Origin of the sequence: Paenibacillus sp. lzh-N1 (assembly GCF_002872435.1) — a bacterium.
GTDB classification, from domain to species: Bacteria; Bacillota; Bacilli; order Paenibacillales; family Paenibacillaceae; genus Paenibacillus; species Paenibacillus polymyxa_C.
Window position 1 is genome coordinate 4,747,501 of sequence record NZ_CP025696.1, and the last position, 461,373, is coordinate 5,208,873.

The following is a 461,373-nucleotide window of genomic DNA, read 5'->3' on the forward strand; positions in this document are numbered from 1 at the left end:
CCATACTCTATCTTTACTTAAATTAAAACTTGGGCAAGGTCCCGATTTTGTCATTCGTGATTTTTCCGAAAGTCCTGAAAATGCTGGCCATCTCGCCGTTTGTTATATTGAAGGACTGATTGACCAAAACTTGCTTTCCGATTTAATGGAGAGCTTGATTACAGAGATGGGCTCCGCAGATACTTTTATGTTTAAGGAAAATACTGCAGCTTCTTTGTTAAAAAACACAATTCCGTCTGGAAATATTCAAATGATACATTCGCAAAATGAAGTATATCAAGCCATCCTCTCCGGGAATGCTGTCATTGTCATCGACGGAAACAACTATGCATTGGTAGTTTCCATCGCAGGCGGAGTAAGACGGGCTATTCAGGAGCCCAGTACTCAGACCGTAGTACGGGGTCCTAAAGAAGGATTTACCGAGGATATCTCAACCAACATTACACTGATCAGAAGAAAATTGCGGACACCTGACCTTAAATTTGAAAGTCATGTTATTGGGCGATATACACAAACCAAAGTCATGTTAGCTTACATTGAAAATGTCGCTAATCCAGAAGTCATACAGGAAATTACAAAACGGCTTCAATCCATTGATACAGACAGCATACTTGAAAGTGGCTACATCGAAGAATTTATACAGGATGAACCACTTAGTCTCTTTCCCACCATGCTAAACTCAGAGCGTCCGGATACAGTCGCAGGTAGCCTTTTAGACGGACAAGTAGCTGTCCTGGTTGATGGGACGCCATTCGCTCTGATTGCACCTGTAACCTTCTTTAATTTCTTTCAAACGGCGGAAGACTACTACCAGAGATATGACATTTCAACTTTTTTAAGGGCTCTTCGTGTAGTATCTTTTCTAGTCTCATTGTTGCTTCCCTCTCTATTTATAGCCTTGACGACTTTCCAACAGGAAATGATCCCTACCACGCTGTTAATTACGCTGATGGCTCAACGGGAAGGAACTCCTTTTCCTGCATTATTGGAAGCATTAATGATGGAATTAATGTTTGAAGTGATTCGTGAAGCAGGTGTGCGAATGCCACGGGTCATCGGACCAGCCGTTTCCATCGTAGGAGCTCTGGTTATCGGACAGGCGGCGGTGCAAGCTGGACTGGTCTCAGGTGCAATGGTGATCGTTGTTGCCTTCACTGCTATATCGAACTTTGTCATCCCGTATTTTGGTATGGCTTCAGCAGTCAGGTTGTTGCGTTTTGCACTTATGCTACTGGCAGGGGCTCTGGGATTATTCGGTATTCTGATCGGAATTATCCCTCTTCTTGTTCATCTTGTATCTCTCAAATCATTCGGAGTTGATTATTTTGTGCCCTACAGCCCCACCTTTAAATCTAATATGAAGGACCTTATCATCAGAGTTCCGTGGTGGGCTATGAAAACCAGACCTAGCGAAAAATCAGGCCATAACCAGACAAGACAGGCAGCTCACCAATACCCTGCTAGTTCGGATGATACTGAAGGTGGTCATAAGCCTGATACCCAAAAATAGGAGAGATCAATGGTGCGGCAATTAAGAGTTAGTTATGTTCTGTTTATTGCAGGGTTATTACTTACAGGGTGCGTAGATCGAACAGAATTGAACGAATTAGCCATCACAACAGCAACTGGAATTGATGGACATAAGGGCGACTGGATCAATACTTATCAAATCATCATTCCATCAGCCATGACGACTGGCTCAGGTGGTACTTCCTCCGGGGCATCGCAAAGCGCTGTACATACCTTTTCTACACATGGAAAAACATTGAGAGAGACCGTTACGAAGAGTAGCCTGGAATACCCACGCAAACTATATTTTGCCCAAAATAATATACTCGTTATTGGAAAAAAAGCAGCTGAACAAGGCATTGAAGAGATTATTGATATTTACCTCCGCAACCTTGATTCACGAGAAACTGTAAAAATATTCATTGCCAACGGAGAGGCTCGTAATTTTTTAAAAAAGCTTGTACCACCAGAGAAAATTCCTGGTCAAGCTTTAGAAAAGATTATAGAAAGAGATAGCAAATTAGGATCAATTTACCCTGCAATATCCATGTATGAATTTATTTCGAAAATTAGCTCCGATAGTGCAGCCGGAGTTCCAGAAATATCTCTTGAGGGTTCCGAGCCGGAGAAACTAGACTCTGTTGATGTTTTCAAGGAAACCTCCGCCAAAAATAAACTCAAGTTATCGGGCTTAAGCATTTTTCAGAAAGACAAGAGAGTCGGCTTCCTAAATGAAAAGGAAAGTATAGGGGTTTCATGGTTAAACAACCAGATTAAAAACACTACTGTAAACTATGTGGATGGGAATGTTACGTCCGCTTTTCTCATCCGGAAAGCCAAGGTTAAGGTTACGCCAATCAAGAATTTAAATCATTATTACCTCAACGTTGACGTTAAAGCTACCGGGGATCTTCTGTCAGCCTCTTCGCAAAGAGAAATGAAAGATATGCAAAGCATAGGTCAATTGCAGATGCAAGCAGCAGAAACGATCAAACTGCAAATTCAGGAAGGCTGGAAAGCCTTACAGCAAAAGAATATCGACCTTATTGGTGTTGGAAATAAAATTCATCACAAGTACCCAAAAGACTGGAAAAAAATAAAAGAGACATGGCCTGAAGAGTTCGCAAACATGGATATAAAAATAGATGTAAAAATGAAGCTTGCACGTCCAGGATTATTCGAAAAATCTTTTAACGAACTGTTGAAATGAAATAAACAGGGAGAGGTGAAATGAAGCAATGCGTCAAAATACAATCCGAGTATCCGAGCTAATCATTTGTATGTCTTTATTTGAAGTTGGAAGTACAACTTTGTTTTTAATGGGGGCTGAAGCAAAGCAAGATGCTTGGTTAGTCATGTTGATAGGTGCATTAGCAGGACTTCTTCTGCTAATGCTCCATCTTGCTATTCACCATCAAGATCCTGAATTAGATTTGTTCATGTTGTTTCGCCGTTACACAGGGAAATATGTGGGTACACTCATCAATTTACTTTTTGTGATGTATTTTACATATGAAGCTTCTCGGAACATACGCGATTTAGGCGAGGTGACCGTAATGACTCTGCTCCGCCAAACCCCCTTGTGGATCATCATCCTGATCACAATCGTGGTTGTATCCAACACGGTTCGTTATGGCTACAAAGCATTGTTCTTGCTTTGCTTATTTCTTTTCCCTTTTTTTGTTCTTGGCTACGCTCTAATTAGTATATTAATTCCGGCAACCGGTCTCTTTCATCTCGAAAATTCCCTTCCGGTTTTAGAGGAAGGATGGACACCTATATTTAAGGCCGCTATTCCTGAGCTTATTTCTTTTCCATTCGGACAAACTGTGTTATTTCTTGTATTTTATCCGCTTGCATATAAAGGCCGGAATCTCACAAAACCCGTTTTTTTTGCCTATATAATGACCGCACTTGCTCTAACATTTGTTAATCAATTGGAAATTTTTGTTCTCGGACCCAAGATCGCCGCCAATAGCACACTTCCTCTTTTGGAAGCCGTTCAGTTGATTGAATTAGCAGATCTGTTCGAACGAATGGATGCCCTTTTCACCTTGCTTCTTTTTCTTGGCTTGATCATCAAAATGTCTTTATTTTTTAATGGTGCTGTGATAGGACTTGAAAAAATAACCGGAGTCGGATTTAAAAAATGGATTCTTCCCCTTGCAGCACTTATTTATGGTCTTTCTTTTTTGTCGCCTAACTATATTCATCACATGGTAATCGGTCGAAAATTTGTTCTTAATTCCTGGTTTCCTATTTTTCAAATTTTCCTACCTTTGTTACTATTTATCTTTATTGTTATTAAAAAAAGAAAAAAGACAAATAAACAGTCCTCTTCATGAAGAGATGATCATTCATTTAAATAGATCCACCACTTTTTTGATTTTTATTCTCTTTCATCGGCACTACATGGAGCGTTCCATCCTCGCTAAGCTCTGCATAGGCAATCTCATTGATGCTGTCATATCCCTGCTCTCGCGCCTTCGCTTTTATCAGCTCTACATCAATTGTTTTCCCGCGCATAGATTCATTTAGCAACCTTCCCTTATCAATGACAGTAACAGAAAAAAGATCAGGCTGTGCGTCTATTCCCATATCCTGAGCAGCGGGTGGCTCATATTCGGGTTTGCGCATGACTGACAATGAGCCGTTCGTCTCTAACGTAGCGTACAAGACCTCACGCAGAGAAAAAATATTTTGCTGGCGTAGCATGGAGAGTAACTGTGTAAATTCTATATCATATTTCTCCAGCAATTCTTGATTAACCTGCCCTTTATCCACGAGCAGCACTGTTCGACCTTCTGCCATATATCCAAATTTCACAAAATGGGTCGTCGCTTTTTCGAAAAAGTAGGCCAGCGCGCACCATAGTGCTAAAGCAAATAAAAGTTGCCAAATGGTCACCTCATCGTCATATAACGTATTCCCCACAATTTCGCTCAATACCAATGATGTCAGAAAATCGAGCGGTGTTAACTGACTGAGTGTTTTCCGACCTGTAATAAAAGTAATGATCCACAAGCCAAAAAAGCTGATGATCAATTTGACGCCAATAGTTGCAAAAAATTCCATATCTATGCCCTCCCAAAAAAGTTATATTTTATGGGTTATTTACACCTGTCTACTTCTGTATAAACAAAGGCTTATTTCATTCCTAAAGTTGTCAGAAAAAAAGCCCGCCACCAACTAGAGGCAGCGAACTTTTTTAATCACGGTATTATAAAATTAGTCTTTCAGATGTTGATCAAAAAACTTCTTAACCAGGTCTAATATATGTGGCTGGGTAAAGGCGATATGTCCAGCTCCCTTAATTTTGTACAGCATGACATCATTACCCGCTTGCTTAAGTGCTTTGTAAAACTCCATGCTTTGTTCAAAGGGAACCACGTCATCCCGGTCTCCATGCATAATTAAAGTTGGTGGTGCTTCTGGGCGAATATATTGCATAGGACTAGCTATTCTTGCTTTCTCTTTATTCTCCTGAATAGCTCCTCCCACTAGCTTGGACTCTGGAGAATGTGGTGAATCGTGATCAAAAATGGATGGATACTGACTCATAGTCAGTAAATCCGTTGGACCAAACCAATCTACAACTGCTTGAATAGTACTCGACTCATCCGGGTATTCTCTGTCTCCTGCTAACTCCTCATTTCCTTCTGTTAACCCCGCCAGCAATGCTAGATGAGCACCAGATGAATCTCCCCATACGCCTACTCTTTCCGGATCGATATTATATAAAGACGCATTAGCCTTCAGGAAGCGTATAGCAGCTTTTACATCTTGAATTTGAGCCGGAAATATAGCGTTGTCGCTGGTTCTATACTCCACACTTGCAACAACATATCCCATTTTGGCAAATTCGGACAGCTGTGGCACAAAAGCAAAGGTATTCTGTTGGGACCACCCCCACCCACAACCTTGTAAATAAATAATCAAGGGGTATTTCTCCTGATTCCCCACTCTGTTGAATAACGCGTCCATAGGGTCTCGGTATACTAACAGATTTAATTTTAAGGAATTACACTCCACATTAGAGAACTCTATGTTTGGAATCAATTGTATGTAAGAGTTCACATCCTCTTCCCACTGCAGCTCCTGGATTTCTTCTTCAACTGTTCTGTTCATCATCACTGTTCAAATCCTCCCATTAAAATACTTTTTTAGAGACAAGACATAGTATTAGTTTCATCATTTTAAAATTACATTTTCCTCACCTCCTGTCATATTCTTTAGCATTTATTTTCTAAAAAGTTATAACAGAATTAATGTAATAAAGTTACTTACAACGAATTCAAAAAAATAACATTTAGAGTATTGATGTAATAATAATTATTACATCAACCTTCAAAAAAATAATGCTTCCTAATTTAAGAAGCATTATTTTTTTGGATAATAAGTTCTATAATTTCTTGTATTGAAATATTTCTCAATATACTTTCCATGGCATTTTGAGCCTTCATTAAAATAAGTTCTAGTACCTGATTGATATTGGCTCCAACCCAACAATTCGGATTGGGATTGGTATGGGTATTAAACAGTTGATCATCCTCTACTACCTCTACTGCTTTATACACATCATATAGAGAGATTGCCGCCGGGTCTTTTAATAGAAACGAACCACCAGTCCCCCTGCGCACATCCATTAATCCAGATTTTTTAAGTAGTCGGGTAATTTGCCGTATAATCACTGGGTTTGTATTCACGCTATCGGCAATTTGCTCAGAAGTCAGATAATCAGCACGTACATGTATAAGGGACAGCATATGAACTGCAATTGAAAATCGGCTACTAATTTGCATTAATATCACCTTCCGTTGTAAATATTATATTTACAACGGATCTTATTTGTCAACATCATTAATTGCGCAAGATATTATTTTCAACTACATTATACGATTATCTACTTTTCACCAGCAGCTGAATTGCTTCTTTAACCAGCTTATCCGTATCTCCTCCAGCTTCCTGCTCTTCCAATATGCAACGCTGCAGATTTTCTGCTACAATCTGGGCGATTGCTTTATCTGATGCATTGCGTACAGCTGATAGCTGGCTGACTACATCCTTGCACGACTTGCCCTCATCCATTAAACGAAGTACTCCACGTACCTGGCCCTCAATCCTTCTCAAGCGCGTTTTCAGTTCATCACTGTAATTGTAATCCATAAGCAATGCACTCCTTTTTTGACTTACCATATACATGTATAGGTATATTATAAACCAAAAAAGTAAATAGGATACCCTAAATAAATAGATTCACCTGTCCTTGCGATGCATCTCCCAAGTAGGCAGCTACTCCAGCATATTCCACACTATCTATTAGCTCTTCTTGTTGAAGTCCTAACAAATCCATGGTCATGGTGCAAGCGACGAGCTTGATCCCCTGCTCTTGTGCTAACTCTATAAGCTCTGGAAGAGAGAGCGCATTATGCTTTTTCATGACATGCTTGATCATCTGTGGTCCCAGTCCGACGAAATTCATTTTGGAGAGTGCTAACTTTTTCGGTCCACGAGGCATGATCCAGCCAAAGGCTTTTTCGAGCATTCCCTTATGGGTGCGCATGAGCTCATCCTTACGCAATATATTTAGTCCCCAAAATGTAAAGAAAATAGTTACTTCATGATCATATGCTGCCGCTCCATTCGCAATAATGAATGCAGCAATCGCTTTATCCAGCTCACCGCTGAATAAAATAATCGTTGTTTTGGCTGTACTCATATAGAATCGTACCCCATCATTTCTCCTGCCCAGCCGGACATGCCTGAAAGCACAGATTTGACGTTTTTAGCGCCTTTGTCTGCCAATAACCGGCAAGCCCTTTCACTGCGTGCTCCAGCTTGGCAGATCACTGCGATTTCATCTTCCAGATTTAGCTCAGCGAGTCTGTTCTCCAGTTCTCCGAGGGGAATGTGCTTAGATCCTGGGATGTGTTGAAGAGCAAATTCGGCGGGTTCACGAACATCCAGCAAAATGAAGTTCTCCTTTGCAGACCATTTTGCTTGCAGCTCTTTATGACTTATCGTGGAAGGAAATGCTTGCTCCTCCTTCACATCAGTCGGATTTGCTTTGCGTAGATAATGTCGCATGACAACTCCTTCTTGAAAAGTGCCCAAATACTGATGTCCGGTGCCTTGGGCCCAGCTCTGAAAATCTGCTAACGAACCTTTGTCAGTCACTTGAACCTCCATAATCTGCCCGGCAAGAAGCTCATCCATAGCTTTTTTTGTTTTTACAATTGGCATAGGACAAGCAAGCCCTTTGCAATCAAGAATCTGATCTGCTTCGATATGACTAGTTAATGACATAGTGGTACCTCCGCCTTTTTTTGTGGGGCTTAGTATAATTTTAATTTTAAATACATATACCCCTATAGGTATAAGAATAGCGAGGCCCACTTCTCTTGTCAACTTAGCTAGTCATTTTCATTCAAACTAACAATTCATGTCTTGTACAATTAAAAGCACACAAAAAAGCCGCGCAAAAGCGCGACTCTACTGCATACATACCAATTAATCGTCTGTTTTCATCAGTTCTGGCAGATCCAGCGACATTGAAATATTACATAGCATTCCTCTGGCGAGAAAAAGCATTGTTCTTTCCAAGGCTTGTTCAATACCAGCCTGGCGGAAAGCGTCATAAACTGTCGTATGGATCTCACGTAACCCCTGCTGCATCACGGTTACAACCACATCCTCACGGATTGTCTGTGCCTGCATTTGCAAAAGTATTTCATTTCGATATTCCGTCATAATCTGCGAATAGGCTGCAATCAGTTCTTGCTCTAACTGTTCCGAAGAAGCGGATTGAATGACCCGGTGAAAAGAGTCTATGATACGTGCAAATGATACCTTTAGGGCTTCAATAAGCAAGGCTTCTTTAGTAGCGAAAAAGCGAAAAACATAGGGCTGAGAAATATTAGCCCGTTCCGCAACTTTGGCCGTTGTAGCTCGATAGTAGCCCATCTCCGCAAAGACTTCAATAGCAGCAGATATGATTTCCTTTTGGCGATTTATTGATGTTGATGTTGCTTTAGCCATATTTTCTCATCCTTTTGTTTATCACAAATTTTCTGATTAGTGATTAATCAATCACTTAACATTATAAATGTCATCCTCTAAAAATGCAATGAACCGAAAAAGTCGCCTCCATGATCGTAATGGAAACGACTCTCTTTTTTATACATCTAAATCTAATTATGGCGTCATCGAGTTAAAATATAATCGAACATAACTGACCTTTTGCGTTTTAGTTTGATAGGAAAATACTAAATAATAACTAAGACCTGATGTGTTGTCGATTTTATAATTAGCTTCTGCTGTGCCAGATATGTCTCTAGAGGTGTCAACTGTTTCTGTGGGCTGGCCCAGTTCGTCAATAACTTGTTTGATAAGCAACTTCTTATATTTTGAATCGGAAGAAGTAATTTCTGTAACTTTATCATTTCCATCCAGTACGAGATCTGTATGATATTTAGCGTAACTTCTCATAGGGCCTGTAGAACCAGAATCGGATTTCCCCCAAAGCTCAAACAAAAGATCGCTGCTCGTTCCCAAACCAAGACCTTTAGGCAGATTGGGTAACGTTCCCTGCTTGGCTGCACTCAATATAGCAGCTGCAGAGCTGTGTTTACTGTCAGGTGAGGCTGTACTACTAGCGGGTTCCTTGTGTATCGAGGTTGCGCCTTGACCAGACTCTTTTCCAGGCTTCTCGGAATTTCCTCCATCCGTACTAGGCTTACTGCTATCTGTACTCGTCTTGTTATTGTGGGTATCTTGCTCATTTGTATTGATGTCTGTATTCTGATCTGTTGAATTACTGGCAGATGGTGTGGCTGATTTCGTTGTAGAGGGAGCAGTTGAGTTTGCTTCTCCGCTATTGCCGCATCCTGTCATTACAGCAAAACCTATAGCCAATAAAGCGCTGGTGGTGACCAGCTTGCAAGCTAACTTTTTACGATTACGAGATTGATGTGTAGGTTTCATTATAAGATCACTCTTTCCTTGTTCTTGGGTACAAACCAAGTGTAACCGAACCTCGTTTCGAGAATACCTCTACTTGTATCCAACTTGTAAACAAGCACATTTGTGAATTTCTAACATATCCTACCTGCGATCATAAATTCCTAGCTGTTGTTTAGAAAAGGCGTAAGGGGAGTCACTCTTCTTCAACCATATATTCCCTTTGATAATGAAGATGTATACAGCAAAAATAAAGTAGATTGTGCCTGCAATCCAGTCTATTGCCGTTGGGATGTCTCTCTTTACGATTTCATGAATATACCAGATTCCTATAGGGACATGCAGGAGAAGTGCCGTACACAAACCAGGGTTATATATCGTTTTTGCTTTGAGATTGACAACAATACCGTGCCAGACGACCTGAAAGAATCCCATAAAAACTGGTGAGAGTCCAAGCCAGATTATGTGGGGGAACCATACGGGGAGCAGATAAAATACATAGGCAATGGCCACATTGATGATCATCGCTGATTGAGTATTTAAGGGATAATGATCTGGGGCTTCACTTTTAAACAATATATTGTTAAATAAACCCGCAAAATATCCAGGCCAGCGGTATTCTTCAAATTGGTGAAACAAAATAGCCACAAAGCTTAACCACAGTATTCCTGATAGATCCGAGAAGATGGCTGGATTCATAAGTAAAACAATACATACAGACACCCCGATAATGCCCCCTGCATCTTGCCAATATTTTCTCAAAAAATCCATAGCACTCACCTCTAAGATATTATTTTTAATCAAAATATCTTTCAAATAGCAGGTTTAATTGTTCCTCTATTGTGGGCATTTCCACAACTGCTCCAGACTCAAGAATCGGACTCATCAGTGCAGGCAGAAAAATAGCTCCGAATATTTGCAGCATCATGGCTAACAACCGCTCCGGCTGTTGCTCACCTGTCAGCTCCTTGATCATGTTCTGCACCTTTGGAAACCCCATCATGTTTAAAAATCTTCCATATTCGTGTTGAGATGTAAAGGGTGTGCTGCCCATCACAATAATTCGTGACAGAAGTTCTGGATATTGGCGAATGACCTGTAAATAGTTAAGTAAAAATTGTTTCAGTCTATCTCGCGGGGGCATCGCTGTATTGTCCAAAACAGAAAATGTGTGCTGAAAGCTGTTTAGGATCACTTCAATAGCTTCACTGAGCAAATTTTCCTTGGAGCCAAAATAATAATTAACTAGAGAAATATTAGTACCAGACAGGTCAGCAATTTTTCTGATTGTAACCGCCTCGAAGCCTTCCCTTTGAATAAATTCCAGCGTAGACTGTAGAATTTTTTCTTTGGTCTGTTGTTTTTTGTCTGGGTGACTCATGTTTTTCCTCCTCCTATTTAGTTTAATCCTAACGGACAAATGAAACGGGCCACTTAAGCAAAACAAACAAAAAATCAAACTATATTTAAAACGTTGTTTAAATTATCGTTTGAACTTATCCTAGCACTTTACATTTCACAAAACAAGTAAAGATATGAAAATTAGGCTAAAAAAAACCGCAAACGAATCAGATCGTTTGCGGGTTGATTGAATTGAGGTTGAAAAAAGGTCTAAATGGCCCAATTTCCTTTGCGGAACACAGCCTCTTTGCTTCCGTCTTGCAGTTCGCCATCAATATCCAGCTCAGCCGAGCCGATCATGAAGTCAACATGAGTCAGGCTGACATTGGCACCGTTCTGGAGTAGTTCCTCCCGGTTCATTTGTGTCCCATTTTCGATGTTAAATGGATACGCACTGCCTAAAGCCAGGTGGCAGGAAGCATTTTCGTCGATACCTGTATTATAAAAGATGCGGTTGAGATTAGAAATCGGTGAATCATGCGGCACCAAGGCAACTTCCCCCAGGTAGCTGGCTCCTTCATCTGTAGCGAGCAAATGAGTGAGATGCTGCTCACCGGATTCTGCTGTATATTCGGTGACTTTACCGTCCTTAAAGGTAAATGTAATGCGATCTACCAGCTGCCCATTTAAATTAAGCGGCATGGTACTTGTAATGTGACCATTGACACCAGTACGCTTAGGCATCGTGAATACTTCTTCTGTCGGCATATTCGCGACAAAATAATCTCCGCGCCCGTTTTCACCACCACCACTGCGCCAAATATGTCCGTCAGCCAACTCAATTCTCAAATCTGTTCCGGGCGCACGATAGTGCAGGCTTTTATATTTTTTATGGTTCAGCTTATCTTGTACCTGCTCAAGATTTTTCAAATGATTTTGCCAATTCTGAATGGGATCAGAGCCGTCTACACGATTCATTTGGAAAATCGTATCCCACATAACACGAATGCGGTCTTCTTCTGCTACATCCGCAAACACTTTATCGGCCCAGGCTTTCGTCGGAGCTTTAATCAAACACCAGCTAATTTTGTGATTGCGGGTATATTTGGAAAAGCCTTCTCTCGCCGTAGCTGCCGCTTTTGTCGCACGAGAAACTTTTTGCGGATCAATACCTTGATATAAATCCGGGTTCGGCACTTTAATCGTTAATGTGGCTCCACCCTCTTCGGCGAATTTCTCCATCATTTCTGCCTTCCAAGCAGGGTAGTAATCAAAGCTGGCTTCGTCACCATGCTCAAAACGACTGCGTGTAATGGAATCGTCCTCAAACTCTACCTGTACATATTTAGCGCCTGCTTCATAGGCTTTGCTGACAATCAGGCGTGTGAATTCAACAGTTTCCAGTGGTGCAGTTACCAACAACGCCTGTCCGGGCTGAATGTTGACTCCTACTCTAACGACCAGTTCTGCATATTGCTCCAACAATGATTCAAATGTACTCATTTTTCCACGCTCCTGTTCCCGTTTGGTTATGTTGAATGATTTCATCACTACAGTGAGGACTGTTTCTCCAGTTCACGCAGCTCCACTCTTCGTATTTTGCCTGAGCTGGTTTTAGGAAGCTCTTGAATAAACTCTATTTTTCGTGGATATTTGTAAGGTGCCGTCCACTTTTTCACATGATGCTGCAGTTCCTTCACTAACTCTGGTGACCCTTCTACTCCGGCTTTGAGCACAATGTAGGCTTTTACGACATGTCCACGGACTTCATCCGGGCTGGCTACCGCTGCACATTCCTGCACAGAATCATGCTTCATCAACGCTTCTTCTACTTCAAAAGGACCAATGGTATAGCCAGAACTGATAATGATATCATCACCGCGTCCTTCAAACCAGAAATATCCATCCTCATCCTTTCGAGCCCGGTCGCCCGTTACAAAATAATCTCCATGTACACTCGCTAATTTGCGCTCTGGATCATGATAGTACGTATGAAACAATGCCGGCAGATCAGCACGCACTGCAATATCGCCCACTTGCCCTGGAGCCAGCGGAATACCATCCTCGTCTACGACCTCAACAAGTCCCGGTGCAATGGATTTGCCCATCGAACCTGTGCGCAGAGGTACGTCTCTTAGATTACCAATAATTAATGTACTTTCTGTTTGACCGTAGCCGTCGCGAATCGTAATGTTGAATTGCTCCTGAAACTTGTTAATAACCTCCTGATTGAGCGGTTCTCCCGCAGAAACAGCACTTCGCAATCGGGATAGATCATATTGATCCAAACCAGCCGTTTTTGCCATAATCCGATATTCCGTCGGTGTACAGCACAACACTTGAACTCCATATTGCTGCAGCAACTGCAAATAGCGCCCCGGACGAAACGGACCATTATATACGAATCCGGTCGCTCCATTTCCCAGTACCGATAAAAACGGACTCCAAATCCATTTTTGCCAGCCAGGTGCGGCTGTAGCCCATACGATGTCTGAAGCCTGAATATCCAACCATGGTGATGTTATCCGCAGATGAGCATATCCCCAGCCATGGCTGTGTACAACACCTTTAGGATTGCCTGTGGTGCCCGAAGTATAGGCCAGAATGGCCATGTCATCACGGTGTGTCTTCACAGCTTCAAAAATATCTTCCTGTCCCTCCATCAGCTCATCCAGCACGAGCCAGCCTTGCGCACCTACTGTGCGGTCCCCAGGGACTACAATGCGATAATCCAAAGCAGGCAAATCATCGCTGATTTTGTCTACTTCACTTGTTACGTCGGTCCAGGCAATGACTGCGCGCGCTTCCGAATGGCGAAGCCGATATGCAATATCCTTGGCCCGCAGCATTTCTGAAGATGGAATGACAGCAAGCCCCAGCTTCAAGCATGCCAGGTAAATGACATATGCAATAATACGCCGTGGTACTACGACCAGAACTCTGTCCCCTTTGTTAAATCCCAGACTTGCAAGTCCTCCAGCCAGCTGGTTTGCTTTTTTCAACAGCTCTCCGTATGTGATTTCTTCGTATTCTCCTGTCTCACTTAACCACTTGAGTGCTGTCTTACCAGCCTCATGGTGTTCCATTTCCGAAGTCATATTGTAATATTCAGGCGCAAGCCATTGTTGCTGATCAGTCAAATCATACCTTCCCCTTTATACATAAGATAAGAGCAACTTCCCTTAAGTAGTATAACACGTCTTAGTACCAGGTTCTAATACCAGAATTAATTTATTTGGAAAAAAATAAAATTTGTAACGCAAACGACAAAAAAGAGCCTGCATACAGACTCTTTTCTTTACTATTATTGTAATCTACATCTCAATGTCTATCACTGTAGAAGCAACTTCCTGCCCGTTTACGAGCAGGACAATTCGGTGCGCTCCCGCATAATGGCGACGAGTTGTCAGGTCTGCAAACCGGTGTGTTCGTGTACCCGTTAAACGGGTTCCTCCAGAGACGGTTTTGTCAGAAAGCAAAAACAGTTTACGTGAGACCTGTCCTCTCGCCTTTACAAAGTCGATGCCATACTCGATGCGGACTCGTACGGATTCACCTTCTCGAAGCTGAAGCACATAGCTTAATTCACAGTGATCACCGATCTTTAACACGATAGGGTCTGTGGTGAGAGAGGCGGCTGCAACTAGCGGCACCCCATCCGTATCATCCGCATAGCCGAACATGACCATCACTTCAGGGATGGATTTGCGAATCAGGGATCGACAGCCGTGGCGCACAATCCAGTCGGTGTCAGGATGTGCCCCCTTCCAACGTTGAGCCGTTGCGATGACGATATCGGGATGGTCCTTGGCAATATCGTTCAGGTTGTTGGCTACACTTTTACGTACATACAATGATGGATCGGCCTTCAGTAGTTCCAATACGGCCAATACCGGAGCAGGGTCACGTTTGAAGACAGGCAGCGCCTGTCCCCAGGGCAGCCGTGGACGACATCCTTCGCTGGCAAGACGGCGGACGTGTTCACTGGGGTGTGCCGCCCAGGTCGTCATCTGCCGCATCATCCGTTCTGGTTCACGCAGAAGGAAGGGCCTCACAGCAAACTCCGCAGAGGATTTTGATGTAAATCGCTCCAGTGCATTCATGGACAGGTCCCAATGCTCTTCTCCCTGCCCATATACCTCTACGAAATCGGGGAAAAACAAGTACGGAAACCCGCTACAGTACTCATCTATGGCAAATAAAATAAAAAGAGCTTCTTCATAACTACTAGGTAAAAACGCTCCTAATGTTAACGAAATACGCCGTATTCGTTCTTTTAGCTCCAGCTCATCCCATTTTTTGTCCATAACTTGATGGATAAATCCTTCAATGTCGAATGGACTGTATGCAGCCTGTACTCTTTCACCGAATAGACGAAGGAATTCCTCCGTGTACATATTTTTTAAGGGCTCAGCCATTGTATATCTCCTTTTGAATATGAATGTAAGCAAGAAGCGATGAACGAATAATATCTTCGTCTATGATAACCGTTAATCGTGACCCAGCACCAGCATTAAATGAGGTTAAGAGAATGGATGCGAGACACATTAAAAAATGCCAAGTCCTAAGATTAGGACCTGACATTTTTCCATAAAATACTACAAATCTAATGAGACTTAAATTTTGTGTTGGACAAACCAGTCGGTAATACGTTGCAGTCGTTCCACGCGAAGCTGTGGGTGCCCTTTTCGTGAAAGCTCGTGACTTGAAGCTGGGAAACGGACAAATTGAGTAGGTTTTCCCAAACGACGTAATGCTGTAAACAACTGCTCCCCCTGCTCAATAGGACAACGTAGATCCTGCTCTCCATGCAATATGAGCAGCGGTGTATTGATTTGCTGCACATAAGCCAGCGGGGACTGCCTCCACAAAAGTTCGAAATCATCCCATGGATTTCCGCCAACTTCATCTTCAGTAAACGAGTATCCGATATCACTCACCCCATACATCGACAGCCAATTAGATATGGAGCGCTGGGTCACAGCTGCTCGGAAACGATCCGTATGCCCGACAATCCAGTTTGTCATAAAGCCACCATAGCTGCCTCCTGTGACACCCAGTCTTTCCGGATCAATGAATGGAAATTGGCGTATAGCCTCGTCCACGGCGCTCAGTAGATCGGTGTAGTCACGTCCGCCGTAATCTCCAAGGACAACATTGGTAAAAGACTGTCCGTACCCTCGGCTTCCTCCCGGATTCGTATAGATGACTGCATACCCCTGAGCGGCCAGCAACTGAAACTCATGAAAAAAAGAATTGGAATACATGGCATGGGGACCGCCGTGAATTTCCAAAATGGCAGGATAAGATCCTCCCTCCTTAAAACCAGCTGGCTTCATCACCCATCCCTGCACGCGTCGACCATCCTCGACCTCAGTCCAGAAGCTCTCAGGCACACTGATCTCAATCTCATCAAGCAGAGAATCATTCACTCGTGTCAGCCGTTCTTCGTTTCCTGAATGGATTGCAATTCGGAACAAATCACCTGGCAAAGCGACGTCAGTGGAAGCGGCAATGATATGCTGTTCATCTGAAGTAAGCTCAAATTGATAAATTTCCCGTTCTCCTTGGGTTAAAATTTTAAAAGTTCCATCAAGCGCAAACTGATATACGTGCACATTTCCTTCAATGGTTACCAGCGTGTACAGGGATTGACCGTCCGCACTGAAGCGTGGCGGTCCTACATGAAGATGTGAACGCATGTCGCTCATGCCCGCATTACCGAGGTGAGCATCAAGCGTCTCACTAACACATACTGCCGTCCCGCCACTGGAGGGGACCGTATACAGCCGAGTCTGAGTAGCGCCTTTGGCATGGCGATCATGACCGTAAAAGGCAATCATTGTGCCATCGGGAGAGAAAGCAGCACTCTCGATTTGAAGTTCGGAATGAGTCAACTTAAACGGTGCTGCCGCATTGCCATTAGAAGACGCAGGAGCTATCGTAAACAAATCATTTTGCTTGCGTAAATCCGTATCCTCTTTAGAATGCTCCGCTATTCTAGCGATAAATAAAATCAGTTGGCCATTCGGTGACCAGACGGGCTCCGCCACATCATAAGCGCCGGACGTCAGTTGAACCGTGTGCCCTGAAGTCACATCAGTTACGTACAAGTGATCACGAGTATCATCCCACAGCCCATAGCCGTCGGATTTAGCTTTTGTTCGATTAACCACTCGTCCCTCAAGATGTGTCTCCTGCTCACCTACATCGCATGTAGAACTTGACTGGTTCTCAGCAGTTTTTGCTACAAACGATATGTAGGCTCCATCCGGCGACCAGGATAATGAACGAACATTGTTCTCTACGTGCGTAAGTTGTCGGGCTTCTCCCCCGCGTGCTGGGATAATCCATACCTGGCGCTTGCCGTCTGTCGAACGGAGAAAAGCAAGTTGTGATCCGTCCGGTGACCAGACAGGTGTTTCATCTTTCGGTCCGTATGTAAAGGGTATCGGAGCTTCACCTTCAAACGGCAACAGCCAAATTGCCGAGTTATAGTCTGTCCGTTCTTTATTAATACACTGCTCTACGTAAGCGATTTCGCCACTCGTGGGATGAACAGCCGGATCACTAACCCAGTGAAATCGATATAAATCCTCAGCTATTATACGGCGTTTGGTCGTGCCAGCTTGCGAGTTGCTCAAATAAATTCCTCCTTAATATGGTCAGATTTCTACAACTTCAGATTCCATTAATCCGATTAATTTTATATGAATTAAATAAATATACAATTACGTTACTCTTTTTATGTATCTCTGTCAATTTGTCCATAGCTCAAATAACCCTCTCTCAGTCGCAATGACTCGAAAACACCGCCGCTTCGGTTGCTTTCTTGAGAGAAGGTCTGATCTGTTATCGTTCTTCTATACCATACGCATTAAAAGCAAGCTCCTCTGCAAACACAGCCTGTCTGACGACATTTTGGAATTTCTGCTTCGAATTCAGGCTTCCCCAGTGATCGGGTCTAATTTCGATGAGCAGTCTCGGCTTCATTCTTTTCATGGATGTAGGTGGAGAATAATTCAGGATTCACTACTTTACGCAGTAAATGCATCGTCCCGTCCCCTGTTCCATGGTCAAAAGCATGAATGCGTTCATATCCCCAACGCTCATACATGGATAATAAATAAGGATGTTTTTCCGCAGTCGCTAATGTCACTGCAGGAGCTCCGACCTTATCACGAATAACCGTTTGTTCTACCCAGTTCAGCAGTTTTTTACCATATCCTTTGCCCTGGGCAGCCGGATCTACGGCAAACCACATCACAAACGGAAGATCAGTTATAAAATTAAGGGCTCTATTTTTTAGATGACTAACGGTAGCCTGGATGACACCATCGACTTCCAGCACATAGCAATCATTATTTTTAATGTTCTCTTGAATGAGAGCAACGTCTGCCTGAGCGGCAGGCCATTTAAGCTCCAACTGCCGAATTGTTTCATATGCCTCATACGTTACATACTGCAATCTTTCTGCGTCCTCTTGTCGTGCCAGACGATAGATCTCGCTCATAGTCCCCCGCCTCCCTGTAGTGCTGTAATAATGTACGCAAACGACTTTACAACTAATCCTATCTTTTTAATCAGATATAAAAGTTAACATAACTGTAGCATGCTAACCATTCAGCGACAAATTAAATTTTTCTATAACTCCATTTAAAATAACAATATCCCTTGAGGGTTGGAAAGTCCGTAATTAAAATGAAAGCAAAAAAGCCCGAAAACCGGGCTCCATTACTTTGTAGACCCAAAGAATGCTGGCTCCTGTCTCTGGGAATTTCATGCGCAACCTGTATGCTGTGTTATTCCGCAGGGGCAACAAAGCTGCGTTTGGCAAACTCGCTGTCCAGCATATAAAAGGCATTGCTGTCTCTTTCAATGCGCTTAAGCTTCTGGATAACACTATCGAACAGAGCTTCCTCTTCGACTTGCTCATCAATAAACCATTTCAGGAAATGGATCGTCGCATGCTCACGTGCATCGAGGGCCAAGTCAGCCAAATGATAAAATTTTTGTGTGTTTTGCTGCTCATGCTTGTAGCCATGTTCAAATACATCCAGCATGGAATCATAGCTATTTTTGGGCTCCGGTAATGCTGCCAATGTGGCGCGTCCTCGACGGTCATTAATGTATCTATACAGTTTCATGGCATGAAACCGTTCCTCCTCCGCTTGTACCAGGAAGAAGTTTGCAAACCCATCCAGACTTTCACTGGAGCAATAAGCAGCCATCGCCAGATATACGTGAGCAGAGTAAAACTCAAAGTTCATTTGCTCATTCAGAGCCTGTGCCAAATTGTCATTCATGTCTCAGGTCACCTCGGTCAGATATGTAATGATGTAACGATCATAGTGTACCACGAATCCGATCACAAAAAAACGGACGGAAGTGAATTCAAGCATACTCACGTTCCGCCCGCCGTGCTCAACATTTAGTTCACAATCAAGGCTCCAGACCCCAGACACGTTTATCGTTTATATACAGAGGTGCTTTCTCCCAATCTATATAAGAGGTCTTGGTTGCATCATAGGAAAAATCATCGCTTTCGTTATAGTTGCTCCAATCTGACTTGTTCATACGAATCTGGATATCTCCCGTATTTTCTCCAGCTGCCAGGCTTCCCGCACCGGCTCCAAAGGAAATTTCCAGATAGTAGTCTGCCCCATTAACGGCCTTATCCAGTTTCACAAAACGTCCCTGAATGTTGCTACTGCCTAATTGCGCATAATCACAGTGGAACTCCTGCGCCTTATCGCCATCTACGGTATAGTAGTATCTCAGCTTAACGTTTTTCAGATCCAGAGCCTCTCTCTCCTTATTTACGACACGGAAGAGTGGTCGAATCTGGTTATCTCCCGGGTTGGTGTCGCCCACACGGTATTGGGCAATTACATCTCCCTTTGCCGGAATCGGCGCTGCTGTTGGCTTGGCGCTGACTTCAGCAGAATCCGGGCTGGTTCCTAAGGAGTTTGTTGCAGTTGTTACATAATAATAAATGGTTTCATTCACCACCCCTGTATCCTTGTAAGTGGCGTCAGTTACCGTTGCTACCGTGGTATACGGGCCACCACTGGTTGTGGAGCGCTTAACCGTGTAGCTATCAGCACCTGTCGCTTTGCTCCAAGTTAGTGTAACTTGTGCATCCCCTGCACTTGCCTTCACATTTGACGGAGCTTTAGGAGCTGTAGGTTCGGCTGGTCCACTACCATTAATGAGACGGTCATACTCTGCATAAGCAGTTGCCATATCTACTTGGGACCAGAAACGGTGATACGTAAATTCTGGTGCACCTTTATCCCATTTTTGGGTCTGTTTGTTCCATGAAGTCGTGTATTTGTCTTTAAGATAGGACCATTGCGGATCTTTGGTGATGTTAGGACGGATGTCGCTATAGCTGGAATACGTACCATTGCCACCCTTGGCCGGATCAGACGGTGTAGCGTCTGTGCCTGGGATCGTGTTTCCTTGCCCAGTCTTGCCACTCCATCCGCTCGGGATATATACTTCTTTAGTAAAATAACGATAATAATCCTCACGTGCTTCCTTCGTTGTAATTCCTATGCCGTCGTTATAGCCCCATGCTGCATCAAGCAAGGCTTTGGACAGATCTTTGGCTTCCTTGCCTAATTCGGTGTAGTCTCCTTTTTCAGCTTTTGTTCCGGCAGCAAAGAAGGTCAGCGCTTTCACATAACTGCCCAACACTCCTGCATCCTGTCCTGGATTTTTTGTTACTACATGAAGATTGGCATTCCCTTTATGATTGGCAAATCCGCTCCAAGTCTCAGGCTTGCCACTCCATTCCAGATTGCTCGGCAGCCAGAACTCACCTTTAGCTGCTGTAGTGGCTACCTTCGGATTTTTGCCACCCAGAATACGCTTGCCTTGTGCATCCAAATAGTATCCCTGCGCGTCAGTTACAGGCCGTTCGTCGGCAAATACATAGCTCTTGGACCATTCGATCCAGTTTTCCGTCACTTGTTTAGCCATTTTAAACTGCTCAGACAAAGTGTCGCCTTTCTTGGCTAAAATATAGTACAGCTCCGCAATCCGCTCGACAGGCCAAGCCTGCATTCCAAACCAGTTGTTGGACGGTGGATCTTGGTATACAGGAGCCCCTGTATAAGCCATGCCATAAAAAGTGCTCGTACCAGAGGGATACGCCTTGTAGGCGCCATCCCAGCTATTCGTTGCTCCACCTGCAATGGCCCCCTCATCAGATTGCAGCCAAGTATAAAATTCCAATTGGCGCTTGAGCGAGGTCGCCCAGTCCTGTCCTGCCGTAGGTGAATTTGGTATCAATCCGCTATCCTTATCGGATAACGCATATGCAGCAACGACATTCTGGTAGCCCTGATGCGCATGGCTGGTACCAATCCGCCAAGCCCAGTTACCGCTTTGGCCCAGCCCGCCGCCCCAAGCCGTATACCATGCCATTAGATAAAGACTGGCATCCTTGCCCGTGCCAGCAATCGGACTTCCATTGGAAGCGCTTCCTACTTTCTGGAAGTATTTATCGTACATGCCGTAACGCAAGAAGTCTCCCATCTTTTTCGCTTTGTCCAAATATACCTGGTTGTCGTAACCCAGTTCTTTCGCCCAGTACATGGCTTGAACCGCCCGTGCGTCCGCATCCGTGGCATTCGTGTAGCGCCATTGCTGTGCAGGAGCATTATTTTCCTTGGTGAACAGGCTCATGAAACCTTCATTAGGCTTGCCAAACTTGTGATTATCCTGCGATGGATGCGGTACGGCCTCCCAGACCGATTCCTGTTCCCCACGCTGGAAGGTGTTCACATAGGTCGCCGTATGCGACGGATTCAGCAGATTGCCAAAACCGTACCAATTGTCTACATCCAGCAGCCAATGCATCAGGTAGGTCTGATTGTTGCCATAGGTTGCCTTCAGCTCAGAGTCCAGCGGGTCCTTGCCAGCACCATACTGACCACTCAGACGGCTTGGGTACTGATCCGGCTGCGGATATTCTGCGGCATAAGTGGCAGGGCTGTTCGGGTTATAGTTACTCATTGTAGGCTGCTCTTCCTTACCGTCACCCTCATTAACAGGAATGATATATTTCTCCATGTTGTCCCATGCTGATTCCAAATGACCCCAATCCCCGGTATAATGACCATAGAGAACTTCCAGCCACATCCAGTAGCTGTATGCTTCCGAGGTTGTTAAGTGTCCATAGTCAGGAGCCTCGCTCATGAGTGTTTCAACGGAATGATAAGGGATACCTTCTTTTGAAAAGTAACCGCTAGCCGGATCCTTTAGCTGTTTATACATTTGCAGAAAGCGTGTCGATTCAGGGGTTGCGGCTGATGCACGGTCGGGTTCGGCCTGAAATAAGCCCAAACTTAACGGAAGTACCAAAATGGCTGACATGACCATAGAGACAGATTTTCTGAACACAGATTTTCTACTGATCACTTTTGCATTCATCCTCTCCATTATCAATTTTGGCTTTACTCAAAATTTGGTTCCGAAAAACGACAGCACAAAAAGACAGCGCCATCACCTCACTTTCCCGTTACAAAGGTGGAGGACACGCTGTCTCCATAGCTCCAAATGCTTCACATTGGCCCTGGCAAGAATATACCACACTAGTTGCCAAATGAGAGTCGAAAAATTCTATATGTTTAGAGTTGCACAAGGAAAATTGACGAAATCGATAGGAATCGGTACTATTTCACAAGGAGGCGTTAAATCATGAATTTGTTGCTGTTGCTTGGCTGTATTGTGATGTTTTTAGCTGTAGCTCTGGGAGCATTCGGGGCGCATGCGTTGAAAAAAAGACTTTCTGCAGACATGATGAGCATATTCCAGACAGGAATTCAATATCAAATTGCTCACGGTTTGGGTTTGTTGCTGCTGGGAGTTCTTGCAGGCAACCTGGTCCATTCTTCTCTTATTGTAACCGCTGGTTGGGTTATGCTGGTGGGCATTCTCCTGTTTTCCGGCAGTCTGTATGTTCTTAGTGTGTCTGGTGTGAAAAAGCTTGGAGCCATCACCCCGATTGGTGGGCTGGCTTTTTTGGCAAGCTGGGTGATGGTGATGGTGGCGGTAATGCAAGGCTAAACAAATGAACAGAGACTTGGAAAAGTAGGCGTTTCCAAGTCTCCTGAATCATGGCCGAATTATTGATGAATATGAAAGTGTCTATGATTTCGTTTGCACTTGCTGTTCTTTCTGAGCCGCAATCCGATGACCTTCGATATAGCGTTTGGATTGAGCCATCTCATGCTCCTGAGCAGCTTCCATAATAATATGGACCCCTGGCTTGTACTGCTCCAGCAGTTCCATATATAGACCATAGTTCATGTCACCAAAGCCCGGCGGCACTGTCTCGATCTCACCTGATGGTGACAGACGCCGGTCTTTGGCATGCGCTGCGATAATCCGAGGTCCCAGCAGCTGAAAAGCTTCGCGGATGATCTCATCCTGTCGGGCCAGATTTTCCGTTTTTAGCAAATTACCCGGATCAATCACAACGCCAATGTGTGAAGAGGGCACTTCTTCCAAGAAGGTAGCAAGCTCTGCTGCTGTTCCGACCAAGTGATCGTTAGCAGCTTCCAATCCTACGAATACCCCCCATTTTTCCGCCTCATCTGCTAATTCTCGTACAACTTCTTTTACAACTCTCCAGTCCCGTTCCGAATAAGGGGTCCCGTCCTCATTGCGTCCGACTTCAGCTGCGACCATTGGTGCTCCTAACAGACCCGCATATCGGATCAGCTCTTTGAAACGCTCTACATTCTCACGTAACAATTCCTCATCCTGTACAAAAAAATGCAAATAACAACCGAGCACTGATATGGATACCCCATGCTTACGAAATTCCTCTGCGATAGACGATGCTAATCCTGGACTGAACTTGCCAGGTTTATTAAAATCGACATCGCTGATCGCTCTCCATGGAGCAAGCTGAACATGAGTAAAGCCCGCTTCACCTACCTTTGCAGCCAACTCACGATAAGGCAACTTGCCAAACAAATGTGCCAATACACCTACTGTCACTAAAAATCACCTCTTTTTTAATTTTGTATTCTACTAGTCACTGTACTCAGCTCCAAAGACTCATTGATAATGTTTGTAATTCGTTCTACTTCATCATGAATAAAAAAGTGTCCTCCTTCAAAGGTAAACACACGAAATTGCTGATCCGTATGCTGTGCCCACGCCTCCGCATCTTGTAGGGTCACCGTGTTGTCGGTCAGTCCTGTCAGGGCGGTGATAGGGCAATGTAAAGGCGTATCTTTATCCATATACTTATACATCTCGACAGCTTTGAAATCTGCTCTTAATACTGGCATAAAATAGTCATACAATTCCTGATTGTCAAAAATGGCTTCCGAAAGCTGACCGTACCGTCGCAAATGTGTTCTAAATTGATCTGCGGGCAGATCATGTAACCACGGGACATTTCTCGGGACATGCGGTGCTCGTCCACCTGAAACAAATAGATGAGCCGGCTTCCCATATCTTCCGGCCACCAGCTTATAATACAGCTCGAACGCAATCATTGTTCCCATGCTGTGACCGTATATGGCATAAGGATCGCCAGGAACTAACTCTTGGCTGATTTGGTGCAGCAGATCCTCGCTCATCTCCTCAATGCTATCCTTTAGCGGTTCACCAGAACGAATACCTCTGCCCGCCAATTCCAAAGGGACAAGTTTAATCTGTGGGAGCAGCAGCTTTTTCCACTTGAAGCTGACTGATGCCGATCCACCTGCATAGGGGATGAAAAATAATGTGATAGGTGCCATTCTTGCAACCTCCTGTCTTGCTAAATCCTAACTTTTTTAGTTTAGCACAAAAAGGTATATTTACCCATTTCAAATATTTTGCAAATTCGAAAAAGAAGGTTGACGAATTCAAGCACATTTTGTTTAAGGCAGGAAATGTCTTCTTTCAGGAAGAACTGCTGAATGTTTGAATATAATCATGTGTTGGGTCTTTTATTTTCCAATTTGAGAGGAGTCCTGCGCCATGAAGTATGGTTTCTTCGATGATGCCAACCAAGAATATGTTATCCACACCCCTCAAACCCCATATCCCTGGATAAATTATTTAGGTAATGAACGATTTTTTGGACTGATCTCCAATACAGGCGGCGGCTATGCATTTTACCGAGACGCTCGCTTACGTCGTTTAACACGTTATCGGTACAACAATATTCCTGTTGATAATGGCGGTCGCTATTTTTATATTTATGATGATGGAGATTATTGGACTCCGGGCTGGATGCCGGTTAAAAGAGAGTTGGAGCAGTATGAATGCCTTCATGGGCTTGGCTATACCTCAATTATGGGTGAACGAAGAGGTATTCGGGCTACGCAACTAGCTTTTGTGCCCCTTTCCTTTGACGGCGAGGTCCACCAGGTCAAGCTTCAGAACACATCGTTACAAACTAAAAAGATAAAACTCTTTTCATTCGTTGAATTTTGCCTGTGGAACGCCTATGACGATATGACCAATTTTCAGCGTAACTTGAACACAGGCGAAGTTGAAATACAGGATTCTGTCATTTATCACAAGACGGAATACCGCGAACGCCGCAATCACTATGCTTTTTTCTCTGCGAATCGTCCGCTGGCGGGCTATGATACAGACCGTGAAGCTTTTTTGGGTCTCTACAATGGACTGGATCAGCCCCAAACCATCACCGCAGGGCAAGCGTCTAACTCGATAGCCAGCGGCTGGTCCCCTATCGGATCGCATTGCATTGAGATCACACTGGAGCCTGGCGAAGAAACAAGCTGTAACTTTGTACTCGGTTATGTGGAAAACCCAGAGGAAGAGAAATGGGAGTCTCCGGGTATTATTAACAAAAAACGGGCTCATGCCATGATCGCGCAATTTGCGGATGAAACCGATGTTGAACGAGCATTGAGTGAGCTACGATGTTATTGGAACGATCTGTTGTCCAAGTATACCCTTCAAAGTCATGACGACAAACTGAACCGAATGGTGAACATATGGAACCCATATCAATGTATGGTTACATTCAATTTGTCACGTTCGGCCTCGTATTTTGAATCCGGTATTGGACGTGGTATGGGTTTTCGGGATTCAAATCAAGACTTGCTCGGCTTCGTCCACCAAATACCGGAGCGGGCAAGGGAGCGGATTATCGACATTGCTTCTACTCAGTTTGAAAACGGCGGGGCATATCATCAGTACCAACCGTTGACCAAAAAAGGAAATCACGAGGTTGGCGGTGGCTTTAACGATGATCCGCTGTGGCTTATCGTCGGTACCTCAGCGTATATTAAAGAAACCGGAGACTTTGGCATTCTGGATGAACAAGTTCCCTTTGACGGGAATGTAGATCGTGCCGCTTCGCTGTTTGAACACTTGAAGCGTTCTTTTTACCATGTTGTAGACAATCTAGGTCCCCATGGTCTTCCGCTCATTGGCCGGGCTGACTGGAACGACTGTCTAAATCTCAACTGTTTTTCCGCTACACCAGATGAGTCCTATCAGACGACACAGAATTTGGAGGGCCGAATAGCCGAATCTGTGTTTATCGCCGGACTATTCGTATATACTGGACCGGATTTTATTGAGCTTTGTAAGCGCAGAGGTTTGAATGAAGAAGCAGCCACAGCTCAAGCACATGTGGATCGTATGCGAACAGCCACATTGGAGCATGGGTTTGACGGGGAATGGTTCTTACGTGCGTACGACCATTATGGTAACAAAATAGGGAGCAAGAATTGTGAAGAAGGGCAAATTTTCATAGAACCTCAGGGCTTCTGTGTAATGGCAGGAATTGGCGTTAAAGAAGGTCTCGCTCATAAAGCTCTCGACTCTACACGTGATCGACTGGAAACTCCCTACGGCATTGTACTACAACATCCGCCTTATTCCCGCTACTATATGAATCTAGGTGAAATCTCTTCTTACCCTCCTGGCTATAAGGAAAATGCAGGTATTTTCTGTCACAATAACCCCTGGATTATGATGGCAGAAGCTGTCATAGGACGCGGGGATCGCGCTTTCGAGCTGTATAGCAAAATTGCTCCCGCTTATCTAGAGGACATCAGCGACATTCATCGTACCGAGCCGTATGTGTATGCTCAAATGATCGCGGGTAAGGATGCGGTTCGTGAAGGTGAAGCCAAAAATTCCTGGCTGACAGGTACTGCGGCATGGAATTTTATAGCTATTACTCAATCCATCCTCGGTATTCAGCCGGAATGGGACGGTCTGCGTATTGATCCGTGCATCCCCAAATCTTGGGGAGAATTCACAGTCACCCGCGTCTTCCGTGGCGACACCTATGTGATTCATATCACGAATCCGCAACACGTCTCCAAAGGTGTAGCTACAGTTACCGTAGATGGCACAGTTCTAACGAATAATATTCTACCGGTTGCAGGAGATGGAACTATTCACCAGGTAAAAGTGTTGCTGGGCTAAACGAGTTCATGCCCTTCAAAAAAATTAGCTTCAACTTCACCACATAGTATCTTATAATACGAGAATGGCTATAGATACATTAAGTGTGGTGACATCATGAACAAGACAAAACGGCTTACTCAAACCATGGATTACAGAACAAAGCAAGCCCGCTGGGTGCGCAAAATGTTATTACTTTACTGGATGATTATAACCGTACATTTTATCGTCCAGCTGGGCAGCTACTTATTCCTTGATTATCCCGCTTCGCCTTATGAATTTTACGTTGGGGTCCTTATTGTTCCCACACTAATCATGAGTGGATCCAACTTACTTGCAGAGCTGGCACATTTTAAATTTAGTAGGTATTCTTTCGCGATTCTATTTATGGCAAGCACCGTCATTTGTTGGATGATTATTCGCCTAAACTATGATATCCGGATTATTCCAGCGTTGTGCTTGTTGCCTATTTTTTCTTCGATTCTGTTTTTCAATCGTCGCTTAATATGGCTTTCTTTTGCACTGCAAGTGATCGTCTTTTTTCTATTGCTAGCAATAGATGGATCATTCCGCAGCTATTTGTCAGACTTTGATATCGTGGCGATTCCAACATTTTTAATTATGTCTACTTTTCTTGCCCTTATTATTCAGGCCAGCGGCCGCGATTTGTTAGTGGATTTATACAAGACAAAGCGCGCCCAGCAGGAATTAATGATCAGCAACGCGATTATCAGCAAAATGTCTATGACCGATGGTTTGACGAAGCTTTATAATCATTTGTCTTTTCAAAACTTTTATGAAAAAGCACTCGAATATGCCGAACAAGGAGCGATCATCCATCTGGCGTTAGTGGATATTGATAATTTCAAGAAGATCAATGACACTTACGGACATCAGTTTGGAGATAAAATTTTGGAAGGCATCTCGCAAATCATCACAGAGCAAATTACAGCGAATGACATTCCGGCCCGCTATGGCGGCGAGGAGTTTGCTATTTTAATGTTCGAGCATACTTTTGAGGAAGCTTATCAGATTGTGGAGAACATTCGGCGTGAAGTGGAGAAAATGACCTTTCAGGAGAAAATGCAAATCGTTTCTGTAACCGTAAGCATTGGATTAAAAAGCTATACCGAGGATATGAACAAAGACAAAGATGTATTTTTTCAGGAGACAGACGACTATCTGTATCAAGCCAAGCGCTCCGGTAAAAATAAAATTGTTGCTCTTGACCATATCGCTTAATGTAAAAAATGCATTTAATGCAACTCCGGCATAGATTGTCGGAGTTTTTTGTATGTAGAACTCAAAATTGAGAAGAGTTGACAATTTTGTGGGTTGAAACTAAAATCGTTACATGCGTAATGGTTATTTACTTACGAAAAATAAGCTTTGAGGAGATGGTTTTACATGTCAACACTCGTTATTGTTGTTCATCCTGATCTTGCGGAATCTCGTATTAACAAAAGATGGATGCAAGAACTCAAGAAGCAATCCAGTGTGACCGTTCACAACCTGTATGAAGTATACCCGGATGAGCAAATCAACGTTGCCCATGAGCAGAAACTGCTAGAGCAGCATGATCGTATCGTTCTGCAATTCCCCTTTTACTGGTATAGCAGTCCTCCCCTGCTGAAAAAATGGCTGGATAAGGTTTTAACTTACGGCTGGGCTTATGGAAGCGAAGGTGGCAAGCTACAGGGCAAAGAGTTGTTGATCGCCTTGTCCGCTGCCAGCGTGGAGGAAAACTATCAACATGGCGGACGAAACAGATACACGATCGAAGAACTGTTGAGACCTTTTGAAGCTACAGGCCATATGATTGGTGTTAAATTGCTCCCTTATTTCGTGCAGTATGGTGCCGCAACTTTGACAGATGAGCAGTTGGAGCAATCTGCACTAAAATACGCGCAGGCGGTTATTTCTTAATTTTCACAAAAAACCCCTTGGAAGGTGGCACACACCTGCTTACCTTACAGCAGACGGCTGCTCCAACCAAGGGGTTTTGCTAATGGAATTACATTTACAGCGTAACCAAGTTACTGGTTATCTGTGCCATGCTTTCTTTAATAATGTTGCAACCCTTGCTCAAGTTCTCCATACTTATCGTTAATGCAGGCATAATTTTGAGCACCGTATCGTTACGCCCAGCTCGCTCAATAATAAGTCCCTTACTAAAGCAGAGAGTTGCTACCTCCTTGGCGAAGGCTTCTCCCAGATGGGTCACATCAATTCCCCAGATCAGTCCCAAGCCGCGAATTTCAATGAGTGGATCAATCTTTTGGATATGTTCACGCAAGAACTGCTGAACAAAAGCCTCTTTTTCCTTCACTTGTGCTTCTAGCCCTACCGTGTCTCTGAACTCCAGCGCTGCCTTGGCTCCGACAAACGCTAGCTGATTCCCACGGAAAGTGCCGTTATGTTCCCCTGGACTCCAAATGTCCAGTTCTGGCTTAAGTAGCAACAAAGACATTGGCAGACCGTATCCACTGATCGACTTGGACAAGACAACCATATCAGGAACAATTCCTGCTCGCTCAAACGAGAAGAACGAACCAACTCGGCCGCAACCGACCTGAATATCATCAACAATGAGCAAAATATCGTGATCATCGCACAGCTGTCGCAACTCACGCAGCCATTCGTTATCTGCGATATTAATACCACCCTCAGCCTGTACCGTTTCCAAAATAATCGCAGCAGGCTTTTCCACACCAGAATGAGTGTCTGTTAAAAGCTGTTCCATGTACAAAATCGTATCCATTCCGTTAAACGTGCTGTTATAAGGTATAAAGGTAACATTATTCAGTGGGACTCCTGCGCTCTCTCGCATAGAATTGTTGCTGGTAATAGATAAACTACCCAGCGACATACCGTGGAAACCGCCCATAAAAGCAAAAACGCCATTTCTTTTTTTCACCTTACGCGCAAGTTTCAGTGCTGCTTCTACCGCATTGGTTCCCGTTGGTCCGCAAAATTGAAGCTTATAATTCAAGCCCTTAGGCTGGAGAATACGCTCGGAAAAAGACTCCATAAACTCTTGCTTGGCCGTGGTGTACATATCCAGACCATGCATGATCCGATCGGAGGTTAAATAATCTAGTAACCGGTTTTTCATAAAGTCATTATTATGCCCGTAATTTAGAGCCCCTGCCCCGGCAAAAAAGTCAATATATCCCTCTCCTGCCTCCGTGTACAAAACATCATTTTTCGCTTTGTTGAAAACAACTGGAAAACTTCTGCAATAAGATCTTACATTGGACTCCAGTGTTTCGAATGTGTTCATAATAATTCGTCCTCCCGCTGACCTGATTTTTGAAAAACACAAGCATGGAAAGCAAAAAAATGCAAAAGAGTGTAAATATGTAAGCTAAAATGAGTAGACAGTCTGAACTCACAATGGGATATCCACACCACAAAATCATGAGTACGATCACAAGAACATATAGAGTACAAAAGAATACAGAGATGCATATTGAGAGCAGATAAATGGAAGATTAATATAGTGGGTTTTTCTAAGGGGTCTGTCAGAGGATGTCAACTCCTATGTAATAAAATACCATAATTTTCTTTAAAGTCAATGCATGTTTCTGAGATCTTTTGTTAATTTTTTGTAATTTAAGGTTATGTTCTTGCAGTATATTGTTAAATAGATATGAAAAATGTCGTATTATAGTGATAAATCTCAAAAAAAGTACATTTTCATATCAAATAGATATATATCAAAACTGTCTGGCTACTGGATTTCCAGAGTAAAACTGAGTTTTTGACAGACTGTCCAAAGGAGTTTACTCTATCAAAAGAACTTGCTAAATTTAAAAATAGATAAGGAAACATATCATGTCTAATGTTTTGATTATTGAAGATGATAATATGCTGGGTGACACTCTCTCCTTATATTTAACAGGGGAAGGCTACAACGTTACTCGAGTGGAACTAGCAACTGAGGGAATTGCCCTACTCGATAAAGAACAGCCCGATATTATTCTTCTAGATCTGTTGCTTCCAGATTTGGATGGCGTGAATCCCTGCCCGCTGATACGCAAGCATACGGACGTGCCAATCATCGTGATTTCGACAGAAAACAACATTTCAGAGCGCATTCGTACACTTACGTTGGGAGCAGATGATTATATTTGCAAGCCTTTTAGTATGCAGGAGCTCAAAGCAAGGATCGAGGCTCTTTTCCGTCGGATTAAAATCACACGCTTGCAAGGAAGAAACACTTCACCTGAAGCTGAACCTGAAAACGGCATTTCTTTGGATCTGGCGAGAAGAATGGTTATCGTTAATGGCCAGATGGTAGAGATGACCTATTCGGAATTTGAGCTGATGAAGCTTTTTTATTCGAACCGAGGAATTGTATTTAGTAGATATGCATTGATTCAGGCTCTCCGTGGCACAGACTCCTTTATTAATGAGAGGGCAGTGGACGTACATATTAACCATTTACGCAGAAAAATCGAAAAAGACCCCAAGAAACCACAATTGATTAAGACCATCTGGGGAATCGGCTACAAATTTATGCAATAACACAGTTAGATCCAGGGAATGGATGATTTAATTTGATTAATCTCCTTTTGAACTATACTCAGTTGCTCTCTCCAGTCTGGATACAGTTCTCCCCCTGAGGTTTCATTGCTGCGCTTCAATGCTTTCTCCAACTTTATCACCTTTGCCAGCAGCTCAGTCGCACACAGATTCCCCGTCCCTCCCTTCAGCGAGTGAATTAATCGAAGAGCAGAGGATAACTGACCATTATCCATCTTTCTCACAACTCTCTTATCAAGATACTGGTATTCCTGTATCCATTTATGTAGGGCAAATTGAAAAATATACACCTTGCCATCCATACCGGCTATCGCCTTCTCCGCGTGAATGCCATGTAATTCTTGCAGCCACGCTAAATGGATCCAGCTATTTAATATTCTTGTTGCGGTCAATTTATGTACAGGCTTGAGCAATACGTCATTAATGCCTGCACGAAGACAAATTTCCTGTTGAGTCTGCACAGCATCCGCGGTAAAAGCGATAACGGGGAGTCTGTTAAAAGCCCTGTTTCTTCGAATATGTCTGGCCGTCTCAAAACCATCCATTTCCGGCATATGTAGATCAAGCAGCACCATATCCCAGGAGCATCGCTCCAGTAACTCTATTACTTCTCTTCCATTTGTGACTATCGTTACCTCAAAACCGCGTTCTGCCAAAAACTCGGTTATCACTACTTGGCTAATCTCGTTATCCTCCGCTATGAGGATTTGATACTTTTGTGTTGAGACCCCTACTTCATATTGCAAATTCATGGTTGCAACAACTTCCAGACTATGATGATCTACCGACACTGACTTTTCCTGCTCGTGGCTAAAGCGGAGCACCTCCAGAAGAGCGTTCCGAGTTACTGGCTTAGACAAAAAGGCATCCACCCCATGTTCTGTAGCTTCAGCGGCTACTTCTTCCAACTGGAACACGGTTGTAAGCCCAATGACCTGAGTCATTTGCTTATCCAGTATATGAAACCAATGCCTCCATGATTCAAGTTCTCTAAAGCCTTCCATCCCCATATCAATCATAACAAAATCAAAATGTTCACCCTTTTGAAATGCATCTGCATATTCCTGAAAGGATGAAACGGTGAGTGTTTGTAGTCCCAAATCTTGCAGTAATTCGTTTAGGCTGTGGCTCACCAGTTTATGCTGTGCAATGATTAAGGCTTTGCCGTTTGGTTTCTCTAGCTGCGTGCTTCTTGCATTTAAATCCCCGATATCCAACTCCACATTAAAGTAAAATTGACTATACTCTCCTAAACAGCTCTTTACTTCTACGCTACCGCCCATAGCTTCAGCCAATTGCTTGCTAATAGCCAAACCCAGCCCGGAACCCCCATATCTGTGGGTTAATGTACTCACTTGGGTAAAAGGGACAAATAGCTTGTCCATTTCCGTCTTGGAAATGCCTATGCCCGTATCTTCTACCATAAAAGTGACACTCACTCGTCCGTCCTGCTGGCCTACCATTTTTACCTGTAACAAAACATGCCCTTGATCCGTGAATTTAATGGCGTTGGTCATAAGATTTAAAAGTACTTGCTCCATTCGAAGCGGGTCTCCCTTGAAGCTTTTCGGCAATTCCGGGTCTGTTATAAAAACGACCTCTATTTCTTTATGTTCCAGCAAAGTCCCAATAGTATCTGCGAGATGCCGAAGCATGTTTGCCAACTCAAATTCGACCCTTTCCAGTTCCAGCTTACAAGCCTCTATCTTGGAAAAATCCAATACATTATTGAGCATGTCTAAAAGAGTACGCGAGGAGGCGAGCAGCTTGTGGAGGTAATCTTTTTGAACATCAGTCAGTTGAGTCTTACTCAACAGCTTTGAGAGCCCGATGATGCTATTCAGCGGCGTTCGAATTTCGTGGCTCATATGAGCTAGAAAAATGCTTTTTGCATGGTTAGATTCACTCATCTCCTTTCTTTTCTGCTCGGAAGCTTTATACTCCGTAATATCCAATACATGACCGATGACATATCTGGTGAACCCGTCGTCCCTGACAGGATGCAAGGTAATTAAAGCTGAATATTCCCAAAACTCCAATTCAAATACGGTCCGATCCCCGAACCAAGCCTGTTTGTAGTATTCGGTAAGCTGCTCCAGTGTTTCAGAGGAAAGCTCCAAAATATCCCCAATACGCTTCACATGCTTCCATTTATTGAAATTGACTTGCAGATTCAGACCCATACGCTCCAGCAATTCACCATCAAGCAGCATATAATAAAATTCATCACCCCTTTTCTCCAGCCTGAAGGTAAAGCCAGGTTGAACTCGAAGTAAAGTTAGCAGATCATGATTTTTGTCCAACAATCGCTGTCCATATGTATAATTGGTGGGGGTTAGGGCCTGCCCAAACAGAGTCATGAACAATAGACCAATCCCTATTTCCAACACACAGGTCAGCAGTGTTCTATCACTTATGCCAAAATATAAGAACAGAATTCCTGCCAGTCCATAAAATACGCCTGTGATCGCCTGACGAATGAGCTGACGCTGAAAAATCAAAACTAACAATAATATCACGATCGTATATAGCAATAAATCTCGAACCAAGTGTTCGTCCTCCTTGTAATCTCTCATATGTTGCCAGAAGCTGTATCGGAAATATAAAAAAAACTCAGGACAGATTCCTTATGCCATAAGGCTTAAAGAACTGTCCCGAGCATTCATTGTACTATAGATTCCATAAGGTTCAAGCTCGTATTTAATATTTGAAACGACTGACCATCACCTTCAAATCAGCAGCCATATTGGAAAGCAACTGAGCAGAAGCCGAAATTTCCTCCATAGAAGCCAATTGCTCTTGTGAGGAGGCGGCAACTTCTTCAGATGTGGCGGCATTACCGGTTGCAATCGTCGCTAGCTCACTGGCTGTTGCTGCAATCTCTTGTACACTAGCTGATATTTGCTGGGCAATCGAGGCAACATCATCTATCTGAGGCGTAGTCTCCCGAATGCCTTCCATCGCATGATTCAGCTTCACAATGGTCTCTTTGGAAATCTGTAGTCCGTCCTTCACCTCAGTCGTTACCCTATCCATCGTTTCCACCGTAGTTTCGGTTTCATGCTGAATTTCGCCAATCAAGTTGGCAATCTGGGTGGCAGAACTCTGAGACTGTTCTGCCAGCTTGCGCACCTCATCCGCAACGATGGCAAAGCCTTTACCATGATCACCTGCTCTGGCAGCCTCAATAGCTGCATTCAAGGCCAACAGGTTCGTCTGATTGGAGATATCGCCAATGACCTTCGTAATTTCTCCAATTTCATGAGAGCGGGCTTGCAAGGTCTGAATCATCCGGTTGGAACGCTCTACTGACTGGTGAATGGAATTCATCTGCTCGCCTGTCTGTTCCACAGATTTTCGTCCTTCCTCAGCTTGTAAGGCAGAACGTCTTGCCAAATCCGCTACTGAAGTCGAGCGTTCAGCAATTCGGGTGATTCCTTGTGCTATTTCATCCAGTGCAACCGAATTATTTTCCAGCCCCGTAGTCTGCTTCTCCGCACCGCTAGCAATTTCTTGCACAGCCTGGGATACCTGCTCACTTGCAGCGCTGGTTTGTTCCGCACTTATCGTCAGCTCATTCGAAGAAACAGCGACGTGATCCGCACTGTTTCCTACGTTCTGAATAACGGATCGCAAGTTGTGCTGCATATTCTGAAAAGCTGCTCCTAATTCTCCAATCTCATCCTTGCTCATGACTTGAATGTCCTGTGTCAGATCTCCTGCGCTCACATTTACCGCCTGTTCTTTAAGCTTTAAAATCGGTTTGATGATGGAACGGATTAGGAAATAAACAATAATAACACCAATCACAAGACAACCGACAATAGTAAGCAAAGTGCTGAACAAAATCGGCTGAGCTGCTTCATCAACTTCAGATAAATATAGCGTTCCGCCTATCTTCCAGCCTGTCAGCTTATTGGTCGCATAGTTCATATACTTGGGCTGACCTTCATATTCATATTCGTATTCACCTGTGTCGCTCTGAAACATGCGTGATTCAATATCTGTAATTTTAGCGCCTGCTGCCTTCGTTGGATGAACAATGTAAGTATGGTTGCTATCCAGCAATATGGCATAACCTTCATGACCTACTTTAATATTGTTCAATGTCTCTTTAATACCACTAATTTTCAGGTCAATACCAATAACACCGGATCCATCTGTCGTTGCTCTCGACACCGTAACCGTCATCTGCTTTGAGTCTGCCGAAAGATAAGGTGAACTAATCGCTGTCTTTGTATTTCCCTTTATCGCTTCATCATACCAAGGTCTAATACGTGGATCATAATTATCTGGTAATTGCTTTGGTGGATAGGTTGTAAGTTTAGCGTCTTTCGTACCATAATAGATGGATTCTGCTTCTGGGTGAAGTGCAGCATATTGCTTAAACAACTCTTTCAGTTTAGCCGCTTGTTCCTCGGTCTCTACCCGATTGCCTTTTAGTCTTTCTGCAAAATATTCTGCATCATGTAGCTTGGGTTCAATAGTACTATCAATAATAAAATTAGTACGAATTATAGCCTGCTCGGCACTTTCTTCGATCTGGTTTCGAATCTGCTGACTAGCGCTCTCAAACGAAAGAGCCCCCACAATCATGGATGGTATGATCAGAAAGGCAATAAAGGCCACCATTAGCTTTGTTTTAAAATTTTTGCTGAGTACCCTTATTATCTTCCATTTTTCCCCTGAAAACTTCTTCATTACTTAGCATCTCCATTTCATCGCCTGAATTTCGTAACCTATGGTGAGCCGCTTCGTCTTGTCTATGATGGCAGTCACCCGACAGATTCCCTTTCACGTTTTTTCACATCTCCTGCTGAAATGCTTGGATATAAAAAGATATAAACACGCTAGTTGAATAGGTATATGTACTTATTTTCGAACACCACAAGGCTAAACGGAACCGGTTCTTTGATATAATATACCTAAAAATTATTAAAAAAAATGCAATGTAGATGTTAAGAAAATGTTAGTTTCACTACACTATACCTACCTCTTTACATAAAATATCCCCTTGAAGGTGGCACACATAAGGTCATTGATCGAAAATCACCATATGCTCCACCCGCAAGGGGATTAAATTCGCTTTATTCTATTCTATCCAGCATAGCCTTAATGTCGTCGATATGGGTGACAGGTGCCTGACAGGCAAAATGTTCACACACATATACGGCTGGTTTGCCATCCACAAGATCGTAATCATGGATATAAGGAGCTATTTCTGCAATCTCCGGCTGTCCTTTATCCTTAAAAATAACAACCATATTTGGCCTAAAACCAGCTTGAACCTCCTGAACGAACTGGGCAGTCTGCGGATCATTCCTTTGACCTACAATGACAATCTCACTCGTCTTTCCTGTCGCATACAACAACGCGCTGAGCAGCGCTGAGTGGCCTGAGGGGTAATGAGCAACCATCCCGCCAAAAGCCTTAAACTGCTTGGCAGCATAGTCTTCCAATCGAGTTTCCCCCGTTAGCCGCGCAAGTCGCACAAAATTATGGGCCGCAATGCTGTTACCCGACGGGATCGCACCATCATAAATTTCTTTGGGTCTGGATATCAATTGTTCGCTATCTGATCCGGTAAAGAATAACCCGTCCCGTTCTTCATCCCAAAAAAGATCAATCATATTCTGATTAAGCGTCAGTGCCCGCTGCAGATATTGTACATCGAAGGTCGCCTGGTACAACTCAATCAAACCCCACACATAAAAAGCATAATCATCTACGTAGCCGAGGTAAGCTGCCTGACCATCCCGATACCGTGCCAATAGGCGTCCGTCTTCCCGTCTCAAATGGTTCCACAAGAACGTCTCTGCCTTTCGAGCTTGCTCTGTATATCTGGTATCTCCAAAAGCTTGCCCCGCCTTGGCCAAAGCAGCAATCATCAACCCGTTCCACGAGGTCAAAATCTTGTCATCCTTCTGAGGATGAACCCGCTGCTCCCTGGCAGTAAATAGCTTGGCCTTTAGCTCACTGACCCGCTGCTCCAGTTCTGGCTCGGTCAAGTCATGCTTGTTCCCGTAGGCTTCTAAATTGATATCAATCAGGTTTGGAATGTTGTGACCTTCAAAATTACCGTAAGGTGTGATTCCGTACAAGTCGTTGAAAAAAGAGGCATCCTCATCGCCCAGTACAGCCTTTATCTCAGAGTCGCTCCAGACGTAAAATCTACCCTCTTCTCCTTCAGAATCCGCGTCCTCTGCCGAATAAAAGGCACCTCCTGCATCCGTCATGTCTCTTGCGATATATGTAAAAATTTGTTCAGTGATCTGTCGGTACAGTCTTTTCCCTGTCACCTGCCAAGCTTCTGTATACGTGATGGCCAACAAAGCGTTATCATACAGCATTTTTTCAAAATGCGGCACCAACCATTTCTCGTCCACTGAGTACCTTGAGAATCCCATGCCTACATGGTCGTAGATTCCGCCCCGTGACATCGCATCCAGCGTCTTCTCTACCATTTCCAGTGCCTGCTGGTTCCCCGTATGTTGTGCATATCGCAGCAGAAATGACAAGTTATGTGGAGAAGGAAACTTCGGTGCTTCTCCGAAGCCACCATATTCATGATCGAAGGTGTGACTGTATTCATGAAAAGCTTTATTCAAGCATTGATCATCCAGTTCTCCGCGATAACCAGCAAGCAAGTCCTGTCGTTCATGCTCGGTAAGTACCTGCTCACTCAGCTCCATCAGCTCATCCGGCTGTTCTTTCCATCGGATTCCCACCTTACCCAGCAACTCCAAAAGTCCGACACGCCCAAACTTCTGCTCCTTTGGCAAATACGTACCCGCAAAAAAAGGCTTCTGATCCGGCGTCATCATAATCGTCAGCGGCCAGCCCCCATGCCCCGTCATCGTCTCACAGATGGACATATAAATATGATCCACGTCCGGACGTTCCTCTCGATCCACTTTAATGGATACGTAATCCTGATTTAATACCTCAGCTACCTCTTGATCCTCAAAAGATTCTCTCTCCATCACATGACACCAATGACAAGTCGAATAGCCAATCGACAAGAAAATTGGCTTGTTATCACGCTTAGCAATTTCAAAAGCCTCATCTGACCAAGGGAACCAGTTTACCGGATTGTAAGCATGTTGTAATAGGTACGGTGATTTTTCCTTGGCTAATCTATTCGGTTTGCTGCTCGTTGACATGGGGCATCACCACTTCCATAGTTGGATTTTATGCTTGGTATTATTTTACCCTAAATGGGTGGTAAAAGTCGGAAGAGTAGAAAAAATATAATGACTCTCAACCGAATCTATCAATAAATTATTTGTTCAGGTCATAAGTAGGTATGAAAAAACACTGATGGATATTCTCCAACAGTGCTTTGTTTACTGCAATCATACCTTATTAGCGTTTAGTATTATACTCATTACAATTTATATCAAATATCTTCAGAGCTTTCAGTAAGGCGTATTCACTTGTTCTAGCCCCTTCTTTTGAAAAATGCGCATTTGGAAAAGCGGGAGACATATGATGGTACCCGGGATAGACATGTAATTCCACTAAGACACCATCAAATACCAGTTGTTTAGCAAAAAATAAGGCTTCATCAATGAATAAATCAATGGTACCTATATTTATATAAGTCGGTGGCAACCCGGCCAAAGACTTGGCACGGGCCGGCACATAATATTCACTTACCTCCTCGGAACCCGGTTCAACCCCCAATACAGATTTCCAGCCAAAATAATTGCTTTGTTTTGTCCAAATAAACTCGCCTGCGTATGGATGCTCCGGTGCGATACTTGTGCGGTCATCTAGCATTGGCCTCATTAATCTTAGATGATGGATTTCGAATTCCTTCTGATCACGAATGTACAAAGCTAAGCCAGCCGCCAAACCGCCACCAGCGCTACTGCCCCCGACGGCAACTTTCTCAGTATCTATCCCTAACTCTTCCGCATGTTCAATACACCATTTTAGGCCCGAATAACAATCCTGTAATTGACTTGGCTGTACATGCTCTGGCGCTAGGCGATAGTACACAGATACACAACAGAAACCATGTTCTGCAGCAAGAGCTGCATTAGCAGGACGATCCACGACTGGACTTCCTAAGACCATCCCGCCTCCATGTATCGAATAATATAGAGGCATCTTATTATGCTTTGATTGTTTGGGCTTAATGATTTCTATTTGAATATCTGGACCGTTAAAATAACTTGGCACAACCCTTTTTTCCAATGTAACAGGAAACATCTGCGTTACATCTAATTGTTGCATCATTTGAGATTGGTTTTTACGTGATTCCATTAGTGTAGATTTGGTAAGGTCGGTTGTTGGTATTAAATCAACTGCACTGATAATTTCTGGATCAATCAGATGTCTGCTTCTACTTTTTTGCGCCCCCATAAATCTTCCCCACTTTCTTGTTTCAACGATAATGAATCAACACATGTTTCCCTTCATTTATTCAGAATCGGCACCGTTCCAAATCCGTTGTTGCTGTCGTTTATATTCATATTTTAAAGATTAAAATAAGCTCTATAAATGAAAACAACGAGTTAGAATCATTTTTGACATAAAAATAATAAATGTAAAAATGAAGTACAGCCTTTGAAATAGAAATTGAAATGCAAAAAAGTATTTGGGAATCTGGATGAGGCCAAAATTAAATTCATTGACGCGAGTATAGTACCACGCCACTTTGTAAATTAGGTATTATTTATGTTCACTTAATTGAATATCGATCGATATTCACCAGTGTATCCCCTACTTTTTATGTGAATACACAATTTTCTTAATGGTTTCGGTAGAAAGGAAAAACTCCTTAGCTAATTGCTCGATACTGCTGCGATTTTGAAAAGCATTTCTGATTTCGGTATTTCGCTGTTCAAGCAACCTTCTCCCGCCACTCAAACTGCCCCAATTCATATACTCCGTTTTTGGTTTAGGAATATACAGAGTCTCTCCTTGAACATATTTTTGAATTTCCGTAATTAGTTTTTGAGGTAAAACTTTTGTAGCATTCGTATATCTCAATTTTGCTCGCTCCTTATTTTGATTCTTTTTAAAATAAGGTGCAAAGCCAAAAATATTAAAAAAGCTTATTCAGCGTTAAAAAATTGTTTCGCCCCATACAAAGTAACGCTTTCCTAATAATTGGCTTTGCATGAGTGTAAGAAGTCACAGACAATCCCAATAGATTCTCCATCAGTAGGCACCCCCTTTTACTTCGCAAGTATAGCATAACTCTACTCACCTGATCTTCATCCGTTTACGAGGTGTTGCCGGGACGTTTGTTTGCTCACTCTTGTTATTCGCAAGCTAATGTTTTATATTGACATAATAGTAGGTCAAAAATAAAAGAGGTGAACGGACAAGATGTCTCCACGAACAAAGGAACAAAACGAAGAGATCCGGCTGCGGCGTCTGGCGCAAATCCGGAAAGCCGCTGCCGATGTGTTTTTGAATAAAGGGCCTTTACTGGAAATCCGCGATGTCGCCGTGCAGGCAGGACTCGGCTATGGCACGGTATACCATTATTACAGCAATAAGGGCAATTTGCTCCACGATCTGCTATGGGACGCATTGGAGCGGGCCGGGGGATGGCTGGAGACCCCGCTTGAGGCTCAACCGAAAGCCCCGCCCGCTTCGGCTTCGGAGAAGACGCCGGCAGGCGGGCATTTCGGCTTGGCTGCGGCGGCGGACACCGGGAACTCGGCTGTCGCGGATTCCCAAAGCGGAAGCCGCGAAACGGCCGCTGCCACAGAGCTTGGCCCCGTCGCCGCCGCTGGCGTCCGGCTGCTGCAGCTTTGGGCGGAGGACCACGCCCTGTACCTGCTGCATAAGTTGGCCGGTGAGGGCTTTGCCTCGCTGCCTGAAGGGCGCTCGGCCCCGCTCTCGGCCGCCTTTCGCCGGGAAGTGCTCACGCCGCTTGCCGCGCTGCTGGAAACCGATCGTGCGGCGGACGGGACTGCCGCTTCCGGCGGAAACGCGGCGGAGCCGCCGTATCGGCTACAGCGCACGGAAATGCTACTGGCCGCCTTGGTCGGCTGCGCCTCGCTTTCGCTTCGCCGCGGAAAGCTGCACGAGGAGGCCAGAGATATCGTCCGTTTTTTAAAATTATAGAATTAATAAGGAGCGAATAGACAAAGATGATCATTTTAAAATCACCCAGGGAAATCGAAGAGATGAAACCGGCGAGCCAAATCGTTGCGGACTGCTACCGCGAGGTGGTTAAACTGATCGAGCCTGGGATCACCACCCGGGAAATCAATGACTTTGTTGCCAGACATATCACCAAGCTGGGCGGCAAGCAGTTTACAAAAGGATACAACGGTTTCCCTGCCGAAACCTGCATTTCTGTCAACGATGTGGTGGCCCACGGCATTCCTTCGAACCAGGTGCTTATGGACGGCGACTTGCTGAAGCTCGATATCGTCGTGGAATACGGCGGATGGTTCGGCGATTCGTGCTGGTGCTATGCGGTGGGCAATATCCGACCGGAGGCGCAAAAATTAATGAGGGTGACAAAGGAATGCTTGGATCTGGGGATCGCCCGAGCACTCCCCGGAGGACGGCTCGGCGACATAACGTCGGCGATTCAACAGCATGCGGAAGCAAACGGTTTTTCGGTCGTACGCGATCTGCTTGCGCACGGGATCGGGCGGAGCCTGCACGAGGAGCCGAGCTACGAGCATATCGGCGTAGCTGGCAAAGGCACTCGGTTAAAGGAAGGCATGGTGTTTACGATTGAACCAATGATCAACGAAGGTACGTTCCGTATCACGATCGACGACGATCAGTGGACGGCGAGAACGGCCGACGGCAAGTTGTCGGCGCAATATGAGCATACGATTGCAGTTACGCAGGACGGTCCACTGATTTTAACGGCCCAGTAAGAATAAAGACGAACAGTCGGCAATGCGTCATTTTAGGAAATAAGTCGCCGACCCGGCCTGCTTGGCCCGGCGAAAGTTCATAATGCGAAACGCGAAAAAGCGCTGGTCCCAGGCTGGAACCAGCGCTTTTTTACATGGTCTGTATCTTTACCGATTTACGAAAAACCACATTGTTATGCAGTTTTTTATTATGACTTTGGTGTCATGTCACGGATTTACACTCTCTCTTGGCTAGCCTATCTTGCATGTATTTTTTTCATTGTAAATCTTGCTATTGGCTGAGCAACCAATAGCTCAACCCAAGTTCCTATAATTGTGGTAGGCTACACGAGTCGTGCTAATAATAGTAAAGTATAAAACCCATAAAGGAGTATATGAACCAGATGAGCAATTTTCTGAGTGAATTTGAGGAAAGATTTAGAGCAGGATTTTTGGAAGATCTCAAAAGCATACTGGAAGAAGTGAAGGATGAGAAAGTTTACGCTTGCGCGTTTGGCACAGACAGCGATTTTGTCACCTTATTTCTAGCTGTTAATACGGAGGAATCACTTGTTAGACATATCACAAACATGAAAGCCCAAGACCTGTGCAACAGCAAGGAAGATGAAATTTATTACAGATGGGGATTAAGCGAATATCAATATGACGATACAACACACCTCAATCATATTAGCAAATTTCTGTATGCAACCGACAATGTGTTGGACTATAAAGATGAAATGATAAAAATTATAGCCAAGGTAGTTAAAGAAACCGACGATGTACTTTTTACTCAATTCGGTCAGTCCAAAGAAGATATTATTTTTTTCGTGTCCATGACAGATGATGATATGGCCGAGGAACTGGAAGATCAGTCTGTAATTCAGATGACAAATGCCAAATTAGTTGATGGCTTCTTGACTCGTTATCAATAATACTAAATCATTCTCTTTCACATGGTTCAACTTTTTTTCAATCTCAAACACTCACTTACCAGCTACTTATTTGTAACCTTTTGAAGATAAATACGGCGCTGGAAGGTACGTTAAATGGGAAGCAGTGAGATCAACTCCTTGCTTCCCATATGCTTATTTTGCGGTTAAATGTTCTTTCAACCACTGTCTATAAAACTGTAGTTGCTCTTTGGTGTGAAAATAATGTTTTCCACGTTCCATCACTTTTAGCTGGCAATGAAATCGGCTTGCAAACGTAGATATGACGTCATATTCACACAAGTCATCTTCAGAGCCATAAAGTATGGCAGTTGGCTTATTCCATGTATCAATTGGATGCGATTTAACATAGCAGTAATAATCCCAATAAAGTGTTTGCCCAATGGGTGTAGATATTTCTTTTTCAACTTTTAATCTATCCTCACTTACACTGAACCATGTCATCATATTTTTGATTATTCTCTCCATATCTAGCACTGGAGAAAGAAACAGACATTGTTTTAGTGAGAGATGATGATAAGCAAGTAAACTAAAATACGCACCCATGCTACAAGCGAAAATACTAATTTCATGCCATTGCTTTTGTGTGTAACGCATGATGATGTCAAGATCATGAACACAATTTTGAACTTTACAGACGTAGGTTTCTTCTTTGCGGTCACCATGTTCAGGCAAATCAAAACTAATGACTTGATACCCTTGTGCCGTTGCTTCTTCTGCAAATATAACGATCACATCATCTGCCTTGTTTGACATATTACCGTGGATAGCTATAAATATCTTATCTGATTCACCACCCCACAAAATTGCCGGAATGCCCTCGATTTTCAATTTTTGCTTTATCATTACTTTATCCTCGCTTAAAACAGCTTGTTGTTGTCTTCCTTATCAAAATATTCTTTGTGATTCTATCCTATGATACTACGATGGTAAGAAAAACTACGCTGCCATCATACTTATGGTATCGAAATTCGCTTGTTTTGCTGAGATGTGACTCCAGAGCAACTTATTATTGACAATACTGATCATAACTTCTGGTTCTATTACATCCTGGTAGGAAAGCATAACCAAAGTTGCAATATCTCCCATCTGATATGCAGCCGTTAATGCCCTTAGAAAAGTTTTCGATTTTTCACTTTCTGATAAGGATAATTCGCCTTTTAAGAGTTCCTCCTGAACTGCTTCTAGCGATTTTCGTGCCCGATGAAGTGCAACTTTTACCGCTCCCTCCGTTGTTTCAAGCATGTCGGATGTCTCACGAATCGAATATCCAAACACATCTCGCAGCAAAAAAACAGTTCTCTGAAGCGGAGATAAATGATTCATTAAGGATTGCAACGCGATCTCGATTTCAAAAGATCCATGATCCGGTACTGTTACTTTCGCTTGTTCCCTATTCAATATCCGAGTGTAGACTGCTTTTCTCCGTATATCATCAATCCAGGTATTTTTAGCAATCCGCATCAACAGTGCTTTGGGATTTGTATGCTCGAATTTATTTAACTTTCCTAATGCTTTTACCCAAGTATCCTGCGCCAATTCTTCCGCATCCCAATTTGATTTCGTAAGCGACAGACAGTAACTTTTCAGGACCGCCTGTAATTCATCAAAGTTCTGGATGTCTAGTGTATTGTCTGTCATCTGTACAGAATCTTCTATGTTCATAGGCCTTCTCCTCTACGGTCATATTCTGCCCTCTGCTAAAGCAAAGCCATTTGCTACCTTCATTGTAAACGAACAAGGGGTTATAGAAGTTACACCATATACGCAAATCATTTTTCCCATTAAAACTCCGTATCTTTTTACGGTCTGGGTTCGTTTACAAGAAGAAATCAACTGAACCAAGAAAATGGGGGTATGAAAAATGAGTGTTTATGTTCCTTATGTTGTGGAGCAAACTGCTCAAGGTGAAAGATCGTACGATATCTATTCCAGATTGTTAAAGGATCGTATTGTATTTGTAGGGGCAACCATCGACGATCAATTGGCTAACAGTATTATTGCTCAATTGTTGTTCCTGGCGGCAGAAGATCCGGAAAAAGATATTTACATGTATATCAACAGCCCAGGTGGCTCTACTTCCGCAGGATTTGCCATTTATGATACGATGCAGTACATCAAACCCGAGGTGCATACGATATGTACGGGATTTGCTGCTTCGTTTGGCGCCATCCTCTTGCTGGCTGGTGCCAAAGGAAAACGTTCTGCACTGCCGAACAGTGAAATTATGATCCATCAGCCGCACGGCGGCGCACAAGGCCAGGCCAGCGATATTGCGATCAGCGCAAAACGAATTTTATGGACTCGTGAAAAGGCAACCCGTATCACAGCTGAACGGACCGGGCAATCTTTTGAAAAAGTCGAAAAAGATATGGACCGGGATTTTTACATGTCCGCACAGGAGGCACTCGAATATGGTGTTATTGATCAAGTGATAACTTCTTTGTAGAGTATGTTCAAGATTTCAATGATCCGGCAAGAAACTTCAAGAAAACAAACGAGGTGATATTATGTTAGCAAGCTTACAAGGTAAGGAAGTAACTATTCATTTTATAGATGGGACAAATGTATGCGACGGAATATTGGATCAGATTGACGACAAGTTCGTTAAATACCTTACGCAATATCAGACATTTGTTATTCCTATTACGTCTATTCGCACCGTATCTATTGACATTAAGGAACGGCAACGCCACAGAGTTGGATTCGCCCCTTGAACCTATTTTAGTATGGGTGTCAATTACATTGTACGGAGGCCCGATATTATGAAAATTTCACAGGGAGTAGAAATGCTTCAGCTAAGACGTGTCGTTCGACAAACTAAAAGCTGTGATTTTGACACATCAGGATGTGGATCATATAGGTTGTCTTCCTGAGATTTTACAGGAGTGTGGCAACAATATTAAAGTATATGCACATGAGCTGGATAAGCCATATATTCAGGGGGAGATCCCTCTTTTAAAGGATAGTCACCTTGAGAATCCCCCGAAGGGCAAAGTGGATGATACCTTAATAGATGGTCAGGAACTGCCGTTTTGCGGCAGGATTCGCGTCATCCATAGGCCTGGGCATACACCTGGTCATATCAGTCTTTATTTAAGGCAAAGTAAGACTCTTATAGTCGGGGATTCGATGTACAGTGTAAGCGGGGTTCTCGGGAGAATTCATGTTCCGACCACACCGGATATGGATGCAGCTCGTCTCTCATTGAAAAAGTATTTAGATCTCGATATTGCATCCGTAGTTTGTTATCATGGGGGATTAAGTAATGTACATGTGATGATCAGATATTAGGACTTAGTGGCGAGTTAATTTATAGCGAATTGAAGCAACCCCGTAAATGACCGGGGTTGCTTTTATAATGTTCATATGAATTGTATCTAATACCCACACTTTATTGATAGACACGCACGTAATCGACTAGCATTTGGGACGGGAACTGCGTCGAGTTATTGGGAGCACCAGGCCAGTTTCCGCCGACCGCTAGGTTCAGGAGAATAAAGAACGGCTGCTGAAATTCTTCGGTGTTCCCGGTTCCGTTCTCTATATAAAATTCATTGAACTGCTGTCCGTCGACAAACCAGCGGATATACTTGGAGTCCCACTCGATGCTGTACACATGGTATTGGGAAAAATCCAGATTGCCCGATACCCGCCCAAAGTCAGCGTGGCCTCCCGCATCCCAATGCACAGTACCGTTCACAGAAGGATTGTTGTTTACACGTTCCATAATGTCGATTTCTCCGCATTTCGGCCAACCTACCGAGCTGATGTTGCTGCCTAACATCCAGAAAGCTGGCCATATCCCCTGACCGGACGGTAACTTGATGCGCGCTTCTACTTTCCCATAAGTAAATTTTTTCAAGTCTTGAGTTTTGATCCGGGCAGAGGTGTAATTCATTCCGCCGTAAGCTTCTTTTTGTGCCGTAATCACCAGAATGCCTCCAGTAACCTGCAAATTCTGCGCACGGTTGGTATAGTACTGCAGTTCATTGTTTCCCCATCCGCCGCTTCCGGTACCGATTTCAGGGGTCCAATTGGACCGGTTTAACGAAGTTCCATTAAATTCGTCGCTCCACACAAGATTCGAGTTCGGTGCTGCGCTTGTATGCATTGCTGGAAGCAGAACGGTTAGGAGACTGAGCAGCACAACCGCACATAATCCTTTTCTTAGCATTAGTTCCCTCCTCAATAATAATAATCCAAGTTCTTAGACACTTCAGGAAAATAAGCCTTCAAGCTGTATTGACGATTGAAACGGGGATCACCTCTCTTTATATTTTTCTTCTTGGACAGCTCATAAATTAGAATCGTAGATAGACGATTGAAAAAGTATACCGCTCAAGCAGGAGTATAATGGAAACAAAATCCATATTCAACCTATATTTAAGTTTTTTTCTTAAAAATCACTTTCTGATATAGATAAAACCTGTCTTTATAAATCAATAAGAAATTTAACAGCTATTAAAACAAACGTAGTAGCACGTACCGCAGCCTATTAGGCAAGTGGCCTCACGATGAAAGCTTGGTGCTCCGCAAATCATTGTTCTGTCGAAGCTCAAAGGGTACGAAGAGCAAGCAGTTCCGCTTAGCGAAAAAGAAGCGTTTCGGTGCTTCCAGCGAACAGACGCATCCGGATCAATTAGAACTCCCGTTGTATCACACCGGACGCGGTGTAGCGCCGTCGGTCATCTACGATTACCAGAAGACACGTGGCGGTGAGCATCCACAAATCTTCTTATCCGGAGGGAAACCTTAGCCCTCAATTCCTTACAACTCATAGCGATGTCGCCACTTCACTAAGGTGGTAACGCTGTGTTATGTTTTTTGTTACTCCCACACGGCTGCTCTGCCCTGCTTTTAACTCCTGTATGATGGCTAGTTTCTCAATCGCATTGTATTCGTTCTTCTTAGACAAAGGAAAACTCCCCTTCAAGTAGCGGTTTATTTATTAAACCTGTCTACTTGAAGGGGAGCATATCAAAATCGGTACTCTGTTCCGTAATTTATAATAGCGAGGTTACGAACTTCACCTCCGGAAAGCGATTATCCGGTCCTTTCATTAAGTTTCCGCCTTGATTTTTCAGATACATATCGAAGAAATCCAGCATATAGGCATTGATAACGGAGTTCGCTCTTTCGGGCGCAATCTTTCCTGTAATGCCCAACATTTTGAAAATCGGAGAAATGAACTGTACGTCGGCAAAATTCAAATGCTCTGTATTTTCGATATAGAGGACTTGTCCCCCTTCGTCGACCGTTTCGCGCATCCGTTCAAGCTCCAACTTTTTATCTTCCGTTACTTGGTCCTCCCACTCTCTTGTAGATCCCATACGGTTAAGCTCTGCATCCGTGTAGACCCGGTTATCCATCACCATTTTTAATTTTTCGAAATAGCTTTCCGAGTTGATGAACAAAAACGGCTTTCGCAGACCCTCTCTGTCACGCAGTCGATAAAGCCCTCCATCTAAGTCTATTCCAACCGCGATTCGCGGATCGTAAGAAGCGTCATAGGCCGTCGCTCCGCCGATGGAATGACCGAACACCCCGACATGACCGAGATCAATCCTCCCTTTTAGATGGCTTGGAATCTGCCCCGATTGGATGAACTCGAATTGGTCCAGCGCAAACGCCACATCGCCGGTTAAAACTTTTCCCAACTTGTCGCGATTTCCTCTACTCGTCTGGTAATCATGGTCGGGCGAGAATAAGTCGTTGGTTGTGCTGGTCGTGATTCGACCGTCCGGAAACTCGGTTGCAAATGTATTGTAGGTGTGGTCGATCACTGCCACGATATATCCATGACTCGCGAGATTTTCGGCTTGCGACGTGTTGAGGAACCTGGAAGAGCCGTTGCCGGGATTCGCAAGGATCAGCGGGTATGAAGTCTGTACCGAGGAGACTTCGGCCCCCGAATAAGCATGACTGGATACGTACTTCAGGTGTTGAAACGTAAACTCGGGAAGGCCATAGTTCGCGGCCATATAACGTAAAATCTGGGTATCGGGAATAAAGGGAGCGTACTTGCCGGTGCTAGTTTGAGCCGGATACCAGACCTGAACCATCAATTCTCTCTTACCCTCTCTGGCTTCGTCGAAAATCTCTTCCCTATTTGTATCCACGAAATGAAAAGTTTGCGTTCCTACCTTAAATTCGCCTGTCGGTTCAGGTAGTTTAAATACAGGAAAAGCATACATGAGGCCCGCTGTTGCGACCAGCATTATTGCTATAGCGGTATAAGCTGAACCCAACATGAATCGTGGGTTTTTTTTGAGCTGGTTTTTTTAAAATAGCTATAACCTGAAATGGCTAAAAAAATGATCGTTATGCAATATGGGAAAAATAGCTGAACTCTGTATCCTTCCACCGTCCAATGAATGACCAGTAAAAGTGTGGCAATCCCGCTTGCAACGAATACTGGAATTCTATGCCGTCCTTTTTTTAATAGTACGGTTAATGCAAGTAAGCCGATGTTTGACAATAAAAGCAACAGTTCAAACAGCCTCATCTCGATTCTCCTTTTAAAAAATTTCTATTTTCGTTTGTTCTAATCTTATCCTGCCAGGTTGGCCTAAGCTATCGATTTGCCTTACATCAACCTAACAATTTTGTAATTCGATCTTGCGGTATTGGAAGACTCGTAAAACCAAAGATGAAACAGGAAATACCAATAAGTATGTGGTTAATACATCACAGACTTATAACGACTATGGTAGTATCACACGCGCTGTTGACGTGTTGGGTGTACCAACAACGTACACCTATGATGCAACGTTGCATTTACTTGTTGGTGTCTCGAAACCAATTTCTGCGACTCAAACACAATATACGGAATATGTACGTGATGCAGTTCACGGCAATGTGACAAAAATTCGTGTTCGTGAAGTCCGATATTATGGAAATTTCACAGGGAGTAGAAATGCTTCAGCTAAGACGTGTCGTTCGACAAACTAAAAGCTGTGATTTTGACGCATCAAGATGTGGATCATATAGGAAGTCTTCCTGAGATTTCGCAGGAGTGTGGCAATCATATTAAAGTCTATGCACACGAACTAGATAAGCCGTATATTCAGGGGGATATCCCCCTTTTAAAAGATAGTCACCTTGAGATCCCCCGAAAGGCAAAGTGAGACTCTTATTGCCGGGGATTCGATGTACATTGTAAGCGGGATTCTGGTGGGGGATTCATGTCCCGACCACACCGGATATGGGTGCAGCTCGTCTCTCATTAGATCTCGACATTGCATCCATAGTTTGTTATCACGGGGGATTAAGTAATGTACATGTGAATGATCAGATATTAGGACTTACCAAAGGATTATAAAGTTAAAGTTCCAGCAAGTCACCTTTTCGTGAAACGATGTTGTTAGCGTAGAAGAATTGAACCAATGCTTTTAATTCTTCTACTGTTTCCTCCCTTCAACCCCTTCTTTAAAGTTTATTTCTGCAACCCATTGATGATTTATCGGTCATAAAAAAATCACTCCACGCGTGCTAACTTGTATATAGATCAGACTTTAACTGATTAAAAATATATTCTTGCATTTGATCTAAAAGAAGAATGATGTTAGCATCTTTGCCATTTTTTAAAATCCACTGAATAGACGTCATTGAGTTAGCAGCATATAGTTCAGCTAAATACTCTAATGCGATCGAAATTGAAGAATTCTGTTGCTTTAAAAAAGCTAAGCAAGTACTAAACAAAATTTGTTCAAATTCTTTACGTAAATCAGCGGATATTTCATGAACGGTTAACAATGTTGAAATTTCCATCTTATTTTTAATCATTTGATCGGTTACAAGTTCTATGGCGTTTGCAACCTTGCCATCTTCCGTGGAATCAAAACGCTGCTCAATTTCAACTTTAAAATCAGAAGCATACTGTTTAGCTATTTTTTCTAGCAAGTCGTACTTATCCAAATAATGACTATAAAAAGTAGAACATCCAATAGGAGCTTGATCACAAATTTTTTTGATCGTAATATCTTTAAAATCATGTTGTTGGAGTAATTCAATGAAAGCTCGCTAAATAGCTATTTTTGTTTTATAAATTCTGATATCTTCATTCATTTAACCACTTGCTCCTTATGTGTAAGTTTTCGAACACTTCATATATCACATGTAAGATATCTTACAGATTAGCGATACTAATTATTTTTTATGTAGTAACTATACTCTATAGTAAGCACATACCCAAATTGAAGGAGGACAATATATGTTCAAATCCTATGTCCATAACGAACAGTTCAATCTTCAAATTAATCGTTTTATCAATGATTATTATCAAGAAGATGATCGAGCACAAGCTGACTTGGAAAAAATGATTCCGAAATTAAAAGACACCCATAGCTGGTATAAAGCTTGGCTCAATTTTGCAAAGAAACGCGAAGACAGCAAGGACTATGACTTAGCCTTAGTCTACTATCAAGCAGCAGAATTTTATCTTGCAACCACAGACCTCAATAAAGAAAAAATGTATCAAAAATATAGAGAAACATTCAATAAAGGCTTTCATGATTTTGATTATGAATCCTACAAGATTCCCTATGAAGACTCCTATCTTCCTGCTGTAAAATTGTTGGCGCCTGGAGTTACGAAGACATTACTTGTCTTTGGTGGGTATGATTCTTACATGGAAGAGATGCTTAAAATGATGAAATTCATGAGGAGCCGATCGTTCTCCAGACCTTCAGCTCCTTTAAAATACCCAATTGGACAACCAACCAGCCTAGGTTATAACCAAGTTTCTGAAAATCCCGATCTCAAAAGTACAAAAAAACGCTTGAAAACCCAAGCGCTAGGTGTTATTCATGATAAAATGGCGGCGAAATCCCTTTAAGCACTCAGTTCCAGAAATACTGCATCCGCGTATACCCGACATCCCATGCTTTCATGTCGCCCTTAATCGTGATCTTCAGCTCATCCCCCGGCTCAAGCGGAATCTTGAATAGCGAAGGGAACAGATCAGGATTAGTACGCTGAAGTTCTCCAGAATTGCTCATGATCTCCTTGCCATCCCGAGTAACACTGATACTACCGGAATAATCCGTTGGTTCGGGGCATCCGTAATCGAAGGAGAAAATCGTCTGTCCCTCAGACTTGTACGTGAACGTTCTGGAATCTCCGCCTTCAGCGCCATATAGGTTATAGCGGAGCGGTATCTTCTGTCCGTTGATTTGAATACTGTCCGGTTTGTCTCCGGTGGATGAATTGCCCGAGTTGTCCGTCCATTCAGTGATCGCCACAAACGGACCTTCTACTTTAGTTGTTATTTTGTCTACCGCCGCCCCTAATCCCCATAAAGCTATAAAAAGAACCATACCCGATATAGCCGTTGCCACCAGATTGCGCCCGAGACTCCGGTAACGGAAACCAAGCTTGTACGCCCCAAAACCGAGGGCTGCTCCAATCGAATTCTGAAGAGCGTCGTTGATATCGAAGCTGCCCAGGAATGTAAGGGCCTGGATCGTTTCCAGCACAAGAATCGCGATGAAGAATAAGGTGATGAACCGGACGAAGCTGACCCGGTACAGCCATGGAATCAATATACCGAAAGGAATAAACGCAATAGTGTTCCCGAAAGCCACCATACTCATTAGGCTGGGATGCAGGAGATCAGCTGGAGACGGCAAACTAATGAAGTTCTCGGGCATAAAAATAAAGGTGTAGCTGGAAATTTGCTCCGAAGCCTCTCCTCTGCCGAAAGCGAAGAACATAAAATAAAGCACAATAATGGTATAGACTATAGTTGCGGTTAGTAAAATCTTTCGTTTTTTGACCATACTTAACTCCTCCACTCTATTTTTCCATCTATCACTATAACCTACTTACCTGTTTCATGAACCCCCCACCCCTTAGCTTGATTAACTTTACTTGCCCAAAATCAGTTCTATGAAATGTAAAAAGAGACACCCTTGACTCTCTGCGTAAAATAGAAGTACCACCAACCACTCCACGCAGAGGAGAACAAGATATGTCTCATGCGTATACTTTATCACAACAAAATCATTGGAACAATCGGTCGGAACAATGGAAACTTCCGCTGTATTTCTCAAAACTGGTGCTTCATCACATCAAGCACTTCGTAGACGGTATGCTTTCGACTGGATTTTCAGGTACCTTAACGGATATTTACCGAGAAAGTTTACAGGATCGAGACCGCAGAACCTTGAGTCATTTCTTAACTCACGGAAACTGAAACGCGTCTTACCTGAAACGTATTATTCAACATGTCGCTTTCCAGCAGATGAGGGAAATCGCTCAACGAGGTCATGGCCCCCTTTTTGTCATCCTTGACGATACCGTATGTGAAAAAACCAAGCCTTCGTCACAGGCTACGCATAGGATTCAAGGGGCTTCGTTTCAACATTCTCATCTCAAAGGTCAGTCCGTCTACGGGCATGTTGTTGTCCAAGCCTTGCTTCGCTCGGGTGACCGGGTTTTCCCCTTTGCCTCAGAACGTTACGATCGGGAAGCAAAAAGCAAAATCGATTTGGCTTGTGAAATGATTCGGTCTGTTCCGATGTCGACGTGCCGAACTTACGTTCTAATGGACTCCTGGTATCCGTCTGCTTCAGTACTCCAAACGAGCGCGGAACGTGGCTTTCATGTGATTAGTGGTTTGAAAACGAACCGTATCTTCTACCCTCAAGGCATCCGGCAATCGCTCAAAAACTTTGCTTCCTATATCTCGAAATCGGATACCGTTCTGGTGACGATCGGCTCCTCCGCTTACCGAGTATATCGCTATGAAGGGAAGCTCAATCTCTTGGAAAATGCCGCCCTGCTCCTATGTTGGAAAGAGGGAGATGGCTTTGAACCTAAGCAGATGAAGGCCTTTCTGAGCACGGATATTTCACTGAGCAATGAAGAGATTCTATGCTATTACAGCAAACGTTGGGACATTGAAACGTATTTTCGAACTGCGAAAGTACAACTGGCCATGGATCGTTACCAGGTTCGATCTACTCAGGCGATTGACCGTTACTTGACCCTGCTCATGTTTTCTGCGTTGTATTGCCAGTATGACAGCCAAGGAAGTTTAAACGATGGGTTACATCACTACCGTATCCAGAAAAAGCATGACATGATTGATTATATTTACAACCAAGCCAAAAGCGGGGCAACATTAGACCAAATTAAAACATGGCTAAGCGTTGCATAGGGATACTGTCAGCTATTAAAACTTACAAATTATTGAAGCGATTATTGGCAAGTACAGTTATTTAGCTATGCGTGCAGCAGCCTTCGAAAAGAGAATCGATAAAGTAGTTGCTTTTAACATTTTCTATTGTGGTTTAGATGCCTTAAAAATGGGAATGCCAGAAGAAACTTACCAGAGCATAGTGCAGTTAGTCGATTGTAATGAAGTAGATCAAGTGAATTCATTATTCGAACAGATGATGACTCACAATATTGATTTGCATTGGAAGATTACCAAAGGGATGGAAAACACCGGTGAAGCAACGCCTTTTGATCTCATTAAAAATTTTGAAAAGCACACGATGCAAGGCATTGGGGCGTTCATTAATCAAGATGTTCTTTTACTAGCTGGAGAAGATGATCAATACGTACCTATTAGCCGACTCGCACAAATCCAACAAGAATTAATCAATGCTGCTTCCATTACAACCAAAGTATTTACTAAAGAAACGGGGGGTGAGCAACACTGCCAAGCAGGTCACAGGGAGTTAGCATTTAATGAAATGAAGAAATTCCTATAACAAAGAGGAATGAATACTAAAATTTCTCGCATAAAAAAATTCAGATGGTTTCCCCTTTTGGGGGAACCACCTTTTTAAAGCATTTTATTTGACAGCAACAAATCTCATTTTGTCTACAATATATTAATTATTCTTCTATACTGTAAATACTTGCCCCAACTTGAACAAGATCAGGAGATGCTAACTTGCCAATGCATATTCCAATATTTTTCCTTTCAGCCATTGAGGTTGAAATTTGAACAGAGCTAACGCTTAATACCGTCTCAATTTGATCTGCATTTTTAATAAGAATTTTATCATCTATGATTTTTTTATTTCTGGGTAGGTTAAATGGTCTAATCCTTTGTTTGTTCCTACTATAATTGTACCTTCATCTTTTGACTCAAAAGTTAAACTAACATCCATTATTTTTTCCATTTTAAACGCTGCCCCTTTATCGTTCTTCAATATAAAGTTCTCCCTTAACATCACGTATACGCAAATCAGCGCTTTTTAATCGGGTTATGGCATCCCTCAGTAGCGTCATCCATTCTATTGATGTTAAATCGGGAGCGAATCTTGCAGCTCTTATACTAGTGTGTGTCTTCAAACTATAAAACTATGATTTCAGTCAAGGTTATGGTAAACTTTTCAAATGAAAAGACGAAACGATTGCCTCATCCGATCCGCTAAATTAGCGGCTTTTTTATTTTAAATGTCTTGGTGCGTCAGTCCGTTTTCATAAAACTTCAACACGGTTTCCATTTATATCAATACCCAGAAATGTATGGTATGATGAAGGATGATTTAAAGAAATCGGTATTGTAGTGAAGGGATGATTCGTATTGATAGATCACGATAATCTTGAAGAGTATCGAGACCCGATTAATTATGATCTTGAATTTGGCGGTGAGACTAATAAATACAATTTCTATCTTGATATTGCTAGATTGAACCCAGGCGAAGTTCTGGAACTTGCATGTGGTACAGGATTGACAACCATTCATTTATCAAAATCGGGTATACATATAACAGGTGTTGATATTTCTTCATCCATGCTTGAATAGCGCGGGTTAAAGCTCAAGGTTTGCCTGTGGATTTTATTGAAGCTGATGCTCGTACATTTGATTCCGAGAAGCGTTTTTCCATGATTTATTTGACAGGAAATGCATTCCAAGCATTTTTGAGCGATGAGGATCAACGAGCCTTACTTGAAACCGTCTATAAGCACCTAGAGTCAAATGGGATGTTTATTTTTGAAACACGAAACCCCTTGGGAGCCGATTTATCTAACCAAGAGGAAAGCATCTGGGGAAATTTTATCGATAAAGATGGAATTAAAGTCAAGGTAACTGGGACACAGTCGTATGATTCAAGTAACCAGATCATGCACTGGGTCACGTTCCGTGATTGGGGATCGGAGAAAACAACTTCTCGAATTGCATGTCGCTTTACTGATAATGACACGCTTCAGCGTTTATTAACGAGCCGCGGCTTTTTTTTCGAAAATCAATATTCGAACTGGGATAAAACACCGTTCACTCCTTTATCTCCTTCCATCATTAGTGTTTGTCGAAAAAAACATGGAGCCTAATACGAATAATCCCGGGAATGTTCATCCCAAGTGTTTTACGACCGCGCGTAAGATATCCATGCCATTCGCATGTTTTTGAAGGAACAACAGGCTATTCCAGTGATTCCCGAAAAAAAAATCGCCGAGTCATCCTAAAATATGATAAGATCGTTAACAAAAAACGTTATTTGGTGGAATGCCCTTTAATAAAGTAAAGAATTTATCGTCGTCTGGCGACTTACTATGTAAATTGGCGTGTACATTCAAGTCTTTTTTTGCCTTGGCAACCATTATTGTTTGGCTTGCCTGAGTTTGAAGACACGCCCTAATTCATAAAAAATTCTATTGTTTTCTGCCAAGAATCTGATTGACCAAAAGAATTTCCTTTTAAAGTACCACCACAAGTAAAAACGCCTCCACCCATTTTTAAGTTCAACGTTTCGCTTAAAGGTATAATAAACGGTATTGGTAATGAGTGACCTAAATCCTTATAGTCTAAGAGATTGTATTTGTATTTATAATTGTTTTTTTTCAAAATACTCATTATTTCTACACATGCATCGTGAGTATTCCAAATATTATCTTGCTGACCTGAAATCAGCAATAAATTTGCATTTGCATTCTCTATTTTTATTCGAGCCTCCTCTTTATTTCTTGCCCTTTCCACACTTTTTTTATATGTAGTAATAAACCCAAAAGGGATATTCTTTTCTATGCAATGACGATGATGCTCATAAAAAATGTCATTATCAACTGGTATAAATGGTAATGATCTCCCTTCATATGACCATGATGAAACATTTTTACCACTCATCAAACCATCCAACGCTTGAAAACAATATGCATGAGGTGCAGAAGCCACAACTTTAGCAATGAAATTATAGCGTGATGCCAAAAGTAACGCCAATTCTCCACCTTTAGATGTACCATGTACATATATTTCATTAGTACATGTTAATGGATTCCTTTTAAGCCAAGAGAACACCTTTTCAAAATATTCAAGAGGAATTTCCTCAAGCTTTTTAGGCAATCCCTTTTCATTGAAATATCCAACGGTTAAAACATTAAAACCTCTAGATGCCAATGGTCCTGACAAAAGCGAAAGACCACTTCGTTCACCATCAGATCCACCCAATACTACAATCGTTTTATAATTTGAGTTTTCAGTATAAAACAACTCTCCAACGAATTCATCAGTAATCTGATGTCTTTTCACTTCCGGTAACTTAAACATACGCTCTAGTCTCATGCATTCTCGATCTTGTCCATTTTCACATACTATGTCAATAAATACACTATCATCTATTGAAATATTATGAGCGATATTTCCTCCCTCACTATTAATCTTCTGTAAAGAAGCAACAAGCCCCATACTGTCTATATAATCATAAGTTCCAGAATCAGGTTTGTGTTTCGATAAATCAACACTACCGTTTGAATCCACAGTAAACCAAGCAAATGACTGAAACTTTTCACTAACTGCCCAAGGAAAATGCATGGATGCAGTTATTTTTATTTTACTCTCTGGTGGTAACCCTGTGACACAAAAATCGATTTTTTCATCAATTAGTGAAATTCTCGGTTGTACTTGTAATTTCATCTCGCAACCTCCAAAAGTAGTAAAGAATTTTGATGGAAAAATGTTATCTATTTCAATTCCACGCTTAAATATGTTTTCTTCGTAAAATAAAATTATCTAAAGCTCGAAGTTGTGCTTCTTGAAACTCTTCCAAGTCTTCAAATTTATAATTTACATCTTCCTCAAAACCAACGTACTCTTCGTTGTGAGTACCATATATTCTTTTCAATAAACTCCATAACACTTCTAATTCTTCAGTTGTGAATTCATTAAAAATATCTGCCATTAGGCATATTGCTTTCTCACCACATTCCAGCATGACTCTTTTCCCTAATTCTGTGATTTCTACATTAATGGCACGTTTATCCCGTTTGCTCGGTGTCGTAATCAAGTATCCTTTATTCTCTAAATTGACTATAAGCTTTTGTGCACTTTGTTTGCTTGTTTCTAACTTTCTTGCAATATTAACAAGTGTCGTTTCATCCTCTGACAAATGAGCTATTGCCAGCATGATCATGTACTGTCGTGATGTTAATTTCTCAAAATAGTTGTCACCTTGTATTTGCAACTTATTAGTAACGGAAAAAAAAGTAGCGTAAGTTTGTTGCATTATATATAACTCTCTAAGCGCTTTAGAATATTCCATAAATATATCCTTTTCTTTTTATTGTCACCCTACTGACTATAATTACAATAACAGCATTTTGTATTATCGTCAACATGGTGACAATAATACCATTTGGAAATTCCATACATTAAATAAACGATTGTTATTTTGTATCTGGAATTCCTAGTCGTTATGAATGATCAGCCCGGTCACGTCTTTTTCCTTGCAAAGCTTTGGTAAGTCCTTATCGCAGAAAGATACCACCAGCGTTCGCCCACTCGATATTGCGTAATATCCGTATCCGTTACCCATTATTGGTTAGGCTTTTACTCTACACACTCAGCAGCTAAGTAGTTTCTCCTAGAGCGACATTTTTGGCGAATTTTGGACTTGACTAAACTTTCAAAGTGAATTGAATACAAACGCTCTACAGCTTGAATAAGTATCCTATTCCTTTGGTTCACCTCCATTAGATATGAAAAAAACTTATTCCTCCTCATGGTTCGAGGTGAAATAAGTTTTGAATTAAGTGCATTCATTCAGACGAACAGGAGGCCTTACCATTCAACTTCTTCAAATAAACGGAAAACCATCTTTTTTTCAAAATCATCTAAAATTTTAAATCCGGATATTTCACTTTCTTTTTCCCCAAGTTTTATCATAGTAGCTATTGCTAAGTCTCCCACCTTGTAATGGCCTAGCAGCTTATCTTGAGGTTCCCTTTTCAGAGATAATCCACTTAATTTTTTTATTATTTCCTCTGTATGAATGCTCTCTTTTCCGATATGTGTCATTGCATGATATAAAACTATGGGGTTTTTCTCTTCCAACAAATTTTCTAACTCATCTATTGAACTTTTTCCTTCTTCTATTTTTTTTACTATATTCATTTTATTCCTCCTGAATTATTTTATTTTAAATGTTCGGTTAGTAATCTTCTTTCTTGAATATAATTTTCAAATAACATATTTGCAATATCATTACGTCCCATATCTTCGGCAATTTTTATTTCTCTCATATATGCATTTAATTCCATCTTCACACGATTTATTGTTTGAAAATGGTAACTCATTCCGGGGAATCCTTGTTTTGAATCGTCTAGGTAATGAGTATACTCATGAATTAACGCTCCTATAGAAGCATCTTCATCTATTATTAGTTGGCCAGGCCCTCCCTTGCTAGGAGAATATGCCATTGTGTTACCTTTATATATTACTTCTACTCCCTCTGAATGTAACTCATCAATAATTTTATTCCATTCTTGTGGATGTGACTCTCTTCCAGGTCCAATAACTTATTTTAAAGGATCATCAGGATTCTTTCTGAATATATCATCAATATCTGTATTGAGCCCTCTTACAAAAGCAGGGTGCTGTTCGCTTTCTTTTAAAATATTTGTACTTTTAGCACCTTCATACTTAACAGATCCCTCCAAAATATTCTTGGGCTTAATCAGCGCTTTAGTTGTCGTAGAACCTATCATCAAACCAGCTGTACCAATCAAATTTGCCATATGTTCTTTTGACCATGCATTTGTGGGATTAAATGCTCCCTGAATCATGCCCGTTACACCAAATGTACCGAAATTGAGCATATCATTCCATGAATCGTTTTGTTTAGCTGCTCGTTCCATGTACCCTTGATACATTCCTTTGGGTATACCGAACGTCATGTAATCCATGAAGCTCCAGAAAGAATCAAATTTTTTTTCATATCGTTCTGAATTGGCTGCTACAAAATCCTGACCAAGCTCTGCTAAGCTATCCGCCGATTTCTGGAGCGCATTTCGTGTATCCGCAACAGGAACTGCGCAAGTATTCGGTGGAGGTGGCAAGCAACCTGGGTCTAGGTTTCCATCCTCCATCATATCTGCTAACCTGAATTTATCCGCATGATGACGCAATTCTTTTGCAATCGAATCTGTTAGTGTAACAAAGTCAGTCATATTCTTCTGGGATGTTTGAAACCTATAATAGAATTGCTCCTTTGTTATACCATCCCAAAATCGTTCCATAAACGAGATATGCTGCAATAACTGACTATTCATTTGCATCGCGGTTTGCTGTGCAAGCTCAAATTTCTTAGAGACTGATATAAGTTGTTCAGGTGTCACTTTAATTGTTGTCATAATTTACCTCAGTTTAGGTTCATTAAGACATAATAACATCATTCAAATTTATGGAAAACTATTTTTATTACTAATTGTTATAAGAACAGGAAGGCTTAATCCCTATGACTTATGACTTATATTTATAAATGCTTCTCTTATGCTGTCCATTCCTAAAATACATCTTACTTAAGTTATATGATTCACCTTATATAAATAAGCCGATACATTGAAAGCTCGATCTTTTAATTTCGATAGTTTATCCCATCAATTATTTCAATTATCGTCAAAGCCCCTGCTTTGTACCCTGAAATATAATCTGAGGCAGATAATATAGAAATCAGTACATCATTTAAATCGGATAGTTCTTCAATTAATTCGTAATCTTGTTCCGACAATCTTGCTTTTAATGCTTTCATAGAAGCGGATATTTTCTGATGGACTAGCTCAAGCTCAGGGTTTTTAGGCTTGGTCCGTTGGCTTGGGTACCATTTTCCATAGTATAAATCCTCCAAGATACTCATATATTCATCTTCTTCTCCCTTTTAAATAAGATTTTGTGTAAATTTCAGAATCGTAGATGCATTTTGTTCCCTGAAAATAGAATATCCCATTGTAATGTCACTAATGATTTTTTAGCGAATATTTCACTAAGAATCATTAAAAAACTATTAATCAATTAAGCACAGACTTTTTATTAAATAGAAAAAAACCAAAAAAAGCCCTATCCCGTAGGACAGAGCTCTACATTTCTAATGACAACTTTGAAAAGTTGCATTTTCTACTCTAATTTATCTGATCTAATTGTTCGGCTGATTAAACTAATTTGGCATCGAAGTGTGTTTTGAAATTGAATCGATAATCAAATCCCAGTCGTCATAGTGAATCTCATGTCCGGCACCTTCCAATGCCAGTAAAAACGCACGCGGAATTTCGTTAGCAAGATGTATTCCATGTTCATAAGGGATAATCGGATCTTCAGTACCGTGTATAACCAGTGTAGGAACGTTTATTTCCCCTGTCCTGGCCAAATAGGATTCTCCACCTGACAGCATTGCGTGATTATTCATACTAGCCATATTATTGCTTCTTTTCCATTCTTCTTTTGCCAGTTGATACACCTTATTCTCATCGAAGGAATGCTTTGAACCTACTAGAATTCTTGATCTACCTACCACAAAATCAACCACCGATTGTTCGTTCGTCCAATCTATTGCTTCCATATTCGAGAAATAGTCCATAACCTTTTCCTCCATCGGTGGAAGATCGAGAGCAAAATTGGACGTGGCTAAAAGAGTCACCGTTAATACTCTGTCTGGATGTCGTAGAGCTATCATCTGAGTCAGCATTCCGCCCATAGACATCCCTACGATATGCGCTTGTTCAATCTTATAAGCATCCAAAACTCGAATCGCATCATCTGCCATGTCTTCAAAAGTATAGTCTGGTTGACCCGGTTCATAAGTTGTAGAACATCCGACATCTCGGTTATCATAACGAACGACAAAACGACCTGTATCAGCTAAACGCTGGCAGAATTCTTCCTCCCACCAGATCAGTGAGGATTGAGCGCCCATAATCAGTAATATTGCTGGGTGAACTTGCTCGCCGAAACTCTCACTACAGATTTCTATTCCATCGCTTTTTATAAGTAGTTCATTCATGTAGAATTCCTCCCTTCAATGATATCAATGATATATAACAAAAAAACACCGAATATTACCTTCATCACTTATCCTTATTAAGTACTTCCAGTGCCTCTGCCTTAGACAGACAGGAATTACCGATCTACTCGGTCGCTAGTTTAAGATATTTTGTTGCAAGAAATTTAGAAAATCTCTTTGCATAGAGCCAAGCGTAAGAATTTTTTTGATTATCCTGAACCTACTGTGCTGGCCTTTGATTTTAAATGACCATACTGCAGAAGACAGGTGTCCAGAATGATATTTTTGTTCTTGTAAATCAGCTATTTCATATTCAACTTTTTGTACTACTTTTGTGGAAAATAGATTGAGGAAAAGGATAATAATCCGATCATTATTTAAGAGTAATATGGCTCGACTTGTATAAGCCGAAAAGCTCTGTGGAGTTGAATAGCAGATGAGCATGTCAGATTCTCTATGAGGTTCTGCTAGCTTGTCGATCAATTTTTTTGTAATGAATAGCATGATCAAATCCCTCTCTATCTGGATGTTTAAATGAATTGACAGTAAAGAATATCCATCAAAAATATTATACTACACAAGTAAACTATTCCAAAAAAGGATAGTCATCTGTAGCCTGTTTGAATAATTAATCATGGATTATTGTGGTATTATTTCGGATTATTGTTAATACTACGAATCTGAGGAGGGTAACAATGAAGTTACATACCAAATTTTCAAGACAATTATGCCGGAATATCGAGCTCATTTGTGACTTCATGGGTAATAGTTCGGATTTTGTTGTTCGTGAAATCACAGCTGGTCATAAACACGCCGCTCTTTTTTATTTGGACGGAATGACTGACATGCAAAAGGTACAGGACAATGTGATCCGTCCGTTGCATGATCGTGTCTCCTCTGACGAGATCACTTTACCGTTATTGAAAAACGCAATTTTGGACATTGGTGAAGCAAGCTTTACTCAAAACTTTGAAGATGCCTTGGAACAGATCCTCTCAGGTGGTCTTCTCCTCCTCCTAGACGATATGGATGAAGGATTGGTCATTTCTTTGCCTGGATGGGAAGAACGCAGCATTTCGGACTCGAAGACGCAGCCAGTGGTCAGAGGTCCGCAAGAAGCGTTTACAGAAACTTTACGTACGAATACGACTATGGTTCGCCGAAGGGTGAAGGATACAAGAGTACGTCTAACTACCATGAAAGTTGGTGAAAAAACTAGGACCGATATATCCGTCATGTATTTACATGGGGTCGCTGACCCAAAAAAGGTGCAGGACATGATATCCAAGTTAAAGAACATGCATGTAGAAGGCGTGCTTGAAAGCGAATATTTGGAAGAATGTCTCCATGATAAACAACTCACGATATTTCCGCTCTTTTACAATTCAGATCGCCCAGACTCTATTGCAGCAGGAATTATGGAGGGGAAAATAGCGATATTTGTGGATGGATCTCCCTTCGCCATTCTTGCACCTGCGGTGTTTGCAGATTTCCTTCAATCGGCAGAAGATTATTATCAATCCTTTGTTTACAGCAGTATCATTCGAATATTAAGGTACATCTGCCTGGCAATCTGTATGTTGGCTCCGGCCATTTATGTCGCATTAACGACATTCCATCAGGATATGATTCCAACCGTTTTATTATTAAGCTTATCCGCGCAACGTGAAGGAGTACCGTTTCCCGCATTTGTTGAGGCGATGATCATGGAAGTAGTTTTTGAAATTCTGAGGGAGGCAGGTCTTCGTATGCCACGGACGGTTGGTCAAGCCGTTTCTATTGTCGGGTCCATCGTGATCGGCCAGGCAGCTGTAGAAGCAAACATCGTTTCGGCTGTTATGGTCATTGTTGTTGCAATAACGGCCATTTCCAGCTTTGTCATTCCCTCGTACACCTTTGCCATTCCAATCCGGATATTACGTTTCGCCTTCATAGGCATAGCCGCTATGTTTGGTGTGTACGGGTTGACTGTTGGTATTCTTATGCTCTTTGTACATCTGAATGGGCTTCATTCATTCGGTGTACCGTATTTGAGCCCCTTTGCCAATTACAAATCGTCGGAGCAGAGGGACGCAATATTGCGTTTTCCATATAGGACAAAAAAACATCGCAAAAACTAAAGGAGTAGACCATCATGAATTCGTATCGATCCACCATTTTATTACTGTTTATGTGCATCTGGCTAATGGTGTTTCTTACGGGTTGTTGGAATAGTAAGGAATTGAGCGCAATTTCCGTCGTGATGGCTCTGGGCATTGATGCTGTTGATGACCAATATGAAGTCAGTTTACAGGTGGTTGACCCATCGAAAATGTCTCAGAATTCCCCCACGGAACGGACGCCAACGATCGTTTTTTCCAAACGCGCCGATACCATATTTGAGGCTATTCGAAAATTAACAACGGAATCGTCCCGCAAAATGTATATGTCTCACTTAAAGTTTGTCATTTTTGATGAGAAAACCGCAAAAAAAGGAATCAAGGAGCCGCTGGACTTTCTATTCCGTGATCATGAAGTTCGGCCTGATTTCTATTTGGCCGTTGTCAGAGAAAACTCGGCAAAGGAGGCCGTTACTTTTGTAGCTCCAACCGAGGTTTTGCCTGCAATGGATATGTATAAGGCATTAAAGATTTCTGAGAAAGCATGGGCTCCAACTTCCGCGGTCAATGTAAAAGATCTTTTGCAGAAATTTACGGAGGATGGCATTGAACCAGTCCTCACAGGTATTCGACTGACAAACCTAGAAAAAGGTCTAACTATTGATAATGTGACAAAGTCGCCTCAACATGTTAAATATTTTTTCACTGGAATTGGTGTTTTCAAGGGCGATCGACTTATCGATTGGATGGATGATTCACAAAGTAAAGCATTTACCTATATATCCAACCGTGTTTCCAGTACCGTAGCTTCCATCGATTGTCCGAATTCCAAAGGAAAATTTGTTGTTGAAGTAATCCGTTCCAAAGTAAAAATACATCCAGAAATAATAGACCATGAGCCGCGCATTTCTCTTATTGTGGATACAGAATCCAATATCGGAACAATCTCGTGCAATGCCAACCCTAAGAATGAAGAGACATTTAGAGATCTTCAAGAATCAGCTAAAGAGCATCTGCAACAGTCTTTGAAGAAAGGCATTTCGCACGCACAACAAATCGGTTCCGATATATTCGGGTTTGGAGAAGCTTTTCACCGCAAATTCCCGCGTGAATGGCATAGATGGAAAGAGGATTGGCCACAAAAATTCCAAACACTTAAAGTGGATATTCAGCTCAATTATCGTTTAGTTCGGTTCGGAGACATCACTAGTCCAATTGATATGGGAATACACAATCAGGAGTGAATGCATATGCTTTATGTGATTCTCGTAACTTCCATTTTAACATCGTTGTATGAGTTTAAAAAATTTAAAGAGAAACAATATGTACGTGAAATTGTATTCAGCTCAATATTGTTGATTATAGGCGTTATATTGATTATCCTACGGATCGTCAGCATTAAATTGCCGACTCCACTAACAGGCATTCAAATCCTATTTCAACCGATATGCCGTTTACTTACAGAAATGTTATCTTAAGGAGGTATTAAGGTGAATTCCAACTTGACCGTTCGGCAAGCTATTATGTGGTTTGCATTATATCAAATAGGAAGCGCATATCTGGTACTCCCAGCGGCAATTACCGCTGCCGCTAAACAAGATGCCTGGCTCTCCATCCCAATCTCCTTAGGGTTTTATCTGTTATTGATACCTTTATATACCTCCATCGCTAGGCAAATACAGGGGAAATCTTTCGTAGAGTATCTCCGTTGCCTCTTCGGTCCCTTGGGCGGAACGATCAGTATCGTTTTCATTTTTTTCTTTCCCTTTCTTGTGTTCATCATGACGCTTCGAAATCTAGGCGACTTTATCACGATAGCTATTATGCCTGAAACTCCCCCGACGCCATATATTTCATCATGCTTATAGTCATTTATTTCGCCGTTCGATCAGGCCCCGCTGTAATTGGCCGTTGTGCGGAAATCCTGTTTTTTTTCCTTCTTGTTCTGTATCTTTTAGTCAGGATTACCCTTCTTCCTGAGAGCAAAATAGATAATGTGCTCCCTATTTTTGAGTATGGTTTGAACCCTATCGTTCTCGCTTCGTTCAATTTGTTTGCCTTTCCCTATCTTGAGGCATTTCTGTATCTTTTTTTGCACAGTACATCCCTGATCCAAAAAAGTGGAGAAAGACAGTGATAACATCTGCTTTGATTAGCGGCGGCATGTATTTTCTCATGGTTCTACAAATAATCGCCGTGATGAGTGAAGGTGTTGTATCTAATTTGACATTTCCTACTTTTTTTATTAACCGAACAATCAGTAGCGGAGAGTTTCTTCAACGGTTTGAAATTTTCGTTGCAGTGTTCTGGTTTGTCACTATTTTTTTCCGACTCGCACTGCTTTTATATGTTTCAGCACAAGGGCTTGCAGATGCTTTTCGCCTTCGAAACGCTAACTCTCTCTTAGTTCCTTTGATCCTAATCGCAATAGCAATGGTTCATTCTATTTGGCCAAACATGCAATTTATAAACAAGTTTTTTTCAGTATGGCCTTTTTACGCCATGATTTTCGGTATTGTGTTTCCTATTGTGCTATGGCTGGTGGGTAAGTTAGGCGGCTCGTTGAAATTACGTAAAAAGTATCACTAAGTTGCGTTGGCCGTATGAACATATTGCCTTCAAATAAACTTTTGTTGTACTCATTATTGCAATTTAGCGAGAAGTAGCTCCAGTTCCTCCTTCTCAAGATGTCTCCATTGCCCACGCTCCAGATGATCCAATGTAATATTCATAATTCGAACACGCTCCAGCTTGAGTACCCTGTAGCCCAAAGCCTTGCACATTCTACGAATTTGCAGGTTTAGACCCTGTGTCAAAATAATACGGAACTCGTATTCGCTTATACGATCAACCTTGCACGGTTTGGTAATGACGTTCAATATTTCAACGCCACGAGACATGGTCTGTGTAAATTCATCTGTAACAGGTTTGTCTACAGTCACCACATATTCCTTCTCATGACCATGCTCGGAACGCATCATTTGATTGACAATGCTTCCATCGTTCGTTAATAAAATAAGCCCTTCTGACGCCTTATCCAGCCTGCCAATGGCAAAAATACGTGAAGGATAATTGACATAACGAATAATATTGCCCTCCACTTGCTCCGCTGCCGTACATACAATGCCGATAGGCTTATTTAATGCCAAATATACGGGTTCACTATGATTAATCGGAATAGGCTTCCCATCGATCAACACGATATCCAGTGGCTCTACTTCCGCTCCCGCTTCACATACGCTGCCATTAATTGTAATTCGCCCTGCTGCAATCAGCCTGTTCGTTTCCCGACGTGAGCAGAATCCTGTCTCACTAATGTACTTGTTAATTCGCATGATTCACCTATTTTACGTTGTAGTATGAGAAATATGGATCAATACAGGCGGTACGTCTTTAATCCACTAAAAAAACATCTGATTATGCGTACGTAATCAGATGTTAGCCTTTTAAAAACAACCCTATACATGCTCGGCCTACTTACTTCTGCCGCCTCTGTTACCAATTGGTTTGGCAGCGCCGCCTTTTGCAGCTCCTGCCGCTGTATTTCCTGGTGCACCGGTAGCAGCGCTTTTTCTCCTTACAGGCTTCGCCGTTTTGTTCCAGCGTGTCCAGCCTTTACTTCCCGTACCTCTGCCGGTTCCGCCACCCTTACTTTTTCCACCCATATAATCACTCCATGACTAGTCGTTCAGATTTAACTAAGCTATCATACCATTACTTTAATCATAATGCCCATTTGTTTTAAAAATTGAACATGTTAAGCCGCAAATACTTTTGTAAAATGGATCTTATTGTATTTTTGTTTGTTTGCAGGTAAATAATGAAATGAGATTGTATAGTATGGGAAAATAATGATCCTTAAAGGAGTGAAACACATGTCAGTTGATGTTTATCTTAACTTTAATGGAAACTGTCGCGAGGCAGCAGAATTTTACGCAGAGGCATTTGGGACTGAGAAACCAAAGATCATGACGTTCGGTGAAGCACCGCCCAACCCCGATTATCCTCTACCAGAAGAAGCCAAAAATTTGGTCATGCATACGCGGCTTCAAATTGATGGTAGTAATGTGATGTTTTCAGACGTTTTTCCTGGTATGCCTTTTGTTGCGGGAAACAACATCAGCCTCGCCATCGTCAATAAGGACGAAGAGAAAATTCGATCGTACTTTCATAAGTTAAAAGAAGGCGGGACCGTAAACATGGAACTTCAAGAAACATTCTGGAGCAAATGTTACGGCAGCCTCAAGGATAGGTTCGGAATTGAATGGCAATTAAGTTATGACAACGGAATGACCGACAGTTAGCCTTTTATATTGTCTTACGGACAGTTAAGCCCTCACAAGCTATCTGATTGAATGCTTTGTGAGGGCTTAATATCAGTCGCAGCCTTGGAATTCTTCTAAAACCTTGAATTTGTCTCCATGGATCTTATCCAGGTGATCCTCTCCCCAATAGCATAAATGATCTAGCGCGGGTTTTAATCCCCAGCCGTAGTGCGTTAACTCATACTCCACTTTAGGTGGGATTTCATTAAAAACCTTTCGTGTAACAATCCCATCCTTTTCCAGACTTCTGAGCTGAGTGGTCAGCATTTTTTGAGTAATACCGGGCATTAACCTACGAAACTCAGACGATCGTTTCCGTCCTGTCATCAGATGGTAGATAATTAAAGGCTTCCATTTTCCTCCCATTACCTCTAAAGCTGCTTCCACTCCAACTTGATACTTCTTTTGAACCCTATTTTTGGTCGGTTCATTCATTCCTTAATCCTCCTTTAGAAGGCTACGTTTGCTCAGAACAACCCATCACTTCAATTCGTGACCCAGGTCAGTTTAGGTAATCTACCTAGGGCACTTCCATGTTCCTATGGCACCTGTATCATCCTATAGAACGTAAAAGTGCGTACTTCCAGATTATTTTCCTACTGTTTATAATAGCATCAACCATTGAACATGCCCAGAAATCAGCTATTGAGAAAGGTAGTGAATAAATATGAAAGTATTAAGCGTTGTTTCACATCCGAGAAAAGATTCTTTAACCTTTAAGGTTGCTGGTCGTTTCGTACAAGGTCTTGCCGATGCAGGCCACGATTATGAGATATTGGATTTGCATAGGATTGGTTTTGATCCTGTTTTAAAAGGAGTAGACGAACCGGATTGGTCCGTTGCGAAGCAGTCCTTTTCCCCTGAAGTAGAAATGGAAATAAAGCGGATGAAGGAGCATGACGCGTTGGCATTTATTTTTCCACTTTGGTGGTGGCATTTGCCAGCTATGCTGAAGGGTTATATTGATCGTGTATGGAACAATGGGTTTGCGTACGGTTCGAATAACCTTCATCATCAGCATATCTTATGGATTGGCTTGGCCGGCGTTTCGAAAGAACAGCTGAAAAAGCGCAACTATGATGAAATGATTACTCATTTGCTGAATGTGGGTATTGCAGATTATTGCGGTGTTTCCAATTCCAAGGTTGAATTCTTAGATGAGACACTGGGTTCAAATTCCGGTCATTATGAAATACTGCTGGACCAAGCTTATCGCTTGGGTTTAAATTATGCCAAAGATTAGGTTTAATTACAAGACGCTAACCCAGCCATATTTTCCATGGACATGGGTTAGGGTCTTTCATTGATCTACATTTAATTGGCCTTTGACAACAAATAGAGGAAATAAGGGGTAACCAGGATAGTAATTATGATTCCGGTTGGAATATCAGCACCAAAACTGATTGTCCGTGTAAGTGTGTCAGCAATTAATATGACCAGTGCACCAACCAATGCAGTGGTAGGTAATAGTAGCTTATGATTGGGACCTACCAGCCTGCGAGCCAGATGGGGACTAACCATCCCCACAAAAAAGAAATTCCCACCAAGTGCCACGCTACCAGAAGCCAGAGCCACTGCTGCGATCGTCAAGCCGATAAATTCCCTTTTAATGGCTACGCCGAGCCCCGATGCTGTCTGATTTTCCAAATTCAGCGTATTGAGTGTGTTAGACCTGTAAAAAACGTAAAGGCAGATAATCAGCACCCAGGGGAGCAACACCATTATATAGCTCCAGTCGTCCCCCCCACAGGTCTCCAGCCTGCCAACGCAGAGCAAAATCATACTGTTGCTTGTCTAGTCGGAGCGTCAGTATCAGCGACAATGCGCTGTAGCCACTCCCCATAGCAACACCCGTTAAAATTAGGCCTGTAGGCGAAATGTCTCTTCCCCGCCTGAAAGCAAACATAAAAATCAAGAAAGCTGCCGTTAGTCCGCCTGCAAAAGCCAGCCCTGGAAGAATAATAGGCGATAGTAATCCCTCACTAGCGAACAGCGTAATATACAAAAGCACAAATAACCCTGAGCCCGAGCTGATTCCTAGTGTCCCCGGACTGGCCATGTCGTTTTTGAGCAGGCTTTGCATAATACAACCCGATATCCCCATGCCAATACCCACTAATACGGAAAGCACAATACGTGGCAGTCGAAATTCAAATACGATCAGGTTCTGCTTATTCGTTCCTTCGCCGATGATGACCTTGAAAACTTCGAGTGGGGACAGATTCATTTTCCCGACATTCATGCTAAGTACAGCAACCAGTAGTGTCAACATGGTTAACAGTAAAATAATGCTTATACCCCTGCTATTGCGGGACAGCTTCAACTAAACTCCCTCCTTTGCTTGCGCACAAGGTAGAGAAAATAGGGTACTCCGACCAAAGCAAAAATAATGCCCAGCGGCGTTTCATGAGGGCGATTAATCATACGACCCAGCAAATCTGCTGCCAGTAGAAAGACTGCGCCATACAGCGCTGAGGCGGGAATAATATATCGATAATCTGTACCGACCAGATATCGCATAATATGTGGCACGATCAAACCTACAAAGCCAACAGGACCGACAACAATAACCGATAGCCCCGTTAGAATTAATACGATTAGGGTTGAAAATAGCTTAATTCTATTCGCACGAATTCCCAAGCCTGACGCCACCTCCTCTCCAAAGCTCAAGATCGTAATGGAGGGAGAAAGGGCGATAGCACAGACCAAGCCCACTACAAATAGTGGTGAAATGAAAGCCAGTTCACTCCACTTGGCACTAGCAGTACCACCAGCAGACCAATAATCAAGTGCTTGACCAATCTCATACTTAATAGCAAGAAAAGTGCTAAACGCACCAAAGAGCATGGAAATGGACATTCCTGCTAGCACTAAGCGCTGAGGAGTCATTCCCCGCTTGCCTATAGATGCGATGTAGTACGTAATTCCTGTCGTGATTGCTGCACCTAAACAAGAATACAGCATGGTCTCTCCGTAGGTGCGACCTGGTAAAAAGGCCATACATAGCGCAATAGCAAATGTCGAGCCTGAGCTTATACCGATGAGTCCCGAGTCGGCCAATGGATTGCGAGTGGTTCCCTGCATAATAGCCCCGCACACAGCCAAGCTGCACCCTACAATGATGTCTGCCACAGTGCGTGGAAAACGCAAAGTATAAATGATTTGGTGTTCCGTAATATTGGGATCAAATTGAAATACAGCCCCCCACGCCAGCTTCAAGTTCATCTCCGCAGCACCAAAGGTGATGGATGCTGCGGAAACTACCAAGAGCAGGAACACGCCCACGATCATGTAGCTTACAAAATGAAATATTCCTTTTTTATTTCGTTCTTTGTGAGTAGACATCGATTACACCCTTAGTTGGTCAATTATGCATCGTTACTTCGTCTGTTCCAGTAATTTTCCAATAATATAATCTAGCTGTCCTGTCATACTAGCAACGTCTGAATAATAGAAAAGTCCTGCATATTTCGCTGGAATTTCGATAATGTGCCCATTTTTGACGGCTGGAATACTGCTCCAGATTTTGGTCTTCGCATATTCGGATTCTTTGCCTTCCTGCTTAAACCACAGGACATAATCCCCAAAGTATTCAGCAGCTACCTCATAGGATAAAGAACCTCGTCTCTCTCCGGAATTTTTAATCAATGTATTGAGCTTTTCCGGTTTGTGAAGTCCTAGAAAATCGTAAAGCAACGTTCCTCCCCGTGAGCCTGTTTCATAATATATTCCGTAGGATCCACTGCCCCAGTCCTCGAAAATGCTAAATGTTTTGTCCTTGAATATATCGGAATTAAGTTTTTCTTTGGCCTCACTCAGCTTGCTTTCAAACTGTGAAATCACTTTATCCGCTTCTGCTTCATGTCCTGTGGCCTGACCAAGGAATTTCAACCGTTCCACAGATGTCATTTTACCCTCAGGTATTACAAGAACAGGCGCAATTTTGGACAACTTATCATAATCCTTTGTGTCATATGTAATGATGAGATCAGGATCGTATTTCATAATTTCCTCGGTCTCCCACTTTTCAATAACAGGAATCCCATTAAACTTATCGTAAAAAGGCATATTTACTTTAATGGGTTTTCCAACATTGCCCTTCTATTCGCTTCATGCCATTCCTGATAGATTCCTCCAATTTCATAAAATGCGTTATTCATTGCTGTTGTCAGCTCCTTCATGATCTCCTTGGTATATTTTAGATGAGTATTTTGGTTATCTACTTTATATTTGCGAAGCAGATTTAGATGAGCAATGATATGAATTGTATCTTCGATGATCCAATACATCACATCCTCTACATCTTGAGTAAGCTTATTCAGCATCTGTACGCCTCTTTCATACATCTGTAGCGTATACCCCTGTTTGCCAACTTTCACATACGGACTCAGATCATCATAAAAATCCGTACGAAAAGGTCGTCTTACATATTGCTCATATTGTTCTTCGTACATCGAAGTTTGTTCGAGCAGCTTAATGGTCATCTCTATGATTTCTTGTTCTCTGTATATTTTTTTCATCAGATTTCCCCATCCTTTTCTCTACTAAAATTCAGGTCATAATCATATTAGGTCATAAGTGATGCAATAAAATACTAAACTATTTTTTTACCAACCATTAACAATTCTTTTGACTGCAATCGATAAATAGAATAGAGGAGATTCTCCTCAATATTTCAAACTGAAGGGGACAGGCAAATGAATAGAGTATGGACGAAAGCATCGGCTATTTTATTGGTAGTGATATCCCTGATATTCAATGGAACATACGCGCTCGCAGCTTCAGCAACATCAACGTATATCGTTACGTTTCAACAAGCAACCTTGGTATCAAATGACCACGTAGGCAACAATTGGGCCATCGCTGCCCAGGTGGCTGGTCAGTCCATTAGTGAAGGTAACAACGTAAAAGTAAAGGCCAAGTCGGGTGGCAGTATTAAGCTGTATGCGTACGCTGAGGAACAAGACAAAATTCCTGATGTAGGCGAAGCCACCAAAAATGTAAAGGTCTCTTCGGTTTCTTCGAAAGGTTCTACCGTTAAGTTAAGAGTCACTGTTACTGAAAACCGTGGACGCTATTCAGGTCATCAAGCCGTTTGGGAATTCACCTATAAGATTAAGAAACAATCATAAAACACTATAAATAGACCGTCACTCTCAGGAGCGGCGGTCTTCACATTTTACTACTCAGGTGAACGAGGTAGATACCATTTTGGTATAACCGTTTGAAAGTAATCATACCCCTCCAAAACCTCTTCAGCTCGTTGCACCATATCGTCTACCTCTTCTTTGCCAAATGGAATGGCCCAGTGAATCGATGAAATCTGATTGCTTGCAATATACAATGCCATTAACCTAAAAAATAAATCCGGCACATCGTTATTGAAATAACCGTGAATACGACCAGAAGCAAATAATGGGCTTAATCCCGCACACCAGGTGATACGATTGAATTCCTCCCAGGGATCGCCATAATCCAGTCTATTAAAATCAATGATACCCAGTTCACCAGATGAGGTAATCACCATATTGCCCACATGATAATCCCCATGCTGAAATGTCTGGGGGCGATTTTCTAATAGATGACGGTTTTGCTCAATAAAACTTATCGTTTGATCTGCTCCTTTTAAAGCAATACCGCATGACTTATAGTTTCTGATATATCTGTTGGTTTTGGCATTATAATGTTCAGCCCATGGGACGCGATCTTGCTCCGCGTAAATCTCATGCAACTTAGCCAATACCTTTCCAGCTTGAACTCCAAGTTGGTACTGCTGTTCTGCATTTAATGTGGGGATAACTCCTTCAGCATCCTCCCCGTTGACCCAGGTAAATAAAGAGTATACCGACTGTCCGTTGTTGCACAATCCAAAACCAAGCGGACGGGACATTAGAACATTATCTATATGATCCAGCTTTTTTACGGATTCAAATTCTCGCTGTTTCTTGTCATATTGGGTGATATTCGAAATTCTCAGCAGCAAATCTCTACCGTCAGTGGTTTGAATAAAATATTTGCTGTCACTGGACCAGCCTTTATGAATTTCTTGCACGTTCCTCCATGCGCTGGCACCTGGAATTTCACTCAAAAATTGACTCACGCTCGCATCCCCCCACGCTAATAGCCTTGTTATACCTTCCATAGTTTACCTTTAAAATGACAAAGGAATCAATCTTCTTGCCAGCATAAATCCAAATAAAAAAGGCTGAAAAGACAGACGTCAACCTGAATATAAAGTGAGTTGTTGGTCATAAATACCTATCACCTATACCCTCAATTTAGTAAGAATAGGAGAACTCATTTTTAAATTCGTCTACCCGTTGAATGGTTTTCAGAATATTCCGACCTTCACGGGTGCCATCAATAATACGACGCGCTTGTTTGCTGTCTCCGATATTTACAACTTCCACCTGATGCTCTTTTCCATATTGAAGCAAGCTATCCATCAGTGGAGTGTATGAACGCATACCCAAACATACGAACCCTAGATCAAAAGGAATCTCAAACTCCTGTTCTCCATGCTTTACTTTGAAGCGGTCGCTGCACACTTCTGTCAAAGCCGTCTCTGTATGGACATTTACTCCCCTTTCCTCCACCATTTTCATCATTGAAATGCGGGTAATCATATCCAGATCCTTGCCCAATAAAGGCATCATCTCAATGATAGAAACTTTTTGAGCCCCGCGTTCCGCATAATATTCTACAACATCCAGTCCCACGGCTCCTCCACCCACTACAGCAATACGTTTGCCTTCAAACTCTTGAAAGTTCTCCATGTTGTTCAACAGGTCAAAGATGGAAAATACTTTTGTACCCGGTTTGCCTAGTTGATCGTGCAGACCTGCAATGGGTGGAAGCAGTGGCTGGGCCCCAGTTGCATTGACAATAATATCAGGATTCAGAGCACTAATCATCGACATATCTGCTTTTGTACCCGTGACAATGTTCAGATTGGTTAACTGCTTGGTGCGCTGAATCAGATAATCTGGGAAATCATTGATGCGCGTTTTGTCTGGTAAGCGAGCAATATCACGCGCGAGGCCACCCAGTTCTGGCTTTTCTTCGAAGAGAGTTACTTTGCAGCCTACCTCAGCCGCTGTACAGGCCGCTTCCATCCCCGCTGTGCCCCCACCGATCACAACGACTTGAACACTGTTTCTAACTCGTTGTTTCATGTATTCAGCTTCCTTGAACAGATCCGGATTAACCGTACAGCAAATTGGTTTACTTTTGGAGATACGGTGATCGGCACAACCAATGTTGCAGGAGATGCATTTTCTAAGCAAATGCTCGTAGCCGTTTTGCACTTTAAGCACCCAGTTCGGTTCTGCGATCAAACCTCTGCCCATTGCCAGAAGATCAGCGTCACCTCTTGCCAAAATATCCTGAGCAGCCTGTGGGCTCCGTATATTACCCGAGGTCATCGTGACCTTTCCGAATTTTTCTTTTACCGCTTTGGCCATATATGAGCGCCAACCATCAGGCAGGTTCATCCCGTCAATCTGGAACTGGATGGAATCATTTAGAGCTGCGGAAACGTTCAAAATATCTACCTCATCATTGAGATACTCCAGTAACTCCAGTGTATCTTCCAAGGTGTTCCCACCTTCTGTGAACTCCTCCGCACTAAAACGTAAGCAAATGGGGAAAAATGGACCCACCACTGAACGAATTTCATCAATGACTAATCTGGCAAAACGAGTACGGTTTTCTGCGCTGCCGCCAAATTCATCCGTACGTTTATTATACACTGGCGAAAGAAACTGACTCAGCAAGTAGGAATGTCCTGCGTGAATTTCAACACAGTCAAACCCAGCTCGTTGCGCTCTTCCCGCTGCTTCGCCGTATTTACGCACAATGGCATAAATTTCTTCTTTTTGCAGAGGTCTTGGGATCGCTCCACCCTTTTTAGAAGGAATATTCGATGCGGATACGGGTTGAACTCCGTTCAGTCGTCCCGCATAAGCCGAAGCACCCGCATGGTTAATTTGTACAGAAACACATGCCCCATAAGAGTGCAGGGCTTCTGTTAATCTAAACAGTCCAGGAATAAACTGATCATTATCCATCCGCAGCTGGGTTGTCCCGTTCGTTCCCATGGGGAAATCCAGACAAACATTTTCTACTGTGATCAGGCCAGTCCCCCCTTTAGCCCGTTGCACGTAATAGTCAATATGATCCTGAACAAAGCTTCCATCCATGGCAGCAAAGTTGGTTCCCATTGGGGGCATTACAATCCGATTCTTCAAGGTCATGCGCCGTATGGTCAGAGGTTCAAATATCGCAGGATAGTAGTTCATTGTTCTTCCTCCTTGCAGGTTTGCAAATTTCATTTTCAAGTTTCATTAAATAACTCATACATGTGATTTTTTTCACTTTAAAGGATATCGAAGTTTTATTGAGTACGATCATTCCTTATGACTTGATTTTATATCATCCAATCTATAAATTCTAATGCTATTTTATGTACTTAATCATAGTTTCAGTCTATGGGTAAAATATAGTCTTACACCAAAAAAAGGAACAACCCTTTGAGAAATGTTCCTTTTGACTCAAACCAAAATCATACTTTTATTCGTTATTCACCTACGCATTCGTTCTTTTGAAGCCGAAGGGTCTACGCTCCAATTTCCCTTCCCTGACATATCTGTCCAGTAGTTCACACATTGTAGCATATCCATTTTTTCTGAATGAAGATGCGTAGGTCCTAGCTTTAGGAGAGGTGTTCAAATATTGAAGGAAAAATCCCTCGTCAATCACCTGCGTATCGCAAATATAAGCTTCAATCGATGTATGCCATTCTGGGTGATGCTCCCCAATATTCACAAACAGACAATGATCACCATGTAAATCAGCTGACCATATTCCATCAATAATCAAGTCTGTTTCTCTTTGTTCCAGCCATTCAAACTGAGTTGGGAACGTCTCGTACTCCGAAGGTCTGATTTGACGGGTTACGGTAGCCATTCGTTCACATAAACGCTGCGCAGATAGCGTATATTCGTCCCACAAGCCCAAAATAGCCATATCTCTTGCACGCGAGTATTCCCACTCTTGATCTTCTTCTGCCGAAGTTTGTAAGTGTGTGAACGTTTGGTTTATCCCCTTATGCCTCATTGCTATTCTTCTTCCTCCGATCTATCACAAGATGTATTCCATTTAGAAACCAAAAATCCCTTGCTCGAAAAGCCATGTGAGTTCAGAAAAGAAACATCACGGCTTGACGGCAAGGGAAATATACCTATCTGTATACAGATTATACTTTTAGATCACCATCATAGGTAGCAATCATTTTGTATAGTTCGGGACGACGGTCACGGAAAATGCCCCATTCGATCCGCCCTACTTCGAGCTCGTCCAGATCAAATTCAGCAGTAAGCACTTCTTCATCAGTACGACTCGCTTCTGTGATTTTGTTCCCCTGAGGTCCGGCGATAAATGATGAGCCGTAGAAATTGATACTGGATTCTTCATCTGTTTCCATTCCGATGCGGTTGGAAGCAATGACTGGAATCAGATTGGAAGCTGCATGACCTAGCATGCAGGTCTGCCAGTGGTCCTTGGAGTCAATGGAAGAATCCTGTGGCTCAGAACCAATCGCTGTCGGATAGAACAAAATCTCTGCGCCCATAAGCGCCATACAGCGGGCCGCCTCGGGATACCATTGATCCCAGCATACGCCTACCCCAATTTTGGCATAACGTGTATTCCACACTTTAAACCCAGTATCGCCCGGATTAAAATAAAACTTTTCCTCATACCCAGGACCGTCCGGAATGTGGCTTTTACGGTATTTACCCAACACTTCACCGTCTGCATCAATGACAGCAAGACTGTTGTAACGAGCATAGTTTTTCTTTTCGTAAAAGCTGATTGGCAGCACAACCTGCAATTCTTTGGCAATCTTCTTGAAATGATTAACCGCTTTGTTGTGCTCCAGCTCAGTTGCATATACATAATAGTCAGACTTTTCCTTCTGGCAGAAGTACGGAGTTTCGAACAATTCCTGCAGCAAAATAATTTGCGCGCCTTGGGCTGCCGCTTCACGTACCAGTTTCTCTGCTTTGCTGATATTTTCTTCAATATTGGTAGAACAGCTCATTTGAGTTGCTGCCACTTTTACTTTTCTCACCTTAGTCCTCCTTATGAATGTTGTATCGTTTAACGCTTTACAGCAGGCATCTGCTGGGTTGTACAGTGTACGTTACCGCCTTCACGGATAACTGCCATACCATCTACAGTGCGGATCTTGCGATTCGGAAATACTTTTGCTAGTACTTGCTGGGCTGCAAGATCGCTCTCAGCGGCAGTTCCGCCAAACACTGGCAAAATAATGCCGCCATTCACAAAGTAGAAGTTAATATAGCTCAGTGTCAGTCGGCTGTCTTCATAATCCACACGCGGAGGTTGGCCGATCTGAATCACTTCCAGCTTACGACCTTTGGCATCCGTTGCTTGCTCTAAGATGCGCAGATTTTCCTGCGTGATTTCGTAATTTTCATCCTCAGGATCATCACATACTTGCATAATGACCTTGCCAGGAGCAGCAAAGCAAGCAATATTGTCCACATGACCATCCGTTTCGTCGCCACTGAGTCCACGTTTTAGCCATATAATTTTCTCGGCACCTGTATATTCGCATACGTACCGTTCAATGTCTTCTCTGCTTAGTTCCGGATTGCGATTGGGATTAAGCAAGCACTCTTCGGTTGTAATTAGGGTGCCTTCGCCGTCTACGTGCAGTGAACCGCCTTCCATTACTAGCGGTGCATCTAACCGTGGAACTCCAAGTTGGTCCAGAATTTGCGGCGCAACCTGGTCATCCAGATCCCATGGAGCATATTTGCCGCCCCAGGCATTAAACTTCCAGTTTACACCTGCCAACTGACCATGTTCGTCTGTCAGAAAAGTTGGACCGTTGTCACGCAACCACGCATCGCTATGCTCTATCGGCAGCAGTTCTACCCGTTCCCCAAGTTCAAGCGCTTTAACGCTCTCCAGATCATCTGGATTTACGACTACGGTAACTGGTTCAAATTCCGCCATGGCACTTATAATTTCGGCATAACCCTTACTTACCTCGGCATGCATCTCCGGGTAAACCATTGAAGATTGTACAGGCCAGGAAATATACGTACGTTCATGTGGCGCCCATTCAGGCGGCATCTTATAATGTGAATCCTTAATTTGCATGTATTGAAGCTCTCTTTCTTTTCAAAATGTAGACTCCGCTCCTATCATACAATAATATGATCTTTGTCTCAATCGAAGCGGAAAAGTTTTAATAATTCACATGGAAATTTAGGGGGAATCACTTTGAAAAGGTGATTGTTTTTACTGTACTGCCATCAAAATCCTTCACAGTAAATTGTGCTCCCTCCAGCACACCATAAGAGGATGGGTAGTTTTCTTTTGGCAATGCGATCGAACCAGGGTTCAGTACAAAGACCCCATTTTCCACATCTGCTACCGGAATATGAGTGTGTCCCTGAATGAACACATCCCCTGCTTCCAGTGGCGGCAAATTTCCGATACTAAAACCATGTCCGTGCGTGACATAGATTCGCCGTCCTTCATGATACAGCAAAGCATAATCACCCATCATTGGAAACTCTAGCAACATCTGATCCACTTCTGCATCGCAATTCCCGCGCACCGACACTGCAATGTGGGATTTGTATTGGTTCAGCATAGCAGCCACTTCCGCCGGGTTATATCCTTCCGGTAACGGATTACGCGGTCCATGGTACATATAATCTCCAAGCAAGACAATACGGTCAGCTTTCTCCTCCTTGAATTTTTCCAGTGCTAATTGCAACCAGTACAGCGAACCGTGAATATCTGATATAAACATTAATTTCATAGTTTTTCCTTCCTTTCTGAATAGACCACTGTAATTTAGAAATGTTCCTCTTACGTTCATTATTACACTATTCCCTGAACAAATCTGTGCAAAAATGTTTCTTTACCCATAGTCACACACAAAAGGTTGCTCAATCAAGAATCTGTCGGTTGTCTTTCCTAATAAAGTTTTGATGAGTGCTTCTCGTTCTTCCATATTTCTAGGATGGAGCTGATTGTACTCGTAGCAGAGACCTTTGGCGTATAAACGTTCCTCAATCAATTCTTCATCATAATTAGCATTGTATAGGAGCCCTAATTGTGATTTTTCTTTTTCTGTCATAGCACACTCCGTTTATGTAGCTAGATACTTGTCGTAAATGACGCTTATGAAAAAATTTGGCGACCGCTTCCCCCATAATAAAGCAGAAGCGGTCGCCACGTAAAAACATCATTCTGTTTTTATAACTTAATTACTGGTTTATTATAAATTAACGCTTCAAGCTTTCACCGTTCGTAGCAATAACTTCTTTGTACCAGTGGAACGATTTCTTTCGATATCTTTCAAGTGTACCGCTGCCATCATCATGACGATCTACGTAAATGTAGCCATAACGTTTTTTAAGCTGAGCAGTCGACGCGCTGACAAGATCAATACAGCCCCAAGATGTATAGCCCAGAACCTCTACTCCATCTTCAATCGCTTCCCCAACTTGAACCAAATGATCATTCAGATAGTTGATTCGGTAGTCATCTTCAACCGTTTTTTCACCTTTTTCATTGGTGATAAGCTCGTCCACAGCGCCCAGACCATTTTCAACGATGAACAGTGGTTTTTGGAAGCGATCATAAAATGTATTCAGCACATAGCGCAGACCTTGCGGATCAATTTGCCAGCCCCACTCACTTGCCTCGAGATGCGGATTGCTAACCCCACCGAGGATGTTACCTTCACCTTTGACTTTTTTGGTTTCGTCAGCCGTCTCACAAGTACTCATATAATAACTGAACGAGATAAAATCAACCGTATGCTTCAGATCTTCAGCATCACCTGGCTCAAAATGAATAGAGATTCCGTTTTCTTTGAAGAAACGTTTCATGTAACCTGGATACTGACCTCTTGCATGAATATCGGCAAATGCCATGTTTCTGTGATCAAATTCCATTGCTGCAATCACATCGTCTGGATTAGGTGTCAGCGGATAAGTAGGCATACTCAGTACCATACAACCAATTTTGAAATCAGGGTTAATCTGATGACCGATTTTTACTGCTCTTGCACTCGCTACCAGCTCATGGTGAATAGCTTGATAAAGGTCTTGTTCACTAAGTTGATCTTTTGGTGTGCTAATCCCGCCACTCATGAATGGTGCTTCAAGAATGGAGTTGATTTCATTGAACGTCAACCAGTATTTAACTTTATCTTTGTAGCGATTAAATACAGTTGTTGCATAGCGCTCATAGAAATCAACAAGCTTACGGTTCACCCAACCATCGTATTCTCTGGACAAATGTAAAGGTGTTTCATAGTGAGATAATGTAACGAGTGGCTCAATACCATATTTATGAAGTTCATCAAACAAATCATCATAAAATTGCAGTCCTTTTTCATTAGGCTCCAGCTCATCACCTTTAGGGAAAATACGTGACCAAGCAATGGAAGTACGGAACACTTTAAAGCCCATTTCCGCAAAAAGTTTGATATCTTCTTTATAATGATGGTAAAAATCAATACCGATCAACTTCATATTATCTTCTGTTGGTACATCCGTCACCGGTCCCCAACCACCACGAGGAGTTACATCTTGAATGGACCAGCCTTTTCCGTCTTCTTGATAAGCGCCTTCGAGCTGATTAGCAGCAACTGCTCCACCCCACAGGAAATCTTTTGGAAACTGTGTACTCATATTTTCTCCGCCTTTGCTGATGTTTTTTCATTAACTAGGACATAAACACGTTACCTCTACGCTAATGTTTATAAAGTACTTCTAATTGAATCTTAAGGTTTGTAACGCGTTTCATGTCAAGTATTATTTTAAAAACTTGCAGAGTCTATAATCGTATTATCTCCAATACATACTTCCCTATTTATAACAACGTCCCCACCCATCTATCCGTTAATTACCAATTGTAACTGGGTGAGCTATTCTTCAAAGTGGAAGGCCTCTATTTTCTTTTTTCCACCAATTGTAAATTGTAGGTCAAGCTTTCAAGGGTAACTGAAATCAACCCATACATGTATTCATCGTGCGTATCGTTTTTTATAAAAATCTCAGGCATATGTTCTTTGGGTACATCTTTAAGACAGCCGTTATAAATATCATCCAACAGTGCTGGCTTAGATAACTCTCCTGTCAAAGCGATCGATACAGGGTCTATAATCGCAATAATGGATGTTATCGTTTTGATCGCCAAAAAAACAAATTCCTGTGTGCTATTTAACTGTTTAAGCTGTTCCTCTCTCGTTATGCCAAAGGGTAAAAAGGAAACTTCCCCGGCAAATTTGGTATTTCCTTTTAACAAATGTCCATCGACAATAAAACCCGCTCCCGGAAAATTATCCTTGGGAAACGTAACAATAGCGAAGGTTTTGTCCTCATCATAATTTTGCATGTTATAAAATCCATAGACGGTCAGATGCATATCATTTTCAATGGTGACTTCTACCCCGTATTTATCTTGAAGGCGTGGTCCTACAGGGACTCCTATCAGCAGATCAAGATCGCAGACATCAATAACCCCTTGATGAACAACCCCCGGGATGCCAATACCAATCGCTTTAACGTTTTCGTAGTTGTTAATCAGCTCTTCAATTTGGTGATCTATTACTTCATAATCAATATGAGGCACAACGGATGTGTTCTCTGCAATAATATCGCCAAGCATATTGGCAACAGCATAAGTAAGAGAATCTACTCCGCCTTCCGTTTTCACAGTTAAACAAATAATATAGGAATAATCAGCGTTATATTTGTAACGTCTAGCCGGACGCCCACCGTTCGATTCTTCCAATTCCATCTCTAATACTTCTCCGGTTTGAAGAAGCTCATTTAGAATATTTCCGCAGGTTGCCACACTAAGTCCTGTAATACTGGCTATAGACGACTTGGTTGCATATTCCTTGGATTTCAGTGTGTTTTTAACTAGCTCTACATTAATGTGTTTGACCCGAATCGTATTATTGGAAACTGGTTGTATTTGAATACACCCCTTTTGAAGTGATTATAAAAAGCTTAATAATAAGCTGTAATATAACGCTCGGTCTGTAATAAGTCAATTTGCCCTCCCCGTACGCAAAGAATATGATTCTCAATTCGATTAGTCAATCATCATGATATACTATGTTTAAGAGACAAAAATTTAGTGATAAAACTAACAAGAAAAGGGAGATTCTATTGTCAACTAGCGAATTTGTAGCAATCATTGCATTGATCCTCTCCGTCATACTTTTGTTCAAGGTCTATCGCCTTCAATCTCGGCTTAATGACTTGAAATCCGATGTGGAGCGTCTTGAGAATCGTTCAGGACTAACGGGAACCTCGATGTCAAATACAATCGCTCCTCCTGCTCCACATATCCAACACGCAGAAGCTTCCGAAGAAATCAATGAAAGGCTGCTTCTACTACTCAGGGAAGGAAATAAGATTAAAGCCATAAAAGAGTTAAGAACCGCTAGAAATCTTTCTCTTAAGGATGCAAAAGATTATGTAGATCACTTGGAAAAACGCTAAGAAAAGAAGAATTAAAATGAGTATCAGTAAAACAAACGCTATGCGTATATTGGACGGGCAACACATCCACTACAATATTTTGAGTTATGACCATCAAGATGGAAAAATAGACGGTATGAACGTAGCCGAAAAGATTCAAAGAGCACCGGAATCTGTTTTTAAAACTTTGGTTGCACATAGCAAACAAAATCTGTTTGTTTTTGTCATTCCTGTACATAAAGAGCTCGATCTCAAAAAGGCTGCCAAATCTGCGGGAGAGAAGAAAATTGAAATGCTTCCAGTTAAGGATCTGCAAAAACATACGGGATATATTCGCGGCGGCTGCTCTCCCATAGGGATGAAAAAGATCTATCCCACTTATATCGACCAGCCTGCAGTTGAGCTGGAAACGATCGTCGTAAGCGCTGGGAAAATTGGAACCCAAGTGGAGCTGAGTCCGCATGATTTAGCCCAAATCATTCAAGCACAGTTTACAGATCTAACGCACACGGCATAAAACTCATCACGTCCTCATAAAATCTTTATGCGTATTTTCTCTTAATCCTATGCTTCATCATGCTTCAACTTGGAGAGGAAGATCAAATAATGCATAATGATTGCTCGAAAAAAGTCGGAATCCCCCAGCCCATAAGAAGTGATGGCGCAGGGGGGATTGACAAGGGTCCACGTGATGTGATGAGGGATTTACAAAATCCAGATATGCTGGTTCCTCCCGTAACGGACAATGGTCTCCTACCGAATATGAGGTTTTCTTTTTCAGACGCCCATATGCAGCTTAATCATGGTGGATGGTCAAGAGAAGTTACAGTAAGGGAATTACCCATTGCCACAACTCTTGCCGGCGTGAATATGAGTTTGACACCGGGCGGTGTCCGCGAACTTCACTGGCATCAGCAGGCAGAATGGTCTTATATGCTGTTAGGTAGTGCTCGCATTACGGCAGTTGACCAAGATGGACGTAATTTTATTGCTGATGTAGGCCCTGGCGATCTCTGGTACTTTCCACCTGGCATCCCGCATTCTATACAGGGCCTTGAAGAAGGCTGTGAATTTTTGCTGGTTTTCGACGATGGCAGTTTCTCCGATCTGAACACCTTATCCATCTCGGATTGGTTCGCACACACACCTAAAGAGGTGCTCTCTGCAAATTTCGGGATTCCAGAAGCCGATTTTGCAGAGATTCCTCAAGACCAAGTGTACATCTATCAGGACTCCGTTCCCGGTTCAATTCAAAGTCAAGCGGTTCCTTCTCCCTACGGGACGTTGCCCCAATCCTTTAAGCATGAGTTACTAGCTCAGCCCCCGATCAAAACACCAGGCGGAAGCGTACGGATCGTTGACTCCTCCAATTTTCCGATTTCCAAAACCATTGCAGCTGCCCTTGTTGAGATTGAGCCTGGAGCCATGCGAGAAATGCATTGGCACCCCAATAATGACGAATGGCAATACTATCTTGCCGGGCAAGGACGGATGACTGTCTTTGGCGGTAATGGTGCAGCTCGTACATTTGATTTCAGAGCCGGGGATGTTGGATATGTGCCCTTTGCTTACGGTCATTACATTCAAAATACAGGTTCTAGCACACTATGGTTTCTTGAGATGTTTAAAAGTGACCGTTTTGCAGATGTGTCCTTAAATCAATGGATGGCTCTTACGCCTAAAGAACTGATTCAAAGTAATTTACAGGTTGGCGCTGATGTGATCTCTAATTTACGAAAGGTCAAATGGCCCGTCGTCAAGTATCCTGGTTACTCTTATGACCCTAAAAAGAAATAAAGGAAACACTTTGTCATGATGTCTTCCAGCTGTTTCCGTGGCTCAGAACAAACTGCTCAAATGAGACCGGACAGCGCCCAGTGACAAGCTTAACGGTATCGGTCACTTGGTCTTCACTTCCATTTTCACGTATCCTTCTATCTAATCCTGCCAGCATATCTGCATATTCCTCAGGCATTCCAGCGTGAACCATGCCCGCTTTCAACTCTTCATCAGACAACGAGATATGCTGGATCGGTTGGACTGTTGATTTCCCGATCAGTTCAGCCACTTCGTCATATGTTAGTGATTGAGGTCCAGTGATGACATGAGCCGTGTTGTGTGGTTTATCGTCAATAAGAGCCCTCACTCCCACTTCTGCAATGTCATCTGCACTTACGAAGCCTATTCTCCCGTTTCGGGTTGCACTATAAATGGCCTTGTTGTTTTTGATCGTGCCCACATGCTGGCCTTCTGTGAAATTCTCCATAAAGTAGGATGGCTGCAGTACAGCCCACTCTGGAGCTAATCTACGAAGTGCTTGATGCACAGGTCCAAATACTGGTCCGTCCTCAGGCACAGATGCGCTCCCTAACAGCACAAATCTTTGCACTCCGGCACTCAAGGCTTTTTCAATAAAAGGAATCATCACTTTGGCGGGATTGACGTCCAGCACAGGTACTACCAAATAAATTTTACCTACATTCATCAGCGCCTGTGCATGTGTTGATTCATCATACCAATCAAAAAATACATAATCAGCCCCTTCCGAATTGCCAGGTTTAGTACGCCCTGCCAAACGTACCGGATACTGAAGTTGCATAAGTCTGGCAGCTACACGGCTGCCTGTTTTGCCGTTTGCTCCTGTAATCAACGCTATATTTCTGTCTTTCATGAAATTCAACTCCTATTTTAATTTTTATTTTCGCCTAGATCTCTATATCCCTATGAGACTTGACTTTTTCATTCACGATTCTAGAGCTTCTAGAGCTACTAAAGGGTTCCAATAATCTTTGTAGTGAGTAATTTTTCCGTTCTTCAGCTTAATAACAGAAATGTAGGTTTGATTATACGGTTTACCTGTGCTCACAGCCTGCGCCTCAGAGGCGAATTCGGCCACGAATAAACTCGGGTCCGTTGTCGTATGGATAGTTGGTGAAGAGAAATGCTGAATCCGAAGTATACTAGGAAACTCCTTAATATACTCGTAAATTGCTGCTTTACCCTGAAGCACTTGTACAAAATGTTTAGGTGCATAAGGGAACTCGAAAACAGCGTTATCATCAAATAATGAAATCCATTGCTCCATATTTTCTTCTAACAGGTTGCTCGTAAATTTATGCATGACTGCTTGTGCTTGCTGTTTTACATCGTCAGTATTCGGATTGATATTCATGGTAGACACCTCGCATATTTATTTTAATTTCTGTTTAAAAAGTGAATTCAAGACGCGAAAATAAACATAATCATTCTAGACTGAATAGTCTATAATACTCAAAAAAAAATTTGACTAATCGGTCTGGAATGTTCAAAAAATAAACGCTATTAAGCGTTCATAAAGATCAATCCAAAACCGACAGCGTCGTACGTACAATATCTCTAAGCACCTCAGTGCTGGCGCCTGTCTTGGCGGTAAATGTCAACGATAGTCGGGCATGATTTAGAAATCTGGCGATTGACAATAGCTCAGATTCTGTAGCATGAATCTCCCCCTCTTTTTGGGCGCGGACTAGGGCGTTGTAAAAAGCAAGTTCAAGCTTTTCAGTATTTTCAGAAATAAAAGCTTTGATCTCATGATGATGCGGAGCCTGTTCAATAGCACTGTTCATAATAAAGCATTCCTTGGACAGTCTCTTATCCGTCAACACTCTAACAGATTCATTAAAAATCGTCGCTATTGCATCCTTAATGCTCCCAGGTTGACTGAGCAGATGAACTACGGCTTCAGTTTTGTCACGTATATAAAGCTGAATAGCCGAAAAAAATAAATCATATTTCGTTCCGTAGGTATCATAAAGACTCTGCCGCGCTATACCCAGCTGATCCAGTAAAATTGTCAAAGAAGTTCCCTCATAGCCATGTTCTCCAAATACAGCCATAGCTTTTCGCAGAACACTTTCAGTATCAAATTCTTTAGCTCTTCCCAAACCTCATGTTCACCTCCTTGACTATGATTATAATTTTTACAGACTGATCAGTCAAGAAAATGAAATTGATTTTATATCATTTTATTCACAAAAAAACCATCGTACTGAAATACGATGGTTTAGGGATGTTTATTTTATCCAAACGCTCAGATGTAAATGATGCAATCCGATTATTCCTCAGAGTCTACGTTGTGGTACACCTGCTGAACATCTTCCAAATCCTCTAATGCATCAATCAATTTATCAAATTGAACCTGTGCATCTTCCGGAAGAGTAATATCATTTTGGGCAAGCATGGTGAGCTCAGCCACAGTAAACTCCGTTACTCCTGCCTGCTTGAAAGCTTCCTGAACAGCATGGAATTGATCAGGCTCTGCATATACGATGACGGCTTCATCTTCTTCAATGATGTCACGAACCTCGACATCTGCCTCCATCAGTAGCTCCAGCACTTCATCTGCGGTTTTACCCACCAGACCAATAACTGCCGTGGAATCAAACATGTAGGCTACAGATCCGCTCACGCCCAAGCTACCGCCATTTTTAGTAAATGCAGAACGCACATCCGATGCTGTACGGTTTACGTTATTAGTCAGTGCATCTACAATGACCATGGAGCCGTTCGGTCCGAAACCTTCATAACGAAGCTCTACGTAGTTTTCATCGCCAGCACCTTTTGCTTTTTCAATAGCACGGTCAATGATCGCTTTCGGTACATTGTACGTTTTTGCACGTTCTAACACGACTCTTAGTACCCGATTGGATTCAGGATCTGGCTCGCCCTGTTTGGCTGCCACATAAATTTCCACGCCAAATTTAGCATATATACGACTCGTATTAGCATCCTTGGATGCCTTCTTTTCTTTAATGTTATTCCACTTACGTCCCATAATATCCCGCTCTCTTCCTGTATGAATATACACAACGAACTTCATTATATCCTTGTATATTATATCTCCTAAAGGACATACGAACAAGTTCAAACAACTCCGTTATGGAAAAATAAACAATTCTACCTTATTAGGGATGCTTCAAGAATGTGAACTTTCAATCCTCTCATCTATGGACAATAATCCTATGAATGTCTAAGATGAGGAGGAAGTCTGACTTGAAGGAGATTATTCACTTGGATGTCTTACATAAAAAGTTGAGCAATAACCATGAAATCACGGTATATGAAACCACGGAGCTGTATGGTGAAAAGGGATTATTTCGCGTGATGCAATTCTCCAATGCAGCCATCCAAGGTGCGATGGATTTGAATTATCCGCAACGTATACTGTTCGAATATCCCAGAGCAATCATCCATCTCATGGAGCTGAACGACCCGTCATTTGAAGACGTGTTTGTTATCGGACATGGTGTAGGCACGATTGCGGGTCATTTTGCAGACAAACGCTTTAAGATTGCCGAGCTGGACGCACAAGTGGTAGAATTCAGCCGAACATTCTTTGGATACGACCAGGACAATGTAGTTATTGGTGATGGACGCCGCATTCTGGAGAAGGAGAGCCCGGATGCTTATGACTATATTATTTTGGACGCCTTCACGGAGCAGGGTACGCCTTTGCATTTAATATCTTGGGAATTTTTCAAAATGGCCAAAGAAAAGCTGGATGCAGAAGGCTCGCTAATTATGAATTTGATAGGCAAAAGCGAACACGATCATCTGATCCATGCCATTCACACAACGCTGCGTGAAGAATTCGCCTATGTTACCACGTTCTCCCTACCCTCGGAAGGCATTGCTGACATCCAAAATATCATTATGATAGGTCGAGACAAGCCCATTCGTTTTCAGGCACGTCAGATGGCCGACTTTCATGAGATTACCCTTGGAGAAGGTCATGTTCTGCGGGATACAGATGCTTAGTGTTGGATGAGGTTCAGTATCCGTCTCTCTACATCATGGATATGAATTGACTCTTTGTGGCTGCTTCTTCGCTCTACGAACTCTACTTTTCCGTGTTCAGCATCTTTACCAACGACGATACGCACAGGAATACCTACTAAATCCGAATCTTTAAATTTAACCCCTGGGCGTTCCTCACGATCATCTAGCAACACCTCCACACCGCGATCCTGCAGTTGGCTGTATAAGTCCTCAGCTATTTGCATCTGAAGCCTGTCTTTCACAGAAATCGGAATGATATGAACCTGAAACGGGGCAAGCGCATGCGGCCATATCATTCCGTTCTGGTCATGATTTTGCTCTACAATGGCGGACAGGATTCGGGAAACACCAATACCATAACAGCCCATAATCATCGCTTGATCAGTTCCGGACGCATCTAGAAAAGTTGCACCCAGCTTTTCACTGTACTTGGTGCCCAGTTTAAATACGTGTCCAATCTCAATTCCTCGATGAAGTTCCAATTTCCCTTCGTCACACCGAGGACATCTATCCCCTTCTATAATATTGCGCAAGTCTGCCACATAGCGAAGATCTAGATCGCGTCCTGGATTCACATGCCGATAATGGTAATCCTGCTCGTTCGCGCCTGCAAAACCGCTAGACATTTGGACAACGGCGTAATCCACCCACACAGGGATTGTCAAGCCGCATGGACCTATGAACCCGGGTGGGGTTCCAGTCGCCTTTGTGACGGCATCTGCATTTGCTATTTCGAATTTTTCACTACCTAAAATTTGTTTAACTTTTACTTCGTTGACCTCATGATCTCCTCTGACAACTATCGCAATCGGCTGATCGTCAGCCATATAAATCAGTGTTTTGATGATTTCCTTCGGCTCTATGTGAAGCGTTTCAACGAGTTGATTTATGGTTCGCAAACCTGGAGTGTACAGTTTTTCCATTTTATCTGTATCAATTGAAGGATGGCTGTCATGTTCATCTTCATTGGAGACAGAAGATATTCCTACGCTCCCCGTCGTCCGTGGCTCCGCCTTTTCAAGATTGGCAGCATAATCACAGCAGGTACATGCCACAATGGTATCCTCTCCAATCTCAGCCAGTGCCATAAATTCATGAGTTTCACCCTCACCACCAATAGCGCCTGCATCTGCTTCGACTGCGCGAAAATTCAGACTGCAGCGGGTGAAAATACGTTGGTAGGCCTGGAACATCGTCCAATATGTGTGATCTAGTCCTGCCCAATTGGCATCAAACGAATAGGCATCCTTCATCAAAAATTCTCTGCTGCGAAGCAGACCAAACCGAGGACGTCGTTCATCCCGAAACTTGGTTTGAATTTGGTACAGTGTTACTGGCAATTTCCGATAGGAATTCACCTCATTTCGTATTAAAGACGTAATGACCTCTTCATGTGTAGGACCTAATGCGAACTCCCGATCATGCCGATCTTGCAGACGCATCAGCTCAGGACCGTACACATCGTATCTCCCCGATTCTTGCCACAGCTCCGTTGGCTGTAATGCAGGCATTAACAACTCTCCAGCCCCTGCACGATCCATCTCATCTCGTACAATTTGTTCCACTTTTCTGAGCACCCGTCTGCCCAGTGGCATATAGGTATACATTCCAGCCGCCAATTGGCGGATAAATCCTGCCCGCAGCATCAGCTGATGGCTGATCACTTCGGCCTCTGCAGGTGCTTCACGTAAGGTTGTCAATAATAATTGGCTTTGGCGCATGTGTGGCTTCCTCCTTGTAAGAACGTAAAATGTACGCAAAAAAGACACATCCGTCAGGGACGAATGTGTCGTGGTACCACCCTTCATTTGACCGTAACCATATACGGGACGGTCCTTCTTCAGATAACGGCATCTGGCCGGTAACGGTTTATCTTACGCACCGCTACAGCTCGCAAGGCAGGGAAACGTTCATTCGCGGCGAGAAACCTTTCAGCCCATGGGTTTCTTCTCTGTACAGCGGGTAATTGAACCTTTGATCCTTGGTCTACACTATTCCTATATATTACAATTTTCACCACTTTACACGAAACGCAGGTTTGAGTCAAGGAGATAATTGTCTATCTGGGCTCATCCAGGGACATGAACAATATTTAGATTTTAGGATAATCAAATTCCGTTCATTACCATATTGCAAAATGAGCGGCCAGATTTTAGGACGGATACGCCTGCGAAAACCCAGAACAAAGCGGACAAACCGAGGTGAAATATCCCAAATACGAACGGCTTCCCGCTCTATTCCTGTGGGTAACTCCTTGGAAAATAAAAAACGGTTAAGCGAACGTGTGATAACACCTGATATTGCCTCAATCGTGCTGACATCCATCACGATGATTGTATCGGAACGCTGGAGTCGCTCGGTAAAATAACGCTCATGATAATTCCCTTCGATAATCCATTCTTCCCTTTGCAGGACTTCTCCCAGCTGTTTGTGAAATTGCTTGTCCGTACTCCGCTTCCACTCTGGCCCCCAATACAAATCATCCAACGAGGTATACGGCAAATGAGTCCACATCGATAGACGTTTGGCCAAAAAAGTCTTACCGCTCCCCGGTGAGCCGATTACGATAATACGCTTAGCATGCTGCACAGCGAGAAGATCGTCACTTTGTCCTGCACGTAAGGTCGAAATGGAATAGATCAGTCGATATAGTAAACCTACTGCCAAAGCCCCTCCCTTTAAAAGCAAATAAAGTAGGAACAGCGGTAGAAAAACAATAGCGTATTTCACACTGTCCATCAGACAACCTGCTCCTTTTATAAATTCAATAATTGAGACCATTACGTCCGTGAAGCTCTAAATACACGCTGCTGTAGGTTAGTGTTCTCTTCTTTACTTATGTATTTTTCTTTTTAAAATACACACCCTTAAAAAAAACAAAATTTTGCGAATGTGTGCCATACAGCTCCTGGAATCTAGAATGAAGTTTATTCATAGAAATGGTGTCTGAGACTGTCCGATCCGTTTGTATGGTTAAATCGACACAACTGATTCCAAACTGGCACACTTGTTCCATAGGATAACCTTGGGTAATTCCATAAATCATCCCGGCAATAAAAGCGTCGTCTGCGCCTGTGACATCAATGACCTGTTGAAATGGGTGTATAGGGATTTGTCCATAAGTACCATCTTGAGAAGCAAACAACACACGCTCAGCACCGCAGATAATAATGACATTTTGAACCCCAAGTTTGTGAAAAACTCGGGCTGCGTCCAATATCTGCTGATCATCTTTAAGTTCAAGTCCCAAATAAGCTTCAGCCTCTTCCGGTTGGCATACCAGCCATTCCACCCCATGCAAATTTCGTGGAAGCTTTCTCATCTTGGAAGCTGACACCGAAGAAACGACAAGCGGAACCTGATGTTCCAGACAGACATGTATGGTGGCCGCTATTACGTTCATAGAAAAATTAGTGTCCAGCAGAACGAGTCGGGACGAGGCGATTAAAGGAATATTTTCAAAAATTACGGAAGGACGAATCTGATCATAAATCTCCATTTCTGCTGTCGCTACAATCATTTCACCATGCTCGTTCAGCAAGGCAGTATAGACACCGGTTGACGATTCACCTTTGACTTGAAGAGGAATCACGTGCATGTAACGGCTGGACTGTTCGATGATAAATTCACCTTCAGCATCGTCCCCAACTGCGGTCAGCAGGCTGACCCGTCGACTCAACCTCCCTAAATTTTCAGCCACATTCCGTGCTACCCCACCGCAAGATTGCAGACTAGTGCTGCTCGGGTTGGAGGTGTGAAGCTGAAATGTACCTTTAATCATGATTTTACGATCCAGATTGGCCCCTCCGATACACAGAATTTGTTCACTAGAGGGCCAAGGCTCGTCCTGCTCATTTTTGTGAATTTTTTTTAATTTCATCATTTGACTCCTTTCTCGACTCTATTCGCTAGAATGATTTAAATTTGTGCAGAAATAGGTACTCTATAAACCTAACATGTTCCAAATGTCAAATTCCCAAGAATCATGTCGAGTCCGTTAAAAATATCATAAAGTTACACATACAAAAAAATCACCTTATCGTAAAAACATCCTCCACTTTACAATAAGGTGACTAGAGCTGAACGTACAGCTTAGATCCTTCCTAACATCCTGTTATTTTATAATGAATAGTGCAGCTCCATGAGGGGGTAAATCTGCAGACAGTTCCTGCACTATATCACCTAAATCCACATGGTTCCATAAGTCTCTGGCACTTGCCTGCCCTTCAATTCCAAGCTCCTGTAAGGACACACGGACTGTGGAAGCTTCATCTCCAGCATTAAATAAAGCCGCATATACGTGACCTTCCTCGTTGTGAGAAGTCCAAACGATATGTTCATCCTTTCTGTAGACCTGTCGCGCATTCACACCGTTGTGATGAACATCGAGCACTTCTTTGTTCGTCAGCAATGAAAGTGTCCATTCGTCATTATCACGCAGTTCTCCCCCAAACATCAGTGGAGACCGGAAAATGCTCCATAAGGTCATCATTGTCAGCTGCTCATCCTTCGTAAAGCGTGTCCATCGATCATGACTGCCGGAATCTACTGAATCTACCGAACGAATACCCAGATGGCCCAGTGGCAACATGTCGCAATCCGGCCAGTGACCTAGACCTACATGTTCCGCCCATTTCTCGCAGCGCTCAAGCATACCATACAGTAAAGGCCATACATCCCAGAAGTCATCAGTCATACGCCACATATTCGCGTTTGCGATTAAATCAGATGCATGCTCCAGCGGTGCGGGACCAGGCGATAGACTCAACACCATCGGACGTCCGCATTGGGCGATAGCCCGCTCAATCAATTCAATTTCCGCCAAATGAATACCATAGAGACGTGATGCAGCAATGTCATCTACTTTGACAAAATCCACACCCCATTCCGCATACAGGTCAAATAACGAATTATAATACTCCTGTGCGCCTTCCTTGGAAGCATCTACCCCATACATATCTGTGTTCCAAGGACAAATAGAGTTAGGAAGTGCAATTTGTCTGGCTGTAGCTGTAGTTCCTAAAATCGGAGTATCCTGATGAACCGCCTGGCGGGAGATGCCTCTCATAATATGTATCCCAAATTTTAATCCCAGACCGTGTACATATTCCGCAAGAGCTTGGAAGCCGCGTCCATCTGCTGCCGAAGGAAAACGATTCACCGCTGGAATAAGACGTGAATATGAATCCATTTCCAATGGGACAAACGGGCGATACTGTGAAGATACTGCTCCTGACTCATACCACTGAATATCCACCACAACATATTCCCAACCATATTCCTTCAGGTGCTCCGCCATATATTGAGCATTTCCTCGCACTTCCTCTTCCCGTACTGCTGCACCGTAGCAATCCCAGCTATTCCACCCCATAGGTGGTGTATGCGCTGTCAAATGATGTTTCATTGAATTCATCCTTTCATCTGCTAGACCTCAACCTGTTACTGCGAATCTCATCAACCCCACAATACCATTATAATGTAACCCCTTACTTTTGTCGCTCGTCATCTTTTCCGTTTCCACTTTTTAAACATTTATGTTGACTAACTTAAAGAATGTGGTACATTTAAACTTGCTTGTTAAAAAACTTTGACTTGAATCAGAGGGTGATTTTACATGTGTGAACATGCTTATCGAATTTTGTTGTTTTACAAATATGTCAATATTGAAGATCCTGCCACCTTTACGGCAGAGCATCTGGCTTACTGCAAGGAGTTGGGCGTCAAGGGAAGAATCTTGATTGCTGAGGAAGGAATCAACGGAACACTGTCCGGTACAGTAGAGCAAACGGAGCAGTATATCCGTGATTTGCGCGCTAATCCGAAATTCCACGATATCGTTATTAAAATAGATGAGTCTGACGGTCATGCGTTCAAGAAAATATTTGTACGCCATCGTCAGGAGCTGGTTACGCTACGTCATGAGGACGAGCTGGACCCTAATGTAATTAGCGGCAAGCGTCTATCACCAAAGGAGTTTTATGAACAGCTCCAAGATGAAAATGTCGTGGTTCTGGACGGACGTAACGACTACGAATATGACATCGGTCATTTCCGCGGAGCTATTCGCCCCGAAGTTGAATCATTCCGTGAATTTCCACAATGGATTCGCGATAATATGACTGGGTTCAAGGATAAAAAAATCCTAACATACTGTACCGGAGGTATTCGTTGCGAAAAGCTGTCTGGTCTGCTGATTAAAGAAGGCTTTAACGATGTAGCTCAGTTGGATGGCGGCATTGTGACTTACAGCAAGGACCCAGAAGTACAAGGACGTTTGTTTGACGGTAAGTGCTATGTATTTGACGAACGAATTTCGGTTCGAATCAACCATACAGATGAAGACGTTGTTGTTGGTAATTGCTACCACTGTGAAACAACAAACGATCATTATATTAACTGCCCCGTGTGCAATCTCCAACATATCGTGTGTCCAGATTGCGAAGAACAGCATCAACACTATTGCTCTGACGATTGCCGAACTAAAGCGGAAACTATGGCTTCTGCATAAACCTTCAGAATACTCGGTTTCATATAAAAGGGATGTTCCTATTAGCCGTTTAACATGGCTGTGGACATCCCTTTTGTTATTTTCAGAATAAGTGATCTAAGCTTCATAGCATATACCTATAACCTTAATTGTTTATCCATCTTGGACGGGTTCGAAAGTAGCGCCTTATAATGGAAAATGTCATTACAGAAAGGATGAGTGGAATTCATGGTTCAAATCGTACTTTCAACTCTTTTATCCGTTATCGTTCCGCTGTCCATTCCGGTAATTGCCGGATTTTTACTCGGCAAATTCATGAAGCTGGAAACAAAACCGCTCTCGACTTTGTACTTATATTTTTTAAGTCCCGCCATGATTCTGGACACACTGCTCAAGGCACAGCTTTCCTGGCATGATGTGGCACTGACAGCCGCTTTTTCATTACTGAACCTGCTGCTTTTATGGGGAATTGCACAATTAGCGGGGAAAATCTTCAGGCTGAGCCCCCCGGAAACGGCGGGACTCACCTTAATCTCCACACTGACTAATAGTGCAAATTATGGGTTGCCGCTTATTTTACTTGCTTTTGGACAGCTTGGCCTGGATAAAGCCTCCGTATATGTCGTCATCCAGATGATTATGGTCAATACCATTGGTGTATACTTTGCAGCCCGCTCTGAATTTTCTATTCAAAGTGCCGTGAAGTCAGTATTTTCTCTCCCTGCGATCTATGCGGCTCTTCTCGCACTGGGACTTCGAGCATTGGATTGGCATCTACCCTCTGGCATTCAATCAGGTGTCTCGGTGATTGCAGCCGCCTATTCTCCGGTCGTGCTGGCGATTCTCGGTACCCAGATGGCTTATGTAAAAATATTCAGGCTCGAGCCATCTATTAAAAAAGCCAGCTACGCAGGACTGATAATTCGACTTCTGCTCTCCCCGCTTGCGGCTTGTCTTGCCATGCTGATACTGGGAATTTCAGGACTTTTGTTTTCCGTTCTCTTCATTCTGGCCTCGATGCCAGTGGCTGTGAATGCAGTCATTTTAGCCGAAAAATTTAATGCATCCCCAAAACTGGTTTCTACCTGCATCTTGTGGAGCACGCTTGCTTCATTCCTGATTTTGCCCATTCTGATTATGCTGGTAGCAGGTTAGACAGACAAAAGGCTCTCTATACCATAGAGAGCCATGCACGATCCTGTCTCCAGTCTACTTGCACAGGTGTTTCAAAAAAAGCACTGAGCGTTTCACTGCTCAGGATATCTGTCGTTTTACCTTTGGCAAACACCGTACCCCGACGAATCAGAATCGTATGTGTGTACATGGGTAGAATTTCTTCGATATGGTGTGTAACATATAATAAATTTGGAGCACCCGGCGTCTCGGACAGCTGACGAACGCTATCCAGTAATGCTTCTCTAGAAAAAAAATCCAACCCATTACACGCCTCGTCCAAAATCAGCAGCTTGGGCGAGGCCATTAACGCGCGAGCAATAAGCACTTTTTGCTTTTCTCCCTGTGAGCATCCCTGATACAACCGATCTACGAGATGAGCACAGCCCAGTTGGGTCATAAGCTGAACAGCCTGTTTATCATCTGTATCCGTCGTCTGATCATACAGTCCAATGGAAGCAAATTTGCCGCTGATGACAACATCCTGCGTGCGCTGGCTTCCATTAATTCTTTCCTGTAAAGAGGAACTGACCCAACCAATAGATTTGCGTAATTCCCTCAAATCTACATCCCCAAAAGTATGACCCAATACACCGACACTACCTGTGGTTGGCCATATGTAACCATTAATCATATTGAGCATCGTTGTTTTGCCTGATCCATTCAAGCCGAGTACAGCCCAGTGCTCTCCCTCAGCTACCTGCCAATTGATTTGATCCAGTATGGTACGGTTATCTCTCTTCCAGCTTACATTGTTAAGTTCAATGACAGAATTCATGGCTGCACATCCCTTCTATTCATCGTATCATCAGATGTTTATAAGCATAATAAAATATAACTTTTACTACATTAATCTTCACTTTCGTATAAGAATAGCACAGGGTTGCAGGTTGTTCAATTTTAAATTCACTCTATTACTTTCTACAAAAGTAATAGAAACAGAATCAAGTTCAATAGCCCGCTTAGGCTAACTGGAATAAGGTAGCATAAGCGGGCATTTTAGTTGCTTTATGATTTAAGATTTAAGATTTTCGGGCGATGAAGACTGATTTATGAGGCAGTTTATGCGCTATTTCCCGAGGCAGGCTCAGATTTGTTGCCAATACATCAACAGGGTTGCCAGCCATCCACTCACTCAAATCAATGGCCTCGTAATGACCACTGTTAAAACCAATCAAAATACGGCATACGTCCGGTCCGGTATTTTTAATATAGTGCCCGGCTCCCATAGGTACATACCCTACATCTCCGGCTTCAAACTGCTCTGTCACTGCATTCCCTTCTGCCAGAAATACAGTCATTTCTGCGCTGCCGTCCAAATAGTATTGCCATTCATCCGCATTGGGATGCCAGTGCATTTCTCGCAATCCGCCTGGCTCTAATTCAATCACAGATCCTGCCATCGTCGAAGAAATAGGGAAATCTTCTACTGTAACAGTCCGCTGAGTCCCTCCACCCGGTGCCAATCTGGGCTGTTTGGCCATTAAAGGATAGCGGTGTTTAGTAATTAGATCGGAAGAAGCGCGCGGATATGCATCATAAGATGCGATAGATGGGACAGGTCCTTCTGCAAAATAAGCTTCCTTCTTTGGTAAAAGAGCCAGCTCGTCGGCTGCAAGTCCGAGATTTTGCATGACAACATCCGCGGGAGTCTGAGCGATAAAATCAGTAATGCTGAACGTATGGTCCTCCGAAAAATCACCATTATCAAAAATCAGGATAAAATGACACTCTCCAGAACCAAGATCTTGAATGGAGTGACCATAACCACGGGGGAAATACCATACATCACCGGGTTTAAAAATATCGACATAGGAAGTACCGTGAATGTCCGAGTCGCCACCTCGCGGTTAGGATTAGGATAAACAGGCAAGAAAAAAAAGGATGAATCATAAACAATTCATCCTTTTTTTGATTTAGGTTCTTTATTTGTATGATCAACTTTATTTGCAATTTTATCTTTATTCTTGTTGTTATTCTTCTTATCCTTGCTTGGGACTGCAACTTTCTTTTTTTCATTAGCCAGTCGCCAATAGCTTATTACTTTTCGGTACATAGACTTATCTGTCAATTGGTTAAATATATATGGGTCTGGCTTCGTGTTCACCTCAATGATCCACGGGATAAAGCGATGATCCAATCCAATGTCCACACCAATTTGCCGGAATTTCGGATATGTTTTTTGTAGTTGTGTGGCGATGGTAATCCCTAGTTCATTGAGCTTCTTGACCAGCTCAGCCTGCTTACTTTGCGATAAATGGGATTTCAGTAGTTGTTCTAAGGCCATCGGCTTACCACCACTATGATAATTGGTCACGATTTTACGGGGATGACCCAAGCGTCCAATAATTCCGGTAGATTCCCATGACCCTTTTGCATTACGCTGCACCATGATCCGGATATCAAAATAACGATTTTGATGGCGCAGTAAATGGATTCCCTTTTGAATGAGATAACTTTTTTTCCCCGTGTGTTTCGATAAGCTGGTGATTAGTGCATCCAAATGTTTGAATTCCAGACGCTTTTCCTCATATTGGTAGGCAAAACGCTGACCTGCCTCTTGTTCGACTTTCATCACACCTTTGCCAAAGGTACCTCGCTCAGGCTTTACATAGACCATACCATATTTTTCGAGCATTGATTTTACATTTGCTTTGCTGTATTTACGAGTTTCAGGTACAAAAGGCTTGATGCTGCCATGCTGGAGCAACAATTGGGTTTTATGCCATTTGCTGCGCAACGCCTGCGCTTGTGAAGAATTCACTTGCCCCTCTCCTCTCTACTCTCAGGGTAGAACGCTCCTGTTAAAAAAGATCAATCTATCGTATGCGCCAAATCCCCATTCGAAGCTCCATTCGCCCTCTTCTACATAGAATTAGACAGTTGGCCTTGCCCGGTCGAAAGCGCCTGTCCAGGCATACAATAATATAAGGTACCGGTAGCGTATATTTACACGTATAGGGAGTGAATAACATGTCTGCGCAATCCGATGAGCCACAAAAGGGTTCCCTCTCAATCGATGTTCTGATCCCCGCAATTGAAAAAGATCTGGCGACACTACCACTAGTAATTGACAGTCTGCGCCGTCACGTGCAGCACCGAATTGCAACCATTTATATCGTTTCACCGCAAAGCACCAAACTTCGCCGTCTATGTGCCAACAAGAAGTGTACATTTATAGACGAAAGAACGGTGTTGCCCATCACTAAAAAGCATATTCGTTACGGAACAACGCGCTGGGATCGATCAGGCTGGCTGTATCAGCAATTGCTCAAAATGAATGGCGACAAAATCAGTAAATCGTCTTTTTTTCTCGTCATAGACGCGGACACCATTTTGATTCGTCCACATACGTTCCGTAAAGACGGGAAAACAATTTTTTACTATCGCAGCTGGAGTCAACCTGAGTACTTTCGCACTTACCGTAAGCTGATGGGTGCTAAAGCTCCCTCACCAAAGTCCTTTGTCACTCACTATATGCTTTTTGAAAAAACACGGCTCGCCCAGCTCAAGCAAGTTATTGAGACCAGACATGGGGAACCTTGGTACAACGCCATTATTCAAAGTATAGATCGGACAAAACAGTTTGGATTTTCCGAATATGAAACGTATGCCAACTATCTATACAGCAATCAGCCCTCTCGGATGATTTTGCGCAAGTCATTGAATAAAGCGCTTCATAGTCGTGCTTCTTCGCTGTCACCAAAACAATTGGATCTCTACGCTCAAAGCTACCGCTCCTTATCTTTTCATCAACGCAAAGTATACCAGCTAGCTCCAAAAACAAAGATTCCATCTGTATTGAAATAAGTTCCTAAAATAGAAAATCCCGCAATTGTTGATGCAATCCAAATGGATCTGCATTGAAGGAGGAAACGTCCGTGCGCATCGTATTGTTATGCGGTGGTGCCGGAAAACGGCTGTGGCCATTGTCCAACGATATTCGGTCAAAGCTGTTTCTCCGGTTGTTACCCGCTCCTGATGGGCAGCAGGAATCTATGCTTGGCCGGGTGTATCGTCAGCTTACCTTAGCCGGGCTAGATTCCTCTGCCCTGCTTCTGGCTCATCGGAGTCAGGTAAATCTAGCATTTCGCCATACTGAAGGTCGTCTGCCCGTTCTTGGCGAGCCTGCCAAACGGGGAACCTTCACAGCTGCCGCACTCGCTGCTGCTTATTTTCACACCAGAGGCATGGGGCTGGATGAAGTTCTCTGTATTGCTCCAGCAGATATGTTCGCAGGCGACGACTTCTTCCACAGCATAGCAGCGCTCTCCGGTCTATTGCTCGAGAGCGGAGCCGATCTGGCTATGCTTGGGACAAGGCCTACCCATGCCTCCGACCAATATGGATATATTGTTCCAGATCTGCAAATGAGGCAGGAAGGGAAATCGGCTTATGCACAAGTTGCTCGCTTCACTGAAAAGCCGGCTCTCTCTAGGGCGCAGCAGCTTATTAACCAAGGCGCGCTGTGGAACTGCGGTATTTACGCTTTTACGTTACGGTATATGCTGTCCTGCATGGAGCAAATTCAATTGCCGCTGAACGATGAAGAACTGTACACAATATATGATAGCCTCCCGGTTCGCAGTTTCGATAAGGAGATTGCGGAGCGTACTGAACGGGCCGTTGTCCTGCCTTACGAGGGCGAATGGCACGACATCGGCAACTGGCAGGCCTTAACAGAGCAGATAGGAAGCCAAGTGATCGGACGTGGACAAATCAGTGGTCAGACTCACGGCACACACATCGTGAATGAGCTGCCCTATCCACTTCATGTCATTGGCGTGGAGGATATTATTGCTGCTGCAAGCCCTGACGGTATTCTCATTGCGTCCAAAAGCCATGCTCACGCGATCAAGGAGCAGCTAGGCAACCTCCAACTTCACCCCATGCATGGTGAAACCTCTTGGGGCAGTTACCGGGTGCTGGACGAGTTTGATCACCGGAGTCCGAACGACATCTTAGCCATACGACTGACGGTGTTGCCAGATCATCGCTTGAATGGACGTATTCACGGCAGCGGACTTAAAGTATGGACGATCGTGTCCGGCCGGGGAGAGGTTATGCTGAACGGAGAACGCTTTGCTGCGGCAAGCGGCTCTGTATTTAGCATTCCAGTGGATACGTATCACACGATCCGCGCAGATCTGGATACCGCACTGGAACTGATCGAGGTGCGCCTGGGTCACAGTTTGGTGAGCGCCTTCTATAAATCCGATTCCTGACAACACAGAGTTATAGCATCTAAACAGATAGGATTTCTGCACGAAAATCACACATCAAAAAAATCGCTCTTGAGCAAGGTGAGTAAGATCCCTTGCTCATGAAGCGACTTTTTTTGTAACATTACATTTCATAAAGTAACCGTTTTAACCTTGTCAGATAAATAAACCTTGTTGGCCTTAACTATCCCGGCCTCTCTTAAAAAGTGCTGCACAATCTTCATCTGATAGTGTATGCGTACTTTCTGGGACAGGCTCCACCCCGTTTCCACGGTTACTGCACGTGCCCCTAAAATACGGGCTGCAGCGGTACGAGAGGAACCTGGGAGCTCATGCAGCCGCATGTTGAAATGGCGGTCTTTCACCTTGATCGAGCGATTCATTCGCTTAATAATCCGGCGCGTCGTGGGAATTACCGGGTTGCCTTTATTGGAGATCAGCGTTTGACCAAGCACCTTGGCATCCTTTTGTGATAATCCATTCGCCTCATGCAAATCGAGATACCATTCAGGGTGATGCTTTTGTGTTAGTTTAAATAAAGCAGCGGAAAGTGGATGTGTTGCCGCCTGCTTTTTCTGGCGCGGAAAGGTTCGATTCAGATCAGGTTTTCCTCTGATCCGCTTGCGGTAAGCCTCTTGATTCACAATTGGCACAATAATAAGTTTGCCATGGCTGAATCTCAGTTTTTGCTCATTCAAAAGCTTTACCAGTTTCTCAGCCGCACGTATACTTGCTATTTCATTACCATGTATGCCTGCAACCACCATCGCACACGGGCCTTTCTGTCCCTCTATGGCTACATAATAAGGAGTCGCCCAAGAAGATCCCTTCCCAAGCATATATCGATTGACCTGCATCCTCTTCACCTCCGTATAGGCTTTCAGTGTCCTCTCTTCTGTTCTCGCCGACGGATGATTTCACGGTATAGTCTCAAATAGTTGCTGGTCATCTGTTTGTTGGTAAATCTTTGGTTAACATACAATCGAAGCTGGGCGGGTGACGGGTAATTTTTTTGCTGTGCCTTACGTGCCATTTGGCCAACTGATTTGCAAATCAACTGTGGAAAGCCTGATAGCACCTCGGGAACGGAGCCATTTTTTAGTGCCAGCACCGGTGTTCCACAAGCCATGGCCTCTACCATTACGAGTCCGAACGGCTCTTCCCACAGTGATGGAAACAACAGACACTCTGCATGTTTCAGCAGCTTCTGTTTCCGATCACCCCCAACTGGTCCCACATAGCGTATATTCGGATTGCGCTGAATTCGCTTCTGAATCTCTCGGCGAAAAAATACAGGGGCTTTGATAGGACCCGCAATAAGCAGTCTTTTTCCTGTTCGCTCTGCAACCTGAATGGCCTGCAGTACACCTTTATCCGGTATGATTCTGCCCATAAACAGCAAGTAGCCTCGCTTCTCACTGCTGAACTCGTATTCATGGGTGTTGATGCCGTTATAAATATAAAATCCTTTGCCCCCGCCCATCAGTTGGCGTGCTCTTTTACTGACATATACGGGGTTTTTACCGTGCCTCTTCACTGGTAGATGAACGGTACACAATGATGAGCAAGGCAGCTTCCTACGCGCCACCGCAGAACGAAAGGTATGGTCATGAATGATATGTGTACCGGAAGGCATATGCCGAAGTACATATTGGGGGATCTGACTATGTTTCAAACCCTTGGGATAAGTAATCAATCGCGCGCTGCTCCTGCTCCCACGGGCGGCAAAAAGAGATACATGATGCCCTTGTCTCACTAATTCCTCTGTTAATTCATGCACAACCTTTTCCGTTCCGCCCTTGATGGAGGGTACAGGCTGTGCATCGGGATAGTTGGATATGACCTGCACAATGGTTAAAGGTCGGTTTTTGAGTGCTTTACTCTGCCTTGAAGCCATATGAATTCCCCTTCCTGACCGGAGATACGGTGTAATCTTTACGATGTCAACGGGAATCTGAGCATACTCCCGTACAGGTTATAAATTGTAGTATATAGGTATGTATGTTTTGCATGATTGCTTGTGCCAATCGTCTGCAAGTCGCTTTTTGTCATACGAGCCTAGCCATAAGGGGGGCTTATTTAATTTGTCAAGTCAAAGTTAAGGAGAAAATTCTCATCGTTTTCTAATAAAGCAGGGCAAAACGTTGGGGTAACAGGATTGTAACCACGAGTGGTAAATTCCGGATATTTTATTTGTGTTATTGTCATTTCAGGACATCAACACAATACGAATAACGGAGGAAATTATATATGAAACGTACTTCTAAAAAATTGTGGATGGGTATTTGCTTTACGATGACTTTGGCACTGAGCGCTGGGAGCTTCGTCGTTGGATCAGACACCACTCATGCCGCTTCGACAAGTAAAGCTGATCGGATTATTTCAAAAGGATCCCAGTATATGGGCGTCCGTTATGAATATGGAGCTCCTGCAGGCAGTACAAGCTCTTTTGATTGCTCTTCGTTCACTCAGTATGTTTTTGCACAAAATGGAATCAAGCTTCCACGTTCGTCCAAACAGCAGTCAACTGTAGGCACTTATGTACCGCGTAGTCAGCTTAAAAAAGGCGATTTGGTCTTTTTCTATGCCCCAATTCATCATGTAGCCATTTACATGGGAGACGGGAAAATACTGCACACGTATGGTAAAGGTGGCGTAACGGTTACAAAACTGAATTCGGGATGGTGGAACTCCCATTACACAACAGCACGTCGTGTCCTTTAGGATCATTTTGGATGATTCCCATCCACCGAATGCTTAACTTACAATTAACATTAAAAAGGCTGTTTCTCTGAGTAGAGATGTCTACTGGAGGGACAGCCTTTTCTGTTGTTTTTGAGGCAGCGTAACGATGACCTCCGTCCCTTCTCCTTCTACGCTTTCCATGCGTATCGTACCCTGGTGAGCATCTGTTATTGTCTTGGCAATCGGCAACCCCAGTCCGGTTCCTCCAGTTTTACGATGTCTGGAGCTGTCTACCCGATAAAATCGTTCAAAGACACGCTTGATCTCGCCCTCAGGAATGCCAATTCCGTAATCCTTAACCCGAAGGTAGACATCTTTTTCATCTGTAGATATCCATATTTCGATTTCATCCGAGCTATACTTTAAGGCATTATCCAGCAGGATGACTAGTAACTGCTTGATTTTTGCAAGATTAGCGTCCAGCCAAATTTCCTTTTCTTCTGTAAAAATAGAAATTTGACGTTCATGTACAGGCTTGAGATGTGCTACTACCTGTTGACAACAACCAACCAGCTCTACCGGCTCATACGGTTCGGGGGCTTGCTGCTGTGAGGAGGCCAATGTCAGTAATTGCTGCGTCATCGTACGCATTCGCTGAGTTTCTTCATAGATCGATTCAATCGATTCCTTACGTATGTCCTCGTCACGCGTACCCCACCGCCGCAACATGTTGGCATAGCCCTCAATAATCATCAATGTCGTATTCAGCTCATGTGAGGCATCGGAAACAAACTGCTGCTGGCTCTGAAAGCTTTCTTCCAATCTCTCCACCATTCGGTTAAAAGTTGCGGTCATTTGGGACAATTCATCTTGATTGTGGCTGCCGACAGGAATTTTTTTGAATTTCAAGCTTCTTTCGATTTCCTGCATCGTTTGAATACTACTGGCAATTGGCAGCAATATCGCATTCGCCAAAATCGTGCTACCCACCAGACTGAGCAACATAGCTCCTACAGTCGACGTGATAAGAATTGTATTTAAGATATCGAGATTGTTTTCGAGCGCATCCCATTTTTCTACAATCTCCAGTGTCCCCTTTTGACTACCTTCTGGGGAAAGCACCGGAAGGTGAATGATCAGAATTTTATGATTCTGTAGATCCGTCAGTTGAGAGCTCTGAGAAAGGTTAAAACGTATATCGTCTAGCTTAAAGCGCGACTGACGGCTTACTTCATACAGAAGGCGAGATTGCTGATCAAATACCCTCAGAATGGTATCCCCCGAAAGTTCATCTTTCAGCTTGGGCCCCCATGCATTTTTCAGAATCATCGTAGGTCCTGTTTCGGAAATAATCTCAGTCCACTTATTTTGTAACACTTCTCTTTCATTACGAGTAGCGATTTTGACAAATAATAGATGAACCGTGACATCCACAAACAGGAGAATCGTCATCACTAAAATAGAACTAAGCAGGGTAATTTTGGTCCGCAGCTTCAATGGTCTTCCTCCCGGATACAGTACCCAACGCCGCGCACGGTTTTAATCAGTTTCTTTTTGTATCCATGATCAATTTTTTTGCGAACATATCGGATATAAACATCTACTACATTCGTATCACCAACAAAATCAAACCCCCACACGTCCTGAATCATTTGCTCCCGATGCAATACCTGATTTTTGTGCTCCATCAGATAAAGAAGCAAATCAAATTCTTTGGGCGTAAGTTCGATACGTTTTCCTTCCCTCACCACAGACCGCGTCTTGGGTTCCAACACCAGGCTATCGACTTGAAGTTTGGACTGCTGCTTATCCTCTTTTGGTGAAGCGGTAGCTACCGGCTCCAATTGATTCCTCATACTGGCTCGCATCCGCGCTAATAGCTCCTCAATTTCAAAAGGCTTTGTAATGTAATCATTAGCTCCTTCATCCAGACCTGAGACCTTGTCAGGAGTCGTGTTACGTGCAGTAACCATAATTATCGGGGTATGATGGTCCACTTTTCGAATCTGCTTCAGCACCTCAACTCCGTTTATCTCCGGCAGCATCACATCCAGGATAATAATATCCCATGTATGGGCTAATGCTTTTTCCAACCCTTCTCTTCCCGTTTGTGCGATTTCAACCACATATCCTTCATGGGATAACTCCAACTGAAGCAATCTGGATATCTTCTCTTCATCATCAATGACCAGCACCGACTTATCCATCGCAAAACCACCTATTTTCTATAGAAAAAACTAATAAGCAATGCACATAACATTCATTTTTTATTTGATTTTAAGCTTTTATCCGTATAGTCGCTCTATAATATAACTTTGTAATTCAATTTTTTGAGGTTAAGGAGTAATTTATTCATGTTAATTAATGTAGACTTTGCTTTGTTTCACTGGATCAATGAACTGGCTGATCACCTCGCCTTTTTGAATGGAACCATGCGCTTCTTGGCGCAATATGCACCGTATTTATTCGGAGTGGCCTTACTGATATACTGGTTCACCTTTAAAATGCCACATCGGATGATGGTTTTAGAAGCCGTTATAACGGTTTGTATCGGTTTTATAATCAGTTGGGGGCTTGGACATTTGTTTTACAGAGACCGGCCTTTTGTTGGACATTCTGTCATTCAGCTTATTCACCATGATCCAAATGCTTCATTTCCGAGTAATCATGCACTTGGAGCTTTTGCTCTGGCTGCAATTCTATGGCTTCATCATCAAAAATATCGTGTTCTGTGGGTTATCTTGGCTGTGCTTATTGCAATATCCCGCGTATGGACCGGGGTGCATTATCCTTCAGATATTTTGGCAGGCGCACTTATTGGGGCAGGTTGCGCAGTTGGTGTTCATAAATTCATTCGCAGTCGGAAGTTTCCAGGCATCTTTATGCAGGCGGCTATTATTTTGTATGAAAAATGGGAGCAGAAGCTGGGACTTAAGCCTAGATCACAAACGAGAACTAAGATGACCGAATCCACTTCCTCTGTCCAAATCAAAAGCAGACGCTAATGCGTCTGCTTTTTTAAGCTCATCATCTATGCGGCTCATTATGCAGTCGATTTGGTACGAAGGGATAGCATTCGTTCTTCATAACGTTGGTAGAACCAAATGCAAGCTGCCATCCAGCACCCACTCATGAAATAGCCACCCACAACATCACTTGGATAATGTACGCCCAAATAAATACGGCTTGCCCCGATCGTTAGGATTAGCAGGCTACTGAGCACAACAAGAAGGATACGACCTCTGCTGGAAGGAACGTGCTTCCACAATAAAAACGTTAGCGCCGCATACATACTAAAAGCAGTCATAGAATGTCCGCTGGGAAAGCTGTATCCATTCGCTTCAATAATACGGTTAATTTCAGGTCTCGCACGCTGAAATAGCATTTTTAACACCATATTCAGCAGCACCGATCCCAGCACAGCAACCGCTAAAAAAAACAATTCTCGGCGGTGTCCTAATACGCTATATAGCACGAACATGGCAATTAAAATGATAATCACTACTGGAATCCCGCTGCCGATCATAGTGAAACATTTCATAAGACGTGTGATGGCAGGCGACTCCAGTTGTCCAATAGCTGTAATGATCCTGTGGTCAAAATGCCGTACTTGATGGTCGCTGACCCATAGTGCAATTAAGCCAAAACCGATGGCACATACTATACATGTGAGCAGAGCCACGGAAATTGGCAGCTTTGTAGGTAGTTGCTTCATTTTTTAAAGGTCCTCCATAATCTTCATCCCCTGATCAAGCAAAATGTAGCATTCGTATTGTCTATGTATTTACTTTACCCACTTTTCTTGTATCATTTCATGAAAAGATTAGCTTTTAGAATAAAGCATGGTTAGCTTTTTGGCAAAAGAACGAGGAGTCATCCTGTGATATGAAATCAATTCTCCATTACAGATCACATGAAATACGCCATACGGGGTCGGGGACAGTTCCATCAATTGTGAACGATCTCGTATATCAATAATTTCAGGTTGTATCCCCACAGTCTCAGCTGCTTCAATCACATTGTGCGTGGCTATTTCCAGATAAGGGCATTGATGAGTTCGTAAAATGGTTAAACCCTCACTAAAACGATCCAGACGTAAAACCCAATTATCAGGAAAATAAGGGTCTGAATGCTCTTGATTAAGCTTGTAAACATACAACTGAAAAGAATATGGAGCATCCTCCACATGCCGAAATCCGTTTTTCAGAAAAATCTCGGGACCTGGTGCCCAGGAGGTATCTATGTTGGTAAAAACTGCCACTCCCTTCTTCCCCAACGTAATAGCATCTTGAATGCAGCGTTGAATAAGCTGTGAACCTAGCCCCAAACCAGTTACAGCGATCCAGATGCAATGAATTACTAGATATCCATCCGCATGAACAGCTCTCCATGCTTGTTCACCCAATGCATACTCAATGAATCCTACTGGTTTATTGTCTTTTCTTAATTGTATGTAAGTCAAACCTTGAGTGAATTCTTTTTCTGTCCAATTCAGCTTTTGTACATATCCCGGTGCTTTTTGCATGCTTCTCATGCAAAAACAGCCGTCTTCTCTTATTTGATTTTCATACCATTCAGTGGTTGTTGTTGAATTTTCCATATAGTCTCTCCTAACTTTTAAGAATATTTATGATATAAGGATTTCATAATGATTACAAAACCGCAAGCAAAATAATAGTGAAAAAAGCTACAAAAAAAGGACACTATTTAAGCCTTATAGGCTCGAATAGTATCCTGTCATTACACATGAAACACTGCAAACGCAATTCTATGTCAAACAAATAGCATCTTCTTATTAAGTTGGCGTGACTTCACCAAGTTTAATCTTGTTCTCTGCTTCCTCGATTGGATAGCGTTTGCGGAACCACAACGATTGAAGCAGCAAAAAGGTGCCGCTTACGGTCCAATATAAAGGCATGGCCGCAGGAGCATTGAAGGAAAAGACCGCCATCATAATCGGTGAAAGATAACCCATGATAGCAAATTGCTTACGCTGGTCAGCCGTCATCTGTAGCTGAGAAAGCTTGGCCTGTGCCAAGTATACAACTGCGACGACAATTGCCAGAATCCAGTCCGGCTGTCCAAGCCGGAACCATAAGAAGGAGTGAGACGCCAGCTCCGGCGTGAGTCGGATGGCAGTATACATCCCGCTTAAAATCGGTAGCTGAATGAGAATAGGCAGACAACCGATATTGAGTGGATTGAATTGATGCTCTTTGTATAGTGACATCATTTCCTGCTGCATACTTTGCTGACTGTTGGCGTCTTTCTTATTCTCATACTTCTTCTTAATTCGGTCCAAGTCGGGCTGCATAGCGCTCATCTTGCGCTTCATCCCCTGCTGGGCACGCGTTTGACGCATCATTAGCGGCAGTAAGGCCAGACGGACAATGAATGTCAAAGTCATGATCGCCAGCCCAAAGCTTCCACCAAACCATTGCGCCAAATGCTGAATGAGCCAAGAAAGTGGGAATACCACGTAATGATTAAAAAAACCAGGTGTCTGTGCATTAATCTCCGCAGCATTCGCACCACAACCAGACAGCAGCATGACCACCGCCAACGCTACGATTAAACCCAATATCCGTTCTTGTTTACCCCAAAAAGTGAAACCCTTGAATCGTTTCATATGTTCCTCCTCGTTGATTGACTGTGCCATCATTCAACAAGGGGGAACAATCGGATGCATCTTCATCTGGCGCTTCTTTCCGCCGAATGTGACGTGCTAGCCGTACAGGCATGTCCTGTCCGCGGGCAGATATCGGCATCAGCGGAGAAGCATGCGAGCGAACGGGCCCGCCTTCGACCCAGCATTCAGCTACACTGCCATGCAAATGAGCAAGATACGTATAAGTCACAGTGCACAGCAAGCCGATCGTAAGCAAATAGGGGAGTAGGTCCTGAAGCTCAAACAAGGGATTCACCTCCTTCGGTATGTTGCTACAATTATAGCACGAAACTGGACAACCGACTAATCTTTAATTAGAGATAGAGGTTGAATCACAAACAAGAAAGTACGCTCACGTAACGGTAAAAACTTAACGTATAGCAAGCATACGATTCAGTGCCTGTACAGCGTCCTGTCTGATCTGAGCATCTACACGAATGACCCCCACAGGCTCTCCCCGATCAATCTGTTCCATTGCCCACAGCAAATGCGGAAGATCGATCCGGTTCATGGTCAGACAAGGACACATATCGGGATTGAGCGATTCAATCTGCTGTTCAGGGTACTGCTGTCTAATCCGTTGCACGAGATTCATCTCTGTGCCAACGGCCCATTGGGTCCCCGGCTCTGCCGCACGGATCGTATCGATGATGAATTTGGTGGAGCCAGCACAATCTGCGAGCTGTACAACCTCGTGAGAACATTCGGGATGAACGATGATTCGGATATTCTTATCACGTTCACGGACGTTGCGAATGTGATCTACCGTAAATTTTTCATGAACTGAACAGTGCCCTTTCCATAAAATGATTTTCACGGTTTCCGGGTTTCGTTCAGTCTCCAACTGATCGATCATAGGATTCCATACAGCCATTTCATCCAGCGGAATTCCAAGTTCATGGGCTGTATTGCGTCCCAAATGCTGATCCGGCAAAAATAAAATACGTTCCTTTTGTTTCAGCGCCCAGGCCAGCACCTGCTTCGCATTCGAAGAAGTCACGGTAGCCCCGCCATGCCGTCCTACAAAGGCTTTGATCTCTGCGGTGGAATTTACATACGTTAACGGAATGATCGTATCGCCTACCAACTCCTGCAAATGCTTCCACGCTCGTTCCGTCTGCTCCATGTTCGCCATATCTGCCATCGAGCAGCCTGCGCGCATATCCGGCAGAACAACGGTTTGCTGGTCGGTAGTCAGCATATCCGCTGTCTCCGCCATAAAATGAACCCCACAAAACACAATAAACTCCGCTTCCTGATTTTGTGCCGCCATTTGAGCGAGCTGTAGCGAATCTCCTGTGATATCAGCAAATTGGATAACCTCGTCTTTCTGATAGTGATGGCCCGGAATGAGCAGCTTTGAGCCCCATTTTTGTTTCAGCTCAGCTACACGTTGCTCCATGTCAGCAACCGTCAGTGTTTTATAATGCTCTGGCATAAGTCCACGATTTCCTTGTAAAACGTCTAGCATAGACATTAGATTCCCTCCATATCGTTGCGGCTGACTGTCCCTCGCTCACGAATAGATAACCGCTATGTGTACAAATATATTTACATGTGTCTTGACACTTATATTTACACATGCCTACAATAATCTCAAGGGTTTTTGGAATGGAATTATTTTCAAGTGGGGAGGATTTGCTGTGATTTACCTGGACTATGCCGCTTCCACACCCATGTGTGACGAAGCTTTGCATATATATAGCGTAATGAATAAGGAAATGTTCGGAAATGCTAGCAGTCTCCATGATGCAGGCGGTCAAGCAGCCTACACACTAGATTACAGCAGGCAACGAATGGCAAATATGATTGGCGGGCATAAGGAAGGCATCTATTTTACAACAGGGGGCACAGAATCCAATATGTTGGTCGTGCAATCGATCCTGAACGGGTTGCCGCCGCACAAAAAGCATTGGATTATGAGCGCTTTGGAACATCACTCGATGTATAATCTTGCTACTTTTCTAGAACATCAGGGCTATGAGCTGACCATTGTACAACCGGATCGGGAAGGAAGAATAACCCGTGAAGTTCTTATCCCCCACCTTAGAGACAATACCGGGCTTGTATCGGTACAACACGCCAATTCGGAAACAGGGCTGATTCAGGATCTTGCTGCCTTGTCTCCCCTGCTCCACGAACGCGGTATTATGCTGCATAGTGATGCGGTACAAACATTTGGGAATGTTCACATAGATGTAGAAGCCATGGGAGTGGATGCACTCTCTATATCAAGCCATAAAGTGTATGGCCCCAAAGGTGTCGGTGCTGCATATCTCAAACCCGGAACCCCATGGCGTCCGGTATATCCTGATACACTGCATGAAAAGGGATTTCGTCCCGGAACGATTAATGTTCCAGGGATTGCAGCCTTTGTCGCAGCGGCAGAAATGATGACCGAACAGATGGAGATGCATCAGGAGCGGTATGCTACCCTGCGAAGATACTTTATTACGAAAATTCAGGAAAGATCGATTCCATTACGTTGGGTCGTAGAGGAAAGCGAAAAAAAAGCGGTGCTGCATCATATTGTAGGATGTTTTTTTCACGGTTACGAGGGACAATATGTTATGCTGGAATGTAATCGCAGCGGTGTCTGTATATCTACCGGAAGCGCATGTGCCGCCGGACATCACGATCCTTCCCCTGCCATACAAGCCCTTGGAGCATCCGGCCGTGAAGCCTTACAATTTATCCGTATTTCTTTCGGCAGGACAACCACCATCGAGGAATTGAATGTACTGGTAGATATTTTGACAGACCTGACGCATCAACAAGAAAGGAGCTTATCCCGTTGACTGAATCTTCAAAACGGTCAGGTACGGATCGCCGCGAACAGCTGCTATTGTGGCTCAAAAGCGAATCACCGCTGACCGGGAGCGAACTGGCACGCAGGTCCTCCGTTTCCAGACAAGTAATTGTACAGGATATTTCCCTGTTAAAAGCAAGCCAAGAGCCTATCCTTGCAACGAGTCAAGGATACATTTATATGGAGCCTACGGCTCAAGTCGCTCCCTTAGCCTCTCGTATTATTGTGTGTAATCACCGACCTGAACAAACAGAAGAAGAATTAAAACTGATTGTGGACTACGGTGTCAGTGTGCAGGATGTTATAGTTGAACATCCAGTATATGGAGACCTGACTGCTCCAATACGGGTCGGAACTCGCAAAGAAGTGGACGATTTTATACGTAAGATCAGTTCCACCCAAGCCACTTATTTGTCCCAGCTGACCGGAGGCATTCACCTGCATACCTTGCATGCCTCGGATGAAAATAAAATTAATGATGCCTGTGCTGCACTGGAACAAGCCGGCTTCCTGATGACAGATTAATCTTAATACGATACAAAGTAATGAAAATCCTGTCCAGTTTGTGGAGTGCAAATGCACTCCGCAGGGATGGTATGTAAATAGCAAGAATGAAAAATCCCGGCCCCCTTATAAAGGGAATCGGGAATGGACTAAGTGAGCTTAATTTCTAGCAGCTCATATTTGATTACAGCCATGGGTGCATCGACATGAATGATACTGCCCACTTCTTTCCCCAAAAGTGCCTTACCTAAAGGACTCTCATAGGAAATTTTGTTGTCCAGAACATCTGCCTCCGCAGGACTTACAACTTTGTATTCCACCTTCTCCGAAAATTCGATGTCATTCAGAATAACAGTAGATCCGATACTGACCGTTTTAAGGTCCAGATTACTTTCATCCACTATCCGAGCTTTGGTTAACATTTTTTCCAAGACCATGATCCGTGTTTCCATAAACGCCTGATCGTCCTTGGCTGAGTGATATTCACTATTTTCCTTCAGATCTCCATAGCTGATGGCCAACTTGAGGCGTTCGGCTAGCTCCTTGCGTTTTACCGTCTTCAGTTCCTTAAGCTCTTCCTCCAGCTTGGCTAATCCCTCTTTAGTTAACAATACTTCTTCGTTCGACATGGACTTATTTCAACTCCTATTTCAGCACTTTGCATAATTCAAGTTCAATACTCGAAGGTACAATATATACGAGCTAAACCGTTAGGGTCCATCTATTGCTGATTGGATAAAGCTCCTGGAATTAATGCAAAATGCTCATTTAGCTTTCTTTATTGTAGTTTACTCTAAATTGGACCAACATGCGAAAAGAAATTCAGGAATTTAGCAGTCAGCTACCTTCGGCCACAGTGATTCATATGGTAACCAAAGCTTTCTTGCTCGCATATCGTATGATCATAACGTATTTTAATGAGCACGTGCAGTGCCACTGCCCTTGTCCCAAATTTCATGAAAACCAGGCAGGAGCAGTGTATGGCGGGAGGAAGATTCAATGGCTTCCTTAGGAAAGAATGGCAACGGGAACGGGAATCGCAAATCCAAATCCCCCCCTAACGGTCAAAAGAAAAATGGATTAAACAGTAATTCGGCTATCTTTTCAGCACTTCAAGGAAAAAATGTGGAGGTCCTAGTCGCAGCCCTCCTACTAACAGGAAAACTAAACGTCGATTCCGTGACTTTATACAGACAAGCAACTTTATTTTTAGGACTCACAGGAAAATACAAAACATTAGCATCTGCCCCTACTAATGTCGATAATATGGTGAAATTTTTAAATGATAACGGCAATATGACGTTGGATCAGGTAATACAAGCCTTTTCACAGAAAATAAATAAATAAATAAATAAATACTTAAGAGGTGGCGAAAGGAGATATTTGTGGTGAGTGAGTTTGATGGAGAATATTTTGCAGAGGTTATCATCATTGTGATTCTAGTTGCCATGATCTTCTATGGCTCCTCAGATATAGAGGGACTTTCCGCTTCGCCAACCCAATCCTAAAATGATAATTCCCGAAAAAAAACATCTATAGACTCTCGCGAGGTCAATAGATGCTCTTCTTTTTAACAGCCCATCATTTCGATTTAACGTTCCTTTACTTCTACACTTATGGTTTGACTGGAAACCTCTCCGGCAGCATTGACTAACTCGGCCCGATACTCATATGTACCCGGCTTTTGATTTTGGATATTGGTCGCAGCACTTTGAGCCTGCGGGCTTTGGCTCGGCAGATCCTGCGTGTCGATCAGCTTTCCATTTTCATACAGGTTGTATTGGGTAGCATTCGTGCCCCACCACATGTTCATTGTCAGGGTATAGTCGCCGTCACCATCCCAATTATTATGAGACAACACCGGAATGCCAGGAGAAGCATCGGTCACTTCGACAGTTAACGGGTCGCTGACCGTTTTACCGGAAGCGTTGATCAGTTCGGCAGTATACGTGTAGGTTCCATTGCTCTTGCCTGTAATGGAAATGACTGCATGCTGTGCTCCAGGGGAAGCTGCTTGCAATGATTGGGTTTCGATCAGCTTATCATTTTCATACAACTTGAGTTCATCACCATTCGTGCCCCACCACAGATTCATGGTGATGTTGTAGTCTCCATCCTTCAGTCCGGTGTCCTGACCGTTATCATGAGACAGCACCGGTTTACCCGGCACCTCACCTGCAGCGATTTTCTCGACTCTAACGGTTACAGGATTGGATACGACCGTTTTACCGTCCAAGGTGACGCTGGCTGTAATCTCGGCGCTCCCCTCTTTTAGGGCCCGAAGTTCTCCATACGTATCCAGTGCAACGGATTCATGACTGCTGCTATACTGAACAGAGGCATTACTTAAATCAGCTTGGCTGCCATCTGTCAGCGTACCCTTGAGATGTGTGACTGCTGTATCGCCAACGTTAAATGTTGTTTGATCCAGTGAAAGCTCCACTTCCTGCAAAGTTGCGTCTGTCTGAGCTGAAAAGTCATCTAGCCCGCGCGGCTTTAACTGATAATTCCCTTTAAAAATCGCCGAAATTCCCTTCAGCTTCACTTGCTGTCCTTCTTGATACGGAAAAGATGTCCGTGTTAAGCCTGTACGTGCATCAATTCGCACATGATGGCTAACAACGCCCGCGACTGCATCAAATTCAAACGAACCTACAGGAGTTGCATCTATCACATTACGAATAATGGCAGTAGGAAGCTCAACCAGCTGTCCTTGGTTCGCATCGTTGAGTTCGGTGACCTGCACAGCTTGCGGAAGTTGTCCTTCTCCCGTTTTTTCAATAGCCACTGGATCGGTCAACTCCACTTCACTATTGTACAGTGCCAAACTTGCTGTAATCTTTACTCGATCACCTGGGTGAAAGCCGCTTTGGTTTTGATATACATAAATGCCGCCACTTTCATCCTGCATGTAAAAGGCTTGACCGCCAAAAGCCCCTGGTTCTGTCGTCACAACACCTTCCAAGGTCACAACTTTGCCAGCCGAAAGAGTCCGTGCTTCTGCGACACTGATACGAGCAGGAATCGTGTTGCCATCCTCAGGCAAAGGCTGAGCCGGGACATCAGCCAACACGACGGATTGGGTCAGCAGGTTGCTGCCGTTTTGTCTCAGCCTAAGATTAGCCGAACCACTGGTTCCCGGCTTGATACGCACCGTCAGGTCCCTATAGGCATGCCCCTTGCTGTCGGATTCCAGACTAAATGTTCCGCTATAACCGTAAGAGGTCGGCCAGCTTCCATCCGGATTCTGAATCTGGGCTACTTGGTTGCCGCCCGCTACATAAATACCTGCGCTGAATCCGCTAATCGTGCTATTGGGAGCCAGTTGGTCGGCAACAATGCGAATTTGAAAAGGCTGTACATTCGGCAGCTGTTCCTGACGAACGATGCTGTACACAGGCTGCGCGCTGGCTGTAGATCCGCCATAGGAGCCGGCCTTGAACGTTCGTTGATCCCACCATTTGTAGCCGGCTGCAGGAGCGGACCAAGGCTCTGCTTGCGGTTCCGTGGAAGCCTGAGGATCTTCAAAAGACAGCAATTCCGTCGGCTGATCAAGATGTAAGTTCTTTACATCCGACAGGCTGGTATACTCCTCTTTCTTGGACAACCAGTCTACCATATTGACCAGTAACACGGCGTCATCCTGCTCCTTAAATCCGTCATACGTTGTCTTCTTGGTTCCTGTCTCTTCACGCAAATATTTTGGCGTTGCATCTTCAACAGGAGATGAATCCCCAATGAAGGCAGCTTTGCCTAGACCTACTTTTGCTACAGCAGCATAAGGCCCTTCCGCTATACCGCCACCGTTATAAACGCCCTGATCTACTGCATTCCCCCAAGCCTGATTGGTTTTAGGGAGATATACGATCCCCTTGGCTTTGGTCGGGTCAATAATCGCCAATGTAGATCCTGCGTGCATCGCCACATTACTCACTCCTGCTGTAATGCCAAACGCCTGCGCAGGCTCAACAATCTGATTAGCCGTGATATCGCCTAATGCATTGTAGCGGAAGCGTATACCAAACTGGCTGCCCAGCCAATCTGAGCTAACCACGCCCTGCATCGCTGTCGAGCTTTTTTCTTCCTCACTCATTCCCTTTGCAGGGTCTTCCCATGCGCCTCGACGGTACCCATTGATACTTTCCGACCCGTCCCAGCGATTCTTGTTGCGGTCGGCGTTATAATGATCTCCAATGAAAAAAATGCTATTGCCTGCTTTAACATACTGTTCCATTGCGGCCTGTTCGCTTTGTTTAAAAGGGATATTCGGCTCTGCTGTCACAAATACATCATAATTCTTTAAATCATTATAAGTAATAGGTGTAGATTGGCGAAGTTCATGAACATCGTAGCCATTGTTTGCAAGGGCTTGTCCGAAATCTGAGAATCCACCATCAATCACCCAATCTGCTACGCCGGCTGTCTGTCCATGTGTATTATCGAACAATACTTTTTTACCAGCGTTTTCATTGACCACTTTGGCTGCAATGAAAGGGGCAGGGTCTGCCGGACCTTCTGCACGTGCCGGTTGTATGCCGCCTACAACACCAGCGTACAACGATAAAGTGAAAACCATAGCTGTTGCGTATTTGAAGCTACGGGATGTAAAACGACGAAAGATTCCCATTCTATTCCTCCTGTTAATTGGTTTAAGGCCCCTCTCAGAGGGGCACTAAATATAAATGTTAGCATTCATTTATGTGCGGACATGCGTTATTTTGTAAATCTTTAGGAATAATGAAAGGGAAGGAAGTTCCAATAATAAAGATAGGCTGTATGCAGCAATGTGAGTACCGCAAATACAATTTTCCCGGCAGCCCGAGTTCTTTTTTCCCCTGTAATCAGATTTGCGCCATTCACGATCAATACCCACACGGCAAGAAGTGCTGAAAGAAGCGGCAGCGTGCAAATTCCCCAGATAAACCAGGCGGAATAGCCATAGACCATCTGATTGTTAGCATAGACGACCTGTACCCCGAGAAAAATCGTATTTAGTAACGCGATGTATGCCAGATTGGATGAAATGTGATTATTCGTTTTACGGATAGCTCTGAGCACATACCTTATCATCCATATCAGCAGGGTTGTGATGAAAAATAAAGAGGATGCGGCGTAGCTGACAAGCAGCGTCCAGGTACGATGCATAAATGTCGTCTGCTTCATGGTCTCACTATCCGGGGCAATCATCATCCATGTACTGTTTTCCTGATACAGCAATATTTTAAGCTGTCCTCCCTTCTCCACAAACAGTCCATCACCTGCTGCTTGAAAAACTTTGTCTGATGCTTCATTTTGATCCGGAAATTTCCCTTTAACAATTAATGTATGATCATCTTGAATTCGAACGGTGTATTTAACACTTCCCAGCATCCGAAGCCATTTTCCCCACCCATGAATAGGATTCAAATTCAGCTGATATACACCCTCGATTTCTGGTAAAAGCTTTATTTCCTTGACAGAACGAACCGGTGACTGAGAAGCGGCCTGCGGCTCGGCGGGCAGTATTTGGGCGATCGCATTGATGACTTTTCCATGAAGCAGGGTGTCCGTATCCGCTGAGTTGCTGATTACAAAAATACCGATCTTTTGGGAGGGAACTAGTACCATTTTGGAAATAAAACCATCAATTTTCCCGGTAGCCCACAACATGTGCACTCCCGTCTCCAGTTGACCGCGGAAAAATCCGTAACCTATGCCATCAAGACGAGCGTCAGCTGCAAATTGCTGTGCATGCATCGCTTTTACCGTTTGTGGCTGGAGCACCGCTTTGCCCTTATACTTGCCTTGATTCAAATGAGTGATCAGATAATGGGAAAATTCGTTGGGTGTGACGTTCAACGCTCCTGCTCCCGGCAGATTGATATACGAAAAAGGCTGTTTTAGATACGCTTCACGCTTCCACTGATAGGATTGCGCTAGTGCCGGATTATTTAGTGGCAATTCCAATGTCGCACTCGGCATATTCATCGGCCGGAACAGATGTGTGCTAAGGTAATCATTCAGTCCCTGACCGCTTACTTGCTCCACAATGTTACCGATCAGACCAAAGGCAACATTACTGTATTCATACCGAATTCCAGGTTTTCGGATAGGAGATTGCTTTTGAAAATACGTGCTGAGATACTGCTCTGTAGGTAAAACACCTGCCCGAGTCGAGCTGTTGATGTCGTATATCGCTTCATCTAATCCTGCAGTATGTGTCAGAAGCTGATGTAGATTAAAAGGATGATTTTGGTATTGCGAAGCTTTATAGCTGTGGAGATAGCGGTTTACGTCTTCATTCAAATCAAGTTTGTTTTGCTCGACCAGTTGCATTGCGGCGCTTGCGCTAAATGATTTGGTTAGAGAGCCGACACGAACAATAGTCTTCGCTGGGTCGAATGCCACTTTCCGCTCCAGGTCTGCATATCCATAGCCTTTACTAAAAAGAATGTGGTCTTCCTGGGTCACAACGACCGCAGCACCCGGAGTATGCAATTTTTCCAATTCTGTACTCATGATGTCGTCCACTGCTTTTTCCACTGAATTAGGTGTTATACTATCTGCTGCCCATGCCGAAGCAATGAGTAGATTCCAGAGATACAACGCTGCTAAAAATGCGGATAGGTAGTAAAAGCCTCTATTCTTCATATTCAAGTACTCTCCTTACGTATGAGTTTGATTTAATAATTTGAACCGTGCGGTGATTGCATAGCGAGCAGATCTTTATACTCCGCATGAAAGCCATCAGCATGGCGCTATGAAATCATCGCACTTCCCATCGTGGGAGTGCACATGATAAAGCGAATCCTGATCGAATCGCGTAAGTGGAAGGCTTCTTACTTGTTCGATCAGGATTCATGGGTTACAGATTAAAATTGGTGATAACTTCTAATCATTCGTCAAGCGTAGATTTTCAAGAATTATGATGTGTTAAACCTTGTGCCATGCCTTTGTCCATGTTCCGGGTAATCTTTTGTATCGCGGCACGGATACCTTTTACATTTTCTTCGATAAATCCGGGTTCCAGCAGTTCATAATGATTCCCAATCAAGCTATGTTCTTCATAGCTTCCTTGTGTAGCGTCTTTCCATAAAAGTCGATTATCTCCTGTGCCCTTCACCGTTTCCGATCCAACGGCGTCAAAACCATGAATATTCGCCTGAACCTTTTCAGTGTTCACAAGCTGATTGCCATACACCGCATAAGCGATCATTTTACGCTGGTACGTTTCATTCAGCAGCTCGCGGTAAGATTCAGGAACCTGTTCCAGCATAGCATGAATTTCCTGCTCTGTTTCTTCGTCTGTGAAAGGCAGGGCTTCCGTTCTTTTGACTGAATCAAGCATAAAAATGTCGGATACAGCATGACCTTGACGCTCCAGTGTAGAGGCAACCTTATGCGCTAGATTCCCACCTATGGAATAACCAAGCAGTACATACGGACCTTGCGCTTGCGTGCTGACGATAAGATCAACATAACGTGCCAACATTGCCTGCTCATCCGCAGCATCATCTACGAACTCTAACCCGTACACGACTGCGTCTTGATCCAGTTGTTTCGCAAGCTCTGCAAACGACAGCCCGTATCCAAGCATCGGCGGAAAGCAGAAGATGGAGACCGGACCGTGTTCATTCAACCGAATGATTGGACTATCGGCCTTGTATTCCAGATCAGCTTTCAATAATGTGAGCGCCTGCTCTTCTATGGTCGGGAACTCCAGCACACTACGTATAGGAAGCTCAATGTTTGTGGCAAGGTGAACTTTGCGTATAAGCTCCAGTACTTTCAAGGAATGTCCACCCAACGTGAAAAAGTCATCGTGGATACCCACTTGTGGAATATCAAGTATTTCCTGCCAAATGGCTGCCAGTAACTGCTCCACGTCGGTTCGCGGTGCAACATATTCTATACCCGTGCGCAGCGCTGTGTCCGGCGTAGGTAACGCTTTTCGGTCGATTTTGCCGTTGGCCGTCAGCGGAATACGCTCCATCTGTACGAATACGGATGGAATCATATAGCTTGGTAGACTGCCCAATAGTACAGCTCGAATCTCACGGACAGTCAGCTGCTCATCAGCAGTGAAGTAAGCACATAATTGCTGCTGACCTATTCCATCCTGCAAAGCAATAACAACGCTGTCCCGCACGAGCGGCACACTTGCCAACCGTGCCTCCACTTCGCCCAGTTCAATTCGATAACCGCGAATTTTCACCTGATGGTCAATCCGGCCCAGATATTCAATGTTGCCGTCCGGCATCCATCTTGCCAAATCGCCTGTACGGTACATCCGCTCATAGCCTGCTTTGCCTCCAGTAAACGGATCTTTCACAAATTTCTCTGCCGTCAGCTCTGGACGGTTCAGATAGCCTCGGGCTACACCTACACCGCCGATGCACAGCTCACCCGCGACCCCGATCGGCTGCAATTGCTCTGTACCTTCCTTCACGATGTACAGACGAATGTTCTGAATCGGTTTCCCGATCGGAATAACCGCATATTCCTCATCCGGCTCGCAATCGAAGTACGATACGTCCACCGTCGCTTCGGTTGGACCATACAGGTTGATCAGCTTTGCTCCGGCCAAGCTCGACACGAGCCGCTGGAACCGGGCCACATGCTGTGGCGGTAAGGCTTCACCACTGGCAAAAACATGGCGCAGCGTGCCTAGCTTCGCTTGCATCGCTTCTCGTGGTTGCTGCTCCACATACTCCAGGAACGCATGCAGCATGGCCGGTACAAAGTGCATCGTGCTCACGCCATCACGAGCAATCGTGTCCACAATCTCTTCCGGGTTCTTTTCCCCGCCGACCGACAGCAGACTCACCTTCGAGCCGACCATCGACCACCAGAACAGCTCCCACACCGACACGTCAAAGGTGAAGGCGGTCTTTTGCAGGATCGTATCTTCCGCACTTAAGCCGTAACGATCATGCATCCACAAAATCCGGTTCAGCACGGAATGGTGCTCCACCATTACGCCCTTCGGTTTTCCGGTGGAACCGGAGGTATAGATCACATAGGCGACATGGTGCGGTCCGGCCAGTGGCTCCAGATTCGAGCCATCTTCGTGATAGATGTCCTCGTGATCTAGCACAAGCACCTGGCCATCGAAGCTCAGCGATGCTTGCTCCGCTAAATGCGATTGCGTCAGCACCAGCTTCGCTCCGGAGTCCTCCAGCATAAAGCAGATGCGGTCGGCCGGAAATTCCGGATCAATTGGCACATAGGCTCCGCCGGCCTTGAGGATCGCATAGATGCCTACGATCATGTCTAGCGAGCGATATACCATAATACCTACCGACTGATCTGGTTTAACCCCCTTCGCGCGTAAAGTCCGTGCAAGGCGGTTGGCTCGCTCGTTCAGTTCACGGTAAGTTAAAGATTGTTGACCCCAAACGACGGCGATATGATCCGGCGTGCGTTCCACCTGCTCCTCAAACCGTTTTTGGATCGTCTGATTGTAGGAATATGCTAAGGCCGTGTCATTAAATTCTCCTATAATCTGTTGTTTTTCTAAGGCTGTAACCAATTCCAGCTCTTCAACGCAAACATTCGGGTTAAGCAAAATTTGCTCTAGCAGATGCACAAAATGTCCGTGCAGACGTTCAATATCTGCTTGATCAAAGCAGAGTGCGTTATACATAAAACGAATTTTTATGCCTTCTCCCGGCATAACGACGATGCTCAAATCATAGTTAGTCTGCTCTGTAGCCGTCACGTTGGAAACCGATAATAACTCCTGCCCGTCACTACCCATTTCTTCAATCTGCTCATCCACCGGATAATTTTCAAACACCATAATATGGTTAATTAAATTCTGTTTCTGGTCGGTCAGTGCCTGAATTTCAAACAACGGATACGTATCATACGCATGAGAAGCCAGCGCTTGCTCCTGCATTTTCTTCATAACTTCCGCAAAAGTTTCCCCTGCTTCACTACGGATGCGAACAGGAATGGTATTAATGAACAAACCAACAATATCCTCGACCCCGATAATATCCGATGGACGACCTGAGACGACACTGCCAAATACAACATCACTATGGTTGTTGTACTTTTGCAGCAGAATCCCCCATGTGGTTTGCAATAATGTATTCATGGTCACCTGATACCGCTTCGCCGTCTCCTCCACCCGGAGAGCCAGCTCATGCTCCCAATCCGTCATCCAGTCACTGGCCATATAGCCTTCACTCTTGCGACCGGATTTTACAGCTGGCAGTGCTGTTTGCTGCTCATACCCGGACAAATAGCTGCTCCAGTAGTCGGTTGCTGCGTTGCGATCCTGTGCTTCCAGCCATTCAATAAAGCGGCTGTAGGGCACCGCCGGTGCCAACTCCGGTACTCTGCGCTCCCGAAGTGCTGCATAGCTCTCAAACACTTCTTTGTTTACAAGGGACAGACACCAACCGTCCATCACAATATGATGGAAGCTCCACACAAAATGATAACGATCTTCCCCAGTGCGCAAAATCGCTACACGCAGTAGGACATCCCGACGCAGATCAAAGCCTCGTGCTTTATCTTGCAACTTGAAATTGGTCAGCTGCGTATCCCTTGTATCGCTATCCAGCTCTCGTAAATCTTCGTAATAGAAGCCACAATCTTGGTTTCGATACACTACCTGCAAAGGCTCCGTATCCCGTCCAAAATAAAAGTGTGTACGCAGCGCCTCATGTCGTCGAACTAGAGTATTCAGGCTTTCTGCAAAAGCATGAATGTCCAGCTGACCTTGCATATCATAAGAAACCTGCTCAAAATACGCGTCATTGGCAGCTGCTTGACTATCGAGTTGGCTGTGAAACAGCATCCCTTTTTGCATTGGGGTCAGGGTATAGACATTGTCGATCTCACCCGTAGCACCCATCTCAGACAACAAGCTGTCCAACTCCTCAACACGCATTCCTTTATAGGAAATATCGCTTGGGGTTAGCTCTGGATGTTCTTTATGAATGCAATGCTTCAAAATTTCACGCAGGCTCGATTCCAATAAACTGGCCAATCGCTCGATCGTCTCTGGTCGATAGCTGGTGCGACTATAGCTAATTGTCAGCCCCAGTTGGCCTCCTGAAATGATGCCGCCAAAATCCAGCGTATACGTCCGAGCCATAGTCGGGCTAAGTGGCATACCTCCACTATAAGGAGACGACTGCAGGTCATTTCCCTTCATATCCTGATCAAATTGTCCTAAATAGTTAAAGCTGATCTCAGGATCTACCTCACATAGGGCTGGAGATACTTCGGCTAAATATTTCAGTATCCCGTAACCTATTCCTTTTTGCGGAATACTGCGCAATCCTTCTTTCGCATGCTTGATTCGCTGCGAAAGAGCCGTTTCTTTTGGCATATCGAGTAAAACAGGATATTGGCTTGTAAACCACCCAATCGTCCGGGTAATGTCCACCTCTGGTAAAATGGCTTCACGACCATGTCCCTCTAGATTAATTAGGAAACGATCATGACCACTCCATGCTTGCAATGCCATTCCTACTGCCGTCAGCAACAGGTCATTAATTTCTGTACGGTAGGCACGATTGGCCTGCTTGAGCAATTGCTCTGTCTCTTCGTGTGTCCACAAAGCAGTAACCGACTCACTATCGCCAATCAATGGCTTGTCGTGCTCGTTATGTCCATAATCTTGCGGCAGAGGTGCCGGTTTCGCTTGTGTAATCCCCTCCCAATACGCCCGCTCACGTTCCATCGCTGGGCTGTTGGCATAGGCGTGCAGCTTCTCGGCCCATGTTTGAAACGAATCCGTCTTGTGCGGTAACTGAATCACCTGTTCGCCCTTGGCGGCTTGCTCATATGCTGTCGCCAAATCCTCGAATAGGATGCGCCAGGATACCCCATCCACTGTCAAATGGTGAATCACGACCAACAGATGATCTCCATCCGGGCAACGGAATAGGCCGAGCCTCATCAATGGCCCTTCGCTCAAGGAAATACTGGATTGAATTTCATTGCATTTAGCCTCAATCATTTTCTCCAAATTCTCTTCAATTACTTCGCTATCCCTATAGTCAAAGCACTCCAAATGGTACGGTTCGCCTTCCCCTACACCTCGGTTCCATGCCGTATATCCGTTCTCCGACGAACGAAAAGTCATTCGCAAGGCGTCATGGTGCGCTGTAATCTGATGGAGTGCCAGCCGAAGTGCCCGTTCGTTATAGCCTTCCTGCCGATAGAGCATGACAGATTGGTTGAAATAATGTGGTTCATCCGTTGACTGTTCAAAGAACCAGCGCTGAATCGGTGTAAGCACAACATGTCCCGTAACCTCACCCTGCTCGGCTACTCGTTTAACTGGCTGAATATATGTGCTCAATCCTGCAATCGTTGGATATTTGAACAAATCCTTCATTTCCAGCTTGTATCCAGCCTGAAACAAGCGGGACGATACTTGGATAGCCTTGATGGAGTCACCACCCAAATGGAAAAAGTTATCTTGTGTGCCTACCTTCTGTATACCCAGAATGGCTCCCCAAGCCGCAGCCAAGGCCAGTTGGACATCTGTCTCAGGTGCCACATAATCCATACCTGTATCGACATTAGGCTCAGGTGCAGGCAGTGCCCTACGGTCTACTTTGCCATTCAGTGTCAAAGGCAGTTTCGACAGCTGCACAAAGTAGGAAGGCACCATATAGCTCGGCAGATCCTGTGATAACACACTACGTAAGTCGCTAGCGCTCAATTCGCTGTCTGTTACAAAATATGCACACAGCTGTTTTTGCCCGCTATCGTCCTGGCGCACAGTAACAACAGATTCCTTCACACCTGCAATCGTGGACAAACGGGTTTCAACTTCACCCAGTTCGATGCGGTAGCCGCGAATTTTGACCTGCTCATCCATTCTTCCCTTGTACTCCAGTACGCCATCAGCACGCCAACGCACCAAATCCCCTGTACGATAGCAATATTCTTCAGGCCGGAATGGACTTTCAATAAACTTTTCTGCCGTAAGCTCAGGCCGGTTCAGATACCCGAGTGCCACGCCATCGCCACCGAGAAGGAGCTCGCCCCACGCCCCGACAGGCTGCAATTTTAACGAACGATTGACCACATAAATGGTGGAATGATCAATCGGACGTCCAATGGGAACACCTTGAGTTTGCGGTTCTGTAATTTCATAGGTGGTGGAAAAGGTCGTGTTCTCTGTCGGCCCATAAACATTACTCAACCGAAGCTGCGGGTACTCCTTCAGCACGCGGTTAACATGTGGTACGGACATCACATCCCCACCCACGAGCAATTCCTTTAGGGATGCAAACACTTCAATGTCTTGCTGTGAATGCTGATTGAATAAAGCCGTGGTCATGAACATGGTGTTAATACGATACTTGTTCATCACTTGTTTGAACTTGGCAGCATCCAAAATAGTGTCATGATTTACTACATATAATTGACCACCGTTCAGCAGCGTTCCCCAGATTTCAAACGTGGAGGCATCGAATACAACTGCGCCCATTTGCAGCATACGCGTATTTTCGTCAAGCGTGGCGTAGCTATTGCCTTTCACCAACCGTGCGACATTACGGTGATTGACCATAACGCCTTTCGGCTTGCCTGTCGTACCAGAGGTGTATATGACATGCGAAAGATCTAAGGCAGACCCCCCATTTGTAATGGAAGCTGATTCATGAGTATGAGTGTATCCTTCAAATTCGCTGCTCCATAGTTGCGCATCGCTCAAATCGATAACCGGAATACCTGGTTCAAAAGAAATCTGTTCCCGTCGCTGTGACAGTAACAGCTCGGCACCGGAATCCTCCAGTAAATAACGGATACGCTCTTCCGGATACTCGGGATCAATAGGAACGTAAGCCCCGCCTGCCTTCATAATAGCCAGCATGCCCACGACCATTTCAATGGAACGCTCAGCTACTATCCCTACTCGCTGTATCTGAGCCCCGGACCCACGCCGTATCCCATGGGAAGTAAGGACACATGCCAGACGATCGGAACGCTCATTCAGCTCGCGATAAGTGAGCTGTGTGTCCGCAAAGGTGATCGCTAGTCGATCTGGCGATTGTGCAACCTGTTCCTCGAACAGCACATGCAGTAATTGATCCCGTGGATACGGAGAGTCTGCTGCTGTAGTGCTGAATTGCTCCACCAGCTGCTCTTTTTCTTGGGCCGAAACCATTTCTATAGCCGCAAGAGCGATCTCCGGCTGTTCTATAACCACATTGATTAGCTGCTGTAAATGTACAGCCAGTCGTTCGATGGTTTCGCGTTTGTACAGCCGGGTTCCGTATTGAAAACCGCAGGCAATTTGTTCCCCATCCTCCTGCGCGAACAGACTTAGATCAAATTTGGCCGTTGTTTGTTCACTCGGATAGGGCGCTAATTGCAGCTCTGCCAGCTGCTGCTCTGTTTGCTCCAGGTTTTGTAAAGCAAACATGGTATCAAATAATGGATTGCGGCTTAAATCCCGATCCACGCCCAGCTTTTCTACCAGCTCTTCGAAAGGATAATCCTGATGTTCAAAAGCCTTTAACGCGTTATCCTTGACCTCCAGCACATAATCGCGGAATGTTTTCCCGCCTTCCGGATAATTGCGGATCGCCAGTGTATTGACGAACATCCCAATCAGACTGCTAAGATCAGCATGTGGCCGCCCCGCAATCGGCGAGCCGACAATAATATCCTCCTGCCCGCTGTATTGGCTAAGCAAAGTCGTATAGGCAGCCAACAGCACCATATATAAGGTCGATTCGGTCTGCATCGCAATGCCTTTTAATCCTTCGCTTTGCCGTTGATCGAGCGTAAATTCCAGTACATCTCCTTCAAAGCTTCTCACCGCCGGACGTGGATAATCCGTCGGGATATCCAGCACTGGCAGCTCTCCTGCGAAGGTATTGAGCCAGTAATTTTCCTGTTCCTGATAGCGTTCACTTTGCTGCTGTTCCTGCTGCCATGCAGCATAGTCCTTATACTGAATGCGCAGCGACGGCAGCGTGTCCCCCGCATATAAGTGGATGAAGTCCTGAATCAATACATTTATAGAGGTGCCGTCCGAAATGATGTGATGCATATCCAGCAGCAAAATATGATGCTCTGGCCCAGTTTCAATCAGACCCGCCCGGAACAGCGGAGCATGCGCAAGATCAAACGGCTGAACAAAGCCATGCACCAGCTCATCCGTTTCCTTTTGGTCAGCTCCGTGGGCATGAATCAACTCCACGCGAAAAGGAACCTCGTCATGTACTCGCTGGACAGGTTCACCGTTCATGCTCTCAAAGCTTGTGCGCAATGTTTCATGGCGATTAATAAGCTGACGGAACGCGTTATCCAGTGCCTTGTAATCAAGTGAACCGGTCAATGTCAAGGCGCCTGGTATGTTATAGCTAGTTCCCGCTCCATCAAGCTGATTGAGAATATACATCCGTTTTTGAGCCGAGGATACCGCATAAAATGGCTTATTTCCCGAAACAGGAATGGATTCATAGGTGGTTTGCTCCAGTGCTTCAATAACCTGCGCAAGCTGTTCGATGGTTGGGTGCTGGAACAGGTCCTTTAGCTGCACATTTTTATGCAATTCCTTATGGATGAGCGAGATGACATTTGTCGCCCGTAAGGAATGACCTCCTGCTTCAAAAAAGTTATCCTTAATCCCAATGCGCTCAAGTTCCAGCACATCTTTCCAAATGCTGGCCAGTTGTGCTTGTAACTGATTTTGAGGAGCTACATATTCTGCACCTGAGCTTATGCTTCCCTGCGGCTGAGGCAAAGCTCGGCGATCCACCTTGCCATTAGGCGTCAATGGCAGCTGCTCCAACTGCACAAAATACGACGGCACCATATAACCCGGCAGTTCCCGGCTCAAAGCGCTGCGGAGCTCACTTAACTGTGCATTCGCATGAGTTACTACATAAGCGCAGAGCTGCTTTTGCCCCTGCTCATCCTCATGTGCAGTCACAACAGCTTCTCGCACCACCTCCAGCTTCAACAGCTGCGCTTCCACCTCGCCCAGCTCGATCCGGTAACCCCGGATTTTCACTTGCGCATCGATCCGTCCCTTGTATTCCAGCGTCCCATCTGCATTCCAACGTACCAGGTCCCCGGTGCGATAGCAGCGTTCGCCGTTACGGAACGGGCTGTCGATGAACTTTTCAGCCGTTAAGTCCGGACGGTTGCGGTATCCACGTGCCACCCCATCACCGCCCACTAGCAACTCACCCCATACCCCGACGGGCTGAAGCTGCATCGAACGGTCCACGACATATGCTGTCGAATTATGGATCGGTCTGCCAATTGGCACAGATTCCGATTGCACACCGTTGATCGCATGCACTGTGGAAAAGGTCGTATTTTCAGTTGGGCCATAGATATTACTGATTCGCAGGGACGGATGAGCCTTCAGCACCCGATTCATATGTGGTACGGACATCACATCACCGCCGACCAGCAGTTCCCGTATCCCCTCGAACAGCGCCAGATCCTGCTGAGACAGCTGGTTAAAGAGCGGTGTGGTCAGAAACATCGTGGTAATGCCGTGGCTGCGTACGGCTTCCTTAAGCTTAAGCACGTCCAAAATGACATCCTGACTCACTAGCACAAGCTGTCCACCATTTAGCAACGCCCCCCAAATTTCAAAGGTGGACGCATCAAAGACAACAGACCCAGTCTGCAAAATGCGCGTGTCCGCATCCAAACGTGCATAGTTTGCATGTTTCACCAAACGAACGACATTGCGATGTTCCACCATTACCCCTTTGGGCTGGCCTGTTGTCCCTGAGGTGTACATAATATAGGCCAATCGATCAGCTGCGGTCGCCTTCGGTTGTTCTTCAGCTGCATAAACCTGCTGTATTGGTTTAGCTTGTTCTGATTGCGTAGCTTCTGTTGGGATAGTTGTAGTAGAAGCAAGTTCGGGACTAGCAGAAATAGAATAGAGTGGGTTTAGGCAGTCCACATATCCCATATTACCCGTATTTGTACTCATCCCGTTATCATACGACAAAACGGAATTGCAGCGATCAGCATCATCTGTTTCATAGATCGCATCATCACTCAGGTCAAGTACTATTCCCTTAAAATCTGTGGGCCGATGCTCCATTTTTTGTACAAGTAGTATCTTGGTCTCGGAATCCTCCAGCAAATAACGCACGCGCTCGTCCGGGTAATCAGAGTCAATCGGAACATACACCCCGCCTGCTTTAAGAATCGCGAGCATGCCTACAATCATCTCAATCGAGCGCTCAGCTACAATGCCGACTGTCTGTTCGGTACGGATTCCCTGCTTACGTAAAAAATGAGCCAGTCGGTTGGCCTTTTCATTTAATTTTTCATAGGTTAGGCTATTGGGTCCAGACACTACTGCCACCTGCTGTGGTACCTGCTTCGCCTGTATCTCGAACAATTCATGAATGGAAGCATCACGTGGATAATCTACAGCTGTATCGTTGAAAGTATGAACCAGCTGCTCTACTTCTTGTTCTGACAGCACTTGTGCTGTGCAAATCTCCAACTCTGGCTGATGTAAAACAACGGTATACAGCCGTAATAGCTGCTCAACAAAGCGTTCAATCGTCACCTGGTCGTAACGGTCGCTACTGTATTTCACGTTTAGAGAAACTGCAGCATTTTCCCATTGAAATTGAAAATCCAGCTCAGATTGCACGTGATGTAGAAAATCAGAAATGTGAATATTTTGCAAGGAGGCCGTGGTGTGGATAAGAGGCTTGTCGTCCTTGTTACGTAGGATTTCAAGCCCCTCGGTATAGTTCCAAAAAGGAATATTTTGGTGTTCAATAGCTTCGCTGACAGAGGTTTTGATCTGAGACAGCAAGGTTTTGAAGGTCGTGGATGAATCCAGCGTATTTTTCAATAAAAGCAGATGGTTGATCGGCTTGGTAGCACCGTTGCCAGACTTGGCTACAGGAATGCCCAGCAGCACACTTTCTTCACCTGTGTATTTATGCAATAAACTTTCTACTCCAGCAAGCAGAACCATAAATACAGCCCATGGAGCCCCACCTGTTATAGATGATATTCTTTGGGATATTTCTGATGGAAATGTCAGCGTGTACGTATGACAATTAGAATCTGTTGCAGCTGTATCCCTGGACACATGGTTGGTATATGGCAAGCAGATGATACGATCCTCGGATTCCAGCTTATGACTCCAGTAATTTTTCTCTTTCTCAAATAAGGCTTTCAATGACATCCCTCCTGCTTTATGGGGTCTGTACCCCGGTTGGAATGGTGCGTTGTTACGTAGATGAGCGTTGTATCGGAAAAAGAATACTTTGCAGGCAAGGGCAGTCGGACGAAGCCGCCTGCCCTTTGCACATGCAAAGTGAAATCATTGCCTTTTAGAAACCTGAAAACTGATCTAGAAAACAAAGTCGATGGAATCCGGTGAGAAGCCTTCTGCTTGTTCACCCAAGTTCACCTGAATATCGCTTAATTGCAAATCTGGATTGGCCGCAACCTGTGACAGGATCGCTATCAAATCTCCGGTTAATCGTTCAATAGCGTCAGCGCCAAACAGCTTCGTGCAATATTCAAAGGAACCCTTGATCTGCCCGTCTTCATCACTCATGGACAAGGTCAAATCAAATTTGGAAATACGATGCTCCTGCACATAAGGACTGAAGGACAACGTTTCAAGCTTTGCTTCCTGTGACTCCGTATTTTGCAGTACAAACATAGTATCAAACAACGGATTACGGCTTGCATCCCGTACTATATCCAGCTTTTCCACCAGCTCTTCCAGCGGATAATCCTGATGCTCGAAGGCTTGTAACGTACGCTCTCGGGCTTCCAGTAGGTAGCTGTGGAACGTTGAGTTGCCCTGCGGCTGATGCCGGATGGCTAGTGTATTGACGAACATGCCGATCAGCGGCTCCAGTTCAGGTAACAAACGACCTGCTACCGGCGTACCGATGATCAAATCGTCCTGACCACTATATTTGGACAGCAGAACGGTGTAGGCGCTCATCAGCACCATGTACAGCGTACTTCCGGTCTGTGCCGCCACTTGGCGCAATTGCTCGGATACATTCGGGTCCACGGTAAACTCATACGTTGCTCCCTCGAAGCTGCGAACAGCAGGTCTAGGATAAGCAATCGGCAGATCCAGTACCGGTAATTCCCCGGCTAAATGCTCCAGCCAGAACTGTTCCCGGCGCTGGTAGGACTCACGCTGCATTTCCTGCTGCTGCCACACCGCATAGTCCTTGTACTGAATGGACAACGGCTCTAGAGCCTGTCCCTCGTACAGTTGTCCCAGCTCCTGCACGATATGGTTAGACGATACACCGTCTGAAATAATATGGTGCATGTCGTACATCAGGAGATGGCGCTCGGGTCCGGTTTGAACGAGACGGACACGCAGCAGCGGTGCCTGCTGAAGATCGAAGCTGCGTACAAAGGACTCGATATACGCTTCGGCTTCAGACTCGTGGACCTGCAGGCGTTCTACTGCAAACGCCACCTGATCGTAAACCCGCTGCACAACCTCGCCGTCCACCATTTCAAAGGAAGTCCGCAGCGTTTCATGGCGGGCTATTAACTGACGGAACGCCTCCTCCAGTCGATCTGCCTGAAGCGGCCCCTCCACGACTAATACACCCGGCATATTGTAGCTGACCTCTCCACTTTCCAGATGGCTCAAAATGTACAGTCGTTTTTGAGCTGAGGAAGCAGGGTAGTACGCCTGTTTCGTCGCAGTTGGGATCACCGTATAGGTGTCTGTCCCGTGCGTTGCGATGAGCTGGGCTTGCTGCTCAATCGTAAAGTGCTGGAACACCTCACGCAGTGTCATTCGGCTGTCCAGTTCCTGATGGATTTTGGCCACCAGCGTCGTTGCCCGCAGGGAGTGTCCACCCACATCGAAGAATGAGTCGGTGACGCCTACGCTGGACAGCTTCAATACATCCTGCCAGATTTGCGCTAACTTGGCCTCCAGCGGCGTCCGCGGCGCAACGTACTCCAGACCTCCTTCAAGGCGTGCTTCCGGTGCTGGCAACGCCTTCCGGTCGATTTTCCCGTTTGGCGTCAGTGGGAAACGATCCAGCTGTACCACATACGTCGGGATCATGTAATCCGGCAGCTTCGGCTGCAGCGCATTCCGCAGTTCCGGTAGACTCAGCGACTCCGAAGCTACGATATAGGCACACAGATCCTTGTGTCCGTCTTCGTTTTCCCATGCCGTAACCACGGCTTTTTGGATACCGTCCACGGTCAGCAGCTGTGCTTCCACCTCGCCCAGCTCGATCCGGTAGCCGCGGATTTTCACCTGGTGGTCGATCCGGCCCAAATACTCGATACTGCCATCCGGCAGCCACCGTGCCAGGTCGCCTGTCCGGTACATCCGGTTTGCGTAACTGCTGTCCGCCGGATCAGCGGCTGTCGCATCAGCAAACGGATTCGGAACAAACTTCTCAGCCGTCAGTTCCGGCAGGTTGAGGTATCCTCGTGCGATACCTGCCCCTCCGATATAGAGCTCACCCGCGATCCCGATCGGTACCAGCTGTTGTCGAGTGTTCAAGATGTACACAGCCTGGTTCGCTATCGGCGTTCCAATGGATACCGTATGCTCCCCTTTTTCCAGCAGTACATTCAGTGACTCTACATCTTCAATCGTATAAGCCGTCGCATCTACCGTCGCTTCGGTCGGACCATACACGTTCGTAATGACCGGGCGATATCCGGACCATTTGTGTAGGAACCCCTGTACCAGCTGCACGGATAAGGCCTCGCCCCCGATCAGGTAATGCTTCACATCCGGCGCTTCTGTCACATTGACGCTTTCGTTCAAAATATGCAGATGCGCTGGTGTGCCGTCCGACAGATCGATTCGGTGCGTGCGATAGTAGGCGATCAAATGCTCTCCGCTCAGGCTGACGTCACGGGACACCACATGCAGGGTGTGGCCTAGCAGCAAGCTGGCAAAGATTTGCTTCACTGAAGCGTCAAATACAAATGCGGACAGCCATGCGATGTGAAGCGGCTGATCATACCGGCTGTACACTCGCTCATATAAAGCGTCTACCAGATTGCCGACACTGCCTTGCTCAATCATAACCCCTTTCGGCTGACCGGTTGTACCTGACGTGTAAATCATATAGGCCAGGTTGTGCAGGCCGCCGACAGGGATCAGGTTGCTCGCATCCTGTGCTCCCAATTGAGCCTGTACGTCCTCATCGTCAAGAACGATAGCTTGTACTGTCGATGGCAGTTGGAGTGACAGGTTGGCGGCTCTGCTTGTGATTACAACCTTCGCCCCACTGTCTTGAAGCATATAGTCGATGCGCTCCTGTGGATACATCGTATCCATTGGCACATACGCGCCTCCGGCCTTCAGTACCCCCATAATGCTCACCAGAAGATCCGCAGAACGTTCCAGCAGTACGCCTACCGGTTGATCTGCTTCAACCCCTTTCGCACGTAACACACGGGCCAATCGGTTCGCCTGCTCATTCAGCTCAGCGTAGGTCAGCGCTATGTCCCCAGACACAACGGCTATCCGCTCAGGGCTGTTTTTCGCTTGCTCTTCAAAACGCTCGCTGAGCGACAGGCCTTGGAGTGTTCCACGCACGCTATGTGCGTTCGGATCATTGAACACCTTCAGAATCCGTTCGGTTTCTTCTGTCGTAATGAGCTCCAGCTCACCCAGCTTCGCATCCGGGTTCGCCGCCACAGCTTCGGCCAAGCGAATAAAGTGACGTGTCATCCGTTCAACGGTTTCCCGTTGATACAACGCAGTTGCATACTGCAATCCGAACTGGATGCCTGCCTCTTCCTCTCTGGCTTCCAGCGTCAGATCAAACTTCGCTGGCGTTTGTTCCAGGCCGTATGGACGGAAGCTTAGGTCTGCCAGTTGCAGTTCGCCCTCCTCGGTCGTTTGCAGGGTAAACATCGTATCGAATAGCGGATGGCGGCTCATATCCCGCTTCACATTCAGCTTTTCCACCAGCTCCTCAAATGGATAGTCCTGATGCTCGTAGGCTTGCAGGGCGCGAACCTTCACTTCTTCCACGTAGCTGCGGAAGGTATGTTCTGCTGTCGGATAGTTTCGCAATGCCAACGTACCGACGAACATACCGAGGATCGGCTCCAAATCCGCATGCGGTCGTCCGGCAATCGGCGTGCCGACGACGATGTCCTCCTGGCCGCTGTATTGGTGCAAGAGGGCGTTATACGCCGCCAGCAACACCATATACAGTGTAGAGCCGGTGTGCGCCGCCAGTTCCTTCAGACGTTCGCTCACTTCGCGTTCCAGTCCGAACACCACGGTATCGCCTGCCGTACTTCGCACCGCCGGACGGGCAAAGTCTGTCGGTAGATCCAGCACAGGCAGTTCACCCCGGAAGGTATCGAGCCAGTAGGCTTCCTGACGCTGCATCCATTCCTGATGGGCTTCACTTTGCTGCCATACGGCATAATCCTTGTACTGTATCCGCAGTGGCGGCAGCTCTCCACCGTCGTACAAGCGGACAAATTCTTCAGTTAGTACCCCCATCGACACCCCATCCGAGACGATGTGGTGCATATCGAGCATAAGCAGATGTTGGGATTCCTGCTCTACTCCCTGGACGCCCAGATCCACCAAGCCTACTCGCAGCAGCGGCGCAGCTTTGAGATCAAACGGACGGACAAAGCGACTCACCAGCTCATGCACTTCCTTGCTGGCCTTCGTGTCTGTATCCGTAGTCGCACCCTCTGCTTGTAGCTTCGTATATTCCACTTCGAACGGCACGGTGTCCTCAATCCATTGCATCGGCTCACTGTCGATCAGGTCAAAGCGGGTACGCAAGGATGCATGACGGGCGATCAGTTGACGGAATGCATGTTCCACTCGCTTCACATCCAGCGGACCGCTCACTTGCAGCACCGACGGCATGTTGTAGTTCACATCATTCGGGTCGAACTGATGCAGCACATACAGTCGTTTTTGCGCCGAGGACAGGGGATAGAAGCTGCGCTCTTCCGTTACCGGAATAGAGGCATACGTCACTTGATCCAGCTGTTCCAGTACAACGGCCAGTTGCTCAATCGTTGGTGCTTCAAAAATACTGCGCAGTGGAAGTGGCTTGTTCAGCTCTTTGTGAATCTTCGAGGCCAGTGTCGTCGCCCGCAGGGAATGTCCACCAATCTCGAAGAAGTTTTCCTTCACGCCGACCTGAGTCAGACCCAGTACATCCTGCCAGATTTGCGCCAGCTTCACTTCCACCCACGTCCGCGGTGCGACATAGTCGGCTCCGCTTTGCAGGCTGCCTTCTGGTGCTGGCAGGGCCTTGCGGTCGATTTTACCGTTCGGTGTCAGCGGCATTTGTTCCAGCTGTACCAAGTACGAAGGCACCATGTAGTTTGGTAGCTCCTCACCCAGTAAGCTTCGCAGCTCACCGGCACTCACGTCACATTCGGCAACAAAGTACGCCACCAGTTGGTTTTGTCCCTGCTCGTCCGCCTGGGCCAGTACGATGACCTCTTGTATGCTCTCTACTTTCAAAATTTGTGTCTCGACCTCGCCCAGCTCGATCCGATAACCCCGGATTTTCACCTGATGGTCGATCCGGCCCAAATATTCGATGTTGCCATCCGGCATCCATCTTGCCAAGTCACCCGTACGATACATTCGATCATAACCTGCTTCGCCAGCCGCAAATGAATTCGGTACAAATTTCTCAGCCGTCAGCTCTGGACGATCCAGATAGCCACGAGCCAGACCTGGACCGGACACGCACAGCTCACCCGCTACGCCTGTTGGAGCCAAATGTCCATGTACATCCACCATGTATACCCGGTGATTCGGTACAGGGCGGCCGATAGAAATCAGCTGTCCTGCTCTCTCATCCTTGGATACTGGCCAGATGGATGTCGCCACCGAGTTTTCAGTTGGACCGTAGCCGTTGTAGTACGCTACATGATCCTTCCACTTGTATACCAGCTCTGTTGAAGCGGCTGAACCGGCAGTGATCAGAATACGCAGGTTTGGCATCCGTTCTGGCTCCAGATAGACGGCATAGGTCGGTGGTAATGTCGCTATCGTAATCTGATGTTCTGTCATGTAATGCTCGAATCTCTCATAGTCCAAAATCGTCTCTGACGTTGGCATGTACAACGTGGCACCACAGAACAGGGCTTGGAATATTTCCCAGCAAGCTGCATCAAACGAATAGCTGGCAAACAGCAGTGTATGATCCGACGCGCTGATCTGGAATTCCTTATCAAAATACGTTTTCAGATTACACAGACCGCGATGCTCCAGCATAACCCCTTTCGGCTGTCCCGTCGTACCTGACGTATAAATCACATACGCTAGATCGTTCGGACCAGACAACGACTCCAGATTGGAGCCATCCTCGTGATACACACTCGGTGCCCCACTCAGCACCAGCACGTTTCCATTGAAAGATACCTTGTCTACCAGATGGCTTTGTGTCAACAACAACTCTGCTCCCGAGTCGTCCAGCATGTAGCGGATACGCTCCTCCGGATACGTTGGATCGATTGGAACATATGCGCCCCCAGCTTTCAAAATGCCTAACATACCCACAATCAAGTCTACCGAACGCTCGGTCATCAGACCCACCAGCCGATCCTTCGTCACGCCTTGACTGCGTAAGGTACGAGCCAGACGATTCGCACGTTCATTCAGCTCGCGATAGGTCAACTGCTCTCCTTCGAAGTACAGCGCTGGCTGTTCCGGTGTCTGCACGGCTTGTGCTTCGAACAAGCCATGGATCGTTTGATCGCTTGGATACTCAGCAGCTGTATCTCCCCATACACGGAGAATTTGCTCGCGTTCCTGCTCGCTTAACACATCCAGCTCCTGCACTTGAATGTCCGGCTGCGCTACCACCTGCTCCAGCAGCTGTACCAGATGACCCTGCGTCCGTTCCACCGCTTCCCGATCATATAACTTCGCATTGTATTCGAATCGGATTTTCATCGCTTCCTGCGGCATGACGACCAGATTGAAATCATAGTTCGTTTGTTCAATCATCCCTGCATTGCTGATGACAAAATCCGATTCCGCACCTTCGCCAAGCTGCTCGACCTGCTCCTCCACCGGATAGTTTTCAAACACGATAATGTGCTGGATCAGCTCTTGCTTTTGCTCGGTCAAGGCTTGAATTTCATACAGCGGATACGTTTCATAATCTTGAGAAGCCAGCGCCTGCTGCTGATTCGCTCTAATCAGGTCGGCAAAAGTGTCCTCAGCCTTACTACGGATACGTACTGGAATGGTGTTAATGAACAAGCCCACCATGTTTTCGATCCCTGAAATATCTGCCGGGCGACCCGATACTACACCGCCAAAGACAGCGTCGTTACTACCGTTGTACTTTTGAAGCAGTAAGCCCCAGGCCGTTTGTAGGAGCGTATTGGTGGTCACGTGATACTGCTTGGCTACCATTTCCATACGTCCTGTTAAATCCTTACCTAGGTCGCACAGTACATGCTCAAATTGTTCGCCGTCCGCTTTCGCGCCTACTTTTCCGGTCGGAATCGAAGTTTGTTGATCATAGCCCAGCAAATATTCCTTCCAGTACGAGGCTGCTGCTTCTACATCCTGTGCTTCCAGCCACGCAATATACTGACTGTATGGAGTCACAGGGGGGAGCTTCGGTGCTCTATGCTCTACGGCTGCAAAGTAAACCTCAAACACCTCATCCGTTACCAACGCCACACACCAGCCGTCCATTAGGATGTGATGAGAACTCCATACAAAATAATAATCCTCATCACCTGTCCGCAAAATCGCCACGCGCATCAACGCATCCCGGGACAAATCGAATCCAGCTGCCTTGTCCTGGCGAATAAATTCCTGCACATACGCGTCACGTTCCTGATCATCCAAATGACGCAAATCTTCACATCTGAAACCAACCTCTTTATGGCGGAAAATCACCTGTACGGGCTCATCCTGCCACCCGCTGATGAAATTGGCTCTAAAGATCTCATGCCGCTGCGCCAGTTGATTCAAGCTATCTTGGAAAATATCCGCTTGGAAGCGTCCGTGTAGATCAAAGGTCGTTTGTTCAAAATAAGCCCCTGATTCTGCATCCATTAGACTATGGAACAACATCCCTTTTTGCATCGGTGTCAATGCATATACATTTTCCAGTTCCCCGATGTCACGCGTCCGTTCGACCAACTGATCCAGCTCGGCCAAGGTTACAGGTTTAAGCATCACATCACTTGGCGTCAGTTCCTGCTGTTTGCGACCCACGCAATGCGCGATGATTTCCTGCAGGCTGGTTCTGAGCGCTTCGGCTAGCTGTTCCATCGTTTCCTTGCGATATTCCTGATGGCTGTAGCTGATCGTCAATTGCAATTGACCTTCGGAAATCAGTCCGTTCAGATCCAGGGTGTGCGATCTGGCTGCATGTGCGCTAAGCTCGGCACCACTAGCGTAAGGAGACACGCCAATGGATTGATGTTGCATATCCTGGTCAAATTGTCCCAAATAGTTAAAGCTGATTTCAGGTTCGGTTCCAAAATGCGCTTGCTCACATGCTGCAGACAGGTATCTCAGCATCCCGTAGCCAATGCCCTTTTGCGGAATCCGGCGTAGCCCTTCTTTCACCTGTTTGATGTGCTGTGAAAGGTCTTGCCCTGCGCTCATATCCAGCACAACCGGGAACTGTGTCGTAAACCAGCCCACCGTGCGCGTAATATCCAGCTCGGGCAAAATGGACTCCCGCCCATGGCCTTCCAGGGTGACAAGCACACGTTCAATCCCCGCCCAGCGATGAATAGCCGTGCCAAGTGCGGTCAGCAGCAGATCATTCATATCTGTGTTGTAGGCACGTTGCGCCTGTTTTAACAACTGCTCCGTTTCCTGAGTGGTCCATGTGACCGTCATAAGCTCGCTGTCTTTATTCAAGGATTGTGGTTGCGGCTGGTCTTTTGGAAGCGGCTCATACGCCCCCTGTTCCACTTCCTGCCAGAAGGCGAGCTCTGCTGCCATTTCTGGACCGTTCGTATAGTGAGACTGTCCCTCAGCCCAGGTGCGGAACGAATCCGTTTTGTGCGGAAGACGAGCCGCTTGTCCGTGCAGTGCCTGTTCATAGGCTGTCGTAAGATCCTCGAATAAAATACGCCAGGATACGGTATCTACTACTAAGTGATGAATAGCTATCAGCAAATGATCTCCATCGGGGCAATGGAATAGCCCCAGCTTCACCAGCGGTCCTTCGCTTAAATGAATGCCCGCCTGAATTTCATTTGCTTTAGCCTCGATCGCCGCAGACACTTCAGACTCCTTCCTGAAGTCTGCCTGATCCAGCGTATACAGCTCGCCCTCACCCACCGCGCGGTTCCAGGCTTCATATCCGTGCTCCGTAGGACGGAAAACGATCCGCAGTGCATCGTGATGGCTAACGATGTGGTCCATCGCTGTGCGTAGTGCTGCCTCATCAAAACCATCCTTGCTATGCAGCATGATGGACTGATTATGATGATGAGCATCCGTCAGGTTCTGCTCAAAGAACCAATGCTGAACAGGTGTCAGCTTCACAGTGCCCACCACTTGGCTCTGATCTGCCAATCTTGTCACCGATTGGACTTTCAGCGCCAAGGCAGACACCGTCGGATGACTGAACAGATCTTTCATCTCCAGTCGATAACCTGCTTGCAGCAAGCGGGACGAGACTTGCAGGGCTTTGATCGAATCGCCGCCCAACTCGAAGAAGTTATCCTGCGTGCCTACGGCTTCTACGCCGAGCACTCCGGCCCATACCGCAGCCAGTACCTGCTCCACCTTCGTACGCGGGGCCACATAAGCTGCTCCCGTATGGATGCTGCCTTCTGGCTCCGGCAAGGCCTTGCGGTCGATTTTGCCGTTGCTGGTCAGTGGGATCGTCTCCAGCCGCATCAGACGTGCTGGCACCATATGCGCTGGCAGTCCGGCTTCCAGCTCGGTCTGTACTTCCTCGATCCGCAGCTCGGTTTCTCCCGTGATGTATCCGCACAAATACTTGTGCCCACGCTCATCCGTTCGGTCGATGACTACGGCTTGACGCACACCTGGCACTCGCTGGATCGCCGTTTCAATCTCGCCCAGCTCAATCCGGTATCCCCGGATTTTGACTTGATAGTCCATCCGGCCAATAAAGTCCACATTGCCGTCCGGCATCCACCGTGCCAAGTCACCTGTGCGATACAAACGTTCACCCGGCACGTATGGGTTCGCTACGAATTTCTCGGCTGTCAGGTCCGCACGGTTCAGGTAGCCCCGTGCGACCCCGATGCCGCCGATGCACAGTTCGCCCAGTACACCGATCGGCACCGGATTCAGCTGACTGTCCACAATGTAGAAGCGTGCATTCAGCCATGCCTGACCAATCGGCACATTGCCACTGCTTGGCAGCTTCGATAGTTCTTCGTCATAGAAGCTGGAGTCAATCGCCGCTTCGGTGACGCCGTAGCTGTTCATGATGCGGATATTCGCACCAAATCGTTCTTGCAGCACCCGGTAATCCGTCACGCTGCAGCTATCCGAGCTGGTGATCAGCAGTTCCAGACTGCTCATGTCCAGCCCCTGTTCATGCACATGCTGCATAAACGGTACGATCAGGGCTGGAGTCGATTCGAACACGGTAATCTGATAATCGCGAATCCATCCGTACAGACGGCTTGGATCAATGCGGTCGTCTTTCGGACAAATGACCATCGTGCCCCCGTTATAGAGCGTCCGTGCAATATCCCCGACGAACACGTCGAAGGAGAAGCTGGCTAGTTGCAGCAGTCGTACCGGGAACTGGTTCAGACGGTAATCCCGGCGATACGCTGCAGCCGTATTCACCAAGCTGCGATGCTCAATCATGACGCCCTTCGGACGTCCGGTTGTGCCAGAGGTGTAAATCACATACGCCAGATCGTGCGGTTCATTGATCGGTTCAACATCCGTCGTATCCCCGGTGTACAGTGACTCATCGTCCAATGCCAGTACGGTATGCAGACGCAACCCTGTTGCCGATTCGGATGCTGCTTCGCTGTCAGACTTCGAATCTGCTTTCAAGCTCACACCTTCATTGAGGCGGTCGCTTTCCATCGTTTCAGCGCTAACCGCTGTTTCCAACTCACCCTCGGTCTTTCCTTCGCCCAGAGCCCCTTGGCTTTCACTCAGCCATGCCTGGGCACGCTCCTGCAAACTGGTTTGCGTGAGCAGCACCGTCACACCGCTATCCTCCAGCATGAAACGAATGCGTTCGGACGGATAGTCTGCATCCAGCGGCACATATGCGCCTCCAGCCTTCCATACCGCCAAAACGCCGACCAGCATGTCTACCGAGCGTTCACTCCAAATGCCGACAATCGATTCGCGTCCGATACCTTCATTTCGCAATCTACGCGCCAATTGGTTCGCACGCTCGTTCAATTTCCGGTACGTAAGCTGTTGCTCCTCGTACACCACCGCCACGTGATCTGGTACAAGCTGGGCCTGTTCTTCCACAAAGACATGGAATAAGGCTTCTGCTTCAACCGCAGTAACATCCGATACGCCTACATCTCCAAAACCATAGAGGATTTGTGCTTTTTCCTCGACAGTTACCATATCCAAAGCGGCCAGTGGCTGCTTTGGATGCAGTGTAATGGCTCGTACGAGTTCAGTAAAATGCTGTGCAAAGCGCGCGATGGTCTCAGGTTTGTACAGCGCCGTGCTGTATTCCAGACTGCACAGAATGCCTTCTGGCTGCTCTACAGCATCCAAGGTCAAATCAAATTTGGACGTATGAACGTCCGTCGGATACGACTTAAAGGTCAGCCCTTCCAGCTCGAACTCCTGCTGCTCAAATGTTTTCAATTCAAACATCGTATCAAACAGCGCATTCCGGCTCGTATCCCGCGTTACATTCAGCTTTTCAACCAGCTCTTCAAACGGATATTCCTGGTGCTCATACGCACTGAGCGCATGCTCTTTGACCTCTTGCAAGTAGTCCAGGAACGTTTTATCACCAGACGGATAATTACGGATCGCCAGCGTGTTCAGGAATACGCCTACTAGGCTACTGAGCTCCGCATGTGGTCTTCCGGCAATCGGCGTGCCGACGATGATGTCCTCTTGACCCGTGTATTTATGCAAGAGTGTGCTATACGCTGCAAGCAATACCATGTACAAGGTGGATCCGGTTTGCGCGGCCAGCTGCTTCAACTGCTCGCTGTCCTCCATGCAGATCGCAAACTCAAATCGAGTTCCTTCCAGACGCTGTACGGCGGGTCTTGTAAAATCCGTTGGCATATCCAGTGCCGGAATTTCACCAGACATGGTGTTCAGCCAATAGCTTTCTTGCGCACGAAGACGTTCACTTTGCATATCTGCATGCTGCCAAACGGCATAGTCCTTGTACTGAATACGCAGTGGCGGGAGCTCCTTGCCTTCGTACAATTGAGAGAACTCCTGCACGATAATTCCTTCCGTGACGCCATCCGAAATAATATGGTGCATGTCATAGAGCATAACGTGACGCCCCGGTCCGTTTTCGATCAACTGAACCCGCAGCAACGGAGCTTGTGCGAGATCAAAGGCACGTACAAAGTCCTGTGCGTACTGCGGTGTCTCTTCTTCGCTTGCTTGCACATACTCCACGCTGAATGGGACGTTAGATTCAATCCGCTGAATCACCTCGCCATCCACCATCTCGAATCGGGTTCGCAGGGTTTCATGACGGGCAATCAGCTGGCGGAAGGCTTGTTCCAGTCGCTCTTTATCCAAGGAGCCTTCGATCATCAAAGCTCCTGGCATGTTGTAGCTCACCTCTCCACCTTCCAGATGACTCAGCACGTACATCCGTTTTTGCGCCGAGGAAACGGGATAATAGTCGCGCTCCTCCGCCACAGGTATGGATACATACATTTGCTGGGCCTGATCTTCACCCATCACCTGTACCAATTGCTCAATCGTCGGATATTGGAAAATATCTCGCAAGGCCAGCTTGTGATTCAGCTCCTGATGGATTTTCGCCATCAGGGTGGTGGCACGCAGTGAATGTCCTCCCACTTCAAAGAAGTTATCCTGGATGCCTACCCGCTGATGATTCAGAACGCTTTGCCAAATACGTACCATCTGCTCTTCCAGCAGGGTCCGCGGCGCAACATACTCCGTACCTCCTTCGAGGCGCGCTTCCGGTGCTGGCAACGCTTTGCGGTCAATTTTCCCGTTTGGTGTCAGCGGGAATTGATCCAGTGGTACGACATACGTCGGGATCATATAACCCGGCAGTTTGGGCTGGAGTGTGCTGCGCAGCTCCGGCAAATTCAGCGCCTCCGAGGCGACGACATACGCGCACAGATCTTTGTCTCCGTTTTCGTTTTCCCAGGCGGTAACGATGGCTTTCTCAATGCCATCCACAGTCAGCAGCTGCGCTTCCACCTCGCCCAGTTCAATCCGGAAGCCCCGGATTTTGACCTGATCATCCATCCGACCGATAAAGTCTACATTGCCGTCCGGCATCCACCGCGCCAAATCGCCTGTGCGGTACAGGCGTTCGCCCGGTACGAACGGGTTCGCCACGAATTTCTCGGCTGTCAGATCCGCACGGTTCAGGTAGCCCCGTGCCACCCCAATTCCGCCGATGCACAGCTCACCCAGTACGCCAATCGGTACCGGATTCAGCTGGCTGTCCACGATGTAGAAACGTGCGTTCAGCCATGCCTGACCAATCGGCACATGGCCGCTGCTTGGCAGCTTCGACAGCTCTTCATCATAGAAGCTGGAGTCAATCGCCGCTTCCGTGACGCCATAGCTGTTCATGATGCGGATATCTGCGCCAAACCGTTCTTGCAGCACCCGGTAATCCGTCACGCTGCAGCTATCCGAGCTAGTGATCAGCAGTTCCATGCTGCTCATGTCCAGCCCCTGTTCATGCACATGCTGCATAAACGGTACGATCAGGGCCGGAGTCGATTCGAACACGGTAATTTGATAATCACGAATCCAACCGTGCAGACGGCTAAAATCAAGTCGGTCGTCTTTCGGACAAATGACCATCGTGCCGCCGTTATAAAGCGTCCGCGCCATATCCCCGACGAACACGTCGAAGGAGAAGCTGGCCAGTTGCAGCAGTCGTACTGGGAACTCGCTCAGACGATAATCCCGGCGATACGCCGCAGCCGTATTCACCAAGCTGCGATGCTCGATCATAACACCCTTCGGACGTCCGGTTGTTCCGGAGGTGTAGATCACATACGCCAGATCCTGCGGTTCGTTGATGTGATCAACGTCTGTCGTATCTCCGGTGTACAGTGACTCATCGTCCAATGCCAGCATGATTTGCAGACGCAACTTTGTTGCCGATTCAGATGCTGCTTCGCTGTCAGACTTCGAATCTGATTTCAAGCTTAAGCCTTCATTCAGGCTGTCTCTTTCCATCGTTTCAGCGCTAACTGCCGTCTCCAGCTCACTCTCAGTCTGCCCTCCGGCCAAGGCCTGTCGGCTTTCTTCGAGCCATGCCTTTGCTTGCTCCTGTAAGCCGATTTGGGTCAACAGTACCGTCGCACCACTGTCCTCCAGCATGAAACGAATGCGTTCGGACGGATAATCCGCATCCAGCGGCACATATGCGCCTCCAGCCTTCCATACTGCCAGTACGCCGACCAACATGTCTACCGAGCGCTCACTCAAAATGCCGACAATCGACTCGCGTCCGATACCTTCATTTCGCAATCTACGCGCCAATTGGTTCGCACGCTCGTTCAGTTTCCGGTACGTAAGCTGTTGCTCCTCGTATACCACCGCCACATGATCTGGTATAAGCTGGGCCTGTTCTTCCACATAGGTATGGAACAGGGCTCCTACTTCAACCGCAGCAACATCCGTTACGCCCACTTCTCCAAAACCGTAGATGAGTTGCTCTTGTTCCTCATCGGTTACCATGTTCAAAACTGCCAGTGGCTGCTGCGGATGATAGGCAATCGCTCGAACGATTTCCGCAAAATGCTCTGCCAATCGCGTCATAGTCTCCCGCTTGTACAGCGCTGTGCTGTATTCCAGACTGCACAGAATGCCTTCCGGTTGCTCTATCGCCTCCAAGCTCAGATCAAACTTGGCCGTATGATTTTCCAGTGGATAGGAGCTTAAGCTCAGCCCTTCCAGCTCGAACTCCTGCTGCTCCATTGTTTTCAGCTCAAACATCGTGTCAAACAGCGCATTCCGGCTCGTATCCCGGGTTAAATTCAGTTTTTCAACCAGCTCTTCAAAAGGATAATCCTGATGCTCATAAGCATTAAGCGCCTGCTCCTTGACCTCTTGCAGATACTCAAGGAACGATTTGTCGTTGGATGGATAATTGCGAATCGCCAGCGTGTTGATGAATACACCGACCAGATTACTGAGCTCCGCATGCGGTCGTCCTGCAATTGGCGTACCGACAATCATGTCCTCTTGGCCTGTGTATTTGTGCAAGAGTGTAGTGTACGCCGCCAGCATCACCATATACAGGGTAGAGCCGGTCTGGGCAGCCAGTTCTTTCAGGCGTTCACTAACCTCACGCTCCAGTACAAATTCGACCGTATCCCCTGCTGTACTCTGTACCGCTGGGCGGGCAAAGTCCGTAGAGAGATCCAGCACAGGCAGTTCCCCTCGGAAGGTGTTCAGCCAGTACGCTTCCTGACGCTGCATCCATTCCTGATGGGCTTCGCTTTGCTGCCATACGGCATAATCTTTGTACTGAATCCGCAATGGCGCCAGCTCTTCACCGCCATACAAACGGACAAACTCATCAGTCAGGACCTCCAAGGACACCCCATCTGAGACGATATGGTGCATATCGAGCATAAGCAGATGTTGGGATTCCTGTTCTACTCCTTGAACGCCCAGATCCACCAAGCCTACTCGCAGCAGCGGCGCAGCTTTGAGATCAAACGGACGGACAAAGCGCCGCACCAGCTGTTGCGCCTCTATGTTGACCCTGGTGTACGTATCTGTAGTTGTGTCCTGATCTGTATCCGCAATCACATCTTCTGCCTGTATCTTCGTATATTCCACCTCGAACGGTACGGTGTCCTCGATCCATTGCATCGGCTCATTGTCCACCAGCTCAAAACGGGTACGCAAGGTCGCATGGCGGGCGATCAGTTGACGGAATATATGTTCCACTCGTTTCACGTCCAGCGGACCGCTCACTTGCAGCACCGACGGCATGTTGTAGTTCACATCCTGCGGATCGAACTGATGCAGCACATACAGTCGTTTTTGCGCCGAGGATAGTGGATAGAAGCTACGCTCTTCCGTTACCGGAATGGACGCATACGCCACTTGATCCAGCCCTTCCAGCACGGCTGCCAATTGTTCAATCGTTGGTGCTTCAAAAATACTGCGCAGAGGAAGCTGCTTGTTCAGCTCTTGGTGAATCTTCGAGGTTAGTGTCGTCGCCCGCAGTGAGTGTCCACCGATCTCGAAGAAGTTTTCCTTCACGCCAACTTGCGCCAGGCCCAGCACATCCTGCCAAATTTGCGCCAGCTTCACTTCCACCCACGTCCGCGGCGGGACATAATCGGCTCCGCTTTGCAGGCTACCTTCCGGTGCTGGCAGTGCCTTGCGGTCGATTTTGCCATTGGGACTCAGTGGCATCTGCTCCAGCTGTACAAAGTAGGACGGCACCATGTAGCTTGGTAGTTCCTGCCCCAGCGCACTTCTCAGCTCGCTGGCACTGATTTCTTGCCCGGCGACATAGTAGGCCACCATGTGTTTTTGTCCCGTTTCGTCCGCACGAGCCATGACCACGGCTTCGCGTACCGATTCCACTTGGAGCAACTGCGTTTCGACCTCGCCCAGCTCAATCCGGTACCCCCGGATTTTCACCTGATGGTCGATCCGGCCCAGATATTCAATGTTCCCGTCCGGCATCCATCTCGCCAAATCGCCGGTACGGTACATTCGCTCATACCCTGCTTCCCCGCCGGCAAACGGATCAGCTACAAATTTCTCGGCCGTCAGCTCCGGACGGTTCAGGTAGCCGCGGGCTACGCCGACACCGCCGATGCACAGTTCCCCTGCCACGCCAATTGGCTGCAATTGCTCCGTGCCTTCCTTGACGATGTACAGACGAATGTTTTGAATCGGTTTCCCGATAGGAATAACCGAATAGGCTCCATCAGGCTCGCAATCGAAGTACGATACGTCCACCGTCGCTTCGGTTGGGCCATACAGGTTGACCAGCTTCGCTCCGGTCAGGCTCGACACGAGCCGCTGGAACCGGGCCACATGCTGTGGCGGCAACGCTTCACCACTGGCAAAGACATGGCGCAGTGTGCCCAGCTTCGCTTGCATCACTTCTCGTGGCTGCTGTTCCACATACTCCAGGAACGCATGCAGCATGGCTGGTACAAAGTGCATCGTGCTCACGCCATCGCGGGCAATCGTGTCGACGATGTCTTCCGGGTTCTTTTCCCCGCCGACCGACAGCAGGCTTACCTTTGAGCCGACCATCGACCACCAGAACAGCTCCCACACCGACACGTCGAAGGTGAAGGCGGTCTTTTGCAGGATCGTATCTTCTGCACCCAGGCCGTAGCGATCATGCATCCACAAAATCCGGTTTAACACGGAATGGTGCTCCACCATTACACCCTTCGGTTTTCCAGTGGAACCGGAGGTGTAGATGACATAGGCGACATGATGCGGCCCAGCCAGGGGCTCCAGATTTGAACCATCTTCGTGGTAAATATTCTTGCCAGCCTGCTCCTGACGATCTAGCACCAGCACCTGACCGTCGAAACTCCGTGATGCTTGCTCCGCCAGATGCGATTGCGTCAGCACCAGCTTCGCGCCTGAATCCTCCAGCATAAAGCGGATGCGGTCGGCCGGATATTCCGGATCGATCGGTACATAAGCTCCGCCTGCTTTGAGGATCGCATAGATACCTACGATCATGTCCAGCGAACGATGGACCAGAATGCCTACAGGCTGATCCGGTTCAACCCCTTGCGCACGCAAGGTGCGTGCGAGACGGTTGGCTCGCTCGTTTAGCTCACGGTAGGTCAACATCTCCGACCCGAATATTACCGCTGCCTGATCCGGTGTAATTGCTGCCTGCTGCTCAAACAGTGCGCTTAGCGTTTGATCCTGCGGATAGGCTGCCGCCGTATCTCCCCACACCTGAATGATCTGTGCCTGTTCTTCCGGTGTCACCAATTCCAGCTCATCCACACGGATATGCGGATTGTTCACGATTTGCTCGATGACATGCAGTACATGTCCCTGCATCCGCTCGATCGTAGACCGATCGTATACATTGGCGTTGTATCTGAACATGATGCGGAAGGTTTCATCCGGCATCACAATCAAGTCCAGATCATAGTTCGTCTGCTCAACAACCTCTACATTCGTAATGTCAAATGCAGACGGACGAACTTCACCCAACTGCTCGACTTGCTCCTCTACCGGGTAATTCTCAAATACCATAATGTGATTAATCAGATTTTGCTTCTGCTCGGTCAGCGCCTGGATTTCATATAGCGGGAAGCTGTCATATACTCCCGAAGCCAACGCTTGCTCCTGCGTGTTCCGCATGATGTCCACAAACGTGGCATTCCGCTCACTTTGAATCCGAACCGGGATCGTATTAATGAACAGACCGATCATATTTTCTACACCCGCAATATCCGTCGGACGTCCAGATACGACACTGCCGAATACAACATCTTCATTGTTATTATATTTCTGCAAAATAACGCCCCACACGCTCTGCATCAGCGTATTAATCGTGACCTGCTGCTGCTTGGCAATCCGGTACATGGCTTCGCTCCACGTTGGATCCAGATCTACCGTTACTTTTTCAGAAACATATTCGCTGGCTTCGCTTGCTGTCGAGGATACCGCATGTTCCCTGCTGTCCGTCACGTGGTCTTTCGATGCAGTATCCGATCCAGGCAGCAACGTCTGCTGTTCAAAGCCTGCCAAATAGTTGCTCCAATACTCTTTTGCCGCACGTTCGTCCTGACGCTCCAGCCATTCGATATATTGGCCATACGGTGTGATCGGAGCCAGCTCCGGCTGTTTCTGCTCCAGCAGCGCAAAGTACGTACCAAACACTTCCCCGGTAACGAGCGATAAGCACCAGCCGTCCATGATGATGTGATGGAAGCTCCAGACCCAGTGATACGTCTCTTCATCGGTCTGCCATACCTGTACGCGCATGAGTGCATCCGTACCGAGATCAAAGCCCCGAGCCTGATCCTCCTGCTTCAACGCCTGGATATACGCCTGTTGTTCTGCTGGCTGCATTCCGCGTACATCCTTGAAGGACAGATCGCTATCTTTGTGACGGAACACCAGTTGCAATGGCTCCTGACCGTGTCCGGTCTCAAACCGATGGAAATTCGTCCGCAGCGCTTCATGGCGCTGTGTCAGCAGATCCAGGCTCTGACGGAAAATAGCAACATCGAAGCTGCCTTTTTGATCAAACGAGGCTTGCTGGAAGTATGCGCCTGAGTCCGGTTCCATCAAGCTATGGAACAGCATCCCTTTCTGCATGGGAGAAAGAGCATACACATTTTCCAGTTCACCCACAGAAGCCGTTTGCTCCGTCAATTGCTCCAGTTGTTCCAACGACAAGCCTTTGAACAAGACATCGCTTGGCGTTAGTTTGCTCCGCTCTTGGGAGGCACAATGCTTGATGACTTCCTGCAAGCTTTCCCGTAGCAACTGCGCAAACTTTTCTACGTTTTGCTGATGATATACTTGGCTGTCATAGCGAATTTCCAGTGTCAGCACGCCTGCTGTAATCATGCCGTTCACATTCAGCGGCTGCTCCAGCACGGTATGATCACTCATTGGCTCTCCATCTGAATGCGAAGACAGCACGATATCGCTTTGTTCCAAATCCTGATCAAATTGTCCCAAATAGTTAAAACTGATCTCTGGCTGCAGGCTCCAGGAAGAGGTAGCATCATCCGAAGACATATACTTCAAAATACCGTAGCCAATGCCCTTATGCGGGACATGGCGCAGGTCCTCTTTTACCCGCTTGATGCGCTGCCCTACTTCTGATGTTCCATCCACATCCAGCAGTACCGGATACTGACTCGTAAACCAGCCCACGGTACGTGTGATATCCACATCTGGAACAATAGCTTCCCGGCCATGCCCCTCCAGATTGACCAGCACACGCTTCTGCCCGCTCCAGTTGTACAATGCGCTACCGAGTGCGGTTAACAGCAGATCATTGACCTCCGTGTTGTACGCACGATGTGATTCCTGAAGCAGCAACCGGGTTTCCTGTTCGTTCCAAGCCACGGTCACCGTCTCACTATCTCTGACCCAAAAAGGCTGTCCTGCTGCTTTATCTTGATCCTTAGGTAGCGATGCGACTGCCATGTGGGCAAGACGCTGCCAGTATTCGCGTTCGTTGTCGATGGCCGGACTGTTCGCATATTGAGACAACCGCTCTGCCCAAGCGGAGAACGAATCCGTTTTATAAGGCAAGCGAATCGCTTCTCCCCGAACGGCCTGCTCATAGCCAGTAGCAAAATCTTCAAACACAATCCGCCATGAGATCCCGTCTATGACCAAATGGTGAATGGCAATCAGTAAATGATCTCCATCCATGCAGCGGAAAAGTCCCAGCTTCACCAGCGGTCCTTCATCCAGACAAATGGAGCTTTGGATGGCATTGGCTTTCATCTCAATTGCGGCTGCCACCTCTGCCATGTTTTGCACCTTCGTCAAATCTACAACGTCCAGACTGTACAGCTCGCCTTCGTTCACACCGCGATTCCACGCCTCATAGCCCTGTTCGGTCTGACGGAAGACCATACGCAGCGCATCATGATGCTCCGTCACCTGGGTCACCGTGCGATGCAATGCATCTATATCAAAGCCTTCTGCTCGATGCAGCATCACCGACTGGTTAAAATAGTGCGGCTCTGCCGATGCTTGTCCAAAGAACCACTGCTGGATCGGGGTCAGCTTGACGCTGCCCGAAACCTCGCCCTGATCGGCCGTACGGCTAACTGGGTGTACATGACCGCTCAGCAGCGAAATGGACGGATATTGGAACAAATCCTTCATGTCCAGCTTGTAGCCCGCTTGCAGCAAGCGGGAGGATACCTGGATTGCTTTGATCGAATCGCCGCCCAGATCAAAGAAATTATCTAAAATACCGATGTTCTTCGTTCCTAATACAGACTGCCAAATCGAAGCCAACGTCTGCTCCAGTGCTGTGCGCGGCTCTACATAATCCGCTCCGCTTTGCAGACTGCCTTCTGGTGCTGGCAGGGCCTTACGGTCGATTTTACCGTTGGGTGTCAGCGGCATCTGCTCCAACTGAATGAAATACGAAGGTACCATGTAGTTTGGCAGCTCCTCACCCAGGAAGCTGCGCAGCTCCCCAGCGCTTACGTCTCTTTCAGCGACATAGTACGCCACCAGTTGGTTTTGCCCCTGCTCGTCCGCTTGGGCCAGTACGATGACCTCTTGCACGTCTTCCACTTTCAGAATTTGTGCCTCGACTTCGCCCAGTTCGATCCGGTAGCCCCGGATTTTTACCTGATGGTCGATCCGGCCCAAATATTCAATATTGCCGTCTGGCATCCATCTCGCCAAGTCCCCCGTACGGTACATTCGTTCATAGCCTGCTTCACCCGCCGCAAACGGGTTCGCTACAAATTTCTCCGCCGTCAGCTCTGGACGATCCAGATAACCACGCGCCAGACCCGGACCGGACACGTACAGTTCACCTGCTACGCTGACCGGCGCCAAATGTCCATGGATATCCACCATGTATACCCGGTGATTCGGCATAGGACGTCCGATGGAAATGAGCTGTCCTGCCCTTTCATCCTCGGATACCGGCCAGATGGACGTTGCCACCGAGTTTTCAGTTGGACCGTAGCCATTGTAATACGCCACTTGATCCTTCCACTTGTATACCAACTCGGTGGAAGAAGCTGAGCCCGCCGTGAACAAAATACGCAGGTGTGGCATCCGTTCGGGATTCAGATACACCGCATAAGTCGGCGGCAAAGCGGCCACCGTGATGTGGTGATCCGCCATATATTGCTCAAACCGCTCGTAGTTCAAAATCGTTTCTGTCGTTGGCACGTACAATGTAGCCCCGCAGAACAAGGCTTGGAAGATTTCCCAGCAAGCCGCATCAAACGAGTAGCTGGCGAACAACAGCGCATGATCCGACGCACGAATCTTGAGCGTCTGATCAAAATACGTTTTCAGATTGCACAGCCCGTGGTGCTCCAGCATCACGCCCTTCGGCTGCCCGGTTGTACCTGACGTGTAGATCACATACGCCAAATCGTTTGGACCAGACAGCGGCTCCAGGTTGGAACCATCCTCGTGGTACACCGATTGTTCCCCATCCAATACCAGCACTTGACCGTCGATAACGGCTTTGTCCACCAGATGACTTTGTGTCAATAGCAGCTTCGCTCCCGAGTCATCCAGCATATAGCGGATACGTTCCTCCGGATAGGTTGGATCGATAGGAACATAGGCGCCTCCGGCTTTTAAAATCCCGAAGATGCCCACAAGCATGTCCACCGACCGCTCGGTCATCAGACCCACCAAACGATCTTTCGTCACGCCTTGACTGCGCAAGGTACGCGCTAATCGATTGGCGCGTTCATTCAGCTCACGGTAAGTCAGCGCTTCTCCTTCAAAGAACAAGGCTGTCTGCTCTGGCGTCTGTGCCGTTTGCGCCTCGAACAAGCCGTGAATCGTTTGCTCGCTTGGATAGGCTACCGCTGTATTGCCCCAGACCTCAACGATCTGCTCGCGTTCCTGCGCGGTTATCATATCCAGCTCCTGTACACGGATGTCCGGCTTCGCAGTCACCTGCTCCAGCAGCTGCACCAGATGACCTCGAATGTGCTCTACACTTTCCCGTTCAAAGGCCAGGGCATTATAGCCAAAGCTCATGTGGATGGTATCCCCTGGCAGCACCACCAGGTTAAAGTCATAGTTGGTCTGCTCGACAGACTCGGCTCCTGTGATGGTGAAGCTGGATGCCTCACCACTACCTAATTGCTCGATTTGTTCCTCTACCGGATAGTTCTCAAAAATAAGAATATGGTTGATCAAATCCTGCTTAAGCTCCGACAGCCCCTGAATTTCATACAGCGGATACGTATCATACACATGGGAATCAATCGATTGTTCCTGGACGTGCTTCATCACGCCCGAGAATACACTGTCCTTATGACTACGGATACGTACTGGAATCGTATTGATAAACAGGCCAATGATATGCTCCACATTCGGAATGTCTGCCGGACGTCCAGATACTACGCTGCCAAACACGACATCATCAGTACCATTATATTTTTGCAGCAAAAGGCCCCAAACGGTCTGCATCAACGTATTGACGGTGACCTGATAACGCTTGGCTATGTGCTGAATACGAGCGGTTAGTTCCGCGCCCAAATCAAAATCCAGACGCTCCGCCTGATACCCCGTTTTGCCCTGGATTTTTGCCTGTGGCAAGCGGGACTGCTCCTCATATCCTTCCAGCACCTTGCTCCAGTAGCTGGATGCGGCCTGACGATCCTGCTGTTCCAGCCATTCGATATACTGACTGTACGAGGTTACAGGGGCCAGTTCCGGTTGTTTATGAGCCAGTATCGCAAAATAACTTGCAAACACTTCGTTTGTCACCAGCGACAAGCACCAGCCGTCCATCACAATATGGTGGAAGCTCCATACAAAACGATACGTCTCCTCACCTGTGCGCAACACAGCGACACGCATCAAGGCGTCTTGTGCCAGGTCAAAGCCTCTTTGCTTGTCTTTACGCGTAAATTCGAGCATGTATTCGTTTTGCTGCTCGTCCTCCATGTCCCTTAAATCTTCAACATACAGTTCGCTGCGCTTATTCCGGTACACGACCTGAAGCGGTTCATCCTTCCAGCCGCTGTAGAAGTTCGTGCGCAGTACCGTATGCCGCTGCACCAAGACATCCAAACTGGCTGCAAAGGCAGCAATATTAAACTGTCCTCGCAGATCAAAGGAGGCCTGTTCAAAATACGCGCCCGATTGCGAATCCATCAGATTGTAAAAGAGCATGCCCTTTTGCATTGGCGTCAGTGCGTACACATTTTCCAGCTCACCGATACGTGCCGCTTGTTCCGCAATCTGCTCCAGCTCTCCCGTTGTCAAACCTTTGAAGGACACATCACTTGGGGTCAGTTCCGGCTGCTCCTGAGCGGCGCAATGCGCAATGACCTCTTGTAAAGCGGATTGCAGCAGGCTCGCCACACGCTCCAGCGTTTCTTTGCGATACTGCTTACGGCTGTATGCGATCGTCAAACGCAGCGTGCCTTCCGAGATCATTGCGTTCAAATCCAGCGTGTACAGTAACGGTGAATGGGCATCCTCTGTTTCCCCTGCACGGTAGGAGGACAACGTGATTCCACTGTTTTGCAGATCCTGATCGACCTGACCCAAATAGTTAAAGCTGATTTCCGGTTCTGCTGCGATCGTGTCCATTTCATCTGCAGGCAACGCAGAGGACAGGTAACGCCAAGTGCCATAGGTCAGCCCTTTATGCGGAATACGCCGCAATCCTTCCTTCGTTTCTTTAATCCGCTCTGCCAGTGTCATTTCCTTGCCGGTCTCCAGCAGCACTGGATACAAGCTCGTAAACCAGCCTACTGTACGTGTAATATCCACCTCTGGCAAGATCGCTTCCCGACCGTGTCCCTCCAGGTTCACCAGTACATGGCCTGCACCTGTCCAGTTGTGCACCGCGAGTCCCAGCGCGGTCAGCAGCAAATCATTGACCTCGGTGTTATAGGCGCGATGTGCATGCTTCAGCAGTTGCTGGGTTTCAGCTTCAGTCCACTCTACTGTCAGCACTTCGCTATCTGCATTCACGGAATCCTCGTAGGCAAAATCCTTAGGTAGCGGCGCAGCTTCAGCTTTGACCTGTTCCAGCTGCTTCCAATAGACTTCATCCGGTGCAGCCTCAGGACGGTTAGCATAAGAGGATAACTCCCGTGCCCAAATTTGGAAGGAATCTGTTTTATATGGCAATCGTACGGACTCGCCCTGGATCGCCTGCTCGTAGCCTGTCGAGAAATCTTCAAACAGAATCCGCCACGACACTCCGTCCACCACCAAATGGTGAATAGCGATCAGCAGATGGTCGCCCTCCGCTGTGCGGAACCATCCGAGTTTCACCAAAGGTCCTGCGGACAGGTCCATGCTGCTTTGGATTTCCGTTGCCTTCGCTTCCAGCGCTTCCGCATAAGCGGCCCGTTCACGGTAGTCCACCGTTTCCAGTGTATATAACGTGCCTTCCTCTACATGGCGAGTCCAAGCTGTATAACCAGCGGAAGTCTGATGGAATACCGTACGCAGCGCATCATGATGCTTCACGAGGTGATCCATGGCTTGGCGAACCGCTGTCTCCTCAAAACCCTCGGCGCGATAGAGCATAACCGCCTGATTAAAGTGCTGTGGACGCTCGCGCTCCTGCGCAAAGAACCAATGCTGGATCGGAAGTAGCGCCGTTTCCCCGCTGACTTCTTCCTGATCTGCCATACGACGGACCTCATGCATATGCGGTGCCAGGGCTTCAACGGTTGGATACTGGAACAAATCCTTCATGTCCAGCTTATAGCCAGCCTGGAACGCACGGGAGGCGATTTGGATCGCCTTGATCGAATCACCGCCCAGGTCGAAGAAATTGTCCAGAATACCGACCGTCTGCAGCCCCAGTACCGACTCCCAGACGGCTACCAAAGCGCGTTCTTGCGCCGTACGCGGCTCTGCATAATCTACTCCGGTTTGCAGACTGCCTTCCGGTGCCGGCAAGGCCTTGCGGTCGATTTTGCCATTCGGTGTCAGTGGCAGCTGTTCCAGTTGTACAAAGTACGATGGCACCATGTAGCCTGGCAGCTCCCGTCCCAGCTCACTTCTTAGCTTGCTGGCATCGACTTCTTGTCCCGCGACATAGTAGGCCACCATGTGGTTTTGGCCCATTTCGTCCATACGGGCCACGACCACGGCTTCGCGTACCGATTCCACCTGGAGCAGCTGCGATTCGACCTCGCCCAGCTCAATCCGATAACCCCTGATTTTCACCTGATGATCGATCCGGCCCAGATATTCAATGTTGCCGTCCGGCATCCATCTCGCCAAATCGCCGGTGCGGTACATCCGTTCATAGCCTGCTTTGCCTCCGGCAAACGGGTTCTCTACAAATTTCTCGGCCGTTAGTTCTTCGCGTTTCCAATAACCACGGGCTAATCCTTCCCCTGCAATACATAATTCGCCCGGCACACCGATTGGCTGCAATCCCCCATCCGCGTTCATGATATATATTTGGGTATTCGCGATAGGACGTCCGATATTAATTTGATGAGCATGGGTCAGTTCCTGTACAGTCGACCAAACTGTCGTTTCTGTAGGTCCGTACATATTGTAAATGCGAGGGCCGTTTATCTTTTGCAGATCTCCCAACAGCTTGGACGGTAGAGCTTCACCCCCGACCATAATTGCCTTCACGCTTTGCAGTGCGTGGGAACCTGTTTCATGACCCAGTAGCATTTGCACCCGCGATGGTGTCATTTGCAACATCTCAATATGATGATGAGTAATCAACTCACCTAGTGCCTGAGGATTCACCTGATGCTGGCGGTCGCCAAGCACAACCGTCATGCCACCCAGCAGAGGCAGGATGGTTTCCAAGACAAAAATATCGAATGAAATGGTCGTCAGTGACAAAATGGTTTGACTCGTTTCAAAGTCAATTGCTTCGCGCATACCTGTAATAAAGTTGATTACTGAGCGATGCTGGAGCATAACCCCTTTCGGATTTCCAGTTGAACCAGAGGTATAGATGACGTAAGCCAAATGCTCTGGGCGGGCAATCGCCTCCAGGTTGCTGCTTTCTCCCTGATACAATTCTGCATCCTCAATAAATATTGCATTGGCGTTGCAATGGTGCTCTTCCAACAGATCACGACTGGTCAGAAGCACTGTGGCCTCGCTATCTTCCAGCATGTATTGAATACGAGATGACGGAAATTCGGGATCAATTGGCACATATGCACCGCCTGCTTTTAGAACGGCCAGCAGACCTACGATCATTTCCACTGAGCGATGCACCATCAGGCCGACCAGCTTATCAGGTCCTACCCCCTGTGCTTGAAGTATTCGTGCCAATGAGTTGGCTCGTTCATTCAGCTCCCGATAAGTCAGACTCTGATGTCCAAACATTAATGCTACCTGATCCGGTGTCTGTGCCACCTGTTCCTCGAACACCGCACTTAATGTCTGATCCTGTGGATAAGCTGTTGCAGTATCGCCCCAAACCTGAATAATCTGCGCTTGTTCTTCCGATGTTATCAATTCCAACTCACTCACACGGATATTCGGATTCTCCACAATTTGCCTAATGACATGCTCGATATGACCCTTGATGCGCTGCATTTCGGACCGGTTATATACCAGTTCATTGTATTCCAGCAGGATCGTGATATCCTCGTCAGGCACGACAATCAGGTTAAAATCGTAGTTGGTTTGCTCTGCAATTGCCACATTGGCTATAGATAAGCCTGTATGTGCGTCTGCTTCGCCGGAATCAATCGCCTGAGATATCTTTTGCCCGATCGGATAGTTTTCAAAGACCATAATATGATTAATCAGGTCTTGTTTTTGTTCAGTTAGCGCCTGAATATCGTAGAGCGGAAACGTGTCATATGGACCGGAGCTCAAAGCCTGTTCCTGTGTACGCTTTAATATTTCAGCTAATGTTGCATTCCGCTCACTGTAAATGCGTACCGGAATTGTATTAATGAACAAACCGATCATGCTCTCCACGCCTGCGACTTCTGCCGGACGCCCGGATACCACACTACCAAACACGACATCCTGATTATTATTGTATTTCTGTAAAATAACACCCCACGCACTCTGTAAAATCGTATTAATTGTTACTTTCTGTTGCTTTGCAATACGCTTCAATGCGGTACTCCGCTCTTTACCTAACCCAAAGGTCACCTTCTCCAAAACATAGCCTGTATCCGAACGCCCGTCACTTCCGTCTGCATCCTCATTCTGCACTGTTACAGAAGCCTGCGCTTTCTCACCAAGTAACAAGGTCTGTTGCTCATAACCCGCCAAATAGTCGCTCCAATAGCGAGCCGCTTCCTGCGCTTTCTGCTGTTCCAGCCATTCAATGTAACGGCTATATGGTCTGACAGGTGGTAGTTCCGGCTGCCTGTTCTTCATCAAAGACGAATACGCACTTAGCACTTCTTCCATGACAAGTGACAGACACCAGCCGTCCATCAGGATATGATGGAAGCTCCATACAAATCGGTATGAGCAATCCCCTGTACGGAAGACAGCTATACGCATCAGCGCATCCTTGCCTAAATCAAAGCCTCGAGCTTTGTCCTGAGTCACAAATTCAGCTACAGTGTGTTCACGCCCTCTGGCATCCTCGTAACGGAAGCTCGGATTTTTATGACGATAGACAACCTGCAACGGTTGACCATACCAGCCACTGTAGAAATTTGTCCGGAAAATTGCATGACGGCTTACGAGCAGCTTCACGCTTTCCTCAAACATGCTCGGTTCAAACTCTCCTTCAAGATCAAACGTCAACTGTTCAAAATACACTTCGGTTTGTGTATTCATCAAACTATGGAACAGCATACCCTTTTGCATTGGCGTTAGCGGGTACACGTCTTCCAATTCCCCAACCGTCTTTGTCTGCTCCTTAATCGTATCTAATTGCTCCAAGGTCAGACCTTTAAACAGTACATCACTTGGAGTCAATTCGTTCTGCTCCCTTGCAACACAGTGCTCGATAATTTCAAGCAGATTGGCTTTTAGCAGGTTAGCCAGCATTTGGATGGTGTCCTTACGGAAGACCTTGCTGTTATATCGAATATCCAGTTTCAGGATACCGTTGGTTACACTCGCGTCCACAATGAAATCGTATTTCATCTCCAGCTGACCACTAACGACCGATCCAATCGAGTAAGGTGACATACGGATATCACTGTTTTGCAACTCCTGATCAAACTGTCCGTGATAACTCAAGCTTACCTGTGGCTCGGCAAAAGCTTGATGTTGACCGAGATTCAGTGCATCTGCTTGCTGACCCGTGGCTTGGCCGGATTCATTCAAATGTCTCCAGATTCCGTAGCCAATTCCCTTATTCGGGATATCACGCAGACTCTCTTTGACCTGTTTGATGCGTCCCGATAAAGTAGAATCACTGTCGATGTTCAACCATATTGGATATTGAACCGTAAAGCAACCTACCGTACGAGAAAGGTCCGTATCTGGTAAAATGCCCTCACGTCCATATCCTTCCAAATTGATCAGGCTACGTTCATGACCGGTCCATGTGTACAGCATCATGCTCAAAGCTGTCAGCAGCAGATCGTTCACTTCCGTGTTATATGCGCGGTGCGCTTGCTTCAATAGCCGTTCTGTCTCTTCTTCCGAAAGCTTAACGACCATTTTACCCGTGTCAGCCAAGATAAATTTGCCATCCTGTGCTTGATCTTCAGGCAAGCGTACCTGGTCAGCCAAAGCGGATGCGTTCAGATGCTCCCAATAGGCGCGTTCGCCTTCCAGTGCTGCACTATTCGCATAGGTGTACAGTCTTTGAGACCAGGAACGGAACGAGTCCGTTTTATCCGGTAACTGAAGCACTTCTTGATGGACGGCTTTCTCATAGACTGTGGCTAAATCCTCCAACAAAATGCGCCACGATCCCCCGTCTGCCACCAAATGGTGGATGGCTATGAGCAAATGATCCCCATCCGCACAGTGGAACAAACCAGCTTTAAATAGCGGGCCTTCATGCACATAAATACTGCTTTGAATTTCGCTGACTTTCGCCTCAATCGTCGCACTAAGCAAGGCTTCATCAGTGACATCTCTAAAGTTCAATACATCCAGATGATACAATTCGCCCTCATGTACTCCACGGTTCCATGCTTCATAGCCTTGCTCCGTCTTTCTGAACACCATACGTAATGCATCATGGTGCTCAGTTAGCTTCATGAGCGCCTGACGTAGAGCGGATTCGTCAAAGCCCTGCTCCAGATGCAGCATAACCGCCTGGTTAAATGGATACGCATGCACTTGCCCTTGTTCTGCAAGCCAGTATTGGGTCGGCGTTAGCGCCACTTTCCCCGTGACCTCGCCTTGCTCGGTCGTTTGCTTGTCCGCTAACCGAAGATGCGGAGCCAGCTCCTTCACATTTGGAAATTTGAACAAGTCCTTCATATCCATCTTGTACCCGGCTTGAAGCAGTCGGGAAGAGAATTGAATCGCCTTGATGGAGTCGCCGCCCAGATCAAAGAAGTTGTCTAAAATACCGACCGTTTGTACGTTCAGAACGGACTGCCAGATTGCTACGAGTGCCCGTTCGGCTCCAGTGCGCGGCTCTACATACTCCGCACCGCTTTGCAGACTCCCTTCGGGTACCGGCAGAGCCTTGCGGTCAATTTTGCCGTTTGGACTCAGTGGCATCTGCTCCAGCTGTACAAAGTAGGATGGTACCATGTAGCTTGGCAGTTCTCGGCCCAGCTCACTTCTCAGCTCACTGGCACTGAGTTCTTGCCCCGCAACATAGTAGGCCACCATTTGGTTTTGGCCCGTTTCATCCGCACGAGCCATGACCACGGCTTCTCGTACCGATTCCACCTGGAGCAGTTGCGTTTCCACCTCGCCCAGTTCGATTCGATAACCCCGAATTTTTACCTGATGGTCAATCCGTCCCAAATATTCGATGTTCCCGTCTGGCAACCATCTCGCCAAATCGCCTGTGCGGTACATCCGCTCATAGCCTGCTTCCCCACCAGCAAACGGATCGGCTACGAATTTCTCAGCCGTCAGCTCCGGTCGGTTCAGGTAACCGCGGGCTACGCCGACACCGCCGATGCACAGCTCACCCGCAACCCCAATCGGCTGCAATTGCTCTTTGCCTTCCTTCACGATGTACAAACGAATATTTTGAATCGGTTTCCCGATGGGAATAACTGTATATTCTTCATCCAGCTTGCAATCGAAGTACGATACGTCCACCGTCGCTTCCGTCGGGCCGTACAGGTTGATCAGCTTCGCTCCTGCTAGGCTCGACACGAGACGTTGGAACCTCGCCACATGCTGCGGTGGTAAGGCTTCACCACTGGCAAAGACATGGCGCAGCGTGCCCAGCTTCGCTTGCATCACTTCCCGTGGCTGTTGCTCCACGTACTCCAGGAACGCATGCAGCATAGCAGGTACAAAGTGCATCGTGGTCACGCCATCACGGGCAATCGTGTCAACGATGTCTTCCGGGTTCTTCTCCCCGCCGACTGACAGCAAACTCACCTTCGAGCCGACCATCGACCACCAGAACAGCTCCCACACCGACACGTCGAAGGTGAAGGTGGTTTTTTGCAGAATTGTATCCTCCGCACTCAAGCCGTAGCGATCATGCATCCACAAAATCCGGTTCAGCACGGAATGGTGCTCCACCATTACACCTTTCGGTTTTCCAGTGGAACCGGAGGTGTAGATCACATAGGCGACATGATGTGGCCCCGACAACGGCTCCAAGTTGGAGCTATCTTCGTGGTAGATGTCGTTGCGTTCCAACACCAGCACCTGGCCGTCGAAACTCAGCGATGCTTGCTCGGCCAGGTGCGATGACGTCAGCACGAGTTTCGCTCCCGAATCCTCCAGCATAAAGCGGATGCGGTCGGCCGGATATTCCGGATCGATTGGTACATAAGCTCCGCCAGCCTTAAGGATCGCATAGATGCCTACGATCATGTCCAGCGAGCGCTGCGCCAGAATGCCTACCGGCTGTTCCGATTCTACTCCTTCTGTGCGCAAGGTGCGTGCAAGACGGTTGGCTCTCTCGTTCAGTTCACGATAGGTTAAGGATTGATGCTCCCAAACGACAGCTACATGATCTGGTGTGCGTTCAGCCTGCTCCTCAAACAGCTTTTGGATCGTCTGATGGCTTGGATATGCTGAAGCCGTCGCATTAAACGCTCCTGTAATCTGCTGCTTTTCCGCTGCTGTGACTAATTCCAGCTCTTCAACCCGAACATGCGGGTTGAGCGAAATTTGCTCCAGCAGGCGTGCTAAATGCCCATGCAGACGCTCAATACCTGCTTGATCAAAGCTGAGCGCGTTATACATAAAGCGAATCTTGATGCCTTCTCCCGGCATAACAGCTACGTTCAGATCGTAGTTGGTTTCCTCTGTAGCCACCACGTTCGAAATCGTAAATTTATCCTGTCCCTCGCTACCTAACTGTTCTACCTGCTGTCCCACCGGATAATTTTCAAATATCATAATATGATTGATTAAATCCTGTTTCTGCTCGGTCAGCGCCTGAATTTCATACAACGGGAATGCATCGTAGGCATTGGAAGCCAGCGCCTGCTGCTGGGTTCGTTTCATCAGCTCGACAAAGGTTTCACCTTGTTCAGACTGCACACGCACTGGAATGGTATTAATGAACAGCCCGATCATGTGCTCCACGCCTGGAATATCCCCTGGGCGACCAGACACGACGCTACCGAACACGACATCCGTACTGTTGTTATATTTTTGCAACAGAACGCCCCATACGGTCTGAATCAGTGTGTTGATCGTGACCTGATTTTGCTTCGCCACCCGTTCGATCTGAGTAACCAGCTCTGGCTGGAAGTTACATTCCAGATCTTCAGCGACATACTCCCCGGATTGTAAAGATTTCGACTGTGTTTTTTGCTGTGGAAGCGTAATTTGCTGCTCGTAGTCCGCCAGATACCCACTCCAGTATTGCAAGGCCGCCTCACGGTCCTGACGCTCCAACCATTCGATAAATCGGCTGAACGGCGTGACTGGCTCCAGCGCTGGCTCATGACCCGCGCGCAGTGCCAGATAGCTACCGAATACCTCCTGTGTCATAAAGGACAAGCACCAGCCATCCATCAAAATGTGATGGAAGCTCCAAACAAAGTGGTACGTTTCATCCCCGGTTTGCAAAATGGAAACACGAATGAGTGCATCCTCTGCCAGATGGAATCCTTTTGCTTTATCTTCGATGACAAAAGCTTCAACACGAGCTGCTCGCTCCTCTTTCTCCAGTCCGCGCAAGTCTTCATAATATAATTGTCCGCTACGATTGCGGAAAACGACCTGTACAGGCTCATCCTTCCAGGAGTTGATAAAGTTCGTCCGCAATGCCTCATGACGCTGCACGAGCAAATCAAAACTTTTACCGAAAGTAACCACATCAAAACGCCCGTTCAACTCAAAGGTGGCCTGCTCAAAATAAGCCGCCGAATTCTCATCCATCAAGCTGTAAAAGAGCATCCCCTTTTGCATCGGCGTCAAGGCATATACATTTTCCAGCTCGCCCAGATCTCGCGTATCTTCCACCAATTGCTCCAGCTCGTCCAGCGTTACATGGTTTAACAGGACATCACTTGGGGTCAGCACCGTTCTTTCTTGGGCAACACAGTGATGAATCACCTCACGCAAGCTGGATGCCAGCAGCTCTCCAAGCCGTTCAATCGTTTCATGACGGAACTGCGTTGTGCCGTAGCGAATCGTGAACATCAACTCGCCATCTTCGATCACTCCATTGATATCCAGCGCAAAATCCATAGTCGCGTTCGTGCTGACAGGCACACCGATAGAATAGGTGGAAGGCTCCAGATCATTGCTTTTATAATCCTGATCGAATTGGCCCAAATAGTTAAAACTGATCTCAGGCTGAGCCTGTAACCGCACGCCTGCTTTCTCCAGCATATTCATATCCGACAGGTATCGTACAATACCATAGCCGATGCCTTTTTGCGGAATATGGCGCAGCCCTTCCTTGATCCTTTTGATCAGACGAGCGGTATATCCCCCTTGTCCCAAACTTCCATCCAGTACAACCGGGAACTGGCTCGTAAACCAGCCGACCGTGCGCGTAATATCCACATCCGGTACAATGGCTTCCCGTCCATGGCCCTCCAGATTGACCAGCACCCGTTCGGAACCAGACCAGTCATAGACTGCTTTTCCGAGCGCAGCCAGCAACAGGTCATTCATTTCCGTGTTGTACGCGCGATGAGCTTGTTTGAGCAGCTGCTCGGTTTCCTGCTTCGTCCAGCGGACCGTCACAACCTCACTGTCTCCAAGCCGTGCATTGTCATTTGCAAAATCCTTCGGCAAAGGCTTCACAAGGCTAGCTTCTGCTTGTTCGATATGCTGCCAGTAAGCAAGCTCCCGCTCCATCGTCGCACTGCTGGCATAGGCTGACAGCTGTTTGGCCCATACCTGGAATGAATCTGTTTTATGCGGCAGTCGGATCGCTGTGCCGGTTTGACCTGCAACAGCCTGCTCATAACCGGATGCCAAATCTTCCAGTAAAATACGCCACGATACACCGTCCACAACCAAATGATGAATGACGATTAGCAAATGGTCGCCCTCAGCGCAGTGGAACAGACCAAGCTTCACAAGTGGGCCCTCACTCAAATGAATGCTGGCTTGAATTTCACTCGCCTTGGCTTCAACAGCGGTGGATTCGTCTTCCACTGCGCTGAAATCTACAATGTCCAGCGTGTATAGCTCGCCTTCCGCTACACTGCGGTTCCAAGCGACATAGCCCTGCTCCGCCTCACGGAATACCGTGCGCAATGCGTCATGATGCTGGACCATACGGTCCATCGTACGGCGCAGCGCGTCGACGTCAAAGCGCCCAGCTCGATACAGCATCATCGCCTGGTTGCTGTGGTGCAGGTCAGCCGGCTGCTGCTCGAAGAACCATCGCTGAATAGGTGTCAGTTCCACCGGGCCTACTGCCTCTTCCTGACTGGCCATCTTGCCATCTGTACGAAGCAAAGGACTGAGTGCCGCTACCGTCGGATTACTGAAGAGATCCTTCATGTTCAATCGATAGCCTGCTTGCATCAATCGGGACGAGACTTGCAAGGCTTTGATCGAATCGCCACCCAGCTCAAAGAAGTTATCCTGCGTGCCTACGGCTTCCACGCCCAGTACTCCAGCCCATACCGCAGCCAGTACTTGCTCCACTGTGGTACGCGGGGCTACATAGGCTGCTCCCGTATAGATGCTGCCTTCCGGCTCCGGCAAGGCCTTGCGGTCGATTTTGCCGTTGCTGGTCAGCGGGATGGTCTCCAGTCGCATCAGACGTGCAGGCACCATGTGTGCTGGCAGTCCGGCTTCCAGCTCGGTCTGTACTTCCTCCATCCGCAGCTCGGCTTCTCCCGTGATGTATCCGCACAAATATTTGTTTCCACGCTCGTCCGTCCGGTCGATGACTACGGCTTGACGCACACCTGGCACTCGCTGGATCGCCGTTTCAATCTCGCCCAGCTCAATCCGGTATCCCCGGATTTTGACCTGGTAGTCCATCCGGCCAATAAAGTCCACATTACCGTCCGGCATCCACCGCGCCAAATCGCCTGTGCGATACAAACGTTCCCCCGGTACGTACGGGTTCGCTACGAATTTCTCGGCGGTCAGGTCCGCACGGTTCAGGTACCCCCGTGCCACGCCAGCACCGCCAATGCACAGCTCACCCAGTACGCCGATCGGCACCGGATTCAGCTGGCTGTCCACGATGTAGAAGCGTGCGTTCAGCCACGCTTGACCAATCGGCACATGGCCGCTGCTTGGCAGCTTCGATAGCTCTTCGTCATAGAAGCTGGAGTCAATCGCCGCTTCGGTGACGCCGTAGCTGTTCATGATGCGGATATCTGCGCCAAACCGTTCTTGCAGCACCCGGTAGTCCGTCACGCTGCAGCTATCCGAGCTGGTGATCAGCAGTTCCATGCTGCTCATGTCCAGCCCCTGTTCATGCACATGCTGCATAAACGGTACGATCAAAGCTGGTGTCGATTCGAACACCGTGATTTGATAATCACGAATCCATCCGTACAAACGGCTTGGATCAATGCGATCATCTTTCGGACAGATAACCATCGTGCCGCCGTTATAGAGCGTCCGTGCAATATCGCCGACGAACACGTCGAAGGAAAAGCTGGCCAGTTGCAACAGTCGTACCGGGAACTGGTTCAGACGGTAATCCCGGCGATACGCCGCAGCCGTATTCACCAAGCTGCGATGTTCGATCATGACGCCTTTCGGACGTCCGGTTGTACCGGACGTATAGATCACATATGCCAAATCGTGTGGTTCATTGATAGGTTCAACATCCGTGGCATCCCCGGTGTACAGCGACTCATCGTCCAATGCCAATACGGTATGCAGACGCAGCCCTGTTGCTGGTTTGGATGCTTCTTCGCTGTCAGACTTCGAATCTAATTTCAAGCTTATGCCTTCACTCAGGCTGTCTCTTTCCATCGTTTCAGCGCCAGCCGCTGTTTTCAATTCACCCTCAGTCTGCCCTCCGACCAAGGCCTGCCGACTTGCCTCCAGCCAACCCTGTGCACGCTCTTGCAAACCGGTTTGCGTTAGCAGCACCGTCGCACCACTGTCCTCCAGCATAAAGCGAATCCGTTCGGACGGATAATCCGCATCCAGCGGCACATATGCGCCTCCTGCTTTCCAGACCGCCAATACACCGACCAGCATGTCTACCGAGCGTTCGCTCAAAATACCCACAATGGACTCGCGTCCAATGCCCTCATTCCGCAATCTGCGAGCAAGCTGGTTTCCACGCTCGTTCAGCTCGCGGTACGTAAACTGCCGTTCCTCGTATACAACGGCCACGTGATCCGGCACAAGCTGTGCCTGTTCTTCCACATAGGCGTGGAACAACAAATTAGATTCTTTTTCATCAGTCCACGCAGCTACGCCTACTGATCCAAAACCATCGATGATTTTTGCTTTTTCCGCAGCAGTCACCAATTGAAGCTCATCTACCCGTGCATCTGGTCTGTGAATCGCTTCTTCAATCATATGCAGCAAATGCTCACGGATTTGCTCTACAGCTGCACGTTCCAACACCTTCGCGTTGTACTCCAAATGGAAATGAATTTCATCACCCGGCACAACCGTAATGTTGAAATCATAGTTCGTTTGCTCTGACATGGAAGCATTGGCAATCGTAAAGCCATTCGCGCCACGGCTACCCATCTGCTCCATGCGCTGTTCCACCGGGTAGTTTTCAAACACGATAATATGATTCACTAGATCCTGTTTCTGCTCGGTCAGGGCCTGAATGTCATACAACGGATAGGTTTCATAGGCACGGGAAGCCAGTGCCAGCTCCTGGATCTGCTTCATTAACGCAGCAAAAGTCATATCTTTCTCACTGTGAATCCGTACAGGAACCGTATTAATGAACAACCCAATCATTTTGTCTATGCCCGGAATATCTGCTGATCTACCAGATACGACACTGCCAAATACCACATCCCGGCTGTTGTTATACCGCTGCAGTACAACGCCCCACGCTGCTTGCAAAAGTGTGTTGACCGTCACTTGCTTCTGCTTAACCAGCTTGTTCATCCGCTCCGTCACTTCACGGCCCAGTGTAAACGAAAGCTTGTCCGCTTCATATGCTTTTGCGTGACCGTCCAGCTGTTTGACCTGCGGCAATACCGTCTGCTGCTCAAAGCCCGCAAAATAATCGCGCCAGAACCGTTCAGCCTCCGTTTTGTCCTGCCGATCCAGCCATTCAATGTATTCGCTGTATGGTGTTACCGGGGCAAGCTCCGGCTTGCGGTCTTCGAGGATAGCAAAGTACGTATTAAATGCTTCCCCTACAACCAGGAACAAGCACCAGCCGTCCATCAAAATATGATGGAAGCTCCATACAAAACGGTACGACTCCTCGCCTGTACGTAAAATAGACACCCGCATCAGCTCGCCTGAGCTGAAATGAAAGCCTTCGGCTTTGTCGCGCTCAGCAAAATCAGCAATGTATGCGTCCTGCTCTTCTTGTCCCATCAAGCGTATATCTTCAAAACGGAACCCGGCAGGTTTGTGGCGGTACACTACCTGTAAAGGCTGTTCATTCCAGCCGCTATAAAAATTCGTTCTGAATATTTGATGGCGATCCACCAGTTGATTGAGGCTTTCGGCAAAAGCCTCCACTTGAAAGCTGCCTTGTAGATCAAATGTCGCCTGCTCAAAATATGCCCCGGATTGCGGCTCCATTAAGCCGTGGAACAGAATGCCTTTTTGCATGGGTGTTAACGAATAAATGTTTTCCAGTTCTCCCGCAGTAGCCGTCTGCTCTACAATATGATCCAGCTCTCCGGCCGTCAGTCCTCGGAAGGACAAGTCGCTTGGGGTCAGCTCCGGCAACTCTTTGGCCACACAGTGAGCCAATACCTCACGTAAACTCTCCTGAAGTAAATCAGCCAGCTTTTTGATTGATTTTTTCATGAACATTTTGTTGCTGTAGCTGATCGTCAGTTCCAGTGCGCCGTCTGTGATCATGCCGTTGATATCCAGCGCATACCGCTTGGTCAATGTGTCACTCATGGAAGCCCCGATGGAATAAGGAGACATGCGGAATGCATTATTTTTCAAATCCTGATCGAATTGTCCGAGATAGTTAAAGCTGATTTCCGGCTCGGCAACAAAAGTTGCTTTCCCTTCTCCGTCAGCAAGATATCTCAAAATCCCGTATCCAATCCCTTTATGCGGCAAACGGCGCAGCCCTTCCTTGACGTTCTTGACACGCTGTCCCACATTCCGGTCCTCGCCCATATCCAGTACAACTGGGAATTGGCTGGTAAACCAACCGACCGTGCGCGTAATATCCATATCCGGCAAAATGGCTTCCCGTCCATGACCCTCCAAGTTTACAAGCACCTGACGGATGCCTGCCCACTCCTGAATGGCGATGCCCAAAGCTGTCAGCAGCAGGTCGTTTGCTTCTGTATTGTAGGCACGATGAGCTTGTTTCAAGAATTGTTCCGTTTCTTCGACCGTCCACGCTACGGTCAGTGTTCGATCATCACGAAGCTGTGGCTTGGCGTGAGATTTACGAGTGTAATCCTTAGGCAATGCCTCTTGAGCAGCACCAGTTCGCTCCACCTGCTCCCAATACGCACGTTCCTTCTCCAACGCGGCGCTGTTCGCATAAGCTGCCAGTTGATCTGCCCACAGGCGGAAGGAATCCGTCTTATTCGGCAAGCGGACAGACTCGCCCCGTAAAGCCTGCTCATAGCCGGATGCCAGATCCTCCAGCAAAATACGCCATGACACGCCGTCGACCACCAAATGGTGGATCGCCACCAGCAAATGGTCTCCATCGATGCAACGGAACAGACCCAGCTTCACCAGAGGACCTTCATCTAGACGGATGCTGCTTTGGATTTCGCTGGCTTTGTTCTCCAGCAAATGAGCAAAGTCAGACTCCGTGGTATAATCCATCACTTCGAGGCTATACAGCTCTCCTTCTTGCACGCCACGGTTCCATGCTTCATAACCACCGTCTGCATTCTGGCGGAATACGATGCGCAAAGCATCATGATGCTCGACAATGCGTTGCAGTGCTTGATGAAGCGCCGTTTCGTCCAAACGATCCTCACGGTGCAACATCAGAGCTTGGTTATAGTGTTCAGGATGGGATGGCTGCTGTTCAATGAACCAATGCTGAATCGGTGTCAATGCCACGTTTCCTCTGACTTCTCCTTGATCGGACACGCGGGTCACCCTCTGCACCCGTCCATTCAGCTCAGCAATCGTTGGATACTGGAACAGCTCCCTCATTTCCAGCTTGTAACCATTTTGCAGCAGTCTTGAAGACACCTGGATGGCCTTGATCGAGTCGCCGCCCAAATGAAAAAAGTTATCCAGAACACCAATCTGTTCGATACCCAGTACAGATTGCCATACCGATACCAATGTCCGCTCTACCTCATTACGAGCGGCTACATAATCCTCGCCGGAATCCACGCTTCCCTCCGGCTGCGGCAACGCACGCCGATCCACTTTGCCATTTGGTGTCAATGGCAATTGTTCCAGCTGTACAAAATACGACGGCACCATGTAACCCGGCAATTCCTGACTCAAGTCGCTTCGCAGCTCACTTGCTGTGATATCCGCAAGGGTGACCACATATGCGCAGAGCTGTTTTTGTCCCTGCTCATCCTCACGTGCAATGACGACAGCTTCTTGCACTGCCTCCAGCTTCAGCAACTGCGCTTCCACCTCGCCTAGCTCAATCCGGTAGCCACGGATTTTCACCTGTGCGTCGATCCGTCCTTTGTATTCCAGCGTTCCGTCCTCATTCCAGCGCACCAAATCGCCTGTACGGTAGCAGCGCTCACCGCTGCGGAAAGGACTGTCTATGAACTTTTCAGCCGTTAAATCAGGACGATTCCGGTAGCCACGTGCCACCCCGTCGCCGCCGACGATTAGCTCACCCCATGCCCCTACAGGCTGAAGCTGCATGGAACGGTCTACAACATACGCTGTGGAGTTGTAGATCGGACGCCCGATCGGTACCGCTTCCGATTGCACGCCAGCAATTGCATGAGTTGTAGAAAAAGTTGTATTTTCCGTTGGGCCATAGCCGTTGATAATCCGTAGGGACGGATGAGCCTCCAGCACCCGGTTAATGTGCGGTACGGATAACACATCACCGCCGACCAGCAGTTCTTGTACCCCCTCGAACAACTCCAGATCCTGCTGGGATAGCTGGTTAAAGAGTGGCGCAGTTAGCCACATTGTCGTAATACCATGGCTGCGGACAGCTTCCTTGAGCTTCGGAGCGTCCAAAATAACATCCTGACTTACCAGTACAAGCTGTCCTCCATTCAGCAACGCACCCCAAATTTCGAAGGTGGACGCGTCAAAGACAACGGCACCAGTTTGCAAAATGCGCGTGTCAGCACCCAGTTGCGCATAGTTTGTATTTTTCACCAAACGCACGACATTGCGATGCTCTACCATAACTCCTTTAGGCTGTCCGGTCGTACCCGAAGTGTACATAAGATAGGCTAGTCGATTGCCAAATGTATGTGCTCCAGTAGTACTGTCTACGACAGACGAAGAAGATTCTTTTAAATTCTCATTTTTCAGATTTAAATAATGGGTAAAATCTGCATGACTAGCTTCGTTTTGTTCCCCATGTATGTTATTCACGTCTTGGTTATTCTTTGTCCCGTACACAGCGGCATCACTCAGATCCAGCACAATTCCGGTGTAATCCTCCGGTTGCTGTTCCGCATGCTGCACCAGCAGCAACTCCGCCCCCGAATCTTCCAACAGGTAGCGCACACGTTCAGCCGGATAATCAGGGTCAATTGGCACATATGCGCCGCCCGCTTTGAGAATCGCAAGCATACCAACGATCATATCTGCGGAACGCTCTGCAACGATACCTACAGTTCGCTCGACAGTAACACCGTGCCCGCGCAGCGTGTGAGCCAGTCGATTGGCTTTTACATTCAATTCGCCATAAGTTAAATAGGCATTGCCAGACACAACTGCTGTCTGATTCGGTGTACGTGCCGCCTGTTCCTCAAACAGCTCATGAATGCCTGCTTCGTGTGGATATTCCACTGTTGTAGCATTGAATACGTCGACGATTTCCGCCCGTTCTTCCTCACTGATCAGCGACAATTCCTGTATTCGCTTGTGTGGGCCCTGTACCATATGCTCCGCCACACTCAAAAATTGTCGAATAATTCGAGCAATTTCCTGCTCACTAAACAGCTCGGTACGATAATCCAGGTATAATACGAGTCTATCGTCATCCAGCATTTCAACCATGTGAATATCGAAGTCATTCACTGTATCTCCGCAGAAATCGTTATCCACCTGCTGAATCGCTTCATCAAAACGAGAGAAACTCAATGTACGGTACTGAATGGATGCCCCAAACAGACGCTGGATGTCCATACTGCTTTGCTGTTCACGTAAATCTTGAATAATTTTGTTGTACGGGTAACGCTGATGCCGCAAAATGGACGCCTGCTCCTTCCCTACACCCTGTAAGAAGGCCAGCAGTTCGGATTCCGGTTCGACCAGCAGACGCGTAGCCACGGTGCTGACGAACATGCCGATGGTATCCTTTTCTTTCTTAGACGTACGGTTGGCATAGAGTGTTCCTACAGTTAAGTCCTGCTCACCCGTCACTTTATGCAAATAAATATACAGAGCGGCTAGGAAGAACGTGAAAATACTGATTTTATGTTCCTCGCAAAAAGCCGTAACACCACGATACAATCCATGTTCCAGTATAAAACTCTCCCGGCGTGCAGCTGTGCTCAGTGTCAGCGGGTTATATGATTTTAAACCTGTGGTCTCTGGCAAATCAGCAAACTTTTCCGTCCAATACGTCTTGTCCTTTTGATAGCGATCAGATTGCTCATAGCTTTGCTCTACCTGAATAAAATCCAGATAAGGATTGCCTTTGGTTGATGCATCCTGTCCTGTACCGTGCACAATATCCATATAATGTCCAGTGATTTCATTAATGGCCTGATTCATGGACACGCCGTCCGAAATAATATGATGCATTTTAAAATTAAACCAGGTTTCTTCTGCCCCTAACTGCAAAATAACAAATCGGTACAGCTGCGAATTCAACAATGAGAACGGCTGTGGATTATGGCGCTTTAACCATTCATTCGCTTCTTCCAGGGTTACTTGAAGCGTTTCAATACTTTCCGCTGTAAACGGCTCTACATATTGATATGGGATTCCATCCTGAGCAGTGATTTTGATACGGAAAGAATCGTTTTGGGCAATCACCCGGTTCATTGCTTGCTGCAATGCATCTATACGAACAGTTCCTCTGATTTTTACAGTAGCAATAATGGTTGAAGTGTTCCGATGAGGATACAAAAGCTCCGTGTACCAAATACGTTGCTGTGGCTGGCTTAAGGAAAACAATTGAACATCTTGCTTTGTCATCCGTCTCTCTCCTCGCAAAATAGATATTTGGTAAAAAGAAAATTCGCATATTTATGCGGTTTGTTCCTCGGGATGCTTTCGAAACTGAAGCTCATACAGCTCCGCATAATGACCTCCCTCAGCAAGGAGCTGGTCATGAGTTCCCTGTTCTTTGAGCTCGCCATCGGCAAGGACACAGATCGTATCCGCCCGTTCAATCGTAGACAATCGATGGGCAATAACTAATGTGGTGCGATCCTTCATCAGCTCATCTAAGCCCTGCTGAACTTCGTATTCCGACTCTGCATCCAGGGCTGAGGTCGCTTCATCCAGCAGCAAAATCGGTGCATTTTTGAGCAGAGCACGGGCAATCGCAATCCGCTGTCTTTGTCCGCCGGACAAATTAGCTCCGCGTTCACCGACAATCGTGTCATAACCCTCCGGAAGCTCAGCTATGAAGCCGCTGGCATAGGCTGTTTTGGCCGCAACCTTTACTTCCTCATCGGTGGCATCCGGTGAGCCAAAACGGATATTATCCGCTACTGTACCATGGAACAGTGTAGCCTCCTGTGGTACATAGGCCATCAATTCCCTAACCTCATCCAACCGAAATTCTTCTGCGAAGCGGCCGCGAACTCGCAGCACTCCTTCATCCGGTGGGTAAAATCCCAGTAACAGCTTCATCACTGTGCTTTTGCCACCCCCACTCGGACCAACAATCGCGGTTACCTGCCCTTCTGGCACGACCAAGTTCAATCCTCGCAGCGTTGGACGGTCTGGCTGATAGCCAAAGGTAATGTTATGCAGTTCCAGCGCAGCCGCAGTCTGTTCAATGGCGAGGTCTGAACCCACAGTCTCGACACCGCCATAAGATTCCTTAGGTTCACGGGCGGATGAAGCTGATACCTCCAGATCGATAAGCCCGGTTACTGATCCCTTCTGCTTCGCCGCAGGGAACTGTTCCTCTTCCTTCGACTCATTCAAGATTTCGCGGATACGCGCCAAGCCTGCCAAAGAGTTTTGTAACAGGGATACAGCCGCCCCCAGTTCCAAAAACACCGTTGAAATACCCGTTTGCAGCTGCACAATCTGTCCCAAAACTCCAAGTTCCATTTGCTTCTGCGAAACCAGGATCAATCCGGCAACAAGCACACCGCCCAATGTAATAAATTCAATGACAAAATTGCACATATCCTGCAAGCCCATATGACGTCCCTGTCGGATACTAATGCGATTTATGTCTTCGCTTGCATCGTTGCAAAGTCCGCCTACCTTTGCCCTGAGCCCAAACAACTTCACCGTCTGTAATCCGGAAAGCAAATCACTCAATCGTTCTGTAAATCTGCTCATCCGTCCCTGTAATTCTTCGCTCGTGTGTCGCATTTTCTTCGCGAAATGAGCATTTATCCAGGCTGAAGCCAAACCAAGTAAAACCGCCATAGCCCCAAATCGCCAATCCAGCACCATCAGAATGACTAATGAGCCTAAGAAAAGCGAAGTTTCCAGTATAATCGAGCGAATATGAACGGTATAAGCCTGCTCCAGCGCTTGCACATCGTTCGTCATGCGGGATACAAGATTACCCGAATGATGTTTTTCGGCTTTTTCATACGATAGCTTGACAACATGGCCGAATAGCTTCATTCGTACATCGGCAATCGCAAGCTTGACACAGCGTTTATACATATAGCTGCACACAGGGGAAATAAGACTTAATGCCAAAAATGTCCCGCTGACCAGATAGACCGCTCGATATAGCTCCTGTACATCGCCATTAACCGCAAAATTCAGCAGATTATGCACCACAAAAGAAAGCAAAATTGTGATGCTGGCATTGGTTAGACTGTTGCCAACCAACCCCGTAAAATACCATTTTCGATGCGGCTTCATCAGGGACATCAATTGCTTAAATTCATAAAACCCCTGCTTGAAGGTCACGACGCTCACTCCTTTCCTCAGGCAGTGAATACCCGTCTTCCTCCGTTTGCTGTCCTTCAAAATTTTGCAAATACAGCTTTCGGTACACACCATCACGTCCTAGTAATTCCTCATGTGTACCTGATTCCACAATGCTCCCCTGATCAAGTACGATAATGCGGTTCGCCTGGCGTACAGTTGACAGTCGATGAGCTATGACCAGTACCGTCCGGTCTTGCATGGCTGCATTCATTGCAATCTGTACCTGAGCCTCCGACTGGCTATCAAGTGCTGAAGTCGGCTCGTCCAGTAAAAGCAGCGGAGCATTTTTCAGCAATGCTCTTGCTATAGAAATACGCTGCTTTTGTCCGCCGGACAATCCGCCTCCCCGCTCGCTCAACAGAGTTTCATATCCCTCTGGTAGCTGAACAATAAAGTCATGCGCATGTGCCGCTTTCGCCGCCTCAACAATTTCTTTCCGAGTCGCCTCCAGACGGCCATATCCGATATTTTCTGCAATGGTGGCCGGAAAAAGCGACGGTTCCTGAGATACCATCGAGATATGGCTACGTAGGCTTGATAGGTTCCAATCTGTCAAATTCTTGCCAAATAATTGAACGGCTCCAGCATGTTCTCCAGGTTCATTAAATCCGCATAGCAGCTTGAAAATTGTGCTTTTACCGCCACCGCTGGCCCCAACAATCGCTACCGTTTCACCTTGTCCTACCTGAAAGCTAATATCCTTCAGCACCGAGTTCCCTTCGTTGTAGCCAAAGGTCAAATGCTCAAAGCTGACTACAGTAATGTCGTCCTTGCTTTCTGCATCGTCTTCCTTGAGATTTTGGCTTATTGTAGTGATTTTCCCGTCTTGCCGTTCATCCGGCCAATCCAGCACCTCAAACAAATGCTTCGCAGCTCCCTCTGCTTCCTTCATTTGTGAAATGATTGTCGGCAGCATGGCGACAGGCTGCAAGATGAACGAAATCAGATATAAAAAAAGGACAATGCCTCCAGCATTCAGCTCACCTTGTTGAATCAGATATCCCCCGCACACTATGACCAAAATAATTGGTGTCGCCAGCATCATCACACCTACTGGGGTGATGAACGCATAGCGTTTTTCCAGCCGCAGCCCACGCCGGATGACCTCCTCCGTAATCACCAAATACTTCTTCAACAGCACAGCCTGCATATTGAATGCCTTGACGATAGGAAGTCCTCCAATTGCATCCTGTCCCACCGCATTCAAATGAGCAATTTTCTCCTGAAGCTCCTTGGAGTATTTTTCAATTGGCTTGCTCATCAGTGAGGTGATAATCATTCCTACAGGCATAAGCGCAAGACTTGCCAAAACCAGTTTCCAGCTTGTCAGTAAAAGCAACGCTAATGATGCTGTAAACACAAGTGGCAAATAGAACAGATTAGCAAATTGCTGGATAAAAAAGTTCTGCAACAGCGCCGTATTGTTTGTTAGACGGGATACCAGATCTCCGGTGAACTTCCTCTCCACGCTAGAAACAGGTAAATCATAAAACTTATGTACGAGATCGCCTCTCAAGTCACGCAGTGCACTAACACTAAATCGTGCTGAAGCGTACCTCATCACAAACTTACAAGGCATTCCAATGACCGTCATACCAACAACTAGATAGATCATGTTCTGGGTGGAGGAGAATGTGCCCTGTGCCATTTGTTCTATGGCCTTACCCAAAATAATGTCAATAGCTGCCAAACACAAAGAAGAAATTACGGTTATAAAAACCCAAAGGTTATACGGTTTTATATAACGTGTAAGTCTCCTAAAAGCAGAATTTGCTCGAAACAAGGGCATCCCTCTTTTTCATTGCCCACACTTTATGCAGTGCGAACTATTTAGATTGGCGATGGACGTCGTTGAAGTAAACTCTGTGTCTGAAATGAATGAGTGCCTGTACAGTAAAGTTGGATTTTAATCTATGTTGGGAAATGCATCATGGTGGGTTGTTTTATCGGTTATTGCTGAGATGGTGATAGCGAAGTGCATCGTGATGTGTGGGACAGTCAACTCTGCCTAAATCGTGGTTGTAGAGTACTTGCGTTGCAAGCTGTATGAGCTGCCGCAGTGTGGGCCATCGGCGAGGATGCGGAAAGAATGTCCTCGACTGCACTCATAACCTCTTGCTCTTGTTCATGGATGAAAAAGTGATTGCCTTCGAACATCCGGACATCCATAGGTGACATCGTATGCTGCTGCCAGGCACGGAGTGAGTCTGTGCTAACCTCAAAATCCTTCGTTCCCCCTAGAACCGTCATCGGGCATGCCAGTGGATTTCCCGGCTGATAAACATAAGTTTCACATACCTTAAAATCTGCACGCAGACGAGGCATAATAATTTGCATCAATTCTGCATTTTGCAGCACCTCTTCGGGGGTGCCCTGCATCAAACGGAGCTCTTCGGTGAAAGAATCATCTGCTAAATCATGGAGTCGTTTTTTGGAGTATGGAATATGAGGGGCGGATTTGCCAGATACGATGATATGCACAGGTAGTTTTCCTGTTTTGCTGTACAACTGCCGTGCTGTTTCAAATGCAATCAGTGCCCCCATGCTATGTCCAAAAAAGGCAAACGGCTTATGCATGTATGGAGCCATAGCGGGAACCAACGATTGAACGATGTCTTGAAGGGTTTCCATTGGAGCTTCAATGGAGCGGGCCTCACGTCCTGGGAGTTGTATTGGCAACACAGTAATATCAGGTGCGAGCCTGGACTTCCAAGAGTTAAATATGTAAGCACCGCCGCCGGCGTAGGGGAAGCAAAATAATTGGAGTTTCGCAGTCGGTTGGACCTCTGTTTTCGCGAACCAAGATTGTGATCGAGTCGTCATATGAATTCCTCCATCCTCTATGAAGTAATAATTTTACATTAAATCCTTATATATCTTTTTTTCTTCCAACACTTTCTAGCTTTTTTAAATATACAAACTTTAAAACGGCTTGACATGGGACAAAAGTGCTAAATTACTAGACTTCATAAAAATAAACCAAAATCCATATTATGCTATTTGTTTCCAAACTACAAAAGCAACAATTTTACTTTTTCGCTCATTATCTGCCCATCACGATCTGCAAATTTGGCTTAAAACATAATTTCACATTTTCACGAACATTGTAAAACTAAAATCATTATGATTTACAATTACGCCTAAAGCCCTTATCCTATAACAATTTTATCTTTACATGCCTTTAACATAAATGTAACAAATTCAACCTGATATCATCCGACAAATTCCGACTTTTTCCGCATCTCCCTTCAACCTCCTATATAATGGAACTAATTTAAAACAACGACACACAAACCCAAATTAATAACTCTTTAAATTTTTAATAAACAGAGTTTTTTTGTAGTTCCAAAGAACTATATTATGCATAATTTTTTTTGACTCTTCGTCTAAAAAAATTAGTTCGAATTGATTTTTTCTCTTCCAAAGCTATGTTTTTTCTTTTCAAGCCCTAATAGAAACGTTTCAATTTCACTTCAAAAGTGCCTGTTTTTTTGAAATTTATATCCTTGCTTTTACTCTTTTATCCCCAAAAAACAGTAACAGCAAGTCTCCCTTTAGTCAGAGACTTGCTGTTTTATAAATTTATTATGATTAAATTCACCAGTGAAGGAAGTCTTGACTTCAAATTTCAAGAGGATGCCGCGGCTGCAAGCGTACCGGAAGAATCAGCTGTATGATGAATACTTCGCACGAAACGAATCGTTTTTGTATCTGAATGCATTACAACTGAATGGGTTTCAGCTCTGTGACCAGGCAGAGAACGAACCCCCTGCAACCACTCACCAGGCGTAACGCCTGTAGCGACAAACATCACGCCTTGGCGTCCGACCATGTCCTCCATCGACAGCAACGCCCCTGGATCAGTAATACCCATGCGTTTGCAACGTGCAATCTCTTCTTCTCCATGAGGAAGCAGACGGCCTTGTATTTCTCCGCCCATGCATTTCAGCGCGGCCGCGGCCAATACACCCTCAGGAGCGCCGCCAGAGCCGATATGCAAATCTACACCGCTATCCAGGCAGGTTTCAATTGCACCCATCACATCCCCATGACCAAGCAGCTTGATCCGAACGCCGCTTTCCCGCAGAAGCTGGATAATCCCGGCATGCCGTGAACGATCCAGAATCGACACCGTAAGATCGGACAAGGATTTCCCCAGTATGCGCGCTGCTTTTGACAATGTAGTCGGGATCGTGTCTTCTAGTGACAGCTTTCCAGCCAATGCCGGACCAACAGCTAATTTTTGCATGTACATATCCGGAGCGTGTAGTAGACTACCACGAGGTGCAGCAGCAATGACCGACAGTGCGTTATTCAAACCGTTCGCCACCGTTTCAGTCCCTTCGAGAGGATCAACAGCAATATCCATGGCCGGCCCTCTGCGATTGCCTACTCTCTCCCCGATATACAGCATGGGAGCCTCATCCATTTCGCCTTCACCAATCACGACCGTGCCGTCCATGGATACCGCATTAAAATGAGTACGAATGGCTACTGTTGCCGCCTCGTCCGCACTATTCTTATCTCCACGCCCTGTCCATTGTGCCGATTGCAGTGCCGCTGCCTCTGTTACCCGAACGAATTCCAATGCCATTTGACTCTCCATACCTATCCCTCCACCTCTCCTAAAAATAATTGTTACCCACAGGCAAATAATATTTCACGGCAGCTTTGCTGCCATTTTATATTTACACTCCTGTATCCCGTGATTCATATTTTCTTTATAAACGCTGCTTCTAAGTTGCTTCGCTTTATAGCATTCTGACAATCAAGCCTGCTGTCTCTTCAATTGCTTTATCTGTAACATCAATGACTGGACAATTCAGCTCTTTAAACAAAGACTGCGCATACGCGATTTCCTCTTCTACCCTCGTCGCTGTAGCATACTGCACATTATTCGGAAGCCCCATTACCTTCAGTCGTTCACTGCGTATTTTCAACAATAGCTCCGGCTGGATCGTCAATCCGAACACTCGGCCACGCTGAACATCCTTCAACTGAACAGGTGGTGTCAGCTCCGGTACAACCGGTATGTTGACTGTTTTATAACCTTTATGTGCGAGAAACATGGATAAAGGAGTTTTGGAAATACGAGACACCCCAAGCAATACTATATCTGCTTTGAGAATAGCGCTCACATCTTTGCCATCATCGTATTGAACCGCAAAATCCAGTGCCTCTACACGCCGAAAATAGTTGTCGTCCAGTCGGTGCAATAGACCAGGCTTCTCCTTGGGATCGTTATGAAACGTATCGGCAAACGCCTGCATCATCGGTCCCATAATATCGACAGCCCGCACATTCAGCCGAACAGCCTCCTCTTTCATCGCCTCTCTCAATTCCGGCTGTACCAGCGTATAAGCTACAAAGCCTTTACGCTCGGCAACTTCCTCCATTACCCGACTCAGCTCGTCTTCATCCCTCACATTCATAAATCTTTTGATCTCTGTGTCTGGTAACTCAAATTGGCGCATGGTCGCCTGTACGACAGCTTCTGCCGTCTCACCAATCGAGTCTGAACAGATCGCTATAAAATGACTGCTCGCCTGAACCATTCGATTCCTCCCATTAATCCTCTGCTACCATATCGAGCAACATTTTAATAATATTTGTCTTTGTAATACGTCCCACGACTTTCCAGTGTTCTCCTGGTTTGTCAGAATCCGAAGGGACGACGACAGGCAGACTGTCGATTTGACGGGCAATAATTTTGCGTGCTGCCTCTAGTACGGTATCCTCTGGGGAAACAGTGACCACATTCGCCTGTCGGGTCATCACAAGACTGACAGGAATGGTTGCTGCATTGGGATTGCCTAACGTGACCTTGAGTAAATCCTTGCGGGAAGCCACCCCTGCCAAATCTCCATCTTCATCGGTGACGATCAAATTGCTCACATTTTCCAAAAACAGAGCTACGACAGCTTCCTGAATTGTGGTTGTTTCACGTACGATGACTGGAACCCCGTGAAGATCACCGACCTTCATTTGCAAAAGCCGGAATTTTTCCTCCCGGTTCGGCGTACCCCGCTTTCCAACAAAATAACCGACCTTGGGCTTAGCATCTATGTAATTCAAAATGCCCAATTTGGATAGGTCGGTCCGAATGGTCGCCTTACTGAGATTAAGCATTTCCGCAATCTGGTCACCCGTAATCGGGGCATGCTTTTGTACGATGTTTAAAATTTCTACTTGTCTTGCCGTAAGGTCGATGATGAACGCCCCTCCTTTTTTGCTTGCGATCTGATATTGAATATAATACGTCATATATAATAATAAATCAACCTAAAAAAGCATATAAAACATCACATATATAAAATTAAAGTGGTTATTCATGTTTTTTTATCATTTAAAACACTTATTCCATACAAAAAACGGGCGCTTTATCCCCCCCCTCTTTCGAGTAAGGCAAAGCACCCGCTTTCTTATTCGTATCTTAAAGCATCAATCGGACGCAGCTTCGAGGCTTTGCGCGCCGGATATACCCCGAACAGCACTCCGACTCCCATGCAGCACAGAAAAGAGTACAGTACTGGCTCTATCGAATACACAATCGGCATTTGGACGAATTTCTCAAGCAGCTTTGCACCCCCAAGACCCACCATAACGCCGACCAGTCCACCCATTAGACTGAGAAAAACAGCCTCAGCCACAAACTGCAGCATAATATCACTGCGTTGCGCACCAATCGCTTTGCGAATTCCGATCTCCCTCGTACGCTCCGTGACAGACACCAGCATAATATTCATAATGCCAACACCACCAACGCCGAGCGCAATTGCAGCCACGCCGATCAGTAGCATATTCATAACCCGGTCAACCCCGGACACTGTTTTTAGGATTTCCGTCTGGGTCATAATTTGAAAATCATCGCCCTCTGATGGCTTTAGCTCATGTCTGACACGCAGCACCTGCCGAATTTGAGCACTTGCCTGATCAATCTTCTCCTCCGTTGTTGCAGAGGCATTCACCTGCTGAATGCTCATATTACCTAGTCGTTCCATCCCCGTTGTGATTGGCACATAGACCTGCTGTCCGCTATTATTCATATTTGAATTGGAATTAGCCAGCACACCAACCACCTTAAAGGGCAGTTGTTTGATCATAATGATCTCACCTACCGCTTTGGAAGCATCCGGGCCAAAAATATTACGGGCCGCATCACTCCCCAATACAGCCACATTCAATCGTTTATCCACTTCATAGTGGGTAAACGATCTGCCCTGAGCGAGCGACAACTTTCTCACATGAACAAATCCCAGCGAGGTCCCCTCGATTTGCCCGCTGACCTTATTGCGACTCCATGTAATATCTGCATTGGTCATCGCACTTGGCGCCACCTCGGCTACTGCTTTTTGCTGCTCTAGTGCCTCAATATCCTCCAAAGATATTCCTTTCGTCTGATTGAACGACATGGAACTTGACCCATCATATGGAGCATAAGGATAGATCATCAGCAGATTATTTCCCATACTATTGATCTGCGATGTAATTGTAGCGGTTGATCCTTTACCGATGGCTACAATCGCAATCACAGCGGCTACTCCGATAATAATACCCACCATGGTCAGCAAGGATCGCAGCATATTGGTTCGCAAACTATTGAGCGACACACGAATAATTTCCTGAAACTTCATGCCTTCACTTCCTCTGCCGCCATTCTTCGTTCCTCAACAGGCTGATCCTTTTCAATCCGCCCATCTCGAAAATGAATCAGACGCTTGGCGTATTCCGCAACCTCTTGATCATGAGTAACCAGTACAACCGTTTTCCCCTGATCGTTCAGTCGCTGAAAAATCCCCATGATTTCCACACTTGTTTTAGAATCCAAAGCTCCTGTCGGTTCATCCGCCAAGAGAATAACCGGATTGTTCACAAGTGCGCGTGCGATAGATACCCGTTGCTGCTGACCGCCTGACAATTCATTTGGCCTGTTATTCATCCGGTCGCCTAGACCTACGCTTGTGAGGGCATCCATAGCCCGCAAACGACGCTCCTTGGCAGAAACCCCCGCATAGATCATAGGCAGTTCCACATTCTCCAGAGCCGTGGATCGCGGAAGCAAATGGAACTTTTGAAATACAAATCCGATTTTCTGATTACGTATAATAGCCAGTTCATCCTCGCGGGCATCTAAGATCGAATATCCGTCCAAATAAAATTGTCCTGACGTAGGTAAATCCAGACAGCCGATAACATTCATCATCGTGGACTTGCCTGATCCAGACGGTCCCATAATCGCAACAAAATCACCGTCAGCAATATCAAGTTGAACCTCACGCAGAGCATGAATTTCCTGATCTCCGACATGGTACACTTTTTTCAAACCCTCAATCTGAATAACATATCTCATGCCCGTTTAAAAGCCTCCCTGCATGCCGCCCATTGCGGAAGGATCTGGCGGAGGTTCAGGGGCAGGCACAATAATCGTGTCACCCTCCTTAACACCGGACTTAAGCTCTACTCGGTCTGGCGTGTAAAATCCGAGTTCTACGGGCTTGAATGTGCGTGCACCCGGATTCGCAGCGTTATGAGCGGAAACATACACGCCATCCTGTCCTCCTTCGGATCTCAGGGCAGTCGCAGGAACGAACAGTACATTTTTGTGTACTCCCAAAATAACGGCCACATTCATAATCATGCCTGTTTTAAGCTTACCTTTCGGGTCATGAACAGACAGCTCCATCAGATACGTCGTCATCCCTTCATCCGTAGAGGCTTCCGGTGAGACAAATTGCACCTTGCCTGGAAACGATTTACCCGGATATGCATTGGTCGTCAACACAGCCGAAAGCCCCTTTTTGACCTTGACAATGTCGTTCTGACTTACCTTCACAACTACCTTAAGATCGTTAGAATCCGAGTTATTCATGACAATAAATGGAGCCGTCGGACTGGTTCCCACATCCCCGTTTACCTTCAAGATCACTCCGTCCCACGGTGCCGTGACCTGAAGCTTGTTCAGTTCATTTTTTTTCTGCTCTAGCTCAGTCGCCAGTCTTCGCACCTCTATCCGTGAGGACTGAATACTCGATGCATCAGCCGGAACCTGAGTCTTGCGAAGCTCAGCCAATGCGGCACGGTACCCGATTTCAGCCTCTGAAATGGTACGATGTTTTTGCGATATAATCTTGCGGAACTGTAAATCTAGATTATCATAGTCCGTTTGTGCTTTATCCAATGCTTGCTCTGCCTGCTCCAATTCACTGTTGGATACAGCCCCGGCATCATGTAAAAACTTTTGGTCTTCATATGCCTTCCGTGCTTGCTCCAACTGCTTTTGGGAAGCTTTCTTCTGACTTTCGGCCTCTTCCAACTCAAAAGATTCTTGCGCTGTATCGACAGCCATTTTGGCCCTAAGTACATTTGTTTTCTGAATTTCAATATCTTCCGCCTTCGGACCCTTCTCCAATTCAGCCAACTTGGCTTTGGATATCTCTAAAGAATCAGACGCACTTTGAATTTGCATTTTAATTTCTGAACTGTCCAGAAGCGCCAGCACTTGCCCTTTTTTGACCTTGTCCCCGGCTTTCACGTTCACCGCAGCCAGCTTGTTATCGCCTGCACTCGTAAAGTTCAGTTTCACTTCCTTGGATGCTTGCACGGTGCCGGACGTGTCCAGCTTCTCGCTCACATCGCCGCGCTCTACTTTAAACGTCTCGTCCTGAACTACAGGTGCTGCCTGCTCTTTCGGCATATTCAGATATACTGCTGCTCCGCCTCCGCCTACAACCAGTAAAACAATCGCAGTCCAGATCCACTTTTTTCTCCGTTTTCTCCGTAGCTTGATTAAAGCATCATTTAAAACCGTTTCTGCCAACGCCTTTTCCTCCCTATGTGCTCCATGGCTTGTTCAACGTATACTCATTTTGATCCAACTCGATCGCCAGCTCTTCCATTTGCCGTTCAATCTGGTTCACTTTCAACTGATTATTTTTCAATTCCATCTCGATAACCAGACCTCTGGCCCACTTTTTGCGTGATAATTCCAAGGCTTCTTTTGCCGTGCGCAAACTTTCCTCCAACTGTACGTATTTCTTTTGGTTTTCCTTAACCGTGGCATACAAATTGCGGAGTGATTCGGCAAAATCCTTTTGACCTTTGGCAAGCTCCTCTTTGGCTGTATCGACATCCATTTTAGCTAGATCGTAAGCACCGGCGCCGTTGTTAAAATCAAAATATCTTACATTAAGTTCCGAAGTTTTGATACTATCCTCCAGCTTCCACAAATTTGGATTCATGTCTGTCAGCTGTTGTATATGTAATTCGATATCCAGCTTCTTCGGTTCTTTGTACACAGGTCGATCCACCATTTCATAGGCTGTCCCGTTAGGCTGTCCCATGAGGAAGTTGAGTGCATCTCTGGATTTTTGCAACGCAATTTTTCCCTGCTCGACCGCTTGCTGCGCCTGGGATCTGGCTTGTGTACTCTCATTTTTCGCATATTCAGACAGCTTGCCGCGCGCAAATTTGGCAAGTGCAATCTTTTCCTCCGCTTGGGCGATTTCAAGCGCCTCCAGATCATTTTTCACCTGATTCTCTGCTACAAACACACTTTGGTAGCTTTTCATTACATTAAAATAAATCTGGTCTTTGGCATATTGCGCCTGCTTTTTGCTAGCTAGATAGGATAGTGTCGAAGAGTTATAATTTCTCCAAGAGGTGTTATCATCGACATATTCACCGTCTATAAAATCAACAAATGCATTTCCCAAATCCTTTTCTGCATTTTTCAGTTCGAGTCTGCGACGCTCTACATCCCGCTCGGCAGAACGCGTATTGTAGCTGTTCGTCTGTGCCCATTCTACTGCCTGCTTGAGCGTTAATGGAGGTAGAGTCTGTCCCGTGACAGATGATGTCTTCGCCGTAGCCGCAGCAGATGATGAATTAACTGACACATTTGCTGTAATGCTTCCTGATGAACTGTCAGCCTGTGCAGTGGTAACCAAGCCTGTAGAAAAGGACAATACAAGCAGCACGGCAGCCGCTTTTTGCTTCATAAATGAATCTCTCCCCTTTCGGTGCATCTTTCGAATCTTTTCCATTCTTTTCGACATAAATTTCCACGAATTCCTCGCATTCTAATTGTACTTTCAGGTTTATGTTGGTACAAGGTGTCAAAACAATACATTTTTGTAACCTTTACTGTCAGATTACTCGTTGTAAACTACTTTACGTCCCACCAGACATAGATTTAAGCTGTTTTTACCTGAACTTTACCTAAATTTCAGCTAATTTTAAGGAAACCAACAGCATCTATTAAGGTTTGGAACATATAATAGAGAAAGAATAACAGCCGCTCACTAGGAGGGTTAATAGATGATAAAAGAATCTCGCATGACAACTACTAACGAACCGTCTGATTTATGGATGACTCGCTTTCTACGCGAATCAGAACAAAAAAAGAAACAACTCATTCGGGAAGCCCGAAGAAATAATGATATACCGCTGATGAACAGTATTTCTTTTCACCTTGCCCAGCGTGACCAGCAGCATCTGATTGGATAAGCTTACTGGGAAATCTTGTGCTATATATGAACACCACTCTTCATTAACCTACATGATACGCCAGTTTAAAAAAGAGACGGGACAAATCAAAACTATGATTTGTCCCGTCTCTTTTTGGCGAGGATTCAGACTAGTGTTCCTCGCCTATTCTTCTGTCTCCGTCTGCGGATGATAAAGATATTGATCCAGCGGGATACGTCCGTTTGCATTAAACTGTATGCCCTCCTCTTCCAAGTACAGGCGCTGCAGGGAGGCGGATTCATCCTCCTGCAAAGCAATCTCTCCCAAGCGGTTGACTACTCTATGCCATGGAAGTCGATGTTTTTGGCTCAGTGTATGCAAAATTCGCACCACCTGTCTAGCACCTCTTGGGCTTCCGGCCTCTGCCGCAATTTGACCGTAAGTCATTACTTTTCCCTCAGGGATCAGCAATATAATTTGAAGCACACGGGCAGTGAAAGGCTGCATGTTCTAATTCCTCCGCATTACTGTTGCATTTTTCCATTATTATAGCACCCTGAACATAAGCCAAAAACCCCTGTTCCTACAAATGTAAGAAACAGAGGTAAAACCAGCATTGAAATTTAAAATCCACTCAGACCCTGTCTTTTTAAATCGTGTGCTACTAATCGCGCCAGTTGCCTTGCTCCTGCAAAGTTTGGATGTAGTGTATCACCGTTCATATACAAAGCCAGCGTAGCTTCTTTGCCAATAGAAGTGAAATAAGCTGAACTGAGCACATTCAGATCGACTAAAGGCGTTTGTTCCTCTTGAGCCAGCGCCAAAATAGCGCTTCTATACCATCTGTTTTCTGCGTTGTGTACATTGTTAGCATTAAAGTCAGTGGCTCGTCCTTGCGGTGTTGACAGAATTACCGTCGCCCCCTTAGCCTTCACCTGCCGGATCATATCTCGCATCCAATCCTTAAACTCCGCTTCGCTTTCGTTATGCTTTGGATTGGTGTCATTAATGCCTAATTGGAGAATAAAATAATCCCCTGGCTTGATATATTGAACGATAGCCTCCAACTGACCGTCCTGATGGAATCCTCTAGCAATTTGGCCCCCTGACGCCATATTGCGAATTTGAAAAGTATTCGTGTTTACAAACTCTGGCAGCAGTTGACCCCATCCTGCCTGCACGCTGCTATCTAGCGGATAATAGTTACATACCGTAGAATCCCCGCCGATATAAATCGTACGATTCGTAACCGGATTGCTAGACAATTGCCTGATTTCCAGTGCACTGAGTGTGAAGACCGCGCCCTCTTTGCCTTCAGTAATCAGTAGATTTAACTGTCCGTCTGTCACTGGAATTTGAAAGCGATCCTTGGCCCCATTCCCTGTCATATTTATGATCTGATACACCCCTTCGGCCGCAACACTCGAACGGGAAGTATTTCCTAAAGTAACCGACACCTCATACAAACCTGGAGGAAGATCGACGTCAAAAGTATTCTCGCTTTTCGTACCTGTAGTCAGGAATTGTACCGCATCACTTGCCACCCCAGTCCCCGATGCACTGACATTACGCATATTCTCAGGGGTACGAAAGCCATAGCCACGTGCTGAGTCATAGGACAGCGAAGCGCTCACTCCGGTATAACCCGTTTCGACCGTACCTCCACCAAAATCAAACTTGTACTCGCCATTGGATGCATGTGCCGGAGTAGCTATACCCACCCCTGGCGCACCACATAAAAAAGCTGCTAAAAGCATACCAGTCAATCCTTTTTTCCACTTCATTCTTCATTCCTCCTCCAGATTTTTAATTGTAAGAAGCAAAGAATATTCAATGTAAGCGCATACATAAAATTCTACCAATGGTTGCACGGTTGTACCTATGTAATTCTTATGCAAATAAAAAGTTGACGTAGCCGAATAAACAACAGGATCCGTTACCTGCGTACCTCTTACAATAGTAATTGTAGCCCAACTAAATCAAGTGGAATTTGAAGAGATATAGTTCCCTTTGAGCAGAACCCGTGGCGTATCTGTGGCTCCCTGTGTGTTTAATCCGATCTGCCCGAACAATTAAGGCGTATTTATAAGAGTGATCGGAATGGCAATAGAGTTGGCTGTCGAAGCATTTTGGGATGTTCTTCCATCAATAAATGTTCTCATGGTGTCTCCTCCTGTCTACCAGATACTCATAGACTATGAAAAAATTCGTTTTGTGCTTGGACTGAATAACTTGTAAAACACACAACTTCTGATGAATAGGCAAATGTACAGCCCTTTCTCTGGTTCTGTGAATACACTAAACCAACACTGGGAAAGGAGGGACGTAATGTCTAATAAGTTTAGAGCCACGTTGAGGGGGGCTAATGAAGTGCCTCCTGTCAGAACAAATGCGACAGGAACTGCGGAATTTCGTTACCGTCCAGCGAGCCAGCAATTAAACTTTGAACTGACGGTCCGCAATATTTCACGAGTAACTGAAGCGCACATTCATCTGGGACGAAGAGGTGAAAACGGACCTGTTGTCGCTACCCTGTTTGGCCCTTCGAAGTTTGGGATTACCGTAAGAAGAGGCGTCGTTACCGGCGTGCTGCGTGCATTTGATCTTACTGGTCCGCTCAGAGGCAGAACCATTAATGATTTGGTATGCCAAATCAGAGAGGGCAACGCCTACGTCAATGTCCACACGATCCGTCATCCGAACGGTGCCATTCGTGGACAAATCAGACGCGCACCTATCAAACGTTGCAAATAACGAATGGACATGAGTACTAAAAGAACTTCCATGCTGCTCATTTTGAGCCTATGGAAGTTCTTTTTCTTAATTCTTAACAAAAGTTAAGAAGTTCATAAGCGATTCTTAAGCCACTCCCTTTCAGATTATTAAGAACTTTATCTTTTAATAGAAAGAGTTCAACAAGATACTATTCACTACTGAAAGGAAATGAAGCTTATGAAGCCTACGACCAAAGAGAAAATTCCCGAATTACAGTTGGTCAGAGCCATGGCGATTTTAGCCGTCTTAATGGTACATGCCACTTCTTATGCAACGGTTCAACTTACACATTCCAGCCTTTATGTTGTATATAATGCGCTCAATGTGTTGATGAAGTATGGTACCCCTGTATTTATCGCGCTTAGCAGCATGGTACTGTTCTACAACTATAAGGATCGTCCAATGGGACGACAGCTTTTGAGCCGCTTTTATAAGCAGAGATTGTTGTATATTCTCGTACCTTATGTCATGTTCTCTCTCTTTTATTTCATCCTGTCCCTTATGGCTGGCAGTAACGAACCATGGAGTATAACTACACTAGCGGAAAGTTTTGCTCTGAAGCTGGTCACAGGCAAAGCCTACACCCATTTATATTATATTTTTATCATGATGCAATTCTATCTTGCATTTCCATGCGTACTGTGGCTGTTTCAGCATTATCGGCAATTTCCGCAATGGTCTATTGTCATTGGGCTGCTGGTACAGTGGGCATTTATAATTAGCAATAAATTTCTCTTTCAGGTTCAAAATAAAGGCAGCTGGGCGCTGTCCTATGTGGCCTGTTACATGATGGGCGCTGCTCTCGGTTACTATTATCCCCAGCTCCGAACTTGGTTTCTGATGCGTAAAGGGGAACGAAGCTTTGTCAGCGTGCTGACCTGGATTGCAATTTGGGCTTTATGGCTGATTTCAGCCATCATTCATGTCTATATGTGGTATGAAAATAGAATGTACGGAACTTCATACAATTCGCTGGTTTTTGAACTTATGTATAATATGTACAGCCTGTCTAGTACGCTGGTATTGTTACAGATTTCCTTTCTCATGTATAGGAGACAACATTCCATTGTCATTCGCAAGCTGGAACGTCTGGGTACCCTGTCCTTTGGGGTGTATCTCATCCATCCGTTTTTCCTGCTCCTGTATCGGCAGTTTTCACCACACATCGGTTCGCCGCAGCTTATTCATGTGTGGTACGCTGGAGGTTTTTTCTGTGCACTTCTTTGCTCTTGGCTCGTCGTGTCGTTCATCGCCCGCTTCCTGCCATGTGCGTGGATTTTGTTCGGTCAGCTACCGGGTACAGGAAAAAGGAACTTCAAGCAAGAAGAGCGTATGTCTTCGCCCGAAACGTTACTATTCAAAGGCTGATGATACCCGACAAACGACCTGAGAAGAGTGTCCATAGCCTCCACCGCCAAAAAGGTATATAATACGCCCATATTGTATACTGCTGGAAAGAACAGAAAGGGTGCGCGGGCCATGCATAACGGAACCATTTTATTAGTAGACGATGAACCTGAAATAATTAAGCTCATGCAAATATATTTAGAAAATGAAGGATATCGCTTGCTCATGGCACGGGACGGACTGGAAGCGCTGGAGCAGGTTAATCGGGAACAGATAGATGTGATGGTGCTGGATGTGATGATGCCCAACATGGACGGGATTGAAGCCTGCATGAAAATCAGGGAAACCGAACATTTTCCGATCATTATGTTGTCTGCGAAGGGACAAGATATGGACAAAATTACAGGGCTTAGCGTTGGGGCCGATGATTATGTCACCAAGCCGTTCAGCCCGCTGGAGCTAGTGGCACGCATCAAATCCCAGCTACGTAGAGTACGGAAGTATACCCATTCCTCTTCTGTATTGGAGCATGAAATGGTACTGGATGAACTCTCCATTAACACTGTTACGCATGAAGTCACTCTCGCTGGAGAATCCGTAAAGCTGACTCCGCGTGAATTCGCCATTGTTGAGCTTTTGGCTCGACACCGGGGGCAAGTGCTGAGCATGGAGCAGATTTATGAGAAGGTCTGGAAGGAGCAATATCTGGAATCCAACAACACGCTAATGGTTCATGTGCGTAAAATTCGCGAGAAAATTGAGACTGATCCGAGAAAGCCCAAATACCTGAAAACAGTGTGGGGCATCGGCTATAAAATGGAAAAATTCGATTAATGGAGGACTTGCGTCTTGAAGGCAAAACGATATGATACGCTGGGATGGAAGCTGGCAGCTCTTAGCCTTGCTGCCTTCACTTTAACTGGACTGATTTTAATGGTGTTTTATTATGGAGCGTCTTTGCTGTTATGGCTGAATCCCTCCCGTTCATTTTTCGGCACCCGGCTGATCCGCTGGACCGTAAATCATATTGGTTCCTCACTGATCATGCTGGTGAGCGGGCTGCCTTTATATATTTATTTCTTTTTCCTTTTTACCAAAAATACGATTGGCTATCTACGCGAGATTACGAAAGGGATGCAGAAATTCGCGGACGGAAATCTATCCTATTCGATTCCGGTATCTTCAGCGGATGAGCTGGCAACCTTGGCGAAAAATATGAATACCATGGCAGACAAGCTCCGTCTCTCACTAGAAGAAGAACGGGCTTCCGCCAAGGCCAAAAACGACCTGATCACTGGCGTATCCCACGATCTTCGCACCCCGCTAACCTCTGTGATTGGCTTTTTGGAGTATATTGAAACCGACCGCTACCGGGACGAAATTGAGCTGCGCTACTATGTAAACATTGCTTATGAAAAATCGCTGACGCTGAAAAAGCTGATCGACGAATTGTTTGAGTACACGCGTGTGAGCGGTGGTAGCCTGCCTCTGGAGCTGAAGCCTGTAGACCTCGGCAAATTGCTCACTCAACTTGCTGAGGAATTTGTACCCTCACTGGAACAGGCGGACATGTCTTATCGTGTCCGAATCGTTGAGCCTGTGCGGATATTGGCCGACACGGACGAGCTGGTACGCCTGTATGAAAATTTATTTTCCAACGCGATTCGATATGGAAAGGATGGCAAACGTTTCGATATCACCATCGGACGTGAAGGCGATGAAGCGATAGTGATCTGCACCAACTACGGTGCCCCGATTCCACAGGAAGATGTCCCGCATCTGTTTGAACGGTTTTATCGAGTGGACAAATCACGCTCCAAGGAAACCGGAGGCACCGGGCTGGGTCTTGCCATTACCAAAAGCATTACCGAGCTGCACAATGGCCGCATTTCGGTTAGGAGCAATCGCAGACAAACGGATTTTGAAACCCGTTTTCCGCTCTATCGTACCCGTTAGACGGGCAGTGTAACGCTAACCAATCAACAACGTATAAACAATACCCGGTCCGTGTACGCCGATCGTCAAGTCATTTTCAATATCGGACGAGCGGCTCGGTCCAGTAATAAAATGAATGCCTGCGGGCAATTGCTCGCGCCCTGCTTCGTCAAAGCGGCTTAAAATCTCGCCCAGTCGTGTTCGCAGACGCTCCACGGACAGGAGAATGATGAGCACGGTCGGCAGCAGACTGACCGAGCGCCCCTTCTCCGGCGAGGATAGCACTGCTACCGAGCCGGTATAGGCGGCGGCCTCATCGGCTATGACAATGCCGATATCGGCCTCCGCGGCGCGTGCCTTCCAGTCTTCGGCTGGATCGGTGTTCCACACCGACAGTCGGACTTCCGGCAGCGCTGCTTCCAACTGGAGCGCCTCCAGGTCCGGCTCATTCTGCCGGACGATATAGGCCGCTCCCAGCTCTCGCGCTTTGTTCGCGATCCAGTCTGCCGTCTCCTTCAGATCCGGCAGACGCACGACATGTCCGCCAACACTTGTAAAGTTGGCGGTGAACTCCTCGATGCGCTGCTCCGCACTCCATTCGAATTCGTGCCAAAACGCTGGTGCGCCGCGAAACGGCTGCATCGGTGGCTCCGTCTGCCGCGGACGCTTGAGGCGCGCCGCAATGCCCTCCATAAAGCGTGCCTGCTTGACACGGGATTCTGATTGCATTTGATGAAGCCACGCCTCATGCTCCGCTTTTGCATGCGCAGAAGGATTACGCTGTTCATTCATGCTGCATCCCTCCTTTTCTTCTATCCGCCAAGATCGTCTCCATTCGGCTGAGAATGTCCGGATGCATGACCTTGCGTTCCTGCTCCAGCTCACGCGCCAGTGTGTTCCAGTGCTGACGGAAGGATTTTTTTGCCAGACTAGGGGCCACACGGTACGTATTCCAGCCTTTTAAGGGGCCAAGCTTAAGAGTAATTTCTCCCTTACGAACGACCGCTTTCTGTGCGATCTGTCCGAGTCGGATCGCCGCAGCGAATCGCTTTGAGCTGGAAACTACTGACGCAAAACCTTTCATCGCTGCCGTCTCTAGATTATCCCCTTTTCCCGCCTCCACCTTGCGTCTACGCAAATAAACCAGCATATCATGCAGTGGTATTTTGACCGGACAGGCTTCATAACACGCCCCGCACAAGCTGGACGCACTCGCTATATCGTTCCACTCTTCGATGTTGCCGTGAAGGGCAGGCGTAAGCACTGCACCAATAGGACCACTGTATGTCCCGCCATACGCGTGTCCCCCAATGTGTCGGTACACCGGACAAGCGTTCAGACAAGCACCGCAGCGAATACAATTTAACAGCTCCTGAAATTCGGGATTGCCTAGCTGAAGCGAACGCCCGTTATCTACGATGATAATGTGCATTTCCTCCGGTCCATCGGCATCCTGGCTGCGCCGGGGTCCTGAAATCCCCGACATATACATAGTCAGCTTTTGTCCGGTAGCGGAGCGTGGCAGCAATGTAGCCATCACCTCCAAATCTGTCCAGGATGGAATAATTCGCTCCATACCCATCAGTGTGATTTGCGTTTTGGGCAGAGTGGAAACCATACGAGCGTTGCCTTCATTTTCGAACAGGACCATGGAACCCGTCTCAGCAATGGCAAAATTGCAGCCTGTCATGCCAATATCCGCATCTAGAAACTTTTCACGCAGCTTTTTGCGGACAAAGCCCGCCAAAATCGTCGTATCTGCGGACAACTCCTCCCCCGCTTCTTTGGACAGCAGCTCGGCAATCTGATAACGGTTTTTGTGAATCGCAGGGATTACGATATGAGATGGCGCCTCTCCTGCCAGTTGAATAATGTACTCACCGAGATCACTTTCAATCGTCTCGATATCCGCACCTTCCAGCGCCTGATTCAAATGCAGCTCCTCCGACACCATCGACTTGGATTTGACGACAGAACGTGCTTGATTATGCGCAGCAATGTCCAGTGTAATGCGTACAGCATCCACAGCTGTGTCGGCAAAATGGATATGCACCCCGTTGGCACGGGCATTTTCTACAAATAGATTTAAGTAATAGTCCAGATGGGCAATGGTATGAAGCCGAATTTGGCGCCCCCGCTCACGCCATTCCTCCCAATTTCCATGCTGCTCAGAAGCTACCCGTTTACCGTTGCGCAGTCGCTCGGTAGTGAAACGAACTGCATTCCGTAGAAAATCGTCATTTAGAGCCAGCTCTGCACGTTCTTTGACCTTTTGGTTCATAGAATGGGTATGTACAGCGGTCATGCGTGCTTCACCCCTTCATACAGCAGCTCTGCCAGATGCATTACCCGAACTGGCTCTTCCCGATATCTGAGATTTCCGGCGATGTTCATCAAACAGGCCATGTCCAGTCCGACCAGCACCTCAGCTTCCGTCTCCCTGATATGGTCCACTTTTTCAGTCACCATCGCTCCCGAAATATCGGGCATTTTTACCGCAAAAGTACCACCAAACCCACAGCAGTCCTCAGCAAAAGAAAGCGGCACTAATTGCAAACCCTTTACGCTGCCAAGCAACTTCATCGGTTCCTCTTTTACGCCGAGCAAACGTGTTCCATGACAAGACGGATGGTAGGTTACCGTATGAGGAAAAGACGCGCCCACATCGGTCACGCCAAGCACCTGTACCATAAATTGTGTAAACTCATACGTCTTTTGCTCCAGTCTCCGTGCCGAATCCAGCCACTCAGGCTCATCCTTAAACAACTCCGGGTAATGATGAATCATATATGTGCAGGAACCGGAAGGAGCTACAACAAAATCACTGTCATTAAACGCTTTCAAAATCGTTTTTGCAGCAGCCCTTGTTTCATCCCAATAGCCGCTGTTATAGGACGGCTGCCCGCAGCATGTCTGCACCTTGGGAAATTCCAGCTCGACACCATATCTGGCAAGCAAGCGGGCCATCGCTTCCCCTACCTTGGGATAAATCGCATCACTCAGGCAGGTAATAAATAAAGATACCTTCATACGATACACCCCTTCCGTCCATTTTCCAAAAGAAAACTTTCATCATAAGCATAGCTTGCAGCGGGATTCTTACCTATATAGGTCATACTCACCAGAGAATCCCGCTGCAACAGCGATCGTAAGATCAAATGAACCGCAGAGCGACCTCACCCCGGAAACTACATGCTTACACAATCGTAACCGGGATGGACAGCTCTGCGAGCTGACTGCGAATCGGGTCCGACAACCGCGAATCTGTGATAATTTCGGACACTTGCGACAAGTTCACCACATGTGTAAACGCCTGCTGCCCGAATTTGCTCGCATCTGCCAGTAAAATCACGCGATCTGCAATGCTGACCATTTTCTGCTTCAAACGAGCTTGCAGCTCATTCGATTCACTAATGCCGCGATCCAGATGAACTCCCTGACTGGAAAAAAACAGCTTATCTACATAATAGGTTTCTAATGAACGCTCTGCGAGCGGGCCTACGAACGATAGTGAACGTTGAAGCAGCTGACCTCCCGTCGAAATGACCTCGATTTTTTCCTTACCTGCCAGCTCTGTAGCTACCCGAATCGAATTCGTCAGTATCGTTAAAGGAATATCCGGCAGACTGGACGCCATATACCAGGCAGTCGTACTGGCATCCAGCAAAATGCGATCATGCGGCTGAATCTGCTTGACCGCTTCCTCAGCAATCCGACGCTTTTCCTCTGCGTTCATAATTTCCCGTACCGCATATGGCGTTTCAGGCTGCTCGTTTTTGACACTAACCGCTCCCCCATGTGAACGGCGCAGTCGTCCCGCCTGCTCCAGACGATCCAGATCGCGGCGAATCGTTTCTTCCGTTACTTTACACAGCTCACTCAATTCGGACACCCGTATGCTTCCTCTTTCATTCACGAGCTGCACAATCATCTCATATCTTTCTGCGACCAGCATGACAATCTCACTCCACATCTTTAATGTACAAAAAGTCCTGTCACCCGCCGGAACTGCCCGTAGGCATCCTCCCACGCTTCTGACTCGGCAGGTTCATATTCCTCTACGGTAATCGAATCCGCAATCACCCGGCGTGCTTCCCATATATCGGCGAACTTTCCCTGTGTCATCCATTGTACCGCAAGATTACCGATTGCGCTCGCTTCTGCGGGACCCGTCCATACGGGTTTTTGAATCGAGTTGGCCGTCCATTGGCACAGCAAGCGATTTTGAATCCCACCGCCGACCATATGCAAGCCATTAAAACGCTGTCCTGACACTCGTTCTGTAAGCTCCAAAATGTAACGATACTTTAACGCCAGACTTTCCAGAATACAGCGTGTAATTTCGCCCGGCGTTTCCGGCAATGGCTGCCCGGTATTGCGGCAGTATTGGCGTATGCGTGTTTTCATATCTCCGGCATGCAAAAACAGTTCATCATCCGGGTCAATCAAACAAGTGAACGCTGGAGCCTGTTCTGCCATATGAACCAATTCAGGAAAGGAATAAGAGTTTCCCTGCCGCTCCCACTCTCTGCACGCCTCCTGTAGTATCCACAGCCCCATGATATTTTTTAGCAACCTGTAGGTTCGGTCCACGCCGCCTTCATTTGTAAAATTAAATCGAAGCGTATCATCATTGATTACTGGCTGTGCGGTCTCCGTTCCCATCAGGGACCATGTTCCGCAGCTCAAGTACGCAAAAGACCGCTCCAGCGCAGGCACGGCCGCCACTGCTGATCCTGTGTCATGCTCTGCTACTGCAATCACAGGAATCGCTCCAATGCCCAGATCCGTCATGACCGATGAACGGATTGTACCTGCAACACTTCCCGACTCCAGTACCTCTCCAAACCAAGAGCGGGGAATGTTGATTCCGGACAAAAGCTCATCATCCCATTTTTGCTGTAACGGATGATATAATTGCGTGCTGGTTGCATTCGAAAACTCATGATACATTTCACCTGTCAGAAAATACCGCAGCAAATCAGGGATCATCAGAAAATGTTCCGCCTGCTCTAGCAAGGGTGATCTTGCATTTCGCATAGCAGCCAGCTGATAAATCGTATTAAACATCAAAAACTGAATACCTGTACGCTGGAAAATAAACTCTTTTCCCAGTTGTTCCTGTACTTCTTCCATTACTCCATGGGTGTGCCAATCCCGATAATGATAAGGGTTGCCTAGCAATTCTCCGGTTTCTCCAATCAGTCCAAAATCGACCGCCCAGGAGTCAATCGCCAGGCTGGATGGATTCATTCCCATATGCTTGGCTTTGAGTAATCCTTGCTGAACCTCTTGATAGAGACGCAATATATCCCAGTGCAGACGCTCCCCAACCTTGACCGGGTCATTGGAAAAGCGGTGGATTTCTTCCACCACGATACGTGAATCTGTCAATTTTCCGAGTAGAACTCTGCCGCTGCTTGCTCCCAAATCATAAGCGAGGATGCTCACCAGCTCGCACCACCCTTGCCTCTTTGCAAAATCTGCGTACCATACTCAGACGCCAAGTAGGCTTTCATTGGATCTACAGGTAATCCTTGCTCTTCACGGATCGCTTTAAGCAATGGGGCCACATCAAACTCAAATGCTTGGCGTACCGCATCCTCCGCACCCAGCACATCCTGACGGCTCGACGCTTCCTCCACCTCTGCATGATTAATCAAGAGTGCCTTCGCATATTGAGTCTGCACATTCAGTACCGAGCGAATCATGGCCGGAATTTTGGGTTCGATATTGTGCGACTGGTCGATCAAATAAGCAATTTTATCAACGGTATGGCGGATATCTGCATCAACATCCTGAGCTGCGTTCAAAATTTGGTAAAAGATTAAAAACAGCTCATACGGATTGGCAGAACCCACGATCAAATCATCATCCGCATATTTATAACTGTTAAAATGAAAGCCGCCCAGTCGTTTCTCATCCATTAAAAACGCAACAATATGCTCCACGTTGGCCCCCGGCAGATGATGCCCTGTATCCACCAGCACCTGTGCCTGCGGCCCTAACTTGGTCGCATAATGGTACGCCATGCCCCAATCGGCAATATCCGTATGGTAAAAGGCCGGCTCAAACGCCTTGTATTCAATCAGCATACGCATGTCTGGCGTGAGCGCCTTATACATTTCGCTGAGTGCCTCCAACATCCAATTTTTGCGTTTGCGAATGTCCCCCTGACCGGGATAATTCGTTCCGTCTGCGAACCATAAGCTAAAATCGTTGGAGCCCGTTTCCTTTGCAATATCCATGCATTCCAGTAAATGGTTGATAGCCTTGCGGCGGATTGCCGGGTCTACATTCGTAACACTACCGAGCATGTAGTCCTCGTCTTGAAACAGATTGGGATTTACGGCCCCAATCTGCAGGCCAAGACTTTCGGCATGACTGCGAAGCTTACCGTAATTGTCTACTTTATCCCACGGGATGTGAATGGCAACGGACGGACACAAGCCTGTCAAGGCATGAACCTGTGCGGCATCCTCCAGCTTTTCGAACGGATCACGCGGCACGCCTGTTTTCTGAAAGACTTTAAAACGTGTACCTGAGTCGCCATATCCCCAGGACGGTGTTTCTATGCTTAGCGCTTTCAGCTTGGTCTTTACTTGCTCCAGGTCAATACCTCGTTGTTGTTGCTGCTCCTCAAATAAGGCGTACGCTTTGTCACTCATCGTGGTTCCTCCTTGAAAAGTAAGTGCGTTATGGGGGGGAAGGCTGCTTCGCGTCTGGATCATTCTTCCGATCGCTGTTATCCCCAGATTTTTTTATTTTATAGAACATATTAAAGGTGAAAATCCGGGGATAAAGGCGAACGCTACGCTTCTTCAGAACGATTCCATCCGCTCCGCTGCTGACCACCCATAAAGTCACTTTTATTTTAAAGTGTTAGCGTGTATATAAAGGCATTCGCGCGTAAATAAGTTAACACAACTTATTTACGTGTTTGAAACTAATTAAAAACCTCTTCGTACTATGGGCTTGTGGCCTGGATTATTGCAGTAAATTAGTACATTAAATTAGTTCGCTATGATCCTAAGTGTTCTATTAACTGCCTCTTCTTCCTAGCGTGTAAAGGCTGCTGGGACGCCGCCGTCGATGGTCAGCATACATCCGGTCGTCTTCTCCGCCTTGGATGAGGCGAAAAAGGCAATGCCCTCTGCGATATCCTGCGGGTAGATGTTGACCAGCAGCGTCGTTCGCTTGCGGTAATGCTCCTCCAGCTGGTCTGGCTCGATGCCGTAGGCAGCGGCTCGCTCGTTACGCCAATTGGAGTTCCAGATCGCCGAGCCTTGCAAAATTGCATCCGGCAAAATGGTGTTTACGCGGATACCGTATTCCCCACCTTCTGCGGCAATACAACGGGCCAGATGCGCCTCCAGCGCCTTGACCGAGCTGTAGGCCGTTACATTTTTACCTGCATAGACCGAGTTTTTGGAGCCGACGAACACCATGCTGCCGCCAAGCGTCTGTTCCTTCATCAGCTTGAATGCTTCACGTGCGACCAAAAAATAACCCGTTCCGAGCACATTTACATTTAAATTCCATTCCTTTAATGATGTTTCATCGAACGGACTGGATGTAGCAAGACCTGCATTGTTTACGATAACATCTACACCACCATAGGTTAGCGCCGTTTCGGCATAGGCAGCCTGAATCTGATCTTCCTGCGTCACATCCATTTTTACGGCGATGGCACGGTTTTCACCGTAACTGCTGTTTATGTCTGCGGCTACCTTTTGTGCACCTTCCAGATTGAGGTCTGCCAACACGACATGCGCACCTTCATCTACCAAACGCCGTGCGGTTGCACTGCCTATTCCGCCTGCACCGCCTGTAATGAACGCAATTTTGCGTGAAAATTCCGCTTCTGCTGGCGCCAGTGACAGCTTGTAAAGCTCTAGCGGCCAGTATTCCACGTTGTAAGATTCATTTTCACTGAGCGAAACAAACTCCCCTAATGCCGTTGCTCCTCGCATGACAGCAATAGCACGATGATATAAGGCACCGCTTACCTGTGCATTACTCCAGCTTTTGCCTGTGTTGATCATCCCTACACCCGGAATCAAGATTACACGCGGCCCTGCTTCAAATCTCACGTCTCCTTCATGTCGATTACGCTCGAAATAAGCTTGGTACTGCTCTTTATAGGCTGCTATACCCTCGGCAAGCTTAACTTTCAGCCCCTCAACATCCTCTATATCCGGTGTCCAATCTACATAGAGCGGTCTCATTTTGGTATGAACCAGATGATCCGGGCATGCTGCTCCAACCTGGGATAAAGCACTAGAATCCAGGCCGTTCACAAACTCCAACACATCCTCCGCGTCATCAAAGGTGAGGATCATCTTTTTCTCATCACTGACTGCACCCCGGACGGATGGCATGACCTGGGACACTATGCTGCGGCGCTCCTCTGAAGTAAGCGCTTTATATTTTGCGCCTCCAAACCCCTGCTTTTCCTCTTGGTGAGCTTTAATATAGCTTTCTGCTTCTTGGATGATTTCGATCGTTTTGGCATAAGCCGCTTCGGATGTGTCTCCCCACGTAACCAAGCCATGCTTTTCCATCAATACCAACTCAGCTTGTGGATGATCGAGTACCCCTTGGGCAATCATTTTCGACAGCTTAAAGCCGGGACGGATATAGGGTACCCATACAAAACGATCACCGAAAATTTCCTTAGCGATTTCCTTGCCGTTATGCGCACAGCATAAGCTGATAATCGCGTCCGGATGTGTATGATCGACATGCTTAAAAGGCAAAAAAGCATGCAATAGCGTCTCAATCGAGGCACGCGGATGCTTGGCATCAATCATACAATTCGCCAGATAAGCAACCATATCCTCGTCAGATATATCTTCCCGCTCAAACAAAGGACGGATATCCTCCATACGAAGTCCTGTGAAGTTATGCGCTTTCATTGTTGCAAGATCGGAACCGCTACCCTTAACGTACATCACTTCCACTTCACGCCCGCGGAAATCCTCTATCGTTGTTTTGGCCGAAGTATTGCCGCCTCCCCAGTTGCACACGCTCCTATCTGTGCCAATCAGGTTAGAACGGTATACGAGTTGTTCCAGCGTGCTTTTCTGCTCAGATGCTTGTGAAGAATTCCATAGACTTTGTACCATAGGAAAAAGACCTCCAAGTTCTGTTTTTGTTTTGAATTGTTTTATTAAGGTGGATATTTTTTGTTTATGGAGACTATAACACTTTTGTTTTAATTTGAAAATATAAAATACAAAAATAATCAAAAATAAATTTTAATTTTATCCATATGTAACACGAATATATCGTCTAGCTTAAAATATAATAAGGCCGTGCCGGGGTCAGGTCATAAGAACCTTTTCCGGTACAGCCTTTTGACAGGTAAATCACTTTATTGCCAAGCATATTGCTGCAAATTTGATTACGCTCTATTGTAAAGGAAGGAAGATCAGAACATATCAAGTTGTTTTTTAACGACTGCTGGTACACCTGCAGCCATGGAAAATTCAGGTATATCCTCTTTAACAAAGGCCCCACCACCGATCATAGACCAACAACCAATGTGACGTTTCTCCCGTACCGAGGCACCAATGCCGATATAGGCACCCTCATCTATGGTTACATTGCCTGCCAGATTCACACCCGGGGCTATGGTTACATAATCGCCAATAACCGCATCATGACTCACGTTAACACTCCGATTGATAATTACATGCTGTCCGATCTTAATATTGTCCGACAGGACAGCCCCTTCAAAGACCATGCTTCCTTCTCCAATGGTGTTTCTTCGAGACAAACGAATACGGGGATGTATTAGCGGAGCTGCGATACGAAATCCCGTTTGAATTGTATTATTAACGAATCGCTTCTTTAATGCCGGGTCACCCACCCCCGCACAGATCAGCTCCACCTCATATTTTAACGCTTCAATGTCATTCAACGTCCCCAGTACAGGAGCGCCATTTACGATCTGCCCTTTCATCTCAGGTCGTTCGTCCAAAAAACCTGCCACTTTCACTCCTAGCTCTTCACATAACCAGTTGATTTCCCTTGCATGTCCGCCTGATCCCCAAATCACGATTTTCCTCATCCGGTTGTCTCTTTTCCCAGGCTTCCCAGAACGTTTACAATTCTTCGAACAATAATCTCGTCCAGTTCTTCCCACAAGGGCAGGCTGACAATATGTTTGGCAATATGTTCGGTAACACGAAGAGTAGACCGCGTATAGCTTTGGAACTGCTTCTGCTGATGGCACGCCGGAGAAAAATAGGTTCTGGCTTCTATTGAATTAGAGGCTAATAACTTAACGACCTCTTGATTCGTGTGTGAATCCGGACTAAGGAGAGGGATAAATTGATGGACAACTGATCCTTGCGTTTTTTGTATAGACCATCCTCGTTCTAATAAGTCTGCTTGAAGCAGTTCTTGAAGATAATATTCGTAGATCGTCCTTCTGTTCTCCCGTACAGTCTTAAAATGATCGAGGGTGGCTAAAGCGATAGCAGCGGTATACTCGGATATCTTACTGTTAAGACCTTGGGTGACAGACTCCCTGCTGCTGGAGAAACCGAAATTCCCTGCCTGACGAATTCGCTTAATGAGATCTTGGTCCAGACTGTATACCAATCCACCCTCTCCGATACCAAAAGATTTGGTGGCATGAAAGCTGAATACTACGGCCCCTCCAAAACCTTTGCCAAAATGGGTGGCTTCCTCGGGCGTTATCGTTCCAAAGCTGGCAGCAGCATCAATGACTACCGGAATTCCCTGCTCCTGCAGCTTATTATATACGGATAAATCAATGGCTGTACCGAAAGTGGCATATGGAACGATTACCGCAATCTCATCTCCCAGCAGCTTGACTGTCTGCGCTAACTGCTCCCTATTCATTTGCCAATTCTCCGGTTCAATGTCAAGGAAGTAGGGTTCTAACCCACACCACTCAGCAGCAAGTGGGGTGGCCGCAAAAGTAAAACTTGGCATAACTGCATATTTGCCCTGTGGTCGCTTGCTTTGGGCGATCGCCAAAATCAAGCCAATAGTAGCGTTATGAACGGTCACAGCCGAACCGATTCCATCAAACATTTGCGCAATGACCCGCTCTTCAAACAGGTTATTTAAGGGACCATAATTGGAGTAAATCCGGGTCTCTTCTATTTTCTCAAAATTGGAAATAAATCGTTCCTTTTTTACTAAATTAGGTCGTAAAAAGGGAATATCGAACATGAGCCAGCCTCCTTCGCATATGGGATGAGCAGACTAGGATTCCAATGTTTTTAATATCATTTCAATTCGCTCGATATCTGCAACAAATTGTGGACGACCCCTTATACGTTCCTGATAAGCATGAAGTGCAGTTTTAAACAAATCATCAGTATCAAGAAATCCATCGTCTCTTGAGGCAATCATAATATCTAACCATTCCGTGAACGCATTTTGACCAAGCGTCTGATTATTTTGATTGGGATGTATTCGGAAATAGCTTAGTGCTTCAGGAATATAAACTGCTTTTCCTTTGGATAGTAAGTTCAACCAGGAAGCTAAATCATTAAGAAGAGAATACTGTTTTCCTTTATAAACCCCAAACCGTTCGATAAGATCTGCTTTTTTGAAAAACACTGTTGTAGGTTCCCCAATCACATTTAAACAACGAGTTAATGCAACGTTTGCCAACATTCTTCCGTCCATGATCCTTGTTTCCTCGTACAGCCTTTCCGTTGCATAGAGCGGTGGGAGAATAGTCCCTGATTCATCCATGGTTTGCCGATACGAGGTAACCAGTGTGATGTTTTCGAAATTTTCAAAAAAATAGATCATCCTTGCTATTTTTTCTTTTTGAAACATGTCGTCATCCATCAAATAATTGATATATTCACCTGACGCCAAATCAAAACATTTATGCCAATTTTCGAGAAAAAGATTTTTATCATTTTTATAATATTTAATTTGGGGAAAAGAATCTAAATAAGAATCAAGCATTTCTTGTACTTCATTCGTTGTACTGTCATCACAGATAATGATTTCGATGTTCGGATAAGTTTGTTCCAATACACTGTCGATGGCGATTTTTAGTGTATGCGGCCGATTATATGCAGGTATAACTACACTTACTAATGGGCATTGCACGCTTACTCCACCTTTCCTTTATGCTTAGGTGTCTACGCCGGAGGTTTCAAACGATTTAATTTGCTATGTTCACATGGGCTGGCATTTTCCTCACATCCCCGAACACATACACATACATATACATATATATTGCTGAGAAATAAAATGATGCCGGGAAAATGGATGTTTCAATAAAAACAATACTAACATCTGAATCGGCACCTCCCTCTCGTTGGTGTTCGAAACTGGTAAAGGGGAATGATCATGTCATTGAATTTCACTCCGCTACTGACAGCTCATTTATTTGTATCGAAGAAGGTTTTAAAGGATCATGTAAAAGAATTGATAGATAGATTGGAAGAAAACCACATTACAATAAACTTGTATGAGGCTGATCAACCACTTATAGACAATAGCCTCCAAAAGCCTCGGGTTTACGTCTCGCTCGGAGAAGAGTGGGGAGAATTTTCAGCATTAAAAGCGTTACCTGGTCACGAAAAAAAACGCTGGTTACACTTCCAATCACCAGACGAAATTCAACCTATGCATTTATTTTTCTGCTGGCTTAAGGCAACAGATCCTCTTCCGGAGAATAGAACGATTCCTCCAACACATTTCTCTTCAAACACACCTTTAATATCCGTGTTTACTGCCAGTTACAGATCAAAAGAAAAAATTCAACGACCTTATCAATCTTTATTAAAGCAGACCTACAAGAACTGGGAATGGGTAATCGTGGATGATTCCGGTGATGAAGATGAGACATACAAGGAGTATTTACTACCTTTAGAGGATCACCGTGTGCGAAGATACCGCCAAGATTCCCGCAATGGTTATATAGGGGCTATCAAAAGGTTTGCAGCCGGTCTATGTACAGGGGAAATTTTAGTAGAAGTTGATCATGATGATGAGCTAACTCCTGACTGCCTAGAGAAAATCGTCAAAGCATTTCAACAAAATCCTGACTGTGGCTTTGTTTATGGGGATTGTGCTGAGGTGTATGCAGGGAGCAATCATGCGCATTGGTACGGCTGGGATTGTGGCTTTGGTTACAGTGTTCATTATCGAGTCTGGCTGCATGATATGAACAGATGGCAAAATGTACAAAAACATACGACCATTAATGGCAAAACCATTCGCCATCTGGTCGGTTTACCCAATCATCCACGTGCGTGGACGAGGGACTGTTATCATCTGATCGGAGGCCATCGCAATGAACTACTGGTAGCAGATGATTACGATATGCTGGTCCGGACGTTTCTTTGCACTAAATTTGTAAACATCCCCGATTTGATATATATCCAATATCGTAACGAACAAGGAAATAACACTACATTCCTCAGAAATAAGCAGATTCAGATTCTTGTAGGGGAACTATATAGATCTAATTTTCAAAGGATTCAAATGAGATTGAAAGAATTCGATTTACCACAGCTATTGCCTTATCGTCGTATATGGGAGACTTCTACAGATGATCCTGCCCGGAAATCTGCTCACGTTATTCAAGAAGATACCTCAAGATTCTCGATATTGTTCCCTATCCCCCATTCCTGCCCTGAAATAGAGCATACGCAATTAAATAAGACACTCCAAAAGGGCATTGAAAACAACTTTAGGGAGATCGAAATTGTGGTTGTAGGTCGAATTCCATCAGAAATCGAAACCTATGCCTCCAAAGCTCCCAGGGGAGCCATACGATGGTGGCCTATGGAGCCAAATGATTCATTAGAAACTTGTATTCAATATGCAAAATTTGTTGCGTCCTGTAAAGAGAAAGTGGTTGTGTTGCCCTAAATTACAACAATGCTGAATAGAATATTGGCCAACAATTATTTTCCAATGCCTTTGTCGAAGTCTCTTGGAATTATTTCCATGGAGCTTCGACAAAGGTTTTTTTTACAGCAGAACTGCAAAATATTAACTTAAAACAAAAAAAGGACCCAAAAGTTATAAATAACTTTTGAGTCCTCTAAATATACCTTGACCTTAAGCTTACAAAATGCCTTGGTCGCCTTGAGGACCTTGGTCGCCTTGGACGCCTTGAACTCCTTGAGGGCCTTGGTCGCCTTGAGGGCCTTGAGCACCTAGAGGGCCTTGGTCGCCTTGGGCTCCTTGAATTCCCTGAGGGCCTTGGTCGCCTTGGACGCCTTGAACTCCCTGAGGGCCTTGATCTCCTTGGACGCCTTGAACTCCTTGAGGGCCTTGGTCGCCTTGAGGGCCTTGAGCACCTAGAGGGCCTTGGTCGCCTTGAGGGCCTTGAGCACCTAGAGGGCCTTCAGCACCTTGTGGACCTAGAGGGCCTTGAGCACCTAGAGGGCCTTGAACACCTTGTGGACCTAGAGGGCCTTGGTCTCCTTGGACGCCTTGAACTCCTTGAGTTCCTTGGTCGCCTTGGGCTCCTTGAACTCCTTGAGGGCCTTGATCGCCTTGGGCTCCCTGAACACCCTGAGGGCCTTGGTCGCCTTGGGCTCCTTGAACTCCCTGAGGGCCTTGGTCGCCTTGGACACCTTGAACGCCTTGAGGGCCTTGGTCGCCTTGGGCTCCCTGAACTCCCTGAGGTCCTTGGTCGCCTTGGGCTCCCTGAACTCCCTGAGGGCCTTGGTCGCCTTGGACACCTTGAACGCCTTGAGGTCCTTGGTCGCCTTGGACTCCCTGAACACCCTGAGGTCCTTGGTCGCCTTGGGCTCCCTGAACTCCCTGAGGTCCTTGGTCGCCTTGGACACCTTGAACTCCTTGAGGTCCTTGGTCGCCTTGGGCTCCCTGAACACCCTGAGGGCCTTGATCGCCTTGGGCTCCTTGAACCCCTTGAGGGCCTTGATCGCCTTGGACTCCCTGAGGTCCTTGGTCGCCTTGGACACCTTGAACGCCTTGAGGTCCTTGGTCGCCTTGGACGCCTTGAACGCCTTGAGGGCCTTGATCGCCTTGGGCTCCTTGAACGCCTTGAGGTCCTTGGTCGCCTTGGACGCCTTGAACTCCTTGAGGGCCTTGGTCGCCTTGGGCTCCTTGAACTCCCTGAGGTCCTTGATCGCCTTGGGCTCCTTGAACGCCTTGAGGTCCTTGGTCTCCTTGGACGCCTTGAACTCCCTGAGGTCCTTGGTCACCTTGGGCTCCTTGAACGCCTTGAGGGCCTTGGTCGCCTTGGACTCCCTGAGGTCCTTGATCGCCTTGGTCACCTTGAACTCCCTGAGGGCCTTGGTCGCCTTGAACACCCTGAGGTCCTTGGACACCTTGAACGCCTTGAGGTCCTTGGTCACCTTGGACGCCTTGAACTCCTTGTGGTCCTTGATCGCCTTGGGCTCCCTGAACACCCTGAGGGCCTTGATCGCCTTGGACTCCCTGAGGTCCTTGGTCGCCTTGGGCTCCTTGAACGCCTTGAGGTCCTTGATCGCCTTGGACTCCCTGAAGTCCTTGGTCGCCTTGGGCTCCTTGAACGCCTTGAGGGCCTTGGTCGCCTTGAACTCCCTGAGGTCCTTGGTCACCTTGGGCTCCTTGAACTCCCTGAGGTCCTTGGTCGCCTTGGGCTCCTTGAACTCCCTGAGGTCCTTGGTCGCCTTGGGCTCCCTGAGGTCCTTGGTCACCTTGAACGCCTTGAACTCCCTGAGGTCCTTGGTCGCCTTGGACGCCTTGAACTCCCTGAGGTCCTTGGTCACCTTGGGCTCCTTGAACTCCCTGAGGTCCTTGGTCACCTTGGGCTCCTTGAACTCCCTGAGGTCCTTGATCGCCTTGGGCTCCTTGAACGCCTTGAGGTCCTTGGTCGCCTTGGACACCTTGAACGCCTTGAGGTCCTTGGTCGCCTTGGACACCTTGAACGCCTTGAGGTCCTTGGTCGCCTTGGACTCCCTGAGGTCCTTGATCGCCTTGGGCTCCTTGAACGCCTTGAGGTCCTTGGTCACCTTGGACGCCTTGAGGTCCTTGATCGCCTTGGACTCCCTGAGGTCCTTGGTCGCCTTGGGCTCCTTGAACTCCCTGAGGTCCTTGATCGCCTTGAGCTCCTTGAACTCCCTGAGGTCCTTGATCGCCTTGAGCTCCTTGAACTCCCTGAGGTCCTTGATCGCCTTGGGCTCCTTGAACTCCCTGAGGTCCTTGGTCACCTTGGGCTCCTTGAACTCCCTGAGGTCCTTGGTCACCTTGGGCTCCTTGAACTCCCTGAGGTCCTTGATCGCCTTGGGCTCCTTGAACTCCCTGAGGTCCTTGGTCACCTTGGGCTCCTTGAACTCCCTGAGGGCCTTGGTCTCCTTGGACGCCTTGAGGTCCTTGATCGCCTTGGACTCCCTGAGGTCCTTGGTCGCCTTGGACGCCTTGAGGTCCTTGGTCGCCTTGAACTCCCTGAGGTCCTTGGTCACCTTGGGCTCCTTGAACACCCTGAGGTCCTTGGTCGCCTTGGACGCCTTGAGGTCCTTGGTCGCCTTGGGCTCCTTGAACGCCTTGAGGTCCTTGGTCGCCTTGGGCTCCTTGAGGGCCTTGGTCACCTTGAACGCCTTGAACTCCCTGAGGTCCTTGGTCGCCTTGGACACCTTGAACGCCTTGAGGGCCTTGGTCGCCTTGAACTCCTTGAGGTCCTTGATCGCCTTGGACTCCCTGAGGTCCTTGGTCGCCTTGGGCTCCTTGAACGCCTTGAGGGCCTTGGTCGCCTTGAACTCCCTGAGGTCCTTGGTCACCTTGGGCGCCTTGGTCACCTTGAGCTCCCTGAGGTCCTTGGTCGCCTTGGGCTCCCTGAACACCCTGAGGTCCTTGATCGCCTTGGACGCCTTGAACTCCCTGAGGTCCTTGGACACCTTGAACGCCTTGAGGGCCTTGGTCGCCTTGGACGCCTTGAGGTCCTTGGTCGCCTTGGACGCCTTGAGGTCCTTGGTCGCCTTGGACACCTTGAGCTCCCTGAGGGCCTTGGTCGCCTTGGGCTCCCTGAACACCCTGAGGTCCTTGGTCGCCTTGGGCTCCTTGAGGGCCTTGGTCACCTTGGGCTCCTTGAACTCCCTGAGGGCCTTGGTCACCTTGGGCTCCTTGAACTCCCTGAGGTCCTTGGTCACCTTGGGCTCCTTGAACGCCTTGAGGTCCTTGGTCACCTTGAACGCCTTGAACACCCTGAGGTCCTTGGTCGCCTTGAACGCCTTGAACACCTTGAGGTCCTTGAGCACCCTGAGGCCCTTGAACACCTTGAGGTCCTTGGACACCTTGGACGCCTTGAACACCTTGAGGTCCTTGAGCACCCTGAGGCCCTTGAACACCTTGAGGTCCTTGGACACCTTGAGGTCCTTGGACGCCTTGATCGGTTCCTAAAAGTTCATCAGATACTAACCGATGCGCAGGTACTAATTGCCCCACTGCATCTTTACCCCAAACAGAAATTTGAGTTTCATCCTCTGCTGGCCCGCTTGTGGTAAACACGAATTCAAATGCGTCGAAACCTGCAAAAAAATTCCTAGTTAAAACCACATTGGGCCCCACTGCCACTAGTTGTTGTACATATAATGTTCTGCTACCGTTTAAAATAAAACCCTCAATTAAAACAGTAGAAGAATTTACAGAATCTCGGTTATCTATTTTTACAGTGACTAGTTGGGTGGGTCTGACTCCTAGAACAGGATCGTTTGCAATGGGTCCAGTTGATAATACTGCCATTTAGGTACTCCCTCCTCTCTAGTAAAAAGCAAATTATTTTTGTGAACAACGATCTTTCTCAAGACCCTGTTCCCTCTATTTTATGTCTCAACCATTTGCTGCGATTGTGGTTCTATCTCTATACATATGTTGAGTTTTAAGATCCTAGTTGCTCATCCGCAACAATACGCTGAACATCAATGATTGTACCGCTCGCGTTTTTTCCCCAAACTGAAATATCAGTACTTTCTTCTGCTAAACCGCTTGTGGTAAAAACGAATTCATATGCGTCGAAGTTCGCTAGATAATTTCTCGTAACAACTGCATTGGGGGCTAAAGCTATTTGTTCTAGTACATACAATGTTCGTAAACCATTTAAAATGTAGCCCTGAATTAAAATAGTTGAAGAATTGACCAAATCACGGTTAATTATTTTAACGGTAACCTGCTGAATAGGCCTGATCCCACTAACAGGACTATTCTCAATAGGTCCAGTTGATAATACAGCCATTAAGTCCATCTCTCCTTTTCTATTTATTAACTACAAATCCATATTATATAAAAATACTATATATATTGAACTAAAAAATATATTTAGACCTTTATCTACTATATTTTTTAAAGTTCAATCTATATAGAACAGAATAGGGATTAATGTAGCTCCATGTATCATATTAATAACTTGTTACATATGATTGTTTGTTTACCTATTAAAATTAAAATAGATATTTACTTATTCAAGCCGTTTTTAATTCTGGGGACATTAAAAGGCAGTGACCGAGCATTAAGCAAGCTGATTCACCAATTTCTTTTCCAACCATAAAAAAGGATAAAGGCACCCTGAGAAAAAAGTGCCTTTATCCTTGTAGATCAATTTCAAATAAACTATACTCTCTTGCAAGCACGTTTACACAGAAACAGCGAAGGTTATAATAGTTACTTACAAATGTCACTTGCGACAACAGCTCATGCTACAACACTCTTACAGATCTATTTTTTAAACCCTTAAATTGTTCCATTTTTTGTTTTTCATCCCACAAATAGTGAAATCCCCATCGATTAGTGGTATCCCCTTCCCGCAGCCCTTGTTTCAAGGCTGAGAAACGTGAATTCAGATAGTCAAATCCCAAGTATTTATAATGTAACAATAGTACTTCATTATTAGATGGCTTTATTACATTCCCAGCAGGTTCAGCAGTATGCCTACCAGGGCTAAAATTTATTTCTTGAATCGCACTTGGATTAAATATTTGAGGCTTATCGTACGTTTGACTTCTTACACCATTCCTTACCGTTTCATATAATGGTTGCTGGCTATTAGGAAAAAAATCAGAAACCATTTCATAACCATTAGGGACAATCAATGTTATCCCTTTCGAAGTACATTCCTGCAAATATGTTCTAAGGTTAGGGTGATAAAAATGTTCATCTACGTCACAGATAATAATCCAGTCTGCCTTATTCCTGCTTTCTTTCCAACATTGGTTGAATAGATCTTGTGCTGATCTCACGACCGAATTACCTTCGATCTCAAATCTATTCATATTTACTTTGGGATGTGCCTTTAACATGGATATAGAATTATCAGTCGAGTCATTATCGAAAATGTAATATTGGTCGGCTATATTATCATAGTGCTTAAAAAAAAACGGGAGCATCTTTTCTTCGTTCCAGCATAATGCGTATACATGTATGATCACGTATCCTTCCCCTCTCAAACTCATATCTTATGGATCGACTTGCTTGATAATATATGCAATTTATATTTGTGGGGTTCAAATCGTGGATGATGAGCTTTACTGCTTAGCAAAAGCCAACCCAGACCCCAAATTGGCTTTTAATAGGTATCCTAAGTTCATAGTTGGTAAAAGTGGATACTTCTTCAAAGGTACGGTAGACTTGTTCTTAATGTTAGTGCTATTGTTATATTATTCCAATCATATGAGGTGAGATGCACTATGTTCGAAAAAGATACGCATGAAATTCTGGCTTATTATGATGGCGGTGCAGAAATAGGCAGATTAGAGCGCGGAATTGGAAAAATAGAGCTGGAAAGATCAAAAGAAATCATTTCCCGTTATCTCAGCAAGTCCACTCATGTTATTTATGATATCGGCGGCGGTATAGGGGTCTACTCTTCGTGGCTGGCAGAACTGGGATATGAAGTTCATCTATTTGATCTTTCTTCGCAAGCCATTGAATTTGCTCGTCAGCAGCAACTGAATAAACCCATTATCAGCAAGCTGGAAACCGCAGATGCCAGAAATATTGATCGTAAAGATGAAAGCGCGGACATCGTGCTATTGATGGGACCTTTATATCATTTAACAGAACAGAAGGAACGAGTAAAAGCCCTGCAAGAAGCAGCGCGTGTCTTAAAAAAGGGGGGAACGCTGATTACTTCGGCTATTTCCAGGTTTGGCTCGTTACTGTGGGGGCTATCGGTGTACGGCGAGTGCAATACCATTTTAGAGGAAGATGCATTCATGGATATGGTCAGACAGGAGTTAACAGATGGTCAGCATGTACGACCGGCGGCTTATCCCTCTTTTATCACACGCTCCTACTTTCATACACCGGATGCCTTGCGTGCAGACTGGCAGGCGGCTGGATTGCAGGAGCCTCGTGTTTTGGGTGTGGAAGGCCCCGTCTGGATTGCACCCGGATTTGAAGAAAAATGGGCGATTCCCTCCCATCGCAGACGTTTGCTGGATATAGCACAGCAGGTTGAAGAGCAGGAATCCGTGATCGGTATGAGCCCGCATATGCTTGCCGTAGGTACCAAGTCTTAAAGCTCATCAACTATATGGTTGATGGATTGTTGTACAACATAACAATTGTCACGTTGCTTCTCAACCAAAAAGACGAGCCACATAGGCTCGCCTCTACATCATTCCAGATTACTGCTCCAAACTTTCCAATACGGTTTTAATTTCGCTGTTCAAACTAAGTGCATTATAAATCGCAGTCAAGGCTTCAGCACGTGACGCATGATACTTAGGTCCAAACTGACTCGTACTTATACCCGAAAGCACACCAGCTTGTGCTAATTGTTTAATCGTATCAGCTGCAAAAGAAGTGGACAGGTCGGTGAAGCTTTTTTCATTCGAGGTGTCCTTTTTCAATCGGTCTAAATCCAAGATCCGCGCCAAAATGGCAGCCATTTCTTGACGAACGATCGTTTGGTCTGGTCTAAATGTACCGTCCTCATAACCGTTTAATACTCCTGCTGTGGTCAGTTTTGTTATGGCATCCTGCGCCCAGTGATCCCCAATATCGTTCAAAACCACAGGCTGGTTTCCACCACTAGTATCGAAGATTCTAGAGATGATAGTAGAAAACTCTGCACGGGTAATTTCACCATCAGGTCTGAAACTGCCATCCTTATATCCATTTACGATACTCAGCTTTGAAAACGTGTCGACCGTCTTTTCTGCCCAATGTCCTTGTAGGTCTGACGATTTAACATTAGTAGAAGAATTTAAAGCAGATTCTGCTTTAGATTTTATATTCTGCAGTACTTTGTTGTCTGCAACCACTACGTTACTGTTGAATATGTCTTGCACAGGAACAGTTGGTTCAGTCACCAGTTCTTCAGGTACAGCTACTGGTTCTTTAGATACAGTTACCGATGAAGATGATACAGCTGATGTTGCCGTATTGCTGCTGGAATCATCGCTAGAATGGTCACTGTTTCGATGGCCAGACCCGCTACCGCTGGAACTACTGGAATCACTGCCAGCATTATTGGGTGCGGGAGCAGTAACAGCTGTTACGGTAATTGGAACGTTAAAGCTATATCCGCTGTATGTGGCGGAAATTACCGTGTTCCCTTCTGAAAGTGCTCTAATCTCTCCCTGATTAACCGTAGCGACATTCGTATTGCTGGAAGTCCAAGTTGCTTTTTCACTGACATCAATCTCTGACGAATCTGATTTTACAACGCTTGCTGTAGCCCGTTCTGTATCCCCTACTAGCATTTTTCTATTATTGATAGAAGCACGCAATTCTGTGTAATTGTCATCTGTTTGTACCGGATCTGGCATTGGCACTGGATCTGGCGTTGGCACCGGATCTGGCGTTGGCACTGGATCTGGTGTTGGCACCGGGTCTGGCGTTGGCACCGGATCTGGCGTTGGTGTTGGATCTGGCGTTGGTACTGAGCTGATAGAGAATGAAGCGGTAGCTGTCGAGTTCTTCACATCTAATGCTCCGTTGGTTGTGCCGTTATCAATCACAGTATAATCAAAACTTGCCGGGCCCTGGTAGTCTAAATTCGGAGTGAATAACACAACCGATCCGTCTAGAACTACCGTCCCACCTTGCGCATTTTCTACCGATGCGATGCTAAGATGTTGTAAGCTCTCATTCACAGGGCCTGCCGTGTCGTTCGCTAAGAGTTCATCAACAGCGATAGATTGTGCTCCTGAATTTGCTGATAACGATGGCAGTGTATCATTCACAGCTATCGGACTGTTGTTTACCTCACTTACAGTGATTCTGGCTTGGTTCGGCTCGCTGATCCCTGTTCCAGCCATATCTAGCGATGATTGTACGTCGAAACTGAAATGGTCACCTGATGGAGAGTTAGCATAAAGATTTGGCATAAATTTAAGCCCTGCTTCGCCATCCGCTACAGAAATGAATTGACCATCTCGGATTTCCATTACCCCATCGTTTTTATAGAGGGTTCCACCAATAATGTTTGAGATTCTAAAATACGACACGTCAGTTCCATCCACTTGATTACGAGTAAGGATCAGTCCGTCAAAGCTTTGCTTGTCTTCCTCTGTCAAAGCATCTGTCACATTAGGGACATCAGCGACAGAATTGACCGCAAAGAAGGCTTGCTTGACCACCGACTGCGGGACTGAGACGCCGTCCGATGTTCCATCATCGGTGACGGTAAAAGAGAAGCTAGCGGTTCCATTGAAATCCGGCTGAGGTGTAAAAATCACATTGGTTCCATCCAAACGTACAGCCCCTCCTGCAATGCTGCTGACTGAGGATATCGTTAGATGTTGACCATTCTCATTCGGACCTGCAGACGCATGCGCAAGCAGTTCTGCAAAAGGGATGATCCGCTCTCCTGAGTCTTCTGAAATGGAGGATAGCGTTTGGTCTTGAGCTGTCGGAGCATCGTTTACTTCCGTAACATGGACAACAGCCCTAGTAGCATCGCTTAGTCCATCCCCCGTTGCACTCTGAGCCGCCTTTACATCGAAAGAGAAGGTGTCTCCCGCTGCATTGTTGGCGTTTGCCATAGGCACAAACCTCACGCCATCGCTGGCTTCTGCTGCCGTGATAAAAGTTCCATCAGGAATCTCCGTTACCCCATCACTATGATACAGCTTGCCCCCGATAACGTTCGTAACTTGATAATGTGTCACTACCGTTGAATCTTGCGGGTTTGGTGTAATGGTTATATTGGATGTCGGGATATCTTCCTCAGTAGTTACAGCAGCTACCTCAGGCATTTTGGATACAGCGGGCAGGGCTGCTGTTTCCAATATCAACTGGGGAATATCTACGCCGTTGTCATCGGCTGAATATGTAATTTCCGAATAGTCTCCAGGGTTCCCTTCTTCATTGGCAAGCAATGCAAAGGAGACAATATCATCCGTCTGTTGTTGTACAAAATGGGTAACATCAAAATCAACCCAGCCTACTTGAAGGTCTGAGCCTGTTTTCGTATTCAAAGGCTGATCCGTCGGGTTCAGTGGAAAAGCTCCGTTGCTCCAAACATCGGCAGTCGATCCATACACAGTTAAAAAAGGATTCGAGTTAGAGCTATAATTAATGGAAGTGATGTAAATTCGCAAGGTTGCCTTCGTTACAACCTTGTCTGTCAGCTCAGGCATGTTAAACTGAATCGCTGATCGGTAATATCCTAACGTTGTGTCCGAAGACCTGCCAACATAGTTGTCTGGAGCATCCATCCAAGTGTCAGACTTGCTCCATGTTCCGTCTTGGATTAATTTGGGTTGTGCGGTTGGTGCCGCACCAGCATCTGCCACCGAGATGGCCGATGAGAAGATTAGTGATACTGCTGTCAATGCATATGTGAATCGTTTAGTAGACTTGCAAAAATGCATACCTTTCCTCCTATTGAAATAAATCTATGATTGCTGCTTGGATTATACAATGTCGTCACTGAACAAATTCTGAACAATTTGCCCGCTGTTTGCTTCCTTATAAATAAAATTATGATATATGGCTGATGGATATTGATCCAACCCTTTTGAATTGCCTATACAATTCGGTCAAGTGTACATTCGGTGATGAACATACCTCTCCCATACAGTTGAATGGCTTCCATGGATAGGCTATTGTAAGGATAGGATACTTTTCCCAGATAAAAGAACTTACAGGAGGTCGTTTTTCTTGATGATCCTTGAACTGGTGGCCTTTATTTCTACTGCTGTCTTGTCTACGTTTTTTTCCTTTCGATACCGCTTGTGGAGACGACTATAGTGAGAAGTGAACAAGAGATGCTGCATACCATTCTCCAATTTGCTCAAGAGGACGAACGGGTACGTGCTGTGATTATGAATGGTTCACGCGCCAATCCACATGCTCCACGAGATATTTTTCAGGATTATGACATCGTCTTTCTCGTATCTTCCATGGACAGCTTTATTCAGGAACGTGGCTGGATTCACCACTTTGGAGAATTGATCATTATGCAGACGCCCGATGAACATGCGGAGCCTACTGTGACGTCCCGTGATCGCTTTGCTTTTCTTATGTTATTTACGGATGGCAATCGCATAGATCTTACCCTCTGCCCTGTGGCTAACATCGACAATTGGCCCCGAGACAGCTTAAGTGTACTGCTCCTGGATAAAGACGGACTGATGAAGCCTTTTCCACCGCCAAATCTTCAAGATTATAAGACAGTCCCTCCAACCGCCCAAACCTATGCAGATTCCTGCAATGAGTTCTGGTGGGTCAGTACTTATGTGGCTAAAGGACTATGGCGGCATGAGCTTCCCTATGCCAAATTCATGTTAGATCGACCTGTAAGAGATGCACTTCACTTGATGTTGGAATGGCATATGGGTATACAATCCGACTTCACGGCAGATCCAGGGAAGCAGGGAAAATACTTGGAGAAGCACCTTGAGCCTGATCATTGGACGGCCTACATCCAAACGTTTGCGGATGCAGACTATGAACATATGTGGCAGTCTCTTTTTATCATGGGTAATTTATTCAGAGAAGTTGCCCAGAAAGTGGCGAACCATTATGGTTATAAATACCCGATTCAGGACGATCAACGTGTTACCAACTATCTCCATCACGTAAACACCCTCCCTGCAGATGCAACGGACATCTATTAATGAAAAAAACCAGTCGGGCACTTGAGATGTGCTAGGCTGGTTTTTTTATACTCTAACGTTGTTTGCCCAAAATACCGTTTTGGATGGGCTGTCCCCTAATATTAGTTTTCGGTCAGAACCCGGTCGCCTCTGCTGGCAGGCTGAGAGATAACTAAAAATTCAACATCCTCATTCGTTTCATTAAACATTTGATGAGGCACCATAGGAGGAACCTCACACCCTTCCTGAGATCCTAATTGGACTCGTTCACCATCCACTTCAAGTACCGCTGCACCTGATAAAATAAAGAAAAATTGGCGCGCATGATGATGATAATGTCTGACTTCATGTGTATTTCCCGGCATGCGCTCATGAATAATGCTCAAATCATCATTTTTCACCAAGCGCCAACCATCACATTGATCTCCCCATATATAATGTTCAGCACTATGTTTACTTATTTTCAAAATAAACTCCCCCTTTGCAGTTACATTTTTATTGTAAATCTAGAACCACAAAGCAACAATCTTAATTATAAAAATGACAGAATCAATGTAAAAAAGTCCCGTGGCCAGACCATTTTAGATATCCGCCTCGATAATTTCCTCCAACTTAATCCAGCTAAAATCCTCTTCCCCACGAGATAGCTTCACTTCTCGCCGACTTGTGTTAATCACTGTCACCAGTCCGCACAATTCCTCATCATCAAACGGATTGAACACTCTTAGCGTAATTGGCTTCCGTTCGTTATAGGACACGATAATGGCCTGTTCAATCTGCTGTATTTCCTGATCGTCCAGTGTTGGCTTGCCTCGTTTTCCCTGCTCCTTCATCAATCTTAAATATGCCTCCCGATGCTCAGGCAAAATCATACGCGAACTTTCCCATATGCCGTTTCCTTCAAGCTTTTTCCCCATCGTAAGCCCTCCTATGCTGTTCTGGTTACCGGATGCCATGCCAATACATGATCTAATCGAAAAACACGTGGCTGACCAGTTTGCAAACAGGTGGCCCGGATCAAGCCATTCTGCACACGATGCACCTCTATCTGCCGATGAGACAGTTTGCCCTTTCGGTCCATATACACGATTTCCACGATCTGTCCCACATATTTCTCCAGCATCATCCTTCACTCCTCATCAGAACGTTTGTTTGTATTATATGCGAACATGCGTTTGATTATCAATGTAAAAAAATCCCCTGAGGGAGTGGCCTCTCTCAAGGGATTTAAAACTCGTAGGTGGACAGCTTAATATCCTCTTTACTCAAATCTTTCAGCGGATACACAGGGCCATTCCAATAAGTCAGAATATCATGCGGCTCATTCGTACCATGTTCTTTTAAAGTTTGAGATAATTCGAGTAATACATGTGGAAGTTGATAAGAGCTTGTTAAAAATTGATATTCTTCTGGACTTTCGCAGTCTTCTGCTCGATAAAACACAAAGTAACCCTCGGTATAATCCCCAATGAGTACAATATAACGAGCAAGAAACATAATTTCACCATTGGCAAACGGAATGGAAAATGTCGAAGCAGAGATCAAATCTGTCTCTAATGCCTCAATACGAACGGTGAGTTCATTGTTTAGAGCATCCATTTTTTTTCTTTGTTCACTGATGAGGTATTCATAATTTACAGGAACAAGCCCCCCATTCTTGATCGTAGCGATCAGTTCATCTATAAATACTTTTTGAGACAATACTCGATTGCTCATCCTATTCATCTCCATATTCGTGAAAAATAAGTATGGAACTCCCGCTTCAACATGTTCAGTATTATGTATTAAAAGCTTGATTCATTAATTATCCAGCATTTTTGTGACTGCATTCACGACCCTTTCCATCTCAAATGGCTTAACAATAAAATCTTTTGCTCCTGCCTTAAATGCTTGTATAATGGCTTCCTGCTGACCCAAAGCAGAACACATTAAGATGTTAGCTTTAGGATCAAGCTCTACAATCTTTTTAACAGCCTCAAGCCCATCCATTTTAGGCATATTAATATCCATGGTGATTAAATCCGGTCGAAAGTGTGCATATTTCAAAACTGCATCATACCCATTTTCCGCTTCTGCAATAACAGAGTGACCTAAATCCAACAGAATATCCTTAAGCACAGAACGCATAAATAAAGAATCATCCACTATTATAACTGTTGCCAAGTTAACCTCTCCAATCCGTTGTCTTATGAAATGCACGCCCAAACTTCAATATCGGTGAAAAAACTAGTTATATTAATAGAAAGAATCTGTAAAAAGAAAAACGCTACCATTGAATTATAAAAGGAATTTAAAACTAGCTACTACAGCATTAATTTCAATAAAAACGTTTCGCAATGACGTAAATCATCTCTATAGTATGAAGATTACAAAGTACTAGTATCTTTTAAACCCTTAGCCCTATATAAGCCGGGTTGAAAAGCTGCGGGCTATCCTACAGCTTCTCAGCGTATAAGCTCGTAATTTTCTTGCACATCATTGAAAAGGACTGTACTTCATCTGCTGTTAATGCTTCTTCAATTAAATTCATGATTTCATTCCCGAAATCGTCAACACGGCTAAGAAACGCTTTTCCCTCACTGGTAAGTACAATGTTATAAGAGCGGCGGTCATTGGTTTGCCTTTCCTGATTTATATACTTTTTCTCCAATAGGCGTTTTGTCAATTTAGAGATCCCCGACTGTGTAATACCTTTCATTTCAGCAAGTTCCTTTGTGGTTTTTGGACCTTGCTTATTCAAAGTATCCAGTATATAGTATTGTGCCGTTGATACACCTTCTACGCTGAACCGGTTAGAGTATGCTAAAATCATACATTGAAAAGGGACATAACGATCTTCTAAATCTTTTGTTGGCATTGCTTTTCCTCCTATGTGCGCCCGATATATTCCTTCAGGTAACTTCCTGTAAGTGAATGTCTGCATTTAACTAAATCTTCTGGTAAGCCTGTAAATATGATTTCACCACCATTTTGCCCGGCAAAAGGACCTAAGTCGATAATCCAATCAGCCTGACAAATAATGTCTAAATTATGTTCGATTACAATAAGGGTTGAATTTTGTTCCACTAAGCGATTCATTACACCAATTAACTGTTTTATATCCGCCATATGCAGGCCAGTTGAAGGTTCGTCCAGAACATAAATTTGCCCGTCATTTTCAAGCTCGGAAGCAAGCTTTATCCTCTGTAATTCCCCGCCTGATAAAGTGTTTAGTGGTTGTCCCAAAGGAATATAAGTGATTCCAACATCTGAAAGCATGTTTAATACCCTGCTAATTTCTTTTTCCTGAAAAAATTCCAAAGCTTCTGCTACGGTCATTTTAAGAACTTCACTAATATTTTTGCCTCTTAGCTTGTATTGGAGCACTTCATCGGTAAAACGATCCCCTTGGCATTCCTCGCACACGGTAACAATTGTATCCATAAAAGCTAAGTCTGTGTATGTAACACCCAAGCCTTTACAAACAGGACAAGCCCCTTGGGAATTGAAGCTAAACAGGGAGGCACTAACACCGTTCTTTTTTGCAAATAACTTTCTGATCCTATCAAAGATCCCCATAAAGGTGGCTATATTTGAACGCTTTGACGCTTGTATCCCTTTTTGATCAATGAATACAGTTTTAGGATAAAATTGAGGTAATACTTGATTGATAAGCGTACTTTTTCCTGAACCAGCGACACCAGTTACAACTGTCATTACTCCCTTGGGTATTTGAACCGAAATATTTTTCAGATTATGTAACGTTGCATTTTCGATGGAAAGCCAGTCTTTTGGGGTGCGTGTATTGAGTTTATACTCAGGCTGGTATGACAAATATTTTCCAGTCAGTGTACCCGATTCCTTTAATCCCTGTAAGTCTCCCTGATATACAATTTCACCGCCATAAATTCCTGCACCCGGTCCCATGTCGATTATATGATCTGCAATCTTTATCAGATCGGGGTCATGTTCCACAATAAGCACGGTGTTGCCTTTGTCTCGCAAAAGTTTCATAAGGTCATTTATTTTGCTTATGTCATGGGGATGTAGACCTATACTTGGTTCGTCGAAAATATAAGTAAGGTCAGTCAGGCTACTTCCCAGTTGACAGACCATTTTAATTCTTTGCGACTCCCCACCTGAAAGAGTAGATGTTTCTCTATTTAGACTTAAATAGCCTAATCCAATCGATACCATCTGCTGCAGCCGATTGGCTAACTCAGAAACGATTGTGGCGGACACCGGAGTATGAATGGTCTCAATAAACTCTAAAAGTTCACTCACCTGCATTTCAGCACATTCAGCGATATTTTTCCCATTCACTTTACAAGACAGGACCTTGTCATTCAAGCGTGTCCCGTTGCAGTGTGAACAAGTCTGTTTGGTAACAAAACGCTCAATTTGTTTACTATATCTTGTCTTTTCTCTTTCTTCTTTTTTTAGAAAACTCCGCTCAATGCGCGGAATCAGCCCCTCATACAATGAGGTTTTATGCCATTCAGGTGAGGGATTTTTCACTTTTATACCATCAGCGTAGAGAAGCATTTCCAACTCAGCTTCGGAATAATCCTTAATTTTTTTGTCATTATCAAAAAAACCTGAATGAATATAGCGTGTTAATCGCCAACCCCCAGGTTCAAAGGTGGGAAAACAGACTGCGCCCTCGTTTAAGGATTTGTTTTTATCTAACAGTCGTTCGATATCAATTGTTTCAACCTTTCCCAAACCTTGACATTGGCTGCACATACCCGCCAGATTATTGAATGAGAACACATCAGAGTACCCCACAAACGGAGTTCCGATTCGTGAAAATAACAGTCGTAATAGAGAATAAATATCTGTAACGGTCCCTACTGTTGACCTTGCGTTACCACCCAACCGTTTTTGATTGATAATAAAAGCGACTGATAAATTTTCAATGGTATCCACATCTGGTTTTCCATAATGCGGCATACGGTGACGAATAAAACTTGTATAGGTTTCATTTAATTGCCGTTGTGATTCTGCCGCTATTGTATCGAATACCAAAGATGATTTCCCTGAGCCAGATACACCCGTAAAAACCGTAATTTCTTTTTTGGAGATCACCACATCTATATTTTTTAGATTTCGTTCCCTCGCTCCTAATACCCGTATACAATTGTCACTCATTTCATTTACCTTCTTTGCAATATAGTTGATTAGGGTTAATAGTTGATAGGCTCAACTATATTTTATCATTATTTTTATGAATGGCAATGTTGAACTTAGTCAGTAGACACGAGAATCACCAGTAACTAAAGTGCCGATAGTCATAAAAAAAGACGCTGCTATTTATGCAGACGTCTTTTTCGAACTATTTATTTAAAGTTTACTTATTCATTCAGAGCTTTTTTCAAAGCCTCCAGATTGTTTTTCATTACACCAAGGTAATCTAGGTTCTTCTGCTTGTCTTCATCTGTCAACCCTTCAAGCGGATTCAGCACATCCGTTTTCGAACCAATTTCCGTAGCTACGGTCTCGGCAACCTTCGGATCAACCAATGTTTCAAAGAAAATTGTCTTTACATTATTTTCTTTAGCAAACTTGATAATACCTGCCAATTTGTCCGGTGTAGGCTCTTGCTCTGGAGATAAACCAGCAATGGGTACTTGGGTCAGACCATATTGCTTCGCCAAATAGCTAAAAGCAGCATGCTGCGTAATAAAGTCTTTACGTTTTACATCTTTCAGACCCGTTTTGAACTCGTTATCCAGTTCTTTCAGCTTAGCGATATAAGCATCAGCGTTTTTCTCATAGTCTGCTTTGTTTGCAGGATCGGCTTTTACAAGCCCTGCTTCTATAGCTTCTACTTCTTTTTGAGCTAAGACCGGATCAAGCCATACATGAGGGTCCAGCACATGATCGTGATCATGGCCTTCCTCTGCGTGTGCTTCTTCTCCTTCTTCCTCTTCAGCAGATCCTTCCATCAAGTTCAACCCTTTGCTTGCTTCCACTACTACACGCTTATCATTCGATGCGCTGCTCAAAGCCTGTTCTGCCCAACCTTCGACGATCCCGTTATAAACAAATACATCAGCATCCTTAACCTGTGCCATATCCTTGGCGCTTGGCTCCCAGTCATGCGGCTCAGCACCGGCAGGAATCAACGCAGTTACGTTAGCATGATCTCCGGCAACTTGCTTGGTAAATTCATACATTGGGTAAAAAGTGGTGACCACATTCAGTTTTTTACCACTGTCCGCTGTTTGTGCCGTATTAGGTTCGGTTTGGGATGCATTCGTGGCTGCATTATCAGATTTAGCTCCGCAACCGGCCAAAATAAGTGCTAGCCCCGTGGACAATACAAATGATTTTTTGAACCATGTATTCATATTCATAACTCCTTATGTTTTAGTTTTTTATAAGCTCACTGACCTGCCGTATTCTTACGTCGGGAAGCCTGTTGCTTGCCAAGCTTACGGACCAGCTTTTGAATACTAGCTCCTACGATCAGGAATAATAATAGCACCATAGCAATCGTCCCCCCTGGGGGTGTACTGAGTTCATATGATGCGGTTAATCCCATAAATACGCCGATCAATGCGGTGATCATGGATATCCAGATAGCTGCCGCAAAGCTCGGTGCAATTCGAATCGCCAGGGCAGCAGGCAGCACGATTAATGAGGAGACGAGCAGCACACCGACAATCGGCATGGCTGCAGCTACAATCATCCCTGTTAAAATACTAAACGCAAACGAGATAGACTTGACAGGAAGACCATTGGTCTTTGCCGTTTCTTCATCAAAGGTAATCTGATACAAAGGGCGTCGGAACACAAAAAAGAAAATACCACCGATGACAGCCACAACGATCATTAACATCAGCTCTGTCTGATTGACGGCTACTACCGAACCAAACAAATAAGCGGAAAAGCCTTTGTTGATGCTCTGATTCAGATTCATTAAAATAACAGCCGTCGAGAGGCCGCCTACCATAATAATAGCCACAGAAATCTCACTATATGTTTTATAAGACCTGCGGACGTATTCAACAATAATCGCGCCGATCACGGCAACAATAAATCCAGTTATCGTCGGGTTAATCCCTAAATAGGCACCTGCTGCCACCCCTGCCAGCGATACATGCGATAGCATGTCCGCCATGAGAGCCTGGCGCCGTAGCATCAGGTAAACTCCAAGCACCGAGGCCAGCAGTGCAATTACCCCACCGGCACAAAATGCCCGCTGCATGAAGTCGTAGTGCAGCATTTCCATCCGCCATCTTCCTTCCTTTCAAGCTCAATAATACGATCCAGATAATGTTGCACTTCCGATAGTCCATGTGTAACCATGACTACGGTTCTTCCATATTCCTTAACCTGTTGATTCATCAGATCGTAGAAGTGATGTCGGCTTTCCTGATCCATTCCGGTCGTGGGCTCATCCAAAATGAGCAAATCCGATTCCTGAGCAAGTGCCCTTGCCACACAAATACGCTGCTTCTGTCCACCAGACAATTCACCGATTTTGCGATGCCGTAAATCCCACATCCCTACCTGACGAAGCGCCTGTTCTGTCAGATCATGATCCTCAGCCCGCATCCGGCGCAGCCAAGAGCCATGGGTGTATCTACCCGAACGGACAAATTCCAGAATGGTACTTGGAAACCCTCCATTGAAGGCAGCAATTTGTTGTGATACAAATCCGACAACGAGCTTTTTGCCTTCACCTGTACGGTCGGACATAAACACTTTGCCCTTCCAAGGCTGAAGTAAACCGAGCAGCAATTTGAGCATCGTCGATTTAGAAGCACCATTCGGTCCGGTAATAGCCACAAATTCTCCGGAAAAAATTTCAACATTGGCATCCACCAAGTTAGGAACATCTCCGTAGCCAAATGTGACCTGTTCCAATGAGGCCAATAACATGATATAAATCTCCTTTTCCTTTAAAAAGCCTGGAGCCATCTGAGCGGTCATCATAGCGCAGATTCTCCAGGTCGTTTATGATCATTAACCATCTACCGTAATTATTACGATTTGGTAATAAAAAAATAAGCGCTTGATAAACGTAACCTTTACGCATTAGCAAGTTTAACAGTTTAGGCAAGGTTCGTCAATGTTTTGGCAACTCTTTTGTTTGTTTATTTCACTTTGTCCGGGTACAAGCCTACAGCCAAGGTTTTCAGTGCAATCGGAGCACGCACGCCTTCAGCTGCTGCGGATAGAGGCAACACCACAAACCGTTTGTTTTTGATCGCTTCGACACCAGCCAGTGCAGGCTTGCTCAACAGCAGCTTTTCTTTATCAGCAAGTGAAGTATCTCCGTAGTCGAGAATAATAATAACATCAGGGTTGCGGTTTACGACCTCTTCCCAGCTTACTTCCGTAAAACTTTTGTCGATATCATCAAAAATATTTTTTGCCTTCACACTTGTAATCAAAGACGTCAGATAATTGTTGGCAGCCGTAAATGGCTTGTCTTCGCCGCTGTCATAGACAAAAACCTTGGGCGCCCGTTCAACCGTACCAATTTGAGTCTGAATGGACTGCACTTGTGCACGAATGTCATTTACAAGTTTTTCTGCGCGCTTCTCAACCCGGAAAATACGTCCAATATTTAGTATATCCCGATATACATCTTCTAGTATAGGACCCGGCTTATTGGAGGATTCCTGTACATAGGTTTGCACGCCCTGTTGGGCAAGCTCCTCACGGGAACCCAGATTTTTATCATTAAAGGCACTCTTCCAGCCCGCGTAGGCAAAATCCGGTGCAGCAGCCATAAACACCTCTTTGGACGGATATTGTTTGGCCAGAACCGGGATTTTATCATATTGATTCTTATATTTAGGCAAAATCTGATCATCCAAATATGCAGTTCCTACCATAGAAGATTCCAGCCCAAGGGCCAGCATAACTTCTGTCGCATGCTGGTTCAATGTAACCGCGCGTTTGGGCGCTTCGGGAAATATCATTTTTACACCCATATTCTCAATCTCTACTGCCTTCTCTTGGGCCGTTGATTGCGATGCATCAGGTTGCTGCCCGTTTGCAGATGAATTTGTGGTTTGAGCCGTGTTTCCTGCTGTGCAGGCCGATAACAACAGCATCATCGCCAAAGCAAGCATAACCAGCGGCAATGCGGGTTTGCTATATTTATTCATATGTACCGTCTCCTCTATCATTCACAGTTTAACTGACTTCATCGGATCACCATTTCTAATGTCGTGGATGGCTCCACCTCTGAGAGAATCCGGTAAAAAGGTAATACTCGGTTTCCCGGTTTTCGGATGAATGCGAATTTCTGTTTCCACCCCAAATACACTGCGCAGCAGGTCAGGCTGAAGCACATTCTCTGTTATGCCGGAGGCTACCACCTTGCCTTCTTTTAATACATACAATCGGTCACAATAACATGCCGCCAAATTTAAATCATGCAGTGCAGCTAAAGCAGTGATCTGAAGTGTTTTGACCAAATCGAGAATTTGCAGCTGATACCGGATATCGAGATGATTCGTCGGCTCGTCTAAAATGAGAAATTTTGCCTGTCCGGCCAAAGCTCTGGCGATCAATACCCGTTGCTTTTCACCGCCCGACAGAGTAGCAAACCCCTGATCCGCTTGAGCATTCATGCCTACCCGCTCCAGCGCCTGCTCAACCAGTTCATGATCGAAGACGGTATCTGCTTCCAGCAGCTTCTTATGAGGATGGCGGCCCATCAGGACGATGTCCCGTACTGAAAAATCAAACGTTTGGGGCGCATCCTGACTTACCACTGCCATTTGTCGTGCCGTCTCTTTGTACTTCATCCGTAGTAAATCCTGGCCATCCAGCGTCACCAAACCACTATCAGGTCTTAACACACGATACATATTCTTAAGCAACGTCGATTTGCCGCTGCCATTGGGACCGATCAGCCCGACCAGCTCTCCCGTTCTCACCTTGAGACTGATACCGTCGATCAATCGTTTATCGTGAATACTGAAGGTCACGCATTCGACTTCTATATTCATTTTTCGCCTCCAAACGAGTAGGAGCTGCGCCGCAGCAGCCATACAAAAAAGGGTCCACCGCATACAGCCGTTACAATACCAATCGGCAGTTCCTGCGGAGCAAGCACGAGCCGAGCACATACGTCTGCCCACACGACAAAGATAGCTCCCAGAAGCAGGCTGACAGGCAGGACACGTCGATGATCCGATCCCACTATTAGCCTAACGATGTGTGGAATCATAAGCCCGACAAAGCCAATTGAGCCACTGACTGATACGACTGCCCCGGTTAAAAGGGAAGCGACAACAACCAATAATACACGGAACGCCTGCACGTTCACACCGAGCGTTACGGCGGCTTCTTCCCCCGTTAGCAAAGCATTCAGTGAACGATATCGGGTTAAAAGGACGGCCGTTCCAACGGTTATAATGAGACTTGGAATAAAAAGCGTATCCCATTGAGCGCCTGCCAGACTTCCCATCATCCAATACATCGCGTCACGGATGCCTTTTTCATTCGGAGCCATCGTAACGATAAAGCTAGTCACAGCCGACAGCATCATAGATACCGCCACCCCTGCCAACAGCAAGCGGGTCGTCGATATCCGTCCGGCCACACGAGCCAACGCGAACACCATGAGCATCGCAGCTAGAGAGCCTATAAAAGCAGATAGGGGCAGCGCAAGTCGTCCCAAAAATCCAAAAGCTCCAAACACAATAACTAACGTCGCTGTCACTGAAGCCCCCGACGAGACTCCTAAAATATAGGGGTCCGCTAACGAATTGCGAATTAATGCCTGTATAGCCGCTCCGGTAACAGCAAGCCCTGCTCCCACAGCAACACCTAGCAGCACACGCGGAAAGCGAATTTCCCAGACGATATATTGCTCCGGTTTGGTCCATGTCATGGGTACCCACTGATCCAGCCAGGGCAGATGGGACAGCGCAATTCGCCATACTGTCCCTGGAGCGACAGCCACAGGCCCCAGCATGACTGCGAGTGTAACTGACAGCACCAGCACAGCAGTTAGCAGCAACAGAATTGTTGTAAATCTCCATGGAGGCTTCCCTGCTAGATCAGCTCGAGAATTAGCCTTGGATGAAAAATCGCTGCTTGTTCTCGAAATCATGAACTAGCCAGTGGCTTTGCAGCCGCTTCCAGCCTTTTCAATCGTTCCTCGATCTCAGAAGCAGAGAAATTCTCGCCCATAATAACCGCAACATCGTTCACTGGCTTTTGCGGTCGGATCGGAATGATTTCCAGCTCACGATAGGCAAATTGAAACATCATCTGACCCTCCGATTCCAAAAATTGCACGATTCCTTTGGCCCGGTAAATTTCAGCAGGCAAACCGCGGAACAACTGTTCAAACTCCGAGCGTGACACAGGTCGTCCAAAAAAATGCGTATGAACAACTACATGGTCGTAGGAATGATAATGCTCTCCGTGTTTGTGGTCATGGTCGTGGTGCTCAGGCTCTTGACAGTCATGAGGATGATGGTCTGTATGGTCATCATGACCATACATGTGAAGACGATTTTCCGCATGATGATGATCATTCCCTATATCGACTGTGGACTCCTTTTGCCGCGAAACTTCCATCCGTTTCTCTCCTTGAATGGAGAAAAAGGTAACCGGGTCTACGTCACTCCGCTCCGTGCTTACAGTCAAAGCATAAGGATTTAATTCTTTTACAAAGGCCTGCACTTTCTGCAATTCTCCCGCAGCCAATAAATCAGTCTTGTTAATAATCAGTTTGGAAGCACACCGTAGCTGATCCTGCATCAAACGAAACGACTTGCTTCTCTCACTACCCAAGGAAAAATCCAGAAATTGACGCGCGTCCATGACCGTGATAACAGATTGTAAAACCATAGAAGAATATATAGAGGCATCTGTCACTGCATCTACAATTTCCATTGGATTAGCCACTCCGGTACATTCTACAATAATCACATCCGGCTTATATTCCTCGGCAAGATTCATGAGCTCGACGCCCAAATCCCCGCGAATGGTACAGCATATACAGCCACTGAGCATTTCCTTCATGGGGGCTTGGTCGTTCACCAAACTGCCGTCCAGATTAACATCACCCAACTCATTCATCAAAATAGCTGGCTTGAGACCCTGCTCCTTGTAGTAAGCCAGCGCATGCTGAAGAAGAGTTGTTTTCCCGCTGCCCAAAAATCCGGATAAAACAACAATCGGTATCATATAATCCTCCTTATCTTTACAGCACTAATATGGATCGTACCGTAAAAGTTTTCTTCTTGCAATCATTTGACGATTTTAATCGTAATAATTACTATTAATAAACATAAATATATATGACCATGCTTTGAATTGTCAATATAGGAGGTGATTCAATCATAATCCTGCGGCATGATTGTCCCATCACAGGCATAGGATGTAGATAAGAATCCTTATTCCCAAGGAGATGTGGAATGAAAAACAGTACGCTGTTGAAGATGCTGCCTTTTATGATTCCGTTTGCCTTTCTCATCCCTGTGCTTATTACGCTATCTCCTCAGTGGCTTCGTTTGTTAGATATGGGGCAGCTGCAGTCATTAAAGACGGTATTTATGGGTATTTTTCTGGAGGCTGTTCCGTTTCTTCTGATCGGTGTACTTATCTCATCCCTTTTGCAGTGGCTTGTACCGGAGACATGGATTCGCAAAATAGCGCCTGCGCATCCTGTGCCGGGTGTCCTGCTCGCCTCCTTGCTAGGTATGCTGTTTCCCATCTGTGAGTGCGGCATGATCCCTGTCGTTCGCCAATTAATGCTCAAGGGAATGCCTGCCTATATGGGTATCACTTTTATCTTAAGCGGACCTATTATCAATCCCGTAGTACTGGCTGCCACGATGATGGCTTTCCCTTCCCACCCTGAGGTCACTGTCGTTCGAATGGGTTTGGCCTTTGTCGTTTCCGCGACCATCGGATTGATCGTATATGCCTTTGTGCGTGTGCATCCGCTCAAACGGTCGTTGCTCTCTTTTAACCAGCAAAAGCAGAACAATCAGATTCATCAGCATAACCGCACATGGCGGGGATTTTTTGTACATGCTGGCGATGAGTTTTTGGACATGAGTAAATATCTCATTATCGGCGCATTATTGACAGCTTGCATCCAAACCTTTATCCCACGTGATGAAATGCTTTCCTTAAGCAATGGAACGGCCGGCTCGTACGCCTTTATGATGGGCTTTGCCTATGTGCTGTCGCTGTGCTCCACCTCTGATGCCTTTGTAGCTACTGCTTTTTCGCATACCTTTACACTGGGTCCACTGGCAGCCTTTCTAGTACTCGGCCCGATGCTTGATTTCAAAGGCACACTCATGCTGCTCAGCACCTTTCGCACCAAATTTGTCGTAATCTTGGGCATGCTCATTATTTTACTCGTTCTGATCGGCTCTATAGCTGCTGAATGGTTATTGGGGAGGTAAATACAAACGTGAATTCAACCTTTAGCATCCGCTGTCAATATGGCATGCGCTCCTTGCTCATGATCGGATTAGCTGTATACATCATCACATTACACCGCACGAGTGCACTTCATTACTACTTGGCTCCGCACATGCAAAAGCTGCTTTTACTCTGTCCTGTGCCACTTATGTTCATCGCTTTGGCGATGGCATGGCGCGTAATCGTGGGAGGGCCGGATGGTCAAGATGTATGCGATTGTGAACATCCGTTACCGCAAAGCTGGTTTAAAAAAACACTCGTATATGGAATGCTGCTCATTCCGCTGCTATTCGGCTCACTGCTGCCCAATCAGGCGCTTGGCAGTGATATGGCAGCCAAAAAAGGCATGTCCTTCACCTATCCCAACCCGGATATCCGACGAAAAACAGACATACAAACCACGAACACACCCGCCTCCTCCCTTGTATCAACTACATCTTTCACACCAATTTCGCTCCCACTAAGGGGTAAATGGAGTCAGGAAGCGCTGGATAAGCTGTTCGTTCCGCCGGATGAGTACAATGTAGAGTTCGCCGAGCTGGCGAAACGTCTGTATCAGCAACCCGTTATACAGATCCATCCGGAGATTTTCTCCGAAACTATAGGAGCGATCGAACTGTATAATCACGCTTTTCAAGGAAAAAAAGTACAGGTGACTGGCTTTGTCTATAAGGACGACAACCTACCGGGTAAAGGTCTATTTGCAGTAGGAAGATTCCTCGTTATGTGCTGTACTGCTGATGCTATGCCATTCGGGATTATCGTCCAATCCCAGAACCCTCCATCCTTTGACAAGGATACCTGGGTGACTATTGAAGGGACACTGCATGCAACGCAAAAGGGCAATACACCCGTACTTGAAATTCAATCCAATAAAATAACGACTGTCAAGCAGCCAGAATCTCCGTATGTCTATACCCAGGCAGACTCGGTAGCAACCTATGATCGCTTGAATGCAGCGAACTAAACCCACCAAGGAGGAAAAATGATGAACAAGGTTCCTGTTATATTAATCAGTGGTTTTCTTGGAAGCGGCAAAACAACGCTACTTTTGCGGCTGTTAGCCCATACTCGCCAGATTCCCCTTCGTGCTGCTGTTTTAATGAACGAAATGGGCGAATATGATGTAGACAGCGCTATTATTTCAGAGGAAATGCCTGACGTAACAGTGGAAGGACTGCTAGAGGGCTGCATTTGTTGCAGCAAAAGAAATGAGCTGGCTGGCGCACTGCATACCCTACTCATCCAAAAGCCGGATGTGATCTTCATGGAGACCACCGGAGTAGCTAACCCCGAGCAAGTGTTGGAGGAACTTCGCTCTCCACTGCTGGCAGATCGGCTGTATCTGGTTCACAGCATTAGTGTGGTGGATGCTGTGCTGTTCCATGAATACAACAGCCGCTTTACTGCAGACAAGGAGCTGGTTCGGACTCTGCATGGACAGCTTCGCTCCGCCGACTTCATTGTGGTGAACAAAACGGATGTCGCAAGTAGCCGTGAAGTGGCTAAGGTCGTCAAGAACATCCGCAAGCTCAACAATACAGCTAAGCTACAAACTACTGAATACAGCCGCGTTGACCTCGGACCACTGCTGGAACCTGTCCTGACCTCCGTAATGCTTGACCCGAAACCTGTACAAGTATTTCAGCATACATCTGCACAGGTACAGCCCAATGATGCAGAAGCATCGCCTATCCCAATTCCTACCAAAGATAATGAAAGACCTAGCAGTACCTTCAAAAATACCGCATTCAAAGTGATCTCTGCACATCCTCATAACCACAGTCATGATCGCAATCGTCCCCCTTCCTTTTCCCGTCTGGAGAGCTTAACACTGCATCAATATTCTCCTCGGCCATTAGATAAGCAACGATTAGAAGACTTCCTGACCGGGCTAGGTTCCTCGCTTCTTCGAGCGAAAGGTTATTGTGTGCTCCCGTATGAGGGCACAATGCTTCTGCAATTCTCAGGAAGTCACTTGGAATGGCAACCCACCGCACTTCCGGTGAGCCAGGGATATGTCACACTCATTGGAGAACAGCTTGACAAAGCATCCATTACCGACCAATGGGAACAGTGCTTTGTTTCGCTGTAATCGACAGATCGGCTCAAGATAAAATTCCCCTCCGAAATGTCTACGAAATTAAGTTATAAAAGGCTGTTCCTTGACCTTTAAAAGTCATGGAACAGCCTTTTTTCGTAACTATCACAAATTTGCATATACGCATTATATACTTATAGGACGTTATGTTTAATGATGGGAAAATAAAAAAAGCCGTCGAAGCTTTCTCGACGACCTGAGTACGACTATGCAGAGTCATACTATTATTTGCTTGGCGGCGTCCTACTCTCCCAGGACCCTGCGGTCCAAGTACCATCGGCGCTGGAGGGCTTAACGGTCGTGTTCGGGATGGGTACGTGTGGAACCCCTCCGCTATCGCCACCAAACATGAATTTACGGTGTAAATTCTTTTTCAGGAATCAGCATCGCCAAATGCTGTGTGTTTGTCCGTGTAACTTCAGCTACTTGAGCTGACGATATACTGAACTTACACCCTGAAAACTGGATCCGAAACTTATTGCGCTTTATCTTAGGATAAGCCCTCGACCGATTAGTATTGGTCAGCTCCATGCATTACTGCACTTCCACCCCCAACCTATCTACCTCGTCGTCTTCAAGGGGCCTTACTCATTGGGAAATCTCATCTTAAGGGGGGCTTCACGCTTAGATGCTTTCAGCGCTTATCCCTTCCGTACATAGCTACCCAGCGGTGCTCCTGGCGGAACAACTGGTACACCAGCGGTACGTCCATCCCGGTCCTCTCGTACTAAGGACAGCTCCTCTCAAATTTCCTACGCCCACGACAGATAGGGACCGAACTGTCTCACGACGTTCTGAACCCAGCTCGCGTACCGCTTTAATGGGCGAACAGCCCAACCCTTGGGACCTACTTCAGCCCCAGGATGCGATGAGCCGACATCGAGGTGCCAAACCTCCCCGTCGATGTGGACTCTTGGGGGAGATAAGCCTGTTATCCCCAGGGTAGCTTTTATCCGTTGAGCGATGGCCCTTCCATGCGGTACCACCGGATCACTAAGCCCGACTTTCGTCCCTGCTCGACTTGTAGGTCTCGCAGTCAAGCTCCCTTCTGCCTTTGCACTCTTCGAATGATTTCCAACCATTCTGAGGGAACCTTGGGGCGCCTCCGTTACTCTTTAGGAGGCGACCGCCCCAGTCAAACTGCCCACCTGACACTGTCCTCGTACCGGATCACGGTACCAAGTTAGAACCTAGATACGATCAGGGTGGTATCCCAAGGATGCCTCCCTTCAAGCTGGCGCTCAAAGTTCTACGGCTCCCACCTATCCTGTACAGATCGTACCCAAATTCAATATCAAGCTGCAGTAAAGCTCCATGGGGTCTTTCCGTCTTGTCGCGGGTAACCTGCATCTTCACAGGTATTAAAATTTCACCGGATCTCTCGTTGAGACAGCGCCCAAGTCGTTACGCCATTCGTGCGGGTCAGAATTTACCTGACAAGGAATTTCGCTACCTTAGGACCGTTATAGTTACGGCCGCCGTTTACTGGGGCTTCGGTTCATAGCTTCGCCCGAAGGCTTACCACTCCCCTTAACCTTCCAGCACCGGGCAGGCGTCAGCCCGTATACTTCGCCTTGCGGCTTCGCACAGACCTGTGTTTTTGCTAAACAGTCGCTTGGGCCTTTTCACTGCGGCCCCCTCGGGCTATTCACCCTACCGAGGCACCCCTTCTCCCGAAGTTACGGGGTCATTTTGCCGAGTTCCTTAACGAGAGTTCTTCCGCGCGCCTTAGAATTCTCTTCTCGCCTACCTGTGTCGGTTTGCGGTACGGGCACCTTCTCCTGGCTAGAGGCTTTTCTTGGCAGTCTGAGATCATGACCTTCGCTACTATAATTTTCGCTCCCCATCACAGCCCAGCCTTAACGATGTGCGGATTTGCCTACACATCAGCCTCACTGCTTAGACGGACATCCATCAGTCCGCGTCACTACCCTACTGCGTCACCCCATCGCTCATCACGGATTACGGTGGTACAGGAATTTCTACCTGTTGTCCTTCGACTACGCCTATCGGCCTCGCCTTAGGTCCCGACTTACCCTGAGCGGACGAACCTTCCTCAGGAACCCTTAGGCTTTCGGCGGATCTGATTCTCACAGATCTTTTCGTTACTCATACCGGCATTCTCACTTGAATGCAGTCCAGCGCTCCTTCCGGTACACCTTCAACCCGCATTCAACGCTCCCCTACCCCTGATGCAAGCATCAAGCCATAGCTTCGGTGGTGTGTTTAGCCCCGTTACATTTTCGGCGCAGAGTCACTCGACCAGTGAGCTATTACGCACTCTTTCAATGGTGGCTGCTTCTAAGCCAACATCCTGGTTGTCTGTGCAACTCCACATCCTTTCCCACTTAACACACACTTGGGGACCTTAGCTGATGGTCTGGGCTGTTTCCCTTTCGACAATGGATCTTAGCACTCACTGTCTGACTCCCGGAACTAAATCTATGGCATTCGGAGTTTGACTGAGCTTGGTAACCCTTGCGGGCCCCGCACCCAATCAGTGCTCTACCTCCACGATTCTTTTTTCCGAGGCTAGCCCTAAAGCTATTTCGGGGAGAACCAGCTATCTCCGGGTTCGATTGGAATTTCTCCGCTACCCCCACCTCATCCCCGCATTTTTCAACATGCGTGGGTTCGGGCCTCCAGTGCGTGTTACCGCACCTTCACCCTGGACAGGGGTAGATCACCCGGTTTCGGGTCTACGTCCACGTACTCATTCGCCCTATTCAGACTCGCTTTCGCTGCGGCTTCAGCTCTTCACCTTAACCTTGCACGGGAACGTAACTCGCCGGTTCATTCTACAAAAGGCACGCCATCACCCATAGATCGGGCTCTGACTTCTTGTAAGCACACGGTTTCAGGATCTATTTCACTCCCCTTCCGGGGTGCTTTTCACCTTTCCCTCACGGTACTGCTTCACTATCGGTCGCCAGGGAGTATTTAGCCTTGGCAGATGGTCCTGCCGGATTCATACGGGGTTTCACGTGCCCCGCACTACTCGGGATCCGTCTCGGAGGGAACAAGTTTTGAACTACAGGGCTTTTACCTTCTCTGGCGGGCCTTTCCAGACCTCTTCATCTAACCGGTTCCTTTGTAACTCCATGTGAGACGTCCCACAACCCCAAGGAGCAAGCTCCTTGGTTTGGGCTAATCCGCGTTCGCTCGCCGCTACTGACGGAATCACTATTGTTTTCTCTTCCTCAGGGTACTTAGATGTTTCAGTTCCCCTGGTCTGCCTCTCACTCACCTATGAATTCAGTGAGTAGTGACTGTCGATGAAGACAGCCGGGTTTCCCCATTCGGACATCCCCGGATCAAAGCTTGCTTACAGCTCCCCGAGGCTTTATCGTTGTTCGCCACGTCCTTCGTCGGCTCCTGGCGCCTAGGCATCCTCCGTGTGCTCTTTGTAGCTTAACCTAGTATCTACAATGTAAATACGATACGCTACCTTTATTTCACTTGTTTACACAAGATCAGCTTAAAGGAATATTCTAAAACGCAATTTCGTTTCGGTATCCAGTTTTCAAGGTGCAATTTGAGAGTTTGAACTCTCAAAACTGAGCAACGAGTGAGTAATTTTTGAAGCTTATGCTTCATATTTGAATGTTTCCATTGCAGGAAACGATTCTCCATAGAAAGGAGGTGATCCAGCCGCACCTTCCGATACGGCTACCTTGTTACGACTTCACCCCAATCATCTACCCCACCTTCGGCGGCTGGCTCCTTGCGGTTACCTCACCGACTTCGGGTGTTGTAAACTCTCGTGGTGTGACGGGCGGTGTGTACAAGACCCGGGAACGTATTCACCGCGGCATGCTGATCCGCGATTACTAGCAATTCCGACTTCATGTAGGCGAGTTGCAGCCTACAATCCGAACTGAGACCGGCTTTTCTAGGATTGGCTCCACCTCGCGGCTTCGCTTCCCGTTGTACCGGCCATTGTAGTACGTGTGTAGCCCAGGTCATAAGGGGCATGATGATTTGACGTCATCCCCACCTTCCTCCGGTTTGTCACCGGCAGTCTGCTTAGAGTGCCCAGCTTGACCTGCTGGCAACTAAGCATAAGGGTTGCGCTCGTTGCGGGACTTAACCCAACATCTCACGACACGAGCTGACGACAACCATGCACCACCTGTCTCCTCTGTCCCGAAGGAAAGGCCTATCTCTAGACCGGTCAGAGGGATGTCAAGACCTGGTAAGGTTCTTCGCGTTGCTTCGAATTAAACCACATACTCCACTGCTTGTGCGGGTCCCCGTCAATTCCTTTGAGTTTCAGTCTTGCGACCGTACTCCCCAGGCGGAATGCTTAATGTGTTAACTTCGGCACCAAGGGTATCGAAACCCCTAACACCTAGCATTCATCGTTTACGGCGTGGACTACCAGGGTATCTAATCCTGTTTGCTCCCCACGCTTTCGCGCCTCAGCGTCAGTTACAGCCCAGAGAGTCGCCTTCGCCACTGGTGTTCCTCCACATCTCTACGCATTTCACCGCTACACGTGGAATTCCACTCTCCTCTTCTGCACTCAAGCTCCCCAGTTTCCAGTGCGACCCGAAGTTGAGCCTCGGGATTAAACACCAGACTTAAAGAGCCGCCTGCGCGCGCTTTACGCCCAATAATTCCGGACAACGCTTGCCCCCTACGTATTACCGCGGCTGCTGGCACGTAGTTAGCCGGGGCTTTCTTCTCAGGTACCGTCACTCTTGTAGTAGTTACTCTACAAGACGTTCTTCCCTGGCAACAGAGCTTTACGATCCGAAAACCTTCATCACTCACGCGGCGTTGCTCCGTCAGGCTTTCGCCCATTGCGGAAGATTCCCTACTGCTGCCTCCCGTAGGAGTCTGGGCCGTGTCTCAGTCCCAGTGTGGCCGATCACCCTCTCAGGTCGGCTACGCATCGTCGCCTTGGTAGGCCATTACCCCACCAACTAGCTAATGCGCCGCAGGCCCATCCACAAGTGACAGATTGCTCCGTCTTTCCTCCTTCTCCTATGCAGGAAAAGGATGTATCGGGTATTAGCTACCGTTTCCAGTAGTTATCCCTGTCTTGTGGGCAGGTTGCCTACGTGTTACTCACCCGTCCGCCGCTAGGTTGTTTAGAAGCAAGCTTCTAAACAACCCCGCTCGACTTGCATGTATTAGGCACGCCGCCAGCGTTCGTCCTGAGCCAGGATCAAACTCTCCATTAAAGACCAACCGAAGTTGGTTTATCGAAAGAGCGATTAGCTCATGTTGAAACTGACGAGATAAAATATCTCTTGTTTGATTTTGCGAACAAAATCAGTTTACTCACTCGTTGTTCAGTTTTCAAAGATCAAAACTTCATTCGCTTTTCTTGGGCCGGATAAATAATATATCATACTTTTGTGGTTCATACTACTGGTAAATAATGCCTCGCACATGGTCTTTTGAACTTTTTAACCATTACATCACAGCCTATCTTACGGCCGGATGAATAATATATCATTTAGGTTTGCTGATTACTACATGTAAGTTATACCAATTGATAAGTGACTTATCAAAATCATTTCTTTTACTATACTCCTCATACTTTGGAATTTTTTCTTCATTATATGCACTGTGAATCTTTGACCAAATCTACTGCAGTCGAAAGACGCATACGACGTTTTTTTGGTATCTTGCTCAGATTAATCAACAGCACATCGGAAGGAGCTTGGTCTTTGGCCGACACGCAAACATAACTTATATATGATGCCTCCCCCTTTTAGTCCAAAAGGGATGATTAATATTGAAACGTTCCAAAAATTATTTACGAGCATTTTGAAACGTAAAATAGACTAATTTAGAACCGTTCCTTTAAATATGCTTTTAGGAACGCTACATTTCATTAATAATTGAAACAAAAAGTAGCTCCTGTAGGCAATGCAGGAGCTACTTTTTGTTAACTTGCACACATTTGTATACAGCGGTCTTTTTTTGTATAGAGAAGAATGATGAAATTTATCCTATCCACCTGTTTTTAGGTGAAGTTCAGTATTTGGCGAAATGTGCGTAAATATAATACATAGAGCAACAAGTTAAATATGAATGAGCGTCTAAAATTTGAGAACTTCTTGAAATCTCTAAAAACATAAACCTTTCTATTGCTATAGGGGGTAGGCCAGGATAAATCGGATTTAAAACGTTAAGTGAATTACAATATTAAAAAATCCAATTTCTCAGTATTAAATTGAGAAATTGGATTTTTCTCGTCCTCTATTAGTTAGAAAAGAACAAGCTGCATTAAGAACAGTTCTGAACTATAATTCTTTGCACCACTTAATCTTGGTCATAAGTTCAATAAAATTGATTAAAAAACATTTGAACCAAAATCATGTAGATAATCGTTCCCCCCGCTATAGAGAGGAGCATGTTTCTCTTCCAAATGTGAAGCATTACAACTACAGCCACTGCAATAAATTCAGGGATTCCATGACTTCCAGAAAGTAAACTCACATGCTTAAAACAATAAATGACCAAAAGTCCAATTACCGCTGAAGGTAGAACTTTCCCTAAATACTGTACATACTTTGGTGTAGCTTTACCTGATGAAAAAACAATAAATGGAAGAAACCTTGTCAGCATAGTACCTAAGACAACCATCGTAATCGTAATAATTTGCTCGGTTAAATGCATTGTCATATTGGTTGAACCTCTTTTTTCTCTAATGACTTTCTAGTTAAAGTAAGTAGTCCTAAAATTGCAATCATTGCAGGGATAATGAAATGGTTTTCTCCAAAAATAATAAGGCAGACAATTGACATCCCAAGCCCTATTAGAGAACTATAATGTTTTTCCTCTTTCAACCACTGTTCAATGAAGATAACAACAAATAGAGCCGTCATAGCAAATTCCAATCCTTCAGTATTGAATTGGATAAGCGATCCAAAAATACCCCCTAATGCTGCGCCTAGTACCCAATAAAAATGGTTGAGCAGCGTGACGAAAAACATAACCCAACCTTTATCTACATTGTTTGGGACATGAATGGTACTATTGATCGCAAAAGATTCATCACAAAGTCCAAAAATCATATACCACTTTTTATTTCCTACGTTCTTATATTTATCCAACATAGAAATGCCATAAAATAAATGTCTTGCATTCACCATTAAAGTGAGAAAAAAAGCATTAATTGGATTGAAGGCAAGAAGCAATAAATTGGCAGTAAGAAATTCCATTGATCCTGCAAAGATGACTAGACTCATTAGAATCGGATAAATTGCGCTAAATCCTAACGAATTCATGAAGATGCCATAAGAGATTCCTAAAAATAAGAACCCTGAGAAAATAGGTAATGTTTGAGGGAAAGCTTTACGAAATGCCGTGAATATTTGAGTTCTTCTTTTCATACGTTTCACATCCTAAATGACTAATTTAATATGATTTAAATTAACATACAAAATCCATACAATAAACTGTATAATTGTATAGATTACAATTCTGTTTAGAAACATATAAAAACCCTCCACTCTAAAAATGGGGGTCCAAATAACTGTTTATTATCTTTTAACTACATACATACCATACCATTGATTGTATGTAATCTATCAGAAGAGGTGCATTATGCCTGTAAATTCATTCGACAACTATCCAATGTCTTGGAAACCTGATAAAAACGCATTGAAGCGTCCTTATTATCAATCCATTGCATCCTTACTTGAACACGATATTAAAAATGGCTTTTTAGCTTCTGGTACAAAATTGCCGCCTCAAAGGGAATTGGCAGATTTCTTAGACTTAAACTTTACGACTATTACTCGTGCTTACAAAATATGCGAGGAAAGAGGGCTAATATATGCAATTACAGGTAGTGGCACCTTTGTAGCGCCAAATGCTTCTCGGTCAATAACCATTTCTAAGGATAAAACGGCAAGCCTTATTGAGCTAGGTCTTGTATCATCGTTTGAGCAAACAAATGCGCTAGTTAAGGATAGTATTCAACAAGTTGTGAACAAGAGTTATTTTGAACAATTACTAGATTACAATGATCCCACTGGCATTCCACATCAAAAAGCAGCAGCACTTAACTGGATGGAATCGTTCGGCATTCATACAGATCAAGAACATCTTGCTATTGTATCTGGTGCGCAAAATGCATTGGCTATTGCGTTGACCGCTTTGTTTGAGCCTGGAAACAGAATTGCTACAGATTTATATACCTATTCAAATTTTATTGAGTTATCAAAAATGTTTCGAATTCAATTAGTACCGATTACTGGAGATGAATTTGGAATGTTGCCAGGCGAGCTTGATAAACAATGCAATAAAGTAAATATTCATGGCATTTTCCTCATGCCTTCTTGTAATAATCCAACAACCATTATGATGTCAGATTTTCGAAAGCGAGAAATTGCAGAAGTCATCCGTAAGCATCGCTTAATTTTGATTGAGGAAGAGATTCATGCCTTTATGACAGCAGGCATTGTTTCAGATTATCAGCAACCAATGTTTAACTTACTTCCAGAACAAACGATTTATATTTGCTGTACTTCTAAATCAATCTGCTCAGGGTTGAGAATTGGCTATATCGTCTATGGGAAGGCCTTTTGCGAGAAGATTCTGCAGTCTATTTTTAATATTAATGTTAAAACCTCTTCTTTCAATGCGGAGATTATTACAGAACTAATTTTATCAGGAAAAGCTCATGAAATTGTTTTGCTAAAGAAGCAGCTTGTGCAAACAGCAAATGATATTTATTTCAATAATTTTCCTTTTGACAAAAACGTTGGACATCCTCTAAGTTTTTATCGCTGGCTGCCAATTCAAAGACACTCTGATGCATTAGAGTTAGAAACGGACCTACAGAAGCTAGGTATTCGAGCTTTTCATTCTGATCGTTTTTTAAGTGGGCAAACTCCCCAGGATAAGTATTTACGTATTGCCCTTTCTTCGACAAACTCATTAGACGAGTTAAAAGTAGGATTAAGAATATTAAATGAGTATCTCAACTAGTCGTTAATTCATTGACTCCAAAATAAATATATGCGTTTTTAAGATTTTGATTGTAAACAAAAGGCACCCAAATCACTAATCTGCCCCTATAGATTCAGTAAATTCTTTCACAATCTCCATCTTTTTAACATTAAATATCCAATTCTCTTAAGAAGATATCCTCCACAATCTGGGCCTTAAATGAAGATGAGCGCTGATCCTTGTTACTGAATCGCGCCCGTCAGAACACCAGACCACTTCAACCTTGAAGTGGTCTTTTTTTGGATATAGAAGAATGATGAAATTCATCCTCTATACCTGTTTTTTAGGTGAAGATGGTCGTTGGCTGTATATCGGTTGAAGAAGTTTCCCGATTACAATGGCCGGTCGTTTCTTTTGCACAGCAAATTGAATTCCCCGGCGCGTTTCTGGAACGATTTGAAATATTATTTATCATCTTGTGGACGGTCAAAATTTTCATGACTGCCTCAAATTATTACTTCTATCTTTTTATATTATTGTTATCTCATATATCCTTGACCTCCTTTGAATGTATAAGAAGAACATGTCCTAATGGTAGAAGAGCCAATTTAAGCCAGTGAACTACAGGTAAGTAGCTTCACCAGCTTTTCTACTCCTCGTAGATCCTAATATCCCCTGTACACTTGGTTGAGAAATTCATCATCTTGTTCAAAGGCATCTACGCTCGATCGGCCAATTCTTGCTTCATTGAGTTTCATGGTTATCAAGCTCATAGCCCTGAACTAAAACCAAGCAATAGTGATAGACTACCTTTTTGAGGTAGAGGTCGACTGTCTTTTACTTAAATATCTCATCGTGAGTTTTTCTCGTTTAGCTCATAAAAAATCCCTCTATAAGTTAATAGATTAATCGTCTTTCTTTTTTTCTATCTATTATAGAGAGATCATAATATTACGATGTGCTTTCTTTTTTTAGCGTTTGCTGTTTGTACCAAGCCAGAAACGCATCAAATGGAATCGAATCCGAGAAGCTTTTAAATTTACTATAGCTTTGTCGGAAGAGAAAAATTAGACAAAAATCAAAAACAATAAAAGCAACATGCGGCGTAATAAACACGCTTTGCAAAATCAGGATTTTCGCTAAATAGTAAAATAAGAAAGCAAAAGCGAGCATCAAAGTCGTACGCATCATATTCGCTATAGCTAAGAACATGTCCCGCTTCGCCATACGATTGTGTACAATGCTATAAATCATACCGAAATTCTCGCTGCTCGTTATGTCCATATTATAGCCGTATACGTTTTTGAAGGCTTCTTTAACAGCCTCGGCTTTTTTTTGACTCATAATGACTGTAGTCGTACGACTTTGAAAAGCGATTTGGCCGCACGAACACGAATAGAGAAGCGAATTTCGGTATAAGTTGGTCTACGCTTTGTTAGATGCTTCGGCGCTAATGGAATAGTCGCTGCTCGCTCGTGAAATGGTTCAATAACCCGGATTGATTCGTAGGGAATGAGATAATATTCTTGTCCCATTTCCTCTTCTTGATACAAAAAAATCGCCTTTTAGGGGCGATTGGGTGATTTATGATCTCTTCATAGTTTTAGCACTTAGTGGACATTTAAACTCCTAAAAAATTACATTTAGTTGTAGTATCCCATAGGCTTCTGCCAGCAACCTCCAGCAGGGTCGTTTGTAATTTCGCCATTGTTAAACACCACTTTCCCTCTGAGTATGGTTCCTACAATTCTGCAAGGGAAGGTATGACCAACATACAGACTTTGCTTATGCTTTGCATAAAAATTGTCTTCAGTCACCACATATGATTCATTTAAAGTTACAATTGCTAGATCAGCATCTGCTCCCTCTATGATCTTCCCTTTCCGATTTGAAAGTCCAAATCTTTCAGCTGGTCTAATGGCTGTCCAATGTGCTACCTTTTCAAGCGGAATATTGTGCTTTAAGGCAAGCTGAATTAGAGAAAGCAACGTAAATTGGCCTCCGCTAATTCCGCCCCATGCTTGGAATAAATTATAAATGTGAGGATCTTTCAACTCATAAGGACACGGTGAATGATCTGAAGAGATCATATCAAACTTGTCTTCAATGAATAAAGAAATTAATTTCTTCTGTTCCTCTTGTTCCCGTAAAGGTGGCGCACATTTGGCGACCGTTCCCCTCTCTCTGAGATGCTCATGATTAAACAATAAATAATGCGGACAAGTTTCAACAGATATATCCATTCCCCTTTGCTTTGCCTGCTCAATCTTTTCTACAGCTTTGGCTGAGCTAATGTGTACGAAATGAAGCGGACAACCAGTAATCTCAGCGTAATAAATAGCACGCTCCACTGCCTCAACTTCTGCAAGTATTGGCCGTGTCTCTAAATAGTCATTGGCGCTGCATTTTCCTTCTTTCTCCTTTTCTGCTTTCAACCAATTTGTAATGGCTGCACTTTCCGAATGAAGAGCCAGTACTTTGTTCAATTTAGCGATCGTTTTCATCCCGTTCAGCAAAGTTATATCATCCACGGCCTCGAACTCTTTATTCCCCGTTGTAGAGAGAAAAGCCTTAAATCCAATCACACCCGACTCTGCAAGAGGCACTAAATCCTTCTCATTTCCAGGTACAAGCCCACCCCATAAACCAAAGTCAACAAATGACTTTTCATTCCCAAGCCTAGCTTTATCATAAAGCGCCTCTTGGGTTACTGTTGATGGAATTCCATTTAGTGGCATATCGAAATATGTGGTACATCCACCTGCAGCCATCATCATTGATCCTGTACGGAACCCCTCCCAGTGTTCTCTCCCCGGTTCACTGAAATGCACATGTACATCAATTACACCAGGGAAAACAAATTGATCTTCAGCGTCCAATCTTCGATCCGCCGTATTTGTAATTCCTTTTTTTATTTGTACGATTAACCCATCCTTAATACCAATATCCTTTTCTTCGACACCTGTCGGTAGAACTACTTTACCATTTGTAATAATCAAATCCAAATGTTCCATATCCATTGCTCCTTGGTCATGTATGTTGACAGTATTTAATTTTCAAATATAGTTCCTTTTTTAAACCGAGAGTCTTTAAATGCATATTTAGTCAAAAGAATGTAGGCAATACCGGCTGTAATAAACCCTAAAAACCATCCAATCTCCACTTCTGTAAAAGCAACTCCTGCACCGATTAGCATGGCAAAAATTGCAGATGGATTATATCCAGAAAAAGGCCCGTTCTCTTGGTACAGTTCTACAACATTTACATTTTGTTTTCGTAAAATGTAATAATCCACCAATAAAATAGAAACAATCGGCCCTAAAAATGCGGAATAAATCAAAATAAATATTCCAAGCCCTTTTGCCGAAGAATCCTGCACAAGTATCCACGGAAATGAGCAAAGCGCCAGCAGCCCCGTTACAACAACGGATGCTTTGTATCTTAATTTTGTAATTAAGGTAATAACATAAGCAGGTGGAACGATATTCGCAACCATGTTAACTGCAACCGCACCTATCACAATAAAAGCAGATACACCAACGGTTATATATGGATTATCTACCACGACTGCAAAGGCCTTCACAGGATTTGAAATTCCTGTCGCCGAAGCAAGCATTGCACCTATAGTCAATACAAAACCATATGCGATTAAAATGGGGGAAAAGTATAGAAAACCACGTTTGATATCACCAATACCGGATTTAAGTTCTCTTGAATAGTCTGCTGCGCTCAGAAAGATGGCAGCATAATTACCCAGAAACATCATAATGAACGCAAAGAACGGTAAGCCCCATGATCCTTCGGAATAAACCCATCTCTCAGCAATCACATCACGATGCGATTGGATCAGAACTCCAAACACATAAATAAGAGCCAACATAATTACGACCGAGGCTAAAATTTCTACCCACTTGATGGCATGAAAGCCATACATCGAAAGAACAATCTGCACTAACTGAATTACCAGAAAACAAACAGCAACGTTATCGAAAGCTCCGCCAGAAATGACTTTAACAATTTCGTTCAAGGCCGTCCCGCCAATCCAGCTTTGAAAACCATACCAGATAATTCCGGGGATTCCTCGCAAAAATGAGGAGATAATCGAACCTTTGATTCCAAAAGACATTCTAAGCTGTACAACATAAGGTATTCCTGTTTTGTAACCCAACCTGTCATTCAAAACAAATACACTCGATATGATCCCAATCGCTATCAAAGCGGCTACAAAAGTTTGAAAAATGTTAAGTGTCGCAGTCCCCGCAACAATCAAGCTGGCTCCCAATGTCATGTTGCCCAGATTAACACCGTCACCTACCCACATAAACATGTAAGATATTGAACCGACCGTTCTGTCACTTTCATTCTTCGGCTTTAAGGATTCAACAATACCTGTATCTTTTGTGAGCTGCCTATCTTCCATTACGTGATTTGCTAAACCTGTAGACATGATCATATCAATCCTTTCTTGTTCAATCCCGAATTATATATCATGAAATGTAATAAAATATAACTCGTATACTTTATAGTCACAGTTTAGCTTGAATTTCCCGACAAATCATTAGATGAATTGTGGATTTTTGCTTTTTTCATTGTACTGTTTAACCAAAAATCAAATAAAATCTAACATTATATGTAATGTAATTTATCTGGTTATTATACTAAGTTTTTTTCAAGTCAAACATTTTGAAATAAAAAAACTCGGCCTGAAGCCGAGTGAATTAATTAAGGATAAGATAGCAACATTAGTAAAAACAGACACTTGGTTTGAAGCGACCAACTCAGATTTTCTTCAAATTACTGAATTGAAAAGCATTTTAAACGGTTTGATATTACATCCTACTACATCACCTTTACGTATTGGCACTGATCCTGGCGTACCCGTCATAATAATGTCACCGGGATATAAGGTCATAATTTGTGAAAAAAAAGAAACGATGTATTCAGGCGGATACATCATATTCCTAACTATGTTTCGATGTTCTACCTTGCCATTCAAAACTGTTTCTATTTCAATATCCATGATTTCTTCCAACTCATCAAAAGTGATGAAATAAGGGCCAAAACTAAAAAATGTATCAAAGCTCTTTGATCTTTGGAGATATCGAGGATTTTTAGCATGTATATCCTTTGCGGTCATATCTAAGGTAGTAGTAAATCCGGCGACAACACTTAGCGCATCCTCTGGTTTAACGTTCTTGCAGGTTCTTCCGATAATAATCCCCAGTTCTGCTTCTGCTGTTACAATTCTGGACTGAGTGGGCAGTCGAATTGATTCTTCTATGCCGATCAGACTGGTATCTGGTTTCATAAAAATAACCGGTTCTTCTTCAGGCAACTTCCCTGACAGTTCTACCGCCTTCTCTTGAAAATTCATGCCAACACCAAGTATTTTTCGAGGGTTACGATACAGCGGGCCAAAGTCTGTTTGTTCTACCTTGACAGCAGGATACCCACACAATTTGTGCTTTCCCTCGCTTGTGTACCAATGAATCATTTCCGTTATTTGTCCTTTTTGTATCAACTGAAACAGGTCCGTACTCCAGTTTTTGTTCTCCGTCTCATTAATTGTTTTGATTGTTGTAATGTTATTCGAAAAGATGATCGCTGCAGTTTCTTCACCATTAACAATTGCTGTTGCCAATTTCATATGATCGTCCCTCCTTACACCATCGCTCAAACATTATCCTTTATTTGCAAATAGTTAACATCCAACTTAAGAGCTTTAGATCTTGATATTGATTAGCAATAAAAGACAGCCCTAACGGTAGTCCGTTCACCCCAACTACAGGTATCGTAATTTGAGGTAAACCGGCTAAGCCTGCGATACAGGATAACTGCATGGTCTTTGCTCGATATTGTTCTGCTTCTTCCCCTCGCATGTTCAGCAATGGAGCTATACCGGGAGCAGTTGGAATGATTAATACCCCGTCTTCTCCTAATAGGTTTGACATGAATAGTTTTACATGCTCTCTTAGCGCAAATTGAGATATGCTCTTACTTTTCTTCAAAGTACTGGCCCACTGGAATCTGTCAGCGATATCTGATCCAAAATCCGGTTTTTCCTTCTGAATCCAGGAGCCGTGTTCACTCCATATCTCTAACCCCTGAAGGATTCGGAACGCACTCGACCATTCAGTCAGGTTGTTATGTTCTGATATTTTGACCATTTTCGTTTTATTAATTATCCCCTCTGAGGAAAGAAAATCTAATAAAGCTGTTTTATCTTTTTCAAGCATCAGCTTCCATGGTTCTTTTGCTAAATAGATATTCTTGAATTGACCTTCCTTGCTTTGACCATCTATCAGAATCTGGCCAATCTTAAGTAATAACTGCGGGCTTCGACTCATCCATCCAACTGTATCAAAGCTTGGAGCCAGTGGAATCACCCCTTTAGTTGAGACTGCCCGATGAGTGGGCCTAAATCCATAGATTCCGCAATACGAGGAAGGAATCCGGACTGACCCGCCTGTATCTGTCCCTATGGAAAAATCTACTAACCCTGCTGCGACAGCAACAGCTGAACCACTGGACGATCCGCCAGGAATGCGATCAGGCGCCTTGGGATTTATAGGCGTACCATAATGAAAATTCTCTCCGTTTAAACTGTACATCAATTCATCCGTCTGCACAGTCCCTTTTAACTCTGCTCCATGTTTAAGTAGAAGATCAATAACGTAAGCATTTTGAACAGCAGGTCCATGAGTACGTAGCCAATCAGGGTTTCCTGCACCACTTGTATATCCCTGAATATCAAAAACATCTTTTACTGCAAACGCTAAACCCTTGAGCTCCCCATTTCCGGTTGATTCTATGTTCAATCTTCCATTTACAAATACATTCCATTGATCATTCATTATTTTCTCTCCATAGACGTAGATTTTTGAACAATGATTTTGGAGAATGAATATTTTCAAGCAAAAGCGATAATAAAATACCTACCAGCAACCCATTACTCAGCAATGGACGTAAAATAGCGGGAAGCGATTCGAAATAAGAAACAGGAAAAGTCATAATAATAATCCCGATGAATAATGGAGCTGCCAACCGGTATACATTGATCGTTGTTAACTGGATTTTAGAAAAATATTGAAGTGACGAATGTAGCAGTCGCATATACGTAACGAACAAAACTGCGCTTCCCACACTTAAAGGAAGTTGGGACATCAGGCTCCCTATCGGAGAAATCAACCCCATCAGCATAAATAGTCCACCGCCAATTATAAAGGGGATTCTGCTCAAAATTTGCGTTTGGTTGAGAAAACCGATGGAAGAAACGTATGGTGCATAAGGAACCTGCCCTAAAAAGCCCGAAGCTATCACAAATATTCCGCTAATCGTAAATGAATTGTTATAATGTTTAAGACTTAATCTTGTTTTGTAAAGATCATCTGTACCCTTCAGAGCTCCAAATGTATTCGAAGTATTAATAATGCCTGCTACAACCGCTGTTATAATAACTCCTGCATCCAGTCTAGGTGTACCTAAAGGGAATGATATGAATTCCATTTTGCCGGTCATATTTAATGCTTGCTTGGAAGTAAACAACAATGCAAACAATACCCATCCAACAATAATCCCCATTAAAATTGAATACTTGCTAAGTGAAGCGGGCAGCTTAACACTACAAATGATGACCAAAACACAAACGACACCGGATAATAAAAAAACAGGCAAATCAATATGGAGAATCTCCGTATCCGTATTGAAAGGAATCCCCAGCATCCCTTTAAAAAAAATAGCATTCAGCCTGCAACCTAATAGAAACATGAAGACAGCCATCACTCCAGCGTTGAACAACTTGGAAAGGAGCTGAGAGAGTCCGCTTAATCCAATGGCAATTGTAATGAAACCAGAAATAATGATTCCTACTGCAAGGCTTCCCCCAAGAGTTCCCATGGACATGCCTTGAGAAGGAGCAGCATAACTAAGACTTAAAATAACTCCCCACCACAACCCGGACTGTCCTTCCATAATTGAGCGTCTATGTCCCAATAAAGCTTGCAAAATACAGGCCAAGCCCGTAAGAAAAAAGGAGGTCTGAATAAGATAAGTTATTTTCTCTGACGGGAGTTGGAACGCTGCACCTACAGTAATAGGAATTACTACGGTATTAGTGAACAGGAAAAAAAGCCACTGTAATCCGGCCAGCCAGTTTTCCACTCTAAACAACGCCATTATGAGTCACCTTCTATATCTGTTTAACTGTACAAAAAGATCCCGATTGTTTCGGAATCTTTTGGATATATAAATGAGAAATCAATCTCACTTCCAGCTCATTCTAAACGTAAGCTTCATATACATTTAAAGCAGCTTGCAGCGCATGACCAATTTGAATGGAGGCTCCGTGACGGATCAATACAGCTTCAAGAGCAGAAAGTACAAATAAAACATTTTCTTTCCGACAACTGTATCCCATGGTGCCAATTCTCCAAATCTTGCCGTGAAGAGGACCAAACGAACTTGCAATCTCTATGCCAAACTGTTCCAGCAGCATCTTTCTGACCGAATCACCGTCAATCCCTGCCGGGATGGTAATACAAGTAACCATAGGAAGTTTCCAGAGAACATCATTATATTGCAAGCCCATGGCCTGAATCCCTGCCGTAAGAGATTTTTCATGCAAGCGATGTCTTTCAAACCGCTCCTTCAATCCTTCTTGCAATACAATTCTCAAGCCTTCTCGCAAGGCATAAAGCATTGACGTTGCTTCGGTATGATGGTTCAACCGTCTCGGTCCCCAGTAATCCTGCAGCTGACTCAAATCAAAATAATTACTACGAATAGGATGGTTAACCTTTACTTGATCATGCGCCTGAGCAACGCCTCTTTCCACTTTTTTTCTAGTAAAAAGCAAACGTTCCACTCGTTCATTATACGTAATTGGAGCCATCCCGGAAGGCACGGACAAGCATTTTTGCGAACCGCCAATTACCGCATCCAACTGCCATTCATCTACCTTGACCTCTGTACCACCAAGCGTTGCAACTGCATCGACAATAGACAAGACATCAAGCTCCCGGCAGGCAGGTCCAATCTTGTCCAAGGGCTGCATACAGCCAGTTGATGTTTCACCGTGCACAATTGCAAGAACCTTTGGTTGCACTTTTTTCACTTCATCAATGATTTCCTGCTGATCGAATACTTTCCCCCATTCGCACTCAATGGTATAGATTTCAGCTCCACTACGTTCTGCAATCTCGGTCAATAAATGTCCAAACCTCCCAAAAATGGGGATTAAAACTTTATCACCCGGCTCTATTACACTGCACATTACCGCTTCAATGCCTGCCCGGGATGTTCCGTCAATTGGAAATGCCCACTGATTCTTGGTCTGAAACACTTGACGAAGCATATCCATCGTTTCGTTCATCATTTGAGTAAATGCCGGATCAAATTGTCCAAGGATTGGTGTACTCATGGCGCGCAGAACCCTCGGGTCGACCTCTACGGGTCCTGGAGTCATTATCGTCCGCAGTGGTGCACTGATTTCATCAAAACCGTTCATCTCTCTTCTCTCCTTAATACGCTAATTCAAACAATATCTTGATTAGTAGTTCAATTCCCTTTACCAAATCCTCCGTTTTCGTGTGCTCATAAGGCGAATGGCTAATTCCTTTATGGCTTGGGACAAATAGCAATAAGGTCGGACAGATGCGACCAAAAACTTGCGAATCGTGGCCAGCACCGCTGCTCATTTTTTTAAATGGAACCTTTTCTTTTTCCAAAATTGACCCAGCAATTTTATTTAGAGCCTCATCCATCTTTACGGGTAACTCGTTCATCCAATTATGAATGGTTAACTGTGTACCATGCTTTCCTACAATCTGCTCAAATTCTCTGAAAATTTCGTTACAAAAAGTATTAAGAACATGTTCATTACTGTGACGAATATCCATGCTGAACGTCACTTTTTTGGGGATTACATTCGATAGATTGGGTTCAACTTCAATTTGCCCCACTGTAGAAACCAGATCCAAAGATGTTTCTGTTGTTCTTTGCATAAGCGTCTGAATAAGCTCTGAGGCTGTATGCAAAGCATCTTTGCGCCAAACCATTGGAGTTGTACCTGCATGGTTACTCTCGCCTATAATAGTGATAGTGTATCTTCGTTGTCCTACTATATGACTTACAATCCCAATCTGTCGTTGTTCTCTTTCCAAAATCTCTCCTTGCTCAATATGCAATTCAAGAAAACAATCAATATTCTCGCGCTTGGGATGTAGATACTTCCCTTGTCCAAACCCCGCATTATTCATGGCGTCTACAAAGGAGATCCCGTCCAGATCTCTCAACTTGCACACATCTTCATATGATTTGATACCGGTAATACTTCCTGAGCCCCAGTAAGTCATCGGAAAACGGCTACCTTCTTCTTCACATAACGAGACCACTTCAATCGTTTTCCGTGGCAAACCATAATGTTTGTATAAGTATTCCAAAGCTATTAATCCAGCTATCACCCCGTAAGCCCCATCATATTTCCCACCATCGATGACAGTGTCAATGTGAGATCCTGTTAATATGCATGCAGAGTGTGTGTGTGTACCGGTTAATCGTCCAAATAAGTTACCAACATCATCATAGTAAGCATTTAACCCTACACTTTCCATTCTCGATTTGAGTGCTTCCTGAGCCAATGTCCATTCCTTTGAATACAGTTGGCGAGTGACTCCATTAGTATTCGTTTTACCAAACGAAGCCAACCATTCCACCATTCCTTCAACCTCTTTGAATAAGGCAGGTGATTCCTTATCAACAAATACCAACTTAATCCCCCTATTCCAAGTGGTAATTGATATTCATATAATGTCAAAAATATTAACATGGTTTATTTTCTGAATTCATTGTAAAATAAATAATCATTAAAATCATTCACAAATATGTAGAACATTTTATAAATTTATTGTACACAATAACTAAAAGAATTGAGGTTGTGTCAAATTAAATATCATAAAGGAGAATTTAGAGTATGAAATTAATAGAACTGCTAAATCTTCCTGTATTTCAAGGAACTTCAGTAATTGCAGGAACGCAAGGAATGGAACGTGAAGTTAATACGGTCAATATGATGGATGCTCCCGATATTATTAATTTTCTAAAAAAGAATGAACTACTTATAACGACAGCCTTTCATTTTAAAGATGATTTACATTTGTTGCTAGAGCTTATTCAAGAGATGGCAAAGCAAGGCTGTTCGGGATTGGCAATTAAAACGAAACGTTATTTGGACAAAATTCCTGAAGCGGCTGTATCTCTTGCCAATGAACTTCAACTCCCGCTTTTAGAACTACCCATTCAAACCTCATTGGGGGATATTGTAAACAAGTCTTTAAGCTATATTCTTGATATCCGTACAAATGAGTTGCATAATGCCATACAAACCCATCGCCAATTTACAAACCATATATTAAGTGGAATGGGAATTGATAAAATCCTCGATAGTTTATCTTCTTTAATTCAGTTACCAGTAGTATTACTAAATCATTATTTACAGCCCATAATTCAAAATTATTCGCAGCTCACCCTTCTTGATAATCTGGAAGATGTGATCATCAGCCAACTTCACCCATTATCCAAAACAAGCCCATCTGCATTTTCTTTATTAAATGAGACAAGGGATTCCATTACACTGTTTCCCATCTCGACTCATAAGCAAACCAATTTTTTATGCATCATTGGCTTCGTGCCACTAACTGACCGAAACAAAATTCTAACCATAGAGCAGGCGTCAAATGTCATTGCCTTCGAATTAATGAAAGAAAATGCCTTGAAACAAAATCAAAGAAGAATACAAAATGATTTTTTCACCAATTTTATTAACGGCACCTTTTCCACTGACGAAGAAATTATTAATCGTGGGAAAGAATTTGGACTTTTAAGTGATCAGCGCTATGTGTGTGCTGTAGGTAAAGCAGTTTTAAAAGAGAAAAGCATTCCATTTATGAAGTACCAAACGGAACATGAATTCATTTATGAGAAAATTGATTCAGATCTCCGTTTTTTTCATCAAGAAGTACATTTGTTCACGACCAACAACCTGTACATTTTACTTATGCCCCTTAAAGAGGGGTGGAAGGAGATTGAAGATGAATTTATTTCATTTTTAAAAACACTCCAAATTAAAGTTTCTGTGCATTACCAGGTGGAGTTATCATTTGGCATTAGCAATTACGCACAACATTTAATCAATTTTCCGGTTTCATATAAGGAAGCTATGGATGCTTTATATTACGGGAGCATGTCTGGAAAGCAACGTTTTATTGATATTTATCAGCCCAAAGAGATTCCCGAAATCTTAAGAATGGTTCCTTATCAGGATCTGAAAAAGTTTTATATGGATACTTTTCAGTCTTTTGCTAATGAGTATAAAAAAGATTATCATTTACTTCTACAAACTCTATCCGTTTACTTGGAAACCCATTGTCAGCTGGCCGAAACCGCAAAGCGATTGTATGTGCATCGCAATACAGTAATTTATCGGTTGGAAAAGTGTGAAGAGATCATTGGTAGGAGCCTTAAAGAACCTGAAGAAACTTTACGTTTGCGTCTGGCCTTTAGAATTAAAGCTCTAATTCAAGAAAATAACATATGGTCCCGTACGTAGCAGCTCCTAAAAGGCTGCAGCATATTCCTCAATCAACTTTCCAATTGATCCGGCGTTAATCGCCAGCTTTTGCCTTTACGGCTGATCGGTGCTGTGATAAATAGATAATTTTCCGGCTTTACTGGTAATTACTAATACTTACTTCTCCGTTTTTCAAGTAGTTATCCGATTCAACAATGTCTGCTGAAGTTGAACGTATCAACTAATAGTCTTAGAAAAAAACGAACTCCTTCCCTGATAGGAATAGTTCGTTTTTTTCTACTATTTTAGCAATACTGACCAGTCAGGGTCTTTGTATCGTTTATCCACCACTTCCCTTACCAGGGTAAGCTCCTCCGGAATCTGATCCAACCCCGGAATCCGGAATTAATAAGGCTGCTGTGAGTTACGATCCCCCATACTGATGTATCCCTCTCGCCAATGATCAGTCAGAGTATTTTCTAACGATGATACCCCCATCGTAATCACATCATACTGCTTGCCTGCTGAATCGTATGCTTTCCATTCCTCATGTCCTGTTTCATTTTCTATTTCCCCGTAGAATGAGATCGACGTTTCAAATGTGCTGTCGCCCCTTTGCGATTTCTCAAGCGAAATCCCAACCAACTCTATTCTATCATTCAATATTTTAAAAGCTTTGGGCTCCAATTTCTTGAAGGTGAACCCCTGATTATGGGGAAAGATGATATTTACCAGGTTTATCAAACTGCTCTTAACTGGAAAATTACTGTTATTCATATGGAAGCGGTAAACCATTGGAATTGATAGCCGTAGTTACTTCGTCTTCGTTGTCTTTTTCTTTCGCTTCATAGTAGAAGGTGCTTCTAGCGATTTGAGGACTTCACACAATGCTGATACCGAGTATTTATCACTGTTTTGCTTAATGATTTTTACTTTCGTCCCCACTATCAGTGCTGCTTGCTTTAAAATATCATTCTCCCATCTTGAGTTGCTCATTTTTTTACGGAGCCCAAGGCGTCTCTTCTCTTCTGCAGTTCGGTTATCTTTTTCAGCGAAGGAACCTGGAGGTTTAAGCCTGCTTGATCCAGCGATCTAGAGCCGATGGGCTAAGCTCATACTCTCTCGCAATGGCTATTCTCGGCTTTCCGTTTTCGTATAACTGAACCATTCATCTCTTAAAATCTGCTGTAAATTACGTCTTTGTCTTGGCGTAGTAGATCCGCTTCTAATTCATATGCTTTCATTCTACTCGCCCTTATTTTTTCTGTTCAACTAAGTGTAACCGATCCAGTTTTCATATCCTATTTTTAAATATCTAATTCCGAAAAAGATAAAAGAGAGCACAACCCATTGAGGTTGTGCTCTCTTATCGTGCTTGGCAACGTCCTACTCTTCCAGGACCCTGCGGTCCAAGTACCATCGGCGCTGGAGGGCTTAACGGTCGTGTTCGGGATGGGTACGTGTGGAACCCCTCCGCTATCGCCACCAAACATGAATTTGCCTCGCAAATTCTAACTTCAAGGTTACACCCTGAAAACTGGATCCGAAACTTCCTTGCGCCTTATCTTTAGGATAAGCCCTCGACCGATTAGTATTGGTCAGCTCCATGCATTACTGCACTTCCACCCCCAACCTATCTACCTCGTCGTCTTCAAGGGGTCTTACATACTGGGAAATCTCATCTTGAGGGGGGCTTCACGCTTAGATGCTTTCAGCGCTTATCCCTTCCGTACATAGCTACCCAGCGGTGCTCCTGGCGGAACAACTGGTACACCAGCGGTACGTCCATCCCGGTCCTCTCGTACTAAGGACAGCTCCTCTCAAATTTCCTACGCCCACGACAGATAGGGACCGAACTGTCTCACGACGTTCTGAACCCAGCTCGCGTACCGCTTTAATGGGCGAACAGCCCAACCCTTGGGACCTACTTCAGCCCCAGGATGCGATGAGCCGACATCGAGGTGCCAAACCTCCCCGTCGATGTGGACTCTTGGGGGAGATAAGCCTGTTATCCCCAGGGTAGCTTTTATCCGTTGAGCGATGGCCCTTCCATGCGGTACCACCGGATCACTAAGCCCGACTTTCGTCCCTGCTCGACTTGTAGGTCTCGCAGTCAAGCTCCCTTCTGCCTTTGCACTCTTCGAATGATTTCCAACCATTCTGAGGGAACCTTGGGGCGCCTCCGTTACTCTTTAGGAGGCGACCGCCCCAGTCAAACTGCCCACCTGACACTGTCCTCGCACCGGATTACGGTACCAAGTTAGAACCTAGATACGATCAGGGTGGTATCCCAAGGATGCCTCCCTTCAAGCTGGCGCTCAAAGTTCTACGGCTCCCACCTATCCTGTACAGATCGTACCCAAATTCAATATCAAGCTGCAGTAAAGCTCCATGGGGTCTTTCCGTCTTGTCGCGGGTAACCTGCATCTTCACAGGTATTAAAATTTCACCGGATCTCTCGTTGAGACAGCGCCCAAGTCGTTACGCCATTCGTGCGGGTCAGAATTTACCTGACAAGGAATTTCGCTACCTTAGGACCGTTATAGTTACGGCCGCCGTTTACTGGGGCTTCGGTTCATAGCTTCGCCCGAAGGCTTACCACTCCCCTTAACCTTCCAGCACCGGGCAGGCGTCAGCCCGTATACTTCGCCTTGCGGCTTCGCACAGACCTGTGTTTTTGCTAAACAGTCGCTTGGGCCTTTTCACTGCGGCCCCCTCGGGCTATTCACCCTACCGAGGCACCCCTTCTCCCGAAGTTACGGGGTCATTTTGCCGAGTTCCTTAACGAGAGTTCTTCCGCGCGCCTTAGAATTCTCTTCTCGCCTACCTGTGTCGGTTTGCGGTACGGGCACCTTCTCCTGGCTAGAGGCTTTTCTTGGCAGTCTGAGATCATGACCTTCGCTACTATAATTTTCGCTCCCCATCACAGCCCAGCCTTAACGATGTGCGGATTTGCCTACACATCAGCCTCACTGCTTAGACGGACATCCATCAGTCCGCGTCACTACCCTACTGCGTCACCCCATCGCTCATCACGGATTACGGTGGTACAGGAATTTCTACCTGTTGTCCTTCGACTACGCCTATCGGCCTCGCCTTAGGTCCCGACTTACCCTGAGCGGACGAACCTTCCTCAGGAACCCTTAGGCTTTCGGCGGATCTGATTCTCACAGATCTTTTCGTTACTCATACCGGCATTCTCACTTGAATGCAGTCCAGCGCTCCTTCCGGTACACCTTCAACCCGCATTCAACGCTCCCCTACCCCTGATGCAAGCATCAAGCCATAGCTTCGGTGGTGTGTTTAGCCCCGTTACATTTTCGGCGCAGAGTCACTCGACCAGTGAGCTATTACGCACTCTTTCAATGGTGGCTGCTTCTAAGCCAACATCCTGGTTGTCTGTGCAACTCCACATCCTTTCCCACTTAACACACACTTGGGGACCTTAGCTGATGGTCTGGGCTGTTTCCCTTTCGACAATGGATCTTAGCACTCACTGTCTGACTCCCGGAACTAAATCTATGGCATTCGGAGTTTGACTGAGCTTGGTAACCCTTGCGGGCCCCGCACCCAATCAGTGCTCTACCTCCACGATTCTTTTTTCCGAGGCTAGCCCTAAAGCTATTTCGGGGAGAACCAGCTATCTCCGGGTTCGATTGGAATTTCTCCGCTACCCCCACCTCATCCCCGCATTTTTCAACATGCGTGGGTTCGGGCCTCCAGTGCGTGTTACCGCACCTTCACCCTGGACAGGGGTAGATCACCCGGTTTCGGGTCTACGTCCACGTACTCATTCGCCCTATTCAGACTCGCTTTCGCTGCGGCTTCAGCTCTTCACCTTAACCTTGCACGGGAACGTAACTCGCCGGTTCATTCTACAAAAGGCACGCCATCACCCATAGATCGGGCTCTGACTTCTTGTAAGCACACGGTTTCAGGATCTATTTCACTCCCCTTCCGGGGTGCTTTTCACCTTTCCCTCACGGTACTGCTTCACTATCGGTCGCCAGGGAGTATTTAGCCTTGGCAGATGGTCCTGCCGGATTCATACGGGGTTTCACGTGCCCCGCACTACTCGGGATCCGTCTCGGAGAGAACAAGTTTTGAATTACAGGGCTTTTACCTTCTCTGGCGGGTCTTTCCAGACCTCTTCATCTAACCGGTTCCTTTGTAACTCCATGTGAGACGTCCCACAACCCCAAGGAGCAAGCTCCTTGGTTTGGGCTAATCCGCGTTCGCTCGCCGCTACTGACGGAATCACTATTGTTTTCTCTTCCTCAGGGTACTTAGATGTTTCAGTTCCCCTGGTCTGCCTCTCACTCACCTATGAATTCAGTGAGTAGTGACTGTCGATGAAGACAGCCGGGTTTCCCCATTCGGACATCCCCGGATCAAAGCTTGCTTACAGCTCCCCGAGGCTTTATCGTTGTTCGCCACGTCCTTCGTCGGCTCCTGGCGCCTAGGCATCCTCCGTGTGCTCTTTGTAGCTTAACCTAGACTTTTCTTTCGCAGAAAGAAAATGTCGATGTTCAATAAGAAAATGATTTTTGCTATAAGCAAAATATCTTTCCTTATTGGCTACCTTTATTTCACTTGTTTACACAAGATCAGCTTAAAGGAATATTCTAAAACGCAATTTCGTTTCGGTATCCAGTTTTCAAGGTGCAATATTCACCGGTTTTAATCCCGGAAGAACATCATATCAAATTCCTCAACACTTGAATACAAGTATATTTTGGAAGTCATATGTGAGAGTTTGAACTCTCAAAACTGAGCAACGAGTGAGTAAGTTCAGGATATTCATTTCATTCACACGAATGTGATGAACCGAATTGAATATCTGGTCGCAGGTACATGTACCTGCTGATTTGAATGTTTCCATCGCAGGAAACGATTCTCCATAGAAAGGAGGTGATCCAGCCGCACCTTCCGATACGGCTACCTTGTTACGACTTCACCCCAATCATCTACCCCACCTTCGGCGGCTGGCCCCTTGCGGTTACCTCACCGACTTCGGGTGTTGTAAACTCTCGTGGTGTGACGGGCGGTGTGTACAAGACCCGGGAACGTATTCACCGCGGCATGCTGATCCGCGATTACTAGCAATTCCGACTTCATGTAGGCGAGTTGCAGCCTACAATCCGAACTGAGACCGGCTTTTCTAGGATTGGCTCCACCTCGCGGCTTCGCTTCCCGTTGTACCGGCCATTGTAGTACGTGTGTAGCCCAGGTCATAAGGGGCATGATGATTTGACGTCATCCCCACCTTCCTCCGGTTTGTCACCGGCAGTCTGCTTAGAGTGCCCAGCTTGACCTGCTGGCAACTAAGCATAAGGGTTGCGCTCGTTGCGGGACTTAACCCAACATCTCACGACACGAGCTGACGACAACCATGCACCACCTGTCTCCTCTGTCCCGAAGGAAAGGTCTATCTCTAGACCGGTCAGAGGGATGTCAAGACCTGGTAAGGTTCTTCGCGTTGCTTCGAATTAAACCACATACTCCACTGCTTGTGCGGGTCCCCGTCAATTCCTTTGAGTTTCAGTCTTGCGACCGTACTCCCCAGGCGGAATGCTTAATGTGTTAACTTCGGCACCAAGGGTATCGAAACCCCTAACACCTAGCATTCATCGTTTACGGCGTGGACTACCAGGGTATCTAATCCTGTTTGCTCCCCACGCTTTCGCGCCTCAGCGTCAGTTACAGCCCAGAGAGTCGCCTTCGCCACTGGTGTTCCTCCACATCTCTACGCATTTCACCGCTACACGTGGAATTCCACTCTCCTCTTCTGCACTCAAGCTCCCCAGTTTCCAGTGCGACCCGAAGTTGAGCCTCGGGATTAAACACCAGACTTAAAGAGCCGCCTGCGCGCGCTTTACGCCCAATAATTCCGGACAACGCTTGCCCCCTACGTATTACCGCGGCTGCTGGCACGTAGTTAGCCGGGGCTTTCTTCTCAGGTACCGTCACTCTTGTAGCAGTTACTCTACAAGACGTTCTTCCCTGGCAACAGAGCTTTACGATCCGAAAACCTTCATCACTCACGCGGCGTTGCTCCGTCAGGCTTTCGCCCATTGCGGAAGATTCCCTACTGCTGCCTCCCGTAGGAGTCTGGGCCGTGTCTCAGTCCCAGTGTGGCCGATCACCCTCTCAGGTCGGCTACGCATCGTCGCCTTGGTAGGCCTTTACCCCACCAACTAGCTAATGCGCCGCAGGCCCATCCACAAGTGACAGATTGCTCCGCCTTTCCTCCTTCTCCCATGCAGGAAAAGGATGTATCGGGTATTAGCTACCGTTTCCGGTAGTTATCCCTGTCTTGTGGGCAGGTTGCCTACGTGTTACTCACCCGTCCGCCGCTAGGTTATGTAGAAGCAAGCTTCTACATAACCCCGCTCGACTTGCATGTATTAGGCACGCCGCCAGCGTTCGTCCTGAGCCAGGATCAAACTCTCCATTAAAGACCAACCGAAGTCGGTTATAGAAAGAGCGATTAGCTCATGTTGAAACTGACGATATAAAATATCTCATTGTTGATTTTGCGAACAAAATCAGTTTACTCACTCGTTGTTCAGTTTTCAAAGATCAAATTCTTTTTCGCTGCGTTTTTCAACAGCAACTCTTATATAATATCATCTTTCAACTAACTTTGCAACAACTTTTTTTTCGTTTTTTCTTCAAATTCGTTCTGCTCATTAGCCGACCGACAAAATATCTTGTTTAATTGGCCGGAATAAGAATATAACACATAATCAAATTATATAGCAAGTGTTATTTTCTAAAATAATTCGAGTTTAATTTAAAATCAAAACAAACCCCAAAACCGATGAAGGTTGTGCAAATTCGGCTGGCTTTTAAGCAACCACAAATCAAGAGGACTTAAATCTGAAAAATATAAAAAAAAAGCCAGCGATTTTATCGCCGGCTTCCCGTCAATTCAACAAAATGTTATGGAGTATGATGGCCAAAATATTGGAGCGTTCCATTTGGATAAGAGTTCCACTCTCCTGGAAGGTTATAAAAGGAGGAACCGGACTTAATCCCCGATTTTCGGATAATAGTCCCATTATTCGGCATAAATTGCGTTTTGCCGTCAGGATCACCTAAGACATCGATCGTTACACCGTTCTTTTTCAGGACATAGCCTGTCGTTACATTTTTATCTGATTCTGATAACATTATTTCTTCATTATAGTAGGCCACAGGAACAATGTCGAAAAAGTCATAAAAGATGGAATCGATATATATATAAGGCATGCCTTTCCAAAACGAATTAATAGGCTGGCTCCACACTTTAGGAGTATTTGTAGCTAAATTGTATTGATGAATCTCAAGTGAGTATCCTGCATTTTCTATAGGTTTAGAAGTATCCCCTACTGGATTGTAAAACAATTCAATAGCAGTGCGGGTTTTATCCAAGGATAGATACTGGGAAAAATATAGATCCTCTGGCCCTTGAGGATTTGCTATCACTTGGAATACAGTGGCAGATCCGTTCGCCCCGATTACCCAGTAGTATTGAGAAATATCCCCATTCCATGTCCAAACTGTCCCGTTAAGAGGGATTGGTCCAGTAAAGGTAGAATCTGCCGTACCCGAATAGACTTTAAATGAAGTTTCACCTAGGAACACTGTTGACATGTCATAAGTAATCGGATCTTTGACCCCTTGCTTGGTTCGGATTTGAACCATTCCGTTCGTCGCTAGAGGAGCATTTGTTACCTGAAAATTATAGGTGGCTGTTCCGCCATGCCTGTCATCCGCAGTAATCGTTACCTTGGTACTTCCTGCCTGATTACCCGGAGTAAGAGTCAGCGTTGATCCGTTAACCTCTGCATTTGCCACACCGCTTGATTCAACAGTAGAAGTAAACGTCAGGGCATCCCCGTCAGCATCACTGAACAATTGGGATAGGTCGTAGCTTCTTGCATTGGTAACTCCTGCAGTCAACACTTGTTCATAAATGGCAGCTTCTACTTGAGGGCGTTGATTTGAAGATGGGTTAGACGAACCGGATGACTGGACATTGACCTGGAAGGTAGTTGAAGTTTCCCCTCCGCGACCATCCGTAGCCTTGATTTCTATGCTTGTCGTCCCTGCACTTAGTGCCTGAATTTTCAATTGGTCTCCAGTGATTTCCGCCGAAGCAACAGACGGAACGGAAGAGGTTGCCTTAAAGGTCAACGTATCTCCATCAGGATCTGTAAAAACGGAATCTAAATCGAGTGAGTAAACCGCATCACCTACAGTAAGCGACTGGTCGGCAGGTTTAGTTTCTACTGGATTCTGATTCTGCGGAGTTCCAGCCGTGACGGTGGTTTTAAAAGTTTCGATCACTTGCCCTCCCTGGCCATCTGTTGCTTTGATCGATACTAATGTGCTACCGATCGTTAATGATGTAAGAGTGAGTATATCCCCATAAACGGCAGCCGTCACAACAGTCGGGTCAGAAACGCTATGAACATCGTAAGTTAAAACATAGCTATCAGGACTGGAAAAGAAATCATTTAAGGACAATTGAATATCGCCTGTATTTATTTCTTTCATCTGATCCGGAATCCCTGTGGAAATCGGGGATTCATTGACGCTAACATCAAAATTAGTAGCAACTTCGCCCCCACGGCCATCTTCTGCTTTAAGCGTAATCGTTGCTGTTCCTGGGGAAACTGCATGGACTGTGGCTATGTTTCCGTTAACGGATATAGCAGCGACTAACGAATCCGAAGATTCTGCAGAAACGTCCACAGAGTCGCCATCAGGATCGTGGAATACCGAAGATAAATCCAGGGTATAATCTGAATTACCTAAAATCAGTGTCTGATTACCCGGCTGCTGATCTACAACCGGATTTTGGTTAGGTACAGCGGTTACTTCCATTTGAAACGACCGGCTTGTGCTGCCTCCATGGCCATCGGATGCCTTAACGGATACTGATGTGCTGCCAATCTTTAACGGTGTAATGGTAAGCGTGTCCCCATTGAGCACTGCAGTTGCAACCGAAGAATCGGAAATATCAATGCTGTATGACAACGAATCCTGCTCATGGTCGGTAAAGAAGTCATTTAAAGATAATTGAATGTCACCTGAATTGATTTGTTTCGTTTGACCCGGAATTCCCATGGATGCCGGAGGTTCATTAACGGTAATATCAAAATTGGTCTTAACCTCGCCTCCAAGGCCATTAGCCGCTTTTAGCTGGATGCTTGCTGTTCCTGAGGAAACCGCGTGAACCGTAGTTTGGTTTCCGTTAACGGAAACCGTCGCAATGGAAGAATCCGAGGATTCTGCCGAGATGGTCAGTGGGTTACTGTTCGAATCAAGGAACACCGGGGATAAATCCAGGATGTAGTCCGTATCCCCCACAGTGAGCGTTTGGTTGCCTGGCTTCTGAATTACAACCGGATTTTGATTAGGTCCCGCACTTACCACTAATTGAAACGACTGGTTTGTGCTGCCTCCCCGACCATCGGACGCCTTGACAGTAACTTGGGCATGTCCTACAACTGCCGGAGTTAATACCAATTGATCACCCGTCAGGGTAAAGGTAGCGATGGAAGGATCATCGATCGCTACCTCATAGGTCATGAGATCATTTTCAGAATCCGTAAAAAACGATCCTAATGATAAGATTACGTCGCCGCTTCCCAACTGTTCGCTTTGATCGGGGATACCCAATGAAACAGGAGATTCATTGACACGGACCTTGAAACTCGTGCCCGCTTTTTTCCCGGCCTGGTCATCTGCAGCGATCGTAATAGTCGCAGTCCCTTTGCCAACAGCCTTGATAGACAGGTTGGTTCCCTCTACTCTGACTGTACTGATTTTTGTACTAGACGACACAGCCGTATATTTGAGCTCAGACTGCTCCTCATCCGTAAAATGCCCAAGCAAGTCAATTCGAAGTTCAGAATCGCCCACCGTTATGGCTTGATCTTCATATTTGGTCACTAACTTCGGTGCTGTATTGGCCACAACCGTAGAACGCGAGCTACTAGAAGAGCTGCTGGAAGAAGTTGCAGTGACTCCTGATACTGTCGAAGAGGACACACCTGCTGCAAATGAAGTATTCGTGACTTGGCTGGAGGAGCTTACACTAATATTTGCTCCAGAGTTATTTACTTGTAAATTTGAAACGGTTCCAGCTACCTCCAAACTGACCGGAGAGGAATTGTTCACAACCAATGTATTAATGGAAGCCTGCCCTGTCAGAGCTACGGGCTGGTCACTGTTGACCGACAATTGCTGAATAGTCCCCTGCAACTCTACCTGCTGGGCACCGGTAAGAACTTTTAACTGCTGTATCATTGAGGATGAATCATTTTCAATCGTTGCATTGGAAGTCAATGTCATTTGATCTACCCTTGAATTTCCTTGAATGACTACGCGGACATCCTGTTTGGATACCTCGACATCCTGCAGCTCAGATGTGTTAAACAATACGGTGTTTTGGTCACCGCCCTGAATATATGTTTTTTCTTGTACCGTAAATTTAGAGGCATAGAAATCATGTTCAAGGCTTGACGTAACTGTAAAACTATTTTTGACATTCAAATTCATAACCGAAATGTAGTCGCCGTCAATAGTTAAATCGCCGTCAATCGAGGAGTTATGACCATCTAATACAAGATTGCCGCTGAATTCGGAAGCTTGCCCTATCGGGGCTTGCCCACTCGCATGGATGACCAGTTTGGTGATTGATTCAATGGTCCGCTGTGATGCTACAAATTGAATATCTGCTCCCTTAAGAATCTCCTGGTTAGAGGTTTGCAGGATTCCTTTAACTGAATCCGAGAGTTTATATTCAATCCCGTTAATCCAGGCCTTTCCATCCTCTACTTTTTGGAGTTGGACTACATGGTCCTTGGGGAAAAAGGTAGACATCATATACTGGGCTATATCTTGACGCTGAACGGACGATTTAGGTTTGAAACCGGACTGATCCGTCTTCATGGAGCCCGACTGTAAAGCCGTATTAACGTATGGCCGTGCCCACGGGCTGACCCGATTCCAATCAGTAAGTTTAGCAGACTCCGTGGCGTTAGCTGTAATAGGAAGCCCGGAAGCCCGCATAAGCAGAACCGCAGCCTCCTCTCTGGTTACTGCCGCTTTGGGCCTGAATTTGGAGCCGTCGTCTCCATTCATGAGTCCTGCACGATGTACAGCCTCAATATAGGGACTGGACCAATTTTTCGAGTCTACATCCGAGAAGCTGCTACTTGCTGCTTTAGAAATAGAGAGTTGAAGAGCTTGAGTTAACAGAGCCGCCATTTCTTGACGGGTCAACAAATCCGTTGGCCGATAGGATCCGGACGGGTCGCCATGCAGAAGCCCGGCTTCAATGGCTTGCAGGATGCTTGTCTTTTGCTCTGAAGCAATATTATTGATGTCTTTAAAAGGCAGGCTCGCCAGAGCTACTCCGTTTGACGCATCACTGGCAGCAGATGCAATCGTCTGCAAAGCCGTTGGAGCAACAAGTGCAGCCAAGGCTAATGTAATCAGCCATTTATTGGGCTTAGAACTCATGATGTTCCCTCTATTCTTTTTATTCATTACGGTGCCTCACTGTTAAAGATACCGATATTATCCGTATAATCGATACCTTCATCAAACCATTCACTCGCCTCGTAGTGGCCTGCATTTCCATGGGTAACATCGGATTGTCTAGCTATAGTGGTATGAGGCTGAAACACGGCCGTATCAATCAACTGATTATCGTAATAGAGCGATAAAGTGACAGGTGCTGAATCGTCGTTATAAAATCCCATATCCATGAAGTAATCTACATGCGCATCACCAAAATACATAGTTTCTCCTATCACAAAAGTAGCTCCCCCTGAAATAGAAGCACCAGCGTTTTGACTTATTTCGATCGAATTTCCACTATCACTGCGTTCAATTCTAATTTTCGAAGCATCCAATTCCTCAAAACCCGCATTATAAAGCTCAATAATCTGCATCATAGAGTCGCCCTCCCCCCATGCCAACTCAGAGAAGAAAAGTCCTCTTTTTTCTACAACAGTGACTTGGAAGGTCGTTTGAACGGTCCCCCCCTTCCCATCATCTGCGGTGACTGTGACTGTAGTACTCCCGACTACAAGTGGAGTAATACTCAGTTGGTCACTTGTAACGGTAACCGTTGCTACTCCAGGGTCCGATGAACCAGCGGAATACGTTAGCAAGTCCAAATCTTCATCTGCAAAAGTTGAAGCAAGTCCAATAGTTGTGTCCATAGCACCTGCTTCTGTAGAAACATCATTTATCGTGCTTTGAACAACAGGAGCGTGATTAACCGCAGGTAAAGGAGTCACCGTTAGAGTGAAATTCGTATCAACCGTGCCGCCTTTACCGTCATTCGCCGTTACCGTAATCGTGACAGTACCCGCGTTCACTGGCGTAATTTTCAGGTCACCTCCGTTTACGGCTACTGTCGCCACGCCTGCATTCGTCGAGGTTGCGGTAAAGGTCAGTGCGTCGCTATCTTCATCTGCGAACACACCTGCAAGACTCACCGTCTTGATGCCGTCTGCAACTCCTGTCGTCACGTTGCTGATCGACGTTTCCACCGTCGGTGCATGGTTCACAACTTCCGGGATCACTGGCGTGATTGTCACGTTGAACTGTGTATCCACCGTGCCGCCTTTACCGTCATTTGCCGTTACCGTAATCGTGGTCGTACCCGCGTTCACTGGTGTAATTTTCAAGTCGCTTCCGTTTACCGCTACTGTCGCCACGCCTGCATTCGTCGAGGTTGCCGTGTATGTCAGCACATCGCTGTCTTCATCTGCGAACACACCTGCAAGACTCACCGTCTTGATGCCGTCTGCAACTCCTGTCGTCACGTTGCTGATCGACGTTTCCACCGTCGGTGCATGGTTCACAACTTCCGGGATCACTGGCGTGATTGTCACGTTGAACTGTGTATCCACCGTGCCGCCTTTACCGTCATTTGCCGTTACCGTAATCGTGGTCGTACCCGCGTTCACTGGTGTAATTTTCAAGTCGCTTCCGTTTACCGCTACTGTCGCCACGCCTGCATTCGTCGAGGTTGCCGTGAATGTCAGCACATCGCTGTCTTCATCTGCAAACACACCTGCAAGACTCACCATCTTGATGCCGTCTGCAACTCCTGCCGTTACATTGCTGATCGACGTTTCCACCGTCGGTGCATGGTTCACAGCTTCCGGGATCACCGGCGTGATCGTCACGTTGAACTGGCTATTTATGGTCCCGCCCTTGCCGTCGTTCGCCGTAACCGTGATCTTGGTTGTTCCTGCGCTCACTGGTGTGAGAGTCAGCTGACTTCCATTCACCGATACCGTCGCTACGTTCGTGACCGAAGATTCCGCTGTGTAAGTCAGAGTGTCTCCGTCAACATCGGTAAAGCTATTTGCCAGATTAATCTTTTTAGGCTCATCTGCTGTACTTAACGTAATATCTGTAAACCCGGTAGTAACGCCTGGCGCATGGTTAGTCACTGAATTTGTTGAAGTTCCACCTCCAGATGAAAATGTCACGCTACTCGATGTAACTGTAGTCGTTTTTTGAACCGTCCCGTCAGCGGACTGAATTTGTCCAATCTGCTTTTGTACTTCGTTGTAATTTTGGATAACTTGTGAAACAGAAATATCTTTAGGTAGCTTAATCGTTTCAACTTTAAAATTCGGGTTCAACGTCACTTTAGCGTTTGCGTTGGCAACTTTTAGCTCCCCAATTGTCCCTGTTCCTTTAATAGAAATATCACTGCCGGAATTCACAGTAAGATGGTTTACGTTGCCATTCAGCTGGATATTAGAGACACCGTTTTTAAGCTCAATTATTCCTTTGGTATCCCCTTTAATCTGAACACCATCACCCGAAATTCGAAGCAGGCTGCTTTCCGGTAGACCATTGGTGTTTAACACAACATCTTTTTGCACGATCTCCAATTGTTGTAGCCCGTCCACATTACGATTGCGCGAATTAAACTTTAATATAGCTCCCTTTAACGCATCTTTATTGGAGTTTCCGATCAACTCTTTCAACTTTCCTTCTATTAAATAGGGAACATTATCAATTGTTACAATATCTCCATCAACGCTATTGATCGTAGCCATTTGCTCTTGAGTTTTGAAAATATCCAGCAGGAAAGGAGCAATATCCTCCCTTTTTACTTCACCTGTGGGATTGAGCCTGCTGTCATGAATGTCAATTAAACCCAAACGAAGTGCCTTATCTACCGCTCCAGCCGCCCATTGGCTTACCGAGGACTGATCTTTAGGCAAAATGCTTGATCCGCCCTCTGCATTAACCCCTCCGACTGCACGAACAAACACAGCTGCCAGCTCTTCACGCGTAACAGAATCGTTCGGACGGAAGTTTCCTAATCCATCCCCGGATAGAAGCCCGGCTTTTTGTGCGGCTTCTATATATGGCGCAGCAAATTGTTTGCTTTGCACATCTTTAAAAGTAGAAGAACTTGAAATAGGGTCCAATTTTAAAGCTCTGACCAATAATACTGCGAGCTCCTGGCGAGTTAATGTTGCTGCAGGGCGAAAAGTTCCTTGAGGATCTCCCGATAAAAGCCCCTGGCGTACAGCTTCTTGGATGGCCACCATTTTATCATTCGTCACATAGGATATATCTGAAAACGAATTATTGGCAGGCGTTGCAGCGTGAGCAGAAGTACCAAACGTCGCCTGAAGAGCAACAAGAGCGGCTGCCCACTTAAGTGAATAAACATTCAATGGTTGTACCTCCTAATTTACTTTTGAGTAAAACGACCCTATTCAATCTTCGAAATGTTTCTACCTAATTCAAAGTTAATAAAGCCTATTCACGGAATTTATCGATAAATAATGCGTTTATATCATTTTTTTATTCATATATTTGTCGAAAATAAGTGATTTATGTCGTTTCGATTAATATATACGAAAGCTCTGAACCAATTCTGAACAAAATCTTATATAATTGATGCTGGTTGCACTAAGTCCCCAACTATATTCTTCAAATAACTCATTTCCGCGAGTGATTTATCCGGATATTTCCTTAACCATAATACTTGTTCTATAAAAAAATAATCGCAGGCTAGAAACCTGCGATTATTTTTAAGTTAAGACAGCCTCATGCGAAGTATGGGGTTACGTTTTAAAATGATCAGTTTGCCAAGATTAGCATTGTCGACTATTGTACAGCTTCATTAAGCATAAAAAAGAAGCAACTTCACGGATTGTTCCGGAGAAGCTGCTGCTTTCGTGTTCTTATTGGGCTTTGGCTGTATCAAGTAATCGTAGATAATAAAAAAGCTATGCTTACGAATTATTGGTATAATCCGTAAACATAGCTCTCCACGAGTCTTACTTAAGGTTGTATTTTTTGTTAAAGCGATCCACACGTCCACCAATATCCACGTTTCTTTGTTTACCAGTGAAGAACGGATGTGAAGCGGAGCTAGTATCTACACGGATAACTGGGTAAGTGTTGCCATCTTCCCATTCCATCGTTTCTTGCGAATATTTAGTAGAAGCACTCAGGAAAGTGAATCCACAGCTAGGGTCCAAAAAGATAACTTTGTTCAATGTTGGATGAATATCTTTTTTCATTTGTTTCACCTAATCTTTCATGTAGTTTTAGTTTCAATCTTCAAACGCACTGACGCAATGCTCCATCAGTTGGCAAAAGGAACGGTTATGTCTCAGAAAAAAAGACGACAGATCATAACGGTTGTGCTCAAGGTCGTAAACGACAAGCAAACGATGCCGTATATATTGCATCGCCCATTACACGAACGCTCCGTATCTTTCGTCAGCCTTCATCGTTATATAAGCATATTATGAATGGTCCTCCGGCTCGTCCCGCATGCTGACATCAGCATAGGAAAACTCGGTGACCACGTGCTTTCGATTCAAAAGGCAAAGCGTGCCACTGTAGCTCAGCATCCATCATACAACCATGAAAAGAAGCCGTTTTCTTAGGTGCTAGCTTTAACTTTGGACGCTCAGTCCACTGGACTAATTCAAGTTTTCGCCGGTTCCATAACGCAGGCATTTTGCAAACTTACAGGCTTCGCTCAGGAAGAGATCATTCAGGTTGCTATGCAGCAAACCACAAATTATCTAGTTTCACGATGAATCGTGTACTTTTTCAAACGCGGAGAGTATTTTCTCATTTCAATACGCTCCGGATGATTTCTTTTGTTCTTGGTTGTTGTATAGTTGCGATCACCGGATTCGGTGCATGCCAAGGTAACAATAACGCGCATTTATTCTTCCTCCTCAATTGGAATACATGGTATACAATTACAATAGTAATTTTTACGATTAGTTCTATTCTATAATTCATGCTCCTCTTTGTCAACCTTAGAGTCGCGGTTTGTTGCTTCTTTTACTGTGTTCCAGCGATTACGGTACTGTACTAGCTTGGGATGAAGTTCCAAAGGCTCACTCGAAAGCAGCAACCTGACGTTTCTAATCCATTCTCCAAAGGATGCATAGGAAGCGCACAAATTAGCAGTTTCAGGACTCATATACAAAAAAAGCGGAGTTGCATACTTTTCCGCCAAAAAACGAATGGCTGCTTCAATTGGCGTATACTTTTTTCGCTTACCTTCCCAGTTCTCAATCACAACAGCACTCAAAGCCTGCTCTCGCTGCCACTCTCCCAGCTCGTCGACCCGCTTATAATACGAGCGTACTGGCTGCTTCCACATTCTTCTGACCGTTTCTTCATGTAGCGGATACAGCACCAGCTTTGTAAAAGACAGTGCAGCCCCCGTTTCGGCAAAAAGCTCCAGCTCACTAGCTGTAGTCTGCTCAAACGTATCATAGTAGACCATAGTCCCTTTGTGCGTTTCGATTGGCGGTTCATAACCATAGGGTACATATTGAAGGTTTCTTGTCATGCTGGGCACTCCATCCTTCCATAGAAAATTTCTCCTTCTATATTATACCCTTGTTATGGCATGAGCTTACATAAAATGTTTATCCTTATTCGACAGCAGGTGTATTACCGCGCGGATCCCGCCGGAACTGCAATGCGTAAAGCCCCATCGTCACAAGCGCAATCAGCGCAAGCACCGTAAATATATTGCTGAAATTGAACACTTGGACATTAGATACAACCGGATTCAAATGAAAGGACGACGAACTATCTAACGTTTTGCCCAAAATACTTGTTGTGATCGCCCCGGCAATGAAATTCAACAGAGATAACAGCCCCATTCCAACACCAATCTGATCTTTCGACAAAGTACGAGAAATCGTGTTGGACATGGCAATCTGCATAAAGGTCTGACCTACATTCCCGAAAATAAGCAAAAACAAAATCAGATACGGAGATGCACCTACAAATGTAGACAAGCTGATAAAGCAGATAAACAATAGCGATACGGCTGTATACACCAGAACTGAATTTCCTTTGCTATCGGCCAAACGCCCCCCTTTTTTTCCTAAAAGAGCTGACGCAATAGCAGCGGGAAACATAATCAGTCCAATCGTAGCTGGTGTAAGCTGGTTGAGACTATTCAAAAACTGTGGTGCCAAGTACGGCAATCCAAAGCTAATCCCCGTCCCTAAAAAAGCAATAAGAAGCCCATATGAATATTGCTTGTTACGGAACAGCTTCGGCTGGATGAACGGATCGTGGGCAGTATGAATGCGCCATATAAACAGTCCAAATAAAACCACACCGATCAGAAAAAACATCATATTGGCTTGTGAAATGGAAAGCAACAAGCAGGCCACTGTTCCACCCAGCAATAATCCGCCAAGAAAATCGAACTTCTGATCCTTTCCTCGCTGATCGTCCAGGTATTTGCGAAAGAACGGCAAAGCGATCAGTGGCAGCATGGAAATGACGAACAAAAAACGCCAGCTCGCAAAGCCTGTAATCAAACCGGAAATAATGGGAGCCAGCGCAGTACCTAATGCTAAGCCGATTGCTGTGACGCCTAAAGCTCGCCCTCTTTTTTCAGCTGAGAAATAGCGAACGGGAACAATCATAGCGGTTGCCGGAATAACAGCAGCCCCCGTGGCCTGAAGCAAACGGGCTACAATTAACATCCAAAATTGATTGGCCAACAGTCCAATAAGCGAACCTAGTGCAAAAAATATAATCCCAAATGTCAGCAAATCTTTGAGACGATACTTATCTGCAAGCTTGCCGTAGGTCACCGAGCCAACTGCATACACGATCATATAACCCGTCAGTAGCCAGCTTACATCGGAGGCACTAATATGAAATTCCTCCCGAATCACAGGCATAACAACATTAAACATAAAAGCGTTCATCACTGAAAAAACAAGTGTGAAGGCCAAAACACGCATAAGCTTATCCGCATTGGGATAAGTTTGTTCTTTTATCATTTGGTTTCTCCCTCTCCTGTAAACATCTTATCTAGGTGACATTTTATAACTCATAGATTCCTCAGCCGGGCAAACTTTTCTAATTATCCGCTCAAACGCAAGCATTCGCAGGACGGTAATCGTGAAGAATTTTTTTGAGCAAACCACGCAGCGCCTCCGACTCTCCGACAGATAACGTTTTGCCTACGGAGCTTTTAATTTGCTCAATGGTACGTTCGGCTACCTTGTGAATCTCCAAGCCTTCCTCGGTCAAATAAATCTGCTTCATTCGTGCATCTTCCGGATGACTTTGGCGTACTGCCCAGTTTTTCTTAACGATCCCGTTTACCAGGCTGGTAACACTTGATTTATCAATAAGCAATAGCTTTTCCAACTCCGTATTGGTGACTCCAGGCGACATCGCCAGTATATAGAGCGTCTGCGATTGTGGGGAGGTAAGCCCCAAAGGGCGCAGTGCTGTTTCAATCTCACGCCGGACGGTGGTGAAAATCCATTTAATTAAGTACATCGTGCTCTCTTCTTCCCAAGGAAGACAAACGGGATACACCTCACTTCCCATTTCACTACTAACCTCCTTATCCATCGAATTTTAATAGTTTGAATTCCAACTAATTTTAATCAGCTGCCTATTTGGTGTCAATACCTTCGTAAAATGATCGTCTATTAAATACAGTCAGTTTCAGAATCACGAATACATTTTATGTATAAATTTATACATATAAAAAGACAGGTTCCAAAAGGAACCCGTCTTTTTACTGTCTATAGTTGCTTAGTTCGCAGCTTTCACTTGAACCAGCGGATAATCTTTTCCATCCACAGTAACCGTGCTAGCATCATTTAGCTCTAGCCGTTGCCAAATAGTCAACAGCGTACGATAAGGATACTTGTCGAGATCATATTCCGTTGTCCCTGTACCATCATCGGACGTGCTGGTGGTGGTTTGATCGGTTGCTATACCGCTACCCTCAGTTGATATCTTTGAAGTCGCGCCTCCGGCTGTATTGTCTGTCACTGCTCCAGTCTGATCAGCGCTTTTTCCGCTGGATGTACCGCTCAGATCTGTAGAACCATTTCCTGTGGATTCTCCGGCACCTGTCTTGCTTTTGGTGGTAGCGCCCTCAGTGTTAACGTCACCGGACGAACCATTGTTAGCTTTACTGGCTGCTTCCTTATCGTTCTGTTCAGTAAGCGTAAAATTTTCGTATGAGTGCTCCTGTTGATCCGCGCCGACAATGACGAGTTTTTTAGGCTTAAATTCTGCCTGCTCTGCCGATGTTTGAAACGCAAACAACAGCTTGACCATTTTCGTAGTGGACTTGGTGTTAGGTACATGTGTCACTATTGCAGCAGGCTCCTCTTTTACGGGCACTATAGGCTTTACTGGCTGTTGTACAGGCTTTGGAGCAGCGGCAGGCGTTGGTGTATCAACAGATCCAATGATCCCGGTTGCTTTCAGACCGCCTAATGTTCCTGCAATAACGATTAATACGATCCCGGAAATCACCCCGCCTTTGCGGAAACGACGAAGCGTTTTGACCAAAGGCGTGTCTGTCTCACGCTTTGCTGCCTGATAGAAATTTTTAAAAACAGGCTTAGCTGGTTCAAAATATTGACGCCATAGCGTCTTTTTATGCAGGCCCTCTCGTCCTTCCTTTTGGAAGAATAAAAGCAACGCACGCCGGTAGGCTGGTTCAAAACCACCACGTGGAGTAGCAAACTCAGCGTGTTCCTCCGACCAGCGGATAAAGCGGTACATCGTATCGTTATCCTTTGCCCATTTGCGGATCGAACTGACCAGGCGGGCAAAATCCAGTATTCCTTCGCCAGTACCATCAGAACGATAGAAAGCTGGCAACAGACGGGCAAAATGGCCTTCTGCAAGCTGCTGGGGCAGCCAACCGTAAGCCCAATCCTGCACCTTTTCTACTTCGCTTGGCTCCAGACCGTCTAGCACCGATGGTTCCGGGTCCTCCGTGTTAAACCAATCATAAGCCGCAATCAATCGCACTGCTTGTCCCTTGAGAGGAGCAGGCAACTTTCCAACCCACTGCACCAAATCGGACCGTGTGAAAAACGAAATCTGTACGACCTGATCAGGTGATATTTCTTTTAGCTCTACTTCAGTGAGTAAATATCGATCCGATGCTTCCCGTAAGCGCTCTGTTAATCCGGATTGCTCCAGCGGGGACAGTGTGCCCACGGCAGAACTACTGTCCCATTGACGCAAGCGTTGGTGAATGGCAGCCACAGCCTCTACCGGCTTTCTCTCGGCACGCAGCTTGCCCATTAATGCAGATTCAGCCAACAGCTGAAAATCGGCATTCGCTGACACTTCGATATACCGACTGCCCCATTCATGCACCACGGCCAATAGACCCTTTACATCAGACGTTCTTTTCATCTGACTGTCCATGTAGGGAATGAACAGCATTTTCGTGAGTGCCGGATTACCCAGTACTTTCGTAAAATAGACCTTGCCTAATGACGGATTCTCTTCAATCGTATGATAAATATACGTGACCGCTTCCGTATTCCTGGCAGTATAAGCGTTGTTTAGCGAACGGATTAAATACTCCACCAGCCGATTTTCGCTACTGCGTGCATGAACTTTATAATAGTCCTTGAAGCAATCAACCAGCCCTACATCTGGAATGTGTCCATCCTTCACCCGATCAAACTCGTGATCAAAAAAGGACAGAAACAGATCATTCAGCCGCATTTTACGTGGCAGCGCATCAGATGGCGATAAATAATCAGTCAAGCTTCGTAACACAGTGATTCGCTGCTCGTTGTATAATGACCGCTCTCCCTGCTCAATTCTGTACAGCGTAATGAGCTCATGATAGCTAGAAGGTGTTAGTTCACGCCCTGCCTCCATGCCTGTCAGCATTTGCTCGGCAAATTTGAGAAAATCGTCTGGAGCCTCGCCATTCAGTAGCGTACGGACAATCCAGTCAAAATACGGCTGCTTCGCCTGCTCTGTATCCACATTCAGTATTCGACTATTGTTAGAGAGGTCAAATACAAAGTCTTTTTCTACATTCCGATCACCGGGACGCAAGCTGAAAGGCTCAACAAACATTAAGTGAATGCCTTTTCTGCTATTCGGTTCCTGCGCATATGTAAGAAATCCGAGTCTGTTGCGAAATGCATAAGGCAGTGCCGCATACAACACACCCAGTAGCTGTTTGGCTGAAGATGCTACCGCTTCTGCTGGAACATTCAGCGCTACATATACCTTCTTGCGACCCGCAGCTGACATCATGACCGCGTATAAAAGTTGCTTGAACACTTCTTCGCTCAGCTGCAATTGAGCCAGTACTGCAGACGGGTCAACAGCGGGAAATACACTACCACCTGGTAGACGCTCTAATTCCGGTAATTCCGTTCCCTGCTCAATATCATAGGTATCGACAAACGAAGTGTTCAGCCACTGCTTATAATCAGACGGAGACTCACCATGTCCGGCCGGAATCACATAGTTATGCGTAAAAAAAGCGCTCCGAAGCCCAGTGAAATCTGCCGCTTTATAAATACTGCGTCCGAGCACTACATCCCCGGACTCTGTCCGTACCAGATGTAAAGCTTCGGGATAGACACTCTCCTGCTTCTCGCCACGCGCTGTCAAAGCCGCAGGCGCATCATACACACATAAAGGATGCAACACCTTTTTAATAAATGAAGCATCCAACCCTTTGGAATTAGCTACTGTATCGAAGCCTTCCGTAGAACGGAAAATACCGCGCCGTTCCCGTGTATACATTTGCTGCTGTATCATATGAGAGGTAGATAAACTCACTGTGATTCTCTCCCCTCAATGTACTTCAACTTATAGAGCAGCCAGATGAATGGCTCATCTACACGGATCGGACTAACCAACCCTTGCAGCTTTTGGTCCACTGGATTGCTACCTAGAGCAGAAACTGCGAAATAGGCTGTATCTGTAAAATATACATCCATTGTGCCCTTGAACGGCTTATCCACCTTCTCGATAAAGCGCCGAACTTCGCCATCAATGTTCGCGAACTCATCCAAATCCATGTATTTGCGATGTTCCATTGGATTAAAAATATTGCTGTTTGTCTTGATATATGTGCCTTCTTCATCTGCCAGCGCAGTAAGCATGTCGCTTTTGGTCAGGACCACAGCGGTCGGAATGTCCGTCTTGCCTTTTTCCTGGTATGCAATAAAGTCACCGAACATCGTAAGTACGACATCACGCGGTTCATCATATTGCGAGACCCATTCACCAGGCTTATCGCCAAGATTAATCTTAATACGTTCCCGGATAGAACGGATTTGCAGTGGATCGACCATAAAAAGAATACCCGCAGAATTTTTAATATGCTGTCCATGAAGTCCCAGATAGTCCTGATCGACCATACCCTCACCAGCTACATCAAAAAATACCAATGTCAGTGGTGGCTTTTCCTCATCCTTAAATACAAACTGGAAAATAAAAGGCTCCTGCATCTTTTCTTTTTGTGTCGATGTAAGCAGATCGCCTCGTTCAAACAGTGGTTCCTCATACATCGTGCGGAACTTGCGGCTGATCTCTGCATTAAGCGGCATGCAAGCTGCATCAAAATGATCGGCCGTCACATGCTGCAGCGTGTGAATCAGAGAGGTCATAAATACAGATTTTCCCGCCTGCGAAGCTCCAATAATCGAAATGATATTACTCGGCACCTTGCCTGCGGTCACAGGCAGCTCGTTATGGCAGTGTGGGCACAGTCGGTGACGTGTCAGCTCACCGTAACGGTCCGTCAGACCTGTCAACACATGATCTGAATACAAGCGATGTTCCTCAGGTACATCATAGGGATGAAGAATTGCCTCCATATCATGTACACTATCCAAGCCAAAACGCTCCCGATATTTGTTCAACAGTTCATCTTCACCCAAAGCGTAATCCTCATCATCTTCACGGTGATGGGAAGCACGGAATACCACTTCTTCTGGGGAAAATTTACTAAAGCAATAAGGGCACACAATATCATAGAATAACGGCCGCGGTTCGGCCTGTGGCTTTCTTCTGAATAAATTGCTAAGAAAACTCATCGGTTGTGGCCTCCTTTCATTCAGAAACTAATTCATATATCGTGCCATACTTCTGACCGTCCGTAAAAAACAGCCGCACATACTCATCTCCCCCCACTTCAATAGCGGGTAAAACATTCCGTCCTGCAGCAAAGGGTGCCGTGAACGGATACAAGGTGCCATCGTCCCGGTCAACCGGATAGCCGCCACGCTTCTTTACGTAGCAAAGCGCCTCCTGCGGAACAGGAACTTCGGCTGTCACCTGAATCTGGACTGTTTTGCGGCTGCGAAACCAGCTTTTTTTATGGTGAACCGCATATTTAATTTTGGCTCTACCCGTGCTCAACTCCAGTTGGTTGGTTCCGTCTGGCTGACGGATTACAAAGGTGTCACCCTCCTCCCGAACAGCCGGATACACGGTATACCGCACACGTCCAATGCCTTCAATCCGGTCACGATAGCTGCCAGCGGCCTTATATTCCTCTCGTGTAAAAAGCTTCAGGTCAGAAGTCGGCGTTTCATTCTGCCCGTTCGCACCTGCATCGGCTGATTGTTTGGCAATATAGACTACGGCTACACCTTCAGGCCACTGCCAGCGTAACACTACCCGGTTGTCGTCAATTTTGTGGCTCAGCTCCGAAATCACAGGATCACCGGGCTGTGCATCCCTATACTGCATAAGTTCCAGCCTCCCGTTCTAAAATCCACTGCTGCGTCGATTGCGCGTCGGGCCTTCCGGTGCCCCTCTCCGTTGGCCTGATGGCCCACCTTGGCTCCCACCACCAGAAGATCGGCGAGTATTTTCCGCAATCGGCAGAACAAGTGAAAAGACAGCAATAAGGGCCGCCAGTACGAGCGCTGCTAGCAAACGAATCATCAAGTCACCTATAGGCGACCCAGATAACCCTCTTTCCAAAATCAAGCCAGCGAGCAAGCCGGCTGGAACTCCACCAATTGCGAAATTCCGCGCGAGAAAACGGTTATCAAACATCAATCCAAGAGCCAACCCTAATAGAACTCCGATGATAACCAGAGCCGTTACGCGATAAATAGCAAAATACAGACTGTCGGCATACTCACCTGTCCGCTCCGTTACCAGCGTGCGATCACCAATTTTGTTATATATTTTACCGAACGCCTGCGTAAGTCCTTGGGCATTAGCTACATTAGAATAAGTTCCACCCGTTAGGCTGGCAATATTTTGCAACAAAGCTATACCTTCTGATTCTGCCAGTTTCAGGCCGATCGTATTAATCGGAATCTGACGGGCAATGTAAGGAGCCAATGCGGTTTGCGTATCCAGTTCGCTAAAGCCGTCAGAGAGCATAATAACGAGAGAACCTTTTTCCGCATTACCTTGGGTTTCAATCTCCTTGATCGTCTCGTCCAAAGCAAGCCCGATCTCTGTACCGCCTGACATTATAGTCTGCATACTATCGATTTTGGAATATACCGCTTGCTTCTCTGCGTCTGTGCCAATAGGAGTAAACGGCTGTACCAACTGCGCAGTGGATTCAAAAGAAACAATGGCTACGCGCTTGTCTCCATCCATTTGTCCAATTAGACTCTTGGCAGCTGTTAGGCGTTCATTATCGGGATCTGTTTGCTGCATACTCCCGGAATTATCAATCACAAGCACGAGGTCCTGTACACTCTTGCGCCCTTCAGGGTTAATCTGATACCCCAGTTCCAATAACAGACCTGCCACGAACAACATGACCAGTGTAGCAGGAACTAGTAATTTCCAGGACAATCCTGAGTATCGTTGTCGCCATGAATGTCCATTTAACTGTGGCGAAATTAGTTCGCCGATAAGGCAACCTAGACCAATGCACAGCGCCATGATGCCAAAATACAGCCCGACCACGATGATATGCGGCCAGTGGCCTATCAATTTGTGAAGAATAAGCTCTCCTAAGATGAAGCCTACTACAGCGCCCAGCAAGCCAAACACCAATAGGAGAACGTTAAATTTACGTTGCTTCATAAGATTCGTTGCTTCCTTCCATCATTAAAGTAGGATAATATATGGCTACCGCAATTCCGGCAACCGGTCCACGTCGATTCCATGAAACACGAAACCATTCGCAGTATATGTCTCATAATACGTTTTGCCGTTGCGGTAAACCATCAGATCCTCCAGATGGAAGCCGCCCATCAAATGCAGTTTTTCCACCCCGCTACTGCGACGCTCATGAACAAAACCCAGCTTGTAAATTCGCGAAGTAATGTCGACGTCCATCGCATAAGGAAGAAATTCGCCTTCGTAGTCACCAAAAAAATACTTTTCTTCATACCGATGCTCATGGGTATAGTCGAGCAAACGTACATTGATTCCGCCATGCTCTTCTAACGTTTGATACAGTTTTTTAAACAGCTCATCCTTCGGAACGACCAGCCGATTTTCATATGCAGCAGCTACATTGGCACGTCGTAATAATTCTTCTTCGAATGTCTGATTAAATGGCTGTGAGCTGAGCATCAAGGTACGGCAGGTCTGCGTAAGTCTATTCACCAGTGCAGACAGACCTTCATCCAGCAACCCAGATACAGGTCCCATATGCCGGGCGTCAAAGAATACAGATTTCCCCCGCTTGCTTTCCAACTCACGCATGACATCCTCCGTCACACGCTCGTAATACTCGAACAGGTTTTGACCTGTGTAACTGTCAGCCTGCCGAATACTGTCCGTCGCAGCTTGATGTAATTCACGCTCCAGGTTGGCTAGCTGTATTGTAATATGCTTCGCCTGTGCATGCCATTTTTCCAGTGCCATTTCATAGCGGCGAAGTAGCTCCAAATCCACTTGAATCCGCAGCATGTGCATTTTATGCCCGTAGACTGTTTCAGTGAGGTAACGGATCAAGCTACGCACATTATGTTTATCCATAAGCGGCAGTCGCTGAAAAGGCTGATCTTCCACTCGTCCGCTATACAGCGCATCCAGTTCGGCCGCACTGATCTGCAAATCATTGGACGTATCACGAATCATTCCCCGAACAGCCGTAAGCACATTCCCTGTTTGATTTTCATCCGTCCAATCTGTCAGCTCGAAAAAGCCGATATGAGGATGTTCCTTAGCAGCTGCATTCACAGCCATCTGCAAACGCATATCCGCCTGAAAATCTCCCAAGCGCTTCTGTACGATCCGTTCACAGTTATCGCGGAAAAAGGCTTCACACCCCTGACCAAACAAGGTTTCCTCTGCCTCACGTAATGACATTCGTTTCAGCGAGCCGTAGCTGGCTCCGCTCGTCATTAGTGCGCTCATGTCCATGATCGCTTCATTGCCAGGTACTAGATCATTTCGTGTACGACCGCGCTCAGCAGCATCTAAGCCAAAATAATTTAGCTTATCGCGTATGTCCCAATCCTGCTCTGTTCTCATACGCTCTAGCAGCTTCACATAAAAGTGATACAACACCGTAAGCGCAATCGACTGATTAGGGCGGTTAACCCGGGAAAATCCAGCCGACACATAACCCTGCCGCCCGGATTCCGTCATGATGTTATTCTTAAACGATGTATTATTGTAGCCTCCATCCTGTGACCGATAGGAATCTCCTGCCTGGTAACGGTTTTTAAGAAGTTGAATGTGACAAATAATATCACAACTCTCGCGCAGACTATTCGGCACCGTTACGCCGCGCTCATTCTTGTCGGACAGCACATAGACAAGATCGAACAACGGAGATGGAGCATGAGATACCGGGATGGTCAATTTGTCCTCGGTCATATGAAGCGGTGCTGTAAACGTATATGCTGGGCTCTGGATGTAATCCAACTCCCGCATAAAAGCAACGGATGTTGCACTTCTGTAGCCAAATTGGGCAGCCTGGTCGCTTTCGCTCATCAACACATACAGATCCATTTGTACCGATTTAAAAGATTGGGCAAAAATATACTCTGCCAACAGCGTAATTTCAGGAATTAATACGTTCATGGGATCATCCGCTGTTGTCAGGATCGACAAATGTACACGCTCAAACGAGGAATACAACCGACCATAATCAGCCAGATGTCCACTAGCCCGGCGTAACGCGGTGTTAAGTTCAATTAGCTTTGATTCATGTGTATAAAAAGCCTGGTGCAAGTCACGGCGTAACGTTTGGTGACTACTTTCTTCCGGTACAGCTACCGTATGAACGATGGCCTCTACCGAACGGTCTACAGCCGCGTGCTCTTCCTGCGAGCAAATCTGAATATAGGTTACTCCTGTGCTGTTATCCCACTTGGTCCGGTTGATGTCTGCAATTGTGTTCATCACCGGGCTCATGTGATCGCCGATAAAAAGAAACACGGACGGGAAATGGATGCTGCTGCGTCCATCCCCGCTTCCGATTAATTGGTCCTCTGCGGCTGCATAGTCAGCCGCATAACGTAACAGCTGCTCTCTCATACTTTACTTCAACTTTCTGCGGATGTCGTTTAATTTTCCGGCCATTTGAGCATAAAATGCATAAAGTTCCGCTCCATTAGCCAGCTCTACCTTTTCATATTCCAATTGATTGCGTGCCTCTGTGTAAGTGGCAGCCAGCTCATCCAACTTCGCCAGCAGTGGTGTAATATCCTCAGATGAAGTCAATACAGCATCACGGCGATCCGCCTTACGCATTAGTGCTGCAAATTTCTTTTCATCCAATCCACGGAAGTTTGTAAACACTTCAAACTCCACATAATTGCGGCTCTTCATGACGTTGGCAAACGGCTCCCACGCCTCTTCCTCTTCATCACGATCATAGACGTACAAAGCGCCTTTTTTCGTAATTGTGTCTGTATAGAGGGCCTGAATGAACTGATCCAACCATTTTTCTTCATCCTGATATTTGCCCAGTAAAGCTTCCAATTCAGCGGCTTTTGCTTCGATTTGAATATATTTCGCCAGCTCATCACGAACCACCTGTGTTAACTCCGGTGAACGGATCAGGTTTTCCTTGGCCATCTCTTCATTGATACTGCCAAAGATGTCCTTGCTTCCGGTCTGCTCCAGCCCTTCAGCCAGTAGATGCTTCAGCTCAGACCATGCTCTTTTCACCTCGCCCAAATTCGGCTTGGATTCCTGTAAGCGCATATCGTAGCCTGCCAGTAGCGCATTCATATCTAGCGCTTGTGAGCGAATTACAGTAAAACGGCTGCTTGTATTTTGATCGACATCTTTCTCACGAATCACTCCGAGTGCCTTGGCCCGGTCGAAATCATTACGAATGCGGGCATTGTGAGCTTGCACACGCGAATTGATGTAAGTTTCTCCCCATGATTTTTCAGGAATCGGCGACGGCAGATTCGTCCAGTTGTTCTGACCTGTCTGCACCAGATGTCGGCCAATACCTTCACGGTCAAGAATGGTTTTCTCATAGCTCTCTTCATACACTTTGAGCGGCGTATATACAAACAGAGGAACACCATTACGCGTATTGAGCCAGAAAATCCGGTTACGGACTTCACTTTCTTTAATAGTGAAGTGCGATTTGCCAATTGCATTATTTTGATAATTGCGAACGCCTTTCAGGATATTAGGCGACTGTACAGGTACCGAAACGAATCCCCAGGATGGGAAATACAAATTGCCAGAACTGTTGCTCAAATGGAAGACAGGTACAGCCTCCTCATCCAGCTTGCTTGCAATGTAACGCTCCACAAATTTTTCAATCGCTTCATCCTGCCCGTACTTCATGACCAGGAAATCTTCCATAGAACGGGTAATGAGATCACCAAATTTGTCAGTCAAGAAATTGGAGATTGAGCTGATGATGTCCATATCCTGATCTTTCACCCATTGATCTGAATTTTCCAGCAATTCTTGGGCAAAATCACGAATCAAGTCGTCACCATTGCGGTTATCCAGCAGCTTGGTCACAACTTCCGAAATATCCGGTACACTTACCAGATTCCAATAATACGTCTTGTTACCTTTGTGATCGGATTGTTCCTCGCCATTAATCAGCAGATCACCATTCTTTTCGAAAATGGCACTCAGTGCGTTCAAAATTTCAGTAAATACATTATAAATGCGGTTATTTTCTTTGTTTAGCAGGTCATACAGGTCTTCATAGAATTCAATGAGCTGCTCTGTACGTTCCACATCAGCCCGCAGCCAATATTCGTTGATTTTTGCTTCAATATATGCATTTTTCTTCTTATCCTTGGATACAAACGCACTCTTGGCATCGCCCAGCTTCTCGTTCGCCTGCTCTCGCGCCCATTCAATGTCCGTAGGAATACGGTGCAGTGATTCACGCAACGTTTCAACATAGGAAAGCAGCATTTTCAGCAAGCTAAACCCTTTTTCAGTATATATCATGCGGGATACATAAAACGGCCCTTGCTCGGGATGTAGGAACATCCGGCGGATTTGGTCCGTAAACTGTCCTACAATTTCGCCTGGAAGCTGTTTCTTCGCTTTAATATATTCTTCGCGAGCACGCGTCAGGAACGTTTGCTCCAGCTCAGTGTCCATATTAACTACTTGCATCTTAACAACATTGTTATAACTTAGCCGTTCACTGTTTTCAAAGCCTGGAAGCGGCTCAGGTACACGGGACTCAAAGTTTTTGATCATGCTATCCAGATCCACGCCCAGCTTACGGGCAAACTTCTCTACATCCTCCTGATTTGGCGCTTGCTCAAACATTTTGGACATTTTACCAAACATCCGGTAAGCCAGATATGTCGTCATTTCCTCCATAGGCAGCACTGCCGAGGAAGCTCCGATAATATTGTAATCGTAGTTTGCTGGATACGCCTTATTCATTTGCGCGATGTTGGTACGAATGTTGCTGATATAGTCATGAATGGCGAACTCTTCACCCGACTGTTTTTCCTCACTCGCCATAAAGTTGGTGATATTCTCAGCGGTGACATTCATGCAGTAATCATAAGCATTTTCCAGTAGTTTGCCTTCCGTATTCGTAGCCGAAATAAGGTGACACAGATTGAACGGCGGCAACGGCGAGTTTACAGTCAAAATGTTACCGTACTGTTGCTTAAAGCGTTCACCACGACTGTCCACATTCATCCAGTAGTCCAGCTCTTTCAGTGCAGCATAGCCATTCTTTTTAATATATTCACGCGTATGCTCGCTCAGGCTTTTGTTGGCCAGATTAATATCCGGTGTGAACAGATAACCCAGCGTGTTTACACGGTCTACACCTGCGGAGCCATAGTCCCGCTCAATAATGCCTCGAACGATATATGAGATATCGAGGAAAGTACCGCTTCCTGTACCGCCGGACAAACCGGATAGCAAAAACACCATAAGCTTCTTGTTAGTACCTTCAGACAGGGTTTTGATTTTTTTGTCAATACTTTGTACGACCTGATTGATTTTGGTGAACAATAGTAATCGTCCAGCCTGACGTACCCCTGCCGCCCCGTTCATACCATCGGTAATGCTCAGCTCGGGAGACAGCCAGTCAGTGATGTACGGCTCCAAAATACTGCGGTTTTGCAGCAACCCGCCGATTTCCGCATTGGACAGCAGTACAAACTCATTGATGGGGTCCAAACCAATCCCTTTGTATTTTTTGTTGCGGTCTTGTTCATTCGTTTCAAAAGCTAGAAATTCCACATTATCCGGCTTCTCGCTCTTTTTCTTGGAAATCGGGTCCGCAGGCAGCTTGAATCTGCGGTTTATTTGATATTTCAAGCGGAGAAGGGCGTCAATCCCCGTTCCCCCAAGTCCGATAATTAAAATAGGATTATCGATGGTATCTACTCTGATCTTATCGCTTACGATCCCTCCGCCGAGTGATACGTCTAATTGTTGGATATGCTCTCTAACTACTGGTTTCATAGATATGACCTCCTAAGGGTTCGTTTAGCTGTTTACTGAAATAAACTCCAGTAAAATGGTTTTGTCCACACTAGCCAGCGGAATCGTCAGACGATCACCGTTTTTCAGTTCAAGACCATTGCCTGCGTCTACAGCACGCCCGGATTTTTCAATCGTAATCTCTGGGGTACTACGCACCACAATGCGATCCTGGTTCGCTGGCGTGAACACGACCTTATCGGTTCCGGCAAATTCCGGAGCCAGTTGCAGCAACTGGTGTAAATTGAATTTGCCACGGAAGGTGTTCAGCTTCTTATACTGCGGGTATGTCTTTTCGCCGGTATTTTCGTCCCGGATTTCCAGTACGATCTGACCGACAAAGCCACGATTGGCTTTTTTGACAGCCTTCCAGATGAAATATGCCGCCACTAGCAGAACGAGCAGTCCCACCCCTAAAAGAATGAGTGGCAATAGCTTAGACTTTTCAGCAGTTGCCGTAGGCTGAGTTGTGCCAGTATTCGTACCGCTCGCTGCCCCAGCTTTGGCACTGATGGTTACAGGCTGCGTCTCACGGTAAAAGCTCTTCTCCTCTGCTCTGACGGTTAGCTCATAGTCATGCTCATCCGGAATCGTATAGGAGCCGGTAAAAGCATCGCCTGCGTTTGTTAGGGGCACTTCATTCGTTGCGCCGGTATCAAGGTCCTTGACCTTCAGGACCGCATTCATATTCGCATACAATTCCTGATCCTGATACGGCTGGTTATTGCTCGTCAGATAGGAACGAATTTGAACCGAGTCACCTTTTTTGTATGATTTGGCAGGCGGTGCGTCCAGCTTCAATTCCAAATCATAGTTAAATACCAGATTAATATCAATCTTATCCTGCTGCACTCCCTTGACTTGAAGCTTCCAGTCGCCAGCCACAGGCTTGAGCAATTTAATCAGCGAGTAGCTTTTGGACTTGGACAGCAGTACATCGCTCGAAGGAATCGACTTCGTATTGCCCGATGGGTCTATTAATCTCGCGTCCACCGGTTTCGAGGACATGATCGAAATGTTGGCTTCCAGCACGCTATCGTTTGGTATGGTTACTGTAACGTCCTGATAGTCGCCGTTTGCCGTAATGGACTGCAAGGGCACCACTTTCAATTTCAAATTGCTGGCGAAAATTTCACTCAAAATGTTCGGCAGATCGTCTGCCGAGCTTGTAATAAAGGACTTGCCACCCGTTTGCTGCGCGATGTCGGCGAGTTTATTTTTATTCAGCTTTCCATCTGCATTCAAACCGATGGTATAGATCGGCACACCGCTTTTTTTAGCCTCGGCTACAGCCTGTGCCATATCCTGAGCGGATTGGCTTTCAGTTCGGCCTGTCGTCTTATTAAAATCGTTGTTACCATCAGCTAACATAACGATCATAGGCGCATGCCCGGCTGTTTTGCCATCCTGCAAAATACGGATCGCTTCCTTGACACCTACGGAGGTGTCAGTATACGCTCCCCGGTTCAGCCCGTCAATAAATGTCTTCAGCTCCTGCTTATCTGCTTCGGATGAAATATTAAGCAAGGCTTTCTCGCGCTGTACGACATCCGTATAGGCTACAATCCCAACCTTGTCATTTTGTGTTGACAACATATCAATAAACATTTTCATGGCTTCATTGCCAATTTTCCCAGGATCACTGGTGTTCATTGAATTACTTACATCGACTACCAGCACCGCATCCACTTTAGAAGCTGAGGGTGAAGCGGCATTCGCCGTCTGTGGCTGCCAGGCCGAAATCAAGGTCATGATCATTGTACATATGATTCCGATGACCAAAAACCATTTTCTGTCTCTACTAAACATCGCTTGTACCCCTTTGCCGATTAATTCTCATTCTAAATTACAGTTGTACTCCACTACTATTAAATTATAATGAGTTTTACATGAGCGCCAGCTGAAAATCCTGTCCGAGCGGCCTGAATACGACCAAAAAGCCTATTATACCGCGATATTTTACCAATATCCTGCAGTAATGATATAATTATACCCCAACGAGGGCAATCGGGCACCAGCCTTCTCCTTAATACGACAAAAATAACCCTAGCGAAACCCGTTCATGTAAAACAGTAAAATAAAAATCTAAGCAGAAAGAGGAAGTACACTATGATCTCATACGGATGTCTGGCGATTATGTTTCTTTTTGTCGCCATTAAATCACTAATCTACTATATACATAAAAGACGCGCCCCGTCGATTACACAAATCGACACCGAGCTTCTCGCACTGCTGAACCGGAGAAGTGAGCGCAATGAATAGCTCCAAACAGGCTGTGCAATTTCGCCCCTTTACCCGCACAGAGCATGCCTTCCAAAAGCTGAGAGTCTGCAAGCGCTGCGGACAATTCACCGCCCTTTGGGAAGAGAAATGTACATCGTGTGGTCGAGATACGCTGGTTCCTGTAGAGCAATATGCCCAACTCAGAGCCAAACGTTATTTTCATAAAGACCTTGCCGTCGGCATCGCGCTACTGGCTGCTTCTATCTTTTTCGGTCACTCGTCACAGCAAATGCTACTGTGTGGTATCGTCGGTGCGCTTCTCCTGTTGCCCTTGATCCTTCTACAGCAGCGCATTGTTCCTTATGAACAGCGTAGGCAGCTTATACGCCTTTTCAGAGGCCGTATAGGACAGATCCATGAAGGATTGAACGTGAATCACAAAAATGCAGTTGCCCTGCGGCAACTTAGTGAGCGTGTCTGCTATGAAATGCTACGCGAAATTGCCATACTCATTCACAATGATCGGATAAGGCTCCAGCAGGTCGCTCTGCTGCAATCATTTGTTCTTCGCAAAGATATGGAATTAACGCTCGATCCTCTCCTGATCAAAAGCTTTGAACCCCTTATGGTCAGATACATTGGAGAGGTTGCCAGACTCAATCGTGAGCTGATTAAGGATCGGACATTCCGGTATGTGGCTTTTTATGAGCGCCGTATTTTAGAGATGGCAGGAGGCGAAGATATTCTCGTTCGCGTAGCCAGTGCCGCTGTCCGTAAAAAACGCTACATAGTCACCCATGCCGCTTTCATTTCCAGATATGTTCGGAAGCTGCCAAAGGAACGAATCCAACGTTTATATCATATCATTCAGGAGAATCCGTTAGAACCCTTTGGAGATTTGGCCGATGAAGTGAAGATCATGTACCTGATGGAGCAGTATAAAAGCTGAGTTGCCATAATGCCCTTTTATATATGACGTATCCCAGTCAAGGAATCACTGCAATGGATCAGCAAAAAAACCGTCAGGATCGCCAATGTGCCTCCAGACGGTTTTTTAAATATGGATTATAATGACGCTCATGCATCTTTATTGACCTTGCAGTTTATGCTGCGCATGCTTAATGGAAGTAAAGTTAAATGCTCGTACTCCCTTGCTATCATACACAATAATCTCTTTATTTAAATACGGGTGTAGACCATTAAAATATCCGGGCATAATCAGTCTGCGCATAAAAAGGTTTTTACCCAGCAGACGGGGTGAATTGGTCGCTACAACAAGCATCTGCTGGGTTGCAGACCATGGGCTAGGTTGAATATATGACAAACAGTATTCGCCTGCCGTAAAATCGTCACCCCATGTATACCCATCCTCGGTACATTCAATTTGAAGATGAGCTTGATACTTTTGAAGCAGCTCATGTCTGGACAAGGCCGAAGTGATACAAATCACGTTGCTATCAGCCAGTTCTTTCTCTGAAATATCTTTAGAAGAAACCACGGGATAATGAACACCAATGTACGGGTTCCAGGTCGCTGTCCGCGGACTAGCCAAGGCGTTCGCCGTTCGTTTCACCGCCTGCTCTTCCTCTGGTGTAGCATAACTGGAAGGAAGAATAATGTGAAGTCGATTCATATAAACATCAAGTACACCCATACCGTGACTCACACCATTTCTTCCCACGCTTTGCAAACCTGCAATACTCTTAGCTGCATCCGCTTTTCGCGTAGAATCCTCACTGCTCTCTCCCTCCCGTTCAGCAATCAAACGGTATTCGGCTGAGGGGCGTTTGTGCGAGTGTGTTTTAACAAAGCGAAAGCGGCTGTATTCTCGTAAATCCAACATGAAAATGCGAGCTCCGATACGAACTTGGGCCAGTTCCAGGGACATGTCCTCTTGTGAGAGATGAATCACAAATTCTTCGACGTGAACAGCCTCAATATCCAATTCACCCGTGGAACTCATTTCGCCATACAACTCCGCATATTCCTCGTTTTCATCCATGCGTGTCACTTCCAACCAGTAAGCTCGATTATGTCTCCCCCGTTCCGTCCGGTAGGCAATACGCTGAGGTACAGCAACTCTTTTCCATTGCATAAGCCAACCCAGTATGCCGTCCAAAAGTCTTAACTCATGCGTATCCCAATGATTAGACTGCCGCTCTATCACACCTTTAAAATGGTTCGATGAAAGCTCGGTTACCGGAGCTGTGTATGCTTGGGCAAATAAGTAATCCTGGTCACCACACACATCCAATATTGGAATATTGGTCAAATTTTTCAGATGCTTGGGGTGTGGCGTCCCTGAGATTACCGCAATAGCTGCAAACCGAGAAGGATAAGCCTGTGCCATCGCCCATGCAGCATATGCACCATTTGAGTAACCCGTCAGATAGATACGTTCTTCGTCCACTCGGTACGCTTGCAGTATGACATCTAGCCCCTCCAAAAAAGCGGCTTCTCCAATATAACTGCCCAGCGTAACGCCACGACACGAAAAAGTAACAAATATAGCCTCGTCTTCCCAACCCCGCCCAAAACCTCTATTCTGAAAATCCGGCAGTCCCAGCTCATATCGCTTGCCAGGCATTAGAACGATCAGTGGATACCGTCGCTCAGCCGTGTAGTTGCTGGGAAGCTGGATGGTATACCGTTGCAAACTATTGTCCAAACGGGAGACAAAAAAACTTTCACCAATGCCGTCGGCCGTCAAAAAAATATGTTCTTTCTGAAGTAACGATGGGTGCTGTGACTGTTCGGTATGTCCAGATATAAAAATTTGTTTTAATAGCTTAATATATTCACGCACCACCCGGGAATCCCAGATTTCAAAAGGATCTTCCGGCGAATCCGTTAACCTGTTTAATTCCTCAAGCAGGCCCTTTATTTGTATTTTCTGCGCAGAATGAAGAACATCTTTAGCGTTGGCTTGCATGTACTGGTCATACTCTTCCTGCAAGCCCTCCACGACGACTGACAAAGGCCGCACAAGTACCGAATACACAAAATGATGTTCTACAGCCTCATAATCCCGATAGGTAACGGTGAAGTGCAGCATTCCCGTATTCCCGATCTTCTCCTCATCCCAGGCGTAGCTTTGCTCCTGCTCCCAATGGGCTGGAAACTGATCCAGCTTCATGCCCTCATCATTCGTTACCTCGACCCATAACGTTTGATCTGAGGGAAGAAGTATCCGATCCTTACGCAGCAAATAAAATAAAATCGGGCTGTCTTCTCCTTCCCTGCCAGCACTTTGCTCAACCTCTAACCATGCCATATGATTACGTATATTACGCTCTACGAATTCACGATGCAGTTCTATCACATCTGGTTCATCGCATACCTGATTTCCACTGATACGAATAGAGCGGGCCTCATCAGGAATAAATGCAGCAATGATAACGACCGTGTGATCACCTTCCTCCAAATACAAGCGAAAGGGACCGGATTCGGCATATACCAATGTGCCATCTATCCAAATTTGTCCGGTTCCTTCAAACGATCTAAAAATCACTTCCTGTGCAGTCATACAACGTAGATTTGAAACCAGCAAAAGTCTTTCGTGTTCAGCCAAAGGCGGAAAAACACCTAGATTCAGTTCAGAGGTCCGAGGGTCAAGCTCGGTCAGTAATCGGCACACTGCCTTTCCTCCTGCTGAAAGCTCGATTCCATCTTCACCACAAGCCTTTTCCAAATTCCATTCCTCTTGCGTAAAATGACTCGACCATTCCCTGCCCACACCACAATTTTCCGGAAGCTCGACTGGGCCGACTGCATAAGCAGACGCCAGTCGTACCGGATGATCCGACAGCACAGTAGTTGCTTTTTCCAGATGTGTGAACCTCATAACATTCCCCCTCCAGGTTTTTGTGTCCTCAGAGACGTAGCCGCGTTATATTCCGTTTAACATTCAATTGAACTATATAAAACTATTCGTTACCACCTCTGCGTACTCCTCCGTGCTTTTCAAAAAAGAAGCTATTCTCACAACAAAAAAAGAGGCAGCTTCTGCCACCTCTCTTGATCATTGTGCTTATTTTCTTACAATGCTGACTGCAAGTCTTCGATCAAATCCTCCAGATCTTCAATCCCAACCGAAATCCGTACCAAGCCTTCCGTAATACCTAGCTCTGCACGGCGTTCTGCCGGAATGGAGGCGTGCGTCATACGTGCTGGAACGCTAATCAGACTTTCAACCGCTCCCAAGCTCTCAGCCAATGTAAAATACTTTACTTTTTTCAGGAGGGCAACCGCGTTAGCATCGCTACCTACATCAAAGGAAATGATGCCGCCAAAGCCTTCAGCTTGAGTTTTGGACAGCTCATGCTGTGCATGGCTTTCCAGCCCAGGGTAGTATACCTTACTAACCTTCGGATGCATTTCCAAAAAGCTTGCAATTTCCTTTGCATTTTTCTCAATTGCTTCCATACGCAGACCCAAGGTTTTGATACCACGAATCAATAACCATGAATCCTGCGGACCGAGAATACCGCCAATGGCGTTTTGCAGAAAATGAAGCTGCTCGCCCAGCTCTTCACTGTTGACTACAGCCAGACCGGCTACAACATCGCTGTGTCCACCCAAATATTTGGTTGCGGAGTGTACGACGATATCAGCCCCGAGTGTAATTGGCGTCTGCCAGTAAGGGGTAGCAAATGTATTGTCCACAATCAACAAAAGCTCATGCTTTTTCACCAGTTCTGAAACTGCGCGGATATCAGTAACTTTCAATAGCGGGTTTGTTGGTGTTTCGACATACAATGCCTTCGTATTCGGACGGATTGCTTTAGAAATAGCCTCAAGATCAGTTGTATCCACAAATGTGGACTCAATCCCGATCCGACTAAGCACTTTGCTTACAATACGATAAGTGCCCCCGTATACATCATCGGTCAGCAAAATATGATCCCCTGCTTTAAACAAGGAAAACACTGCATGAATCGCTGCCATACCGGAACCGAAAGCAAAACCACGTTTGCCTTCCTCCAGTTCCTTGATCAGCTCTTCCAGTGCAAACCGGGTCGGGTTGCCTGTACGTGAATACTCGTATCCCTTATGAACGCCGATTTCCTCTTGCTCATAAGTGCTTACCTGATAAATAGGAACGTTAACCGCGCCAGTATGAGGATCGGTAGGGAGTCCACCGTGAATCAGTTTTGTTTTGCGTTTCATTTTATATCCCGCCTTCATATATTTTTTTGCTCAAATAACGTTCACTGCTATCTGGGAAAATGGTGACAATATGTGCACCATCCGGTGCGCTCTCTGCTTCCAGTAAAGCAGCATGGAGGGCAGAACCGGAGGAACTGCCCACGAGAATTCCCTCACGTTCCGCCAACTCCTTGACGCGGTTGAATGCGTCCACATCGCTAATGGTATGAATGGCATTAAAATAGCCTTTGTCCACAAACTCAGGGATCAATTCCATGCCGATTCCTTCTGTTTTATGAGGGCCTGACTCGCCTCCATTCAAAATGGACCCTTCAGGCTCCACAATGACAGTTTTAATGGCTGCATTTTGCTCCTTAAGATAACGCGAGGTTCCCATAAATGTGCCCCCTGAGCCTGCTCCTGCCACGAATACGTCGACTTTACCGTCCAGATCGTTCCAAATTTCAGGTCCCATTGTCGTATAATAAGCCTCTGGATTATCAGGATTGCTAAATTGCTGCGGCAAGTACGCATCTTTGATTTCAGCTGCCAATTGCTTTGTTTTTTCAATGGCTCCCTTCATTCCCTCACTTGTCGGGGTATGAACGATACGTGCTCCCAATGCTTTCATCAAGTCCTGCTTCTCTTGGCTGAACTTCTCAGGCACAGCAAAAATAACCGAGATATCATAATGAAGCGCGGCCATCGCAAGACCAATACCTGCATTGCCTGCTGTTGCTTCTATTAAAGTCCCGCCCGGCTTCAACTGGCCTGTCTTTAACGCTTTTTCAATTAGAGCCTTTCCCACCCGGTCTTTTACGCTGCCGCCGGGGTTCATAAACTCCAGCTTGGCGAACAGGCGAATTCCTCTGGGTAGAGAATAGCTGTTCAGCTCCACTAATGGCGTGCGCCCGATGAGTTCAAGGGTATTGCGATATACATTCATAATTTCAAGCTCCTTTTAATGGCGAATCCAAAATAAACCAATGGTCAAAAATTAGCGCCCATTGTCGGAGAAATTCGCTGTCTTCTCCAAAAACATAGTAATGCGGTAAGTATTGATGCAATAAGATTTTATGTGTATTTGAAGCTTTTGTCAAATGGACCAGTCACAACACCCACACCCTTGATATTCTGCCTCGATATGATGGTAAATATCTCTCAAAATACCCACGTCTAACATAGGAGGATGTCATCTATGGGTAAGCAATGTTTAAAGATAGCTGCTGTATATTTTGCCCTCGGTGTGCTGTTCAGTCTAATCATTGGCGTGTCGGGTAATTATAGCCTGTCCCCTATTCAGTCTCATATCCATTTGCTGGGCTGGACGACTCTTGGGATCATAGGTCTAATCTACGTGACCTTTCCTGCACTTTCAGTTACGATTCTGGCACGTATCCACTTTTGGATACATAACATCAGTCTGCCAGTGTTGATATTGGGGATTATAGGTAAAAATTACGCGATAGCAGAGGCTGGAGTGTGGGTCGTCATAGGGTGGGTGTTACTCGCGGCGGGTATTATGCTGTTTATGGTGAATGTGTGGGACAGACTGCGTTAGATCACATAAGTTTCTTCACTGGTCATAGGAAAAAGGAGCCCGATCATGCCAAGGCTCCTTGATATCCTCATTATAGATTGCAATATATAGCTAGCTGTGCTAGCAAAGTGTCCTTACTGTTAATTTACTGCTCCATCCTGTACATGTTCTTTACAGAAGTTTTCAACTGCTTGCAGCTCATCATCTTCAAGTTCAAGCTCAATGTAACGATCCGTTGCTTTTTCAAACAATTCATACTTCAGCAGTCTTGTCTTTTCTTCGTCTACTAAATAAAGAGCACGGATATATATTCCGTTTTCAGTGTATAGCTCGTCGTCTTCCTCTACCTCTACCTCAATGATAAATTCATAACGCTGTCCACTCAAAATACCAAAAGCATCTTTAATTTGATCTACTGTATATGCTGTAAAATTCAACATGTTTTTATTCCCTCCGGATTTCCTTCAATTATGGTGCATTCTACGCCGGCAGGCAGTAGTTGTTCAACTTGTGTGCGTACTTCTGGACGATTCAAATCCTGACCCATGATCGAGATCCAGCCGTGATCATTACGCGAGCGGATTAGACGCCCGATGCCCTGTCTGAGTCTAAGTGCCATGTGAGGCATATCTATCTCAGTAAACGGATCTGCTGCATCCTTGCGCAGAGCCGTAAAAACCGGATCATTCGGAGGAAATGGCAGCGACCAGATGATGACATGTGACAGGGATGGTCCAGGGATGTCCAATCCTTCCCATAATGTAACAGCGCACAACACACTTTCCTCATCATTCTGAAAAGCGGAGATCAGATGGCTAATTTCAGCCGAGCCTTCATACAGAAAACGATAGGCAGATGCCTCTGGGTAAGCAGCGAGACCCCTTTGGAAGGCAGTCAGTTCCTCCTGAGAAGGAAACAGAATAAGCGCTCTTCCCTGCGATTTCTCCAGCAGCGTCAGCGCTCTCTGGATTGGGTTATGTCCCGCTTGTAGCGGGTACAGTGCGGCTTGCATCTGATCGCTGTAGCCATAAGGTGAAGCGACGGAAAACGTTAGCGGGTTTTCAATACCGAGGCTCTGCGCCATATAGTCAAATGAACCCTCCACGGAAAGTGTAGCCGAAGAGAATACGATTGGAATATGCTGCGCAAATACTCGTTCTTTGAGAATCTCTTTTACCATCTTCGGCATAACCACAAGCGTTAATCCATCCTGATCCTCTGTCACCCACGAAATGAGAAGTTCAGGACGCTTAAACAAAGCCAAAGCAGTTTGAATCATTTCCAAATGTTCTTCTACAATTTTGACTTGATACTCATCCAACGAGAATAACCCGCTTTCAAACACAAGCTCTTCCTCGATCGTACCGATCAGTTCACCAAAACGGGTCACTTCCCGAATCAACGATTCATTCAGGATAAACTCCTTGCGGCTAGACCCTTGTACTGGCTGACTGCTCTTATTGAGCGCAGCAAACAAAACCTCGCTTTGGGAGATTGCATCTTCGATCGTCATGGCCAGAGATTCCCGCACTTCTCCCTCTAGCAGCCGAGTAATAATAGACTCAAATTGAGTGTGCTTAAGCTTGTAAGTAAGCGCATTTTGTGCCGCTGTCTCCAGCAAATGCCCTTCATCAAAAACAACAGAACTGTGCTCCGGCAGCAACGGCAGCTGACCCTCGCGCTTTCGCGCTTCATAGGTCCATACATGCTCCATGTAAAAGTCATGAGAGCAGATGACCAGATCTGCCGCTTTGCGGTAATGATCACGAGACAACGTCTGTCCGCAACGATGCCGCTGATGACAGACGAGACAGTCTTGAAATACATCCCATCCAAGTCTGCTCCACTGTCCATCTGTTAGCTCAGGATACTCTTTCCGGTTCCCGTATGGAGTAAAGGACTGTAACGTATCTGGAAAATGGACAAAATCAGGCAGACCCTGATAAATATCGCGAAAAACATCCGCGTCCTCATCCAGTCCGCTTCTCACCTCATCCAGCTTGTTCAAGCAAATATATTGATCTGGCGATTTCCCTAATCGGGCATCAATTGTCAAGCTTAGATGCCGCGCCAGCTTGGCGATATCTCCTTCTGGCTTCACCAGTTGTTCAATCAATGATTCATCCGCACAGGCAATAATCGCCGGTTTTCTCATGTATCGGGCATATGCAATAGCGTACAGCAGGTATACCAGCGTTTTACCAGTGCCTACACCTGCTTCTGCAAAAATGGTCTTTTTTTCCTTATAGGCACGTTCTAGCTGGAATGCCATATAAATTTGTTCATCCCGAACCTCAAAGCCGACTTCAGGCAAAACTTCATAAAATACATCTGCAATCCAGTCACTTGCCTGCTCAATAAACGGCTTGGACGGATCAAAGGCAAAAGGGTAAGTAGTCAATCGGGCTGTGCCTCCAATTCGTTCATAATGTGCATCCTTTCATTATAACGCAAAACAAGCTAAAAAGAACATGTAAACTGTAAGAATAACTTACATTTTTTATTTTGTCACAATGGAATTTTTTCATGACATAATGAGAAAACAAAGAAACCAGCGAATGCTTTCAGGCACTGGCTGGTTCCTTGTTTACTTTTGCTTCATCAAATCTGGAATTTGTTCCAGCAATCGCTCTCTCGTAATGGCATCATCAAAATTCCACGAGCTGTCGAGCATATATACCCGTTTATTCTGAACGGCTGGAATCGTTTTTCACACTTCACTATTCATCAGGTTTCTGGTTGTTGCAATTGTTTCTTGACTCTGATCCGACAGAATAAAAAGTTCATCCCCGATAAATGAAGGAAGTACCCTTCCATCTTCCGCAACGTTAATTTCCTTAATTTATGATGTTAGAAGCTGCTGGAGGCAAGGATGATTGCTGCTCATGTCGCTGCAACTCTTTTTTATTTACAACTAAGGTTTTGGCACATAAATCGTGGACTCCTTGTTTTTTCGCAGTAAAAGCAACCACAATGTAAATAATATGAACAAGCATAAAAGAAATGACTTTAATCCAGTACCGTCCGGATGCGTGTAAGAATCCTAGACGGTTTCCTTTGCTGTTAACTACAACTAGAGAAAACACAAGCTTCCCCGGCGTAGCCTGTACTTTCGATGATTCCAAAAAACCACAATATAGCCATGGTAGCACAAGCCAAAGAATCAGCGGCATCCAAATAAAAAATTCTAGTATGAAACCCGTCTCCTCTATATCCAGAAGAACTGGAATTATGGAAAATGTCCCCCCAACTAAAAGGACTATGGCAAAGAGAATGATCAGATCAATCATAAACGCTGCCGTTCTTACCCAAAATCCTCCGTAAATCTTTCTTACACTATCACTTACTACTGTCATAATGATGTATAACTCCTTTTCATTCGTTAAAATCCATTTTATTCCTTTATCCAAGAAAATATCATACGGTCACCTCCCTAAATTGTCAATTTACGAATAAAAACTCATAAACAAGTGAAAAGACCTATTTCCATGCATTAAAATGAACATTCTTTTAGGATTTAAGCGCTTATACACCGTAATTTTACTCTGAGTGGGCACGAAATAAGCGCGCCACAGTCTCTTATCTACCTATACGTAGTACTTTGGCATCGAATTAGAATCAGCCTTTTTCACGGATAAAAAAACAACGTATGTGTAAATGAGATTACACATACGCTGCTTACTATTCATTCCGTGCATTTGACAAGCGACACCCGATTGGAAATGGGATTGTTCCTGCCCGTCTTACTCACTATGCTTTTCGCCTTTCAACACTAAACAAACCTTCCTCACCACGCAGCTTTGCCAATGCTTCGACAAAGAAGTAATCGCCGTAGATAATGGGCACATTGATGTGTCTTTGCTCAGGATAATGTACGGTTCCGTTCATCAGCAATCCCTCATGTTCTTGGCACCATGCCGTACATGTGTGATGCAAGCCCTTGAGGATAGATTCTGCAGCTTTGGTAAATTGCTCTGCACGTGCCGAATATTTTGCTAGTTCCAGCAAACCGCTAGCTGCAATGGCTGCAGCTGACGAATCCCATGCTTCGCGGTGCCCTTCTTCTGCTCTAAAGTCCCACACAGGCAGGCAAGCATCGCCCAGTTGGGACAGGAAAAAGTCAGCCGTGTTCTCGGCTACCTTTAAATAACGCGGATCGCGCGTGTACCCGTACGAAAGCGTAAAACCGTACAGCGCCCAAGACGTGCCGCGTGCCCAGGCGGAACCGGCAGCAAATCCCTGTCCGCCATGCTCGGCGACCTTTTTTCCAATCTCCGGATCGAACTCAATTACATGCGCGATGGAGCCGTCCGAACGAACGAACTCACGTGCCACGGTATCTGCATGCTGAACAGCGAGAGCAGCAAAGCGTGGATCTCCACTTTCCTCCGAGGCCCAATAGAGCAAGGGTAAATTCATCATACTGTCTATGATCGCAACACCCCGTGTATCCATATCCTTCGAGTGGAAGTTCCACGCACGAATAAAGCGGCCATTCACGTTAAAACGAGCAGCCAGCAAATTAGCAGCCAATAACCCCCGTCTTCTGGACTCTGCATCACCAGTCAACCGATGGGCGGCCACACCGCTGAGCAGCCAAATAAAACCGAGATCATGGTCTACAGCTTCGCTATTATAGAGTATTTTCTCCAATCGAGCCTCGCAGCGTTGTGCAATTTTGGCGGTCTCACTGTCAGGACGTGCCCGATGGGCCAGCCATAGCAACCCCGGATAAAAGCCTGCTGTCCACCACGCTTCCTCACAATTATCATAACGTCCACCCTCTGCAACATGTGGAAAGGCGTCCCCCAGTCTTGCCGCCAAGGCAAGCGTTTTATTCAATGCCAGCTCCCACGATTGTTCCAGCCATGCTTCTGATTTTGTCATTTCTTTTTCCTCTCCCTTTCCACAGGATTGAAGATAACTATGGCTCCCGACCTAATCTATTCAGGTAACCGAATGATAAAGGAAATGCGGCTGCCTCCACACTCCAGACGCGCTCCCTTAAGTAAACCATTTCGGCAGGCTACGGCAGTCAATTCTTCCGGCCATACCACGTTTGTTCCTTCCGTCGTGGGGATGACTTCAAGGCTTGCGCCTGCGTATTCGACTCGAATGCTTTCAGTTTCTTTCCCGGCTGTCATCACATGATGAATCACACTTCGTTCCCGACCGTCATACGCCATCAATGGAATAAGTGCCCCTACATTCTGAATATTGCCTTGAAGCTCATACGACACTTCAATTTTGCCAGGCACCTGACGATAATGCGTTCGGATTTCCCTCACTCCCGGGAATGGACCTTCCCACAGCAGAGTAAAGTCTGTCTCTCCATCAGATGCTGAACTGCGCTCCATCTGTACGTTTCCTCCGCCATCCTGCGGATCAATCCCTCCATCACGGTCGAACTCCAATGTGCCAGGGATTCCTTCTGACAAGCTGTGCCACTTTCCGTCTTCGGTTTGCCAGGCCGGTGTATAGCTCAGCGGGAAAATATCTCCCTCCGCGAAACCCGTAAAGCCGCGATCTGCGTGTCCTGCTGAGGATGGGCCGATCAGAGATGGCAACGCAGAACGTTGAATACGTACGATACCCGGAATATTGTACGGATCGTTGATTGAGGTTTGCACAAGCATTTGCTGCCCGTCTACAGCTGCAATGACGGTCTGAAACCAGCCATCCGTTGCCAATACCCGACTGCCGATCTCCGCCGGGATAGAGGTTGGAGGAATGCGATCAATCTCCTTTCCATGTAGGAGGGTATGGGCCAGCACAGCTGCCGTCCACAGACTGTAGCAGGTATGATTCGAGTACACCTCAAAGCCATGGCGTGCCTCAGATGAATAATGGTTGCGGACGATATGCAGTTTGCCATCATCGGTCTGCCAACGGCCAATCGATTGCCAGCATAGATCTGCTGCCCGCCGAAATGCACCTGCAAGCCCATACTCGCCTGCTGTATACGCCTGCTGCGCATGTGTTGTAAAAACAAAGGCCGCAGCCGCTTCGTTCCATTGGTGTTGCGCGCTTCTTCCACGCGGAGGAATTTCCCCATGCGGGGATAAAGTCAGCAATGAGCTGAGTGCTCCCCTGCGAAGGTAGTCACGCACTTCGAGAGCACAGCCGCCATTATATCCGTTCTCCAGCATCACGCCCAGATGAAACCGTGTGACAATATCGTAGGCGAATGGGCTATTGGGCCGATCCAGCGGACCATCTTGGTACAGCCCCAAACTGGTAAAGCGAGGTAAGTGGTAGTTGCGGATATACGTCTCCATCCACTCAGAATCGGCTGCAATCCCTTCAGTGGCACGCAAAAACTCGCCGGAAATCATGATTGCATTCCAGTTGATCATCCGGTTTGGATTTTTCATTTTGCTCATCGTAAAAATGTAGGTCTGCTCAGGCTGAATCCTGCTCAATTGCTGTTTCCAAGCCGTGGCCTGCTCTGGCAGCAGATTTTTAAGGATACGATACGCCCCCATCATCATAATTGGAAAAAAGTCCGGGTGATGATCTGGTGCTTTTTCCTCGACTACACAGGCTATGCTATGCGTCAAGGCTGCAGCAGCAGACTCAAGTAAATCATGCCGGCCTTCTTTGACCAGCACAGCCGCAGCCAACGCATAGGATGGAGTGGAGTAATACCGTTCACTTTCAGAATGAGGATCAATGATAGCTCCGTTTTCATCTTGATACAAGGCATATGCACGAACTAGCTTTTCCAGCACAGCCAGCTTACGTTCGTGAGTCCATCCGTCATTTTCTCGATTTGGTGCGCTTTCCTCCTGTTCTATAAATCTCTCCAGTTCCGTCTGCCAAGGGTACACGCTGCCTATTTGAAGCTTATTCATTCTGTATGCCTCCCATTCAACATGAAGATTGATGTATGGTAAAAAACAGATTGCAATCGATGCTTGCTGAACCGTTCCAGCGATTAGAGTCTAGTTGCAGTGATGTCTTATAAAACACAAAAGCCACTCCGTCATGATCTATATGCTTCACAGCCTCCAGCCGCTGTCTTAGCACGCCAGCATCATAATCTAGCCTAACCACTGCGTTCGTTCCCTTCCATTCCACGAAGCCTACTCCTGTATGAGGCTGAATACGGCTGATCAAAAGCTCCTCCACATCCCACGGCTTCACGTTCATACCAGACGTCTCAAACTCAAAATGATCAGTGACAGTCAGCCTTGCTCCCTCGTTACCTTCCAGTACACTCCAGACAAAGGAGCGGGTGAAAACAGTCAACTCATCTACAGGATAAGCAGATGTCAAATCGAGCTTAAACCTTGTAAGCGTCTGTTCTCCCTCCATCTCATCCATAGCAGCATCGAGTACAACGGCTCTTGCCTTTGCTCCAGATTGCTGCGTGATCCCATTAATGATAGGCACGGAATGACCGCTGGAGGAAATATTGATAATCGAATCCCGTCCTGGTGAAAAGTAGGCTTTCGTGTACAAGCCTGCTCCCAGATCACAGAGTACATTTTCGCCACCGCCATGAAGGATGAAATGTCCAAGATCATTATGATTGTGCGGCTCGTTGTTATGCCCAGCCTTGGCTGAAAATGCAAGTACGTCACCTGACTCAGCCTGCACCCTCCCAGATTCGCGATGACTGTAACTGCGGCTGCGGCACATCAACCAGCCGAGTTGCGGCAAATAATCGATTACGGCTTCACCGGATCCATATACCAAGGGATTGGTCCAGACTAGGTTACGCAATACATGAGCCCAGCGGCGACATGGATCTTCCAACAAACCAGGTACGCGAAAGGGGAGTGTAGATGGGCGTCCTTGCAAAAAATTCACATGAGAGATGAGTCCAGAAGGCAACCGTTCAGTTTCACTACTATCTGAATAATTAGCGAAAATACCGTCTGACAGATGGACTCGTTCTGCAAAGGCTGCGATTTGTCTTACCTTTTCTGAGTTCAAAATATCCACAGCTCCCTCGGTAAACTCACGCAGCATATCGGCAAAATATATAAAATACCCAAAGCCATACACCCAGTAACCTACGCCTTCGGGACATCCCCCGTCCTCTCTGTAGCCTGCCAAAAAACAATCCAGTGCACCCAGCATACGCTCGATGGCTACCGCTCTGGAAAAGTCGTCTTTTGCCAGCAGCAATGCAGCAATTCCGCAACCTGAAGCGCATACTGCCGACCAGTTATGCTCTGCCGTTTCCCAATCAAAATGGTGAGGCTGCCAAAACACAGGTTCCAGTACACGGCGTTCGACCTCTTTGTGCACCTGAACGACTACGTGATCAGCCAGTCGTTCTCCGAGTAGCAATAAAATTTCAACCAGCATTTGCGCTGTTTCGGATGCGAATAAATCCACCTGCTGCCAAGGCGGTGTTACAGTGTCCTCTTCGTTGACATGTGCAGGAAGCGCCCAAGTGTACTCGCTACATATGTCCAGCAGTCCGCTTTCCACCTCTCTCATCTTCCGATGCTCCGGATCGGCAACTGCTGCCAGCACGATAGCAACCAGTCGTCCGCGCCGTTCAAAGTATACATCCTCATACGGCTTGCGCTCCCCTGTATTAGCAAATTGCTGGAACAGAGACAACGGTAGTTCAAGCCGTGGTGCTTCCCGAACATCATTGCAGATACGTTCGATGTCCTTCCAAAGCTCGGCGTATGCCGGTTCATCGACAGTTGCCCGCAACCTTTGAGTCCAATTGCTCCTTAAACGTTGTCTTGCCGAATTCTGCACTCCGCCAGCCAGCGCGTTGACGAGCCGCGAAGCAGGCCAAGCCTCCTTCAGAAGACTCATTCGCATTTCCTCCCCATGAGAAGCATTCGTTTCACTTTCTTTTTTGTTAACGCTTTCATTGTATCTAACAATCTGCCTAAATTCAAAGGGGGGTAAGAATATAATTGGAAAAATATAAAAAAACCTCCACGCCACGTTGTCGTGGTCATGAAGGTTCTTATTTACGTTCTTGAGTTCCGTCCAAATTCGCTTTGGTCCATTTTTCTACGCTTTAGGCTTCTCTTGTTTCCAGTTTCTAATCCCGTCATCCTCTAGAATCCCCAATGCGGCATCTGAAATATTAGGATCACGCAGCAGAGCATCCTCGACTCTAAATTTAATATCATCAGCATCTGCCAGCGTCATGCCCGAAGTAAGCTCGATCACCCCTTCGACGTGATAGTAACGTCCTTCCTGCAAAATACGCATTTGAGAAATATCGGTCACATGTGTATCTGCCAAAATAATGGAAGCCACACGTTCTTCGATATCAGGAGGTGCAGATACACCAATCAAGCCCACCATGTTGTCATAACCGACCCGGAAAGCTACACCGACCATCAGACAGCCGATGAGAATACTCGAAATCCCGTCCAGCAGCTTAAAATCTGTCAGCGATGTGACAACTACAGCAAGCAGGGCAAGTACCCCGCCTGTCGTTGCTACCAAATCCTCATAGAACACCAAGCGGGTTGGTGGCGCAGCACGTCCCACATGACGAAAGGCAGAGGTAAAAATACCTAGCCCCTTCGCTTCCACTCTGGATTCATGCAGCACTTCTTTCATCGCTTTGCTCCATACAAATCCGTCAACCACCAATGACAAAACCAGCACCACTACATTAATCCAAAATCCTTGTGCGGATTCGGCCGGATGCTGCAGCAAATGAATTCCTTCCAATACAGTTTCGTAGGCCATAATCGTTACGACAATAACGGCAACCATACAAAAAAGATTAATTACCCGTCCGAAGCCGGTAGGAAAACGTTTCGTAGGTTTTTTCTCTGCCAATACACTACCCGCAAATACAAACATTTGGTTCACCGCATCCGCAATGGAATGCATCATCGTAGCAAACATAGAGCCGCTGCCTGTCAAGGCAAAAGCAATCCCCTTAATCAGGGCAATGCCAGTATTACCCAATGCCGCCGAGCCTGAAGATTTATTTCCTTTTTTGACCATACTCCAAAAGGAGTCCTCTTTCTGTTTCACTTCCATCTTGTAGCTCCTCCTGAGGTATACATAATCTGACATATCCACATTATGTAATCGCTTGTTATGTATTATTTTTAACCCGTCCATATTCTACCTAACCAACTGAGGAGAATCAATACTCATGATAATATATTCCATCGTAACGATTCCCCATGACTCTCACGAAACGGAAGATCGTAGCTACGGATTCCTCAAAGCAAAAAGCCGTTGATCTAGCAGAACCGTTTCATTGCGGTGAACGGTCTGCTGTGTCAACGGCTGCAAAACTTGCTGACTTAACTTCGTTCATTCAGCCAAATGGCAAGCCACCCAGTGATCTGGACGAGCTTCACGATAGCGTGGAATCTCTTGAGAGCAGCGGTCGATTGCAAAGGGGCAGCGAGTATGAAACTTGCAGCCCGAAGGCGGATTCACCGGACTTGGAATATCCCCCTTTAGCAAAATACGTTCTCTTTTCAGCTTCGGCACCGGAATAGGCACAGCCGACAGCAACGCCTTCGTATACGGATGCAGCGGATTGCCGAATAGCTCGTCACGCGAAGCTGTTTCGACCATAGAGCCTAGGTACATCACGCCAATACGGGAACATAAATGTTCAACTACACTTAAATCGTGGGAAATAAACAAATATGTCAGCCCCCGCTCGGCCTGCAATTTGGCAAAGAGGTTAATAATCTGTGCCTGGATGGACACATCCAGCGCTGACACCGGCTCATCGGCGATGATCAGATCCGGTTGAAGCGCCAACGCGCGGGCAATGCCGATCCGCTGACGTTGACCTCCTGAAAATTCATGTGGGAAACGGTCGATATGATATTCCGACAATCCGCACAGCTTGAGCACGTCCAGCACGATCTGCCGGACCTCTTCTTTGGTAGCTATACCGTGATCGAGCAGCGCCTCACCAATGGCATCTCCGATTCGTACACGCGGATTCAGCGAGCTGTACGGGTCTTGAAAGATCAGCTGAATTTTGGGACGAAATTCCTGCATCCCTTTGGCCGACAAGCTGTGGAGATCCACCCCTTTGTATTTTACGGTACCATCTGTTTTATCCGTCAATCTAACAATCGTGCGGCCCACCGTGCTTTTACCGCTCCCCGATTCCCCCACCAGGCCAAAGGTTTCACCCTGACGGATCGTAAAGCTTATATCGTCTACTGCCCGCACATGTCCTGAAGTACGGTTCATAAACCCCGACTTCACCGGGAAGTACGTTTTTAAACGGTCTATTTCCAACAACGGCTCAGCCATGAACAACCGCCTCCTCATATAACCAGCAGGATGCTTTCTGCTGAGCTGCAACTTCTTTTAATGTAGGCTCCTTTATACGACAAATGTCCATACAATGCCCACAGCGGTCATGAAAATAACAGGACGTCGTCAGCTCTAGCGGATTAGGCACCTGCCCGGGGATGGAATACAGCTCCTTTTGACGCTGATTAAGCACCGGTTTGGACTTGAGCAAACCCTGCGTATAGGGATGCTTGGGGTGATTGAATAGCTGCACCACTTCGCCTTCCTCGACGATCTTGCCCGCATACATCACAATTACATAATCTGCCATCTCCGCAACAACACCCAAATCATGGGTGATCAGCATAAGCGACATATTGGACTGGGCTTTAAATTCACGCAGCATGTCGAGAATCTGTGCCTGAATTGTTACATCCAGTGCCGTGGTCGGCTCATCCGCAATAAGCAGCTTTGGACCGCAAGAAACAGCAATGGCAATCATAATGCGCTGCAGCATCCCTCCGCTCAGTTCATGGGGATAGCTTTTTAATATCTGCTCCGGTCGGGATATGCCGACCTGTTCAATCAACTCCAGTGCCCGCTTGCGAGCTTGCTTTCGGCCCATCTTTAAGTGCTCAATCAGTGGCTCCGACAGTTGTTCACCAATGGTCATAACCGGATTTAATGAAGACATCGGCTCCTGAAAAATCATGGAGATTTCATGTCCGCGAATCGTGCGCATCTCATTTCTACTAAGCTCTAGCAGATCGGTTTCCTCAAAACGGATACTTCCGCCTGCCACTTTACCACCGGGACTCTGAATCAGGCCCATGATCGACATGGCGGTAATACTTTTGCCGCAGCCCGATTCACCCACAATGCATACCGTCTCCCCCGGCTTCACGCGAAAGCTGATATCATCCACCGCTTTGACCGTTCCTTCTTCTGTATAAAAATGAGTGCTTAAATGTTCAATAGAAAGTAAATTGTCCATGGTGCATGATCACCTACCTCTTATGTTTCGGGTCGAGTACATCCCGCAGCCCGTCACCAAAAATATTAATAGCGATGACTGTAGCAAAAATAGACAGGCCTGGCGGTATCCACAACCAAGGTCGTTGCTGAAAATCAAGCACATTGTTGGCGGCATCAATCATATTTCCCCAAGTTGGTGTCGTGGGCAGCACGCCAAGACCAAAGAAGCTGAGTACAGATTCACTCAGGATGGCTCCGCCAATGTTCAATGTAGCGATAACGATCAGCAATGGCAAAATATTCGGCAGCAGATGCTTAAAGAGCTTTCGGCGATTCGATAGTCCTAGCACCGTCGCGGCTTGCATAAATTCACGTTCCCGTAAACTAAGCATCTGACCTCTCACCATCCGTGCAATCCCCGGCCAGTTGACTAGACTCAGCATCAACATGACGATATACATCCGTTGATCAGGCGGAACCTTCCAGTCAGATAACAGCGCCCCCATAATAAATAGCAATGGTAAACTGGGTATCGTCAGCAGCAAATCGGCAATGCGCATAATGATTTGATCCGCAATTCCGCGAAAATAGGCGGATATAACCCCTAGCGTTGCTCCTAAAAAAACAGACAACACCATAGAAGCCAAACCTACAGTAAGAGAAATTTGACCTGCCTGCATCACACGTGTCAGCACATCCCGTCCCAGCTTGTCTGTTCCTAGCCAGTGATGGATATTCGGCGCTTTGTTCATTATTAATATGTTCGTTTTGTTATCGGAATAAGGAGAAAATAACGGACCGATAAAACAGAGCAAAAACATAAATACCACAACAAGCAGTCCAGTCATAGCAAGCTTGTTTCTGAACAGCTGTCGGAGCGCTTGCTGCCACATTGAAGATTTGGCAGTTGTGCGCAGTCTGCTGTTGCTCGTGCTCAAATTACTGCTCACGGATGACATTCCTTAGCCCCCTTACTACACTTTCACACGCGGGTCAGCAATGCGATACAAAATATCGGATAACAGCGTCCCGATCACGCTCAATATGGCAATTAACATCGTAAAGCCCATAAGCAGCGGATAATCCCGAAGCGAAAAGGATTGCATGTACAACTGACCGATCCCGGGCCAGTTAAAAATCTTTTCAATAATCAGAGATCCGCCAAACAGCGCAGGCAATTCAAAGCCAACGAGCGTAATCGCAGGCAATAATGCATTTCTCAATGCGTGTGTAAAAAGCACCTTTCTTTCCTTTAAGCCCTTTGCACGGGCTGTGCGGACATAGTCCTGCTGGATCACGTCGATCATATTGCTGCGGAAGTAGCGGGTCAGCGAACCCAATCCCAGCAGTGTCATTACGATCACCGGCAAGGTCATGTGCTGGAGAACCTCCTTCACATACTCCAAGCCTGTAGCGTTACTGCCCGTATTAAGCATGCCGCCCGGTGGCAGCCACTTCAGATCGACCGCCGCAATTTTGATTAGATATAGTCCAATAAAAAAAGATGGAACAGACATCGCGGCAAAAATTAACACCATGACCAACGTATCGAACCATGAATACTGCTTGTAAGCAGCTACTACACCAATAATGACCGCAATCAGCCAGGTCAGGAAAGTCGATACAATGGCTAACAAGAACGAGTTCCAGATATATTCATTAAACAAGGTCAGCACTGGTTTCTGTTGGGCGAGCGAATAGCCGAAATTACCATGCAGCGCGTTGCCTAGCCAGTTTCCGTAGCGCTCAAGGATAGGCTTATTCAACCCGTAAATTTCCCTGAGCTCCGCCTTTCTCTCTGGCGATAGCTTCAGATTACCGCTAATGAAATCCCCCGGTGTCATGGCATACAGGAAAAAAATCATCATTGAAGCGGCCAACAAAATAATAATCATATACGTCAGTCTTTTCGTTAAAAACGAGCTCATGACAGACTCCTTTCAATTCATGGTCGGGCTACCCATTACGCATCCTCCATTTGGGAGACCCCTTGATCCGAACATGACGTTCTTCACAAGGGGCCTGCAAAGGTGGCTTATTTAAGGGACCATTCGAACAGATTACCAGACAAGCCAATGAATGGGCTGACCTTTACATGTTCCATCCGACCATTGTAAGCATATACTGTCTTCTTGTAGTTGGTGAAAATAACAGGGAGTTCATCATTTAGCAGCACATATAGTTCCTTATATATTTTCTTGCGTTCTTCTATATTCGTCGTAGCCAAGCCTTTTTCATAGAGCTCTTTGAGCTTCGGATTGTTATATCCCTTGATTTCACCATTGACGAATGGCTCAATTCCATCAGATGGGTCTGTCAGCATGGCTGTCGAGAAGGCCGCGAGATCATAATCTTTGCCTTCTACTTTAGCGACCATCGCATTAAAATCTGCGAAGATTTCCGGTTGCAGGTCAACACCAATCGCTTTATAGTTCTCAGCCGCAAGCGCAATAAAGGTATCTGTTTCCGGACGTTTGGAGGTCAGCAAGTGAATGGTCAGCTTTTGACCGTTTTTCTCACGTATGCCGTCACTGCCTTCTACCCAGCCTGCTTCATCTAGCAGCTTTTTTGCTTGCTCCGGGTCGTAGTTGTATGGATTGATCCCATCGGTCGTGTATGACCAGAATATAGGAGAAGCCGGAATGTTGGCGACCGCCCCTGCTCCCTGTGCTGCATCAACATAAATGCTTTTGCGATCCAATCCATAGGTCAATGCTTGACGAACCTTTTTATCCTTCAGCTTTTCATTTTCCAGATTGACTTGCAAATATCCGTAGGTGCTCGGGGTATATGGAAGAATATTCAAAAAGCCAAGCCCTTTCAGCTTGTCGATATTTTCCTGCGTTGCAGTGAAGGATGCAAAATCGGTATCACCTGTTTCGATGAATTGCCATGCATCACCTTCCGCTGTCTTATAAATGAAGTGTTTCGTTTTCGGCTTGCCTTTAAAAAAGTGATCATTCGCCTCCAGACGAACTTCTTGCCCCGGAATGAATTTTTCAAGCTTATATGCCCCATTCCCCAATGGGCTACCATGCAGATTTTTAAAATAATCCAGCTGTCCGAACTTATAATCCTTACCGTAGTAAGCTTTGGACAGCACATATTCACCGAGAATGGTTAGAGCCAGCGCGTTCGGCTTTTCCAATGTTACTGAAACAGTCTGTGGATCGATTACCTTAATTCCATCAATTTGCTTTGCCTTGCCTTCCGTGTAGGCTCTGCCGCCTTTAATGTTCAGCTTCCGAATTTGGCTGTCGCCAGGATAAGCTTTGTCATAGATCAACGTCCAGGTAAAAGCGACATCCTCTGCTGTCAAAGGCGAGCCATCGCTAAATTGAGTACCGGGAACTAGATGAAACGTATATGTTAGATTATCCTTGGAAATATCCCAGCTCTTCGCCAGATTGGGCAGCGGAAGTCCCTTCTCGTCTACCGTAACCAGCGGAGTCCATAACTGCGAAATGACGTTGCCGTCATAGCCGCTTTGATTAAAATACGGGGTGAAAACCCCGGCCGGGTCAGTCAGACCAACAATAATGGTGTCGTTTCTTTTTTTGGATACTTCCGGCAATTTGGACATATCAGAAGCCTTTACCAGACTTGTTAATGGCTGCGCTGTAGCTACTGTCTGTGTGTCTCCATTGTTTTGAGCAGCAGAATTGTTGGCGCTATCCGATCCCCCATTGGAGCAAGCCGCCAGCAAGGTAGAGCTCGCCAGAAGTAGACTGCTAAGTAAAATAATACTCTTTTTCAACATAATCCCCCCGAATTAAATTATTAAATTCCGATAGAACAAGTTGTGATTAAGAAGATAGTCCTCATTATAGGAATTTATTAGGGTTCTGTAAAGGGAGAACTGCATTTTTTTATATAAAAAATCTGCTCATAAACATCGATCCGAATTCATGTACAAATATAAATAAAACCTCTCAATCCCTAATAGTAGATTGAGAGGCAGTCTCTTACTGATTACTATATTATTTTTTACAGCATGGATATAATGAATCGTCTGCACAATCAAAAACGATCAAACTCCCCGATGGGATCTTGGCAAACAAATAATTAATTCTATATTCGCTCCATGTAGCCAAGGATACTCCCATGCATCTCATCCACAGCTGCAAGCCGTGCACTGTAGCCGAGCAATGTTTCGCCATCAAAATGTGCATGAATGAAGCCAGCGGCACGGAGCTTAAATATATGATCGTGTGTGATTCCCTTGGATAGCTGGAGATGACGGACAATCTCAATAAAGGTTCGCGGAGATTGGCTCTGGTACAAATATTTTAAAATCTTGAGCCTGCTCTTCTCCCCCAAACTTCGAATCATGCGATATTCCTGTGGTGATAAAAAATCATCTTCCTGGACATATACTCCTGCTGAATAATGACATAACAAAAGTGAGCCAAATTGATAAATAATATTCATCGGCTGAAAATGATATTGCGGTACCAGCAACACCTGCGTTAGTCCTGCGGAAGGCTCGAATCGGAATCCATTAGTTATACGATCCACCCACTCCATAGAGTCATATACGTTCTTCTCCCGCTTTCTGCGTTCAGCTTCCAGTTTCAAGCCGCTGAGAATCCTTGTATCCACGTGACGAAAATACTCCTCGTTCCAGCCGGATAGCAGTTGCAAAGCAAGTTTACGGAGGTTCTCTATGTCGTCAGACAGCGGAATCCCATAGGCTGATGCCTGTTGTTTTAATTCCGGTAAAGTCTGGCTTTCCAAGCGGTCTACGACCTCTTCAATGCCCCCCTGATCAGAAAGCATACAGACAAATCCATAAATAACCTTCCAATCTGCATTGATTTCCATGGACCCTACTAAAGCAGACAGACTTGGAGACAGCGTTCCACGCACTTGTTCCGCCCACCCGGATGATAAATCAGTTTTTTTGTAAGCCTTGCGGCAAATAAAAGTGTGTAAGCTGCTGAGCAGTTCAAACACCGGTCCGTATGCTACATGTACATCGTAAGGAGCATTCACGTTGTGACTCATCGCTTTCTGTCCTCTTTTCTTTCATATCTGATGTCCATTATACATACTATCGTACATCCGTTCATTCTTAGTGATTCATTCATACGAGAATTTAGCACATTACTGATGCAAAGCCAAAGCCAGATCCATTAGAGTCAAACTGTTTATCCATAAAACAAAAAAAGGGTATTCGGATTTTATGGTGGAGACAAAATCAAAACATTTGCCTTAAAAATCGGAGAATATGGTGGTATTTTTCTAAAGGCTTGATTTGTAGCGATATCTTAGTACAATGGTTTTATGACTACTCAAAAAATAATAAATGACGAGCTCAGAGTCAAAATATTTAAGGCGTTAGCCGATGAAACAAGATTGGACATCATACGAGCTCTATACGCCAGCAAGAAGGAAATGAATTGTGGAGAAGTAGGACATATTCGCGATACTACGAAATCGAATACTTCGTATCACTTGCGTGCTTTAAAGGAGGCGAAATTGATCAAGGTACGAAAAGAAGCTCAAACGAAGTATATGAGCATCGATTTGGAGACATTTCAAACTTACTTACCTGGATTTCTGGATACGTTGTAGAAAGAAATTCTTTTTTTTATTCATTAGTTCAATAATCTTTGAACTATAGAACTAACTAAAAAGGGTGATTAGAATGATCAAATTAACTGCTTTATTTTTCCTCATCATGTTTGTTATCGGTACGGATACGTTTTTGATTTCTCCGCTCATCCCCACTCTTCAGAGCTTGTTTCATATCCCGACTGAATATTCCGGTTGGATGGTGGGGTCTTATGCTTTAGGTTATGCCATTTTTGCACTGATTGCTGGACCGCTTTCCGATGGATGGGACCGCAAAAAAGTAATGCTTGCCGGCATGGTATGCTTCTCGGTTTCAACCATGTTATGCGGCTTTGCCACAGGTTTTTGGTCAATGTTCTTCTTCCGTTTTTTAGCCGGAGTCAGCGCAGCATTTACGGCGCCTCAAGTCTGGGCCTCGATCCCTGCTCTGTTTCCAACGTCAAAAATCGCCAAAGTATCAGGAATCGTCATGGCAGGCTTGGCTGCTTCCCAAGCGTTCGGCATCCCTATTGGAAGTCTGCTTGCCTCAAACCATTGGTATTATCCTTTTTTTACAATCGGTGCATGTGCATTATTGGTAGCAGTATTCATCTTCTATGCTTTGCCCGAAATGAAACCAAATCAAGGCCAAAAAACCAAGACTCCGGTTTTCAGTAGATACATCCCACTATTGAATAGCCGAATGGCGAGAAAGGCTTTCCTCGCTCATTTCTTATTTCAATGTGGATTCTTTGCTGCCTTTTCTTTCATTGGAAAATGGGTGACGGATCGCTTTCACCTTTCAATTGATCAAGCGGGATACGTAATGTTTTTTCTTGGTCTTGGGAATATAGTCGGGAGCTTCGGCGGTGCCTATGTGATCAAAACGTTAAACCGTTTCAATACGCTGGTTGTAGGCTTTCTTGTCTCTATCATATGTTTTATTGTTTTGCCTCTCTTGCCGTCGGTTGCGGCTTTCGAAAGTGTTTACTTTTTCATATTCGTTAACATGGGGATCGCCTTTCCCCTAATATTGGGAATGCTGAATTCATTAAATCCGACCATCCGCGGCACGATCTCCAGCTTGGCCAATTCAATCATGTACGCTGCGACAACGCTCGGTTCTTGGATCGCAGGCCTGATTTACGCGACTTTTAACGGTTTTTCCGCCGTAGGCATGTTTGCGGCTATATGCTTTGCCGGTTCGTTGTTATCTTTTATATTCAGCGGTATTTTGACCAGTCACGCAAAAACAAAAAAGGAACTTGCATCATAAATGCATAGAAGAAATTCATATGGATATTCTAAATCTTTCAAAATTCAACATCCTAAGTATCAGTGAGAATGAATTTGATTTTCTAATACAAGTGGTGACGAACTCTCCACCTTTGGCTTGCCCTCATTGTGGATGCATAGCCAACCTTTACAAACACGATAGCAGGGAACAGATCTACATGGACTTGCCTATTCACGGCAAGCGTGTAGGCCTTCTTTTAAAGCGTCAGAGGTATCGCTGTAGAGACTGCAATCGAACCTTTTGGGAACACTTAGACCACACCATAGACGAAAAGCGAAACTGCACCAAACGATTATTGTCTTATATAGAGAAGCAAAGCCTTAAACGCACGTTTGTCAGCATATCCGAGGATGTTGGATTGCATGAAAAAACGATACGTAACATCTTTCGTGATTACATTAATCGTCTTAAAGAAACGCTTCGATTTGAAACTCCTAATTGGCTTGGGATTGACGAAATACACATTATTAAGCCAAGATGCGTTTTAACCAACATTGAGGAACATACTTTGTTAGACGTTTTGCCCAATCGTAACAAGGAAACCGTTGTAGGCTACCTCTCACGCCTTCCAAATCGAGGACAAATACGATACGTCACAATGGATATGTGGCAGCCATATAAGGACGCCGTGAGGGCTATATTGCCAAAAGCTCTTATCATCGTCGATAAGTTTCACGTTGTCCGTATGGCAAACCAAGCGTTAGAAACCATTCGTAAGCAGCTCCGAGAAGGATTATCGCCAAAAGAGCGCCGCGGGCTGATGCACGACCGTTTTATCCTCCTAAAACGCCGTATAGAGCTTACAGAGATGGATAAGATTACGCTTGACCTTTGGACAAAAAATCATCCTTCTCTCGGCACTGCTTATGACTTAAAGGAATCATATTTCGATATTTGGGAATGTGATAGCAGACAGACGGCATTCCTTAAATACAACGAATGGAAAGTTAAAATACCAACTGAACTGCAATCCGCTTTTGAACCACTTACAAAGGCTATGAAGAACTGGGAACAGGAAATATTCGCCTACTTCGACCATCGCATTACAAACGCTTATACGGAATCTCTAAACAGCCTTGTTCGAGTCATTAATCGTTTAGGCAGGGGATACTCTTTTGAAGCCCTACGAGCCAAGATACTCTTTACAGAGGGACTTAAAAAGCAACGTAAGCCTAAGTACCAGAGGCGGTTTGATAGCTACGATCTACGGGAGGGAAACTTCCCGATGCTTAATATGCCACCTGTTGGAGTTGTTCGTGAGCCAGAAGAAATAATCTTGCTGGGAATCGATTTTTCCACCTTGATCGAGAAATTGGAGAAGGATCAGCTATAAGCCCTTCTCCACCATAAAATCCGAATATCCTAAAAAAGGTTATCTCCCACCAAGAATCGCAGGAGACAACCTTTGAATACCTATATTTCTATTCTACGTATCTTTTATCGGATAGGAAAACGAGAGGTGTCCTTCTTGACCTGGCTCCAGGTATAACGCAACATCCAGGTATCCCACTCGGTGATCTTAGGAGAATTTCCGGCCCACATAATCGTAGGCATAGGGAACCCGCCAGGTGGACGCTCGTGCTCTTCGTAGAAATCAGGCAAGCCAAATCCATGCCCCATCTCATGCTCTGTAATCTGTACTTCATCCGAATTCAAGGTGTTCAGGATATAATCATCAGGCATACGTTGTCCCCAGTCACCGCCGGCTCCACCCTGAAAATTAGACGTTCCCCATAAGTACATATCAAACCGCTTGTCCAGTCCACCCGGATAAGTATAGTTAGGGTCCATAAAATGTTCAAATCTCGATAGTGCATTAGGAGCAACCGGAAGTTTAGCAGGAATATTGGGGTCTGTTTTACTTAAGTCATCGGTAATTGTATCTGTGTAAACGATTTCATTAGATTGTTTATTAAGAATCTGCGACGGATTTGCAACGGCCCAACCAACTATTTTTACAGTAATATGATCATACGGCCAGCCATCATATCCCTTTAACTGCTTATTCCAGTTATTTATTTGGCGACTTAGCATGGAAGCCATATCTTTACGCTGCTGAAGCGTGATATTTTTAGAGGATTGCCAGCGAACTACATAATTGAGTGTTCCTTTGCCTGCATAAATTTGATCAAAAATCAAGTTTTTACGGTTGGTTGAGCCTTCTTTGACCATCCTATTCTTCCAAACCCATTCTACCGAAGGCTTAAATTTAGCAGGTAGTTCAGCGGCAGCCAAGCTATTACTCATTGTTTCTGTATTCGAAGTGCTTTCCAAATCTGAGGCTGCTAAACCGACATTAGCCCCGCCAACCAGTAAAGAAGCAGCCATTACCAATGAAAAAGAAGTCCTGATCATTCCTTTTTTCTTCGGCATTTTTTCAACCTCCGTACCTGTTATTTTTACGAGCACACTTAAAATGACAACGTTTGTTCTCTCACCTACACCCACTCTAAATTTTGAATTAAATAACAATTTTATATTATCATTGGAATAATATACCGTCAAACAAAAAGATCCCCTCTTAATAGAGAGGGGATCAGCTCCATAGAGTAGGATCGGGTTCCTACTCTATGGATTTCAATGCCAATTCAGCCAGTGAAGCCAACAGCTTCGCTGTTCCCGGCAGTGCGCGTTCGTCCAAATCAAAGGAAGGATGATGCCATTCCTGGCTTCCCGCAGTGCCGACAAAGACAAACACACCGGGGATGTTCTTCTGATAAAGCCCAAAGTCCTCGCTTGCCGAGGAAGGTATGGGGCGAACGACCTCCAGACCGACTGCTTCGGCCGCCTGCTCCGCGATCACAGCCAACTTACTGTCGTTCAGCACAGGTGGCGGACCCTCAATCCAGCGGATGTTCGCTTTCGTACCAAAAGCATCAGCTACGCCCTTGACGATCTGCTCAAAGCGTTCAGCCACCTGGGCTCGAACATTCTCGTCAAAGGTGCGGATTGTTCCATCCAAATGGGCGCGGTCTGGAATAATATTCCAGGCGTTGCCACTGTGCAGCTTCGTGACACTGATGACTGCGCTGTCGAGCGGATTAACGCTCCGACTCACAATGGATTGCAGCGCCGTAATGATATGTGACGATACCACGATGGGGTCAATCCCTGCATGCGGCACTGCCGCATGTGTGCTCAAACCCTCCACCTCGATGTAAAATCCGTCTGCCGCTGCCATTAGCGGACCTTCTTTGATGCCGACCGTGCCTACGGGCAGGTCTGGCTTGTTATGCAGGCCGAAAATGGCCTGCACCCCTGCTAACGCACCGCTGTCCAGCACTTGGGCAGCGCCTTTGGCTTTCTCTTCGGCTGGCTGGAACACCAGTCGAACCGTCCCCTTCAGCTTCTGCTCCCGCTGCTTCAGCAATACGGCTGCACCTAACAGGGATGCCGTATGAAAATCATGCCCGCAGGCATGCATCTTGCCAGGATATATCGAAGCATAAGGCAATCCCGTCTCCTCCTGGATGGGCAGTGCATCAATGTCTGCACGAAGCGCGACAGTTGGACCGTCCTGCTGTCCGCCGATTTCCGCTACCAATCCGGTACGCAGCGGCACATCCAGAATAGTTATATTCTGTTCTTCGAGCAGGCGGCGAATATAGGCGGTAGTTTCAACCTCCTCGTTAGACAGCTCGGGATAACGGTGCAGATGACGGCGAATTTCTACCAACTTCTGCTCCAAAACCTGCTCCTTCGTCCCGGTTGATCCACTCATCCCTACTCCTCCTTGGTGAATCCATATTGGTTACAACTTTCTTATGTCAATAGTATCTAGGACTGCACAGGCAACCCGGCAAAAGCTTCATGCAACAACTCGAATGAGCGCACACGCTTGTCGATATCCCGTATGCCTGTCGTTACAATCAGCTCATCTGCTTGATACTTCGCTTGAATTTCCGTCAGCACAGCATAGATTTCATCTTTATTTCCTTTGTTAATTTGTGCTTGTGTAACTTCAATTGTATATTCTTCACCCGATTGCTTACCGAATTCCTCTGCACTTTCCAGCGCACCCACCGTAGCCGTTTTGCCACTGGCCAGGTGAATCTTGTACAGCTTCTGCTCACCTGCCAACTCCGCTGCTTCTTCGGAAGTGTCTGCCACAATAACCGATAGCGCAAAAAGTGCCTTCGGCTCACGTCCATAACTGTAATCGAAAGACTCCCGATACGTACGGAATGAATCCAGTGCAACCTGCTCACTACTATTAATAAATTGCGAAAAAACATAGGGTAACCCCAAACGCGCAGCAATTCCAGCACTGTCTGTACTTGTACCCAAAACATAAATCTCTGCTGGTGTTTCCGGAATCGGATTCGCCTGTAATCCGGCCAGCGGTCCTTCTTCAGGCGGGATATTATGAATATAGCGACTTACTTCATCAATTTTCTCTTCGAGAGAAGGTGCATCATGCACGTTGCGTTGTAACGCCTGTGTGGATTTTGGCAACCCGCCTGGCGCACGTCCGATGCCCAAATCTACACGACCCGGTGCAAGAGAGGCTAGCACATTAAAGTTTTCAGCCACTTTATATGGGCTGTAATGCTGAAGCATCACCCCACCAGACCCGACTCTAATACGCTCGGTGCGTGCCAACAGATGGGAAATGAGTACCTCTGGCGATGAGCCTGCAACCTGCTCGGAATCATGATGCTCTGATACCCAAAAGCGCGTGAATCCCAATTCTTCTACACGCTGCGCCAGCTTAATCGTGTTACGAAGGGCCTGTGCCGCCGTTTCACCCTCGTGTATAGGGCTTTGATCCAACACTCCGATTTTAATGCTCATGTCTCCCTCTCCCGTCTAAATTGAATAGTTATATTCTGGTGTAATTCGTTTCAGGAATTGTTGGGTACGCTCCTCTTGGGGGTGGTTAAAAATGGCGTCTGGTGTGCCCTCCTCGATAATATGACCGCCATCCATAAATACCACATGGTTTGAAACATCGCGCGCAAAGCCCATTTCATGTGTCACGACAATCATGGTTATGCCTTCCTTCGCAATCTTACGGATTACCGACAGCACCTCACCCACCAGCTCAGGGTCCAGCGCCGAAGTCGGCTCGTCGAATAAAATCACCTCCGGGTTCAGCGCCAAAGCACGCGCTATGCCGACACGCTGCTGCTGCCCACCGGATAGCTGGCTCGGATAATGATTCAGTTTTTCGCCGAGGCCAACCTTTTCCAGCACTTCAACACTGATTTTTTTCGCTTCCTCCTGCTTAAACTTGCGGACAACGACAAGTCCCTCCATGACATTTTCCAGCGCGGTTTTATGCTTGAACAAATTATATTGCTGGAAGACCATAGCCGTCTTTTTACGCAAGGCCACAACATCCTTCTTCGCAGGTCGCTTGCAATTCAAGGTAAAATCTCCAATGCTGACTTCTCCGTCATTCGGCTTTTCCAGATAATTAATGCAGCGTAGCAAGGTTGTTTTTCCTGAACCGCTTGGTCCTAAAATAACGACGACCTCGCCTTTGTTCACGGTCAAATCAATGCCTTTGAGCACTTCATGTTTGCCGAACGACTTTGTAATATTTTGCAGACGGATCATGATGCTCGACCTCCATTAAATACATTGATTTTTTTCTCCACAAAGCCGGATATTCGCTCAATCAATACCGTCAATCCCCAAAATAGCAGAGCTGCCGCAATATACACCTCTAAATATTTCCAGTTTGTGGATGCCAGAATTTCAGCCTGAGCCTGTATTTCTGTGACCGAAACGGTGAAGGCCAAGGTAGAACCATGCAGCATCCCAATAACAGAATTCGTCAGGTTCGGCAAACTCACCACGAATGCCTGCGGAAATACAATGCGTCTCAATACTTGCCATGTCGTCATACCAACCGCATAAGCCGCCTCAATCTGCCCCTTGTTGACCGACTGGATTCCAGAACGGACGACCTCAGACATATAGGCGCCACTGGTAATGGAGAACGAAATGAGTGCAAATACCATATAAGGAACGTCTTTGGATTGCTGTGACCATCCGAAATGCTTCGTTCCTGCATCAATCAACAAAGGCAAACTGAAATAAATAAGCAGCAGATGCATCAGCATCGGTGTACCTCGGATAAAAGTAACGTAACCGTGAGAGATCTGGGACAGCACAGGAACGTTATAAATTCGTGCCAACGCCGTTATAATCCCGATGACCAACCCTGCCAGCACGGAAACCACTGTAATGATTAAAGTGTTGGGCAACGCGGAGAACAATCCTAAAAAGGCGGTGTATACAAATCCAAAGTCCAGACTCATATGCCTTTACCTCCTTTACTCAGACGAGGACTTCTCAGGTAACGCACCACAAAACCTTTTCGTTTGGCGGGCTCTTTCTGTACTGAATCTCTATGCTCATGCCGGAGAAGTGTATTTTCCAGCACTTTGAATAATTTTTGTAAAATTAGACTGATCACTAGATAGATAAGGGACAACGCGATATACGTTTCCACAAAATGCTGGGTAGCCGAACCCAATGTTTGCGATTTTCCTGTCATCTCCATCGCACCGATCGTAAACGCCAGCGAAGTATCCTTCAGATTGCCAATGACTAGATTGGAAAATACCGGAACCACTACAGCCAACGCTTGCGGCAAGATGATACGTGTAAAAGTTTGATAGCCTGACATGCCGACTGACTGTGCAGCCTCGATTTGTCCCCGATCTACAGCACCTACGCCAGACCTGATAATTTCGGAAATAAAGGCTCCACTATTGAGCGCGTAGGTCGCTACGGCAAACCACAACACATCCCATCTGGAGGAATTGATATCCACCAGCTTTAGTAGCTCTGGCAGGCCGTAATACACCAGAAACAATTGAATTAGAATCGGGGTCCCACGGAAAAAGGAAACATACACCTGAGAAACACGTTTGAGAAATGGAATGTTATACATGCGAGGCAGCGCAACCAACAGACCAATGATCAGTCCCAACACAAGCGAGCTTGCTACAATAAACAAGGTGATGTGCAAATAGGACAGCATTTTCGGGATAAAGCTAAAAACATAATCAATATTGAACTCTCTGCTCATATGCCTGCCTCCTTTCTATACATCAGCGGTCAGAATACATAAAGTACCCTGACCGCTGAAATGTCCAAGTCTATCCTTACTTCTTACTGCTGGTACTCTCTTTTTTCACATCCTCCAGGGACTTCGTGAAATCCTCTCCAAGCCATTTAATGCTCAGCTTCGACAGCGTACCGTCGTCCTTCACTTCCTGAATGGCTTTGTCCAGGTCATCCGCCAATCCTTGCTCATTTTTGTTCAGTACATACAGTACATCTGATTGAGTCAAAGGATCACCAACGGTTTTCAGAGCTACTTCTCCTTTTTCATCGGTGTTAAAACGGTTCGCAAAGTCTGTCGTAACGGTAGCATCTATACGGCCGCTCGTAATTTGTTGCACCGTATCATTGGCTGCACCACTCGTATACACGATATTCAGAGCATCTCCGTGGGTTTTGTTATATTCTTTCAGCACATACGCCGCATTACTGGTTGGACTGGTAAGTACCTTTTTCCCTTTCAAATCATCAATGGAATGAATGCTATTATTATCCTTCGCTACAGCTACTCTGTTTAGAAAAATGCTATACGGATTTTTGTTGAACAGATACTTGGCTTCGCGTTCCGGGTTTTTTTCCATTTGATGCGATACCAGATCAATCTTGCCGGCATCGAGACTGAGCAGCAAATTTCCAAAATCCATCGTTTTGAATTCAAACTCGTATTGAGGTAGGCGCTTGTCCAGCTCCTTAATCAGCTCAACGTCAAAGCCTGTTAAATTTCCGTTTTCGTCAATAAAGCATACATTTTTAAATTGAGTGCCTGTGCCTACAATAATTTTCTTCACGTCTCCGCTTGAACCTGACGCACTAGACGTGTCATCTGAGGAGCCGCAGCCTGCCAACACCAGAATGATTGCCATAACAGACAATATTGCAAACCACTTTTTCATATGAATCCCCCTCATCTCTTTGCATATCAGCAGTTTGCGACATACATGGTAGCTATAACATTTAATAATTAACAATTCCTATAAACTTAATTGGTTTTAAGATGTGATTAATTTAACACCTGTAATCCAATACGTCAATCCACCAACCTATAGGACTTTTCTATAACAAAACAGACTCCCTGAAGCCTTCTGTCAGTGCATCTGCAAAATCGGAGGACACTGCGCAGTCTTCTTTGGTTGCGATTATGCTAATCTGCATAGATACCCCAGCCACCTCCGGAACATGAACACGGAACAGCTTCTGATCCTTCACTTCACGGTTCACACAGACATCCGGCAAAAAGGCAATGCCCGCTTCTTGCAATACCAGCTTTTTGGCCGTGACCACATTGTCTACCTGAAAAGCAATATCCGGTGGCTGCTCCAGTGATTCAAAAGATCGATGAATCCTCATCCAATCTAATGAGCCGCATTCAAAAAATACCAGGGTTTCACGCTGGATATCCTGTATGCTGGCCTTTCCTGTCTTCGTAAACGGGTGGCCTTCATATACATACAGGGAAATCGGATCTTCATAAAAGGCAAGCGTACGAATAGCCGGATGCATCACTTTACGGACAAAACTAATGTCTACCTCACGGTTCAACAGCTTATGTAGCAGTTGATCCGTCGTAGCGGTCACAATTTTGTAGTTAACCTCCGGATAGCGAGCACGAAGCTGCTTTAGTATTTCAGGAATGATATAGTTCGACACCGATATCGTGCAGCCAATTCGAATTTGCTGAGGGGCTTTCTTGCGCTGTTGAAGCTTTTGCTTCCCTTTTTGCAGCACTTGCAGCATCTGCTCCGCATAAGGAAGGAACTTTCGTCCATCCTCCGTCAGAATCGTTTGTTTGCTTTGGCGGTCGAATAACTTACACTCAAGCTCGCGTTCCAGCGTCTGAATCCGGGCTGTGACAGAGGGCTGTGACAAGAACAATGCTTCTGCCGCCTTGTTAAAGCTTCCATAATGATTCACGTATACAAAGGCTTCAATATTCTCGATATTCATACGCAAGTCCCCCAGTAAGTTTTATATACATTTATCCAATGAGTTAACTTGGTTTTTTGTATCATAAAACTCACTGAACGACCTGTCAATGGAAATATTGAAAATATCTATAACTTCAATAGCTCATTGAGTTCTTTAACAGAACGTTCCAATCGTACAATCAACTCTTCGGACAACCCATATGCTCCACCCGGCAGGCGCTCGACCCACTGATCCACTGCATACACCCCACCAAGAATATGTCTTCCCCCCAGTGCGCTTAGAACCGGCTTCAGGGCATAGTCAATGACCAGCAGATGGGCCAGTGTACCGCCGATAAATAAAGGCAAGACAGGTTTCCCTCTCAGTCCCTCCTGCGGAACCAGATCCAGAAATATTTTCAATAGCCCTGAATAGGCCGCTTTATATACTGGCGAAGCCACAATGACGGCATCCGCTGCTGCAATCAACGCAAGCGCTGCTGTGACGTCGGGACTATTAAAGTTAGCTTTGATCAAATCCTCAGCGGGCAAGTCGACCACATTCAGTAATGTAACCTCCGCTCCAGCCTCTCGCAACTGCTCAGTTGTATAGTGAATCAAACCGTATAAACGGGATTGTGTAGACGGACTGCCCGATAGGATGACAACCTTGGACATCTCTTTCCCTCCTTCTGTTATGCGTCAACTTTCACTTTGGATCTGGCTGCTGTATAACGATTCTCAGGAATAGGCACACCCAGGTTTTCACGTAGTGTGTTAAATTCATAATCCTGACGATAAATGCCACGCTCCTGCAAAATAGGCACAACTAGATTTACGAAATCATGCAGGCCCGTTGGCACATCGGAACCGATAATGAATCCGTCTGCCCCTTTTCTTTCAAACCACTCTTGCACTCGATCTGCCACCTGCTCAGCAGTTCCGATAAAAGAGGTTCTCGGCGTAGCTGCACGTAGCGCAACGTCACGCAGCGTCAAATTCTGTTCCTTGGCTGTTCGTTTGATTTTATCTGTACCGCTGCGGAATGAATTACTGCCAATACCATCAAGCTCAGGGAATGGCTCATCCAGCGGATATTGTGAGAAATCATGATGATCGAAGAAACGCCCCAAATATTTTAACGCAGCCTCAATCGTTACTAAATTGGTAATCTCCTCATACTTACGTTCCGCTTCCTCTGGCGTGCTGCCAATAATCGGCGAAATGCCCGGCAAAATGACAATATCCTCTTCCGCTCTGCCATAGCGTACTGCACGTTCCTTCACATCACGGTAAAACTGCTGTGCTTCCTCCAATGTTTCATGTCCTGTAAATACGGCATCCGCTTCCTTGGCAGCCAGGTTTTTGCCATCTTCTGAGGAACCTGCCTGGAAAATAACCGGCTGTCCCTGCTTGGATCGTCCAATGTTTAGCGGACCCTGCACAGAGAAAAACTCACCTTTGTGGTTCAGTGTGTGCAGCTTGTCGGGATCAAAGAATACGCCGGCTTCCTTATCACGAACGAACGCATCCTCTTCCCACGAGTCCCACAGTCCTTTAGTAACCTGCAAATATTCTTCGGCAATTTTATAGCGCTGTGGATGCGATGGATGCTCACCTTTGTTAAAGTTAAGAGCAGAACCTTCCAGCGGGGAAGTCACCACATTCCAGCCTGCACGACCTCCGCTAATATGATCAATGGAAGAAAACTGGCGTGCTACCGTGAACGGTTCGCTATAGGAAGTCGACAATGTGCCAACTAATCCGATATGCTTCGTCACCCCAGCCAAAGCAGACAAAATCGTAATTGGCTCAAAACGGTTCAGAAAGTGAGGAATGGATTTTTCGTTAATAAACAGACCGTCTGCGATAAATACGAGATCAAACTTCCCTTCCTCTGCCTTTTGTGCCTGCGTTTTATAAAAATCAAAATTAACACTTGCATCCGCAGGTACATCAGGGTGACGCCAAGTCGTCATGCTTCCCCCAACACCGTGAATAATCGCACCCAATTTAATTTGTCTATTCTTAGCCATGCTCTTCCACCTCTCTTGAATATAATTGTTATACCGCTTGATTATAACTTTCCAGCACTTTACCCAGCTCTTCCAGATCCGGGTTAAGAAGTGCTTCATATTTGTTATCTCCACCTATCTCTACGACAGGAACATAACGAATACCATATTTGGTCTCCAACACATCACGCAGTGCATCATTTCCGTCCACCTGGATATTTTCATACGGCTGATTTTGGGATTTCAGGTACGATTTGATCTCTCCACAAAAATGACAGCCGGTTTTGCTCCACACTACAACTTTAGGTTTGGACGACATATACATACCTCCGTGAGTTTAATGTTTATAATCCCGATGAATTAAATAAGAATTATATCTATAATGTATCCTGCTCCCTCTTTTCCGTCAATCGCTTGTGTAATAGACAATGGTAATTGAACGATAGAAAATTTTAATTTTATATTGTATTTAATCGGTTTGGTGACAGCCTGTATATTTAAATTTAGATAAATTGGAGTTTAAATGGGACTTGGCGCGGACATCCTTGGAATAGTAGCGCCCTTGTGGCGAAATGAAATGAGGTTGAACAAATGCAGGAATGGACCATTGTAGCTTTACGTACGTTATTAGCCATCGTTATTCTTTTTGTGATTACCAAGATTCTCGGAAAACGTCAGGTATCACAGCTTTCCTTGTTCGAATATATAACCGGAATCACCATCGGTAACTTGGCTGCTTCTATACCTTTGGAACGCGAATCCTCCTGGTACTTGGGTACCGTATCGTTAGCCGTATGGGTACTGACAACACTTTGCATTGAATTTTTGCAAATTAAAAGCAAGAAAGTCAGGGATTTATCAGATGGAAAGACGACAGTTCTAATCAAAGACGGCAAAATTTTAGAGGATAATCTGAGAAAGGAACGACTTACCCTAGATGAATTGATGGAGCAGCTACGAAGTAAGAATGTGTTCAAAGTAGCTGATGTAGAATTTGCTCTTATGGAAACTAGTGGCGAAGTCAATGTGCTGTTAACCAAAGACAAGCAGCCTGTGACGCTTAAGGATCTGAATATGCTGCAATTACCGGAGAAGGAACCCACAGCTGTCATTATGGACGGACAACTCATGGAACAACAAATGGCATATATGGGGATTACTCAGCAATGGCTGGATGCCAAGCTAAAGGAAAAGAGTTTGACGGTCAAAGATGTGTTTTTTGCCCAGGTGGACACGCAAGGAGAACTATATATTGACCAATATAGTGATAATGTACAACAGTCCAAGGTACAAGACTCTAATCAAGCTGTACTGACTCTTTTGGAACAATGCACTACAGAACTGCAAAAGCTAGCATCTGGTTCCAGTGAGCAGCAAAGAAAACAGCTATACGAGCAATGCTCACAAAGTTTGAAAGAAGCTATTCAAGAGATGAAACCGATAAATACATCTAATTCCTGACACATACGAATGGCCCGTAAGAATAAACTCCAGAAACACCCCTGCTTTCTATCAAATTTGCTGAAACAAACATAGCGACGTAAAGGCTCTGATGTTCGAAGAAAATAAAGTTGTAGACTGGAGTTGCTGATTTTACGCGATTGTCCACTTCAAAGGTCGTCATCTTTTGAGAAATATGTTTTAGACTGACCGACAAATGCAACAGCGGCAGATAAGGACGCGAAAATAAAATCCTAGACTGGCCGCTGTTGTGGTCAACATTCAACTTTCGTGTCCCGTTAGTCTAATAACTCTGCAGTTTGTAAGAAAGCGTCCAGCCGCTCCTTTTGAAGAAGATGATGACGGTAATGCATCTCCACCATCGTGAACCATTCGACCGCGTTTAACGCGCCGAAGGCTACGGCCGGATGAGTCGCCTTTCGCTGCAGCCGCTCTGGGTCTATGTTCTGTAGCGACGCCCCAATCTCATGCATGCGGCGCCTTGCTTCCTCCAGCTTGGCGACAAGCTGCTCCTTGCTCTCTGGCTGAGGAGGCGTATGTTGCAAGTCGGCAGGTACCTGAATGCGAATCGGTGGGAAGCTCCCTTGCTCAAACACGGCATGACCGGCCTCCGTCTTCCCGCCGCCCTCCTCGCTGCCGCCACCGAGCGCCATGCACTGCTCCGCAAGACGGAGCTGCAAGTTCAGCGTGGAATGGGGCAGATGCAGGTACATTTGCCCAAGCGACCATTCGTTCTCGCTTGGCTTGCGACACAGTTCCGCCAGACTATACTTGTCCAGCTCCCGAACATAATGCTTCGAAATCTCGTCGAACCTTACCAAAATATCCTTAATCCCTATGTTCTTGTTCATCAAGATCATCTCCTCGAATACTGAATTACTCTCATCATATGAGAGGGCTCAAGAATAAAGCATATTTGTAGCTTATATCTTTTATACTTTATTTTCCAGTCTAAAACTATATTTTCTAATTGCACCGGCCGCCGTCGCCAGTGCGCCAGTCTATAACTTTATTGATCTCAGTCTAGTTCTTTATTGTTTAGTCTAAAACATTATTATTCGCTAACATCTGACTCTTTCCTAAACGTCATACACTTAGCCAATGGATTTGGAAAATGAAAAATCAAGAAGACGTTTCCAGATGTACCAGAAACGTCTTCTTGATTTTTTTACAGATTAATATGACCCAACAAGGTAAGGAGTCCCATATTTCTTCTTAAATCATTCTCCCAAATGAACTCGTAAGCTGTTGTTTAGTAGTACCAGCCATGCTGTAGGTAATTGTACCGAGCGCTTGTAGTCTAAACCCACCGTTGTATAAATCATGATGAACTTCTTTCGCCTGTGTCGAACCTATATCAACGCTTGCATAACCAGTGTCAGCAATAGCCCGGTTAATCACCACTATTTCCGCTCATTTCATGGTTGCTGTTCCCCTTTACTGTTTCCTCTTGCAGAGGCAGCAATACTGTAAACGCCGTTCCTTCCCCCACCTTGCTGGACACAGAAATAGAGCCGCTATGCATCTCCGTTATTTTATGGGCGATGGAAAGTCCCAAGCCGCTACCTCCTGCGGTTCGGGTTCGTGACTTGTCTGCTTTATAAAATCGTTCGAAAATGCGCTGTTGATCCTGTTCATTGATACCCGGTCCTGTATCAGTAATGCAGACAACTGCCTGATTACCATTACTTGAAAGAGAAACAGATATGCTTCCACCCTGTGGGGTGAATTTAATAGCATTGTGAAGGAGATTCACCCACACCTGGCCCATTAGATCCTCGTCCGCGTTGACCTCAACGTTATGGGTGTCCACAATCATGTCAATTTGTTTAGCCTCCCATTGCGGTTCGCAGGCGAGGATAAGCGAGATCAGTTGCTTGTTCAGCCGATAAGAGGACGGATGAAACGGATGCCGCTCCGAATCCAGCACCGCCAGCTTCATCAGATTATCGCTTAGCTTGGATAGACGAATACACTCTGTCTCAATAATCGTCAAATATCGGTCCCGCTGCTCCCGATCCAGATTATCGTCCTTGAGCGCCTTAGCAAAACCAATGATTGAGGTCAGGGGCGAGCCAATTTCATGGGATACGTTTGAAATAAACGCCTCCCGCAGTTCTTCCATGACCTTCAGATTTGCCGCCATATCATTAATGCTGTCCACCAGCTGTACATAAGGATGTGTCCTATCATGGTTTCCGTTTCTCGTGCCAAAGTTCCATCCCAGATTTATGTGAAAATCCCCTTCTGAAATTCGCTTTAAAGCATCGATCATTTCGGTAAAAAAATGCTGTTCTCTAGGCTGGATAAAGCGCCTCACAGTCATACTAATTATACCGAAAAAGAAAAAGCCAAGTGTCGCATTAATAAGATAGACGAACAATTCATGCGGAGTCCATGACAAGCGTGAATAGATCACCGCCGTAATAAAATACGCAGCAGTCCAGCTAAGATACAGCACCAATAACACGAGCATGAATCTTGCAAGGATACGAAGGAACCCCGGTTCCCGCTTCATTGCCTTATCTCCAGCCGATACCCCAATCCCCGGATCGTACGGATCGCAAAGGATTGGGTTGCCTCCGGAAATCGTTCCCGAAGGCGCTTGATATGCACATCAACCGTTCTTTCGTCTCCCTCGTAATCATAACCCCAGATCTGTTCGATCAAATGGTCGCGTGTAAAGGTTTTGCCAGGATAGCTGGCCAGCTTGAAGAGCAGTTCAAATTCCTTGCGTGGCAGGGTAATTCCCTGCTCTCCAGCCTGACACTCAAATGTATCGCTGCGCAGGACAAGATCTCCGACAGTCACCGATTTTGAAGCCATGATCCGATAGCGTTTTAGTAAAGCCTTTACGCGTGCAACAAGCACCATAGGATCGAAGGGCTTAACAAGATAATCGTCCGTTCCAAGCGCGAAGCCTTTTACAATCTGTGACGTCTCGCCTTTGGCAGTAAGCATCAGCAGCGGCAGGTCGGTCTGCTCGCGCAGCTTACGGCACAGCTCCCAGCCATCCATCCCTGGCATCATGATATCGAGGACAAGCAAATCGACCTTAGTTTCATCAAACAAGCGCATAGCGTCCAAACCATCCACCGCCTCGACGACTTCCAGACCTTCCAGTCTCAGAAAGTGTCCGACGAGTTCACGAATATGCGGGTCATCATCAACCACTAATACACGTGTCATTTTAACCCCCTAACTACAGACTAACTCTGCCTTGAATCTCTCATCCTCGTCAAGAGTTCCCCTTCCTATGCTTTACGCATATAAGCACGAACTGTAAGCGGGGCAAAGATCGCCACAATAACTGCCGCCCCAAGCAAAGAGATCGCCAGTTCTCCGCCAATCATCCCCGTATTCGCAAGCTCTCTAACCGCGTTCACAAGATGTGAAATCGGGTTGACGTTCACAAACCACTGTAGCCAGCCAGGCATAGTATCTACAGGCACAAATGCGTTGGAAATAAAGGTAAGTGGAAACAGAACAATCATGGAGATACCCTGTACACTTGAGGCCGTGCGGGCAATCACGCCAAAGAAGGCGAATATCCAGCTGACCGCCCAGGAACACACGATGACCAGAAGTGCAGCGATCGCAACACTCAGCAGTCCTCCCTCTGGTTGATACCCCAAAATATACCCCATGGCAAAGGTAAGTACAGTCGCAATAGTATAACGAAGACTGTCGGCCAGCAGAGCTCCAGCCAAAGGGGCAATACGTGCGATCGGAAGTGACTTGAACCTGTCGAACACTCCCTTGTCCATATCCTCCCGCAGTTGCACACCGGTAACGACGGAGGTCGAGATGACTGTTTGGACGAGGATGCCTGGAATGATGACCGGTAGATAATGCTGCACGTCTCCTGAGATAGCCCCGCCAAAGATATAGGTAAACATAAGAGTAAAAATAATCGGCTGGAGCGTGACATCAAACAACTGCTCAGGAGTATGCCTGATCTTCAGAATGCCCCGGTAGGCCATCGTCATGGAGTTGGCGAACGCCTGTTTGAAACTCACAGACTTTTTCAAGGTGCGATGAGAAGCTGTCATAGCAGTAGCGTTTTTCATGCTCTCACCCCCTCTACGGCATGTGCTTCATGGGCCGTCTGCTGCTCATTTACTTGTACGCCTTGGCCAGTGATGGACAGAAACACCTGGTCAAGCGTTGGCTTTTGCACACTCATCTCTGCCAGGTGAATTTCTCCGGCACGGAGAGCAATCAGCAGGTCCGTCACCCGATCGGCATTAGCCATCGGAGAAATAATTTTTCCAGCCTCCACCGACACGCTGGACTTGACTGAAAGCACTTGTTCAACGATTCGAGCAGCCCTTCCGATATCCTGTTGATTTTGCACTCTGAGTTGCAGAGTTGACGACCCCACTGCCGCTTTCAGTTCATCTACCGTCCCCTCGGCGACTACCCGACCATGATCGATCACCGCAATTCGATCAGCAAGCTGATCCGCCTCATCGAGATACTGGGTCGTGAGCAATACGGTGGAACCCGTCTTCACCAGACGCCGGATCGTGTCCCACATCTGAACACGCGTGCGCGGGTCCAGTCCGGTAGTCGGCTCATCCAGAAAGATTAGTGGCGGCTTGGCAATAAGACTTGCGGCCAAATCCAGTCGGCGGCGCATGCCTCCGGAGAAATGCTTTAACGGTCGCTTGGCTGCTTCAGACAATCCAAATTCCTCTAGCAGCTCCGCTGCCTTATGACGTGCCTCAGCACGTTCCAGTCCGAGCAGCCTGGAGAAAATAATCAGATTCTCGGTAGCACTAAGCGACTCATCGACCGATGCGTACTGACCCGTTACGCCAATTAATTGACGAACAACCTGCGGTTCCTTTACTGCATCGTGTCCAAAAATAAGCGCCGATCCCCCATCAGGTCGCAATAACGTTGACAGCATTCGGATGGTCGTCGTCTTACCTGCCCCATTGGGACCAAGCACTCCGTAGATCGTGCCGGCACGCACATTTAGATCGACACCATGTACCGCATACTTATCACCAAAAGTTTTAACTAGTCCTCTTGCTTCAATGGCCAGGGTTTCTTTTTTGTCTGTATAATCCACTTTCATTTCCTCCCTACAACGATTTCTATAGAGAGAATAATCCACTTTTATGAACTGAATATGAACAGACCTTTTACTTAATTATTTACACTGTAAAAAAATAATCTCGTTCTACCTTGCTCACTCTTAAACCGAATGCTTTATACCAATCAGATTTCCCTTTCTCCTGTGCTAGCTTGTGTAGCTCGTTATCCTTCCAATGTTTTATAGCGTCCAAGGACTCCCAATAGGACACGGTGATGCCCACTCCGTTTTGGTCACGAACACTTTCCACACCTAGAAATCCAGGCTGCTTGGCAGCCAGTTCCACCATTTTGTCCCCCATCTTTCCGTATCCGCCATCCCCTTCCGTACGCTCAGAAGTAAAAATAGCTGCATAATAAGGGGGCTGTGGTGTTTTTGCAATTGAACTCATAGGTACCTCCCAGAAATTAATGGTTAATCGGCATTTTTCTCAAGTTCGATTATAACTACAAAGCTGAGATAAAAAAAATGAATATATATGATACTATGTATGAATATATTTCATTCTATGTTGGAGGACACATGAATTTGTTTAAATATAAGGTCTTTCTTAGCGTAATAGAAGCAGGAAGCTTTACCAAAGCAGGAGCACTTCTCAATCTTACACAATCCGCTATTAGCCATGCCGTTTCTGCTTTGGAGTATGAATTGGGCCTAACTCTTTTAATTAGAGGACGTTCAGGCATCCAATTGACCAGCAACGGAGAACGTCTGATGAAGCATTTCAGAGAAATCATCCAAATGAATGAAAAGCTGTATCAAGAGGTCGCCCTCATCAAAGGACTGGAGACCGGAACTGTAAAGATAGGTACATTCTCAAGTGTATCCATCCATTGGTTGCCTGGGATCATCCAAAAGTTTAACGAGCAGTTCCCACTTATTGAACTAAAATTGCTCGACGGGAACTACCATGACATAGAGCATTGGATAGCCAGCGGAGAAGCTGATTTTGGCTTCGTTAATCTGCCTACACTCGATGGACTGGAAGTATTACCGTTAAAAAAAGAAAGAATGCTGTGCGTACTTCCGTCTAATCATGTGCTTCGGGAGCAGACAAGCATACGTGTGGATCAGCTTCTCAATGAACCCTTCATTATGCCGGCTTCAGGCTGTGATACAGATGTACAGAGAATTTTTTCCCAGCACAAGCTTGTTCCGAAAATCAAATATGAATTAGAAGATGATCATGCCATTATGGCTATGGTGCAAAATGGCCTGGGCGTAAGTATCCTTCCCGAAATGATTTTAGTCCAAAACCCTTATGACATTTGTATTCGGCCCTTGGATGGACGATATTCCCGTTCCGTCGGTATTGCTACGGTCTCCTTAAAGAACATGGCTCCAGCCGCCAAAAAGTGTATGGACTTTATTACTGAATGGATCAACTAGCTTCTTCCTGTTGGCCAAGGCAACGGATTCTCAAAGCTGGACCAGTCCATATCCATTTCGCTATCGTTCAGCAGACATTCATCTAGCTCTTCTTCCAAGTTCAGCCGATTCATTCCGATACCGATCATAACGATTTCGTTCATGCGGTCGCCCCACTGCTCATCCCAATGGTCCAGAGCCTCAGGGTTGCCCGCAATGATTTCCTGCCGTTCTTCTTCTGGCAACGCCGCAAGCCAACTTCCCGCTGGACCAAATTGAATAGATGGCCCTGCCTGGCTGATGCTCGCCGCCCAATCCTGAGGGGCTGCAATCCAGACCAAGCCTTTGGCGCGAACGATTTCCTCCGGCCAGTAGCTCATAAATTCTGCCAATCTTGCAGGATGAAACGGTCTTCTACGCCGATAAACAAAAGAGTTGATTCCATATTCGTCCGTCTCCGGTGTGTGGCTTTCCAGCTCCAGCTCGCGAATCCAGCCAGCGGATTGACTAGCTTTGTCAAAGTTGAACAGCCCGGTATTTAAAATGTCCGAAGGCGCGACCTTTCCCTTGGAAGTGCGAATGATTCGGGCTTCAGGTTGCAATCTCCGCAGCACACCCTCCAGCTTGTCCAGCTCTGCGGGCTGAACCAGATCGCACTTATTCAGAATCAATACGTCACAAGTTTCAATCTGGTCAATTAGCAAGTCCGAGATATCACGTGTGTCATCTTCTCCAGTAGCTTGCTTACGATCCAGCAGCGTTTCTCCTGATTCAAAGTCATGCCAGAAACGGTTCGCATCCACTACAGTCACCATACAATCCAGTTTTGCCAGCGAAGCTAGATTAATGCCCGTTCCTTCATCAGCGTAGGTAAAGGTTTGAGCGATGGGAACAGGTTCACTGATGCCCGTAGATTCAATTAATATATAATCAAACTCGCCTTGTTCCGCTAGCTTCTTGACCTCAAGCAATAAATCTTCACGTAATGTACAGCAAATACAACCATTAGACAACTCGACCAGTTTTTCTTCTGTTCTGGACAAGCCGCCCTCTTTTTTAACCAGCTCGGCATCTATATTTACTTCACTCATGTCATTGACAATGACTGCTACTTTCATTCCGTCTCGATTGTTTAAAACATGATTCAAAATCGTCGTTTTTCCTGCACCCAAATACCCGCTCAACACGGTTACCGGGATTGGTTTCTTATTCATTGCTGGTTCACTCCCCTTAATATTAGCTTATTATCAACCATTAATCGTAATAATTACTATTAAATCAGCATTCAGAAATATACAGCATTCCTTTTGCTTTGTCAACTGTAAAGAAACTCTTGAAATGAATGATCTAAAGTAATTAATATGAGAAATAACGATACTTAAAGAATTAGGAGAATGCTATGCGCTCAATCTGGTTAGGTGTGTTAGCGGCTTTCTTTTTTGCTTTTACATTTGTTCTCAACCGGTCCATGGAGCTGTCTGGGGGGAGCTGGATCTGGAGTGCTTCATTACGCTATCTGTTTATGGTTCCTATGCTGTTCGTCATTGTAATGGCCCAACATAAGCTCAAGCCTCTTTGGAAAGTCATGAAGGAACAACCGGGAATGTGGCTGTGGTGGAGCTTCATTGGATTTGGTTTATTTTATGCTCCGTTATGCTTCTCATCCGCATATTCACCGGGGTGGTTGATTGCAGGGACTTGGCAAATAACCATTATTTCCGGTTCTTTGCTTGTTCCTTTATTTGCTGAGGTTGTCCAAACGGAGAACGGCCCTGTCAAAGTACGAGGAAAAATCCCGATCCAAGGATTGTTGATATCTCTGATTATTTTAATCGGAATTATTGTGATGCAGGTCGAACAGTCGCAATCTATTTCTACTCAAGATTTTTTATTCGGTATGTTGCCTGTAATTCTGGCCTCTTTCGCCTATCCATTAGGTAATCGCATTTCGTTATATGAGATGTTGAGCGCAGGAATGCCAAGAAGAATCAGACCATACAGTCTGCTCTGGTGACCGTATTCTCAGGGGTAATTGCTACTGTCTTATTTTTGCAAAGCTACAAATCAGGTACGTGCAAATATGCAAAAGCTGGCCACAGTAGAAGTTACACATGCTAAAAAACTTTAGGTAACTTCAGGCATTAGAAAAAGACCGCAAAAAATAGATACGGTCTTTTTAAATCTTTTGAATTGAACAATCTTACTTTTCTACATTTTTTTTGAATTCTATCATAAAGTCTTTTGGATCTGATTCTACATTATAAGGGAATACACCTTGTTTCGTATGCAAATAAAGAACACCATAACCCTTCCCGATACTTTTAAACGATATATCATATACCTCATTGAGAGCAAACTCCCGGTACGCTGATATAATTTTAGTTGTATACAAGTGTAAAACTCGACGATGGATAACTGTTTCCTGTTTTAACGGAGTTACGATTCTTTCCACCTTGTAATACGGCTGGACGGAAATGATATTGTGCACATGATCCCTCCACATTTAGCATCAATCCAGACAGACATGACGCAATCCTGCACTATGGTTTTGAAGATGTATTTTGTTCCAATACCGGCGCCAGATCATCCTGAACACTGTTCTCCCATAAAGGGACTCCTGAACGGTAGGCAGCTCTTCCATTTAGATGCCCGGCTACGGGAGAAGTGATAAAGACAAACACAATGGCAAGCAGTAATTTGATGCTGACCACGTCTACATAAAACAAAAAATAAAGAAAGGCTCCTGTTAATACACAAAGCACGCCAAGCGTTGCACTTTTGGTTGCGGCGTGAGAACGTAAATAAACATCTGGTAGCCGAATCAACCCAAATGCGCTCAATCCACAGAACAGAGCGCCGAACAAAACAAGGATCGCAGTAAACAACTCACCGATCAAGTTCATCACCCCCAGTGTCTATGACGGCATCTCTTTCTATATATCTCGCCAACGCCGTTGTTCCTATAAATGTCAGAATTCCTATAACAAGAACAATTTCAATAAAATCTTGTGTCCTCAGTTGCATACAAATCACAGCAATCATAGCTAGCAGATTTATACCTATCGTGTCCAGCGCGGCTACCCTATCTGGACGGGTTGGTCCTTTAATCAAACGGTATAAGCAACCTAATATGGCTAAGGAGAGAATAGCTAGTGATGCAGTCATAAGTGCCAGAACTATCACTGTGTCACCTCCATGATCGCTTTTTCAAAGGTCCCTCTAATTTGCTCAGAAAGCAGTGTCGCGTCCTGTATGTCCATGGCATGAATATACAGCATTTGACCTTCTCCGGATATTTCCAGAGTGAGCGTTCCTGGTGTCAGACAAATGAGGCACGATAAAATAGTGACCTCCCAATCTGATTTTAAAGCAGTCTCATAGACAAAAATGCCTGGGCGGATCGTCAGCTTCGGGCGGAGAATATGATGGATAACCGCAAAGCTAGAAACGATCAGCTCCCGCATAAACAGAAGTAGCAGCTTCAGGATGGCCCATATGCGCTTCAAGTAGAAAGGTTCTGGACGGAACTTACGCAAAACAAGCAATATGACTATCCCTAACAGAATGCCCATGGTGAACCGCGACCCTGACCAGTCGTTGTTAAGCAGCATCCACAGCAATGCAATCATCAGATTTAATAATATTTGAAAGACCATCTTCATCTACTCCTTTATTACAGCTTCGATGTATAGCGTGGGATGAGCCAGCACATCACCAGCTTGTGCAACATAGGAATAGACCCAATCCGCCCCGATGCCCATCAATATAACCAGGACGAGCAAACCGGCCGCCACAGTACTCACACTTTTTAGCTTTATCTTCGGCAAGTTGCCTTCGGGTTCATTCCCCCAAAATGCAAGCCTGAATACTTTGATCAGCGAGTACAGCACAAGGAAACTCGATCCTAGCCCAATCAAGGATAATGTCAGCATTCCAGCATCCAATCCGCCCCGAGTTATCAACACTTTACCGGCAAACCCGCTAAGCGGTGGAATACCTACAAGTGCAAGGGCCAGTGTAAAAAACATCCAGCCGATTAAAGGATAGCGTTTGATGAGACCCCCCATATCTTTTAATTGATCCGTTCCCGCTGCAGTGATAATGATACCCCCAAGAACAAACATTAATCCTTTTGCCAACATATCGTGTAGCAAATAGAAAATCGCCCCATTCAATGCATCTGGTGTCGCTGCAGCCAGACCGAAGGCCACAAAGCCTACACTGATAATGACGTTGTAATTAAAGATACGAGGAATATCGTTATAAGCCACCGCTCCCAGTCCTCCCAGAATCATCGTAGCCGCTGCCATCCAAGCGACCCACGTATGCGTGAGTCCGGGATCATTGACAAAAATAAGAGTAAAGGTCCGAATGATTGCATACAGTCCCACTTTTGTCAGTAACGCACCGAACAAGGCCCTTATAGCAGACGGTGGCGCACTGTAAGAACCCGGCAGCCAGAAAAAGAGAAATAATCCCGCTTTCAATGAGAACACAATCAGGAACAGAACAGCGATCACATTGAGTACGCCTCCCTGCCCCGCTTCAGCAACCCGCTGAGACAAATGAGCCATATTCAGGGTGCCGACAGCCGCATATAGATAAGCAACTGCTGCCACAAAAAGTGTGGATGACACAATGTTAATAAGCAAATATTTGGAGGTTTCCCGAAGCTGGAGCTTCGTTCCTCCCAGTGAAATCAAGGCATAGGAGGAAATCAGCATAACCTCGAAGAAAACGAACAAATTGAACATATCTCCTGTAAGAAAAGATCCGTAGACACCTACAAGCAAGAAATGAAAAAAGGTGTAGTAATAAAAACGCTCCCGTTCTGCATCAATACTGCGGAAGGAGTAGATAAGAATCCCCAAGCTTACCACCGAAGCGGTTAACACAAGCAGAGCCGCAAACATGTCCCCCACGAACACAATGCCATACGGCGGCGCCCATCCCCCCATTTGCAAAGTTTGTATACCTCCGCTATGAATGCGGTAAATCAGCACAAGAGCAATCATAATATTCAAAATGGCGCTAACTGTACTAATGAACCGCTGAAGCAGAACTCTCTCCTTCATAAAAATCAATATAACAGCGGTACATAAGGGAATTAAAATCGGTAGTGCCAAGAGATTGCTCATCGTTCTTCCCCCTTAACACTGTCGATTTCATCGGTGCCCAACGTCTGGTATGAACGGTAAGCAAGCACGAAGAAAAAGGCAGTGACTCCAAAACTGATGACGATAGAGGTCAGAATTAACGCCTGCGGTAAAGGGTCCACATAAGTCTCCGCTTTACCTCCTAATACTGGAGCAGCTCCCGTCTTTAGTCCGGCCATCGTCAAGAGCAGCAAATGAACGCCATGAGTTAGCAAGGAAGTCCCCAAAACAATGCGCAGAAGGCTCTTAGATAAAATCAGGTACACCCCAATTGTAAATAAAATACCTACAGCTACAGCCATAATCAGTTCCATTTCACTCATCCCCCCCTATGGTAAAAATAATACTCATGGTCACACCTACTACAGCCAGGTATACCCCCAGATCAAAGAGGACTGCTGTAGCCAGCTCGGTATCACCCATAATAGGCAGATCAAAGTGCCCAAAGGCATGGCTGAGAAAAGGGGCCTCGAAAACAAACGAGCCAGCCGCAGTCAGAATTGCAATGAGCAGCCCTACCGCTGTGATCATGCGATAATTCACTGGAAGGACTTTACGAACCGTGTCCATCCCAAAGGAGATCGCCATCAAAATAAGCGCTACTGAAGTCATCAGGGCTCCGATGAAGCCACCTCCCGGATTATTGTGTCCGGCAAAGAACAAATACATCGAGAAAGTGAGAATCACGATTATGATAACCTTGGACATAGTTCGCAAGATTACATCATTACTCCGGAGCGGAAAAGCCATTCTTCCCCCCTTCTTATTTTTGTTGGCGGGTGTAATGCCAGGCTCCACTTGCAAGTTAATCAAGGCATAAATGCTAAGGGATGCAATAGCGAGAACCATAATTTCAAATAGAGTGTCGAATCCCCGGAAGTCAACGAGAATGACATTGACTACGTTTTTCCCTCCGGCCAAGGAATAGCTTTCTTTAAGGAAAAACTCCGAAATAGGAGCGAATGGACTACTGCCCATTGCTGCCAGCCCAATGAATGTCATCGTAATTCCTACACCTGCAGCGATAATCAAATTCGGCAATCTAAAGCTCAGACGCTCCTTCTCTTTTTTTAACTTCGGAAGATACTTAAAGCACAGAAGGAACAGAATGACAGATACTGTCTCCACAATCATTTGTGTTAATGCAAGATCAGGTGCGCGGAAGATAACAAACAGCAGAGTCACCATGTACCCGACTGCACCAGTAAATAAAATCGCGTTGACCCGCGACTTAGCAAAGGGTACGGCCAACGCTGCTAGAAGCATTACAACAACAATGACAGCCTCATAGAAACCTAACGGAGCATAGTGGCTCATACCCAGCGATATTCCTTGGGTACCAATCATCGCACTTCCTAAGGCAATGACGAAAAAGCCAAATATATAAAGTAAATAATGTCTGTTTGATCCCGTCATGTAGAGATTTGTGAAGCGGTTTGATCCACGTTCCAGCACTTGAAGAGATCCATCGTACATGAGATTAAGAAAATTGCTACCGTTCCGTTCCCGATCCAGAATCCGCAATCGGCTGTGTCTTCTATAGAGAAGTGTCCCGACAGCGATAACACCCAGTGTCATGAATATCTCAGGTGTCCAACCATGCCAGAAATGAATGGAGACACCGAAGGTTTCCATTGGCGACAATAGCTCGTTATAGATCGAGCCCATAGCCGGCTCAATCAGAGAATAAGACAAGAGATCAGGAAATAAGCCGAATACCACAGCGAGTGAAACCAGCAGGACAGGGGAAATCAACAGACCCAGCGGTGCTTCATGCGGTATTTTATCGAGCTTCTCCGGCTGGAGATTACCAGTAAAAGTTTTAAAGACCAAAATCATACTGTAAACAAAGGTAAATACACTGGCAATCCATGCAATCACCGGAATTAGAATCATCCACGACTGTGTATTCAGAACATCCAACTCCCGAATATTCAACACAGCGGTAAAGAACATTTCTTTACTCAGAAAACCGCTGAATGGTGGTAACCCTGCCATCGAGAAAGCCCCCATCAACGCCACAGAAAAGGTGACTGGCATTAGGGATATTAAACCGCCGAGCTTGCGCAGATCCCGAGTGTTCACCTCGTGGTCGACAATACCAACCACCATAAATAGAGAGCCTTTAAAGACGGCATGGTTGATCAGGTGAAAGATGGCCGCCGCAGTAGCCGTCGTATAGAATAACGACTCCTCTGTATCGGAAAAAAAGGCAGAAGCCGATCCCAGCCCGAGCAAACACATAATCAGACCAAGCTGACTAATAGTGGAATAGGCAAGCAGAGCTTTAAGATCTGTTTGTTTAATCGCTTTAAACGATCCATAAAAAAGCGTGACCAGACCTGAAAGTGAAACCAACCAGAACCATTCGGACTGTCCAGCGAATACGGGGCTAAGACGCGCCACAAGGTATAACCCCGCCTTAACCATTGTAGCTGAATGCAGATAAGCACTGACAGGTGTCGGCGCCTCCATGGCATCGGGCAACCAGATGTGAAAAGGAAATTGTGCAGACTTAGTAAACGCCCCCAGTAGAATCAGCAGCATCGCCGGAATAAACAACGGGGACTCAGTCAATAAGCCGACTTGGGCTATAATCTCTCGAATGCTGTATGTTCCACTCATTACGTAGAGTAGATTGAACCCCGCGAACATCGCCAGCCCGCCAAAGACAGTAATTAGCATCGACTTCAGAGCTCCATAACGTGATCTCTCCCGTCGGTGCCAAAAGGCGATCAGCAGAAATGATGTAATACTGGTTAACTCCCAGAATCCATATAGAACCATCAAATTGTCAGACAAAACGACACCAAGCATTGCTCCCATAAACATGAGCAAATAGATGTAGAAATGGCGAATCGCTTCCGTCCGCTTATTAAGATAATAAATGGAATACAAAATCACCAACGCACCCATTCCCGTAATCAGCAGAGCAAATAGCAGGCTCAGTCCATCCAGATGCAACGTAATATTAATCCCAAGTGAAGGCATCCAAGATATAGTTGATATCGTATCATTTCCAGCCTGAATGTCCGATATCCTTGTCAGGAAGTACAGAAAAAGAGCTATGGGTACGGGCAAGACTATCCAACCTGTATGACAGCGCGAAACGCCCTTGGTCAACGGTATTAGGACAGCCAGCATGAATGGAATCAAAATTGCAGCATGCAACACAATCGAGCACTCCCCCTATATAAGTTTACTTTTTTTGTATATGACCTCTAGGAATGCGGCTTTACCCATTCACTTTGTAGAATTCTCAAATACTGGGCTTCCCCATTTCTAACGATTTTGAATAGACCGCTGTTGAAATCAGTATCCAGCTCACGAAAAAAAATCCCTTTTATCGTATCTTCTCCACCAGGCTCTTCGCTCAGTACATAATTTCCATCCCGCTTTACCAAATAAGCGGAAAATCCCTTCTCATGCGAGTGCTCTAAGAGCTCGGGATAACGCTGCACAGCCACAATATGAAGATCAATGGGACCCAGCTGTTCAATCAAATCGTTGACAAAATTACCACGGGTAATCTCTTGCCATAGCGTCTGACTGGACTGGCCAATGATAATTTGGGTAACCTTTTTTTCCTGAGCTGTCTCCACGATCACTTCAGCTGTCTTTTTCCCATTGCATTTACGAATTAGAAACGATCCTCCAGCATCTTTGGTCTGCTTTTCCCATCCTGAGAGGTATTGTTCCTTGTTTTGGTTGTATTCATGATCTGTTGTTGCATCCACTGTTAACACATATAAAGGAGCCCCGAGTAACCGGGATAATTCGCTGCCTCTTTGAATTAACCGCTGTCCGTGCGGACCATAATGGACACACACCATAATGCTCTCATTGTTCATCTCCGTCATCATTTTCTGTGCCTCCTGTTTCCAATTTAACGAAAAAAACACAAAAAGAGCCCACTGTTGGCAGGCTCCTCCGGGTAAAACAATATACAATTAGTTCTAATTATATAGTTTACCGGGGAGATTGTAAAGGTAATTTTTTTTGCGTATAGCACCCTGTAGAAATGGAGAATATTCTTACAGAGGAGTGGTTCATGTGTTGATGCGCAAAATGATGATCTGCACCAGTCTCTTTATCCTATTGCTTATCGTGGGCTGGGGACTTGAACATAATATTCACACAAAAATAGCTATGAGCCAGATGTTACCAGCAGTTGAAAGTTACAAATTCCGATCAGCTCATTTCACTGAACCTGTCCTAATAAGCATTCCCTTTCTCCCCAGGGAGTATGTACGGATAGTACGAAAGATTAACGAATAGTTGTTAGTTTTTCCGATTAGTATAAAAACAGCAGCTCAAGGAGACTACTCCCAGATCTGCTGTTTTTTTTGGAAATTATTTTTAAAAAGAATGTTGCTTGATCATAAGTACGAGGTATGATTACCAAGCGTAGGCTTCTGGTGCAGGTTTTCCCGGACCCGGGAAAATCTCATCCAGTTTGGCAAGCACATCTTTACTTAATTTAACCTCAGGTACCCGCAGAGCATCCTCTAACTGTTCTAATGTCCGTGGTCCGATAATTGGAGCCGTCACGGCCGGATGAGATAGCACCCAAGCCAGGGCAATCACGTCTTCCTTTTCACCCAGCTCGCGAGATAACGCCGCAAATTGTTCCAGCTTCGCACGATTCTGCTCTACCTTTTCCTTGGCACGTGCGCTGCGGGAACCTGTACCTGCTAACGCATTGCGTCCCAGCAGTCCGCCCGCCAACGGGCTCCATGGAATTACACCCAGACCCAGCTCTTGAGCTGCCGGTAATACTTCAAGCTCAGCCGAACGTTCGTTCAGGTTGTACAAATGCTGTTCCGATACCAGACCCAGAAAACGACGTGCCTTCGCTTCGGCCTGAGCCACCGCAATATGCCACCCTGCAAAATTACTGGAACCGATATAACCAACTTGTCCACGATCCACCACGGACTCGAATACACCCCACAATTCATCCCATGACACATTGCGGTCAATGTGATGCATTTGATATAGCTCTATATGATCGGTTTGCAGACGTTTCAGCGACGCATCCAAATGACGGCGAATTTTGTAAGCAGACAAACCTGATCCTGCATTGGGTCCGTCATTTTCATTTTTCATGTCCCCGTAAACCTTGGTCGCCAATACGACCTTTTCGCGTCTTCCACCGCCTTGCTGGAACCATCGTCCGATAATTTCTTCCGTCCAGCCTTTACGGTCATGGCCATATACATTAGCCGTATCAAAGAAGTTAATGCCCGCATCAAGCGCGGCATCCATAATCTTAAAAGCATCCTTTTCTTCAGTTTCCGGTCCGAAATTCATTGTGCCCAGACATAACCGACTAACCTTCAAGCCTGACTTTCCTAAGTATGAATACTCCATACTGTCTCCCGCCTTTGCTTAAGGATTTTTTTAAATTCCGAAAAATTGCATAAAAAAAGACCATACCTACTTCATTCACCAGAATAACCCCCCTTTGAAACACCCCAAAATGCATTTTAAAAGGTGGATAGCGCATGCAAAAAAGCCTCCGCACCATGCCGAAGCATTACTTGCGGAGGCCCTCCTCATACTACCCACCGAATGTTAAAAGAAGTGACTTTACGGTGGTTACCAGCGGAGAGAAAGATTTGAATCTGGAGAAGCGTCAGCGATCGTAAGATCAAATCCTTCGCGGAGCCGCTCACCTTAACCACCGTAACTCACTCTTTTTTCAACAATCAAGGAATCAATTTCGTTTCTTTCGCTCGCTCGGCCATTTTCTTCGTATGTTTGCTAAGCGGCTTCTTAAGCACCAATCCAAACAAGAAGCAAATTCCGATAAACACAAACAGCATCACTACATCTCGTGTTACCGTTGAAGGCAACATCCCTCCTACCGTTTCCCGCAACAGACTAACCGCATAGGTGAACGGTACGAACGGATTCAGGGTCTGAAAGAAAACTGTACTCGTCGCAATGGGAAATGTCCCCCCTGAACTGGAGAATTGGAGCACCAGCAGGATGACTGCGAGACCCTTGCCGATATTGCCGAACACTGAAACCAAGGTATAGGTCATGGCCGTAAACACCAGACTGATCAGCATAGAGGACAGTACAAATGCTACTTTGGCATCCACATATGTTCCCAGCAGAAACAAATCACCGAGAGATACACTTAGCGCCTGAAAAATACCAATTGTGGAGAAGGTCATTAGCCGTCCGAAATATACCTGGTAGCTTTTATATTGACCTTCCGGGTCATCCACATCTACCCTGAACATGGAGACCAGCAGCATCGCACCTACCCAAATCGATAATGTAGTATAAAAAGGTGACATCGCAGAGCCGTAGTTAGGAATCGGGTATATCCGCTCCTGCTTCAGCGATACCGGGCTACCGAGGAAATCACTTTCCTTTTTCACATCTCCCTTAAGCAACGCAATCGCTCTTCCGAGTGCATTTTCACCCTTAAGCTTGCGGATCGTGTCTGCTGCCTGACGTATGGAATCCTCGGCAGCAGGAAGATCGGTTCTGACAAAATTGGCTACCTGGTGTACCGCTTTTTCAGCTTCAGGAAATTTGTTTTCAATCAAGTCCGCCATCTTAATAAACTGTTGTTCCGCCTTCGGCAAATCATTACGTACAAAGTTTGCCGCCTGATGAATTTTACTTTTAACCGTTGGCAAATCGTGCTTCACGAAGTCTGCCGCTTTGTTCACAGCATTCGTAAACTCGCCCATGCGTCCCTGAATCGTCGTAGCGGCTTCATGCAGTTTTTGACGATATTGTGGCAAGTCCTGCTGGAGACGTGTTAGCTCTTGCTGCCCGAATTCGGCAGCGGCCTGTGCGTCATTTAGTAGCTTTTCAATATTCGGGAGCTGCTCTTGAGCAGTGGCCAACACATTGGCAGTATTGCGGGCAACGGATTTGATTTGATCCAGCGCCTTTTGAATGGCAGGTGCATATTCCGTATCATAATTGTCCAAAATGCTGTCAATTCCGCTACTGATTTCTCCTGCAAGGCGGTCAGCATCATCCAGCAGATTTTGGGCTGGTTTCTCACCGCGCTGAATAGCATCCCCGATGCTAGTAACCGTGCTATTCAATCGGCGAAAGCGATCCTCTACCCCGCTTATCCGGGAAATAAGTGAATCCAGTGGCTGGCTAGGCAAATACCCATTCACACGGTTCAGCAATTGAGAAATATGATCCAATACACCTACAGCAGTCGTGAGCCTGCCGCTAATCCGATTCGCTGCAGCTTGTGCTGCTTTGGGATCAAAATCCACACCACGAATGATACCTGTAATCTGTGAAACTTCATTCGCAATTTGTTGCACCAGCTGTAAATCTTCTTTTACTACGGTTCCGATCGAATCAAGCGCACCCTCGTTTTTATCCAGAAAGTCGAGTATACCAGTTGTAAAATCCTTGCCTGTATCGGCTATTTTTTGTACTTCCGGCAGTGCTGTCCGGGCAGCATTAATGACCTTAAGGGCCGTTTGCGTGTCCTCCAAGGCGGTAGCCAGTGCACTTTCTACCTTACTGAAGTTCTGATCCAGTTCAACAATTCGATCACCAGCTTTTTGAATATCGGGCAGTCTTTTTTGGATATCCAAAATGACTGCACCCACCTTGTCCAGCTCAGGCAGGTTTTTGTCAATTTTGAGCACCAGATCTCCAGCGCGGTTGATTTCAGGAATTTTTTCCTTCAATGCAATGATCTTTTGGCCCTGAGCCTTAATTTTCGGTAAATTCTGCTCCAGCTCTAATGCCTGCTTACCCAACCGATCGATATCAGGCAATCGATTATTTAGCTCCAGCACCCGATTTTCAATGTTGCGAATTGTCGGAAGCTCCTCTTCCAGCTTTACTCCGGCTTCCTTTAATTTCGTCAAAACCGCCTGGCTGGCCGTTTCAATAAAGTTTTGACTAATTTGGTTTGTCAGAGAGGTTGCCCCTGAGGATGTAATTTTCGGAGCTACTGCATTGATTTTTTCATTCACAGCATAATCAATCTCCGGCTTTTGCGGATTTTCTGTAAGCACACTCGTAATTTTCTCTGAAAAATCCTTTGGGATCAGCAGACTGGCATAATAATCACCGTTCAGCACCCCTTTTCGTGCTTCTGCTTCATTGACAAAAGTCCAACCCAGCTTCTTGTTATTATGAAGGTTATGTATAACCTCGTCACCGATATTAATCTTTTTACCATTCACCTCAGCCCCCTGATCTTGGCTGGTTACTGCAATTTTAATACCAGATGTATTCGCATATGGGTCCCACATTGCTTTCAAATTCACCCATGCATAGACGGAAGGCAAAAGAATGATGCCAAAGACTAATAAAGTCCCGGTCGATACTTTGAAAACATTTCTCCAGTCTGTTAAGTAGATTTGCCATATCTTCCGCAACTTCACCACTCCTCATATGTACATTAACCTTTCGTCCAGTGTTGTATGCACACGTATTGTAAACGATTTGAGCGGCAGAAGCGAATATTATAAAAATGATTGCTAAAAAGCGTACGACTCTTTTACAGATCATACGCTTTTTATGAAATCCCTTTTACTTAATTTCTAATTCCATTTGCAGGTATAGCTTCCAGTGAGTAGAATACGTTCTTTTTATTGATTTTCCCCACAACGGTAGCTGCATCTTTTTTCAAGAATGTATATTCGTTTTTCTTTATTTGCACGGTATATCCCTTCAAATTAATTCCAAAAAGGGATTGTACTTTCGACTTGGCAGCTGAAAGGGCCTGATTTTTACTGAGCTTGGGCTTGGCAAATGCTTTGGCAAAATCCTTATCTCCATCCCAGTCCATGCCATGCTCATTTTTTACAGCCCATACTTTACCGGTTTTCACGCCGATCTGTACGCTGTTTGTGTCGCTCTCATCCCTAAAGTGCCAGATGGTATCGTTGTCCTCTCGCTGACGAAGCGTATATTCAAACGGTTTCATTGTAGGAATGCCCAGTGTTTTTAGCGAACGGTTCGCTTTGTTGATCAGGGCAGCTTTAACGTCTTTGAGTGGGTACAAAAAGCTGGCCGTTATTTTATTTCCTTGATCAAGGTGAATATAAATGCTTTGGTTTTTCCCCCATAGCACCCAGTAATTTTTGAATCCTCCTTCGTCAATCGGGGAATATACACGCCAGATGGCCTCTATTTTGAAAACTTTATCGGTATCGAATGTTTTCAGGAATGACGCAACTTTACTGCGCAAATTAGGGGGCATCACCTTATCCATATCAGCGGCCTTATAAATGATGCTGGTGGACTGCACGATTCCTTTCTTGGAATCATAATTTTGGATGAAATCTGCATTTGCTGTCCCTTTCAAGGTACCGTAAACCGTCCATGCGTCAGTGTCCGCACTTGTAAACTCTATCGTTTGTTTCCCTGCTAATGTGTTTAGGACATCCGTCAGACGCTTAGTGGCGGTCGGGTCCAGGTTAACAGAAGTTTGTGCATTTGAAGCTGTGGTTGTGGCAGCAGCGGGTTGCTGTGCCATTACAACTGGAGCCGTTCCCAACAGGATTGAGAGTGCTGCGACTGTAGCTGTGATAGAATTCCATTTGTTCATTTCGTCGATTCCTCCTGTGTCTATAAATACTCATAGGATACAAGTACACATAATCCTTAGACGTGCCACAAAAGTAAAAAGTTGCATAAATCCAAAAGAAGAAGCCCCTTAGGCCTACAAGATAGGCTTAAGGAGCTTCTTCTTTTGCATTAAATTATCCATTCTTCAGCAATCGGGTAGGCGAAAATCCTGCGCCATGACGCAGCTTCCGTTTTTCCAACCGTTTGTGCAGCGAACGGTTATACAAAACCTGAATGACAAAATACGAAATTATACCCAGCACGATACCGAAAATGGACATGCCGATCAGGATGTGGAGACCTCCGTGCAGTAGGTCTCTGAATACAGACCAGTTGCCGTGAAAAAGCTCCATAAAAGAATGCTCGTGAAGTCGACCGCCCCTGACATGCACCGGATAATGTGATGGATAAATCCAAGCTCCCAGTTGCTTGGCGAATGGCATCAGTACAATCGGCAAAAAGGTCAGCTTGCCTACAACGTTTCCCACAATGGCCGCAGGCAGCGAACCACCAGACAACCGAACAATCGGATAAAACACGAGGTATACCAGAGAAGCCGTGGAAATCACGATCATTTCCAGACCAAAGCCAATGGCGAAGCCCAAAGAGATCTTTTTAACTCCTCCAGGGGCGCGCAACAGCTTGATAAAATTCAGACGAATTGCCCGCCATATATTTTGAAACACGTTGTATTTCTTCTTTGATTTATGAGGTTTGAGCCTTTTCGGATTGAACTTTATCAATAGGAGGACTCCTTCAACAGTACGTATTCAAGTTCAGGAATGAGGTCGAACAACTCCCATCCTTACTTAGTCTATACTGTCATTATAACCCTCAGCGTTCGAAAAGCAATGCTATTCCGCCTGTTTCGCTATTTTAGAACACAATTCGCTTATTGACATCGCTCGATAAAGGTACAAGGTCCCAAATCTCTGTCGCGTATTGCTGGATTGTACAATCACTGGAGAATTTTCCAGAATGAGCGATATTTACAATAGCACGTCGTGTCCACTCCGAGGGATTCCGGTACACCTGCTCAATATGAGCCTGCGCATCTACATAAGCGGCAAAATCTTTAAGCACAAAGTATTCATCATTATGATCAATCAGGGATTGATAAATGGCCTCAAATTCCCGTTCATGCCGCGTAAAAGGAGCATCATTCACCAGTTGATCCAGCACTTCACGCAATCTTTCATCACTGTTGGCTGTTTTGCGTGCCGAATACTGTCCATTCCGATAATAGTCCTCAATCTGATCTACCTTCAATCCAAAAATGAACATGTTGGCATCGCCTACCATTTCGTGCATTTCAACATTAGCACCGTCTAATGTGCCCAGAGTCAGTGCGCCGTTCATCATAAATTTCATGTTGCCTGTACCTGATGCTTCCTTGCCTGCCGTAGAAATCTGTTCACTGACATCCGCCGCAGGAATAATCAGCTCCGCCAACGAGACCGAATAATTTTCAAGAAAAACGACTTTCAGCTTGTCCTTGACATCTATATCCCGATTGATGGTGTCTGCCACATTGTTAATGAGCTTAATCGTCTGTTTGGCGAGAAAATAACCGGGGGCTGCTTTCGCACCAAAAATGAATGTGCGTGGCGTTGCATCCAGTGCAGGATTAGTTTTGAGCTGGTTGTATAGATGCATCACATGCAAAATATTGAGCAGTTGTCGCTTATATCCGTGCAACCTTTTGACCTGCACATCAAAAATGGAGGATGTATCCAGTCGAACACCCTGTTTTGCAAATACATGCTCAGCAAGCCTGATCTTATTATTTTGCTTAATCGCCTGAATTCGTTTTTGGAACGATTCGTCCCCGCTGTAACGAAGCAGGTCAATGAGCTCGCGTGGACGGGTTCTCCAGCGTACACCGAGCGTCTCATCACACAAGCTTGCCAGCTCCGGGTTGGCGTGCATCAGCCAACGGCGATGGGCAATCCCATTTGTTTTATTATTAAACCGGTCAGGATATAGTTCATGAAATGATTTCATCTCTCGTTCCTTCAAAATTTTCGTATGCAATGCAGCCACTCCGTTAACGCTATAACTGCCGACGATAGCCAAATGAGCCATGCGAATTTGTTCACCGTGAATAATCGCCATTTCGCCAATTTTGATATCCTGACCCGGATAACGCTCTAATAGCATAGCGCAATAACGTTTGTTCATTTCTTCAATGATCAAGTAAATCCGAGGAAGCAGTTCTCTCACCATGTTGACGGGCCATTGTTCCAGCGCCTCACTTAATATCGTATGATTCGTATATGAAATGGCCCGTGTCGTAATATCCCACGCTTCATCCCACCCCAAGCCTTTCACATCCATCAAAATACGCATCAGTTCCGGTATAACCAGCGTCGGATGGGTATCGTTAATGTGCAGTGCTATTTTATCGGGCAACTGGCTGTAAGGTAAACGAAGCTTCTCAAACGTACGCAAAATACTCTGTAATCCAGCCGAGCAGAGGAAATACTGCTGCTTCAAGCGAAGCAGCTTGCCCTCATAATTGGAATCATCCGGATAGAGAAAGGCCGAGATGGATTCTACTGATCGATTGTAGTCGAGAAAGCGGTAATAACCGCCCTCTCCTCGAATTGGTCCTCGAACGGGATCAAGCGCGGATTCCGCACTCCAAATCCGCAGCGTGTTTACCTGCGCATGACCATAGCCGACCAGCGGAATATCGTAAGGGACAGCCCAGACTGTTTCGGCATCCCGTGTCTCGAACACAAGACGTCCATCTTGTTCACGGGTTTCCACGCGTCCCCAAAAATGAACCTCGACCTTTTTGTCAGGACGGCGTTCCTCCCATACATTCCCTTTCTGTAGCCAGTAATCCGGTAGTTCGACCTGATTTCCGTCCACAATACGCTGCTCAAACAGACCATATTTATATCGAATTCCGCAGCCATGTCCTGCATAGCCAAGGGATGCTAATGAGTCCATGAAACAAGCCGCCAGACGGCCAAGACCACCATTGCCTAGCCCAGCATCCGCTTCCTGTGCTTCAATTTCCTCCAGATCCCAGCCCAATTCCCCTAATGCCTGTCGAACCATATCCAATACGCCCAAATTCAGCAGATTATTGCCCAATAGACGACCTATTAAAAATTCCAGTGAAAAATAATAAACCTGCTTCTCTTGTCCTTCTTTGTAGGCTTGGTTTGTTTCGGCCCAATTCTTGCCGACTTGTTCACGAATCATGCCACCCAAAACCTTATATACGTCTTCCGACTGAGCCTCCTGCATCGATTTACCCAGCCTTCCGACCAGTTGCTCTCGAAAAGCCTGCTTAAATGCTTCTTTATTGCTGAACAAAGTTGTACCTCCTGTTAATTCCGTTTTTATGGCTAAGTATGATCTATTAAATCACGCTATTCTTGGCAATCACATAGGGAACTCTAATGTCGCCAATCAGAGTTCGATCCGGTGAAAGCTGCACGTCCTTATCCAAAACCACATTCTGCACAACTGCCCCTTTACGGATGACGCATTTTTGCATAATAATCGAGTTGCTTACCCGCGCGCCCTCCTCTACCCGCACGCCACGAAAAAGAATGCTGTTCTCGACCTTTCCCCCAATGGTGCAGCCATTGGCAACAAGGGAATGATCCACCTCGGCGCTGTACGTATAACGAGTCGGGGCTTCATACTTGATTTTGGTATGCACCGGCTGATTCTGGAACAGAGCTTGATATTGCTCCTGATCCAGCAGTTTCATGCTATTTTTATAGTAGCTTTCAATGGAATTAATAACTGCATGATAACCATCATAGCGATACGCGTAGATGCGCAGGCCACTTGGATTTTTCTGAATCGCATCGCGAAAGAAATGACTATCCTGATGAGCAATGCAATGCTTTACCTGATCCAGATACAAGCTTTTGTCCATCACAAACATTTCTAGATAAATATTATGATGATCCTGCTCCTGATGAATACCGGTCACTCGTCCGCTCTCATCAATCTCCAGCCGTACACACGGTGCATGCTCCGTTTCGAGCTGGTGTATGGGTTTGTATACGAGGGTGACATCCGCGTTCTTCTCCAGATGATATCGGTATACATCCTCTATATCAACCTTGTTGATATGCTGAGTTCCTGCATGAACAATGGTTTGCCCTGATGAGCGATGGAAAAAGTCCAGATTGTTGTGCACATGCTGCAAATCCCCACGTGATGTGTCCGTCGGATCGTTCCAGTCCGGTGGCAAAATAAACAACCCGCCTCTTCTGCGGTCTAAATCCCATGGCCGACCTTCACCCAAATGATCCAGCAACGAACGGTATTTGCGGCGGATAAACAGTGCAATATCATGCACCCCTGCATGCATCATATTGGATAAGGTGAAATCAATGAGCCGATATCGACTAGCAAAGGGTACGGCGGCCCCGCACCGAAAATAAGTCAACTCCTTCAATTGATCCAATTCGTGATCCAGGTTGATCACTCCAATGAGTCGGCTCATAGCGGACACCGTCCTTATCCGAGTTATATTCGTGCATGAAGCTGGCTTTCCTGATCGAACAAAATAATCTCATCCAGACTATCTTCAGGTCCAATGACTGCGTTGTCTTCAATAACCATGTTCTCATTTACGATAGCCCGATGAATACGTACATTGCGTCCGATTTTTACATTCGGCATGATGACAGAATCGGTAATAACGCTCCCTTCACCGACTTCAACCCCATAAAACAGTACGGAGTGCCTTACTTCTCCATCCACCATGCAGCCTTCATTTACGATGCTGTTTTTCAGGATCGCCCGTTGGGTTATATACTGGGCAGGCTGATTGGGGCTGCGGGTATAGATGCGCCAGAACGGGTCATTCAGATCTAGCGGCGGGTCCTGAACCAGAAGATCCATATTAGATTCCCACAAGCTCTGAATTGTGCCTACATCCTTCCAATACCCAGCAAACGGGTACGCATACAGCGACCGGCCATGCTGAAGCAATAGCGGAATGATGTCTTTACCAAAATCGTGTGAAGATTCAGAATCACTTGCGCTTTCCAGTAAGTAGTGACGCAACACATCCCATTTGAATAAATAAATACCCATAGAGGCCAATGTGCTTTTCGGCTGTTCAGGCTTTTCCTCAAAGTCGTATATTCTCAGGTCCTCATCGGCGTTCAGTATCCCAAACCGTTGGGCCTCTTGAATGGGGACATTGATGACCGAAATGGTGCAATCAGCTCCCTTTTCCTTGTGGTAGTCGAGCATTCGACTATAGTCCATTTTATAAATGTGATCCCCTGACAAAATGAGCACATGCTCCGGGTCATACTGGTCCAAGAAATGCAGGTTCCGATAAATCGCATCCGCCGTACCTCGGTACCAGTTGTTTCCATTTTCTTTCTCGTGTGGTGGTAAAACGAAAACTCCTCCATCCAGGCGGTCCAAATCCCAATCGCTGCCTACGCCTATATAGGAATGAAGCACCAACGGTTCATATTGGGTCAACACCCCAACGGTGTCTATTCCTGAATGAGAACAGTTACTGAGAGGAAAATCAATAATACGGTAAGTTCCTCCAAAAAACACTGCCGGTTTGGCTAATGTGCGGGTCAGTCCTTTGAGTCTTTTGCCTTGTCCGCCGGCCAGCAGCATGGCAACCACTTCCTTCTTTCTCATAACAAAGACCTCCCTGTCATGTGCGTCTGAAGCCATTGTGGCAGGATATTTGATAATATCCATTAAACGTGAAAAGACAGTCGTAATCGTTTCATTACCAAGGGAACGGGTAAGATGTGATGGAAAGGGTAAATGATAGTTATGCGGAACGAGTGCAAGGAATCACTAAATCGTAAAATCCTGTTCATCATTTCACATTTTGGATACTTTTTAGGCATTAGCGTATGACAGCATGATCATAAGGAGGCGTTATTGATGAAGAATAAAAAATGGGTAGTAGCAGCATTGGGAATGGGTGTAACGTATCTGATGAAAAATAAAGGAGCACGCGATAAGGTATTGAATAAGGTACAGACGATGGTCAACCGTGCAAAAACATCTGCAAAATCGTAATCGTTAAATTTTAAAGCAAGAAACACGCGAGCCTCTCTGAATAATTGTTCAGGGAGGCTCTGCTCTGACGCTGCTCTGCAACCACGAACAACGCACAACACATCGGTTCGAGGCTGAATCATTAGACGGTCAAGCATTCTCCTTCTGTTCTTCTACTTCCATGATATGTTCAATGGTAAAGGTTCGATGCGTGCATTCGGAGGAACGGTACGCTTCTAGAAGACCCGAGGTACGAATGTTCTCTTTACTCACCTTCTTGAAGGTATGAGTAATCTCTACATTGCCCTTGAAAGGAAAAAAGGACAAACCTACCGTCTGATCCGATAACCACTCAGCCCGAACCCGTTCGCTTTCATGACGAACAGCCGGGAAGCTCAACCCTTCAGCAAACCATTCATAATCTGCTGTAGGGGTACCCGGCTCTCGGCTGCATAAAAACAGACTTAATTCGTCGCAAAACAACATTCTCCGTACATCCGTCCGCACTTGATGTTCGAAGGTTACGCCGCATGTCAGCTCCTGTCTGAGCCTCTGGCGACGCTGTTCCTCTGCTCCTTGATAAGCATGCGTAATCTGCTTGTCCTGAGCTTTTTCATGCTCGGTCCGTCCGACGAGCTCCTTGTACATCAAGCTGCACAGCAACGCCGCATACGCATTCTCTTGCTCGACTTCATCAATCCCGAGACGATAAAAAACAAAACGCGGAGTAAGCGGAAAATCGATAAACGTATAAGGTGCTGACACATAATCATTCCAGAAAGGAGCAGCGTCCAGCCTAATCCATCCCCGGTCATGCTCCCTCGCTGCATATATAAAATCCTGTTTATGGCGTCTATTCTTAAAGGCACTGTCTTCCCACTGTGAAGCCAACTCACCTGAAATATGGGCATGGTCATGCTGCGTCGTCATGATATAAGCTTGATCCGTTTCATAAATAACCATATGCTATCCCCTTCCGTTAGGCGTCTATCTGATATGTGTACAAACTATCGAAGGCCATGGTTATGTTTACCTTCATTCATTATATCAGGATAAGGGTAAAAAGGCAGTGAAGTTTTCTCCATCCTCACTTTCAATTACCCCCTAGATTCTTCAATCGAAACTGCTGCGGAGACATCCCTTCCAGTTCACGGAACACCTTGTTAAAATGCTTGGCATTGTCAAAGCCCACAGTAGCCGCAATTTCATAAATCCTGCCCTCCTGACGCCCCAGCAGCTTTTTGGCTTCTGCAATGCGCAGCCTTTTTAAATATTGAACAAAGCTAAGACCTGTATAGGCTTTGAATGCCTGACTAAAATACGTATAATTCAAGGATACTGAATTGGATACTACCGCCATGTTCAAATCCTCGCTGAAATGAGCATGGATGTACTGGATTGCTCGCGTCATGCTGCCGCTTCTATCAGCAATCGCACTAGCAACGTCCGTTCTGCCAGGCTGTCTATCTATCTCCCCGCTATCATCACGATCATTTAATAGAGAGTTCCGTTGCTGCAATTCTTCGTTCAAAACTGCTAGCGCACCGAACAGCTCCTCCCTCACGATCGGCTTCAGCAAATACTCCCGTGCTCCGCAGCGAATCGCTTCGCGCGCATATTGGAACTCGTCATATCCACTGAGAATGATCACCAAAGGTCTGTCTCTTGGCTCCAGCTTGCGAATATGCTGCATCAGCATAATTCCATCCATAACCGGCATACGGATATCCGTTATCACCAACTCGGGTGAAAACTCCATTACATGCTGCCAGGCTTCCTTTCCGTCCTTAACCAGCACGAATTCATAGAGACCGGAGTATTCCCGTTCGATCATGGCTTGAAGCCCCATTCGAATGTTCTTTTCGTCATCCGCAATCAACAGCTTGGTCGTCATAGTCCTCCCCCCTCGTAATATGACGTCTAGGCAAAACCAGGGTTACTGTCGTCGATTGGCCGGGAATGCTGTCCAGTTTAATGCCATAACCTACGCCATACTGCATACTCAAACGGCGATGCACATTATACAAGCCGATCCCTCCATGCATTCCGGGCTCGTAGGAATCCATATCCGAATGCATCAGACCAGCCATAATGGCATTCTTTCTTTCTTCAGATATCCCCACTCCGTTATCCTGTATACGCAATTCAACGATATCCTGCTTGGAGTAGGCTTCAATGGTGATGAGGAATGGTCTTCGCAATGTACTCCAACCGTGCTTTATTGCATTTTCGACTATAGGCTGCAGCGACATTTTCAGCATTTCCAGTTCCATAAACATTGACGACAGGCGGATGTCCAGCCCAATTTGGTTGTCATGGCGAATGTTCATAATGGCCACATAATGCTGAATATGACGAATTTCATCGCGCAACGCAACACACGGCCGGGACCATTGAAGATTATAGCGCATCATCGAACCCAGGGAAGTGAGAGCATCTGACAGCGGATATTGTCGTTCCATCTCCGCCATCATTTTTAAATTTTCCAATGTATTATATAGAAAATGGGAATCAATCTGATGCTTGAGTCCTTGCAATTCTGCCTCCTGAGCAGCGGCCTGCTTCTGTACAGCCTCAGCAATGAGCACGTTAATCCGACTTAGCAAACTGCGAAAATATAGAGCCAGCTCCGCGACTTCTCCCCCCCCATATACCGGGATTGTAAGCTGAAAGTCGCCCTCCTGCTGTACTCTTTTCATAGATTCACGCAGTGTATGCAGCTGCTTGAGAATAAGAGCGTGCAAAGTATAAGAAATGACGGACATTAACAATATCAATATACAAATAATGAGTAGCATGGCATTGCGTTTGTGACGGAGGTCACTCAGCGGACCATCCAGCGCCACTATATTTAGCAGATAGGCATCCAGCCCTTCTATATAACGGTACAAACCAAGATAAGGCTTATTCCCATAGGTAAAGTCAAAAGCACCACCCTGTCCCTGAACGCGGGACTGTAACAGATGGTGCACATGGGACAGAGGGATCGGAATGGGATCAGGTTGAATGGAAGCTGTAGCTATATCGGCAGAAGACACTAATTTTCCACCGTTTGGAATGGAATCCTCGGCGTTTAGAATGAACATTTGCCATGCATAATCACGTGGTGGGGTACCAAATACTCTAGGCGAAAAGAGCTCTAGCCTCATATTGGTTTCCACCAAACCTGCGTGTCTTCCTCCGCTTGCCTGAATTTCACGCAGCAATGCCATATACTGTACCGCTTCATTTTCCTGCCCTGCTTGCCCCTGCAATAAGCTCTTAGGTCCCTTGTATATATCCCACCATATTCTTCCTTGCTGATGTTGAGCTGTTGTCAGCCAGGAAGTTTTAGGCAGGCGTGATTCATTGAAAATCATGGGCCATATTTCATGGGCCTGGGGATTATTTGTATACAGCCGGATATTCTCAATGTTGGGATTGCTGTAGAGCAAGTGCTGTAAATTGGGAAACACATTTAAGTTAAATTGAACCAGCTCATCGCTGCTTATTTCACGTTCCTCGGTTAGATAATGAAGTACGTTGCGATCTGAAATCGCAAGCTGTGCGGTCCGCTCCATAATTTCCATATTACTGTGAATTTGGGCCAGTTCTGTATCGAGTACATACTGATTTTGTACGGTAATGTCGTGCATGGTGTTCTCGTACAATTGATGAAAGGTATAAAGTGAGAACACTACAACCGGGATTAAAATGACTCCGATATAAGCGACAATGAGCTTGACTTGAAGAGAGCAACCGCCTAGCTGATCGGCCGTATCCGTCAGCCACTGCCATATGTGACGGCGCAGCAGGCTCTTCATCTGTGAACGTACACGGCCTGACATGAAATCACATCCTTAGCATTCAATAAATAAAGTATTGAACGAGATCATTTCGTGAACTGTTCCATTTTTTTGATGTTTTCCTCATAGGCTTTTTGCTGATAAGCCAATACCTTGTCATAGCCTGCTTTTTTGCGGTCTTCCAAAAAGCGGGCAAACAGCTGATCGAACTCCTCATCCGAGGAAGCCAGCAACAGCTTCGGTAATGCCTTGCCCCAAATTTTGTCTATCTGGCCTGACGCAATGCCTTCTGCCGAGGTTCCGGTCGGTTTGATATTTTCATATTGGGAGAAGCTGTGGGTCTTGCCTTTCGTCCAATCTTCCGGCTGCTTATACGGCTCGACGCTGGGCGGCGCCCACTGCAAACTCATATTTGTATCCATCAGCATCCAGAAGGTGGAGGAGGCGCCATACTTTTTGTCAAAAGCAGAGCGATCCTTGTTCAGCAGCTCCAGTACCTCTGGCTTGAAGGCTGGCTTACCGTTAACTGTGTCCCACAACTTTCCCTGCTCTCCCAGATACAGATCACGGTTCCCTTCCTCACTAATCAGATAAGTCAGAAATTCAATAGCCCGCTCCTTGTCTTTCACATCCTTCGAAATAAGTGTCACTGTCCATCCGGAAATGCCTGGCCCGGCCAGCGTCGGCGGGTCCAGCTTACTGTTGGAAGGTCCATCCACTGCAATGTAGACGGAGTTAGGATCTTTCGCATGCAATGTCACCTGTTGTGTAGCAAAATCAGACCGCTGATATAGCATGGCAAAATACCGTCCCTGTGCCACCTTTTCTTCCATTTGCGGACGTTTGTCGATAAATACGTCCTTGGCGATCAGGCCCTGCTCATTGGCTTGGCGGAATGTTTTGAGCCAGCGAATGTACTCTTCGTCCGAACGACGGTCATACAGTTTTCCGCCCTTCTCGTGAGGAATGGCAAGAAAGTTAAGTAAATAGTCTTCAAAAGAATAATTTCCGTTATCCGTAAATTCGTGGAACCCTATCGGGATCAGCGGCTGACCGTTCACCTCCGGAAATTTCTCTTTCGCCTTTTGAAGCGCTTTCAAAAATCCTTCCGGTGTTCTCATATCCGGCTTGCCAATCGCCTCGTACATATCCTTACGAACCATAAACGTTTGATTGGAGACAAAATTTTGGCCGTATTTTTGGTAATCCTGCGGTGAAGAGGACGCGTTAGGATACCCATATACATTTCCGTCTGTTTGACGATACCATGACATTTTAGCTGGGTCTGCCACTTTAATCAGATATGGATCATATTTCTCGGCCAACTTGTTAAGTGGGAGCACCATCTTGCCCTCGATCATTTTTTTGATTGCATCTTCTCCCCAACTGAGCGTGACAAAATCAGGCAGTTTGCCCGAGGCGAGCATGGTATTCAGTTTTTCATTTTCATTTCCTGCGGGTACGATAAAATTAACACTGACTCCAGTCTTTTGCGTCACATACTTCGAAGTCATATCCGTCCCCCACTTGTTCGGGAACCAGGAAAAATTCAAATACCAGTCAAACGTTATCGGCTCTGTATCCGCCTTCCAGCCCGGCGCATCTGCCGTAGCCTTTGTCTTCTCATCTTTCAATTCCGTGGCAGCGCCATTGCCACCGGACGTACATCCCACGAGCGGTCCTACCAGCAGAACAACAGCCAACAGCCCCTTTTGCCATTTACGAATGTTCATCATAAATCTCCCCCTTAGATGATGTGCTAGCCCTTAACCGAGCCAATCATTAGCCCTTTGACAAAATATTTTTGCAGGAATGGGTATACCAGCACAATCGGCAAAGTCGTTATGACCATCGTCGCCAGCTTGATCGATTGTGAAGTAACGGACTGGGCGACAATCCCGGGTGCGGCAGACATCATTTGATTAGAGCTGGATTGGGCAACAACCCGGTACAAATACGTCTGAATCGGCTGAAGATCCGTATTATTGATATAGATCATTCCTGTAAAATAATCGTTCCACTGGTACACCCCATGAAACAAGGCAATTGTCGCTACTACTGGCATGGATACAGGAAGCACAATCCGGCAAAAGATGCCGAAATCGTTGGCTCCGTCTATTTTCGCCGCTTCCTCCAGTGCATCCGGCAGTTCCCGAAAAAAAGCCATAAAAATAATAAGGTCGAAAAAGCTGAACATCGCAGGAATAATGTACACCCAAAAGCTGTCCAGTAGCCCGAGATCACGAATCAGCAAATACGTTGGAATCAAACCCCCACCAAAAAACAGGGTAATGGTGCCGATCAGCATATACAGCTTGCGCCCGATCAGCTCTCTACGAGAATATGCATATGCAATCATGGCAGTAAAAAACACATGCACAATCGTGCCGATTAGCGTCTTGGCGACCGTTACTCCCATCGCAGTCATAATGCCGCTGTTGGCAAATACAGCCTGATAGCTGCTGAGACTAAAGAGTCTCGGCCACCAGTAAATGCCGCCTCGCATTGCGTCTGCCCCTTCGTTAAAGGAGTTCACCAGCACATACCACACGGGATATAACGTTACAAAACAAATGACCAGCATAAAAACGTTGTTAAATAAATCGAATATCGCTTCGCCTGCTGTTCTGCGTCGCAATAGCTGCATACATCCGTCCTCCTTCAAAATAGAGAGGTATTATTCATCCGTTTGGTTACAGAATTGGCTATCAGCAGCAAAATGAGAGCAAGAACCGATTTCAGCAATCCTACCGCAGTAGAATACGAAAAACGTCCCTGCTGAATGCCCACCTGATATACATAAATGTCAACTACATTACTTGCACTCTCATTCAGCGAGTTACGCAGGACAAGAATTTGATCAAAGTTGGAGTTCAATATGCCGCTAACCGCTAAAATAAACAAAATGGATATTGTGCCCTTGATCGCAGGAAGTGTGACATACCACATTTTCTGAAACCGTCCTGCTCCATCAATGGTGGCCGCTTCGTACATGTCCGTAGATACGCCCGCCATTGCTGCCAAATAGATAATGGCTGACCATCCAAGCTCCTTCCAAATATCCGAACTGACGACGATAGTCCAAAAATAGCCCGGCTCCGCTAAATAACTAATCGGCTGGTCGATCCAGCCCCAAGCTAGTAACAGTTGATTGATCAATCCGGTATCTGCTAGCCACGTGGTTAAAATCCCGCCAAGAATGACCCATGATAGAAAGTGAGGAAGATACGAAATGGTCTGAATGGATTTTTTGAACCGCGTAGACCGGATTTCATTCAGAAACAGAGCAAATACAATAGGTAACGGGAACCCGATCGCCAGCTTAAGCAGGCTAATGCCCAGTGTATTTTTGACAATATACCAGAAGTTATCATCCTCCAAGAAGGCGCGAAAATGCTCTAACCCCGCCCATGGTGCGCTTGATATAGTACCAATAATGTCAAAATGTTTGAAAGCAATCAAAATGCCGTACATCGGAATGTAATGAAAAATAATCATCCATACCACTCCAAGTAGTGCCATGGTCTGCAAATGTTTTTGCCCCCCCCATCTGCGGGCTAGTGACGTCCATCTCCCCGATCGAACCGATGGCTGTGGTTGTGGTTGTGGTTGTGGATTTTTCCATCCTGTACTCATACAGAAGACCTCCCTTCTCTATAATGTAAGCACTTACATTTATTATTTTAGGGGCTTTTGCTTCTAATGAGTAGTACTTGATTTTTTGATTTTGGTGTCTAAAGTTCAGGTGGAGATAGGACAATACGTAAAAAGTTCCTTCCAGACTTTGGATTTTCTATATCTATTAATTTACAAAAAAGGCTATCAGATGGTACGATAAGACTATATGGAATTCCAATCATTACCTATGACCTAGATCAGGAGGACTAAGAATGGAAGAATTGGTTCGTTCGATTCAGAAACAGGTTCGGATAAAAAGGTTTGCCTGCTGGGCAGGACTCATCATGTTTGGCCTGTGTACTTTAGTTGGCATTGCAGCTGAGGAATGGTTTATGGCGCTCCTGGGACTCGCAATGACAGTCTTATCAATCTATGGATTAACCATGATGCGTGGTATGACGAAGTTTAATAAAGAATATCAACCGGGAAAGGGATACGGTTATTATCGCCGTACTGCACAGCAAAAGCTGCGTTATTTGACTTGGGGACAATGGATACTCGGCGCCTTTATCGTCCTGATGTTCTTTGTATATCACGTCCGTCTTAGTGCTTTTCTTATAGCTATCTTGGGGATCTTGACCATTCAGTTCAGTATCAAAAAACGAATTAAAAATCATCAGGAGCCTAACGTCACAGAGTTGGATGAGTTTGTACGAATGGGGATTGTTTCTCCGCATGAACAGACTATTGGAGTGTATAAAGATTTCCTGCACCTTAGCCATACGTTTCAGGGCAACCAAATTGTTATCGTTACAGACAAACGGCTGATATCTGTGTTTGTAGAGGAACAAGGACGTGCGCTGAAAACGGAAATGCTGCTATCGAGTATAAACAAAATACGTGCAATCGGTACGGGTTTTCAGGGTCAAGGTTTATTGCTGTCTGTAAGCAACCGTGACCATAACGAGCTTCACATTCATATGGTCGGGAAAAGTATTTACTTTTCGCCAGAGCAATTCGTGGGCTCCTTGCTACGGGCACTGGACGCAGCGTTAAAGATTGGATCATACAGTACGGAAGAAACATTCCCCGTTTACCAACAGACAAGGATTTCATTGCATCCATTAGAACAAAGTTTGTTGCACAAGCCTACCACTGCCTAAATATTCCTCGCAAAAAAAACCAATAGCAAGCAAGCCCTGATCTTAATGAGCTTACTTGCTATTGGGTTAATTAAAACAACTAATTTTCTACCATTTTCCCTTATTAATGATTGGCTCCATGATAAAACACAGTGATGAGATCATGACTAGTAACAAACACCAGCAAACTAAACAGACTGAGCGATAGCGGCCGTGAAATCAATTTTTTCATCCTTTAACACTCCTTTTAGAATCGTTATATATTGGTCTTGCTGTGTTGCTGTAGCTTGGGATCTGAAAATCTCAAATATAGCAGTACATTTTCTAAACTCATGCTCATGTTCCATACCCAGGGTATCGGACAGCTTGAGAGATTGCAGAATATAGCCCAACGCAACCGTAAACTGTCGCAGCTTTATATAATAAAGAGCCAGCTGATAGCAGAAGCGAAAATAATAGGATACATTCACAGGCTCTTCAAAATATTTGAAATCTTCAATTTGTTCGGCAAATGATTCAAGCACACGCTCTAAAGGATAGTCGTGTCTGGCCGCCCCCTCAACAATGGAAAGAAGCCCCGGTAACAGTTCTTCTGGATTGTCACGAAGAAATTGAACGTATTCCTGCAATACCTCGGAACGACCCGATAAAATATCAAGAGCATATAAATTGGCTCTTGCAGCATGGCGATAATATTCCACTTCTGCTTCTCCATACGGATCGAGACCATTAAACCAGCCCAACTCTGCATATTTTTCAATGCAATCTCGAGCGGCCTCATACTTGCCTTGTTTTTGGAAGGCCATGCCTTTCATAAGATGACTGTAGCCGTAGTAGTAGACTAACGGCCGTTTGGTATGTATGGGTTGTATAGGTTTCTTGCACGCTTTGTAGAGCTGCAACTCCTGATACTTCTGGTTAACATGGGAATACAGCTGGTCGCATAAAGCGATCATATTGGTACCATCCATAAATGAAAAGGACAGCTTAATCATGTTAACAAGTGTGTCTAGATCTGTGATGTCGGAGTGAACAAGATCATCCACCCTCCCCACCTCCTTGTCCGACTTTTGTACTCATCAAACAAAACATGATCTATATTCCAACTAAAAATAACTTAATTACGTATTTATTACGTAATTAAGTTATATCATAAAATCAGACATGTGGCAAGGAAATTATAATATATTCCAATTTTCAAAATGTGGATGCCTATAGAGCATTCATTTGTTCAGTTCCATATGAAGCAAAGGGAATGCCCGGCCTGATCCATCCAGCGCAGATCGTCCTGTTGGTACAAAGCCGTAATGTCTGTAGAAAGCATGCGCCTTCTCGTTTTGCTCATTCACATCCACTTTGAGGTGCGTCCCTTTTATTTTTTCAGCATGCTGGATGAGTCGGCTGCCTGTGCCCTGTCCGTGCCATTCAGGGTCGACAAATAGCATTTCTATTTTCTGCCCGTCCAGCCCGATAAACCCTATCGGCTCCTGAAGTACCGTACACTCCATCCAAACTTCAAGTTCTCTTAAAGCGCCGTTACTTATGATGTGATGGTAAAATTGAATGTCTTCTTCAGACAAAAATGTGTGCGTTTGGCGTACTGCCCGATGCCAAATATCTACGAGTTGATCATGATTTTCTTCCCGATAAGCAATAATTTTATGTTGCACTGTATTTCCCCCTTATGCGAATATCCATATAGCATATTTTGCAGTAAGTTTAACAGCGTATTTAGAAGTATTCAAACACAAAAAAGGAAGCGGATCCATCCGCCTCCTTTAGGTTACAACCCCTTTACAACGTAACGCCATTTTTGAAAATAGCAAGCTCCCTGAAATTGTTTTTCTCATTATTCACCCAGGTTCCGCTGGCTACATCGATAATGTAATCGACAAAGTTGCGTAGCGCCTCTTCCATACTGACATCCTCCACCAGTGAACCAGCGTTATAGTCAATCCAGTAAGGTTTAGCCTTATATAACGGCGAGTTGGTTGACACTTTCATTGTCGGAACGAAGGAGCCAAAAGGCGTGCCACGCCCGGTTGTGAATATGACGAGCTGACAGCCCGCTGCAGCAAGAGCTGAAGAAGCAACCAGATCATTCCCCGGCGCGCTGAGCAGATTAAGTCCCTTGGTCTTGAGACGCTCCCCGTACTGAATGACATCGGTGACCGTGGAAGACCCGGATTTTTGCGTACAGCCCAGTGATTTATCCTCCAGTGTCGTGATGCCCCCTGCTTTATTGCCTGGTGACGGATTTTCGTATACTGGCTGCTTATAATCCAGAAAATATTGTTTAAAATCGTTAATCAAATGTACGATCTTATCAAATACTTGCTCATCGGCAGCGCGTTCCATTAAAATCGTCTCCGCGCCGAACATTTCGGGCACCTCCGTCAGTACGGTCGTTCCACCCTGTGCTGCCATATAATCCGACAGACGCCCAAGCAGTGGATTGGCAGTAATACCCGACAGGCCGTCAGATCCACCGCATTTCAAGCCGATGTTCAGCTCAGACAAAGGTACAGGCTCCCGTCGATCTTCTTGTACGGCCGCAAATATTTCATGGAGCAGCTTTACCCCTTCCTCCACTTCATCCGACACCTCCTGGGAAAGCAAAAACTTCACCCGCTCCGAGTCGTATTCACCGATGGTTTCTTTGAATTCTTTCATTTCATTGTTCTCACAGCCCAAACCAAGTACCAGAACGCCACCCGCGTTTGCGTGTTTCACGGCATCAATCAAAATCGTGCGCGTATGTGCATGGTCGTCGCCCAATTGAGAGCATCCATAGTTATGCTTGAGCACAAGTGCATTTTCAAAAGGTGAGATATCTCCCACTTCCTGCTTAAAACGATTTAAAATGAGTTCGGCAATTCCATTCACACAGCCGACCGTCGGCACAATCCACAACTCATTGCGAATCCCTACACGACCGTCCTTTCGCCGAAATCCTTGGAACGTCCGACTCTCCTGTTCATATATATGAGGAGCTGGCTTAGGCTTGTAAGTATATTCCTCCACACCTGTCAGATTCGTTTTCGTATTATGCGTATGCACATGCTGACCTGCCTGAATGGGCTGAATGGCATGACCGATGGGATATCCGTATTTCAGGACATGCCCACCTTCAGGTATGTCCTGTAGCGCAATTTTGTGCCCACGCGCTACATCCTCGGCCAGCTCCACGCATTGTTCTTTTTGTGCTCCCCATGCCAGCGTTTCTCCCTGCTTGTAATCACGCAAAGCGACAGCCACGTTATCTTGATTATGAATTTGAATGAATTCCAGCATTCCAGTCTCCTCCTTGCTTATGCTCCGGGTACGCTGTTCCCGGTTAGAGAATCGAGCGTCTCCTTCATTCCTCTGCTTGTAATTTCATACACGTGCTGCGCTGTTTGTTCAACCAGCCCTTCGACCTGATTCAGATCTTGCCCCCACCATGTCTGTTTGCTGAGTACCTGCTCAGTCAATCGCTTCGCTCCGGCAAGAGTTCCGTCATACGTACTCCACAGTTCGCCAAATGTGCTCAATACTTCCGCTTCATCTGCCAATGCAATCGACCCGCCATTTCTGTCTCCCCGGTAGAATACGAGTAAGGACGCCAGCGAAAATACGATTTTGGCAGGCAACGCCTTGTGCTGTGCCACATACTGGAGCAAGGATGGCAAGTTCCGTGTCTTGAACTTGGACACCGAATTCAATGCGATGCTCATGACATAATGACTTACATAGGGATTACGGAACCGTTCAATCACATCGTCGGCATATACATTCAATTCCGCTGCTGGCGAGTCCAGTGTCGGAATAATTTCCTCTCGAATCAATGACTGGATATATTCGCCCATAACATCATGCTCGACCGCTTGCCCTACCGTATCCAGGCCATATAAATAGGCTACAGGTGTAAGCGCCGTATGTGCCCCATTCAAAATGCGCACCTTTCGTGTACGATATGGTGCCATATCATCGACAATCAGTACATTCAATCCGGCCAAATAAGCAGGTAATTCTTCTTTAAGCCACTGTGGCCCTTCAATAACCCATAAATGATACTGTTCGCCCACAACAACCAAATCGTCCTTGTAACCCAATTCCGCTTGGATTTCATGAATCCGGTCTTTGGGATAACCAGGTACAATCCGATCCACCAAACTGTTGCAGAACGTATTTGCTTCCTCTATCCATGCAATAAACTCAGCCCCAAGCTCCCATTGGTTCGCATATTTCAGCACGATTTCCTTGAGAGCGTCTCCATTACGGTCGATGAGTTCGCACGGAATAATGACCAGTCCCTTGCTTTGATCGCCCTCAAAAAAATGAAAGCGCTTGTACAGAAAGGCGGTCAGCTTGCCTGGAAAGCTTTTTTGCGGGCGATCTTCCAATTGATCCTCAGGTGCATAAGCGATTCCTGCTTCCGTCGTGTTCGAAACAATAAAGCGCAGTTCTGGCTTTTGGGATAACGCTTCATACTCCAAAAATTCGGGACCGTAAGGATTAATTCCACGGGTGACACACTCCACAACGGTATGCTCCTTCATGGCCTGCCCATCCTTAATTCCTTCAAGGATAACCGTATAAAGACCATCCTGCACGTTAAGTTTCTCCACAAGACCTCCTGGCTGCGGTTGTACAATCACAACCCCTGTATTCCATTCTGCCAGCTTATTCATTTTGTCAAATTGCCAGTCTACAAAAGCACGCAGGAAGTTCCCTTCCCCGAATTGTAGTACCCTCTCGGGATGCGGTTCTGTAACGATAAAGCTTTTTCTGTTTAATTGGTCTAATTCATCTACTTGTTTCATCCGGAGTAGCCTCCCACTAGTACCATAATGATTTCATCGTTATTTTATCATAGTGCACACGTTAACAAAATAGTTTTATCAATATTTTTAGTTTTAAAAAATAATAATGACAATAATATGAACACGTTAACATACACGTTTATATAAAAATCTGCAAGTATATTGTCCTTCATGTGTTGTTTCGCACCTGTTCCAAGGCGGTTAAGGCTAACTATTACCCTCTCCCGAGACCTTGTTCATATATACATTTCAGCAGAATAGACGCAAGAAAGCACGGATAGGATAACACTACTTACTAGGCAGGAGGAGCATCTATGAAGACAATCGCAGATACTATTGTACAAGTTTTGGTCAATGCAGGGGTCAAGCGGATCTATGGCATCGTTGGAGATTCATTAAATAATATGGTTGATTCCATTCGCAGCAATGGTCAAATTGAATGGATTCATGTAAGGCACGAAGAAGTGGCTGCCTTTGCAGCCGGAGCAGATGCTAATCTTAGTGGCAGTATTGCCGTATGTGCCGGTAGTAGCGGCCCCGGAAATCTGCATCTGATTAACGGTTTATATGATTGCCACCGTAATCGGGTGCCTGTACTCGCTATTGCGGCTCATATTCCAAGTGATGAAATCGGAAGTGAATATTTTCAGGCTACGCACCCCGAGCATCTTTTTGGAGAATGCAGTCACTTTTGTGAGGTAATTACGACACCGCGTCAAATTCCAAGAACAGTGACCATGGCTATTCAGGAGGCAGTTTCACGTTCAGGTGTTTCCGTCATTGTTCTTCCCGGTGATGTAGCAGCTTTGGAAGCGGAAAAGGTGCCCACCCCTGAACATGTCTATCACCCCACAGCACCTGTCGTCCATCCGTCCGCTTCTGAAATTTCCCGGCTGGCCGAATATTTGAATAACGGTAAACGAATTACGCTGCTATGTGGCGCTGGATGTGCTCAATCTCACGACTTGCTTATGCAGCTGTGTGACAAGCTAAAATCTCCCTTGGTATCCGCTCTGCGAGGCAAGGAATATCTGGAATATGACAACCCTTATTATGCTGGATTGACGGGACTGATCGGGTATTCTTCCGGGTACCATGCCTTGATGGATTGTGACGTTCTGCTCATGCTTGGAACAGACTTTCCTTATAGACAATTTTATCCTGAAGATGCGATTGTCCTACAGGTAGATATAGAGCCGTCCCATCTCGGCAGACGCACTCCGTTGACGTATGGTTTATGCGGAGATGTAAAAGCAACGTTGGAAATGCTGCTTCCTCATTTAACGTCAGAGCATGATTCCAGGCATTTGGAAAAAACCGTCTCTCATTATGCCAAGGTACGCCAGGAGCTGGACGATCTGGCGGTTGGTAAGCCAGGTCATATGCCGATCCATCCGCAATATCTCGCCAAAGTTATCAGTGATACCGCCGAGGAAAATGCTATTTTCACTTGTGATGTCGGTACTCCCACAGTATGGGCAGCGCGTTATTTACAAATGAACGGTCAGCGCCGACTTCTCGGTTCCTTCAATCATGGTACGATGGCAAATGCACTGCCGCAGGCAATCGGTGCGCAGGCCACTGAGCCTGACCGACAGGTGATTGCCCTCTCAGGCGATGGCGGACTTACGATGCTGATGGGCGACCTGCTCACCCTAAAACAGCATCAACTGCCTGTAAAAGTTATTGTTTTCAACAATGGCGCTCTTGGCTTTGTCGAGTTGGAAATGAAAGCAGCCGGATTTCTGGAAAACGGGACTGAACTGGTTAACCCTGATTTTGGTGCTGTAGCGCAAGCCATGGGACTCAAGGGCATTCGGGTTGAAGATCCTACGATGCTGGAGGATGCCATTCAGCAAGCATTGGCTCATGACGGCCCTGTTGTGGTAGATGTGGTGGTGAACCGTCAGGAGCTGTCCATGCCACCTAAAATTAATCTTAAGCAAGCAGAAGGCTTTACACTGTGGATGATGAAAGCCGTGCTGAACGGACGCGGAGACGAGATTGTTGAACTGGCTAAAACCAATCTCTTTCGTTAAATACATGACGAAGCAGTGCTCATTTTAACAAAACAGAGGCAGGAACAGTGCTTGAGCATTGTTCCTGCCTCTTTTACATAACAAAACTCAGCGTGGTCTGTCTGCCGTCGATTTCCGCTTCATGAGCCTGGTTTCCATAAATATAAGCTCGCCCTCATTGGACGGTGACTGAATTCGTTCCAGAATGCAAGCGGCTCCGCGCTCGCTAATCTGCTCAATCGGTCTTTTGACCGTCGTTAATGGTGGAGTCGTATACATCGAGAAACCAATATCGTCAAAACCAATGACAGAGATATCCTCTGGTACTTTCAAGCCGTGTTCAAATACCGCATTCATCGCACCAATAGCCATATCATCGTTAGAGCAAAACACCGCTGTCGGTGGTTCTTTCAAGGCAAGCAGCTGCTTCATTGCCAGACTTCCGCTTTCAGTATCATAGTGACCCTGCACGATATATTCGTGTCGGATTGGCTTACCACGATCAATTAATGCATTCATGAAACCCTCGCGGCGTTGCTGGGTCGACTTAAAGCCTTCTACCCCCTCGATGATCGCAATGCGTTCATGCCCGCTTTCAATGAGAAAGGAAACAGCTTCATAGGAGCCTTCCTTATCATTAGAAATCACATTTACAATCCCGGCTCCGGACACCTGCCGGTTCAGTACAACTAACGGGATGCCTTGACCTAGCACATGATAAATAAAAGGGTTGTCCGCTTCACTCTGGCTCATCAGAATGATGCCATCAAAACGCTTGCGATGAATAGCAGAAAAATCAGCGTAATCGTCAATTCCTCGCACAAACAGATTGTAATCCACCCCGATGACATTATTAACTCCACGGATGGTATCCGCAAAAAAGCTGGAGCTGGTGCCTTCAGAAATACTGGTGAAAAACAGGCCGATCGTATGCGAGCGCTGGAGAACCAGGCTTTTAGCATTGTAATTTGGAATGTAATTGAGTTGCTCTGCCAACTCCATAATTTTGCGTTTCGTATCTTCTTTAATCAGCGGGCTGTTATTGAGCGCCCGGGAGACGGTTGTATGGGAAACATTAGCCAGTTTGGCAATGTCTTTAATAGTAGCTGCCATATACGTATCCTTTCCTTAGTGAGGCTCTAAAAAGATTATATACCCACCATACCACAGGAGCCGCCCGGAAAAGAAGACTTTCACAAATTATACGCGGTTGTCCGCATGTCGACGCTGTAATTCTTGAACCATTTCTGCATGTCTGCTGTCCGTCAGCTTGTACATTTTACCGATTACCAGCATGGCCAAAGCCAAGGCAACAGCCGGATAAAGACAAAGCAAGGCTTTGATTCCAAGCAGCGTTCCAGAGGATTGAACCACATTCGGTACATACCCGACAAGCGCCAGTCCAATACCCGATAGAAAGCCAGACAAGGATTGAGCCAATTTACGTGAAAAGTTAAATAAGGAGTAGGTAATCCCTTCCTTGCGCTCTCCGGATGACCATTCGCCGTAATCAATAATATCGGACACAAATGCCCAGGTAACCCCGTTGGGAATACTAATACCAATGAACGAAATACTCGCCAGAATTGTGAAAATATATACGTTGGAAGGCATCAAAAAATTAATGGAATCGGCTATGACGCTAACCAGCATTCCCAAGATGGCTGTTTTTCGTTTACCAAAGCGCCGCACCAGTTTGGGCAGGAACAATACACCCAGCAGTGACGAACCGATAATAATAAAATTCATATACGCCATTAATTCTACATGCCCCAAATTATATTCGGCAAAATAGATCAACAGTGCGGACTTGATATTGTAAGCGGAAATGGTGAAAATCGTCATTAAAACGAGTACCAGCAAGGGTTTATTATTCGTAAAGGTATGCACAATTACGCCTAAAGATAGCTTCTCTTTTGGCCCGGACTGGCTAATGATACGTTCTTTCGTTCCACGGTAACATATGATGAAAGCGATCACACCAATGAATGACATAATCCCCATGACCACCGGATAGCCGACATGATGGTTAGGAAACAATAAAATTAGCGGCATGACCACGACACTGGTTACGAACAATGCGCCTAGTGATCCCGCCTGACGGAAAGATGACAACGAAGCACGTTGCTGAGTATCCTGCGTAATGGCAGCACCCAGCGAGCCGTATGGAATATTAACAATAGAGTAGCCGATCCCCCAGATCATATAGGACGCGTAGGCGTAAATGAGTTTGCCTGTGGGTGAAATATTCGGCGAAATAAAGGTAAGAATCGTAAGTATTGCAAGGATAACGCTTCCAACGATAAGAAAAGGTCTAAATTTTCCACGTGTACCGATATGTTTGCGATAATCAACAAAGGACCCGACAATAGGATCACAGACGGCGGCAAACAGCTTGCTGACCAAGAAAATGCCTGCGGCGGCTCCAGCAGAGACCCCTGCTACATCCGTAAAAAATTTCAGCAAATACAGCTGCCCCAAATCAAACATGAATCCGTTTCCAAAGTCACCCATACCATACGAAATCTTTTCTTTCAGGCTAATATGCTCACCTGTCTTGTTGTCAGTTTGGACGCTCTCCTGCACGATAGGCACTCCCATACCTACACACTCCTCTATACTTGTAATTATTTTCACATATTCATTGATATCTACTTTGTTTTTCAATGGCTCTTGCCGGGAGTTTGGTACAAGCTCCTAGCAAGAGCTCCTTTTCTCTGAAGTTAGTGAGTTCTCACTTTAGAGAGTAGCATCACTTACTATGAACAACCGTTGGGAAGTTAAAATATTGCTCGGCGTTATTGTAGCAAATATTTTGTACCATGGCTCCGAGCAGTTCCAGATCCTCAGGGGCCTTGCCTTCCTGAACCCACGTTCCGATTAAATCGCAAAGGATACGGCGGAAATATTCATGACGTGTGTAGGATAGAAAGCTGCGGGAATCCGTCAGCATGCCAATAAAGCGGGACAGCACTCCGTAATTAGCCAGCAGCTTCATCTGCTCCTGCATGCCTTCGATATGGTCGTTAAACCACCATGCGGTACCAAACTGGATTTTCCCTACTGTACCGCCGGATTGGAAACTGCCTGCGAGACTTGCCAATACTGGATAGTCAACCGAATTAAGCGAATACAAAATGGTTCTCGGCAATCCTCCTGCCAGTTCCTGTGCGTCCAGCAATGCTGCCAGTGGACGAGCGAGGGAGCCATCATTTACAGCATCATAGCCTGTATCCGGTCCCAATCGACGGAACATCGCAGTGTTGTTGTTACGCAGCGCATGAATATGGTACTGCATCGCCCAGCCGTGTTCTGCATACTGTTTGCCAAGGAAGACCAGAACGTACGACTTATATTTCGCCTCTTCCAAAGGAGTCACATGGCCTTCCTCCAGCGCCTTGCTAAATATGGCTGCTGCTTCCTCCGGTGTTGTTTCTTCAAAAACTACAGTATCCAGCGCATGATCAGATACCCGACCTCCGGCAGCATGAAAATGGCGCACCCGGCTTGCCAGCGCATTCAAAAATCCTTCAAACCCGGAAACATCCAATCCGCTGACTTCACCCAATCGAGCCACCCATGGCTGGAAGGTTTCACGATTAATTTCCAAAGCTTTGTCGGGGCGGAAACTTGGCAACACAGCTACTGGGAAATCGGTCAGCTTGCTAATTTGTTTGTGGTATTCGAGATGGTCGGTCGGATCATCCGTGGTGCACACCACAGTTACCTTTGAGTTCACAATCAAATCACGTGCCCCATAGCCCGGTCCTTGCAGCTTTTGGTTTACCTTTTCCCAGATCACAGGTGCGTTCTGTTCATTCAGCAACTCATAGACACCAAAAAAGCGTTGAAGCTCCAAATGCGTCCAATGGTACAGCGGGTTACCGATCAATGTAGGAACAGTTTTGGCCCAAGCCAGAAACTTGTCATAATCTTCACCATCACCCGTGATCAATCGCTCCTCGACCCCATTGGCCCGCATAAGTCTCCACTTGTAATGATCACCGTACAACCAAGCTTCCGTAATATTCTTGAATTTTTTATTTTCATAAATTTCTTGTGGACTTAAATGACAATGATAGTCAATAATCGGCATATCCTTGGCATACTGATGATACAAGGTTTCAGCCGTTGGATTGCTCAACAAAAAGTTTTCGTCTAAAAACGTTTTGGTCATTACTTTCTCATCCCTTCTATAATCATGTTTCTTAGCTATTTGTTAACGTTAACAAAAATGCCCGAGACACTACTTTCCTTTTAACAATTACATTGTCCATAGCAGTAAAAAATCCATATGATTTGTACAGGGCAATACAGCTATAATAAGATACCTGTACATCATGTCATACTGGTTTACTTCACCTTAAATTTAATGTTTACGTTAACAACAATTACATTGTAACCGCTATCCTTTGTAGAGGAAAGTGATTTTTATCATGTGAGCGGATAAAAATGATCTCCCCCCCCTTTGGGGAGATCTGTTCTTAACCCTTCTCGATAACCGAAACCACAAGAAAATTCCACAAATTTTAATTTCCACGATAAATCAAACTTTGAAAACGTTTTATATGATTTTCTTCTTTTTTCTGAAAATTTCTTTCTTGAAAATACCAGTTATTGTATTATAATTGCAATATACATCCATTGATTTACATTGAAAGTATTTCATTAATTTATTTCACAGACGAAGAAGAAGAGGTGGTAGCATTGAGTACAAAAGTGCAAGCTGTTGAAACTAAAACTATATCCGATACAAAAGGAGCCGACCTTGTTGTCGATTGCTTGATCAAGCAAGGGGTTACCCATATTTTTGGCATTCCAGGTGCCAAAATTGATTCTGTTTTTGATGTTCTTCAAGATCGGGGGCCCGAATTGATCGTATGTCGTCATGAACAAAATGCCGCCTTTATGGCAGCGGCGGTCGGTCGATTAACCGGTAAACCGGGCGTATGCATTGTTACCTCAGGTCCAGGCGCGTCTAACTTGGCGACAGGACTTGTCACCGCGAATGCAGAAAGTGATCCTGTCGTCGCCATTGCGGGTGCAGTCCCAAGATCCGAACGCTTGAAACGAACACATCAATCTATGGATAATGCCGGACTATTCGAACCCATCACCAAGTACAGTGTTGAAGTAGAACACCCCGATAATGTACCCGAAGCAATTGCTAATGCATTTCGGATTGCGACCTCAGCCCAGCCTGGAGCCACATTTGTCAGCCTGCCGCAGGACGTGTTGACTTCGTCATCCGAAGTAACAGCTATTGAGAAGGTTTCTCTTCCCCAACTCGGAACCGCACCCGCCGGACTTATCAAACAAGTCGCAGGCCAAATCAGAAAAGCCAAGCTGCCCGTACTTCTTCTAGGTATGAAAGCCAGCACGCCTGAAGCCACCGCCGCTATCCGTGCTCTCATTCGAGATACAGATCTGCCTGTTGTCGAAACCTTCCAGGCCGCCGGGGCCATCTCCCGTGAACTGGAAGACCACTATTTTGGAAGAGTGGGGCTGTTCCAAAATCAACCGGGTGATATGCTTCTTGGAGCCGCAGATCTGGTACTGACGATTGGCTATGATCCTATCGAATACGATCCAAAAAACTGGAACGTTCCAGCAAACCGAACACTCATTCATCTGGATGACCGTCAAGCAGATATTGATCATGATTATCAACCGGACTACGAGTTAATCGGGAATATAGGCCTGATTGTAAGTGGCCTTGCAGAAGAATTGCCTACCTTAAAGCTACCTAAATCCTCCTGCGACCAACTGGATCGTCTGCGCCATGATCTGAACGAGCAAGCAGCTGTTCCAGCACACAAGCACGATTTTCTGATTCATCCATTGCAATTTATTCGCACACTGCGCAGCCTGATTGATGATAGCGTCACAGTCACCTGTGATGTCGGTTCACACTACATTTGGATGGCACGTTATTTCCGTTCGTATGAACCGCGGCGTCTGCTATTCAGCAACGGAATGCAGACATTGGGCGTAGCACTGCCTTGGGGGATTGCTGCTACACTCGTCAACCCTGGTCAAAAAGTCGTTTCTATTTCTGGAGACGGAGGTTTCCTTTTTTCATCCATGGAGCTGGAAACCGCTGTACGCCTTAACTCTCCGCTTGTGCATATCGTATGGAGAGATGGTACCTATGACATGGTTGCCTTTCAACAGCAGATTAAATACGGCAGAACGTCTGGCGTAAAATTTGGAGATGTCGATGTTGTCAAATATGCAGAAAGTTTTGGGGCTACCGGATTACGCGTGCACTCTCCTGAAGAACTAGAAAGCGTATTGCAGCAGGCACTTCTTACGGATGGTCCTGTGGTCGTTGATATCCCGATTGACTATCAGGATAATGTCCAATTGGGACGCAAGCTGCTGCCAAACCAATTAAACTAGTCTTGACTACGGATCACTCGTGGCGGCTTTGTGACAATTAGGAAGTTTGAGGTTTTTTTAATGATTTTTTTGAGTTATTTATGTTATTTACTGAAATTTTACGTTTATTATTGAAAAAGAACAAAAATAAATGCATACAATTATAATAAGGAAGTGTATTGCCATGACCGTTGCAGAACTGGAAACCAAGCAAGAAACTGATCATGATATTTACCAAACGTCCACCATGCTTGCTTTATTAGATGGTCTTTATGACGGAGTTGTTGCCTTTGAGGAGTTGCAAAAGCACGGGGATTTCGGACTCGGTACCTTTGATCAACTGAATGGCGAGATGATCGCGTTCGATGGTGAATTTTATCACTTGCTTCCAGACGGTACGGCCCATCGCGTAAAACCGGAAGAAACCACTCCGTTTTCTACCGTCACCTTTTTCCGCGAAGATTTCACATATACTGTTGATCATCCCATGCATCGTGAAGAACTGGAAGCTCTGCTGCTAAAACTGTTTCCAAGCCGTAATCTGTTCTATGCATTCCGTATGGATGGCACTTTTCGTGAAGTAAAGACACGTACCGTGCCTCATCAAGTGAAGCCTTACAAACCTTTTATCGAAGCAACCAAGTCGCAGCCTACCTTTACTTTTAATGACGCTTCCGGCGTGATCACAGGCTTTTGGACCCCTGCTTATGCCCAAGGGATTGGAGTAGCCGGATTTCATCTCCATTTTATTAATGATGAACGCACTGGAGGCGGGCATGTTTTTGATTTTGTTGTCGACAAGTGCACAATTCGCATTTGCCAAAAATCCAATCTACATCTTGTGCTACCCGATACACCGGATTACTTGACCGCCAACCTGTCCAGAGAAAACCTGGAGAAAGAAATCGCTGTTACTGAGGGTGCGCAATAATCGCAGCATAGCTCATCCAGATACGGTCCTATAGCTAGACAATAAATAGCAAACGATCACAGTCAGATAAAGAGGCTTCATGCTCTCTGACTGTGATCTTTTTATGTAGGAAACGCATATACACAATGCACTTATGCCCTCGCTCCGGCCTACTTATTCCTCGATCTGGTCCAACTTATCAGCATAATATTGAATTGCACGGGAGTACTCCTGTATGGATATGTCAGCGGTCGTTTCAGCTAACTCCATGAGCAGCCCCTCCATGGCCTTCCCGTATTCTCCCAGATTATATAACACCATAGCGTAAAATACCCGAAACGGTCTGTAGTCCGAAAATTCGTTTATCCCGGTTTCCAGCCACGCTTTGGCTTTGTGGTATTCTCCCAGTACACGATATGTACTGCTTAATCCCAGGATGGCTCCTCTCCTGGATTCTGCGGATAGTGCCATACCTAGACTTTTTTCATAAAAGGGAACCGCCTCCCTCTCCAAGCCCAATGAGTCATGCGTTCAGGCTGTCTGATACCATAAGCTCCGCATCTTTAGGCTCCTGCTCCAGCGCCTCTAATAGAAGCTTACGCGCTTACTTGGCCTGTCCTGTATGTCTTAGCTGGCTGGCTTTTTCAATCATATGATCCATGCTAATTCCCCACTTTTTATTCTTTACTATTTCCTTAAAATACATGTTACCCGACATATGAATGCGATGTAAATGGAGGTGTGCCAAATATATGAAGCGCACAAAAAGACTCTCCGCTTAGGAGAGTCGCTATAATCCGTTGTTACGACTTATTTAACCTTCAACGATTCTGTACTCAATATTCCCGCTACGCGTTGCGTGTCGAAAATACGGGAAAGCTCCTCCACTGCTGTCAAGTACAGCAGTCCGTTGCCCTCCAGCTTAGGAGAATTGCCGAGTGGAATCGTGCGTTTGATGAGTTGGGCGTATAATTCCGGTTCGGTGAGTTCACGCTCAAAGCTTGCATTTGCCAGCTGTTTAATCAACGCCAATGCACCTGCTACGTGCGGAGTAGCCATCGAAGTTCCGCTAAAGGTCGCATATTTTCCGCCCGGAACGGTGGACAAAATATCTTCTCCTGGTGCAACCAAATCCACCTCATTATTAGAATTACTGAATTCTGAGGCATGTCTGTCAAAGTTGATAGCACCTACGCTGATTACTTCATTGTAGCAGCCGGGGTAGCCGAGCTCGTCCGTTCTATCGTCACCGTCTCCTTCATTTCCAGCTGCACAAATGACCAGGATTTGGCTGGCTACAGCCTTTTTTACTGCTTCATGAAGTTCAGGCACATCCTCAGGGCCGCCAAGCGACATCGAGATGATGTCTGCCTTTTGCTCAATCGCATAATAGATACCTTGGATAATCCAGTCATATTGACCGGAACCCTGCTTGTTTAGCACTTTGATGATGAGCAAATCCGCCTCCGGGGCGACACCTACGACACCATCCTCATTTTCCGCTGCCGCAATGGTTCCTGCCACATGTGTACCGTGACCGTTGTAATCCTTGAAAATTTCCGGATCACCTTCATCATCATCCGTGAAATTGCGGCCACCAATAATGCGCGCCTTCAGATCCGGATGGTCCGAATCACAGCCCGTGTCCAGCACCGCTACCTTTACTCCTCGGCCTCGAGTCTGGTTCCATACCGCAGGAGCCTGGATCAGCTCCACCCCTCGCGGTATTTCATTCACTTGTTGCTCCTGCTTGATCACTTGGTAAGGAATGATATGCACTTTACGTTCCATCTTATTCCCTCCTTCATGGATTCAATCGGAAACCATCCGTCTTTGAAACTTTGAAAACCTCTACTGTGTTCGAGGTTACTATATTCTAGCAATTTTTGAAAAGTTTGAACATCCCAATTTTCTTATTTTTGCAAAAAAATACAGACACCAACCAATTCAATCGGAAAATGTCTGCTCTAGTATCTCTATGACCTTTATGCTGATTCCGCTTGTAACTCAGCCTTAGATAACAGCGATTTGTGTTGCCATTTCCGGCCTTTCCAGCGTAAATAGTGAAAAATACCTCGTACCCATTCATCGCATGCATGTGCAATCCACACACCCAGCACACCATATCCCATATGAATGCCTAGCACATATGCTAACGGGATTTTAATCCCCCACATTGAAATGATGGCCATCATTAACGGGAACTGAACATCTCCTGCTGCTCGCAAGGAGTTAATGACCACGTGGTTAAACACACGGCCCGGCTCCAGCAATATACAGAACAACAAAATCGCTGCCCCTAATTGAATGATCGCTGGCTCATTCGTAAAGATTGCCATCACTTCATATCGGAAAAAGGATACAGCCACGATCACAGCAATCGTAATGACTAGTGACCATTTTAGGCTACGTAAAAGTTGATGATATGCTTTTTCCTTGTCTCCAGCTCCAATCAGGCGAGCCACAATAATTTCGGTTCCCTCGCCGACGGCCATTCCAAATACCATAAAAAAATACACAATCGTATTCGTATAGAAATGAGTTGCAATCGCTGTTGTACCCATAAAGCTGACAAATCGGGTCACCATCATTTGACTAAGCTGATAAGAAAGCCATTCCAGCCCGGCAGGAATACCAATTTTGAGGATCGCCACCAGCTTGCTCCATTGAAGCTGTACATAATATTGGATACGAATCGGCGCACTTACACGTTTGTACAGCAGGATAAAAATCCACACACATGCTACGACGCGGCTAATAACCGTTGAAATCGCTGCTCCCGCCACTCCCATTTGCGGCAGACCAAACCAGCCGTATATGAGCAATGCATTCCCCACAACATGCAATATGTTCATGCCGATACCTACGATCATCGTATCTTTGGTAAAACCATGCGAGCGAATGACCGGTCCTGCGGTTAGCATAAGGGCTTCCAGAAACAGCGAACCCCCTGCCAGCATCATATAGATTTCTGCATTTTCCTTGATTGTCGGAGTAATATGGTAGAAGGATAATAAAAAATCCCGGCTTACGATAAACATCAAACTTAGCGCCAGGCCAAATACCAGATTAAAGGTTAGTGCCGATGCGGTAACACGGCTTGCGTCCACATGCTTTTGCGCACCCAATAACTGAGCAATGATCACACCTACTCCAAGACCAAGTAGATTGAAGAGTATAATCGTAAATTCAATCAACTGTCTGGATACACCGACAGCCGATACAACCTCATCTGAAACATGGCTCAGCATGAATGTATCCACGCTACCCATCAAAATATGAAACAGCATTTCTATGAAGATCGGCCAAGTAATTGCGAAAACCGTCATCGTTTTGACGGCCTGCGCTTGCTTGGAGCCACTTTCCTGCGACAATGACATACTTCTGTATTCCTCCGCTCCCGTATGTAAAATCAAAATTTGCTCATCATTTTTTGATAACGCTTACTCATTCATAAAAAGTCATATGTTTTTTAGCATTTTTATAATATTCCAAGCGATCCTGCAATTGTCCTGTGTGGAATTCGAACTTATGTCCATCTGGATCTGTAAAATAGACTGATCTTTTATCCTGTTCATTCCGCTCCCGTCCAGGCAAAATGGTGACATTAAGTGTTCTCAGCTTGTTAAGCATACTTTCAAAATCCGCTTCCGCTACCGAAAATGCAATATGCGTGTAGGAATGATGAATTTCATTTCTCGGAATATCCTCTTCCACATTGAGAGCCAACCACATTCCTAGACAATCCAGATAAGCCAGCTTACGTCCTTTAACGAGTAGTTTTCCATCTAGTACATTCTGATAGAATTGTATAGACTTCTCCAAATTAGACACTGAAAAGCAAATGTGATTCCATCCTTGTATATTCATGCTTTCTATTCCTTTCAGCGAACCCTGTTCAGCCAGTAGTTCCACGCTTCTGTATATTGGCCTAAATCTCCCGGATGATGGCGAATGCAGGTAGCTATCCGAAAGTATAATCCCTGTAACACTTCCCTGTTCAGCTCATATTCCCCTGTCATCTCTGGCCTAAGCGTCTCTACCGCTGGCAAAATGGTATCGATGGTCAGCCTATCCGGTGAAGAACAAAAGGCGTATATCAAATCATACAGAGGCTCTCCCACTACTGGATCAGGATCAATAATACCTGTCAATGTACCATTTTCGACAAACACAAAATTATGTACTCCGAAATCGCCATGAAGCAAATATTTAAGATTCCGTTGCGGCGATCCGGCCACAAGAGTATGGACGAACCGATGATTCTCTGGGGGTAAAACGTCTTGTATAATCTTTTCGGATTCTTTTGTTCTGTGAAGCAGAAAATCTCTCCATTCCACAAACGGATGATCCGAATAACCATACTCGCGTTCTTCTCCAAGGGATTTGTAGTGTGCAATGACTTCTGTCGCCAGACTGAGCAGCAAATCACCCTTATTTCCTTCACTATATTGCCTAGTGAATCCTGGCTTGAACGCATATACCAAATAACGATGCAGGGAATCTACATAAATCACTCGAGATAGCTTCTCAATCTGTGCATAGGTAAGTAAAAATTCTGCCTCGGCTTTTACAATCGCGGGATCATTTTGCTTAATTACATATCGTGGTCTGGTACCGTCCATAACAACAACCACTTCACTCGAAGTTCCGCCAGTCAGCGGTTTGAGATTTTGCATATGGCTTTCAAGCACGCCTGCTTCATAAAGCTCAATCAGGATGAATTGAATGTCCATGTAAAACCTCCCTATGCATCTGATCCATAAATAATGCGGCTGGCGCTTCGGATTGCTGATCTAGCCCACCTGTTCGCCAGCCGTTCTTTCCCTAAAAATAGATTTTTTCATGCTCCGCATAGATTTCAAGCGCCCGCTCCATCTTATGGACATAGGTCTCATCCTGACTGGTGCATAGAAAAGTGACGTGTCCCTCCTGCGGTTGACCCACTTTTACCGGTGATGCCAGCAAATTACGCTCGGACAGCACCTGTTTCAAGCGTTTGACCGTTCCGTGGCTCCCATCAATGAGCTGAATATGAGAAGGCAGCAGTTCTCTCAAAATTTCCTTATAGAATGGATAATGTGTACATCCCAATACGACCGTACCATAAATATCTAGATTAAACGAAGACAGCTTATGGTTAAAATAATTGAACAATTCTGCTTGGTCAAAATTCAACTGTTCGCAATATTGTACTAGCTCCGGCAAAGGCAGTGAGTCCACACTTCCATGATCGTCAACTCTGGATACCAGTGCTGCATAACCAGATTGTTTTAAAGTCAACGGTGTCGCCAGCACCAGAACTCTTTTACCATTGGCACGGTTCATCTCGACCGCTGGTTTCACTGCTGGTTCCATTCCGATAATCGGAAATTTATATTCCTTCCTTAGCTCTGCTACCGCGATACTTGTAGCCGTATTGCAGGCAATCACCAATGCCTTAATATCCTCTTTTAGAATCGTTTGTACCGAAGCCTTGACATAACCAAGCACCTCTTGGGGTGTTTTCGTTCCGTAAGGAACATGAAGCGTATCCGCCATGTAAACAAAATTTTCGTTTGGCAAACGTCTTAGCGCCTCAGACAATACTGTAATTCCACCCAATCCCGAATCAAAAAAACCTATCTTCAAGCTACTCACCTTTTTTCGTTCAACTATGGTGTTATATCTTGCTGGCACCATGTTCATTTCCTTCTTCGCCTATCCAAGCATTCTCTTCATTAGACTTTACATTTAAATTTTACCGCAAAAATGATATTTTGCAAAAGAAACACGCAAATTTTACAGTGTAAAAAATAAAGTAGCTGTCCAAAGTAAATTTAATATAGAAGTGTTGACAGATATTATCTTTATATTGTAATATTACGTGGTAACTTACTAACTAAACTTACTTATTCAACTTACTTAGGGGGAAATAAAATCATGTCTAAAGTATTATTTGTCAAAGCTAATGATCGTACAGCTGAAGAATCCGCAACAGTTAAATTGTATAACGCATTCGTGGAAAGCTACAAGTCTTCTCACCCATCTGATGAAATCACTGAGCTGGACCTGTTCTCCGTCGAACTTCCTTATCTGAACGCTAACATGATCAACGGTACGTTCAAATCCGCAAGAGGCATGGAGCTGAGTGCAGAAGAAGCTCGCCTGGCAAACATCGCTAATGGTTACCTGGATCAATTCTTGGCAGCAGACAAAGTCGTATTTGCTTTCCCACTCTGGAATATGACTATTCCAGCTGTACTGCACACATACATTGACTACCTGAACCAAGCTGGTAAAACATTCAAATACACTGCTGAAGGTCCTGTAGGTCTTGTAACTGACACTAAAGTAGCCCTGTTGAATGCAAGAGGCGGCGTCTATTCCGAAGGGCCTGCTGCTGCTGCTGAAATGTCTTTGAACTTCATGAGTAACATCTTAACCTTCTTCGGCGTAAAAGACATCGTGAAGGTTGTACTGGAAGGACATAACCAAGCTCCTGACCAAGCACAAGAGATCGTTGCTTCTGCCGTACAACGTGCAGTAGACGCAGCAAAATCGTTCTAATTATATATATGAAGAGAAGAGGATATCCGCACCCTTTATGGGATGGATATCCTCTTTTTTTGTTACAAAATATAAAAAACACGTACTTCCCTGATCTGTGATCAAGTAAGAAGTACGTGTCTGTATAAGCTTATTGTTTAAGGAATGAACTGCTGCACGATTTTTACAACCTTACCGTCACGAAGCGTAACATGGTATGGAAATTGGCTGAGGTCCAGAACATCCTTTTTGGCAAAATCCTTCTCAAATTGTGCCAAAGGAATGGATTCGTTCCATTGCACGTCTGTATCTTCTATATTCCCTGTGTGATCATAAATCTGCACCTCTACCGAAGCATCTGGTGCAACCTGATACACGTCATTTTGCACGGAATTGTTTACGATGTAGTAGCCATCCGGCGCTCCGTCCAATCCTGTATTTCCTTCATGCTCCACAAATGCTTTGTCTGCTGCTGCTCCTTCGTACCATTCAATCGGATCTGCTGACAAATAAATTTGTCCATCGCGAATGTCCATTTGGTTTATATATACGGTCTCCTGATTTTCAGCATCTGCAACAGGTGTGTAGCCTTGTGCTGTTGCCCCTGCCGTCGTAATCAGCATCATCATCAAAGTCAATACGGTCCATTTCGAAGCTAATTTCATCATGTCTGATCTCTCCTTGCCGTTTGGGTATGTACACGGTGTCTGTAAGCTTCATTACCCTTGTGTACCTATCATAAACTTTGAACGGTTAAAAAGTGTATCAGATACATAAAAAATAAGTTACGATTTTTTAAGACTTGGTCTTAAAACTTGATGACATGTCCTATTTACCTTTGTTATTTTAGTAATCCCACCTGACGTGCCTGTTCCTCAGTGAGAATAAACTCTTCATTTTGCCATACCTCATCCTCTTTGGTTACAGCAAACATCCCCATAATCTCTGTCCAGATTCCTTTGTCGGCGGCTTCCTTTTGTGTAATGATTATTTTCATTTGAATCCCTCTCTCTTTTTAGAACACGTGCAATGTTTGTAGCCCACTGCGCAAATAGATGGTTTCTCCGATCGCTGCTCCAAACCCATCTGTCCGCTTCGTACTCAGCTTATCCTTGTCATCCTCATTTTTCATAAGTTTGTCTCAAAACAACAACCATCTAGCAAACTAGTACCGATGCTCAGGCTAAAATGTAAATTTTCATATTAAATATCCAACTTCTATATGGAGTCACAGTGCCTGTCCTAAATTTACAAATGGGATAACTGTTCTGCTTATAACATATGTACCCTTTTCTTACCGAAATTATTCGTATCTTATTTGTGATCTTAAAACTTCAGAATAATTTTGTAGGCAATGACCTTTCTTAGAAGTGACTAAGCGCTAAAATAAAAACGGCTGCAGGTTATCCTACGAGCCGTTTCTACTAATAAATTTTTATGCCTGGTTAATTCACCGAAATCATCAACATATGCATATTCATTTTTTCTGTATAAACAAATGGTTGCCAACAGAAATAAAGCAGCGGAGAGGACGGAATTGTTATGAAGAAGCGGAGTATTCGCCTTTGTCCCCGGATTTCTCCCCTTGAACATACAACCAAGAAATCCGGGGGCAACAGCGATCGGAAGAATAATCCGTTCTCGTAGCGAACACAAGCCGCATACCGTCACTTTAGCAATCCGCATGATATAGAAGTTGCCCTATTTTTACACGGAAAAGTAAAAAGGCTGCACGCATACTGGTTTGGACACAGTTACTTGTTGTCCAGTGTAGGTCAAGCGACCGCTTGCTTTGTCCACTTTGAAGGTAACAATATTGTTGGTGTCGCGGTTAGCCACGAGCATATAGTCACCATTAGGTGTCAAAGCAAAATGACGCGGATGCTCGCCTTCGGCAGATACATGCTCAACCAAGCTCAACTTGCCAGTGGCTCCATCTACAGCGTACACCACGATGCTATCATGTCCACGGTTGGAACCGTACAGATAAGCGCCATCCTGTGAAATCGCAATTTCTGCAGTTGTGTTTTCGCCAGTAAAGTCAGACGGCAATGTCGGTACGCTCTCAAGCTCAGTAAGCTTGCCAGCTTCTGCATCATATGCGAAAGAAGTAATGGAAGAATCCACTTCATTAATAACAAAAGCAAATTTACCGTTCGGGTGGAACGTCAAGTGACGTGGGCCTGCACCTGCATGGGTTTTCGTTTCACCGTGCAGCACCAGTTGCCCTTTGCTGTCATCAATGGTATAAATACGGATCAGATCCAGTCCAAGATCTTGTACGAACAGGAAGCGGCCGTCCGGGCTAAAGAAACTGGAATGTGGATGTGGACGATCCTGACGCTCAGGATGCGCTCCTTTGCCCTCGTGCTGTTTTACATCCAGCAATTCACCGATACGCCCATCCTCAGTCAGAGATACCAGTCCTACCATACCTCCGTGGTAGCTGACTACAATCAGGTAACGATCGGATGGATCACGTTGAATGTGGCATGTTGTGGAGCCTACGTTTTCCGCACGATTCAGCAAAGTAAATGTGCCTTTAACCGGGTCAATTTCAAAAGCAGAGGCTTCGCCTACCTTCGCTCCTGCAGCGGAAGTCGTCTCGCCAATGGAATACAGCTTCCGATTTTTAACGTCTACATTGAGGAATGTAGGATTTTTCAAGCCGGAGAACTCATCCTGTAGTGTCAGGGCTCCTGTCTGTTCATTAAAAGTATACGAATAAACTCCGTTACCTTCCAATTCGGCGTAAGAGCCTGCGAATACGAGCAATTTTTGTTGTGCTGTCATGGTTGTGTCCTCCTTGGATTAAAAAATGATGGGCAATTGGAATGATTGCTCCTATTACAGATACTGTTTTAAGAGTCGCGCTCCACCACAGGTTCTGTAGACAATGCTACATTGCCTGCTACAGCACGCGAGATCATGCATGAGGTTTCAGCCTGCTCTGCAAGGCGCAATGCTTGTTCGACTTGCGATTCTGTTGCATCGACGGACAATAGAACTCGTGGACGATGCACGATTCGGCGATATGTAAAAATGTTGTTCGTTACTTCGACAATCCCTTCGGATTCCAGTGCCAGTGATGCCACCGGGAGACTGGCACGCTCCATCATCGCCGCCAAAGTAATCAGATAGCAGGTAGCAGCTGCACCGAGTAGCATTTCATCCGGATTGGTGCCCACACCAGGGCCTCCCATCTCAGCCGGAATCGAAATCGCTGTCCGCAACTGTCCGGCCTCAATACGCCCATCGCTGTTGCGTCCCCCGTTCCAGTCTGCCTTGAGCAGAAAGGTATGCTCCATTTCAGGTCACTCCTCTCTCTTGTATTATGAATGTTTACACAGGTGAATGTAAAGGTTAGTCAATCTCCTGATTTTTAGTTTCGGTACCCAGCAACCATACAGCTGCTGCTCCGATCAGGATCGCTACGAAAAAAATCGCAAAGATAGATGGTAACGCTATGCCTTGTCCTACGAGTATACCTACCACAAAAGGCCCGATCACGCCGCCAATACGGCCAAATGCAGCTGCCATACCCACACCGGTAGAACGAGCAGACGTTGGGTACAGCTCCGGGGTATAAGCATACATGGCTCCCCATGCACCGAGATTAAAGAAAGACAGGCAGATACCAGCAGCCAACAACATCCCTGCCGTTTCCGATGTTCCAAACCAAATAGCGGACACTGCCGTGAGCAACAAGTAGATGATCAGTACAAATTTGCGACCCAGCTTTTCAATCAAATAGGCAGCGGTAAAATAACCTGGTAATTGTGCAAGTGTCATGATTAGGACATACTCAAAGCTTTTAACCAGCTCAAATCCCTTCATAAACATCATGCTTGGCAGCCACAGGAACATGCCATAATATGAAAATACAACTGTAAACCATAAAATCCACAGCATTAGCGTAGACTTGCGATGGGGTCCCGACCAAATCGAAGCCAATCGTGCACGCAGCGGAAGTTTGACGCTTTGCTGCTTATAACGCGGTGAATCATCAATAGCTCTGCGCAGATAAAGAGCGTACAGCGCAGGTACTGCGCCGAGAATAAATGCCATTTGCCAACCGTATTTCGGAATAACAAAATAAGCAATAAGAGCCGAAAGAATCCAGCCTGCCGCCCAAAAGCTTTCCAGCAGCACAACTGCTCTTCCTCGTTCTTTTACAGGCACTGATTCTGACACCAGCGTCGAAGCAACAGGCAATTCCCCGCCCAAGCCTGCACCAGCAATAAAACGCAGCACCAGCAGCATTCCGAGACCTGTCGCCAAAGCTGACAAGCCACTGGCTACGGAAAAAATCAGCAGGGTCCACACTAAAATAGCGCGTCTACCGTAACGATCTGCCAAAATCCCTGCCAAGGCGGCTCCAAACACCATTCCTATTGAATTCATCGCAGTCAGCAGACCAATCTGCTCAGATCCCAGATGCCACTCCTTAGCCAAAGCTGCCACTATAAATGAAAGCAGTCCCACATCCATAGCATCAAACAGCCAGCTAAGGCCTGCGCTAAATAGCAATTTTCTTTTTTTAGCTGGGGGTAATGAAGTTAATTCACTCATGATTCGCTCTCCCTTAAAAATGCATCGTATGTAGACGTATATTCAGGTGTCTTGTCACCTGTAGCCCAGCATCTATTGTACCGCAAGCTTCCTGAATCTGCGAGCTTTTTTATGCAAAAAAAACGGAAGATTGCCTACGGCAATTCTCCCGCCTTCTGGAACCTGTCAGTTACCGGTTTTGGACCAGACCGATGATCGTCACCATGAGCACCAGCAGCTGGATGAGTGTATCGTTACTCATTCCAATCGCCTCCATCCCATATGAGATACTCCTTCGGCCGTTTCCCCTCTCCCCGGATTATGACGCTTGTTCCCCAATACATACCTATGCAGGTGGCGGGAATCTTATGATCAATAATGGATACAAATCTTCATACATTTAAGGTTTAATCCAGGACCACTGCAAATCCATTTCCTGAATGCATTCACGGCTATCATGTTCATCATTGGCCACCAGCGGGGTCACCGGATAGATGCTCATATCACCTTGCTCATACGTGCGCAATAAGGGCAGCAGCTCATCAATGTTCTGGATCGACGGATCTAGCCATGAATCTATTTGCTCTGCTTCCAAAATAGCGGGCATCCGGCTGTCAAATTCACGTATATCCGTATTGGCCTGAACTGTCATCATCGTACAGGTGCGTAACGGCTCTTTTCTGCTATCCTGCCATATTTCATATAGCCCAGCGACCGCAAACATTTTCTGTTCCGGCAGTACCACTCGGACGGCACACATGCGTTTGCCTAATTTTCGCCAATAATAAAATCCATTGCAAGGAATAATACAACGGCGGGTTTCCGCCATCTTGCAATAACTAGGATTTACCCGAACGGTATTCAGGTCTGCATTGACACAATCCTTGCCCCAATAGGGAATAAATCCCCAGCGAAATTCATCAAGCACCCGTTCTCCATCCTGATGCAGCACAATTGGAACATGCTGGGTGGGACTCATGTTATAACGTGTTTTATAATAATACATCACACGTTGTATACCAAAATGATCCTTTACCTCATCCAAATCAGCCGATAACGAAAATCTTTTGCACATATGCAAGTCATCCTTCCGCCTTTTTTTACCTATTGTGCGGATATACAAGGAAAAATATGCATAAGCGAGGATTTTACAAAAACCTGATGATCAAAAATATATAGCAATATCCCCGCAGTCAGAAAGCTACGGGGATAAATTCTAACTTATAACGTTTTTACTTCTTTTCTACAGCGTGACCGCCAAATTCATTACGCAGCGCAGCAACTACTTTTCCGTTGAATGTATCGACATCCAGCGAACGGTAGCGCATCAGCAAGGACAAGGCAATGACCGGAGTTGCTGCCTGAAGGTCCAGCGCTTCCTCGACCGTCCATTTACCTTCACCGGAAGAGTGCATAACTCCGCGAATTTCGTCCAGGTTTGCATCTTTGGAAAATGCGCGTTCAGTCAAGCCCATCAGCCAAGAGCGGATAACGGAACCGTTGTTCCACACACGCGCTACTTGTTCATAATCAAAGTCAAAGTTGCTTTTCTCCAGCACTTCAAAACCTTCACCGATGGAAGCCATCATACCGTATTCCACACCGTTATGAACCATTTTCAGGAAATGTCCGCTACCAGATTTACCAGCATACAAATATCCATTTTCCACCGCTGTATCGCGGAAAATCGGCTCAACAACCGCCCAAGCTTCTGGATCGCCACCGATCATGTAACAAGCGCCATTGCGTGCACCTTCCATCCCGCCGGAAGTTCCTGCATCCATAAAGCTGATACCGTATTCTTTCAGACGAGCATGGCGAGCAATGGACTCTTTGTAATGAGAATTTCCGCCTTCAATAATGATGTCCCCTTTGGACAACATTGGTTGAAGCTGATCCAGCACAGAATCCACGATTTGGTGAGGAACCATGATCCACAGTACTCTAGGGGATTGAGTTGCTTGCACAAGCTCTTCCAAAGTAGAAGCACCTGCAGCTCCATACTCCTTCATTTCTTGGATTGCAGCTGCATTAACGTCGTAAGCTACAACTTCGTGCTTATGATCGATTAAGTTTTTACCAAGATTCAAACCCATTTTTCCCAAACCAATTAATCCTACTTGCATTATAAAGGCCTCCTGCCGTAGCAAAAATATATTTCTGTACAAACTTTTTTTGTTGGACTAAGCACGAACGACTGCTTTTTCAGAGCTTTCGGACTTTTCGTCCAACCACCATGTAAAGCCTTGTTCTTCCAACAATTGATCTGAAGCTTCTGGACCGTAAGAGCCTGCCGCATATGTGTGAAGCGGGACTTCGCCACGGGTAAAAGCTTCGAGTACGGGTTGAACCCACACCCATGAAAGCTCCACTTCATTCCAATGAGCAAAGAAGGTGGAGTCGCCGCGCAGCGCATCAAAGATGAGGCGTTCATAAGCTTCTGGGACATCCTTGGCCTCGGAATGATAATTCATCAGAACCGTCTCCAGCTGACCATTGTTCAGCGGATCTCTACTGTTCAGACGGAGCGTTACCTTTTCATCCGGGTTAACATGAATGATCAGCAAGTTCGGATCGGTCGGCTGCCCTTGAGCAGCATAAAGATCTGTATTGTCTTTTTTGAATTCCACAACGATGCGAGTGGATTTTTCTTTCATGCGTTTGCCGGTACGAATATAGAACGGAACACCCGACCATTGTTCATTGTCAATCCAAAGGCGAGCTGAAATGAACGTATCATTTTGCGAATCAGGTCCAATGTCCGGCTCCTCTTTATAGGAAGGAACTGCTTTTCCGTTGATCTCACCTGCGGTATATTGTCCTCTAACCACGTTGGAAGCAATATCAGAAGGATCAAGGGCACGAAGCGCGTCCATCACCTTACTTTTTTCATCCCGCACTTGGTCAGCCGTGATATGTCCCGGCTTGTTCATAGCCGTCATCATCAACACCTGCAGCATGTGATTTTGCACCATATCACGAATAGCACCGGAGTGATCGTAGTATCCTGCTCGCTCCTCTACGCCTACAGTCTCAGAAGCGGTAATTTGCACATTGGCAATGTACTGATTGTTCCAAACCCCTTGAAGCAATGGATTAGCAAATTTTAAAGCTTCCAGGTTTTGAACCATGGGCTTACCTAAGTAATGGTCAATACGATAAATCTCATCCTCAGCAAAGGTTCTGCTCAGGCGATCATTCAGCTCGCGTGCCGATTCCAAATCATGCCCAAATGGTTTTTCGATAATAAGTCGTTTCCAACCCTTTGTTTCAGCCAAACCACTTTCCCGAATATTGTGGGCAATCACATCAAAAAATTCCGGTGCCACCGATAAGTAAAACATGCGGTTCCCCGGAATTCCCAAGTCATTTTCACGTTGCTCAGCAAGCTGTAGCAGCTTTTTATAATCTTCCGGGTGGTTAACGTTCAATGCACAGTAACGGAAAGCACTTAAGAACTGATCCATCTGTGCACGGTCATCATTCACATGTCTGGAAAAATCCTTAATAGATTGCTCTACATTACTTTGAAATTGTTCGTCCGCCACTTCACGACGCCCCATCCCAATTACAGAAAAGGAAGCCGGAATTTTACCTTCTACAAACAAATTATACAAGGCAGGGTAAATTTTGCGTTTAGCCAAATCCCCCGTCGCTCCAAATAAGACAAATGTCATTGAATCCATGAAATATTCCTTCTTCCCATTATAAAAGATGAGGTTATTAAAAGTTACCTGAGGAATTAACGTAACCCATAATACACCCAAAATAAGGGGCAAGTCAATCAAATTTTAGCGAAATCGTGAACATTCGATATATCCTGTAATGATAACGTTTTCTGTGGTATGATTGACGATAGGAAAGAGAAAAAACTGTTAAAATTGTCACAGTTGATACAATGCATTATAGTTACTATTGGTATACAGAGTTACTTTTAGTATACTGTTTAAAACAACAATGAAATTGAGGGGATTCAGATGAGCGACGACAGGCAGCCTAAGCTTTTGTGCGGTAAGGTGGAACAGTCCTTTCAGATCATCAGCAAAAAATGGACCGCTCTCATCATTCATACTTTGATGGAACATCCCAAACGATTTAGTGAAATTCAAGTTTCCATACCTGATCTTAGCAAACGCATGCTGAACGAGCGCATCAAGGAACTAGAGCTTTCCGGCCTAATCCTTCGCAATGTCATCACAGAGCGGCCTGTGCGGACCGAATATTCGCTGACACGTAAGGGTAAAGAGCTAGGTGATGCATTGAATGGTGTGGAGAGCTGGGCCGAAAGATGGCTCTAAATCGCTAACAGGAGATCGCCAATTACGCTCTCCTGTTATTGTGTTACTCCATGTGGATCATAATACAAGCAATAGGACGAAAATAATGGGACAACCGCGCAGTAGCTCATGTTTTTAGATATGAGCCAGGAAAGGATGAGACCGATGGCATTTGGCATTACCCGGCAGGAACTGATGAGCTGGAAAAGAGAGGTCAGTCGTGGCCAGATTGCTTTTCTAACGCATTACTGGCTGGATGACCGCTTTCCAGGCATTACAACTGTCACCAAGGTGGGGTGCTCTGACTTGGATAAGCTGCGCTTATGGTGCAAGCATAACGGATTGGACCCCCAATATATACATCAGCGTCAGCCCTATCCTCATTTTGATCTCATCGGTAACAAACAGACGGAAATTTTACGCAAGTATGGCATGAGCGATCAATTAAGACGCTTCGAGCCTCATCTTCACCCTAGTACACGCCCATCGTTCTAAACCGCAGCTCTCAGAGTTGCGGTATTTTTGTTTTCATACCAGATAATACCTTGTGTATCCAGATCGCTGACATAGCTCCTTCTCCCATCGCAACCGTCGCTTGCTCGGCATGAGCCCCTAAGTCCCCGGCCACCCATACATTTTCCACGTTTGTCATTTTGCTGCGGGGATGCGTCTCAATATGCTTGTTGTGCAGCAGATGTACGCCCAGTTGCTCCGCCAGCTCTGAATGAACATGGTTGCTTCCAAAGGCTAAGAACCCCCGCTCTGCTCCAATCACTTGTCCGTCAGCCAGCCGTACTCCTTCAAAACAGCCCGGTTGTCCCGTGATAATCTCAGAAATGGCTGCTTCCTTATATTCAATCCCTTTTTCCCGCAGCTTCACGATCAGCTCGTCCGGTACTTCTGAACGCTCATGATTGACATAGACAAGGTGATCTGTACGTGCTGACAAAATCAAGGCCATGGAAGCTCCCGCTTTGCCCGCCCCCATGACGACTGTACTGCGATCCTGAACCTCATACCCGTCACAGTCCTGGCACACATACACACTGTTGCCCAGGCAGGCTTGTAGCCCTTCCAGCTTTGGAAAGCGATCCGTCAGCCCTGTGGCCAATAGCAGCGTTTTTGACGTATATACTGCCCCTGCCTCCACTTCAATGTCAAAAAGCTCATCTCTCTTGGTCGCTTTTACCGCCTTGCCATCAACAAATTCAGTGCCAAGCTTCATGGCTTCACTACGTCCAAGCCCTCGTAGCTCTTCACCAGAAATCCCGTCAGGAAAACCCAAAATGTTATGATACTGATGGCACAGCGTAGATCGACCATAGCCCGAATCTATCACCAGCACCCGATGACTGCTGTATCTGCCCAATTGAATTGCTGCTTGCAATCCGGCGATTCCCCCACCGACAATAATGCAATCGTATTTCATGTCCTAATTCCTCCTTCAAATACGCGCAAATGCTAAACATCTGCCAAAAAAAGCAATCACACTTATGTAAACTTCTCATTCAATTTCAAACATAATATCACCTACTTACGGATGAATTAACCTCTCTTCTTCATATATCCAAATGGTTACATAACCAAAAAATGAAACGACAAACAGCACTACGGATAATCCGCAGTGCTGTATTCAGGTTAAACCTGAAAAATCATACTATTATGATCATTATTTAAATGTTTTTACGCGTTCTTCAATAGGTTGGAATTCCTTGTCACCTGGTTGGAATGTCGGTTTACCAAATGGCATTTCAGCAATCAGTTTCCAATGCTCAGGAATGTTCCATTCGTTTTTCACTTTTTCGTCGATCAAAGGATTATAGTGCTGAAGGGATGCACCCAGTCCTTCTTGCTCCAAAGCCGTCCATACAACCAGTTGCAGCATACCGTTAGATTGATTGGCCCAGATTGGGAAATTGTCCGCATACGCTTCAAATTGTTGTTGCAGACCAGCTATCACGTTGTTGTCTTCAAAGAACAACACTGTTCCATAACCGCTGCGGAAACCGTTCATTTTCTCAGCAGTAGATTTGAATTGTTCTTCATTGCCTACCACTTCCCGCAAAATATCTTCTGTAATATTCCACAGTTTGTCATGATGCTCTCCGAGCAACACTACAGCCCGTGAAGTTTGGGAGTTGAAAGAAGTAGGTGTATACTTCACAGCTTCCTCTACGATCTCTTGAATCCGTTGGTCAGAAATTACTTGTTCTTTGCTAATGCCATAATAGGAGCGTCTGTCTTTCAGCGCTGTGAAGAAGTCTTTAGTCATTTTGTTACCTCCTGAGAAAAATTAATTACTTTTCGTAACTTAATATACATCCTACATATCTTAAAGTCAAGAGATTTCTTTTTAAATATTACCAGTTGGTTGAAAATTATACGCCGTCCTTATATTTTTTCTCACTGGAAGAGGTGTGCTTGGTTGCATCCTTGTCTCTTTCCTCCTGTCTTTCCATCTTTAAATCCTCTACGGGAATGGCATCTACCGTCTGTTCAATTTCAAAACGGTCAAACAAGCTTTCCTGCTCTGTCGGATACTGCTCGGCATGATCACGATTGATCGGCTGCTCCTGATGTTTAGACTCTGTTGTTCCTTTCCCCGTCTGGCTTTTTTGCTCATTCTTACCATGCAGATTATCTTCAAATGGGGTCATCTTTCTTCCCTCCCTATCGGATTGTGTCCACAGTATACTTTTACCTTTCAGGTCGGGGATTAAACGCAAAAAAGAGAAAATCTCCGAAAGATTTTCTCTACTCATGTTCTTATTAATAGTTGACTGGATTATTGCGAGCTGGATTTACGTGTACACTCATGAAAAAGATGAGGCTCCAGCTTCTCTCCCGCTACGAGCTTCTGCACCAGCTCTGTACCTGAGGCCGGAGTCATTTGACCATACCAATCCCCTTGCGGATATACGATTACAACCGCCGCATCATGACAGCGACCATTACAACGAGTTCTGGTTGTGTGAATATATGCTTCTGCATGTTGTTTACGAATTTCATCCCGAATTGCTTGGGTAACTTCTTCACCCTCATGTCGCATACATGTGCCTCCATTACAAATCAACACATGATACTTCATAGGTTCTAAATCAAAAATAGCCATAGCTTCCCCTTTAATCAACAGTTGTTGGTTTTTAAATCAATGTTTATCTGGATAAAGAACAAGCTGTGCTTCCATCTGCCCGTCTTCAATCGTCAGCACGATAAATGAATATTCGTCTTCACCGCGTTTGTCCGTCGGAGACCCCGGATTAAGGACAAGCAGATTATCTATCTTTTTGACCACAGGAATATGAGAATGTCCAAAAATCAGGCAATCCAGCGTTTCTCCCTTAAACGTATTCAGTGCTATATTTTCTGTCGAGCCGCGCCAGCCGTGACCATGAACCATACCAATCCGCTTGCCTTGGGCTTCAACAATGCGTTGATAGCCTAGACGCTCCACGATGTCGGTTCCATCATTGTTTCCGGCAATGCCTTGTACAGGCGCAAATTCAGCTAGACGTTCATATACGAACCAATCCGTCCAGTCTCCAGCATGGAGAATGAGGTCACTGCCTTTTAGCTCCTGTACAAGCCGACTAGGCAGCGTTTTGCTTCTATGTGGCATATGGGTGTCTGAAAGTACGATGATTTTCATATCATTTCTCCTTACTGGCGTCTTTTACACGGATGAACTTTGTTGTCCAACCCGCTGTTTGAGAGCCTGCTCCAGATCTCGCAACGTAACAGTTTCGAAAAACGCCTGTATTTTCTGCTCTGCCACGGTGTATAAACCATCCAACAAAGCGTCTATGTTCCTACCAACCTCGCAATTACAGTTGCTGTCGGTATGGATGGCGAACAGCGGGCCTTCATCCTTGGTCGCTTCATAGATCATTTTCAGATTGATGTTTGAACTCGACATGCTTAGACGAAAGCCGCGCGCTCCCGGTGACGAATCCACCAGACCAGCTTGCTTGAGTCGGCTCATAATTCTTCTCACAACTACCGGGTTGGTATTAATGCTGGAAGCAATAAGTGACGAAGTCATTCGCTCGGGTGCCCCTTCAGCCAGAAGAAGCAGACAATGGATACTAACGGAAAAATGGGTACTCATGTTAACCACCTTTATATGTGTGCCTCATTAAATGTTTGATAAAATGCATGTTTCCATCATACCACATTAGAGGCAGCGACACAGTGCTTACTACTCCTTACTCTGGAAAATAGTCATTTTCCGGGCGTACTCGCACTTTTAATTGGCGCACACTATATTCCAACTGCTTAATGATATCCTCCAGTTGACGACGGTCAAGTGCATTAAAGTCGGCTGCAGGCTTGGGTGCATTTTTCAAATCACGTATGGTTGCCTGCTGCTCCTGCCACTTGTCCATCAGGTCGGCTATATTGGCATAAAAGCGTTCATAATCCTTGATCACTTCATCCAGAAAGGCATCCACCTCATCCGGATCATAGCCGCGCATTTTATTTTTAAACTGTTTCTCATGAATGGAGAGCGCGTCCAGCTGAATGCCCAGTTGTTTAAACAACTGCTTTTGCTTATCCAGACGACGCTTCATATGTTCATCCATCGGTTTTCCCTCCTTAACACACTATTCTTTTTATATCACATTCTAGGCTGGGAATAAAAGTCTCTGCTGATTGCTCAGGTCTATGAACGGGTATAAAAGAGCATACACACCACTCATACAGACCATGAAGGGGAGAGATGATCATGAACCATTTGAACGATTCACAGCTTGCAGAGCTGAAACATATGTTACTGGAGCAGAAAAATGATTTAGAAAAACATTTTAAACAAAACGGTCAGGAAAACACACAATTGGGAGAAACACTGACAGATTCCACAGGTGAGCTCTCGTCCTATGATAACCACCCCGCCGATATAGGGACGGAAACCTTTGAACGTTCCCGTGATCTGGCGATTAATGAGTCGCTAGAAAACGAGTTGGGGCAGGTCAATGCAGCCCTGCAACGGATGCAGGATGGGACGTATGGAATATGTGTGGAGAGCGGGGAAGAAATTCCTTTTGAACGGTTGCAAGCCATTCCATATACAGCCTATACAGTCGAGCACACTCCAACACGAGAATTATCGAATGACCGTCCAATCGAGGAACAGGTTATGACTCCGCCGCCCAGAGGTGCAGGTGAGGTTCGCCAACGGAATGCAGGACGATTTGATGATGCGGGCGCATGGGACGCGGTGGAAAAATACGGCACATCGAACTCGCCTGCGACAGCCGCCAAGCGTGATGTCACAGATTATGATGAAAATATGTGATGCTCGAATGTACAAAAACTCATTAAAAATATCTATGTATTTGTTCATCTAGAAAAGCAGCTTGTCCATAGACAGGCTGCTTTTCTATGTCTTCCGGAAATACGGTAATCCCGCTTACCCAATTTCTATCCGCTTTCGACTGCGAGCTGATTCAATACAAGCGTCGATCACTTTCATATTACTTACCGCATCTTCTGGCTCATATGGCAACGGAATACCGTCAAGCACCGCTTCGGCAAAAGCATCTGCTTGCAGTTCAAAAGAATTAAAACCTTTCAGACGTTCCTCACGCGTAACCGAACCAACGTGAACGAAAATTTGCGGTACGACAGATGTTCTTTCCCAACCGAACATCTTGGGCATTGCAATCGTACCCTTGCTGCCGAGAATTTCCATATTGGAACGATTGGCTGCCCACATACCACAATCGAAAGTAAGGTTGACTCCACCCGGAAATTCCAGCAGACCGGAGGCCATCATATCAACGTTATCATGCTCAGGGGAAAATAAAGCATGTACCGTCACTGCCTCCGGCTCCCGATCCAAATACATACGAGCGGCTGAGATCGGATACACGCCCACATCATATAACGAGCCGCCGCCCATGCTTTTATTAAAGCGTACATTATCTGCCTGATCAGTATTGTTAAATGTAAAAGTACAATGAATACCGCGAATGTCACCAATTTCCCCACTATTGATGATTTCCTTAATTCTTCGATGTTTGGGATGATAGCGATACATAAAAGCTTCCGCAAATGTCACTCCGGCACGGCGACATGCTTCAATCATGCGGCTTGTCCCGGCCGAGCTAAGCGAAGATGGTTTTTCACACAAAACATGCTTCCCGGCCTCCGCTGCCTTAATGGTCCACTCTTCATGCAGATGGTTTGGCAATGGTATATACACCGCTCCGATTTCGGGATCAGCCAACAGCTCTTCATAGCTTCCATAACTTCTCGGAATATCGAACTCCCGGGCGGCCTCAGCGGCTTTATCCGCATTACGACTAGCAATTCCAAGTACTTCTCCGCGTTCGGATTGCTGAATCGCCGGAATTACAGCGATTTTGGCGATCTCCGCCGTGCCTAAAATTCCCCATTTCAGCTTTCTACCCATCATTCTCATCCTTTCGTAGTTAGGAATAGTTGTCTTGTTCCGCTTTATGCAGCATACCTAAGCAACGGTCCAGATCAGCTTTGACCTGCTTTTTGTACAATCGGGCTTTCTCCTCCCCATCGTCTGTAAAATGATAAAGCACAATCTCCTGAAAATCTACACGCGGGTCTGTTCCTTTTAATCGTTTGGTACGATAAAAAACACCTTCCTGAACCAGTTCATGCAGTGCCCGGTACACCTCGCTTTGAGGCGGAACATATCCGAAACTACTAAACTCATCTTTCATCGATTCGAGCATCTGATATCCATATCCGCGATGCCTCTCTACCATTGTGATCAGATAAATTTTGATAAAAGCCCGCTGGGATATCATAAACGCCATTTCACAACCTCCTCTACACCTTATTCAAGTCTCATATCTTCCATTATAAACCACTCTGCGTCCATAGACTATTTCCTTTCATAAATATGAGAGTTTACGAGAACTCTCCGTCCTTTGAGACCTGCTTGAAGGTGACGAGAGCTATGGAATGAAGCATTATAGAGTAGTGTGCATAGCGCTGAGGAGTGATTTTATGGTTTTCTATTGTGAATTTTTCATATGTTGAAACAACATAATAACACTTAAAAAAGTATCCCTCGGCCTTTTTGTGAAATAATATAACTTTATCGCTGAATCAAGCTTGCTTTTGGAAGGCTGGCGGACTTCCAGCCGGGCGGGGACGAATCCGAAGCCCCACGATCCATTTGCCCAAAGGCAAATGTGCCAGCAACCATGTTCCAACAAGAGAAAAGATTATACAGAGAACGAATGAAGCCAGTGTACGAAGAACGTGACTCCAATCTGTAAACAACGTTCCATCAAAATAGTAGGTTACGCGCAGCATAAAGGCGTGCATCAGATATGCTCCATAGGACAACGTTCCCATGACGGTCAGCATCCGCGCCGCACGTCCTCCCTTGTGAGCAATCCACGTTGCTACCCGATAAGCTACAAAAATAGACGTGATGCAATATACAGCCATAACCGGACGCAGCAGAGACAAATAGTTAAAAGAAAGGACCGTACCTCGCGGCGTCTGGAACTGACCGATCATCTCATACAGCAAGTATCCTGTAATCACGATAAAGAGCGGCCAGTATATCAACTGCGCCTTGATAACCCAAGCATTCCAACGCTTGACATTCATCCCAGCTGCCGCTCCTAATATAAAATAAAAGAAAAAATAGATCACATTCCGGTCAGCATATATGGTAAACCAAGAAGAAATGACGGGAAGCTGGAGCTGATCCATCACTTGATATACGGGTCCCACCGCCAACATAAGCAAAATATAGAGGACGCCGAATACAGCCAATGCAGCGGGTCGCCATGTTGACGGCAGTAGCGCAGACAAACGACGTACAGCATAACGAAACACGGGAAATAACACATAACATTGGATAATCATAATGATGTACCACAGATGATAGCTGCTTTTCCCGTTCAACAGCTTCTGGAAAAAATCTAACGGGTGAATAAATCCTCCACCTTGGGCAAGCTGATTCCCCAACTCGTATAAAAGAGACCATATGATATAAGGAACGATGATATCCATGAATCGTTTACGTAAAAACGTTCCATATTTTAAGGCCCCATCATAATTGTAAAATAGCACCATTCCAGTAATGAACACAAACACAGGCACTGCAAATTTGGAACAAAGCAGTAATAGGGTCATTACAACTCCGTCCTGGATGCGCGCCCCCGGCGCAACCGCATAGTGTGCGACGGAATGCTGAAGAACAACGGCTGCAAAAGCCAACCCTCTCAGCAAAGCGACTTCGGAAATTCTCTCTTTTTGACTCATGTCACTCTCCTGTTACATCTAGCAATTTATAAATCTATTATAACGACAATCCTGTAAAAATATATAGAGGGATAAAGGTGCCAATGCCAAGCAAAGCATCATCTATCTTAGGTATATTCAATCAGTAGCTAGCACATAAAAGCAGCAGCCTCCTCATGGGGAGACTGCTGCTTTAGAAAACCTATAAAAGAGGACGGAGCCAGATTATTGTAAATTACGTTTTCCACCAGCCATGTGATGGTTACAGGTTCCTTCTAGTATCTGTGTACGCATCTGTCCGCGTATCCGCCACCGTATCATCATATGTTCTGTAACGATCCGCATTCAGAGAACGGTTGGTGCGGAAAATATCATATACATCCCGGTGGTGATCAGCGGAATCTACCAGGACCAAAATCTTGCCCTGATCGACGTATGTCTCGTATTGACGAGCATCATCTTCTGGAATGCCCAGTCCAACCAGTCCACCGACCAAGCCACCTGCTCCCGCTCCGACAGCTGCTCCCGTAAGGGTAGCCGCGATAGGTCCAGCAGCAAGAATAGGTCCAATACCCGGAATCGCCAGAGCCCCGATGCCTGCCAGCAAGCCAGCGACGCCGCCTACAACACCGCCGGTAGCCGCTCCTGTAGCCACGCCCTCTGGTGCTTTGGTGCCTGTCTCCTCACTAATCGTCCTGAGGTCGTCACGGTCACGTGTAATCACAGAAATTTCACTGCTTGGAATTCCTTTGCTCTGCAATTGTCCAATCGCACGAGATGCTTCTTGCTCGGTATCAAAAACACCAACAATTTTCTTTTCATTATAATCGTTTAAGTTATTAGCCATGATAGTTACCTCCCAATATGTTTTTGTTGAGTGGTTCGTTTTTTTATTACCCCACTATCCTGACGTTTAAACGATTTTACAAAATCATAATAAATCTTTTTCAAGTTCGTCTACTTAATCAACGCTTGGGCTTTGCTCTGTTGGTGGCCACGGCTTCCAATGGATCATCTGGCCAATAATGCTTGGGATATCTGCCTTTCAGATCCTTTTTGACTTCAAAATAAGCTTCGCTCCAGAAGCTAGACAAGTCAGAAGTCACTTGCACAGGTCGTTGGGCAGGTGACAATAAATGCAGCACTATCGGTACACGTCCACGCCCAATACGGGGCGTATCCTTCATGCCAAACAGTTCTTGTAGTCTCACTGCCAGTGCAGGAGCCTCAGGTTGCGAATAATCAACAGGAATACGTGAACCACTGGGTACACGTATATGCGTCGGTGCTTCCTGTTCGAGCTGTTGCCGCTGTTCCCAATTCAACCTGCCGAGCAGCAATTCGCTACCATCCAGCCGTTGCAGATCGGTTATATTTTTGGCTCCAAGCGCAAAAGGCAGGAGCCACGATTCCAGTGAATCCAACAGCGCGGATTCTGAGCTGTCTGGCCATTCCTCGGGTGCTGAAAAGTGCATAAAAATCAAACGCGCCTGCAACTGAAGAGTTTGCCGATTCCAGGACAGCAGTTTGAGACCACGTTCCCGGACACCCTGCATTAAGGCGGCAGCGATTTCTTCAGCCGGAGGTCGCTCATAGGACGTTTCCTTTAAGATAAGCGAGCCCAGCCGAAGTACCTTGCGGGCTCTCACGGCTGAAGCGGAGCTATCCCAGTATACGTTGGCTTGTTCCAGCAGCAAATCGCTGCAATGCTGAATCAGCTCTTGTAGTTCAACTGGTGCCGCCAACTGAATGGCACCATCTGCTCCCTCGTCGTCCACTTCGGCGGCGACGAGATAGGGCGAACGCGACATCCACTCCACTTGTCGGAGTCGCGCCCCCCGGCCGCCGCTGAGTAAAAAGCGGCCATCCCCTCTGCCCTGCGCGATCCGATCCGGATACGCGAAGGCCAGCAGCAGCCCGCAGGCCGCGGAGCCGTCAGGCTCGTCCTGCGCTGCGGCTGCGTCCGGCAGCGTGACTAGCAGCTGCCGACTCTCCTGCACGATACGTCGAATCACCGTATCGTCTGCCGCCCCCAGCAAGCTATGCGTACTGCGGGCGTGAGCCGCCTCGCGCAGAGCATCCAGCCGCGGGCGCAAATCCGTTCCGCGATGAGCACGGAACGGGTCCCGCTCTTGCAGCAGCGCCGCCAGACGGCTGGCAGTCGGAGCCAAGCCAAGGTCCGCTGCGCGCAGCAGCATGTGCCCCAGGCGCGGGTGGGTGCCCAAGGCGGATACTTCGCGCCCATGCGCGGTAATGCCGCCTGCTGTACCATCGGCCGCAGCCTCCAGGCAGCCAAGCTGACGCAGCAGACCTGTGGCCTGACGGTATGCCGCCTCAGGCGGGGCATCCAGCCAGGCCAGCTCGGCGGGTTCGCGCACGCCCCAGGTCGCCAGCTCCAGTGCGAGTGAGGCCAGATCGGCCGCCGCGATTTCCGGACGGCTGGCATCTGGGAGCGCGGCATGCTCCTGCGCGCTCCACAGCCGATAGCACACGCCCGGCTGGAGACGGCCAGCACGCCCGCGCCGCTGGTCGGCGGAGGCCTTGGACACCTTGACGGTGGTCAAACGGCTCATGCCAGTTCGCGCGGAAAATACCGATTCCCGTGACAGTCCGCTATCAATTACCACCGTGATCCCGGCGATGGTCAAGCTGGATTCGGCAATTGAGGTGGCCAATACCACCTTTCGGCTGCCCGGAACCGACGGGCGTAGTGCCTCGTCCTGCTGCTCCAGCTTCATGCTGCCATACAGTGGAATGATTTTGACGTAGGCCGGTAAATTTCTGGACGTCAGCTCTCGTTCTGTTCTATGAATTTCTCTAGCTCCTGGTAAAAACACCAGCAGATCGCCTTCATGAGCATAAAGTGCCTTTTCTACCGTCTCAGCCGTAAAAGACTCTAATGAGGCTGACGAAGGCTTGGACATATGCAAGGTTTCTACCGGAAATACGGTGCCTGGACATTCCAGTAAGGGTGCATCTCCTAACAATCTGCATACAGGCTCTGCCTCCAGGGTGGCAGACATGATTAATATTTTCAAATCCGGTCGCAGCAGCGCCTGGCTTTGCAGGGCAAGTGCCAAGCCCAAATCTGCATGCAGGCTGCGCTCGTGATACTCATCAAAAATAATCAGACCGACTCCCTCCAAAGCCTGATCATGTTGCAGCATCCGGGTCAGCACACCCTCCGTAACCACTTCAATCCGCGTGCTTGGCCCTATCTTGGTATCCATACGAACGCGGTAACCCACGGTCTTCCCGGTGGACTCACCCAGTGCTTTCGCCATTTGTGCTGCTGCCGCACGTGCTGCCAAACGCCGCGGCTCCAGCATGATTATCTTTTGCCCCGCCAGCCACGGCTCATGCAACAGTTCTAATGGTGTTACTGTTGTTTTCCCCGCTCCCGGCTGTGCAATCAGTACCGCCGCTGAATGGGATAGTAACGCATGTTTAAGCTCGGGGATGACTTGCATAATAGGCAACTGTTTATCTGTCAATGAAATCTCTCCAATGATACGCTTGTGGCGTAGAATCTAAGTTTGAATTCCTTTATTATTGTGAATTTTTCACTACCTGTAATTATTGAAAAACGAGTAAAAAATGTTAAGCTGGTCCCCAGTACAGGGATTTCACCTCGACCTGTTGTGCCTAAGTTTTCTAAATCTATTATACAGATATTTAAATTTCCCGTCTGGTCATCGCAAGTATGCATACTTTCTGGTGCTAGCTCCTATACCTGTCGAGATGCACTCGCGCCAAGATCGTTTTATAATATGGTTAATAAGGATTGCTGAAGGACGGAATATAGAAACACGGGATACAGAATCGAGGTAACTTTCGTATGGAATTACAAACTCAACCCATTAGAGGACGTTTTGCCCCAACACCATCGGGATGGATACACTTAGGAAACGCTCGCACCGCCTTATTATCCTGGCTGCATGTTCGTTCCCTGGGCGGAACCTATATTTTACGTATGGAAGATATTGATATGACGCGAGCTCGCAGCACATTGGCGCAAGGAATAATGGAGGATTTGCGCTGGATCGGGTTGGATTGGGACGAAGGACCCGATATTGGCGGTCCCTACGGTCCTTACACTCAAAGCCAGCGGCTGGAAAGCTTCCAATCTGCATTGGAGAAACTTCAGGGGCAAGATTTACTGTATCCTTGTTTTTGCAGTCGGGCAGACATTATGGCTGCCGCCCATGCTCCGCACGGACTGTCTGGTGAAGGACCCACATATTCAGGGGCATGTCGTAATCTTAGCTCTCATGAAGCCCTGGCTAAAGCACAGCATAAACTCCCTTCACTTCGTTTTAAAGTACCGCAACATCCAGATGCTGTTATTTCTTTTTATGATCAGGTAGCTGGTCACGTATCCTTCGGTGCGGCGGAGGGGGGCGATTTTATTATCAAACGGGCAGACGGCATGTTTTCCTATCAGCTTGCCGTCGTCATCGATGATGCGGATATGCATATGACCGATGTGCTGCGTGGATATGATCTTCTTGATTCGACTCCCCGCCAGCTATTGTTATACCAAGCTCTCGGCTTGCAGCCGCCGCGTTTTGCACATGTTCCCCTTGTCCTGGGTCCGGATGGACGAAGACTGGCCAAGCGACATGGTGGCGTAGCACTCCGAGCCATGCGTCGGCAAGGAGTTACACCGGAAGCCGTCATTGGCTGGCTCGCCTACTTTTCCGGGCTGCTGGATACTCCCGAGCCTGTGAAGGCTGTGGATTTAATCGCTGGCTTTCATTTGGACAAACTGCCCAAAGAACCCGTCATCCTAACGAAGCAATGCCTCATGAAATTATCTGCACTGCAACGGTAATGGGACAAAGCACGGAAAGCAAAATGTACGGGCAAGGGCACTCAGCCCTTGGCTCCTTTCGCTTCTATTCCTCCAGTCGCTGACGCACAGCAGACTCATATTCATAAAATACAGACGACGTATTCATCCCTCTTTCCTCCAGCAGCATCCGAAGACGAAGCGATTTTTCAGTCAGCCTGCGACTGATCCGCTGTTGCTCTCCTGCCTCATGGCAAGCGTGAAGCAAGTCACGTAGCTGGACACATTCCTTTTGCAGCTGTAGCTCTTCTGGTAAAATACCTGCATTTTTCAACAGCTTGTACGACATCCGCAGCTCTTCTGGAACATGTGACAAATCCTCAATCACCAGTGGCTTGCCCGCTCCCGGCAAATGATCAAATTCGCCTTTGGCCATCGCCTCGGCAATCTTCTGCTCTGCCATTCTAGAGAACATTTTCATCCACTCCTTGTATTAAGCATCCTATGTACAATCTATATTAAATAAACCTGGATTCCTTTGCACTCTAGCTTACATATTATGAGGTTGTCCTGTATTCCTGTAGGAGAGTGATGGTTATTCTTCGATCCCAAGCAACTGACATACTTGTTCTCTATATTTTTTGGCCTTGCGTGTTCCATGAATGAGATTGGATAAGCGGCTAGCAGGAATATGATAGGTGTCACAAAAAGTTCTCTGGTCCATTTGAATTTCAACTAGCTTTTGTTTGATTTTCCATCCAAAAGGGGTTACAGGATTCCGTTTGTTCAACAGCGTTACCACCTCTTCATAGTATAGGATTTAGGATTTTTATTGGAGTTTGGAGTTTGGAGATGGGGGGTTAGTATTATGACTTCAGCAGCACGTCATGCACTCATTTGTTAGGATTTCATTTTGTATATTTGGCATTAAATAAATAAAATGTTTAACAATGTTGACATGACTAATTCATTTCCCCATGTGCATTCTCACTAGTAAATGATATAGAGGTCCCTTTCAAAAACTCTGTTGGATCTTTTAATAACATAAAAAATCCCCTGATGTTGATGCAATCAAGGGATACAAAGGTTACTTCTCGCGCTTTGATAATGCGAAGTTGATTATTTCTCCAATCACAATTCCTGTCAAAATTGCATAGATGCCCATAGCGCTCATCTGTATCCTAAAGCGTAAAATAACCATATACCTATTGCGTAGCTCAATAAAATCGTTGCATAGCGTTTTAGAAACTTACTCATGGAAATTCTCATAAGCAACTCCCCAGTTAATTTTATGCTTCAACATAGTAATGTTAGTTAATTATTGCATAAAAGTAAGGGGGAATTTGTCGGATAAGGAATTCTTTAAAAAGAAATTTGCACTATTTACTGCTGGGCGAATCACGAAACAAGACTTCTTTTTTCATATCTTCCATGCACTTACAGGGAGTGCGACAATGACAGATAAACCACGTAACTGGCAAAAAGATATATTTCAATCCACGCACTCATATAGAGTGCGACAGCGAAAATGTAGGAATTAATACCCTAACGGTATCAATTCCACATATTTTCGAAAAAACGATGCTTAAAAAAGCTTGAATCGACTATTGACTTCTAACGATAAAATGAATATAAATCCATTTCGACAAATTTCGAGGTGCGAAGGATCTGGGGTTTTTATGTGAGCTTCACATTCGCACCGTAAGTAAGAATACACTTAAGATACCACAAAACATCTCTCTATCCCAGATATTGCTCCATTTTCTAAAACAATAACGACTCTGCCCCGTCAATCACAATTTGTGCGCCAGTGATGTGACGCGAATGATCAGATGCCAAGAATGTCACCAAATCAGCAACCTGCTCGGGTTGCCCCGGTCCATCTGCCAACGGCTGATCTCCTTCAGGAAATTGCACAGGGATGGTAATCTGCTTTAACCCTTCTGATTTCTCAGTGGTTTCATCAATATTCGTCGAAATAGCCCCTGGATAGATGACATTGACACGAATACGGAACTTGGCCAGCTCCAGGGCTGCCATTTTAGCAAAACCGGTTTGACCTGCCTTTGATGTGCTGTAGGCTGACATCCCAAAGCTGGTAAAACGCTGATTTCCATTAATCGAGCTGGTAATGATAATGCTGCCGCCACCGTTCTTTTTCAAATGTGGTATTGTGTACTTCACCGTCAGGAAGGTTCCATCCAGATTCGTTGACAATGTTTGCCGCCAATCCTCAATGCTCAGCTCCTCGATCGGTCCGACGACCCCGTTAATCCCCGCATTGGCAAAAATGATATGCAGTCCGCCAAACAATTCAACCGCTTCCAGTACTGCTTTTTCCACACGCACCGGATCGGCAATGTCCACGTCAAAAGCCCGGGCTGCCCCTTCACGTATGGCATTAATTTCTCTTTCCGTCTCCAAAATACGATCATTACTTACGTCAAAAAGAGCGACATTTGCTCCTTCTCTAGCCATTTGAATGGCCGTTGCCTTACCAATGCCAGAGCCAGCCCCCGTAATTAGAGCAGTTTTACCTTCAAACCGTGCGCCTCCTGCATATGTGTAGCTCATATGTATCGCTCCCTTTCAATAATCTGTATAATCACAAGATTACCCAAAAGGGTATACTTTATAATCACCATTTTTGCGCATTTTTTGCTGTTCTGTTGCGATATTCAGGAAAAGATCGAATATTTCGTGCATTAGTACTTCTTTTCTTCTTCTCTCTCGCTACATTCCGTCAATATCTTGCCTATTCGTAATTTTCTATAGATTGATCAAAAAAAGGACGTTCTACAACCATAAATAATGGATGTATACGTCCTTTGGCTTATTCATTTACCACTGCAGCTCAATAAATGCAGCATCATCATCAAGTCCCCCGGTATGAGACGCATCCAGCAATACCTGTATCTGCTCATCAGGGACAGGCTCGCGAATAGGATCTAAATCGGACAAACCGTCCGTATATACTTGTAATCTCATTGGCATATCTGCGGGTATGCTTCTTTCGTACCAATGCGGCTTCCCTCCAATCGGCCCACGGCTTGTAGACCAGCGCTCCGCAGTAGAGAAGGTATGATCAAACAGTTCGCTGATTTCTTCCGCACCGTTCCACAATCGCAAACGTGAATCTCCTTGCCAGGCAAGTCGGAGACGACCACGGGTACCTCGTTTCGGCAGTTCGATTTTACCGCAAATATACATGGACTGGCTTCCCTGACGACGTTTATCTTCCAGTACTGAACGCATTAAGCCTGATTCGTGATCCAGAGGCTGCCGATCCAGTTCCTCAGTAGCTGTACCTGCCAGACGCTCAAGATACTCCTTCAATTGATTAGCAGACAGATCCTGCCTCTGTTCCATCCAATCCAGTAAAGAAGACCCTAGATAGCGGGCTGCAAAATCTCCTCGGTAACTGAGCCCGACACCATCACACAAGACAAAACAACAGACAGATTTATGAATACGTACTGCGGCAAAATCCTGTCCGCTTTCCCCCATGCTGGCAGATTCGGCAGACCTTCCATAGCCATAACGACACATAAAGCGACTGTGATGAGATGATAAAGGCTGATCGCCTGTCTGAGAGCTTATGTAAGCAAATTGCTGAGTCAGCCTTGCATTCAATCCTTTTTTTTTGCTCGTGGGGAGCAGGGACAGCAGTGGATTCATGCTTTTACCTCCTTACCGTACAGGCGTTGCCGCTGACATTTGAAAACCAATGGACACCAGTTCCGCACAGGTTCCAGGTAGCATCATAATGGCTCCTTCACCTAACTGATAATCTGCCTCAAACAGCATTTCCCGATAGCTTTCAGGAAGTACAGAAGACATATTACGTAATTTCACAGCATGTTCATCCTGCAACGGCGTATTATGCGTCAGCCCTTTCCAGCGACGTGGGTCCTGAATAGGCGTTTCCAGCAACCTGTCGGATAAAAATATATTTTCCACCAGTACATTGCCGTCTGGTACACTCATGTTCATAATGCGCTTCGCAATCGGTTCCGGATCATCGCCTGTGGAAACACCATCTGTCATATGGCAGACCAAAGGTGCAGGACAATCCTGCATCCCTGGTAATTCCGCCTGCAAAATACGTTCAGCTTGCAAGAAGGCTTTTGCTGAATCTGAGAATCGTTTGGGTGTCAAATCAGGCAACGAACCAATGGCCGCAATTTCATCAATTCCCTTGACACCATTCAGCAGGTCATACACGTCGTCACTATAAGCCAAAATTGCAATCCGATAGCGCGCAGTCAACCGATTTCCCTTGGTCGATCGGAAAACCATCTGTCGGATCGCCAGCGATATAGCTTCATATACAACGTCAATACGCCGCCGCCCTTCCATCAGCATGTTCATCGACGCGCTGATGTCAATCAGGTAAATGATCAGGGCGGGAGTACGTTGTGAAGCCTGTATTGTATAGTTCATGGTTTGTACATGCTCCCCTCAGTTACCTTCGATCTGCCTCTGTTTCCTAATCTATCATTCTTCCATATATAAACATATGAAACATCAAATTTTAGGCAGTCTAAAATTCGTATCTCCTAAAAAGTTATAAATAGAGGAAGCCCGATAGCCCACTTCACCTACTGAACGATAATAAGAAGGATTACTGTCATATAATGCTCTAAAACGTTTGGCAAAGCTCTTTGCCTTCGTCGTGCTTCCACCTTCCTGAGAAGCATACGCCTTGTTGTACAAGGAAATAAGCTGGAGAACATTCTCCTTGTTACGTGACTGTATAGCGTCTTTTCGCTTTTGTTCCGCCTCAGCTGCTGCTTTACGAGCTGCTTCTTCCTTGGCGGCACGAGCTTCCTGCTCCTTTTTCAAGGCCAGGTATTTTTCATACTTTGCCTGTTGATCATATGCTTTTTGCTTCGCCAACTTGGCAGCAGCCTGCTTGTTTTGTTCCTTTTGGGCGAGATAAGCTTCATATTTAACCTGTTGAGCGATCAGAGCTTGTTGTTTCTTTTGCTCTTCCTGTTGCTTTTGAGCAGCAAGAGCCTGTTGTTTGGCCTGCTGTTCAGCTTCCTGCCGTTGTTTCTCCGTTAGCGATTTTTGAGCGGCCTCCTGCTCAGCTGCCAACTTTTCCTCGGCCGCTTTTGCAGCCTTCAATGCCTCTTCTTGCTTTGTAGCCTCGATTTGTCGCTGATTAGACTGATCTGCAAGAATACTCACAGTTGGGATTCCAGCTGCCAAAAGAACAACTGCGGCCGAAGCTGTAACGATAAACATTTTGGAGCGATACCAGGCTTTCGATTTTTCAGGTTGCTCTGGCATCTTGGGATTCAGCTGCTCCTCCAGTCCTGTAATCGCAGCCGACACCTCCACATGCAAAGGACTGCCGTCTTCTACAAAGTGATACAACGAACGATAGACTTCCAACGCTGCAGCAGGTTTGTTCTGCTGCTCCAGTTCACGCGCCTGTCGAAACAGCTTGTCCGTTACTCCACGCTCTCCCTGCTCTAGGACATCCTGATTTAGCAATGCAGCCTGTTCAGCTTTGAGCGGTGCAGGGGTTGCCAAAGAGGATACCGTTTCACTTGAGGACCCCGCCGCCGCCGATTCTATTGTTTCTGTCACAGCTGGCTCAGTTTCTATAGTCTCAACAGGAATTTCCTGTTCAGTAACCGCATTAAGTACAACCAACCATTCGCCAAAGGTAGGACAACTACTTAAATCCTGACTATCCCAGGCACGACTAAATAGTTCTACCACCTTGCTGCCCCAACGGGATTCAAGCGATTTCCGTAAAATAAAATAACGTTCGCAAGGCGTCTGCATTTCATGCTGATCAAAATAACTTTCGCCCCACGCTTTATCGACCACCACACGGTCAGACCAGCCTAGCATCTCCCCAATAATGATAGCCCCTGCAAAACGGTCTGCATATGCACTCCATAACCCGCTGTGAACGGTACGATGTGCAGCATACCCTGGCGATCCTGCTAATAGTGCATCTGGACGATCCATTTTGGTGCTATACATTTGCTCCACGTCTACCAATTCGACAGCTGACGTGCCTTCAGGCAGTTCCACTTCAGAAAAAAACGGAAGCATAACATTAGGCGCCGATAAATCACAGTGAGCCAATCCTTTTTGCTCCATCGCTGAACCGATCCCTGCCAGTGCTCTGGCTAAAGCCAGACTATCGGAAGCCTCAAGCTGACGCTGATCTGTGAGACAATCGAACCATGTCATACCATGAACCCATGGCATCAGCACCGCGTACAGCAAATCAGGCTGCTCAGCGATCAGACTTCCGTTTCTTTCTGGAGTGAGCACATCACGCTTGCATACCTGCAAACCGGGAATATCCCCGTATGTTTCCATATGCTCAGATTGATAAACCATAGCCGGGATGCGGAACTTCGGAAAAAACACTTTAAGGGCTTTCGCCTCATGCGGTGCTCCGTTTTTGGCAATCAGCTGGTATACAATTCCCTGCCTCCCTGCTTGTGCATAGGCTAAACCGGGTGCAGCGGGATGTCGTCCAACCACATAAGCTGTGCCGTTTATGATCAATTCGTCTCCCGGATTCGGTTGAAAAGACATGAAACATCCCTCTCCTTATATCGTTCAGTATGCTAGTTTTCCTCACCTTATTATATACGTCTATGGATGGCAAGAAAACCGGGTATCCGAAGATCGCCCGGTTTTTCCTGTACAATCTGTGCCAAACCGTGAGGAATGGGTTCACATATTGCTTCTTTATAGAGTGATATATGATAAGTTAATGCCGATCAGGCATGACAACTTATTTTGCTTGGTCAACCGTACGGAATTTGTTAGCGATAGCTGTCAATTCTTGGCTAATGCTATTCAAAGTCGTTACGAAAGCTTGCATTTGTTTGCTAGCTTCTTGGAACTCTTGGAAAAAGCGTTGTTTAGTCATACCTTCCCATTGACCTTCCATACCGGAGATGGATTGAGTCAAGCTGGAAACGATCTGCTGGCTTTGCTCACCACTTTGTTTAAATTGGTTAGCTACCTGATCAACCTGTTCTGGGGTAATTAAAATGCGTCCTGCCATTTTTTGCGTCCTCCTTGATGATAAAAAATGTTTTTGTTTAGCTGGTTCAAATTGTACTATGGCTATTTAATTCCCTACAAAAGGCAAAGGACCTAATTGCAATAATCCCACTTTTTAACTAGAAAGCAGCATCTAACAGTACAATCTTAATAAAACAACCACCTAATAAGTCCCATATTAGTCCCATAAAACCGGGAATGGTATAACAAATTCATATGGATTTACAAGTCGATCCAGATCATCTCGGAACGATCCGAACTAAGCGACAGGCTGATCTCTTGCTATAGACGGGTCAGTAAAATACCAATCCTGCGGACTGCTAGAAGACGCCTGCTTCAGAATATCCTGATGCAGGGTGCCTACATCCGAAGGCTGTACACCTGCAATAGCATGTACGACAGACTGCGGGTTGGAAATCAGACTGCTTCCTTCCGAAGCTTGCCCAGGCAGAATAGACGGTGATTGTTGATTCGACCAATCGAGCATCGTGACGGGTCGTCCCAATGGTTGGCTGGCAAATGGCAGAATCGTTTGATAGTTGTGGTCAACAGACTGAAACTGCTCTGCCTTTCGGTTCAGTTGTGTACCTGATGTATGGAGATAAGCATGAATCTGTTCTGACATCCGCTTGGCTTGCATCCACTGATTCAAGATCGCCTCACGTGCAGATACATCCCAATCCAGCGATTGTAACGCCTGCTCCAAACCTGCTGTTAACTGTTGAATTTGCTCCGCCGCATGCTGTAGCTGCCCGCTAAGCCCCCGAAGCACATCCGGTTCAACTCGAATGCGCATATCCATCACCCTTCTTCTGTCACTTCTTCAGTCACTGCCGACTGTTTCAACCAATTCAATAATAAATCCACAAACTGTTCTCTTGAAGCCATAGCTGCAATCAACCAGTCTCCGTTACCAGCAGAGCTCATCCGAAATATCCAGTTCATTGCAGGACACAGGACAAAAGCTGCCCGTTGTGACTCCCACTCTCTGCCGTTCCAGACCAGCAATTGCAATTCTCCCTCGGCTACACGGGAACTCAAAGACTGAGCCAGTCTCATCGCCCCCTCTTCATCTCCGCTAGCTTCGGTTAGCTTACTGCTGATTTGAGACAAACTTTCTCCAGCAGATTGCTCGTAAATTTTATTAAAAGCCTGCTTGGAAAACATAAGCGCGGGAGATTCAGGTACAAGCCGATCAACCCAGCCCATTTTATCAATCAATGTTTCGCAAGCCTTTTCCACATTACCCAGATCGTACAGACGATATTCATCGGGTTCGTCAACAGATTTCACAAGCTCCACCACACGCTCATTCGTGCAATGAAGATAGCCTTCAAACTGCTTACCTCCCTTTACATAGCGTATACGGCAAGCCCTGTTGGATAATCCCGCGATAGCAACTCTTGAAAAAACGGTAGGAGGCATAGCCAGCTCTTTGCCCTTATCGGCTTGCTTCAGATAACCCTTTTCCAGAAGAGCAGCTTTAACCTGCTCCCACTCTTCCGCCAACTCCTCTGCTAGATAGCCCTTAAACGGATCTTCCACCCCAAGCAGTCTGTCAGAGCCCAATACGCCTGCCAGAAAAAACAGTTCCTTTGCCTTGAGGGTTATTAACTTCTGCTTGGAAGCTTGAAACGTTAACATTATGAGCCACCTCCCTTCAAACTACAACATGCCATCGGTCACGAATTTTCGTTATCCAATCCTCACAGCTCATTTGCTCTGAGAAGGGAATCGCCGCTTTTATCCTGGTAAATTTGCGTCGTACGTAGTATCCCTGCCCAGGAGGCAGGACTTTTAGGCCACCAGCAGCAGCATTTGCTTCCGAATAAGGGATACGAAAGAACGATAAATCATTCGAATCCAGTGTTCCAAAAAGCATACCGCTTTGGCTTGCCTTGACATCATTAAACCAATCCACACCAAAGGTAGGGAAATCAGATGGCACACCCGATAGCACGACATGCACATTGCGATCACGTCCCAACCGTACAATGGCGGAAAGCTGATCCTTTATCATAAAATCGTTCAGTTGCTTGCTTAACATATCCGCATCATCAATGACCAGGAGCAGTTCGGGATCATTCCCATCCTTGCTCCGTTGTTGAACGATATCATGCACCTGTTGTACCAGAGGTCCCATTTCCTCCTCGCTTTCGGCAGCAGCCTTGACATGAGGAAGATGTCGTAATCGGGATAGTCCCCCGCCTCCATAGCGTGTATCGATCGTATAGACTTGCATTTGATCCGGTGACGTGTAATAAGCGAGCGAAATAATCCAACTCATCAGGAAGGAGGTTTTTCCACCCTCCATTGGACTACCTACGATAAAATTAGGCCCTTCTTTCAAATTCAGGAGAAAAGGCTCAAGATCGTCACTCTGTAGGCCTACAGGTACTTCGTAAGGAAGCGCACCTGATGGTCCACTCGTCCGATCCCACTGCTGAAGTAATTCCAACAGTGGAACGCGCTCAGGCAATGGGAGAATGGCGGGTGCGTGCTTGCCCTTCCATCCCTGCACAATGCCAGCGATATTGCGACGCAGTTGTGCTGATCGTTCCGCCTCATCTTCTCCTGGTGAAGGGAGTGCCGTCTGGAACTCCAGCGGAGGAACATGCCCTTTAACCAGAGCCCGACCCGGAATTAACGGCCCTGGTGTTTTGGCTGGTCGTCCTACCGCATAATAGTAGTCACTAGGATCAGCCAATTCGAAAGAAACAGCATTAGGTATGTTACTGCGGAACTTCTCAAACACATCGGTAATCCGGTTCGCTGTAATGATGAACGTGATACCTAGACTGCCTCCTTCACGCAAAAGAGATTCCAGCAGTTCATTTTCATCCGGATAAGCATTTCGAAAATTAAGGTATCCATCAATAACTACGACAATTTGCGGAACATCCTCGACAGCAGAACGTCGAAAAGAACTTATTGTTTTGACGCCAGCCTCAGAAAGCATTTCCTTGCGTAGGGCCACCATCTTGAATAGATAGCGGAACAACCGTTTAATCCGGTCATCCTCCTCGGCCATCATAACAGCACCGATTTGTGGAAGCTCTCCAAAGTCGCGCATGGTTCGACCCATGTCAATGATATAACCGTTCCAATGATTCGCAGCGTAACGCAGAGCCGTGGACATCAGCAACGTATGCAAAAAGGTCGTTTTCCCCATGCCCGGCATGCCATACACAGCCCAATGACCATGATCCAGCGACGCATACATCGGCTCCTGCCGTTGATTCGGCAAATCATCGACCAGCCCAATAAGAGACTTGAGCTCCAAGGATGATGATGTACTATCTATTTCGGTACATTGCGGTAGATTAGTTAAATCCAACATTTCTGGCAGCGGTGGAAGCCACGGTCCCTGAAGACGTTCGATTCCTGCCTTAGCTGCTTCTTTTGCAATATAATCAATAAATATTTGAAGCTGTTTAGGAGCTTCTTCTCCCTTTAAGCCTGAGCTTGCCCGTTCGCCACCCGTCAATAGCGCTTCACGTTTCCCGTTCAGTCTCACTTCATGAACAGGTAAGGCAGAAGAAATGTCTCTGTTGCCTATATACGGCGCACCGCTCCAAGCAAATTGCATTTCTTCAAACACTTCGTCGCTACCCACTTGAAAATATCCTCGTCCCGGCTTCGTTATCCACGCGGCATTCGGTATTTTCAACATATCACGGCTATCACCTTCACTTTGCACCCGCAAGCAGATCCGGAACCTGGAGTTACTCCAAATCTTATCATCTACAACACCAGCAGGCTTTTGAGTCGCCAAAATCAGATGGACACCTAATGTCCGCCCAATCGCGGCAATACTGATTAGCTCGTCCATAAATTCTGGCTGATCCCGCTTTAACTGTGCAAATTCATCAATAATAATAACCAGATGAGGCAGCGGTTGTTCCTGCCGCTGCCGGAGTAGTCTGTAATATTCATCAATATGCTGTAAATTGCCCGCATCGTTCAATATCTTCTGTCGACGAACCAGTTCTGCTTTAAGAGATATTTTAGCACGCTCAATCAAATTATTGTCCAGATTCGTGATCGTGCCCACAACATGCGGCAAGTTAACGAACGTGTTGGACATGCCACCACCCTTGTAATCGATCAGCATAAAAGCAAGATCATGCGGGTGAAACTCAGCAGCGAGCGAGGCTACGATAGACTGAATAACCTCACTCTTCCCTGAACCTGTCGTACCGGCGATCAAGCCATGGGGACCATGACCTTGACGCTCTATTTTATCATGCAGGTTAATCATAATTTTTTTGCCGCCTGCCCGCACGCCCATCGGCACGGGTAATGTATCAGGATGGCGGTTACGTCGCCACCGGTCTGCCACATCCAGTTCTTCCACACTTGCTACACTCATCATATCAAAAAGAGGCAGAACAGCGGGAATATCAGAAGCCGAAGAACGCTTCAAACGAATAGGCGCCATGTACCGCGCCAATGCATCGGCTTCCTCTTTGGACAAACGATCCGGTTTAAAACTTTGCTGTTCAACCTCCGCTGATTCTGATTTAAGGGCATATACACCCTGTTCCTTGGAAGCCTCCACAATCAGCTGACACTGCATTGGCAAAGCCTCTTTACGAGAAGCCAGCACAATCGTACACGCATCTATGGCTCGGCCGTCCTCTAGCAACAACGGCAGCAAAGGTTCTTCCTCAATCAGTTGGGTATCAGATAAAACAATGACATAACACGGCGCTTCCATACCTTTGCCCTGACGGTCATTGCGATTATTTTTTCGGCGGTTCAATCTGGCAAACAGAAAGTCAGCTAATTGATGGGCGCTACTACTGCGGTCTGACATCATTCTCTGGATTCGGTCATCATCCCACACATGCGGGAGCCAGCGCATCCAAGACCATTCACTTTCCTCTCGCTCATCATAGAAGGAGGCAATTTTCACTTCATCCGGCGAATGACGAACCGTCACTTGTGCCAAGATGACTCTTAACGCAGCCAGGGTATGCTCCCGCTCGCCGACCAATCCAACCACTTTGGATTGAAACAGCGGTAATGTGATGGAAGCAGCGTCCACCAAACGAAATTCTTCCTCCAGTTCATCTGCAGCCCCCAACAAGGGATCACGGTCATAACCGTCAGGTCGTGGAATTTGTAGTTTAATATGAAAGGGAACTTGTCCGGTCCCGATACGTACCTGCAAAAAATCTTCATCCTCTGGTGATCGTTCCCAAAGAGAACTGTTGCGGTTTTTTACGATTTGAGTGCATATTTGCGGATCACCGTGAATTTCATATAGTGTGCGAATTTGCTCTTCGCGTTTCATTTCGAGTTCTTCACGATGCTTTTGGAGCTGTTCCCGATACATTCGGTCCCGCTCCTCCAACTTGCGCTTATATTCCTTCTTATTATTTAAATAGACGAAAAAAGGAATCGTATAAGATGTAAGCATCATGACCACAGTAACCATTTGGAACATCAAATAGTTACTGTTGCCCATCTTGCCTGTTCTGCTCATATATACGTAAAAGCCTACAGTCACCAACGTCATCATTAACGGAATAAGTATAGATATAATAGAAAAAGACGGCTTGCTCGGCTCAGCCGGAGGCCGCAAAATCTCCAGCTTCTCCTCTCGGAGGGCCGGTCTTAATCTCGGGGATCGCTGGTATAATACATTCAAGACAAAAGTCCCCCTTTTCGCTTACTATTTCATTTTACCAAGGTTTCATATTATTTCATGTGTGTATTTACCCATTTTTTTCAGTTTGAAACAAAGAACGCCTTCCATATACAGGCGCCTCGTCCTGAGTTGTCGAAAAAGCTCGCTGAATGCGCACAGTACAGCCTTCCCGCAAACCTGCTCCTGTGAGTAGCTGGTTATCCTCCACTCTGAACCAAAGCCCTTCTGGGAATTTTGCTTCCATAATATATTGCATGCCTTCAGCCGGAGGCTCACCAAAAATACGCACACCCAGCATCAATTTTAAATGTTCCACCGAGTATTCATCAGCCACCTCAATATCAAACCACTCTGTTTCCTGTCGTCCTGAAAGCACGGTCAGGATCATCTGTCATCCCTCCCGATCCTTAATTTATACAGCAATACTCACGCAAAAAGCCTATTTCTACGGAAATATGGCTATCGTAACTGTAGCATCCGTCTATTAGACTGTCAATTTGTTACAAAATACCCACGCTCAAAATAAAACAATGACTTTAGGCATGCTTAAAATTAATGCTAGAGTCATATGAATCAAAAATAGGTATTTACAAAATTTAATTTGCGTGCTTACGTTATTTTGTCGATTAGTTAGAACTAAATTCGATTGTTACCCAAATTGTTGTGAACACTTTGTAAATTTTTCAGACCTTTATGTTTTTATAAGGTGTTTTTAAGGTAATTTTAAGAAACGGGCACTACAATAAAGCCATGAAATAACTCAGGTGAGGTGATTTTTGTGAGAACATTAATTACATTTCAAAACAAACGTATTCCCGTATACTTCAATCAAGAAAATAAGCAACCGGTACAAAAAACCTTAAAACTTCTAAGTAATACTTTGGAGAACAAAATCTCCAGCGGCAAGCGTGCCCTTCAAAAATGTCTTAACTCTTTGATCAGTATAGAGATTGTCGGTTGTGAAGCCATCCTGCATAGCGTTAGTGAAAATGATTCATTGGCATTGTCCCTCTATTAAGAGGGACTTTTTTTTGTTTGCATTAGACACAAAAAAGAGAGGGGCATTTCGGCACCCTCTCCAAATCAGCGGTTTTGAAACATGCTACATATGACTTACCTCAGCCTATGCATTTGATCGGACTCTATTTATAGTATTCTGCGATAACCCTTTTTACCGCCTCGTTCCTTATTCTGCGCCTTCTCAATTCGTATTCTAAACAGTTCTAGTAAATTAGCGCGTGTATGCTCTTCCCGGCAGTTGTCCAGCTTTTTTAAGATAAAACGGTCAATGGACATATGACTCAGGCTCCTTTACAGCAAGCTGCCCCTGCTTTTCAAGGGGATGGTCAGGCTATCCATTTTTAACCATTCCACCTGTTGTTTAAACACGCACGCTTTGACTAGGATAAAGCATGCGGGATTACATACCCTTTAAATAGGGTAAATACATAAAGTTTCGAAAGTTTTATCAGTATAGCCTGGAAGCTACGGACAAGGAGCGAGCAAAAACCATGAGTAAGCACATGATGACCAAAATAAGCTGGAACCTTTTATGTATGTTCTTCATCCTAATTATGCTGGCTGCATGCAGCAGGGAGAAAGCCTCAACTCGAAGTATGGCCCAACACGAAGCTGAAGCACGTGCCTATACCGTGACAGGTAATCCGAACCAAGCTGCATCATCCCTTGATGAACGAGCCGCCAACGATGCACCTGTCCATCAGCAAGGCAGTAGCTATGTCGAAATATCAGGTGACATAAGTATTGATAAAAATACAGTGAAGGTTACAGGACATTCTAACCTGCCTTCTGGAGCACGGATCAAAGGGAATCTTGCAGTCAAAAACTCTATGTTAACCGGATACACGGACGAGGCAACTATTCAAAAGGACGGAAGTTTTGTACTCCAAGTGCACCGACCTGGTATACAGGGTAGTATGGATCTGACTGTTCTATTTCGCCCGGATGACCAAGACAAAGAAATACGAAATTTGTATGGTAGTGGTGGCAATAAATTAGAAGGCCCTTATGTATATCAATACGAAGAAAACGAACAACTTTTGCAAGAAATTCGGATAGGTGCTGAGTTTGATCCTGAACAAGATCGACATGTCCCTCTAATCAAGCCTGTCTGGAACAAACCAAAGGACTACGGTAGCCCTCAAGTGTGGATTAAGCCTGATGTGAAGCAGAAAGGAAATTATTATCATGTATATGCACGCAGCAATTTGCTCGAGGGTTCGGACGTCAAGCTCACAATTGATTTTCCGGGACGATGGCAGTTTGGCTACGATGATCAAACCAAGGTCATGCCTGATGGTTCCTTCAGCATGAGGGTCAAAAAGCCGAGCCTTGCCAACCGCTACACCCTGGTCATAAGTTTCGAACCAAACGAAGATATGTGGACCAACGCCAAACAGGCTTACGGTACAAATGGAGAACGTCTTGCGGGATCTTTAGTTAAATCCGCAGACGACAAAGAGGGCTCCAATCGGATTGAAGCCCGTGTCCAAATTCAACCCAAATCGTAACTAGGCAGCCAAAGGAATCCTATATCGTCTAGACGTTATGGCTGTATCGTGACCGGCGTTCCTATACTTACCTTCTCCTGAAGCTCCAGCACATCCTTATTCTGCATTCGAATACAGCCATGTGACACCATCTGGCCAATGGACGATGGCTCATTGGTGCCGTGAATGCCATAATGCGGCTTGGACAGCCCCATCCAGAACGCTCCGAAAGGACCGCCCGGATTGGGCTGTTTGTTAATAATCGTAAACTGCCCATGCGGTGTCTGTGTAGCCACCTTCCCAATACCGACTGGATAACTAAGAACGATCTGACTTCCATCTTTTAAATATAGACGACGATCCGATAAATCCACCACAATGCTGTAGTTCGGCATATGTTCACCCCTTTACACCATATGCCGACTACCACATAGATTTTCTTATATTTCTACAAATGATGTTACAAAACAGCTCGGCTTACCACTCCACATCACGTCGCCAACCGCTTCGCTGATCCTTACGGCCCGGAGTTGTACTTGAACGGCTATCCTTTCTACGTCGGTCTGCTTCCTTGCGTGCCTGATACTCTAGTTCCCGCTGCATCTTGCGATAATTGTTCACTCTAGATTCTGATAATTCCCCTTTTTGGATAGCTTCCTCCACCGCACAGCCAGCTTCTCCCTTATGCTTACAATCGGCAAAACGACATTGCTGCGCGGTTTCTATAATATCGGCAAAGGTATGAGCTACACCCTTGGAATCATCCCACAGATTAAGCTCGCGCATCCCGGGTGTATCCAGCAAAACAGCTTGCTTTGCAATGGGAAAAAGCTGTCGGTGTGTGGTTGTATGCCTGCCTCGACTGTCTTCCTCCCTCACATCCTGTGTCAGTTGAACTTCTGCTCCGGAAAGCCAGTTCACTATTGTGGATTTGCCACTACCAGAAGAGCCAGTTAAAGCAACCGTACAGCCAGGTTGAAGAAACGCTTCCAGCTGCTCTCTGCCTTCGTTCTGCAAAGCAGAAATAACGATAACAGGTACTCCAGGAGCAACTCCCTCCGCTTCTGCAACCCGCTGTTCGACATCGTCACAAAGGTCACTCTTACTCAACACGACAACCGGGTTTACGCCGCTATTCCAGGCCATTATTAAATACCGTTCTAATCTGCGCATATTAAAATCATGATTCAACGCATTAACAAGAAAAAGCGTATCTACATTGGTTGCGATGAGTTGCTCTTTCGTCTCAAAGCCCGCGGCCTGTCTAGATATTTGGCTTTTGCGTGGCAAGACAGCATGGATTACTGCATCCGATACTTCGTCCGACGTGGTGATGGCCACCCAATCCCCTACAGCTGGCATTTCCGCTGGATCAACCATAGCATGCCTTAGCTTACCTGAAGCAGCTCCCCAGCGTTCCCCATCCATCGTAATAAGCTTCACCTTTTGCCCATAATCGGCAATCAAGCGGGCAGGACGTATCTGCGTGTTTCCTGCTCTTTCCTCATAGCTTTGCTTCCATTGGTCCCAAAAACCGTTCCAGTAATCAGACCAACCGTAATCGTGTATACTCATTATTTTCCTCCTGAAATTATGTTTAATTTTTCTGGATGTAACGTTACTCGATAGGTGTACATTTTCTCTCCGCAAACAAACAACGCAAAAAATCCGCAGGGAAACCCCTGCGGAGGATATACAGTTCAGGCGATGTGATCCGTTCGTTCACATATGCAAGCAGTCTTACATAGACCACTCCCAAAACCAACAAACGGATAACAAAACACTTGACCATAAAAAAATCCGCAGGGAATCACTCCCTGCGGATTTCGTTGGTTCTACTGTCCAACCAACTGCTGAGCTAAGACTATAGATCTAACAGTCTTTAGCTATGCATCGTCCGTGCGGGAGACAAGTCATTCTGCTGCTGAACCCATCCACTCATGTTCGTACGCATATAACATCGCCTCCTCCTAAAATTTCCTTTATCATACAAGTCCATCAATTGTCTGTCAAGGCTGATTTCAAACATTTTAAACTATTTCAAGTTTCGTTTAACGTACCTGATCCCATCGTGTCCACATTTCACGCGGGTTCAATTCGTACATTTCCCGTTCTCTGTACATAAACTGATGCATGATCAGTTCACGCCGAATCGTCGCAAAATCCTCATGGTATTGCTTGATCCATTCGTTTAGTTCACGTTCAGGATAGATGCGGCCTGGCTCCAGCTTTTCGGCGAGCATCTGAAGTACGATCAATTTTTTCTTATACTGGGCAGGAATTTGACGTAACTTGCCGTCCTTGGCAAAAAAATTGCGTAAAACCGTTGCTTCCAACGTTTCATTCAGTTCGGACATATCTTCCTCTTCCTCTCCTTTTTCAAAGATAAAACGCACAGTCGCCTCGGCATGCTGCCGAATCAGCTCTGGATTCAGTGTAAAATACACCGTGTTTTTATCACGTCGTTCCTTAATTAACCCAACCTCACGGAGTTTGGAAGCATGATGCGTAACTGTAGGCTGTGATAGGTTCAGCTTTTTCGCCAAAGCTTGGCCATGCATCTCCCCACGGGATAAAAGGAGTAATATTCGCATACGTGTCGGGTCCGCAAGTGCTTTATGATAATTGACCATTTTATCTAGTTGCATTGTAACTGCACCTCTTTTCACTACTACAGGTTTGCTAAGCAAGCGAATTCGCTTAATTTAAATAGATATTCATCTAATTATATGTATGTTAAAAGTGTCTGTCAATTCTTCCCTCACATTATCTCTTTCTGAAAACGGCTGGATATTATGCACACATTACGGTAGGATTATTATTTGAAAACTTCTCACATACTGTGCTATTTGCATCAATTCTGAGATCCGTTTGACGAAATAAACCAATATAACTGGAGGTTCATCCAAATGCACGACGTAATCATTATCGGTGGCGGACCTTGCGGACTATCCGCTGCAATCGAATGCAGCCGCAGAGGTTTGCGAACGATCATTATTGAAAAAAGCAACATCGTTCACTCCATTTTTCTGTATCCGACAAATATGCAGTTTTTTAGCACCGCCGAACTATTGGAAATCGGTGATGTTCCGTTCAGCACTCCCAATGACAAGCCTTTTCGTCATGAAGCACTAGCGTACTATCGCAAAGTAGCCTCACATTATAACCTGGACATTCAGCACTATGAGGAGGCTCAATCCATTCAGCGGCAGGAAGACGGTACATTTACCGTACATACCCTAAGCAAACGGGAAATAACCAAGAGCTATTCGACACGCTATGTCGTAGTGGCTACGGGATATTTTGATCATCCGAACTATTTAGGCATTCCTGGGGAACAATTGGATAAAGTCACTCACTATTTTAGCGAAGCCCATCCCTATACAGGAACCCGGGTCGCAGTCATCGGCGGCAGTAACTCTGCGGTAGATGCAGCAATGGAATTGGTGCGGGTCGGGGCTACGATTGATATGGTTTATCGTCGCAACGAGTTGTCTCCATATATCAAACCTTGGGTTCGTCCATTGTTCGACAGTATGGTACAAAAAGGGAAGATCACGCTTCACTTAGGCGCACGCATTACCGAAATTCATGCAGATCATGTCATCGTCACTCCGATGAACACAGAAGCGTTCGAGCTCGAAAACGATTTTGTACTGGCACTTACAGGATTTCACCCAGAACGAAAACTACTGGAGTCTGTCGGCGTCCACATGGCTGAGGATCTGGACAAACCTGAATTTAATCCAGCCACGATGGAAACTAACATCCCAGGTATATATGTCGCCGGGGTCATCGCTTCAGGCAGCAATGCCAATGAAGTGTTTATTGAAACAGGTCGCTGGCACGGGCGTCAAATCGCCGAACATATCCAAAGTTAAACGATCGAAGGAGAACAACTGAATGGATTACAGCTCACTTATCTTACTGGTACTAGCCGGCCTTGGAATTATCAGTGGCAACTCAACCGTGACGATTGCTATGGTTGTACTACTACTGCTGCGGGTAACCAGCTTTCATACTGCTTTCCCCTGGCTTGAAAAGTATGGCCTAACGATCGGAATAATTATTTTGACGATTGGGGTCATGACCCCGCTAGCCAGCGGTAAAATCAGCATCAATCAGGTGACAGAGTCCTTCCTGCACTGGAAGTCCCTGCTCGCGATTGGTATCGGAATTCTGGTAGCCTACCTAGGCGGCCGCGGAGTAACTCTGATGTCCGGACAGCCTATTATTGTGACAGGTCTACTGATTGGGACCATCATTGGCGTTGCCTTCTTTAAAGGGGTTCCGGTTGGACCTCTGATTGCTGCCGGGCTGCTCTCCTTATTAATCGGTCGCTCCTAAATTTCTAGACACAGGATTGAAAAGAGCCGTTCAACAAATATACAAATGAATGATAGCAATCTGCATATCTGGCTGAATTCAGTCCCGCTTTGTGTTATACTCATATCGCATAATTTGGTAAATGCAGGAGGCTTGACCGATGTCTCGACAATTTGTAACGGAAGCTGTAATGGTGGCTATATACGGCCAGTTGCTTACATCTCCCGCCCCTGTGGAATATATAGTGCCCTACACATCACTGCTAGAGCTGTACGAATTCCAGGACAGCACAGAGCCTCTCATGGATAACCCTATGGACGATCAACATGTGAAGCGAAAGGTAAGTGAGCTAATCAGTTATTTTGAAGAACCGTTGAATCAGAAAAAAATTCGGCGTGCCCTTCAGATGCCTTGGGCGAAAAGCTTGCCTATCCTATTCGATGCCAATACATCACTCATTGTCATTAATGCAGTTGATACGGCGCATTACGGAGAATATTTTGATCCGATTGAAACCGAACTGGTGTTGACAGCTCAGCGTGAAGCATTACCCATCCTGACTGATCAATTAGACTGGATCCACCGCATTATCGAAGCTTCCGTACCTGTACATGTGTACGATATTGATGATTTTGATTTTGCAGTCGATGGTCCGATGTTTAACAACCCTTAACATACGACATCCTGCCCTAACCACAATAAAGCGGCGGAGTATCATGTGCAGGTTCATCTCCTGCCACACGATACTCCGCCGCTTTTCATGTCCATAAACCATTACTGGCACGCTATTTTTAACGTGGAGGCATTAAGCTTGTTCATCCTTTTCATAGGTGTAAATAATGTCGTCATGTTCCTCCAAATACTTCACTTCCAGATGATGGCCTTTCAGATACCAGTAATCCTGATCCTCCATATAAAACGTAATGCCAGCCGCTTCATGCTGTAATGCGGGGTGCTGCGGAGGCTCTACGGCAATTCCCAGAGAAAAGCCTGGATGCAACCCACCGCCGGAACTATAGCGAACAAAAAAACGGATGGAATCTCCACGATTCAAACCAAGCTCCTTAATGTACCACTGTGCCGCAGGTTCAGTTACCTGTATGCTCATGCGTTATGCTCATCTCCTTGTACAAATGACGTCTTGCCAACTATATCATAGCATCTTTTGGAATAACGACCAACCGTCTCTCCCCATGCGGCTTCCTGGACAAGTCATATACATTTTTTTGAAAAAGGTTTGACAATTCGCAAAAGAGGGTGTTAAGATTCAACCATACGAGATCCATTTTGAAATTTATTACCAATTTGAACGATAACTCATGTAAGAATGAACCCATTTTGAGGAAGAAAGGAGTGTTTCCGGTGCTAAAATTTATGATTGTATTTCACCCACATCTACAAACACAACAACTTCATACCGGAGCATCTCCCCTGTCGCATCCTTCAGAATTGGGCCATTCCTGTTGTATGGTTTAATACGAGTGGCTGCCTGCGTTTAAGCAGTTTTTCAGTGGCGAGTATGCTGAGAATACCTGCGCGCCATATGATATTGAGATTTAAGGCATATCGTCTGCGGACGGTATGCCTTTTTTGCGCCTGTTGCCGAATCATACTTGTGGCAGCAAGCCGCTGTTGTTTCTTCAAAATGGTACACAACTCTCGAATGAACTTGACATGAAAGGATGGGATTCCTCTTGTTTTCAGTACTCAAAAATTTAGGCTGGTTTTTTAAAAGAGAACGAAGCCGATACTCCATTGGATTGTTTTTGCTGATTGCGGTTGGCGTTTTGGAGCTCGCTCCACCTCGGCTGCTAGGCAGCGCCATTGATGAGATTGTACGTGGATCGATTTCCTGGTCTTCGCTTTGGCGTTATATTTTGTACATCATAGGGATTCTTGCCATCATCTACTACATTACGTACATATGGATGCACAAGCTGTTTGGTGGTGCTAATCTGGTGGAGCGCCTATTGCGTACACGTTTTATGAATCATTTGCTGCGGATGACCCCTCCATTTTTTGAACGCAATCGTACAGGTGATCTGATGGCTCGTGCCACGAACGACCTTCGCTCTGTAGCAAGTACAGCAGGCTTCGGTATGTTGACATTAACAGACTCCACTGTCTACCTTACCGTTGTATTGGTTGCCATGGGCACCCTGATTAGCTGGAAGCTAACACTGGCGGCCATTCTGCCCCTTCCTTTTATTGCGCTGGCCATGAGTATTTACGGTAAAGCCGTACATGAGCGTTACACACTGGCACAGGATGCATTTGGCGATATGAACGACCAGGTGCTGGAGTCGGTGGCAGGTATCCGTGTCATTCGAGCTTATGTGCAAGAACGAATGGACGAAAAACGTTTTGCCGATATTACTGAGGATGTGTTTCGTAAAAACTTAGCAGTTGCCCGGATGGATGCTCTCTTTGAACCGACGATCCGTTTATGTGTAGGACTTAGCTACGTTATCGGTCTCGGGTATGGTATTTATCTGGTATTTCATAACGATATCACGCTAGGCGAACTAGTATCTTTTAACATGTATCTAGGAATGATGATTTGGCCGATGTTTGCTATTGGCGAGCTGATTAACATTATGCAGCGCGGTAGCGCTTCTCTGGACCGGGTCAATGAAACTCTCGATGTCCAGCCAGACGTTCAGAATGTAGCTCAACCTGTTCCAGTGGATCGTCCCGAATCCATCACCATGAAAGACGTGACTTTCCGTTATCCTACCTCCACTGTTGACAATCTGTCACATGTGAACCTGGAGCTCAAACGCGGAGAAACACTAGGGGTCGTTGGTCGAACAGGCAGCGGGAAGTCCACTTTGCTCAAACAGCTATTGCATGAATATCCGACTGGCAGTGGTGATATTTTAATTTCCGGCACCCGGCTGGAGGACATTGCAGTAGAACAATTACACAGCTGGATTGGCTACGTGCCGCAAGAACAAATCTTGTTCTCCAAATCGGTGCGCGAGAACATTCAGTTCGGGAAACCCGGGGCAGATGATGACGACATCATGGAAGCGATCCGTACGGCTGCCTTTGACCAAGATTTGGGTACCCTGTCCGATGGGCTGGATACACTGGTCGGAGAAAAAGGCATCGCCCTGTCCGGTGGTCAGAAGCAGCGTGTTTCGCTTGCGCGCGCCTTTATCGGTGATCCAGATATTCTAGTGCTCGACGATGCACTGTCAGCAGTAGATGCTCGCACGGAAGCACGTATTATTGACAATATCCGGCATAAGCGCTCGGGTAAAACAACCTTGATCTCCACTCACCGTCTATCGGCTGTAGAGCATGCAGACCGGATCGTCGTGCTGGAGCAAGGACGCATTATTGAGGAAGGAACCCACAACGAGCTGCTTCAGGCTGACGGATGGTACCGACAACAATATGAACGGCAACAAGTGGAATCTGATCTGACCTCAGGGGAGGTATCCTAATGAAACCCAATATCGGCAAAAGACTGTTCCAGTATGCACTGACGAGCAAAGCGGGTTTTATTGCCGCTCTTATCGCCTTGGCTATTGGAGTAGCCGCCGAGCTGGCCGGTCCCTTCATCGCCAAAACGATGATTGACGACCATATGCTCGCTATTGAAAAACCATTTTATGAGACGACTAGTGTGGACGGCGGTGTAAGTTATGCTGGAACCCATTTTAAACGTGAAGATCGCTTTGAAGCCGGGGAGGCCAAAGGGCGCGAAGCGAGGATTTTACAAGTTGGCAAATCTTTTGTATTTGTCGATGGCTCTGTCCAAGTAGCGGATGGTAACCGATCCTTTACGAACGGTACGTTGACCGTGACACGCGGCTCCGACACCTTTCATTACAAAGCCAAGGCTTTAACCGCTGATGAGCTGTATAGCTTTTATAAACCAGAAATGCCCGGCATCTTTCAGCTGATTGGGTGGTATTGCTTCTTTTTGGTCGTTTCGATTTTTGCCGAGTTCGGCAAAACATACTGGCTGCAATCCTCGGCGAACAAGGTCATTCAGAAGCTTCGACTTGATCTCTACGCACACATTCAGCGCTTGCCAGTTTACTTTTTTGATAACTTACCCGCAGGCAAGGTCGTATCCCGTGTTACGAATGACACGGAGGCAGTCAAAGATTTGTTTGTGGCTGTACTCTCCAACTTCACTTCAGGGATTGTAACGATGACAGGGGTATATGTTGCACTCTTTTTACTGGACTTCAGACTGGGTCTGATCTCTCTATTTATTGTACCGTTACTGATCTTATGGATCATATTGTACCGCAAGGTTGCAACCCGCTATAACACGATCATTCGGTCCAGACTCAGTGAGATTAATGCGATTATCAATGAATCCATTCAGGGGATGTCCATTATTCGCGTATTCCGGCATCAGAAACAAACACAGCAAGAGTTTGAAGAGTTGAATGATGACTATATGAAGCATCAGAATAAAATGCTGAATTTGAACGCTTTTACTTCGCATAATTTGGTCAACGTATTGAGAAACCTCGCCTTCGCTGTCGTGTTGTGGTATTTTGGATCTGCGGCGCTTGGCACTACAGGTAGTGCGATATCATTAGGGGTATTGTATGCCTTCGTCGATGTGTTGGGTCGATTGTTCCAACCTATTACAGGTATGGTCAACCAGCTCGCCGTACTGGATACTTCCATCGTATCCTCAGGACGTGTATTTGAATTGATGGACGAAACTGGAGAGCCGGTGACAGACGGTACTATGCCGCGTTACAAAGGCCAGGTAGAATTTAACGACGTTTCCTTTGCCTACAAAAAGGATGATGTGCTTAAGCATATTTCCTTTACAGCACAGCCTGGTCAAACGGTTGCCCTTGTCGGGCATACCGGATCAGGTAAGAGTTCGATTATCAACCTGCTATTCCGGTTCTATGATCCGCAAAAAGGGACGATCACCATTGACGGAACGCCTGTCAAAAATATTCCTAAGCAATGGCTTCGCCATCATATGGGTATTGTTCTTCAAGATCCATATTTGTTCACAGGCACGGTAGCCTCTAATGTCAGTCTCGGAGACAGCAGAATTACAAGAGAGCAGGTAAATAAAGCGCTGCATGACGTTGGAGCCGACAAACTGTTAGCCCATTTGCCCCAAGGATTTGATGAGCCTGTTATTGAAAAAGGCAGTACCTTATCCGCCGGGCAACGCCAGCTTATTTCGTTTGCTCGCGCGTTAGCCTTTGATCCTGCCATTTTAATTCTGGATGAAGCTACCGCCAACATTGATACCGAAACGGAAGCACTCATCCAATCTGCTCTTGAGGTGCTCAAAAAGGGACGTACGACCTTTATCATTGCCCACCGTTTGTCCACCATTCGTAGTGCAGACCAAATTTTGGTGCTGCATCGGGGTGAAATTGTTGAACGGGGTAGCCATGACGAGCTTATGGCCCAAGGCGGACGTTACTTCCAAATGTATCAACTCCAGTCAGGAACGGTTGCAGCTGAATCTGTGTCTTCCTCAGCTACATCTTCTGCGCAAAATGACTTACTTACAGGCAAAATCGCATTTAAAGCTTAAATGATACTAGAGCTTGGGCTTACAATTAACATTTAGCATTAAAAAGCCAGCGGTCTCCATTCTTATGGGGGAACTCGCTGGCTTTATTTTATATATTGACATATGGCTTAAAGTTTTATTTAGCTACAGACGTGCCTGTTCCCGTGGGCGGAAGCACAGTTCCATCGACTGCTTTGAGCGTAACCTTATACTTACTGTCTACCAATGTACTGGTGTGGGTATCCGTAATGACTTGAATATTCATTTCCCCCGGTTTTGGACTAGTCAGCTTGTAGTAAATGACTGCATTCGTATCATCTACGTAGTCGATGTGATCCACTTCAATGCCGTAACCTGGATTAGGTGCCTGCAGACGGGTGATGGTCACTTTGTTCTGCTGATCATTCGCCTTCTCTATGTTCATACTAATATTGGTTTGTTGGACCGGATCTACAGGCTCAGCTGGATTTTCCGGAGTGGCTTGCACCGGTTTATAACTTTGTACAAACTCGGATGCATGGTAGACCATTTCTGCTGCCTCCATCCGTGTTACTTTACGATCCGGGTTAAAGTTGCTTTCTTTGTCCAATTTTGCAATTTTGGTCAACAGGAGAAATTGCACTGCTTCGTTCGACTCTTGGTCTAATTTTTTGCCATCTGCTACATTAATGAACATACGAACAGTAGGATATTCACCTGTTGCACTCACGGCTTTGTACAGAATATTCGCGAATTGTTCCCTTGTCATACGGGTGCTCGGATCAATATCCGGTGACAGAGGGATTTGGTGCTGGACTGCAATCCGATAGGAATCGGCATACCATGCGGAAGCCGGAATGTTTGCAAAGGAGCCCGTGGTGAAATCAGGCATAACCTGAAGATCCATTCCACGAACAACCAAGTGTACTCCTTGTGCATACGTGAGTGTTTGATCTGGTGCAAACTTATCCTTGGTTATCCCTTGAATAATTCCTTTGTTCTGAAGTGAACTTACGATCTTCTCCTGCTCAGCTCCCTTTATATCTCGAAAAGCAGAAGCCGACGTAGCCACAGCCAATGAACAGACGACAAGCAGCGCAGCTGCCACGCTTTTATGTTTAATCATGAGATACACCTCCATGTTTACTTTGCTTCTATACTTACGGACGCAATAAAACCATCAAATGTTTCAAATATGCACAAATTGGTTGCAAAACAATGGAATACCTTAGCTATTAGTGTAACCCGTCTTGCTCTTTTCCGCTCACCATATCCATGCAAACCCAAAAGTGTCTATGACAGTTTTCCTTTTGCAGCACCTTTTAGAGAAAAAGAGCTGACTCGCAGTAATTTAGCTAGCAAAAGCAGCAGTGTACCTAACAAAAATACCCACTTGTGGTAGCTTACATCCGGTTAGGGGCTTTCAGTCCAAGAAGTCGCAGTGTACTTGCCAGCATATCCGCAGTCTGTTCCGCCAACTGAATGCGCCATTGTCCACCATCGACAATCCTTTCCTTAGCATAAAAACGGTTGAACGCTTGTGCTGTATCTAATGCAAATCTCGCAATAACCGAAGGTTCCAGTTGCCTAGCAGCACGTATTAGCTGTCCGTGATAGCGATCCAACTGCTTAAGCAGCGCCCAGCCTGCGTCACCCAGCATTTCATCCGAAACGATATTCAAATCAGGAGAATGCCCGTCTTGGGCAAGAACGTTGTCACTGGAAGTAGAATCAACATCAGAGTGGGCGCGAGCTTTCTCCAAAAGACTGCGTATGCGCGCATGAGTATACTGCACATAAGGGCCAGTCTCACCTTCAAAGGTCAGTGCCTCCTCTAACGAAAAATCCACTTCATTCAGACGGTTATTTTTTAAATCGCCAAAAATAATCGCTCCGATGCCAACGTCTTCAGCTATTGCCTGTTGTTCCAGCAAATTGGGATTTTTCTCCGTAATGATGTCTTGAGCACGCGCTACAGCTTCATCCAGCACTTCCTCCAGTTTCACCACCTTGCCGCGTCTTGTGGACATTTTTTTGCCTGCAAACCGCATTAAACCAAACGGTACATGCTCACATTGCTCTGCCCATGTCTCCCCTGCATGCTTCAGCACCGCAAATACCTGTTGGAAATGTAACTTCTGTTCCCCGCCAACGACATACAGCAGGCGATCAGCCTTCATCACTTCATGACGATAAATCGCTGTTGCCAGATCACGGGTGGGATAAATGGTAGTCCCATCTTTTTTCAAAATAAGACACGGCGGCAGTTGCTCGTCTTCCAGACGAACCACAAGTGCTCCATCACTTTCTTCCAGCAGTCCTTTTGCTCTTAATTGGGCAACAACTGCCTGCATCTTATCATTGTAAAAACTTTCCCCCAATACATGGTCAAACGAAATGTTAAGACGTTGGTACATACGGTCAAATTCTCCCAGACTGACTTCAACAAAAAACTCCCACAGTTGTTGAGCTTCAGTATCCCCTTGCTCCAAACGTCGGAACCACTCGCGGCCTTCATCCTCCAAAGACGGATCATGCTCGGCCTCCTGATGAAAACGGACATATAGCTTCAACGATTCCCCGATCGGATCATGTTGTAGCTGCTCCTCATTGCCCCATCTTTTATAGGCCGCAATTTGCTTGCCAAATTGTGTTCCCCAATCCCCTAGATGATTCACACTAATCGGCACATATCCGGTTTCACCAAGTATGCGATACAAGGCGGCACCAATAACAGTAGAGCGAAGATGACCGATACCAAATGGTTTGGCAATATTAGGCGAGGACATATCAATCACTACTCGCTGTCCATATCCGATATTGGGCTTGAGAAACTCAGCCTTGCGCAATTCAGCAAGCATCGATGGAATATGAGCAGATCGATCCAATGTAATATTTACATAGGCACCCGATGCTGAAGCAGTTAGACCCGCTTCACGGCTTACTAGCTCTGCCAATTCCATTGCAATATGCTGTGGAGACTTTCGAAATTTTTTAGCCAGCACAAAACAGGGAAACGCCACATCTCCCCATTCAGGCTGCGGAGGCACCTCGAATAAAGATAAAACTTCTTTCTCCTCCAAGCCCGTATGAGCTACAATAGCGTGGGTAGCAATCATCAACAACATGTTCCTCTCTCCTTCTTTTTATAAGATCTAACAAAAAAAGCCCTCGCCTCTTGATATAATCAAGAGACGAGAACTTCGATATCCCGCGGTACCACTCTTCGTAAATCGGTTGTATAGCTAAAGCTAGCTTACACAAAATCGCGATTTCACTCCATTGACAAATAACGGTGTCTGCCGGGCTGATCTACTAGAAGCTCTTATCGTTGGATCAACCGTCTCCCGGGTGCGCTTCACATCGGATTTCATACCGGCTTCCACCTTTTCCGGCTCGCTGTAATGATACGGTTCCGTTGCTACTCTCCCGTTCCTTGACGTTAATTCCCACCATTATACAAACCTATTTAGTAGAAAGCAACCTTTTATTCCCTCTTCAGGGACTAGTTCTGTATATGTAATTACACTGCCACCAATTGGCGACAGGCCTCAACACAATGACGGCAGGCTTCTGCACAATGTTTGCAATGATTATGGGAATGCTTGCTGCATTCAGCAGCACATACCTCACAGGCTTTGGCACATAGCTCACAGATTTCCTCGGCAAAATCCGTTCCGCGCTGCAACATTTGAGCAGCAAACCCACATATCTCTGCGCATTCCCTACTCACTCGAATACATTCACGCAGCATAGCTAGATCATATTCCTTCAAACTTGCTACATAGCATACATTGCAAGCGTTCATACATTCCAGGCAAGCATCCACGCATTTTTGGTATGAATGATTCATAATACATTACCTCCCAGTTGTTGATCCTGCTGTACTATTACCCGCTGAACCTTGAAATTAATCATTTGATGTTCGCGCTTTCAACAAAATAAACCCAGAAAATCCCGACTTATGTAAGGAAGTGTACTATATTCCAAGGTGTAAGCGCAAGGATATTAATCACATAACTTTTTAGCCTTCGTTTCTGACTTGCATCCAGTCTATCATTCCTCTATTGTAAAAAAAGAGTATGCTTAACCACTGATCAAGGAGTGAACATTGTAATGAATATAACATCTGTAGAGGAGCACCGACAGGAATCTCCGCAACAGGTTAACTGCATGGTCGTGACCGTCTCGGATACACGTACCATGGAAACCGATACTGGGGGACGACTGCTCAAGGAACTACTAGAAACGAATGGGTACAAGGTTGTTCGATATGTTATCGTCAAGGACGACTATGAAGGAATCCGGCAGTTGGTAGCCGAAGCTGCGGCACATGAAGACATCGAGGCTGTACTTTTAACAGGTGGTACTGGCATCTCTCCGCGTGATACTACATATGAAGCCGTCTCCTCTCTACTGGATAAGGAACTACCTGGGTTTGGAGAAATCTTCCGTTACTTAAGCTTTGCTGAGGACATTGGATCAGCAGCTATATTAAGCCGGGCTGTAGCGGGCACTGTGGGCCAGACAGTTGTGTTTTCTATGCCTGGCTCCCGCGGAGCCGTTCGTTTGGCAATGGAACGCATTATTGTCCCTGAGCTGCGTCATGTAATGAGAGAAATTTATAAATAAGCTCCTATTTACACATTGCAGATACAAAAAAGGCACCCCATACATAGATGAGGTGCCTCTTCACATTATTCCTTTTCTTCAACTTCGGGCTGCATGTAGCTGTCAATCAGCTTTTGCTTCAGCTCCCATACCTTCTCACTAAGATTTACGCGATAAATTTCAGGGTTCAGCTTCCGCAAATATTCTGGCCAAAACAGTTTCAACTGTGATGCATGATAGGCACGAATTTCATCCAGTTCAGGAAGCTCGTATACCTTCTGCCCATTTACAAAAATAGGTTCAAGCATCGGTACAGCTTCGTAATTTTCTACATACTTCTTCATATATGGATGCAAAGGGTTAAACAGCTTCAGGCGCTTACCATTACGCGGACGTTCTTCATCCGGGAAAGAAATATAATCAGCTACAGCTCTCCCTTTCTTCTTATCCACAATACGGTATACATCCTTTTTGCCTGGTGTAGATACTTTTTCCGGGTTACCCGAGATTTTAATCGTCGGCAGCATTTCACCGTCCACTTCCCGCTCAACCAGCTTGTACACTCCACCCAGTGAAGGTTGATCTGAAGCTGTAATCAGCTGTGTTCCTACACCCCACACATCAATACGTGCACCTTGGGCCTTTAGATTGAAAATCGTATTTTCATCCAAATCGTTGGAAGCTACAATTTGTACGTAATCCAAACCTTCAGCATCCAGCATTTCCCGTGCCTGAATAGATAGATAAGCCAAATCACCGCTATCCAAACGGATGGCATTCATACGCTTGCCTTGACTCTCCAGCATCTTTGCTGTCCGAATCGCATGGGGAACACCGCTCTCCAGCGTGTCAAAGGTATCTACCAGTAGCGTAACCTGATCTGGCAAAACTTTCGCATACACGTCGAACGCCTCTTGCTCCGTCATAAAGGTTTGTACCCATGAATGGGCATGAGTCCCTTTTGTCGGAATCCCAAAGTGTTCGCCTGCCAGCATATTAGAAGTCGCATCGAAACCTGCAACATAAGCAGCACGTGCTCCCCAAATAGCTGCATCTGCCTCCTGCGCACGTCGTGTGCCAAATTCGAGCAGTGTATCGTCACTTGCCACCTGTTTGATACGTGATGCTTTTGTCGCAATGAGTGTCTGGTAATTCATAAAATTCAACAATGCCGTCTCGACAAGCTGCGTTTCCATAATGGTTCCTTCAACACGTACCAGAGGCTCATTCGGAAAAACAAGCGCTCCTTCCTTCATCGAGTGGACCGTTCCGCCAAACTTAAACTGGCGCAATGCCTCCATGAACATGGGATCGTACTTTTCCTCCTGCTCTGACAGATAGCGAATGTCCTCTTCTGTAAACCGCAAGTTTGAAATGTAATTCACAATGCGTTCCAGACCAGCAAACACGGCATATCCATTGCCAAAAGGAAGCTTACGAAAATACGCCTCGAACACAGCTTTACGTTGGTGACTTCCGTTCACCCAATGGGCGTACATCATATTAATCTGATATTTATCTGTATGTAATGCGAGGCTCGTTGACTTCATCGTATCATCCTCTCTGACTGTCCCTGGATTGGTGACGGCATACCGTCTTATCTGCCCAGATTCAGCAATATCCGGCTCTAATTTGTTATCGGACATTGGTGCACAATCGTTCGGTTATTTTACTTCTTCTGGAGCAAAAGCGTATCTTCAGCCGACCGCACCGTGGCTCCAAGACTTCCCTCAAAATGGCCCAAAGCCCAATCATGTCCCGCCTGATTAAAGCTCGCCACAGCGTCCTTGTATACGGTAATAGCAAAACCTTTGTTGTAAGCATCTACAGCTGTATGCAGCACACATATATCTGTACACACACCAATCAAATGAACTTCCAGAATCCCGCGTTCGCGCAACCTGAGTTCCAGATCCGTACCAGCAAAAGCACTGTACCGTGTTTTATCCAACCAATAGATACGATCACTTTGGTGCTTATAAAGGCTATGGAGTTTACCATACAATTGTCGTCCGTTGGTTCCACGTATATTATGTGGAGGAAACAGCTTACTCTCCGGGTGATAGAGGTCGTTCTCCTCATGTAAATCCACAGCCATGACAACAAAGTCCCCTTGATCCACGTAGGCCTGCGTAATAGCTGTGATCCGTTCATCTAGCTCAATAGCAGGTTGCCCCACAGGCAGACTACCGTCCACAAAATCTTTCGTGTAATCAATAACAATCAGTGCCTTCATCGTACAGTCAGCTCCTTATCATCAAAGTGAGGTTGTACGCTCTATGCGTGACCTATTCCAATAAAAGTTACGTATAGATAGATAAACGCGGTACTCTATCACTAAAGCGATACAACTGGGCCGGTCTTTGTGAATACTGATTGGAACTGAGCGGTTTGCCATTCTCATCCCGCACCTCTTCCAGTATTCCCTGTCTGCTACGAGTCGATGTTATTTTGCGAATAAAATTCGGCTCTTCGAAATCCGGTACGACGCTCTGAATCACCTGATACAATTCACCCAGTGTAAAATGTGGCGGTAAAAACTGCTTGGCTATCGTTGTCTGAAGCATCTGCAACTGAATTTTGCGATAAGCATCAACTATGATATCCCGGTGATCGAACGCCAGCTCCAATTCCTCCAACGCTTCTCTGATCGTAAATAACCCGACCTCAGAAGCATCGTCGGCCGCCTGGCGCTGCTCCAGCATCCATTCCTCTACCAGTGCAAAAAACGCATGCGATATAATCCACCCACGCGGATCACGGCCTGGTCCACTATATACGCCCAAATACTCCAGATGTCCGCCGTCTACACCGGTTTCCTCTAACAGTTCCCGCTTGGCCGCTCCATATATGGATTCATCTTCTTGACAAAATCCTCCAGGCAATGCCCAGCGTCCCGCAAACGGCCAACTACGGCGCTTGATGAGCATTACTTTCAGCTCACGAATCGGCAATGTTTTTGTTACCGTCTTGCGCTCACGCTTCGTTAAAGTAAACATTACGATATCCGCCGGAGCACCATCCGGGGTACGGTATTTCTTAATGTTATAAGACGCCTTCTGCGCCTCTTCGTTTATACGATTGCTATCCATTGGCATCACCATATTATATCGTTTTGATAAATTCATTATGACATAATAAAAATTTTTGTCAAGCGTCAGGCCTTGCCTGAATCACTTGCTTGTTGACGCAATACTCGGAAGGTTGCTGTAGCTGTACAACCGAGCGTACCTTCACTATCCCTCACTTCTGCCTGAGTGGTTATGGTGCGGCCTGCCTGATGAACAATCCGTGCCTTAACCTCCAGCCGTCCTTGTCTCATGGCTGACAAGAAATGAACGTTAAGATTCGTTGTTACACATGAATCCATATTTCGTGAAGCCATACTGACCATCCCCATCGCCTGATCCATCAATGTTGTGAGCACCCCCCCATGTACAATCCCCATCACATTGGTATGGTGTTGTTTGGCCTCCAAAGCGATATGTGCCTCGTTAGCATCAGCTGTAATCAGCTCACATCCTAAGTACTCCCAAAAAGTATTTTCTTCACCCTCTAGCATCTTACGCAACTTACCATTCCCTCGCTTTCATCCCATCTATGATGTCGCAATTCTTTTGGTATCTCATGAACATTTACAATGAGTAATTGCTTCCGAAAAAAAGGCGTGGAAGCTAAGCCTCCACACCATAAATCTTATTCTAGTCACTGCAATTCGAGGAGGAAGTGATCTTTCCCTCTTCAACGTTCACCTTTTCAGCAACCGTATCACGGATGGCCGTAATCACCATTTGCAGCAGCTCATTAATTTCCACCTGGCTCTGCTGAAACTCCGTTACAATTGGAATACCGTCAAGCTCTTCCTGTAGCTCCTGAAGTTCAGCTTCTATTTTGGCAATCATTTTTTGATTCTTTAAAGATTCAAATGCTACGATTTCCTTTTGCTTCTTCTTCATCGTTGCAATCAGTTGCTGGATGCGCTCATGATCCTGAATCTTTTCTTCTGCTTTCCGGAACACCTGTACTTCCTCACTGCTGCCCAGAATACCCGCCAACTCTTTGGCCTTTGCCAATATCATATCGCGATTGACCAAATGATCATGTTGGCGCGCCGCCGATTGAAGTTCTGTTTGTTGCAACCGCTCCTCTGTCATTGTCCATCGCTCCTTTTTTTCACTTAGATGGTCTTGCATGCAGCCCTTTAATCAGACCGCATGCAGGCCGCTAGACTATTCTTTTTATCCGTTAACCGCTACTGGCGTTTGAACCAAGTCACCTTTAATGTAGAAGGTCATAGGCTCTGTAATTTTTACTTGGACAAAGGAACCAATCAGGTCCTTAGAACCTTCAAAATGAACCAGCTTATTGGAACGAGTCCGACCAGCAAGCACTTTGCTGTCATTTTTACTCTCGCCTTCCACCAGCACTTCAACCACCTCACCACGCAATCGACTATTAAAGCGTAGGCTGTTTTGATTCACAGCAATGTTCAGACGCCGGAGACGCTCTTTTTTGACCGACATAGGCACATTATCTTCCATCGAAGCCGCTGGCGTGCCTTCACGTGGTGAATAAATAAATGTGTAGGCAAAGTCATAGCCCACTTCACGCACCAGAGATAGTGTATCTTCGAACTGTTCGTCTGTTTCACCCGGGAAACCTACGATAATATCTGTTGTCAGAGAAACATGCGGAACAGCCGCTTTTATCTTCGCTGCCAGCTCCAAAACACGCTCACGAGTATATTTTCGGTTCATTTTCTTCAATATATCCGTATTACCGGATTGTACAGGCAGATGAATATGCTCCACCAGATTGCCGCCCTTACCAAGCACTTCAACCAAATGGTCGTCAAAATCACGCGGATGTGAGGTCGTAAAACGTACACGCGGAATATTGATTTTGCGCATATCATCCATCAGATCCCCGAATCTGTAATTCATATCTTTTAAATCCTTGCCATAGGCATTGACATTCTGACCCAGCAGGGTAATCTCTTTAAATCCTTGACGGGCCAAATCCCGTACCTCAGCAATAACATCCTCTGGCCGACGACTTCTTTCCTTACCACGTGTGAAAGGAACGATGCAATAAGTGCAAAACTTATCACAGCCATACATGATGTTTACCCAAGCCCGCATACCCTCACGCTTCTTCGGCAGGTTTTCGATAATGTCGCCCTCCTTGGACCACACTTCAACCACCATCTCTTTGCTAAAGAGGGCTTCCTTGACAAGCTGAGGCAAACGATGAATATTATGGGTACCAAAGATCATATCAACAAAACCGTGTTTTTGCATAATCCGGTTCACAACATTCTCTTCCTGCGACATGCAGCCACACACACCAAGCAGCAGTCCCGGCTTTTCTGTTTTGAGATGCTTGAGGTGACCCAGCTCACCAAACACTTTATCTTCCGCATTTTCACGGATAGCGCAAGTGTTCAGTAAAATGATATCTGCTTCCTTCCGATCCTCGGTTGCCTGGTAGCCCATTTGCTCCAGCAAGCCTTTGATTGTTTCAGAATCATGCTCATTCATCTGGCAACCGAATGTATATACGATATAATGCTTGCCCTCACCGATATGCTTTAGCTCATCCGGGACTGCGTTATCATACAATACCTGGACGTCCTCTTTACCACGCTGTTTTTCTTTTCTATGGTTCGGCTCCGCCATAATGTTGATTTCACGTCCGCGAATGCGAATCTTTTTGCTATGCTCATCTTCAGAAATAATCTTCGCATCCGAGAAATCAAAATATTGGGAGTAATCTTTTGTTTCCTTAGCCATTCGCTGGTCACTCCTTACACCATCTATTTCACGAGCTAACTTGTGATTTTGCTGTATCTTTAGGCATTGTTATTTTATTTAAGCTCCAAAAACCTTTAAAAAAGGCATTACACTAAATTATAGCATGATTTATAGGTCATAGCCATAGATCATCCCGGGATACCAATCGGATGCCATGTGATGTGCTGAGGTTTTTATGTATATAGGTAAATATTTGTTTATTCTAGTGCATATAAAAATAGCCCAACTCTTTTGCAAGAGTCGGACTTTTACACCTTCCAGATCAAATACGTATATTAGTCAACGATTTCAGCGTTGTCACCGTTTTTCACACCGGCTCCGTTCGCTTCATCCGTGTCAATATGCATATCCAACGCAAAAGAATCGGACACACGTGCAATAACATTTTCAAATACAAGGCCACGTTCGCCACCAACACGTACTTTCAGCAGCTGCTTATCCTTAATGTCCCATTTAGCTGCATCGGATGTATGGAAATGAATATGGCGGGCTGCTACAATAACGCCTTCTTGCAGTTCCACTTCTCCAGCTGGTCCTTTTACTGTAATTCCTGGTGTACCATCAATGCTACCGGATTCGCGTACAGGTGCCTTTACACCAATAGCAAAGGAATCTGTGCGAGAGATTTCCAGTTGAGAAGCGGGACGAGCAGGTCCCAAAATGCGAACCTTATCAAATTGGCCCTTAGGACCAATTACAGCTACCGTTTCATTTGCAGCAAATTGTCCTGGTTGGGACAAAGGTTTAAATTCAGTCAATTGATAGCCTGCTCCGAACAAAATTTCAATATGCTCTTGAGTCAGGTGAATATGACGGGCGGAAACGCCGACAGGTACGATTTTAGTCATCGTGTGGTCACTCCTTTTTCTCTATACAATACTTTACACATCTATGTTATTATACTCCTATTTCGACAAGAAAGAAAAGGATAGCACATAAAGTTCCCTTTTTCGCCCTAACCAGCCAGACATATCGTCCCTATAAAACTTGGATCAAACCGTCATTTTAGCAAACAGGAGAAAGAAAAGCATGATCTCAGCTACGATGAGATGAGGAACTACAATAAATATATTCAGAATAAACAGGACACAGAGAATTCCAGTTAAGAAAAGAATGACTCTGAGACGAGGTTTAAGGTGACTTAATCTGTACTGATGGAATACCAGCAAAACTGACAAAAAATAAAGCAAAACAGAAGCAAAAGTAAAGCAAAGTACAAAAGTATAGGCTGCTTGCCCCAAAAATAAGAGCTGTATGGAAGCTGCAAGCATGCTAAGAGAAAGATAAATAAACAAATGACCATAAATAATAGTCTGTCCTGCTGTTTGTTTTGATTTGTCCACACGCTTCTCTATATTCTCAAAATATTGCCACCAGATTGCAATGACCAGCACAAATGTCAAAGCAGCAAATACAATGGAGGAAACTGTGAAATGATCAGATTGTAAAACAGAAAGTATACTTATCACTGATTCTCCAAGCAGGATTAAAGTAAACTGTGCAAATCGCTCCAAAAGATGCTCTGTATGGATAGGTGTGATCACCAGCTTTTTACGACCGATCAAAGGAACGAGGATATCCACCGCAATGCCAGTATATAAAATCAAATATCGAACCCACGAGTCGAAGAAAAGGGAGCAGCTAGAGATGACTATCCCAACCCAAAGATAGGTTCAAAAAAAACGAGCTGTTTCCTGTTTATGAGCTGTTTCTTTGGAGGCCGAAAGCAAATATTGAACGACAGTCAAACCTCTTAAACCAATATAGCCAACAAAAAAAGATGCATAGTACGCATCAAAATCTACATTCAAGCTGGCAGTCATAATTAACACAAAAAATAATTGCAAAATCATAAAAATTCGATGCGTTATACTGTCTTGACCAAAACGATTGTTATAGACAGTTTGCCCCACCCATGCCCACCAGATCGGAATAAAAATCAAAATAAACTTCTCTAAATTATGCCAACCAACACTGCCATGCTCAACATGTAGTAAAACATGAGTCGCCTTGGACACAGCTGCTACAAACAATAAATCATAAAAGAGTTCAAGCCAGGTAACCTTTTTTATCAACATGATGTAACGGAGCTCCCCTCTTGTATGGCGGTATAGCATGGTGCTGTCAGGCTCGCTCCTACGTATGTCCAATTTCGGAAAGCGTTATTTTAGCACCATGCAAGCCTCGGATGCTCCAATTATTTCGTAATCATTCTCGCTTTGTCAAGAAAATGCTCAGCCGAAAACAACTGCTATATTAAGCTATTTTAAGAAGACATTTTAGATGGCAGATTCGTTCGCAAATAGTCCAGTGCATGTTCTCCCAGCCATCCCTTGACCAGCTCCTCAGAGTAATGCTTCAGCAGTAGTTCTGCAAAAGCCGGATATTTTCCCGCGTGCTCCAGTCCTCGTACATGGGCCTCGATACCATCAAAATCAGAGCCAAACATCAAATGTCTTTCGCCACCTAATGAACAAATGTGCTCAATGTGCGGTAGCAGGTCCTCAGCGTGCACTGTACCCTGCTCTTTCAGAAACATCGTGACAAAGGTCAATCCAATTCGTCCGTTACGGGCGATCAGTGCCCGAATCTGTTCATCTCGCAAGTTGCGGGGATGAGCACATCTCGCAAAGGCGTTCGAATGCGAGGCGATGGGCGGTAAGGCCGCTTCCTCCATCAATTCCCAGAATCCTTGTACGGACAAGTGTGATACATCTAGCAGCAGTCCCAGACTATTACAGCGATGAACCAAATCACGTCCCTTGCGGGTCAAGCCGCCTCCTCTATGCTCCATAATACCGTCAGCAGCCCAATTTGCATAATTCCATGTCAGACCGATCAATCGTATTCCCATGGCATAGCATACATCCGCATAAAACGGATTTCCTTCCAGCGCATCTACACCTTCGAGTGAGAGCAACGCCCAAGGTGCCCCTGTATGTTTCGTCCCACTCCCATGCCCATTTGTTATCTTTCCTGCTTGCTTCTCTACGTCTGTATGCTGTACTTGCTCCACTTGACGTACAGCGTACGTATTTTTAAGTGCTGCCAAGTCTTCTCTCCACAGTAAAGGCTTTAACCCGCCTGAGCTAGAGGTAACATGCTGCCTGAACAGTTCAATTTGACGAACCACATGCTCAAATCTTGGCGTGCCCAATACCTGTGATATATAAATAGCGAACGTTTGCAATCTTACGTTGCCTTCTAGCAAACGCTCTTTTGTGACATCAAGTGATGAATGACTGAAATCCACCTGCGAATCGAGCTGCATTTTACATAACACATCACAGTGCAGGTCAACAACTGGCCAATTCGCTTCAAACTTATCATTCATGCACCATACCTCCATTGGATTAAAGCCCACAAATTTATTTTGAAAACCATAATAACTAAACCACAAAGCAAAAAAGCCCGTTTACAAAACGTAAACAGGCTCAGGCAACTTCCATTTATTATCTTGGTTCTACAATCAATTTGATTGCAGTCCGATCTTCTCCGTCAATAACAATGTCTGTAAAAGCAGGAATACAAATCAAATCCACTCCGCTTGGTGCGACAAATCCCCGGGCAATGGCTACCGCTTTAATGGCTTGGTTTAGTGCACCCGCTCCAATCGCCTGTAATTCTGCATTTCCGCGTTCACGCAGTACTCCTGCGAGTGCGCCTGCAACTGAATTGGGATTGGATTTTGCTGATACTTTTAATACATCCATAGTAAGTACCTCCCCTGGGAATGATGATGGTTTGATTCCACTATTAGATGTTATTCGAGGGTCAGCAAAAAATTCCTGCTTTTTGGTGACAGTTTTCCTTATTCTTTCCTTAAGTAGCTCAAAACAAAGTTAATCCATCCGCCATTCGTCTTCTTTAAGCCTGATTTTCTCAATTTTGCGGGCTTTTCCATCGTGATCATTGAGCTCTACACTGATGGCATGAAAGTGCCATTTGCCCATGTCCACTTGAAAGCGTACCGGAAGCTGGGTCTGAAATTTCTGTAATACAGCCTCTTTCTGCATACCAAGCACGCCCTCATAAGGACCTACCATTCCCGCATCTGTCTGATACGCAGTTCCTTGTGGCAAAATCGTATCGTCATTACTTTGTACGTGTGTATGTGTCCCTACCACGATGGATGCACGTCCATCCAGATGCCAACCCATAGCAATTTTTTCGGAGGTGGCTTCAGCGTGAAAGTCTACTAGAATATGTTTATGCTTTTTGCGGAGCTCGTCTACAATGTCATCCGCTGCACGAAATGGACAGTCAATAGCCGGCAAGAAGGTTCTACCTTGCAGATTAACAATGGCTAGTTCCTTCCCCCCACCTTTTACCACAGTATAACCCCGGCCTGGTGTACCTGGTGGAAAGTTAGCGGGACGGATGATCCGCGGCTCATCATCTATAAAATCAAATATTTCCTTATTGTCCCATGTATGATTCCCCATCGTAATCCCATGAACGCCCCAATCAAAAAATTCTCTGGCGATGGCTTGAGTAATCCCTCTTCCCGAAGCTGCATTTTCTCCGTTCACGATAATAACATGCGGGTTGTATTTTGATTTTAGCGAAGGGAGATTCTCCCTCAGTGCCTTTCTGCCTACACTGCCGACGATGTCTCCAATAAATAATACGTTGATAGAAAACCCTCCCTAGTCTGCCTTACATAATGAAAAGTGGCCCTACAAGCAGCGGCCACTTTTCATTGAAATGCTTTTATTTTGCGTATTCTACCGCACGGGTCTCGCGAATAACGGTAACCTTAATATGTCCTGGATAATCCAGTTCATTCTCAATCGTTTTCGTAATATCGCGAGCCAGTCGGAATGCCTCCGCATCATCAATTTTCTCTGGCTGTACCATGACACGAACTTCGCGTCCAGCTTGAATTGCGTATGATTTTTCAACGCCTTCAAAAGATTCGGAGATGCGTTCGAGCTTCTCAAGACGACGGATGTACGTCTCTAGCGTTTCACGCCGTGCTCCTGGTCTTGCTGCTGACAGGGCATCTGCCGCTCCAACCAGCATGGCGATCACTGAAGTCGCTTCGCAGTCGCCGTGATGTGAAGCAATGCTGTTGATAACGACCGGGTGTTCCTTGTACTTCTTCGCCAGCTCCACGCCAATTTCAACGTGTGATCCTTCCACTTCGTGATCCAGCGCCTTCCCGATGTCATGCAGTAAACCTGCTCGTCTTGCCAGTACAACGTCTTCGCCCAGTTCCCCGGCCATCAGACCTGTCAAGTATGCAACTTCCATCGAGTGCTTCAATACGTTCTGTCCATAACTCGTACGGAACTTAAGACGTCCCAAGATCTTGATCAAATCCGGATGCAAGCTATGCACACCCACTTCAAAGGTGGCCTGTTCACCATACTCACGGATTCGTTCGTCCACCTCTTTACGAGATTTTTCCACCATCTCTTCAATACGAGCCGGATGTATCCGTCCGTCCGCTACCAGCTTCTCGAGTGCAGTACGCGCAATCTCTCTACGAATCGGATCAAATCCGGACAATATAACAGCTTCCGGCGTATCATCAATAATGAGGTCGATTCCTGTAAGGGTTTCAAGTGCACGGATGTTACGGCCTTCGCGTCCGATAATCCGGCCTTTCATTTCTTCATTCGGCAATGTCACAACAGAAACCGTCGTTTCTGCTACATGATCTGCCGCACAGCGTTGGATGGCCAGTGTGATGATTTCACGAGACTTTTTATCCGCTTCTTCTTTGGCCTGCTGTTCAATTTCCTTAATCATCTGAGCTGTTTCATGACGAACTTCCTGCTCTACGTTGGTCAGAATAATACTTCTTGCATCCTCCATCGTAAGATTAGAAATACGCTCCAACTCAGTTACCTGGCTCTTGTAAATCAAATCAATTTGCTGCTGGGTTTCATCGATTCGTTTCTCTTTGTTGGCCACTTGTTCTTCTTTGCGTTCCAGCGATTCCAATTTTTTATCCAGCGATTCTTCTTTTTGCAGCAATCTTCGTTCCTGTCGTTGAATTTCATTACGACGTTCACGAGTTTCTTTTTCAGCTTCGGCACGGATGCGGTGAATTTCATCCTTCGCTTCCAATACCGTTTCCTTCTTCAGCGCTTCTGCCTCTTTTTTCGCGTTCTCCACGATTTGCGCGGCAGCCTCTTCCGCACTGGAGATCTTAGCTTCTGCAATAGATTTGCGAATAAAATAACCAATCCCGAACCCAAAGAATAACGCGGCTACAGCAACGAGAACGAACCAGATCGCAGTCATCATACTGTTCACCTCCCCGTTGGTTCCTCCAAGGCATTCCTTGGGACTTTTTGAAATTGTCACATTTACTTTGATCGTCAAACTAAGATAACGACACAAGGTCGCTTCATTTCATATGCACATGCTTTCACACGTACAATTCCGCCTGGCATAGCGGCATCACTTGTTATTTGGCGATGAGAACTTTACTGTGGATTCCGCTTTTTTGGAAGGAAAAAGGGCACTCCACAAATATCGTTTCATATATATTTTATTATTTGACAAATGGCATTGTCAAGGGAATGCAAACATTAGTAGACTACCGCGCAGCTGTCCATATAATAACCGGCTTATCTAGCCAAAGGTTCAGCTACCGTTTTGCAACTTATTCCTCCCAATGCAGTAATTCCTCGTCTTCGAATGCTCCGTCTTGCTCGGCCGCACTGAGATGATTAACCACGCGGCGTGTCATATCCCCTGAATAGCCGCGTCTCATAAGAAACGGGAATGTTTTCCTTTTTTTATCCATTATATCACCACGTACCTGATTCCATTTCTTACGTCCAACCAACAAGGCACTCTCCCACTCCTCATTGTCGGTGATCTCACCTAACGCTTCCCCGATAGAGGCTTTAGAGATGCCCTTCTGACGAAGTTCTTGCCTGATCCACATCTTACCCTTACGTTGGCTTATTATACGCTGTCTTGCCCACTGACGGGCGTATAAATCATCATCTACAAGCTTCTCCCTTTGCAATCGTACCAGTATCTCATCAATAACAGCCTGATCCACTTCCTTTTGCGCTAAACGCTGGGCAATTTCCTGACATGTACGAGGCTTTTGCCCCAAATAGCGCAGCGCATGTACATAAGCCTGTTGTTTTTCATCTACCAGAACGATATCTTCTAGTTCTTTTTTGACGAATGACGTTCCTTTGAACATGTTGTACTTGATCATTACATCTTCCAAGACAGACAGTGAGTATGGACCAAAATGAATGATGTATCTTCCACGCTTGCGTCCCTGTCCCTGCTCCACTCTAGTAATCATCAATTCCTCATGATCTGGAAAAAGAGAAATCCCTTGCTGTTTATTTTCTTCCGAAGTGTATTCATCTTTATCGTCCAACTGCAATATGTTTCCCTCACTTTGAAATTCACGAAAGCAGCCTACGATCACCTGCTACGCAAAAGTTAGATTCTGCTGACAAAGCAAACTTTATTTGATGCAAAAATACCCTGCACAACTGTGCAGGGCATCAGAATCATGCTATTTAAACGGACTGTACCATAATCCCTAGGCTACAGTTCACATGACAGATCAGAAGCGAAGTTTCGGGCAAGCTTTATTCAAGCTCCAGCAATTCCTGTTCTTCCTTGGCCTCCTGCGCCAACTCTTCTTCTGTCGGTGGAGCAATTGTTGTAATCAAATTACTGGCCACCCGGATTTTTTGCTCGATCGTACTAGCAATGTTCGGATTTTCCTTCAAAAATTGCTTTGCATTCTCACGTCCCTGACCAAGGCGCTCGCCTTCGTAGGAATACCATGCTCCGCTCTTGTCGACAATGTCGTGCTCCGTACCGATATCGATCAAGCTTCCTTCTTTGGAAATGCCCTCACCGTACATAATATCCACTTCAGCCTGACGGAAAGGAGGTGCGACTTTATTCTTCACGACTTTAATACGTGTACGGTTACCCACGATGTCGTTACCCATTTTCAAGCTTTCGATACGACGAACATCCAAACGTACCGTAGAGTAAAACTTCAAGGCACGTCCACCCGGTGTAGTCTCAGGGTTACCGAACATAACACCTACTTTTTCACGGAGCTGGTTGATAAAGATAGCAATGGTTTTCGATTTATTAATGGCTCCAGACAGCTTACGCAATGCCTGTGACATCAAGCGCGCTTGAAGACCGACATGGGAATCTCCCATTTCGCCTTCAATCTCTGCCTTCGGTACAAGTGCCGCTACAGAGTCAACGACGATAATGTCCACTGCCCCACTACGCACAAGAGCTTCGGCAATCTCCAATGCCTGCTCACCTGTATCTGGTTGCGATAGTAACAACTCATCAATATTGACACCCAGCTTGCTCGCATACGACGGATCAAGCGCATGCTCGGCATCGATAAAGGCGGCTTGTCCGCCTGTTTTTTGCACCTCTGCAATAGCATGAAGAGCTACTGTCGTTTTACCGGATGATTCCGGTCCATATACTTCAATAATCCGGCCTCTTGGAAAGCCGCCCGTTCCTAACGCAATATCCAAAGCAATCGAACCACTGGGGATTGTTTCCACTTGCATGTGAGTAGACTCACCCAACTTCATAATGGAACCTTTACCAAATTGCTTTTCTATTTGACGGAGCGCCATATCCAGCGCAGCACGACGATCTGACAATAAACTCACATCCTTCATTGTTTGTACTTTAATAATACCTTGTTTTGACACGCTTGCCAAGCATTTTTTCGAACATACATTCGTTTTTTTATTTCCCGCAGCTCTCTTCTATAATTATACCTTTCTCTTAAAACGAAAAAAGAACCGCTGGCAAAAAGCTTTGCAACGGTTCTTCCGAATAAGAATATTATATCATGAATATCTATCTAAAACAACTCATCGATAATTTAAGAGAGTTTCTCGTTCTCTACCAATCGGCGCCACAATCTGTACAAGATAGCTTTGACGGATCGCAAACGGATGGTCTCACGGTTACCGCTTAAATTCAGCTCATATACTTCCGTTTCCTTGTCGCGCTCAGCAATACCAATATACACCAGGCCGACTGGCTTCCGCTCGGAATATCCGGGCCCAGCTACACCAGTAACAGAAAGTCCGAAATCGCTGTCCATAATCATTCTTGCCTGCTCTGCAAGCACAAGGGCTACTTCCTTACTCACTGCGCCTGGCGCATGATCCCCTTCCAAATAATCATAAGGCACATTGAGCAATTTCATCTTCATTTCATTGGAATAACACACGATGCCACCTTGAAACATAACAGCACTGCCAGGTATAGAAGTGATGTGTTCCATCAGCATACCGCCTGTACAGCTTTCCGCTGCGCTCACAGTGAGTCCGCGCTTGGCCATTAAATCTACAATCACCTTCTCCAGCGTAACATCCTCACTTGCATACATATATTCGGAAAGACGCTGCTGAATTTGTACTTCCGTAGCCGTCAGCTTAATTAAAGCTTCACTCTCACTGGCCGCCTTGGTGGATATACGGATCGTGACTTCCCCTTCCTTGGCATAAGGAGCAATCGTGGGGTCCGTCTGGGATTCGATCAGATCTAACAAGCGCGTTTCAAGAGCTGACTCACCGATCCCTGCGAATTTTAGCATTTTCGAATAAATCGGCATCTCCTCACCGCTTAATGCCTGCTGAAGCAACCATGGTTTAGCATGATTTGCAAACATAGGTTTAAGTTCCTTAGGCGGTCCGGGCAAAACCACATAAAATTTACCGTCCTGTGCAATGGCATCCCCTATAGCTAAACCCGTCTCATTTTCAAGCGGAGTGGCTCCTTCAATAGAAAGCGCCTGGCGGCGGTTATTCTCGGTCATTTCTACCCCGCGGTTACGGAAAAACTGATCCAGCTTGTCCATGGCAAGACGATCTATCTGCAATTTTCGCCCCAGTACAGCCGCTATCGCATCTTTTGTCAAATCGTCCTGAGTTGGCCCCAGCCCACCAGAAAACAAAATAATATCCGCACGCTTCTGAGCAAGACGTACCGCTTCCTGAAGTCGATCCATGTTATCGCCAACTACAGTCTGAAAATATACATCAATTCCGATAGTAGCTAGCTCTTGTGACAAATATTGGGCATTTGTATTTACTATTTGTCCAAGTAATAACTCTGTTCCTACTGCAATGATTTCAGCTTTCATCAATTCGTCCTCCTATGATGCGTATAATGTGAATTATGTAAAGAAACAGCAATAAGTTAAGTCCCTATTGCTGTTTCCATAAGATTTATCCTGTTAAACTTTAGAGGAGCTCAGCAAATGGATATTCTTTACAAAGTAATCAATACCCGAATAAATGGTGATTAACACAGCTGCCCATATCGCTATTAAATCAAACGGAATACCCAGAAAAACAAACGGGAAATTATTAATGAGCAGTGCTACAATAGCAACGATCTGGATGATCGTCTTTAATTTCCCCCAATTGCTTGCAGCAACCACAGAGCCATCCAATAAGGCGATCTGTCTCAGACCCGTAACCGCAAACTCACGACTGACAATCACAACGACAACCCAAGAATCAATTTTTCCCATTTCCACCAAAGAAACCAAAATAGCAGTTACCAACAGCTTATCAGCAAGGGGGTCCAACAGCTTGCCCAAATTGGTGACCATATTATTTTTACGAGCCAAATATCCGTCAAGGCCATCTGTGCTGGCTGCTACAAGGAAAATAATAGCCGCAATCAGCTGATTATACGGCAGCCTGAATGCACCGATCTCAATCGGTGGCGGATAAAAATCAAAATCCACCAGCAAAGCCAGCATCATCACCGGGATAAGGCAAATCCGCGTTATTGTAATTCTGTTGGGTAAATTCACAACACACTCTCCCCTGATTATCGTACTTGATTACAAATGGCAGCTTTCGGATTGAATTCAATCCTATGTAAATCGCTTTCGACGAGCGTTATACACCTCAATGTCTGCATTTTCGTTACAAGTATAATATGGCGCAAAACGCATGTCAAAATAACCTGCTACACATCAAGCAACGTTTAGTCCTACAAAATCTATGAGAGAAAACGACTTATTTCATGTTTGTAAATTGAAGCTCCAACGGCAGATCAGCTTTCCGCAGCAATTGAATAATGGCTTGTAAATCATCCCTATTTTTCCCAGTTACTCGAATTTGATCACCTTGAATCTGACTTTTCACTTTAAGCTTGGAATCCCGAATAAGGATATTAATTTTTTTGGCGTTATCCTGATCAATTCCCTGCTTAAGAGAAAGACGCTGACGCACTGAACCTAAAGAAGCTGGTTCCAATTTTCCAAATTCCACGTTTTTAAGGGATAGACCTCGTTTGACCATTTTAGATTGCAAAATATCAATCACCGCATTCAGCTTGTATTCATCTTCCGATGCAATCGTAAGGGCATCTTTCTCAAGCTTAAGGCTACTTTTGCTCCCCTTGAAATCAAATCTCGTTTCAATTTCACGCTCCGTCTGATGAACCGCATTTGTTAACTCCTGCATATCCATTTTGGAGACGATATCAAATGAATTTTCTGAAGCCATCATTTCACTTTCCTTTCCACAACAAAGTTCAATATCTAATTATAGGCTAGTCATTTACAAAAATCCAATAATCCGTTCACTAAAAAGGCGTTGTTGCCAGTTCCCCGACAAAAACGCCTTTATTTACAATTTCAATTTAATATTTCTAATAGTGACTTCGTGTTGGATTTCTAAACATATCCAAAATTCCAAGCACAATGTGAGCAAGACCAAAGCCCAATATGCCATAGCCCCATGCATTCGGTGTTAGATAATAGCCCAGTAAACTGACAATAATCCCGAGCCCAGTCACAATCCAGCTGACGGTCATAACGTATACACCTCACTTTGCGGAAAATGAACTGACTGACTTTCCAAGAATTACAGTCATTAGTATTTCACCGCAACAAGGCGTTTATTCACCATCAGTAGTTGTACTAGAATCTGTCCCACTTTGTGTAGTATCCGTACTACCATTTGTCGTCGTATCCGTTGAACCCGTCACCCCAGTACTCGCTCCAGTGGAAGAAGCTTCCCCTTGCTGTATCAACACGCGAGTCGTCGATTTATTATCGGTTATCTGTTGGCCGGCGACGGAAATATCCGTGGCAGAAGACCGTCCTGATTTGATATATAAGCCTTCTGGACCGATATCAAAAGACATGGCATCTCCACTTTTAGTCATACCATAGCTCAGCTTTTCTCCACGGGAATTTTGTCCCTTATACACCTCAAGCCAGCTTTCGCCCGTTGCCTTAATATCAACCTTGACCGTGGCCCCCGTTGCACTGGAGACTTTGAAGATCGTCGTCTTGCCTTGCTTACCATCCTGAGCCACAGTTACTCCCTGCGCTGGCGTAGTCGTATCCGGCTGCTGACCAGTATTTGGAGTCGTCGCATCTGTAGTTCCCGTACCACCTGGCTGGGTTTCCCCGGTTTTCCCCGTATCAGGGGTCTGCCCGCCAGCACCATTTGGTGCCGTTGTCTGACCATTATTCGGTGTCGTAGTTGTATTTGGAGTAGACGTGTTTGGTGTCGTACTTGGCGTTGTGTTAGGTGTTGTACTTGGTGTACTTGGTGTTGTAATCGGCGTTGTGTTTTCTGCTGTTTTTGGAGTGGAATGGTTGTTACTCACCCAATAAGCATAAATAACCCCAACAATGAGAACTAGAAAAAGCCACATTAACGCTGTAGGCAACCATTTAAGATTGCCAATCGTCGCGGGACGGCTGGAGCGTTTCTGTGTAACAGGCTCCATGACTGCTTCCGGTTCAGGTTCAGGCACATTGCTTTGGTGCCCTTCCAGAAGCTCATCGGGATTCAACCCGACCGTTTCGGCGTATGTTTTAATAAAAGCTCTGACATAAAAGCTTCCCGGCAGCACTTTGTAATCGCCCGTCTCAATGGCTTCCAGATAACGTTTGCGTATCTTCGTCATTTCCTGAACATCGTCAAGGCTCAATCCTTTTTGCAGCCGGGCCTCCTTTAATTGCTGACCCAGTTCTGACATGTCATCATCTCCTTGTGTAATTACACTTATTTAAAGATCTTCTGTATAACTGGCTGTAAAGGTATCATAAATAATTTCCTCAGCCGGATTATTGCGAAGTTCAATAATGATATTGAAATCGTCAAAGCTGTATCCCGATTCACGCACAAATACATCAGGATGCTCAATCACTTTGGTACTTGGCATGCTCATAATTTCCTGAAGCAGGTGATAATGTCTTTCATTTGATCGAATTGTACTCACAATGCCATCAATAATAAACACATTGTTGGGATTCATTTCTTCCTCAGAAAGCTGACTGCGTACCGTCTGTCGTAATAACGTCGACGACACAAAAGTCCATCGCTTCATTGCACATACGCTACTGGCAATAATGGACTCCGTTTTACCCACACGCGGCATCCCGCGAAGACCAATTACCTGATTGCCATCCCTCTTTAATACTTCACCCAAAAAATCGACCAGCAACCCAAGCTCATCGCGTGTAAAGCGGAAAGTTTTACGATCATCTGAATCCCGATCAATGTAACGGCCATGTCTAACTGCCAATATATCGACCAGTCTCGGAGCACGTAAGGCCGTGACTGTAATGTTGCTGGCTTTTTTTAACGTATCTCCGAGAATGCGTATTTTCTCGTCATCGTCTGTTTCGAGAAGCATCCCCCGTCTTTCGCCTTCAACACCGTTAATCGTCAGTATATTAACCCCCAGAATACCAAGCATGGAAGCAATGTCCCCCAGCAGTCCGGGTCGATTTTTATGTATCTTGTATTCCATGTACCACTGTTTCGTCTCTTCCGTCACGTTAGCACCTCATTCACATTCAAACCGTCAACAATGCCAAATCAAAGCATAATTGTATCATAAGATAGCATCATTCGACAAAACCAATTATTGAAATTTAATAGGCTATATTGTGTTGTAAGCCTCAATCACGTTTATGATATATAAATTACAATGGAATTACAAGAACAGCTCTGTAACCATTACAGAAAAGCCCCCCAAAAGGGAGCTTTTCATGTTGGTTCCTGCTTATGCGTTGCTCTTAGCTAATTTAACCATTAGCCGGGCGATGGTGTGACGCTCGTTCTCATCGGCAACTCCCCACAGTTCTTTCAGTGCGCGGTTGGAGTGGTTGGCTGGATCGACCTTCTCATCCAGAAAATCACCGATTTCGTAAGCAAGCTCTGCAATGGTATCTTGACTGATTCCCAGCTTCTCCGCTTGCTCTACACGCTGACCAAGGAACTTTTTCCAAACATCAAAATTCTGAACAACTGTTGACATACTTAAATCCTCCTTAGATGATTCAGATTTAAAATCAACAGTTGTAATATGCTCTTCACAGACGCTTACTATACTGGTGAATTCCTCCATGCGCTGTATTCCTTAAGTCACCCATCCTCCGTTAGGACTTATGACCTGGCCATTAATATAACCTGACTCAGGAAGCGCAAGAAAATAAACCAGGGACGATATTTCATCAGGCCGCGCCAATCGTCCGGCAGGGATATCTTCTTCCAAACTGTTAATTTCGCCTGCATCCAAATGATCCAACATCGACGTGTCTACTGCCCCTGGAGCCACAGCATTCACTGTTACGCCAGAAGGCGCAACCTCTTGAGCCAGCGCTTTAGTGAAAGCGTTAATGCCTCCCTTGGTAGTGGAGTACAATACCTCGCACGAAGCTCCACATATGCCCCACACAGACGAAACATTCACAATACGGCCATAGCGTTGGGAAATCATATGCGGCATAAAAACCTGCGTACATAAAAAAGTTCCCTTAACATTCACGGCCATCACTTCGTCCCATTCCTCTTCTGAAACATCTGAAAGTAGCCCATAATGAGATATTCCAGCATTATTCACTAGAATATCTGGCTTCATTCCGTGATTATCCAGTTTTTCCCGCATGCGTTCAATCTGCTCCTTACTCCGCAGATCGGCTGACACAGTCATTACCTTGCCTGAATAAGTCATGCAACGACGGGCAACTTCATTTGCTTTTTCATGGGACTTCATGTAGTGAATGACCACATTCATCCCTACTGCTGCAAAACGCTCGGCAATAGCCGCACCAATTCCACCACTTGCTCCTGTAATCAGCACAGTCGTATCGCCAATAGCCTTTAATTCTCCGCCCTCGGTGGTCATCGGTTCCCTCTCCCTAGACATTACGGACTCACCACCAGCGATATTGCCATTTGATCCCACTGTATATGATCTTTCAGACGGCGGTTTACATCCTCGAGCGTGATACTTTCATAAACCGGAAGCAATTGAAAAAAGTCACTGCCGCGGAAGCGATGTCTTGTAAACTCATGTGCAATATTTTCAGGAGAATTGAGTGTGCGTAGATAACCGCCGATCTTCTTTTTGCGCGCTCGTTCAAAATGTTCTGCTGCAAAGCCCTGCTTCTGAACAGACTCTACCTCTTCTCTTATCCTAGACAACAGCCGATCAGGGTCTTTGGTATCCCCACCGATCGCAGAAAATGCATACTGTTGCGTACTGTTGTACTCATGGCCAAAACTGTCCGAAATCAGATCCTCATCGTAGAGCTTCTGATATAGCTGTGTACTGGAACCAAACAAGAGATCAAGCATCAGCTTGGTTTCTAGATCATGACGAAGCAATGCTTCCCCCGTTAGACCTACTTCGGTCTCCTTGAATCCCAAAAGCAGCTTTGGCAAAGAAACGGCCAGCTTTACTTCACGCCGTGGTTCTGCAACTGTAGTGGGTTCATCATCGAAAATCCGCTCGATCTCTCCCTGCGGCTTATAGTCCTTTTTCGCCTGATTATTACGTACCAATTCAATTACTTCGGCTGGGTCCACTCCACCTACTACAAAAAGAATCATATTACTTGGATGGTAAAAAGCTTCATAGCAACTGTACAATGTTTCCTTTGTAATTGTACTGATGGATTGAATAGTACCTGCTATATCAATATGCACCGGATGGACCTTGTACAATGCCTCAATCAAACCAAAGTAACTCCGCCAGTCGGGGTTATCTTCATACATATTGATTTCCTGACCGATAATGCCTTTTTCCTTCTCCACATTTTCATCTGTAAAGTAAGGATGCTGAACAAAATTGACTAGCGTGGTCAAATTTTCTCGAATGCGTTCGGTTGCCGAAAACAGATATACTGTTTGATCAAAGCTCGTAAATGCGTTCGCCGATGCTCCATTAGAGGAAAAGGTAGCAAAAATATCGCCTTCAGGCTCTTCAAACATTTTATGCTCCAAAAAATGGGCTATGCCATCCGGCACTTTGACGGGCTGTTGACCTTCTACCCGGAAATGATTATCAACTGAGCCGTATTTAGTCGCAAATGTGGCATACGTCTTCTGAAAGCCCGGTTTGGGCAACACATAAACGTGCAAGCCATTATCCATTACTTCATAGTACAGCGTTTCCTGCAAATGCTCATACGATATATGCTCCAACGCTATTCCCCCTTCTGGTCTCTCAAGAAATAAATAGTGTCCAGTCGGAACGTCCGGGCGGCATCCTGAACATCCTGCACCTTGACTGCCTCCACCTGGCTCAGCAGTTCCTCTACCGTCCGCTCTTTGCCGGAAAGCTGTCTGTTAAAATCATAGGCAATCATTTCAAAAGCGGAGTCCTGCATTTCCTTTAGCAAGTTGCGTATCATTGCCTGCGTCTGGGTCATTTCCAGCTCGGTAATCGCTCCATTTTGCGTATCTTCCAGTTGCTTGCGGATAATAGTAACCGCCTTTTCATAATTAGGAATTTCGATACCGGATTGTATTGTGCCAATGCCTTTATGCCCGTCATACCGTGACGAAGCGTAATACGCCAAACTTTCCTTCTCCCTCACATTAACAAACAGCTTTGAATGCGGATACCCGCCCAGAATACCATTGTACATCAGAGCGGAAGCATAACGTTCATCCCCATACGTTATAGGGGTGCGCAGTCCCATATTGAGCTTGCCTTGGTTCACATCAAGACGCTCTACTATAGTTTGCACATCACGTTCTACCGATTTGGGCTGTTCGAGTACATATTCCGTTTCCGTCGAGCGATTTAATTGAAAATAGCGATCAACAAACTTCTCAACTTCTTCCAGCGTGGTATCACCCACAACATATAAATCCATGCTGGCATTATTCAGCCATTCTCCATAAGCCTCGTATAAACTTTGTGCACTTATGCTGTCCAGATCAGATCGCTGACCAAGAGGATGCAGACGATAAGGCTCATCCTTGCACATCTCCTCCATACAGCGCTCCCCAGCATAACGTATTTTATCGTTAACTATAGATTCCAGCTTCTTACGAACATTTTCTCGTTCCTGCTGTACATATCCTGTTTGAAATGCACCGTTTTCCAATGCAGGCTTCGTCAGAACCTCTCCTAGGAAAGCAAACGAACGATCCAGTAAACTATCTGGACTGCTTACAAAACTGTCATTAATCGTATCCATACGAAATTGAACGATCTGATAATCTCCACGTTTGTATACATCGAATCCAAAACCCGCACCATACAATTGCTCTAACTGCTCTCTAAATTGTGTAGTCTGCGGATATGATTCTGTACCCCGTCGCAGAACGAAAGGTACCAGTCCCACACGAGTTACGGTTTCCTCACGTAGCGGAGTACCTACATACAGTGATATGGCAAACGTCTTAAAGCGCTTGGTCGGCAGCACATGAATCCTCAGTTGTCTGCGTGTACCACGCTCGAAACCTGTTTTGTTCAAGTCCAAAACTCCTTTGTGACGTCAATTTGCGTCTAGCCTTTGATTAGCATTAGCTGTTGTACATCTCTTTCCTATAAAGAGGTAAAGTGTACCAATCTTTATTCTAACTATGCAAAAGCCAAGAAGCAACCGGAGACAAGCTCCCGGCTGCTTCGGCGTTTTACATGCAGAAAATATGTTCCCCGATGGTTTTCACCTGCGGACGGGACCAAATCCATTTGGAGGTGGCTGTTCTAGGGTTAAAATAATAGAGACATCCTCCGCTTGGGTCCCAGCCATTCAGGGCTTGACGTACCGCCTTTTGTGCAGTCTCATTCGGCGTGAGCCAGATTTGGCCGTCTGCTACAGCAGTGAAAGCCCCCGGCTGAAAGATTACCCCAGACGGTGTGTTTGGAAAACTGGGCGACTTGACCCTGTTCAAAATGACAGCCGCCACGGCAACTTGTCCTTCAAACGGCTCGCCGCGGGATTCACCGTAGACCGCATTGGCCATGATCTTAAGATCGTTTTCAGAAAGCCCCATGGTGTTGGCCGATCCCATCGTTTCTTCATTTTGATCTGATTTATTGTTATTGTTCGCTGCCTGTCCCTGATCGGATCCTTGATTGTTACGATGCATTGGCGTTTCCGTTGGCTTCCAGTGTGGAGTAGCATTCACCAGTTTTAATTTGGTTTTCGCACCAACTACTCCATCGGGTCTGATACCAAACTCCTTTTGAAAACCCTTGACAGCCTTTAGTGTACTACTGCCAAAATGGCTGTCCACTTTCCCACCAAAAAAACCCAGCAACTTCAATCGTGATTGCAGCTCATAAACATCCTGGCCATAAGAACCAAAATCAACCGCTTCTGAACTGAATGTCGGCTGAACAGGCTGCGCTGCTGTTACTTTCTGCTGCGTGCTCAGCGACTCTGCTCGCTCCTGTGCAGAGTCGTTTTTAAAAAGTCCTGTGTACGTAATAGCCGAGGCTGCGAGAATACCCGTGCA

The 461,373-nt window shown here is 45.6% G+C and carries 352 protein-coding genes, 6 rRNA genes, 13 pseudogenes and 1 other annotated feature (2 of these 372 cut by a window edge); of the genes and pseudogenes, 84 read left to right on the top strand and 287 right to left on the bottom strand.

The window, feature by feature from the left end; genetic code table 11:
• The 3 genes in view from C0638_RS21075 to C0638_RS21085 are tightly spaced (at most 28 nt apart) and all read left to right on the top strand, a layout consistent with a single transcriptional unit that may run on beyond the window.
• On the top strand, nucleotides 1–1,510 hold the 3' portion of the coding sequence (locus tag C0638_RS21075) for a spore germination protein (RefSeq protein WP_058712396.1). The gene continues 110 nt to the left of window position 1, outside the view; only the last 1,510 of its 1,620 coding nucleotides appear in the window; its start codon lies beyond the left edge, outside the window; it ends in the stop codon at nucleotides 1,508–1,510.
• Between the two features lie 9 nt (nucleotides 1,511–1,519).
• The gene (locus C0638_RS21080; RefSeq protein ID WP_058712397.1) at nucleotides 1,520–2,719 is read left to right on the top strand and encodes a Ger(x)C family spore germination protein; all 1,200 of its coding nucleotides are present in this window, start codon (nucleotides 1,520–1,522) and stop codon (nucleotides 2,717–2,719) included.
• A 28-nt stretch (nucleotides 2,720–2,747) separates the two neighbouring features.
• Complete coding sequence (locus tag C0638_RS21085) at nucleotides 2,748–3,854, top strand: GerAB/ArcD/ProY family transporter (protein WP_102163764.1); 1,107 nt, start codon at nucleotides 2,748–2,750, stop codon at nucleotides 3,852–3,854.
• A gap of 16 nt (nucleotides 3,855–3,870) precedes the next feature.
• Here C0638_RS21085 and C0638_RS21090 read toward each other — a convergent pair whose 3' ends face one another.
• From C0638_RS21090 to C0638_RS21170, 17 genes are all read right to left on the bottom strand, one after another.
• A complete protein-coding gene (locus tag C0638_RS21090; protein WP_058712399.1) occupies nucleotides 3,871–4,584 on the bottom strand; it encodes a YetF domain-containing protein in 714 nt (237 codons plus the stop codon).
• A gap of 153 nt (nucleotides 4,585–4,737) precedes the next feature.
• Entirely contained in the window at nucleotides 4,738–5,640 is a 903-nt protein-coding gene (locus C0638_RS21095) for an alpha/beta hydrolase (protein ID WP_233902242.1), read from the bottom strand.
• A 239-nt stretch (nucleotides 5,641–5,879) separates the two neighbouring features.
• Nucleotides 5,880–6,311, bottom strand: a complete 432-nt coding sequence (locus C0638_RS21100) for an Rrf2 family transcriptional regulator (RefSeq protein WP_058712069.1) — start codon at nucleotides 6,309–6,311, stop codon at nucleotides 5,880–5,882.
• A gap of 97 nt (nucleotides 6,312–6,408) precedes the next feature.
• Nucleotides 6,409–6,675 (bottom strand): metal-sensitive transcriptional regulator, encoded by a 267-nt coding sequence (locus C0638_RS21105; protein ID WP_013310304.1) that lies wholly within the window; start codon nucleotides 6,673–6,675, stop codon nucleotides 6,409–6,411.
• Between the two features lie 76 nt (nucleotides 6,676–6,751).
• Complete coding sequence (locus C0638_RS21110) at nucleotides 6,752–7,228, bottom strand: DsrE/DsrF/DrsH-like family protein (protein WP_058712070.1); 477 nt, start codon at nucleotides 7,226–7,228, stop codon at nucleotides 6,752–6,754.
• The gene (locus tag C0638_RS21115) at nucleotides 7,225–7,815 is read right to left on the bottom strand and encodes a sulfurtransferase TusA family protein (protein ID WP_058712071.1); all 591 of its coding nucleotides are present in this window, start codon (nucleotides 7,813–7,815) and stop codon (nucleotides 7,225–7,227) included. Before C0638_RS21115 ends, C0638_RS21110 begins: the two co-directional genes overlap by 4 nt.
• Nucleotides 7,816–8,019: 204 nt before the next feature.
• Nucleotides 8,020–8,547: a TetR/AcrR family transcriptional regulator gene (locus C0638_RS21120; RefSeq protein WP_058712072.1), complete on the bottom strand. Its 528-nt coding sequence runs from the start codon at nucleotides 8,545–8,547 to the stop codon at nucleotides 8,020–8,022.
• 156 nt (nucleotides 8,548–8,703) lie between these two features.
• Nucleotides 8,704–9,492 carry a DUF4309 domain-containing protein gene (locus C0638_RS21125; protein ID WP_058712073.1) on the bottom strand — a complete coding sequence of 263 codons (789 nt, stop codon included), beginning with the start codon at nucleotides 9,490–9,492 and terminating at the stop codon, nucleotides 8,704–8,706.
• Between the two features lie 120 nt (nucleotides 9,493–9,612).
• Nucleotides 9,613–10,239 (bottom strand): HXXEE domain-containing protein, encoded by a 627-nt coding sequence (locus tag C0638_RS21130; RefSeq protein WP_058712074.1) that lies wholly within the window; start codon nucleotides 10,237–10,239, stop codon nucleotides 9,613–9,615.
• A 25-nt stretch (nucleotides 10,240–10,264) separates the two neighbouring features.
• A complete protein-coding gene (locus C0638_RS21135; RefSeq protein WP_058712075.1) occupies nucleotides 10,265–10,849 on the bottom strand; it encodes a TetR/AcrR family transcriptional regulator in 585 nt (194 codons plus the stop codon).
• A 230-nt stretch (nucleotides 10,850–11,079) separates the two neighbouring features.
• Nucleotides 11,080–12,312 carry an aminopeptidase gene (locus C0638_RS21140; protein ID WP_058712084.1) on the bottom strand — a complete coding sequence of 411 codons (1,233 nt, stop codon included), beginning with the start codon at nucleotides 12,310–12,312 and terminating at the stop codon, nucleotides 11,080–11,082.
• Nucleotides 12,313–12,359: 47 nt separating this feature from the next.
• A complete protein-coding gene (locus C0638_RS21145) occupies nucleotides 12,360–13,949 on the bottom strand; it encodes an acetate--CoA ligase (protein WP_058712076.1) in 1,590 nt (529 codons plus the stop codon).
• A 174-nt stretch (nucleotides 13,950–14,123) separates the two neighbouring features.
• The gene (locus C0638_RS21150) at nucleotides 14,124–15,227 is read right to left on the bottom strand and encodes a DNA alkylation repair protein (RefSeq protein WP_058712077.1); all 1,104 of its coding nucleotides are present in this window, start codon (nucleotides 15,225–15,227) and stop codon (nucleotides 14,124–14,126) included.
• Between the two features lie 198 nt (nucleotides 15,228–15,425).
• The gene (locus C0638_RS21155; protein ID WP_058712078.1) at nucleotides 15,426–17,453 is read right to left on the bottom strand and encodes a S9 family peptidase; all 2,028 of its coding nucleotides are present in this window, start codon (nucleotides 17,451–17,453) and stop codon (nucleotides 15,426–15,428) included.
• 320 nt (nucleotides 17,454–17,773) lie between these two features.
• Entirely contained in the window at nucleotides 17,774–18,322 is a 549-nt protein-coding gene (locus C0638_RS21160; RefSeq protein ID WP_025675225.1) for a GNAT family N-acetyltransferase, read from the bottom strand.
• A gap of 289 nt (nucleotides 18,323–18,611) precedes the next feature.
• Complete coding sequence (locus tag C0638_RS21165; protein ID WP_013371107.1) at nucleotides 18,612–19,115, bottom strand: ferritin; 504 nt, start codon at nucleotides 19,113–19,115, stop codon at nucleotides 18,612–18,614.
• Between the two features lie 136 nt (nucleotides 19,116–19,251).
• Nucleotides 19,252–22,239, bottom strand: a complete 2,988-nt coding sequence (locus tag C0638_RS21170; RefSeq protein ID WP_058712079.1) for a glycoside hydrolase family 48 protein — start codon at nucleotides 22,237–22,239, stop codon at nucleotides 19,252–19,254.
• A 279-nt stretch (nucleotides 22,240–22,518) separates the two neighbouring features.
• On the opposite strand from C0638_RS21170, the gene C0638_RS21175 reads away from it, so the two are divergent.
• Complete coding sequence (locus C0638_RS21175) at nucleotides 22,519–22,887, top strand: DUF423 domain-containing protein (RefSeq protein ID WP_025675219.1); 369 nt, start codon at nucleotides 22,519–22,521, stop codon at nucleotides 22,885–22,887.
• Between the two features lie 81 nt (nucleotides 22,888–22,968).
• Here C0638_RS21175 and C0638_RS21180 read toward each other — a convergent pair whose 3' ends face one another.
• Nucleotides 22,969–23,826, bottom strand: a complete 858-nt coding sequence (locus C0638_RS21180) for a sugar phosphate isomerase/epimerase family protein (protein WP_058712080.1) — start codon at nucleotides 23,824–23,826, stop codon at nucleotides 22,969–22,971.
• Between the two features lie 17 nt (nucleotides 23,827–23,843).
• Complete coding sequence (locus tag C0638_RS21185) at nucleotides 23,844–24,578, bottom strand: thioesterase II family protein (protein ID WP_058712081.1); 735 nt, start codon at nucleotides 24,576–24,578, stop codon at nucleotides 23,844–23,846.
• A 223-nt stretch (nucleotides 24,579–24,801) separates the two neighbouring features.
• Between C0638_RS21185 and C0638_RS21195 the strand changes: the two genes are divergently transcribed.
• From C0638_RS21195 to C0638_RS21205, 3 genes are all read left to right on the top strand, one after another.
• Nucleotides 24,802–27,237 (top strand): glycoside hydrolase family 94 protein, encoded by a 2,436-nt coding sequence (locus C0638_RS21195; protein WP_058712082.1) that lies wholly within the window; start codon nucleotides 24,802–24,804, stop codon nucleotides 27,235–27,237.
• Nucleotides 27,238–27,333: 96 nt separating this feature from the next.
• Entirely contained in the window at nucleotides 27,334–28,458 is a 1,125-nt protein-coding gene (locus C0638_RS21200; RefSeq protein WP_013371099.1) for a GGDEF domain-containing protein, read from the top strand.
• Between the two features lie 165 nt (nucleotides 28,459–28,623).
• Nucleotides 28,624–29,142: an NAD(P)H-dependent oxidoreductase gene (locus C0638_RS21205; RefSeq protein WP_013371098.1), complete on the top strand. Its 519-nt coding sequence runs from the start codon at nucleotides 28,624–28,626 to the stop codon at nucleotides 29,140–29,142.
• A gap of 94 nt (nucleotides 29,143–29,236) precedes the next feature.
• On the opposite strand, the gene ectB is transcribed toward C0638_RS21205, so the two are convergent.
• A complete protein-coding gene (gene ectB / locus C0638_RS21210) occupies nucleotides 29,237–30,499 on the bottom strand; it encodes a diaminobutyrate--2-oxoglutarate transaminase (protein ID WP_058712083.1) in 1,263 nt (420 codons plus the stop codon).
• 554 nt (nucleotides 30,500–31,053) lie between these two features.
• Here ectB and C0638_RS21215 point away from each other — a divergent pair.
• Nucleotides 31,054–31,746 (top strand): response regulator transcription factor, encoded by a 693-nt coding sequence (locus C0638_RS21215; protein ID WP_013371096.1) that lies wholly within the window; start codon nucleotides 31,054–31,056, stop codon nucleotides 31,744–31,746.
• A 5-nt stretch (nucleotides 31,747–31,751) separates the two neighbouring features.
• Here the strand turns inward: C0638_RS21215 and C0638_RS21220 are convergent, their stop codons facing one another.
• The 5 genes from C0638_RS21220 to C0638_RS21240 all read right to left on the bottom strand — a co-directional run bounded on the left by C0638_RS21220 (nucleotide 31,752) and on the right by C0638_RS21240 (nucleotide 40,764).
• Nucleotides 31,752–34,313, bottom strand: coding sequence for a hybrid sensor histidine kinase/response regulator (locus tag C0638_RS21220; protein ID WP_058712248.1), 2,562 nt, complete (start codon nucleotides 34,311–34,313; stop codon nucleotides 31,752–31,754).
• A 151-nt stretch (nucleotides 34,314–34,464) separates the two neighbouring features.
• On the bottom strand, nucleotides 34,465–36,465 hold the full coding sequence (locus tag C0638_RS21225; RefSeq protein WP_058712247.1) for a methyl-accepting chemotaxis protein: 2,001 nt from the start codon (nucleotides 36,463–36,465) through the stop codon (nucleotides 34,465–34,467).
• Between the two features lie 386 nt (nucleotides 36,466–36,851).
• A complete protein-coding gene (locus C0638_RS21230; RefSeq protein WP_058712246.1) occupies nucleotides 36,852–38,927 on the bottom strand; it encodes a thioredoxin domain-containing protein in 2,076 nt (691 codons plus the stop codon).
• A 202-nt stretch (nucleotides 38,928–39,129) separates the two neighbouring features.
• Nucleotides 39,130–40,134, bottom strand: a complete 1,005-nt coding sequence (locus C0638_RS21235) for an alpha/beta hydrolase (RefSeq protein ID WP_058712245.1) — start codon at nucleotides 40,132–40,134, stop codon at nucleotides 39,130–39,132.
• 360 nt (nucleotides 40,135–40,494) lie between these two features.
• Nucleotides 40,495–40,764, bottom strand: a complete 270-nt coding sequence (locus tag C0638_RS21240; protein ID WP_013371091.1) for a CD3324 family protein — start codon at nucleotides 40,762–40,764, stop codon at nucleotides 40,495–40,497.
• A 342-nt stretch (nucleotides 40,765–41,106) separates the two neighbouring features.
• Between C0638_RS21240 and C0638_RS21245 the strand changes: the two genes are divergently transcribed.
• From C0638_RS21245 to C0638_RS21255, 3 genes are all read left to right on the top strand, one after another.
• Entirely contained in the window at nucleotides 41,107–41,853 is a 747-nt protein-coding gene (locus tag C0638_RS21245) for a TetR/AcrR family transcriptional regulator (RefSeq protein WP_013371090.1), read from the top strand.
• 26 nt (nucleotides 41,854–41,879) lie between these two features.
• Nucleotides 41,880–42,626 (top strand): type I methionyl aminopeptidase, encoded by a 747-nt coding sequence (gene map, locus C0638_RS21250; protein ID WP_013371089.1) that lies wholly within the window; start codon nucleotides 41,880–41,882, stop codon nucleotides 42,624–42,626.
• Nucleotides 42,627–43,009: 383 nt separating this feature from the next.
• Nucleotides 43,010–43,540: a DUF4303 domain-containing protein gene (locus C0638_RS21255; protein WP_058712244.1), complete on the top strand. Its 531-nt coding sequence runs from the start codon at nucleotides 43,010–43,012 to the stop codon at nucleotides 43,538–43,540.
• Between the two features lie 153 nt (nucleotides 43,541–43,693).
• Here the strand turns inward: C0638_RS21255 and C0638_RS21260 are convergent, their stop codons facing one another.
• Both C0638_RS21260 and C0638_RS21265 read right to left on the bottom strand, forming a co-directional pair.
• Entirely contained in the window at nucleotides 43,694–44,404 is a 711-nt protein-coding gene (locus C0638_RS21260) for an alpha/beta hydrolase (RefSeq protein WP_058712243.1), read from the bottom strand.
• 93 nt (nucleotides 44,405–44,497) lie between these two features.
• Nucleotides 44,498–45,223: an RNA polymerase sigma factor gene (locus C0638_RS21265; RefSeq protein WP_058712242.1), complete on the bottom strand. Its 726-nt coding sequence runs from the start codon at nucleotides 45,221–45,223 to the stop codon at nucleotides 44,498–44,500.
• Nucleotides 45,224–45,422: 199 nt separating this feature from the next.
• On the opposite strand from C0638_RS21265, the gene clpP reads away from it, so the two are divergent.
• The 3 genes and pseudogenes from clpP to C0638_RS21280 form a co-directional block, all read left to right on the top strand.
• A complete protein-coding gene (clpP, locus tag C0638_RS21270; RefSeq protein ID WP_013371085.1) occupies nucleotides 45,423–46,007 on the top strand; it encodes an ATP-dependent Clp endopeptidase proteolytic subunit ClpP in 585 nt (194 codons plus the stop codon).
• Nucleotides 46,008–46,068: 61 nt separating this feature from the next.
• Complete coding sequence (locus C0638_RS21275) at nucleotides 46,069–46,275, top strand: hypothetical protein (protein WP_043885946.1); 207 nt, start codon at nucleotides 46,069–46,071, stop codon at nucleotides 46,273–46,275.
• A gap of 88 nt (nucleotides 46,276–46,363) precedes the next feature.
• Nucleotides 46,364–46,852, top strand: a pseudogene (locus tag C0638_RS21280) (MBL fold metallo-hydrolase); the annotation flags it as partial.
• A gap of 103 nt (nucleotides 46,853–46,955) precedes the next feature.
• Here the strand turns inward: C0638_RS21280 and C0638_RS21285 are convergent.
• A pseudogene (locus C0638_RS21285) lies at nucleotides 46,956–47,735 on the bottom strand (glycoside hydrolase family 16 protein); the annotation flags it as partial.
• 399 nt (nucleotides 47,736–48,134) lie between these two features.
• On the opposite strand from C0638_RS21285, the pseudogene C0638_RS26230 reads away from it, so the two are divergent.
• Nucleotides 48,135–48,239, top strand: a pseudogene (locus C0638_RS26230) (transposase domain-containing protein); the annotation flags it as partial.
• Between the two features lie 96 nt (nucleotides 48,240–48,335).
• Here the strand turns inward: C0638_RS26230 and C0638_RS25450 are convergent.
• Together C0638_RS25450 and C0638_RS21295 are read right to left on the bottom strand one after the other, a co-directional pair.
• The gene (locus C0638_RS25450; protein ID WP_162484032.1) at nucleotides 48,336–48,476 is read right to left on the bottom strand and encodes a hypothetical protein; all 141 of its coding nucleotides are present in this window, start codon (nucleotides 48,474–48,476) and stop codon (nucleotides 48,336–48,338) included.
• Between the two features lie 88 nt (nucleotides 48,477–48,564).
• Nucleotides 48,565–50,066 (bottom strand): annotated as a pseudogene (locus C0638_RS21295) (alpha/beta hydrolase family protein).
• A 427-nt stretch (nucleotides 50,067–50,493) separates the two neighbouring features.
• Here C0638_RS21295 and C0638_RS21300 point away from each other — a divergent pair.
• Nucleotides 50,494–50,882: pseudogene (locus C0638_RS21300) on the top strand (MBL fold metallo-hydrolase); the annotation flags it as partial.
• Between the two features lie 170 nt (nucleotides 50,883–51,052).
• Here C0638_RS21300 and C0638_RS21305 read toward each other — a convergent pair.
• A complete protein-coding gene (locus tag C0638_RS21305) occupies nucleotides 51,053–51,463 on the bottom strand; it encodes a TetR/AcrR family transcriptional regulator (protein WP_233902243.1) in 411 nt (136 codons plus the stop codon).
• Between the two features lie 310 nt (nucleotides 51,464–51,773).
• Here C0638_RS21305 and C0638_RS21310 point away from each other — a divergent pair.
• A pseudogene (locus C0638_RS21310) lies at nucleotides 51,774–52,223 on the top strand (alpha/beta hydrolase); the annotation flags it as partial.
• A gap of 178 nt (nucleotides 52,224–52,401) precedes the next feature.
• Here C0638_RS21310 and C0638_RS21315 read toward each other — a convergent pair.
• On the bottom strand, nucleotides 52,402–53,340 hold the full coding sequence (locus C0638_RS21315) for a VanZ family protein (protein ID WP_013371079.1): 939 nt from the start codon (nucleotides 53,338–53,340) through the stop codon (nucleotides 52,402–52,404).
• A 191-nt stretch (nucleotides 53,341–53,531) separates the two neighbouring features.
• Here C0638_RS21315 and C0638_RS21320 point away from each other — a divergent pair, with 191 nt between their 5' ends.
• The 3 genes and pseudogenes from C0638_RS21320 to C0638_RS21330 all read left to right on the top strand — a co-directional run.
• A complete protein-coding gene (locus C0638_RS21320) occupies nucleotides 53,532–53,756 on the top strand; it encodes a hypothetical protein (protein ID WP_013371078.1) in 225 nt (74 codons plus the stop codon).
• Between the two features lie 48 nt (nucleotides 53,757–53,804).
• A complete protein-coding gene (locus tag C0638_RS21325) occupies nucleotides 53,805–54,722 on the top strand; it encodes an IS701 family transposase (RefSeq protein ID WP_013371077.1) in 918 nt (305 codons plus the stop codon).
• Between the two features lie 58 nt (nucleotides 54,723–54,780).
• A pseudogene (locus C0638_RS21330) lies at nucleotides 54,781–55,281 on the top strand (alpha/beta hydrolase); the annotation flags it as partial.
• Nucleotides 55,282–55,581: 300 nt separating this feature from the next.
• Here the strand turns inward: C0638_RS21330 and C0638_RS25885 are convergent.
• Entirely contained in the window at nucleotides 55,582–55,728 is a 147-nt protein-coding gene (locus C0638_RS25885; RefSeq protein ID WP_233902244.1) for a hypothetical protein, read from the bottom strand.
• Nucleotides 55,729–56,105: 377 nt separating this feature from the next.
• Between C0638_RS25885 and C0638_RS25890 the strand changes: the two genes are divergently transcribed.
• The gene (locus C0638_RS25890; protein ID WP_013371074.1) at nucleotides 56,106–56,327 is read left to right on the top strand and encodes a methyltransferase domain-containing protein; all 222 of its coding nucleotides are present in this window, start codon (nucleotides 56,106–56,108) and stop codon (nucleotides 56,325–56,327) included.
• Between the two features lie 26 nt (nucleotides 56,328–56,353).
• Nucleotides 56,354–56,854, top strand: a complete 501-nt coding sequence (locus C0638_RS21345) for a class I SAM-dependent methyltransferase (RefSeq protein WP_058712568.1) — start codon at nucleotides 56,354–56,356, stop codon at nucleotides 56,852–56,854.
• Nucleotides 56,855–57,158: 304 nt separating this feature from the next.
• Here the strand turns inward: C0638_RS21345 and C0638_RS21350 are convergent, their stop codons facing one another.
• The 8 genes and pseudogenes from C0638_RS21350 to C0638_RS21385 all read right to left on the bottom strand — a co-directional run bounded on the left by C0638_RS21350 (nucleotide 57,159) and on the right by C0638_RS21385 (nucleotide 63,294).
• A complete protein-coding gene (locus C0638_RS21350; protein WP_058712562.1) occupies nucleotides 57,159–58,433 on the bottom strand; it encodes an acyl-CoA thioesterase/bile acid-CoA:amino acid N-acyltransferase family protein in 1,275 nt (424 codons plus the stop codon).
• A 64-nt stretch (nucleotides 58,434–58,497) separates the two neighbouring features.
• A complete protein-coding gene (locus C0638_RS21355; RefSeq protein WP_058712563.1) occupies nucleotides 58,498–59,058 on the bottom strand; it encodes a MarR family winged helix-turn-helix transcriptional regulator in 561 nt (186 codons plus the stop codon).
• 518 nt (nucleotides 59,059–59,576) lie between these two features.
• Nucleotides 59,577–59,909, bottom strand: coding sequence for a hypothetical protein (locus C0638_RS21360; RefSeq protein ID WP_102163770.1), 333 nt, complete (start codon nucleotides 59,907–59,909; stop codon nucleotides 59,577–59,579).
• 20 nt (nucleotides 59,910–59,929) lie between these two features.
• Nucleotides 59,930–60,214: a hypothetical protein gene (locus C0638_RS21365; protein ID WP_014599736.1), complete on the bottom strand. Its 285-nt coding sequence runs from the start codon at nucleotides 60,212–60,214 to the stop codon at nucleotides 59,930–59,932.
• Between the two features lie 207 nt (nucleotides 60,215–60,421).
• A pseudogene (locus tag C0638_RS21370) lies at nucleotides 60,422–61,147 on the bottom strand (WXG100 family type VII secretion target); the annotation flags it as partial.
• 224 nt (nucleotides 61,148–61,371) lie between these two features.
• Entirely contained in the window at nucleotides 61,372–61,650 is a 279-nt protein-coding gene (locus tag C0638_RS21375) for a DUF6809 family protein (RefSeq protein ID WP_013371066.1), read from the bottom strand.
• Between the two features lie 297 nt (nucleotides 61,651–61,947).
• On the bottom strand, nucleotides 61,948–62,790 hold the full coding sequence (locus C0638_RS21380; protein WP_058712566.1) for an alpha/beta fold macrolide esterase: 843 nt from the start codon (nucleotides 62,788–62,790) through the stop codon (nucleotides 61,948–61,950).
• 135 nt (nucleotides 62,791–62,925) lie between these two features.
• Nucleotides 62,926–63,294, bottom strand: coding sequence for a hypothetical protein (locus C0638_RS21385; protein WP_017428542.1), 369 nt, complete (start codon nucleotides 63,292–63,294; stop codon nucleotides 62,926–62,928).
• A gap of 191 nt (nucleotides 63,295–63,485) precedes the next feature.
• Between C0638_RS21385 and C0638_RS21390 the strand changes: the two genes are divergently transcribed.
• The 4 genes and pseudogenes from C0638_RS21390 (at nucleotide 63,486) to C0638_RS21405 (ending at nucleotide 67,478) form a co-directional block, all read left to right on the top strand.
• Nucleotides 63,486–64,910, top strand: a complete 1,425-nt coding sequence (locus C0638_RS21390; RefSeq protein WP_058711097.1) for a spore germination protein — start codon at nucleotides 63,486–63,488, stop codon at nucleotides 64,908–64,910.
• A gap of 65 nt (nucleotides 64,911–64,975) precedes the next feature.
• Complete coding sequence (locus C0638_RS21395; protein WP_233902245.1) at nucleotides 64,976–66,133, top strand: Ger(x)C family spore germination protein; 1,158 nt, start codon at nucleotides 64,976–64,978, stop codon at nucleotides 66,131–66,133.
• A 246-nt stretch (nucleotides 66,134–66,379) separates the two neighbouring features.
• Nucleotides 66,380–66,757 (top strand): GerAB/ArcD/ProY family transporter, encoded by a 378-nt coding sequence (locus C0638_RS26015; protein WP_267893714.1) that lies wholly within the window; start codon nucleotides 66,380–66,382, stop codon nucleotides 66,755–66,757.
• A pseudogene (locus C0638_RS21405) lies at nucleotides 66,748–67,478 on the top strand (GerAB/ArcD/ProY family transporter). Before C0638_RS26015 ends, C0638_RS21405 begins: the two are co-directional and overlap by 10 nt.
• A 53-nt stretch (nucleotides 67,479–67,531) precedes the next feature.
• Here C0638_RS21405 and C0638_RS21410 read toward each other — a convergent pair.
• Both C0638_RS21410 and C0638_RS21415 read right to left on the bottom strand, forming a co-directional pair.
• On the bottom strand, nucleotides 67,532–68,224 hold the full coding sequence (locus C0638_RS21410; protein WP_013371058.1) for a pseudouridine synthase: 693 nt from the start codon (nucleotides 68,222–68,224) through the stop codon (nucleotides 67,532–67,534).
• A gap of 138 nt (nucleotides 68,225–68,362) precedes the next feature.
• Entirely contained in the window at nucleotides 68,363–68,554 is a 192-nt protein-coding gene (locus tag C0638_RS21415; protein ID WP_014599732.1) for a DUF3934 family protein, read from the bottom strand.
• A gap of 210 nt (nucleotides 68,555–68,764) precedes the next feature.
• Between C0638_RS21415 and C0638_RS21420 the strand changes: the two genes are divergently transcribed.
• Nucleotides 68,765–69,193, top strand: a complete 429-nt coding sequence (locus C0638_RS21420) for a VOC family protein (RefSeq protein ID WP_013371055.1) — start codon at nucleotides 68,765–68,767, stop codon at nucleotides 69,191–69,193.
• 72 nt (nucleotides 69,194–69,265) lie between these two features.
• Here C0638_RS21420 and C0638_RS21425 read toward each other — a convergent pair whose 3' ends face one another.
• The gene (locus C0638_RS21425) at nucleotides 69,266–69,649 is read right to left on the bottom strand and encodes a winged helix-turn-helix transcriptional regulator (RefSeq protein ID WP_013371054.1); all 384 of its coding nucleotides are present in this window, start codon (nucleotides 69,647–69,649) and stop codon (nucleotides 69,266–69,268) included.
• A 232-nt stretch (nucleotides 69,650–69,881) separates the two neighbouring features.
• Here C0638_RS21425 and C0638_RS21430 point away from each other — a divergent pair, with 232 nt between their 5' ends.
• The gene (locus C0638_RS21430) at nucleotides 69,882–70,457 is read left to right on the top strand and encodes an NAD(P)H oxidoreductase (protein ID WP_058711095.1); all 576 of its coding nucleotides are present in this window, start codon (nucleotides 69,882–69,884) and stop codon (nucleotides 70,455–70,457) included.
• 71 nt (nucleotides 70,458–70,528) lie between these two features.
• Here C0638_RS21430 and C0638_RS21435 read toward each other — a convergent pair.
• The 4 genes and pseudogenes from C0638_RS21435 to C0638_RS21450 form a co-directional block, all read right to left on the bottom strand.
• Nucleotides 70,529–71,486: pseudogene (locus C0638_RS21435) on the bottom strand (FecCD family ABC transporter permease).
• Between the two features lie 47 nt (nucleotides 71,487–71,533).
• A complete protein-coding gene (locus tag C0638_RS21440) occupies nucleotides 71,534–72,559 on the bottom strand; it encodes a FecCD family ABC transporter permease (RefSeq protein ID WP_058711094.1) in 1,026 nt (341 codons plus the stop codon).
• A gap of 33 nt (nucleotides 72,560–72,592) precedes the next feature.
• Nucleotides 72,593–73,219: an ABC transporter substrate-binding protein gene (locus C0638_RS21445; RefSeq protein WP_233902248.1), complete on the bottom strand. Its 627-nt coding sequence runs from the start codon at nucleotides 73,217–73,219 to the stop codon at nucleotides 72,593–72,595.
• A 65-nt stretch (nucleotides 73,220–73,284) separates the two neighbouring features.
• Complete coding sequence (locus C0638_RS21450; RefSeq protein ID WP_058711093.1) at nucleotides 73,285–73,734, bottom strand: immunity 63 family protein; 450 nt, start codon at nucleotides 73,732–73,734, stop codon at nucleotides 73,285–73,287.
• A 177-nt stretch (nucleotides 73,735–73,911) separates the two neighbouring features.
• On the opposite strand from C0638_RS21450, the gene C0638_RS21455 reads away from it, so the two are divergent.
• On the top strand, nucleotides 73,912–74,346 hold the full coding sequence (locus C0638_RS21455; RefSeq protein WP_025677835.1) for a hypothetical protein: 435 nt from the start codon (nucleotides 73,912–73,914) through the stop codon (nucleotides 74,344–74,346).
• Nucleotides 74,347–74,396: 50 nt separating this feature from the next.
• On the opposite strand, the gene C0638_RS21460 is transcribed toward C0638_RS21455, so the two are convergent.
• The 9 genes from C0638_RS21460 to C0638_RS21500 all read right to left on the bottom strand — a co-directional run bounded on the left by C0638_RS21460 (nucleotide 74,397) and on the right by C0638_RS21500 (nucleotide 84,130).
• On the bottom strand, nucleotides 74,397–75,314 hold the full coding sequence (locus tag C0638_RS21460) for an aminoglycoside phosphotransferase family protein (protein WP_102163774.1): 918 nt from the start codon (nucleotides 75,312–75,314) through the stop codon (nucleotides 74,397–74,399).
• Between the two features lie 178 nt (nucleotides 75,315–75,492).
• A complete protein-coding gene (locus C0638_RS21465) occupies nucleotides 75,493–77,514 on the bottom strand; it encodes an NAD(P)/FAD-dependent oxidoreductase (protein WP_058711091.1) in 2,022 nt (673 codons plus the stop codon).
• A gap of 286 nt (nucleotides 77,515–77,800) precedes the next feature.
• Complete coding sequence (locus C0638_RS21470) at nucleotides 77,801–78,331, bottom strand: hypothetical protein (RefSeq protein ID WP_040101396.1); 531 nt, start codon at nucleotides 78,329–78,331, stop codon at nucleotides 77,801–77,803.
• Between the two features lie 139 nt (nucleotides 78,332–78,470).
• The gene (gene aguB / locus C0638_RS21475; protein WP_013371044.1) at nucleotides 78,471–79,346 is read right to left on the bottom strand and encodes an N-carbamoylputrescine amidase; all 876 of its coding nucleotides are present in this window, start codon (nucleotides 79,344–79,346) and stop codon (nucleotides 78,471–78,473) included.
• A gap of 29 nt (nucleotides 79,347–79,375) precedes the next feature.
• On the bottom strand, nucleotides 79,376–80,407 hold the full coding sequence (locus C0638_RS21480; protein ID WP_058711090.1) for an agmatine deiminase family protein: 1,032 nt from the start codon (nucleotides 80,405–80,407) through the stop codon (nucleotides 79,376–79,378).
• A 118-nt stretch (nucleotides 80,408–80,525) separates the two neighbouring features.
• Complete coding sequence (gene yfcE / locus C0638_RS21485) at nucleotides 80,526–81,077, bottom strand: phosphodiesterase (protein WP_025677844.1); 552 nt, start codon at nucleotides 81,075–81,077, stop codon at nucleotides 80,526–80,528.
• Between the two features lie 102 nt (nucleotides 81,078–81,179).
• Complete coding sequence (locus tag C0638_RS21490) at nucleotides 81,180–81,398, bottom strand: maltose acetyltransferase domain-containing protein (protein ID WP_233902249.1); 219 nt, start codon at nucleotides 81,396–81,398, stop codon at nucleotides 81,180–81,182.
• Nucleotides 81,399–81,546: 148 nt separating this feature from the next.
• Nucleotides 81,547–82,962: a glycoside hydrolase family 1 protein gene (locus tag C0638_RS21495; protein ID WP_058711089.1), complete on the bottom strand. Its 1,416-nt coding sequence runs from the start codon at nucleotides 82,960–82,962 to the stop codon at nucleotides 81,547–81,549.
• Nucleotides 82,963–83,221: 259 nt separating this feature from the next.
• Nucleotides 83,222–84,130, bottom strand: a complete 909-nt coding sequence (locus C0638_RS21500) for an ROK family protein (RefSeq protein WP_082689635.1) — start codon at nucleotides 84,128–84,130, stop codon at nucleotides 83,222–83,224.
• Between the two features lie 320 nt (nucleotides 84,131–84,450).
• On the opposite strand from C0638_RS21500, the gene C0638_RS21505 reads away from it, so the two are divergent.
• The 3 genes from C0638_RS21505 (at nucleotide 84,451) to C0638_RS21515 (ending at nucleotide 86,562) form a co-directional block, all read left to right on the top strand.
• Entirely contained in the window at nucleotides 84,451–84,786 is a 336-nt protein-coding gene (locus C0638_RS21505; RefSeq protein ID WP_058711087.1) for a ribosomal protein L7/L12, read from the top strand.
• A 16-nt stretch (nucleotides 84,787–84,802) separates the two neighbouring features.
• Nucleotides 84,803–85,282: a Cys-tRNA(Pro) deacylase gene (ybaK, locus tag C0638_RS21510; RefSeq protein WP_025677847.1), complete on the top strand. Its 480-nt coding sequence runs from the start codon at nucleotides 84,803–84,805 to the stop codon at nucleotides 85,280–85,282.
• 89 nt (nucleotides 85,283–85,371) lie between these two features.
• Nucleotides 85,372–86,562 (top strand): oxalate decarboxylase family bicupin, encoded by a 1,191-nt coding sequence (locus C0638_RS21515; RefSeq protein WP_058711086.1) that lies wholly within the window; start codon nucleotides 85,372–85,374, stop codon nucleotides 86,560–86,562.
• Between the two features lie 13 nt (nucleotides 86,563–86,575).
• Here the strand turns inward: C0638_RS21515 and C0638_RS21520 are convergent, their stop codons facing one another.
• The 4 genes from C0638_RS21520 to C0638_RS21535 all read right to left on the bottom strand — a co-directional run bounded on the left by C0638_RS21520 (nucleotide 86,576) and on the right by C0638_RS21535 (nucleotide 89,578).
• Nucleotides 86,576–87,436, bottom strand: coding sequence for an NmrA family NAD(P)-binding protein (locus C0638_RS21520; RefSeq protein WP_013371035.1), 861 nt, complete (start codon nucleotides 87,434–87,436; stop codon nucleotides 86,576–86,578).
• A gap of 72 nt (nucleotides 87,437–87,508) precedes the next feature.
• Complete coding sequence (locus C0638_RS21525; RefSeq protein WP_058711085.1) at nucleotides 87,509–87,937, bottom strand: nuclear transport factor 2 family protein; 429 nt, start codon at nucleotides 87,935–87,937, stop codon at nucleotides 87,509–87,511.
• Between the two features lie 166 nt (nucleotides 87,938–88,103).
• Nucleotides 88,104–88,688, bottom strand: a complete 585-nt coding sequence (locus C0638_RS21530; protein ID WP_013371033.1) for a TetR/AcrR family transcriptional regulator — start codon at nucleotides 88,686–88,688, stop codon at nucleotides 88,104–88,106.
• Nucleotides 88,689–88,858: 170 nt separating this feature from the next.
• Nucleotides 88,859–89,578 carry a YebC/PmpR family DNA-binding transcriptional regulator gene (locus tag C0638_RS21535; protein WP_014599726.1) on the bottom strand — a complete coding sequence of 240 codons (720 nt, stop codon included), beginning with the start codon at nucleotides 89,576–89,578 and terminating at the stop codon, nucleotides 88,859–88,861.
• A gap of 218 nt (nucleotides 89,579–89,796) precedes the next feature.
• Between C0638_RS21535 and C0638_RS21540 the strand changes: the two genes are divergently transcribed.
• Entirely contained in the window at nucleotides 89,797–90,561 is a 765-nt protein-coding gene (locus C0638_RS21540; RefSeq protein WP_082689634.1) for a spermidine synthase, read from the top strand.
• On the opposite strand, the gene C0638_RS21545 is transcribed toward C0638_RS21540, so the two are convergent.
• The 4 genes from C0638_RS21545 to C0638_RS21560 form a co-directional block, all read right to left on the bottom strand.
• Entirely contained in the window at nucleotides 90,558–92,303 is a 1,746-nt protein-coding gene (locus C0638_RS21545; RefSeq protein WP_058711084.1) for a proline--tRNA ligase, read from the bottom strand. The genes C0638_RS21540 and C0638_RS21545 overlap by 4 nt on opposite strands.
• Before the next feature lie 322 nt (nucleotides 92,304–92,625).
• Nucleotides 92,626–93,321 (bottom strand): P-loop NTPase family protein, encoded by a 696-nt coding sequence (locus tag C0638_RS21550; protein WP_025677854.1) that lies wholly within the window; start codon nucleotides 93,319–93,321, stop codon nucleotides 92,626–92,628.
• Between the two features lie 97 nt (nucleotides 93,322–93,418).
• On the bottom strand, nucleotides 93,419–94,462 hold the full coding sequence (locus tag C0638_RS21555) for a carbohydrate kinase family protein (RefSeq protein ID WP_058711083.1): 1,044 nt from the start codon (nucleotides 94,460–94,462) through the stop codon (nucleotides 93,419–93,421).
• Between the two features lie 234 nt (nucleotides 94,463–94,696).
• Entirely contained in the window at nucleotides 94,697–95,986 is a 1,290-nt protein-coding gene (locus C0638_RS21560; protein WP_058711082.1) for a glycoside hydrolase family 27 protein, read from the bottom strand.
• A gap of 210 nt (nucleotides 95,987–96,196) precedes the next feature.
• On the opposite strand from C0638_RS21560, the gene trhO reads away from it, so the two are divergent.
• Nucleotides 96,197–97,090, top strand: a complete 894-nt coding sequence (gene trhO / locus C0638_RS21565) for an oxygen-dependent tRNA uridine(34) hydroxylase TrhO (protein WP_058711081.1) — start codon at nucleotides 96,197–96,199, stop codon at nucleotides 97,088–97,090.
• 207 nt (nucleotides 97,091–97,297) lie between these two features.
• A complete protein-coding gene (locus C0638_RS21570; protein WP_058711080.1) occupies nucleotides 97,298–98,224 on the top strand; it encodes an AEC family transporter in 927 nt (308 codons plus the stop codon).
• A gap of 16 nt (nucleotides 98,225–98,240) precedes the next feature.
• On the opposite strand, the gene C0638_RS21575 is transcribed toward C0638_RS21570, so the two are convergent.
• From C0638_RS21575 to C0638_RS21585, 3 genes are all read right to left on the bottom strand, one after another.
• Nucleotides 98,241–99,020 carry an ABC transporter ATP-binding protein gene (locus C0638_RS21575; protein WP_058711079.1) on the bottom strand — a complete coding sequence of 260 codons (780 nt, stop codon included), beginning with the start codon at nucleotides 99,018–99,020 and terminating at the stop codon, nucleotides 98,241–98,243.
• A 244-nt stretch (nucleotides 99,021–99,264) separates the two neighbouring features.
• Entirely contained in the window at nucleotides 99,265–100,071 is an 807-nt protein-coding gene (locus tag C0638_RS21580) for a cupin domain-containing protein (protein ID WP_267893788.1), read from the bottom strand.
• Between the two features lie 71 nt (nucleotides 100,072–100,142).
• Nucleotides 100,143–101,006 (bottom strand): YheC/YheD family protein, encoded by an 864-nt coding sequence (locus C0638_RS21585; protein ID WP_025677866.1) that lies wholly within the window; start codon nucleotides 101,004–101,006, stop codon nucleotides 100,143–100,145.
• Nucleotides 101,007–101,215: 209 nt separating this feature from the next.
• Between C0638_RS21585 and C0638_RS21590 the strand changes: the two genes are divergently transcribed.
• Together C0638_RS21590 and C0638_RS21595 are read left to right on the top strand one after the other, a co-directional pair.
• Nucleotides 101,216–102,052, top strand: a complete 837-nt coding sequence (locus C0638_RS21590; protein ID WP_102163776.1) for a DUF6492 family protein — start codon at nucleotides 101,216–101,218, stop codon at nucleotides 102,050–102,052.
• Between the two features lie 71 nt (nucleotides 102,053–102,123).
• The gene (locus C0638_RS21595; protein WP_058831343.1) at nucleotides 102,124–103,467 is read left to right on the top strand and encodes a sugar phosphate nucleotidyltransferase; all 1,344 of its coding nucleotides are present in this window, start codon (nucleotides 102,124–102,126) and stop codon (nucleotides 103,465–103,467) included.
• A 128-nt stretch (nucleotides 103,468–103,595) separates the two neighbouring features.
• Here C0638_RS21595 and C0638_RS21600 read toward each other — a convergent pair whose 3' ends face one another.
• Both C0638_RS21600 and C0638_RS21605 read right to left on the bottom strand, forming a co-directional pair.
• Nucleotides 103,596–104,321 carry a succinylglutamate desuccinylase/aspartoacylase family protein gene (locus C0638_RS21600; RefSeq protein ID WP_102163777.1) on the bottom strand — a complete coding sequence of 242 codons (726 nt, stop codon included), beginning with the start codon at nucleotides 104,319–104,321 and terminating at the stop codon, nucleotides 103,596–103,598.
• Nucleotides 104,322–104,344: 23 nt separating this feature from the next.
• A complete protein-coding gene (locus C0638_RS21605; RefSeq protein WP_102163779.1) occupies nucleotides 104,345–105,361 on the bottom strand; it encodes a glycosyltransferase family 4 protein in 1,017 nt (338 codons plus the stop codon).
• A 353-nt stretch (nucleotides 105,362–105,714) separates the two neighbouring features.
• Here C0638_RS21605 and C0638_RS21610 point away from each other — a divergent pair, with 353 nt between their 5' ends.
• Nucleotides 105,715–106,188 (top strand): C40 family peptidase, encoded by a 474-nt coding sequence (locus C0638_RS21610; protein ID WP_013371017.1) that lies wholly within the window; start codon nucleotides 105,715–105,717, stop codon nucleotides 106,186–106,188.
• A gap of 81 nt (nucleotides 106,189–106,269) precedes the next feature.
• On the opposite strand, the gene C0638_RS21615 is transcribed toward C0638_RS21610, so the two are convergent.
• The gene (locus C0638_RS21615; RefSeq protein ID WP_102163781.1) at nucleotides 106,270–107,646 is read right to left on the bottom strand and encodes a sensor histidine kinase; all 1,377 of its coding nucleotides are present in this window, start codon (nucleotides 107,644–107,646) and stop codon (nucleotides 106,270–106,272) included.
• Nucleotides 107,643–108,356 carry a response regulator transcription factor gene (locus tag C0638_RS21620; RefSeq protein ID WP_064963651.1) on the bottom strand — a complete coding sequence of 238 codons (714 nt, stop codon included), beginning with the start codon at nucleotides 108,354–108,356 and terminating at the stop codon, nucleotides 107,643–107,645. Before C0638_RS21620 ends, C0638_RS21615 begins: the two co-directional genes overlap by 4 nt.
• Nucleotides 108,357–108,503: 147 nt before the next feature.
• Here C0638_RS21620 and C0638_RS21625 point away from each other — a divergent pair, with 147 nt between their 5' ends.
• Nucleotides 108,504–109,154 carry an undecaprenyl-diphosphatase gene (locus tag C0638_RS21625; RefSeq protein WP_040101409.1) on the top strand — a complete coding sequence of 217 codons (651 nt, stop codon included), beginning with the start codon at nucleotides 108,504–108,506 and terminating at the stop codon, nucleotides 109,152–109,154.
• A gap of 38 nt (nucleotides 109,155–109,192) precedes the next feature.
• On the opposite strand, the gene C0638_RS21630 is transcribed toward C0638_RS21625, so the two are convergent.
• The 5 genes from C0638_RS21630 to nadA form a co-directional block, all read right to left on the bottom strand.
• The gene (locus tag C0638_RS21630) at nucleotides 109,193–109,864 is read right to left on the bottom strand and encodes a phosphatase PAP2 family protein (RefSeq protein WP_102163783.1); all 672 of its coding nucleotides are present in this window, start codon (nucleotides 109,862–109,864) and stop codon (nucleotides 109,193–109,195) included.
• Between the two features lie 108 nt (nucleotides 109,865–109,972).
• Nucleotides 109,973–110,749 (bottom strand): GNAT family N-acetyltransferase, encoded by a 777-nt coding sequence (locus tag C0638_RS21635; RefSeq protein WP_102163785.1) that lies wholly within the window; start codon nucleotides 110,747–110,749, stop codon nucleotides 109,973–109,975.
• A 195-nt stretch (nucleotides 110,750–110,944) separates the two neighbouring features.
• Entirely contained in the window at nucleotides 110,945–111,778 is an 834-nt protein-coding gene (yidC, locus tag C0638_RS21640) for a membrane protein insertase YidC (protein ID WP_040101411.1), read from the bottom strand.
• On the bottom strand, nucleotides 111,744–112,064 hold the full coding sequence (locus C0638_RS21645; RefSeq protein ID WP_040101412.1) for a hypothetical protein: 321 nt from the start codon (nucleotides 112,062–112,064) through the stop codon (nucleotides 111,744–111,746). Before C0638_RS21645 ends, yidC begins: the two co-directional genes overlap by 35 nt.
• Nucleotides 112,065–112,187: 123 nt before the next feature.
• Entirely contained in the window at nucleotides 112,188–113,294 is a 1,107-nt protein-coding gene (gene nadA, locus C0638_RS21650) for a quinolinate synthase NadA (RefSeq protein ID WP_040101413.1), read from the bottom strand.
• Between the two features lie 166 nt (nucleotides 113,295–113,460).
• Here nadA and C0638_RS21655 point away from each other — a divergent pair, with 166 nt between their 5' ends.
• Together C0638_RS21655 and C0638_RS21660 are read left to right on the top strand one after the other, a co-directional pair.
• A complete protein-coding gene (locus tag C0638_RS21655; RefSeq protein WP_040101414.1) occupies nucleotides 113,461–114,615 on the top strand; it encodes an IscS subfamily cysteine desulfurase in 1,155 nt (384 codons plus the stop codon).
• The gene (locus C0638_RS21660) at nucleotides 114,612–115,151 is read left to right on the top strand and encodes a transcription repressor NadR (RefSeq protein WP_013371006.1); all 540 of its coding nucleotides are present in this window, start codon (nucleotides 114,612–114,614) and stop codon (nucleotides 115,149–115,151) included. The genes C0638_RS21655 and C0638_RS21660 overlap by 4 nt, the downstream gene beginning before the upstream one ends.
• A gap of 128 nt (nucleotides 115,152–115,279) precedes the next feature.
• Here the strand turns inward: C0638_RS21660 and greA are convergent, their stop codons facing one another.
• The gene (gene greA, locus C0638_RS21665; RefSeq protein WP_013371005.1) at nucleotides 115,280–115,759 is read right to left on the bottom strand and encodes a transcription elongation factor GreA; all 480 of its coding nucleotides are present in this window, start codon (nucleotides 115,757–115,759) and stop codon (nucleotides 115,280–115,282) included.
• A gap of 370 nt (nucleotides 115,760–116,129) precedes the next feature.
• On the opposite strand from greA, the gene C0638_RS21670 reads away from it, so the two are divergent.
• Entirely contained in the window at nucleotides 116,130–116,477 is a 348-nt protein-coding gene (locus C0638_RS21670) for a hypothetical protein (RefSeq protein WP_013371003.1), read from the top strand.
• A gap of 244 nt (nucleotides 116,478–116,721) precedes the next feature.
• On the opposite strand, the gene C0638_RS21675 is transcribed toward C0638_RS21670, so the two are convergent.
• From C0638_RS21675 to C0638_RS21740, 14 genes are all read right to left on the bottom strand, one after another.
• Entirely contained in the window at nucleotides 116,722–119,757 is a 3,036-nt protein-coding gene (locus tag C0638_RS21675; protein ID WP_058712064.1) for a chitinase N-terminal domain-containing protein, read from the bottom strand.
• A gap of 101 nt (nucleotides 119,758–119,858) precedes the next feature.
• Nucleotides 119,859–121,760: a serine hydrolase domain-containing protein gene (locus C0638_RS21680; RefSeq protein WP_058712063.1), complete on the bottom strand. Its 1,902-nt coding sequence runs from the start codon at nucleotides 121,758–121,760 to the stop codon at nucleotides 119,859–119,861.
• A gap of 265 nt (nucleotides 121,761–122,025) precedes the next feature.
• A complete protein-coding gene (locus C0638_RS21685; RefSeq protein ID WP_102163787.1) occupies nucleotides 122,026–133,272 on the bottom strand; it encodes a non-ribosomal peptide synthetase in 11,247 nt (3,748 codons plus the stop codon).
• A 174-nt stretch (nucleotides 133,273–133,446) separates the two neighbouring features.
• Nucleotides 133,447–175,836 (bottom strand): non-ribosomal peptide synthetase, encoded by a 42,390-nt coding sequence (locus tag C0638_RS21690; protein ID WP_102163789.1) that lies wholly within the window; start codon nucleotides 175,834–175,836, stop codon nucleotides 133,447–133,449.
• A gap of 51 nt (nucleotides 175,837–175,887) precedes the next feature.
• Entirely contained in the window at nucleotides 175,888–177,753 is a 1,866-nt protein-coding gene (locus C0638_RS21695; RefSeq protein WP_058712389.1) for an ABC transporter ATP-binding protein, read from the bottom strand.
• Nucleotides 177,728–179,557: an ABC transporter ATP-binding protein gene (locus C0638_RS21700; protein WP_058712390.1), complete on the bottom strand. Its 1,830-nt coding sequence runs from the start codon at nucleotides 179,555–179,557 to the stop codon at nucleotides 177,728–177,730. Before C0638_RS21700 ends, C0638_RS21695 begins: the two co-directional genes overlap by 26 nt.
• 215 nt (nucleotides 179,558–179,772) lie before the next feature.
• On the bottom strand, nucleotides 179,773–180,597 hold the full coding sequence (locus tag C0638_RS21705; RefSeq protein ID WP_058712391.1) for a thioesterase II family protein: 825 nt from the start codon (nucleotides 180,595–180,597) through the stop codon (nucleotides 179,773–179,775).
• Between the two features lie 805 nt (nucleotides 180,598–181,402).
• Nucleotides 181,403–182,380 carry a class II fructose-bisphosphatase gene (glpX, locus tag C0638_RS21710; RefSeq protein WP_014599716.1) on the bottom strand — a complete coding sequence of 326 codons (978 nt, stop codon included), beginning with the start codon at nucleotides 182,378–182,380 and terminating at the stop codon, nucleotides 181,403–181,405.
• Between the two features lie 145 nt (nucleotides 182,381–182,525).
• A complete protein-coding gene (locus C0638_RS21715) occupies nucleotides 182,526–183,329 on the bottom strand; it encodes a pyruvate, water dikinase regulatory protein (protein WP_013370995.1) in 804 nt (267 codons plus the stop codon).
• Between the two features lie 13 nt (nucleotides 183,330–183,342).
• Nucleotides 183,343–184,038, bottom strand: a complete 696-nt coding sequence (locus C0638_RS21720; RefSeq protein WP_052452861.1) for a helix-turn-helix transcriptional regulator — start codon at nucleotides 184,036–184,038, stop codon at nucleotides 183,343–183,345.
• A gap of 158 nt (nucleotides 184,039–184,196) precedes the next feature.
• Nucleotides 184,197–185,408, bottom strand: a complete 1,212-nt coding sequence (locus tag C0638_RS21725; protein WP_040101424.1) for an ABC transporter permease — start codon at nucleotides 185,406–185,408, stop codon at nucleotides 184,197–184,199.
• A complete protein-coding gene (locus C0638_RS21730) occupies nucleotides 185,405–186,124 on the bottom strand; it encodes an ABC transporter ATP-binding protein (RefSeq protein ID WP_013370992.1) in 720 nt (239 codons plus the stop codon). Before C0638_RS21730 ends, C0638_RS21725 begins: the two co-directional genes overlap by 4 nt.
• A gap of 6 nt (nucleotides 186,125–186,130) precedes the next feature.
• Nucleotides 186,131–187,591, bottom strand: a complete 1,461-nt coding sequence (locus tag C0638_RS21735; protein WP_058712582.1) for an efflux RND transporter periplasmic adaptor subunit — start codon at nucleotides 187,589–187,591, stop codon at nucleotides 186,131–186,133.
• Nucleotides 187,592–187,604: 13 nt separating this feature from the next.
• On the bottom strand, nucleotides 187,605–188,771 hold the full coding sequence (locus C0638_RS21740) for a TolC family protein (protein WP_058712581.1): 1,167 nt from the start codon (nucleotides 188,769–188,771) through the stop codon (nucleotides 187,605–187,607).
• Nucleotides 188,772–189,090: 319 nt separating this feature from the next.
• On the opposite strand from C0638_RS21740, the gene C0638_RS21745 reads away from it, so the two are divergent.
• Nucleotides 189,091–189,279, top strand: a complete 189-nt coding sequence (locus tag C0638_RS21745; protein WP_058712580.1) for a hypothetical protein — start codon at nucleotides 189,091–189,093, stop codon at nucleotides 189,277–189,279.
• Nucleotides 189,280–189,423: 144 nt separating this feature from the next.
• On the opposite strand, the gene C0638_RS21750 is transcribed toward C0638_RS21745, so the two are convergent.
• From C0638_RS21750 to C0638_RS26235, 3 genes and pseudogenes are all read right to left on the bottom strand, one after another.
• Nucleotides 189,424–189,747 carry an MGMT family protein gene (locus C0638_RS21750; RefSeq protein ID WP_013370988.1) on the bottom strand — a complete coding sequence of 108 codons (324 nt, stop codon included), beginning with the start codon at nucleotides 189,745–189,747 and terminating at the stop codon, nucleotides 189,424–189,426.
• A 116-nt stretch (nucleotides 189,748–189,863) separates the two neighbouring features.
• The gene (locus C0638_RS21755; RefSeq protein ID WP_058712502.1) at nucleotides 189,864–191,024 is read right to left on the bottom strand and encodes a rhamnogalacturonan acetylesterase; all 1,161 of its coding nucleotides are present in this window, start codon (nucleotides 191,022–191,024) and stop codon (nucleotides 189,864–189,866) included.
• A gap of 111 nt (nucleotides 191,025–191,135) precedes the next feature.
• Nucleotides 191,136–191,402, bottom strand: a pseudogene (locus C0638_RS26235) (hypothetical protein); the annotation flags it as partial.
• 166 nt (nucleotides 191,403–191,568) lie between these two features.
• Between C0638_RS26235 and C0638_RS21765 the strand changes: the two are divergent.
• The 4 genes from C0638_RS21765 to C0638_RS21780 all read left to right on the top strand — a co-directional run bounded on the left by C0638_RS21765 (nucleotide 191,569) and on the right by C0638_RS21780 (nucleotide 195,318).
• Nucleotides 191,569–191,994, top strand: coding sequence for a CHRD domain-containing protein (locus tag C0638_RS21765; RefSeq protein ID WP_058712503.1), 426 nt, complete (start codon nucleotides 191,569–191,571; stop codon nucleotides 191,992–191,994).
• Between the two features lie 198 nt (nucleotides 191,995–192,192).
• Entirely contained in the window at nucleotides 192,193–193,383 is a 1,191-nt protein-coding gene (locus C0638_RS21770; protein WP_058712504.1) for an acyltransferase, read from the top strand.
• 111 nt (nucleotides 193,384–193,494) lie between these two features.
• The gene (locus C0638_RS21775) at nucleotides 193,495–194,196 is read left to right on the top strand and encodes a response regulator transcription factor (protein WP_013370984.1); all 702 of its coding nucleotides are present in this window, start codon (nucleotides 193,495–193,497) and stop codon (nucleotides 194,194–194,196) included.
• 15 nt (nucleotides 194,197–194,211) lie between these two features.
• Nucleotides 194,212–195,318 carry a sensor histidine kinase gene (locus C0638_RS21780; RefSeq protein WP_025675076.1) on the top strand — a complete coding sequence of 369 codons (1,107 nt, stop codon included), beginning with the start codon at nucleotides 194,212–194,214 and terminating at the stop codon, nucleotides 195,316–195,318.
• A gap of 15 nt (nucleotides 195,319–195,333) precedes the next feature.
• Here C0638_RS21780 and C0638_RS21785 read toward each other — a convergent pair whose 3' ends face one another.
• The 10 genes from C0638_RS21785 to C0638_RS21830 form a co-directional block, all read right to left on the bottom strand.
• Nucleotides 195,334–196,089, bottom strand: a complete 756-nt coding sequence (locus C0638_RS21785; protein ID WP_058712505.1) for a LutC/YkgG family protein — start codon at nucleotides 196,087–196,089, stop codon at nucleotides 195,334–195,336.
• A complete protein-coding gene (locus C0638_RS21790) occupies nucleotides 196,082–197,602 on the bottom strand; it encodes a LutB/LldF family L-lactate oxidation iron-sulfur protein (RefSeq protein ID WP_058712506.1) in 1,521 nt (506 codons plus the stop codon). The genes C0638_RS21785 and C0638_RS21790 overlap by 8 nt, the downstream gene beginning before the upstream one ends.
• Nucleotides 197,599–198,327, bottom strand: coding sequence for a (Fe-S)-binding protein (locus C0638_RS21795; RefSeq protein WP_058712507.1), 729 nt, complete (start codon nucleotides 198,325–198,327; stop codon nucleotides 197,599–197,601). Before C0638_RS21795 ends, C0638_RS21790 begins: the two co-directional genes overlap by 4 nt.
• A gap of 166 nt (nucleotides 198,328–198,493) precedes the next feature.
• Entirely contained in the window at nucleotides 198,494–199,252 is a 759-nt protein-coding gene (locus C0638_RS21800) for a DeoR/GlpR family DNA-binding transcription regulator (protein ID WP_013370978.1), read from the bottom strand.
• Between the two features lie 20 nt (nucleotides 199,253–199,272).
• The gene (rhaB, locus tag C0638_RS21805; protein ID WP_058712508.1) at nucleotides 199,273–200,748 is read right to left on the bottom strand and encodes a rhamnulokinase; all 1,476 of its coding nucleotides are present in this window, start codon (nucleotides 200,746–200,748) and stop codon (nucleotides 199,273–199,275) included.
• The gene (rhaI, locus tag C0638_RS21810) at nucleotides 200,745–201,965 is read right to left on the bottom strand and encodes an L-rhamnose isomerase (protein WP_058712509.1); all 1,221 of its coding nucleotides are present in this window, start codon (nucleotides 201,963–201,965) and stop codon (nucleotides 200,745–200,747) included. The genes rhaB and rhaI overlap by 4 nt, the downstream gene beginning before the upstream one ends.
• Nucleotides 201,966–202,355: 390 nt before the next feature.
• Entirely contained in the window at nucleotides 202,356–204,425 is a 2,070-nt protein-coding gene (locus C0638_RS21815; protein ID WP_058712510.1) for a bifunctional rhamnulose-1-phosphate aldolase/short-chain dehydrogenase, read from the bottom strand.
• A gap of 305 nt (nucleotides 204,426–204,730) precedes the next feature.
• Nucleotides 204,731–205,372, bottom strand: a complete 642-nt coding sequence (locus tag C0638_RS21820; protein WP_058712511.1) for an acetyltransferase — start codon at nucleotides 205,370–205,372, stop codon at nucleotides 204,731–204,733.
• Nucleotides 205,369–206,508 (bottom strand): DegT/DnrJ/EryC1/StrS family aminotransferase, encoded by a 1,140-nt coding sequence (locus tag C0638_RS21825; RefSeq protein WP_058712512.1) that lies wholly within the window; start codon nucleotides 206,506–206,508, stop codon nucleotides 205,369–205,371. Before C0638_RS21825 ends, C0638_RS21820 begins: the two co-directional genes overlap by 4 nt.
• A gap of 33 nt (nucleotides 206,509–206,541) precedes the next feature.
• Nucleotides 206,542–207,408 carry a glycosyltransferase family 2 protein gene (locus C0638_RS21830; protein WP_013370971.1) on the bottom strand — a complete coding sequence of 289 codons (867 nt, stop codon included), beginning with the start codon at nucleotides 207,406–207,408 and terminating at the stop codon, nucleotides 206,542–206,544.
• 243 nt (nucleotides 207,409–207,651) lie between these two features.
• On the opposite strand from C0638_RS21830, the gene C0638_RS21835 reads away from it, so the two are divergent.
• Complete coding sequence (locus C0638_RS21835) at nucleotides 207,652–209,181, top strand: glycosyltransferase (RefSeq protein ID WP_025677061.1); 1,530 nt, start codon at nucleotides 207,652–207,654, stop codon at nucleotides 209,179–209,181.
• Nucleotides 209,182–209,379: 198 nt separating this feature from the next.
• Here C0638_RS21835 and C0638_RS21840 read toward each other — a convergent pair whose 3' ends face one another.
• The 3 genes from C0638_RS21840 to C0638_RS21855 form a co-directional block, all read right to left on the bottom strand.
• The gene (locus tag C0638_RS21840; protein WP_442792769.1) at nucleotides 209,380–213,006 is read right to left on the bottom strand and encodes a collagen-like protein; all 3,627 of its coding nucleotides are present in this window, start codon (nucleotides 213,004–213,006) and stop codon (nucleotides 209,380–209,382) included.
• A gap of 136 nt (nucleotides 213,007–213,142) precedes the next feature.
• Nucleotides 213,143–213,496 (bottom strand): hypothetical protein, encoded by a 354-nt coding sequence (locus C0638_RS21850; protein WP_025675342.1) that lies wholly within the window; start codon nucleotides 213,494–213,496, stop codon nucleotides 213,143–213,145.
• 460 nt (nucleotides 213,497–213,956) lie between these two features.
• Nucleotides 213,957–214,685: a glycosyltransferase family 2 protein gene (locus tag C0638_RS21855; RefSeq protein ID WP_058831535.1), complete on the bottom strand. Its 729-nt coding sequence runs from the start codon at nucleotides 214,683–214,685 to the stop codon at nucleotides 213,957–213,959.
• 258 nt (nucleotides 214,686–214,943) lie between these two features.
• Between C0638_RS21855 and C0638_RS21860 the strand changes: the two genes are divergently transcribed.
• Nucleotides 214,944–215,777 (top strand): class I SAM-dependent methyltransferase, encoded by an 834-nt coding sequence (locus tag C0638_RS21860; RefSeq protein ID WP_058831534.1) that lies wholly within the window; start codon nucleotides 214,944–214,946, stop codon nucleotides 215,775–215,777.
• A gap of 108 nt (nucleotides 215,778–215,885) precedes the next feature.
• Here C0638_RS21860 and C0638_RS21865 read toward each other — a convergent pair whose 3' ends face one another.
• Nucleotides 215,886–219,080, bottom strand: coding sequence for an S-layer homology domain-containing protein (locus C0638_RS21865; protein ID WP_102163791.1), 3,195 nt, complete (start codon nucleotides 219,078–219,080; stop codon nucleotides 215,886–215,888).
• Nucleotides 219,081–219,458: 378 nt separating this feature from the next.
• Between C0638_RS21865 and C0638_RS21870 the strand changes: the two genes are divergently transcribed.
• Nucleotides 219,459–220,328 (top strand): aminoglycoside 6-adenylyltransferase, encoded by an 870-nt coding sequence (locus C0638_RS21870; protein ID WP_102163793.1) that lies wholly within the window; start codon nucleotides 219,459–219,461, stop codon nucleotides 220,326–220,328.
• A gap of 101 nt (nucleotides 220,329–220,429) precedes the next feature.
• Here C0638_RS21870 and C0638_RS21875 read toward each other — a convergent pair whose 3' ends face one another.
• From C0638_RS21875 to C0638_RS21940, 14 genes are all read right to left on the bottom strand, one after another.
• Nucleotides 220,430–220,774, bottom strand: a complete 345-nt coding sequence (locus C0638_RS21875; protein ID WP_025679674.1) for a cupin domain-containing protein — start codon at nucleotides 220,772–220,774, stop codon at nucleotides 220,430–220,432.
• A gap of 114 nt (nucleotides 220,775–220,888) precedes the next feature.
• Nucleotides 220,889–221,224: a YolD-like family protein gene (locus tag C0638_RS21880; RefSeq protein ID WP_025679675.1), complete on the bottom strand. Its 336-nt coding sequence runs from the start codon at nucleotides 221,222–221,224 to the stop codon at nucleotides 220,889–220,891.
• An 11-nt stretch (nucleotides 221,225–221,235) separates the two neighbouring features.
• Nucleotides 221,236–221,430 carry a hypothetical protein gene (locus C0638_RS21885; protein ID WP_017428465.1) on the bottom strand — a complete coding sequence of 65 codons (195 nt, stop codon included), beginning with the start codon at nucleotides 221,428–221,430 and terminating at the stop codon, nucleotides 221,236–221,238.
• A gap of 104 nt (nucleotides 221,431–221,534) precedes the next feature.
• Nucleotides 221,535–222,023, bottom strand: coding sequence for a hypothetical protein (locus tag C0638_RS21890; protein WP_025679677.1), 489 nt, complete (start codon nucleotides 222,021–222,023; stop codon nucleotides 221,535–221,537).
• A gap of 84 nt (nucleotides 222,024–222,107) precedes the next feature.
• Nucleotides 222,108–222,470 (bottom strand): response regulator, encoded by a 363-nt coding sequence (locus tag C0638_RS21895; protein ID WP_014599711.1) that lies wholly within the window; start codon nucleotides 222,468–222,470, stop codon nucleotides 222,108–222,110.
• A 271-nt stretch (nucleotides 222,471–222,741) separates the two neighbouring features.
• Nucleotides 222,742–223,164, bottom strand: coding sequence for a MarR family winged helix-turn-helix transcriptional regulator (locus C0638_RS21900; RefSeq protein ID WP_013370959.1), 423 nt, complete (start codon nucleotides 223,162–223,164; stop codon nucleotides 222,742–222,744).
• A gap of 11 nt (nucleotides 223,165–223,175) precedes the next feature.
• Nucleotides 223,176–225,437 (bottom strand): ATP-binding cassette domain-containing protein, encoded by a 2,262-nt coding sequence (locus tag C0638_RS21905; protein ID WP_102163795.1) that lies wholly within the window; start codon nucleotides 225,435–225,437, stop codon nucleotides 223,176–223,178.
• 203 nt (nucleotides 225,438–225,640) lie between these two features.
• A complete protein-coding gene (locus C0638_RS21910) occupies nucleotides 225,641–226,639 on the bottom strand; it encodes a metal ABC transporter substrate-binding protein (protein ID WP_014599710.1) in 999 nt (332 codons plus the stop codon).
• Nucleotides 226,640–226,674: 35 nt separating this feature from the next.
• Entirely contained in the window at nucleotides 226,675–227,523 is an 849-nt protein-coding gene (locus C0638_RS21915; protein WP_014599709.1) for a metal ABC transporter permease, read from the bottom strand.
• Nucleotides 227,469–228,176 (bottom strand): metal ABC transporter ATP-binding protein, encoded by a 708-nt coding sequence (locus C0638_RS21920; RefSeq protein ID WP_170973163.1) that lies wholly within the window; start codon nucleotides 228,174–228,176, stop codon nucleotides 227,469–227,471. Before C0638_RS21920 ends, C0638_RS21915 begins: the two co-directional genes overlap by 55 nt.
• 215 nt (nucleotides 228,177–228,391) lie before the next feature.
• On the bottom strand, nucleotides 228,392–229,414 hold the full coding sequence (locus C0638_RS21925) for an ABC transporter substrate-binding protein (protein WP_058712540.1): 1,023 nt from the start codon (nucleotides 229,412–229,414) through the stop codon (nucleotides 228,392–228,394).
• A 21-nt stretch (nucleotides 229,415–229,435) separates the two neighbouring features.
• Complete coding sequence (locus C0638_RS21930; RefSeq protein WP_013370953.1) at nucleotides 229,436–230,263, bottom strand: ABC transporter ATP-binding protein; 828 nt, start codon at nucleotides 230,261–230,263, stop codon at nucleotides 229,436–229,438.
• The gene (locus tag C0638_RS21935) at nucleotides 230,260–231,372 is read right to left on the bottom strand and encodes a FecCD family ABC transporter permease (protein ID WP_058712541.1); all 1,113 of its coding nucleotides are present in this window, start codon (nucleotides 231,370–231,372) and stop codon (nucleotides 230,260–230,262) included. Before C0638_RS21935 ends, C0638_RS21930 begins: the two co-directional genes overlap by 4 nt.
• On the bottom strand, nucleotides 231,369–232,457 hold the full coding sequence (locus C0638_RS21940) for a CobW family GTP-binding protein (RefSeq protein WP_058712542.1): 1,089 nt from the start codon (nucleotides 232,455–232,457) through the stop codon (nucleotides 231,369–231,371). Before C0638_RS21940 ends, C0638_RS21935 begins: the two co-directional genes overlap by 4 nt.
• A gap of 230 nt (nucleotides 232,458–232,687) precedes the next feature.
• Between C0638_RS21940 and C0638_RS21945 the strand changes: the two genes are divergently transcribed.
• The 3 genes from C0638_RS21945 to C0638_RS21955 are packed head-to-tail and all read left to right on the top strand — an operon-like array spanning nucleotide 232,688 to nucleotide 235,803.
• Nucleotides 232,688–233,689, top strand: coding sequence for a permease (locus C0638_RS21945; RefSeq protein ID WP_058712543.1), 1,002 nt, complete (start codon nucleotides 232,688–232,690; stop codon nucleotides 233,687–233,689).
• Nucleotides 233,690–233,697: 8 nt separating this feature from the next.
• Nucleotides 233,698–234,675, top strand: coding sequence for a TIGR03943 family putative permease subunit (locus tag C0638_RS21950; protein WP_040101451.1), 978 nt, complete (start codon nucleotides 233,698–233,700; stop codon nucleotides 234,673–234,675).
• Between the two features lie 18 nt (nucleotides 234,676–234,693).
• The gene (locus C0638_RS21955) at nucleotides 234,694–235,803 is read left to right on the top strand and encodes a CobW family GTP-binding protein (protein ID WP_013370947.1); all 1,110 of its coding nucleotides are present in this window, start codon (nucleotides 234,694–234,696) and stop codon (nucleotides 235,801–235,803) included.
• A 236-nt stretch (nucleotides 235,804–236,039) separates the two neighbouring features.
• Here the strand turns inward: C0638_RS21955 and rrf (C0638_RS21960) are convergent.
• The 5 genes from rrf (C0638_RS21960) to azlC form a co-directional block, all read right to left on the bottom strand.
• Nucleotides 236,040–236,156, bottom strand: a 5S ribosomal RNA gene (rrf, locus tag C0638_RS21960).
• A 144-nt stretch (nucleotides 236,157–236,300) separates the two neighbouring features.
• Nucleotides 236,301–239,226, bottom strand: a 23S ribosomal RNA gene (locus C0638_RS21965).
• Between the two features lie 218 nt (nucleotides 239,227–239,444).
• A 16S ribosomal RNA gene (locus C0638_RS21970) occupies nucleotides 239,445–240,998 on the bottom strand.
• The 16S, 23S and 5S rRNA genes sit together here, the layout of an rRNA operon.
• A gap of 1,108 nt (nucleotides 240,999–242,106) precedes the next feature.
• A complete protein-coding gene (locus C0638_RS21975) occupies nucleotides 242,107–242,451 on the bottom strand; it encodes a branched-chain amino acid transporter permease (RefSeq protein WP_058712635.1) in 345 nt (114 codons plus the stop codon).
• Nucleotides 242,448–243,161: an azaleucine resistance protein AzlC gene (gene azlC / locus C0638_RS21980; RefSeq protein ID WP_058712636.1), complete on the bottom strand. Its 714-nt coding sequence runs from the start codon at nucleotides 243,159–243,161 to the stop codon at nucleotides 242,448–242,450. Before azlC ends, C0638_RS21975 begins: the two co-directional genes overlap by 4 nt.
• 214 nt (nucleotides 243,162–243,375) lie before the next feature.
• Here azlC and C0638_RS21985 point away from each other — a divergent pair, with 214 nt between their 5' ends.
• Nucleotides 243,376–244,764 carry an aminotransferase-like domain-containing protein gene (locus C0638_RS21985; protein WP_058712634.1) on the top strand — a complete coding sequence of 463 codons (1,389 nt, stop codon included), beginning with the start codon at nucleotides 243,376–243,378 and terminating at the stop codon, nucleotides 244,762–244,764.
• 314 nt (nucleotides 244,765–245,078) lie between these two features.
• Nucleotides 245,079–245,345: a GerAB/ArcD/ProY family transporter gene (locus C0638_RS21990; RefSeq protein WP_233902253.1), complete on the top strand. Its 267-nt coding sequence runs from the start codon at nucleotides 245,079–245,081 to the stop codon at nucleotides 245,343–245,345.
• A 331-nt stretch (nucleotides 245,346–245,676) separates the two neighbouring features.
• Here the strand turns inward: C0638_RS21990 and C0638_RS21995 are convergent, their stop codons facing one another.
• The 8 genes from C0638_RS21995 to allC all read right to left on the bottom strand — a co-directional run bounded on the left by C0638_RS21995 (nucleotide 245,677) and on the right by allC (nucleotide 255,491).
• Nucleotides 245,677–246,069, bottom strand: coding sequence for a hypothetical protein (locus tag C0638_RS21995; protein WP_058712516.1), 393 nt, complete (start codon nucleotides 246,067–246,069; stop codon nucleotides 245,677–245,679).
• A gap of 299 nt (nucleotides 246,070–246,368) precedes the next feature.
• Nucleotides 246,369–247,739: an allantoinase gene (locus C0638_RS22000; RefSeq protein ID WP_058712517.1), complete on the bottom strand. Its 1,371-nt coding sequence runs from the start codon at nucleotides 247,737–247,739 to the stop codon at nucleotides 246,369–246,371.
• Nucleotides 247,740–247,774: 35 nt separating this feature from the next.
• A complete protein-coding gene (locus tag C0638_RS22005) occupies nucleotides 247,775–249,172 on the bottom strand; it encodes an NCS1 family transporter (RefSeq protein WP_058712522.1) in 1,398 nt (465 codons plus the stop codon).
• 342 nt (nucleotides 249,173–249,514) lie between these two features.
• Nucleotides 249,515–250,372: a fumarylacetoacetate hydrolase family protein gene (locus C0638_RS22010; RefSeq protein WP_058712518.1), complete on the bottom strand. Its 858-nt coding sequence runs from the start codon at nucleotides 250,370–250,372 to the stop codon at nucleotides 249,515–249,517.
• Between the two features lie 40 nt (nucleotides 250,373–250,412).
• Nucleotides 250,413–251,579, bottom strand: coding sequence for an amidase (locus C0638_RS22015; protein ID WP_058712519.1), 1,167 nt, complete (start codon nucleotides 251,577–251,579; stop codon nucleotides 250,413–250,415).
• Nucleotides 251,572–252,900 carry a uracil/xanthine transporter gene (locus C0638_RS22020; protein WP_058712520.1) on the bottom strand — a complete coding sequence of 443 codons (1,329 nt, stop codon included), beginning with the start codon at nucleotides 252,898–252,900 and terminating at the stop codon, nucleotides 251,572–251,574. Before C0638_RS22020 ends, C0638_RS22015 begins: the two co-directional genes overlap by 8 nt.
• A gap of 103 nt (nucleotides 252,901–253,003) precedes the next feature.
• Nucleotides 253,004–254,230: a pyridoxal-phosphate-dependent aminotransferase family protein gene (locus C0638_RS22025; RefSeq protein WP_058712521.1), complete on the bottom strand. Its 1,227-nt coding sequence runs from the start codon at nucleotides 254,228–254,230 to the stop codon at nucleotides 253,004–253,006.
• A gap of 13 nt (nucleotides 254,231–254,243) precedes the next feature.
• Entirely contained in the window at nucleotides 254,244–255,491 is a 1,248-nt protein-coding gene (allC, locus tag C0638_RS22030; protein ID WP_233902254.1) for an allantoate deiminase, read from the bottom strand.
• Between the two features lie 203 nt (nucleotides 255,492–255,694).
• On the opposite strand from allC, the gene C0638_RS22035 reads away from it, so the two are divergent.
• Nucleotides 255,695–257,329 carry a PucR family transcriptional regulator gene (locus C0638_RS22035; protein WP_102163797.1) on the top strand — a complete coding sequence of 545 codons (1,635 nt, stop codon included), beginning with the start codon at nucleotides 255,695–255,697 and terminating at the stop codon, nucleotides 257,327–257,329.
• 366 nt (nucleotides 257,330–257,695) lie between these two features.
• On the opposite strand, the gene C0638_RS25905 is transcribed toward C0638_RS22035, so the two are convergent.
• The 19 genes from C0638_RS25905 to C0638_RS22145 all read right to left on the bottom strand — a co-directional run bounded on the left by C0638_RS25905 (nucleotide 257,696) and on the right by C0638_RS22145 (nucleotide 290,284).
• A complete protein-coding gene (locus C0638_RS25905) occupies nucleotides 257,696–257,977 on the bottom strand; it encodes a hypothetical protein (RefSeq protein ID WP_233902344.1) in 282 nt (93 codons plus the stop codon).
• 382 nt (nucleotides 257,978–258,359) lie between these two features.
• Entirely contained in the window at nucleotides 258,360–258,458 is a 99-nt protein-coding gene (locus tag C0638_RS26240; protein WP_082689699.1) for a helix-turn-helix domain-containing protein, read from the bottom strand.
• Nucleotides 258,459–258,663: 205 nt separating this feature from the next.
• Nucleotides 258,664–258,780 (bottom strand): 5S ribosomal RNA (gene rrf / locus C0638_RS22060).
• 78 nt (nucleotides 258,781–258,858) lie between these two features.
• Nucleotides 258,859–261,784, bottom strand: a 23S ribosomal RNA gene (locus tag C0638_RS22065).
• A gap of 410 nt (nucleotides 261,785–262,194) precedes the next feature.
• Nucleotides 262,195–263,748, bottom strand: a 16S ribosomal RNA gene (locus C0638_RS22070).
• A 487-nt stretch (nucleotides 263,749–264,235) separates the two neighbouring features.
• Nucleotides 264,236–268,810 (bottom strand): S-layer homology domain-containing protein, encoded by a 4,575-nt coding sequence (locus tag C0638_RS22075; protein WP_058712332.1) that lies wholly within the window; start codon nucleotides 268,808–268,810, stop codon nucleotides 264,236–264,238.
• A 26-nt stretch (nucleotides 268,811–268,836) separates the two neighbouring features.
• Nucleotides 268,837–272,010 (bottom strand): S-layer homology domain-containing protein, encoded by a 3,174-nt coding sequence (locus tag C0638_RS22080; RefSeq protein ID WP_102163799.1) that lies wholly within the window; start codon nucleotides 272,008–272,010, stop codon nucleotides 268,837–268,839.
• 609 nt (nucleotides 272,011–272,619) lie between these two features.
• Entirely contained in the window at nucleotides 272,620–272,865 is a 246-nt protein-coding gene (locus tag C0638_RS22085) for a type B 50S ribosomal protein L31 (RefSeq protein ID WP_013310118.1), read from the bottom strand.
• Nucleotides 272,866–273,374: 509 nt separating this feature from the next.
• Nucleotides 273,375–273,524, bottom strand: a complete 150-nt coding sequence (rpmG, locus tag C0638_RS22095; protein WP_013370941.1) for a 50S ribosomal protein L33 — start codon at nucleotides 273,522–273,524, stop codon at nucleotides 273,375–273,377.
• A 69-nt stretch (nucleotides 273,525–273,593) separates the two neighbouring features.
• Nucleotides 273,594–274,163, bottom strand: coding sequence for a hypothetical protein (locus C0638_RS22100; protein ID WP_025679145.1), 570 nt, complete (start codon nucleotides 274,161–274,163; stop codon nucleotides 273,594–273,596).
• Nucleotides 274,164–274,248: 85 nt separating this feature from the next.
• Entirely contained in the window at nucleotides 274,249–275,625 is a 1,377-nt protein-coding gene (locus C0638_RS22105) for an MFS transporter (protein ID WP_058712330.1), read from the bottom strand.
• A gap of 91 nt (nucleotides 275,626–275,716) precedes the next feature.
• Nucleotides 275,717–276,184, bottom strand: a complete 468-nt coding sequence (locus C0638_RS22110; protein WP_013370938.1) for a MarR family winged helix-turn-helix transcriptional regulator — start codon at nucleotides 276,182–276,184, stop codon at nucleotides 275,717–275,719.
• 210 nt (nucleotides 276,185–276,394) lie between these two features.
• Nucleotides 276,395–279,424 (bottom strand): GAP1-N2 domain-containing protein, encoded by a 3,030-nt coding sequence (locus tag C0638_RS22115; RefSeq protein ID WP_058710444.1) that lies wholly within the window; start codon nucleotides 279,422–279,424, stop codon nucleotides 276,395–276,397.
• Complete coding sequence (locus C0638_RS22120; protein WP_025679140.1) at nucleotides 279,421–280,686, bottom strand: TRAFAC clade GTPase domain-containing protein; 1,266 nt, start codon at nucleotides 280,684–280,686, stop codon at nucleotides 279,421–279,423. The genes C0638_RS22115 and C0638_RS22120 overlap by 4 nt, the downstream gene beginning before the upstream one ends.
• Nucleotides 280,687–280,702: 16 nt before the next feature.
• Entirely contained in the window at nucleotides 280,703–281,344 is a 642-nt protein-coding gene (locus C0638_RS22125) for a hypothetical protein (RefSeq protein WP_058710445.1), read from the bottom strand.
• An 18-nt stretch (nucleotides 281,345–281,362) separates the two neighbouring features.
• Complete coding sequence (locus C0638_RS22130; protein ID WP_058710446.1) at nucleotides 281,363–282,652, bottom strand: vWA domain-containing protein; 1,290 nt, start codon at nucleotides 282,650–282,652, stop codon at nucleotides 281,363–281,365.
• A 45-nt stretch (nucleotides 282,653–282,697) separates the two neighbouring features.
• Entirely contained in the window at nucleotides 282,698–285,064 is a 2,367-nt protein-coding gene (locus C0638_RS22135) for a transcription initiation factor TFIID (RefSeq protein WP_058710447.1), read from the bottom strand.
• 3 nt (nucleotides 285,065–285,067) lie between these two features.
• The gene (locus C0638_RS22140; protein WP_058710448.1) at nucleotides 285,068–288,457 is read right to left on the bottom strand and encodes a tubulin-like doman-containing protein; all 3,390 of its coding nucleotides are present in this window, start codon (nucleotides 288,455–288,457) and stop codon (nucleotides 285,068–285,070) included.
• Nucleotides 288,458–288,481: 24 nt separating this feature from the next.
• Nucleotides 288,482–290,284, bottom strand: a complete 1,803-nt coding sequence (locus C0638_RS22145) for a vWA domain-containing protein (RefSeq protein WP_058710449.1) — start codon at nucleotides 290,282–290,284, stop codon at nucleotides 288,482–288,484.
• A gap of 300 nt (nucleotides 290,285–290,584) precedes the next feature.
• Between C0638_RS22145 and C0638_RS25455 the strand changes: the two genes are divergently transcribed.
• Complete coding sequence (locus tag C0638_RS25455) at nucleotides 290,585–290,737, top strand: hypothetical protein (protein ID WP_165079916.1); 153 nt, start codon at nucleotides 290,585–290,587, stop codon at nucleotides 290,735–290,737.
• Nucleotides 290,730–291,647, top strand: coding sequence for a hypothetical protein (locus C0638_RS22150; RefSeq protein WP_058710450.1), 918 nt, complete (start codon nucleotides 290,730–290,732; stop codon nucleotides 291,645–291,647). Before C0638_RS25455 ends, C0638_RS22150 begins: the two co-directional genes overlap by 8 nt.
• Before the next feature lie 138 nt (nucleotides 291,648–291,785).
• Here C0638_RS22150 and C0638_RS22155 read toward each other — a convergent pair whose 3' ends face one another.
• The 3 genes from C0638_RS22155 to C0638_RS22165 form a co-directional block, all read right to left on the bottom strand.
• Entirely contained in the window at nucleotides 291,786–294,542 is a 2,757-nt protein-coding gene (locus C0638_RS22155) for a PHB depolymerase family esterase (protein ID WP_058710451.1), read from the bottom strand.
• 194 nt (nucleotides 294,543–294,736) lie between these two features.
• The gene (locus tag C0638_RS22160; RefSeq protein ID WP_058710452.1) at nucleotides 294,737–295,867 is read right to left on the bottom strand and encodes a bifunctional cystathionine gamma-lyase/homocysteine desulfhydrase; all 1,131 of its coding nucleotides are present in this window, start codon (nucleotides 295,865–295,867) and stop codon (nucleotides 294,737–294,739) included.
• Between the two features lies 1 nt (nucleotide 295,868).
• Nucleotides 295,869–296,792 carry a PLP-dependent cysteine synthase family protein gene (locus C0638_RS22165; RefSeq protein ID WP_013370925.1) on the bottom strand — a complete coding sequence of 308 codons (924 nt, stop codon included), beginning with the start codon at nucleotides 296,790–296,792 and terminating at the stop codon, nucleotides 295,869–295,871.
• A 252-nt stretch (nucleotides 296,793–297,044) separates the two neighbouring features.
• On the opposite strand from C0638_RS22165, the gene C0638_RS22170 reads away from it, so the two are divergent.
• Entirely contained in the window at nucleotides 297,045–297,407 is a 363-nt protein-coding gene (locus tag C0638_RS22170) for a hypothetical protein (RefSeq protein ID WP_058710453.1), read from the top strand.
• Between the two features lie 119 nt (nucleotides 297,408–297,526).
• Here C0638_RS22170 and C0638_RS22175 read toward each other — a convergent pair whose 3' ends face one another.
• The 13 genes from C0638_RS22175 to C0638_RS22240 form a co-directional block, all read right to left on the bottom strand.
• Entirely contained in the window at nucleotides 297,527–297,826 is a 300-nt protein-coding gene (locus C0638_RS22175) for a DUF6509 family protein (protein ID WP_025679121.1), read from the bottom strand.
• Nucleotides 297,820–299,787, bottom strand: coding sequence for an ATP-dependent DNA helicase (locus C0638_RS22180; protein ID WP_058710454.1), 1,968 nt, complete (start codon nucleotides 299,785–299,787; stop codon nucleotides 297,820–297,822). Before C0638_RS22180 ends, C0638_RS22175 begins: the two co-directional genes overlap by 7 nt.
• A gap of 436 nt (nucleotides 299,788–300,223) precedes the next feature.
• Nucleotides 300,224–300,742 carry an RDD family protein gene (locus tag C0638_RS22190; RefSeq protein WP_040103737.1) on the bottom strand — a complete coding sequence of 173 codons (519 nt, stop codon included), beginning with the start codon at nucleotides 300,740–300,742 and terminating at the stop codon, nucleotides 300,224–300,226.
• Between the two features lie 394 nt (nucleotides 300,743–301,136).
• Nucleotides 301,137–302,273: a glycoside hydrolase family 88 protein gene (locus tag C0638_RS22195; protein ID WP_040101463.1), complete on the bottom strand. Its 1,137-nt coding sequence runs from the start codon at nucleotides 302,271–302,273 to the stop codon at nucleotides 301,137–301,139.
• Between the two features lie 56 nt (nucleotides 302,274–302,329).
• Entirely contained in the window at nucleotides 302,330–304,240 is a 1,911-nt protein-coding gene (locus C0638_RS22200; RefSeq protein ID WP_058710455.1) for a hypothetical protein, read from the bottom strand.
• Between the two features lie 16 nt (nucleotides 304,241–304,256).
• The gene (locus tag C0638_RS22205; protein WP_058710456.1) at nucleotides 304,257–306,173 is read right to left on the bottom strand and encodes a heparinase II/III family protein; all 1,917 of its coding nucleotides are present in this window, start codon (nucleotides 306,171–306,173) and stop codon (nucleotides 304,257–304,259) included.
• A gap of 204 nt (nucleotides 306,174–306,377) precedes the next feature.
• Nucleotides 306,378–307,370 (bottom strand): cation diffusion facilitator family transporter, encoded by a 993-nt coding sequence (locus C0638_RS22210; RefSeq protein WP_040101466.1) that lies wholly within the window; start codon nucleotides 307,368–307,370, stop codon nucleotides 306,378–306,380.
• A gap of 282 nt (nucleotides 307,371–307,652) precedes the next feature.
• Nucleotides 307,653–308,621: an ABC transporter ATP-binding protein gene (locus tag C0638_RS22215; protein ID WP_013370914.1), complete on the bottom strand. Its 969-nt coding sequence runs from the start codon at nucleotides 308,619–308,621 to the stop codon at nucleotides 307,653–307,655.
• A complete protein-coding gene (locus tag C0638_RS22220; protein WP_040101467.1) occupies nucleotides 308,614–309,597 on the bottom strand; it encodes an ABC transporter ATP-binding protein in 984 nt (327 codons plus the stop codon). The genes C0638_RS22215 and C0638_RS22220 overlap by 8 nt, the downstream gene beginning before the upstream one ends.
• A gap of 13 nt (nucleotides 309,598–309,610) precedes the next feature.
• Nucleotides 309,611–310,537, bottom strand: a complete 927-nt coding sequence (gene opp4C, locus C0638_RS22225) for an oligopeptide ABC transporter permease (protein WP_040101468.1) — start codon at nucleotides 310,535–310,537, stop codon at nucleotides 309,611–309,613.
• 15 nt (nucleotides 310,538–310,552) lie between these two features.
• The gene (locus tag C0638_RS22230) at nucleotides 310,553–311,506 is read right to left on the bottom strand and encodes an ABC transporter permease (protein ID WP_040101469.1); all 954 of its coding nucleotides are present in this window, start codon (nucleotides 311,504–311,506) and stop codon (nucleotides 310,553–310,555) included.
• A 107-nt stretch (nucleotides 311,507–311,613) separates the two neighbouring features.
• On the bottom strand, nucleotides 311,614–313,338 hold the full coding sequence (locus C0638_RS22235) for an ABC transporter substrate-binding protein (protein ID WP_040101470.1): 1,725 nt from the start codon (nucleotides 313,336–313,338) through the stop codon (nucleotides 311,614–311,616).
• Nucleotides 313,339–313,649: 311 nt separating this feature from the next.
• Complete coding sequence (locus tag C0638_RS22240; protein WP_040101471.1) at nucleotides 313,650–314,585, bottom strand: ArsR family transcriptional regulator; 936 nt, start codon at nucleotides 314,583–314,585, stop codon at nucleotides 313,650–313,652.
• Between the two features lie 279 nt (nucleotides 314,586–314,864).
• Between C0638_RS22240 and C0638_RS22245 the strand changes: the two genes are divergently transcribed.
• The 3 genes from C0638_RS22245 to C0638_RS22255 all read left to right on the top strand — a co-directional run bounded on the left by C0638_RS22245 (nucleotide 314,865) and on the right by C0638_RS22255 (nucleotide 317,764).
• On the top strand, nucleotides 314,865–315,155 hold the full coding sequence (locus tag C0638_RS22245) for an ArsR/SmtB family transcription factor (RefSeq protein WP_058710457.1): 291 nt from the start codon (nucleotides 314,865–314,867) through the stop codon (nucleotides 315,153–315,155).
• 73 nt (nucleotides 315,156–315,228) lie between these two features.
• Complete coding sequence (locus C0638_RS22250; protein WP_058710458.1) at nucleotides 315,229–316,410, top strand: MFS transporter; 1,182 nt, start codon at nucleotides 315,229–315,231, stop codon at nucleotides 316,408–316,410.
• Between the two features lie 19 nt (nucleotides 316,411–316,429).
• The gene (locus tag C0638_RS22255; RefSeq protein WP_040101473.1) at nucleotides 316,430–317,764 is read left to right on the top strand and encodes an ISL3 family transposase; all 1,335 of its coding nucleotides are present in this window, start codon (nucleotides 316,430–316,432) and stop codon (nucleotides 317,762–317,764) included.
• Nucleotides 317,765–317,868: 104 nt separating this feature from the next.
• Here the strand turns inward: C0638_RS22255 and C0638_RS22260 are convergent, their stop codons facing one another.
• The 11 genes from C0638_RS22260 to C0638_RS22310 all read right to left on the bottom strand — a co-directional run bounded on the left by C0638_RS22260 (nucleotide 317,869) and on the right by C0638_RS22310 (nucleotide 327,749).
• A complete protein-coding gene (locus C0638_RS22260; protein WP_040103738.1) occupies nucleotides 317,869–318,804 on the bottom strand; it encodes a hypothetical protein in 936 nt (311 codons plus the stop codon).
• Between the two features lie 190 nt (nucleotides 318,805–318,994).
• Entirely contained in the window at nucleotides 318,995–320,152 is a 1,158-nt protein-coding gene (locus tag C0638_RS22265) for an amidohydrolase (protein WP_040101474.1), read from the bottom strand.
• A 56-nt stretch (nucleotides 320,153–320,208) separates the two neighbouring features.
• Nucleotides 320,209–321,225, bottom strand: coding sequence for an LLM class flavin-dependent oxidoreductase (locus C0638_RS22270; protein WP_013370903.1), 1,017 nt, complete (start codon nucleotides 321,223–321,225; stop codon nucleotides 320,209–320,211).
• A gap of 15 nt (nucleotides 321,226–321,240) precedes the next feature.
• The gene (locus C0638_RS22275) at nucleotides 321,241–321,993 is read right to left on the bottom strand and encodes an amino acid ABC transporter ATP-binding protein (protein ID WP_013370902.1); all 753 of its coding nucleotides are present in this window, start codon (nucleotides 321,991–321,993) and stop codon (nucleotides 321,241–321,243) included.
• Entirely contained in the window at nucleotides 321,990–322,700 is a 711-nt protein-coding gene (locus C0638_RS22280) for an amino acid ABC transporter permease (protein WP_058710459.1), read from the bottom strand. Before C0638_RS22280 ends, C0638_RS22275 begins: the two co-directional genes overlap by 4 nt.
• Nucleotides 322,697–323,476 carry an amino acid ABC transporter permease gene (locus C0638_RS22285; protein ID WP_040101476.1) on the bottom strand — a complete coding sequence of 260 codons (780 nt, stop codon included), beginning with the start codon at nucleotides 323,474–323,476 and terminating at the stop codon, nucleotides 322,697–322,699. Before C0638_RS22285 ends, C0638_RS22280 begins: the two co-directional genes overlap by 4 nt.
• Nucleotides 323,477–323,552: 76 nt before the next feature.
• On the bottom strand, nucleotides 323,553–324,404 hold the full coding sequence (locus C0638_RS22290; RefSeq protein ID WP_040101477.1) for a transporter substrate-binding domain-containing protein: 852 nt from the start codon (nucleotides 324,402–324,404) through the stop codon (nucleotides 323,553–323,555).
• 160 nt (nucleotides 324,405–324,564) lie between these two features.
• Nucleotides 324,565–325,455 carry a LysR family transcriptional regulator gene (locus C0638_RS22295; RefSeq protein WP_040101478.1) on the bottom strand — a complete coding sequence of 297 codons (891 nt, stop codon included), beginning with the start codon at nucleotides 325,453–325,455 and terminating at the stop codon, nucleotides 324,565–324,567.
• A gap of 107 nt (nucleotides 325,456–325,562) precedes the next feature.
• Nucleotides 325,563–326,093 (bottom strand): NADPH-dependent FMN reductase, encoded by a 531-nt coding sequence (gene ssuE / locus C0638_RS22300; RefSeq protein WP_013370897.1) that lies wholly within the window; start codon nucleotides 326,091–326,093, stop codon nucleotides 325,563–325,565.
• 17 nt (nucleotides 326,094–326,110) lie between these two features.
• On the bottom strand, nucleotides 326,111–327,451 hold the full coding sequence (locus tag C0638_RS22305; RefSeq protein ID WP_102163801.1) for an LLM class flavin-dependent oxidoreductase: 1,341 nt from the start codon (nucleotides 327,449–327,451) through the stop codon (nucleotides 326,111–326,113).
• 28 nt (nucleotides 327,452–327,479) lie between these two features.
• The gene (locus C0638_RS22310; protein WP_025679072.1) at nucleotides 327,480–327,749 is read right to left on the bottom strand and encodes a glutaredoxin family protein; all 270 of its coding nucleotides are present in this window, start codon (nucleotides 327,747–327,749) and stop codon (nucleotides 327,480–327,482) included.
• Between the two features lie 272 nt (nucleotides 327,750–328,021).
• On the opposite strand from C0638_RS22310, the gene C0638_RS22315 reads away from it, so the two are divergent.
• Nucleotides 328,022–328,891, top strand: coding sequence for a DUF421 domain-containing protein (locus C0638_RS22315; protein ID WP_025679071.1), 870 nt, complete (start codon nucleotides 328,022–328,024; stop codon nucleotides 328,889–328,891).
• A 278-nt stretch (nucleotides 328,892–329,169) separates the two neighbouring features.
• Here the strand turns inward: C0638_RS22315 and C0638_RS22320 are convergent, their stop codons facing one another.
• From C0638_RS22320 to C0638_RS22350, 6 genes are all read right to left on the bottom strand, one after another.
• The gene (locus C0638_RS22320; RefSeq protein ID WP_102163803.1) at nucleotides 329,170–329,742 is read right to left on the bottom strand and encodes a DinB family protein; all 573 of its coding nucleotides are present in this window, start codon (nucleotides 329,740–329,742) and stop codon (nucleotides 329,170–329,172) included.
• Between the two features lie 542 nt (nucleotides 329,743–330,284).
• Nucleotides 330,285–331,409: a sensor histidine kinase gene (locus tag C0638_RS22330; protein WP_058710463.1), complete on the bottom strand. Its 1,125-nt coding sequence runs from the start codon at nucleotides 331,407–331,409 to the stop codon at nucleotides 330,285–330,287.
• Nucleotides 331,406–332,080, bottom strand: a complete 675-nt coding sequence (locus C0638_RS22335; RefSeq protein WP_025679065.1) for a response regulator transcription factor — start codon at nucleotides 332,078–332,080, stop codon at nucleotides 331,406–331,408. Before C0638_RS22335 ends, C0638_RS22330 begins: the two co-directional genes overlap by 4 nt.
• Nucleotides 332,081–332,145: 65 nt before the next feature.
• Nucleotides 332,146–332,961: an ABC transporter permease gene (locus tag C0638_RS22340; RefSeq protein WP_013370890.1), complete on the bottom strand. Its 816-nt coding sequence runs from the start codon at nucleotides 332,959–332,961 to the stop codon at nucleotides 332,146–332,148.
• A complete protein-coding gene (locus C0638_RS22345) occupies nucleotides 332,958–333,977 on the bottom strand; it encodes a daunorubicin resistance protein DrrA family ABC transporter ATP-binding protein (protein WP_025679061.1) in 1,020 nt (339 codons plus the stop codon). The genes C0638_RS22340 and C0638_RS22345 overlap by 4 nt, the downstream gene beginning before the upstream one ends.
• A gap of 79 nt (nucleotides 333,978–334,056) precedes the next feature.
• The gene (locus tag C0638_RS22350; protein ID WP_013370888.1) at nucleotides 334,057–334,386 is read right to left on the bottom strand and encodes an antibiotic biosynthesis monooxygenase family protein; all 330 of its coding nucleotides are present in this window, start codon (nucleotides 334,384–334,386) and stop codon (nucleotides 334,057–334,059) included.
• 131 nt (nucleotides 334,387–334,517) lie between these two features.
• Here C0638_RS22350 and C0638_RS22355 point away from each other — a divergent pair, with 131 nt between their 5' ends.
• Entirely contained in the window at nucleotides 334,518–335,384 is an 867-nt protein-coding gene (locus C0638_RS22355) for a LysR family transcriptional regulator (protein ID WP_025679058.1), read from the top strand.
• Here C0638_RS22355 and C0638_RS22360 read toward each other — a convergent pair.
• A complete protein-coding gene (locus C0638_RS22360; RefSeq protein ID WP_025679057.1) occupies nucleotides 335,381–336,577 on the bottom strand; it encodes a GTP-binding protein in 1,197 nt (398 codons plus the stop codon). The two genes, C0638_RS22355 and C0638_RS22360, sit on opposite strands and share 4 nt — an antisense overlap.
• Before the next feature lie 185 nt (nucleotides 336,578–336,762).
• Between C0638_RS22360 and C0638_RS22365 the strand changes: the two are divergent.
• Nucleotides 336,763–337,479, top strand: a pseudogene (locus C0638_RS22365) (multidrug resistance efflux transporter family protein); the annotation flags it as partial.
• A 424-nt stretch (nucleotides 337,480–337,903) separates the two neighbouring features.
• On the opposite strand, the gene mnhG reads toward C0638_RS22365, so the two are convergent.
• The 8 genes from mnhG to C0638_RS22415 all read right to left on the bottom strand — a co-directional run bounded on the left by mnhG (nucleotide 337,904) and on the right by C0638_RS22415 (nucleotide 345,892).
• A complete protein-coding gene (gene mnhG / locus C0638_RS22375; protein WP_040101481.1) occupies nucleotides 337,904–338,266 on the bottom strand; it encodes a monovalent cation/H(+) antiporter subunit G in 363 nt (120 codons plus the stop codon).
• On the bottom strand, nucleotides 338,250–338,543 hold the full coding sequence (locus tag C0638_RS22380) for a Na(+)/H(+) antiporter subunit F1 (RefSeq protein ID WP_058710539.1): 294 nt from the start codon (nucleotides 338,541–338,543) through the stop codon (nucleotides 338,250–338,252). Before C0638_RS22380 ends, mnhG begins: the two co-directional genes overlap by 17 nt.
• Complete coding sequence (locus tag C0638_RS22385; RefSeq protein WP_058710464.1) at nucleotides 338,543–339,019, bottom strand: Na+/H+ antiporter subunit E; 477 nt, start codon at nucleotides 339,017–339,019, stop codon at nucleotides 338,543–338,545. The genes C0638_RS22380 and C0638_RS22385 overlap by 1 nt, the downstream gene beginning before the upstream one ends.
• 6 nt (nucleotides 339,020–339,025) lie before the next feature.
• Entirely contained in the window at nucleotides 339,026–340,501 is a 1,476-nt protein-coding gene (locus tag C0638_RS22390; protein ID WP_058710465.1) for a Na+/H+ antiporter subunit D, read from the bottom strand.
• A complete protein-coding gene (locus C0638_RS22395; RefSeq protein WP_040101484.1) occupies nucleotides 340,498–340,833 on the bottom strand; it encodes a Na(+)/H(+) antiporter subunit C in 336 nt (111 codons plus the stop codon). The genes C0638_RS22390 and C0638_RS22395 overlap by 4 nt, the downstream gene beginning before the upstream one ends.
• A gap of 1 nt (nucleotide 340,834) precedes the next feature.
• The gene (locus tag C0638_RS22400) at nucleotides 340,835–343,663 is read right to left on the bottom strand and encodes a Na+/H+ antiporter subunit A (RefSeq protein WP_058710540.1); all 2,829 of its coding nucleotides are present in this window, start codon (nucleotides 343,661–343,663) and stop codon (nucleotides 340,835–340,837) included.
• A gap of 77 nt (nucleotides 343,664–343,740) precedes the next feature.
• Nucleotides 343,741–344,382 (bottom strand): universal stress protein, encoded by a 642-nt coding sequence (locus tag C0638_RS22405; protein WP_040101486.1) that lies wholly within the window; start codon nucleotides 344,380–344,382, stop codon nucleotides 343,741–343,743.
• 535 nt (nucleotides 344,383–344,917) lie between these two features.
• Nucleotides 344,918–345,892: an aldo/keto reductase gene (locus tag C0638_RS22415; RefSeq protein ID WP_058710467.1), complete on the bottom strand. Its 975-nt coding sequence runs from the start codon at nucleotides 345,890–345,892 to the stop codon at nucleotides 344,918–344,920.
• A 134-nt stretch (nucleotides 345,893–346,026) separates the two neighbouring features.
• Here C0638_RS22415 and C0638_RS25235 point away from each other — a divergent pair, with 134 nt between their 5' ends.
• Nucleotides 346,027–346,170, top strand: a complete 144-nt coding sequence (locus tag C0638_RS25235; RefSeq protein ID WP_158657706.1) for a hypothetical protein — start codon at nucleotides 346,027–346,029, stop codon at nucleotides 346,168–346,170.
• Between the two features lie 60 nt (nucleotides 346,171–346,230).
• On the opposite strand, the gene C0638_RS22425 is transcribed toward C0638_RS25235, so the two are convergent.
• From C0638_RS22425 to C0638_RS22450, 6 genes are all read right to left on the bottom strand, one after another.
• Nucleotides 346,231–348,906, bottom strand: coding sequence for a YhgE/Pip domain-containing protein (locus C0638_RS22425; protein WP_058710468.1), 2,676 nt, complete (start codon nucleotides 348,904–348,906; stop codon nucleotides 346,231–346,233).
• Nucleotides 348,907–349,064: 158 nt separating this feature from the next.
• Nucleotides 349,065–350,081 carry a hypothetical protein gene (locus tag C0638_RS22430; RefSeq protein ID WP_058710469.1) on the bottom strand — a complete coding sequence of 339 codons (1,017 nt, stop codon included), beginning with the start codon at nucleotides 350,079–350,081 and terminating at the stop codon, nucleotides 349,065–349,067.
• Nucleotides 350,082–350,235: 154 nt separating this feature from the next.
• Nucleotides 350,236–350,844, bottom strand: coding sequence for a DUF2062 domain-containing protein (locus C0638_RS22435; protein WP_013370880.1), 609 nt, complete (start codon nucleotides 350,842–350,844; stop codon nucleotides 350,236–350,238).
• A gap of 133 nt (nucleotides 350,845–350,977) precedes the next feature.
• Nucleotides 350,978–353,431 (bottom strand): glycogen/starch/alpha-glucan phosphorylase, encoded by a 2,454-nt coding sequence (locus C0638_RS22440; protein ID WP_058710470.1) that lies wholly within the window; start codon nucleotides 353,429–353,431, stop codon nucleotides 350,978–350,980.
• A gap of 46 nt (nucleotides 353,432–353,477) precedes the next feature.
• The gene (gene glgD, locus C0638_RS22445; RefSeq protein ID WP_013370878.1) at nucleotides 353,478–354,581 is read right to left on the bottom strand and encodes a glucose-1-phosphate adenylyltransferase subunit GlgD; all 1,104 of its coding nucleotides are present in this window, start codon (nucleotides 354,579–354,581) and stop codon (nucleotides 353,478–353,480) included.
• A 23-nt stretch (nucleotides 354,582–354,604) separates the two neighbouring features.
• Nucleotides 354,605–355,750, bottom strand: a complete 1,146-nt coding sequence (locus tag C0638_RS22450; protein WP_025679046.1) for a glucose-1-phosphate adenylyltransferase — start codon at nucleotides 355,748–355,750, stop codon at nucleotides 354,605–354,607.
• A gap of 255 nt (nucleotides 355,751–356,005) precedes the next feature.
• On the opposite strand from C0638_RS22450, the gene C0638_RS25460 reads away from it, so the two are divergent.
• On the top strand, nucleotides 356,006–356,143 hold the full coding sequence (locus tag C0638_RS25460) for a hypothetical protein (RefSeq protein ID WP_013370876.1): 138 nt from the start codon (nucleotides 356,006–356,008) through the stop codon (nucleotides 356,141–356,143).
• A gap of 129 nt (nucleotides 356,144–356,272) precedes the next feature.
• Here C0638_RS25460 and C0638_RS22455 read toward each other — a convergent pair whose 3' ends face one another.
• The 6 genes from C0638_RS22455 to C0638_RS22480 all read right to left on the bottom strand — a co-directional run bounded on the left by C0638_RS22455 (nucleotide 356,273) and on the right by C0638_RS22480 (nucleotide 363,543).
• A complete protein-coding gene (locus C0638_RS22455) occupies nucleotides 356,273–357,085 on the bottom strand; it encodes a DUF3891 family protein (protein WP_058710471.1) in 813 nt (270 codons plus the stop codon).
• A 130-nt stretch (nucleotides 357,086–357,215) separates the two neighbouring features.
• On the bottom strand, nucleotides 357,216–358,016 hold the full coding sequence (locus tag C0638_RS22460) for a response regulator transcription factor (protein ID WP_040101495.1): 801 nt from the start codon (nucleotides 358,014–358,016) through the stop codon (nucleotides 357,216–357,218).
• Entirely contained in the window at nucleotides 357,988–359,949 is a 1,962-nt protein-coding gene (locus C0638_RS22465) for a sensor histidine kinase (RefSeq protein ID WP_058710472.1), read from the bottom strand. The genes C0638_RS22460 and C0638_RS22465 overlap by 29 nt, the downstream gene beginning before the upstream one ends.
• Nucleotides 359,950–359,993: 44 nt before the next feature.
• The gene (locus C0638_RS22470) at nucleotides 359,994–361,640 is read right to left on the bottom strand and encodes a type 2 periplasmic-binding domain-containing protein (RefSeq protein WP_049825505.1); all 1,647 of its coding nucleotides are present in this window, start codon (nucleotides 361,638–361,640) and stop codon (nucleotides 359,994–359,996) included.
• 26 nt (nucleotides 361,641–361,666) lie between these two features.
• Complete coding sequence (locus C0638_RS22475; protein ID WP_013370871.1) at nucleotides 361,667–362,554, bottom strand: carbohydrate ABC transporter permease; 888 nt, start codon at nucleotides 362,552–362,554, stop codon at nucleotides 361,667–361,669.
• Between the two features lie 14 nt (nucleotides 362,555–362,568).
• The gene (locus C0638_RS22480; protein ID WP_058829552.1) at nucleotides 362,569–363,543 is read right to left on the bottom strand and encodes an ABC transporter permease; all 975 of its coding nucleotides are present in this window, start codon (nucleotides 363,541–363,543) and stop codon (nucleotides 362,569–362,571) included.
• 254 nt (nucleotides 363,544–363,797) lie between these two features.
• Here C0638_RS22480 and C0638_RS22485 point away from each other — a divergent pair, with 254 nt between their 5' ends.
• Nucleotides 363,798–364,688 (top strand): hypothetical protein, encoded by an 891-nt coding sequence (locus C0638_RS22485; RefSeq protein WP_058710474.1) that lies wholly within the window; start codon nucleotides 363,798–363,800, stop codon nucleotides 364,686–364,688.
• Between the two features lie 167 nt (nucleotides 364,689–364,855).
• Here C0638_RS22485 and C0638_RS22490 read toward each other — a convergent pair whose 3' ends face one another.
• The 4 genes from C0638_RS22490 to C0638_RS22505 all read right to left on the bottom strand — a co-directional run bounded on the left by C0638_RS22490 (nucleotide 364,856) and on the right by C0638_RS22505 (nucleotide 369,472).
• Complete coding sequence (locus tag C0638_RS22490) at nucleotides 364,856–365,713, bottom strand: hypothetical protein (RefSeq protein WP_058710475.1); 858 nt, start codon at nucleotides 365,711–365,713, stop codon at nucleotides 364,856–364,858.
• Between the two features lie 177 nt (nucleotides 365,714–365,890).
• Nucleotides 365,891–366,337, bottom strand: coding sequence for a GNAT family N-acetyltransferase (locus C0638_RS22495; RefSeq protein ID WP_058710476.1), 447 nt, complete (start codon nucleotides 366,335–366,337; stop codon nucleotides 365,891–365,893).
• A 124-nt stretch (nucleotides 366,338–366,461) separates the two neighbouring features.
• Entirely contained in the window at nucleotides 366,462–367,961 is a 1,500-nt protein-coding gene (locus C0638_RS22500) for a UxaA family hydrolase (protein WP_058710477.1), read from the bottom strand.
• Nucleotides 367,962–367,978: 17 nt separating this feature from the next.
• Nucleotides 367,979–369,472 (bottom strand): tagaturonate reductase, encoded by a 1,494-nt coding sequence (locus tag C0638_RS22505; RefSeq protein ID WP_058710478.1) that lies wholly within the window; start codon nucleotides 369,470–369,472, stop codon nucleotides 367,979–367,981.
• Nucleotides 369,473–369,786: 314 nt separating this feature from the next.
• On the opposite strand from C0638_RS22505, the gene poxB reads away from it, so the two are divergent.
• Entirely contained in the window at nucleotides 369,787–371,511 is a 1,725-nt protein-coding gene (poxB, locus tag C0638_RS22510; RefSeq protein ID WP_058710479.1) for a ubiquinone-dependent pyruvate dehydrogenase, read from the top strand.
• Between the two features lie 87 nt (nucleotides 371,512–371,598).
• Here poxB and C0638_RS22515 read toward each other — a convergent pair whose 3' ends face one another.
• From C0638_RS22515 to uxaC, 3 genes are all read right to left on the bottom strand, one after another.
• On the bottom strand, nucleotides 371,599–372,603 hold the full coding sequence (locus C0638_RS22515) for a LacI family DNA-binding transcriptional regulator (RefSeq protein ID WP_058710480.1): 1,005 nt from the start codon (nucleotides 372,601–372,603) through the stop codon (nucleotides 371,599–371,601).
• An 87-nt stretch (nucleotides 372,604–372,690) separates the two neighbouring features.
• On the bottom strand, nucleotides 372,691–374,091 hold the full coding sequence (locus tag C0638_RS22520) for a glycoside-pentoside-hexuronide (GPH):cation symporter (protein WP_013370862.1): 1,401 nt from the start codon (nucleotides 374,089–374,091) through the stop codon (nucleotides 372,691–372,693).
• A 151-nt stretch (nucleotides 374,092–374,242) separates the two neighbouring features.
• Complete coding sequence (uxaC, locus tag C0638_RS22525) at nucleotides 374,243–375,667, bottom strand: glucuronate isomerase (protein WP_040101504.1); 1,425 nt, start codon at nucleotides 375,665–375,667, stop codon at nucleotides 374,243–374,245.
• Between the two features lie 521 nt (nucleotides 375,668–376,188).
• Here uxaC and alsS point away from each other — a divergent pair.
• Nucleotides 376,189–377,892, top strand: coding sequence for an acetolactate synthase AlsS (alsS, locus tag C0638_RS22530; RefSeq protein WP_199771161.1), 1,704 nt, complete (start codon nucleotides 376,189–376,191; stop codon nucleotides 377,890–377,892).
• Nucleotides 377,893–378,055: 163 nt separating this feature from the next.
• Nucleotides 378,056–378,802, top strand: coding sequence for an acetolactate decarboxylase (budA, locus tag C0638_RS22535; RefSeq protein WP_013370859.1), 747 nt, complete (start codon nucleotides 378,056–378,058; stop codon nucleotides 378,800–378,802).
• 153 nt (nucleotides 378,803–378,955) lie between these two features.
• Here the strand turns inward: budA and C0638_RS26245 are convergent, their stop codons facing one another.
• The 6 genes from C0638_RS26245 to murI form a co-directional block, all read right to left on the bottom strand.
• Nucleotides 378,956–379,252 carry a tetratricopeptide repeat protein gene (locus C0638_RS26245; RefSeq protein ID WP_439097944.1) on the bottom strand — a complete coding sequence of 99 codons (297 nt, stop codon included), beginning with the start codon at nucleotides 379,250–379,252 and terminating at the stop codon, nucleotides 378,956–378,958.
• A 339-nt stretch (nucleotides 379,253–379,591) separates the two neighbouring features.
• On the bottom strand, nucleotides 379,592–380,572 hold the full coding sequence (locus C0638_RS22545) for a S8 family peptidase (RefSeq protein ID WP_058710482.1): 981 nt from the start codon (nucleotides 380,570–380,572) through the stop codon (nucleotides 379,592–379,594).
• Nucleotides 380,573–380,766: 194 nt separating this feature from the next.
• The gene (locus C0638_RS22550; RefSeq protein ID WP_040101508.1) at nucleotides 380,767–382,161 is read right to left on the bottom strand and encodes an MATE family efflux transporter; all 1,395 of its coding nucleotides are present in this window, start codon (nucleotides 382,159–382,161) and stop codon (nucleotides 380,767–380,769) included.
• 67 nt (nucleotides 382,162–382,228) lie between these two features.
• Nucleotides 382,229–382,651, bottom strand: coding sequence for a metallothiol transferase FosB (gene fosB, locus C0638_RS22555; RefSeq protein WP_025679014.1), 423 nt, complete (start codon nucleotides 382,649–382,651; stop codon nucleotides 382,229–382,231).
• A 14-nt stretch (nucleotides 382,652–382,665) separates the two neighbouring features.
• Entirely contained in the window at nucleotides 382,666–383,517 is an 852-nt protein-coding gene (locus tag C0638_RS22560; RefSeq protein WP_058710483.1) for an aminoglycoside phosphotransferase family protein, read from the bottom strand.
• A gap of 91 nt (nucleotides 383,518–383,608) precedes the next feature.
• Entirely contained in the window at nucleotides 383,609–384,463 is an 855-nt protein-coding gene (gene murI, locus C0638_RS22565) for a glutamate racemase (RefSeq protein WP_058710484.1), read from the bottom strand.
• Nucleotides 384,464–384,703: 240 nt separating this feature from the next.
• On the opposite strand from murI, the gene C0638_RS22570 reads away from it, so the two are divergent.
• A complete protein-coding gene (locus C0638_RS22570; RefSeq protein WP_058710485.1) occupies nucleotides 384,704–385,330 on the top strand; it encodes an FMN-dependent NADH-azoreductase in 627 nt (208 codons plus the stop codon).
• A 137-nt stretch (nucleotides 385,331–385,467) separates the two neighbouring features.
• On the opposite strand, the gene C0638_RS22575 is transcribed toward C0638_RS22570, so the two are convergent.
• The 8 genes from C0638_RS22575 to zwf form a co-directional block, all read right to left on the bottom strand.
• Nucleotides 385,468–385,977: a hypothetical protein gene (locus C0638_RS22575; RefSeq protein WP_040101511.1), complete on the bottom strand. Its 510-nt coding sequence runs from the start codon at nucleotides 385,975–385,977 to the stop codon at nucleotides 385,468–385,470.
• A gap of 173 nt (nucleotides 385,978–386,150) precedes the next feature.
• A complete protein-coding gene (locus C0638_RS25465; protein WP_013370850.1) occupies nucleotides 386,151–386,306 on the bottom strand; it encodes a hypothetical protein in 156 nt (51 codons plus the stop codon).
• 710 nt (nucleotides 386,307–387,016) lie between these two features.
• Nucleotides 387,017–388,102, bottom strand: coding sequence for a lactonase family protein (locus C0638_RS22580; RefSeq protein ID WP_058710486.1), 1,086 nt, complete (start codon nucleotides 388,100–388,102; stop codon nucleotides 387,017–387,019).
• 68 nt (nucleotides 388,103–388,170) lie between these two features.
• Nucleotides 388,171–388,617, bottom strand: a complete 447-nt coding sequence (locus C0638_RS22585; RefSeq protein WP_058710487.1) for an OsmC family protein — start codon at nucleotides 388,615–388,617, stop codon at nucleotides 388,171–388,173.
• 55 nt (nucleotides 388,618–388,672) lie between these two features.
• Nucleotides 388,673–389,881 carry an MFS transporter gene (locus tag C0638_RS22590; RefSeq protein ID WP_013370845.1) on the bottom strand — a complete coding sequence of 403 codons (1,209 nt, stop codon included), beginning with the start codon at nucleotides 389,879–389,881 and terminating at the stop codon, nucleotides 388,673–388,675.
• A gap of 379 nt (nucleotides 389,882–390,260) precedes the next feature.
• Nucleotides 390,261–390,935, bottom strand: a complete 675-nt coding sequence (locus C0638_RS22595; RefSeq protein WP_058710488.1) for an SOS response-associated peptidase — start codon at nucleotides 390,933–390,935, stop codon at nucleotides 390,261–390,263.
• A 157-nt stretch (nucleotides 390,936–391,092) separates the two neighbouring features.
• On the bottom strand, nucleotides 391,093–391,986 hold the full coding sequence (gnd, locus tag C0638_RS22600) for a phosphogluconate dehydrogenase (NAD(+)-dependent, decarboxylating) (RefSeq protein WP_058710489.1): 894 nt from the start codon (nucleotides 391,984–391,986) through the stop codon (nucleotides 391,093–391,095).
• 57 nt (nucleotides 391,987–392,043) lie between these two features.
• Nucleotides 392,044–393,546 (bottom strand): glucose-6-phosphate dehydrogenase, encoded by a 1,503-nt coding sequence (gene zwf / locus C0638_RS22605; protein ID WP_058710490.1) that lies wholly within the window; start codon nucleotides 393,544–393,546, stop codon nucleotides 392,044–392,046.
• 291 nt (nucleotides 393,547–393,837) lie between these two features.
• On the opposite strand from zwf, the gene C0638_RS22610 reads away from it, so the two are divergent.
• Nucleotides 393,838–394,158, top strand: coding sequence for a winged helix-turn-helix transcriptional regulator (locus C0638_RS22610; RefSeq protein ID WP_014599691.1), 321 nt, complete (start codon nucleotides 393,838–393,840; stop codon nucleotides 394,156–394,158).
• 144 nt (nucleotides 394,159–394,302) lie between these two features.
• Nucleotides 394,303–394,632 (top strand): hypothetical protein, encoded by a 330-nt coding sequence (locus tag C0638_RS22615; protein WP_058710491.1) that lies wholly within the window; start codon nucleotides 394,303–394,305, stop codon nucleotides 394,630–394,632.
• Between the two features lie 10 nt (nucleotides 394,633–394,642).
• On the opposite strand, the gene C0638_RS22620 is transcribed toward C0638_RS22615, so the two are convergent.
• The 7 genes from C0638_RS22620 to C0638_RS22650 form a co-directional block, all read right to left on the bottom strand.
• On the bottom strand, nucleotides 394,643–395,566 hold the full coding sequence (locus C0638_RS22620; protein WP_058710492.1) for an NAD(P)/FAD-dependent oxidoreductase: 924 nt from the start codon (nucleotides 395,564–395,566) through the stop codon (nucleotides 394,643–394,645).
• Nucleotides 395,567–395,806: 240 nt separating this feature from the next.
• Nucleotides 395,807–396,409 carry a nitroreductase family protein gene (locus C0638_RS22625; protein ID WP_040101518.1) on the bottom strand — a complete coding sequence of 201 codons (603 nt, stop codon included), beginning with the start codon at nucleotides 396,407–396,409 and terminating at the stop codon, nucleotides 395,807–395,809.
• A gap of 106 nt (nucleotides 396,410–396,515) precedes the next feature.
• On the bottom strand, nucleotides 396,516–396,794 hold the full coding sequence (locus C0638_RS22630; protein ID WP_058710493.1) for a hypothetical protein: 279 nt from the start codon (nucleotides 396,792–396,794) through the stop codon (nucleotides 396,516–396,518).
• 128 nt (nucleotides 396,795–396,922) lie between these two features.
• The gene (locus C0638_RS22635; RefSeq protein WP_025679009.1) at nucleotides 396,923–397,249 is read right to left on the bottom strand and encodes a (2Fe-2S) ferredoxin domain-containing protein; all 327 of its coding nucleotides are present in this window, start codon (nucleotides 397,247–397,249) and stop codon (nucleotides 396,923–396,925) included.
• Nucleotides 397,250–397,285: 36 nt separating this feature from the next.
• The gene (locus C0638_RS22640; RefSeq protein WP_058710494.1) at nucleotides 397,286–397,786 is read right to left on the bottom strand and encodes a metallophosphoesterase family protein; all 501 of its coding nucleotides are present in this window, start codon (nucleotides 397,784–397,786) and stop codon (nucleotides 397,286–397,288) included.
• Nucleotides 397,787–397,810: 24 nt separating this feature from the next.
• A complete protein-coding gene (locus tag C0638_RS22645) occupies nucleotides 397,811–398,245 on the bottom strand; it encodes an Rrf2 family transcriptional regulator (protein ID WP_058710495.1) in 435 nt (144 codons plus the stop codon).
• A 97-nt stretch (nucleotides 398,246–398,342) separates the two neighbouring features.
• On the bottom strand, nucleotides 398,343–398,720 hold the full coding sequence (locus C0638_RS22650) for a DivIVA domain-containing protein (protein WP_013370831.1): 378 nt from the start codon (nucleotides 398,718–398,720) through the stop codon (nucleotides 398,343–398,345).
• Nucleotides 398,721–398,863: 143 nt separating this feature from the next.
• Between C0638_RS22650 and C0638_RS22655 the strand changes: the two genes are divergently transcribed.
• Complete coding sequence (locus C0638_RS22655; RefSeq protein ID WP_058710496.1) at nucleotides 398,864–399,433, top strand: TraR/DksA C4-type zinc finger protein; 570 nt, start codon at nucleotides 398,864–398,866, stop codon at nucleotides 399,431–399,433.
• Between the two features lie 114 nt (nucleotides 399,434–399,547).
• Here C0638_RS22655 and C0638_RS22660 read toward each other — a convergent pair whose 3' ends face one another.
• From C0638_RS22660 to hrpB, 5 genes are all read right to left on the bottom strand, one after another.
• Nucleotides 399,548–400,552 carry a Gfo/Idh/MocA family protein gene (locus C0638_RS22660; RefSeq protein WP_013370829.1) on the bottom strand — a complete coding sequence of 335 codons (1,005 nt, stop codon included), beginning with the start codon at nucleotides 400,550–400,552 and terminating at the stop codon, nucleotides 399,548–399,550.
• 19 nt (nucleotides 400,553–400,571) lie between these two features.
• Nucleotides 400,572–400,934: a replication termination protein gene (locus tag C0638_RS22665; protein WP_013370828.1), complete on the bottom strand. Its 363-nt coding sequence runs from the start codon at nucleotides 400,932–400,934 to the stop codon at nucleotides 400,572–400,574.
• Between the two features lie 295 nt (nucleotides 400,935–401,229).
• Nucleotides 401,230–402,402: an acyltransferase gene (locus C0638_RS22670; RefSeq protein WP_058710497.1), complete on the bottom strand. Its 1,173-nt coding sequence runs from the start codon at nucleotides 402,400–402,402 to the stop codon at nucleotides 401,230–401,232.
• A 241-nt stretch (nucleotides 402,403–402,643) separates the two neighbouring features.
• Complete coding sequence (locus C0638_RS22675; RefSeq protein WP_013370825.1) at nucleotides 402,644–403,228, bottom strand: general stress protein; 585 nt, start codon at nucleotides 403,226–403,228, stop codon at nucleotides 402,644–402,646.
• Nucleotides 403,229–403,346: 118 nt separating this feature from the next.
• On the bottom strand, nucleotides 403,347–405,875 hold the full coding sequence (gene hrpB / locus C0638_RS22680) for an ATP-dependent helicase HrpB (protein ID WP_058710498.1): 2,529 nt from the start codon (nucleotides 405,873–405,875) through the stop codon (nucleotides 403,347–403,349).
• Nucleotides 405,876–406,219: 344 nt separating this feature from the next.
• Between hrpB and gluQRS the strand changes: the two genes are divergently transcribed.
• Nucleotides 406,220–407,215 carry a tRNA glutamyl-Q(34) synthetase GluQRS gene (gene gluQRS / locus C0638_RS22685; RefSeq protein ID WP_040101525.1) on the top strand — a complete coding sequence of 332 codons (996 nt, stop codon included), beginning with the start codon at nucleotides 406,220–406,222 and terminating at the stop codon, nucleotides 407,213–407,215.
• Nucleotides 407,216–407,279: 64 nt separating this feature from the next.
• Here the strand turns inward: gluQRS and C0638_RS22690 are convergent, their stop codons facing one another.
• From C0638_RS22690 to C0638_RS22745, 11 genes are all read right to left on the bottom strand, one after another.
• On the bottom strand, nucleotides 407,280–407,654 hold the full coding sequence (locus tag C0638_RS22690; protein WP_040101526.1) for a DnaJ family domain-containing protein: 375 nt from the start codon (nucleotides 407,652–407,654) through the stop codon (nucleotides 407,280–407,282).
• 114 nt (nucleotides 407,655–407,768) lie between these two features.
• The gene (locus tag C0638_RS22695) at nucleotides 407,769–407,963 is read right to left on the bottom strand and encodes a Rha family transcriptional regulator (protein WP_040101527.1); all 195 of its coding nucleotides are present in this window, start codon (nucleotides 407,961–407,963) and stop codon (nucleotides 407,769–407,771) included.
• Nucleotides 407,964–408,937: 974 nt separating this feature from the next.
• On the bottom strand, nucleotides 408,938–409,747 hold the full coding sequence (locus C0638_RS22705) for an SDR family oxidoreductase (protein ID WP_013370790.1): 810 nt from the start codon (nucleotides 409,745–409,747) through the stop codon (nucleotides 408,938–408,940).
• Nucleotides 409,748–410,014: 267 nt separating this feature from the next.
• A complete protein-coding gene (locus C0638_RS22710; RefSeq protein ID WP_013370789.1) occupies nucleotides 410,015–410,851 on the bottom strand; it encodes a hypothetical protein in 837 nt (278 codons plus the stop codon).
• Nucleotides 410,852–410,863: 12 nt separating this feature from the next.
• Nucleotides 410,864–411,616 carry a vWA domain-containing protein gene (locus C0638_RS22715; protein WP_013370788.1) on the bottom strand — a complete coding sequence of 251 codons (753 nt, stop codon included), beginning with the start codon at nucleotides 411,614–411,616 and terminating at the stop codon, nucleotides 410,864–410,866.
• An 84-nt stretch (nucleotides 411,617–411,700) separates the two neighbouring features.
• Nucleotides 411,701–413,743 (bottom strand): serine/threonine-protein kinase, encoded by a 2,043-nt coding sequence (locus tag C0638_RS22720; RefSeq protein WP_013370787.1) that lies wholly within the window; start codon nucleotides 413,741–413,743, stop codon nucleotides 411,701–411,703.
• A 202-nt stretch (nucleotides 413,744–413,945) separates the two neighbouring features.
• A complete protein-coding gene (locus tag C0638_RS22725) occupies nucleotides 413,946–414,221 on the bottom strand; it encodes a WXG100 family type VII secretion target (RefSeq protein WP_007430133.1) in 276 nt (91 codons plus the stop codon).
• Between the two features lie 258 nt (nucleotides 414,222–414,479).
• Nucleotides 414,480–415,016 (bottom strand): WXG100 family type VII secretion target, encoded by a 537-nt coding sequence (locus C0638_RS22730; protein WP_013370786.1) that lies wholly within the window; start codon nucleotides 415,014–415,016, stop codon nucleotides 414,480–414,482.
• A 5-nt stretch (nucleotides 415,017–415,021) separates the two neighbouring features.
• Nucleotides 415,022–415,864, bottom strand: a complete 843-nt coding sequence (locus C0638_RS22735; RefSeq protein WP_025679804.1) for a hypothetical protein — start codon at nucleotides 415,862–415,864, stop codon at nucleotides 415,022–415,024.
• Nucleotides 415,865–415,880: 16 nt separating this feature from the next.
• Nucleotides 415,881–419,876, bottom strand: a complete 3,996-nt coding sequence (gene essC / locus C0638_RS22740) for a type VII secretion protein EssC (RefSeq protein ID WP_058710499.1) — start codon at nucleotides 419,874–419,876, stop codon at nucleotides 415,881–415,883.
• Between the two features lie 67 nt (nucleotides 419,877–419,943).
• Nucleotides 419,944–420,264: a hypothetical protein gene (locus C0638_RS22745; protein WP_013370783.1), complete on the bottom strand. Its 321-nt coding sequence runs from the start codon at nucleotides 420,262–420,264 to the stop codon at nucleotides 419,944–419,946.
• A gap of 390 nt (nucleotides 420,265–420,654) precedes the next feature.
• Here C0638_RS22745 and C0638_RS22750 point away from each other — a divergent pair, with 390 nt between their 5' ends.
• Nucleotides 420,655–420,894: a hypothetical protein gene (locus C0638_RS22750; protein WP_013370782.1), complete on the top strand. Its 240-nt coding sequence runs from the start codon at nucleotides 420,655–420,657 to the stop codon at nucleotides 420,892–420,894.
• Between the two features lie 128 nt (nucleotides 420,895–421,022).
• Here the strand turns inward: C0638_RS22750 and C0638_RS25470 are convergent, their stop codons facing one another.
• A complete protein-coding gene (locus tag C0638_RS25470; protein WP_023988262.1) occupies nucleotides 421,023–421,172 on the bottom strand; it encodes a hypothetical protein in 150 nt (49 codons plus the stop codon).
• A gap of 215 nt (nucleotides 421,173–421,387) precedes the next feature.
• On the opposite strand from C0638_RS25470, the gene C0638_RS22755 reads away from it, so the two are divergent.
• A complete protein-coding gene (locus C0638_RS22755) occupies nucleotides 421,388–422,407 on the top strand; it encodes a hypothetical protein (protein ID WP_013370780.1) in 1,020 nt (339 codons plus the stop codon).
• A gap of 35 nt (nucleotides 422,408–422,442) precedes the next feature.
• On the opposite strand, the gene C0638_RS22760 is transcribed toward C0638_RS22755, so the two are convergent.
• From C0638_RS22760 to C0638_RS22770, 3 genes are all read right to left on the bottom strand, one after another.
• Nucleotides 422,443–422,781 (bottom strand): L,D-transpeptidase, encoded by a 339-nt coding sequence (locus C0638_RS22760; RefSeq protein WP_013370779.1) that lies wholly within the window; start codon nucleotides 422,779–422,781, stop codon nucleotides 422,443–422,445.
• 82 nt (nucleotides 422,782–422,863) lie between these two features.
• Complete coding sequence (gene rsgA / locus C0638_RS22765; RefSeq protein WP_058710500.1) at nucleotides 422,864–423,961, bottom strand: ribosome small subunit-dependent GTPase A; 1,098 nt, start codon at nucleotides 423,959–423,961, stop codon at nucleotides 422,864–422,866.
• A gap of 476 nt (nucleotides 423,962–424,437) precedes the next feature.
• A complete protein-coding gene (locus C0638_RS22770; protein ID WP_013370777.1) occupies nucleotides 424,438–425,034 on the bottom strand; it encodes a DUF2087 domain-containing protein in 597 nt (198 codons plus the stop codon).
• Nucleotides 425,035–425,295: 261 nt separating this feature from the next.
• Between C0638_RS22770 and C0638_RS22775 the strand changes: the two genes are divergently transcribed.
• From C0638_RS22775 to C0638_RS22785, 3 genes are all read left to right on the top strand, one after another.
• On the top strand, nucleotides 425,296–426,267 hold the full coding sequence (locus tag C0638_RS22775) for a YpdA family putative bacillithiol disulfide reductase (RefSeq protein ID WP_058710501.1): 972 nt from the start codon (nucleotides 425,296–425,298) through the stop codon (nucleotides 426,265–426,267).
• 22 nt (nucleotides 426,268–426,289) lie between these two features.
• Entirely contained in the window at nucleotides 426,290–426,733 is a 444-nt protein-coding gene (locus C0638_RS22780) for a DUF441 domain-containing protein (RefSeq protein ID WP_058710502.1), read from the top strand.
• A 139-nt stretch (nucleotides 426,734–426,872) separates the two neighbouring features.
• On the top strand, nucleotides 426,873–427,385 hold the full coding sequence (locus C0638_RS22785) for a hypothetical protein (RefSeq protein WP_013370774.1): 513 nt from the start codon (nucleotides 426,873–426,875) through the stop codon (nucleotides 427,383–427,385).
• A gap of 132 nt (nucleotides 427,386–427,517) precedes the next feature.
• Here C0638_RS22785 and C0638_RS22790 read toward each other — a convergent pair whose 3' ends face one another.
• On the bottom strand, nucleotides 427,518–427,820 hold the full coding sequence (locus C0638_RS22790; protein WP_016821022.1) for a HesB/YadR/YfhF family protein: 303 nt from the start codon (nucleotides 427,818–427,820) through the stop codon (nucleotides 427,518–427,520).
• 335 nt (nucleotides 427,821–428,155) lie between these two features.
• Nucleotides 428,156–428,356, bottom strand: coding sequence for a hypothetical protein (locus tag C0638_RS22795; protein ID WP_230877356.1), 201 nt, complete (start codon nucleotides 428,354–428,356; stop codon nucleotides 428,156–428,158).
• Between the two features lie 50 nt (nucleotides 428,357–428,406).
• Here C0638_RS22795 and C0638_RS22800 point away from each other — a divergent pair, with 50 nt between their 5' ends.
• Both C0638_RS22800 and C0638_RS22805 read left to right on the top strand, forming a co-directional pair.
• A complete protein-coding gene (locus C0638_RS22800; RefSeq protein WP_058710503.1) occupies nucleotides 428,407–430,164 on the top strand; it encodes an ABC transporter ATP-binding protein in 1,758 nt (585 codons plus the stop codon).
• On the top strand, nucleotides 430,164–432,254 hold the full coding sequence (locus tag C0638_RS22805; protein ID WP_058710504.1) for an ABC transporter ATP-binding protein: 2,091 nt from the start codon (nucleotides 430,164–430,166) through the stop codon (nucleotides 432,252–432,254). The genes C0638_RS22800 and C0638_RS22805 overlap by 1 nt, the downstream gene beginning before the upstream one ends.
• A gap of 115 nt (nucleotides 432,255–432,369) precedes the next feature.
• Here the strand turns inward: C0638_RS22805 and C0638_RS22810 are convergent, their stop codons facing one another.
• From C0638_RS22810 to C0638_RS22820, 3 genes are all read right to left on the bottom strand, one after another.
• Nucleotides 432,370–433,338 (bottom strand): S-layer homology domain-containing protein, encoded by a 969-nt coding sequence (locus C0638_RS22810; protein WP_058710505.1) that lies wholly within the window; start codon nucleotides 433,336–433,338, stop codon nucleotides 432,370–432,372.
• Nucleotides 433,339–433,615: 277 nt separating this feature from the next.
• Entirely contained in the window at nucleotides 433,616–435,340 is a 1,725-nt protein-coding gene (gene argS, locus C0638_RS22815; protein ID WP_058710506.1) for an arginine--tRNA ligase, read from the bottom strand.
• A gap of 59 nt (nucleotides 435,341–435,399) precedes the next feature.
• Nucleotides 435,400–435,658, bottom strand: a binding site (T-box leader).
• Nucleotides 435,659–435,735: 77 nt separating this feature from the next.
• A complete protein-coding gene (locus tag C0638_RS22820) occupies nucleotides 435,736–436,065 on the bottom strand; it encodes a four-helix bundle copper-binding protein (RefSeq protein WP_016821017.1) in 330 nt (109 codons plus the stop codon).
• A 263-nt stretch (nucleotides 436,066–436,328) separates the two neighbouring features.
• On the opposite strand from C0638_RS22820, the gene C0638_RS22825 reads away from it, so the two are divergent.
• Nucleotides 436,329–436,844, top strand: coding sequence for a MogA/MoaB family molybdenum cofactor biosynthesis protein (locus C0638_RS22825; RefSeq protein ID WP_058710507.1), 516 nt, complete (start codon nucleotides 436,329–436,331; stop codon nucleotides 436,842–436,844).
• 65 nt (nucleotides 436,845–436,909) lie between these two features.
• Here C0638_RS22825 and C0638_RS22830 read toward each other — a convergent pair whose 3' ends face one another.
• The 25 genes and pseudogenes from C0638_RS22830 to sleB form a co-directional block, all read right to left on the bottom strand.
• Nucleotides 436,910–438,373, bottom strand: coding sequence for a nicotinate phosphoribosyltransferase (locus C0638_RS22830; RefSeq protein WP_025679787.1), 1,464 nt, complete (start codon nucleotides 438,371–438,373; stop codon nucleotides 436,910–436,912).
• 119 nt (nucleotides 438,374–438,492) lie between these two features.
• On the bottom strand, nucleotides 438,493–439,059 hold the full coding sequence (locus C0638_RS22835; RefSeq protein WP_058710508.1) for a cysteine hydrolase family protein: 567 nt from the start codon (nucleotides 439,057–439,059) through the stop codon (nucleotides 438,493–438,495).
• A gap of 67 nt (nucleotides 439,060–439,126) precedes the next feature.
• Nucleotides 439,127–439,915, bottom strand: coding sequence for an NUDIX domain-containing protein (locus C0638_RS22840; RefSeq protein WP_013370763.1), 789 nt, complete (start codon nucleotides 439,913–439,915; stop codon nucleotides 439,127–439,129).
• Nucleotides 439,916–439,980: 65 nt separating this feature from the next.
• Nucleotides 439,981–440,385: a PaaI family thioesterase gene (locus C0638_RS22845; RefSeq protein WP_058710541.1), complete on the bottom strand. Its 405-nt coding sequence runs from the start codon at nucleotides 440,383–440,385 to the stop codon at nucleotides 439,981–439,983.
• A 139-nt stretch (nucleotides 440,386–440,524) separates the two neighbouring features.
• Nucleotides 440,525–440,977 (bottom strand): YlbF/YmcA family competence regulator, encoded by a 453-nt coding sequence (locus C0638_RS22850; protein ID WP_058710509.1) that lies wholly within the window; start codon nucleotides 440,975–440,977, stop codon nucleotides 440,525–440,527.
• Between the two features lie 84 nt (nucleotides 440,978–441,061).
• Nucleotides 441,062–442,615, bottom strand: a complete 1,554-nt coding sequence (miaB, locus tag C0638_RS22855) for a tRNA (N6-isopentenyl adenosine(37)-C2)-methylthiotransferase MiaB (RefSeq protein WP_013370760.1) — start codon at nucleotides 442,613–442,615, stop codon at nucleotides 441,062–441,064.
• Between the two features lie 296 nt (nucleotides 442,616–442,911).
• Nucleotides 442,912–443,484: a phosphate propanoyltransferase gene (gene pduL, locus C0638_RS22860; RefSeq protein WP_013370759.1), complete on the bottom strand. Its 573-nt coding sequence runs from the start codon at nucleotides 443,482–443,484 to the stop codon at nucleotides 442,912–442,914.
• Between the two features lie 144 nt (nucleotides 443,485–443,628).
• Nucleotides 443,629–444,714 (bottom strand): annotated as a pseudogene (locus C0638_RS22865) (low temperature requirement protein A).
• A gap of 188 nt (nucleotides 444,715–444,902) precedes the next feature.
• On the bottom strand, nucleotides 444,903–445,970 hold the full coding sequence (locus tag C0638_RS22870; protein ID WP_058710510.1) for a dipeptidase: 1,068 nt from the start codon (nucleotides 445,968–445,970) through the stop codon (nucleotides 444,903–444,905).
• A gap of 118 nt (nucleotides 445,971–446,088) precedes the next feature.
• Nucleotides 446,089–446,349 carry a stage V sporulation protein S gene (locus tag C0638_RS22875; protein WP_007430104.1) on the bottom strand — a complete coding sequence of 87 codons (261 nt, stop codon included), beginning with the start codon at nucleotides 446,347–446,349 and terminating at the stop codon, nucleotides 446,089–446,091.
• Between the two features lie 129 nt (nucleotides 446,350–446,478).
• Nucleotides 446,479–447,273 carry a TIGR00282 family metallophosphoesterase gene (locus tag C0638_RS22880; protein WP_058710511.1) on the bottom strand — a complete coding sequence of 265 codons (795 nt, stop codon included), beginning with the start codon at nucleotides 447,271–447,273 and terminating at the stop codon, nucleotides 446,479–446,481.
• A 76-nt stretch (nucleotides 447,274–447,349) separates the two neighbouring features.
• On the bottom strand, nucleotides 447,350–448,894 hold the full coding sequence (gene rny / locus C0638_RS22885; protein ID WP_013309958.1) for a ribonuclease Y: 1,545 nt from the start codon (nucleotides 448,892–448,894) through the stop codon (nucleotides 447,350–447,352).
• Between the two features lie 361 nt (nucleotides 448,895–449,255).
• Entirely contained in the window at nucleotides 449,256–450,005 is a 750-nt protein-coding gene (locus C0638_RS22890) for a regulatory protein RecX (RefSeq protein WP_058710512.1), read from the bottom strand.
• Between the two features lie 211 nt (nucleotides 450,006–450,216).
• The gene (gene recA, locus C0638_RS22895) at nucleotides 450,217–451,278 is read right to left on the bottom strand and encodes a recombinase RecA (RefSeq protein ID WP_025679773.1); all 1,062 of its coding nucleotides are present in this window, start codon (nucleotides 451,276–451,278) and stop codon (nucleotides 450,217–450,219) included.
• 227 nt (nucleotides 451,279–451,505) lie between these two features.
• Nucleotides 451,506–452,774 carry a competence/damage-inducible protein A gene (locus C0638_RS22900; RefSeq protein ID WP_058710513.1) on the bottom strand — a complete coding sequence of 423 codons (1,269 nt, stop codon included), beginning with the start codon at nucleotides 452,772–452,774 and terminating at the stop codon, nucleotides 451,506–451,508.
• A 93-nt stretch (nucleotides 452,775–452,867) separates the two neighbouring features.
• Entirely contained in the window at nucleotides 452,868–453,455 is a 588-nt protein-coding gene (gene pgsA, locus C0638_RS22905) for a CDP-diacylglycerol--glycerol-3-phosphate 3-phosphatidyltransferase (protein WP_040101541.1), read from the bottom strand.
• A gap of 208 nt (nucleotides 453,456–453,663) precedes the next feature.
• Nucleotides 453,664–454,155: a YajQ family cyclic di-GMP-binding protein gene (locus C0638_RS22910; RefSeq protein ID WP_013370750.1), complete on the bottom strand. Its 492-nt coding sequence runs from the start codon at nucleotides 454,153–454,155 to the stop codon at nucleotides 453,664–453,666.
• Nucleotides 454,156–454,300: 145 nt separating this feature from the next.
• Entirely contained in the window at nucleotides 454,301–454,465 is a 165-nt protein-coding gene (locus C0638_RS25475; protein ID WP_013370749.1) for a hypothetical protein, read from the bottom strand.
• Nucleotides 454,466–454,549: 84 nt separating this feature from the next.
• Nucleotides 454,550–455,644 (bottom strand): helix-turn-helix domain-containing protein, encoded by a 1,095-nt coding sequence (locus C0638_RS22915; RefSeq protein WP_058710514.1) that lies wholly within the window; start codon nucleotides 455,642–455,644, stop codon nucleotides 454,550–454,552.
• 30 nt (nucleotides 455,645–455,674) lie between these two features.
• Nucleotides 455,675–456,448, bottom strand: a complete 774-nt coding sequence (locus C0638_RS22920) for a DUF3388 domain-containing protein (RefSeq protein ID WP_013370747.1) — start codon at nucleotides 456,446–456,448, stop codon at nucleotides 455,675–455,677.
• A gap of 228 nt (nucleotides 456,449–456,676) precedes the next feature.
• Nucleotides 456,677–456,931 carry a DUF3243 domain-containing protein gene (locus C0638_RS22925; protein WP_013370745.1) on the bottom strand — a complete coding sequence of 85 codons (255 nt, stop codon included), beginning with the start codon at nucleotides 456,929–456,931 and terminating at the stop codon, nucleotides 456,677–456,679.
• Nucleotides 456,932–457,033: 102 nt separating this feature from the next.
• Nucleotides 457,034–457,801 carry an elongation factor P 5-aminopentanone reductase gene (gene ymfI, locus C0638_RS22930; protein WP_013370744.1) on the bottom strand — a complete coding sequence of 256 codons (768 nt, stop codon included), beginning with the start codon at nucleotides 457,799–457,801 and terminating at the stop codon, nucleotides 457,034–457,036.
• A 20-nt stretch (nucleotides 457,802–457,821) separates the two neighbouring features.
• Nucleotides 457,822–459,102: an EF-P 5-aminopentanol modification-associated protein YfmH gene (yfmH, locus tag C0638_RS22935; RefSeq protein WP_058710515.1), complete on the bottom strand. Its 1,281-nt coding sequence runs from the start codon at nucleotides 459,100–459,102 to the stop codon at nucleotides 457,822–457,824.
• 2 nt (nucleotides 459,103–459,104) lie between these two features.
• Entirely contained in the window at nucleotides 459,105–460,385 is a 1,281-nt protein-coding gene (gene yfmF / locus C0638_RS22940; protein ID WP_058710516.1) for an EF-P 5-aminopentanol modification-associated protein YfmF, read from the bottom strand.
• Nucleotides 460,386–460,545: 160 nt separating this feature from the next.
• Nucleotides 460,546–461,373, bottom strand: partial view of a spore cortex-lytic enzyme gene (sleB, locus tag C0638_RS22945; RefSeq protein WP_040101546.1) — the 3' portion only. 24 nt of this gene lie beyond the right edge of the window; 828 of the gene's 852 nt are visible here — the last part of the coding sequence; the start codon falls outside the window, past its right edge; its stop codon occupies nucleotides 460,546–460,548.

What these genes read in the sequence shown, in the direction of transcription:
- C0638_RS22385 (WP_058710464.1), bottom strand. Translation starts at nt 339,019, where the DNA reads ATGGTCTTTCAAATATTATTAAATCTGATGATTGCATTGCTGTGGATG.
- C0638_RS21865 (WP_102163791.1), bottom strand. Translation starts at nt 219,080, where the DNA reads ATGCATTTTTGCAAGTCTACTAAACGATTCACATATGCATTGACAGCA.
- C0638_RS21835 (WP_025677061.1), top strand. Translation starts at nt 207,652, where the DNA reads ATGTCATTGAATTTCACTCCGCTACTGACAGCTCATTTATTTGTATCG.
- C0638_RS21690 (WP_102163789.1), bottom strand. Translation starts at nt 175,836, where the DNA reads ATGACAAAGCAAGATGTTCAATTGTTTTCCTTAAGCCAGCCACAGCAA.
- C0638_RS22690 (WP_040101526.1), bottom strand. Translation starts at nt 407,654, where the DNA reads ATGAAAATGTTCTCTAGAATGGCAGAGCAGAAGATTGCCGAGGCGATG.
- ymfI (WP_013370744.1), bottom strand. Translation starts at nt 457,801, where the DNA reads ATGACCACCGAGGGCGGAGAATTAAAGGCTATTGGCGATACGACTGTG.
- C0638_RS25455 (WP_165079916.1), top strand. Translation starts at nt 290,585, where the DNA reads ATGATCTCATACGGATGTCTGGCGATTATGTTTCTTTTTGTCGCCATT.
- C0638_RS22825 (WP_058710507.1), top strand. Translation starts at nt 436,329, where the DNA reads ATGAATATAACATCTGTAGAGGAGCACCGACAGGAATCTCCGCAACAG.
- C0638_RS22135 (WP_058710447.1), bottom strand. Translation starts at nt 285,064, where the DNA reads ATGAGAGAGCAGCTGTTACGTTATGCGGCTGACTATGCAGCCGCAGAG.
- C0638_RS21985 (WP_058712634.1), top strand. Translation starts at nt 243,376, where the DNA reads ATGCCTGTAAATTCATTCGACAACTATCCAATGTCTTGGAAACCTGAT.
- C0638_RS21815 (WP_058712510.1), bottom strand. Translation starts at nt 204,425, where the DNA reads ATGGTACAAAGTCTATGGAATTCTTCACAAGCATCTGAGCAGAAAAGC.
- C0638_RS21130 (WP_058712074.1), bottom strand. Translation starts at nt 10,239, where the DNA reads ATGGATTTTTTGAGAAAATATTGGCAAGATGCAGGGGGCATTATCGGG.
- C0638_RS22635 (WP_025679009.1), bottom strand. Translation starts at nt 397,249, where the DNA reads ATGGCTATTTTTGATTTAGAACCTATGAAGTATCATGTGTTGATTTGT.
- C0638_RS21990 (WP_233902253.1), top strand. Translation starts at nt 245,079, where the DNA reads ATGGTCGTTGGCTGTATATCGGTTGAAGAAGTTTCCCGATTACAATGG.
- C0638_RS22560 (WP_058710483.1), bottom strand. Translation starts at nt 383,517, where the DNA reads ATGGACATTCAATTCATCCTGATTGAGCTTTATGAAGCAGGCGTGCTT.
- C0638_RS22515 (WP_058710480.1), bottom strand. Translation starts at nt 372,603, where the DNA reads ATGGCAGCTACTATTAAAGACATTGCCAAACTGGCTAATGTTTCCCAT.
- C0638_RS21575 (WP_058711079.1), bottom strand. Translation starts at nt 99,020, where the DNA reads ATGAATTCTGTCATTGAACTTAACAATGTAAGCTGGAAGAGAGATAAC.
- C0638_RS22105 (WP_058712330.1), bottom strand. Translation starts at nt 275,625, where the DNA reads ATGATAAAAGAACAAACTTATCCCAATGCGGATAAGCTTATGCGTGTT.
- C0638_RS22250 (WP_058710458.1), top strand. Translation starts at nt 315,229, where the DNA reads ATGATCAAATTAACTGCTTTATTTTTCCTCATCATGTTTGTTATCGGT.
- C0638_RS22015 (WP_058712519.1), bottom strand. Translation starts at nt 251,579, where the DNA reads ATGAATGATCAATGGAATGTATTTGTAAATGGAAGATTGAACATAGAA.
- mnhG (WP_040101481.1), bottom strand. Translation starts at nt 338,266, where the DNA reads ATGAACTTGATCGGTGAGTTGTTTACTGCGATCCTTGTTTTGTTCGGC.
- C0638_RS22155 (WP_058710451.1), bottom strand. Translation starts at nt 294,542, where the DNA reads ATGAGGTTCACACATCTGGAAAAAGCAACTACTGTGCTGTCGGATCAT.
- C0638_RS21820 (WP_058712511.1), bottom strand. Translation starts at nt 205,372, where the DNA reads ATGAGGAAAATCGTGATTTGGGGATCAGGCGGACATGCAAGGGAAATC.
- C0638_RS22735 (WP_025679804.1), bottom strand. Translation starts at nt 415,864, where the DNA reads ATGTTAACGTTTCAAGCTTCCAAGCAGAAGTTAATAACCCTCAAGGCA.
- C0638_RS21765 (WP_058712503.1), top strand. Translation starts at nt 191,569, where the DNA reads ATGTCTAATAAGTTTAGAGCCACGTTGAGGGGGGCTAATGAAGTGCCT.
- C0638_RS22675 (WP_013370825.1), bottom strand. Translation starts at nt 403,228, where the DNA reads ATGGCTAATAACTTAAACGATTATAATGAAAAGAAAATTGTTGGTGTT.
- C0638_RS22870 (WP_058710510.1), bottom strand. Translation starts at nt 445,970, where the DNA reads ATGAATGATAAGTTTGAAGCGAATTGGCCAGTTGTTGACCTGCACTGT.
- C0638_RS21115 (WP_058712071.1), bottom strand. Translation starts at nt 7,815, where the DNA reads ATGTCATTAACTAGTCATATCGAAGCAGATCAGATTCTTGATTGCAAA.
- C0638_RS22235 (WP_040101470.1), bottom strand. Translation starts at nt 313,338, where the DNA reads ATGTTGAAAAAGAGTATTATTTTACTTAGCAGTCTACTTCTGGCGAGC.
- C0638_RS22270 (WP_013370903.1), bottom strand. Translation starts at nt 321,225, where the DNA reads ATGAGCATTAAAATCGGAGTGTTGGATCAAAGCCCTATACACGAGGGT.
- C0638_RS21885 (WP_017428465.1), bottom strand. Translation starts at nt 221,430, where the DNA reads ATGCTGGAGAAATATGTGGGACAGATCGTGGAAATCGTGTATATGGAC.
- C0638_RS21715 (WP_013370995.1), bottom strand. Translation starts at nt 183,329, where the DNA reads ATGGTTCAGGCGAGCAGTCATTTTATAGCGATCTGTTCAGACTCGATT.
- C0638_RS22820 (WP_016821017.1), bottom strand. Translation starts at nt 436,065, where the DNA reads ATGAATCATTCATACCAAAAATGCGTGGATGCTTGCCTGGAATGTATG.
- C0638_RS21570 (WP_058711080.1), top strand. Translation starts at nt 97,298, where the DNA reads ATGGTTCAAATCGTACTTTCAACTCTTTTATCCGTTATCGTTCCGCTG.
- C0638_RS22835 (WP_058710508.1), bottom strand. Translation starts at nt 439,059, where the DNA reads ATGAAGGCACTGATTGTTATTGATTACACGAAAGATTTTGTGGACGGT.
- C0638_RS22915 (WP_058710514.1), bottom strand. Translation starts at nt 455,644, where the DNA reads ATGTCAGAACTGGGTCAGCAATTAAAGGAGGCCCGGCTGCAAAAAGGA.
- C0638_RS22110 (WP_013370938.1), bottom strand. Translation starts at nt 276,184, where the DNA reads ATGGGAAGTGAGGTGTATCCCGTTTGTCTTCCTTGGGAAGAAGAGAGC.
- C0638_RS21590 (WP_102163776.1), top strand. Translation starts at nt 101,216, where the DNA reads ATGTCTGCGCAATCCGATGAGCCACAAAAGGGTTCCCTCTCAATCGAT.
- C0638_RS22075 (WP_058712332.1), bottom strand. Translation starts at nt 268,810, where the DNA reads ATGAGTTCTAAGCCCAATAAATGGCTGATTACATTAGCCTTGGCTGCA.
- C0638_RS22255 (WP_040101473.1), top strand. Translation starts at nt 316,430, where the DNA reads ATGGATATTCTAAATCTTTCAAAATTCAACATCCTAAGTATCAGTGAG.
- C0638_RS22660 (WP_013370829.1), bottom strand. Translation starts at nt 400,552, where the DNA reads ATGGGTAGAAAGCTGAAATGGGGAATTTTAGGCACGGCGGAGATCGCC.
- C0638_RS22100 (WP_025679145.1), bottom strand. Translation starts at nt 274,163, where the DNA reads ATGACAAGAAACCTTCAATATGTACCCTATGGTTATGAACCGCCAATC.
- C0638_RS21425 (WP_013371054.1), bottom strand. Translation starts at nt 69,649, where the DNA reads ATGAATGAACCGACCAAAAATAGGGTTCAAAAGAAGTATCAAGTTGGA.
- C0638_RS22240 (WP_040101471.1), bottom strand. Translation starts at nt 314,585, where the DNA reads ATGAGTCACAACGTGAATGCTCCTTACGATGTACATGTAGCATACGGA.
- C0638_RS21395 (WP_233902245.1), top strand. Translation starts at nt 64,976, where the DNA reads ATGGTGTTTCTTACGGGTTGTTGGAATAGTAAGGAATTGAGCGCAATT.
- C0638_RS22130 (WP_058710446.1), bottom strand. Translation starts at nt 282,652, where the DNA reads ATGAAGCAACGTAAATTTAACGTTCTCCTATTGGTGTTTGGCTTGCTG.
- C0638_RS22165 (WP_013370925.1), bottom strand. Translation starts at nt 296,792, where the DNA reads ATGAATGTATATCGCAATACCCTTGAACTCATCGGGCGCACGCCATTA.
- C0638_RS22840 (WP_013370763.1), bottom strand. Translation starts at nt 439,915, where the DNA reads ATGGATAGCAATCGTATAAACGAAGAGGCGCAGAAGGCGTCTTATAAC.
- C0638_RS22005 (WP_058712522.1), bottom strand. Translation starts at nt 249,172, where the DNA reads ATGTCTACAGGTTTAGCAAATCACGTAATGGAAGATAGGCAGCTCACA.
- C0638_RS21390 (WP_058711097.1), top strand. Translation starts at nt 63,486, where the DNA reads ATGAAGTTACATACCAAATTTTCAAGACAATTATGCCGGAATATCGAG.
- C0638_RS21265 (WP_058712242.1), bottom strand. Translation starts at nt 45,223, where the DNA reads ATGAACATAGAAGATTCTGTACAGATGACAGACAATACACTAGACATC.
- C0638_RS21705 (WP_058712391.1), bottom strand. Translation starts at nt 180,597, where the DNA reads ATGACGACTCGATCACAATCTTGGTTCGCGAAAACAGAGGTCCAACCG.
- C0638_RS21795 (WP_058712507.1), bottom strand. Translation starts at nt 198,327, where the DNA reads ATGAAGGTATCTTTATTTATTACCTGCCTGAGTGATGCGATTTATCCC.
- C0638_RS21945 (WP_058712543.1), top strand. Translation starts at nt 232,688, where the DNA reads ATGAAAAACAGTACGCTGTTGAAGATGCTGCCTTTTATGATTCCGTTT.
- C0638_RS22245 (WP_058710457.1), top strand. Translation starts at nt 314,865, where the DNA reads ATGACTACTCAAAAAATAATAAATGACGAGCTCAGAGTCAAAATATTT.
- C0638_RS21275 (WP_043885946.1), top strand. Translation starts at nt 46,069, where the DNA reads ATGTTAGCAAGCTTACAAGGTAAGGAAGTAACTATTCATTTTATAGAT.
- C0638_RS22470 (WP_049825505.1), bottom strand. Translation starts at nt 361,640, where the DNA reads ATGAACATTCGTAAATGGCAAAAGGGGCTGTTGGCTGTTGTTCTGCTG.
- miaB (WP_013370760.1), bottom strand. Translation starts at nt 442,615, where the DNA reads ATGGCTAAGGAAACAAAAGATTACTCCCAATATTTTGATTTCTCGGAT.
- C0638_RS22390 (WP_058710465.1), bottom strand. Translation starts at nt 340,501, where the DNA reads ATGAGCAATCTCTTGGCACTACCGATTTTAATTCCCTTATGTACCGCT.
- C0638_RS22140 (WP_058710448.1), bottom strand. Translation starts at nt 288,457, where the DNA reads ATGAAACCAGTAGTTAGAGAGCATATCCAACAATTAGACGTATCACTC.
- C0638_RS21150 (WP_058712077.1), bottom strand. Translation starts at nt 15,227, where the DNA reads ATGGCTGAGCCCTTAAAAAATATGTACACGGAGGAATTCCTTCGTCTA.
- C0638_RS21120 (WP_058712072.1), bottom strand. Translation starts at nt 8,547, where the DNA reads ATGGCTAAAGCAACATCAACATCAATAAATCGCCAAAAGGAAATCATA.
- C0638_RS21185 (WP_058712081.1), bottom strand. Translation starts at nt 24,578, where the DNA reads ATGGCACCTATCACATTATTTTTCATCCCCTATGCAGGTGGATCGGCA.
- pduL (WP_013370759.1), bottom strand. Translation starts at nt 443,484, where the DNA reads ATGACTAAAATCGTACCTGTCGGCGTTTCCGCCCGTCATATTCACCTG.
- C0638_RS25460 (WP_013370876.1), top strand. Translation starts at nt 356,006, where the DNA reads ATGAAGAATAAAAAATGGGTAGTAGCAGCATTGGGAATGGGTGTAACG.
- C0638_RS22500 (WP_058710477.1), bottom strand. Translation starts at nt 367,961, where the DNA reads ATGCTGGAATTCATTCAAATTCATAATCAAGATAACGTGGCTGTCGCT.
- C0638_RS22020 (WP_058712520.1), bottom strand. Translation starts at nt 252,900, where the DNA reads ATGGCGTTGTTTAGAGTGGAAAACTGGCTGGCCGGATTACAGTGGCTT.
- C0638_RS22900 (WP_058710513.1), bottom strand. Translation starts at nt 452,774, where the DNA reads ATGAAAGCTGAAATCATTGCAGTAGGAACAGAGTTATTACTTGGACAA.
- C0638_RS21940 (WP_058712542.1), bottom strand. Translation starts at nt 232,457, where the DNA reads ATGATACCGATTGTTGTTTTATCCGGATTTTTGGGCAGCGGGAAAACA.
- C0638_RS21525 (WP_058711085.1), bottom strand. Translation starts at nt 87,937, where the DNA reads ATGAATATCAATCCGAATACTGACGATGTAAAACAGCAAGCACAAGCA.
- C0638_RS21325 (WP_013371077.1), top strand. Translation starts at nt 53,805, where the DNA reads ATGAGGGAAATCGCTCAACGAGGTCATGGCCCCCTTTTTGTCATCCTT.
- C0638_RS21555 (WP_058711083.1), bottom strand. Translation starts at nt 94,462, where the DNA reads ATGAAATTAAAAAAAATTCACAAAAATGAGCAGGACGAGCCTTGGCCC.
- C0638_RS21430 (WP_058711095.1), top strand. Translation starts at nt 69,882, where the DNA reads ATGAAAGTATTAAGCGTTGTTTCACATCCGAGAAAAGATTCTTTAACC.
- C0638_RS22720 (WP_013370787.1), bottom strand. Translation starts at nt 413,743, where the DNA reads ATGTCTTTTCAACCGAATCCGGGAGACGAATTGATCATAAACGGCACA.
- C0638_RS21440 (WP_058711094.1), bottom strand. Translation starts at nt 72,559, where the DNA reads ATGTCTACTCACAAAGAACGAAATAAAAAAGGAATATTTCATTTTGTA.
- C0638_RS21900 (WP_013370959.1), bottom strand. Translation starts at nt 223,164, where the DNA reads ATGCCAACAAAAGATTTAGAAGATCGTTATGTCCCTTTTCAATGTATG.
- C0638_RS21535 (WP_014599726.1), bottom strand. Translation starts at nt 89,578, where the DNA reads ATGGGACGTAAGTGGAATAACATTAAAGAAAAGAAGGCATCCAAGGAT.
- C0638_RS22550 (WP_040101508.1), bottom strand. Translation starts at nt 382,161, where the DNA reads ATGTCATTGTCGCAGGAAAGTGGCTCCAAGCAAGCGCAGGCCGTCAAA.
- C0638_RS22280 (WP_058710459.1), bottom strand. Translation starts at nt 322,700, where the DNA reads ATGAGTCTGGACTTTGGATTTGTATACACCGCCTTTTTAGGATTGTTC.
- C0638_RS21470 (WP_040101396.1), bottom strand. Translation starts at nt 78,331, where the DNA reads ATGAGGCATAAGGGGATAAACCAAACGTTCACACACTTACAAACTTCG.
- C0638_RS21995 (WP_058712516.1), bottom strand. Translation starts at nt 246,069, where the DNA reads ATGAGTCAAAAAAAAGCCGAGGCTGTTAAAGAAGCCTTCAAAAACGTA.
- C0638_RS21110 (WP_058712070.1), bottom strand. Translation starts at nt 7,228, where the DNA reads ATGAGTACAGCCAAAACAACGATTATTTTATTCAGCGGTGAGCTGGAT.
- C0638_RS22405 (WP_040101486.1), bottom strand. Translation starts at nt 344,382, where the DNA reads ATGATGACGGAGATGAACAATGAGAGCATTATGGTGTGTGTCCATTAT.
- C0638_RS22725 (WP_007430133.1), bottom strand. Translation starts at nt 414,221, where the DNA reads ATGGCAGGACGCATTTTAATTACCCCAGAACAGGTTGATCAGGTAGCT.
- C0638_RS21445 (WP_233902248.1), bottom strand. Translation starts at nt 73,219, where the DNA reads ATGAAATACGATCCTGATCTCATCATTACATATGACACAAAGGATTAT.
- C0638_RS22190 (WP_040103737.1), bottom strand. Translation starts at nt 300,742, where the DNA reads ATGACAGTAGTAAGTGATAGTGTAAGAAAGATTTACGGAGGATTTTGG.
- C0638_RS22400 (WP_058710540.1), bottom strand. Translation starts at nt 343,663, where the DNA reads ATGCTGGCTGTCCTAATACCGTTGACCAAGGGCGTTTCGCGCTGTCAT.
- C0638_RS22775 (WP_058710501.1), top strand. Translation starts at nt 425,296, where the DNA reads ATGCACGACGTAATCATTATCGGTGGCGGACCTTGCGGACTATCCGCT.
- C0638_RS21175 (WP_025675219.1), top strand. Translation starts at nt 22,519, where the DNA reads ATGAATTTGTTGCTGTTGCTTGGCTGTATTGTGATGTTTTTAGCTGTA.
- C0638_RS22455 (WP_058710471.1), bottom strand. Translation starts at nt 357,085, where the DNA reads ATGGTTATTTATGAAACGGATCAAGCTTATATCATGACGACGCAGCAT.
- nadA (WP_040101413.1), bottom strand. Translation starts at nt 113,294, where the DNA reads ATGTCTATGCTAGACGTTTTACAAGGAAATCGTGGACTTATGCCAGAG.
- C0638_RS22850 (WP_058710509.1), bottom strand. Translation starts at nt 440,977, where the DNA reads ATGACAGAGGAGCGGTTGCAACAAACAGAACTTCAATCGGCGGCGCGC.
- C0638_RS21605 (WP_102163779.1), bottom strand. Translation starts at nt 105,361, where the DNA reads ATGGCTTCAAGGCAGAGTAAAGCACTCAAAAACCGACCTTTAACCATT.
- C0638_RS22610 (WP_014599691.1), top strand. Translation starts at nt 393,838, where the DNA reads ATGAGCGACGACAGGCAGCCTAAGCTTTTGTGCGGTAAGGTGGAACAG.
- C0638_RS22595 (WP_058710488.1), bottom strand. Translation starts at nt 390,935, where the DNA reads ATGTGCAAAAGATTTTCGTTATCGGCTGATTTGGATGAGGTAAAGGAT.
- C0638_RS21100 (WP_058712069.1), bottom strand. Translation starts at nt 6,311, where the DNA reads ATGCAAATTAGTAGCCGATTTTCAATTGCAGTTCATATGCTGTCCCTT.
- C0638_RS22025 (WP_058712521.1), bottom strand. Translation starts at nt 254,230, where the DNA reads ATGAACGGTTTTGATGAAATCAGTGCACCACTGCGGACGATAATGACT.
- C0638_RS21850 (WP_025675342.1), bottom strand. Translation starts at nt 213,496, where the DNA reads ATGGCTGTATTATCAACTGGACCTATTGAGAATAGTCCTGTTAGTGGG.
- C0638_RS22430 (WP_058710469.1), bottom strand. Translation starts at nt 350,081, where the DNA reads ATGAACAAATGGAATTCTATCACAGCTACAGTCGCAGCACTCTCAATC.
- C0638_RS22630 (WP_058710493.1), bottom strand. Translation starts at nt 396,794, where the DNA reads ATGACCCCATTTGAAGATAATCTGCATGGTAAGAATGAGCAAAAAAGC.
- C0638_RS25475 (WP_013370749.1), bottom strand. Translation starts at nt 454,465, where the DNA reads ATGACCGTCAGCTGGATTGTGACTGGGCTCGGGATTATTGTCAGTTTA.
- C0638_RS21320 (WP_013371078.1), top strand. Translation starts at nt 53,532, where the DNA reads ATGTCTCATGCGTATACTTTATCACAACAAAATCATTGGAACAATCGG.
- C0638_RS21385 (WP_017428542.1), bottom strand. Translation starts at nt 63,294, where the DNA reads ATGCTATTCATTACAAAAAAATTGATCGACAAGCTAGCAGAACCTCAT.
- C0638_RS21675 (WP_058712064.1), bottom strand. Translation starts at nt 119,757, where the DNA reads ATGGGAATCTTTCGTCGTTTTACATCCCGTAGCTTCAAATACGCAACA.
- C0638_RS22845 (WP_058710541.1), bottom strand. Translation starts at nt 440,385, where the DNA reads ATGCTAGAGGGTGAAGAAAATACTTTTTGGGAGTACTTAGGATGTGAG.
- C0638_RS21770 (WP_058712504.1), top strand. Translation starts at nt 192,193, where the DNA reads ATGAAGCCTACGACCAAAGAGAAAATTCCCGAATTACAGTTGGTCAGA.
- C0638_RS22330 (WP_058710463.1), bottom strand. Translation starts at nt 331,409, where the DNA reads ATGAAGCGGGAACCGGGGTTCCTTCGTATCCTTGCAAGATTCATGCTC.
- C0638_RS21200 (WP_013371099.1), top strand. Translation starts at nt 27,334, where the DNA reads ATGAACAAGACAAAACGGCTTACTCAAACCATGGATTACAGAACAAAG.
- C0638_RS22830 (WP_025679787.1), bottom strand. Translation starts at nt 438,373, where the DNA reads ATGAAGTCAACGAGCCTCGCATTACATACAGATAAATATCAGATTAAT.
- C0638_RS21930 (WP_013370953.1), bottom strand. Translation starts at nt 230,263, where the DNA reads ATGAATATAGAAGTCGAATGCGTGACCTTCAGTATTCACGATAAACGA.
- C0638_RS21085 (WP_102163764.1), top strand. Translation starts at nt 2,748, where the DNA reads ATGCGTCAAAATACAATCCGAGTATCCGAGCTAATCATTTGTATGTCT.
- C0638_RS22450 (WP_025679046.1), bottom strand. Translation starts at nt 355,750, where the DNA reads ATGAGAAAGAAGGAAGTGGTTGCCATGCTGCTGGCCGGCGGACAAGGC.
- map (WP_013371089.1), top strand. Translation starts at nt 41,880, where the DNA reads ATGATCATTTTAAAATCACCCAGGGAAATCGAAGAGATGAAACCGGCG.
- C0638_RS21790 (WP_058712506.1), bottom strand. Translation starts at nt 197,602, where the DNA reads ATGACCGCTGTACATACCCATTCTATGAACCAAAAGGTCAAAGAACGT.
- C0638_RS22715 (WP_013370788.1), bottom strand. Translation starts at nt 411,616, where the DNA reads ATGAACTATACAATACAGGCTTCACAACGTACTCCCGCCCTGATCATT.
- C0638_RS22505 (WP_058710478.1), bottom strand. Translation starts at nt 369,472, where the DNA reads ATGAAACAAGTAGATGAATTAGACCAATTAAACAGAAAAAGCTTTATC.
- C0638_RS21920 (WP_170973163.1), bottom strand. Translation starts at nt 228,176, where the DNA reads ATGTTATTGGCCTCATTGGAACAGGTCACATTTGGCTACGGAGATGTT.
- C0638_RS22290 (WP_040101477.1), bottom strand. Translation starts at nt 324,404, where the DNA reads ATGAAAAAGTGGTTTGCAATATTGTCTGTTATGGCAATCATTCTGGTG.
- C0638_RS22575 (WP_040101511.1), bottom strand. Translation starts at nt 385,977, where the DNA reads ATGATGAAATTAGCTTCGAAATGGACCGTATTGACTTTGATGATGATG.
- C0638_RS21090 (WP_058712399.1), bottom strand. Translation starts at nt 4,584, where the DNA reads ATGGAATTTTTTGCAACTATTGGCGTCAAATTGATCATCAGCTTTTTT.
- C0638_RS22000 (WP_058712517.1), bottom strand. Translation starts at nt 247,739, where the DNA reads ATGGAACATTTGGATTTGATTATTACAAATGGTAAAGTAGTTCTACCG.
- C0638_RS22480 (WP_058829552.1), bottom strand. Translation starts at nt 363,543, where the DNA reads ATGAGTACAGGATGGAAAAATCCACAACCACAACCACAACCACAGCCA.
- C0638_RS21225 (WP_058712247.1), bottom strand. Translation starts at nt 36,465, where the DNA reads ATGAAGAAGTTTTCAGGGGAAAAATGGAAGATAATAAGGGTACTCAGC.
- C0638_RS22335 (WP_025679065.1), bottom strand. Translation starts at nt 332,080, where the DNA reads ATGACACGTGTATTAGTGGTTGATGATGACCCGCATATTCGTGAACTC.
- murI (WP_058710484.1), bottom strand. Translation starts at nt 384,463, where the DNA reads ATGGTGCCAGCAAGATATAACACCATAGTTGAACGAAAAAAGGTGAGT.
- C0638_RS22350 (WP_013370888.1), bottom strand. Translation starts at nt 334,386, where the DNA reads ATGAGTTCAATTGCAAAAACACCACAGCCCCCTTATTATGCAGCTATT.
- C0638_RS22320 (WP_102163803.1), bottom strand. Translation starts at nt 329,742, where the DNA reads ATGAACAAGAACATAGGGATTAAGGATATTTTGGTAAGGTTCGACGAG.
- C0638_RS21825 (WP_058712512.1), bottom strand. Translation starts at nt 206,508, where the DNA reads ATGTTCGATATTCCCTTTTTACGACCTAATTTAGTAAAAAAGGAACGA.
- C0638_RS21955 (WP_013370947.1), top strand. Translation starts at nt 234,694, where the DNA reads ATGATGAACAAGGTTCCTGTTATATTAATCAGTGGTTTTCTTGGAAGC.
- C0638_RS21600 (WP_102163777.1), bottom strand. Translation starts at nt 104,321, where the DNA reads ATGCAGGTCAATCGATATATGCTTGGGAAGGGATCTTCTTGGGCGACT.
- C0638_RS21455 (WP_025677835.1), top strand. Translation starts at nt 73,912, where the DNA reads ATGAATAGAGTATGGACGAAAGCATCGGCTATTTTATTGGTAGTGATA.
- C0638_RS21610 (WP_013371017.1), top strand. Translation starts at nt 105,715, where the DNA reads ATGAAACGTACTTCTAAAAAATTGTGGATGGGTATTTGCTTTACGATG.
- ssuE (WP_013370897.1), bottom strand. Translation starts at nt 326,093, where the DNA reads ATGTCCAAGGTTGTCATCCTATCGGGCAGTCCGTCTACACAATCCCGT.
- C0638_RS21630 (WP_102163783.1), bottom strand. Translation starts at nt 109,864, where the DNA reads ATGAAGCAACTACCTACAAAGCTGCCAATTTCCGTGGCTCTGCTCACA.
- C0638_RS22780 (WP_058710502.1), top strand. Translation starts at nt 426,290, where the DNA reads ATGGATTACAGCTCACTTATCTTACTGGTACTAGCCGGCCTTGGAATT.
- glpX (WP_014599716.1), bottom strand. Translation starts at nt 182,380, where the DNA reads ATGGAGAGTCAAATGGCATTGGAATTCGTTCGGGTAACAGAGGCAGCG.
- C0638_RS22670 (WP_058710497.1), bottom strand. Translation starts at nt 402,402, where the DNA reads ATGAGTCAAAAAGAGAGAATTTCCGAAGTCGCTTTGCTGAGAGGGTTG.
- C0638_RS21360 (WP_102163770.1), bottom strand. Translation starts at nt 59,909, where the DNA reads ATGAATATAGTAAAAAAAATAGAAGAAGGAAAAAGTTCAATAGATGAG.
- uxaC (WP_040101504.1), bottom strand. Translation starts at nt 375,667, where the DNA reads ATGACCAAAACGTTTTTAGACGAAAACTTTTTGTTGAGCAATCCAACG.
- C0638_RS22195 (WP_040101463.1), bottom strand. Translation starts at nt 302,273, where the DNA reads ATGACAAAATCAGAAGCATGGCTGGAACAATCGTGGGAGCTGGCATTG.
- C0638_RS22360 (WP_025679057.1), bottom strand. Translation starts at nt 336,577, where the DNA reads ATGAATAAGAAACCAATCCCGGTAACCGTGTTGAGCGGGTATTTGGGT.
- C0638_RS21560 (WP_058711082.1), bottom strand. Translation starts at nt 95,986, where the DNA reads ATGAAACATCATTTGACAGCGCATACACCACCTATGGGGTGGAATAGC.
- C0638_RS22415 (WP_058710467.1), bottom strand. Translation starts at nt 345,892, where the DNA reads ATGGAGTATTCATACTTAGGAAAGTCAGGCTTGAAGGTTAGTCGGTTA.
- C0638_RS22785 (WP_013370774.1), top strand. Translation starts at nt 426,873, where the DNA reads ATGTCTCGACAATTTGTAACGGAAGCTGTAATGGTGGCTATATACGGC.
- C0638_RS21140 (WP_058712084.1), bottom strand. Translation starts at nt 12,312, where the DNA reads ATGAGTACATTTGAATCATTGTTGGAGCAATATGCAGAACTGGTCGTT.
- C0638_RS22625 (WP_040101518.1), bottom strand. Translation starts at nt 396,409, where the DNA reads ATGACTAAAGACTTCTTCACAGCGCTGAAAGACAGACGCTCCTATTAT.
- C0638_RS21415 (WP_014599732.1), bottom strand. Translation starts at nt 68,554, where the DNA reads ATGGGTGGAAAAAGTAAGGGTGGCGGAACCGGCAGAGGTACGGGAAGT.
- C0638_RS22465 (WP_058710472.1), bottom strand. Translation starts at nt 359,949, where the DNA reads ATGTCAGGCCGTGTACGTTCACAGATGAAGAGCCTGCTGCGCCGTCAC.
- C0638_RS22650 (WP_013370831.1), bottom strand. Translation starts at nt 398,720, where the DNA reads ATGGATGAACATATGAAGCGTCGTCTGGATAAGCAAAAGCAGTTGTTT.
- C0638_RS21635 (WP_102163785.1), bottom strand. Translation starts at nt 110,749, where the DNA reads ATGGAAAATTCAACAACAACCACTGAATGGTATGAAAATCAAATAAGA.
- C0638_RS22925 (WP_013370745.1), bottom strand. Translation starts at nt 456,931, where the DNA reads ATGTCAACAGTTGTTCAGAATTTTGATGTTTGGAAAAAGTTCCTTGGT.
- C0638_RS22580 (WP_058710486.1), bottom strand. Translation starts at nt 388,102, where the DNA reads ATGACAGCACAACAAAAATTGCTCGTATTCGCAGGCTCTTACGCCGAA.
- C0638_RS22170 (WP_058710453.1), top strand. Translation starts at nt 297,045, where the DNA reads ATGGGTAAGCAATGTTTAAAGATAGCTGCTGTATATTTTGCCCTCGGT.
- C0638_RS21215 (WP_013371096.1), top strand. Translation starts at nt 31,054, where the DNA reads ATGTCTAATGTTTTGATTATTGAAGATGATAATATGCTGGGTGACACT.
- C0638_RS22035 (WP_102163797.1), top strand. Translation starts at nt 255,695, where the DNA reads ATGAAATTAATAGAACTGCTAAATCTTCCTGTATTTCAAGGAACTTCA.
- C0638_RS22160 (WP_058710452.1), bottom strand. Translation starts at nt 295,867, where the DNA reads ATGAAACGCAAAACAAAACTGATTCACGGTGGACTCCCTACCGATCCT.
- C0638_RS21125 (WP_058712073.1), bottom strand. Translation starts at nt 9,492, where the DNA reads ATGAAACCTACACATCAATCTCGTAATCGTAAAAAGTTAGCTTGCAAG.
- C0638_RS22310 (WP_025679072.1), bottom strand. Translation starts at nt 327,749, where the DNA reads ATGTCGTCCAAACCTAAAGTTGTAGTGTGGAGCAAAACCGGCTGTCAT.
- C0638_RS22705 (WP_013370790.1), bottom strand. Translation starts at nt 409,747, where the DNA reads ATGAGCTACACATATGCAGGAGGCGCACGGTTTGAAGGTAAAACTGCT.
- C0638_RS21230 (WP_058712246.1), bottom strand. Translation starts at nt 38,927, where the DNA reads ATGTCAACGAGCAGCAAACCGAATAGATTAGCCAAGGAAAAATCACCG.
- C0638_RS22260 (WP_040103738.1), bottom strand. Translation starts at nt 318,804, where the DNA reads ATGCCGAAGAAAAAAGGAATGATCAGGACTTCTTTTTCATTGGTAATG.
- C0638_RS21720 (WP_052452861.1), bottom strand. Translation starts at nt 184,038, where the DNA reads ATGACGTATTATATTCAATATCAGATCGCAAGCAAAAAAGGAGGGGCG.
- C0638_RS22285 (WP_040101476.1), bottom strand. Translation starts at nt 323,476, where the DNA reads ATGAGCAGAGAGTTCAATATTGATTATGTTTTTAGCTTTATCCCGAAA.
- ectB (WP_058712083.1), bottom strand. Translation starts at nt 30,499, where the DNA reads ATGAACACATTCGAAACACTGGAGTCCAATGTAAGATCTTATTGCAGA.
- C0638_RS21355 (WP_058712563.1), bottom strand. Translation starts at nt 59,058, where the DNA reads ATGGAATATTCTAAAGCGCTTAGAGAGTTATATATAATGCAACAAACT.
- azlC (WP_058712636.1), bottom strand. Translation starts at nt 243,161, where the DNA reads ATGAAAAGAAGAACTCAAATATTCACGGCATTTCGTAAAGCTTTCCCT.
- C0638_RS22745 (WP_013370783.1), bottom strand. Translation starts at nt 420,264, where the DNA reads ATGATCCTGACCGTGCTTTCAGGACGACAGGAAACAGAGTGGTTTGAT.
- C0638_RS22125 (WP_058710445.1), bottom strand. Translation starts at nt 281,344, where the DNA reads ATGCAGTATAGGGATGCACAGCCCGGTGATCCTGTGATTTCGGAGCTG.
- C0638_RS22010 (WP_058712518.1), bottom strand. Translation starts at nt 250,372, where the DNA reads ATGAAATTGGCAACAGCAATTGTTAATGGTGAAGAAACTGCAGCGATC.
- C0638_RS22120 (WP_025679140.1), bottom strand. Translation starts at nt 280,686, where the DNA reads ATGAGTTTTCTTAGCAATTTATTCAGAAGAAAGCCACAGGCCGAACCG.
- C0638_RS22615 (WP_058710491.1), top strand. Translation starts at nt 394,303, where the DNA reads ATGGCATTTGGCATTACCCGGCAGGAACTGATGAGCTGGAAAAGAGAG.
- gnd (WP_058710489.1), bottom strand. Translation starts at nt 391,986, where the DNA reads ATGCAAGTAGGATTAATTGGTTTGGGAAAAATGGGTTTGAATCTTGGT.
- zwf (WP_058710490.1), bottom strand. Translation starts at nt 393,546, where the DNA reads ATGGATTCAATGACATTTGTCTTATTTGGAGCGACGGGGGATTTGGCT.
- C0638_RS21490 (WP_233902249.1), bottom strand. Translation starts at nt 81,398, where the DNA reads ATGACAGAAAAAGAAAAATCACAATTAGGGCTCCTATACAATGCTAAT.
- argS (WP_058710506.1), bottom strand. Translation starts at nt 435,340, where the DNA reads ATGTTGTTGATGATTGCTACCCACGCTATTGTAGCTCATACGGGCTTG.
- C0638_RS22570 (WP_058710485.1), top strand. Translation starts at nt 384,704, where the DNA reads ATGTCTAAAGTATTATTTGTCAAAGCTAATGATCGTACAGCTGAAGAA.
- C0638_RS21880 (WP_025679675.1), bottom strand. Translation starts at nt 221,224, where the DNA reads ATGGGGAAAAAGCTTGAAGGAAACGGCATATGGGAAAGTTCGCGTATG.
- C0638_RS21915 (WP_014599709.1), bottom strand. Translation starts at nt 227,523, where the DNA reads ATGGAAATGCTGCACTACGACTTCATGCAGCGGGCATTTTGTGCCGGT.
- C0638_RS21545 (WP_058711084.1), bottom strand. Translation starts at nt 92,303, where the DNA reads ATGCGCCAAAGCCAATTATTATTGACAACCTTACGTGAAGCACCTGCA.
- C0638_RS22220 (WP_040101467.1), bottom strand. Translation starts at nt 309,597, where the DNA reads ATGGACAATTTACTTTCTATTGAACATTTAAGCACTCATTTTTATACA.
- C0638_RS22315 (WP_025679071.1), top strand. Translation starts at nt 328,022, where the DNA reads ATGCAGGAATGGACCATTGTAGCTTTACGTACGTTATTAGCCATCGTT.
- budA (WP_013370859.1), top strand. Translation starts at nt 378,056, where the DNA reads ATGACCGTTGCAGAACTGGAAACCAAGCAAGAAACTGATCATGATATT.
- C0638_RS22640 (WP_058710494.1), bottom strand. Translation starts at nt 397,786, where the DNA reads ATGAAAATCATCGTACTTTCAGACACCCATATGCCACATAGAAGCAAA.
- C0638_RS21745 (WP_058712580.1), top strand. Translation starts at nt 189,091, where the DNA reads ATGATAAAAGAATCTCGCATGACAACTACTAACGAACCGTCTGATTTA.
- C0638_RS21625 (WP_040101409.1), top strand. Translation starts at nt 108,504, where the DNA reads ATGTTAATTAATGTAGACTTTGCTTTGTTTCACTGGATCAATGAACTG.
- C0638_RS22295 (WP_040101478.1), bottom strand. Translation starts at nt 325,455, where the DNA reads ATGAATATCGAGAATATTGAAGCCTTTGTATACGTGAATCATTATGGA.
- C0638_RS22205 (WP_058710456.1), bottom strand. Translation starts at nt 306,173, where the DNA reads ATGAGTCTTCTGAAGGAGGCTTGGCCTGCTTCGCGGCTCGTCAACGCG.
- C0638_RS21420 (WP_013371055.1), top strand. Translation starts at nt 68,765, where the DNA reads ATGTCAGTTGATGTTTATCTTAACTTTAATGGAAACTGTCGCGAGGCA.
- C0638_RS22305 (WP_102163801.1), bottom strand. Translation starts at nt 327,451, where the DNA reads ATGGCTAAGAATAGACAAATTAAATTGGGTGCGATTATTCACGGTGTT.
- greA (WP_013371005.1), bottom strand. Translation starts at nt 115,759, where the DNA reads ATGTCGAACGAAGAAGTATTGTTAACTAAAGAGGGATTAGCCAAGCTG.
- C0638_RS21750 (WP_013370988.1), bottom strand. Translation starts at nt 189,747, where the DNA reads ATGCAGCCTTTCACTGCCCGTGTGCTTCAAATTATATTGCTGATCCCT.
- C0638_RS21095 (WP_233902242.1), bottom strand. Translation starts at nt 5,640, where the DNA reads ATGATGAACAGAACAGTTGAAGAAGAAATCCAGGAGCTGCAGTGGGAA.
- C0638_RS21550 (WP_025677854.1), bottom strand. Translation starts at nt 93,321, where the DNA reads ATGGACAGTGTGAAATACGCTATTGTTTTTCTACCGCTGTTCCTACTT.
- yidC (WP_040101411.1), bottom strand. Translation starts at nt 111,778, where the DNA reads ATGAAACGATTCAAGGGTTTCACTTTTTGGGGTAAACAAGAACGGATA.
- C0638_RS22275 (WP_013370902.1), bottom strand. Translation starts at nt 321,993, where the DNA reads ATGATCCGTCTGCAAAATATTACAAAGTCGTTCGGCAAACATGAAGTG.
- C0638_RS22085 (WP_013310118.1), bottom strand. Translation starts at nt 272,865, where the DNA reads ATGAAAAAAGATATTCATCCAACATTGAACAAAGTTATCTTTTTGGAC.
- C0638_RS22875 (WP_007430104.1), bottom strand. Translation starts at nt 446,349, where the DNA reads ATGGATGTATTAAAAGTATCAGCAAAATCCAATCCCAATTCAGTTGCA.
- C0638_RS21860 (WP_058831534.1), top strand. Translation starts at nt 214,944, where the DNA reads ATGTTCGAAAAAGATACGCATGAAATTCTGGCTTATTATGATGGCGGT.
- C0638_RS21670 (WP_013371003.1), top strand. Translation starts at nt 116,130, where the DNA reads ATGGCTTCCTTAGGAAAGAATGGCAACGGGAACGGGAATCGCAAATCC.
- C0638_RS21890 (WP_025679677.1), bottom strand. Translation starts at nt 222,023, where the DNA reads ATGAGCAATCGAGTATTGTCTCAAAAAGTATTTATAGATGAACTGATC.
- C0638_RS25235 (WP_158657706.1), top strand. Translation starts at nt 346,027, where the DNA reads ATGCAAAAAAGCCTCCGCACCATGCCGAAGCATTACTTGCGGAGGCCC.
- C0638_RS22770 (WP_013370777.1), bottom strand. Translation starts at nt 425,034, where the DNA reads ATGCAACTAGATAAAATGGTCAATTATCATAAAGCACTTGCGGACCCG.
- rny (WP_013309958.1), bottom strand. Translation starts at nt 448,894, where the DNA reads ATGATGACTGCGATCTGGTTCGTTCTCGTTGCTGTAGCCGCGTTATTC.
- C0638_RS26240 (WP_082689699.1), bottom strand. Translation starts at nt 258,458, where the DNA reads ATGGTTCAGTTATACGAAAACGGAAAGCCGAGAATAGCCATTGCGAGA.
- C0638_RS22210 (WP_040101466.1), bottom strand. Translation starts at nt 307,370, where the DNA reads ATGGAAGTGAAACAGAAAGAGGACTCCTTTTGGAGTATGGTCAAAAAA.
- C0638_RS21465 (WP_058711091.1), bottom strand. Translation starts at nt 77,514, where the DNA reads ATGAACTACTATCCTGCGATATTTGAACCTCTGACCATACGGCGCATG.
- poxB (WP_058710479.1), top strand. Translation starts at nt 369,787, where the DNA reads ATGAAGACAATCGCAGATACTATTGTACAAGTTTTGGTCAATGCAGGG.
- C0638_RS22175 (WP_025679121.1), bottom strand. Translation starts at nt 297,826, where the DNA reads ATGTTGAATTTTACAGCATATACAGTAGATCAAATTAAAGATGCTTTT.
- C0638_RS21235 (WP_058712245.1), bottom strand. Translation starts at nt 40,134, where the DNA reads ATGGGGGCGCAAAAAAGTAGAAGCAGACATCTGATTGATCCAGAAATT.
- gluQRS (WP_040101525.1), top strand. Translation starts at nt 406,220, where the DNA reads ATGGAATTACAAACTCAACCCATTAGAGGACGTTTTGCCCCAACACCA.
- C0638_RS21315 (WP_013371079.1), bottom strand. Translation starts at nt 53,340, where the DNA reads ATGGTCAAAAAACGAAAGATTTTACTAACCGCAACTATAGTCTATACC.
- C0638_RS25465 (WP_013370850.1), bottom strand. Translation starts at nt 386,306, where the DNA reads ATGAAAATAATCATTACACAAAAGGAAGCCGCCGACAAAGGAATCTGG.
- C0638_RS21800 (WP_013370978.1), bottom strand. Translation starts at nt 199,252, where the DNA reads ATGCTGGTCGCAGAAAGATATGAGATGATTGTGCAGCTCGTGAATGAA.
- C0638_RS21375 (WP_013371066.1), bottom strand. Translation starts at nt 61,650, where the DNA reads ATGAGTATCTTGGAGGATTTATACTATGGAAAATGGTACCCAAGCCAA.
- C0638_RS21840 (WP_442792769.1), bottom strand. Translation starts at nt 213,006, where the DNA reads ATGGCAGTATTATCAACTGGACCCATTGCAAACGATCCTGTTCTAGGA.
- C0638_RS22215 (WP_013370914.1), bottom strand. Translation starts at nt 308,621, where the DNA reads ATGGCTGAGCCGTTGTTGGAAATAGACCGTTTAAAAACGTACTTCCCG.
- C0638_RS22345 (WP_025679061.1), bottom strand. Translation starts at nt 333,977, where the DNA reads ATGAAAGTGGATTATACAGACAAAAAAGAAACCCTGGCCATTGAAGCA.
- ybaK (WP_025677847.1), top strand. Translation starts at nt 84,803, where the DNA reads ATGAGTATCAGTAAAACAAACGCTATGCGTATATTGGACGGGCAACAC.
- C0638_RS21105 (WP_013310304.1), bottom strand. Translation starts at nt 6,675, where the DNA reads ATGGATTACAATTACAGTGATGAACTGAAAACGCGCTTGAGAAGGATT.
- C0638_RS21730 (WP_013370992.1), bottom strand. Translation starts at nt 186,124, where the DNA reads ATGAGATATGTTATTCAGATTGAGGGTTTGAAAAAAGTGTACCATGTC.
- C0638_RS21520 (WP_013371035.1), bottom strand. Translation starts at nt 87,436, where the DNA reads ATGAAAGACAGAAATATAGCGTTGATTACAGGAGCAAACGGCAAAACA.
- C0638_RS21365 (WP_014599736.1), bottom strand. Translation starts at nt 60,214, where the DNA reads ATGGCATATTCTCCTAGCAAGGGAGGGCCTGGCCAACTAATAATAGAT.
- C0638_RS22475 (WP_013370871.1), bottom strand. Translation starts at nt 362,554, where the DNA reads ATGCAGCTATTGCGACGCAGAACAGCAGGCGAAGCGATATTCGATTTA.
- C0638_RS21160 (WP_025675225.1), bottom strand. Translation starts at nt 18,322, where the DNA reads ATGAGCGAGATCTATCGTCTGGCACGACAAGAGGACGCAGAAAGATTG.
- C0638_RS21620 (WP_064963651.1), bottom strand. Translation starts at nt 108,356, where the DNA reads ATGGATAAGTCGGTGCTGGTCATTGATGATGAAGAGAAGATATCCAGA.
- C0638_RS21515 (WP_058711086.1), top strand. Translation starts at nt 85,372, where the DNA reads ATGCATAATGATTGCTCGAAAAAAGTCGGAATCCCCCAGCCCATAAGA.
- C0638_RS22230 (WP_040101469.1), bottom strand. Translation starts at nt 311,506, where the DNA reads ATGAGCTCGTTTTTAACGAAAAGACTGACGTATATGATTATTATTTTG.
- C0638_RS22355 (WP_025679058.1), top strand. Translation starts at nt 334,518, where the DNA reads ATGAATTTGTTTAAATATAAGGTCTTTCTTAGCGTAATAGAAGCAGGA.
- C0638_RS21135 (WP_058712075.1), bottom strand. Translation starts at nt 10,849, where the DNA reads ATGAGTCACCCAGACAAAAAACAACAGACCAAAGAAAAAATTCTACAG.
- C0638_RS22395 (WP_040101484.1), bottom strand. Translation starts at nt 340,833, where the DNA reads ATGGAACTGATTATGGCTGTAGCTGTAGGTATTTTATTTACAATTGGG.
- rsgA (WP_058710500.1), bottom strand. Translation starts at nt 423,961, where the DNA reads ATGAGTATACACGATTACGGTTGGTCTGATTACTGGAACGGTTTTTGG.
- C0638_RS21080 (WP_058712397.1), top strand. Translation starts at nt 1,520, where the DNA reads ATGGTGCGGCAATTAAGAGTTAGTTATGTTCTGTTTATTGCAGGGTTA.
- C0638_RS21755 (WP_058712502.1), bottom strand. Translation starts at nt 191,024, where the DNA reads ATGAAGTGGAAAAAAGGATTGACTGGTATGCTTTTAGCAGCTTTTTTA.
- C0638_RS21925 (WP_058712540.1), bottom strand. Translation starts at nt 229,414, where the DNA reads ATGAATAAATATAGCAAACCCGCATTGCCGCTGGTTATGCTTGCTTTG.
- C0638_RS21205 (WP_013371098.1), top strand. Translation starts at nt 28,624, where the DNA reads ATGTCAACACTCGTTATTGTTGTTCATCCTGATCTTGCGGAATCTCGT.
- C0638_RS21680 (WP_058712063.1), bottom strand. Translation starts at nt 121,760, where the DNA reads ATGAAGAATAGAGGCTTTTACTACCTATCCGCATTTTTAGCAGCGTTG.
- C0638_RS22145 (WP_058710449.1), bottom strand. Translation starts at nt 290,284, where the DNA reads ATGTTTAGTAGAGACAGAAAATGGTTTTTGGTCATCGGAATCATATGT.
- C0638_RS22730 (WP_013370786.1), bottom strand. Translation starts at nt 415,016, where the DNA reads ATGCGCATTCGAGTTGAACCGGATGTGCTTCGGGGGCTTAGCGGGCAG.
- glgD (WP_013370878.1), bottom strand. Translation starts at nt 354,581, where the DNA reads ATGAGCCGACTCATTGGAGTGATCAACCTGGATCACGAATTGGATCAA.
- C0638_RS22520 (WP_013370862.1), bottom strand. Translation starts at nt 374,091, where the DNA reads ATGGGAGTGCCTATCGTGCAGGAGAGCGTCCAAACTGACAACAAGACA.
- C0638_RS21350 (WP_058712562.1), bottom strand. Translation starts at nt 58,433, where the DNA reads ATGAAATTACAAGTACAACCGAGAATTTCACTAATTGATGAAAAAATC.
- C0638_RS22910 (WP_013370750.1), bottom strand. Translation starts at nt 454,155, where the DNA reads ATGGCTTCAGAAAATTCATTTGATATCGTCTCCAAAATGGATATGCAG.
- C0638_RS22460 (WP_040101495.1), bottom strand. Translation starts at nt 358,016, where the DNA reads ATGACGACCAAGCTGTTGATTGCGGATGACGAAAAGAACATTCGAATG.
- C0638_RS21480 (WP_058711090.1), bottom strand. Translation starts at nt 80,407, where the DNA reads ATGCAAATTAAGGATTCACATTATAAGATGCCGCCTGAATGGGCGCCA.
- C0638_RS25470 (WP_023988262.1), bottom strand. Translation starts at nt 421,172, where the DNA reads ATGTCCATTGACCGTTTTATCTTAAAAAAGCTGGACAACTGCCGGGAA.
- C0638_RS22200 (WP_058710455.1), bottom strand. Translation starts at nt 304,240, where the DNA reads ATGAATAAGCTTCAAATAGGCAGCGTGTACCCTTGGCAGACGGAACTG.
- C0638_RS21450 (WP_058711093.1), bottom strand. Translation starts at nt 73,734, where the DNA reads ATGAAAAAAATATACAGAGAACAAGAAATCATAGAGATGACCATTAAG.
- yfcE (WP_025677844.1), bottom strand. Translation starts at nt 81,077, where the DNA reads ATGAAATTAATGTTTATATCAGATATTCACGGTTCGCTGTACTGGTTG.
- C0638_RS22265 (WP_040101474.1), bottom strand. Translation starts at nt 320,152, where the DNA reads ATGAGTGGATCAACCGGGACGAAGGAGCAGGTTTTGGAGCAGAAGTTG.
- C0638_RS21260 (WP_058712243.1), bottom strand. Translation starts at nt 44,404, where the DNA reads ATGATAAAGCAAAAATTGAAAATCGAGGGCATTCCGGCAATTTTGTGG.
- C0638_RS22645 (WP_058710495.1), bottom strand. Translation starts at nt 398,245, where the DNA reads ATGAGTACCCATTTTTCCGTTAGTATCCATTGTCTGCTTCTTCTGGCT.
- C0638_RS21785 (WP_058712505.1), bottom strand. Translation starts at nt 196,089, where the DNA reads ATGAATGAACAGCGTAATCCTTCTGCGCATGCAAAAGCGGAGCATGAG.
- clpP (WP_013371085.1), top strand. Translation starts at nt 45,423, where the DNA reads ATGAGTGTTTATGTTCCTTATGTTGTGGAGCAAACTGCTCAAGGTGAA.
- C0638_RS21725 (WP_040101424.1), bottom strand. Translation starts at nt 185,408, where the DNA reads ATGAAGTTTCAGGAAATTATTCGTGTGTCGCTCAATAGTTTGCGAACC.
- C0638_RS21245 (WP_013371090.1), top strand. Translation starts at nt 41,107, where the DNA reads ATGTCTCCACGAACAAAGGAACAAAACGAAGAGATCCGGCTGCGGCGT.
- C0638_RS21740 (WP_058712581.1), bottom strand. Translation starts at nt 188,771, where the DNA reads ATGAAGCAAAAAGCGGCTGCCGTGCTGCTTGTATTGTCCTTTTCTACA.
- C0638_RS22760 (WP_013370779.1), bottom strand. Translation starts at nt 422,781, where the DNA reads ATGCCGAACTACAGCATTGTGGTGGATTTATCGGATCGTCGTCTATAT.
- trhO (WP_058711081.1), top strand. Translation starts at nt 96,197, where the DNA reads ATGTGTGAACATGCTTATCGAATTTTGTTGTTTTACAAATATGTCAAT.
- C0638_RS21165 (WP_013371107.1), bottom strand. Translation starts at nt 19,115, where the DNA reads ATGAATGACAATTTGGCACAGGCTCTGAATGAGCAAATGAACTTTGAG.
- C0638_RS22585 (WP_058710487.1), bottom strand. Translation starts at nt 388,617, where the DNA reads ATGGAGCATACCTTTCTGCTCAAGGCAGACTGGAACGGGGGACGCAAC.
- C0638_RS22755 (WP_013370780.1), top strand. Translation starts at nt 421,388, where the DNA reads ATGAGTAAGCACATGATGACCAAAATAAGCTGGAACCTTTTATGTATG.
- C0638_RS21255 (WP_058712244.1), top strand. Translation starts at nt 43,010, where the DNA reads ATGAGCAATTTTCTGAGTGAATTTGAGGAAAGATTTAGAGCAGGATTT.
- C0638_RS21910 (WP_014599710.1), bottom strand. Translation starts at nt 226,639, where the DNA reads ATGAATACATGGTTCAAAAAATCATTTGTATTGTCCACGGGGCTAGCA.
- fosB (WP_025679014.1), bottom strand. Translation starts at nt 382,651, where the DNA reads ATGAATATACAAGGATGGAATCACATTTGCTTTTCAGTGTCTAATTTG.
- C0638_RS21775 (WP_013370984.1), top strand. Translation starts at nt 193,495, where the DNA reads ATGCATAACGGAACCATTTTATTAGTAGACGATGAACCTGAAATAATT.
- C0638_RS21495 (WP_058711089.1), bottom strand. Translation starts at nt 82,962, where the DNA reads ATGAGTACACAGTTTCCAAAAGATTTCCTGTGGGGTGGAGCAGTTGCT.
- C0638_RS22810 (WP_058710505.1), bottom strand. Translation starts at nt 433,338, where the DNA reads ATGATTAAACATAAAAGCGTGGCAGCTGCGCTGCTTGTCGTCTGTTCA.
- C0638_RS21380 (WP_058712566.1), bottom strand. Translation starts at nt 62,790, where the DNA reads ATGAATGAACTACTTATAAAAAGCGATGGAATAGAAATCTGTAGTGAG.
- C0638_RS22710 (WP_013370789.1), bottom strand. Translation starts at nt 410,851, where the DNA reads ATGAATCCACTGCTGTCCCTGCTCCCCACGAGCAAAAAAAAAGGATTG.
- C0638_RS22655 (WP_058710496.1), top strand. Translation starts at nt 398,864, where the DNA reads ATGAACCATTTGAACGATTCACAGCTTGCAGAGCTGAAACATATGTTA.
- C0638_RS22150 (WP_058710450.1), top strand. Translation starts at nt 290,730, where the DNA reads ATGAATAGCTCCAAACAGGCTGTGCAATTTCGCCCCTTTACCCGCACA.
- opp4C (WP_040101468.1), bottom strand. Translation starts at nt 310,537, where the DNA reads ATGTCATCCGTGAGCAGTAATTTGAGCACGAGCAACAGCAGACTGCGC.
- C0638_RS21905 (WP_102163795.1), bottom strand. Translation starts at nt 225,437, where the DNA reads ATGAGTGACAATTGTATACGGGTATTAGGAGCGAGGGAACGAAATCTA.
- C0638_RS22790 (WP_016821022.1), bottom strand. Translation starts at nt 427,820, where the DNA reads ATGAGCATACAGGTAACTGAACCTGCGGCACAGTGGTACATTAAGGAG.
- C0638_RS22340 (WP_013370890.1), bottom strand. Translation starts at nt 332,961, where the DNA reads ATGAAAAACGCTACTGCTATGACAGCTTCTCATCGCACCTTGAAAAAG.
- C0638_RS22485 (WP_058710474.1), top strand. Translation starts at nt 363,798, where the DNA reads ATGGAAGAATTGGTTCGTTCGATTCAGAAACAGGTTCGGATAAAAAGG.
- rhaI (WP_058712509.1), bottom strand. Translation starts at nt 201,965, where the DNA reads ATGAGTGACAAAGCGTACGCCTTATTTGAGGAGCAGCAACAACAACGA.
- C0638_RS22590 (WP_013370845.1), bottom strand. Translation starts at nt 389,881, where the DNA reads ATGAGTGAATTAACTTCATTACCCCCAGCTAAAAAAAGAAAATTGCTA.
- rpmG (WP_013370941.1), bottom strand. Translation starts at nt 273,524, where the DNA reads ATGCGCGTTATTGTTACCTTGGCATGCACCGAATCCGGTGATCGCAAC.
- C0638_RS21935 (WP_058712541.1), bottom strand. Translation starts at nt 231,372, where the DNA reads ATGATTTCGAGAACAAGCAGCGATTTTTCATCCAAGGCTAATTCTCGA.
- C0638_RS21195 (WP_058712082.1), top strand. Translation starts at nt 24,802, where the DNA reads ATGAAGTATGGTTTCTTCGATGATGCCAACCAAGAATATGTTATCCAC.
- C0638_RS21410 (WP_013371058.1), bottom strand. Translation starts at nt 68,224, where the DNA reads ATGCGAATTAACAAGTACATTAGTGAGACAGGATTCTGCTCACGTCGG.
- C0638_RS22545 (WP_058710482.1), bottom strand. Translation starts at nt 380,572, where the DNA reads ATGGAACGTAAAGTGCATATCATTCCTTACCAAGTGATCAAGCAGGAG.
- C0638_RS26245 (WP_439097944.1), bottom strand. Translation starts at nt 379,252, where the DNA reads ATGGCACTATCCGCAGAATCCAGGAGAGGAGCCATCCTGGGATTAAGC.
- C0638_RS22620 (WP_058710492.1), bottom strand. Translation starts at nt 395,566, where the DNA reads ATGAAATACGATTGCATTATTGTCGGTGGGGGAATCGCCGGATTGCAA.
- C0638_RS21975 (WP_058712635.1), bottom strand. Translation starts at nt 242,451, where the DNA reads ATGACAATGCATTTAACCGAGCAAATTATTACGATTACGATGGTTGTC.
- C0638_RS22805 (WP_058710504.1), top strand. Translation starts at nt 430,164, where the DNA reads ATGAAACCCAATATCGGCAAAAGACTGTTCCAGTATGCACTGACGAGC.
- C0638_RS22665 (WP_013370828.1), bottom strand. Translation starts at nt 400,934, where the DNA reads ATGGCGTTTATGATATCCCAGCGGGCTTTTATCAAAATTTATCTGATC.